The organism is Bacillus sp. BB51/4 (assembly GCF_008368845.1).
GTDB lineage: Bacteria > Bacillota > Bacilli > Bacillales > Bacillaceae_G > Bacillus_A > Bacillus_A wiedmannii.
The window spans coordinates 57,672-501,383 of the sequence record NZ_QOSC01000012.1 but is presented as its reverse complement, the minus strand read 5'-3'; the positions used below and the strand labels follow the sequence as shown (position 1 = coordinate 501,383).

433 protein-coding genes, 34 pseudogenes, 2 riboswitches and 2 other annotated features (1 of these 471 cut by a window edge) are annotated in these 443,712 nt (G+C 32.6%); of the genes and pseudogenes, 251 read left to right on the top strand and 216 right to left on the bottom strand.

Features of this window, described 5'->3' with window-relative positions:
• On the top strand, positions 1–330 hold a 330-nt coding region (locus DN392_RS17255), incomplete at its 5' end, for a DUF4183 domain-containing protein (protein ID WP_098149477.1).
• 60 nt (positions 331–390) lie between these two features.
• On the opposite strand, the gene DN392_RS17250 is transcribed toward DN392_RS17255, so the two are convergent.
• Entirely contained in the window at positions 391–681 is a 291-nt protein-coding gene (locus tag DN392_RS17250) for a DUF4183 domain-containing protein (RefSeq protein WP_001121646.1), read from the bottom strand.
• A gap of 468 nt (positions 682–1,149) precedes the next feature.
• Between DN392_RS17250 and exsJ the strand changes: the two are divergent.
• The 4 pseudogenes from exsJ to DN392_RS17230 form a co-directional block, all read left to right on the top strand.
• A pseudogene (exsJ, locus tag DN392_RS31090) lies at positions 1,150–1,563 on the top strand (exosporium protein ExsJ); the annotation flags it as partial.
• 33 nt (positions 1,564–1,596) lie between these two features.
• Positions 1,597–2,497, top strand: a pseudogene (locus tag DN392_RS31380) (exosporium glycoprotein BclB-related protein).
• A gap of 489 nt (positions 2,498–2,986) precedes the next feature.
• Positions 2,987–3,098: pseudogene (locus tag DN392_RS17235) on the top strand (phage terminase small subunit-related protein); the annotation flags it as partial.
• Positions 3,099–3,492: 394 nt separating this feature from the next.
• Positions 3,493–3,693 (top strand): annotated as a pseudogene (locus DN392_RS17230) (exosporium glycoprotein BclB-related protein); the annotation flags it as partial.
• A gap of 642 nt (positions 3,694–4,335) precedes the next feature.
• Here DN392_RS17230 and DN392_RS17225 read toward each other — a convergent pair.
• Positions 4,336–4,968, bottom strand: coding sequence for a cupin domain-containing protein (locus DN392_RS17225; protein ID WP_000203234.1), 633 nt, complete (start codon positions 4,966–4,968; stop codon positions 4,336–4,338).
• A gap of 225 nt (positions 4,969–5,193) precedes the next feature.
• Between DN392_RS17225 and DN392_RS17220 the strand changes: the two genes are divergently transcribed.
• The 3 genes from DN392_RS17220 to DN392_RS17210 all read left to right on the top strand — a co-directional run bounded on the left by DN392_RS17220 (position 5,194) and on the right by DN392_RS17210 (position 8,967).
• Positions 5,194–6,726, top strand: a complete 1,533-nt coding sequence (locus DN392_RS17220; RefSeq protein WP_001016922.1) for an SMI1/KNR4 family protein — start codon at positions 5,194–5,196, stop codon at positions 6,724–6,726.
• Positions 6,727–6,809: 83 nt separating this feature from the next.
• Positions 6,810–8,120: a phytoene desaturase family protein gene (locus DN392_RS17215; protein WP_088321599.1), complete on the top strand. Its 1,311-nt coding sequence runs from the start codon at positions 6,810–6,812 to the stop codon at positions 8,118–8,120.
• Positions 8,098–8,967, top strand: coding sequence for a sigma-70 family RNA polymerase sigma factor (locus DN392_RS17210; protein WP_048561879.1), 870 nt, complete (start codon positions 8,098–8,100; stop codon positions 8,965–8,967). The genes DN392_RS17215 and DN392_RS17210 overlap by 23 nt, the downstream gene beginning before the upstream one ends.
• Positions 8,968–9,002: 35 nt before the next feature.
• On the opposite strand, the gene DN392_RS30445 is transcribed toward DN392_RS17210, so the two are convergent.
• The gene (locus DN392_RS30445) at positions 9,003–9,161 is read right to left on the bottom strand and encodes a hypothetical protein (protein ID WP_001100983.1); all 159 of its coding nucleotides are present in this window, start codon (positions 9,159–9,161) and stop codon (positions 9,003–9,005) included.
• A gap of 302 nt (positions 9,162–9,463) precedes the next feature.
• Between DN392_RS30445 and DN392_RS17205 the strand changes: the two genes are divergently transcribed.
• The 3 genes from DN392_RS17205 to DN392_RS17195 all read left to right on the top strand — a co-directional run bounded on the left by DN392_RS17205 (position 9,464) and on the right by DN392_RS17195 (position 12,342).
• Positions 9,464–10,069, top strand: a complete 606-nt coding sequence (locus tag DN392_RS17205) for an O-methyltransferase (RefSeq protein ID WP_064056612.1) — start codon at positions 9,464–9,466, stop codon at positions 10,067–10,069.
• Positions 10,070–10,371: 302 nt separating this feature from the next.
• Positions 10,372–11,484 (top strand): toxic anion resistance protein, encoded by a 1,113-nt coding sequence (locus tag DN392_RS17200; protein WP_000137410.1) that lies wholly within the window; start codon positions 10,372–10,374, stop codon positions 11,482–11,484.
• 24 nt (positions 11,485–11,508) lie between these two features.
• Positions 11,509–12,342 carry a DUF3974 domain-containing protein gene (locus tag DN392_RS17195; RefSeq protein ID WP_000008384.1) on the top strand — a complete coding sequence of 278 codons (834 nt, stop codon included), beginning with the start codon at positions 11,509–11,511 and terminating at the stop codon, positions 12,340–12,342.
• 55 nt (positions 12,343–12,397) lie between these two features.
• Here DN392_RS17195 and DN392_RS17190 read toward each other — a convergent pair whose 3' ends face one another.
• The gene (locus DN392_RS17190) at positions 12,398–13,957 is read right to left on the bottom strand and encodes a glycoside hydrolase family 10-like protein (protein ID WP_088321598.1); all 1,560 of its coding nucleotides are present in this window, start codon (positions 13,955–13,957) and stop codon (positions 12,398–12,400) included.
• 226 nt (positions 13,958–14,183) lie between these two features.
• On the opposite strand from DN392_RS17190, the gene DN392_RS17185 reads away from it, so the two are divergent.
• The 10 genes from DN392_RS17185 (at position 14,184) to DN392_RS17140 (ending at position 23,720) form a co-directional block, all read left to right on the top strand.
• Positions 14,184–14,489 carry a PTS sugar transporter subunit IIB gene (locus tag DN392_RS17185; RefSeq protein WP_000865896.1) on the top strand — a complete coding sequence of 102 codons (306 nt, stop codon included), beginning with the start codon at positions 14,184–14,186 and terminating at the stop codon, positions 14,487–14,489.
• A gap of 11 nt (positions 14,490–14,500) precedes the next feature.
• Positions 14,501–15,784 (top strand): PTS sugar transporter subunit IIC, encoded by a 1,284-nt coding sequence (locus tag DN392_RS17180; RefSeq protein WP_001032304.1) that lies wholly within the window; start codon positions 14,501–14,503, stop codon positions 15,782–15,784.
• Positions 15,785–15,861: 77 nt separating this feature from the next.
• Positions 15,862–16,128 (top strand): hypothetical protein, encoded by a 267-nt coding sequence (locus DN392_RS17175; RefSeq protein WP_088321597.1) that lies wholly within the window; start codon positions 15,862–15,864, stop codon positions 16,126–16,128.
• Positions 16,129–16,150: 22 nt separating this feature from the next.
• Positions 16,151–17,299, top strand: coding sequence for an anhydro-N-acetylmuramic acid kinase AnmK (gene anmK, locus DN392_RS17170; protein WP_088321596.1), 1,149 nt, complete (start codon positions 16,151–16,153; stop codon positions 17,297–17,299).
• 18 nt (positions 17,300–17,317) lie between these two features.
• Positions 17,318–18,211 carry a BadF/BadG/BcrA/BcrD ATPase family protein gene (locus DN392_RS17165; RefSeq protein WP_048566409.1) on the top strand — a complete coding sequence of 298 codons (894 nt, stop codon included), beginning with the start codon at positions 17,318–17,320 and terminating at the stop codon, positions 18,209–18,211.
• Between the two features lie 139 nt (positions 18,212–18,350).
• Positions 18,351–18,899 carry a glycerol-3-phosphate 1-O-acyltransferase PlsY gene (plsY, locus tag DN392_RS17160; RefSeq protein ID WP_000610847.1) on the top strand — a complete coding sequence of 183 codons (549 nt, stop codon included), beginning with the start codon at positions 18,351–18,353 and terminating at the stop codon, positions 18,897–18,899.
• A 69-nt stretch (positions 18,900–18,968) separates the two neighbouring features.
• On the top strand, positions 18,969–20,552 hold the full coding sequence (locus tag DN392_RS17155) for an aminotransferase class V-fold PLP-dependent enzyme (RefSeq protein ID WP_088091433.1): 1,584 nt from the start codon (positions 18,969–18,971) through the stop codon (positions 20,550–20,552).
• A gap of 86 nt (positions 20,553–20,638) precedes the next feature.
• The gene (gene tdcB, locus DN392_RS17150) at positions 20,639–21,640 is read left to right on the top strand and encodes a bifunctional threonine ammonia-lyase/L-serine ammonia-lyase TdcB (protein ID WP_064056601.1); all 1,002 of its coding nucleotides are present in this window, start codon (positions 20,639–20,641) and stop codon (positions 21,638–21,640) included.
• A 204-nt stretch (positions 21,641–21,844) separates the two neighbouring features.
• Positions 21,845–22,315, top strand: coding sequence for a MarR family transcriptional regulator (locus DN392_RS17145; protein WP_048566405.1), 471 nt, complete (start codon positions 21,845–21,847; stop codon positions 22,313–22,315).
• A 175-nt stretch (positions 22,316–22,490) separates the two neighbouring features.
• Positions 22,491–23,720, top strand: coding sequence for an MFS transporter (locus DN392_RS17140; protein WP_064449135.1), 1,230 nt, complete (start codon positions 22,491–22,493; stop codon positions 23,718–23,720).
• Between the two features lie 273 nt (positions 23,721–23,993).
• Here the strand turns inward: DN392_RS17140 and DN392_RS17135 are convergent, their stop codons facing one another.
• Positions 23,994–24,323 (bottom strand): YkvA family protein, encoded by a 330-nt coding sequence (locus DN392_RS17135; RefSeq protein WP_048566403.1) that lies wholly within the window; start codon positions 24,321–24,323, stop codon positions 23,994–23,996.
• 245 nt (positions 24,324–24,568) lie between these two features.
• Between DN392_RS17135 and DN392_RS17130 the strand changes: the two genes are divergently transcribed.
• Positions 24,569–25,255, top strand: coding sequence for an MBL fold metallo-hydrolase (locus DN392_RS17130; protein WP_048566402.1), 687 nt, complete (start codon positions 24,569–24,571; stop codon positions 25,253–25,255).
• A 226-nt stretch (positions 25,256–25,481) separates the two neighbouring features.
• On the opposite strand, the gene DN392_RS17120 is transcribed toward DN392_RS17130, so the two are convergent.
• Positions 25,482–25,976 (bottom strand): hypothetical protein, encoded by a 495-nt coding sequence (locus DN392_RS17120; protein ID WP_064469541.1) that lies wholly within the window; start codon positions 25,974–25,976, stop codon positions 25,482–25,484.
• Between the two features lie 169 nt (positions 25,977–26,145).
• On the opposite strand from DN392_RS17120, the pseudogene DN392_RS17115 reads away from it, so the two are divergent.
• The 3 genes and pseudogenes from DN392_RS17115 to DN392_RS17105 all read left to right on the top strand — a co-directional run.
• A pseudogene (locus DN392_RS17115) lies at positions 26,146–26,349 on the top strand (YolD-like family protein); the annotation flags it as partial.
• Between the two features lie 66 nt (positions 26,350–26,415).
• Positions 26,416–26,784: pseudogene (locus DN392_RS17110) on the top strand (helix-turn-helix domain-containing protein); the annotation flags it as partial.
• A gap of 180 nt (positions 26,785–26,964) precedes the next feature.
• Positions 26,965–28,305: a DEAD/DEAH box helicase gene (locus DN392_RS17105; RefSeq protein WP_064449138.1), complete on the top strand. Its 1,341-nt coding sequence runs from the start codon at positions 26,965–26,967 to the stop codon at positions 28,303–28,305.
• A gap of 1,535 nt (positions 28,306–29,840) precedes the next feature.
• Here DN392_RS17105 and exsF read toward each other — a convergent pair.
• Positions 29,841–30,344 (bottom strand): exosporium protein ExsF, encoded by a 504-nt coding sequence (exsF, locus tag DN392_RS17095; protein WP_064056605.1) that lies wholly within the window; start codon positions 30,342–30,344, stop codon positions 29,841–29,843.
• A gap of 275 nt (positions 30,345–30,619) precedes the next feature.
• Here exsF and DN392_RS17090 point away from each other — a divergent pair, with 275 nt between their 5' ends.
• A complete protein-coding gene (locus tag DN392_RS17090; protein WP_064449139.1) occupies positions 30,620–31,330 on the top strand; it encodes a class I SAM-dependent methyltransferase in 711 nt (236 codons plus the stop codon).
• A gap of 119 nt (positions 31,331–31,449) precedes the next feature.
• A complete protein-coding gene (locus DN392_RS17085) occupies positions 31,450–31,857 on the top strand; it encodes a VOC family protein (protein ID WP_048561897.1) in 408 nt (135 codons plus the stop codon).
• Positions 31,858–31,906: 49 nt separating this feature from the next.
• On the opposite strand, the gene DN392_RS17080 is transcribed toward DN392_RS17085, so the two are convergent.
• Entirely contained in the window at positions 31,907–33,583 is a 1,677-nt protein-coding gene (locus DN392_RS17080; protein WP_064449140.1) for an alpha-keto acid decarboxylase family protein, read from the bottom strand.
• A 116-nt stretch (positions 33,584–33,699) separates the two neighbouring features.
• Here DN392_RS17080 and DN392_RS17075 point away from each other — a divergent pair, with 116 nt between their 5' ends.
• The 5 genes from DN392_RS17075 (at position 33,700) to spoIISB (ending at position 36,508) form a co-directional block, all read left to right on the top strand.
• Complete coding sequence (locus DN392_RS17075; protein WP_000191898.1) at positions 33,700–34,182, top strand: MarR family winged helix-turn-helix transcriptional regulator; 483 nt, start codon at positions 33,700–33,702, stop codon at positions 34,180–34,182.
• Between the two features lie 172 nt (positions 34,183–34,354).
• The gene (gene gpmA, locus DN392_RS17070) at positions 34,355–35,092 is read left to right on the top strand and encodes a 2,3-diphosphoglycerate-dependent phosphoglycerate mutase (protein WP_071742544.1); all 738 of its coding nucleotides are present in this window, start codon (positions 34,355–34,357) and stop codon (positions 35,090–35,092) included.
• A gap of 188 nt (positions 35,093–35,280) precedes the next feature.
• Entirely contained in the window at positions 35,281–36,018 is a 738-nt protein-coding gene (locus DN392_RS17065) for a type II toxin-antitoxin system SpoIISA family toxin (RefSeq protein ID WP_116480647.1), read from the top strand.
• 112 nt (positions 36,019–36,130) lie between these two features.
• The gene (locus tag DN392_RS17060) at positions 36,131–36,256 is read left to right on the top strand and encodes a hypothetical protein (RefSeq protein WP_000588712.1); all 126 of its coding nucleotides are present in this window, start codon (positions 36,131–36,133) and stop codon (positions 36,254–36,256) included.
• Between the two features lie 75 nt (positions 36,257–36,331).
• Entirely contained in the window at positions 36,332–36,508 is a 177-nt protein-coding gene (gene spoIISB, locus DN392_RS30440) for a stage II sporulation protein SB (protein WP_064459742.1), read from the top strand.
• Between the two features lie 18 nt (positions 36,509–36,526).
• Here the strand turns inward: spoIISB and DN392_RS17055 are convergent.
• Positions 36,527–36,915 (bottom strand): annotated as a pseudogene (locus tag DN392_RS17055) (YxeA family protein).
• Positions 36,916–37,130: 215 nt separating this feature from the next.
• Here DN392_RS17055 and pepD point away from each other — a divergent pair.
• Positions 37,131–38,600 carry a beta-Ala-His dipeptidase gene (gene pepD, locus DN392_RS17050; RefSeq protein WP_064459740.1) on the top strand — a complete coding sequence of 490 codons (1,470 nt, stop codon included), beginning with the start codon at positions 37,131–37,133 and terminating at the stop codon, positions 38,598–38,600.
• Between the two features lie 584 nt (positions 38,601–39,184).
• Here pepD and DN392_RS17045 read toward each other — a convergent pair.
• On the bottom strand, positions 39,185–39,655 hold the full coding sequence (locus DN392_RS17045; protein WP_033658763.1) for a DUF5065 family protein: 471 nt from the start codon (positions 39,653–39,655) through the stop codon (positions 39,185–39,187).
• Positions 39,656–40,108: 453 nt separating this feature from the next.
• Between DN392_RS17045 and DN392_RS17040 the strand changes: the two genes are divergently transcribed.
• From DN392_RS17040 to DN392_RS17010, 7 genes are all read left to right on the top strand, one after another.
• Entirely contained in the window at positions 40,109–40,768 is a 660-nt protein-coding gene (locus DN392_RS17040) for a CatB-related O-acetyltransferase (RefSeq protein ID WP_061672561.1), read from the top strand.
• A gap of 464 nt (positions 40,769–41,232) precedes the next feature.
• Positions 41,233–42,546, top strand: coding sequence for a D-alanyl-D-alanine carboxypeptidase family protein (locus tag DN392_RS17035; RefSeq protein WP_071742542.1), 1,314 nt, complete (start codon positions 41,233–41,235; stop codon positions 42,544–42,546).
• 360 nt (positions 42,547–42,906) lie between these two features.
• The gene (locus DN392_RS17030; protein WP_081113598.1) at positions 42,907–44,055 is read left to right on the top strand and encodes an acyltransferase family protein; all 1,149 of its coding nucleotides are present in this window, start codon (positions 42,907–42,909) and stop codon (positions 44,053–44,055) included.
• A gap of 175 nt (positions 44,056–44,230) precedes the next feature.
• Positions 44,231–44,851, top strand: coding sequence for an SGNH/GDSL hydrolase family protein (locus DN392_RS17025; protein WP_131233713.1), 621 nt, complete (start codon positions 44,231–44,233; stop codon positions 44,849–44,851).
• A 454-nt stretch (positions 44,852–45,305) separates the two neighbouring features.
• Entirely contained in the window at positions 45,306–47,276 is a 1,971-nt protein-coding gene (locus DN392_RS17020) for a penicillin-binding transpeptidase domain-containing protein (RefSeq protein ID WP_061672565.1), read from the top strand.
• A gap of 598 nt (positions 47,277–47,874) precedes the next feature.
• The gene (locus DN392_RS17015) at positions 47,875–48,408 is read left to right on the top strand and encodes an RNA polymerase sigma factor (protein WP_000393076.1); all 534 of its coding nucleotides are present in this window, start codon (positions 47,875–47,877) and stop codon (positions 48,406–48,408) included.
• The gene (locus DN392_RS17010; protein WP_001060749.1) at positions 48,398–49,225 is read left to right on the top strand and encodes an SH3 domain-containing protein; all 828 of its coding nucleotides are present in this window, start codon (positions 48,398–48,400) and stop codon (positions 49,223–49,225) included. Before DN392_RS17015 ends, DN392_RS17010 begins: the two co-directional genes overlap by 11 nt.
• 11 nt (positions 49,226–49,236) lie before the next feature.
• Here the strand turns inward: DN392_RS17010 and DN392_RS17005 are convergent.
• Positions 49,237–50,998: pseudogene (locus tag DN392_RS17005) on the bottom strand (peptidoglycan D,D-transpeptidase FtsI family protein).
• A gap of 393 nt (positions 50,999–51,391) precedes the next feature.
• On the opposite strand from DN392_RS17005, the gene DN392_RS17000 reads away from it, so the two are divergent.
• The 6 genes from DN392_RS17000 to DN392_RS16975 all read left to right on the top strand — a co-directional run bounded on the left by DN392_RS17000 (position 51,392) and on the right by DN392_RS16975 (position 62,325).
• Complete coding sequence (locus tag DN392_RS17000; RefSeq protein WP_074650380.1) at positions 51,392–53,524, top strand: peptidoglycan D,D-transpeptidase FtsI family protein; 2,133 nt, start codon at positions 51,392–51,394, stop codon at positions 53,522–53,524.
• A gap of 275 nt (positions 53,525–53,799) precedes the next feature.
• Complete coding sequence (bla, locus tag DN392_RS16995; RefSeq protein WP_064469609.1) at positions 53,800–54,726, top strand: class A beta-lactamase Bla1; 927 nt, start codon at positions 53,800–53,802, stop codon at positions 54,724–54,726.
• A 701-nt stretch (positions 54,727–55,427) separates the two neighbouring features.
• Complete coding sequence (hblC, locus tag DN392_RS16990) at positions 55,428–56,747, top strand: hemolysin BL lytic component L2 (protein ID WP_088321593.1); 1,320 nt, start codon at positions 55,428–55,430, stop codon at positions 56,745–56,747.
• Between the two features lie 65 nt (positions 56,748–56,812).
• A complete protein-coding gene (gene hblD / locus DN392_RS16985) occupies positions 56,813–58,039 on the top strand; it encodes a hemolysin BL lytic component L1 (RefSeq protein ID WP_048561857.1) in 1,227 nt (408 codons plus the stop codon).
• A 31-nt stretch (positions 58,040–58,070) separates the two neighbouring features.
• Positions 58,071–59,204 carry a hemolysin BL binding component B gene (hblA, locus tag DN392_RS16980; protein WP_001038657.1) on the top strand — a complete coding sequence of 378 codons (1,134 nt, stop codon included), beginning with the start codon at positions 58,071–58,073 and terminating at the stop codon, positions 59,202–59,204.
• Between the two features lie 511 nt (positions 59,205–59,715).
• The gene (locus DN392_RS16975; RefSeq protein ID WP_088321592.1) at positions 59,716–62,325 is read left to right on the top strand and encodes a putative mucin/carbohydrate-binding domain-containing protein; all 2,610 of its coding nucleotides are present in this window, start codon (positions 59,716–59,718) and stop codon (positions 62,323–62,325) included.
• A gap of 578 nt (positions 62,326–62,903) precedes the next feature.
• On the opposite strand, the gene DN392_RS30885 is transcribed toward DN392_RS16975, so the two are convergent.
• Positions 62,904–62,963 (bottom strand): hypothetical protein, encoded by a 60-nt coding sequence (locus DN392_RS30885; protein ID WP_241033910.1) that lies wholly within the window; start codon positions 62,961–62,963, stop codon positions 62,904–62,906.
• Between the two features lie 1,050 nt (positions 62,964–64,013).
• Between DN392_RS30885 and DN392_RS16965 the strand changes: the two genes are divergently transcribed.
• Complete coding sequence (locus tag DN392_RS16965) at positions 64,014–65,996, top strand: methyl-accepting chemotaxis protein (protein WP_142292478.1); 1,983 nt, start codon at positions 64,014–64,016, stop codon at positions 65,994–65,996.
• A gap of 189 nt (positions 65,997–66,185) precedes the next feature.
• Here the strand turns inward: DN392_RS16965 and DN392_RS16960 are convergent, their stop codons facing one another.
• From DN392_RS16960 to DN392_RS16945, 4 genes are all read right to left on the bottom strand, one after another.
• Positions 66,186–67,313 (bottom strand): Ger(x)C family spore germination protein, encoded by a 1,128-nt coding sequence (locus DN392_RS16960; protein ID WP_088321591.1) that lies wholly within the window; start codon positions 67,311–67,313, stop codon positions 66,186–66,188.
• Complete coding sequence (locus DN392_RS16955; protein WP_000527372.1) at positions 67,310–68,413, bottom strand: GerAB/ArcD/ProY family transporter; 1,104 nt, start codon at positions 68,411–68,413, stop codon at positions 67,310–67,312. The genes DN392_RS16960 and DN392_RS16955 overlap by 4 nt, the downstream gene beginning before the upstream one ends.
• On the bottom strand, positions 68,400–69,908 hold the full coding sequence (locus tag DN392_RS16950; RefSeq protein ID WP_000052367.1) for a spore germination protein: 1,509 nt from the start codon (positions 69,906–69,908) through the stop codon (positions 68,400–68,402). The genes DN392_RS16955 and DN392_RS16950 overlap by 14 nt, the downstream gene beginning before the upstream one ends.
• A gap of 887 nt (positions 69,909–70,795) precedes the next feature.
• On the bottom strand, positions 70,796–71,839 hold the full coding sequence (locus tag DN392_RS16945; RefSeq protein ID WP_001204203.1) for a Fic family protein: 1,044 nt from the start codon (positions 71,837–71,839) through the stop codon (positions 70,796–70,798).
• Between the two features lie 1,327 nt (positions 71,840–73,166).
• On the opposite strand from DN392_RS16945, the gene DN392_RS16940 reads away from it, so the two are divergent.
• Positions 73,167–74,543, top strand: a complete 1,377-nt coding sequence (locus DN392_RS16940) for a lytic polysaccharide monooxygenase (RefSeq protein ID WP_088321590.1) — start codon at positions 73,167–73,169, stop codon at positions 74,541–74,543.
• 137 nt (positions 74,544–74,680) lie between these two features.
• Here the strand turns inward: DN392_RS16940 and DN392_RS16935 are convergent, their stop codons facing one another.
• The 3 genes from DN392_RS16935 to DN392_RS16925 all read right to left on the bottom strand — a co-directional run bounded on the left by DN392_RS16935 (position 74,681) and on the right by DN392_RS16925 (position 78,671).
• The gene (locus DN392_RS16935) at positions 74,681–76,096 is read right to left on the bottom strand and encodes a phosphatidylinositol-specific phospholipase C (protein WP_001033587.1); all 1,416 of its coding nucleotides are present in this window, start codon (positions 76,094–76,096) and stop codon (positions 74,681–74,683) included.
• Positions 76,097–76,520: 424 nt separating this feature from the next.
• Complete coding sequence (locus DN392_RS16930) at positions 76,521–77,090, bottom strand: hypothetical protein (RefSeq protein WP_064056232.1); 570 nt, start codon at positions 77,088–77,090, stop codon at positions 76,521–76,523.
• Between the two features lie 591 nt (positions 77,091–77,681).
• Positions 77,682–78,671, bottom strand: a complete 990-nt coding sequence (locus DN392_RS16925; protein WP_000256376.1) for a LacI family DNA-binding transcriptional regulator — start codon at positions 78,669–78,671, stop codon at positions 77,682–77,684.
• Positions 78,672–78,769: 98 nt separating this feature from the next.
• On the opposite strand from DN392_RS16925, the gene DN392_RS16920 reads away from it, so the two are divergent.
• The 6 genes from DN392_RS16920 to DN392_RS16895 all read left to right on the top strand — a co-directional run bounded on the left by DN392_RS16920 (position 78,770) and on the right by DN392_RS16895 (position 86,182).
• Entirely contained in the window at positions 78,770–80,095 is a 1,326-nt protein-coding gene (locus DN392_RS16920; protein WP_000855155.1) for a DegT/DnrJ/EryC1/StrS aminotransferase family protein, read from the top strand.
• A complete protein-coding gene (locus tag DN392_RS16915; protein WP_000028126.1) occupies positions 80,082–80,942 on the top strand; it encodes an HAD-IIB family hydrolase in 861 nt (286 codons plus the stop codon). The genes DN392_RS16920 and DN392_RS16915 overlap by 14 nt, the downstream gene beginning before the upstream one ends.
• 17 nt (positions 80,943–80,959) lie before the next feature.
• Positions 80,960–82,009 (top strand): Gfo/Idh/MocA family protein, encoded by a 1,050-nt coding sequence (locus tag DN392_RS16910; RefSeq protein WP_001020532.1) that lies wholly within the window; start codon positions 80,960–80,962, stop codon positions 82,007–82,009.
• A gap of 74 nt (positions 82,010–82,083) precedes the next feature.
• Complete coding sequence (locus DN392_RS16905) at positions 82,084–83,286, top strand: MFS transporter (protein WP_001238649.1); 1,203 nt, start codon at positions 82,084–82,086, stop codon at positions 83,284–83,286.
• A gap of 302 nt (positions 83,287–83,588) precedes the next feature.
• Positions 83,589–83,801, top strand: a complete 213-nt coding sequence (locus DN392_RS16900; RefSeq protein WP_000511538.1) for a DUF2164 family protein — start codon at positions 83,589–83,591, stop codon at positions 83,799–83,801.
• A 398-nt stretch (positions 83,802–84,199) separates the two neighbouring features.
• Entirely contained in the window at positions 84,200–86,182 is a 1,983-nt protein-coding gene (locus DN392_RS16895; protein WP_088321600.1) for a serine hydrolase domain-containing protein, read from the top strand.
• Between the two features lie 426 nt (positions 86,183–86,608).
• Here the strand turns inward: DN392_RS16895 and DN392_RS31245 are convergent.
• Positions 86,609–86,740 (bottom strand): annotated as a pseudogene (locus DN392_RS31245) (Tn3 family transposase); the annotation flags it as partial.
• 100 nt (positions 86,741–86,840) lie between these two features.
• Between DN392_RS31245 and vanR-A the strand changes: the two are divergent.
• From vanR-A to DN392_RS16825, 12 genes and pseudogenes are all read left to right on the top strand, one after another.
• Positions 86,841–87,536: a vancomycin resistance response regulator transcription factor VanR-A gene (vanR-A, locus tag DN392_RS16885; RefSeq protein WP_048561049.1), complete on the top strand. Its 696-nt coding sequence runs from the start codon at positions 86,841–86,843 to the stop codon at positions 87,534–87,536.
• Entirely contained in the window at positions 87,520–88,674 is a 1,155-nt protein-coding gene (gene vanS, locus DN392_RS16880) for a vancomycin resistance histidine kinase VanS (RefSeq protein WP_061672042.1), read from the top strand. Before vanR-A ends, vanS begins: the two co-directional genes overlap by 17 nt.
• Before the next feature lie 622 nt (positions 88,675–89,296).
• Positions 89,297–89,539 (top strand): annotated as a pseudogene (locus tag DN392_RS31240) (D-Ala-D-Ala carboxypeptidase VanY); the annotation flags it as partial.
• Between the two features lie 56 nt (positions 89,540–89,595).
• On the top strand, positions 89,596–90,234 hold the full coding sequence (locus DN392_RS16870; RefSeq protein WP_048561045.1) for a VanZ family protein: 639 nt from the start codon (positions 89,596–89,598) through the stop codon (positions 90,232–90,234).
• Positions 90,235–90,528: 294 nt separating this feature from the next.
• Positions 90,529–91,512 carry a glycerophosphodiester phosphodiesterase family protein gene (locus tag DN392_RS16865; RefSeq protein WP_088058022.1) on the top strand — a complete coding sequence of 328 codons (984 nt, stop codon included), beginning with the start codon at positions 90,529–90,531 and terminating at the stop codon, positions 91,510–91,512.
• A 549-nt stretch (positions 91,513–92,061) separates the two neighbouring features.
• Entirely contained in the window at positions 92,062–93,261 is a 1,200-nt protein-coding gene (locus DN392_RS16855; protein WP_088321589.1) for an FAD/NAD(P)-binding oxidoreductase, read from the top strand.
• Positions 93,262–93,327: 66 nt separating this feature from the next.
• Positions 93,328–94,764 carry an MBL fold metallo-hydrolase gene (locus DN392_RS16850; RefSeq protein WP_000925294.1) on the top strand — a complete coding sequence of 479 codons (1,437 nt, stop codon included), beginning with the start codon at positions 93,328–93,330 and terminating at the stop codon, positions 94,762–94,764.
• A gap of 83 nt (positions 94,765–94,847) precedes the next feature.
• A pseudogene (locus DN392_RS16845) lies at positions 94,848–95,111 on the top strand (metallophosphoesterase); the annotation flags it as partial.
• A gap of 207 nt (positions 95,112–95,318) precedes the next feature.
• Positions 95,319–95,570: a hypothetical protein gene (locus DN392_RS16840; RefSeq protein WP_000548621.1), complete on the top strand. Its 252-nt coding sequence runs from the start codon at positions 95,319–95,321 to the stop codon at positions 95,568–95,570.
• A gap of 178 nt (positions 95,571–95,748) precedes the next feature.
• Positions 95,749–96,474, top strand: a complete 726-nt coding sequence (locus DN392_RS16835; protein ID WP_064056237.1) for an ABC transporter ATP-binding protein — start codon at positions 95,749–95,751, stop codon at positions 96,472–96,474.
• The gene (locus DN392_RS16830) at positions 96,471–97,490 is read left to right on the top strand and encodes an ABC transporter permease (protein ID WP_071742524.1); all 1,020 of its coding nucleotides are present in this window, start codon (positions 96,471–96,473) and stop codon (positions 97,488–97,490) included. Before DN392_RS16835 ends, DN392_RS16830 begins: the two co-directional genes overlap by 4 nt.
• A 24-nt stretch (positions 97,491–97,514) precedes the next feature.
• A complete protein-coding gene (locus DN392_RS16825; protein WP_000711163.1) occupies positions 97,515–98,168 on the top strand; it encodes a TetR/AcrR family transcriptional regulator in 654 nt (217 codons plus the stop codon).
• A 199-nt stretch (positions 98,169–98,367) separates the two neighbouring features.
• On the opposite strand, the gene DN392_RS16820 is transcribed toward DN392_RS16825, so the two are convergent.
• Together DN392_RS16820 and DN392_RS16815 are read right to left on the bottom strand one after the other, a co-directional pair.
• Complete coding sequence (locus DN392_RS16820; protein WP_000728149.1) at positions 98,368–98,691, bottom strand: WGxxGxxG family protein; 324 nt, start codon at positions 98,689–98,691, stop codon at positions 98,368–98,370.
• A 172-nt stretch (positions 98,692–98,863) separates the two neighbouring features.
• A complete protein-coding gene (locus DN392_RS16815; protein WP_000538613.1) occupies positions 98,864–99,379 on the bottom strand; it encodes a DUF3231 family protein in 516 nt (171 codons plus the stop codon).
• A 465-nt stretch (positions 99,380–99,844) separates the two neighbouring features.
• Here DN392_RS16815 and DN392_RS16810 point away from each other — a divergent pair, with 465 nt between their 5' ends.
• The 8 genes from DN392_RS16810 to DN392_RS16775 all read left to right on the top strand — a co-directional run bounded on the left by DN392_RS16810 (position 99,845) and on the right by DN392_RS16775 (position 109,030).
• A complete protein-coding gene (locus DN392_RS16810) occupies positions 99,845–100,813 on the top strand; it encodes a YbgA family protein (RefSeq protein WP_001248620.1) in 969 nt (322 codons plus the stop codon).
• A gap of 216 nt (positions 100,814–101,029) precedes the next feature.
• Positions 101,030–102,175 (top strand): acyl-CoA dehydrogenase, encoded by a 1,146-nt coding sequence (locus DN392_RS16805; protein ID WP_000397276.1) that lies wholly within the window; start codon positions 101,030–101,032, stop codon positions 102,173–102,175.
• A gap of 15 nt (positions 102,176–102,190) precedes the next feature.
• On the top strand, positions 102,191–103,528 hold the full coding sequence (locus DN392_RS16800; protein WP_048566382.1) for an acetyl-CoA carboxylase biotin carboxylase subunit: 1,338 nt from the start codon (positions 102,191–102,193) through the stop codon (positions 103,526–103,528).
• Positions 103,529–103,554: 26 nt separating this feature from the next.
• Positions 103,555–103,770, top strand: coding sequence for an acetyl-CoA carboxylase biotin carboxyl carrier protein subunit (locus tag DN392_RS16795; protein WP_001987345.1), 216 nt, complete (start codon positions 103,555–103,557; stop codon positions 103,768–103,770).
• A gap of 21 nt (positions 103,771–103,791) precedes the next feature.
• The gene (gene mvaB / locus DN392_RS16790) at positions 103,792–104,703 is read left to right on the top strand and encodes a hydroxymethylglutaryl-CoA lyase (protein ID WP_048561035.1); all 912 of its coding nucleotides are present in this window, start codon (positions 103,792–103,794) and stop codon (positions 104,701–104,703) included.
• A 4-nt stretch (positions 104,704–104,707) separates the two neighbouring features.
• Positions 104,708–105,496: an enoyl-CoA hydratase gene (locus tag DN392_RS16785; protein ID WP_061672038.1), complete on the top strand. Its 789-nt coding sequence runs from the start codon at positions 104,708–104,710 to the stop codon at positions 105,494–105,496.
• A 2-nt stretch (positions 105,497–105,498) separates the two neighbouring features.
• Complete coding sequence (locus DN392_RS16780; RefSeq protein ID WP_061672037.1) at positions 105,499–107,040, top strand: acyl-CoA carboxylase subunit beta; 1,542 nt, start codon at positions 105,499–105,501, stop codon at positions 107,038–107,040.
• A 49-nt stretch (positions 107,041–107,089) separates the two neighbouring features.
• Positions 107,090–109,030, top strand: coding sequence for an AMP-binding protein (locus DN392_RS16775; RefSeq protein WP_048566381.1), 1,941 nt, complete (start codon positions 107,090–107,092; stop codon positions 109,028–109,030).
• 445 nt (positions 109,031–109,475) lie between these two features.
• Here DN392_RS16775 and DN392_RS16770 read toward each other — a convergent pair whose 3' ends face one another.
• Positions 109,476–109,673, bottom strand: a complete 198-nt coding sequence (locus DN392_RS16770; RefSeq protein ID WP_000358738.1) for a hypothetical protein — start codon at positions 109,671–109,673, stop codon at positions 109,476–109,478.
• A gap of 316 nt (positions 109,674–109,989) precedes the next feature.
• Between DN392_RS16770 and DN392_RS30880 the strand changes: the two genes are divergently transcribed.
• Together DN392_RS30880 and DN392_RS30875 are read left to right on the top strand one after the other, a co-directional pair.
• Positions 109,990–110,205, top strand: coding sequence for a hypothetical protein (locus tag DN392_RS30880; RefSeq protein ID WP_000237380.1), 216 nt, complete (start codon positions 109,990–109,992; stop codon positions 110,203–110,205).
• Positions 110,206–110,250: 45 nt separating this feature from the next.
• Entirely contained in the window at positions 110,251–110,526 is a 276-nt protein-coding gene (locus tag DN392_RS30875; RefSeq protein ID WP_255447986.1) for a hypothetical protein, read from the top strand.
• Positions 110,527–110,543: 17 nt separating this feature from the next.
• On the opposite strand, the pseudogene DN392_RS30870 reads toward DN392_RS30875, so the two are convergent.
• Positions 110,544–110,600: pseudogene (locus tag DN392_RS30870) on the bottom strand (exosporium leader peptide-containing protein); the annotation flags it as partial.
• A 197-nt stretch (positions 110,601–110,797) separates the two neighbouring features.
• A complete protein-coding gene (locus DN392_RS16760) occupies positions 110,798–111,166 on the bottom strand; it encodes an FtsB family cell division protein (protein WP_000526893.1) in 369 nt (122 codons plus the stop codon).
• 329 nt (positions 111,167–111,495) lie between these two features.
• Between DN392_RS16760 and DN392_RS30435 the strand changes: the two genes are divergently transcribed.
• The 4 genes and pseudogenes from DN392_RS30435 to DN392_RS30860 form a co-directional block, all read left to right on the top strand.
• A complete protein-coding gene (locus DN392_RS30435) occupies positions 111,496–111,666 on the top strand; it encodes a hypothetical protein (protein ID WP_000284255.1) in 171 nt (56 codons plus the stop codon).
• Between the two features lie 166 nt (positions 111,667–111,832).
• Entirely contained in the window at positions 111,833–112,213 is a 381-nt protein-coding gene (locus DN392_RS16755; RefSeq protein ID WP_000450249.1) for a hypothetical protein, read from the top strand.
• 57 nt (positions 112,214–112,270) lie between these two features.
• A pseudogene (locus DN392_RS30865) lies at positions 112,271–112,439 on the top strand (terminase large subunit); the annotation flags it as partial.
• A gap of 1 nt (position 112,440) precedes the next feature.
• Positions 112,441–112,717: pseudogene (locus DN392_RS30860) on the top strand (N-acetylmuramoyl-L-alanine amidase); the annotation flags it as partial.
• 111 nt (positions 112,718–112,828) lie between these two features.
• Here the strand turns inward: DN392_RS30860 and DN392_RS31235 are convergent.
• The gene (locus DN392_RS31235) at positions 112,829–113,215 is read right to left on the bottom strand and encodes a hypothetical protein (protein ID WP_179955926.1); all 387 of its coding nucleotides are present in this window, start codon (positions 113,213–113,215) and stop codon (positions 112,829–112,831) included.
• A 623-nt stretch (positions 113,216–113,838) separates the two neighbouring features.
• Between DN392_RS31235 and DN392_RS16730 the strand changes: the two genes are divergently transcribed.
• The 5 genes and pseudogenes from DN392_RS16730 (at position 113,839) to DN392_RS16710 (ending at position 116,643) form a co-directional block, all read left to right on the top strand.
• Positions 113,839–114,195 (top strand): hypothetical protein, encoded by a 357-nt coding sequence (locus tag DN392_RS16730; protein WP_000535579.1) that lies wholly within the window; start codon positions 113,839–113,841, stop codon positions 114,193–114,195.
• Positions 114,196–114,314: 119 nt separating this feature from the next.
• Positions 114,315–114,836, top strand: coding sequence for a GNAT family N-acetyltransferase (locus DN392_RS16725; RefSeq protein WP_074650392.1), 522 nt, complete (start codon positions 114,315–114,317; stop codon positions 114,834–114,836).
• A gap of 51 nt (positions 114,837–114,887) precedes the next feature.
• The gene (locus DN392_RS16720) at positions 114,888–115,448 is read left to right on the top strand and encodes a nucleoside/nucleotide kinase family protein (protein WP_001039243.1); all 561 of its coding nucleotides are present in this window, start codon (positions 114,888–114,890) and stop codon (positions 115,446–115,448) included.
• A pseudogene (locus DN392_RS16715) lies at positions 115,441–116,171 on the top strand (alpha/beta fold hydrolase). The gene DN392_RS16720 and the pseudogene DN392_RS16715 overlap by 8 nt, the downstream one beginning before the upstream one ends.
• Positions 116,172–116,184: 13 nt before the next feature.
• Entirely contained in the window at positions 116,185–116,643 is a 459-nt protein-coding gene (locus DN392_RS16710) for a DinB family protein (protein ID WP_048566378.1), read from the top strand.
• A 58-nt stretch (positions 116,644–116,701) separates the two neighbouring features.
• On the opposite strand, the gene DN392_RS16705 is transcribed toward DN392_RS16710, so the two are convergent.
• From DN392_RS16705 to DN392_RS16695, 3 genes are all read right to left on the bottom strand, one after another.
• Entirely contained in the window at positions 116,702–117,718 is a 1,017-nt protein-coding gene (locus tag DN392_RS16705) for a D-alanyl-D-alanine carboxypeptidase family protein (protein WP_001160065.1), read from the bottom strand.
• Between the two features lie 181 nt (positions 117,719–117,899).
• Positions 117,900–119,057 (bottom strand): sensor histidine kinase, encoded by a 1,158-nt coding sequence (locus DN392_RS16700; protein ID WP_001243286.1) that lies wholly within the window; start codon positions 119,055–119,057, stop codon positions 117,900–117,902.
• Positions 119,047–119,742, bottom strand: a complete 696-nt coding sequence (locus DN392_RS16695) for a response regulator transcription factor (protein WP_001038798.1) — start codon at positions 119,740–119,742, stop codon at positions 119,047–119,049. Before DN392_RS16695 ends, DN392_RS16700 begins: the two co-directional genes overlap by 11 nt.
• 192 nt (positions 119,743–119,934) lie before the next feature.
• On the opposite strand from DN392_RS16695, the gene yqeK reads away from it, so the two are divergent.
• The 8 genes and pseudogenes from yqeK to DN392_RS31225 all read left to right on the top strand — a co-directional run.
• The gene (yqeK, locus tag DN392_RS16690; protein ID WP_048566376.1) at positions 119,935–120,543 is read left to right on the top strand and encodes a bis(5'-nucleosyl)-tetraphosphatase (symmetrical) YqeK; all 609 of its coding nucleotides are present in this window, start codon (positions 119,935–119,937) and stop codon (positions 120,541–120,543) included.
• 13 nt (positions 120,544–120,556) lie between these two features.
• A complete protein-coding gene (locus DN392_RS16685) occupies positions 120,557–121,231 on the top strand; it encodes a DUF3885 domain-containing protein (RefSeq protein WP_048566375.1) in 675 nt (224 codons plus the stop codon).
• The gene (gene mtnN, locus DN392_RS16680) at positions 121,231–121,968 is read left to right on the top strand and encodes a 5'-methylthioadenosine/S-adenosylhomocysteine nucleosidase (protein WP_074650815.1); all 738 of its coding nucleotides are present in this window, start codon (positions 121,231–121,233) and stop codon (positions 121,966–121,968) included. The genes DN392_RS16685 and mtnN overlap by 1 nt, the downstream gene beginning before the upstream one ends.
• Before the next feature lie 15 nt (positions 121,969–121,983).
• Positions 121,984–122,619, top strand: a complete 636-nt coding sequence (locus DN392_RS16675; RefSeq protein WP_000446314.1) for an SDR family oxidoreductase — start codon at positions 121,984–121,986, stop codon at positions 122,617–122,619.
• Between the two features lie 102 nt (positions 122,620–122,721).
• Positions 122,722–123,570, top strand: coding sequence for a GNAT family N-acetyltransferase (locus tag DN392_RS16670; protein WP_000617081.1), 849 nt, complete (start codon positions 122,722–122,724; stop codon positions 123,568–123,570).
• A gap of 108 nt (positions 123,571–123,678) precedes the next feature.
• Positions 123,679–124,053 (top strand): hypothetical protein, encoded by a 375-nt coding sequence (locus DN392_RS16665; RefSeq protein ID WP_001059013.1) that lies wholly within the window; start codon positions 123,679–123,681, stop codon positions 124,051–124,053.
• Between the two features lie 199 nt (positions 124,054–124,252).
• Positions 124,253–124,636 (top strand): annotated as a pseudogene (locus DN392_RS31230) (M4 family metallopeptidase); the annotation flags it as partial.
• A 7-nt stretch (positions 124,637–124,643) separates the two neighbouring features.
• Positions 124,644–125,063: pseudogene (locus DN392_RS31225) on the top strand (immunoglobulin-like domain-containing protein); the annotation flags it as partial.
• A gap of 298 nt (positions 125,064–125,361) precedes the next feature.
• Here DN392_RS31225 and DN392_RS16650 read toward each other — a convergent pair.
• A complete protein-coding gene (locus DN392_RS16650) occupies positions 125,362–126,588 on the bottom strand; it encodes an AraC family transcriptional regulator (RefSeq protein WP_000162861.1) in 1,227 nt (408 codons plus the stop codon).
• Positions 126,589–127,156: 568 nt separating this feature from the next.
• On the opposite strand from DN392_RS16650, the gene DN392_RS16645 reads away from it, so the two are divergent.
• The 10 genes from DN392_RS16645 to DN392_RS16600 all read left to right on the top strand — a co-directional run bounded on the left by DN392_RS16645 (position 127,157) and on the right by DN392_RS16600 (position 140,399).
• A complete protein-coding gene (locus DN392_RS16645) occupies positions 127,157–128,818 on the top strand; it encodes a SpaA isopeptide-forming pilin-related protein (protein ID WP_081257693.1) in 1,662 nt (553 codons plus the stop codon).
• A 92-nt stretch (positions 128,819–128,910) separates the two neighbouring features.
• Positions 128,911–129,714, top strand: coding sequence for a class C sortase (locus DN392_RS16640; protein ID WP_080496991.1), 804 nt, complete (start codon positions 128,911–128,913; stop codon positions 129,712–129,714).
• A gap of 153 nt (positions 129,715–129,867) precedes the next feature.
• Positions 129,868–132,108 carry an MSCRAMM family protein gene (locus tag DN392_RS16635; protein ID WP_088321607.1) on the top strand — a complete coding sequence of 747 codons (2,241 nt, stop codon included), beginning with the start codon at positions 129,868–129,870 and terminating at the stop codon, positions 132,106–132,108.
• 119 nt (positions 132,109–132,227) lie between these two features.
• Complete coding sequence (locus tag DN392_RS16630) at positions 132,228–132,788, top strand: class I SAM-dependent methyltransferase (RefSeq protein WP_000985676.1); 561 nt, start codon at positions 132,228–132,230, stop codon at positions 132,786–132,788.
• Between the two features lie 265 nt (positions 132,789–133,053).
• Positions 133,054–133,533: an SRPBCC family protein gene (locus tag DN392_RS16625; RefSeq protein ID WP_064056248.1), complete on the top strand. Its 480-nt coding sequence runs from the start codon at positions 133,054–133,056 to the stop codon at positions 133,531–133,533.
• Positions 133,534–133,612: 79 nt separating this feature from the next.
• Positions 133,613–136,783, top strand: a complete 3,171-nt coding sequence (locus tag DN392_RS16620) for an ATP-binding cassette domain-containing protein (protein ID WP_071742508.1) — start codon at positions 133,613–133,615, stop codon at positions 136,781–136,783.
• 425 nt (positions 136,784–137,208) lie between these two features.
• Positions 137,209–137,514: a PadR family transcriptional regulator gene (locus DN392_RS16615; RefSeq protein ID WP_000338007.1), complete on the top strand. Its 306-nt coding sequence runs from the start codon at positions 137,209–137,211 to the stop codon at positions 137,512–137,514.
• The gene (locus DN392_RS16610) at positions 137,511–138,023 is read left to right on the top strand and encodes a DUF1700 domain-containing protein (protein WP_131233727.1); all 513 of its coding nucleotides are present in this window, start codon (positions 137,511–137,513) and stop codon (positions 138,021–138,023) included. Before DN392_RS16615 ends, DN392_RS16610 begins: the two co-directional genes overlap by 4 nt.
• A complete protein-coding gene (locus DN392_RS16605; protein ID WP_071742507.1) occupies positions 138,023–139,474 on the top strand; it encodes a serine hydrolase domain-containing protein in 1,452 nt (483 codons plus the stop codon). The genes DN392_RS16610 and DN392_RS16605 overlap by 1 nt, the downstream gene beginning before the upstream one ends.
• Before the next feature lie 115 nt (positions 139,475–139,589).
• Positions 139,590–140,399, top strand: coding sequence for a MerR family transcriptional regulator (locus DN392_RS16600; protein ID WP_149238076.1), 810 nt, complete (start codon positions 139,590–139,592; stop codon positions 140,397–140,399).
• Between the two features lie 47 nt (positions 140,400–140,446).
• Here the strand turns inward: DN392_RS16600 and DN392_RS16595 are convergent, their stop codons facing one another.
• Together DN392_RS16595 and DN392_RS16590 are read right to left on the bottom strand one after the other, a co-directional pair.
• Positions 140,447–141,103, bottom strand: a complete 657-nt coding sequence (locus tag DN392_RS16595) for a hypothetical protein (RefSeq protein ID WP_242686725.1) — start codon at positions 141,101–141,103, stop codon at positions 140,447–140,449.
• Positions 141,104–141,120: 17 nt separating this feature from the next.
• Positions 141,121–142,347 carry an MFS transporter gene (locus DN392_RS16590; protein WP_071742500.1) on the bottom strand — a complete coding sequence of 409 codons (1,227 nt, stop codon included), beginning with the start codon at positions 142,345–142,347 and terminating at the stop codon, positions 141,121–141,123.
• Positions 142,348–142,783: 436 nt separating this feature from the next.
• On the opposite strand from DN392_RS16590, the gene DN392_RS16585 reads away from it, so the two are divergent.
• From DN392_RS16585 to DN392_RS16575, 3 genes are read left to right on the top strand one after another with little or no spacing between them, the layout of a single operon-like run.
• On the top strand, positions 142,784–143,647 hold the full coding sequence (locus DN392_RS16585; protein WP_088321608.1) for a serine/threonine protein kinase: 864 nt from the start codon (positions 142,784–142,786) through the stop codon (positions 143,645–143,647).
• A 46-nt stretch (positions 143,648–143,693) separates the two neighbouring features.
• Positions 143,694–144,446: a class I SAM-dependent methyltransferase gene (locus DN392_RS16580; RefSeq protein ID WP_071742498.1), complete on the top strand. Its 753-nt coding sequence runs from the start codon at positions 143,694–143,696 to the stop codon at positions 144,444–144,446.
• A gap of 45 nt (positions 144,447–144,491) precedes the next feature.
• Positions 144,492–144,695, top strand: coding sequence for a hypothetical protein (locus DN392_RS16575; RefSeq protein ID WP_000334476.1), 204 nt, complete (start codon positions 144,492–144,494; stop codon positions 144,693–144,695).
• Positions 144,696–144,770: 75 nt separating this feature from the next.
• Here DN392_RS16575 and DN392_RS16570 read toward each other — a convergent pair whose 3' ends face one another.
• Entirely contained in the window at positions 144,771–145,214 is a 444-nt protein-coding gene (locus DN392_RS16570) for a carboxymuconolactone decarboxylase family protein (RefSeq protein WP_064056255.1), read from the bottom strand.
• Positions 145,215–145,389: 175 nt separating this feature from the next.
• On the opposite strand from DN392_RS16570, the gene DN392_RS16565 reads away from it, so the two are divergent.
• Entirely contained in the window at positions 145,390–146,190 is an 801-nt protein-coding gene (locus DN392_RS16565) for a VOC family protein (protein ID WP_048566363.1), read from the top strand.
• A 38-nt stretch (positions 146,191–146,228) separates the two neighbouring features.
• Here DN392_RS16565 and DN392_RS16560 read toward each other — a convergent pair whose 3' ends face one another.
• Positions 146,229–146,636, bottom strand: a complete 408-nt coding sequence (locus DN392_RS16560) for a tautomerase family protein (RefSeq protein ID WP_001117406.1) — start codon at positions 146,634–146,636, stop codon at positions 146,229–146,231.
• Positions 146,637–146,746: 110 nt separating this feature from the next.
• Here DN392_RS16560 and DN392_RS16555 point away from each other — a divergent pair, with 110 nt between their 5' ends.
• Together DN392_RS16555 and DN392_RS16550 are read left to right on the top strand one after the other, a co-directional pair.
• The gene (locus DN392_RS16555) at positions 146,747–147,619 is read left to right on the top strand and encodes a LysR family transcriptional regulator (RefSeq protein ID WP_061672017.1); all 873 of its coding nucleotides are present in this window, start codon (positions 146,747–146,749) and stop codon (positions 147,617–147,619) included.
• Positions 147,620–147,767: 148 nt separating this feature from the next.
• Positions 147,768–148,517, top strand: coding sequence for an aminoglycoside phosphotransferase family protein (locus tag DN392_RS16550; RefSeq protein ID WP_061672016.1), 750 nt, complete (start codon positions 147,768–147,770; stop codon positions 148,515–148,517).
• Positions 148,518–148,605: 88 nt separating this feature from the next.
• Here DN392_RS16550 and DN392_RS16545 read toward each other — a convergent pair whose 3' ends face one another.
• Entirely contained in the window at positions 148,606–149,553 is a 948-nt protein-coding gene (locus DN392_RS16545; RefSeq protein WP_088321609.1) for a phosphotransferase enzyme family protein, read from the bottom strand.
• Positions 149,554–149,742: 189 nt separating this feature from the next.
• On the opposite strand from DN392_RS16545, the pseudogene DN392_RS16540 reads away from it, so the two are divergent.
• Positions 149,743–150,832 (top strand): annotated as a pseudogene (locus tag DN392_RS16540) (helix-turn-helix domain-containing protein).
• A 14-nt stretch (positions 150,833–150,846) separates the two neighbouring features.
• Here DN392_RS16540 and DN392_RS16535 read toward each other — a convergent pair.
• Together DN392_RS16535 and DN392_RS16530 are read right to left on the bottom strand one after the other, a co-directional pair.
• Complete coding sequence (locus tag DN392_RS16535) at positions 150,847–152,538, bottom strand: M3 family oligoendopeptidase (RefSeq protein ID WP_064449391.1); 1,692 nt, start codon at positions 152,536–152,538, stop codon at positions 150,847–150,849.
• 17 nt (positions 152,539–152,555) lie between these two features.
• Positions 152,556–153,494, bottom strand: coding sequence for a DMT family transporter (locus tag DN392_RS16530; RefSeq protein ID WP_000779454.1), 939 nt, complete (start codon positions 153,492–153,494; stop codon positions 152,556–152,558).
• A 127-nt stretch (positions 153,495–153,621) separates the two neighbouring features.
• Here DN392_RS16530 and DN392_RS16525 point away from each other — a divergent pair, with 127 nt between their 5' ends.
• From DN392_RS16525 to DN392_RS16515, 3 genes are all read left to right on the top strand, one after another.
• Positions 153,622–154,992, top strand: coding sequence for an aminotransferase-like domain-containing protein (locus DN392_RS16525; RefSeq protein WP_000280139.1), 1,371 nt, complete (start codon positions 153,622–153,624; stop codon positions 154,990–154,992).
• 20 nt (positions 154,993–155,012) lie between these two features.
• Complete coding sequence (locus DN392_RS16520; RefSeq protein WP_001253113.1) at positions 155,013–155,360, top strand: hypothetical protein; 348 nt, start codon at positions 155,013–155,015, stop codon at positions 155,358–155,360.
• 176 nt (positions 155,361–155,536) lie between these two features.
• Positions 155,537–155,740 (top strand): hypothetical protein, encoded by a 204-nt coding sequence (locus DN392_RS16515; RefSeq protein WP_000290978.1) that lies wholly within the window; start codon positions 155,537–155,539, stop codon positions 155,738–155,740.
• A gap of 27 nt (positions 155,741–155,767) precedes the next feature.
• Here the strand turns inward: DN392_RS16515 and DN392_RS30840 are convergent, their stop codons facing one another.
• Positions 155,768–156,010: a hypothetical protein gene (locus DN392_RS30840; protein WP_046955964.1), complete on the bottom strand. Its 243-nt coding sequence runs from the start codon at positions 156,008–156,010 to the stop codon at positions 155,768–155,770.
• 111 nt (positions 156,011–156,121) lie between these two features.
• Here DN392_RS30840 and DN392_RS16505 point away from each other — a divergent pair, with 111 nt between their 5' ends.
• From DN392_RS16505 to DN392_RS16495, 4 genes are all read left to right on the top strand, one after another.
• Positions 156,122–157,048, top strand: coding sequence for a zinc-binding dehydrogenase (locus DN392_RS16505; RefSeq protein ID WP_000437352.1), 927 nt, complete (start codon positions 156,122–156,124; stop codon positions 157,046–157,048).
• Between the two features lie 217 nt (positions 157,049–157,265).
• On the top strand, positions 157,266–157,418 hold the full coding sequence (locus tag DN392_RS30425) for a hypothetical protein (RefSeq protein WP_000344139.1): 153 nt from the start codon (positions 157,266–157,268) through the stop codon (positions 157,416–157,418).
• Positions 157,419–157,629: 211 nt separating this feature from the next.
• The gene (locus DN392_RS16500) at positions 157,630–158,127 is read left to right on the top strand and encodes a DUF421 domain-containing protein (protein WP_001021695.1); all 498 of its coding nucleotides are present in this window, start codon (positions 157,630–157,632) and stop codon (positions 158,125–158,127) included.
• Positions 158,128–158,362: 235 nt separating this feature from the next.
• Positions 158,363–158,992: a class I SAM-dependent methyltransferase gene (locus DN392_RS16495; RefSeq protein WP_048566358.1), complete on the top strand. Its 630-nt coding sequence runs from the start codon at positions 158,363–158,365 to the stop codon at positions 158,990–158,992.
• Between the two features lie 481 nt (positions 158,993–159,473).
• Here the strand turns inward: DN392_RS16495 and DN392_RS16490 are convergent, their stop codons facing one another.
• Positions 159,474–159,884, bottom strand: a complete 411-nt coding sequence (locus DN392_RS16490) for a hypothetical protein (protein WP_061672011.1) — start codon at positions 159,882–159,884, stop codon at positions 159,474–159,476.
• A 506-nt stretch (positions 159,885–160,390) separates the two neighbouring features.
• Here DN392_RS16490 and DN392_RS16485 point away from each other — a divergent pair.
• The 3 genes from DN392_RS16485 to DN392_RS16475 all read left to right on the top strand — a co-directional run bounded on the left by DN392_RS16485 (position 160,391) and on the right by DN392_RS16475 (position 163,507).
• Complete coding sequence (locus DN392_RS16485; protein ID WP_061672010.1) at positions 160,391–160,903, top strand: hypothetical protein; 513 nt, start codon at positions 160,391–160,393, stop codon at positions 160,901–160,903.
• Between the two features lie 440 nt (positions 160,904–161,343).
• On the top strand, positions 161,344–162,825 hold the full coding sequence (locus tag DN392_RS16480; protein WP_048566356.1) for a UDP-N-acetylmuramoyl-L-alanyl-D-glutamate--2,6-diaminopimelate ligase: 1,482 nt from the start codon (positions 161,344–161,346) through the stop codon (positions 162,823–162,825).
• Positions 162,826–162,874: 49 nt separating this feature from the next.
• A complete protein-coding gene (locus DN392_RS16475; RefSeq protein ID WP_001194783.1) occupies positions 162,875–163,507 on the top strand; it encodes a type 1 glutamine amidotransferase family protein in 633 nt (210 codons plus the stop codon).
• A gap of 146 nt (positions 163,508–163,653) precedes the next feature.
• Here the strand turns inward: DN392_RS16475 and DN392_RS16470 are convergent, their stop codons facing one another.
• Positions 163,654–164,355: a class I SAM-dependent methyltransferase gene (locus tag DN392_RS16470; RefSeq protein ID WP_001079955.1), complete on the bottom strand. Its 702-nt coding sequence runs from the start codon at positions 164,353–164,355 to the stop codon at positions 163,654–163,656.
• 230 nt (positions 164,356–164,585) lie between these two features.
• Here DN392_RS16470 and DN392_RS16465 point away from each other — a divergent pair, with 230 nt between their 5' ends.
• Both DN392_RS16465 and lysS read left to right on the top strand, forming a co-directional pair.
• Entirely contained in the window at positions 164,586–164,756 is a 171-nt protein-coding gene (locus DN392_RS16465; protein ID WP_016134570.1) for a DUF2197 domain-containing protein, read from the top strand.
• Positions 164,757–164,822: 66 nt separating this feature from the next.
• Positions 164,823–165,079, top strand: a binding site (T-box leader).
• Between the two features lie 79 nt (positions 165,080–165,158).
• A complete protein-coding gene (gene lysS, locus DN392_RS16460; protein WP_061672009.1) occupies positions 165,159–166,712 on the top strand; it encodes a lysine--tRNA ligase in 1,554 nt (517 codons plus the stop codon).
• 51 nt (positions 166,713–166,763) lie between these two features.
• Here lysS and DN392_RS16455 read toward each other — a convergent pair whose 3' ends face one another.
• The gene (locus DN392_RS16455; protein WP_001128410.1) at positions 166,764–167,192 is read right to left on the bottom strand and encodes a cell wall hydrolase; all 429 of its coding nucleotides are present in this window, start codon (positions 167,190–167,192) and stop codon (positions 166,764–166,766) included.
• A gap of 155 nt (positions 167,193–167,347) precedes the next feature.
• On the opposite strand from DN392_RS16455, the gene DN392_RS16450 reads away from it, so the two are divergent.
• The 3 genes from DN392_RS16450 (at position 167,348) to DN392_RS16440 (ending at position 170,077) form a co-directional block, all read left to right on the top strand.
• Positions 167,348–168,262: an acetamidase/formamidase family protein gene (locus DN392_RS16450; protein WP_048566354.1), complete on the top strand. Its 915-nt coding sequence runs from the start codon at positions 167,348–167,350 to the stop codon at positions 168,260–168,262.
• 127 nt (positions 168,263–168,389) lie between these two features.
• Entirely contained in the window at positions 168,390–169,097 is a 708-nt protein-coding gene (locus DN392_RS16445) for a response regulator transcription factor (protein WP_000238984.1), read from the top strand.
• Complete coding sequence (locus DN392_RS16440; protein WP_000593188.1) at positions 169,094–170,077, top strand: sensor histidine kinase; 984 nt, start codon at positions 169,094–169,096, stop codon at positions 170,075–170,077. The genes DN392_RS16445 and DN392_RS16440 overlap by 4 nt, the downstream gene beginning before the upstream one ends.
• A 368-nt stretch (positions 170,078–170,445) precedes the next feature.
• On the opposite strand, the gene DN392_RS16435 is transcribed toward DN392_RS16440, so the two are convergent.
• Positions 170,446–171,072 (bottom strand): DUF6518 family protein, encoded by a 627-nt coding sequence (locus DN392_RS16435; protein WP_088321610.1) that lies wholly within the window; start codon positions 171,070–171,072, stop codon positions 170,446–170,448.
• A gap of 368 nt (positions 171,073–171,440) precedes the next feature.
• Between DN392_RS16435 and DN392_RS16430 the strand changes: the two genes are divergently transcribed.
• On the top strand, positions 171,441–172,340 hold the full coding sequence (locus tag DN392_RS16430) for a LysR family transcriptional regulator (protein WP_048566351.1): 900 nt from the start codon (positions 171,441–171,443) through the stop codon (positions 172,338–172,340).
• A gap of 75 nt (positions 172,341–172,415) precedes the next feature.
• On the opposite strand, the gene DN392_RS16425 is transcribed toward DN392_RS16430, so the two are convergent.
• Positions 172,416–173,405, bottom strand: a complete 990-nt coding sequence (locus DN392_RS16425) for an aldo/keto reductase family protein (RefSeq protein WP_000456788.1) — start codon at positions 173,403–173,405, stop codon at positions 172,416–172,418.
• A 519-nt stretch (positions 173,406–173,924) separates the two neighbouring features.
• Between DN392_RS16425 and abc-f the strand changes: the two genes are divergently transcribed.
• The 6 genes from abc-f to DN392_RS16395 all read left to right on the top strand — a co-directional run bounded on the left by abc-f (position 173,925) and on the right by DN392_RS16395 (position 180,814).
• A complete protein-coding gene (gene abc-f, locus DN392_RS16420) occupies positions 173,925–175,553 on the top strand; it encodes a ribosomal protection-like ABC-F family protein (RefSeq protein WP_071742560.1) in 1,629 nt (542 codons plus the stop codon).
• 20 nt (positions 175,554–175,573) lie between these two features.
• Positions 175,574–176,167, top strand: coding sequence for a GNAT family N-acetyltransferase (locus tag DN392_RS16415; RefSeq protein WP_071742490.1), 594 nt, complete (start codon positions 175,574–175,576; stop codon positions 176,165–176,167).
• A 416-nt stretch (positions 176,168–176,583) separates the two neighbouring features.
• Entirely contained in the window at positions 176,584–177,126 is a 543-nt protein-coding gene (locus tag DN392_RS16410; protein ID WP_048566350.1) for a DUF3267 domain-containing protein, read from the top strand.
• A gap of 268 nt (positions 177,127–177,394) precedes the next feature.
• On the top strand, positions 177,395–178,165 hold the full coding sequence (locus tag DN392_RS16405) for an ABC transporter ATP-binding protein (protein WP_000404254.1): 771 nt from the start codon (positions 177,395–177,397) through the stop codon (positions 178,163–178,165).
• The gene (locus DN392_RS16400) at positions 178,140–180,074 is read left to right on the top strand and encodes an FtsX-like permease family protein (RefSeq protein WP_061672007.1); all 1,935 of its coding nucleotides are present in this window, start codon (positions 178,140–178,142) and stop codon (positions 180,072–180,074) included. The genes DN392_RS16405 and DN392_RS16400 overlap by 26 nt, the downstream gene beginning before the upstream one ends.
• 68 nt (positions 180,075–180,142) lie before the next feature.
• Positions 180,143–180,814, top strand: a complete 672-nt coding sequence (locus DN392_RS16395; RefSeq protein ID WP_064449393.1) for a lipoprotein BA_5634 family protein — start codon at positions 180,143–180,145, stop codon at positions 180,812–180,814.
• Positions 180,815–180,889: 75 nt separating this feature from the next.
• On the opposite strand, the gene DN392_RS16390 is transcribed toward DN392_RS16395, so the two are convergent.
• On the bottom strand, positions 180,890–181,231 hold the full coding sequence (locus DN392_RS16390) for a DUF3914 domain-containing protein (protein ID WP_001165520.1): 342 nt from the start codon (positions 181,229–181,231) through the stop codon (positions 180,890–180,892).
• A gap of 269 nt (positions 181,232–181,500) precedes the next feature.
• Between DN392_RS16390 and DN392_RS16385 the strand changes: the two genes are divergently transcribed.
• The 14 genes and pseudogenes from DN392_RS16385 to DN392_RS16320 form a co-directional block, all read left to right on the top strand.
• Entirely contained in the window at positions 181,501–182,742 is a 1,242-nt protein-coding gene (locus DN392_RS16385; protein ID WP_064449394.1) for an esterase/lipase family protein, read from the top strand.
• 87 nt (positions 182,743–182,829) lie between these two features.
• Positions 182,830–183,873 carry a homoserine dehydrogenase gene (locus DN392_RS16380; protein WP_064470437.1) on the top strand — a complete coding sequence of 348 codons (1,044 nt, stop codon included), beginning with the start codon at positions 182,830–182,832 and terminating at the stop codon, positions 183,871–183,873.
• 123 nt (positions 183,874–183,996) lie between these two features.
• On the top strand, positions 183,997–185,445 hold the full coding sequence (pdxR, locus tag DN392_RS16375) for a MocR-like pyridoxine biosynthesis transcription factor PdxR (RefSeq protein WP_064459779.1): 1,449 nt from the start codon (positions 183,997–183,999) through the stop codon (positions 185,443–185,445).
• 4 nt (positions 185,446–185,449) lie between these two features.
• Positions 185,450–186,364, top strand: a complete 915-nt coding sequence (gene ddlB, locus DN392_RS16370) for a D-alanine--D-alanine ligase (RefSeq protein ID WP_064470655.1) — start codon at positions 185,450–185,452, stop codon at positions 186,362–186,364.
• Positions 186,365–186,436: 72 nt separating this feature from the next.
• A riboswitch (TPP riboswitch) is annotated at positions 186,437–186,542 on the top strand.
• 122 nt (positions 186,543–186,664) lie between these two features.
• Positions 186,665–187,354: a thiaminase II gene (gene tenA, locus DN392_RS16365; RefSeq protein ID WP_064470436.1), complete on the top strand. Its 690-nt coding sequence runs from the start codon at positions 186,665–186,667 to the stop codon at positions 187,352–187,354.
• Between the two features lie 294 nt (positions 187,355–187,648).
• Positions 187,649–187,981: a heterocycloanthracin/sonorensin family bacteriocin gene (locus DN392_RS16360; RefSeq protein WP_096001635.1), complete on the top strand. Its 333-nt coding sequence runs from the start codon at positions 187,649–187,651 to the stop codon at positions 187,979–187,981.
• 368 nt (positions 187,982–188,349) lie between these two features.
• Positions 188,350–188,829 (top strand): homoserine dehydrogenase, encoded by a 480-nt coding sequence (locus DN392_RS16355; protein WP_170828825.1) that lies wholly within the window; start codon positions 188,350–188,352, stop codon positions 188,827–188,829.
• A 307-nt stretch (positions 188,830–189,136) separates the two neighbouring features.
• Complete coding sequence (locus DN392_RS16350) at positions 189,137–191,524, top strand: RNaseH domain-containing protein (protein ID WP_064470435.1); 2,388 nt, start codon at positions 189,137–189,139, stop codon at positions 191,522–191,524.
• 207 nt (positions 191,525–191,731) lie between these two features.
• A complete protein-coding gene (locus DN392_RS16345; RefSeq protein WP_064057207.1) occupies positions 191,732–192,505 on the top strand; it encodes a DUF3959 family protein in 774 nt (257 codons plus the stop codon).
• A 145-nt stretch (positions 192,506–192,650) separates the two neighbouring features.
• A pseudogene (locus DN392_RS16340) lies at positions 192,651–193,066 on the top strand (DUF3995 domain-containing protein).
• Positions 193,067–193,354: 288 nt separating this feature from the next.
• Complete coding sequence (locus DN392_RS16335; protein ID WP_064057205.1) at positions 193,355–193,699, top strand: hypothetical protein; 345 nt, start codon at positions 193,355–193,357, stop codon at positions 193,697–193,699.
• Between the two features lie 357 nt (positions 193,700–194,056).
• A complete protein-coding gene (locus DN392_RS16330; protein ID WP_240317787.1) occupies positions 194,057–194,344 on the top strand; it encodes an EndoU domain-containing protein in 288 nt (95 codons plus the stop codon).
• Between the two features lie 75 nt (positions 194,345–194,419).
• The gene (locus DN392_RS16325) at positions 194,420–194,887 is read left to right on the top strand and encodes a hypothetical protein (protein WP_064057204.1); all 468 of its coding nucleotides are present in this window, start codon (positions 194,420–194,422) and stop codon (positions 194,885–194,887) included.
• 171 nt (positions 194,888–195,058) lie between these two features.
• Positions 195,059–195,213, top strand: a pseudogene (locus DN392_RS16320) (IS6 family transposase); the annotation flags it as partial.
• A gap of 24 nt (positions 195,214–195,237) precedes the next feature.
• On the opposite strand, the pseudogene DN392_RS16315 reads toward DN392_RS16320, so the two are convergent.
• Positions 195,238–195,663 (bottom strand): annotated as a pseudogene (locus DN392_RS16315) (IS3 family transposase); the annotation flags it as partial.
• 626 nt (positions 195,664–196,289) lie between these two features.
• Between DN392_RS16315 and DN392_RS16310 the strand changes: the two are divergent.
• Positions 196,290–196,493 (top strand): hypothetical protein, encoded by a 204-nt coding sequence (locus DN392_RS16310; protein ID WP_016087715.1) that lies wholly within the window; start codon positions 196,290–196,292, stop codon positions 196,491–196,493.
• 264 nt (positions 196,494–196,757) lie between these two features.
• Here the strand turns inward: DN392_RS16310 and DN392_RS16305 are convergent, their stop codons facing one another.
• Positions 196,758–196,970: a hypothetical protein gene (locus DN392_RS16305; RefSeq protein ID WP_064057203.1), complete on the bottom strand. Its 213-nt coding sequence runs from the start codon at positions 196,968–196,970 to the stop codon at positions 196,758–196,760.
• Between the two features lie 296 nt (positions 196,971–197,266).
• On the opposite strand from DN392_RS16305, the gene DN392_RS16300 reads away from it, so the two are divergent.
• From DN392_RS16300 to DN392_RS16270, 6 genes are all read left to right on the top strand, one after another.
• Entirely contained in the window at positions 197,267–198,271 is a 1,005-nt protein-coding gene (locus DN392_RS16300) for a DUF1835 domain-containing protein (protein ID WP_064057202.1), read from the top strand.
• A 146-nt stretch (positions 198,272–198,417) separates the two neighbouring features.
• Entirely contained in the window at positions 198,418–198,822 is a 405-nt protein-coding gene (locus DN392_RS16295) for a hypothetical protein (protein WP_016087711.1), read from the top strand.
• Between the two features lie 158 nt (positions 198,823–198,980).
• Positions 198,981–200,216 (top strand): cytochrome P450, encoded by a 1,236-nt coding sequence (gene cypA / locus DN392_RS16290; protein ID WP_061671998.1) that lies wholly within the window; start codon positions 198,981–198,983, stop codon positions 200,214–200,216.
• A gap of 266 nt (positions 200,217–200,482) precedes the next feature.
• Positions 200,483–201,766 carry an MFS transporter gene (locus DN392_RS16280; RefSeq protein WP_048566342.1) on the top strand — a complete coding sequence of 428 codons (1,284 nt, stop codon included), beginning with the start codon at positions 200,483–200,485 and terminating at the stop codon, positions 201,764–201,766.
• On the top strand, positions 201,756–202,385 hold the full coding sequence (locus DN392_RS16275; protein WP_001069228.1) for a Vat family streptogramin A O-acetyltransferase: 630 nt from the start codon (positions 201,756–201,758) through the stop codon (positions 202,383–202,385). Before DN392_RS16280 ends, DN392_RS16275 begins: the two co-directional genes overlap by 11 nt.
• A gap of 73 nt (positions 202,386–202,458) precedes the next feature.
• Positions 202,459–202,614 carry a DUF1540 domain-containing protein gene (locus DN392_RS16270; protein ID WP_000046089.1) on the top strand — a complete coding sequence of 52 codons (156 nt, stop codon included), beginning with the start codon at positions 202,459–202,461 and terminating at the stop codon, positions 202,612–202,614.
• A 101-nt stretch (positions 202,615–202,715) separates the two neighbouring features.
• Here DN392_RS16270 and DN392_RS16265 read toward each other — a convergent pair whose 3' ends face one another.
• Positions 202,716–203,213 carry a PadR family transcriptional regulator gene (locus tag DN392_RS16265; protein WP_000289103.1) on the bottom strand — a complete coding sequence of 166 codons (498 nt, stop codon included), beginning with the start codon at positions 203,211–203,213 and terminating at the stop codon, positions 202,716–202,718.
• A 141-nt stretch (positions 203,214–203,354) separates the two neighbouring features.
• Here DN392_RS16265 and DN392_RS16260 point away from each other — a divergent pair, with 141 nt between their 5' ends.
• The 6 genes from DN392_RS16260 (at position 203,355) to DN392_RS16235 (ending at position 212,333) form a co-directional block, all read left to right on the top strand.
• The gene (locus DN392_RS16260) at positions 203,355–204,569 is read left to right on the top strand and encodes a cytochrome P450 (RefSeq protein ID WP_088321612.1); all 1,215 of its coding nucleotides are present in this window, start codon (positions 203,355–203,357) and stop codon (positions 204,567–204,569) included.
• Positions 204,570–204,681: 112 nt separating this feature from the next.
• Positions 204,682–205,260, top strand: a complete 579-nt coding sequence (locus DN392_RS16255) for a cysteine dioxygenase family protein (RefSeq protein WP_064449400.1) — start codon at positions 204,682–204,684, stop codon at positions 205,258–205,260.
• Positions 205,261–205,437: 177 nt separating this feature from the next.
• Positions 205,438–206,289, top strand: coding sequence for a Cof-type HAD-IIB family hydrolase (locus DN392_RS16250; RefSeq protein WP_088321613.1), 852 nt, complete (start codon positions 205,438–205,440; stop codon positions 206,287–206,289).
• 394 nt (positions 206,290–206,683) lie between these two features.
• The gene (locus DN392_RS16245; RefSeq protein ID WP_000994060.1) at positions 206,684–208,462 is read left to right on the top strand and encodes a PAS domain-containing sensor histidine kinase; all 1,779 of its coding nucleotides are present in this window, start codon (positions 206,684–206,686) and stop codon (positions 208,460–208,462) included.
• A 229-nt stretch (positions 208,463–208,691) separates the two neighbouring features.
• A complete protein-coding gene (locus DN392_RS16240) occupies positions 208,692–210,818 on the top strand; it encodes a peptidoglycan D,D-transpeptidase FtsI family protein (protein ID WP_061671995.1) in 2,127 nt (708 codons plus the stop codon).
• Positions 210,819–211,154: 336 nt separating this feature from the next.
• Positions 211,155–212,333, top strand: coding sequence for a macrolide family glycosyltransferase (locus tag DN392_RS16235; RefSeq protein ID WP_000932170.1), 1,179 nt, complete (start codon positions 211,155–211,157; stop codon positions 212,331–212,333).
• Between the two features lie 49 nt (positions 212,334–212,382).
• On the opposite strand, the gene DN392_RS16230 is transcribed toward DN392_RS16235, so the two are convergent.
• Complete coding sequence (locus DN392_RS16230) at positions 212,383–213,063, bottom strand: aspartate/glutamate racemase family protein (RefSeq protein WP_000864384.1); 681 nt, start codon at positions 213,061–213,063, stop codon at positions 212,383–212,385.
• 153 nt (positions 213,064–213,216) lie between these two features.
• Positions 213,217–213,332, top strand: a riboswitch (SAM riboswitch).
• Between the two features lie 138 nt (positions 213,333–213,470).
• Between DN392_RS16230 and DN392_RS16225 the strand changes: the two genes are divergently transcribed.
• The 4 genes from DN392_RS16225 to DN392_RS16210 all read left to right on the top strand — a co-directional run bounded on the left by DN392_RS16225 (position 213,471) and on the right by DN392_RS16210 (position 216,769).
• Positions 213,471–214,019, top strand: a complete 549-nt coding sequence (locus DN392_RS16225) for an ECF-type riboflavin transporter substrate-binding protein (RefSeq protein WP_001038204.1) — start codon at positions 213,471–213,473, stop codon at positions 214,017–214,019.
• A 10-nt stretch (positions 214,020–214,029) separates the two neighbouring features.
• A complete protein-coding gene (locus tag DN392_RS16220) occupies positions 214,030–215,733 on the top strand; it encodes an ABC transporter ATP-binding protein (RefSeq protein ID WP_001182492.1) in 1,704 nt (567 codons plus the stop codon).
• The gene (locus tag DN392_RS16215; RefSeq protein WP_048566337.1) at positions 215,726–216,526 is read left to right on the top strand and encodes an energy-coupling factor transporter transmembrane component T family protein; all 801 of its coding nucleotides are present in this window, start codon (positions 215,726–215,728) and stop codon (positions 216,524–216,526) included. The genes DN392_RS16220 and DN392_RS16215 overlap by 8 nt, the downstream gene beginning before the upstream one ends.
• A 135-nt stretch (positions 216,527–216,661) precedes the next feature.
• Positions 216,662–216,769: a YjcZ family sporulation protein gene (locus DN392_RS16210; protein WP_000120182.1), complete on the top strand. Its 108-nt coding sequence runs from the start codon at positions 216,662–216,664 to the stop codon at positions 216,767–216,769.
• Between the two features lie 91 nt (positions 216,770–216,860).
• Here DN392_RS16210 and DN392_RS16205 read toward each other — a convergent pair whose 3' ends face one another.
• Positions 216,861–218,129 carry a sensor histidine kinase gene (locus DN392_RS16205; protein WP_001012276.1) on the bottom strand — a complete coding sequence of 423 codons (1,269 nt, stop codon included), beginning with the start codon at positions 218,127–218,129 and terminating at the stop codon, positions 216,861–216,863.
• An 85-nt stretch (positions 218,130–218,214) separates the two neighbouring features.
• A complete protein-coding gene (locus DN392_RS16200; RefSeq protein WP_071742482.1) occupies positions 218,215–219,096 on the bottom strand; it encodes a protein kinase domain-containing protein in 882 nt (293 codons plus the stop codon).
• 127 nt (positions 219,097–219,223) lie between these two features.
• On the opposite strand from DN392_RS16200, the gene DN392_RS16195 reads away from it, so the two are divergent.
• The 10 genes from DN392_RS16195 (at position 219,224) to DN392_RS16150 (ending at position 230,233) form a co-directional block, all read left to right on the top strand.
• Positions 219,224–219,736: a GrpB family protein gene (locus DN392_RS16195; protein WP_001187285.1), complete on the top strand. Its 513-nt coding sequence runs from the start codon at positions 219,224–219,226 to the stop codon at positions 219,734–219,736.
• Between the two features lie 170 nt (positions 219,737–219,906).
• Complete coding sequence (locus DN392_RS16190; protein ID WP_000644537.1) at positions 219,907–220,896, top strand: zinc-binding dehydrogenase; 990 nt, start codon at positions 219,907–219,909, stop codon at positions 220,894–220,896.
• Between the two features lie 246 nt (positions 220,897–221,142).
• The gene (locus DN392_RS16185; RefSeq protein WP_088321650.1) at positions 221,143–221,742 is read left to right on the top strand and encodes an undecaprenyl-diphosphatase; all 600 of its coding nucleotides are present in this window, start codon (positions 221,143–221,145) and stop codon (positions 221,740–221,742) included.
• A 358-nt stretch (positions 221,743–222,100) separates the two neighbouring features.
• Positions 222,101–224,239, top strand: a complete 2,139-nt coding sequence (locus DN392_RS16180; RefSeq protein ID WP_088321649.1) for a penicillin-binding protein — start codon at positions 222,101–222,103, stop codon at positions 224,237–224,239.
• Between the two features lie 176 nt (positions 224,240–224,415).
• Positions 224,416–224,674 (top strand) — a binding site (T-box leader).
• Positions 224,675–224,739: 65 nt separating this feature from the next.
• Entirely contained in the window at positions 224,740–225,978 is a 1,239-nt protein-coding gene (locus DN392_RS16175) for an MFS transporter (RefSeq protein ID WP_088321648.1), read from the top strand.
• Between the two features lie 104 nt (positions 225,979–226,082).
• Entirely contained in the window at positions 226,083–227,105 is a 1,023-nt protein-coding gene (locus DN392_RS16170) for a serine hydrolase domain-containing protein (protein ID WP_061671988.1), read from the top strand.
• Positions 227,106–227,109: 4 nt separating this feature from the next.
• Positions 227,110–227,703 (top strand): GNAT family N-acetyltransferase, encoded by a 594-nt coding sequence (locus tag DN392_RS16165; protein ID WP_000350622.1) that lies wholly within the window; start codon positions 227,110–227,112, stop codon positions 227,701–227,703.
• Positions 227,704–227,808: 105 nt separating this feature from the next.
• The gene (locus DN392_RS16160; RefSeq protein ID WP_071742476.1) at positions 227,809–228,462 is read left to right on the top strand and encodes a VanZ family protein; all 654 of its coding nucleotides are present in this window, start codon (positions 227,809–227,811) and stop codon (positions 228,460–228,462) included.
• Between the two features lie 257 nt (positions 228,463–228,719).
• Positions 228,720–229,226 (top strand): DUF3189 family protein, encoded by a 507-nt coding sequence (locus DN392_RS16155; RefSeq protein ID WP_048566332.1) that lies wholly within the window; start codon positions 228,720–228,722, stop codon positions 229,224–229,226.
• 200 nt (positions 229,227–229,426) lie between these two features.
• On the top strand, positions 229,427–230,233 hold the full coding sequence (locus DN392_RS16150) for a DegV family protein (RefSeq protein WP_000831935.1): 807 nt from the start codon (positions 229,427–229,429) through the stop codon (positions 230,231–230,233).
• Between the two features lie 133 nt (positions 230,234–230,366).
• On the opposite strand, the gene DN392_RS16145 is transcribed toward DN392_RS16150, so the two are convergent.
• Positions 230,367–230,939, bottom strand: coding sequence for a DJ-1/PfpI family protein (locus DN392_RS16145; RefSeq protein ID WP_000684448.1), 573 nt, complete (start codon positions 230,937–230,939; stop codon positions 230,367–230,369).
• A gap of 566 nt (positions 230,940–231,505) precedes the next feature.
• Here DN392_RS16145 and DN392_RS16140 point away from each other — a divergent pair.
• From DN392_RS16140 to DN392_RS31375, 3 genes and pseudogenes are all read left to right on the top strand, one after another.
• Positions 231,506–232,729 carry a methyltransferase domain-containing protein gene (locus DN392_RS16140; RefSeq protein WP_000690070.1) on the top strand — a complete coding sequence of 408 codons (1,224 nt, stop codon included), beginning with the start codon at positions 231,506–231,508 and terminating at the stop codon, positions 232,727–232,729.
• 112 nt (positions 232,730–232,841) lie between these two features.
• Complete coding sequence (locus tag DN392_RS16135; protein WP_088321647.1) at positions 232,842–234,137, top strand: MFS transporter; 1,296 nt, start codon at positions 232,842–232,844, stop codon at positions 234,135–234,137.
• Positions 234,138–234,206: 69 nt separating this feature from the next.
• Positions 234,207–234,362, top strand: a pseudogene (locus tag DN392_RS31375) (methyltransferase family protein); the annotation flags it as partial.
• A gap of 48 nt (positions 234,363–234,410) precedes the next feature.
• Here the strand turns inward: DN392_RS31375 and DN392_RS16130 are convergent.
• Positions 234,411–235,109, bottom strand: coding sequence for a hypothetical protein (locus DN392_RS16130; protein ID WP_000035805.1), 699 nt, complete (start codon positions 235,107–235,109; stop codon positions 234,411–234,413).
• Between the two features lie 508 nt (positions 235,110–235,617).
• Here DN392_RS16130 and DN392_RS16125 point away from each other — a divergent pair.
• Together DN392_RS16125 and DN392_RS16120 are read left to right on the top strand one after the other, a co-directional pair.
• Positions 235,618–236,418, top strand: a complete 801-nt coding sequence (locus tag DN392_RS16125; protein WP_001107076.1) for a GNAT family N-acetyltransferase — start codon at positions 235,618–235,620, stop codon at positions 236,416–236,418.
• Positions 236,419–236,463: 45 nt separating this feature from the next.
• Complete coding sequence (locus DN392_RS16120) at positions 236,464–237,327, top strand: glycerophosphodiester phosphodiesterase (protein ID WP_088321646.1); 864 nt, start codon at positions 236,464–236,466, stop codon at positions 237,325–237,327.
• Positions 237,328–237,578: 251 nt separating this feature from the next.
• Here the strand turns inward: DN392_RS16120 and DN392_RS16115 are convergent, their stop codons facing one another.
• Positions 237,579–238,040 (bottom strand): DUF2306 domain-containing protein, encoded by a 462-nt coding sequence (locus tag DN392_RS16115; RefSeq protein ID WP_048566330.1) that lies wholly within the window; start codon positions 238,038–238,040, stop codon positions 237,579–237,581.
• A 174-nt stretch (positions 238,041–238,214) separates the two neighbouring features.
• Here DN392_RS16115 and DN392_RS16110 point away from each other — a divergent pair, with 174 nt between their 5' ends.
• Positions 238,215–238,745, top strand: coding sequence for a DUF4269 domain-containing protein (locus DN392_RS16110; RefSeq protein ID WP_000495200.1), 531 nt, complete (start codon positions 238,215–238,217; stop codon positions 238,743–238,745).
• 45 nt (positions 238,746–238,790) lie between these two features.
• On the opposite strand, the gene norG is transcribed toward DN392_RS16110, so the two are convergent.
• Positions 238,791–240,224, bottom strand: coding sequence for an efflux pump transcription regulator NorG (gene norG / locus DN392_RS16105; protein ID WP_088321645.1), 1,434 nt, complete (start codon positions 240,222–240,224; stop codon positions 238,791–238,793).
• A 149-nt stretch (positions 240,225–240,373) separates the two neighbouring features.
• On the opposite strand from norG, the gene DN392_RS16100 reads away from it, so the two are divergent.
• The 16 genes and pseudogenes from DN392_RS16100 (at position 240,374) to DN392_RS31220 (ending at position 252,637) form a co-directional block, all read left to right on the top strand.
• A complete protein-coding gene (locus DN392_RS16100; RefSeq protein ID WP_061672991.1) occupies positions 240,374–241,288 on the top strand; it encodes a DMT family transporter in 915 nt (304 codons plus the stop codon).
• 138 nt (positions 241,289–241,426) lie between these two features.
• Entirely contained in the window at positions 241,427–242,788 is a 1,362-nt protein-coding gene (locus DN392_RS16095; protein WP_061672990.1) for a family 8 glycosyl hydrolase, read from the top strand.
• Between the two features lie 144 nt (positions 242,789–242,932).
• Positions 242,933–243,427: pseudogene (locus DN392_RS16090) on the top strand (nucleoside hydrolase).
• Positions 243,428–243,503: 76 nt separating this feature from the next.
• Complete coding sequence (locus DN392_RS16085) at positions 243,504–243,962, top strand: GNAT family N-acetyltransferase (RefSeq protein WP_064057182.1); 459 nt, start codon at positions 243,504–243,506, stop codon at positions 243,960–243,962.
• A 30-nt stretch (positions 243,963–243,992) separates the two neighbouring features.
• A complete protein-coding gene (gene cutA, locus DN392_RS16080; RefSeq protein WP_064057181.1) occupies positions 243,993–244,331 on the top strand; it encodes a divalent cation tolerance protein CutA in 339 nt (112 codons plus the stop codon).
• Between the two features lie 25 nt (positions 244,332–244,356).
• Positions 244,357–244,803, top strand: a complete 447-nt coding sequence (locus DN392_RS16075; RefSeq protein ID WP_048566328.1) for an NUDIX domain-containing protein — start codon at positions 244,357–244,359, stop codon at positions 244,801–244,803.
• 199 nt (positions 244,804–245,002) lie between these two features.
• A complete protein-coding gene (locus tag DN392_RS16070) occupies positions 245,003–245,272 on the top strand; it encodes a heterocycloanthracin/sonorensin family bacteriocin (RefSeq protein ID WP_001071373.1) in 270 nt (89 codons plus the stop codon).
• Positions 245,273–245,373: 101 nt separating this feature from the next.
• Positions 245,374–246,390, top strand: a complete 1,017-nt coding sequence (locus DN392_RS16065; RefSeq protein ID WP_000288908.1) for a serine hydrolase domain-containing protein — start codon at positions 245,374–245,376, stop codon at positions 246,388–246,390.
• A gap of 31 nt (positions 246,391–246,421) precedes the next feature.
• A complete protein-coding gene (locus DN392_RS30420; protein ID WP_000653369.1) occupies positions 246,422–246,565 on the top strand; it encodes a hypothetical protein in 144 nt (47 codons plus the stop codon).
• 284 nt (positions 246,566–246,849) lie between these two features.
• Positions 246,850–248,058 (top strand): L-lactate MFS transporter, encoded by a 1,209-nt coding sequence (locus DN392_RS16060; protein ID WP_061672989.1) that lies wholly within the window; start codon positions 246,850–246,852, stop codon positions 248,056–248,058.
• Positions 248,059–248,347: 289 nt separating this feature from the next.
• Positions 248,348–248,974 (top strand): cadmium resistance transporter, encoded by a 627-nt coding sequence (locus DN392_RS16055; RefSeq protein ID WP_088321644.1) that lies wholly within the window; start codon positions 248,348–248,350, stop codon positions 248,972–248,974.
• A gap of 189 nt (positions 248,975–249,163) precedes the next feature.
• Positions 249,164–249,580, top strand: coding sequence for a GNAT family N-acetyltransferase (locus DN392_RS16050; RefSeq protein ID WP_061672987.1), 417 nt, complete (start codon positions 249,164–249,166; stop codon positions 249,578–249,580).
• Between the two features lie 216 nt (positions 249,581–249,796).
• Positions 249,797–250,312, top strand: coding sequence for a DinB family protein (locus tag DN392_RS16045; protein ID WP_088091541.1), 516 nt, complete (start codon positions 249,797–249,799; stop codon positions 250,310–250,312).
• Between the two features lie 266 nt (positions 250,313–250,578).
• Positions 250,579–251,022 carry an NUDIX hydrolase gene (locus tag DN392_RS16040; protein WP_046954038.1) on the top strand — a complete coding sequence of 148 codons (444 nt, stop codon included), beginning with the start codon at positions 250,579–250,581 and terminating at the stop codon, positions 251,020–251,022.
• A 30-nt stretch (positions 251,023–251,052) separates the two neighbouring features.
• Positions 251,053–252,183, top strand: a complete 1,131-nt coding sequence (gene dnaN, locus DN392_RS16035; protein WP_064449409.1) for a DNA polymerase III subunit beta — start codon at positions 251,053–251,055, stop codon at positions 252,181–252,183.
• 22 nt (positions 252,184–252,205) lie between these two features.
• Positions 252,206–252,637: an NUDIX hydrolase gene (locus DN392_RS31220; RefSeq protein ID WP_061672262.1), complete on the top strand. Its 432-nt coding sequence runs from the start codon at positions 252,206–252,208 to the stop codon at positions 252,635–252,637.
• Between the two features lie 61 nt (positions 252,638–252,698).
• Here DN392_RS31220 and DN392_RS16025 read toward each other — a convergent pair whose 3' ends face one another.
• Positions 252,699–253,661 carry an MBL fold metallo-hydrolase gene (locus DN392_RS16025; RefSeq protein ID WP_064449410.1) on the bottom strand — a complete coding sequence of 321 codons (963 nt, stop codon included), beginning with the start codon at positions 253,659–253,661 and terminating at the stop codon, positions 252,699–252,701.
• 296 nt (positions 253,662–253,957) lie between these two features.
• Between DN392_RS16025 and DN392_RS16020 the strand changes: the two genes are divergently transcribed.
• From DN392_RS16020 to DN392_RS16010, 3 genes are all read left to right on the top strand, one after another.
• Complete coding sequence (locus tag DN392_RS16020) at positions 253,958–254,935, top strand: LAGLIDADG family homing endonuclease (RefSeq protein WP_088321643.1); 978 nt, start codon at positions 253,958–253,960, stop codon at positions 254,933–254,935.
• A 135-nt stretch (positions 254,936–255,070) separates the two neighbouring features.
• On the top strand, positions 255,071–255,859 hold the full coding sequence (locus DN392_RS16015; protein ID WP_064449412.1) for a hypothetical protein: 789 nt from the start codon (positions 255,071–255,073) through the stop codon (positions 255,857–255,859).
• 136 nt (positions 255,860–255,995) lie between these two features.
• Positions 255,996–256,391 (top strand): RidA family protein, encoded by a 396-nt coding sequence (locus tag DN392_RS16010; RefSeq protein WP_061672259.1) that lies wholly within the window; start codon positions 255,996–255,998, stop codon positions 256,389–256,391.
• A 720-nt stretch (positions 256,392–257,111) separates the two neighbouring features.
• Here DN392_RS16010 and DN392_RS16005 read toward each other — a convergent pair.
• From DN392_RS16005 to DN392_RS15980, 6 genes are all read right to left on the bottom strand, one after another.
• Positions 257,112–257,927 (bottom strand): YwqG family protein, encoded by an 816-nt coding sequence (locus DN392_RS16005; RefSeq protein WP_064449413.1) that lies wholly within the window; start codon positions 257,925–257,927, stop codon positions 257,112–257,114.
• A 77-nt stretch (positions 257,928–258,004) separates the two neighbouring features.
• On the bottom strand, positions 258,005–258,412 hold the full coding sequence (locus tag DN392_RS16000; RefSeq protein WP_064449414.1) for a DnaJ family domain-containing protein: 408 nt from the start codon (positions 258,410–258,412) through the stop codon (positions 258,005–258,007).
• Between the two features lie 21 nt (positions 258,413–258,433).
• Positions 258,434–259,630, bottom strand: a complete 1,197-nt coding sequence (locus tag DN392_RS15995; protein ID WP_149238075.1) for an alpha/beta hydrolase-fold protein — start codon at positions 259,628–259,630, stop codon at positions 258,434–258,436.
• 36 nt (positions 259,631–259,666) lie between these two features.
• Positions 259,667–260,026: a hypothetical protein gene (locus DN392_RS15990; protein WP_000432662.1), complete on the bottom strand. Its 360-nt coding sequence runs from the start codon at positions 260,024–260,026 to the stop codon at positions 259,667–259,669.
• A gap of 269 nt (positions 260,027–260,295) precedes the next feature.
• Entirely contained in the window at positions 260,296–260,667 is a 372-nt protein-coding gene (locus tag DN392_RS15985) for a YxiJ-like family protein (RefSeq protein ID WP_064057175.1), read from the bottom strand.
• Between the two features lie 12 nt (positions 260,668–260,679).
• Positions 260,680–261,531, bottom strand: a complete 852-nt coding sequence (locus DN392_RS15980; protein WP_064449416.1) for a patatin-like phospholipase family protein — start codon at positions 261,529–261,531, stop codon at positions 260,680–260,682.
• Positions 261,532–261,710: 179 nt separating this feature from the next.
• On the opposite strand from DN392_RS15980, the gene DN392_RS15975 reads away from it, so the two are divergent.
• Positions 261,711–262,088 carry a PH domain-containing protein gene (locus tag DN392_RS15975; RefSeq protein WP_000522465.1) on the top strand — a complete coding sequence of 126 codons (378 nt, stop codon included), beginning with the start codon at positions 261,711–261,713 and terminating at the stop codon, positions 262,086–262,088.
• Positions 262,089–262,209: 121 nt separating this feature from the next.
• Here the strand turns inward: DN392_RS15975 and DN392_RS15970 are convergent.
• The 5 genes and pseudogenes from DN392_RS15970 to DN392_RS15950 form a co-directional block, all read right to left on the bottom strand.
• Positions 262,210–262,683, bottom strand: a pseudogene (locus DN392_RS15970) (GNAT family N-acetyltransferase); the annotation flags it as partial.
• Between the two features lies 1 nt (position 262,684).
• Positions 262,685–263,206 carry a YfiT family bacillithiol transferase gene (locus DN392_RS15965; protein WP_000999065.1) on the bottom strand — a complete coding sequence of 174 codons (522 nt, stop codon included), beginning with the start codon at positions 263,204–263,206 and terminating at the stop codon, positions 262,685–262,687.
• Between the two features lie 16 nt (positions 263,207–263,222).
• Positions 263,223–263,750, bottom strand: coding sequence for a GNAT family N-acetyltransferase (locus DN392_RS15960; protein ID WP_000708339.1), 528 nt, complete (start codon positions 263,748–263,750; stop codon positions 263,223–263,225).
• A gap of 63 nt (positions 263,751–263,813) precedes the next feature.
• Complete coding sequence (locus DN392_RS15955; RefSeq protein ID WP_064449418.1) at positions 263,814–265,136, bottom strand: FAD-dependent oxidoreductase; 1,323 nt, start codon at positions 265,134–265,136, stop codon at positions 263,814–263,816.
• A gap of 71 nt (positions 265,137–265,207) precedes the next feature.
• Entirely contained in the window at positions 265,208–265,987 is a 780-nt protein-coding gene (locus tag DN392_RS15950) for an undecaprenyl-diphosphate phosphatase (RefSeq protein ID WP_046954050.1), read from the bottom strand.
• A gap of 132 nt (positions 265,988–266,119) precedes the next feature.
• On the opposite strand from DN392_RS15950, the gene DN392_RS15945 reads away from it, so the two are divergent.
• On the top strand, positions 266,120–266,326 hold the full coding sequence (locus DN392_RS15945) for a hypothetical protein (protein ID WP_064057172.1): 207 nt from the start codon (positions 266,120–266,122) through the stop codon (positions 266,324–266,326).
• A gap of 53 nt (positions 266,327–266,379) precedes the next feature.
• Here the strand turns inward: DN392_RS15945 and DN392_RS15940 are convergent, their stop codons facing one another.
• From DN392_RS15940 to DN392_RS15925, 4 genes are all read right to left on the bottom strand, one after another.
• Positions 266,380–266,760, bottom strand: coding sequence for a nucleotide excision repair endonuclease (locus DN392_RS15940; RefSeq protein WP_001048941.1), 381 nt, complete (start codon positions 266,758–266,760; stop codon positions 266,380–266,382).
• Between the two features lie 77 nt (positions 266,761–266,837).
• The gene (locus DN392_RS15935) at positions 266,838–267,401 is read right to left on the bottom strand and encodes a GNAT family N-acetyltransferase (protein WP_064449419.1); all 564 of its coding nucleotides are present in this window, start codon (positions 267,399–267,401) and stop codon (positions 266,838–266,840) included.
• 27 nt (positions 267,402–267,428) lie between these two features.
• On the bottom strand, positions 267,429–268,001 hold the full coding sequence (locus DN392_RS15930) for a YybS family protein (protein ID WP_016087641.1): 573 nt from the start codon (positions 267,999–268,001) through the stop codon (positions 267,429–267,431).
• A gap of 140 nt (positions 268,002–268,141) precedes the next feature.
• On the bottom strand, positions 268,142–269,572 hold the full coding sequence (locus DN392_RS15925; protein ID WP_000169985.1) for a PQQ-dependent sugar dehydrogenase: 1,431 nt from the start codon (positions 269,570–269,572) through the stop codon (positions 268,142–268,144).
• Between the two features lie 177 nt (positions 269,573–269,749).
• On the opposite strand from DN392_RS15925, the gene DN392_RS15920 reads away from it, so the two are divergent.
• Complete coding sequence (locus DN392_RS15920) at positions 269,750–270,007, top strand: hypothetical protein (protein WP_000996284.1); 258 nt, start codon at positions 269,750–269,752, stop codon at positions 270,005–270,007.
• Positions 270,008–270,214: 207 nt separating this feature from the next.
• On the opposite strand, the gene DN392_RS15915 is transcribed toward DN392_RS15920, so the two are convergent.
• The 7 genes from DN392_RS15915 to DN392_RS15880 form a co-directional block, all read right to left on the bottom strand.
• The gene (locus tag DN392_RS15915) at positions 270,215–270,652 is read right to left on the bottom strand and encodes an NUDIX hydrolase (protein WP_088321641.1); all 438 of its coding nucleotides are present in this window, start codon (positions 270,650–270,652) and stop codon (positions 270,215–270,217) included.
• Positions 270,653–270,869: 217 nt separating this feature from the next.
• Complete coding sequence (locus tag DN392_RS15910; RefSeq protein WP_088321640.1) at positions 270,870–271,985, bottom strand: NAD(P)/FAD-dependent oxidoreductase; 1,116 nt, start codon at positions 271,983–271,985, stop codon at positions 270,870–270,872.
• Positions 271,986–272,110: 125 nt separating this feature from the next.
• On the bottom strand, positions 272,111–272,764 hold the full coding sequence (locus DN392_RS15905) for a YdeI/OmpD-associated family protein (RefSeq protein WP_064472966.1): 654 nt from the start codon (positions 272,762–272,764) through the stop codon (positions 272,111–272,113).
• Between the two features lie 153 nt (positions 272,765–272,917).
• On the bottom strand, positions 272,918–273,685 hold the full coding sequence (locus DN392_RS15900) for an arylamine N-acetyltransferase family protein (protein WP_088321639.1): 768 nt from the start codon (positions 273,683–273,685) through the stop codon (positions 272,918–272,920).
• A 138-nt stretch (positions 273,686–273,823) separates the two neighbouring features.
• A complete protein-coding gene (locus DN392_RS15895; protein ID WP_001058781.1) occupies positions 273,824–274,327 on the bottom strand; it encodes a MepB family protein in 504 nt (167 codons plus the stop codon).
• 93 nt (positions 274,328–274,420) lie between these two features.
• Positions 274,421–274,789, bottom strand: a complete 369-nt coding sequence (locus DN392_RS15890; protein ID WP_000403455.1) for a DUF4180 domain-containing protein — start codon at positions 274,787–274,789, stop codon at positions 274,421–274,423.
• Between the two features lie 201 nt (positions 274,790–274,990).
• On the bottom strand, positions 274,991–275,668 hold the full coding sequence (locus DN392_RS15880; RefSeq protein WP_000895700.1) for an HAD family hydrolase: 678 nt from the start codon (positions 275,666–275,668) through the stop codon (positions 274,991–274,993).
• Positions 275,669–276,129: 461 nt separating this feature from the next.
• On the opposite strand from DN392_RS15880, the gene DN392_RS15875 reads away from it, so the two are divergent.
• From DN392_RS15875 to DN392_RS15855, 5 genes are all read left to right on the top strand, one after another.
• A complete protein-coding gene (locus DN392_RS15875) occupies positions 276,130–276,795 on the top strand; it encodes a response regulator transcription factor (protein WP_088321638.1) in 666 nt (221 codons plus the stop codon).
• Positions 276,788–278,260, top strand: coding sequence for a sensor histidine kinase (locus DN392_RS15870; protein WP_001033672.1), 1,473 nt, complete (start codon positions 276,788–276,790; stop codon positions 278,258–278,260). Before DN392_RS15875 ends, DN392_RS15870 begins: the two co-directional genes overlap by 8 nt.
• 543 nt (positions 278,261–278,803) lie before the next feature.
• Complete coding sequence (locus tag DN392_RS15865; RefSeq protein WP_088321637.1) at positions 278,804–279,832, top strand: hypothetical protein; 1,029 nt, start codon at positions 278,804–278,806, stop codon at positions 279,830–279,832.
• A gap of 297 nt (positions 279,833–280,129) precedes the next feature.
• Positions 280,130–280,666, top strand: a complete 537-nt coding sequence (locus DN392_RS15860; protein ID WP_001167123.1) for a DinB family protein — start codon at positions 280,130–280,132, stop codon at positions 280,664–280,666.
• 202 nt (positions 280,667–280,868) lie between these two features.
• Entirely contained in the window at positions 280,869–281,051 is a 183-nt protein-coding gene (locus DN392_RS15855) for a hypothetical protein (RefSeq protein WP_000273231.1), read from the top strand.
• 295 nt (positions 281,052–281,346) lie between these two features.
• Here the strand turns inward: DN392_RS15855 and DN392_RS15850 are convergent, their stop codons facing one another.
• From DN392_RS15850 to DN392_RS15820, 7 genes and pseudogenes are all read right to left on the bottom strand, one after another.
• A complete protein-coding gene (locus DN392_RS15850; RefSeq protein ID WP_000447848.1) occupies positions 281,347–282,024 on the bottom strand; it encodes an ABC transporter ATP-binding protein in 678 nt (225 codons plus the stop codon).
• A gap of 11 nt (positions 282,025–282,035) precedes the next feature.
• Positions 282,036–283,466, bottom strand: coding sequence for an ABC transporter permease (locus DN392_RS15845; RefSeq protein WP_001010209.1), 1,431 nt, complete (start codon positions 283,464–283,466; stop codon positions 282,036–282,038).
• A gap of 358 nt (positions 283,467–283,824) precedes the next feature.
• Positions 283,825–284,145, bottom strand: a pseudogene (locus DN392_RS15840) (IS4 family transposase); the annotation flags it as partial.
• 121 nt (positions 284,146–284,266) lie between these two features.
• Positions 284,267–284,385, bottom strand: a pseudogene (locus tag DN392_RS15835) (IS6 family transposase); the annotation flags it as partial.
• A gap of 123 nt (positions 284,386–284,508) precedes the next feature.
• Positions 284,509–285,453 carry an acetyl-CoA carboxylase carboxyltransferase subunit alpha gene (locus DN392_RS15830; protein WP_000050729.1) on the bottom strand — a complete coding sequence of 315 codons (945 nt, stop codon included), beginning with the start codon at positions 285,451–285,453 and terminating at the stop codon, positions 284,509–284,511.
• Between the two features lie 32 nt (positions 285,454–285,485).
• Positions 285,486–285,932 carry a MarR family winged helix-turn-helix transcriptional regulator gene (locus tag DN392_RS15825; RefSeq protein WP_000817665.1) on the bottom strand — a complete coding sequence of 149 codons (447 nt, stop codon included), beginning with the start codon at positions 285,930–285,932 and terminating at the stop codon, positions 285,486–285,488.
• A 326-nt stretch (positions 285,933–286,258) separates the two neighbouring features.
• A pseudogene (locus DN392_RS15820) lies at positions 286,259–287,689 on the bottom strand (IS4 family transposase).
• A gap of 321 nt (positions 287,690–288,010) precedes the next feature.
• Between DN392_RS15820 and DN392_RS31370 the strand changes: the two are divergent.
• Positions 288,011–288,869: pseudogene (locus DN392_RS31370) on the top strand (exosporium leader peptide-containing protein).
• Positions 288,870–289,200: 331 nt separating this feature from the next.
• On the opposite strand, the pseudogene DN392_RS30825 reads toward DN392_RS31370, so the two are convergent.
• From DN392_RS30825 to DN392_RS15785, 6 genes and pseudogenes are all read right to left on the bottom strand, one after another.
• Positions 289,201–289,520: pseudogene (locus DN392_RS30825) on the bottom strand (hypothetical protein); the annotation flags it as partial.
• Positions 289,521–289,534: 14 nt separating this feature from the next.
• Positions 289,535–290,134 carry an undecaprenyl-diphosphatase gene (locus DN392_RS15805; RefSeq protein ID WP_071742456.1) on the bottom strand — a complete coding sequence of 200 codons (600 nt, stop codon included), beginning with the start codon at positions 290,132–290,134 and terminating at the stop codon, positions 289,535–289,537.
• A 422-nt stretch (positions 290,135–290,556) separates the two neighbouring features.
• Positions 290,557–293,127 carry a type I pullulanase gene (gene pulA / locus DN392_RS15800; protein ID WP_064449429.1) on the bottom strand — a complete coding sequence of 857 codons (2,571 nt, stop codon included), beginning with the start codon at positions 293,125–293,127 and terminating at the stop codon, positions 290,557–290,559.
• Positions 293,128–293,614: 487 nt separating this feature from the next.
• A complete protein-coding gene (locus DN392_RS15795) occupies positions 293,615–295,318 on the bottom strand; it encodes a M4 family metallopeptidase (RefSeq protein ID WP_000791431.1) in 1,704 nt (567 codons plus the stop codon).
• 737 nt (positions 295,319–296,055) lie between these two features.
• A complete protein-coding gene (locus DN392_RS15790; RefSeq protein ID WP_088321414.1) occupies positions 296,056–298,002 on the bottom strand; it encodes a bifunctional metallophosphatase/5'-nucleotidase in 1,947 nt (648 codons plus the stop codon).
• 586 nt (positions 298,003–298,588) lie between these two features.
• Entirely contained in the window at positions 298,589–299,104 is a 516-nt protein-coding gene (locus DN392_RS15785; RefSeq protein ID WP_001020420.1) for a DinB family protein, read from the bottom strand.
• A gap of 535 nt (positions 299,105–299,639) precedes the next feature.
• Between DN392_RS15785 and secY the strand changes: the two genes are divergently transcribed.
• Positions 299,640–300,944 (top strand): preprotein translocase subunit SecY, encoded by a 1,305-nt coding sequence (secY, locus tag DN392_RS15780; RefSeq protein WP_000490148.1) that lies wholly within the window; start codon positions 299,640–299,642, stop codon positions 300,942–300,944.
• Positions 300,945–300,961: 17 nt separating this feature from the next.
• Here the strand turns inward: secY and DN392_RS15775 are convergent, their stop codons facing one another.
• Positions 300,962–301,999: a DnaA N-terminal domain-containing protein gene (locus tag DN392_RS15775; protein WP_048566285.1), complete on the bottom strand. Its 1,038-nt coding sequence runs from the start codon at positions 301,997–301,999 to the stop codon at positions 300,962–300,964.
• Between the two features lie 134 nt (positions 302,000–302,133).
• The gene (locus tag DN392_RS15770) at positions 302,134–303,051 is read right to left on the bottom strand and encodes a DMT family transporter (protein WP_048566284.1); all 918 of its coding nucleotides are present in this window, start codon (positions 303,049–303,051) and stop codon (positions 302,134–302,136) included.
• A gap of 146 nt (positions 303,052–303,197) precedes the next feature.
• On the opposite strand from DN392_RS15770, the gene pdxR (DN392_RS15765) reads away from it, so the two are divergent.
• Positions 303,198–304,631 (top strand): MocR-like pyridoxine biosynthesis transcription factor PdxR, encoded by a 1,434-nt coding sequence (gene pdxR / locus DN392_RS15765; protein ID WP_000706788.1) that lies wholly within the window; start codon positions 303,198–303,200, stop codon positions 304,629–304,631.
• Between the two features lie 92 nt (positions 304,632–304,723).
• Here the strand turns inward: pdxR (DN392_RS15765) and DN392_RS15760 are convergent, their stop codons facing one another.
• A complete protein-coding gene (locus tag DN392_RS15760) occupies positions 304,724–305,650 on the bottom strand; it encodes an NADP-dependent oxidoreductase (RefSeq protein WP_088321415.1) in 927 nt (308 codons plus the stop codon).
• A 195-nt stretch (positions 305,651–305,845) separates the two neighbouring features.
• Here DN392_RS15760 and mle point away from each other — a divergent pair, with 195 nt between their 5' ends.
• A complete protein-coding gene (gene mle, locus DN392_RS15755; protein ID WP_088321416.1) occupies positions 305,846–306,700 on the top strand; it encodes a BCA family alpha/beta fold macrolide esterase in 855 nt (284 codons plus the stop codon).
• 118 nt (positions 306,701–306,818) lie between these two features.
• On the opposite strand, the gene DN392_RS15750 is transcribed toward mle, so the two are convergent.
• Together DN392_RS15750 and DN392_RS15745 are read right to left on the bottom strand one after the other, a co-directional pair.
• Positions 306,819–307,154 (bottom strand): hypothetical protein, encoded by a 336-nt coding sequence (locus DN392_RS15750; RefSeq protein ID WP_001257748.1) that lies wholly within the window; start codon positions 307,152–307,154, stop codon positions 306,819–306,821.
• A gap of 11 nt (positions 307,155–307,165) precedes the next feature.
• Positions 307,166–308,335: a ParM/StbA family protein gene (locus tag DN392_RS15745; RefSeq protein WP_000025617.1), complete on the bottom strand. Its 1,170-nt coding sequence runs from the start codon at positions 308,333–308,335 to the stop codon at positions 307,166–307,168.
• Between the two features lie 210 nt (positions 308,336–308,545).
• Between DN392_RS15745 and DN392_RS15740 the strand changes: the two genes are divergently transcribed.
• The gene (locus tag DN392_RS15740) at positions 308,546–308,947 is read left to right on the top strand and encodes a DUF2178 domain-containing protein (RefSeq protein WP_064057153.1); all 402 of its coding nucleotides are present in this window, start codon (positions 308,546–308,548) and stop codon (positions 308,945–308,947) included.
• Between the two features lie 139 nt (positions 308,948–309,086).
• On the opposite strand, the gene DN392_RS15735 is transcribed toward DN392_RS15740, so the two are convergent.
• The 9 genes from DN392_RS15735 to sleB all read right to left on the bottom strand — a co-directional run bounded on the left by DN392_RS15735 (position 309,087) and on the right by sleB (position 315,326).
• Positions 309,087–309,671: an SMI1/KNR4 family protein gene (locus tag DN392_RS15735; protein ID WP_048566282.1), complete on the bottom strand. Its 585-nt coding sequence runs from the start codon at positions 309,669–309,671 to the stop codon at positions 309,087–309,089.
• Positions 309,672–309,762: 91 nt separating this feature from the next.
• The gene (locus DN392_RS15730; RefSeq protein ID WP_064057152.1) at positions 309,763–310,191 is read right to left on the bottom strand and encodes a hypothetical protein; all 429 of its coding nucleotides are present in this window, start codon (positions 310,189–310,191) and stop codon (positions 309,763–309,765) included.
• Positions 310,192–310,280: 89 nt separating this feature from the next.
• Positions 310,281–310,817 (bottom strand): DUF1697 domain-containing protein, encoded by a 537-nt coding sequence (locus DN392_RS15725; RefSeq protein WP_048566281.1) that lies wholly within the window; start codon positions 310,815–310,817, stop codon positions 310,281–310,283.
• A 106-nt stretch (positions 310,818–310,923) separates the two neighbouring features.
• Positions 310,924–311,382, bottom strand: a complete 459-nt coding sequence (locus DN392_RS15720) for a GNAT family N-acetyltransferase (RefSeq protein WP_061672235.1) — start codon at positions 311,380–311,382, stop codon at positions 310,924–310,926.
• A 197-nt stretch (positions 311,383–311,579) separates the two neighbouring features.
• Positions 311,580–312,077 (bottom strand): GNAT family N-acetyltransferase, encoded by a 498-nt coding sequence (locus DN392_RS15715; RefSeq protein WP_061672234.1) that lies wholly within the window; start codon positions 312,075–312,077, stop codon positions 311,580–311,582.
• A 26-nt stretch (positions 312,078–312,103) separates the two neighbouring features.
• The gene (locus tag DN392_RS15710) at positions 312,104–312,460 is read right to left on the bottom strand and encodes a hypothetical protein (protein WP_000976460.1); all 357 of its coding nucleotides are present in this window, start codon (positions 312,458–312,460) and stop codon (positions 312,104–312,106) included.
• A gap of 107 nt (positions 312,461–312,567) precedes the next feature.
• On the bottom strand, positions 312,568–313,164 hold the full coding sequence (locus DN392_RS15705) for a YhcN/YlaJ family sporulation lipoprotein (RefSeq protein ID WP_048566278.1): 597 nt from the start codon (positions 313,162–313,164) through the stop codon (positions 312,568–312,570).
• Positions 313,165–313,190: 26 nt separating this feature from the next.
• Complete coding sequence (ypeB, locus tag DN392_RS15700) at positions 313,191–314,531, bottom strand: germination protein YpeB (protein ID WP_000943778.1); 1,341 nt, start codon at positions 314,529–314,531, stop codon at positions 313,191–313,193.
• 15 nt (positions 314,532–314,546) lie between these two features.
• Positions 314,547–315,326 (bottom strand): spore cortex-lytic enzyme, encoded by a 780-nt coding sequence (gene sleB / locus DN392_RS15695; RefSeq protein WP_001249054.1) that lies wholly within the window; start codon positions 315,324–315,326, stop codon positions 314,547–314,549.
• Between the two features lie 144 nt (positions 315,327–315,470).
• Here sleB and DN392_RS15690 point away from each other — a divergent pair, with 144 nt between their 5' ends.
• Entirely contained in the window at positions 315,471–315,803 is a 333-nt protein-coding gene (locus DN392_RS15690) for a DUF3889 domain-containing protein (protein ID WP_088321417.1), read from the top strand.
• 51 nt (positions 315,804–315,854) lie between these two features.
• Here DN392_RS15690 and DN392_RS15685 read toward each other — a convergent pair whose 3' ends face one another.
• The 5 genes from DN392_RS15685 to kynU all read right to left on the bottom strand — a co-directional run bounded on the left by DN392_RS15685 (position 315,855) and on the right by kynU (position 320,329).
• On the bottom strand, positions 315,855–316,478 hold the full coding sequence (locus DN392_RS15685; protein ID WP_001258051.1) for a Pr6Pr family membrane protein: 624 nt from the start codon (positions 316,476–316,478) through the stop codon (positions 315,855–315,857).
• 16 nt (positions 316,479–316,494) lie between these two features.
• Positions 316,495–317,412 carry a serine hydrolase domain-containing protein gene (locus tag DN392_RS15680; protein ID WP_061672232.1) on the bottom strand — a complete coding sequence of 306 codons (918 nt, stop codon included), beginning with the start codon at positions 317,410–317,412 and terminating at the stop codon, positions 316,495–316,497.
• Positions 317,413–317,529: 117 nt separating this feature from the next.
• Positions 317,530–318,369, bottom strand: a complete 840-nt coding sequence (gene kynA / locus DN392_RS15675) for a tryptophan 2,3-dioxygenase (protein WP_000661951.1) — start codon at positions 318,367–318,369, stop codon at positions 317,530–317,532.
• A gap of 41 nt (positions 318,370–318,410) precedes the next feature.
• Complete coding sequence (gene kynB, locus DN392_RS15670) at positions 318,411–319,040, bottom strand: arylformamidase (protein WP_000842468.1); 630 nt, start codon at positions 319,038–319,040, stop codon at positions 318,411–318,413.
• 2 nt (positions 319,041–319,042) lie between these two features.
• Positions 319,043–320,329 carry a kynureninase gene (kynU, locus tag DN392_RS15665; RefSeq protein ID WP_064057148.1) on the bottom strand — a complete coding sequence of 429 codons (1,287 nt, stop codon included), beginning with the start codon at positions 320,327–320,329 and terminating at the stop codon, positions 319,043–319,045.
• A gap of 159 nt (positions 320,330–320,488) precedes the next feature.
• On the opposite strand from kynU, the gene DN392_RS15660 reads away from it, so the two are divergent.
• Positions 320,489–321,100 (top strand): TetR/AcrR family transcriptional regulator, encoded by a 612-nt coding sequence (locus DN392_RS15660; protein ID WP_061672230.1) that lies wholly within the window; start codon positions 320,489–320,491, stop codon positions 321,098–321,100.
• A 35-nt stretch (positions 321,101–321,135) separates the two neighbouring features.
• Here the strand turns inward: DN392_RS15660 and DN392_RS15655 are convergent, their stop codons facing one another.
• The gene (locus DN392_RS15655) at positions 321,136–321,573 is read right to left on the bottom strand and encodes an NUDIX hydrolase (protein WP_000062933.1); all 438 of its coding nucleotides are present in this window, start codon (positions 321,571–321,573) and stop codon (positions 321,136–321,138) included.
• Positions 321,574–321,669: 96 nt separating this feature from the next.
• Here DN392_RS15655 and DN392_RS15645 point away from each other — a divergent pair, with 96 nt between their 5' ends.
• Positions 321,670–321,867: a hypothetical protein gene (locus DN392_RS15645; protein WP_061672229.1), complete on the top strand. Its 198-nt coding sequence runs from the start codon at positions 321,670–321,672 to the stop codon at positions 321,865–321,867.
• A 104-nt stretch (positions 321,868–321,971) separates the two neighbouring features.
• Here DN392_RS15645 and DN392_RS15640 read toward each other — a convergent pair whose 3' ends face one another.
• From DN392_RS15640 to DN392_RS15615, 7 genes are all read right to left on the bottom strand, one after another.
• Entirely contained in the window at positions 321,972–322,217 is a 246-nt protein-coding gene (locus tag DN392_RS15640) for a DUF3977 family protein (RefSeq protein ID WP_000873845.1), read from the bottom strand.
• A gap of 112 nt (positions 322,218–322,329) precedes the next feature.
• The gene (locus DN392_RS15635; RefSeq protein WP_088321418.1) at positions 322,330–324,180 is read right to left on the bottom strand and encodes a sigma-54-dependent Fis family transcriptional regulator; all 1,851 of its coding nucleotides are present in this window, start codon (positions 324,178–324,180) and stop codon (positions 322,330–322,332) included.
• 123 nt (positions 324,181–324,303) lie between these two features.
• The gene (locus tag DN392_RS30410; RefSeq protein WP_001220675.1) at positions 324,304–324,477 is read right to left on the bottom strand and encodes a hypothetical protein; all 174 of its coding nucleotides are present in this window, start codon (positions 324,475–324,477) and stop codon (positions 324,304–324,306) included.
• Between the two features lie 17 nt (positions 324,478–324,494).
• A complete protein-coding gene (locus DN392_RS15630; RefSeq protein WP_000499410.1) occupies positions 324,495–324,833 on the bottom strand; it encodes an NIPSNAP family protein in 339 nt (112 codons plus the stop codon).
• Positions 324,834–324,860: 27 nt separating this feature from the next.
• Entirely contained in the window at positions 324,861–325,403 is a 543-nt protein-coding gene (locus tag DN392_RS15625) for a GNAT family N-acetyltransferase (RefSeq protein ID WP_064057145.1), read from the bottom strand.
• A gap of 12 nt (positions 325,404–325,415) precedes the next feature.
• Complete coding sequence (locus tag DN392_RS15620; protein WP_064057144.1) at positions 325,416–326,186, bottom strand: DeoR/GlpR family DNA-binding transcription regulator; 771 nt, start codon at positions 326,184–326,186, stop codon at positions 325,416–325,418.
• A 293-nt stretch (positions 326,187–326,479) separates the two neighbouring features.
• Complete coding sequence (locus tag DN392_RS15615; RefSeq protein WP_064449437.1) at positions 326,480–327,136, bottom strand: DUF4085 family protein; 657 nt, start codon at positions 327,134–327,136, stop codon at positions 326,480–326,482.
• A 220-nt stretch (positions 327,137–327,356) separates the two neighbouring features.
• Between DN392_RS15615 and DN392_RS15610 the strand changes: the two genes are divergently transcribed.
• Positions 327,357–327,953, top strand: coding sequence for a hypothetical protein (locus DN392_RS15610; protein WP_000914458.1), 597 nt, complete (start codon positions 327,357–327,359; stop codon positions 327,951–327,953).
• A gap of 82 nt (positions 327,954–328,035) precedes the next feature.
• On the opposite strand, the gene lpdA is transcribed toward DN392_RS15610, so the two are convergent.
• The 5 genes from lpdA to DN392_RS15585 form a co-directional block, all read right to left on the bottom strand.
• On the bottom strand, positions 328,036–329,415 hold the full coding sequence (gene lpdA, locus DN392_RS15605) for a dihydrolipoyl dehydrogenase (protein WP_064469715.1): 1,380 nt from the start codon (positions 329,413–329,415) through the stop codon (positions 328,036–328,038).
• A 15-nt stretch (positions 329,416–329,430) separates the two neighbouring features.
• Complete coding sequence (locus DN392_RS15600) at positions 329,431–330,630, bottom strand: dihydrolipoamide acetyltransferase family protein (RefSeq protein ID WP_000257798.1); 1,200 nt, start codon at positions 330,628–330,630, stop codon at positions 329,431–329,433.
• Positions 330,631–330,657: 27 nt separating this feature from the next.
• On the bottom strand, positions 330,658–331,692 hold the full coding sequence (gene acoB, locus DN392_RS15595; protein WP_000198893.1) for an acetoin:2,6-dichlorophenolindophenol oxidoreductase subunit beta: 1,035 nt from the start codon (positions 331,690–331,692) through the stop codon (positions 330,658–330,660).
• 17 nt (positions 331,693–331,709) lie between these two features.
• Positions 331,710–332,708: an acetoin:2,6-dichlorophenolindophenol oxidoreductase subunit alpha gene (acoA, locus tag DN392_RS15590; RefSeq protein WP_064057140.1), complete on the bottom strand. Its 999-nt coding sequence runs from the start codon at positions 332,706–332,708 to the stop codon at positions 331,710–331,712.
• 169 nt (positions 332,709–332,877) lie between these two features.
• On the bottom strand, positions 332,878–333,357 hold the full coding sequence (locus DN392_RS15585) for a DinB family protein (RefSeq protein WP_000951599.1): 480 nt from the start codon (positions 333,355–333,357) through the stop codon (positions 332,878–332,880).
• A 187-nt stretch (positions 333,358–333,544) separates the two neighbouring features.
• Here DN392_RS15585 and DN392_RS15580 point away from each other — a divergent pair, with 187 nt between their 5' ends.
• Positions 333,545–334,390: an oxidoreductase gene (locus DN392_RS15580; protein ID WP_064057139.1), complete on the top strand. Its 846-nt coding sequence runs from the start codon at positions 333,545–333,547 to the stop codon at positions 334,388–334,390.
• Between the two features lie 41 nt (positions 334,391–334,431).
• Positions 334,432–334,950 (top strand): GrpB family protein, encoded by a 519-nt coding sequence (locus DN392_RS15575; protein ID WP_064057138.1) that lies wholly within the window; start codon positions 334,432–334,434, stop codon positions 334,948–334,950.
• A 26-nt stretch (positions 334,951–334,976) separates the two neighbouring features.
• Here the strand turns inward: DN392_RS15575 and DN392_RS15570 are convergent, their stop codons facing one another.
• From DN392_RS15570 to DN392_RS15535, 7 genes are all read right to left on the bottom strand, one after another.
• Positions 334,977–335,573, bottom strand: a complete 597-nt coding sequence (locus DN392_RS15570; protein WP_064449439.1) for a uridine kinase family protein — start codon at positions 335,571–335,573, stop codon at positions 334,977–334,979.
• A gap of 39 nt (positions 335,574–335,612) precedes the next feature.
• Positions 335,613–335,993: a DUF4181 domain-containing protein gene (locus DN392_RS15565; protein ID WP_000267362.1), complete on the bottom strand. Its 381-nt coding sequence runs from the start codon at positions 335,991–335,993 to the stop codon at positions 335,613–335,615.
• A gap of 129 nt (positions 335,994–336,122) precedes the next feature.
• Positions 336,123–336,506, bottom strand: coding sequence for a DUF4181 domain-containing protein (locus tag DN392_RS15555; protein ID WP_088321419.1), 384 nt, complete (start codon positions 336,504–336,506; stop codon positions 336,123–336,125).
• A 19-nt stretch (positions 336,507–336,525) separates the two neighbouring features.
• A complete protein-coding gene (locus DN392_RS15550) occupies positions 336,526–336,966 on the bottom strand; it encodes an NUDIX domain-containing protein (protein WP_088321420.1) in 441 nt (146 codons plus the stop codon).
• Between the two features lie 27 nt (positions 336,967–336,993).
• Complete coding sequence (locus DN392_RS15545; RefSeq protein ID WP_071742437.1) at positions 336,994–337,317, bottom strand: DUF4181 domain-containing protein; 324 nt, start codon at positions 337,315–337,317, stop codon at positions 336,994–336,996.
• A 68-nt stretch (positions 337,318–337,385) separates the two neighbouring features.
• A complete protein-coding gene (locus tag DN392_RS15540) occupies positions 337,386–338,210 on the bottom strand; it encodes a PP2C family serine/threonine-protein phosphatase (protein ID WP_081257752.1) in 825 nt (274 codons plus the stop codon).
• 112 nt (positions 338,211–338,322) lie between these two features.
• Entirely contained in the window at positions 338,323–338,490 is a 168-nt protein-coding gene (locus DN392_RS15535) for a glycine zipper domain-containing protein (protein WP_000508408.1), read from the bottom strand.
• A 217-nt stretch (positions 338,491–338,707) separates the two neighbouring features.
• Here DN392_RS15535 and DN392_RS15530 point away from each other — a divergent pair, with 217 nt between their 5' ends.
• Positions 338,708–338,944: a hypothetical protein gene (locus DN392_RS15530; RefSeq protein ID WP_000553344.1), complete on the top strand. Its 237-nt coding sequence runs from the start codon at positions 338,708–338,710 to the stop codon at positions 338,942–338,944.
• A 48-nt stretch (positions 338,945–338,992) separates the two neighbouring features.
• On the opposite strand, the gene DN392_RS15525 is transcribed toward DN392_RS15530, so the two are convergent.
• A complete protein-coding gene (locus DN392_RS15525; protein WP_088321421.1) occupies positions 338,993–339,829 on the bottom strand; it encodes an ABC transporter permease in 837 nt (278 codons plus the stop codon).
• A complete protein-coding gene (locus DN392_RS15520) occupies positions 339,822–341,027 on the bottom strand; it encodes a quaternary amine ABC transporter ATP-binding protein (RefSeq protein ID WP_000370613.1) in 1,206 nt (401 codons plus the stop codon). The genes DN392_RS15525 and DN392_RS15520 overlap by 8 nt, the downstream gene beginning before the upstream one ends.
• A gap of 171 nt (positions 341,028–341,198) precedes the next feature.
• Here DN392_RS15520 and DN392_RS15515 point away from each other — a divergent pair, with 171 nt between their 5' ends.
• Positions 341,199–342,056: a glycine betaine ABC transporter substrate-binding protein gene (locus tag DN392_RS15515; protein ID WP_088321422.1), complete on the top strand. Its 858-nt coding sequence runs from the start codon at positions 341,199–341,201 to the stop codon at positions 342,054–342,056.
• Positions 342,057–342,102: 46 nt separating this feature from the next.
• On the opposite strand, the gene clpP is transcribed toward DN392_RS15515, so the two are convergent.
• Together clpP and DN392_RS15505 are read right to left on the bottom strand one after the other, a co-directional pair.
• Positions 342,103–342,684 carry an ATP-dependent Clp endopeptidase proteolytic subunit ClpP gene (gene clpP / locus DN392_RS15510; protein WP_000991621.1) on the bottom strand — a complete coding sequence of 194 codons (582 nt, stop codon included), beginning with the start codon at positions 342,682–342,684 and terminating at the stop codon, positions 342,103–342,105.
• A 21-nt stretch (positions 342,685–342,705) separates the two neighbouring features.
• Positions 342,706–343,392: an RNA polymerase subunit sigma-70 gene (locus DN392_RS15505; RefSeq protein ID WP_000337525.1), complete on the bottom strand. Its 687-nt coding sequence runs from the start codon at positions 343,390–343,392 to the stop codon at positions 342,706–342,708.
• Between the two features lie 143 nt (positions 343,393–343,535).
• Here DN392_RS15505 and DN392_RS15500 point away from each other — a divergent pair, with 143 nt between their 5' ends.
• The 3 genes from DN392_RS15500 to DN392_RS15490 all read left to right on the top strand — a co-directional run bounded on the left by DN392_RS15500 (position 343,536) and on the right by DN392_RS15490 (position 345,064).
• The gene (locus DN392_RS15500; RefSeq protein WP_001125375.1) at positions 343,536–343,856 is read left to right on the top strand and encodes a 2Fe-2S iron-sulfur cluster-binding protein; all 321 of its coding nucleotides are present in this window, start codon (positions 343,536–343,538) and stop codon (positions 343,854–343,856) included.
• Position 343,857: 1 nt separating this feature from the next.
• Positions 343,858–344,523 (top strand): ribose 5-phosphate isomerase A, encoded by a 666-nt coding sequence (gene rpiA, locus DN392_RS15495; protein WP_048566259.1) that lies wholly within the window; start codon positions 343,858–343,860, stop codon positions 344,521–344,523.
• Positions 344,524–344,629: 106 nt separating this feature from the next.
• Positions 344,630–345,064: a GNAT family N-acetyltransferase gene (locus tag DN392_RS15490; protein WP_048566258.1), complete on the top strand. Its 435-nt coding sequence runs from the start codon at positions 344,630–344,632 to the stop codon at positions 345,062–345,064.
• A gap of 179 nt (positions 345,065–345,243) precedes the next feature.
• Here the strand turns inward: DN392_RS15490 and DN392_RS31365 are convergent.
• Positions 345,244–345,845 (bottom strand): annotated as a pseudogene (locus DN392_RS31365) (DUF6944 family repetitive protein).
• 703 nt (positions 345,846–346,548) lie between these two features.
• On the opposite strand from DN392_RS31365, the gene DN392_RS15470 reads away from it, so the two are divergent.
• Positions 346,549–347,013, top strand: coding sequence for a hypothetical protein (locus DN392_RS15470; protein ID WP_064057134.1), 465 nt, complete (start codon positions 346,549–346,551; stop codon positions 347,011–347,013).
• A 302-nt stretch (positions 347,014–347,315) separates the two neighbouring features.
• Here the strand turns inward: DN392_RS15470 and DN392_RS15465 are convergent, their stop codons facing one another.
• From DN392_RS15465 to DN392_RS15385, 17 genes and pseudogenes are all read right to left on the bottom strand, one after another.
• Positions 347,316–348,683 carry a lytic polysaccharide monooxygenase gene (locus tag DN392_RS15465; RefSeq protein ID WP_048566256.1) on the bottom strand — a complete coding sequence of 456 codons (1,368 nt, stop codon included), beginning with the start codon at positions 348,681–348,683 and terminating at the stop codon, positions 347,316–347,318.
• A gap of 356 nt (positions 348,684–349,039) precedes the next feature.
• Positions 349,040–350,233 carry a macrolide family glycosyltransferase gene (locus DN392_RS15460; protein ID WP_064057132.1) on the bottom strand — a complete coding sequence of 398 codons (1,194 nt, stop codon included), beginning with the start codon at positions 350,231–350,233 and terminating at the stop codon, positions 349,040–349,042.
• Positions 350,234–350,303: 70 nt separating this feature from the next.
• Entirely contained in the window at positions 350,304–350,981 is a 678-nt protein-coding gene (locus tag DN392_RS15455; RefSeq protein ID WP_001078764.1) for a formylglycine-generating enzyme family protein, read from the bottom strand.
• A gap of 32 nt (positions 350,982–351,013) precedes the next feature.
• Positions 351,014–351,532, bottom strand: a complete 519-nt coding sequence (locus tag DN392_RS15450) for a DNA topology modulation protein (protein ID WP_000720540.1) — start codon at positions 351,530–351,532, stop codon at positions 351,014–351,016.
• Between the two features lie 21 nt (positions 351,533–351,553).
• Positions 351,554–351,940, bottom strand: a complete 387-nt coding sequence (locus tag DN392_RS15445; protein ID WP_001056435.1) for a ribosomal maturation YjgA family protein — start codon at positions 351,938–351,940, stop codon at positions 351,554–351,556.
• Positions 351,941–352,005: 65 nt separating this feature from the next.
• Complete coding sequence (locus tag DN392_RS15440; protein ID WP_048566253.1) at positions 352,006–352,713, bottom strand: class I SAM-dependent methyltransferase; 708 nt, start codon at positions 352,711–352,713, stop codon at positions 352,006–352,008.
• A gap of 21 nt (positions 352,714–352,734) precedes the next feature.
• A complete protein-coding gene (locus DN392_RS15435) occupies positions 352,735–353,088 on the bottom strand; it encodes an MmcQ/YjbR family DNA-binding protein (RefSeq protein WP_033658841.1) in 354 nt (117 codons plus the stop codon).
• Between the two features lie 15 nt (positions 353,089–353,103).
• A complete protein-coding gene (locus DN392_RS15430; protein ID WP_000288955.1) occupies positions 353,104–353,508 on the bottom strand; it encodes a GNAT family N-acetyltransferase in 405 nt (134 codons plus the stop codon).
• 242 nt (positions 353,509–353,750) lie between these two features.
• On the bottom strand, positions 353,751–354,557 hold the full coding sequence (locus tag DN392_RS15425; protein ID WP_064057131.1) for a GH25 family lysozyme: 807 nt from the start codon (positions 354,555–354,557) through the stop codon (positions 353,751–353,753).
• Positions 354,558–354,842: 285 nt separating this feature from the next.
• A complete protein-coding gene (locus tag DN392_RS15420; protein ID WP_048566252.1) occupies positions 354,843–355,259 on the bottom strand; it encodes a GNAT family N-acetyltransferase in 417 nt (138 codons plus the stop codon).
• A gap of 32 nt (positions 355,260–355,291) precedes the next feature.
• On the bottom strand, positions 355,292–355,663 hold the full coding sequence (locus tag DN392_RS15415; protein WP_048566251.1) for a hypothetical protein: 372 nt from the start codon (positions 355,661–355,663) through the stop codon (positions 355,292–355,294).
• Between the two features lie 11 nt (positions 355,664–355,674).
• Positions 355,675–356,440 (bottom strand): annotated as a pseudogene (locus DN392_RS15410) (serine hydrolase).
• A 162-nt stretch (positions 356,441–356,602) separates the two neighbouring features.
• Positions 356,603–357,115 carry a GNAT family N-acetyltransferase gene (locus tag DN392_RS15405; protein WP_000617498.1) on the bottom strand — a complete coding sequence of 171 codons (513 nt, stop codon included), beginning with the start codon at positions 357,113–357,115 and terminating at the stop codon, positions 356,603–356,605.
• Positions 357,116–357,158: 43 nt separating this feature from the next.
• Positions 357,159–358,160, bottom strand: a complete 1,002-nt coding sequence (locus DN392_RS15400; protein ID WP_001048854.1) for an HAAS signaling domain-containing protein — start codon at positions 358,158–358,160, stop codon at positions 357,159–357,161.
• A complete protein-coding gene (locus tag DN392_RS15395; RefSeq protein ID WP_048560821.1) occupies positions 358,147–358,494 on the bottom strand; it encodes a PadR family transcriptional regulator in 348 nt (115 codons plus the stop codon). The genes DN392_RS15400 and DN392_RS15395 overlap by 14 nt, the downstream gene beginning before the upstream one ends.
• A 170-nt stretch (positions 358,495–358,664) precedes the next feature.
• A complete protein-coding gene (locus tag DN392_RS15390; RefSeq protein WP_048566249.1) occupies positions 358,665–358,997 on the bottom strand; it encodes a DUF952 domain-containing protein in 333 nt (110 codons plus the stop codon).
• Positions 358,998–359,079: 82 nt separating this feature from the next.
• Positions 359,080–361,155 (bottom strand): HelD family protein, encoded by a 2,076-nt coding sequence (locus DN392_RS15385; RefSeq protein ID WP_088321423.1) that lies wholly within the window; start codon positions 361,153–361,155, stop codon positions 359,080–359,082.
• Between the two features lie 359 nt (positions 361,156–361,514).
• Between DN392_RS15385 and DN392_RS15380 the strand changes: the two are divergent.
• Positions 361,515–362,380, top strand: a pseudogene (locus DN392_RS15380) (CPBP family glutamic-type intramembrane protease).
• Positions 362,381–362,386: 6 nt separating this feature from the next.
• On the opposite strand, the pseudogene DN392_RS15375 reads toward DN392_RS15380, so the two are convergent.
• The 3 genes and pseudogenes from DN392_RS15375 to recQ form a co-directional block, all read right to left on the bottom strand.
• Positions 362,387–363,049 (bottom strand): annotated as a pseudogene (locus tag DN392_RS15375) (class I SAM-dependent methyltransferase); the annotation flags it as partial.
• A 182-nt stretch (positions 363,050–363,231) separates the two neighbouring features.
• Positions 363,232–363,615 carry a gamma-glutamylcyclotransferase family protein gene (locus DN392_RS15370; RefSeq protein WP_000546569.1) on the bottom strand — a complete coding sequence of 128 codons (384 nt, stop codon included), beginning with the start codon at positions 363,613–363,615 and terminating at the stop codon, positions 363,232–363,234.
• A 25-nt stretch (positions 363,616–363,640) separates the two neighbouring features.
• Complete coding sequence (gene recQ / locus DN392_RS15365; protein WP_088321425.1) at positions 363,641–365,758, bottom strand: DNA helicase RecQ; 2,118 nt, start codon at positions 365,756–365,758, stop codon at positions 363,641–363,643.
• A gap of 285 nt (positions 365,759–366,043) precedes the next feature.
• Between recQ and DN392_RS30405 the strand changes: the two genes are divergently transcribed.
• From DN392_RS30405 to DN392_RS15350, 4 genes are all read left to right on the top strand, one after another.
• A complete protein-coding gene (locus DN392_RS30405; RefSeq protein ID WP_000813317.1) occupies positions 366,044–366,205 on the top strand; it encodes a hypothetical protein in 162 nt (53 codons plus the stop codon).
• A gap of 682 nt (positions 366,206–366,887) precedes the next feature.
• Positions 366,888–367,511: a hypothetical protein gene (locus DN392_RS15360; protein WP_000287709.1), complete on the top strand. Its 624-nt coding sequence runs from the start codon at positions 366,888–366,890 to the stop codon at positions 367,509–367,511.
• A gap of 129 nt (positions 367,512–367,640) precedes the next feature.
• Complete coding sequence (locus DN392_RS15355) at positions 367,641–367,997, top strand: hypothetical protein (protein WP_000606235.1); 357 nt, start codon at positions 367,641–367,643, stop codon at positions 367,995–367,997.
• 143 nt (positions 367,998–368,140) lie between these two features.
• On the top strand, positions 368,141–368,593 hold the full coding sequence (locus tag DN392_RS15350) for an SET domain-containing protein (protein WP_061673376.1): 453 nt from the start codon (positions 368,141–368,143) through the stop codon (positions 368,591–368,593).
• Between the two features lie 52 nt (positions 368,594–368,645).
• Here the strand turns inward: DN392_RS15350 and DN392_RS30820 are convergent, their stop codons facing one another.
• The 4 genes from DN392_RS30820 to DN392_RS15330 all read right to left on the bottom strand — a co-directional run bounded on the left by DN392_RS30820 (position 368,646) and on the right by DN392_RS15330 (position 371,001).
• Complete coding sequence (locus DN392_RS30820) at positions 368,646–368,834, bottom strand: hypothetical protein (RefSeq protein WP_071742436.1); 189 nt, start codon at positions 368,832–368,834, stop codon at positions 368,646–368,648.
• Positions 368,835–369,013: 179 nt separating this feature from the next.
• Complete coding sequence (locus DN392_RS15340) at positions 369,014–369,205, bottom strand: hypothetical protein (protein ID WP_016087535.1); 192 nt, start codon at positions 369,203–369,205, stop codon at positions 369,014–369,016.
• 114 nt (positions 369,206–369,319) lie between these two features.
• Positions 369,320–369,769 (bottom strand): DUF6884 domain-containing protein, encoded by a 450-nt coding sequence (locus DN392_RS15335; RefSeq protein WP_088321426.1) that lies wholly within the window; start codon positions 369,767–369,769, stop codon positions 369,320–369,322.
• 20 nt (positions 369,770–369,789) lie between these two features.
• On the bottom strand, positions 369,790–371,001 hold the full coding sequence (locus DN392_RS15330; RefSeq protein ID WP_061673374.1) for a hypothetical protein: 1,212 nt from the start codon (positions 370,999–371,001) through the stop codon (positions 369,790–369,792).
• A gap of 156 nt (positions 371,002–371,157) precedes the next feature.
• Between DN392_RS15330 and DN392_RS15325 the strand changes: the two genes are divergently transcribed.
• Complete coding sequence (locus tag DN392_RS15325) at positions 371,158–371,355, top strand: DUF4017 family protein (protein ID WP_000793387.1); 198 nt, start codon at positions 371,158–371,160, stop codon at positions 371,353–371,355.
• An 18-nt stretch (positions 371,356–371,373) separates the two neighbouring features.
• On the opposite strand, the gene DN392_RS15320 is transcribed toward DN392_RS15325, so the two are convergent.
• From DN392_RS15320 to DN392_RS15300, 5 genes are all read right to left on the bottom strand, one after another.
• Positions 371,374–373,020, bottom strand: coding sequence for a M3 family oligoendopeptidase (locus tag DN392_RS15320; RefSeq protein WP_088321427.1), 1,647 nt, complete (start codon positions 373,018–373,020; stop codon positions 371,374–371,376).
• A gap of 102 nt (positions 373,021–373,122) precedes the next feature.
• Complete coding sequence (gene ppaC / locus DN392_RS15315) at positions 373,123–374,052, bottom strand: manganese-dependent inorganic pyrophosphatase (RefSeq protein ID WP_000416875.1); 930 nt, start codon at positions 374,050–374,052, stop codon at positions 373,123–373,125.
• Positions 374,053–374,213: 161 nt separating this feature from the next.
• A complete protein-coding gene (locus tag DN392_RS15310; RefSeq protein WP_000850069.1) occupies positions 374,214–374,879 on the bottom strand; it encodes a lytic polysaccharide monooxygenase in 666 nt (221 codons plus the stop codon).
• Positions 374,880–375,126: 247 nt separating this feature from the next.
• Positions 375,127–375,642, bottom strand: coding sequence for a DinB family protein (locus DN392_RS15305; RefSeq protein ID WP_000915555.1), 516 nt, complete (start codon positions 375,640–375,642; stop codon positions 375,127–375,129).
• 255 nt (positions 375,643–375,897) lie between these two features.
• Positions 375,898–376,401 (bottom strand): GNAT family N-acetyltransferase, encoded by a 504-nt coding sequence (locus DN392_RS15300; RefSeq protein WP_048566246.1) that lies wholly within the window; start codon positions 376,399–376,401, stop codon positions 375,898–375,900.
• Positions 376,402–376,506: 105 nt separating this feature from the next.
• On the opposite strand from DN392_RS15300, the gene DN392_RS15295 reads away from it, so the two are divergent.
• Positions 376,507–377,148 (top strand): HD domain-containing protein, encoded by a 642-nt coding sequence (locus DN392_RS15295; protein ID WP_061673372.1) that lies wholly within the window; start codon positions 376,507–376,509, stop codon positions 377,146–377,148.
• Positions 377,149–377,213: 65 nt separating this feature from the next.
• Here DN392_RS15295 and DN392_RS15290 read toward each other — a convergent pair whose 3' ends face one another.
• From DN392_RS15290 to DN392_RS15260, 7 genes are all read right to left on the bottom strand, one after another.
• Positions 377,214–377,651 carry a carboxymuconolactone decarboxylase family protein gene (locus tag DN392_RS15290; protein ID WP_131233593.1) on the bottom strand — a complete coding sequence of 146 codons (438 nt, stop codon included), beginning with the start codon at positions 377,649–377,651 and terminating at the stop codon, positions 377,214–377,216.
• 30 nt (positions 377,652–377,681) lie between these two features.
• Positions 377,682–379,172, bottom strand: a complete 1,491-nt coding sequence (locus tag DN392_RS15285; RefSeq protein ID WP_000437007.1) for an alanine/glycine:cation symporter family protein — start codon at positions 379,170–379,172, stop codon at positions 377,682–377,684.
• A 130-nt stretch (positions 379,173–379,302) separates the two neighbouring features.
• Complete coding sequence (locus DN392_RS15280; protein WP_000956385.1) at positions 379,303–380,787, bottom strand: aldehyde dehydrogenase family protein; 1,485 nt, start codon at positions 380,785–380,787, stop codon at positions 379,303–379,305.
• An 18-nt stretch (positions 380,788–380,805) separates the two neighbouring features.
• A complete protein-coding gene (gene dapA / locus DN392_RS15275) occupies positions 380,806–381,702 on the bottom strand; it encodes a 4-hydroxy-tetrahydrodipicolinate synthase (RefSeq protein ID WP_000721279.1) in 897 nt (298 codons plus the stop codon).
• Positions 381,703–381,724: 22 nt separating this feature from the next.
• On the bottom strand, positions 381,725–382,666 hold the full coding sequence (locus tag DN392_RS15270; RefSeq protein ID WP_001025554.1) for a proline racemase family protein: 942 nt from the start codon (positions 382,664–382,666) through the stop codon (positions 381,725–381,727).
• A complete protein-coding gene (locus DN392_RS15265; RefSeq protein ID WP_048566243.1) occupies positions 382,663–383,700 on the bottom strand; it encodes a proline racemase family protein in 1,038 nt (345 codons plus the stop codon). Before DN392_RS15265 ends, DN392_RS15270 begins: the two co-directional genes overlap by 4 nt.
• Positions 383,697–384,872: an NAD(P)/FAD-dependent oxidoreductase gene (locus DN392_RS15260; RefSeq protein WP_061673370.1), complete on the bottom strand. Its 1,176-nt coding sequence runs from the start codon at positions 384,870–384,872 to the stop codon at positions 383,697–383,699. The genes DN392_RS15265 and DN392_RS15260 overlap by 4 nt, the downstream gene beginning before the upstream one ends.
• 181 nt (positions 384,873–385,053) lie before the next feature.
• Here DN392_RS15260 and DN392_RS15255 point away from each other — a divergent pair, with 181 nt between their 5' ends.
• The 4 genes from DN392_RS15255 (at position 385,054) to DN392_RS15240 (ending at position 388,620) form a co-directional block, all read left to right on the top strand.
• A complete protein-coding gene (locus DN392_RS15255) occupies positions 385,054–386,715 on the top strand; it encodes a sigma-54 interaction domain-containing protein (RefSeq protein ID WP_064449450.1) in 1,662 nt (553 codons plus the stop codon).
• A 71-nt stretch (positions 386,716–386,786) separates the two neighbouring features.
• Complete coding sequence (locus tag DN392_RS15250; protein WP_000182240.1) at positions 386,787–387,059, top strand: (2Fe-2S)-binding protein; 273 nt, start codon at positions 386,787–386,789, stop codon at positions 387,057–387,059.
• Positions 387,056–387,388 (top strand): (2Fe-2S)-binding protein, encoded by a 333-nt coding sequence (locus DN392_RS15245; protein WP_001080016.1) that lies wholly within the window; start codon positions 387,056–387,058, stop codon positions 387,386–387,388. Before DN392_RS15250 ends, DN392_RS15245 begins: the two co-directional genes overlap by 4 nt.
• Positions 387,385–388,620 carry an NAD(P)/FAD-dependent oxidoreductase gene (locus DN392_RS15240; protein WP_064449451.1) on the top strand — a complete coding sequence of 412 codons (1,236 nt, stop codon included), beginning with the start codon at positions 387,385–387,387 and terminating at the stop codon, positions 388,618–388,620. The genes DN392_RS15245 and DN392_RS15240 overlap by 4 nt, the downstream gene beginning before the upstream one ends.
• A gap of 24 nt (positions 388,621–388,644) precedes the next feature.
• Here the strand turns inward: DN392_RS15240 and DN392_RS15235 are convergent, their stop codons facing one another.
• Both DN392_RS15235 and DN392_RS15230 read right to left on the bottom strand, forming a co-directional pair.
• Positions 388,645–388,953, bottom strand: a complete 309-nt coding sequence (locus DN392_RS15235; protein WP_000447764.1) for a YxcD family protein — start codon at positions 388,951–388,953, stop codon at positions 388,645–388,647.
• Entirely contained in the window at positions 388,941–389,390 is a 450-nt protein-coding gene (locus tag DN392_RS15230; protein WP_000914471.1) for a hypothetical protein, read from the bottom strand. Before DN392_RS15230 ends, DN392_RS15235 begins: the two co-directional genes overlap by 13 nt.
• Before the next feature lie 259 nt (positions 389,391–389,649).
• On the opposite strand from DN392_RS15230, the gene DN392_RS15225 reads away from it, so the two are divergent.
• Complete coding sequence (locus DN392_RS15225) at positions 389,650–390,414, top strand: DUF1836 domain-containing protein (RefSeq protein WP_000447225.1); 765 nt, start codon at positions 389,650–389,652, stop codon at positions 390,412–390,414.
• Positions 390,415–390,606: 192 nt separating this feature from the next.
• Here the strand turns inward: DN392_RS15225 and DN392_RS15220 are convergent, their stop codons facing one another.
• Both DN392_RS15220 and DN392_RS15215 read right to left on the bottom strand, forming a co-directional pair.
• A complete protein-coding gene (locus DN392_RS15220; RefSeq protein ID WP_048566240.1) occupies positions 390,607–392,007 on the bottom strand; it encodes an HD domain-containing protein in 1,401 nt (466 codons plus the stop codon).
• Positions 392,008–392,152: 145 nt separating this feature from the next.
• The gene (locus DN392_RS15215; RefSeq protein ID WP_000275978.1) at positions 392,153–393,268 is read right to left on the bottom strand and encodes an HD domain-containing protein; all 1,116 of its coding nucleotides are present in this window, start codon (positions 393,266–393,268) and stop codon (positions 392,153–392,155) included.
• A 276-nt stretch (positions 393,269–393,544) separates the two neighbouring features.
• Between DN392_RS15215 and uptA the strand changes: the two genes are divergently transcribed.
• The gene (uptA, locus tag DN392_RS15210) at positions 393,545–394,150 is read left to right on the top strand and encodes an undecaprenyl phosphate transporter UptA (protein WP_000254813.1); all 606 of its coding nucleotides are present in this window, start codon (positions 393,545–393,547) and stop codon (positions 394,148–394,150) included.
• Positions 394,151–394,190: 40 nt separating this feature from the next.
• On the opposite strand, the gene DN392_RS15205 is transcribed toward uptA, so the two are convergent.
• Positions 394,191–394,679, bottom strand: coding sequence for a hypothetical protein (locus DN392_RS15205; protein WP_064057124.1), 489 nt, complete (start codon positions 394,677–394,679; stop codon positions 394,191–394,193).
• A 140-nt stretch (positions 394,680–394,819) separates the two neighbouring features.
• On the opposite strand from DN392_RS15205, the gene DN392_RS15200 reads away from it, so the two are divergent.
• Positions 394,820–395,044: a hypothetical protein gene (locus DN392_RS15200; protein ID WP_000558706.1), complete on the top strand. Its 225-nt coding sequence runs from the start codon at positions 394,820–394,822 to the stop codon at positions 395,042–395,044.
• A 40-nt stretch (positions 395,045–395,084) separates the two neighbouring features.
• On the opposite strand, the gene dltD is transcribed toward DN392_RS15200, so the two are convergent.
• From dltD to DN392_RS15160, 7 genes are all read right to left on the bottom strand, one after another.
• On the bottom strand, positions 395,085–396,266 hold the full coding sequence (gene dltD / locus DN392_RS15195) for a D-alanyl-lipoteichoic acid biosynthesis protein DltD (RefSeq protein ID WP_000782316.1): 1,182 nt from the start codon (positions 396,264–396,266) through the stop codon (positions 395,085–395,087).
• 267 nt (positions 396,267–396,533) lie between these two features.
• On the bottom strand, positions 396,534–397,061 hold the full coding sequence (locus tag DN392_RS15190) for a GNAT family N-acetyltransferase (protein WP_064057123.1): 528 nt from the start codon (positions 397,059–397,061) through the stop codon (positions 396,534–396,536).
• Positions 397,062–397,179: 118 nt separating this feature from the next.
• The gene (locus DN392_RS15185; protein ID WP_064057122.1) at positions 397,180–398,802 is read right to left on the bottom strand and encodes a peptide ABC transporter substrate-binding protein; all 1,623 of its coding nucleotides are present in this window, start codon (positions 398,800–398,802) and stop codon (positions 397,180–397,182) included.
• Between the two features lie 20 nt (positions 398,803–398,822).
• Complete coding sequence (locus DN392_RS15180; RefSeq protein WP_064057121.1) at positions 398,823–399,824, bottom strand: C40 family peptidase; 1,002 nt, start codon at positions 399,822–399,824, stop codon at positions 398,823–398,825.
• 39 nt (positions 399,825–399,863) lie between these two features.
• Entirely contained in the window at positions 399,864–400,925 is a 1,062-nt protein-coding gene (locus DN392_RS15175) for a dipeptide epimerase (RefSeq protein ID WP_131233602.1), read from the bottom strand.
• A 153-nt stretch (positions 400,926–401,078) separates the two neighbouring features.
• Positions 401,079–401,405 (bottom strand): DUF3870 domain-containing protein, encoded by a 327-nt coding sequence (locus DN392_RS15170; protein ID WP_000271317.1) that lies wholly within the window; start codon positions 401,403–401,405, stop codon positions 401,079–401,081.
• Positions 401,406–401,664: 259 nt separating this feature from the next.
• Complete coding sequence (locus DN392_RS15160) at positions 401,665–402,021, bottom strand: FtsB family cell division protein (protein WP_001228711.1); 357 nt, start codon at positions 402,019–402,021, stop codon at positions 401,665–401,667.
• Between the two features lie 287 nt (positions 402,022–402,308).
• Here DN392_RS15160 and DN392_RS15155 point away from each other — a divergent pair, with 287 nt between their 5' ends.
• The gene (locus tag DN392_RS15155; RefSeq protein WP_016087503.1) at positions 402,309–403,235 is read left to right on the top strand and encodes an aldo/keto reductase; all 927 of its coding nucleotides are present in this window, start codon (positions 402,309–402,311) and stop codon (positions 403,233–403,235) included.
• A gap of 20 nt (positions 403,236–403,255) precedes the next feature.
• On the opposite strand, the gene DN392_RS15150 is transcribed toward DN392_RS15155, so the two are convergent.
• Both DN392_RS15150 and DN392_RS15145 read right to left on the bottom strand, forming a co-directional pair.
• Positions 403,256–403,852: a DJ-1/PfpI family protein gene (locus DN392_RS15150; RefSeq protein ID WP_000608992.1), complete on the bottom strand. Its 597-nt coding sequence runs from the start codon at positions 403,850–403,852 to the stop codon at positions 403,256–403,258.
• Positions 403,849–403,932 (bottom strand): annotated as a pseudogene (locus tag DN392_RS15145) (ankyrin repeat domain-containing protein); the annotation flags it as partial. The gene DN392_RS15150 and the pseudogene DN392_RS15145, both read right to left, overlap by 4 nt.
• Positions 403,933–404,103: 171 nt before the next feature.
• Here DN392_RS15145 and DN392_RS15140 point away from each other — a divergent pair.
• Positions 404,104–404,535: a cytidine deaminase gene (locus DN392_RS15140; protein WP_000942285.1), complete on the top strand. Its 432-nt coding sequence runs from the start codon at positions 404,104–404,106 to the stop codon at positions 404,533–404,535.
• Between the two features lie 262 nt (positions 404,536–404,797).
• Here the strand turns inward: DN392_RS15140 and DN392_RS15135 are convergent, their stop codons facing one another.
• From DN392_RS15135 to DN392_RS15125, 3 genes are all read right to left on the bottom strand, one after another.
• Entirely contained in the window at positions 404,798–405,028 is a 231-nt protein-coding gene (locus tag DN392_RS15135; RefSeq protein ID WP_000789031.1) for a hypothetical protein, read from the bottom strand.
• Between the two features lie 372 nt (positions 405,029–405,400).
• Positions 405,401–405,664, bottom strand: coding sequence for a hypothetical protein (locus tag DN392_RS15130; protein ID WP_000432423.1), 264 nt, complete (start codon positions 405,662–405,664; stop codon positions 405,401–405,403).
• Positions 405,665–405,867: 203 nt separating this feature from the next.
• Positions 405,868–406,632 (bottom strand): class I SAM-dependent methyltransferase, encoded by a 765-nt coding sequence (locus DN392_RS15125; RefSeq protein WP_061673361.1) that lies wholly within the window; start codon positions 406,630–406,632, stop codon positions 405,868–405,870.
• A 202-nt stretch (positions 406,633–406,834) separates the two neighbouring features.
• Between DN392_RS15125 and DN392_RS15115 the strand changes: the two genes are divergently transcribed.
• Positions 406,835–407,116 (top strand): hypothetical protein, encoded by a 282-nt coding sequence (locus DN392_RS15115; protein WP_088321428.1) that lies wholly within the window; start codon positions 406,835–406,837, stop codon positions 407,114–407,116.
• 78 nt (positions 407,117–407,194) lie between these two features.
• On the opposite strand, the gene DN392_RS15110 is transcribed toward DN392_RS15115, so the two are convergent.
• The 3 genes from DN392_RS15110 to DN392_RS15100 form a co-directional block, all read right to left on the bottom strand.
• Positions 407,195–408,991: a Xaa-Pro dipeptidyl-peptidase gene (locus DN392_RS15110; protein ID WP_061673360.1), complete on the bottom strand. Its 1,797-nt coding sequence runs from the start codon at positions 408,989–408,991 to the stop codon at positions 407,195–407,197.
• A gap of 199 nt (positions 408,992–409,190) precedes the next feature.
• Entirely contained in the window at positions 409,191–410,567 is a 1,377-nt protein-coding gene (locus DN392_RS15105; protein WP_048566234.1) for a sensor histidine kinase, read from the bottom strand.
• Positions 410,560–411,207, bottom strand: coding sequence for a response regulator transcription factor (locus DN392_RS15100; RefSeq protein WP_001264414.1), 648 nt, complete (start codon positions 411,205–411,207; stop codon positions 410,560–410,562). The genes DN392_RS15105 and DN392_RS15100 overlap by 8 nt, the downstream gene beginning before the upstream one ends.
• 121 nt (positions 411,208–411,328) lie before the next feature.
• Here DN392_RS15100 and DN392_RS15095 point away from each other — a divergent pair, with 121 nt between their 5' ends.
• Positions 411,329–411,745, top strand: a complete 417-nt coding sequence (locus tag DN392_RS15095) for a hypothetical protein (RefSeq protein WP_000591785.1) — start codon at positions 411,329–411,331, stop codon at positions 411,743–411,745.
• A 45-nt stretch (positions 411,746–411,790) separates the two neighbouring features.
• Here DN392_RS15095 and DN392_RS15090 read toward each other — a convergent pair whose 3' ends face one another.
• The 8 genes from DN392_RS15090 to DN392_RS15055 all read right to left on the bottom strand — a co-directional run bounded on the left by DN392_RS15090 (position 411,791) and on the right by DN392_RS15055 (position 419,256).
• Complete coding sequence (locus tag DN392_RS15090; RefSeq protein WP_000504415.1) at positions 411,791–412,288, bottom strand: DinB family protein; 498 nt, start codon at positions 412,286–412,288, stop codon at positions 411,791–411,793.
• A 100-nt stretch (positions 412,289–412,388) separates the two neighbouring features.
• Complete coding sequence (locus DN392_RS15085; RefSeq protein ID WP_000651673.1) at positions 412,389–412,847, bottom strand: GNAT family N-acetyltransferase; 459 nt, start codon at positions 412,845–412,847, stop codon at positions 412,389–412,391.
• Between the two features lie 283 nt (positions 412,848–413,130).
• Positions 413,131–413,835 (bottom strand): alpha/beta hydrolase, encoded by a 705-nt coding sequence (locus DN392_RS15080; RefSeq protein ID WP_048566232.1) that lies wholly within the window; start codon positions 413,833–413,835, stop codon positions 413,131–413,133.
• A gap of 52 nt (positions 413,836–413,887) precedes the next feature.
• Positions 413,888–414,550: an HAD family hydrolase gene (locus DN392_RS15075; RefSeq protein WP_048566231.1), complete on the bottom strand. Its 663-nt coding sequence runs from the start codon at positions 414,548–414,550 to the stop codon at positions 413,888–413,890.
• Between the two features lie 19 nt (positions 414,551–414,569).
• On the bottom strand, positions 414,570–415,271 hold the full coding sequence (locus DN392_RS15070; protein WP_001033370.1) for a 5'-methylthioadenosine/adenosylhomocysteine nucleosidase: 702 nt from the start codon (positions 415,269–415,271) through the stop codon (positions 414,570–414,572).
• Between the two features lie 17 nt (positions 415,272–415,288).
• Positions 415,289–416,038 (bottom strand): WecB/TagA/CpsF family glycosyltransferase, encoded by a 750-nt coding sequence (locus tag DN392_RS15065; RefSeq protein ID WP_000386252.1) that lies wholly within the window; start codon positions 416,036–416,038, stop codon positions 415,289–415,291.
• Positions 416,039–416,050: 12 nt separating this feature from the next.
• Positions 416,051–417,640 carry a M3 family metallopeptidase gene (locus DN392_RS15060; RefSeq protein WP_088321429.1) on the bottom strand — a complete coding sequence of 530 codons (1,590 nt, stop codon included), beginning with the start codon at positions 417,638–417,640 and terminating at the stop codon, positions 416,051–416,053.
• A gap of 347 nt (positions 417,641–417,987) precedes the next feature.
• Entirely contained in the window at positions 417,988–419,256 is a 1,269-nt protein-coding gene (locus DN392_RS15055) for a helix-turn-helix domain-containing protein (RefSeq protein WP_048566229.1), read from the bottom strand.
• A gap of 463 nt (positions 419,257–419,719) precedes the next feature.
• On the opposite strand from DN392_RS15055, the gene DN392_RS15050 reads away from it, so the two are divergent.
• Positions 419,720–419,923, top strand: coding sequence for a hypothetical protein (locus DN392_RS15050; protein WP_048566228.1), 204 nt, complete (start codon positions 419,720–419,722; stop codon positions 419,921–419,923).
• Positions 419,924–420,000: 77 nt separating this feature from the next.
• Here DN392_RS15050 and DN392_RS15045 read toward each other — a convergent pair whose 3' ends face one another.
• Entirely contained in the window at positions 420,001–420,861 is an 861-nt protein-coding gene (locus DN392_RS15045) for a DegV family protein (protein WP_048566227.1), read from the bottom strand.
• Positions 420,862–421,086: 225 nt separating this feature from the next.
• Here DN392_RS15045 and DN392_RS15040 point away from each other — a divergent pair, with 225 nt between their 5' ends.
• Complete coding sequence (locus tag DN392_RS15040) at positions 421,087–421,527, top strand: GNAT family N-acetyltransferase (protein ID WP_048566226.1); 441 nt, start codon at positions 421,087–421,089, stop codon at positions 421,525–421,527.
• 286 nt (positions 421,528–421,813) lie between these two features.
• Here the strand turns inward: DN392_RS15040 and DN392_RS15035 are convergent, their stop codons facing one another.
• The 3 genes from DN392_RS15035 to DN392_RS15020 form a co-directional block, all read right to left on the bottom strand.
• On the bottom strand, positions 421,814–422,812 hold the full coding sequence (locus DN392_RS15035) for a BC_2427 family protein (protein WP_420885460.1): 999 nt from the start codon (positions 422,810–422,812) through the stop codon (positions 421,814–421,816).
• Between the two features lie 124 nt (positions 422,813–422,936).
• Positions 422,937–423,632: a CsxC family protein gene (locus DN392_RS15025; RefSeq protein WP_001294978.1), complete on the bottom strand. Its 696-nt coding sequence runs from the start codon at positions 423,630–423,632 to the stop codon at positions 422,937–422,939.
• A 505-nt stretch (positions 423,633–424,137) separates the two neighbouring features.
• Positions 424,138–424,908 (bottom strand): GNAT family N-acetyltransferase, encoded by a 771-nt coding sequence (locus DN392_RS15020; RefSeq protein ID WP_000638713.1) that lies wholly within the window; start codon positions 424,906–424,908, stop codon positions 424,138–424,140.
• Between the two features lie 271 nt (positions 424,909–425,179).
• Here DN392_RS15020 and ycaC point away from each other — a divergent pair, with 271 nt between their 5' ends.
• Positions 425,180–425,815: an isochorismate family cysteine hydrolase YcaC gene (gene ycaC / locus DN392_RS15015; RefSeq protein WP_001279445.1), complete on the top strand. Its 636-nt coding sequence runs from the start codon at positions 425,180–425,182 to the stop codon at positions 425,813–425,815.
• 196 nt (positions 425,816–426,011) lie between these two features.
• On the opposite strand, the gene DN392_RS15010 is transcribed toward ycaC, so the two are convergent.
• Positions 426,012–426,791 carry a BC_2878 family exosporium-associated protein gene (locus tag DN392_RS15010; RefSeq protein WP_000340391.1) on the bottom strand — a complete coding sequence of 260 codons (780 nt, stop codon included), beginning with the start codon at positions 426,789–426,791 and terminating at the stop codon, positions 426,012–426,014.
• A gap of 255 nt (positions 426,792–427,046) precedes the next feature.
• Here DN392_RS15010 and DN392_RS15005 point away from each other — a divergent pair, with 255 nt between their 5' ends.
• Positions 427,047–427,367, top strand: coding sequence for a hypothetical protein (locus tag DN392_RS15005; protein WP_001062728.1), 321 nt, complete (start codon positions 427,047–427,049; stop codon positions 427,365–427,367).
• Positions 427,368–427,421: 54 nt separating this feature from the next.
• On the opposite strand, the gene DN392_RS15000 is transcribed toward DN392_RS15005, so the two are convergent.
• The 5 genes from DN392_RS15000 to DN392_RS14980 form a co-directional block, all read right to left on the bottom strand.
• On the bottom strand, positions 427,422–428,957 hold the full coding sequence (locus DN392_RS15000; RefSeq protein ID WP_088321430.1) for an MDR family MFS transporter: 1,536 nt from the start codon (positions 428,955–428,957) through the stop codon (positions 427,422–427,424).
• 23 nt (positions 428,958–428,980) lie between these two features.
• Complete coding sequence (locus DN392_RS14995) at positions 428,981–429,688, bottom strand: cytoplasmic protein (protein ID WP_088321431.1); 708 nt, start codon at positions 429,686–429,688, stop codon at positions 428,981–428,983.
• A gap of 18 nt (positions 429,689–429,706) precedes the next feature.
• A complete protein-coding gene (locus DN392_RS14990; RefSeq protein ID WP_048566222.1) occupies positions 429,707–430,417 on the bottom strand; it encodes a bactofilin family protein in 711 nt (236 codons plus the stop codon).
• 13 nt (positions 430,418–430,430) lie between these two features.
• Positions 430,431–431,054, bottom strand: coding sequence for a YhbD family protein (locus DN392_RS14985; protein WP_000102259.1), 624 nt, complete (start codon positions 431,052–431,054; stop codon positions 430,431–430,433).
• A gap of 159 nt (positions 431,055–431,213) precedes the next feature.
• The gene (locus tag DN392_RS14980) at positions 431,214–432,950 is read right to left on the bottom strand and encodes an ABC transporter substrate-binding protein (RefSeq protein WP_088321432.1); all 1,737 of its coding nucleotides are present in this window, start codon (positions 432,948–432,950) and stop codon (positions 431,214–431,216) included.
• A gap of 101 nt (positions 432,951–433,051) precedes the next feature.
• On the opposite strand from DN392_RS14980, the gene DN392_RS14975 reads away from it, so the two are divergent.
• Entirely contained in the window at positions 433,052–434,278 is a 1,227-nt protein-coding gene (locus tag DN392_RS14975; RefSeq protein WP_088321433.1) for an MDR family MFS transporter, read from the top strand.
• Positions 434,279–434,357: 79 nt separating this feature from the next.
• On the opposite strand, the gene DN392_RS14970 is transcribed toward DN392_RS14975, so the two are convergent.
• The 8 genes from DN392_RS14970 to DN392_RS14935 all read right to left on the bottom strand — a co-directional run bounded on the left by DN392_RS14970 (position 434,358) and on the right by DN392_RS14935 (position 439,640).
• Positions 434,358–435,026, bottom strand: coding sequence for a YjgB family protein (locus DN392_RS14970; protein WP_064057106.1), 669 nt, complete (start codon positions 435,024–435,026; stop codon positions 434,358–434,360).
• A 16-nt stretch (positions 435,027–435,042) separates the two neighbouring features.
• Positions 435,043–435,900: a gluzincin family metallopeptidase gene (locus tag DN392_RS14965; protein WP_000609528.1), complete on the bottom strand. Its 858-nt coding sequence runs from the start codon at positions 435,898–435,900 to the stop codon at positions 435,043–435,045.
• A gap of 219 nt (positions 435,901–436,119) precedes the next feature.
• Positions 436,120–436,515 (bottom strand): hypothetical protein, encoded by a 396-nt coding sequence (locus DN392_RS14960; RefSeq protein WP_000847587.1) that lies wholly within the window; start codon positions 436,513–436,515, stop codon positions 436,120–436,122.
• Positions 436,516–436,592: 77 nt separating this feature from the next.
• Complete coding sequence (locus DN392_RS14955) at positions 436,593–436,835, bottom strand: GlsB/YeaQ/YmgE family stress response membrane protein (RefSeq protein ID WP_000638305.1); 243 nt, start codon at positions 436,833–436,835, stop codon at positions 436,593–436,595.
• A gap of 172 nt (positions 436,836–437,007) precedes the next feature.
• On the bottom strand, positions 437,008–437,973 hold the full coding sequence (locus tag DN392_RS14950; RefSeq protein ID WP_048566217.1) for a nucleoside hydrolase: 966 nt from the start codon (positions 437,971–437,973) through the stop codon (positions 437,008–437,010).
• Between the two features lie 80 nt (positions 437,974–438,053).
• The gene (locus DN392_RS14945) at positions 438,054–438,242 is read right to left on the bottom strand and encodes a DUF3970 family protein (RefSeq protein WP_046954344.1); all 189 of its coding nucleotides are present in this window, start codon (positions 438,240–438,242) and stop codon (positions 438,054–438,056) included.
• A gap of 69 nt (positions 438,243–438,311) precedes the next feature.
• Positions 438,312–439,097, bottom strand: coding sequence for a class I SAM-dependent methyltransferase (locus tag DN392_RS14940; protein WP_088321434.1), 786 nt, complete (start codon positions 439,095–439,097; stop codon positions 438,312–438,314).
• A gap of 174 nt (positions 439,098–439,271) precedes the next feature.
• Positions 439,272–439,640, bottom strand: coding sequence for a hypothetical protein (locus DN392_RS14935; protein ID WP_001139549.1), 369 nt, complete (start codon positions 439,638–439,640; stop codon positions 439,272–439,274).
• A 400-nt stretch (positions 439,641–440,040) separates the two neighbouring features.
• On the opposite strand from DN392_RS14935, the gene DN392_RS14930 reads away from it, so the two are divergent.
• The 5 genes from DN392_RS14930 to DN392_RS14905 form a co-directional block, all read left to right on the top strand.
• Entirely contained in the window at positions 440,041–440,193 is a 153-nt protein-coding gene (locus DN392_RS14930; RefSeq protein ID WP_071723536.1) for a YqbF domain-containing protein, read from the top strand.
• A 290-nt stretch (positions 440,194–440,483) separates the two neighbouring features.
• The gene (locus DN392_RS14925; protein WP_048566214.1) at positions 440,484–441,686 is read left to right on the top strand and encodes an MFS transporter; all 1,203 of its coding nucleotides are present in this window, start codon (positions 440,484–440,486) and stop codon (positions 441,684–441,686) included.
• Between the two features lie 153 nt (positions 441,687–441,839).
• Positions 441,840–442,139: a hypothetical protein gene (locus DN392_RS14920; RefSeq protein WP_088321435.1), complete on the top strand. Its 300-nt coding sequence runs from the start codon at positions 441,840–441,842 to the stop codon at positions 442,137–442,139.
• A gap of 169 nt (positions 442,140–442,308) precedes the next feature.
• Positions 442,309–442,671, top strand: a complete 363-nt coding sequence (locus tag DN392_RS14915; protein ID WP_048560750.1) for a hypothetical protein — start codon at positions 442,309–442,311, stop codon at positions 442,669–442,671.
• Between the two features lie 533 nt (positions 442,672–443,204).
• Positions 443,205–443,712 carry the start of an LL-diaminopimelate aminotransferase gene (locus DN392_RS14905; protein WP_142950450.1) on the top strand. It continues 692 nt past the right edge of the window, so 508 of the gene's 1,200 nt are visible here — the first part of the coding sequence; it begins with the start codon at positions 443,205–443,207; the stop codon falls past the right edge of the window.

Below are 443,712 nucleotides of genomic sequence, written 5' to 3'. Positions count from 1 at the left end.
ACGGGATCACCGGGAGTAACGGGTGCGACTGGTTTAACAGGGGCAACGGGTCCAACTGGAGTTATTGGACCAATAACAACAACTAATTTATTATTTTACACTTTTTCAGATGGAGAAAAACTTATATATACAGATTCAGATGGGATAGCTCAATATGGTACAACACACATATTACCTCCTGATGAGGTTTCCTATATTAATTTGTTTATTAATGGAATACTTCAACCGCAACCATTATATCAGGTTAGTAATGGTCAGCTAACTTTATTGGATAATCAACCACCAACGCAAGGTTCTTCAATTATTTTGCAATTCATCATTATTAATTAAAAAAGACAGATTCTTAAATAAAAAGAATCTGTCTTTTTGTTCTACATTAAAGTAGTTAAACTAAGTGACGATAAATTCGATTGTAATTGGAATTCCGCCGTCTAATGCATCTCCGCCAGGAATTGTAATAGCACCAGTAGGTCCAGTAGTAATACTGGAGTTCACACTAGGTTGAAGAATGCCGTTTACATAAAAGTTGTAATACGTAAAAGTCGGAAAAGCAGTTGCAGTAGTACCAGCATCGTTTAAACACGCTGTAGCAGCAATTGCAAAAGCTGCACCTGTTCCTGTTCCAGCTCCTAGTGTAGATGTAAATCTTCTAGATGCCATAAATGGTTGGATGATTGGCAATTAATTCGCACCTCCTAAATTATTTTTTGAACGAAGTATAGAATAACTTGTCCGATATATTGTATGAGAGTTTTCTATAATAGAAACGGCTTCTTAATTATTGAGAGAACATAATTTTAGTAAAGATATTGTTACTTATCTGAAAAGATGGTGTTGTTACTTATTGGTTATATGCAAATGTTTAGTTTTAATATTTAAATTAAAATGTGCTTTTGGACCTAAGAGATAAACGTGGAAAATTAAAATAAACTCTTAAGTTTAGGTGTTTAATCTAAGCAGTCAATTATTAAAAACATATAATTAATATGTGAGTCATGAACATAATTAAATTACGTTTTCAAGTTTGATTATAATTCATGTTTCCTATTTTAAGAGAAACATATAACTTAACTATTTTTTTCAATCGCATCTTTTATAGTACTTAGAATAGGAAAACACTCAACTATAAGAAAAGTAAGGAGGAAATAAATGAAACATAATGATTGTTTTGATCATAATAACTGCAATCCGATTGTTTTTTCAGCAGATTGTTGTAAAAATCCACAGTCAGTTCCTATTACTAGGGAACAATTAAGTCAATTAATTACTTTACTAAACTCATTAGTATCAGCTATTTCAGCATTTTTTGCAAATCCAAGTAATGCAAACAGATTAGTGTTACTCGATTTATTTAATCAATTTTTAATTTTCTTAAATTCCTTATTACCTTCTCCAGAAGTTAATTTTTTGAAACAATTAACTCAAAGTATTATAGTTTTATTACAATCTCCAGCACCTAATTTAGGACAATTGTCAACATTATTGCAACAATTTTATAGTGCACTTGCACAATTCTTCTTCGCTTTAGATCTTATCCCTGTATCCTGCGACTCAAATGTCGATCCTGCAACTTTACAAGTTCTTTTTAATTTATTAATTCAATTAATCAATGCTACTCCAGGGGCGACAGGTCCAACAGGCCCAACAGGTCCAACAGGTCCTGGAGGTGGAGTAACAGGCCCAACAGGTCCAACAGGTCCTGGAGGTGGCGCGACAGGTCCAACAGGAGAAACAGGTCCAACAGGTCCAACAGGCCTAACAGGTCCAACAGGTCCAACAGGTCCAACAGGTCCAACAGGTCCAACAGGCCTAACAGGTCCAACAGGTCCAACAGGAGCAACAGGGCCACAACAGGCCCCACAGGAGAAACAGGTCCAACAGGTCCAACAGGTCCAACAGGTCCCTAACAGGTCCAACAGGTCCAACAGGAGAAACAGGTCCAACAGGTCTAACAGGTCCAACAGGCCTAACAGGAGCAACGGGAGCTGGAGCAGTTATTCCGTTTGCATCAGGTGGACCAGTAGCATTAGCAACTGTTTTAGGTGGATTAGCAAACACAGGAGCACTTCTTGGATTTGGAAGTTCATTCTTCCCTGTAATTGTCCCACCTGGTGGTCCAATTACTATAGGTCCTGTACCTCCAGTATTTGATTTTGCATTTGTAGCCCCTCGCGCAGGTACAATTACTTCGTTAGCAGGGTTCTTTAGTGTAACTGTAGCGGTTGCTTTAGCATTAGGAAGCATACAAATTCAAATGCAATTGTACAGCGCGCCAGCAGCAAGTAATACTTTCACTCCAGTAGGTACACCGTTACTATTAACACCAGCATTTAGTGGTCTTATTGCTATCGGTAATACTTCAAGTGGTATTAGCGCACAAGCCATTGCGGTCGCTCCACAAGATAAGATATTACTTGTTGTTTCATCAACTACACCTGGTTTTGATATAGCTACTGCTATTACAGGCTTCGCAAGTGCAGGTATAACATTCGTATAATCACTTGTAAGTTTTGTAGTTGAAAATTTTGATATAAGAAAAGAGATTGTCAAAAAAGTATCCTCAGATTAACTTTTGAAGACAGTCTCTTTTCTTTAATTGTTTTTATACTTTATGTCTGGTGAAAATGATTAAATATACTATGAGAATGTAGTGTAATTGTGTTAAGTTAAATGATCACTGCTAGTAAATTACATAATAATAGACGTAAAAAAATAGAGGTTTATAGCCGATTGTGGATTACGAACTAATTTCATACACATATAAAGGTATATATCTAAAATATTTAAAGTTTTAGCCTTATATATGTAAGGATTGAGACGTGGGAGGATTATATTTGGAACAATTATTATTTTTCAAGCATATAGAGGAGAAAGAAATCCGCCCTTTCGTGATAGAAGAGTTGCGGAAATACAGAGTGTTACGTATTAGATTCCAAAATCAGCAAGAAAGAACGGAATTGGGAGCAGAATTGTTGTTTTCTGAGTTAAAGCAAGTAATGGTGAGAAGCCATTTGTTGAGTTTGCAAGGGAAATTAAACTTAAAACCATCTCAAATCAGAAAGTGGAAGTCACAAGATAAATGGGACGAACTATTTAATTAAGTAAAGTTTAGATATACAAGATAGAATAAAGATACATTAAATGATTATCAAAGGAAGTTTAGAATCTAATTCCTTTATTTTTTTATTACTTATTTAATTAGCTTTAAACAGGAAGTGTCAAATTCATTTATATAAGATGCAAAAAATATTGCTATATCTAAGGTTAAACCAAATAGGTGAATTTAACACAATCTAGTTTATAGCTAATTCATTTTTAGGAGTTTTAGATATTAAATACTGAAATAAGTCATGATAATAGCTAGAAAATGAAGTGTTTTTAATTACATGTTTAATACTTAATGCATTTAGATATATTGTATACTAAATATATAAAAAGAGGGTGATGTCTTGATAAAAAGATTAATAAAATTTATAACCAGTTTTGAACTTATCGTTTACAGTACAAGGCGCACCTCTATTATTAACACCAGCATTTGCCGCAGTAGCGATTGGTTCTACAGCATCAGGGATTATAGCTGAAGCTATTCCAGTAACAGCAAGGGATAAAATACTACTATATGTTTCGTTAACAGCAGCAAGTCCAATAGCTACAGTAGCTGGATTTGTAAGTGCAGGTATTAATATCGTCTAACTTGTTACAATGTCTGTTTGAAATTTGAACTGGCATGTGTATATAGCCCTTCCTAATTTTATTAGGAAGGGCTATATTTTATGGGAAGATAGGTGATAAATTAATTGAGAAATTACTTTTTGTTAAGTTGGTATATAAGAAAAATCAAAATGCATGATTTATACTTTATTATTTATGGAATAAGTTATATGCTTTGAAAAATTACCTATAAATAAAAAAGATGAATTCTATTAAAAACAGAATTCATCCATAAAATAAACTTGTATACAAGAAAGTAAATTATTTATCGTGAACGTTGAAATGTTATAGTTCAAATTAGTAATAAACTATTTGTTTTTATTACAGTTACATCCTTTTTTCTTTACATAGCCTTGCTCAGCTAAGTCTCTTTGCGATTGGGAATTGGAAGATTGAGAATTCGAAGACTGAGAGGATGCTGATGAACTACTATTTTTATTATTAGAGTAGTTTTTTCGATAGTTATAATTACTCATAGTACTATCACCTCCAATTAAATATATAAATATTATATGTATGTACTCTATTAATTGTTACGATAAAAAATAGGAATGGAGGATATACAATAAAAAATCTCCTACGTATTTTCCGAGGAGATAAATAATTGTCTTTTAATGATATAAATTAATATCCCCAGTAAAGAGGGAAATAATATGAATCTTGGTAATATAAATTTTGTTGTGGATTAGGAGGTTGAGTTGGTGTGTTTATCATTCCTCGATTTTGATTACAGTTTGCTGGAGGACCAATTACTGTAGTGGATTGAATAGGGGATATCGCTTGTTTCCATTGTTGTTCATCGAGACAGTAAGTATGAGCCATCATATTAGCGGGGGTTAACCTTAAAATATCAGAACCAAAAATAACTTCTGGGGTTGGGGCATCGAAAATAGCTAATAAATGAGTACCATCTGCTGTAGCAATTTCATAATGCCACCACGCTTGTGGAATGTTGGCAACTTGCCCTGGTTTTATCGGTAAGTTTAATATTTGGTTTGTAAAAGGATTAAGTAAAGTAACAACAGCAGATCCTGAAATACAGTAAACAAGTTCAGCTGCATTTTGATGAATATGTGGCTCTACAACATTTCCTGTACTTAAATAGATATCTAATAAAGAAGTATTTTCTAAAGTATTTAATTGTTTTATGCCAAGTACGTTTATATAATTTTGGGCATCTTTCTTAAAAAAATTACTTTTATTTAAATCATGGGTGAAATTAGTTGAGGGGGAAGTGTAGTCGATATTAGAAGTCATTTGTATTACCCGCCTTTCTTATATTTTCATGCAATTTGAATTTAGGATATGAGTCTAGTTATTGAAATGTGAAAGCGTTGCTGCTCTTCGTTTGTAAAGTGATAAAAATGTTCGTTTGAATGCACTATAATTACAAGAGTTTCATTGCGAAAAAAGGCGCTATTAATTACAATTAATGTAAAAGATAGCGCTTTTTTAATTTGGAGTACAAGGGGAGTGCAGAAAATGAACCATACTATTTTAAAAGAGTTGGAAGTTGAATTAAAAAATTACTTTCAACCGTTTTTGAATGCACCTGCAACAATAGAAGAAATTCAATATGCCGAAAGTGAAATGGGAATTGCGTTTCCAGATGAATTACGTAATCTTTATCTTGCACATAACGGTGAGGATAAATCAGGACCAGGGTTGTTTTTTGGTTTGCCATTTCTCTCGTTAGATGAAGTTTTGGATGAGTGGAGAGTATGGAAAAGTATTGAAGATGATGCGTTTTTTAATTTTGATGCATTTTCAATACCAACAGAATATATTAAGGAAAGATATGTGAATCACAATTGGATACCTATTAGTAAAGATTATGGCGGTAACAATTTAGGAATAGATGTTGATCCGGATGAAAAGGGGAAAGTGGGACAAGTTATTAATTTTGGACGAGATGAAGAAGTGAAATATGTAATTGCAAATAGAATTTCAGATTTGTTACTATTTATTTTACAAACGCTAAAAAATAAAAATTTCACCATTCATCAAGAGGAAGATTATTTATATTGGAGTTATGGTGCTAATGATAATATACATTTTTTAGACGCTTTATTTAATATTGAATTACCTGTTTTACAGCCCCAATTTATATTTCAATCTGAAAATAACGTTAATGATTGGTATGATAGTTTAGATGAGAATTGGAGATATATAGTGGGTGCATCTGAACGAGCAGACAGGTTTATTAGAGAGAAGAGATTATATTTAGGTGGAAAAGGGTTAGTAGATATTAGTCCATTACAGATGTGTACGGAAGTGAGAGAACTAATTTTATCCGGAAATGAAATTCGAGATTTAGCAGGATTAGAACGAATGAATTCTTTAAAGAAGTTATATTTAGTTAATAATCCGGTTCAAGATTTAACGCCAATCATACATCTAAAACACTTACAAGAAATGAATATAAAGAATACGGAGATAAATAATTTATCGGAACTTGTAGAAATGTCATCATTAAAAAAATTAAATATTACACATACTAGTATTCAAGATTTTTCGTTGCTACCGCAGTTTCAAAAATTAGAATCGCTTTCTGTACATATTTCAAATCATGAGCAGCTCTACGCGATTTCGAAAGTAGATAATTTAAAGCATTTATATATTTTAGGTTTAGAGAATGTTAGTGAATTGGATTTACTTGTTTTGCAAAATTTAAATAAGTTAATCACAATTGAATTTGAAAATAGCGACATCGCTAATTTATATTGCTTTCGACACAATGCGTCAATTCAAAATATAAAGTTGACAGATACAAAGGTAAAAGATGTATCGGCATTAGGTAAAATGAAAGGACTAAAGGAATTAGAATTAGATGGCGCAACAATTGATAACCTTGAAACGATTTGTTGTTCTCGATCATTAGAAATATTTACAGGATCGTTTGAACAATTTTTTATGTTAAAAGACTCATTTGATAGGAAAATAGATTTTTCAAAAGTAATAGGAGGGATGAGTGAAGAAGAAAGTGAAATTTGGCACCAGCATGTAATAGATTAGAAAATAAATTATGTATCACTGAATGTCACATCCCTCGTTAATCGTTCGTCTTGTATGTAGAACGGATAAGGAGGGATTTTATTATGAAACATTTTGATGTAGCAATTGTTGGTGGTGGGCTTGCTGGATTAACAGCATCTATATATTTAGCGAAAGCTGGAAGGAAAGTTATTGTATTAGAAAAGTCCAGTCACTTCGGTGGTCGAGGGAGGACTATAAATAAAAACGGCATTTGTATGAATCTTGGTGCACATGCTTTATATAGAGGTGGAGAAGCGTTTATAACTTTTAATGAGCTAGGAGTAAATCTTCCAGGTGGAATCCCATCTACAAAAGCACATGGAATATGGAAAGGGAATATTTATACCATTCCAACAGATTTTCGTTCTATTTTATCAACACCGTTACTTTCATGGTCTGCAAAAGTCCAGTTCGCTCGTCTTATGATTCATTTAGGAAACTTAGATGTAGGAAAGGTTCCAAAAATGAGTCTAACTACATGGGCAGAAAATGAAATTCAAGATCCAATGGTTCGAAATATATTTTATGCATTATGCCGAACAACAACATATACGTATGCTCCTACAATACAATTAGCATCTTCCGTACTAAAGCAAATACAGCTTTCTATGAAAGAAGGAGTACTTTATGTAGATGGCGGTTGGGAGACGATAATAACAAATTTAAGGAATATAGCAAGTACTAGTGGTGTGCAATTTCTGGCTAAAAAGCATGTTTTGAAAATAGAGCATTGTGAAGGGAAACAAAGAATACAATGTTTTGACGATGAAGTATTTGAAGCAGGTGTAGTCATTGTAACAACTCCACCGAAAGAGGCTTGTAAAATTATAAAAGGTGCAGAAGGAACAAGTTTGCAAAAATGGTGTGAACAATCTATACAAGTGACCGTGGCAGCGTTAGATATTGGTTTAAAACAATTACCGAATCCTTTGCATCATTTTGCATTGGGATTAGATCAACCTCTATTTTTCACGAATCAATCGAGAGCAGCTAAATTAAGTGAAGATGGATCAATTGTAGTGAGTCTAATTAAATACCATAACCCTGTACTAGAGCTGAATCATATTCAAGAAGATAAAGAACAGTTAGAAAATGCAATGGAATTGTTACATCCAAATTGGAAAAGAGAAGTTGTTGCACAGCAATATTTACCGAAAATAACGGTAGTATATGATTTTCCTCATATTGACCGTGTTGAAAAACCAGGCCCTAACATACCTGGAATGCCAGGTGTTTACGTTGCAGGAGATTGGGCTGGGCATGATGAAATATTAGCTGATGCTGCGGTGGCAAGTGGAAAACGTGCAGCGTTACACATATTAAAGCAATCCGAAAGTGAGGCAATTCATCATGGAAACGGAGCAATTATATGAAACGTATCAATCATTATTATTTTCGTTAGCATATAGAATCCTTGGGAGTGTTATGGATGCTGAAGATATCGTCCATGACGTATTTATATCACTTAATAATATGGAGGACGTTCAATCTATAGAAAATATGAGAGCCTATTTATGTAAAATGGTAACAAATCGCTCAATTGACAAATTACGTTCGGCAGCACATAAACGGAACGTATATGTCGGAATGTGGTTGCCAGAGCCATTTGTGGAAGAGGTTGATGATCCATCAGAGTCATTTGTAATGAAAGAATCAATTTCTACGGCATATTTATTACTTTTACAACAATTGTCTGAGGTAGAGAGAGTTGTTTTCATATTAAGAGAGGTTTTCAGTTATGAATACGAAGAAATCGCTTCAATTGTAGATAAGAGTAGTGCGAACTGCCGAAAAATCTTTCAACGTGCACGAAAAAGTATTTTGGATAAGCCGAAGCACTCAACATTAAGTACGAAGAAGATGGCTGCCTATGTGGAGAAATTTGTATCATCATTGCAGTGTGGGGATGCGCAAGGCATATTAGAAGTATTAAAAACAGATGCGATATTAAAAGCGGATGGTGGTGGTAAAGCTACAACTGCAATCCATCCAATCTATTCTGCAGATAGAATTATACGTTTATTCTTTGGAATTGGGAAGAAGTTCCCGGAAGAGTACAATGTTGATTATAAGATGGTAAATGGTGCCCCAGGTGTTATTGTTAAAGTAAATAATAAAGTGACTTATGTGCTTTCATTTACATTTGAGAATGAGAAAATCTCAAATATTTATATGATGGTTAATCCTGAAAAACTTATGCACTTAAATGTAACTGTATAAAAAAAGACGCATTTCTTTAGAAGTGCGTCTTTTTTTTATTTCTCTAACATTTCAAGAGGTACATCTTTTTCGCCTGCTACTTCAAATTTAATTTCCCCATCTTCTTCATAAATACGTGAAATAATCGGTATAGTAATCATTAATTTTTTATGCTGTTTTCGTTTTCGAGCAGCATCTAAGCTAATCACGTTCATTGTAAGCATCCTTTCTTCTAGAAATATATAAACAAAAGAAAATGCGTCCGGAAAGGGCGCTTAATTGAATTTGAAATACCGATTCATTTAATTGGGGTTTATATGATTTAACAACTGCAATTGAATTAAAAATAGTATGAATGGAATAATTGCACGTAGAAATTAACTTTACCAAAAAACGAAACAATATGCTATAAAAAAATTTAAATCTTTGTCATATAACGAGAAAAAGGATTTCGTTTCGCATATAATGAAAGTAGACGGGCAGCAAGAGCTTTTTCATCATATTGCTTGGAAAGGCGATGAAAAGAATGGATACGTTAGATTCATTATTATTTCAACTTGAACAATATGGAGAAGAGCATGATCGAAATAAAAAAACACGGGAAGAAAAGTTACGGAATATTACTCGTGAGATGGGGCAGTTTTTATCGATTTTAGTAAAAGGGTGTAGCGCAAAAAACATTTTAGAAATCGGAACTTCTAATGGCTATTCTACATTGTGGTTAGCTAATGCGGTAGAAGAAACAAATGGAAATGTAACAACTGTAGAGCTTTCTTCAGAACGAGTTGGAGAGGCACTTGTCAATTTTGAAAAGGCAAACCTTTTACAAAGGATTGATGTTCATAATCAAGAAGCAGGGGCATTTTTAGATGCGCAATTAGATCACTCATTTGATTTTATTTTCCTAGATTCAGAGCGTACGCAATACATGTGGTGGCTTGAGCATATAAAACGCATTTTACAACCAAAGGGTTTTCTTGTTGTTGATAACGCAACCTCTCATGCAAGCGAATTAGCCGAGTTTAAAAAAATGATAGAAGAAGATGAAATGTTTGAAACGGTTTTATTGGCATTTCAAAATGGAGCATTTGTAGCGCGCAAGAAGAAACAGGATAGAGCGTAATATAATTATCACATTGAAAAAGGTTGTATGTCAAAAGATTGAGTACAGTAGGATGGGAAGAATAGAGTTCATATACGTAACACGCGAAGAATCCGCCTTCAGCATGTTGTTCTCTAGGTCTTAAGTCTGAGGAAAATTATGTTGATTACAGGTATACTTATAGTAAGAAACAGGGAATGACTGCATAAACAGGCATTTCTAAAAAAATCGATTTCAAGCAGTTAGAATGTATATGAAATACGATATAATAGATGAAATATAGTGCATATAAATTCGCACATATAAATAAAGGAGCGATTTTGTTGACTGAACTCGAGAAAAAAGAACCTGTATCCATTGTGAAAGATAATAATGTAGAAGTAGTAGTAGATACAGTTATAAAAGATCAAGAATTAGAGGAACTGAATAAAGAAGCTGATCTTTATGTACAAAAATTAAATAGCGAGCAAAATACGGATTTATCAAAAGTATTGTCACAGCTAGGAGATTTAGGGGATAAAGAGCAACAAGCAGCAGGACAAACGTTATCAGCATTAAAACGTCCTGTAACAGCGATGATGAATGGAAAAAATGAAGAAATTCCAAATACATTGTTAGAATTACGAAAAGTGGTATCAGAGCTTGATCCGAATTCATTAAAAGCAAGTGGTATGAAGAAAATTATGTTTAAAGTATTCAAGAAAAATCCACTTGAAACATACGTGCATAAATATCAATCTATAGATAAGCAAATTGAGGAGATTATAAGATCCCTACTAATTGGTCGTGACAACTTACAAGAAGATACAGTTGGTCTTGAAATGCTTAAAGAACAATCGCACGATAAAATTCACGCACTTGATAAGCAAGTATACTTAGGGAGAAAACTTGCTGGCATGCTGGAAGCTGAGAAACAAAATCCAGAACGTCAAAGAGATATTCCATTAATTAACGATGCATTAGAAAAGATTCTAGTACGTACACGAAATATGCAGCAAGCGAAAAGTGTTTTATTACAATCTATCGCATCTGTAGACATTATTAAGAAAAATAATGAAAAGTTAACAGAAGCAATTCGTAATGCCATTACGATGACGCAAAACGTTGTAACAGTTTCAGCTGCTATCCAGCTAGCGTTAACAAATCAGCGTAAAACAATTGATGCAGTGAATGCGACAAATGAAGCAATTGAATCAATGGTATTAAGTAACTCACAAGCATTAAAACAAAATACAGAAGAAACAACAAAACTTCTTGAAAATCCTGCTATTAGCATGGATAAATTACGTGAATCATTCCAAAATGTATTTGCTGCGATTGAAGCTTCTGAGAAATCATCAGAACGTATTATCGAGTCAAGTAAGAAGTTTGTAATTGAATTAGACACATTTAATGATGAAATGAAACAAAAACTCATTCAGCGTCCAAGGAAATAACAGACTTTTAGAGGAGGTGAAAAAATGAGTTTCATTCAAACAGTATTAGTACTATTGGGTACATTGCTTTTAATCGCATTTACTGTCGTTGTTTTAGTTGTATATTTCGGACGTAAACTGTATTTTTCATGGACGAAACCATATAAAAGAGCACATGATTCTTTAGATAAGTTATCGAATAAATCATTACCGTTTCTACAAGAATTTACACAGCACCCACTCTTTTATCGCTGGATTCGTACGGAAGGAAAGAAAGAACAATATACATTAAACACTCTTTTCTGTGCATCGGGTCAACGTACGAGAGAGCAAGTATTCTCAATGTTACCGAAAGAAAAACAGAAAAAAGTACATGTAATGGCAAAAACAACGAAAAAACTTACAAATGAAGATATTGATGTAGCGGCGATGAAAGTAAAAGATTTTTTAAGACAAGAAACGCAGCAAACAGTAAAACCATCAGACCTTTCGTTTTATAAATTGTATTTTTATGATCGATATCCAGATGCATTAAATACAATTCAAACGTATAAACGCTCAATAAACCCTTCATTACAAAGAACGGTTGATGAAATTACAATTTCAGTATTAAATGCCTTGCCGTATTATCAGGAGCAGCGTATGTTTGAACAACAACATAAACTTGAAACGTTCTTAATGAAAGATTTAACAGCGATGCTATCGTTAGTCGTACAATTACCACCTTCACAACGACCAGAAAAAGAAGAAGAATTAAAAATCTACTTGCAAAATTTCCAAAAAGAAATGGAAGTAGTCGAGCGAGATATTCGTGACTCGATTGATCATGATTTGAATGTGAAGATGAGAGCAGCGACTGAGAAGTTTAAGAATAAATAAAAAAAGCGCCTTAAAGCTATAGTTCTTAGCTTTTAAGGCGTTTTTTTATTAGTTGTTATTTTGCTTTAACGGTTGTATGACTAGAAGCGACACTTTCATTATGCAATCGATCAACTGCAGTTACTACATACGTATACGTTTCTCCAGAAATAGCTGTTTTATCTACATAAATCTCTCCAAGTTTTGTTTTTCTTACAGTAGTAAGTAAATGTTTCGGGTTTTCTATATCCACTTCATTTTTTCCATTCACACGGTAAATGGCGTAATAAGCAGAGTCATTCTCTCTATTATCAATGATACCTACAGCAATACCTTCATCTCTTGGAATAGCACCTTTTAAAGTCGGTTGTTTTGGTGGATCATGATCAAGCCAAGGCATAGATGGGATTAATGCAGGATGTTTATATATGTCTTTTGAGAGTCTATCTTTAACTCCTAGTGGATTGTTATTCATATCTTTTAAGCTAAAATGCATACTACCTTTTATTTCAGGATATAGTCGGTTTAATGCAATTTGTCTTGGGTATTCTTCAGGATCAGACCAAGCTGGGACAGAATTATTATTAATTTTATAGGCCGCCTGACCGATGTATAGGTGAATCGGTTTATTATTTGTTTCTTTTACCCACCAATCTATTAATATGTCATATGCAGCTGGTGTGAAACCAATATTCCAATATATTTGCGGTGTAATGTAATCAATATAACCTTTTTGTATCCATTCACGTGTATCAGCATAAAGGTCATCATAGTTTCTTTGACCTGCAGTTGTGTTAGACCCAGTTGGATCGTCAGCTATATTTCGCCATACGCCGAACGGACTTATGCCAAACTTTACGTATGATTTTTCTTGTTTTATAGCAGTATTTAAACCTTTGACAAGTTCATTTACATTGTCACGTCGCCAATCTTCTATATTTGTAAATCTACCATTATTATACGTTTCGAACGTTTTTTGATCGGGGAATTCTTCACCAGCTACTTTATATGGATAAAAATAATCATCCATATGCAGCGCGTCAATATCGTAATTTTGTACGATTTCTAAAGCGCCTTCTGTAATAAATTTTTTCACTTCTGGAATACCAGGGTTGTAATATAACTTTCCTCCATAAGGTACAACCCAATCCGGATGCTGTTTTGCAGGGTGGTTATCCCATAATCGATTTATATCAGTGTGATTCATCGTTATTCGATATGGATTAATCCATGCGTGGAATTCTATATTTCTTTTATGTGCTTCTTCAATCATAAATGCGAGTGGATCATATCCAGGGTCTTTTCCTTGTGTCCCCGTAATGTATTCAGACCAAGGACCGTAATTGGAAGGGTAAAAAGCATCAGCGGTTGGTTTTATTTGTACAACAACTGCATTCATACCAGTGTTTTTTACATCGTCTAATAATCTAATAAACTCTTGTTTTTGATTTGCGATAGGTAAGCCAGTTTTTGAGGGCCAGTCAATATTAAGTACAGATGCAATCCATACAGCACGTAATTCATATTTTTTATACGTAGTATTTACTTCAGCGTAAGTAGAGTGAGGAGAAATGAAAGAGAAAGGAATAAAAAAGATGACGATACAACATATCACTAATAAACGTTTCATGATTATTTATACGCCTCCCTATTATATGGTTAGCTAATATGATATCCGAGGTGAGGTTGTTCTTACAATTGAGAAAAATAAATATTGAAACATTAATTTAATAGGGGAAATATTTTTAGTGAAATTTACTTTCATCATAACTAAATTCTTTCACAACTTCATATGCTTGTTAGTAAAGTGAAACTTCCTTTCATTCGAAGGGGATAAATTATAAGTATAGGAGGATTAATAAATGAAGGTTTTATTCGTTTGTTCTGGAGGGATGTCCAGTGCAATTGTTGTAAACGCTTTAAAAAAAGAGGCGGAGAAAAAAGGTGTAAACATGGAAGTCCATGCCATTGGAACAAGTGAGATAGAGGAAGAAGTAAAGAATGGTTGGGACGTTGTTATGGTTGCACCTCAAGTAAGACATAGATTTGAATCTGTTAAAAAATTCGCTGAAGAGGAATCTATCCCGTGCGGTATCATACCGCCACAAGCATACACGCCGCTTGGCGGACCGACTTTATTAAAAACTGTAAATGATTTAATTCGTTAGGGGGAAGCGTTATGAATAAATTTGTCACGTTTCTTGATAGAAACTTATCTGGACCGATGGCGAGGCTTTCTGAACAGAGGCATTTACAAGCAATCCGTGATGGAGTTATTTCAGCGTTACCATTTATTATTGTAGGAAGTTTCTTTTTAATCGTAGCATTTCCACCATTACCGAAAGATAGTTTCATATCTGTTTGGGCATTAAAAAATCAAACAAGTATATTAATACCATATCGTTTAACGATGTTTATTATGTCTTTATATATAGCATTTGGAATAGGATATAATTTAGCGAAAAGTTACAAGCTAGATGCTTTATCAGGAGCACAGCTTGCAGTATGTTCATTACTATTAACATTAACGCCTGAATTAATTGATAAAAAAGGGTTTATGCTTCCGATGGCAAATCTCGGAGGTCATGGATTATTCGTGACAATGATTGTTTCTATTTTATCAGTTGAGATTTTAAGATTTTGTAAGACGAAAAATGTAATGATTAAAATGCCAGAACAAGTACCGCCGTCTGTTTCACGTTCGTTTGAAGCACTTATACCTGCTGCATTCGTTATTATTTTAATGAGTTTAGTAACTGTCGTTTTTAGTATTGATTTACATCATGTAGTTGATAAATTAGCGGCTCCGTTAGTAAAAGCTGGTGATAGTTACTTCGGTGTAATCATTCCAGTATTTTTAATTACATTTTTTTGGTCATTCGGAATTCATGGTGTGTCGGTTGTTGGAACTGTTGCCCGGCCATTATGGGAAGTATATTTAGGGAAAAATGGTGAAGCAGTTGCTAGTGGCGCAAATCAGTTACCATTCATTTCACCAGAACCATTATACCAATGGTTTATATGGATTGGTGGTTCTGGTGCGACGCTAGGACTTGTATTAGCTATGATTGTATTTGGTCGATCAAAATATTCGAAGGCATTATCAAGAACTTGTATTGTGCCTGGTATTTTTAATATTAATGAACCTGTTATTTTTGGATTGCCAATTGTACTAAACCCAATATTAATTATCCCATTTATCATTACACCACTAGTAACAGCAACTATTGCATACTCAGCAACTGCGATGGGGTTTGTTACACCAACACATATAATGCCTCCATGGACATTACCAGCTCCAATTGGTGCATATTTAGCAACAGGTGGGGATTGGAGAGCGATTGTACTCGTATTTATAAACATAACAATATCATTCCTTATTTATTTACCATTCTTTAAAATGTACGACAAAAACATGCTTGAAATTGAGAAAAATGGTGATGGGGAATCTGTTAATCCGTAAGTTTTATATTTTATTTTGAGTGATAGGCATTTTGTCTATCACTTCTTTCACATGAAGTTCAGAGAGGGTGAAATGGAATGAATATAAAATTTAGTTATAAAGGTTTATTTTTATTATTATTTGGAGTGATATGTGCAAATTTACTTTTTGTACCTTTATTAAGAATGCTACATTTATCACAAATGCATAGTATATGGCTCGTTACAAGCATTGCGGCAAGTATTTTGCTTACAGTAGTTGTTTCTTTCATTGATGGATCGTTCGCATCGAAAGCCCAGTTGTTTTATAGATTTATATTATTTTCCATCGGTTGTACGTTTGTAACTTACATGATTGTTTTTTAGTAAATAGGAGGTCATGCATGTTATGTATATTGCAGGGATAATGTCTGGTACTTCGTTAGACGGAATAGATGTAGCACTCGTTCATATAGAGGGGAGTGGTGTAGAGTCTAAGGTCAAACTCATCCATTTTATTACAGTTCCATTTTGTAATGATATGAAAAATGAGATCCAGCAGGCATTATCAATAGAAAATTCAAATGTACAACTCATATGCAGTTTAAATTTCAAACTCGGTTTATGCTTCGCTAATGCTGTAAGGGAAGTTTGTAAAGAGGCCAATTTTCCTTTGGGACAATTAAATTTAATTGGTTCTCACGGACAAACGATTTATCATCAGCCAAAGCACGATGGTAATATGATTCCTTCCACATTGCAAATTGGAGAACCAGCAGTTATAGCATATGAAACAAATACGACGGTTATTTCTAATTTTCGAACGATGGATATCGCAGCAGGGGGACAAGGTGCACCACTTGTAGCATATTCAGAGATTATTTTGTATCGTCATCCAACTAAAAATAGACTACTACAAAATATTGGCGGGATCGGTAATGTTACCATAATACCAAGTCACCTAAGTGATAAGAACGTTATAGCTTTTGATACTGGTCCAGGTAATATGGTAATTGATGAAATGTGTCAAAGGCTATTTCAGTTGTCATATGATCAAAATGGTAAAATTGCAAAGCAGGGAGTAGTTGTAGATGAAATTTTGACATATTGTATGAACCATCCATTTTTGAAAATGAATCCACCGAAATCAACTGGTAGAGAACAGTTTGGAGAAGAATTTGTCAGTGAGTTATTGAAGCGGTATGAAAGGCATAGTAAAGAAAATATAGTGACGACTGTCACGATGTTTACAGCAAGATCAATTGTTCATCAGTATAAGGAGTTTATTCTGCCATATTATGAAATCGATGAAGTGATTTTAGGTGGTGGCGGCAGTTATAATCGTACACTCGTTGAAATGATACGGAATGGATTGAAAGAAGAAAAATGTGCATTATTCCTTCAAGAAGATATAGGCTATTCTTCGGAGGCGAAAGAAGCAATCGCCTTCGCCATTTTAGCAAACGAAACGTATCATCGTAATCCGAGTAATGTGCCAAGCGCAACAGGTGCAAAGCAATCTGTAGTTTTAGGGAACATAACATTCCCTCCAATTTGAAGAGAATGAGGCGAACATATGAAATATATGATTGGAGTAGACGGTGGGGGAACAAAGACAGAAGCAATTGCATTTGATCAAGACGGAAGTGAACTTGAAAGGGCTACGAGTGGTTTTGGAAATATATTAATAGATTTTGAAGAAGCACTTTTTCATATTATGGAAGCGATTGATCAATGCCAGAGAGGGTTATTAAATGGGGATTGCGTTTGTATTTGTTTAGGATTAGCGGGTGTAAGTGGAGCAAATACGAATGAATTAACATTACGTCTAAAAAAGAAGTATGGAACACAAATTGAAGTTTTTAATGACGCAATGATTGCTCATGCAGCTGCTTTAAAAGGAAAGGATGGAATTTTAACAATTGGCGGTACAGGTGCGATTTGTTTAGGAAAGAAAGGGGAAGTGTACGAGTATAGCGGTGGATGGGGACATATTTTAGGAGATGAAGGAAGCGGATATTGGATTGCGTTACAAGGTTTAAAGAGAATGGCAAATCAATTTGAACAAGGAGTTCCACTTTGCCCATTAAGCTTAAGAATTCAAGAAGAGTTTCAACTTTTAACATCGTCTCATTTAAAAAGACTAGTATATAGTTTTTCAAAAGATAAAGTTGCAGCAATTGCACCATTCATTATTGAGGAAGCGAGAAATGGGAATGATGACGCACTTAAAATTATTTTGCAAGCGGCTACGGAATTAACGAGAATTACGGTGAATATTTACAATAAGATGCAGTTTGATTTATCAACTTCAATTGCAGTAAGTGGCAGCATATTGCATTTCGTTCCTGAAATATATGGTGAATTTAAGACATGCTGTGAGAAGAGTATAGGAGAAGTTACATTTGTATCACAATCAGAAACAGCAGTGAAAGGAACATATTATTTAATGAAAAATATATATTTTTAATAAATAGCTGTATGAGAATTTTTGTATGATTTGTAAATATATGATGTTAAAATGTATAAAGGGATGTGGATAAAAAAGTACAATATACATAGTTCTTGAATATTGTATATGTATTCCCATGTAGAAAGTGAATGATTACATGATTAATAGTATGCAATTTTTGTATTTGGTGGCTTCTTATTTATTTGGAAACATATTGACCGCTTATATAGTGACGAAATGGAAACATAATGTTGATATTCGGCAGGAAGGAAGCGGTAATCCTGGCGCAAGAAATATGGGGCGCGTATATGGAAAAGGGTATTTCGTCGCTACATTTTTAGGTGATGCGATCAAAGGGGCAATCGTAGTTTCTATTGCAAAATACCTTTTTGAAGATTCTACATTTGTAATGTTAGCTTTACTGGCTGTTTTACTTGGACATATTTACCCGATTTTATTTAAAGGCAAGGGTGGAAAAGGCATTTCAACATTTATTGGAGGATTAATTGCATTTGATTATTTAATAGCGCTTACCCTCGTTGCTGTTTTCATTATATTTTATTTAATCTTTAAAGGATTTACTAAGCCAGGACTAATTACAATCGCTTGTTTACCAGTTTGCATGATTTTGTATTCTTACTCTATTGTTACGACTATTTTAAGTGCACTTATAATTGTACTTATTTTATATGTAAATCGAGAATGAAATGAACTTTTTATAAGTGGAGTTAATCTCCACTTATAATTTTTATTAAATACATAAAGGAGATACAACATGGGGTTAATTTATAAAGTTGCTGATCAAGCTTGGGAATTTGAAAGTATACATAAGTTGAATTATAAAACATTTGTAGAAGAAATTCCGCAACATGAAGAAACGAAAGAGCGTGTTCGTATAGATCGTTTCCATGAAGAAAATACATATTTAATTTGTTTAGATGACGATAAGTTAGTAGGTATGGTTACTTTGCGAGGAAAACGACCATTCTCGTTAGACAATAAAATTCCAAATCTAGATTATTATTTGCAAGAACATGGAGAAAACGTATATGAAATTCGTTTACTTTCAGTAGAACGTGAATATAGAAATGGAAGAGCGTTGTTAGGTTTAATTCGCTTTTTACATCGTTATTTGCTTCTAAATGGATATGAATTGGCACTCATTTCTGCTACAACACGTGAACTACCTTTATATGAGCAAATGGGATTCAAATCTTTCCATACGTTAGTTGGTACAGAAGAAGCAGCCTTCCAGCCAATGTATGTTACCCCTGCTATGTTTGAAGCATCGAGTGTTGGGGGAATTATGACGAAAGAATATACGTTTTTACCTGGTCCAGTAGATATTGAAGAAAATGTTCGAAAGGCATTTTCTACTAAGCCTATTTCGCATCGTTCTAAGTCATTTCAAGTGACGATGGACAATGTGAAAAAACGGTTACTTCACATGACAAAAGCAAAGCATGTACAACTTATGTTAGGAACAGGGACGTTAGCAAATGATGCCATTGCTTTACAGTTACGTTCTTTAAAAGGGAAAGGACTAGTATTAACAAATGGGGAATTTGGTAATAGATTAGTTGGACATGCAGCACGCGCGCAATTACATTTTGATACGTATAAAAAAGAAATGGGAGAACCGTTTATTTATACAGAATTAGAACAAATAATGGAAACTGGCAATTATGAATGGCTTTGGTTTGTTCACCATGAAACATCAACCGGAATGTTAAATGATTTAGACGAACTAAATGTTTTTTGTGAAAAGTATAAAGTGAAACTATGTGTAGATTGCATTAGCTCAATTGGAGCAATACCGATAGATTTGAAAGATGTATATTTTGCAAGCGGTGTAAGTGGAAAGGCAATTAAATCGTTTACTGGATTATCTTTCGTTTTTTATAATCACAATGTGAAAGTAAATGAGGCATTACCGGCCTATATGGACATTGGCATGTACGAAGAAAATGACAGTATTCCATATTCTCATTCATGGAATTTAATTTATGCACTGCAAGAAGCATTAAAGAGATTTGAAGATGCAAAAGCATTTGAAAAAATAAACGAGACGTATGCATATATTGAACAAGCTATTACTAATATGGGTTTAAATCTTGTTTCACCTAAAGAACATGCCGCGCCAATTATAGTTACCATTCAATTAAATGAAAATCAGTCTTCTAAGGAGATTGGCGATGCGTTAGCGTTACAAGGATACATTGTTCATTATGAGTCATCTTATTTACAAAAGAATAATTGGATCCAAATTGCATGTTTAAATGATTATAAAGAACGCGATACGAAGAGGATGTTAAATTGTTTGCAAATGTGTGTATTACAGAGTGGGGTACATATATAAAGACTTTTTCTTAATATAGATGGTTTCGTATAAAGGAGTTGCTACATACGAAAACTTAGGAATAGACCATTGGAAGAGGTGTTAGTGTGATAACTAAAAAACTACCGTTACATATAGACGATATTAAAAAAGCTCAAACCATTTTAGACAGAAATGCTCGTAAAACGCCTTTAGTAAAATCATTTTATTTGACTAGTAAAACAGGTGGAGAAATTCACTTGAAATTAGAAAATATGCAATTAACGGGTTCTTTTAAATTTCGAGGTGCATTTAATAAAATGTCACAGCTAACAGATCAGGAAAAAGAGAGAGGAGTAATTGCTTGTTCCGCTGGTAATCATGCACAAGGAATTGCTTTATCAGCTCATTTACTTGGTATTAAGAGTAAAATTGTGATGCCAATTTCTGCACCTCAGGCGAAAGTTGAAGCAACTAGAGGATATGGATCAGAAGTGATTTTATATGGTGAAACTTTTGATGATGCGAAGGCAAAATGTGAGGAGATTATTAAGGAAACAGGTGAAACATACTTACATCCATATGACGATATAGAAGTAATGGCTGGTCAAGGTACAATTGGTTTGGATATTCTTGATGATATGTGGGATGTTGATACTGTCATTGTACCAATTGGCGGAGGTGGAATTATTTCTGGAATTGCTGTTGCATTAAAATCTTTTAATCCATCCATTAATATAATTGGTGTCCAAGCAGATAATGTTCATGGGATGAAGGCATCTTATGACAAAGGTACGATTGTAGAACATTATGAGGCGCCTACTATTGCAGATGGTTGCGCAGTTAAAATACCAGGGGAATTAACATTTGAAATTGTAAAAGAATTAGTAGATGATATTGTAACAGTATCAGAAGGTGAATTAGAAGTAGCGATGAAAGACTTATTACAGCGTGGTAAAGCTGTTGTAGAAGGTGCAGGTGCATTAGCTACTGCTGCTCTACTTGCAGGGAAAGTGGATACATATATTAAAGGGAAAAAAGTAGTCGCGGTTATATCTGGTGGAAACGTAGACTTGCAGCGCATTTCCAGTGTTTGTGAGCAATTTTTTGTAGCCAATGAAGTGAAATAGTATTTAAAAAACATAAATTTTATGGAAGAAGAGCTAAGACAACTAATCTTAGCTCTTACTTTTTGTCTACCGTATATTGAATTATTATATGTAATCGTCTATTTTCAAAGATAACTCAAATAATTATATCAATATTGTCGAAACGAAAACATAAATTTAATATAATAGTTTTAACGTGCTAATGAGCGGTTAGGAGGGCAGGTCATGAATAAAGAAGAACAGGTAATGAACGGTTTCAGGGAATTATATAATAAGATGGTTTGGCTTAATAAGGATAAGATGGAAGAAGGTCTTAAAGGTTTTAAGTCTTCTGAAGTACATTGCATTGAATATATTGAAAATAATACAGATTCTAACGTGACACAACTTGCAGAGGCTTTTTATGTGACTCGCGGTGCAATTAGTAGAATGACTAAGAAGCTCATAAACAAAGGACTTATCGAAAGTTACCAGAAATCAGAGAATAAAAAAGAAATCTATTTTAGGCTTACTGAACAAGGGAAAGAAATATATAAAATTCACGAAAAGTTGCACAATGAGTTTCAAGAGCGGGATAAAGCTGTATTTGAGCAAGTAACTGAGGCGGAATTCGACAGTATTATTAATTTCGTGGAAAAGTATAGTAGGCATTTGGATGCAGAAATAAAGAAACAAGGTATACATATTAAGTCGTAATAAAGTTGAAGCATTCGGGGATTAACGGGTAGTTAATCCCGAAAACTAACTTATTTTTCCATTAATGTGGGATACATTTAAATAATAAAAAGGTAGCCTATTCACAGCATGGCTACCTTTTTATTATTTTATTTTTGTTGATTAATCAACAAAATGTTTTGAGGGGAGAAGTTAAATGTCTATATTTAGATCACAAAATGAAACTGAAACAAACATTGATAAACATGCTTTAATATTCGGTCTTATTTCTGTATTTCTTTGTGGTATAGGTTTCAGTATCATCATGCCAGTAGTGCCATTCTTAGTGCAGCCTTATATAAGTAGTCCGGAAGAACAGGCTCTAGTTGTTACTTTACTGACCTCTGTTTATGCGGTCTGCGTGTTTTTCACTGCTCCTGTACTCGGAGCTTTGAGCGATAAATATGGCCGTCGTCCATTACTTTTAATATGCCTTTTCGGTTCTGCAATTGGGTACTTAGTTTTTGGTATAGGAGGGGCTTTATGGGTACTATTTGCTGGACGCATAATAGAAGGAATAACAGGCGGGAGTATCAGTACAATTTTTGCATATTTTGCAGATATCATTCCCTCAGAACAGAGAACGAAGTATTTTGGGTGGGTGAGTGCAGTGGTAGGTGCAGGAACTATTATCGGACCAACTCTTGGGGGATTACTTGCAAAGTTTGGTCATTCTGTACCTTTGTATTTTGGAGCGCTTATAACTTTATTAAATGTTTTATATGGGATGAAATATATGCCTGAGAGTCTTGAGCAAAATAATAGGTTAAAAGAAATTACTTTTGTAAGGTTAAATCCGTTTACACAGCTGGCAAACATACTTTCCATGAAAAACTTAAAATGGTTACTTGTCTCAGCGTTTTTACTTTGGATACCTAACGGATCTTTACAAGCAATTTTTACACAATTTACGATGGATACTTTTAGCTGGAAACCTGCACTAATCGGACTTATGTTTTCAATTATGGGCTTTCAAGATATCATTTCACAAGCTTTTATTATGCCAAAGCTGTTGATCAAGCTTAGTGATAAACAAATAGCAATACTTGGAATGGTTTCGGAGATTATTGGCTACAGTTTTATTGCAGCATCTGCTTTGTTTTCCCTATATCCTCTTCTAATCGTTGGGATGTTACTGTTTGGTTTTGGTGACTCAATTTTCGGACCTTCATTCAATGGGATGCTTTCAAAGTCTGTCGATTCTAGTGAACAAGGAAGGATTCAAGGCGGTAGCCAATCTATTCAAGCATTGGCAAAAATGATTGGTCCAATTATTGGAGGACAAATCTATGTATCGCTTGGTCATGCTGCACCTGCTTTTATGGGGATGATGCTTATAGTAGTGGCAATAGCAGTTTTGTATAGGGGGACGCATGTAACTGTATAAACTATCTGCACTAATATGGTCTTTCTTTATATAAGGATGTCTCTACGGGAATCTTTCCTGAATGAACTGAATAACAGATAAATATAAGAACAAATAATAGGGTGTCAGAACTTAGAAACAAGTACTGGCCCCTATTTGTTTACGGCTTGAGAGCTAAGAGAAATTAAGAATGTATTCTGTAATGCTCTCATGATGAAGGTTAAATAGAACTATCAATAATTAAAGTTAGCTTTTTTGAAAGTAAAAAGCTAGGTAAATGACTAGATGGTTTAATTATGCTTGTGCTGAAGTAAATAATGACTCCATTTTTACTTTGCTCTTCTCTCGAATTTCAGCGTCCGCATGGCGCATTACAAATTTATGCGCTATAGCAATTGCTAAAACATCATCTAATAAGCCAATCCCAATAATAGCAGCTATATCTGGAATGAAGTCGATTGTTAATACGTAATAGGTTAAAGCGGCTAATATTATGAATTTCGCTTTAGTAGGTAACCCTTTTTTTCTCATTGTGTAGTATAAAATAATACTTTCATATACGCTAGATTTCCCGAGGTTTGCTGAGCTTTTTTTGAATTTTTTCCAAAGTGTCTGTTTCTCCATATAAACACTCCTTTTACAAAAACATAGATTTTTTAAAAGGATAGACAAAAAAATGAAGGAATAATCAATTTTATTATTTATCTTATTGTATATTTCCATAAAAATAAGGAATTACCTGTTCAAAATAATAGAATGTTGGTTATGTAACGACTCACAGTGTTTCGTTACATAAGTATGTACAGTAAAATGTATGTGGATGATTTATTTATTATTAAACATTTAATAACGGGTATGGGGGAAGAAAAATGAAGATAAAAGAACTACCAATTGAATTCGAATATAACGGGGGAAAACAATGTATTTATCCGAGCTTACTTATATTAAACAAGGAATTAACTTTAGTAGATACAGGTTATATAAACTTTTTACCTTTAATTGAAGATGCAATTGTAAAACATGGGTATGAGATGAAAAACTTAAAAAATATAATTATTACTCATTATGATGATGATCATATAGGATCTTTATATGATTTCAAAGTGAAATATCCTTACATTAATATTATGGCTAGTGAAATAGAATCCAACTACATAAATGGTGAAATAAAATCGGAGAGACTAGTTCAAGCTGAAGAAATGTTAGAACGTATGCCAATTGAAGAGAAAGAATTTGGTGAGTGGTTTATACAACACTTAAAAAATATAAGACATATTTCCGTCGATGAAAAAGTATATGATGGTCAAATGATTTTGAGTGATGAATGTCAAATAGTAGCGACCCCAGGACATACTTCGGGGCATATTTCATTATATTTTCCAAATTTAAATTGTGTAATTACAGGGGATGCGGCCGTTCAAGATAATTGTGAATTAGAAATAGCTAATCCGGATTTTTGTTTAGATATAGAAAAAGCAGAAGAATCTTTAAAGAGAATTAAAAACCTTAAAGCCGTAAAGTATTATTGCTATCATGGAGGAAAGCTTACTGTATAAAATAATAAAAAAACGATCTTTCCCATATCGAAAAGATCGTTTTTTTAATTCATAGATTCTGCAATTCTAATTAATTCATTAAAAATGTTTTTATAAGAAAAAAGCCAAGTCTTTAAAAGAGCTGGCTTCATGAATTCATCATGTGAATGAGCTTATCACCATCAATTAACTTAATATTTTTATTCGCAGCATATTGCTTGCGTTTTTGTTGGAATTACTCAGTAGTTTAGTCGTCACAAATATCCTCAGCTGTTAAAAACCCAAATATATCTTCATATACAGGGCTAGTATCCACATAGGAGGAAGAACACATGCTCTCGTAACTAGAAAAAGTTACTCTAATTTCTACAGAGAAATTTAATTCATCTTCAATTCGTTGAGCACATGTTTGATAGTTCTCCCTAATCTCTTGTAGACAGCTTACAATATCTTCTCCATATATTGGATGATTTATAATTATACGTAGTTGTCTGTTGTTTTCTGGTTGCTCATTTAGGAAATAAGCGCTATCCAATTTAATATCTTCGCCAGTGATAGAAGAAGATACAATTTCTTCTATCACTGTAGCCAAAGTCTCATCACGCATTTTTTCTATTTTACTAATAATCCCGAGCTTTTTAGATGCATTACGTATCAACTTATTTTCTTTTTGATTATGCTGATGAATGAGTTGTTCCAGGTCGTCCAAAAAACATAGTAACTCCATGTGGTTATCTATCATTATGTAACCCCCTCTTTTTAAATATAGTGAGATGCAAAGGGAAATATTCGCGAAAAATGAATTGGTACTAGCAATTGACAACCTATTGTGAGCATACACTGATAGGGCTAGAAGCCGCTAACAGAAGCATGTCCAAGAAAGAGTGGTTGAGTGGTAAACACAAACTTAGGAGGAAAAGGAATTTATAGAAAACATATTATTATGCTCATTGTTATCTGAATAAGAAATGCTAATTACATATTATGAGGATGGTTATTTGCTCAATGGATATATGACTGTGATTGATATAGATCCGTTAAATAGTGCTTTAATCTGTACAGATGTTTTTTACCACAGGATCGCACTTGTTTTTTTGATATTATTACTAGTAAAAAAGCCGAATCTTAGGATGTGCACCCCAATTGTTAGACACAAACAACAATTGGAGGTGTACTTTTTTATAGTTAAATTCTCACTAGAAGAAAAAGTAAAGGTAGTAAAAAAATATTCAGATGAAGGTGACGGAGTGAAAAGACTTGCGGGATCCATAAAGGTTCATCCGAGTGTACTCCAGCAGTGGATTAAACAATATAATGCGGTAGGTGAAAAACGCTATAGAAGATATCCCCTGGATTATAAAATGGATGTAATTAATTATATGGATAGACAAGGGACATATATTAGAGAAACAGGGGCTATTTTTAATATCCCATCTTATGGAACGGTTCGTAGGTGGCAGGAAGTATATGATTTAAAAGGCGTGGATTCCCTACATGAAAAGAAGAGAGGGCGTCCAACTATGAAAAATACAAATACAATAGAAAAATTAAGAAGTACATTTTGTCTCCGGCTAATATGAAAGGGTTATTAAAAGCGGAAAGAAAACAAAAAGAATTTGTCCACCTAGTACACGATGAATATAAAAAAAGAAGATAAGAATTTTTTTATTTTTCATATTTGGCGAAACAAATGGTACAATGGAAGCTAATGTGAAAAATAAGGAAAAGAAGTGGTCTATTTGAAAAACTTTTTAGAATTAGGAATTAGTGAAACTTTTAATCATACATTACGTGAAAATGGAATTACAGAAGCAACACCGATTCAGGAGAAGGCAATTCCTGTTATTATGTCAGGTAAAGATGTTATTGGGCAGGCGAAAACAGGAACGGGTAAAACGTTAGCATTCGTGTTACCGATTTTAGAAAAAATCGATCCAGAGTGTAGTGATGTTCAGGCTTTAATTGTTGCACCAACAAGGGAACTAGCACTGCAAATTACAACTGAAATTAAAAAAATGCTTGTTCACAGAGAAGATATTAATGTACTAGCGATATATGGCGGACAAGATGTAGCACAACAATTGAGAAAATTAAAAGGTAATACACATATTGTTGTAGCGACACCAGGACGATTATTAGATCATATACGACGTGAAACAATTGATTTAAGTAATCTTTCAACGATTGTACTAGATGAAGCGGATCAAATGCTTTATTTCGGTTTCTTATATGATATTGAAGATATTTTAGATGAGACACCTGGTAGTAAACAAACGATGTTATTCTCAGCAACGATGCCAAAAGATATTAAAAAATTGGCGAAACGTTATATGGATGAGCCGCAAATGATTCAAGTACAAAGTGAAGAAGTAACGGTAGATACAATTGAGCAGCGTGTCATTGAGACGACAGATCGTGCAAAGCCAGATGCACTTCGTTTTGTTATGGATCGTGATCAGCCATTTTTAGCTGTTATTTTCTGTCGTACAAAGGTTAGAGCAAGTAAGCTTTATGATAATTTAAAAGGACTAGGTTATAATTGTGCTGAACTTCATGGTGATATACCTCAAGCGAAACGTGAAAGAGTCATGAAGAGTTTCCGCGAAGCTAAAATTCAGTACTTAATTGCGACTGATGTAGCAGCTCGTGGACTTGATGTAGATGGTGTAACGCACGTATTTAACTTTGATATCCCTGAAGATGTAGAAAGTTATATTCACCGCATTGGCCGAACAGGACGTGCAGGTGGATCAGGTCTTGCAATTACGTTCGTTGCAGCGAAAGATGAAAAACATTTAGAAGAAATTGAAAAAACGCTTGGTGCACCAATACAAAGAGAAATAATTGAACAACCGAAGATAAAACGTGTAGATGAAAATGGAAAACCGTTACCAAAGCCAGCTCCGAAGAAATCAGATCAATATCGTCAAAGAGATAGCCGTGAAGGTTCAAGAAGTGAATCAAGACGTGATTCGAGAAATAGCTCAAGAAATGATAACAATCGATCATTTAATAAGCCAAGTAATAAAAAAGGTAGTACAAAACAAGGTCAGCAAAGACGTGGCCGTTAAATAGTTATAATTGTAAAAGAGTCACAAAATATTGTGGCTCTTTTTTTGTTTGTATAGAACAAGGATAATGGCAAGAAAAAACAAAAATTTCATTCACCGTATTTAAAACTTATAAAGGAAATTTTATAGTCCAAAACCAGTAGAGCAAGGGTATTACTACCATGTCGCAATTCAAGAACAAGTGCAACTTACGTATGAACAATATTTAATCGAAAAAAATTGAGAGAAAGCTATTCGTACTAGCTCCCCTGATGATGATACGGATTATGAAGAAATCAATTGGTATAACGATACGAAAACATCTTTTGCAAACAAAGAATTGGACGATGAAGTGAAAGAAGTTCGTAACACATTCAAATGGTACGGGAATGTTATGCTGCAGTAAAAAGAACGGAACTTATTATGTCTACTATTTCGGCAGAACACTTTAGTTGAAAGGAAAGGTATTGAAGCGAGCGAATATTTTTATTACACATTCCGCAATTATTGAAATGGAACAAGAGAAGTTTATGAAGGATTAAACTCGTATTAGGGTATGATCGTTGGAAACTGGAAAACTAATTTGTTAGTTTTGTTCGATGGGGAACTCGAGAAGCACCATGGCCATCCTAATTGGGAAATTGCTTATTACTACGACGATGAAGGTAATGTAGTGTGAAGTTAATAGAAGGGATAGTATACGAAATAAGAAAAAAGGACTAGCAGTCGTACCTGCCGTCCTTTAATAGGAGAAAAAGTAATCTTGTTTAGAACTACGCATAAACAGAAAATCTGCTTGTAATTAGTTTTACCCTAAATATACGTGTCTATACAAAAAAGGGATAAGTAAAAAATACTTATCCCCGGAAGGGAAATCCCAAGCACCAAAATGGCTCGTACTGGTCTGCAGGTTCAAAAGTAGTATATGTAAAACGAAAAATCTCATACAAAAAGCAGACAACGATTTTGGTTGTCTGCCAGTGTGTTCAATGAGTTAGCTAATTGTGATAATTTGCATCCCCATTACGAGAAGAGTGAAGCTGCTAGTTCAAACAGCTTGTTGGTATTATTATCGATTTGTTAAAAAATATACAGAGAAAGCAGATAAGTGAAGAACCTACCTGCTTCTGCTGTAACAAAAGAAAGAAGTATTAGCCGTGGACACGGCGGCTTGAAAATAGTATGTATTTTTATTTGAAAAATATTCAAGGGGTGAAGAAACATGGAGTGTTTAATAAAAGGTGTTTGTGAAATTAATCAGCTAATTAGTAAAACAAAAGAGAAAAACAATGAGCAAATATAACAATACAAAGGTAAATGTTCAAAAAAGCGATGAGTATAAAGTAAAACAAAATAGTTATATTAAAGCTTGATTTTCATAAAAAATAAAGCACATATATAAGTGTGCTCTTATGAACGCTTTAGATTTGTATGACTAGATAGTCACCATACAATAAAATATGCTTGTTTGATATAAATGTGAGTCAAATCTATAACATATATTTGGGTGTGTAGAAAGAACATTAAATGTTAATTAGCTAAGCATATTGTTTTTATTAACGAATTTGTGCAACTGTTAAAGCGGCAGAACGAATATCTACTGTACCAATTACTTCAACGGATACAATTTGAATTAAATCACCAGGGTTTAAGTTTATTAGAATGATACCGCTGGATACATCTACTTCACCAGTGCCAATGATATTAGAACGGACTGCGGTTCCAGATCCTGCAATAATGTTAGTTGATGAGTTTAGTGTCAAGAAAAAGCGCACTGCTTCTGGGGCTAATGGAACATTATCGAGGCTGATTGTTAATGTATAACTGATTTGATAAATACCAGCTACTTGAATTCTAATACCAGTTCCTGTACTAATTGTATTATTGATTACAGGGACAGTAATGTTTGGATTTGGTCCCGTACTAGGTAGTAGTAGTGGCGTGAATAGTGTTGCAAATTGAGGTGAAGTAGCATTAAAAGCAAAACCGAGAGCTGGTAGTGTACTGGGGGCTTGTGCTCCACAATTAAAGTTTGTGAGCTTACGACTAGATGAGCGCATATTTTCACTCCTTTCTTTCATTTAGATTGCGTGAGTAATAACCTCACGTTTTGGACAAGCACAATACACTATATGAAAATTTATAGTGTATTGTGCAGAGGTGTACTGTTATGGATAAAACTAACTGCCTGTTGTACAAAGGAAACACTACGCTTACAGAAACAGTTTGTAAACTAAAGTTGAAAAGAGTTAAAAATGTAGGGTTTTTTTCTTTGTCTAAAGGTTCTTGAAGATATATAATAATTTTCTGACTAGTAAAATTTGGAGGGGTACAAATGAAAAATGAAACGTTGCACACGCAAGAAGATATTATTAAAATGCTTGATTCATTATTAAGACCGGCAGAACCATTTTGGAATGAATTTTATGCGAATAGAGACAAAGATGTTCCGTTTTTTGAAAATGTTCCAGATGAGAATCTAGTTTCCTATATACAAAAAGAATGGATCTCCAAAGGGAAAGTGTTGGAGCTTGGATGTGGTCCAGGAAGAAATGCAATTTATTTGGCGAATGAAGGATTTGAAGTAACAGCAGTGGATTTATCTATAGAGGGCATTAATTGGGCGAAAGAGAGGGCGTTAGCAAAAGGAATAGAAATCGATTTTATTTGTGATTCGATTTTTAATTTAGAGGCTCAAAAGGAATTTGATTTTGTGTACGATTCGGGCTGTTTGCATCACATTCCACCACATAGAAGAATAAATTATGTGAATTTAATTAAAAACTCCTTGAAATCGGGTGGTCATTTTGGATTAACATGTTTTGCGGCAGGTGATTTAGATGAACGAAATGGCTCGGAAATATCAGATTGGGACGTATATAGAGGATGGAGTCTGCAAGGTGGTCTTGCATACTCTGAAGAGAAATTAAGAGAGATATTTAAAGAATTTGAAGTGATTGAAATTAGAAAGATGAAGCAAATTGACCAACCAAATACTATGTTTGGAGAATCATTTCTTTGGACAGCATTATTTAAGAAGAAATAAGAGAGTAGATAATTGACAAACGCATCGTTTTTATAGACAATACACTTATAGGAATGTACGTTCGGTATTTTTGGCCAATGTATGTTTTACATAAATACATATCAAGGGGTTGTCTCTATATGAGTACTACAAATCAAAAAATTACAACTTTTTTAATGTTCGAAGGTAATGCTGAGGAGGCGATGAATTTTTACACGTCGCTATTCGACCAATCAGAAATTGTAAGTATCTCTCGCTACGATGAAAACGGACCTGGTAAAGAGGGTTCTGTCATTCATGCAACTTTTACGTTAAATGGTCAAGAATTTATGTGCATTGATAGTTATGTAAAGCATGGTTTTACATTTACACCATCTATGTCTCTTTATGTAACTTGTGAGACAGAAGAAGAAATTGAAACGGTTTTTCATAAACTAGCGCAGGATGGATCCGTACTAATGCCTTTAGGTTCTTATCCATTTAGCAAAAAGTTTGGCTGGTTAAATGATAAATATGGTGTGTCTTGGCAGTTAACGCTTGCGGAATAAAAATTTAAAAAGAAAAAGCGTAGCCTATTTATAGTTACGCTTTTTCTTTTTAAGAATTTTGCTTGCCGAATCTTTCACCGAGTTTAGCTAACAGTTCAGGCTGATCCCCTTGGCTCATTACAACTTCAACAAAGATAAGTCGATTCATATTAAAATTTATTTTAGTTAAGACTTCTGCTAACTCTATTTCATTTTCCACTTTACATGTTAGGCTTTTTTCTTCTGATCCGAATGTGTTTGCTAGTTTCGTGTAATCCCACATTTGTATGTCATTATACGGTTGATTTTGACCGTGAATTGCACGTTCAATAGTATATCCGTTGTTATTGATTAAAAATATTATCGGTTTTAAATTTTGACGAAGTATAGTCGATAACTCTTGAACAGTTAATTGGAACGAACCATCACCAATAATTAAAATGTTGCGCCGTGATAAATTGGCGAGCTGTGTACCAAGTAGAGCGGGCAGTGTATATCCGATAGATCCCCATAACGGTTGTCCTACATATGCAGTGTTATTAGGTAGAGGGATAGCAGCACTACCAAAGAAAGGTGTTCCTTGCTCTGCAATTAAAACATCGTTTTCTTGTAAGAAATGGTATATTTGTTGCCAAAAACGTTTTTGTGTAACCATTTGAGCTTTTGGATTGAACTCTTCTGTCATAGATAGGGATTCTGAAATAAAGGACTTCATTTCAAGTGTTTCCTCTAAGCGATGTTCGATTAAATCACTTAATTGTTCTAAAACATCTTTCATTACAACTGGTCCATATGTTTTATCTATAATTTTCACAGTATAGGGATGGATTTCTATAACTTGCTCTTTCGTAAAACCTTGTGTAAAGCCGCCGGTAATAGTATCAGTTAATTTTACGCCAATACTAATAATACAGTCAGATTCATCAATTCTTTTTCGTAAGTATGGAGAACTAACATCCCCAGTATAAATTCCTATAAATTGAGGGTGTTTTTCAGGGAATATTCCTTTCCCCATACTTAACGTTGCGATAGGAAACCCAGTTTTTTCTACGAATTGATGTAAATTTTCTTTAGCGTGAAATCGAGCTACTTCAAAATCAGCTAAAATTACAGGTTTTTTGGCGTTATTTATTATTGAATTGGCATGTAGAAGCATTTTATCCAACGTTTCTTTATTACTTAAAATCGGTTTATATAAAATTGGTTCTGTAGGTTTATTAATTGGTTTATTATACACATCAATCGGCAAATTAATATGAACAGGGCGTTTTTCATTCCAACATGCACGTAATACACGGTCAATTTCCTCAGCTGCATGCTCAGGTGTTATATTTGTTTGTGCTACAGTGATTTCTCGATACATAATGGAAAAGTGATCGAACTTTCCATCTCCTAACGTATGATGGACGATTTCTCCATTTTCCATTATTTTTGTTGGTGGCGTACCCGTGATTTTTATAACTGGCACGTTTTCTGCATATGAGCCAGCAATACCGTTAATGGCGCTTAATTCTCCAACACCGAAAGTAGTAATAAGAGCAGCGATTCCTTTTATGCGAGCGTACCCATCTGCTGCATATGCAGCATTTAATTCATTACAATTTCCAATCCACTTTAAATTTTCATGTGCTACTACATCATCTAAAAAGGCAAGGTTATAATCACCAGGAACCCCAAATATATGTTCAATTCCTAATTCGTGTAGTCTATCCAATAAATATGTACTTATAGTATATTGCGATTTCAAATGAATCCTCTCCTAATTGTGCATTGAATATTTCAATAAACTATAGAAGTTCTAATGTGGTCGTTAAAATATTCAATACTAGATTGTGGTATAATTTACATACAGGGGGAAAGTAGATGACACAACATAAAGAAGAACAGATGAATGAAGCATTAGCATTATTTTATTTTGCATATAAAACATTTACTGAAAAGCCAGATGAAATTATAAAAGAGTATGGCATACAACGAGTACATCACCGAATTTTATTTTTTATCGCACGATTTCCAGGGATAAGTGTAAATGAGTTATTATCACTGCTAGAAATAAGTAAACAAGCTCTTCACGGACCACTACGACAACTTGTGGAAAAGGGCTTAATTGAGAGTAATGAAGCTACACATGATCGCCGTGTGAAACAGTTATCTTTAACAGAAATAGGTGTAGATTTAGAGAAAAAATTGAGCGATGTTCAAAGACAACAGATGAGTGCTATTTTTTCAAAATTTGGTGAATCGTGTGGAGAAAATTGGCATCAAGTTATGAATGAAATGGCAAATAGTCGATCAGGTTTTGATGCTTGGATATCAAAACGAGAAGTTGCAATCGATCAGAAATAAAATAATAAGAAATATATCTGTTTTTATAGTTTGAAAAAGAACAAATTTTATCCATACATTTGGCAACTATGGATTGGTCATAGAGTGAATGGATAAAAAGATACATTACTAGATACTTTATACGTGTACGCAATGGAACAATAAAATTCACATTTCCGAGAGGGGAATTATTATGATAAAACTTGTACTTATTCGTCACGGACAAAGTTTATGGAATCTTGAAAATCGTTTTACTGGATGGACAGATGTAGATTTATCAGAGAATGGATTAAGTGAAGCGAGAGAAGCAGGAGCAATATTAAAGAAAAACGGATATACTTTTGATGTTGCTTATACATCTGTATTAAAACGAGCAATTCGGACTTTATGGATTGTACTTCATGAGATGGATCTTGCCTGGGTGCCAGTACATAAATCTTGGAATCTAAATGAAAGACATTACGGTGCATTGCAAGGGTTGAATAAAGATGAAACTGCGAAAAAATATGGTGAGGAGCAAGTTCATATTTGGAGAAGAAGTATTGATGTAAGACCACCTGCTCTTACTGAGGATGATCCTAGATATGAAATGAATGATCCAAAATATAAAGCACTTAAAAAAGGTGAGTTTCCATTGACTGAATGTTTAGTGGATACGGAGAAAAGAGTACTTGATTATTGGCATTCAGAAATTGCACCGTCATTAAAAAATGGTGAAAAGGTAATTATTTCATCACACGGTAATACGATTCGTTCGCTAGTGAAATACTTAGATAACCTTTCAAGCGATGGTGTTGTTTCATTAAATATTCCAACGAGCATTCCACTCGTTTATGAATTAGACGATGATTTACGTCCGGTTCGTCATTATTACTTAAGTATGGACGGAGAAGTACCAGAAGGGGAAATTCCGAAACATATTTCTTTTTAACATGAAAATTTGAAACGCATGCTTGTCTACATATACAATGTAGATTCATGATAAAAGACGTGGCACCTTCTAATGTATATGCGATATTGCTAAATTTAGAAGCTTGTCCACGTCTTTTGTCATAAAGAGAGCTGCTTGTGCATGTAATGATATCGTGAGTAGTTTTTGAATGGAGGGTGATGTCATTGGTGATCTCTAACATTCGAATCGGCTTATTTATTTTAGCAATCGTTTTTCTCGTTCTTGTGTTCTTTTACTGGAGAAACGAAGAGTTGTACGAGGAGAAAAAGCAACGTATTAGAAAGACTTGGTATGGGTTGTTTATAATATCAGTCACCGTGTATTTCATGATAAAAGGAATTGATTTAACCCTCTGGAAAAATCTTTTAATGTTCACTGCAATGGTTATTTTCGTTGATATCGCATTTATTTTAACACCAAATATTTCAGAAATATGGGGAGCGAAATTTAGCGATATTGGCAAGACTGTTCAATCGATAAAACGGTCATTAATTGCTTCTAAAGCAAGAGGAGAAATATACACAACAATTATTCAAAATGTCAATCCAGCAGTATTCGGTACAATGGAATGGCATACGGAAGAGGAATATACAAAGAGCTTAAACGCATTTTTAGATTCGTACGGAGAAAAGATTGGTGCGAAAATTGTTGTATTTGAAGCGGCAAAGGAATTAAATACAAACTTTCGTGGTATCCGTTCTCAATTTAGTATTATCGTTCCGTTAGAACACATTGAGCAATTGAATGAGCAGAAAGCGGTGCAAGTAGAAAATGTCGGAATAATACCAGCAAAAATGGTGAGTGATGTTTTCATTGTTATTGATGGGAAGAAAAATAACCTGCAAGATCGAGATTTTGAAAATGTATATAATTTAACAATACATCATAGTTATTTTAGTAAATAAGGACAGGATTTTCTTCTGTCCTTTTCCCTTATACATAAAGGTAAAGCGAATTTAGACAAACTTGTATAAAATCGGACAATCATTCCTACACTAGCACGTAGAGGTGATTGTAGTGATAAAAGATTATGACAATGATTTTTTTAAAGAAGATAATGAAGATACAACAGATTTCTCGTTAATAAAAGGAGATACATTACAGCAAGTAGAAGAGTTAGAAGAAGAATTAAAAAGAAAATGATACGTGTACACGCTGTCTACATTTGCGATATAATATAAATAGAAGATTGTATCTTTTTGAAAAGGGGGAGAAGAGATGGCTGAAATAAATGTACAAAAGTCTTCATTTTTTAAACAAAAAAAAGAAGAACCAAATACAGATTTCTCTCTTGTGAAAGGTGCATTAACAGAAAATATAAATCGTTTAGAGAAACTGATGAATAATAGCGGTTCAAAATATATACGAGTGAAAAAAACAAAAGAAAATGCATAGTGCATTTTCTTTTGTTTTTTATTTAGCATTTAACTTTTCTTTTACTTTTGCAGGTAAGTCAGCTTCCTGAACCTCTTCATATGACTTCCCTTCAATTGATGATATTTCATTTTTGCTCTTATCATCTTGAGCTGCATAAAGGCGTAAAAATGCATTTTCATTTAATTTATGATCATTTGATGTTTTTTACTTCTAAATGTAATTTGTTTTTTTACTCCGTCTTCGTCATAAGCAGGCAGTGTGTAGTTTCGTAAGTTTCTACCTTCTACTTTTTCGATAGTTCCTTCACCTTCTATTTGCACGTAATATACATCTTTACCAATTCGATTTAGTGATGCTCGCTCACATCCAATAGTAATAGTAGAAAATAATAAGCATAGTGTAATAATTGATAAAAACTTTTTCATTTTCTTTATCTCCTTCAATTTGTTTCTTTACACAGTATACGGCTATTATGAAATGAGAAAAATCGATATAGATTACAACACCCTTACAACGTTGTAAGGGTGTTGTCCATAAAATGAACAGTATTTTAAAAAGTTAAAAGAAAGGTAAAATAATGAATCATGGTATAATGATAAAAGACTTACATATTATTTTGTCATTTGAGAGGAGCTTAAAAATGTATTCTACTTTAGAACAATTAACAAAGCACCCTGTATTTTATCATTTTGCAGAAATTTCAAAGATTCCTAGAGGATCGGGTAATGAAAAGGAAATTAGTGATTATTTAGTGGGCTTTGCAAAAGAGCGTAACTTAAAAGTGATTCAAGATGAAGCAATGAATGTCATTATTAAAAAAGACGCAACTACTGGCTATGAAAATATACCAACTATTATCATTCAAGGTCATATGGATATGGTATGTGAAAAAAATCAAGCAACCGTACATGATTTTGAAAAAGATCCAATTGAATTACGAATCATTGGGGACATGTTATATGCAAATCAAACGACTTTAGGTGCTGATAATGGTATTGCAGTTGCGTATGCATTAGCTCTATTAGATGCAAAAGACATTCCGCATCCAGCACTTGAAGTAGTTATTACTACTGAAGAAGAAACGACAATGGGTGGGGCTTTCGCTGTTGACCCAAATCATTTTGAAGGAAAGATCTTTATTAATATTGATTCTGAAGAAGATCATAAATTACTTGTAAGTAGCGCAGGTGGTGCAAAAGCTGTTGAAACAATTCCAGTAATTTGGGATGAAGCGCCAGCGAATATGGATGCATACCGTCTATATGTTGGTGGTCTAAAAGGCGGACATTCTGGTATGGAAATTGATAAACAACGCGGTAATGCGAACAAAGTATTAGGACGAGTATTACATGATTTATCAGCAAATATTCAATTTGATATAAGTGAAGTTCACGGCGGATTAAAAACAAATGCAATTCCGCGTGAAAGTGTAGCTACAATTGTATTAGCTAAAGAAGATGTAGAGAAAGTAGAAGAAAAACTAGAATCATGGACAAGAGTATTACAAGAAGAAATGCGTGCTGTTGATCCAGATGTTCATGTAACACTTACAAAATTGGATGAGAAAGTAGAAAAAGTATTTGCTAAAGAGACACAAAAGCAACTTATTTCATCATTATTCTTAATTCCAAACGGCATTCAAAGTATGAGCATGGATATTAAAGGTCTAGTAGAAAGTTCAACAAATTTAGGCGTTATTGAAACGTTGCAAGATGAAATTAAATTACGTAACGAAGTGAGAAGTTCTGTCAGTAGTTTAAAACAACATGTTGCAAATGAAATTAAATGTATTGCCGAATTAGTTGGTGCAACATTTGAAATAGAGTCAGAGTATCCAGAATGGCCATACAATCCGAATTCACAAATTCGTAATTTGTTTGAAAAAGTGCATCAAGAAAAATACAACAAGGATGCTGAAATCTTCGCTGTACATGCAGGTATTGAATGTAGTGCATTCGTTCAAAAGATGCCTGACTTAGATGCGATTTCATTTGGTCCAGACATTTTTAACGTTCATACACCAGATGAACATATTAGTATTTCTTCTGTTGTGAATAACTGGGGATTCTTCGTTGATGTAATGAAGGGTACGAAAGAATTAGCTAAATAATATGGATGAAATGAAAAGTAGCCTATAAAACTTTATAGGCTACTTTTTTGTATAGAGTTTTATTAGAAATTCTTTTTTACGTTAGTATTTAATTTTTACTTTTATTTCTAGAGGATATTGTACCTAAGATTGCTCCGGATACTGCTCCGATTAAAGTCATAAAAATTGCACTCCATGCTGCAAATGACATTATTACACCTCCAAATAATAAATTATTGTTTCTTAGCCTTTTGAATAGAAATGATAATTGCGACAACTATTAAGAAAATAAGAGGAGACCAAGAAAAGAAAGACATGTAATATTCTCCTTCCAATATTAATTTTAAACCTTTATATAAATAAATTATCGCATGTTTAAAGGATGAACATATAAAATATGCAATATTGCATATCGAATTGTAGGGCATAAAGAAGTGAAAACGGTTCGTGAATAAAAATGCTAATTTATAAAGAAAGTAAGGATTTTTCTAACCTTAAAAAGGGCAGACAATCAAAAAGCTCCTTATATAAGGCAGAGAAGCTTTTAAAATAGTTTTTGTCTAATAACAATGGTATCCAATATTTATTGGTGAGATAAACGTAAATTATTTTGAGATTTTAAAGCTGCCTCCATAATAATAATTTTCTCCAAGTTTCATAACGGCTACATATGTTCCTGGATTATAAACCTTAGTAATAGGTGTTACAAATCTACCATAATTATGTTTTAAACCTGAGTCATAAATGGTTTTATATCTATGCAAGTTTATTTCATTATTTTCATTTTCACTCAATTGATATATTTTTACAATACCAGTATCCTTACCACCAGTATATATAGTAACATCGAATGTATCTCCATGCTTTAAGTCACCAACTGCTAACTCTTCTATAAAATCTGCATTATGATGTAATAAAAAATAGCTTTGCCACCGCCAATTATCTAAAATTCGTGATTCTTTTTGTGTAAGTTGCGATTCAGCAGACACAGGTGTGATTGTACTAATTGTATTTGAAAATAAAAATCCTCCAACAGTCAATGCACCAATAATTGTTGATTGCCTTAAAAGTTTCATGTTCTAAACCTCCTATTTACTTAAGGATTCAGAAATCGTTTTTGTGAAAAACTAGCTGTGAAATCTAATGGATGATAATATCTTCTATAATCATATTAACATTTATTGATTTATCAGACAAATTAATAAATAATAAAACTATATCGAAGGAGTGAAGGCTAATATAAGAAAGAAGTTAGATGTATAGCTAAGAAATCTTTATTATATGTAATTGGGATTTGTTATTTGAAAACTCGATTGTTTTAATGCTGAAATTTCAATTCATACTTCAAGTTTCAGTACATAATTTTACAATTTGACTTATATAATTTATCACGATATGATTCCTTTATAATAAAAGAAAGGCTTGAAGATAATGATTCGTCGTTTGAGAAAGCTAAAAAATGTAGCAGTCGTAGTAAGCTTCTAAGTAAATAGCAAAATATATAATACTTAGAAGCGAGGAATAAAGTTATGAAGCATCCATTATTTAATCATTGGTCAGAAACAAAGTATATAAAAGATATAGTAACAAATTCACTCATTGAGGTAGGAGAGTACTCCTATTATTCAGGTTATTATGGTCATCAAAATTTTGAAGATGGCTGTGTAAGGTATTTGTGGGGGGATGCTAAGTCCCGAGCGCTGTTCAATCCAATTGAACAGATGGGATGGCATCTTGATAAACTCATTATTGGGAACTATGTTTGTATTGCGAGTGGAGTAGTCATTTTAATGGGTGGTAATCATAATCATCACTCAGAATGGATTACAGTATATCCATTCGCTGAGCAAATTGAGCATTCATATGAACCGAAGGGCGATACAGTCATTAAAAGTGATGCTTGGATTGGAATGAATGCTATTATTATGCCTGGCGTTATAATCGGTGAAGGTGCAATCGTTGCAGCGGGATCTGTCGTAAGTAAAGATGTTCCGCCGTATACAATAGTTGGTGGAAATCCTGCTAAGGAAATAAAGAAACGATTCACTGATACAGAAATGAAAATGCTAATGGAAATGCGTTGGTTTGATTGGGATAGAGAATTAGTTGAGAAGGCAATGCCGCTTTTATCTAATTCATCTATTGAATTATTATATGATTTTTATAACAAGGAAGTAAAAAATAGATAGATCTGTGAGGGAAACTACATTCTATATAGGATGTAGTTTTTTATTATAAAAAATTAATAGTCTAGACTAAGGAAAATTCATCTCTGGTATGAGTATAGTAAATAGCTGAATTCAATAATTAAAATCCTTGATAGCTAATAAAACCAGTGTGTCTCGATATTTAATCGGGATACACTGGCTTTATTTTTTGTAAATGTGGAACAAACGCATTATTTAGATTGTCTATTCATTGTAATCCTAAAAAATATGAAAGTACGGATCATTTTGAAAAATACAAAGGTATGAAAAATAGGGATGCGTGTAGGAATACAAAGTATCAGTGTGCCTAAAAGTGTGAGATGGTCTATATGAAAGCGATCCTAACGTCTTATATGTATATAGAATTTGATAAAACTATCTATTTTTATAGGAATTATGCTAGAATAACGGTTTTTTTGAGTACAAAGATATTGGAGGTAAGAGAATTGAAAGGTATGTTTTACAAAAAATTCATTGTAATAGTAACAGTGCTTACACAATTTTGTAGCATAGTTGTTACATCTGGGAGCGCATCAGCGGAAACAGTTCCTGTTTTAGACGTAGAAGCAGGATCAGCAATTTTAGTAGAAGCAAATTCCGGAAAAATTTTATATGAAAAAAATGCGGATGAATCACTAGCAATTGCTAGTATGACAAAAATGATGAGTGAATACTTAGTTCATGAAGCGGTGGATAAAGGAAAACTTAAATGGGATCAAAAAGTTAAAATCTCTGAATATGCATATAAGATTTCACAAGATCGCTCATTATCAAACGTTCCATTAGAAAATGGTGGCTCTTATACAGTAAAAGAGTTATATGAGGCAATGGCAATTTACTCTGCAAATGGTGCAACAATCGCTTTAGTTGAAGAAATTGCTGGAAAAGAAGCCGATTTCGTGAAAATGATGAATGATAAGTCAAAAGAGTTTGGAATGAAAAATTATAAATTTGTAAACTCTACTGGCTTAACAAACTATGATTTAAAAGGACATCATCCAGAAGGGACAACTCCAGACGAGAAAAATAAAATGTCCGCAAGAGATTGTGCGATTTTAGCACAACGTCTCGTTCGAGATTTTCCAAAAATGTTAGATACAGCAAAAATACCCAAAAAAACATTCCAAAAGGGTGGCAAGTATCCAATTGATATGGTGAATTTTAACATGATGTTAAAAGGTTTAATTAAGCAATACGAAGGTGTAGATGGGTTGAAAACAGGAACTACTCCAGAAGCCGGTGATTGCTTCACTGGTACAGTAGAAAGAAACGGTATGCGTCTAATCTCTGTAGTAATAAAAGCAAACTCTCATACAGCACGTTTTGATGAAACAAAGAAATTATATGATTATGGATTTGCGAATTTTGAAGTGAAGAATATCTATGGAAAAGATTCAGTAGTAAAAGGGCATGAAACTTTGCGAGTTGCAAATGCGAAAGACAAAGATGTAGTAGTTCAAACGAAGCAAGCTGTTTCACTTCCAATGCCAAAGGGCAATAAAGATGTTTATAAAAAAGAATTTAAAGTATCGAATAAAGAACAAGAAGCTCCTATTAAAAAAGGTGTAACAATAAGTAAAATGATTATCTCGCCTAAAGATAATACAGATCCTGGGTTCTTATCAGGTAAATCATTACAAATAGACCTTGTAACAAAATCTGATGTAGAACAAGCAAATTGGTTTACACGATTTATGCGTAAAATCGGATCTTTCTTTAATGGTATGTGGGATAGTGCGGTTGATATAGTAAAAAGCTAACATACATTTGTTTCCATAAATTAAAAAACGCTATTCTTTTTGTAGAAATATACAGAAAGGATGGCGTTTATTATGAATCTTTCGATTTAAAGGGTTCAGGTGCAAGGTTAGTTTCATAAAGTTACATGATGAAAAACCACCCACTATTCCATCAAATGACAATAAAAAATTAATATCCGGTACGTATTTCTGTAATTAGATTTTATAAAAATTTAATAAAATCTTTTCTTTGTATTAAATATTTTGTTTTAAATTATGTATATAAAGAAATGGAGGTCAAATTAACTTTGTACTGCTTATATTAGGAATTTAAAGAAACAATATGTACAATTCTCCCACTACATTTGTATAGTGGCTTTTATGAACAGCAAAATTTACAATTTACAAGGAGAACATTTTATGAGTAAGAGAATAAAAGAATTAGATTCCATACGAGGGTTAGCAGCACTTACCGTGGTATTTGGACATTTTTGTTTAATGCTACCATCGTTGCCTAATTCTATTAAATTTTCCCCGCTTAGGTTTTTATGGGCGGGTGGAGAAGCTGTAATCGTTTTTTATGTACTCAGTGGTTTTGTGTTATCTATGGCACTTTACCATTCAAAAACAAATTATTGGGGATATTTAATTAAGAGATTTGTAAGAATCTATATCCCTTATTATTTTTGGATAATCATTACCTTTGCTTTATTTATTTTATTTTCACCGTATGAAGTGGTAGGACTACGGGATTGGTTCTATGATAGGTGGCAAGGTTCAATAACAAAATTAGATATTATAAACCATTTTGTGCTTCTTAATAACTTTTTTACGGAAAATTATAATCCAGTTATCTGGTCATTGGCTCAAGAAATGCGTATATCTATTGTGTTTCCTTTCTTATTCCTTCTTTTTTATAAACTGAGTTGGAAGAAAACGATACTATTTGCTTTGAGCTTTTCTTTCATTAGTGTTTTTCTTAATATGTTGCATATTGGGAAAGCTGAGGGGTTTTATAATGGTTATGCTGATACACTGCATTTTACATCTATGTTTATGGTTGGGATGTTACTTTTTAAACATCAGGAAAAACTTATCTACTCATATAGGAATATGAAAAAAATTAATAAAGGATTTCTTATTGCACTAGGGGTTATTTTATATTTATATTCCATTTTAATTTATGGTATTTCCCGTAATGATACTACTTTCTTATTAAAAGATTGGGGTGTCGTAATGGGGGTTAGTATATTTATTATAATGGCCATGAGTAACCTAAAAGTAAAAGCATTTTTAAATAAGAGTGTGTTTGTATATTTAGGAGAAATTTCATACAGTATCTATTTGTGTCATTTTCCAATCATGATGGTACTATTTAAACTTTTGTATACAAAGATATCTATCTTATTCCTTCTTACTTTGTGCATTACAATGACACTCCTTTTTTCTATAGTTTCGTATCATTTAATCGAAAAGAAATGTATCAACTGGGCAAAACAAAGAACAACAAATTTTTTGAAAAAAGTATAATGACTAGAGAGATTTTATCTCTTTAGTAAATATACGAATATGACCGATTCCTAAGTATACTTAGGAATCGGTCAATTTTGGATTCTAAATGTAAATATAGTAAAGTGGAATATAATTGAAATCAAAAAACACTTAGAAATAACAATTACGTTGTGAGCTATTGTATAGTATAGATATGGTTAAAAATAAAGGGGGACTACATATGTGGAAGCGATTTGTAGCGATTGGTGATAGTTTTACAGAGGGAATAGGGGATGAAGTAGAGGGAATTGCATTAAAAAGCTGGGTAGATCATTTTGTTCAACTGTGTGAAAACGATATAGAATATGCCAATTTTGCAAAGCGTGGGTTAGTAACTAAAGAAATTCGCTCACAGCAATTGGAAAAGGCATTAACGTTTAATCCAGATTTGGTTAGTTTAATTGCAGGTGCAAATGATGTATTAAAAGGACGTTGGAATCATCAAGAATATAAGAACGAAATGGAATTTATGATAGATACATTAAGTAAAACAGATGCTGATATTATTATAGCAAACCTTCCAGATTTTACAGTTCGGCTTCCTATTTCTTCTGAAAAAAAACAAGTGTTAAAAGAACAATTATTAGAGGCAAATGAAATTATTCTTTCATTGAGTAGAGAGTATAAGCTTCATCATGTTGATTTTTGGAATCATCATTTAGTAAATGATAATACGCTTTGGTCTACGGATTTGATTCATCCAAACTCAAAAGGATATGTAAAAGTTGCTGAATTGATTTTTAGTAGTTTGCCTGTACATGACTCTTCTAAATAAGCTTTAGAATGAAGGCATCGAATCCCCTGTCGCATACAGCGCAGGGGTTTTGATGCGAAATAGAAGGATATAAAGCGCCTATAAATTATACTTTCAGTAATTCTTTTTATTGTTTATACTTAGTTATTTTCTATTGTAGGACCCTTAGTATAAGGGGTCTTTTTTGTTTCAAATATCTACAAAAAAGATAAGAGCGGAGAACTCAAACTAAAAGGTATTTTAAATAAAATTGTTAAAACAGCACTAATAATGACACCGATTGCTAAATAGGTCCGCTTTTTTATTTGTAAGAATTTTAAAATCTTCCCCTTCGAATGCAGCTTAATCATAAATTAAATTTTTTTGTAAATGTGGAACAATTTCATTACTTACACTGTCTATTTAGCGTTACAACATTTTTTATTTAATATATCAAGAAAGGAATAAATATTTTTAACTAAGGGAGAAGATTGAATTGAAAAAATTATGGATGTTGGTTTTCTTTTGTTTTGCAGTTATGTTGGTAGGATGTAATAAAAACGAACCGCCAAAACAAGCATTTGAAGAATATATAAATTTATGGAATGATAAAAAATTCGCAAATATGTATGATCATTTATCAGAACATGCCCAAAAAACGATTTCTAAAAAGGAATTCACCGAGAAATATCAAAAAATCTATGAGGGTATTGGAGTTAAGGATTTAAAAATTAAAACGAAAGGAGAGAATGCTAAAGATAAAGAACTTTTTCTTTTTGAAGTTAAGATGGATACGGATGGAGGAACAGCTTCATTTATCCATGAAGCAAAACTTGTGAAAGAAAAAGAATCTTGGAAAATAGATTGGACACCAGATTTCATTTTTCCAGGTATGAAAAAAGATTACAAAGTACGTATGCAAATAGAACAAGGAAAACGCGGAGAAATATATGATCGAAATGGGAAGGGTCTAGCAACGAATGGTAAAGCGACTGAGGTTGGAATTATTCCAGAGAAACTAGGCGAAACGGCAGCGCAAACAAAAGAAATAGTAGCACAGTTACTGGATATGTCTATAGAAGAGGTCAATCAGAAGCTTACAGCGAAATGGATAAATCCAGACTCCTTTGTACCAATTGGGATTTTAAAAGAGGGAACTAGACAGAATGATTATATTGAATTAGAAGGAGTATCATCTCGCCCAGTAAATATTCGTACGTATTCATTAGGAGAAGCAGCGGCACACTTAACTGGATATATAGGAAAGGTGAATGCAGAGGAGTTAAAATCGCTTCAAAAAAGAGGTTATCAAGCTGATGATTTAGTAGGTAAGACAGGTTTAGAGAAAGTATTAGAGAATAAATTGCGTGGCGAAAAAGGTGGACGCGTATTTATAGAAGATGAGAATGGAAAAGAGATTAAAAATGTAGCAAAAAAAGAAGCAAAAGAAGGGGAAAACGTTACGTTAACAATTGATGCTGCAATTCAAGAAAAAATCTTTAATGAGATGAAAAATGAAGCAGGATCTAGTGCAGCGGTCAATCCTAAAACAGGTGAAACTATTGCACTTGTAAGTAGCCCTGCTTATAATCCAAATACAATAGTTAGAGGAGCATCAAAAGCCCAACGAGAAGCATGGAATAACGACTCGAAACTACCAATGATGAATCGTTTTACACAAGCATTTGTACCAGGTTCCGTATTTAAAACGATTACTGGTGCAATTGGTTTGGAAACAAACACTATAAACCCTAAGGAAGAATTTAAAATTCAAGGATTAAAGTGGGCAAAAGATTCATCTTGGGGAAATTATTATGTAACACGTGTGAAGGAAGCTAGTCCAATTGATTTTGATAAGGCAATGAAGTACTCTGATAATATTTATTTTGCTCAACAAGCTTTGAAAATGGGAAAAGATCAGTATGTAAATGAATTTAAGAAATACGGATTTCATGAAAAATTACCAATCGAATACGAATTTCCTATTTCAATCATTGCAAGAGATGGGATAAAAAATGATATTCAACTAGCAGACACGGGATATGGACAAGGACAAGTATTAATGACACCGCTTCATTTAGCATTAACATATGCACCGATTGTGAATGAAGGGAATATTCCATCGCCTCATCTTTTAAAAGAAGCAAAAGTAGCGGGGAATTGGAAAGAAAATGTGGTTTCTAAAAAGAATCAAGAGATATTAAAGAGCGCATTAATAAAAGTCATTAATGACCCTGATGGCGCGGGGAGAATTGCTAAGGTTGATGGTATAACTCTTGCTGGTAAAACCGGTACAGCAGAACTGAAGGAGTCGAAAGAAGCAGACGGAAAAGAACTTGGATGGTTTGCAGCTTTTGATGCAAATGCGCCCGACATGATCGTTACCATGATGATCGAAGATGTAAAAGGAAGAGGGGGGAGTAACGTTCCAGGCGAAAAAGTAAAACATGTTTTTCAGAAAAAATAAGTAACTATAAGGTGAAATCTTTTACTACATTCATTGTTTGCTTAACACGAAGGTATAAATTGAGCAATACAAAGAACAATTAAGTTTCGAAAAAGCATTCTCCTTAATCGAGAATGCTTTTTTGTTGTGGCTGAATAAAGATAATAACTCATCTTTGTTTTCATTTTTGAAAGGTTGGTATTGCTAATAGTAAATAGAAGAGTAAAACAAATTGAAAGGGACAAGTGATGGGAATTTTAAACTTTAACAAAACAGTTATTTAGTAAAACATAAATAGAGCACACAAATAAGTATGCTCTAAGAAAAAGGGTGATACAAGTGGAGTTTTGCGTGAAATGCACAAATAATAATCAGATTTTTTTTGAGTGTATTTTTAACATTGTATGCTTTACTTGTTGTTAGGAGCCTGTCATGTAAAAGAATGTATAGATGATTATGTTATGAAAGTAATTGCACCGCTTTACATTTTTAGGAGGATTTTTTTATTAAAAAAAGATAAAGAACGGAACAAATGAAACTTGTATCTTGTCTATATATTGAAACCATAATAAAAGTGAGGGCAGTTTTATCTTTATTCAAATAAGTTCGAGGTGTGGAAATGGAAGAGACGTTTATTGAAAAGTGTATTCATGATGAGCTTGACTATGTTATAAAAGACTATTGGCAAGATGTATGGAATTATTCATTTATTATTACGAAAGATCCACACTTATCAGATGATATCACGCAAGATGTATTTATAAAGGTATTTAAAAATTGGAATTCATTTCGAAAGGAGTCATCTATTAAAACGTGGATATTAAAAATTACAAGAAATACAGCAATAAACTATTTGAAATCCTCCTATTTTAAAAGGATATCATTAGTAGGTTTTTTTAGTGATGATAAGCAATCTCCATCGGCAGAAAAAGAATTTTTTAATCAAGAGGAAATGAATGAAGTGTGGGATGTTGTATTAAAACTACCTAAAAAACACCGTGAAATAATAATTTTAGACGCGAAATATGAATTATCTTATGAAGAAATGGCCGAAACACTAGGAGTATCCATTGGAACTGTAAAATCTAGATTAAGCCGTGCGAGAAGTAAGGTTTCAAAATTAATAGGGGAGGGTAGTAGTGATGAACAATAAACAAAATCCTGACTGGTATAAACAATTAAAAAAAGGCCCAATGGAGAATCGTAAAGATGAAGAAGAGTTTATTTTTAAAATAAAGCAGTCTATATATGAAAATAATGAAGCGGATCTTGTAAAACATAAAAGACCGTTTCGTAAAAGAGCATTGCCTATAGTAGTTGTTTTGGTTTGTACAATGTTATTTGTTATCGTTCAACAACCATGGCTTGATGATAATAAATCACCGGTCCAAAGTAGTACACAAATTAAGCCTAAAACTAAAGATGAGTCTGCTCAAGATCCAACATTAAAACAATTTATGAATGAATTATATCAAAGTACAAATTCAAAAAATGAAAATGACTTGTATAGAGCGTTAAATGATGAAGTTCTATTTAAAGGGAAGAGTTATAAGAAGGATGAATTGAAGTTTGATGAAGATATTTTTCATGAGTTGCAAGTCGCTCTTACAATGGGGGGAGAATTTGCAAATGATACAAAAAAAGTATACAAAGTACCAAGTGGATTGACAGAAAGTAACCAACCAAAGCAAGCGCATTTTATATATGCAACGGTTACTGGAAATAAAACAAAAATTTTAGCTGAACCAAAACGAGAATCACAAGTTTTATATGAAGTATCTAATGAAATGGTAAAAGCTTGGATTCCAGAAAAAGTGCAAAATGATGGATATATAAAAATATCGACAATTAACGGTAATACTGGATATGTACAAAAAGAGTATGTTTTAACTGATATTAAGTATTCATTTATGTTCGAAAAGAATGATAATGGTGATTGGAAAATAATAAATATAGATTCTATATGGTAAAAGAGGAAGGTTCACTTTAATGAACCTTCCTCTTTGTTATTATCTTTTTTTTTGAAGTGTATGCCAAGACTCTAAAATTTCCGATGTAACGAGAGCAGCGATGTTTTTTTCTGAATTACTACCAGGAATAACGACAGAAATGGCGATTTGTGGATCTTCGGTAGGAGCATATGCAATGAAAAGAGAATGATTTATCATTTTTTCTTGCTCATTCGGAAAACCTGTAATACCCGTTTTACCTGCGACATGGAAGGGTAAGTTTTTAATTTCCTCTATATTTTGGCTCATCCCACCTTGCACGACACTCCAAAATTTCACCGGGTAACGATTTGAACTTTCTAAAATTGGTTTAAACTTTTTTGTTTCCTTACCATTTTGATCAATAATAGCACTTACGATTTGAGGTTTATATTTATCACCTTTACTTGCTAAAGTTGCTGCATATTGAGCAAGTTGAAGAGGAGTGTGTACTTCATTTCCTCCCCAAGAGGCATTTAATAAGGCGGAGATACCATTTTCAAACTTGTTTGTTGGATGAAATTCATATTGTCCGTCTTCTTCAAAAGGTAAATCAACCCCGGTTTTAGAACGAAGGCCAAATTGCTTTAAATACTCTGTCCATATATGTGCAACTTTTTCTATATTCCCATTATTTTGGTTGAATAAGGGTAGAGCTACTTTTGCTGTCATAAATGTGTTAGATGAATTAATGATAGCCTGCCTTGGTGTAATCTCACCTGTTGGCGTTCCAGGTGCATTCGTAATGTTATTTTGATTATCATATTGAAAAGTACCTTTATCTAAATAAGTATCTTCAGGTTGAAAAAGCTTTTCGTTTAATCCAATTAAAATAGTAAGTGGCTTTATAGTTGAGGCCATATTTACATAAGATTCACCATACTTTAATTTTTGAATTGCTTTATTTTGCGAAAGTGATTTAATGTTTTCATTTTTAGATGATACATGTGTATTTAATGTATTTGGATCAAACACTGCCGAGTTGGCCATAGTTAAAATTGCGCCAGTTTTTACATCGGTTACTACAACATAACCAGCTTTAGCATCACGTATTTTCTTAATTTGAGATCTTAATGCTTCCTCTGTTTTTTGTTGCAATTTAGAGTCTAAAGCTATCTGGACATCTTTTCCTTTTTGAACTTTTTGAATGTTCCATAAGAATTTTTTATTATTCATTTTAAAAATCAGTGTTTTTCCGGGTTTTCCTTTTAAATCATTTTCATATTGAAGCTCAATCCCACTTTCTCCAACAGGTCCATACTTAGAATTAAGGTCATTTTCTACATACCCAATTAGCTGTGAACCAACTTCGTGTTTAGGATAATATCGAATCCATTCATCTTTAATTATTACATTATTGGGTTTGTTCTTGTTTATGAATGTAAGTTCACTCTCATTTATGTCAGAGTATAACGGTAAATCATTCATAGTTTGCTTTTTACAAGATTGTTGTAATTGTGATTTTATGTCCTCTGCCGAAATGTCATGTTGAAACTCGTTTGAAAATTGATTAAAAAAAGCTAATGTGTTTGATGTATCTTGATTCGATACCTTTTCATCATTAGAAGTGCAATATAGAGACTTAACTTTCTTATTTGTAGCTAGTATTACACCATTTTGATCGGAAATTTTTCCTCTTTCAGCTGAAGAAGTTGCGATAGTAATTGAGATGAAGTTGATTTTTAATAAAATTAGTAAAATCAAACCTACAATAGAAAGAACCGCAAAAAATCTCCATCTTTTTATATGTAACATATAACCCTCCCTTATGTAGCCTATTTCATCTTATAGTTAATTATTTTTTTTGTAAATGTGGAACAATTTTATTATTTAGGTTGTCTATTAAGTATAACAGCATGAAGAAAGGAATAATTAGTATGAAAAGTTACTAGCAAGTCTATGTTTAAGCTTAATATGAGTCATTATACAGTTTAGCGTTTCTAATGCAAGCAATAAAAAAATAGAGAGAAAAACAGGAAAGGGGATTTATCAATTACGCGGCTAAACGAAGAAGGCTTGATGCTTACAAGGATGTAGAAAAAAAGATAAGACACTATTTATAACTGAATGGTGATTTCTAATATATAGGGAACGTATTTATTTACTAAGTATTAGTGAGGAGTTCCGGAAGAATTATATGGAGGATTTATGAAAAAACAAAAAGAAAAAAAGCAGCAGACATATATATCTATTCGATTAAATATAATGTTCCTTTGCATATTTCTACTATTCTCAGCCATTATTATGCAGCTAGGAAAAGTACAAATCGTTGAGGGAGAGGCTTATAAGAACCAAGTGGAGAGCAGTCAAAATGAAACAACTAGTATACCAGTTCCACGTGGACAAATACTAGATCGAGAAGGGAAAGCAGTCGTTAATAATAAATCTCTTCGCACAATTACGTATACAAGGGTGAAAGGAATTACGAGTGAAGATATTTTAAAAACAGCAAAAGACTTAGCGAAAGTACTTGAAATGCCCGAACAAGATATAAATAAGTTAACTGAAATCGATAAAAAAGATTTTTGGATGCAGTTGAATACGAAACATGCGGAGACAAAGATTACTAAAAAAGATATAGAAAAGTTTAAAGAAAAGGGAATAGAGGGAAAAGAGTTAGATAAAAAAATTGATGACTTAAGACGAAGTCGCGTTACAGAAGTAGAATTGGCAGAATTAACAGCACAAGATTTAAAAGTGTTAGCTATTAAAAGTAAAATGAGTTCAGGTTATCAACTGACACCACAAATTATTAAAAAAGATGTAACAGATGAAGAGTATGCACAGATAAGTGAAAAGCTTATGGAGTTCCCAGGAGTAGATGCAACGGTTGATTGGGAACGTAATTACGTAAATGGTAATTTATTTCGTTCCGTGTTAGGTAATATTACAAGCAGTGAAGAAGGATTACCGAAAGAAAACTTAGATTCTTATTTGGTACGTGGATATAACCGTAATGATCGTGTAGGAAAAAGTTATATTGAACAACGATATGAAGATGTATTACACGGTACAAAAGAAGAAGTGAAAAACATTACTGATAAATCAGGAAATATTGTTAGCACAGAAATAATCTCTAAAGGAAAAAGTGGTAATAGTTTAACATTAACGATTGATATGGAATTACAAAAGAAAGTGGAAGAAAGTATAGAGAAAAACTTGAGGGCTTTTAAGAGTTCAGAGCCACTGTTGGACCGAGCTTTTGTCGTCATGACGAATCCAAATAATGGCCAGATTTTATCTATGGCAGGCAAAAAGATTGTAGAAAAAGAAGGGAAAATAGAGATTGAGGATTTGGCATTAGGCAACATGACAACTTCGTATGAGCTAGGGTCAGCTGTAAAAGGTGCTACTTTATTAACTGGATATGAGACAGGGGCAATACATCCAGGAGATCAATTTTATGATGCACCTATGAAATTTAAAGGTACACAAGCTAAGAAATCGTGGAATGTATCCGGATTTGGTAATATTAATGATTTACGAGCTCTACAAGTATCTTCGAATGTATACATGTTCCAGACAGCTTTAAAAATTGCGGGAGTTAATTACGTACCAAATGGCTCATTGGATATTAAACAAGGAGCCTTTGATACGATGCGTTATTATTTCAAGCAATTTGGTTTAGGTGTCCCAACAGGTATTGATTTACCGAATGAAATAATTGGACAAACTAGAAAAGCAGATAGTCAACCTGGTTTTTTACTAGACTTTTCTATTGGTCAGTATGATACGTATACGCCGTTGCAATTGGCGCAATATATTTCAACGATTGCTAATGGCGGTTATAGAATGCAACCACAAATTGTACAAGAAATACGAGAACAATCAATAAAAGAAGAGGTTGGTAAAGTTATACGCTCCATAGAGCCTGTCGTATTAAATCGAATTGATATGAAGACAGAACATATTGATCGGATAAAAGAAGGGTTTAGATGGGTATTCCAAGAAGGTGATGGAACTGGCGTGAAACATTTCAAAAATGCTTCATATAAACCAGCAGGAAAGACAGGGACAGCTCAAACTGTATATGGTGGAGATGATCCAATTGGTAGAAATGCAAAAGGAGAACGTATGGAATGTTACAACTTAACATTAGTTGGATATGCTCCATATGATAATCCAGAAGTGGCATTTTCTATTGTAGTCCCATGGCTTCATGATGATAAAAGTGGAATTAATTCTATAATTGGAAAGGAAGTTTTAGATGTATACTTTGATTTAAAACAGCAACGTATACATGGTGAAGCTGCTAGTACAGATAGTTCTAATCAAAATTAGTAAAATGTGAGTATTTTTCTTAGGGGAAGTGACCCTGTTTATATAAAAGCCTTTATAAGTTAAAGGAAGATTTGAAATAAGAGATGGCAACTACCACAGTTGCTATCTCTTACTTTTGTTAATATTTTGGCTACTGTTAAAAAGGTTTTAAATTTATGGAACAAACTTGTTTCTTAGGTGGTCTATTATGTGTACGTATAAAAACAGGTTTTTAAATAGGATACAGTGTATTGAATTTACTACTTGTTTTCAGTATTGAAAATTTGAAAGGAATGATGATTTTGAAAAACAAAAGGATGCTAAAAATAGGAATATGCGTTGGTATATTAGGTTTAAGTGTTACAAGCCTAGAAGCTTTTACAGGAGGGTCACTGCAAGTTGAAGCGAAAGAAAAGACTGGACAAGTGAAACATAAAAATCAGGCGACGCATAAAGAATTCTCTCAACTTGAGAAAAAATTTGATGCTCGATTAGGTGTATATGCGATTGATACTGGTACACATCAAACAATTGCTTATCGACCTAACGAAAGATTTGCCTTTGCATCAACCTACAAGGCGTTAGCCGCAGGAGTATTGCTACAGCAAAACTCAACTGATAAATTAAATGAAGTTATCACTTATACGAAAGACGACTTAGTGGAATATTCACCTGTTACAGAGAAACATGTAGATACCGGAATGACACTAGGAGAAATTGCAGAGGCCGCCGTTCGTTCCAGCGATAATACTGCAGGGAACATTTTATTTAATAAAATAGGCGGACCTAAAGGATATGAAAAAGCGCTTAGACAGATGGGTGATCGGATTACTATGGCTGATCGCTTTGAAACAGAGTTAAACGAGGCTATTCCAGGAGATATTCGTGACACTAGTACAGCGAAAGCAATTGCTACTAATCTGAAAGCTTTCACGGTCGGAAATGCGCTTCCAGCTCATAAACGTAACATTCTTACAGAGTGGATGAAAGGAAATGCTACAGGAGACAAACTTATTCGTGCAGGCGTACCAACTGACTGGATAGTTGGAGATAAATCAGGTGCTGGAAGTTATGGGACACGAAATGATATTGCTATCGTTTGCCCGCCAAATAGAGCACCCATTATTATCGCAATTTTATCTAGTAAAGATGAGAAAGAAGCTACTTATGATAATCAACTCATTGCAGAGGCAACTGAAGTTATAGTTAAGGCTCTTAAATGATAATTTCTCAATTCTTTATGTAATGTAATTGAAAATATGAACCTAGAAAGCGATTCTTTTCATGTGAAAAGAATCGCTTTTTTGTATTCCTATAATGAATAGTAAGTATATAAGCGAAAATTATTATTTCATGGACGATTTATTCCCTAAAGTGCATGAGGGAAATTTTCTCCTGTGGTGTTCGTAGCAATATGATTATTATGTATACGATAATAATATTTTGGAGTAGTTAAGCTAGATACTCCTAGATGGATATGTAATTTTACATATCCATATAAAAGACACATATGTGCTAATCACTATTAAATTATATTAAAATCATTTTTAGGTAAGGGGATTCATATAGATTTAAGGGAATCAAAGAATTTTTATGTTTAATTATCATAGTATAATTATTTCACTTTATGAAATGAAATTTGTATTTAACTTTTTTAAATATAATATTTTTAAATTCGAATAATAAATATCTGAAAAATCAAATTTAATCAATGTGATTTTCAGGTTTACTTATGAAAAACATAGTGTTTAAAATGAAGGGGAAGTAAGGTCCTTATATTTTATCAAAAATAAATAAAAAACGAGATGGAATTACTTTTTTGAAAAAATTTCTATCCTCAAGTGTGTGTGATGAAATCCTAACGTTAGGTTGTACAACATTTACGATTAAAACTGTAAAAAACAATAGTGAAGAGGTGTACGGAATGAAGAATAAAATTATGACAGGATTTTTAATAACATCAATCGTTACTGGAGCGACTATTCCTATCAATACTCTCGCAACGCCAACCGTTCAGGCAGAAACGAAACAAGAAAATATAGATATTTCCTCAGCATTACGAAAAATAGGTGCACACTCCAAATTAACACAAACCTTTATAGATGGAGCCTTAGCAAGTCCGAATTTGCAACTTGAAGAAGTTCCATCTTTAAATACAACTCAATTTCTAATTAAACAAGATATGAAAGAGTGGTCCTCAGAACTATATCCAAAATTAATTCTACTAAATTCAAAAAGTAAAGGATTTGCAACCAAATTTAATAGCTATTATCCAACATTAAAAGGATTTGTAGATAATAAGGAAAATAAAGAAGGGTTTTTAGATAGACTGGAAGTTCTTCAAGATATGACTATAACAAACCAAGAAAACGTGCAACGTCAGATTAATGAGTTAACAGATCTTAAACTACAGGTAGATAAGAAACTGAAAAATCTTGATACAGATGTGGTAAAAGCACAAAGTGTACTTAGTTCAGAGGGAACAGGAAAAATAGACAAATTAAAAAATGAAATGCTAAATACAAAAAAATCAATTCAAAATGATTTAGAGCAAATAGCATTATTACCAGGAGCTTTAAATGAACAAGGGCTAAAGGTATTCCAAGAAATTTATAGTCTATCAAAAGATATCATTGAACCGGCTGCTCAAACCGCAGTAGTGGCGTATAACAAAGGAAAAGAAATAAACAATGCTATTGTAGAAGCAGAGAAGAAAGCAGAGCAAGAAGCAACAGAAAAGGGAAAATCAGTTATAGAAATTGAAGCTGCCAAAAAAGAAGCGCGTGAAGCGATAGAGAAAAGTAAAAAAGGTGAAATTGCTGCAGCTGCGGTTACCAAAACGAAAGAGTATGATCTTATGAAAGTGATTGATCCTGAAAAAATTAAAAAAACATATAGTACCTTTGCCGAAATTAATAAACTAACAGCAGAGCAAAGAGCATATTTAAATGATTTAGAGAAACAAAATCAGACATTATATGACTTAACAACTAAATTAACAGTAGCAGATTTACAAAAATCAATGATTCTTTTCATGCAAAATGATTTGCATACATTTGCTAATCAAGTAGATGGAGAAATTGAGCTAATGAAACGTTATAAAGAGGATTTGAATCTAATAAATAATAGTATTACAAAATTATCGACTGAAGTTGATACGAATAACACTCAGTCTCAAAAAGATACATTAAGACGACTAAAAAATGTAACAAATCAACTCGAAGAACAAGTTAATAAATTTTAACATTAAGAAATAAGGTTTAATGAAAAAATTATAACGCAACTGGAAATAAGGAGGAGAATTAAAAAATGAAATTTCCATTTAAGGTCATAACTTTGGCCGCTTTAGCAACGGTTATAACTGCTACGAATGGTAGTACTATTCACGCACTTGCACAAGAACAGACAGCACAAGAACAGAAAATAGAAAATTATGCGTTAGGACCTGAAGGGTTAAAGAAAGTGTTGGCTGAAACAGGCTCTCATATTCTTGTAATGGATTTGTACGCAAAAACAATGATTAAGCAACCGAATGTAAATTTATCCAACGTTGATTTAGGTTCAGGAGGGGGAGAATTAATCAAAAACATTCACCTGAATCAGGAACTGTCACGAATCAATGCAAATTACTGGCTAGATACAGCGAAGCCAAACATTCAAAAGACAGCACGTAATATTGTAAATTATGATGAACAATTTCAAAATTATTACGACACACTAGTAGATACTGTAAAAAAGAAAGATAAGGGGGGCCTCAAAGAAGGAATAGGGGATTTAATCGGTACAATTCATACAAATTCAAATGAAGTTACGGAAGTTATTAAGATGTTAGAAGCTTTCAAAACAAAGTTGTATACAAATACTGTAGATTTTAAAAATAATGTTGGAGGTCCAGATGGACAAGGGGGATTAACGGCTATATTAGCGGGAAAACAAGCACTAGTCCCACAACTTCAGGCCGAAATTGAGAATTTACGTTCTACGCAGAAAGCACATTTTGATAATGTATTAGCCTGGTCAATTGGTGGTGGATTAGGAGCAGCTATTTTAGTTATTGGAACGATTGCAGGAGCGGTAGTAATTGTTGTGACCGGTGGCACAGCGACACCAGCTGTTGTTGGTGGTCTAACAGCTCTAGGGGCAGCTGGTATCGGTTTAGGAACAGCAGCTGGTGTTACGGCATCTAATCATATGAACTCTTATAATGAAATTTCTAATAAAATCGGAGAATTAAGTATGAAAGCCGATCTTGCTAACCAAGCAGTTATTTCACTTACTAATACAAAAGACACGTTGACATATTTGTATCAAACAGTGGATCAAGCAATCATGTCTCTAACGAATATTCAGCAACAATGGAATACGATGGGAGCAAATTATAAAGATCTATATGATAATATCGACCAAATGCAAGAACATAAACTTTCTTTAATACCTGATGATTTAAAGGCTGCAAAACAAAGTTGGAATGATATTCATAAGGATGCAGAATTCATTTCAAAAGACATTGCTTTTAAACAAGAAAAAACAAATTAAAAATCAATATATATGTATAGGGGGAATTAAAATGAATAAAAACTTTCCTTATAAACTAATTGCTGTATCGACATTTTTAACTGTGACAACAACTACTGTAGTTTCTCCAGTGGCAGCCTTCGCAAGTGAAAGTAAAATGGAACAAACTAGTACCGAAGATATATCTCTTTCTGTAAACAGCGAAAAGATGAAAAAAGCTTTGCAAGATGCTGGGGTATTTGCAAAATCTATGAATGATTACTCTTATTTGTTAATTAAAAACCCAGATGTTAACTTTGAAGGAATTGACATTAAAGGATATACAAATCTACCTAGTCAAATTCTACAAGATCAAAAGAATGCAAGAGAGCATGCTACAAAATGGGATTCACACATAAAAAAACAACTTTTAGATACACTGACGGGGATTGTAGAGTATGATACTAAATTCGACAATTATTATGACACATTAGTAGAAGCGATTAATGAAGGGGATGCAGACACATTAAAAGAAGGCATTACAGATTTACAAGGTGAGATTAAACAAAATCAAGCATATACACAGAATTTAATACAAGAACTAGCTAAGTTAAGAGATAGTATTGGAGAAGATGTCCGGGCATTTGGAGGTCATAAAGATATTTTGCATTCGATTCTGAAAAACCAAGCATCTGGAATTGATGAAGATGAAAAGCGCCTAAATGAAGTTTTAGAGCAAGTTAGACATTTTAAACAAGTAGAATCAGATGGAATAATAACTGTATCAATTCCCTCAATTCCTACGTGGATTGCTGGTGGTGTAATGATAGGGGTAGCAAGAAATAATTTAGGTACGTTAGAGCCGTTGTTAGCACAATTACGTCAGACTATAGATTATAAAGTAACATTAAATCGTGTAGTTGGTGTTGCGTATAATAATATTAATGAAATGCACAATGCGATTGGATCGGCTATTAATGCACTTACCTATATGTCTGCACAATGGCATGATTTAGATTCTCAATATTCGGGAGTGCTTAGTCATATTGATAAAGCATCCCAAAAAGCGGATCAAAATAAATTCAAATTCCTAAAACCTAATTTGAATGCAGCGAAAGATAGTTGGAAAACATTGAGAGCGGATGCGTTTACATTAAAAGAAGGGATAAAAACATTAAAAATGGATCCTGTTTCTTCAAAAAAATAGCGGAATACGGTATTTGTTGCAAGGGCATTTATACAGTTATAAAATGATTTTTTGTTCTTTATAAATTGAAAAGACGGAGGTATAATCAGGCCTCTGTCTTTTGTTTTATTGAAATATTTTTATAATTCCATCCTATATGTAGAAAGTAGTTATACAAGTTTGAATTTTTAAGGTGAATAATTTTTATGAATTTTTCCGTAAAACCTAATCTATGATTAGTGAGCTTTATATTCTTATTTTCCTAATTGAATACTTTTATACAATTAGATGGAAGTTAAGAATACTAAATCAAAACATAATAGGTTGTTATTGATGAGTTTATCGTAAAGTTGTTATTTTATGTGTCATCAAATAACATTTATAAACAATTAGAAATAAAGAAAAGGAGACTATTATGAGAAAAAATAGAGTATTAGATACAACATAAATAGCGTAAATAATTTTTGGTGTAAAAAAATAATAAATAAAATAATAATCCTTACATGCACTAAGGAAAAATGAGGGAGATAATATGGGGAATAATTCAAAATATAAAACTATAAAAATACTTGCAGCTACTGCTACAGTAACTATGCTTGCGACTGGAATGATTTCTTCATCAGATGTCTTTGCAGAGGAAACAAAGCAGCAAAAAAAATTATCAACATCACTGCAAGAGGGAAAGTCAGTTAAATCAGAAAACAGAATATATACAGTCCCAGGAAAAGGGGATGTTGAGATACTGAAACAACAGGAAAGAAAAAGTATGGCATTTAGTCCATATGAACCCACTGGTTTATATGCAAAGCCAAATGAACAAATAACGATTAATGTAGAAGGAAATCAAAATATTCAAGCATACATTGGAACGTATTCGTATGATGCTTCTTGGAGAGAAGATTCTAAAATAAAATCATTTACATTAAAACCTGGTATAAACACAATCCAATCTCCAAATGGGGGGATGATTTATTTTTATAATAAACAACAAGGTGGCACTATTCGAACAACAGTCACAACGGGTGGAGCGACTACTCCTTTCTTTGAACTAGGCAAACATACGAAACAAGATTTAATAAACATGCTGGACCAATATCCAAATGCACATGCAGTGGAGTTAAAGGGAGAACGTGTATTAATTACGGCCAGCCCGGCACGTGTTAAGAAATATTTGTTAGGCTCTAATACAGATCCTGTACAACTCTTAAAAAAGATGGATGAAGCTACTCGAATTCAAGACAAAGTAGCTGGATTATCTGAAGAACAAGCAGATAAACATTATATTCATTACGTAGAAGAAAATCATTCTCCTGATTATTATATGTATGCAACTTCTTATCGAACCGCATATGTGGGAGACGCAATCCAATACGTGTTAGATATTAATAAATTTATAAAAGATGGTTGGGGTCCATGGCATGAGGCAGGGCATTTGAGACAGCAATCACCTTGGAAGTTTTATAATATGACAGAAGTACAAAATAATATTTACAGCCTTTCTGTAGAAAAAGCATTTACATCTAATCAACCTTTTAGATTGCAACAAGAGGGTGCTTATACTAAGGCATTTCAATACTTAGAACAATCTAATAAAAATTATGATGAAATTAGTGATGCTTTTGTTAAGCTTGTTATGCTTTGGCAACTACAATTAGCATATGGAGAAGACTTCTATCCTAAACTGCATCAATTGTATAGAGATATGCCTTCTGATGAACTTCCACAAACAGATGAAAATAAAAAACAATTATTTATGATCTCAGCATCAAAAGTAGCCAAACAAAATTTGATGCCTTTCTTTGAGAAGTGGGGATTACGTCCAAATAATGATACCATTCAAAAAGTGGCTGCATTAGGATATCCAATTTTAACAGCAGAGATTTGGAAGGGTACTGATTCTAATCCGATTAAACCAAATGTGCCTAATGCAAATAATATTTTAGAAGGAAGACAGTTTGCATGGTCAATGAAAGGAATTAGTGATTTCGAGTTTGCTAAAATCAATTTCAATAAGTCGGCAGAAGAAATGCAAGTGGACTTAAAAGCAGGCGTACCGCATCACTATTTTAATGAAACATATGCGAGTATTAAAGTACAAAATGCATCAGGCAAAGTAGTATACAAGAAAGACATTTATGGAAACAAACAACAAAATGCTGAATCGCAAAAAGTTCCAGTTAAAGTAGGGGATTATATTGAGTTAACACATCTAGAAGGTGTGCATAGAGCTACTTTAACAAATATAGATAATAGTAAACAAGAAAGCTTTGGAAAAAAAGCAATGTACGAAGTTACAAAAGAAGGCCTGAAAAAAATAGAAAAAATGCCAGAATCAACAATTTTAGATGGGAATCAATTTGCATGGTCACTAAAAGGAATAAGTGATTTTGAGTTTGCTAAAATCAATTTCAATAAGTCGACAGAAGAAATGCAAATGGACTTAAAAGCAGGCGTACCACATCACTATTTTAATGAAACATATGCGAGTATTAAAGTACAAAATGCATCAGGCAAAGTAGTATACAAGAAAGACATTTATGGAAACAAACAACAAAATGCTGAATCGCAAAAAGTTCCAGTTAAAGTAGGAGATTATATTGAGTTAACACATCTAGAAGGTGTGCATAGAGCTACTTTAACAAATGTAGATAACAGTAAGCAAGAAAGCTTTGGAAAAAAAGCAATGTACGAAGTTACAAAAGAAGGTCTGAAGAAAGTAGAAAAAATGCCAGAAACAACGGTTTTAGACGGGAATCAATTTGGCTGGTCTTTAAAGGGATATAGTGATAGAGAAATCGCAAAAGTAGATTATAATAGGGTAACAGAGAAAATGCAGGTGAATTTAGAAGCAGGTGTACCACATTCTTACTTTAATAATACGTATGCAAGTATTAAAGTACAGAATTCATCCGGTAGTGTTGTGTACAATAAGGAAATAGTGGGAAATAGACAACAAACTGCTGAAAGCCAAGTGGTGCCCATAAAAGTGGGAGATTACATTGAGTTTACCCATATAGAAGGGGAGGCAGTAAATGAAAAGACACGGGCTACACTTACTAACCTTGAGAATAATAAACAAGAATATATAGGAAAAAAAAGAATCTATCAAGTTACTTCAACGGGATTAAACAAAATAGATTAACATGAAGAACATTTAAATTATTAGTTAGATACTAAGTAGTCGTTCATTATGAACGGCTATTTGGCTTTTATTTATATAAAAGTGAAATATAATCCAATGTTTAATGATTTATCAGAAGTAAAAAGGTAGGTATTATATAAAAGAAAATGAATAATTTATGCAGAGCTTGTATATGGTGTTATTATTTAACTATTCTAAAATCAATTGATAAAAACGCTGGAATGTTTTTTTAGAAAACAACTGACTCCATACGTGGATTAGTATTAAGATTCAAAATGTAAAATATCTAAAGACCTAAGTACAAGCACACTTTTAGCAATTAGGGTCGGCATATACATAAATATGCGTTTGAGTGGAATTTTGGATGAAAAATCCACATGCATAGTATACCAAAATATTTAAGGTCCTTCGTATGCAATATTGTATACGAAGAGTAGGTGGATAGAATAGTTAACTTACTTCTATTAAAAGTAAACTGTGTTTATATTAAAAAAGTTAAACTCCAATTGAAGCTGGTTAAGATCTTAATTCTTCATAGCTACCTAATTAATCAATTTTAGCTACTGAGTAGGAAAGAGTTAATTAATTTGAAAATGATTTGAGTAGGTAAATTCTCCGTTATACTTAATTAGTGCAATATATGTCCCTTTAGTATATACATTTGTAATCGGTGTTCTCTAAATTTCTAACCCTTTCGGAGTAGTAATAAATTCTGATTCAATTGTTATAAAATGTTGTAAAGAGTCGGAAGGGTTAACGTTGAAATTTTTTATTTTGGCACCAAAACGTTGAATTAAGTAGTAAGTATCTCCTTTATGAGGTATTCCATATTCCAGTCGGGTTGGTATGTACTATTCTCAGCTTCCTCCAATTCATTAATGGTTTTAAATCCCTAATCGTCATTAAAAGGATCAGAATCTGTGGTTTTAACTTCTTTTATTGGTGAAATTATTTCAATGCTAGTCATACTTCCTACTAATATTAATATGTTTCATAACATTTCATTCTCCAAAATCCATATTGGTTCCTGCGAAAGTGTATTCTAATGTTAGTATTATCCTGATATATGCGGTTGTCAAAAAAAGTTTCATAATAAGTCCTTAGCATTTTATGAAACTAAAAATAATATATTTTTCAATTTTAATATTTAAAACTTATATATACATGTTACAATGAAGTTTTCCAATTTATTTTATTCTTCTATTTAGAATTTATGGTTTAGTGATTCAATACAACAAAAGTGGCTGTAGTAAATAGATAAATGAATGAATGAAGTGATGCAGTTAGAATAGTTAAAAGGCAGTTAAATATAATTATTAAAAGAATAAATTCACTTAGTTATACATAGTGCATTTATTGTGGTAAGGATTTCACATGATTTGTATAGCGCTAAATTAAAATTTTATCCAAACAAAGCCAATAATTTTTTAAAAATGAAGTATATGTTTCATCCAGTTTATTTGGAATAATTCGTAGTCTAATAATTGCTTAATCTAAAAAACATATTCGAAAGGAGGATATATAAAACTCAGCTTGTGGAATTTAAATCGCTACATATGAAAATAAAGGTAAATGAATATGAAAATGATTTCATTTCTAATGGTACCATAAGTGAATGTGGAAAAAATAAAGGAGAAAAAATGTAAATAAACTATATAAGTAGTATGAATGAAAAGGAGAAGTATCTAGTGTTTAATATAAAAGAAAGAATGGGACAAATAAAGCTTAAAACGAAGTTGTCTATGGCATTTATCGGAATATTAATTATACCTAGTCTTATCGTAGGAGTATCATCCTATAATAAGGCAAAAACAGATCTTAATGAAACAATCCTACAATCAGCAAAAGATAATGTAAGTATTTTAGATAAGATTGTAGATGATGAATTAGAAAATAAACATACAGATGTAACTCATTTTGCAAAGGTACTCACACAAGGCGATTATAATCCTGAACAATTACAAAATGTACAGAGTAAATTTGATCAATATATACAGTTACATCCAGAGATAGAAACGATTTATACGGCATCCGGTAACAATCAATTTATTCATGCACCTGTTGGAAAAATACCAGAAGGGTTTAATCCGTTAGAAAGTAGTTGGTATAAGGATGCAGTAAAAGCAAATGGAGGGATTATTGTTTCATCTCCATATAAATCAAAGGCTACAGGAAATATGGTAATTGCAATTGCAAAGCAAAATGCAGATAAAAGTGGTGTCATTGGCGTAGATTTGAATATTAATGATATCGTAAAAACATCCAAAATGATAAAAATTGGAAAGCAAGGCTTTGTATCTATAGTCAGTCAAGATAAAACTATAGTTGTTCATCCATCACTGAAGCCTGGTGAGAAATTAGAGAAAACTTTAGTGGATGAACTGTACAAGAAAGAAGATGCAGTAATTACTTATAGCCTTAATGGTGAAGATCGAAACATAAGCTTTAAGACAAACAAAAAAACAGGATGGAAAATAGCTGGTGTAATGCCTACGAAAGAAATTGAAGAAGCTACCAATCCTATTTTTTATAAAACGCTCACTATAATAGGGGCTTCATTATTGTTAGGTGGAATTTTAATTTTCTTCATACTTAGATCAATTATTACTCCACTAAGACAATTAGTAATTTCAGCTCAAAGAATTAGTCAGGGAGATTTAACTGAGAAAATAGATATTCGTTCAAAGGATGAACTTGGTCAATTAGGTGGTAGTTTTAATACAATGGCAGAGTCGTTACGTAATATTATTACTCAAATTAATACATCTGCAGGACATGTAGCTGCTTCTTCTGAGGAACTAACTGCTAGCGTAGAGCAAGCAAGTGTTGCGACAGAACAAATTACAAAAGAAATGGAGGAAATCTCGAACAGTGCAGAGGTTCAAAATAATGAAGTTGAATCTGGAGCTAAATTAATTGGTGAGGTAACACGAAATATTCAATACATAGCTGATAATGCTTCTGAAGTATCGGATTCATCCATATACACAAAACAAAAAGCCAATGAGGGTGAACAATTAGTAGAACAAACTGTAACACAAATGCAGTCTATACATCACTCTGTTTCTCAATCTGATAATGTAATAAAATTACTAGATAAGAAATCGCAACAAATTGGAAGTATATTAGAAGCGATTCAAAATATTGCGGAACAAACAAATTTATTAGCATTGAATGCAGCAATTGAAGCAGCTAGAGCAGGAGAACAGGGAAGAGGCTTTGCAATTGTTGCTGATGAAGTTAGGAAGTTAGCAGAGCAATCATCCGAGTCTTCAATGGAAATTGGAAGTTTAATTAAGGAAATACAATCAGATGTACATGAGACTGTAAAAGCCATGAATGAAGTAGGTGTAGAAGTACAGTCGGGAATTCAGGTTGCGAATGATACAAAACAAAGTTTTTATGAGATTTCAAAATCCGCAAATGATATTGTGTCAAAAGTGCATGGTATGGTGGAACTATCAAATAAAATGACAACTGATGCAATGAAAGTCGATACATCAATTGATCAAATATCTATGGCTGTGAAAGAAAATTCTTCAAGCATGCAAACGATAGCAGGTTCATCTGAGGAACAACATGCTTCCATGGAAGAGATAAATTCTTCAGCGATACACTTAGCACAGATGGCAGAAGAACTTCAAGAGTTAATTGGTGGATTTAAGATATAAGTATAGATTCATAGAAAGTTTTTCTTTGAACTAAGCTTTTTTGACAGGAATAGATTTTTTCATAACTAGAACAAATAAATGAATAATTGCATATATTGTATTTTCGTTAAAGCAAGGCATTATTCTCTCATAAAAAGGAATCACTAGAACAATATGTGATTCCTTTGAGAAATGCTATTAAATCTAAGACTAATTTCTAATGGTCCCAGTATCTTTTATTTTGACGTGTGTCTTTACATTTATTTTAGCCTCTGCTAACGCTTGCAACCAATTTCCTTTTACTTTTTTCCATTCTTTATATTGAAAAGCTCTAGCATATAGGGATAATCCGATTGGATCAATTTTATTCTGCTGTATTTCATTCAACATATTTTGTAAATTCTTATTAATTTCTTTTTCAATAGCACTTTTTATATTATTTATATTTGTTTTATTATCATAGTGCCCCTTAATTAAATTCGCATTGGTTTTTTCTATTAAAGCTACATTAGCATATATATTGAAATTAAATATAAACTTTCCGTTTTGAAAATCAACATCTACTTTCCTTGTCGCGTTCTGTACGAAGATAGAAGTGTTTGTTTTTTTGTTGGACTTTTTAGGAGGAAGCGCAAGGTGTAGTATCATTCGGCCGTTACTTTTTGGCTTACTTATAAGATTGAAAAATTTAACATCTTTTTTAGGGATATGAGTTAAATATTTCCCTTTTCGATTTAAAAATGCAATTCCTACTGTGTCGATTTCATTCTTTGTTTTTTTGATAATTGGAACAGTTTGCGTCATTCCTTCTTCATTTTGTTCTCTCATTAATTGTTGAATTGTAGAAGAGACGGATTGGTTATTTTGAATTGAGGATTCGATTACACCATTTATATAAGATGAAAGTGATGGTTTACTAGGCTTATGAATTTTAAAAATTTCTTCTGTAGGTCCATCTACAAGTATTACTTTAGTATTAATGGTAGCGTAAGGATCACGGTATGATGAATCAAGCTCCTGCAACCAATTCTCTTCTTTTGCCAATTTTTTCCCGATTAAAATGATTTCAGCTTTGGAGGCTGTCATATAGCCCGTTAATTTCGTATCTATCTTACTGAATCCAGTATATACAGTTGATGCATGTGTCCAATGTTCTATAGTACTTTTTTGCTGTTTATGATGAAAGAGTGGTATGCTTGTTCCAACTTTTATGTCTCCATTAGGGGTTTTATCCAAGCCAATTAACAGGATTAATGAAACCTTCTCAAGAGGAATTCTCTGACTACAACCAATTATATATACACAACAAATTACAATCCATATCCATTTTCGAATCAAAGTTGCTTCCTCCTAATAATCCAAGTAAAAAGAATACTGTAAGAGAAAAATAAGATTGGTAATAGAATAAAGAAAACGACATTTAAGATATCCATAAGAGAATATATAAACAAATATTGATCCACATCGGGATTTAGGAAAATAAATATGCCAACTATAAATAACATAAAAGCAAGCAGCGCCCAATTGCGGGTGTTTTTTTGAAGTGAAATGGTCACAGATTCAAAACTGAAAAATAAATACGGATATATCGTAGTGGAAAATACAATTAAATAGTAAGCGATATATATAATTTCTAATCGTTCCATGAAAGAAAAACGAACCCCTTTTAATAGATGAAATACTGGCCAGATTACGTCTTTTATCCCCTCTGGACTAAAGTATATATAAGAAAGAATAGTCACATATAGATAGAAAAACATGGTTCCAGTATTCGCTATTAGTAGTCCTTTTATGGCTTTTTGTTTTTTTTGTAAGAACGGGTATATATAATATGCAATTTCTAAGCCAGCATAAGGAGTAATGGTTTCTTTTGTTGCCTTTACAATAGGGTATAATCCATCTTTAAAAATAGGTAGTAGGTGTAAAGGGGTGTAGTTAGTCTTTAGTGAAAAAAGAAGAAATAGTGGCATCCAAGTAGTGAAGAAGAAAACAAGCATAGAATAACTAGTAAGAGCCCTTAACCCACTCAGAGCTAAAATAATAAAAGGTAATAGTAATAATATGGTGATTTGATAAGCAGGAGTGGAAGGGAATATCCACACTTTTACAATATCAGTTGCCTTTAATAAAGTATTAAAGCCAGCAAAAAATAAATAAAAGGCATATAAAAGAAAAAGAATTGTCCCTATCCATTTCCCAAAGTATGTTTTTAAGATTTGTGAGAAATTTTTGTTAGGATTTTTTTGTAACATTAATATAATAAATATGCCTATTATAGAAGTAACTATCCATCCAAGAATGATTGAAAGCCAGCCATCTGTGCCAGCAGTAGTAGCAAGTGGGCTTGGCATAATTAACATACCTGATGCAAGTTGCAGTGAATGAATGAAAATAATAAATTCGAATAAAGTTATGTTTTGAAATTTAAGATTCCCCATGCGAACCACCTTCTTTTTTCTTTTTTTGTTTCGGCTGTCCTGTACTCGAGCGGGTGGTAATCATAGAAATAGGAAATCTTACAAAAGAATCTTTTAACTCTTGGAGCCGAAATGGTGCGATTGGCAATCCGTATGGTGAACCATAGGAAGTTAGTGAAACAAAATGAGCAAATAAGAGCATTAATCCACTAACAATACCTACAATCCCATAAAAGTATGCCAATAACATCATTGGGAAACGAATAAGGCGTATAGAACTTGATAAATCATAATTAGAAACAATAAATGATGCAATGGCTGTAATAGATACGATAATAACCATAACGTTACTTACAAGACCAGCTTGAACAGCTGCCTGTCCAATTACAATCCCTCCAACAATTCCTATGGTTTGTCCAATGGGTTGTGGTAAACGAATACCAGCTTCACGTAGCATTTCTAGTGTAATTTCCATTATAAAAGCTTCCAATAAGGGAGAGAAAGGGACTTTGACTCTAGATGTTGCAATAGAAGTGTATAAATCTATAGGAATGATTTCAAAGTGAAAAGAGACTATAGCAATATAAAATGCGGGTAAAAAAATAGCAATAATAAATCCTGCAAATCGTAATAAACGAAAAAATGATGCAATGAGCCAATGAATATTATAGTCATCTGGAGTTTGAAAAAATCCAATTAAATTCATTGGAACAACCATTGCACCAGGGGATCTATCCATTAACACTGCTACTTTTCCATCAAGTATATGATTTGCAATGGCGTCTGGGCGTTCGCTTAAATAAGCCTGTGGAAAAGGAGTCCAATTTTGATCTTTTGTATAATTAGATAGTTCCCCAATACTCAATACCGCATCTGTTTTAATTTTACAGATTCTAGTTTCTATTTCTTGGACTACATCTGCGTTTGCTACATCCCCTAAGTAAATTAAATAGACTAAAGAAGTAGCGCGTTCGCCAATTGTCATTTTTTTAATTTTCAATTCAGTAGAAGGAATATATCGACGAATTAAGCCTATGTTTTTTGTGGCATTCTCAATAAACCCATCATGTGAGCCTTTAATAGTAACTTCTGAAATGGGTTCTTGAATCGCTCTTTCTGCCCAGCCTTTTGTATTTATTAGAAGGGACCTCTTTTCTCCTTCCATAAACAGTACACATTGTCCCTCAAGTAATCCTTCTTTAATTTCATTCCACGTATATACTATTTTGGTATGAGTAGCAATAATATTAGAATTAAATATTTGACTGTCTTCATTCACTTCTTGTAATAATGGTGTAACAACATTTCCTTTTAATGCAACACCATCTGTAAGGCCTTCAAAATAATATAGTAAAATATTCGTGTTTGTTTTTAATTGCAAAGAATGTTCAATCAAATCTGCACTAATATCAAAGATATTATCTAGTGTATTTTTAAGTTGTTTTAAGTTACTTGTTTGGATCTTTTCAATGTTTTTATCTGTCTTAGTTTCTAAGGTCTCTTCAATTAAGGACAAAATTGACACCTCTTTAATTTATAACGATTAGTTGTAGTTATTATTTTTATATGATTGAATTTTATTCACTAATTTAAACGAATTGGAGATAAGGATTAATAAATTTGATGTGCTATATTATTAATTCAATAATTGAGAGCAAAAAGTAGATGTAATTTGTGTGGCAATCTAAGTATCAAGATAAAATTGAAATTTGAATAATTATAATAAAAAAGAACCCTTGATAGGTTCTTTTTTTAGTTGGTAAATATGTTGTCAACAATAGATGGCGATAAAGGTATTAATTTAGATGTCTTTATGTTACTCAGCTGAATTTTGTAGGAAGAATTATTTTTTCATACCTCAATGCTCAATAAAAAAGGACATTTCATTTATTTGGGTGTTCTAGTGTATTTGAATTTTGCGTGCTAATAAATTTTGTTTAGGGACAAAATGAGTTTTCTTAATTATCAGAAAAATAAGCGCAACAAAATTCTTATTGGTTATTTTGGTAAGTATCAAATATTTCTTTGGCCTTATTTTCTTGATAGTACCGTACGTTTATATGTTTCTAAGGGAAAGAAATATTTTCATTTTTATTACCATCTATTGTTTGATTAAGATGTTAACATGAAATTGAAGCGTTTACAACTAGAAAATAAAGAAAAAATATTAAAATACGACTTTTTTCGACAATTATTTTATGTTTATATCTAATTTTTTTATAGGAAAAGGCGGAGGAAAGCGGACCTTTTCCTATAAAATATCTTGTTGGAATTAGAAATAACTAAAAAAGTAATAATAGCTAAAAATTAAAGTGAAATTCAATGAATATGAGTTCAAAGTCATGAAATTCAATGATAAAGTTATAATTGAATTTTTGAACCTCAGGTATCTTGAAAGTATGGTCAAATTTTAATCCACGTTGCGTTTCGTCCTTTTGTAACTAGCTTAATATGGCCAAATAATTGCAAGGAATTTAAAGCCTTACTGATTGTACTCTCTGCAATGTCTGGATAAGTGTTACGAATACTTTCCTTAGTAAAGGGTTGTTTTTGTTTAAGTATAAAATCCTGGATTCTCTCAACTTTAGTATGTTTACATATAGAATCTAGAACTGTGTTATGAAGATCTTTGTAAGCCTCTAATATAATTGTTAAAAACGTTTTTAACCAAAAGCTATTATTATGTTCCTCGCAGTACCAATTCACCGAAGATTTATAAATCGAATTGTAATAATCAGATTCATGTTTCTTAATATATTTATCCAAACATACATATTTTACAAATGTATGTCCACTCTTAATTAACAGCAATTGCATTAACATAAATGCCAGCCTGTTATTACCTTGATTGAAAGGGACTATGCAATAAAAATTTAATATAAAACGAGCTATTAATAAAAGTGAATGTAGCCCCTTACTAGTATTTAATGAGTTGTATTGATCACATAATTGCTCCATAAACTGTGGAATAAGTTCATGCGGAAGAATGCGGTAACTATTCAAGTGCATTCCATGTTCTGGAATTCCTGGAATAATAAAAGGTTTTTCACGCCATTTGGCACTGTCCGAGGTAATGTAATGTATTAGTTGAAAATGCAATTCCTGTATAGTTGCTGGATTAATTAATAAAGTACAGGAGTTTTTATGTACAAAAGAAAGTGTTTGATAATAACAAAAAATAGCATCTTCTGAAATATTTTGAGGTACTATATCATCTAAAATAAGCTCTTTTAATCTTTTATTAGGAACTTTTACATCTTCATAAATAGTTGTGAAATTTTTTATGTAATGTAGTGGTATAGTTTTTTCTAAATTATTAAATATGTCAGGGTTTTGTTCCTGATAAGCAGCTAATTTTCCTTTGAACTCGCTAATGTCACTTATTAAATTTATTAACCTCCTTTTTAATTCAATATTTTTATACTTATCATCAAAAAAGTCTCTCATTTTTGTTCCCCCTGTAACCCCTTAACACGTTGTTGCATGTATCTTTCCATTCTAAAGGTATTCCACGACATCATTGTAAAATAACGACATTTTTGTTCTGATTTTGATCGTGTTTCAGAATCTATATTTTTATTTGGTATTTAAAATATAGAAATTATAAAGAAGAATCGTTAGGATTCAATTTTAATAGGCATAATCCTAACATCAAATGTACAAATGTACAATAAAAAAATAAAAAATATAAAACTATCGACTCTTTTGAAAGATAATAAATTAATTGTAGGTATAAATGTGTTTTAGTTTAAGAGTAAATATTGAATTGGTAATAAAATTTTCATAGTTGAAAAAATAGATAAGTAATTAATTTGTGACAGTTATGTGCCTAATCAATTCATTTGCAATGATGAGAATTCCACAATTAAATCCTAACGAGCCTAAATTTCTATATTTAGCCTAAAGATTAGGGGGCTATATTGATGAAATGTATCATTAAATATAGAAATATGTAACGTTTAACACTTGTATTGTAAAATATATTGACATAAGTTAAATTAAATACTAGGTACAGGAGCAGTTAATAACAATTCAGTAAAGTACCCTTTAAACGTTTCACCCTAAAAACGTTTATATTTATAATAATTGCAATCACACTGAAGTTTTTTGTTTGTTCCTGTACCTTATTAGGTAAAAATCATATAATAAATTAATAGGATGTTAAGGGGGAATTGGATTGTCAATTCTCTTTTTTACCTTACATTATCAATCTCTAGATGATTTGTTTAAAGTAAGGATTCACAGGGTAGAAGATGACTATTCACAAGTACTATAAAGTTAAGTTGGATATCTAGAGGTATTTTATAGGAATATGTATCTAAGATTAAAGGGTTTGTGTGCATTCACCATTTGAATATAAACAGATTATTTATTGTGTTTTTTCGGGTTTAGAAAATATGTGTGAATTTAGCCTTGGAAATGACTTGTATGTATGTTGTATAGTAGAAGTGTGAAGTCTGGAGGAGACTGATTTAATCAGCTTCTTCCAGACTTTTTTACTTTAAAATTGTATTTTTTCAGCATGAGGGTAAATATAATTCTTTAAATTAATATTTGAATTTTTTGTGAAATAATATAAGGATTTTATTCCTCTATTAATACATAATGTTACAAAATAGAGTTATTGTATTTATTTTATTTTTATATGAGATTAAAAATAATAATAAATGTAACAATGTATGAGTGATATTAGTATATTTACTAGTAATTTGTTCGTTTATCTTTATATTGCTATTATATTAGCGATAACAATAATATATTGGGGGGGACAAGAATGAATTTGAAATTTACATCTAAATTTGAAAGATTAAGAAAAAGTAAAAAAGGAATTGGTGCTTGTGTTTTAGCTGCAGGGATGACGGCTATTACAATGATTCCTCAAAGTGCGTATGCACATGGATTTGTTGAAAAGCCAAGCAGTCGTGCTGCTTTATGTAGTCAGAATTATGGAGCATTGAATTTAAATTGTGGAAATATAATGTACGAGCCTCAAAGCCTAGAAGCACCTAAAGGATTCCCAGATGGTGGACCGATTGATGGGAAAATCGCTTCGGCAGGAGGACTATTTGGAGGAATTCTTGACCAACAAACATCAAATCGCTGGTTTAAAAATACGATTATGGATGGAGCAAATACATTTACATGGAAATATACAGCGGCACATTCTACAAGTAAATGGCATTATTACATTACAAAAAAGGGATGGGATCCTAATAAACCATTAACACGTGCTGAATTAGAACCAATTGGAACTGTGAACCATGACGGTTCGGCCGCATCAAATAATTTAACACATACAATTAATGTACCAACTGATCGAAATGGTTATCATGTTATTTTAGCTGTATGGGATGTAGCAGATACGTCAAATGCGTTTTATAATGTAATTGATGTAAATCTAGTAAATAATGAAACTCCCGATACAGTAGCTCCAAGTCAACCAACTGGATTAAATGCGTCTAAAGTTTCTGCCAATAGTGTTGCACTAACATGGAAGGCCTCTACTGATAATATAGGTGTAAAAGAATATCAAGTGTTACGCAATGGAGAAGTAATTGATACGGTACCAGGTACAACTTTTACTGATAAAAAACTAAAAGCAAATGCGGAATATACCTATACTATAAAGGCATTAGACTCTGCTGGAAACATATCAAAAGAAAGTGAAAAACTAAAGGTTAAGACAACAAATGAAACTCCAGATACAGAAGCTCCGACTCAACCGAAAGGATTACATAGTATGAGTAAAACAGCGACAACTGTTGATTTGATGTGGAGTCCGTCTGAAGATAATGTAGGTGTTGACCATTATATTGTATATAGAGAAAGCGCTGGGGTTATGAATAAAATTGGGGCAGCTGATAATACATCCTTTATGGATAAAGATTTGAAGACTAATACATCGTATAAGTATGTAGTGACGGCGGTTGATTTAGCTGGAAATGAATCTAGTAGAAGTGATGTTTTGAATGTAACGACAAAGTCAGAGGATTCCACATATGAAAAATGGGATGCAAGAAAGGCATATACTAAAGGTGATAGAGTAGTACATGAAGGAAAAGTGTATGAAGCGGTTCAAAATCATCAAGGAAATGGCGACTCAAATTGGATTTTTGCCCTATCGCTTTGGAAGCCAGTTTTGAATAAATGATAAGCGGGGAAGGGTAGTTATCACTAATTCTATGTGCAATACCGAAACAGGGGTGAAGTTTTTAATCTCCATCTCAACATATACGAAATGAAATTATTAAAGAATCCCAATGGAATTCCATTGGGATTCTTTATTTTCTAATTTGTAATAGCGTATATTTTCACTGTAAATTTGTTAGTGGCACCAATTGGACTTGCAATATAATATTTAGTATTCGTGTAAGCTTCAGTCCTAGATCCATGTGAAATATTTTTCCAACGAGTAGAATCTGTACCTAGGGAAACATCAATCATTACATTGAAAGAAATAGTAGAAGGATGATCTTTTTCTGAAGGCTCAATAACCCATTTTAATTCCTTAGTACCTACAGGTAAACTATCAATTTTAAAGTTTTGACTGGATCGGTTTTTTTGTCCGGATAAAGGGCTAGATTCGGATGAAATCTGCGAAATTAATATTTCTTTTTCATTCAAATGTATACCATTTAATTTAATGATATTGTCAATTAAACCTGGCCCAGGAAAGTCAGCTGCGATGATACCAGAATGTTTAATTCCACCTTGTTGCAAGAGTTCGGTCCCAAGTGTATTCATACCACCATAATATACTTGTCCATTTCTATCGCGGGGGAAATCACTCCACGCATTAGTGAGATTCGTTTGAATCAACTTAGGACTACTATCAGTATTTCTGTTCTCTTTTCCACTTGCAACAAACCAAGGATATACATTATTTAAAAATGCGGCTGCACCACCTGTGCCACTAAAATGGTTAAGATAGATTTTATCATTGTTAAAATTATTATTTGTATTTTGAAGGTGGGTTTTCACCGCATTCCATTTTTCATACATTCCGTCTGGTCCGTTTTCAATTTCAAATGTATCTTGTATATTTAAGCTATCGTAATTAATGCCATATTGCTGAGAGGCTGTAAAGTTTTGTAAGATTACAATTTGCCCTCGGATATCGCCTAGAGTAGGATTATTTCTTTTTGAAGTTGGTACAGAACTTGAATCCCAAAAATAGGAGGAATTAAGGTCTTTGTATTTTTTAAGTATTTCTTCAAATGATAGTGAGCCGCTTTCAGGAGTAGTTTCTTCTTTTAAGCGCATTAAAATTGTTTCTGTAGGATGATCTTTTAAAAATTGAATTGCCTCTTTTAATACATCTTCAAACATTGCTTTTTGATTTACAATCCCATGGTACATTGCAAAAGAATCTTTTACACGTTTAACACGCATATCTACATATCGAATTCCAGAATTTAATTGTTGGGGTAGACTCATAGTTTGATTTCTTGTCAAATTTTCATCAAGAAAACTTGCTCCATGTAAAGCCATTGTACCGTGAGTCCCTGGAATAGATATTTTACTTAGTTTTGTTGAATCTTCTACTTTCGACATCCACGATGGATTTTGATATCCTATATTGGATTCATAGGAATAACCTGGATGACTATCAGCTAAAATAGGAGATGGTGTACTTAAACTTGCTAGTGTAAAACATGTGAGTATGCTAATTTTAAAGAAATTTCTCATTTTTATTTTGTTCATTTTATCTCTCCTGACTTTTAAATAATAGATACAATAAAATAAAATGATTTTTTATTATATTTATTGTTTTCATTCTTAAAGTAATGAATTTTTGTGATTGAAAAAATTAAAAATAGAGGTAGTAATTTACTTGAGACTTTAATAGTTTGTTGTAATAAATTGTATCTAATAGCCAAACGGATTCTTAAAGAATAGAAGCATAGATAGGTGAAAAACAAATTTTCCGCGGTACTGTATACAAACAAAACAGAAGTCTTAAAAAAGACTTCTATTTTGTGACATATAATGAATGATAAGGTGGTTAACAAATCAAGATAATGTGACTGAGTGGTAAAAATCTATTTATAGCTGTTTCAGAATCTCTTATAACAAGGCTACCTACGAAAAATGGGCCTCTGCAAGGCTAATAAAAAATTTAAAAATTCTACTCATTAAAACTTAAACTAACTACAGTTGCGATAGATTGGGCTGCATGTTCCCAGCTTCCATCTATAACTTTTCCAATCTGTTGACCAAGTGCATTTAAATCATTTGGATTAACTGGAATCCCATTATACGCAGCAAGAATTGATAAAAGCGGAGCAGCAAATGGTGTCCAACCACCTCTATCAATATTAAATACAGGCTTATCTACTACTTTTCCATCTTGCACAGTAAACTCATAATAAAATTGATCATCTGGACGGAAACTTAAATGATGTGAAATTTGTCCCTTAACATATTTTTTTCCTGCACCTAGATTTACTACTTCTATTTCTTTTACGTTAAATTCATGCTCAAACACTTTTATTTTTTTGACTTCTGGACCATTTAAGGCAGCATTAACAGCTGTTTCTAAATTATTTTGTGCTAATGGTTGAATACTCACTTGTTCCTCTTTTTGTTGGATAGGAGCCTCTTTTTCTGCAGCCAACACCGATGTAGTCGGTAGTGCACCTGTAGCTAATGTAGCTGCAAGTGCTGTCGTCATCATGATTTTTCTTTTCATTTTCATAGTTTTCCTTCCTCCCTTAAAGTTATGATATATAATCTTTTAAAGACTGACACGATGCAATATTTTATTTCATAATGCACGCAAAAAACTAGTTTAAGAATTATGTGAAATTATGTCAGGAAATTAAAATTAATTATATATTCATTCACAATGATATCTATCTACACATATTTTTTCAATTTTCCGACAAATGTAATGATAATGACTACTTAAGAGTCAATTTAGTACCTTGTTTATCTATAGAAATCCTATAAATAAACTAATTTCATAGTGAATGTAATATATTTGATATCAAATGTCTTACATAATAATATAAAATTTCACATTTTTTTATTATTCTATATATCTAAAAAGGGTATCGGAATATGAGTGATATGTAATGCTTGTAATAGGTGTGAATTATGTGATACCACCTATTGTAACAGCTAATATGTAAGTTGTTATCTTTCTTAAAAACATTATCTATCTAGCTTCGTGAAAAGCATTTTGATGGATTATTTTAATTTGATATAAAAAGAGGACGCATTATTATTTACGTCCTCTTTTTATTTTTATTTATTAGATAAGTTTAAGAAGAAACTTTTGTTTTAATTATGTCGATTCACGGATAATTAAGTTTGTAGGATATTCAATAATTTTACGTTTAATAGATTCATCTGTATTTATATATAGTAGTATCTCGTTAACGGTACGTTTACTCAGTTTAACAATTGGAATATCAATAGTACTAATTGTTGGGGTTGTAACTGTACAAATTAATTGATTATCATAACCACAAACAGCTAAGTCAGTTGGAATAGAATACCCTTTAATAGTAGCTCCTTTAATAACTCCAGCAGCAACTTGATCATTTCCTGTAAATAATGCAGTAGGTTTATCTTTTAATTTATCTAGCTTCTCAAAAATTCTAAACCCATCATTAATAGTAATTGCATCTCCAAATAGCCATTTTTTATTGAATGGTAATTGTTTTTCTTTTAAGGCATGCAGATAACCTTGTTGGCGTTTTAATTGTGCTTGACTATTAAGAGAATCAAAACAAAAGCCAATTTTTTTATGACCTTTACTTATTAAATGTTTAACAGCTTTGTATCCAGCTTCAAATTCATCGTAACAAATTATTGGAATAGGTGCATTTTCCTCATACTCATTACAAAGTATTATGGGCCCATATGCTAAATAATGCTCTATATTTTCCCAACTATTTTCTAGGGATGCGAGAATTACACCATCTACAGCCTTATTCTTTAGTAAGGAAAGTAATTCAAGTTCAATTTTTTTCTCATAAAAAGTCTGATAAATTAGCAATTTGTAATTATGCTTTAATAATTCTTTAGAAATTTCTCTAGCTAATTTTCCGAAAAAGGGATGATCTATATTTGGAATTGATAGTGCAATGGTTTGTGTCTTATTTATTCTAAGATTCCTAGCAATAGAACTAGGAGTATAGTTGAATTCTTGCATTACTTTTATTATTTTCTCACGTTTTTCTGAATTTACATAAGGATGATTATTTAGAACTCTTGAAACCGTAGCATTTGATACATTACATAATTTAGCTATTTCATTAATTGTTACCATAGAGAAACCCTCCGTAAAAAAAATGTTGACATGTAATCGATAACATAAAATATAGTCTACTCATGATTTTCAAAATAATTTCTTAGAGGTGATTTAACGTGAAAACTCTTACTACAATTTCTGGACATAGTAAAGACAATTTAGCTTTATTAAAGTGCCTACAGGGGGAAACAAAAGAAAAAGAATTTGAAATTAGTAATATATTACCGAATCACAGGATGAAAGAGAAATTATTTAGGGAAAATAAATTGAAAATAGATATTGATATAGACAAAGATATTTTCAATTATAGCAGAAAAAATATACAGAAAATAGAATTTATGCCAGTTAATCGGTTGATTTCTCAAGATGAGGTTGAAAAAATTATAGGAGTTTTAAAAGATGTTTTACCGACAGGCCAATTTACAAGTGGACCATTTTCAAAAAAACTAGAAGAAGTAATCGGAAGTTATTTAAATAAAAAGTTTGTAATTGCAACAAGTAGTGGTACAGATGCTCTTATGGTGTCATTGTTATCTATTGGTATCCAGCCGGGGGATGAAGTAATTATGCCAGCTAATAGTTTTGCTGCTACTGAAAATGCTGTGTTAGCGGTCGGAGCAAAACCTATATTTGTAGATATAGATCAGAAGAGTTATTGTATTGATCCGTCTAAAATCGAAGAAGCTATAACCCAAAAAACTAAATGCATTTTGCCTGTACATTTGTATGGTAAACAATGTGAAATGAAAAAAATTCGTGAAATCGCGGATATATATCAATTAAGAGTTATTGAAGATGCATGTCAAGCTATTGGTTCTTCAAATCTTGGAGAATATGGAGATATTATTGTTCTTAGTTTTAACCCATATAAGAATTTTGGTGTATGTGGTAAGGCTGGTGCAATAGTTACCGATAATGAAACTCTTGCAATACGTTGCAATCAATATAGTTATCATGGATTTGAAATTGATAAAAAAAATAAAAAGGTATTAGACTTTGGATTCAATTCTAAAATTGATAATTTGCAAGCAGCTATTGGTTTGGAAAGGATTAAGTATTTATCATACAACAATTTAAAAAGAGCGTATTTAGCTCAACGATATATTCGTGAGTTAAAGGATTTAGAGGATAGAGAATTAATAAAACTACCTATGATGACAGAAGATAATGTCTGGCACCTTTTTCCGATTAGAATTGAAAATGGAAGAAGAGACGAGTTGAAAAATAAATTGTACCAATTGTATAACATTGAAACAGATATTTATTATCCAGTATTATCTCATAAACAAAATACCAAGTGGGTAAAGGAAAATGATTTGCAGAATAATATGGTAAATACAGAGCAAGTTCATAAAGAAATATTACATCTACCTTTACATCCAAATATGATGTTAGAAGAGCAAAATTTCGTTTTGGAGGGATTATTCAATGTCAATAAGTAATGAAGTTTTAAAGTCTTTAAATTTTGAAAGACTACCACAGGTTAAAAACCCGAAATATGTAGTGTTCTGTGATTTTGATGAAACTTATTATCCTCATAACATGGATGATTCTAAAAGAAGCAATATGAAATTGTTAGAAAAGTATTTGTATGAACACGGAAGTAAAGGGAATATAGTAATTGGTTGGGTAACGGGAAGTAGTTTAGAATCAATTGTTGAAAAAATGAAAAAGGGTGGTATTCAGTATTTTCCTCATTTTGTGGCGAGTGGATTAGGTACAGAAATAACGTACTTTGAGAGTAATGGGACTACTATAGATGATCAAATTTGGGAAGACAGAATTATAGAGGGTGGATTTGATTCTTCGAAGATTGAAAGAATTATCAAATTGCTAGAAATAAAATATGAAATTTTTTTAAGACCTCAGACACAATTAGGAAGTTCTAAGTACAAATTTAATTTTTATTATGAAGAGCAAAATGAATTTATTGATGCAAAGAATTTAGAAAAGATAGAAGAAATCGGAGAAGTATTCCAAGTTGGAGTTAATATTAACAAATGTAATCCATTAGCTGGTGATCCAGAAAATTGCTATGATGTAGATTTTATTCCACTTGGAACAGGTAAAGATGAGATAGTGAAATTTATTTTAGACAAGTACGAACTAGATAAAACAAATGCAATAGCTTTTGGAGATAGTGGGAATGATTTAAGAATGCTACAAGCTGTAAGACATGGTTATTTAGTAGAAAATGCAACAGAAGAGGCTAAAAAAATACACTCAATGTTAGCTCAAGGTGAATACTCGATTGGAATTTTAAATACTCTAAAGCACATTATTAATTAAAAGGGGATGTTCATATAATGAATATTGGAATTATAGGTGCAGGAAGTATTGCAAGAGCTCATTCTAGAGCATTATCAACTGTTGATAATTGTAAATTAGTTGGAGTGTATGATGTTAATTATGAGAATGCCGATAAATTGATAGGGGATTTTGGTGGGAAGGTTTTTAATAGCTATGAAGAGTTACTAGAAGTAGTTGATGGGGTAATAATATCTTCCCCGAATTTTTGTCATAAATCTCAAGCAGTTCAAGCGTTATTAAAAAATAAGCATGTGTTATGTGAAAAGCCAATGGCTATTTCTTGTGAAGAAGCAAAATACATGATGGCAATAGCAAAAAATACTAATTTAGTAGCTTCAATGGGGTTTAACTATCGCTATCTATCTTATGTTAAGGCTTTAAAACAATTAATTCAAAATGAAGAATTAGGGGAAATAGTAGTGGTAAGGTTGCATTTTAAAAAGAATAGCGCTTTTAGGAGAACTTCGTTTACTTGGCGAGATGATTTTCAAAGTAATAGAACTAGTGGGGCCTTGGGAGATTTGGGAATTCATCTAATAGATTTACTATGGTTTTTATTTGAGAGTGATTTTAGAGAGGATACCGTTCGTACTAAAATTAAAACAAATGTTAAGGAAAAAGAAAGCAAACCAGTTTTTGTTGATGACTATGCTGAGGTTTATGGCCAATTGAAAAATAAGGTTTTTGTTAATATTACAACATCTAAAAGTTCATTTCTTGACGATTGTGGTTTTAGTATAGAGGTAATAGGTACGAAGAAAGAATATAAGTATTCTTCTAAAGAGCCAAATAAATATATACTCTTTGATGGATTGGAAAAACATGAAATCCCGTTACCATTACCTTTACTAGTCGATCCAGAAAACGAGATTTTTGAATGGTCTGATTCTTTTAGAAGTGAAATTATAGAATGGGCTAATGCTGCGGAAGGTGGACCAAATAAGTCTGTAGCAACATTTGAAGATGGATTTCGTTCACAAGTAATATTGGATATGTTTTTTGATAAAAGCAGTAGTAATAAAGAACGATCTGTAGCAACTATTTAGTTTTATGGTAAAAACAGGGGTTTAAAACTTTTACTTAAATCCCTGTTTTTATTTTGGATTGGAGTTGAGAAAAGATGCGGTTAATGTTTTATTATGGTTGCTTGTTTTATTTTATTGTAGGAATAATACATGTTTGTATAGGTAGTTTAATTCCTTCATTAATACAATATTATGGAAAAACTCCTGATCAATTAGGTGTTTTAATATTTTTTCAATTTACGGGTTTTTTATTTGGTGTTCTAAGTTCACCCATACTAGTAAGAAAGTATCATTATTTTAAAACAATAACATTAGGTGTTTTAGTAATGTCCATCGTCCTAGGAGGTTTTATATATATTAAAGAATGGGCATATTTAGCCGTTATTTGTTTTGTATTAGGCTATGGAGCAGGTTTGTTAGAAACTACGGTGGGTTCCTTTATTATTTCAGCAGAAAGGAATAGTGCTGCTAAATTTAGTATTCTCGAAGTATGGTTTGGGGTTGGGGCGCTAGGGTTTCCGTTACTAGTTAATTATATTACAAAATTTTATGAATGGTATTTTATTCCTTATGGGATATTACTATTCTTTATTTTTACACTATTTGTTTGGTACATGCTTGGACGTACAAAATTTCTAAATTTTTCTCCTCAAAATAATGAAAAGGGAGGAGCATCCCTTTCCTCATTCACTCTGAAATTTAAAAGTGAAAAGATTACAGTTATATTATTTATTTCACTTTTTGCATTCTTATATGCAGGCATAGAAACTAATCTTGCAAATTTTTTATCTACAATAATGCTTCTTACCAATAATGAATTAATCAGTTCAGTAAGTATATCTTGTTTTTGGCTAGCAATAGTTATAGGAAGAATACTTGTAAGTAAGCTAGCCCATAAATTTAATTATTGGACATACATTACATCTAGTTGCTTTACATTAGTAATTCTTTTATCTTTATTTCCCTTTGTTCGAGGTGCAGGTATGTACTTGTTTATCATCTTTATTATTGGTTTAGTTATAGCGGGTGTTTTTCCAATAACATTAATCTTAGCTTCCTATATTATGGAAAATAATATTGATCAAGTGACTAGTCTATTTATTGCATCGGCCAGTTTAGGGGGGGCATTAGTATCTTTCCTAATTAGCTGGAGTCTATCATTAAATACTATCACTGTTACTTTTGGGATATTTTCTCTTTTTGCATTGAGTCTAGGCTGTATTATTTTAAAAATGAGGAAAATTTCAACTTATAGTAATGAAAGTGCCAAAAAGGTAGAAAGTATGAAAAATTTATAGAAAAATTTTTTATAATATGAAAAAGGTAATTTTATGTGAAGTCTCTAAAAAAATTGATAAAGTTAAAAGTTCCGTATTTGGGCTTTGTTTTGTATATTGTAATGTGTAATATATACATCAGAGGTACTTCGAAAATAAAAATGATAAGCAACAGTGACTAGTTCTCAGGTGATTGAATATTATGACATGAATAGGCTACCTTGTTGTATATCTAATAAGGTAGTAAACAGCAAAGTTTCATAAATATTAAAAAATTATTTTGATTAGCATGTAAGATTAATCTAAGAGGGGTTTGTTATCGAATGGGGATAAAGATTAGTAAAAAGGATAAGATTGATATCTCTAAAAAATTAAAGTCTTTTTTAGCTGAACAGTATTCACTGAAATTGGGTGAATACATAAGCTATGAGTTACTTGAATTCATAATAAAGGAATTAAATCCACATTTTAATCAAGTTACTAGGGATAGGTTAGAAATGTTGTTAAAGAATATAGAAAAAGATATATACAGTTAATAGAATTTAAATAAAAATTGAAATAATAAGATATCATTTTAGATATCTTAATAGCCAGTAAGAATAGAATAAGTAATGCGTTACAAAACACTCATCCAAATGTATTGATTATAAAGGATGGGTGTTTTCTTCATATAGGATGTTATGAAAAACCTGTCGATGAAAGTCTACATTAAAGACTGTCACACATTTTTGTATGCTATATCATTTACTATAAATAAAACCTAATGATATATATGAACTAATTCCAAAGGAGAGTAGTTAATAAATGACAGAATTGAAATAAAATTAGAAAAAATACCTATATAATGGTAGAATATGGTTGGTTAACCTATGGCTGAATAATCAATAAATCTATTATTAAAGGGGGAATTAATTTGGGGAATAGGAAAAAAAGAATGAAAAATTATTTTCAAAGGTTAGTAGCTGTAAGTGTTTGTTTTTTGTTAGTTTTTCTGGGAAGCAATTATTCAAAAGCCAAAACCGTTGCACCTATAACATTAAATCCTAAAGATGTAGAAGCATTCACCAATAAAGTAATTCTAGAAAAAATGAAAAAAGAAAACGCAGCTGGTGTAGCTCTTGTCGTTGTAAAGGATAATCAAATTCTATTTCAAAAGGGGTTCGGATTTTCCGATAAAGAAAAGAATACTCCCATCGATCCTAAAAAAACAGTTTTTCGATTAGCGTCAATATCAAAAGTTTTTACTGCTAGTGCTGTCATGCAATTAGTTGAACAAGGGAAAATTGATTTAAATAAAGATATATTAAATTATATGGGGGGACTAAAGTACCAAAATAACATGGGTGAACCAGTTACAATGGAGCATTTACTTACCCATACAACAGGGTTTGATTACGTAGACCCTAGACCAGAGGACATCCATTATCAAGATAATGATTACACAATGCTTAAAGATTATGTAGAGGATAATATGCCCACAGTAGTGAGAAAGCCAGGAGATACATATACATATGATAATTTTGCTTCTATGCTTCAAGGGTATATTGTTCAAAATCTGACAAACACACCTTTTTACAAATATATGGCCAAAAATATTTTTTACCCTTTAGAAATGCATAATAGCAGTTTTGTTATGACTAATTTTATTAAAGAAAAGTTAGCAACAGGATATGATGCTAAAGGTAATGCCATCCCATTTTATCAAACAAGACCAACAGATATGCCACAAGGGAGTATGTTTTCTACAGGGAGTGATGTAGCCAATTTCATGATTGCTCAATTGAATGATGGTAAATTTAAAAATAACCAAATACTACAAAAAGAAACTGTAGAAGATATGCAAAAAACAAAATTTGCTTTACATCCCAAATACCCTAATATGACATACGGATTTGAGTTCTTTTCACCGCAAAGTCATAATGGGCAATATGTGTTTGGTAAAGGTGGAAATATACCAGGTTTTTCATCTTTAATGTGGTTAATTCCAGAGCATAAAATTGGAGTTTTTGTTGTTACAAATAAAGATAGTTCAGCACTACCTGTTGAAGTATTTGATGATTTTATGAATCAATATTTCCCAGAGAAAACAAAACCTGAATATTTAAACCCTAATGAAGAAGAATTAAAGAAATTTGAAGGGGTTTACCGAGATTTGAGATTAAAAAACCTAATGTCACATGTAAACATAAGTGAAGGAAAATTATATGTAAGTGATAAAGCATATGGTAAACAGGAGCTAAAACAAATAGACCCTTTACTATTTGAGGATGAAAAAGGGAATTATATGGCGTTTAAACTTCACAAAGATGGTACCGTGAAAGAAATGATACATTGGAACTCTGGTAGTTCAGCGGTGAAGCTAAGTGAGCCTGAGAGATTTAAAGACGTAGATGAAAATCATCCATATGCTAAGTTTATAAATCCTTTACATCAATACGAGGTATTACAAGCAAATAAGGAGGGGAATTTCACTCCAGAATCTTCTCTTACACGAGCAGAATTTGCATATTGGTTATCTCAAATTGCTTACTTTACGCCACCTTCAAAAAAAGAACCAGTGTTTTCTGATGTGAAAAATCATCCATATGCACCACATATTCAAAAGTTATATGAAATTGGTATTTTATATGAAAAAGAAGGGGAACAATTCCATCCAGACCGTGCAATTACTAGACAAGAAGCAGCATGGATTACCTGGCAGTATTTAAAAATGTTAGGAGCGCCATCTGCAGATGCAACATTAAAGGGAGAAACTGATGAATGGGCAATAGAATCCGTGAAAAACATTGTAGGTCATCGTTTAGTAGGGCCTGAGGTTATATATAATGAAGATGGATCAGCAGATTATCTATCAAAACAAAGTATGAAACGGCAAGAGGCAGCTGCATTATTATTTTACGTTTTATTATCTAGTTAATTTGTTTTGAGATAAATTTCACAAAGAGAGAAGATCTAAAGAGCTTGAAATAATACACAGAAAAAGAATAATCTTTGACCAATGATTATTCGTAACAAATAGAGGTGGCGGAGTTATAAGCATACTCCAAATCTTAAGTGTAGCTGTAATTAGAAGGATTTCATAAGTGTTTTGTAATGTAAGGAGCTCCTTTCAGGGGAGCTTTTTTTATATTATTATTAATAATTTCATGTACCGTTATTAATAATAATAATAATATAAAAACCTATAACAAGGGAATTCAGTCCAAGCCAGGTCACAGTAATACATTCGTTACCGCCTTTCTTTTTTTGAAGGAGATTTTAGTATTTTGAAATAGCGCAAACATTGCTATCAAGTTAAGATTATGCAAAGTCAATTTAAGACGAAATTGTTCTTTTTTCTAAAGGGAGAGTATATTGCTTTGACTATTGTAAATAATTTTGAGTCCGATAGATCTCTTATTCTTGGCGTAAAATTAAACCCCAATAAATGGGTAAATCCGAAAATCTATTTTGTGTAACCGACTGTGTCTGTATACAGCAATATGACTTTACTTGGTGTAATAGGTATGATAGGCTCGTTATTCAGAAAAGATTCCGATTGAGAAAAGCACATCCATAAAGGAGGATTGGTAATCATGAGTGATAAAGTACTTATTGTGGAAGATGAACGTGAAATTGCCGATTTGGTTGAGCTATACTTGAAAAACGAGAATTATACAGTTTTCAAATACTATACTGCTAAAGAAGCGTTGGAATGTATAGACAAGAATGCGATTGACCTTGCAATATTGGACATTATGCTTCCCGACGTAAGTGGTCTCACTATCTGTCAAAAAATAAGAGAAAAGCATACCTATCCAATTATCATGTTGACAGCGAAAGATACAGAAGTAGATAAAATTACTGGGCTAACAATTGGCGCGGATGATTATATTACAAAGCCTTTTCGTCCACTAGAGTTAATTGCGCGAGTCAAAGCGCAGTTACGCCGGTATAAAAAATACAATGGAGTAACGGCACAGAACGAGAATGTTATCGTCCACTCTGGTCTTGTTATTAATATAAGCACGCATGAGTGTTCTCTGAACGAGAAACCGTTATCTCTCACTCCCACCGAGTTTTCAATCCTGCGTATCCTCTGTGAAAACAAGGGAAATGTGGTTAGCTCTGAGCAGCTGTTTCATGAGATATGGGGTGACGAATATTTCAGCAAGAGTAATAACACTATCACCGTGCATATCCGACATCTGCGAGAAAAGATGAACGACACGGCTGATAATCCGAAGTATATAAAAACGGTATGGGGGATCGGCTATAAAATTGAAAAATAAAAATAAAAAAATCGATTATTCAAAATTAAAACGGAAACTCTACCAATATATCCTTACGATTGTCATGGCAGCAGTTGTATTTGTGCTGTTTTTACGTCTATTTATCCAAGGGACACTTGGGGAGTGGATCGTACGTTTTTTGGAAAACAGTTATCATTTAGAGCGTTGGGACGCAATGATAATATATCAGTATACTATACGGAACAATATAGAAATTTTTATTTATGTGGCGGTTGCCATTAGTATTCTTATTCTATGCCGAGTTATGCTTTTAAAATTTGTAAAATACTTTGAAGAGATAAATACCGGTATTGATATACTTATTCAGAACGAAGATAAACAAATTGAGCTTTCTGCGGAAATGGAGTTCATGGAACAGAAGCTCAACACGTTAAAGCGAACCCTTGAAAAGCGAGAGCATGATGCAAAGCTGGCCGAACAAAGAAAAAATGAAGTTGTTATGTACTTGGCACACGATATTAAAACGCCTCTTACATCAGTTATCGGTTATCTAATCCTGCTTGACGAGGCACCAGACATGCCAAGAGAGCAAAAGGCAAAATATGTGCGTATCACGTTAGAAAAAGCGTATCGCCTGGAACAGCTAATTGACGAGTTTTTTGAAATTACGCGATATAACCTTCAAACGATTACGCTCACGCACCAACATATAGATCTATATTATATGTTGGTGCAAATGACTGATGAATTTTATCCCCAGCTTGCCGCGAAGGGAAAACAGGTGGTACTCCATGCTTCTGAAGATTTGACCGTATTTGGTGACCCTGATAAGCTAGCGAGGGTCTTTAACAATATTTTGAAAAACGCCACTGCATACAGCAAGGACGACAGCGTTATTGACATTAAGGCGGGCCTATCCGAGGATGTGGTATCTATCGTTTTCGAGAACGCTGGATACATCCCAAAAGATAAACTCGCTAACATATTTGAAAAGTTTTACAGATTGGATGATGCCCGTTCTTCTGATACGGGCGGCGCGGGACTTGGATTGGCGATTGCAAAAGAAATCATTGTTCAGCATGGTGGACAGATTTACGCGGAAAGTAATGATAACTCTACGACATTCACGGTAGAGCTTCCAGCCTTTCAAGACTTGGTTGATAAAGAGTGTTCATAGAAAATAATCATTGTTTCTTAAGGAATTCTTAAGGTTATCTCTACTTTTTCTTAGGAAATTAACAATTTAATATTAAAAAATGGCTCGTTCTTATGCGGTAGACTTAAACCATAAGAACGAGCTTTTTTTATTTCGTCAAAGAAAGATATGATAACTTATGCGTGGATTAAAATAGCTCAAATGTTTAGAAAAAGAGTGACACAAATATTTCTTTTCCTTTTAACGAATTGTGTCAAATGAGCAATCTGCTGTTTTGGATGTACCTGAACACCACTGAACAGAGTATCCACATAGATATAGCTTCGCTTTGCAGAAAGTAATCGTTAAGAGTTACATATCCGAAATCTTCAGCGCTGAATCAGCGTGACATCATCATCAAGTCATTTACTTAAGGAGGAAGCTGAAAATGAAGAAGTAGTGTTTTTTATTGTTATTTTTCTTAGGTTTTGCTTTCATAAATAAAGCACTGTTTTTTCAGAATAAAGTAGAGGTACAAAAATATGATCAAAATCACAAAGATAACATAGATAATACAGGGACTACCTCAATTATTCAAAAGAAAGAGATTGTAAAAGAACAGTTCTATCAAGGGAATTTGCTCTTAATTAACAGTAAATAGCCTATTCGCTATGTCGGTTTGCCTCACAGTACGATTATGCAAAAAATGAATATAGCCTTGGAAGAATACCTGTATTATTTAAAAGAAGAAGAGAGTATTTCAGCAAGCATTGATGGAAAAAAATATACGATTTCATATTATCCCTTTTTTCAAAACAAGACAATTGACGTTGAAATACCAGTAAATGAATTTCGTGAAATATCTGGAAATAATATAGATGGGGTGATTGTGACCACCCGTGCTTGAATTATATTCTAAAATGACAAAGTTATAGATTACAATGTAAAGTTAGGAGATTTTAAATGCATTCAGGAGTTTTGATTAATTATTTATATACTTATTTTTTTACTATTATTTTTTGTATAGTGTTTCAAATTGGATTTTATTTTAAAACGAAAAAAAATATATCTATTCAACATTTTGTATGGGTGTATGTTTTTCTATTCTACCTTTCACTAGTGTATAAGGTAACGCAGATAGGGACTATATGGGACATAGGTAGATACGAAACATTAATTCGTGCAAATCAAATTAACTTGATTCCATTTGCTTCTGAAGGTATGACTACTTATGTCTTAAACATTTTACTGTTTATGCCATTAGGTTTTTTATTGCCGACTATTTGGCCGCAGTTTAGAACAATGAAAAGTGCTGCCTATGCTGGATTCGGTTTTTCATTGGCTATTGAGTTAGGTCAATTGCTAGATAATAGAATTACAGATATTGATGATTTATCTATGAATACCCTGGGAGCAATTATTGGGTATTTATTATATAGAGTATTATTCAAAATGATATATAAAAGAGATGAAAAAAAGATTGATAATAATATTTCTCTAGTAATAAAATACGAGGCTATTTTTTATTTAGTTTGCTCATTTATAGGTATGATGTTGATTTATTATCCAGTTTTATTTAGACGGCCTCTAATCCTTCAATAAGGTGATTAAGATACTGTCAGATAATATACATATAGCAAATTGATTCTTAAATAATAGGATATTACATATACCCATTTATATTAAATTCTCATAGAAATTTTTCAAAACTATTCTTACTGAAAGTTGAGTGGTTATTGAATTGATTTCTATTCCTCCCGTTTTATATCAAAGTACTAGCCTTTAATTAACAATTATATCCATTGTAAAAAAAAAAGATAGGCTTTAATATTTACCAGTATTTAAATGCCGAAAATTATTTAAGGCATTTCAACCAAAATTTAAGAGGAGCATACAATGAACAAACTAAAAAGGATATTGAAACGTAAAACGACTTGGATAATTCTTATCCTATTCGTATTTGTTTATGTAAATAACAGTTCTTTTTTTGCTAAGAGGGACGATGGAATTCCTCTTCTTCTTGCTCACCGAGGACTTTCGCAAACATTTAGCATGGAAGAGATTGAGAGTGATACATGTACAGCAGAACGTATAAATAAACCTGAACATTCTTATTTAGAAAATACAATTCCATCTATGGAAGCGGCATTTAAAGCTGGAGCTGATCTAGTAGAGTTTGATGTTCAACCAACTAAAGATAATAATTTTGTTATTTTTCATGACTGGACTCTTGATTGCCGTACTAATGGTAAAGGTGTTACAAGAGATTTTACAACAAAAGAATTACAAGCACTTGATATTGGTTACGGTTATACAGCTGATGGGGGTAAAACATTCCCGTTTCGTGGCAAAGGGATTAATCTTATGCCAACACTTGATGAAGTACTTACCCATTTTCCAGACCGTTCTTTTCTTATTCATATTAAAAGTGATGATGAAAATGAAGGAATTCAATTGGCTACTCACCTCAAGAAATTACCAGCGAAGCGCCTTGATCAACTAACTGTATATGGTGGCGATAAACCAATTGCTGCGATAAAAGAGCGCATCCCTAGTTTACGAACAATGTCAAAAGCGACCATGAAAAAAGATCTTATTACTTATATGGCATTAGGGTGGACTGGCTACATACCTTCAAGCCTGAAGCATGGAGAATTACATATACCAGACAAAGTGGCTCCTTGGCTTTGGGGATGGCCAAATCGTTTTCTTAATCGAATGGATAAAGCAAATACTCGAGTTATCATTGTAGGAGGAAATGGGTTTGGGTTTTCAAGTGGATTTGACTCATCTGAAGATATAAAACGCCTTCCTGAAGATTATACAGGTGGAATTTGGACAAATCGCATTGATAAAATAGCACCTGTATTTAAGAAATAAGGGATAATATAACAGTCGAAGTTTTTTCATCTGTTTAACCATTTATATTTTAAAAGAAGACTTATTAATAATTTTAAAGGTTTATATACCGAAAAACACCCCTGATTTCCTATGAATAATGGAAATCAGGGGTGTTTTTTGGATGAATGGAACTTATTTTATAAGATGGTTATCATTCAATAGCTGACATTACGACAAAGTTTTCTGTTAATTCTGGAACGATTAGAGCTTGGAAAATAAGCTATGAAGTGAATGGTGAAGACGGCCTAGAACAAGCACTTTCTTGGAAAAAGGAGATAAAGATAGATCTGAGCGTAGAGAGAAATTGTAATTAAAGTAAGATAGGACAAAGACTAGCATTGAGAAATAGAAAAGATGGAAGTAGCATAGGGGATTTACGCATAAAGTAAAATTGATGGTAATGTTAACGGAATTTTCATTTAAGTCAGATAAAAGGGTGGTGTTTTTAACTTATAATAATGTTAATACAATGAAAATACGGCTGCGAACTAGTTATTTTAAAAATCAAATTTAGATGGGAAGAGGATAATGAAGACCAGAGATCGTTATAAAATTATTGTAATTGGTGCTGGGACTGCAGGAATATCTTCTACTGCACATTTGTTACGAAATGTACCCCTATTGAAAGAAAGTATAGCAATTATTGATCCATCAAAAAAACATTATTTTCAACCACTATGGAGTTTAGTGGGGGGAGGAATTGTTTCAAAGGAAAGTACGATGCGTGATCAAGAATTGCTTATTCCAAAAGGTGCAACGTGGATTCCTAAAAGTGTCGTTAAGTTGTTTCCGGAAGAAAATAAGCTACTTTTAGATGATGGACTGCTGATTGAGTATGAAATACTTATTGTAGCAGCCGGTATACAAATAAATTGGGACGGCATTAAAGGCTTAAAGGAGTCTATTGGGACTAATGGGGTTTGTAGCAATTACTCTTATAAATATGTTGATTCTACTTGGAGAGAAATTGAAAAATTTAAAGGAGGAAATGCAGTTTTTACCCACCCAAACACTCCAATTAAATGCGGTGGTGCTCCACAAAAGATTATGTATTTAGCAGAAGAGTATTTTTCTAATAGCGGTGTAAGAAACAAAAGTGAAGTAATGTTTTATACGGCGAACGCTAATATATTTCAGGTTCCACGTTATGCTAATACATTAGAACAAGTACTAGAAAGAAAGCAAATTATAACGAATTATAATAAAAACTTAGTAGAAATTATTGCCGAAAAAAGAGAAGCAATTTTTGAAGATACGCAAACACTGAAAAGAGAAACTGTACCATACAGTATGATCCATGTTGTTCCACCAATGGGGCCACCTAATTTTATTAAAGAGAGTGAGATAAGTGATTCTCAGGGGTGGGTAGATATAAGCCCTTATACTTTGCAGCATGTACAGTATAAGAATATTTTCGGACTTGGAGATTGTACCAATTTACCCACCTCTAAAACTGGAGCGGCAATTCGAAAACAAATACCTGTCTTAAAACAAAATATTAAGGACGTACTTAACGGAAGAGACTTGCATGCTAAATATGATGGATATACATCCTGTCCGATTGTTACAGGTTATAAAAGTCTTATACTCGCTGAATTTAACTATGAACATGAGCCTCAAGAAACATTTCCGTTTAATCAAGCGAAAGAACGATATAGTATGTTTTTACTTAAAAGATATATGTTGCCCTATATGTATTGGAATTTTATGTTGAAAGGGATGCTATAGGAGAAGATAGAAAGCAGTTATACAAATGGAAAAGTAATTTGAAATAACTATTTGGAGGGAATAGCTATGCTTTTAAAATATTTTTATGATGAAAAATTAGCACATGCTTCCTATTTGGTCGGTTGTCAGAAGGAAGGCGTAGCAATTGTAATTGATCCAGGTCGTTATATAGAACAATATATAGAATTTGCTAAGAAAGAGGGAATGGAATTAATTGCTGTGGCTGAAACTCACATTCATGCAGATTTTCTTTCTGGGTCTAGAGAACTTTCTAATCTTTATCATGCAAAGTTATATGTATCTGATGAAGGAAATTGTGATTGGAAATATCAATATCTTAACGAAGGTCGATACAAATTGGTTAAAGAGGGCACAGAGTTTAAAATAGGTCATATAAAATTTAATGTAATTCACACTCCAGGGCATACGCCTGAAAGTATTTCTTTTTTAGTAACTGATACAAGTCAAAATAATTATACAAATGATAAGCCGATGGGAATATTCACAGGTGATTTTATATTTGTAGGAGATATAGGAAGACCTGATTTATTAGAAACTGCTGTAGGTATGAAAAATACTGCAAAAATAGGAGCGAAACAATTATTTAATTCTATACAAAAAATAAAAATACTCCCTGATTATTTGCAAATATGGCCATCACATGGTGCAGGAAGCGCATGTGGAAAAGCATTAGGAGCAATTCCAACTTCTACATTAGGTTATGAAAAGATGTTCAATTGGGCATTTCAGTGTAATGAAGAAAGTGATTTTGTATCGACTTTATTGACGGGACAGCCAGAGCCTCCAAAGTATTTTTCATTAATGAAGAATTTAAATAAGTCTGGTCCTCCAAATCGTAAGAAGAGAGATGTTATTGCTATTAAAACAGTAGAAAAACTTCAAGAAGTTATGACGAGCGTTCAGCAAATAGTTGATATAAGGGATGTAGAGAGTTTTGCTTCTGGTCACATTGAGAAATCAATTAACATACCTTATAACAATTCCTTTACAACTTGGTGTGGATGGTTACTAGATTATAAAACAGAAACTTTAATCATTCTAGATGAGGAAAAGGTTAGAGTGGAGGAAGTTATTAGAGACTTTGAATCTATTGGGCTAGATAATATTATTGCTTTTGTACCTGTAAAGGTAATACAAAGATTGAATAGATTAGAAAGTTACAAAGAAGACACATCAATCGAATTATATCCGCATATAAAAGGTGGAAGTGTTAAGTTAATCGACGTGCGTAGTAAAAAAGAGTGGGAGGAAGGACATCTTCATGATGCAATACATATCCCTTTAGGAAATCTATTTAAGCAGCTAGATTGTATACCAAAAGATTGCCCAATAGTTTTACAATGTCGAACCGGATTGCGTTCCGCTATAGCAGCTAGTATTTTACAAAGAGCAGGTATAAAGGAAGTAGTGAATTTAAAGGGAGGATTTCTTGCATGGCAAAAAGAAGAGCTTCCTTATAAAACATGTAATCGCAATGTGTAGGGAAATAAATTTTATTAATTTATCCGATAAGGAAAATTGCGGATTACATAGGAGTATATCTATATATAGGAGCAATAGATGATTTATTCTATAGACCTGAATTTATTCAGAATTATGCTGATGAGCAAATAGATTTAGTGTTATCAGGGCATGCTCATGGAGGGCAAGTTAGATTGCCATTTATCGGAGGTTTAGTTGCTCCAAATCAAGGGGTTCTCCCTACATATACAGCCGGTTTATATGAAAAACAAAATACGTCTATGGTAGTAAGTAGAGGACTAGGTAATAGTATCATTCCGCAAAGAATTTTCAATAGACCAGAACTTGTAGTCGTACAGTTAAATTGAACTGTACGATCTTTTGTATAGAAAAATAAGCCATATGTAATTTATACAAGTTAACATTACAATTTTGTTAAAAATTTTCTACGTTACATAAAGTAACAAAATTTGACCCGTAAAGTTTGTTATAGTGTAAATAATCAAAAAACTTAAAAATTAGTCGAGTGAAAAGTGTGATAAGGAATCTGTATAAAAACATAAAGGGGTGTACACATGCATAAAGAATATGAAATTGAAGAGTATACGGCGATTGAGGAACAAATACATTATTATTGTAAATGCTTATTAGTAAGTCATCCTGATCAAATTATAAAGTATTTAGAAAAAAGGTTAGAAAAATATGCAGAAACATTACAATATGCCCATTTATATCCCGACACAGTTATATTACCGTTACAGCAATTAGTTATCGAATATTCTTTAGATGTTGCTAGAATTAGGAAATATATGAATTTAAAAACGTAAAATAAAATATATAATTTAAATGAAACAGAGTCGACTTTAAGAAATGATATTCTAATGTCGACTCTGTTTCATTGTTTAAGATTGAAAATACATACTAATCAATGAAGTTTGACATATAATTACGCAAGAGTAAAATAAAAGTGAGTACTCACTCATTTTAGAAAAGGGGGAAGAATACGTGCAGCAACCTGCCATTATTTTACGGACTGTATCAAAAAGTTTTGGAAAAAAAGAAGTGTTACACAATCTTTCATTGCAAGTTGAAAAAGCAGAGATATTTGGTTTAGTTGGGCCTTCAGGTTCAGGGAAAACGACTCTTATTAAATTGATTGCAGGTATTAATGAGGCAACGAAAGGTGAAGTGCTTGTATACAACACGAACATGCCTAATTTAAATGAAATGAAAAGAATTGGTTATATGGCTCAGGCTGATGCATTATATGAAGAACTATCAGCATATGAAAATGCAGATTTTATTGCAACGATGTATGGATTAAAGGGAAAACATAAAAAAGAAAGAATCGAAGAGGTTTTTGACCTTGTACAATTATCACAACATATAAGACAGCAAGTGCAGCATTTTTCAGGTGGGATGAAGAAGCGTTTATCATTAGCGATAGCACTCCTTCATGAACCTGAAATATTAATTTTAGATGAGCCAACAGTGGGGATAGATCCACTTCTTAGAAAAACAATCTGGGAAAAATTTTATGATTTGAAAAAGAAAGGCACAACTATTATTGTAACGACGCACATTATGGATGAAGCTGAATTTTGTGAACGCCTAGGATTAATTAGAGAAGGGAAGCTAGTTGCGACTGGAACACCTGAAGAATTGAAAAAACGGGTATCATCAGGACGGATTGAAGATGTCTTTTTGTTGGAAGAGGTGGCTCTATCATGAGAGTTACTGGTGTAATCATTCGTATTATTCGCCAATTTTTTCGAGATAAACGTTCGTTAGCGATGATGTTTGGGGCACCAATGTTATTACTTTGGTTATTGTCTCTAGTGTTTACACAAAAAGACTATGTACCGCATATCGCTGTAGTTGATGTGCCTGCTCCTATTGTAAAAACAATGAAAACTCAAGAAGCCTCAATTTATGAATACGGCAAAGAGAAAGCAATTTCAGAGTTAGAACTGCAAAAGGTAGATGCAGTAATTTATTTAGAGAATAGGAAAATGAATCTTTTATTAGAAGGAAGTGATTCATCAAAAAATCGTGCTGTACTTCAAGTTTTACAAAAGAGTACAGAAAAGAATGAAGTATCAGTTATGAAGCCTGAGGTAAATTACTTACATGGCTCTAAAGACTTTACAATGTTTGATGGGCTTGGTCCCGTATTGATTGGTTTCTTTACATTTTTCTTTGTATTTATATTGTCTGGAGTTTCCTTTGTTAGAGAACGTTTAAGTGGTACATTAGAGAGGTTATTGTCCACTCCAGTGAGAAGATGGGAAATAGTTGTAGGATATATTATTGGTTTTGGAATCTTTGCGTTTATACAATCAATTATAATCGTGAATTTTTCAGTTTATATTTTAGATTTGTATGTAGATGGTTCCATATGGCTAACGCTACTTATTACATGCCTGCTTTCTTTAACGGCATTAACTTTAGGGACGTTTTTATCAGCATACGCAAATAATGAATTTCAAATGATCCAGTTCATACCGCTTGTCATTGTGCCCCAAATTTTCTTTTCTGGGTTGTTTCCAATTGAATCTATGAATAAGTGGCTACAAATGTTAGGGAAATTATTTCCGCTCACATATGGAGCTGACGCAATGAGACAAGTGATGATTCGAAATCAAGGATTTACAGAGATTGCGTTAGATCTAACTGTATTACTACTTTTTTCTCTATTATTTGCAATAGGGAATGTATTTGCATTAAAGAAACATCGGAAAATATAATGATGATACAAAGGGGCATTATAGATGAAGAAGGATTGGTTGGATGAATTAATTGCCGCAACTAATACGGATAAACGAAATGAACGTCAAATGCGTATTTTAGAGGCAGCTGTTGATATGTTTGGAGAAAAAGGATATGCATCAACTTCTACAAGTGAAATTGCAAAGCGTGCTGGTGTAGCGGAAGGAACAATCTTCCGCTACTATAAAACGAAAAAAGATTTATTGTTAGCAGTCGTCATGCCGACATTAACAAAGTTTGCTGCACCATTTTTTGTACAAGCCTTCGCAAAGGAAATTTTCAAATCGCAGTATGAATCGTATGAAGGGCTGCTAAGAGTTGTTATTCATAATAGATTTGAATTTGCAAAAAAGCATTTTCCAATGATAAAAATATTAATTCAAGAAGTGCCATTTCAGCCAGAATTGAAAAACGAAATACAACATTTAGTAGAAACAGAGTTACTTTCACATTTTAAAAAGTTGATTGTAAAGTTTCAAGAAGAAGGGGAAATTATTGAGATGCCTCCATCTTCTGTATTACGTCTTACTTTATCAGCTGTATTAGGTTTACTATTAACAAGGTTTTTATTATTGCCTGAAGAAAAATGGGATGATGAAGTGGAGATTGAAAATACGATTCAATTTATATTGTATGGATTAACGCCACGAATCTAACTATAACAACATTTTAGGGGTTTGATTTTTTGTATTTAAATAAATGTAATTTAATAGGTTTAATCATAAGTAAAAATATGTTGATGTGTGAATTTCATATACTATTTTTAAGCAAATAATAAATCGCCTTTAAAAAGGCGATTTATATTCATTATACAATTTTGATAAATAAGTACTTGTTTACTAAAAATATTTTGAATTAGCGTGTTTCTTTGTCTCTTCTTCTAAGACCTAATAATCCTGCTAGACCTAATAAACCGAGCCAAGCCCAATTATTATTTCTATCACGATTATTATTTAAATCATTTGTCGTATTTACATTTCGAGTTCTCACATCATTATTAACTCTGTTCAAGTTATTATCATTAACTCTGTTCAAGTTATTGTCATTAACTCGAGTTGACATATCAGTGTTATTAACTCTATTCATATGATTTCCATCGTATTCAGCTTGGGCAGATGTGCCTAAAAACATAATAGATAGTGCTAAAACACTTAAAATAGATGATAATTTTTTCTTCATAAATTCCCCCTCCTTTCTTATGTATTAATTTTTCCATTGCTTTTGTACATTATTCGTATCACAGTATCTAAATCATAAAGTTAAAATTATTAGAACTATCTTTAATCTCCATTATTAAAAGTACAGGTAAATACAACGAAGCGGTTAACAAAAGTTAACCGCTTATGCCATGTTATGCTTGATCAGATTGAAGAACATGTAAAGGGGGAGGAATAATCCAGCCTTTTTTCTTATTTAACCGTAGTAAAGTAGCACCTGCTTGTGCTTTTTTCATATGGAATTGTCCAAACATCATTCCTACGTCTTCTCGAAGTGATTGTCCCATCGCTTGGCTACATGCTACTAGTCCAGCAGCAAGATCCATAGAAACTTTAGCTGCAATTTCTGCGTCATTAATACGAGCACCAGGAGGGATTGTTTCAATAGATGCAACTGGACGTTCTGGAGGTGCTGGTGGTAATGCCACACCGTTTGATTTTAACAAGTTTTTTAGTTCTTCAACTTCTGATTGGATATCATTTTCTATAAGATTTTCTAAAAACTTTTTTAAGTCCTCGTCTCCAGTATGATTGACAAGAACTTGGTAACCAGCAATTGCACCTTGTGCCCCTGCAAGATAACTCCAAATTGCAAAGACTTCTCCGTAATGCATTGGTTCATTTTGGGGATTACCACTTAATACTCCCATTTTAATATGCCTCCTTAAACTGAATGGATTTTTTGAAATATTTCTTACCAAAGAAAAAATACTTCTGAAAATGTTCCGTAATAAAGAAAGTAGGTTTCTAAAATTCATTTGGAACACCCTAACTACAAGTAATACTTTCTCAGTCTATAATGTACAAATTTAAAGAATATATTCTAAATAACTTGGGATTAAAATTCATATTAAGGCTTATTTTAATTTAAATGTAAAGAGGAAAGGAAAGAATCTGTAACTATGCTAGTAAAGATGGATTGTGTTTAGACAAAAAAGTGTTAACAAGTTTGTACAAGAACTTGTTAATACATATACGAAATAGATTTGAATTGCAGTTGATATAGCATTAAATTTATAGTTATTATAAAAATAATCAATATAAACAGACTTTGCTTAAGATACTAATATCAGTACAATTTAGATTGTATGGATTGATACCATGGAGGTAATGAAATGCGGCAATTTGCAAAACCAACAATTGTTGTAAGTAAATGTTTAGAATTTGATGCCTGTCGTTATAATGCAGAGATGATACCAGATGTAACAATACGAAATTTGCAGCCATTTGTTACATTTATACCTGTTTGTCCAGAAGTCGAGATCGGATTGGGGACTCCTCGTGAAACGATACGAATTGTAGAAGAAAATGGTGTGAATAGGCTTGTACAGCCGTCGACACGAGAAGATGTAACTGAAAAAATGAAGCAATTTTCAAATGACTTTTTACAAACGATATCCGATGTGGATGGTTTTATTTTAAAGAATCGTTCGCCAAGTTGTGGTACGCGCGATGTGAAAATTTATTCTGGTTTTGAAAAAGCTCCAGTAAAAGGAAAGGGATCTGGCTTATTTGGCGGAGCAGTAATAAAAAAATTTTCGCATCTTCCAATTGAAGAAGAGGGTAGATTGTCGAATTTTATTATTAGAGAACATTTCTTTACAAGACTGTTTACAATCGCGCATTACAAAATGATTAAACATACTAAAAACATAAAAGAACTCGTATCATTTCAATCAGACTATAAGTATTTATTTATGGCATATAATCAAGTGAAACAAAAAGAATTAGGGCGTATTATTGCAAATCAAAAAAATGAAACGATTGAAGTTGTATTTGAAAACTATGAGAAGACTTTATATGAATTATTTATGCGCACCCCCCGCTATACATCGAATGTAAATGTATGTGAGCATATTTTTGGATATTTTAAAACAAAGTTGAAAAAACAAGAAAAAGATCATTTTTTAGATTTGATACAAAAGTATATAGAAAAGAAAGTCCCGCTTAGTAGCTTACTTACAATTTTAAAATCATGGGCCATTCGATTTGACGATAAGTATTTATTAAGACAAACATATTTTGAACCATACCCTGAAGCTTTAGTAGAAATTTCTGATTCGGGAAAAGGTAGAGATTATTAAACAATAAATTACATAATTCGACACAAAACTTCCTATGTTGTTGTAGAACAATGTAGGAATTTTTTTGTGCATTAGTACAGAATCTGTTTTAAAATTGAGTTATGACAGAATTATAGCAATTGTCTAACTAATATTCGTGTCTTTTAATTCGTAATGTTTGTAGTAGAAACTCGCACGCTGTCGAAACTCAATATTCGATAAGGGGTGTGTAGCGGAATGGAATTTACTCTAACTCGCGAAAAACAAATGATTAAAGAAATGGTACGTGACTTTGCTGAAAAGGAAATCGCACCGAAAGCTGTGTATTATGACAAAACTGCGGAATTTCCATATGAAACATTTCAAAAAATGGGCGAACTAGGATTATTAGGTATCCCATTCCCTGAAGAGTATGGAGGTTCAGGTGGCGATACTGTATCGTACGCGTTAGCAGTTGAAGAAATTGGTCGTGCTTGTGGTGGGACAGGATTAAGTTACGCTGCAACAATTTCATTAGGTGCTTCTCCAATTTATTATTTCGGTACAGAAGAACAAAAACAGAAATATTTAGTTCCAATGGCGTCAGGTAAAACATTAGGTGCTTTCGGATTAACTGAGCCGAACGCTGGATCTGATGCAGGTGGTACACAAACGAAAGCTGTATTAGATGGAGACGAGTATGTTATTAGTGGTGAAAAGTGTTGGATTACAAATGCAGAGTATGCAAATACAATCATTGTAACCGCTATCAACGGTGTTGAAGATAATGGTAGAAAGCGTATTTCGGCATTTATCGTACCGACTACAAGTGAAGGATTAACGATTTCAAGTCCTTACGATAAGATGGGTGTTCGTGCTTCTAATACATGTGAAATCGTACTTGATGGTGTACGTGTACCGAAAGAAAATATTCTTGGTGATGTAAATAAAGGATTTAAACAATTCTTATATACACTTGATGGAGGACGTATTTCAATCGCAGCATTAGCAGTAGGTATTGCACAATCTGCATTTGAACGTGCGCTGCAATATGCGAAAGAACGTCAACAATTTGGAAAGTCAATCTCTAATTTCCAAGCGATTCAATTTAAATTAGCTGATATGGCGACTGAAGTAGAACTTGCACGTAATTTAGTACATAAAGCAGCTTGGTTAAAAGATAATGATAAACCTTTCGGTAAAGAAGCGGCTATGGCAAAGTTATTTGCATCTGAGGCTGCTAGTCGTATTGCAAATCAAGCGGTACAAATTCACGGTGGATACGGCTATATGCGTGAATATGAAGTGGAACGACATATTCGTGATGCAAAACTATTAGAAATTGGTGAAGGAACTTCTGAAATTCAACGTCTCGTAATTGCAAGACATTTAGGATGTAGATAAAAAGGAGGAATCACTATGTTTCAAAAAATATTAATTGCTAATCGCGGGGAAATCGCAGTTCGTATTATAAAAACTTGTCAAAAACTTGGCATTCGCACTGTTGCTATTTATTCTGAGGCTGATGAAAATGCCCTTCATGTAAAAATGGCAAATGAAGCTTACTTAGTAGGTGGGTCGCGTGTCCAAGAAAGCTATTTAAACCTTGAAAAAATTATTGAAATAGCTAAGAAGACAAATGCTGAAGCAATCCATCCGGGATATGGATTATTATCAGAGAATCCGTCTTTTCCGGTTCGCTGTAGAGAAGAAGGGATTGTATTTATAGGTCCATCAGAAGAAATCATTACGAAAATGGGAAGTAAAATCGAATCTCGTATTGCAATGCAAGCTGCAGATGTCCCAGTAGTTCCAGGTATTACTACAAATATTGAAACTGCTGAAGAAGCAATTGAAATTGCAAAACAAATTGGTTATCCATTAATGCTGAAGGCATCCGCAGGCGGCGGAGGCATTGGAATGCAGTTGATGGAAACTGAGCAAACGCTCACCAAAGCATTTGAAAGTAACAAAACAAGAGCACAAAACTTCTTCGGTAACGGAGAAATGTATTTAGAGCGCTATATTGCAGATGCACATCATATTGAAATTCAGCTTTTAGCAGATACACATGGTAACACAGTGTATTTATGGGAGCGTGAATGTTCCGTGCAGCGCCGAAATCAGAAAGTAATTGAAGAAGCACCTTCACCATTTTTAGATGAAGGTACGCGAAAAGCGATGGGAGAAGTTGCTGTACAAGCTGCCAAAGCTCTAGGCTATACAAACGCAGGTACAGTTGAGTTTCTTGTAGATGATCAGAAGAACTTTTATTTCTTAGAGATGAATACGAGATTACAAGTAGAGCATCCAGTTACAGAAGAAATTACTGGTTTAGATCTTGTAGAACAACAACTTCTAATTGCATACGGTGAGAAACTATCATTTACACAAGATGATGTAAAACGTAGTGGTCATGCCATTGAGGCACGTATTTATGCAGAGGATCCGAAAACTTTCTTCCCATCACCTGGGAAAATTACAGATTTAGCGCTTCCATCAAATGTACGTATTGATCATTTTTTAGAGAATCAAGTCACGATTACACCTTTCTATGATCCAATGATTGCGAAAGTCATTGCTCATGGTGAAACTCGTGAAGAAGCAATTTCAAAATTACATGATGCTTTAGAAGAAATAAAAGTAGAAGGTATTAAAACGAACACGCCAATGCTACTTCAAGTATTGGAAGACGATGTGTTCAAAAGTGGTATTTATACAACGGGTTTTGTAACGAAACAACTTGTTAAAAAATAAGATTTAACAATATTAAGGGGGAAAAAATGATGACGAAGGTATATGCATCGATGGCAGGAAATGTATGGAAGATTGTTGTAGGAGTAGGAGATACAGTAGAGGAAGAGCAGGATGTCGTCATTTTGGAATCTATGAAAATGGAAATTCCAATCATTTCAGAAGAAGCTGGCACAGTTATGAAAATTAATGTGCAAGAAGGCGATTTTGTAAATGAAGGAGATGTATTACTAGAAATTGAATAGGGAGATATAGGGGGAAGCGAATTGAAACTACCTAATTTTGCTGTCATTAAAGAAGTCGGGCCACGTGATGGCTTACAGAATGAAAAAAAGATTGTTGGCACAAAAGATAAAGTAAAATGGATTCAACTACTTACAGAGGCGGGATTATCGTACGTTGAAGTTTCCTCATTCGTTCACCCTAAATGGGTCCCTGCATTAGCAGATGCAAATGATGTATTTTCTGAGCTGAAAAGGGATCCCAATGTTACTTATGCAGCGCTTGTTCCAAATCAAAATGGTTTGGAACGAGCTTTTTTGCAAAATGTAGATGAGGTGAATGTTTTTTTATCAGCAAGTGAATCTCATAATAAAAGTAATATTAATAAATCAATTAAAGAAGCATTAGTTGTAATTGAAGATATAACAAAACAGGCAATGTTCGAAGGGAAAAAGGTAAGAGGCTATGTTTCTACTGTATTTGGATGTCCTTATGAAGGGGATATAAGTGCCACAGCAGTTGACGAATTATGTAATCAACTATTTTCATACGGCATTTATGAAGTATCTCTTGGTGACACGATTGGTGTAGCGAATCCACTACAAGTAGAGCGAGTATTAGAGCATTTATTAAAGAAATATGATGCTTCGCAGTTTGCAATGCACTTCCATAATACGTATGGAATGGCTCTGGCGAATGTAGTTAAGTCATTAGAATATGGTATTACAACATTTGATAGTTCTTGTGGTGGTCTTGGTGGATGTCCATATGCACCAGGAGCATCAGGCAATGTTGCAACCGATGACTTAGTTCATATGCTCCATAAGTTAGGGGTCCAAACGAATATTGATGAAGAGAAGTTATTGAAAGCGAGTCACTTCATTCAAAGTAAATTAAATATCCAATTACCGAGTCATGTGTATAGAGCGCTTCAACATAAAACGATAAGTAGGTGAGAAGATGCTACAATTACAAAACATTTCAGTTGATTATGTAACACCTCACGTTGTAAAGATTTCATTAAATCGTGAAAGACAAGCAAACTCATTATCTTTAGCGTTATTAGAAGAGTTACAAAATATATTAACTCAAATAAGTGAAGAGTCCAATACTCGCGTAGTTATTTTAACAGGTGCTGGTGAAAAAGCTTTTTGTGCTGGTGCTGATTTAAAAGAACGTGCTGGCATGAATGAAGAACAAGTTCGCCATGCTGTTAGTATGATTCGTACTACTATGGAGATGGTTGAACAATTACCACAGCCAGTTATTGCTGCTATAAATGGAATCGCCCTTGGTGGCGGTACGGAATTAAGTTTAGCTTGTGATTTTAGAATTGCGGCTGAATCTGCAAGTCTCGGTCTTACTGAAACTACACTTGCAATTATACCAGGAGCAGGTGGTACGCAGCGTTTACCAAGATTAATTGGTGTTGGTAGAGCGAAAGAATTAATTTATACAGGCAGACGTATTTCAGCGCAAGAAGCAAAAGAATATGGTTTAGTAGAATTTGTTGTACCAGCTCATTTACTTGAAGAGAAAGCGATTGAAATAGCAGAGAAAATTGCTAGTAATGGCCCTATTGCTGTTCGATTAGCAAAAGAAGCAATTTCAAACGGTATTCAAGTTGATTTACATACCGGATTACAAATGGAAAAACAAGCGTATGAAGGTGTAATCCATTCGAAAGATAGATTAGAAGGATTACAAGCATTCAAGGAAAAACGCACACCAATGTATAAGGGGGAGTAAATATGTTAGACCAAAAACAACAATCGAATACATTTGAAGAACGAGTTGAAACGATTAAACAAGGCGGCGCACCAAAGTATCATGAACAAAACAAAGCAAAAGGAAAACTATTCGTTCGAGATCGCTTAGCTCTTTTATTTGATAAGGGTGAATATGTAGAAGATGCATTATTTGCAAATTGTGAACAAACAGGATTACCTGCTGATGGTGTTATAACGGCAACGGGTAAAATACATGGTCGTACTGCATGCGTAATGGCAAATGATTCAACGGTAAAGGCTGGATCATGGGGCGCACGTACAGTTGAAAAGATTTTACGTATTCAAGAAACGGCAGAAAAATTACGTGTTCCGTTATTTTATTTAGTTGACTCTGCTGGAGCGCGTATTACAGATCAAGTAGAAATGTTCCCAGGGCGCCGCGGTGCAGGAAAAATCTTCTATAATCAAGTAAAATTATCAGGTAAAGTTCCTCAAGTGTGCTTATTATTTGGACCTTCGGCAGCTGGTGGCGCATATATTCCAGCTTTCTGTGACATTGTTATGATGGTAGAAGGAAATGCATCTATGTACTTAGGTTCTCCTCGTATGGCGGAGATGGTTATCGGCGAGAAGGTAACGTTAGAGGAGATGGGCGGAGCTCGTATGCATTGCTCTGTATCAGGATGCGGAGATGTTTTATGTAAAACAGAAGAAGATGCGATTACACAAGCAAGACAATACATTTCATATTTTCCAAACAATTACTTAGAGAAGACTCCATTGGTTACACCTCAAGAACCGAAACAATTCGAAAAAACGTTAGAACAAATCATTCCAGAAAATCAAAATGCTCCTTTCAATATGAAAGATCTCATTAATAGAGTTATTGATGAAGGTTCTTTCTATGAAGTGAAAAAATTATTTGCTCAAGAACTAATTACAGGCTTGGCACGTATTGATGGTAAGCCAGTTGGTATTATTGCAAATCAACCGCGTATGAAAGGCGGCGTATTATTCCACGATTCAGCGGATAAGGCTGCGAAGTTTATTAATTTATGTGATGCATATCATATTCCGTTGTTATTCCTTGCAGATGTACCTGGATTTATGATTGGTACAAAAGTAGAACGTGCTGGTATTATTCGTCATGGTGCAAAGATGATTTCTGCAATGAGTGAAGCAACTGTACCGAAAATTTCTATCGTTGTTCGTAAAGCATACGGTGCTGGTTTATATGCAATGGCAGGTCCAGCCTTTGAACCAGATTGCTGCTTAGCATTACCGACAGCTTCTATTGCGGTAATGGGTCCAGAAGCAGCAGTCAATGCTGTATATGCAAATAAGATTGCAGCTTTACCAGAAGAAGAGCGTGATAGCTTCATTGCTGAAAAACGCGAAGAGTATAAGAAAGATATTGATATTTACCATTTAGCATCAGAGATGGTCATTGATGGTATTGTTCATCCAAACAATTTACGAGAAGAGTTAAAAGGACGATTCGAAATGTATATGAGTAAATATCAAGTATTTACGGATCGTAAACATCCTGTTTATCCAGTTTAAAAGCCCTATTTAGGGCTTTCTTGCTCAAAAAGTCAAGGAGGGGAAAACATTGAAACAAGCAGTTTGGTTTCCAACAGAAGAATATAAAGAAAAAACGCGTTTATATGGTTGGATGAAATCATTGGGCTATGAAGATTATGAAACGTTTTATAATAAATCTATTGAAGAAACAGATTGGTTTTGGGGAGAAGCTGAGAAAGCGGTTGGCTATCAATGGATGAAGCCTTATACAGAAGTGCTAGATTTAGAAAATGGTACGCCGTTTGCACAGTGGTATAATGGCGGAACATGTAACGTTGTAGAATCAGTTTTATCACGCTGGCTTGCAGATGATGAAACAAGAACGCAACCAGCACTACAGTACGAGGGAGAAAATGGAACTTCAAAATCATTTACATATGAAGAGCTTGACAACTGGGTAAGTCGCGTTGCAAACGGTTTGAAACATGCGGGTATTGAAAAAGGTGACCGTGTAACAATTTATATGCCGATGATTCCAGAAACAGTTGTTTCAATGCTAGCTGTTATGAAAATCGGAGCAATTATTTCACCAATATTCTCAGGATTTGCATCTGATGCAGTCATGACTCGTGTACAAGCGGCAGGGTCAAAAATGATCATTACTGCAGATGGTTTTTCACGCCGCGGTAAAATTGTTTCATTAAAAGATGAAGTAGATAAAGCTTGTGAGCATTGTCCAACTGTTGAAAAAGTTGTTATCGTTCGTCATGCAGGAAATGATTTTACACCGCATCATTACGATTTCTCATGGAGTACGCTAGAAAAAGAAAAACCATTTACACATGCTGAAGAAATGCATAGTGATGATCCGTTAATGCTCATTTACACATCAGGTACAACTGGGAAACCGAAAGGAACAGTACATACACATGCTGGTTTCCCTTTGAAAGCTGCATTTGATGCAGGATTTGGAATGAATATCAAACAAGGTGACCGCGTGTTATGGGTAACTGATATGGGATGGATGATGGGACCATTTCTACTATTCGGCTCTCTCATAAATGGAGCAACGATGGTTATGTACGAAGGTGTTCCTGACTTTCCAGAGGCAGATCGTTTATGGGAGACGGTTGATAAATATGAAATTACACATCTCGGTATATCACCAACATTAATTCGTGCGTTAATGGCAAAAGGTGATGAGTATGTTAATAAACATTCACTAAAGAGTTTAGAAGTATTCGCATCAACAGGTGAACCTTGGAATCCAGACCCTTGGATGTGGCTATTTGAAACAGTTGGAAAAAGTAATGTACCAATTTGTAACTATTCAGGCGGTACTGAAATTTCTGGTGGAATTTTCGGAAACGTCCTTATTAAACCAATTGCACCGATTAGCTTTAACGCTTCTTTACCAGGAATGGCAGCGGTTGTGCTCGATGATCAAGGTAATCCAATTCGTGATGAAGTTGGAGAATTATGTTTAGAGAAACCTTGGGTTGGTATGACGAAAAGCTTCTGGGAAGACGATGAACGCTATGTGAACACATATTGGTCACGTTTTGAAAATAAATGGGTTCATGGTGACTGGGTGATTTATGATGGTGAGCAATATATTATTACAGGACGCTCAGATGATACGTTAAACATTGCTGGAAAACGTATTGGACCTGCAGAATATGAATCTATTCTTGTGAAGCATAATGATGTCATAGAAGCTGCCGCGATTGGTGTACCTGATGATGTAAAAGGTGAAGTTTGTCATTGTTTTGTAGTATTAAGGGACAATGTAACATTCACAGGAGAGTTAAAGAAAGAATTAATGAGTTTAGTAAACTCTCATATCGGAAAAGCATTGTGTCCAAAAGATATTCACGTTGTAGAAGATTTACCAAAAACACGTAATTCTAAAGTAATGCGACGCGTCATTAAAGCTGCTTACTTAGGAAAAGAATTAGGTGATTTATCATCACTTGTAAATCCTGAAGTAGTTCCGTTTATTCAGGGGTTACAGTCTAGCAAACTATAAAATTACGAATGAGCTCTATGTAAATAGAGCTCATTTTTAATGTTTACAAAAAGATAAGAGAGAAAAAGTAAATTTGAAGTTAAAAAATCTACTATTAGTGTTAAGTATGTCTGTGTTTGTTTTTAGTTTTTATCAAAATAGGATACTGTTGCATATCTATCCAATGGAGTAATTGAATTTTGTTAAGAATGAAAATTTAGTGAAGAAAAAAGTAATGAATAAAAGGAGAAATCCCTGGGGGACAGGGATTCAATAAAGGAAATATCATTGTCGTTCAATGTCGAAATTTGGCGTATTAGACAAATTAATATTATCACGAATTTTCAGGAGATTGTGATAGTGGATGTGTCAAAAATGTGTACGGTTTTCATATAAAAGTGTTAATTAAATAGGAAAAGGGAAAAGAATTAAGTTCACTCGTTCTTAAGATTTTTCCCTTTCAAATTTACTGCTTGTTCGTTGTTCTATATACATCTGAAATTGGTAAATCGTCGCCATGTAAAGCTTGAGTACTGTCCTTTTTGTTTGAATCATGTGCCTCCTGAGATGTTTCTTGCATTTGCTCTTGAGCTTTACTAGGAGTATTCAGCGCATCCGATGACACATAATCAAGTTGTTGACTTAATAGATTTTTTTTATCCATGTTATGTAGCTCCTTTTTGAATTTAGATATAAAAACGAAGTGTTTTTAAATAGTTACGTGGGTATTATGTTTCTTTGAATGGAATTATATACATAAACTATATTGAGAATTTAACTAATTATAAAAATCACTTGTGATGACAAGTTTAAGAAATATAAAGATCATTAGTTCTTAATAAAAGCTTTATTTTAGTAGGGTGTTTCGAAATTTCATTTGAAAGGAATATCCCAATGATAAGATGAGCACTGTAAATCAGTGCTCATCTTATCAGAAATTGCTTAGTACTTAAAGATAAAACCATTACGGACAATTCACAATGGTAATAGTGACGCTAGCCATTGTTCCAGGAGAATCAAGAAGTGAAGCAGTAACGGTTACTGTTCCAGGCCCATTAGCGGCTAGAAATACAGCGGTAAAGTTACCTGAAGCATTTGTAATGACAGCAAGAGGAACCATGAAAGCAAGAGAAGGATTACTAAATGAAAAACTGACCACTACTCCTGGAGTAGGACTACCGTTTACTAATACTTGACCCGAAAAAAATAAAGTATTATTTCCTTGAGTGGATACACATGTCGTGGTTTCGTTAGAAGTCAAAGTAATAGATGCAGGCCCAGCAGGAAGATTAAATCCAGTTGGTCCAGTTGGTCCAGTTGGTCCAGTTGGTCCAGTTGGTCCAGTTGGTCCAGTTGGTCCAGTTGGTCCAGTTGGTCCAGTTGGTCCAGTTGAACCAGTTGAACCAGTTAGTCCAGTTGATCCAGTTGGTCCAGTTGAACCAGTTGGTCCAGTTGAACCAGTTGGTCCGGTTGAACCCGTAGCTCCTGTAGAACCGGTGGGACCAGTAGGGAATTGAAAGGGTTGAACAGGTGGAAGTGTAGGTCCAATAGACCCCGGATTAAGTGCAGCAAAAGATAAAAACTCGTCCATTATTTATCACCTCTAAAAATCGTATTACTAATAGTAAATGTAATGATAAAGCAAAGTGAAATGGACAAGCGGTTGTATTTTAATAAATTAAACAAAATTTTTATTTGATAGAAAGAGAGATTAGTATGATTCCTTTAGAAATTAAATATAAAAAGGCGAGTATTTTCAAATCGCCTTTTGGGTAATGCAGTGTAATTTTATTCAGTTATTTTAAAAATAGTTTCATTCGGTTTGGAAAATCCATACAGTTTCCTTGCGAATTTTAAAATTTCTTCTTCACTATCTGTTAAAGCTTTAACATCATTCTTAAGGGAATGACCATCCTTCTTTAAAGAAGATAATTTTTGTTGCTCCGTATTAAGCGTGATTTGTTTTTCTTTAATCATTTCTTGTTGGTTATTAAGAGAATATTGAAGGACAAAAATGATAGGTAATATTAAAGCCAAAATAGTTATAATACGGCGTCTTGTTTTTTTATTATTACCTTGTTGTGTGTTAGGGTTCACTTGCTGTGAGGGTATATTAGGATTTGATTGTTGTGATGATACATTTGGGATGTTTCCCATTAAAATGCCTCCATTACTGATTGTAGAATTTAAACCATTTAAAAGTATTATAAATGTTCAATAGGGATTTTAGAAGATATTTTAATATAGGTGAGTTTTGTAAAGTTTAAACAAAATTTTTATTTAAATAAAAGAAACCCCGATTGTCTATGGGGCTCTTGAAGATAATGGTTAAGTAATGAAGTACTCCACTAATTAAAGATATCATGAATTTTTTGGTGAAAATACTGGTGAATTCATCCGAATTAATGAGAGCCTCATTTGAAACAAAAATGCTATTTTAATAGGGAGGGGAATAATGATGATTCCATGGGACAAGCGAGTATACATTGTATCAAGGTGATTATTTTATTAAAGAGGGGACAATTTTAGAGGTTAGTGAAAAGGCGAATAAATCATTATATTGGCTTCGGTGCATGTTAGCTCCAAGCTATGAAAAAGTGTGTGGTAATAGTACAAAGCGACTTTGGTTGATTCGGATAGATGATGACGAAGAATGATGTGAAAATTTCATTTCGTAGAGAAATAAGGTGATTAAGGGTGGGCATAGAATATGCCCTATTTGTATTAAAAAAGAGCAGAATTTCGCCTATATATAAAGATGTTGGAATTGTTCTAAAGGGGGGAATATCTGAAATATAAATAATTGAGGGGAGTGAATTAATAATGGAAACTAGTACTTTTTTAGGATTGTTTTGGGGATGGGTAACGGTTATCGTATCGGGAATACTTTTCGTACGTCCATCGGTACTACGTGAATTGAAAAAATTAGTGGTTGAAGACAGAGGATTTGGTATTATGTATGGTTTTCTATCGATTTTCCTAGGGTTAGGTAGTGTAATCCTACATAATGTATGGGTATTCAACTGGCAGGGGTTCCTAACTTTTATTGCATGGCTTGCATTATTAAAGGGAATCTACATAATTGCATATCCTGAACCTTCCAAGAAAACAGACTTTGAAGTAAGGGTACTATCTACACGTATAGTGCTCGCTATCATTGGCGCCTTGGCTTTATGGATGCTTATAGTAATCTATATAAAATAATCTTTTTCTAATAAGGAAGTTAATAAAATATGAGGAAATTCCATAATAATACTAATTTTAGAATGTTCCATTGCGAAATGGTCAGAAATTCTTGCTTACAAATCGTGCATTCCCTAATTTATATGCTCAAAAATTTATAGGAGCATTAGAATTTGCGAGTGTTCGGGATTTTGGTGTATGTGGTCTTTTAGTTAGACAAAATGGTGCGTACATTTTTAAAACTCATAGACGGCTGGTTGAATCTTGGCGAAGAGCAATAGATTAAATACGATTCTTTGATGTGAAGTTCGATAAAAAAGTACAGTAGATTCATCTATTGGAGGAAAACGTGGTGTTTCTAAAAGGAATAATTTACGTTTCTATGATTCACCAACTTGGCAGGATAAAGACGTTGCTGGTTCTGTTAATGTATGATTAGAGTTTATTATTGATGCAAAAGCAAGTGTTAAAGGAACATTACAATACAAGATGCACAATAGCAAAGGAAAAACATACTGCTGGTAAATAAGCTTATATGTATGTGAAGTAATTAAAGAGTCGATTTATAAGAGTCAGCTTATTTTTCAATACTCCACTCAACTAGTAATTATAGATGCCAGTTTAAATCTCTACGTGTTAATATATAAAAAGCTGACTATATTTAGTCAGCTTTTTATATATTCTTTCCTTTAAGTTGACATTTAAAATATTACCAATGTTTTCTTTTACAATGACAACAAATAAAGAAACATTTACAGCGACACTTATTTCGTTTAGATCTCCAATCATCATTACAATGGTGTTCTTTAGATTTCCACCAATCATCATCACAATGGTGTTTTTCTTTAGATTTCCACCAATCATCATCACAATGGTGTTTTTCTTTAGATTTCCACCAGTCATCACAACAATGCTTTTTCTTAGATCTCCACCAATCATTTTTCCAGGACATTCTTTTATACCTCCCTTCAATAGGATTACTATTATTCTATGTTTTAGTAAAAAAATGGCTTGTTTATTCACCTATTATTTTCCCTTTAAATGATAGAGTGCTTTCTACTAGATATAGAATCCATACAAACTATGCTAAATTTTACAAAATAGTGGAGAGAACTACTGGTTATGAGATTGATTAATAAACACTTGGTGAAGAAAACGTTCTGATTATAAATAATATCTTATTTTGGAGTATGTTTTTCTGAATGTATACTTCAAAACAGCAAAGGAAAAATATACTATATTACTGCAAACAAAGTCTATGTATATGTGAAGTAATAGGAATAGCTGGAGATTCTTTAAAAAGTCAGCTTATTAATAAAAAATTTTTTTGAGAAAGGGTCTGTCTAAATTTTAAATTCAGCAGAATTAAATCCAAGTCCAATCATTAAACAGGCCTTTAATTGTTAGAGGTCCGTTTTGTTATTAATAAAGAAAAGAATGTTATTGTCGTTGAAAGCACGTTTATACTAATAATGCTACATATTTGGAGTATTTGAATTGAGTATTCATACAGTAGTATATTCGTTTTTAATATATATAAAAAGGTTTAGTACAAGTGTTTGTTTTTTTGTTTCTATGCTTTTGTCTCGTACACTTTTAAGCTATTGGACATACTTTACTAATAGAAAGGATTAGGGGGTGAGGATTTGGGTTCTCGATTTAATAATTGTAGAAAAAAATGTACGTGTAAACATGATGATTGTTGGGATGTTTTTGAAGAGTGTAAAAAAGAACAGCATGAGAAATGTGACAGCTCTTGTGTACAAGGAATTAGAGACGAACTTAAAAAATTAATTAATAAAACAGTGCGAATTAACACTGAAGGACGTACTTATATAGGTACTGTTTCTTCTGTAACTTGCGATGTTGTTAAGCTGGCTGCTATTCCTGGTTCAGTTGCAGCAATTATATCTCTTTGTAAAATTGAAGCGATTTTACCACCTGCTACAACTGTTGCTGATGAGTTTGATTTTAACGGTGTTGACGTAGCAAATAAAGAGTAATTATGCTTTATTGATTGCAAAGCCATTCTTATGAATGGCTTTTTATTTTGTTTAAAAGGGAATATATTTTTCATATAGAAATAAATTTGAAGGTGTATAAAAGGTTGTGTGAAAGGAGAATGAGAGTGATCAAGCTGAAACAATTTACAAGAACTGATTTCAAACAATTAATAAATTGGATTGATTGCGAAGAATTTTTAATACAGTGGTCAGGAAATGTATTTACATACCCTTTACATGAACAACAATTAGAAAAATATATTGAAAGCAAAAATACGCTTGCATTTAAAGTAATAGATGAAGAGACTAGAAAAGTAATTGGTCATATTTCACTTGGGCAAATTGACAATATAAATAAATCTGCAAGAATTGGAAAAGTGTTAGTTGGTGATACGAAAATGCGAGGGCGTTCTATAGGGAAACATATGATGAAAGCAGTATTACAAATTGCATTTGAAGAATTAAAACTACATAGAGTAACTCTAGGTGTTTATGATTTTAATACGTCGGCCATCTCATGTTATGAAAAAGTAGGATTTGTAAAAGAAGGTTTATTAAGAGAATCCAAAAAAGTAGGAGAAACATATTGGAATTTATGGGAAATGAGTATGTTAGAATATGAATGGAGTGATAAAAAATAATAGTTTTTTATAATTATGTTATGTCAATTAAAAGGGGTATGGTGGGAAGTTATGAATAAAAATACTAAAGTAATTTCAGTTGCAGCTGTTTCAGGAGGAGGTAAAACTACTGTTACAGAAAGTTTAACTCACAAGTTAATGAATTCAAAAGCACTATATTTTGATAGTTATAACTTTGATAATTGTCCTGCTGATATTTGTAAATGGATTGATGATGGAGCAAATTATGATGAATGGGTACTCACACCATTAATTAAGGATATTCAGCATCTGTTACAAAATAGTTATCTAGATTATATTATTGTAGATTATCCTTTTGCATACCTAAATAGTGAAATGCGACAATTCATTGATGTAACCATATTTATCGACACACCTTTAGATATTGCGATGGCTAGAAGAATTTTGCGAGATTTTAAGGAAGATACAATGAGTGAAATACAAAATGATTTAAAGCACTATATAACATATGCTAGAAAAGCTTATTTAGAGGCACTTCATACCGTAAAGCCAAATTCAGATATTGTTTTGGATGGATCTTTATCTGTCGATGAAATAATTAATCAAATTTTAGAGTCACTTAATCGGAGAGAAGTAATCGTCAATGGTTAAATGTATAGAGGAATATGTACAAGTTGATGATTTTAAAATGTATTCAAAAGTATTCCAAGGAAAGCAGTTGCAACCTGTTATTATAATGGAAGCAGGTTATGGCGATTATTCAAAGACATGGGATCATATTGCTGAAGAGTTGACGGAATATGGGACGGTACTTTCATATGATCGAGCGGGATTAGGGAAAAGTGGGAAGAGTTCCAAGAGACGTATTTTAGTTCTGAAATGGTAAAAGATTTAAGAAGTTGCTTAGAGCAATTACAATTGAAACCACCTTATATTTTTGTAGGACATTCTTTTGGTGGTATAAATGCACGTTTATTTGCGACTTTTTATCCCGAAGATATGTTGGGAATCGTTTTGGCGGATTCGAAACCAGAAAATTATAAAGAAGATTTTCTGCCAATCATGTCTAATGAATTTCAAGAAGCTTACTATAAACAGTTTGTATATGAAAGTTCATATGAAGAGTTTACATTTAGTTTAAGTGAAGTAGATAGATGTTGTAAATCAATGAATGATATTCCACTTGTCGTGTTAGCTGCGGGTAAAAAAGCTTTTTATTCGCCAGATGAACAAATGAAATGGTTGCAATTGCAAGAAGAATTATTACGATTATCAAGCAATAATAAATTTGTAATTGCAACACAAAGCGGTCACTATATTCAAAAAGATGAGCCGTATTATGTAATAGATGCGGTTAAGTGGATTATTGGGTAGGGGAGAGATAAATATGTACACTTTATTTCAATACAATTGGCAAGTAAGAGATGATTGGTTTAAGTGGTGTGAACAACTTTCAGAGGAAGAATTGCTCCGCAAGCGTGTAGGTGGTGTAGGAAGTATTTTAGAAACATTATTCCATATTGTCGATGTTGAATACAGCTGGATTAGTGCGCTTCAAGGAAAAGAAGATAATGAACCGCAGTTTAAAGATTATCAATCAATCCAAAAAGTGAAAGCGTTATCTGATTTATATAAACGAGAATTAGAAGATTTTTTACAGTTGTGGTCATCTAGCCTAGAATGTAAGATATTAAAAGCTTCGTGGACAGATAAAACATATACATACGGTGAAGTGTTAAGGCATGTAATTGTACATGAAATTCATCACATTGGTCAGCTATCTATATGGGCGAGAGAGCTAAATCTTCAGCCTGTTTCAGCTAATTTAATTGGAAGAGGACTATAGATTTAGAAACCGGCTTGCACTGTAAATACAAGCCGGTTTTTATATATAAGAAGATTTCCTAGTTGAAATCCTCGGATTTTTTCTGACGTATATGTAAAAACATTAAAAAGGTAATAATGAAGAAAATCAACAATGTTTGTATGATTAAATTTTTAAACTGAAGCAAAACTGTCCAAGATGTAACAGCATCTTTAAAAGCTTGGAGTGCAGAGTACGAGGAAGGATCAAAACCGTACTGTAGTAACTTTTTTGTTTCAATAAAAGTACTGTTTTCTTCATTGGAGTCTAATATTACGGAAATAAGTCTAGTATCTCCTCGTTTTGCTGTACTGACAAAACTATAATTACCATTAGTTGAAAAACTAGTTTGTAAGCCGTCAACACCTTGGAGTTTAATGTTTTTATTAAGAGAATAAATCATTTTATTTGTGTTGAAAACTTTTGAATCTTTGAAGGTAAATTGGTAAGAGGTTAGTTTCGTAACATTCAATACATCTGGAAAGTCTTTTACTAATTGTGTCGCTAGTTTAGCTACGTCTATAGCTGTTGTAGTTGATTGTTTATTTGTATCGTTATTCATTCCAGTAGCATTTAGAAACGGGGATGGTTGTGATAACTTTAGTTGTTTTGCTTTCTCATTCATTAAAAGTGTAAAGTTATCTTCGTTTCCAGCAATGTGTTCTGCAAGGGCAAGTGCGGAACGATTATTCCCTGTCAAAAACAATGCATGAAGTAAATCACGAACTGTCGTTTTATCTTTCGAAGTTACTTGTATAGGACTCGTTTCTGCTCGGAAAACTTCGTTACTTATTTTTACTAATTCATCTAACTGTATTTTTCCTTCATTCAGTTGTTCCATGGTGATATACTCTGTCATTAATTTAGATAAAGTAGCTGATTGTATAGGAGTTTCTTCATTTTTTTTATAAACAACTTCACCTGAATTAGCATCTATTAAAATAGCTGATTTAGCTTGAATAATTGGACCATTTACATAGAGGTAAAAATATAAAACGATAAGTGCTGTAATAACAAAAGATAAGAATAAAATTGTGAACTTTTTCAAGAATTGCATAAGCGATCCTCCTACTATGACATCAATAATACTATTGTAAAAAGGAATGCTTAATTAGGAAGAAAGAAAAGGTAAAGAATTTCTAAAGAATTATAAAGGATTATTAAATTTTGGATTTTAATGGAAAATAAAAGGTCCAATTTCTTATATGGTAAGAAATTGGACCTAAAATTAAATTGTATTAACATTTATATGGTTGTAGTTTTACAGTGAAAGTTGTTTTTTTATCATCACTATATACTTCAATTGTTCCTTTATGCAATTCCACAATACTTTTTGCAATTGCCAATCCGAGTCCAGATCCACCAGTGTTCGTAGAGCGAGATTTTTCAACGCGATAAAAACGTTCAAAAATATGAGGTAAATCCGTACTAGGAATAGGTTGGCCGTAATTTGTTATATCTATATTAATCATATTATTGCTTTCATAGGCAGCAAGGTCGATATATCCACCATCGTTTCCATAAGCGATAGCATTTATAATAAGATTTTCAAACACTCGTACTAATTTGTCTCCATCAGCTAATACCATGAGTTTTTGAGATGGGAAAGAAGGTCGACATTCTATATTAGCTTCTTGAACTTGTATGCGGAATTGAACAGTTAATTGCCCCAGTAGCTCTACAATATCAATGGGAACAGAATATAAACTTAACTCTTTATTTTGAACACGTGTATATTCAAACAAATCATTCATTAATGCGTTAAGACGGGTTACTTTATCGTAAATGACTTGTATATAATGGCGTAATTCCACTTCATCTCTATAATTATCATGGTGGATTAAATTTACGTATCCAACTATAGAGGTAAGAGGAGTACGTAAATCATGCGATACATTTGTAATAAGTTCACTTTTTGCTTGTTCCGCCTGTCTTTCTTCATCAATCGAAACTTTCAATTGTTCAACAATGTGATTAACCCCGCTTGCTAACTCTTCCAGATAATTATGGTTTACGATAGAGACTTTATGATTGAAGTTTCCATTTGCAATATAACGAATCTCTTCTATCATTTTTTTAATACAAGTTTCATAATAAATCTTTCTTTCATGACGATAAAAAATGTATAGGTAGGATGAGAAAATAGAAAATAAAAACAAATAAGATACAATCATCATCCATAGAGATTCCTTTATTCCTTTATATTTTTCATATCCAAAAATTCGAATGAATTCTTTTCCAAGCTCGCTTAACGTAAGTGAACTTTCAATTACACTTGTAACGAGGCGATATATAATTAATTCAGTAATAGGAGTAAGTGTGATAGCTAACATGAACCAAAAAATTAACTTCCATTTTGGGATATCTTTTAATATATCAAATGCTTCATTTCTCAATTTTATAGCCTACTCCCCAAACAGTATGAATAAACTTCTCTCCATTCATTCCTGTTTCAAGTTTATCTCGTAAATTACTAATGTGAACCATTACAGTTTTATTTGAACCATAACCATCTTCATTCCAAACGCGTTCAAAAATTTCTTCGGAACTAAATACTCTTCCGGTATTACTCGCAAGTAAATATAAAATATCAAATTCAATAGATGTAAGTTTAATATATTCTCCATTTACTTTAACAGTATGATTATGTTTGTGTATTTCAGCAGAACGAATACGAATAATACCATCTTCATTTTTGGAGGAAGTGGCATTTTGGAAAGATGATCTTCGTAACAAAGCTTTCACTCTAGCTACTAATTCTAATGGATTGAATGGCTTAATCATATAATCATCTGCACCTGTCATAAGACCTAATATTTTATCCATATCTTCTGCTTTTGCACTCAGCATAAGAATAGGTACAGTATTATTCTCACGAACTTCCTGGCAAACTTCTAATCCATTTCGCTTTGGCATCATAATATCCAAAATCATAAGATCAACTTCATATGTAGAAATCATTTGCAATGCCTCATCTCCATCATATGCTTTATAAATGTTATAGCCTTCATTTCGCAAATAAACAGCAAGTAACTCAACAATATCTTTATCATCATCAATAATTAATATGTTTTTATTCATTATGTAGTTCCTTTCCTAACAAATCATTAACATTACTATAATATCAAACATTTATGTATTTTGTAGCAATGATTCGCCATAAAATTTCATGTAACGTATAAAAAAGGGATTAAAACATTCATAACGAATACAAATAAAAAGGATATTTAAATACAGCGTTATATTGAATATTAGGAAGAAAGGTGACTTGAGATGTTATATATGGATATATATTCATTTACTCCAACTGGAAAAATTGAAAATGATATAAAATCGTTTCTATTAAAATACAATAAAGAACTTACTTATAAACATTCAATTCGGGTGGCAAAAGAAGCCCGTAAAATTGCGAGTACGTATCATGTAAATGAAGAAAAGTCAGCGATTGCAGGATATTTACATGATATTAGTGCAATCTTTCCAAATGAAGATCGGGTTGCAGTTGCTGAACAATTTGGAATAGAGATATTACAAGAAGAACGAGAATTTCCAATGATTATTCATCAAAAGTTATCGAGAGTAATTGCAAAAGAAATATTTAAAGTGGATGATGAAGAAATCTTAAATGTTATTTGCTGCCATACTACACTACGTAAACATGCAACGAAAATGGATTTAGTGTTATTTGTTGCTGATAAAATAGAATGGGATCAAAATGGAGCACCACCATATTTAGTAGAAGTAAAAAAAGAATTAGAAAAATCTTTAGAACATGCTGCTTTTGCATATATTTCATATTTGTGGGATAGAAAAGACACGTTGAAAGTTATACATCCATGGCTAGAAGAAGCATATTGGCAGTTAAAAGAAATTGTAGAGTAGAAAGGAATTAAGAATGCAATTAAAAGAATATATGAATGAAACATTCCCTGGGGTTACATTAGTACCACATATATACTTTCAGTGGAAAAATCATCTGCATTTTAACTTTGGGAAAGGGAAATATCAAAATGTAGAAGGAACCGACGATGTAAATATGGAATACTTCTCTCAAATTTATACATATAATAAATACTTATTTGAAGATATATTTTCAAAAGAAGATGAAGTGTTTTTAGTAACAAATGTTTATCGATTTAAAAAGGAAAATATGAAAAATTCACAGAAAATAAATGTATATAATAAATTTATTAAAAAGAGGGATTTAAAGTTCCAAATAAAACAAAAAACAGTACCTTTTCTATTTGAAGATGAAGAAGCTGATTTATATTGTACATATCAATTTTCATTAAAATGTTTTGCTAGCGATATAAAGTATAAACCACTTATTCAAGCTGCGAATCATGAAGATTTTCCAGGTCTTAATCCTCGTTTTGGACGTAAGGAAGAGATTTCTTATCCAGATGTATTTCTCATAAATGTAACGAAAGATATTATCATGTTTATTTACGATGATAGAGGATGTGAAGTAATTGCGAAGAATAAAGAAACAATACGAAATTTATATGAGAAATATAAAGAGTGGATTCCAGATTATGAACGAGAAAGTATAGATAAAGTATTTACATGATAACAATAGGGGAAGTGAAGCGTGTAATGAAACGTATTGCAATCGTATCCGCATGGGAACCAGAACTTACGTATTTGCATCAATATTATCCAAGTGAACGTATTGAAAAACGAGCAGCTTGGGAATTTCATTTTCACTATATTAATAATATGGAAGTTATCTCCGTAATAACTGGAGTTGGGAAAGTAAGTTGTGCTAGTTGTGTGCAATTATTAATTAGTGAGTTTCAGCCAGATGAGTTGTTTATGACAGGAATATGCGGAAGTCTATCAAATAAGGTGAAAAATGGACATATTGTAGTAGCCCTTAATGCAATACAACACGACGTTACTGCTGCTGGTTCAGGGGAAGATATTTTTAATTTATATAATGGTAGGACAGCACCTATTGAAACAACAAAGTCACTTGTAAGAAGAATAAAAAAGATACGATCTTATGATCCGATTCATTATGGTACATTTTTATCTGGAGATCAACGTATTCGTAATTCGGAAATGAGATATTTACTCCATACTGTATATGGAGCATTAGCGGTTGATCAAGAAGTGGCAGCTTTTGCTTATGTGTGTCAAATCAATAACAAACCTTTTCTCAGTTTAAAAGCTGCATCAGATCAAGCAAATGATAAAACGAAAGAGGAACAAAAAATCTTTAAAATGTTAGCGTGTGAACGAGCGTGCGAGCATTTAATTGCTTTTTTACGTGTACATGAGATTAATGTAGTAAAGAATAGATAGTAAGAGGGGTTAATATTGGAAAGTACAAATAAAATAGCTATTCTAGGTGCAAACGGAAAAGCCGGGAAATTCCTTGTAAACGAAGCGTTAGAAAAGGGATATCAAGTAAAAATATTAACAAGAAATTCTAATAATATCAAAATAACAAATGGAAATTTAGAGATTATTAATGGAGATGCACGTGATTTTGCTTCAATACGGGAATTACTTAAAGGTTGTCGAGCTGTAATTAATGCGGTAGGTCAACCGAAAAATGAATCTTATATTTTTAGCGCAGTAACGAATCATATTCTAGAAGCAATGAAGGAGTTTGAAATAAAAAGATATATTGTAATTTCCGGAGGTTCTTTAAATGTTACAGGAGATCAAAAGGGAATTGTAAATAAAATAGGGGCTACCTTATTTAAAGTTTTTTTATCAAAAATGATGCAAGATAAATATAAAGAATTACAAATTATCCAAAGTAGTGAAGTAGATTGGACAATTGTTAGATTACCATTTGTTATGAAAGGGGAGGGCATTGGAAATATAAAAGAGAGTTTAGTAGATATGCCAGGAATCAAAATACAAAATGGGGATATTGCACCGTTTGTTATAAAACAAATTAACAGTGAGAGATATGTAGGAAAGTGTCCGTTCATTTCAAATTAAGTGGCAGAGTTAATAATTAAAGAATAATGGGTAGAGTGGAACTAGTACATTTCATGTATTTGGACGTTAAGTTTAACACGAGTAAGTGGAGGATAATTTTATATGATTCAATACAAAAGATGCAGTGAAGTAAGTATAGATTTAGTATATGAAGCATTTAAAGATGGATTTTCAGATTACATTATTAAAATGGAAGTTTCAAAAGAAGATTTTATAAAAAGATTTTTTGGACCAGAAGGGAATTCACTAAAACATTCCTTTCTTGCTTTAGACGATGCCAAATCTGTTGGTGTAATACTTGGCGGGATAAAGGATTATGAAAACATAAAAACAATGCGCTGTGGAACATTAGCAGTGCATCCTAATTACCGTGGTATTGGTGTGAGTCCACAGTTATTTGAACTGCATAAAGAAGAGGCGCTTCAAAATGAGTGTAAGCAACTTTTTCTTGAAGTCATTGTAGGCAATGACCGAGCGATTCATTTTTATACGAAATTAGGCTATGAAAAAGTGTACGATCTATCTTATTATAATTTAAAAGATATGACTAAAATAATTAATAAAGATTGTAAGGGAATTGAAGTAAAACAATTAGATTTTCCATCTTTTAAACTTGAAGTTCAGAAATGGTTACACTTCCATATAAATTGGCAAAATGATATGGATTATATCGAAAAAACAAATAATAAATTTTACGGCGCATATGTCGATAATGATTTAAAGAGTGCTATATGTGTGAATGAACAAGGTAAAATTAGTTTTCTTTTCGTAGACAAAGACTATAGAAATCGTGGTATTGGATCAAAATTATTACAAGTAGCAAAAGAAAGCTTACATGTATCAAGTTTATCAATTGGATTTCCAAATAACAATTTACTAGAAGGATTTTTAAAGAAAACTGGATTTGAAAAGAATTCTTTAGCACAATTTGAAATGTATGTTTTGCTATAAAAAGCGGAAGGGATTATTCTTTCGCTTTTTATTTTTGTACTATATTGATATTTTACTTTGTATAATATTCTTTTTTTATGTAGAATAGATAGGATGGGAGGGGATGAAATGAATAATGGATTAAAGTTTAAGATTTTTGAATTGCATTGTTTCGTTCAAAAAACTTATTCTGATATTAAAATAGCATGTGATATTGCTATTTATCAAGAAAACACTTCTAAATATTTAATTTCATTAGGATTTTTAAATAAATCATATATGACATATATAGAATCAAAAAGATTTTATCGTGAAAATGAAGAACTTGTAAGTGTAGAATTTGATAATTTCTTTGATACATATGATAAATTAGAAGAGGAATTAAAAAAAGTTATTTCAACTGAAGACAAGAATCCATCATTGCTACATAGCAGATTTGATCAATTTCAGCAAAAAGTTGAAAATATAAATGACCTAATAAAAGTATTGCAAAACGCTCGTTAAAGAATACTTTTTCTTTTTCATATAGAAAGTATGCATTAAAAACATATTAGGGATATGACATATTGAAGAGGTGACTTTTGTTGATGACAGAAGTCATCTTTTTATAATACAGTTTTGCGTAATGTGATGTACTTTTTATTTTTGATAGGAATACATTTAAGCAGTTTCATATTTTAAGAAATTATACGAGGAAAATAACATGAATAATAAAAAAGAAATAGCTATAGTTGCTTTAACAACAGGATTGGCCTTAACAACTGTGACACCATATGGAGTAGGTTATGCAGAGGAAAAGAGTCAAATGCAAGTTGAAATTCAAGGGGATTCGTTCCGTTCAGGTGAACTTACACAACCATGACAAAAGATGCCTGAGAACGTAGTGAAAGATGCGCTTAAGGAAAAGACGGAGCATGCTTTGTCACCAAAACAAGTTAGTGGAGACGAAGGGGTAGACTACGAAGTTATTCAAAAACGTGGTTCTTATGATGGGAATACACTTGTGCGTATGCAACAAATATATGAAGGTAAAGAAGTATACGGACACCAATTGACTGCTCATGTAGATAAAAAGGGTATTATTAGATTTAAAGCCTACATTAACAGTGCCTGTTGGAGCGACAATTCACGTAGGAGATTCATTCGATCCATTGGAAAAAGTATTAGCTATCGATAAAGAAGACGGTGATCTTACTTCTAAAGTAAAACTTAATGGTGAAATGAATACCTCTAAAGCAGGTACTTACGTATTAACGTACACAGTAACAGATTCTGTAGGTAATGAGGTACATGCAATACAAAAAGTATTAGTGAAGGATAAAGACACTAGCAAAGCTAAAGGTATTACTAATAACGGTAATATCCCGAACAGCATTAATTCTGATAAAAAAGAATCTACATATAAAGAGCTTCCCAACACGGGTGCCAGTACAACTAACAGTGCAACAATGGGCATATGGATGGTTATTGCAGGTACAGTACTCACTTTGGCTCGCAAATTTAGAAAGATATAAAAATAATAGTAGGGATTATTTCTCACACAATAATTATTAGATGAATTTTTTACTTAATAAGATTTTAGTATTTAAGTAGTGTATTTTGCTTCTATAAAAATTTGTGCTTGGACGCTATTTTGCCTACAGACCTACATTACATATAAAGCACGTTACTATTCTCATTCAAATAAAAGAATAGTAACGTGTTTTTTTGCTTTAAAAATAGCCTAAATTCAAAAGGTCATGGGTGTGGAAGTAATTCTAATCTGCCATTGATAAGTTACTAGAAACACTTTGTTTTAATGAAAGTTTAACTCTATATGACAACATGAGATTTTCGATATTTACCAGGTGTTTCGTTAGTGAATTTTTTAAAAATTTTAGTAAAATAGCTTTGATCACTAAAGTTGAGTGAAGCACATATGTCTGATAAGGGATAGGTTGTGAAAGTTAATAATTTTTTTGCTTCTTCAATTCGTTCACGTTGAATGTACTCAATTAATGAAATACCGACTTCTTTTTTGAATAATATAGATAAATAATCCGAATTTACGTTTGCAAATTTAGCAAGTTGTTTAACAGATATTTGATTGTAAATATTTTCAAAAATATAGTTTTTGCAAATAGCGATAGTCTTTGAGTGTTTCTGTACTTTTTGTGCTTTTACACGGTCTGCAAAAGTATAGAAAACATTCCTTAATAAATCCCAAACAGATTCTGCGTCTTTTAAATCCTCTGTCTTTTGGATGTATAGATCATAAATCTTGTAAGCAATCCCGGAAGGAAGTCCTCCTTTTATCGCATATCTAGTAGCAAGTGTGATGGATGAAATACAAATGTTTTTATGACGTCTTAATTGATGGAATGAAGATAAGGATGAAAGAGTCTCTTGTTGGAATTCATAATAATATTTGAGTACGCTTTCTTTATCCCCGTTTTCTATAGCTCCAAGTAGTTGGTTCTCTATATACAAATTATGACAGATGGATTTGTTTTTTTGCATTGAAATATATACATCCTCGTTTAAGATACTGCTATGACTTACATGAAATGAGTCACTGTTATTTGAAAAGGTACTTACATCTGAATTTTTTTTATAGAGAATGTTATAGAACAATATTGCTATATTTACAAAGAAATTTTGATCTTTGACTGACAATGAAAAATAATGGTCTCTTGTTCTTTTATAATTCGAAATAAAATTAAGGTTACTATCCGTTTTACTTGTAGAAAAATTTACATGTGTCAAGGGCCCAATAATAACAGTACCGTTCACCATATAATGGCTCTTTATGTGAATTAAAATGAAGTGCCCTAAATATTGGTGAGTTCTGAAGATAGGCGAATTATATGAATCATTTTTTTGAAAAAGCACATGTAACTGTTCTATTTTTGATTTATAAAACGAATGTGAATCATCTTTTGATGTAAATTCTAAAAGAATATTTTTGTTACAATCTAAAAAACAAACTGGAATTTCAAAATATCGGAAAAACATATTACAAACGTACTCTATCTCAACTAGACTGAGCTTTTTAGTCATATTATTCCTCCTTACAGTTGTGCGTATTAGTTGAATGTTTATATATTCCTTTCTTTCATATGTAGAAACGGAAAAACTTTATCTATAAAAATTATAAACTTCTAAGAATAATACCATAATTTAACATGAACAGCACATATTATTTGAATATACAGGTAATAGTTTTAGGGTGTAACGTAAAATATGAATTGTCACACTTATTCGTTGTTCATTGCTTATATGTATCAAAAATGATTAAGATTGGATTTTAAATAGGGATAGGAGGGGAGAGATTAATGAATTGAAGTGAAGTAATTAATGAAAATTAGCGATAGAAGTAAATGTGTAACGATTTTTGAAGTAGAGATATAAGTGTAATTCAGGAGAAAACTACATATATCATACGGAGAAACAACGTAATAATAGAAAATAAGTAGAGTGAATAAGTGTTTGTAAACAATGGATTGTTGGACGACTATGTTTTAGGTTACTCGTTTAAATCTGGTACTTGGCACACTATTGCTTTTAAGAGGGTAATAGTAATAAAGGGATTTTTAAAATGATAGAAGTTGTAAAGGGGATAAGAGAAATGAAAAAAATATTTAGTGTGCTTTTAGTATTTTTCTTAACATTTTCTACATGGTCTAGTGTATTAGTAAAGGCAGCTTCACCATCCAAAGGTACTTTAACGATTCATAAATATGAACAAGAAAAAGATGGCGCACCGGGGCTAGAAGGTGATGGCTCTGCAAATCAAGAGGTACCAACAAATGCGAAACCGTTAAAAGGTGTAACGTTTGAAGTGAAAAGGGTTGCGTCGTTTGAAAAAATTTCAAACGATGGGAAAATCGTGAAAGAAGATGTGAAGCCTGTAATAGGAGCAACTCCAACTCAAGTAGTAACAGATGATAACGGACAAGCTGTATTAAAAGAACTGCGGCTAGGACGTTATGAAGTGAAAGAAGTGGCAGGACCTCCGCATGTTAACCTAAATCCAAATACGTATACAGTGGATATTCCTTTAACGAATAAAGAGGGTAAGGTGCTAAACTATGATGTTCATATGTATCCGAAAAATGAGATTAAACGTGGTGCAGTTGATTTAGTAAAGACTGGTGCAAATGAAAAAGCATTAGCAGGTGCAGTATTCTCTTTATTTAAAAAAGATGGTACAGAAGTGAAAAAAGAGTTAGCAACAGATGGTAATGGGCATATTCGCGTGCAAGGATTAGGGTATGGGGAATACTATTTCCAAGAGACAAAAGCGCCGAAAGGGTATGTACTAGATCCGACTAAACACGAGTTTTTTATAAAGACCTCCGGAACTATCAACGAAGATGGAACAATTACTTCTGGTACAGTAGTTAAAGTAGAAGTGCAAAACTATGAAGAACCAAATATTGATAAAAAGATTAACGGGGATTTGGAAGCGTTACCAATTAATCCGTTAACTAATTACAATTATGATATCAAAACATTAATTCCAGAAGACATTAAAGAATACAAAAAATATGTAGTAACAGATACTTTAGACAATCGTTTAATGATTCAAGGAAAACCAGTTGTGAAAATTGATGGAGCGGAAGTAAATGCAAGCATTATAGAGGTAGCTGTAGAAGGCCAAAAAGTAACAGCCACAGTAAAAGATTTCACAAAGTTAGATGGTAAAAAAGAATTTCATTTACAAATTAAATCACAAGTAAAAGAAGGCGTACTATCTGGTTCGGAAATTTTAAATACAGCAAAAATTGATTTTATAAATAAAAATGATGTATTTGGAGAAAAGGAATCTAAACCTGTAGTTGTTGTTCCGACAACTGGAATTATCGAGTTAACAAAAGTTGATGGTGCTGATAATAAGAAATTAAAAGGTGCAGAGTTTGTACTTAAAGATAAAAATGGGAAAATAGTTGTTGTGGCAGGTAAAGAAGTCACTGGTGTATCAGGTGAAAATGGTGTTATTAAATGGACTAACATTCCGTATGGAGACTATCAAATTTTCGAAACGAAAGCACCAACATATACAAAAGAAGATGGTAAAACAGCTTCTTATCAATTATTAAAAGACCCCATTGATGTAAAAATTAGCGAAAATAATCAAACGGTTAGATTAACGATAGAAAATAATAAAAGTGGATGGATGCTTCCAGTTACGGGTGGTATAGGAACGACTCTTTTTACTGTAATAGGTCTTGTGTTAATGGTTACAGCGGCATTTGTTTTCTTTAGAAAAAAGGTTGCTAATAATTAAGGTTTTAGGAACATGTAACCATGTGATGTGAAAAGGGGAGAAGTAAAATGCTTCCCTCTTTTCGATATTTTAGTATATACAGAGGTGGAAATATGAAACGAAATCTTGTTTTAGGAGGTATTTTTTTATTTGGTTTAGGTATTTTTTTATATCCTACTATTAGTAATTGGTTGGCGACTCGTGCACATTATTCTGAGGTTAGCTCTTACGATAAGAAGATCAAAGCACTACACAAGCAAGAAATCGAGCGAAGAGAAAAAGAAGCAGCCGAATATAATAAACAAGTTCAAACTTCCATGAAAACATTTGCAGATCCATTTTCTGAAGAAAAAAGTAATCATCAAGCGTATGCCGATGCGTTAAATTTAGGTGATGTAATGGGTTATATTGAAATATCGAAAATTAATATAAAACTACCAATCTATCAAGGGACCTCTGAGGAAGTATTGAGTCGTGGGGTAGGTCATTTAGATTATTCTTCGCTCCCGGTAGGTGGAGAAAATACGCACACTATTTTAACAGGGCATCGTGGTTTACCATCAGCAAAATTATTTACAGATTTAGATAAGTTGAGTGAAGGAGACCGTTTTTATATTCACTCTTTAGACAAAGTTCTTGCTTATAAAGTAGATCAAATTAAAGTAGTTTTACCACACGAAACGGACGATTTAAAAATTGTGGAAAATAAAGATTATATAACATTAATTACATGTACGCCTTATGGAGTAAACACAAATAGATTACTGGTTCGAGGTGAGCGTGTGGAGTTTAACGAGAAAGAAAAACAAAAAATGCGTAAAGAGATATTTATGTTTAATAAGTGGACCGTAGTAGTCTTAATCCTATTATTATGTGTGTTACTAGTCGCAATTTATAAGAAAAAATTAACTCGATAGAATGAATTTATTTATCCTGTATTAATGGGCAGTGGGACCGAAAATCCAGAGATAAGCAAAGAAGGTATATAGAGGATGAAGTAAATCCTCACTGAAAGAAGTTTCACTTTATTCGACTGTAGAAAAAATACGGTAAAGGTGGGAACAAAGGAATTGAGGTTACAATTAAAGTTGGTAAGTATTCATTTTATGGTTTTGTTAATGTTATGTGTAAGTTTTGTCGTCTATGCACCAAAAGAAGCATATGGATCCAGGACTAACTTAGAAGGTCTAGGGGATATATCGCGTTATAATGCTGTTGTCTTTGGTAACCATATAGCAGTAGGTGGCGACATTGAAGGAGCAATCGCAGTTCAAGGTGATATGGATGCATCAGGTTATACGATTGTAGGTGCAGCAGCAGGAACATCTAATATAGTAGGTGAAAAATGGAGTGATGAGGGATATCCATCCTTGTTATTGTCTGGAAAATTTAAAAAATCAAGAGAGGAATCTTTTATTATTCAAAACGGAATAGTCGTAATGACAAAAGAGAGTGATCCAGATCGTATCATACAATCTTATTATGATCGTATCGTTTATAAAGAAAAACTAGAAATTGATGCGAAATTTAATGAATTTCGCAACATAGCCAACCAAGTCAGTAAAAATGCAGGTCAATATAAAACGGATACCCCAATTTCAAATATGAGTTATGGTATTGGAAAAGATATAAACAATCCTAATATTTATGTTTCATCAGAATTGGTAGGGAAAATCAATTTAGATATAAGAGATGTATTTTTACCCAATGCTAAGGATAAAGATTTTATTGTTATGTATTCGGATGCAATAGAGGTTACATTTAAAAATGGGTCCATTCTATATGACACGAACAATATTGGAAGGGCTACGGATATCATTCCTACATCACAACCCTATTCTCCTAAATCACCGTTCACTGAGTTATACGGGAAGGTGATTTGGGTTTTTCCTAATGCAAAAAAGATCACAACAGAGGGATATGGTGTCGTTGGGAGTGTGTTTGCTCCAAATGCTGTATTAGAAACAAAAGGCGGTTCGATTAATGGACAAGCATTTGTCGGTGCAGTACAACAAACTGGTGGATTTGAATTTCACAATTTCAAATTTAACTGGCAACTATGGAACAAACCTAGTACAGGAAAAGTAAAGATAAAAAAAGTAGATAGTAATAATGATAATAAAAAGTTGCTTGGAGCAAAGTTTCATATTGAAGATTCAAATAAAAAAGTAGTTAGTGAGTTTGTAACAGATGAAAAAGGAGAAGCGATATCAAAAGAATTACCAATAGGTAACTATACTCTAGTGGAAACAGAAGCGCCTAAAGGTTATGAATTATTAAAAGATAAAATAGCTATAAAAGTAGAAAAAGATACAGTAGTAGAAATTAAAATAGGAAATAAGAAATTACCAGATCCAATGGGGAAAATGAAGCTAGTGAAAGTAGATACTGGAGATAAAAATATAAAGTTAGTAGGAGCAAAGTTTAAAATTGAAGATTCAAAAGGAAAAGTAGTTGGAGATCTAGTAACAAATGAAGAAGGAGAAGCAATATCAAAAGAATTGCCACTAGGTAACTATACTCTAGTGGAAGTAGAAGCGCCTAAAGGTTATGAATTATTAAAAGATAAAATAGCTGTAAAAATAGAAAAAGATACAGTAGTAGAAATTAAAATAGGAAATAAGAAATTACCAGATCCAATGGGGAAAATGAAGTTAATAAAAGTAGATACGAGCGATAAAAATAAAAAGCTAGCAGGGGCAAAGTTTCATATTGAAGATTCAAATAAAAAAGTAGTTGGTGAGTTAATAACAGATGGACAAGGAGAAGCGATATCAAAAGAATTGCCAATAGGTAACTATACTCTAGTGGAGGTAGAAGCACCTCAAGGTTATGAATTATTAAAAGATAAAATAGTTGTAAAAATAGAAAAAGATACAGTAGTAGAAATTAAAATAGAGAATAGGAAATTACCAAATACGACTGGGCAATTTGAAATTGAGAAAGTTGATGATAAGGATATTAATTTAAAACTAAAAGGCGCTGTATTTCAAGTATTAGATAAAGAAGGTAAAGAAGTTACTAGATTAACAACGGATGAAAAAGGAAAGGTGATTTCCAACCAGTTAGTAATTGGAAAGTATACGGTTAAAGAAATAAAAGCGCCAAACGGATATATGTTACTTAGAGATCCAATAGAAATAGAAATTACAGAAGCGGTAAGGACACAAAAACTAACAGTGAAAAATGTGAAGAATAATTGGGTAATTCCTAATACTGGTGGCAGCGGAACAACAAGTTTTTACGTGACTGGTTTTGTGCTAATGTTTGGTGTGCTATATTTCTGTAAGAAAAATCGTTACATTAGATAGTTTTTAGGGGATGAGTTCGGCATTGTACTAGATTCATGCTACTAAATTTGTTGAAGAAGGAAGGATAATAGTAAATATAGAATATATTAATAAATCGAAATTTTTACGAGGTGAAAGTGATGGCAATAAAACAAGACGAAATTAAAGTAGTAGTCGGAGCCGGGGTGTTTAATAATAATCCAGGTTGGATACAAACGCAAGAAGATGAACTTAATTTACTAGATAAAGTTACATGGGAAGAAAGATTTGAATACAATTCTATTTCAGCTATTTTAGCTGAGCATGTATGGGAACACCTTACTTTTGAAGAAGGTGTAAGGGCAGCAGAAATTTGTTATGAATTTTTAAAGCCAGCAGGGCACATTCGGTGCGGTGTTCCTGATGCATTTTTCCGAGACGAAGCATACCAAAATATAGTTCAAATAGGCGGACCTGGCCCGAAAGATCATCCAGCAGCAAGTCATAAAATTGTTCATAATTATAAAACATTAACGAAAATGTTTGAAGCTGCTGGATTTGAGGTAGTTTTACTTGAATATTGTGATGAAAATGGTCAGTTTTATTACAACGAATGGGATGCAAATGACGGTGTTATTTTCCGTTCGAAAAGGTATGATTCTAGAAATAAAGGCGATAAACTTGGTTTTCCATCGCTAATTGTTGATGCGATTAAACGGTAAATCATTCAACAAAAACAGGAGTAATTCTATAAGTTCAAGAGTCGCAAATGCGGCTCTTTTTATTTGTGCGTAAATCTATAGTTAATGAGGAAACATACATGATACTAAATTTTCAACATGCTATAACTCGATTTGAAAATTTTTCAAATCTTTCTTATAACCATTAACTTTAAATTAATACTTCGTTGACATAAAGATTTATTTTATATGTATATTCGTGTAAAATAGAGTGAGAACATACATTCTGTATAAGGGGGCAATCAAGATGATAGCTGAAATTGGGAAACTAACTGCTGGATATATTGTAAAATTTGAACGACAATTTCCATATACAATAGAGGAAATTTGGTCTGTTTTAACAGAAAACAGTAAGCTTAAAAAATGGATGTCTAATTTACAGATTGAAAGCCTTAAAATAGGTGGAATAATCAAGTTTGACATGATGGACGGTTCATTTATAAATATTGATATTTTAGAGTGTCAAGTAAACGCAGTGCTTGAATTTACTTGGGATAAAGATCGTGTCCGATTTGAAATACATAAAGAGGAAAATGGTACTCTTTTACTTCTTAAAGAATACATTCATGAGTTAACAGATCATACACCGAAAGATATAGCTGGTTGGCATATTTGTTTAGATCTTTTTTCTTCCGTTCTAGAAGGAGAAGAAAAAGAATTTTCTAAAGATGAATGGCAACAGTGGTTTGAAATATATAAGGATAAGGTTCTTGAAGTGAGAGGATAATTACGTAAGATAATATATTTATTATGTAATTATTATATTGTAAAAATAGTTTTCGTGAAAAATAAGAATAGAGGTTAATATGAAAGTAAATCAATTAATTGCTAATAACATAAATAAATTAGATACAGCTATTCCATTTAATAAGTCGTTTGGAATCGCTGGTTTATCAGGATCGGGTAAAACAACTTTTTGCCAAACGATTGGCGAAGAATCAAAAAAACGATTAGTTTCTTTATTGCCAAAGGCTGAATATCAATATTTATTTCCTAATATCATGGAAACAAATTTTAGTGCTATTAAGATGGAGGATATGCCTTTAGTACTTTTTCTAGGAAAATCATCGATTTCTTCCAACCCACGTTCAACAATAGGTACTCATACTGGAGTGTTTACTGAAATTCGCGAAAAACTAGCTGAAGTATTTCATCTTTCCCCTGAGGTTTTTTCGTTTAATAATCAGTTAGGTTGGTGTATTGGTTGTAAAGGCCGAGGCACTACTAAAAATATTGAGTGTAAAAAATGTAAGGGAAAACGTTATAGCGAAGAAATCGAACAACATACGATAGATTTATTTGCTAAACCACATACAATTTCAAATATTAATGATTTAAGTGTTGAGTCTATTCTTTCGTTAGCGGACGAGTTAAATATTAGTGAAGCGAAGCAACATATACTGCAAAATATAATTAATATGAACATTGGCTATTTAACATTAAATCGAATTATGGGTACGTTGTCAGGTGGAGAGTTAACAAGACTATATTTGGCTGAATTTATGGCAGTAAGCGAAAATGCTGTAATTATTATTGATGAGATTTCAGTTGGACTTGATCATGAAACATTATTACAAATATTAGAAGAGATTAAGCAGTTAGGGTGTAAAAATCAAATTTGGCTCATTGATCATTCAGATACAGTACTGGATACAACAGATGAGCAATTGTTCTTTGGACCTGGTAGCGGAAAATATGGTGGACAAATTGTGAAAGAATCGCCAAGACCAAAACCAATACTATCGGATCTAAATAAAGAAGTACCAACAGAATATTATATATTCCAAGAATTATATTGCCGTAATATCCAAATGGCGGAGTTTCAAATTCCTAAAAATAGGCTTGTGACGGTTACAGGAGAATCTGGATGCGGGAAATCTACACTTGTCAATGAATGTTTAGCTACAGATTTCTTGAAACGATATCCCAAAGATAAATTAGTTATGGTAGGACAAGATCGAAATCAATCCATTACAAGTCGATCAACTGTAGCCACTTTCCTAGATATTAAAAAGAAACTCACAAAGTATAGCGAAGAAATTGATGATATTTTTGAGCGTTCGATTGAAGATATTATAGATGAACTTCCAAATGAAGATATTGCGTTTAAACGCTTGAGTCTACTAATTAAACTAGGACTTGGTTATTTAACGTTAGAACGAAAAACACAAACATTATCAACAGGTGAGTTCCAATGTGTTCATTTAGTTTCGGAGTTATTTGCAAACACAAGAAATCCACATACATTATTTATTTTTGATGAGCCTTCAAAAGGTTTATCACAAAATATTTTAAACCAATTTATAGATAGTGTTAGAGGGATATTACAAGATGAATCAGTCTCTATCATCATGATTGAACATAATAGTTATATGTTAGAAAGCTCTGATTATATTGTAGATTTCGGGGAAAGACAGCTTGAATCTATAAAGCATCTTGATGTAGTAAGTCATGAAGATTATTATCGTCAAAAAAGCAGTGTGAATAATGCTGAGCAAATACATATTTCTTCAGCGCTTAAGCATAAAGAAGGCGTTCACTATTTAGAAGAAAATCATATTAACTATTTTAAAAATGCCGAAAACATTTATAAGGGTGGTATTTTAAAAAGTTTATCATCAATGGCCCGTTTAATTTATGGTGAATATGAATCTGATACAATTGCACCTGTTGTTGCTATTGATCTTGAAAGACATTTATATAGTCAATATAGTTTCTTATATGAGATTGGTGGACTAATTAATCATATTGTAGCTGCTCATCCAACTAATAAAGATACGAGAAGTTTTGATTTCTATTCACAGGACAATCATTGTCCATCTTGTTCTGGACGTCTTCAAATTGAAGTTTTCGATAAAGAGATTACAATTCAAGATAAAAATGTTCCATTTTGGGATGGTTTATTTAATCCGGAAATCATGAAAGTATTAAAATTTTATCAATATGAAAAAATAGAATTTCTATTTGAAGAAATTGAAAATGAGCTTGGTCACGATTTATCAAAGAGCTATAATGATATGTCAAAAGAAGAAAAGCATACGTTTTGGTACGGATATTTTGAAAAATCATTTTACGATAAAAAAGGAAAGACACGCAGAACATGGGTAGGATTTAATACGATTATTGGTGGGTATATTGTTATTTCTAAAGCAGCTATTAAAGAAGAAATTAAGTCTTCTAAAGAAATGATGACATGTCCAATTTGTGAGGGAACGGTTTTAAATCATCATAAACCGCTTAAATTTGGTAACGTCGATATTCGTGAAATTATCAATCAACCAGTTGATAATGTGTTGAAGGTAGTCGGTGATTTACCTGTACTTAATAAATTAAAGTCTATAGTTGGTGGCGAAATGAGATTGACAGAAGATGTTTCTTTATTGCCAAGAAAAGCACAAGTTGCACTGAAAATGTTTGAATTAGAACAGGCAAGCTTTTCAAACTATGAAATGGTGTTACAAAATGTCTTACCATTCTGGGACGAAATAAAAGGAAATATTGAATCCATTAGTGTTAATAATCAAGTAACTGTTTGTGATTTCCCTAATGTATATGAAACGAGAGAAAACATTATAGATAAGTATTTCACAAATGGTAAATATAAAAAACTTACGTATGTATACGAAGCGTTTGGATACAAAAAGTTAGTTACCCAAATTAATAAAATTAAAAAAAGTAATCCATGTCCATTTTGTAAAGGAAAGAAAGTTATAACGGAAGATAATCTACATGATGGTGTATTTAAACTAACAATTCCATGTGTAACTTGTAATGCAACTGGTATTAATGACGAAGGGTTAAAAGAAGTTGTTGAAGGCGTGGATGCACAAACATGGTTAACTGGAAAAGTTAGTGATGTTGTGGGTGAGAGCTTATTAACAGAAACTGTTTCGCAAATATCAATTTTTAATCGCATTCGCGAATTGGATAAACGAGAAATGATGGCGGTTTATGAATGTCTTGAGAGTAATCAGTAAAGTTTTATTAGTTTATGTGTTATTGACATAACTTATATAAAACGTATATTCTTTATAATGTTTGTAATAATGCAGTATGAGTATTACAAGGTAATGAAAGAAGATCCAATTTCTTAATGTGAAAATTAAGGAATTGGATTTTTTAGTATTTTTATGCCCCGTATACTACATTTCCAACTAAAATAAGATATAGGAGAGAAAGAAAAATAAAAGGGACAAACAGTTGATATATTATGTAATTATTATATTATAAAGTGATTGTTATGGGTAGAAACAGTTCGCAAGTAATATCTTTTTTGCTTATAATATCTTCGTTCTGTTGTCTGATTTTTTGGGTTTAACAGAAATATATACTTGAATGAAGTATATATTTCTGTTAAATTTATCCTATGGACAGAACAAGTTTAATTAAAGGTCATTTAGAAATGTGTGTATTATCTATTTTGTCGAAAAAGAAAAGTTATGGTTATGAGATTATGAAAGAACTTGAAGTAAACAATTTAAAATTGAAAGGAGTAGGAAGTATTTACCCCATATTAACTAAGTTGAAAAATCAAGAGTGGGTTAATACTTATCAAGTAGTAACAGACAGTGGTAAAGTTAGGATTTATTATGAAATTAATGAAAACGGAAAAATACGTCTTGAGAAGAAAATTAATGAGTGGTTAGAATTGCAATCAGATATTCAAACATTATTAAAAAGCGGTTTGAAAGGAGACCTTCTGAAATGAGGAATAGATTAATAGGTAAAGAAAAGCAATTTTTAACAGACGTACTTAAGGAATTACAGCAATACGATATAAGTTTAGAAGAAAGGGAAAATATTAAGCGACAAATATTAGAACATATTCAAGAATGTCGCGAACATGGTGAAGATAGTATAGATGATTTAGGTACACCTCAATTATTTGTTCAAGATTATTTAGAAATAAATGAGATTGATTTACAAGTTAAAATGAAACAACTTAAAAATGAAAAGGGGAAATTAAACACATCTATCTTACGCGGCATATTCATCGCAATTATTACTTACTTCATCTCGCAAACTACATTTACAATATTTTTAACTCAATCATTTAATCCAACTAATAGTAAAAATACATTTCAGTATAATCTTTTATATCGTATTTCAGAAAATCAATGGTGGAATTCATTATTAATAACGATTAGTTTTATGCTCTCTGTAGTAGTATTTATTAGTTTAGTAAGTTATAAAAAACGAAAGCTGTCTAAAGCATAATGAAGAATACGATCTATAAAATGTCTCTAATTTATATTCTTTGTAATGTATTAATGTTATATATTACAGATTCAAAAGTTTATGCTCAGCAAAATATTAAAATTGCATTAGATAAGTATATTGAAAAATTTATAAAGGAGCAGAACATTCCAGGAGCTTCTGTTGCAATTGTACATAATAAAGATGTATTTTTCACAAAAACGATGGGGATTACTGGAGAATCTGAAAAAAAGGTAACTAGTAAAACCCCATTTGCAATCGGCTCAATAAGTAAATCTTTAACAGCTTTAGCTATAGTAAAATTAATAGAAGATAAAAAAATAAAATTAGAGGATCCAGTTCAACGGTATCTTCCTTGGTTTCAACTTAAAGATTCTCAAATATCCTCAACTATAACAATCCAACATCTACTAACTCATACAAGCGGAATCAGTACATATGAGGGCTTAGCATTATCAGATAAACAATCCAAAAATTCTACAGCATTACAAGAAAATGTAATGAAACTTTCAAATGTAAAATTAACTGCTCCACCAGGTGAAAAATATCAATATAGTAATGCAAATTATATTATATTAGGTGCACTTATTGACGAAGTCACAAATGAGACATATTCATCATATATGGAAAAGTGTATTTTTCAGCCATTAAATATGAATGGCGCGGCAGCAAGTAAAGAAACTGCATATGAAAAAGGTTATTTAACAGGTTATCAGTCGTGGTTTGGCATACCAAGAAAAAGTATAGTGTCCTATGATAATGCAGGGGCACCGTATGGCTATATTACTGCAAATTTAGAAGATATGATTCAATATATTATGTTTTTGAATCGCCAAGAGCACACTCAATTTTTAAAGAAAGAAAACATAGACCTTTATCTATCATCACTTTATAAAATTAATTCAGAAAAAAGTTATGGTTTTGGATTAAGAACAACAAATATAAATAAAGGTGACAAGATGATTTGGCATTCAGGATCAACTCCCGATGCTCGTGCAGAAATATTTATTTTAAATAAAAGTGGCTGGAGTGGTGTGATTTTAACGAATAAAAATCATGTATTAGAAGAGCTAGCATTATCAGTGTTGAAGAATGGGATTATTAGTATTTTGAATGGAAAAGAACCCATTGATTCCCCTAAAAACATACCATTTACACAAAGTGTTATGTCGATAGTTATATTCGTGCTTTTCATTACATCAATTATGTTAATTAAAAAATATAAGCATAAGAAAACTGTTAAAAAACTAAATTGGTTATTCGTAGGAAATCTATTTCTACTAGTATCTATTATTTTCATCCCAATTCTTACTTATAGTACAAGCTCACCATGGCGTACGATTAAAATATTTGCGGCAGATGTGGCCTTCCTTACAAGTATTATAGTAATTTTATTAGCTATGAACGGATTAATATCAATCTTTATAGCCTTAAGAAGGAAAAGGGTATAAAGGTAAATAATTAAAGAAATATAATTTAAGCGTTATAAACAGTTGACTCTCACACGATGTCATTGTTTAAGATGAAGTTGAGCTTCGAAGTAGATGTAATTTATAGGAGGAAAATATGTTTAAAATAGGGGATTTTTCAAAACTATCTTCCATTAGTATTCGTATGTTGAGGCACTACGATAAAGTGGAATTATTACAACCAGTAAAAGTCGATGAACAAAGTGGTTATCGATACTATGCAGCAGCCCAATTAAAGAAAGTAAATCAAATTCAAACGTTAAAAGATATGGGGTTTAATATTGCTACTATTAAAGAAATAATAGAGAGCGAAAATATGGAAGTAATAAAATCAAAATTTGAAAATCGTAGTGCACAAATAAATAATGAGATGGATGACCTCCAAAAACAATTACGTCTTCTCGAAGCCTCAATGAAAATGATGGGAGAGGATGTTATTGGGATGAACTATCATGTTTCAATAAAAGAAATTCCAGAAAGAAATGTAGCTAGTGTTAGAAAGATTATTCCATCGTATAATTGCGAAGGGGATGTATGGAGTATATTAATGCAAGAAATTCATATGAAAAATATTAGTATTGCTCATCCGAGTTATAGTATTGCGGTTTTCCATGATCGTGAATACAAAGAAAATGATGTAGATGTAGAAATACAGCTAAGTATTCTAGGTAAGTATAAAAATACAAAAGACGTTACATTTAAAAATGTTGAATCAACTAATGTAGCTTCTATAACGGTTAATGGAAGTTATGCACAGATGACAGCTGTAAATGAGGCTGCAGCAAAATGGATTGAAACGGAAGGTTACGAAATAGCAGGCCCGATGTTTAATATTTATCATGTGAGCCCAGCTATGGAAGCGGATCCTAGTAAGTGGGTTACAGAAGTTTGTTATCCAGTTAAATGATGATAAAGAAAAAAGGCATTAATTATATGCCTTTTTTCTTTATCAACTTATCCGTAAATATTAAGAGAAATTACTTCTTGATTCGATTCGTCAACTACTAGCACAATTTCATTTGCAAATGTACAAAATGAGCGGAGTGTAATGGAATCCTTTAATGACGCTTTTAAAAACCAACCTGTTGGTACTAAAGAAATGCAACCCTCTTTTTGAAAGAATGAATGTTTGAGGAAATATGCTATTTCTTGAGTTTCTTTTAAGAACATCGGATCAATGCAATCGAATAATACAGAATAATATTTTAATGTTCTTCTACCGACAATTCTATTAAAAGAACAACTTCGGTATAAATCAGGCACTACGGGATATATACCGTTAGTTAGAAGTGCTTTTAAAGTTTGTTTTGATTCTTCCTTTAAACCTATCATGAAAATTTCATGTAATTCATTATTAATAAAAACTTGTTTCACATCTTTATAATGAGGGATTAATTCATTTTTAACTATATTTAAAGTAATGTCATTTGTAATGGGAAAGGACGTATAAACGTCCTCTTCAAGTATGACATCCATGCCACTGAAAAATTGGCAAATTGGACTGAGAGAAGTATTTGAAGATACAGGAGGTGCCTTTTCTATATAAAAATCTTCATTTATAGTAGGTGCTGGATATTTTTTCTCTTCCATTTCAATTAACCAATTATACATAATTATCTTTCCTTCCATCATAGCTTTCGTATCGGACTATATAGTGCAATAAAAACTTCAAGTAGCTTCGTGAAAGCAGCTAAAGCAAATACAAGTACTGGATTATAGGCTGAAATAATACCTCCTACTAATGCCCCGAGTGGCATCGCTAATCGTGTAAGTACACGTGAAAATCCTAAAACCCTTCCTTGCATATTTGATGGAACTGTTTCCTGGCGAACTGTGGCTACAATTGTATTCCATGCAATATTGCAAGTCATTGCAATACCGAAAGCAATGCCAGGAGCAAACCAATATGTACTCCAAAGTGCGAAAGTTAAGCCAATTGCTCCAGCCAATAGGAGTAAAGGAATTAGAAGGCCGCGCTGCAATCTCTTTTCTAAAGGAACTGCAATCAAGCTTCCTAAAATCCCACCTATACCAATTAATGAATAATTAAACCCACTTTGTTCCGAGGTAAGTTGCAATGTGGATAATAAATAATACATGAATACACCTAAAACCGCACTTGCTCCAAAGTTTCCAATCATAGCTTGAAAAGATAAAGCTAAATTTAAGCGATCATTTTTGAGCCATTTAAATCCATTAACCAAATCAGCTAGTACATTTTGAAGTGCATTTTTATCTTCGCATTTTTTGTTTACGGTTTTCATAGATGGTAATAATATCACAGCAACTAATGTTGCAATAAATGAAAGAACATTGATCCAAAGCACTTGAAAGCCTCCAATAAAAGATATGAAAATCCCAGCTATCATTGGACCAAACAAACTAGCCAATTGATTGATCATTTGATAGAAAGAATTAGCCTTTGTTAATGATGCTCCTGCGATGTGTGGAATGACTGTAACAGTTGTTACATCAAAAAACATAGACATAACTGCTAAGATAAAAGTAATTACGTATAAATGCCAGATTTCTAATAGATGTAATGTATATAGAATGGGAACAAGACTTACTAAAATAATATTGGTAATATCGGCTATCCAAAGTAACTTTTTTCGATCGTATCGATCAATTATTACACCAACTAAAGGGCCAAATAAAACAATTGGCAATACATTAATAGCAAATAAAGAACTCATAATTACAGCTGAACTGGTTAATTGATAGGCAATCCAAGGAAGCGCAAAAGTATACAGTGAATCCCCGATTCGTGAAATGAGCAAACCAAAAATGAAAATCTTGAATTCTTTAGAGAAAGTTGTTTTTACGGTATTTCTTCGTTCTTGTATAAGTTTCACACTGCTTATCCCACCTTTATTATAGAGGAATTTGAAAATTATCCGTCCAATACTTGTTATATATAGAATTCTGTAATTTTTTGGTGAATCCTACTTTTTAGAGGCATTTTAAGGAGAAAATGAAAAAACAGTCTGTCCTGTATTAAATAGTATATGTAGTTGGGGAGAGAGGTAGATTATACACATAAATAAACCATAAAATTATTATGTAAACTATTTGTGCGTATGAAATATATTTTCCTTATAATTTGGATTTTATAATATATAATAGAAAGTAAGAATATTTTGGTAGTTATTGAATGAAATTAAGGGCCTTTATTTGAAAGGAGTGATGTTTTATGAACAAACATAAGAAAACAAAGTATAAGGTAAAAATAATTTGAGTATGCGTATCATGCCTCTATAAACTACGTTCGCTCAAAGCTAGGAGCAGCGTATGATAAATATTAGAATAGGAAAAAATCAATACCCAATAACATTAGCTGAGGAACATAATTTTGATTGGTTAAAGGGTGTAGAAGTATTTACTGTTTTTGATCAGCAAGATTCAGGAAATATTAGCTTTGGTATTATTGAAAATGGATATCGTTACTTTTTGAAGTATGCCGGTGCACGTAATTTAGAGTACAAAGGTAATTTAGAGGATGCAATCCAACGATTAATGAAAGCAAAAGAAGTATATGAACAAATTCAACATCCTTTACTAGTTCCATATATTAATTGTATTCAAATGCAAAATGGGTTTTGTTTAAAGTTTCATTGGATAGATGGGGAATGCATGCACAATCATTGGGACTTTACTCCGTTTGAAAAGCACCATTCACCAAATTCACCTTTTGTTAAGTTAAGACAATTAGCCGTGACGGAGAGACTTAACATATTGACTCAGATTTTTGAGTTTGCAACCTATGTGGAGTCACTAGGCTATGTCATGATTGATTTTTATGACGGTAGTATTTTATATAATTTCGAGCAATCAAAACTGACGATTTGTGATATTGATTTCTTTCAAAAAACACCTGTATTCAATGAAATTGGGAAAGATTTTTGGGGGACAGCTCGCTTCAAAGCACCGGAGGAATATGAACTGCATGCACAAATTACAAGCGAAACGAATGTGTACGTATTAGCTGGAATTACTTTTGCCTTTATTGGCGGAAAAAGTGATAAAAGCTATGAAAAATGGGAGAGCACACAAGAATTATATAATATATGTACAAAAGCGTTGCATAAAGAAAAAAGTAAAAGATATCGCACTGTTCAAGCGTTTTATGAAGCTTGGATTACAAATATAGAATAAATAATTCATTTTAATTTATATGTATCAACAAAGGGGAACACATAAAATGAACGAATTAGAGTACAAAAACTTTTATGATAAAGTAGGAAGATTAAATGGATGGGATTTTAGTAAAATAAAATGTGAAACTGTAGGAGATTCATGGGACTTTTATAGAGAGATAAAAGAAAGATGCAAACCATCACATATTTTACTTGATGTTGGTACAGGCGGAGGAGAAAATATACTTAACATAGCATCTTCGGCTAAATTGTTAATTGGAGTAGATAATTCTACCGGAATGATTGAAACAGCACATTCTAACTTGAAAAAATCAGGTTTACAAAATGTTGAGTTTCTTCAAATGGATTCTGAAGCTTTAGCGTTTCCACATGTACATTTTGATATAGCTTCAAGTTGTCATGCACCATTTGCAGCATCCGAATTAGCAAAAGTAATGAAAAAAGGTGCTCTGTTTTTAACACAACAAGTTAGCGAACATGATAAATTGAACCTGAAAGAGGCATTTGGAAGAGGACAATGCTTAGGCGAAAGAGATGGAACTTTAAAAGAAAAGTATATGGGTGAACTTATAAATGCAGGATTTGAACTCGTGCAAGTAAGTGAATATAATGTTACTGATTATTACAGTTCGCCTGAAGATCTTATTTTCTTGTTAAAACATACACCTATTATTCCCAGATTTGGAGAAGAGGAAGAGGATTTTACTATTTTACAAAATTTCATTAACACAAATAGTTCTGAAAAAGGGATTGGTACAAATTCAAAAAGGTTTATGATTATTGCTGTAAAATTATAATATGTTATAAAGTAAAAGCTGCTTTTCTTTAAGAAAAGCAGCTTTTTGTGCGGGAAAGAAGTTTATACAAAATGGTCTCCATTTAATATAATATTAATTCGTGCTTCAGTAACAGAAAATTGGGATGGATATAGAGGTAAGGCAGCGAGTATTTTTATACAGAGAACAAGTACGACAGTAAAATTAATCCCAGATTCTAAGCATTTTTATTGGGATTATCCAGAAGTAATAGTAGTAGAAATAAGGTAACACTGGCAAAGTCAACCTTTTTGAATTATATGTAATAAAGAAATAATGTATAGAGTAAGTAAGTTGCTTAGAGTGCTATTTTTTAGCCGGTGTATTTCCCATCGCGATAGAAATTTTATTCCAACTATTAATTTGATTAATAATCAAGATAAGGTCAATATATTGTTTTTCATCATAATGTTCGCATACTCGTTTATATAGGGAATCAGGAACTCTTTTAGTAGGAATTAGTGTAATATGCTCGGCTAGTTCAATAGCGAGTTTTTCTTCTGCTGTATAAAAAGTACATTCATCCCAAGTACTTAAGCAATAAATTCTTTGTTCAGTCTCTCCCATTTTTCGTGCATCAGATGTATGTAAATCTAAGCAGTAAGCACAGCCATTGATCTGAGAAACTCTAATTTTAATAAGTTCTCTAATCGTGCGATTAATCGTAGATTGCTTTGTGTACTTTTCCATGTCCATCATAATTTTCATAGCGTCAGGTGCAGCTTCATAGTAGGAAATTCTTTGAGTCACAATACAACACTCCTTTTAGTTTAAGATATGTGGCATTAGCCGAAAATGTTAACTTAACTGTTCTAATACAAAAGTATTAGTTTGTTAATTAAAGTTTCAATCTCCAGGTGGATTTTTCCTGTTAGTTTTTGAAATACAATACTAATAAATATAATGAATTTGGAGGTTAATTATAATGATTACACATATATCAGATATAAAACTACAAACGGTTTCCATAGAAGGGGTAAAACAAGTTTATAAGGACATATTATCTTTTCCAATAAAAAAAGAAACAGCATCATTTATTCAATTTGAAGTCACACCGTATACAACAATTAGTTTTCAAGAAGTATACGAACCAATTGCACCTGCGCATTTCGCTTTTGAGATTCCATATTCAAAATTTCATGAAACAGCAAGATGGCTTGAAAAGTCTGGGTTACTTATAGTGAAATGGAAAGATGGAAATACAATTGGTGAAGAGAATGGCCTATTCAATTTATATTTTAAAGACGGTGATGGAAATCTTCTCGAAATTATCGCACATAGTTATGTTAAAGAAGATGTATTAGTACCGCAGTCTCCTTTAAACATTTTATATGTAAGGGAAATCGGTCTTCCTGTTAAAAGTGTACCTGTATTTACAGAATGGTTGAAATCAAATCTAAATTTGAAAACGATGGAAGATGGGGATATTTTCAACTTTGTAGTTGGTGGAACTGCATATATTGTTGCGACTTGGTGGCAGCGACCTTGGATTCCAATTGCGATGAAAGCATTACCACCGAAAGTACACGTTACTTTCGGAACACCAGATCTTGTATTTTTACAGCAAATCCAAAATAATTTTAAGAAAAATAGTGTTCCATATGAATGTAAACATAATGAAGTATTTTTTATTGAGCAGGGATATGCATTTACTCTCTTGTATACACAAGAGTTTCATTCTGATATTCCTAATCAATTAAACTTACCACTTTCTATATCATTATAGAGAGCGGTAAGTTTAATTTTGTTATTAGAAATGAAAAATTAGTTATTATGTTGATTTAACATTTGAGCTATTCCTTGACCGAATGACCAATTCTCTATAGGTGTCTCATGTAGTGTAATGAAAACATCAGCAGTAGAGATTTGTAATATATTAGCTGTAATAGTGGCTATAGCTTTATATAAATCCTTTTTTTGATTAATTGTTCTTCCTGGTCCACACGTAATAGAAACATAAATCATATTGTTGGATCGTTTTATTGAACCTTCTAAAAGGTAAGATGAATTATAAAAAAGTTGATGAGAAGGATAAGGTAAAAACATTTGAAAATAATCATTTTCGGGAATATTGAAATGTTCAATTAACGAATGGTGAATTTGTTTACTTACATTTTTTAATAACTTATTATCGGATAATTTTTCAGGATGATAAACAGTGACAAATGGCATAATATAGCACTCCTTTTCTTTTGATTTCATTTTACTTCCAATACTTCCATTTGTATAATTGAAAATATATTAACTTATTATCAATAAGACCGATGAAGATGGTGTTTGAAATGGAAATGAAAGAATTACTTACATTTAAAAAAATTATTGAAGAAGGAACGTTTTCACAAGCTGCTAAACAATTAAACTATGCACAATCAACAGTTACAGCACATATAAAAAAGCTGGAAAGTGAAATTGGTTTTCTTTTGTTTGAAAGAGGATGGGATGCAAGATTAACAGAAGAAGGAAAACTTTTTGCAGAAGAAGTAGAAAATTTATTAACTCATTGGGAATATTCCATTTCTCAAGCTCAACGAATTAGTAATGAAGAGAAAGGGAGTTTGAGAATAGGCCTATTAGAATCTGTTTCTAAAAGGTTAATACCGATAATATTAAAGTTTTTAAATGCTGAAAAACCATATATACATTGTGATTTTGTAGTAGGAAATACAGCACTTTTATCAGAAATGATAGACCATAATAAGATTGATTTTGCCGTGTGTGGAAATAATGAAAATATATCAAATGTAAAATTTATTGTTATATGTGATGAACAAATTGAATTTATAGTGAATAATCCCGAGCATCCTTTGTTACAAAAAGAATTTGTTGAAGTATTTGATATTGTAGATTATCCCGTTATTGTAGGTGAAAGTAATTGTTATTCCTATCAATCTGTAAGTTCTCTCCTAGCGGAAAATAATTTATCTTTTAAAAGAATTTACAATTGTAGTGCATTAAATCTCATTCCAGAAATGCTTTTTGGGAATACGATTGGAATTATCCCGAAAGGTACAATTTTGAATGAAGAAGTACTATCTTTTAAGGTTAAGGGGTTTAATTCTAAAATTCCGATTGGTATATTAATTTCTTCTAAAAATAAAAATTATTTAAGTCATACGAAGCAAAAAATTATGAATGTCATTAAAGAAGTCTTATAAATATGCGGAAATATAAATGCTATTTTCAATACGTATTTTTTCCTTATCATTTTAAAGGTCTTTGTAATGATAAGGTTTAGATGAGTAGAAGGATATACAGTAGTTAAAGTGAATTAAACTAAAGGTATTAGGGATAGGAGGGGAAAACTTGGATTTAGGTGAGCCGATAGCTAAAGGAAATACTGCTAACATATATCTTTATGAAAATAAAGTAATTAAATTATTCAAGGAATATCTTACTGATACAGAGTCTATGAATGAAGCAAAAAAACAAAAATATGCTTATTCATGTGGACTACCAGTTCCAAATGTATTTGAAGTGACAAAGGTACAAGCTAGACAGGCAATTATTATGGAATATGTAAAAGGAGAAAGTATTGGGGATCTCCTGCTAAACAATCTAAATGAAGCAGAGCATTACATAAATATTTGTGTCAATGAGCAAAAAAAGATTCATGCTATACGTGTGAACATAGATGAAATAGAATCAATGAGAGGAAGGTTAGAGCCACAAATTAAATCTGTTTATAAATTGGATGAACAACAAAAGGAAAATATATTGAATAAGTTAGCTTCAATTAAATTTGAACCTAGATTATGTCATGGGGATTTCCATCCGTTTAATCTAATTTTGAGTAATAAGAACGTGAATATTATAGATTGGGTAGATGCTAGTTCAGGTGACATTCGCGCAGATGTGTTTCGTACCTATTTATTGTATGCACAGGCTTCTATAGAATTAGCAGAAATGTATTTACAAATATATTGCAGTAATACTGATCTAACAAGAGATGAGATCTTTCAATGGGCTCCTATTATTATTGCAGCTAGATTTTCTGAGAAAGTATCTCCGCAAAATGAAGTGTATTTAAATATATTATTGAAGCAGTATTTATAAGTAATAAAACAAAGGTTGTTTAGTAGATAATTAATAAATAAATGCTATTGTTTAACTAAAGTTTCCTTGTAGTTAAACAATAGCATTTTTAAACATTGATATAGGTATATTTATTTTCGATCTTCATCCTATAAAGGTTCATTATTCGTACTTGTTCCTCAGTTAATTCTTCTTTATCCCAATACATATGCATTAAGCTATATTCAAAAATCTCCTTTAATTTTATAAACAATGGAAACTTGTCTATCATCTCTTTTGGGAGTTCATTTTCTTCTTGATATCCTTCAAATAGTGCATTTGTAATAGAATGCTCATAGTCAACGATATTCCCATTTCCAGCAAATGAATATTCTATCGCACTATAAATAGGAACTGCTAAATCAAATATGTAAAAATGTTTTTCACAGTCTTGAAAATCAATCATTGTTAAGTTTGAATTGTTTTCAACTAAAATGTTTTCTAACCATAAATCACCGTGAATTAAGCCGTAATTTGAAGTGGATTTTTGTAGCTTTTTTATAGAAGTTAAAACGTCAGATGCAATTTCTCTTATAGTAGTTTCTTCTTTAGGGATATACTTAAGAAAATTATACTCTTCATTTTCATACCAATCGTTTATATGTTTAACCGGTTTAGTCTGTTCAAAACTTTTAGAAATACAATGTAATTTTCCAATTTGTTTACCAAGCTTTCTAAATATATTAGAATTCCATTCGTACCTTGGTAAATGTATGCCAGGCGTAGCTTTATATAATACAGCAAAAATCTCTTTGTCTAATGTTAACTTTTCTACTAAATTCCCATTAAGAGAATGTATGATTGGAGGAACTGCTAAACCATTTTCATATAAAAAGTTCGTATATGTAACTTCTTCTAACTGTTCTTCATATGTTTTGTAGTTTGTAATTCTAATGAAGTATGTACCTAGTTCTGTAAGACATTGATACATTTCATTCGTTATTGGTTTAATGTTAATAAAATTTAACGAATATTGTCCATTTATTAATTGAAGTATTTCTTTTTCTAGCTCGTTCATTGTAACATCCTTTCCAAACTTTAATTTTTTACTTGAGAACTAAAAGACTCTTAATTTACAACATTCGTGTTTTATTTTTGATATCCTTTAAAATGAAGCGATGTAATGAATGGCCCATGTTATAAAACACAAGAAGTATCAAAAGAAAGTAATGAACATCTTTTATAATGCTTAATAAGGGGGGAGTAAATGAATGAACATATACAGAAGATGATTGATTGGATTGAGAGCAATTTAAAAGAAGAATTTTCATTAAATGAATTATCGTGTTATATGGGTTATTCTCCGTATTACTGTTCTTTTAGATTTCACCAAGTAACAGGCATTAGTATTAGACGTTATATTCTTTTGAGAAGATTGTATTTATCTACGGGGGAGTTGACGAATGATAGAAAGATAATAGATATTGCATTGGATTATGATTATTCTTCGCAAGAGGCTTATAGTAGAGCTTTCAAAAATGTTTTTTGGAATGAATCCAAGAGAATTCCAACTTAACAAAATGCCTGTTCAGTCATTTATTAAACTAAAAATAGAGGGGGAGTTTAAAATGAACGTTTCTAGAAAATTAGAGGTTGAGCAGTTACGAAATGCAAAAAGAGAGCTGTTTGATAAAGATGTACTAAACATATTAAATGGTCAAATGATGTATGAAGAATTTAAAAATGAAAAGCTAATGGGTGATTCTGAATATGCACCATTTAATGAGGCAATGTGTGTGAACCTGGCTACTACACAAGTTTTTAATGAAGAGTTTATTAAAACAAGAGCAGAAGGTCATAACAGTTCAATAGAATGTTATACAAAAAAGGTTATAGACCCTTTAGAAAACCTTTTTACGAAAAATTATAAATGCATTGTTTTATGGTTTGGTGAAGATATGTTTTGTCAAATGAATCTACTCACCGTACTTTCATATCTGGAACAGTCTTGTTATGAAGGGAAAGTATACTTAAATAGTTTCAGAGAAGATGAATTTAAAGTAAGTCAACTTGAACTGGAATTAGGAAATTATTCTTCTGTATATAATGATGTGTTAGTAAATCACAAAAAAACGTCTCAAAAGTTACCACCTGTATTGTATCGAGCTATAGATTTATATTTAAATATGTTAAAAGAAGATAATATCGTAGTGAAATTCATCTCTAAAAATCAAGGTTTATCAAATCAAGAATTATTAACAAAATTGTTTCAACTTTTTCCAACAATCGGATACGGTGATTCTCAGTACATAGAACTAATAAATAAAATAAAGAAGGAAGCTGAACCTAAAATATAGGAACAGCTTCCTTCTTACAATTGTTCAAGTAACGCTAATTCGCCCTCTACAAATAACATGAGTTCTTTAATTGTTTCGCCAGAAAAATCAAAACGAATACCGGCTGCTTCATATACTTCAGTTAAAGATCTAGAGCTACCTAATGATAAAGCTTTTTTATAATTTTCTATTGCTTGTTTAGGATTCTCTTTATATTGTTTATACATTTGCAGCGCACCAAGTTGTGCGATAGCATATTCGATGTAATAGAATGGTATTTCGAATATGTGTAATACAGGTAACCAGCCAGTTGCGATCCAATTTTCATACCCTTCAATATTTACGACGTTCGATTGGTAAGTGTTATGTAATTCTAAATACTTTGCATTTCTTTCTTTAGCAGTATGATTAGGATTCTCATACATCCAATGTTGGAATTGATCAACGATAAGCATTTGTGGTAAGTACTTAACAATATCTATAAAGAAATCTAATTTTGCTTTTATAAATTCTTCTGTATTCTCATAAAATGTATCCCAATACTCCATCGAAAATAATTCCATTGTCATGCTAGCGAGTTCTGCTGATTCAGAAGGGATTTCCAAATATTTTTGAAGTTCTAACTGCTTCATACATTCATTATGAATACTATGACCCATTTCATGGAGGAAAGTAGTAACATCATAATGTGTATGATTGAGATTCATGAAAACGAAAGATAATCGAGAAGCAGGTAAATATTCGCAAAATCCTCCTGGACCTTTTCCTTTACGACTTTCTAAATCTAAGCAATTATTTTTATGCATCCGGTCCAGTAATGTTGAAAATTCAGGATCTAGCTTGTGTAAAATATGAGAACTTTTTTCGATTAATTCACTCGCGTCTTCGATAGGTTTTAAGGCTTTTTGATTTGGAGCGGTTGCTTTTAGATCCCATGGACGAAGACTATCTACTTGAAGTTCAGATGTTTTCTCATTAAATATTTTATCGATAAGTGGTACTACGTATTTACGAATAGATTCAGCAAGCTCATAGCAATCATCAGGCGTATAATCAAAACGTTCATGTTTTTTAAACATATAATCGCGATAATTATCTAATTGAATATTTTTTGCTTTTTGATGACGGATTACGATTAATTCATTTAATATATGTTGTAATGTATCTTCAACAGATAAAAATGTTTCAGAAATGAGCGTTTTTGCTTTTTTTCGTATATGACGATCCGGATCTTGTAAGTAAGACTGTAGTTCGGTAATTGTCTTTTCTTCACCGTTCCATAGCGCAGTTAAACCACCTGTAATTTCAAAGTACTCGGTTACTAATTTGTCTTCGCTTATTTCTAAATCAATGTTCTTTTCACAAAATAATGTTTGCGCATTCTTTATTTTTTTATCTAGTAAGCTATACGTTTTTGGATCAAGTTCCATTCGAAAAGGTGACTCTAAATATTTATTATCAAATGCATTTTGATAACGTTTCAAAAGAGGTCTCACAAATTGTTGATCATATTCAAAAGTAGCTTTTATTTCTTTATTATCTGTACTACATTGAAAGGCGATATAGTGCGATCTTAATTGTTCTTCAATTTCCCAAATGAATGTAGATTCTTTTTTTAACCAGTTTTCAAGCTCTAGTTTTGAAGAAATCACTTCATTTAATAAAGTAGAAAGAGTATTTTCCAATTCTAGAACGTTACTAATATCAATCGTATTTACACGTTGCAATATATATCCCTCACTTTTTATTTTCTTAAGGAAGTATTCTTCTTCTTTACTACAATCCCTTTTTTTCCTAAGAAGTTTGTGCCCACTACTCCAAGAACAATCAAAATTGTTCCGATGATGTGATAGTATGCGATTTGTTCATGTAAGAATACAACACCCGCGATAATTGTAATAAGTGTAGATAAGTTGCTGAAAACACTTATTTTAGCTGCTTCAATATAAGATAAGGAATAGTTTAATAGCAATGCCGTCAGCAAGGACGATAGTAACCCTAAATATAAAATAGAGATAAGAAATGTTCCATTCGTAAAAGGTTTAAAGTATACCGTTATTGTACCTTTACTTATATGGCTGGCGATTGCGATTAAATTAAAGCTAATAAAGCCGATTACTGTCATAGTGTAAGTTAAATCCATTAGTTTGAATTCCTTCGTCATTTTTCGAGCTAACACATTATAGAAAGCAGATGATAATGCCGATAGCAAAATAAGAATAACACCTATGAAACTAGTTTCATGAGTCCCTATACCATTCATGATAAATATATAAATGACACCGATGACAGAAATGAGTACAGATATTTTTTGCCATGTATTTGTATACTCTTTTAAAAAATAGGAAGCTAACATCATCGTAAATATAGGAATCGCCGCTTGTATAATTCCCGCCTCAGAGGAACTTGTATACACTAAGCCAAAAGCTTGAAAAGCAAAAAAAAGTGCTGGATAAAAAAACGCAATTGGTAAAAGAGAAAGTATGTTTTTTAATGATATATTTAACTTTACGAATCCAAAAATAATCGGAATATTTGCTGCTATGAAAGCAACTGTAAAACGATGAGCCAGAGTATCAAGAGGGCTTGTAATGGTTAGTGTTAGTTTCACGAATAAAAAGGAAAATCCAATAATAAATGAATAGAGTAAAGCTGATAAATATGCCTTTGTTGTAAGTTTCATAATTTCACCTCATAGTAACTGATTTTTTACTGGCCAGTATACGTACATATTAATCTTTCTGATCTAGTGCTACAATGTGAATAAATACAAACTGTACCGGTACAAAATAAGCGTAAGAGGTGTCATAATGTATAAGTATTTACATGTTTTAAATGATTTAGAAAATATGATTCAATATGGAGAGATAAAAGAAGGAAAGAAATTACCGTCTATACGGTCACTCGTTATGCAATATAAATGTAATAAGGCAACAGTTATACGTGCACTTCACGAATTAGAAAAGCGTCATATTATTTATTCCGTGCCTCAGAGTGGATACTACGTTGTTAAAAAATCAGGGAGTACCATTGAAAGTAACGAGATAATTGACTTTGCCTCTTCAGCACCAGATCCAGATGTTTTTCCATATTTAGATTTTCAACATTGTATTAATAAAGCCATTGATACATATAAAAATGACTTGTTCGTATATGGAACGCCGAAAGGTTTACCGTCTTTAATTCCGGTCATTCAAAAACAACTAGCAAATTATCAAGTCTTCACTAAAGAAGAAAATATTTTTATAACGTCAGGTGTACAACAAGCGCTAGCTATACTAACTTCTATACCATTTCCAAATGAGAATGAAACGATATTAATTGAACAGCCAACATATCATCTATATATTGAGTATCTAGAAATAAATAAAATTCCTGTAATCGGTATTAAACGTACAAATGAAGGTATTGACTTAAATGAATTGGAACGTATTTTTCGAACAGGTAAAATAAAATTCTTTTATACAATACCAAGATATCATCATCCGCTTGGAACTTCTTATTCAAAAGACGAGAAAGAAAAGATCGTGTTATTGGCTAAGAAATATAATGTATTTATAGTGGAAGATGATTATTTAGCAGATTTAGAAACAGATTCAAAAACAGATCCGTTATATAACTTGGATAATTGTAATCATGTAATATATTTGAAAAGTTACTCTAAGATTATTTTTCCAGGTTTACGGGTTGGAGTTGCGGTCATTCCGCCATCCATCGCAAATGATTTCCATACATATAAAAAGATATTAGATATTGATAGTCCGATGATTTCTCAGGCGGCTTTAGAAATTTATATAAAGAGTGGTATGTTTGAACGTCATAAAAATAAAATTAAATCTTCCTACTATAATAGATCAATAAAATTAGCGGAAACATTAAAAAAAGTGCAAAATGAAAATCCATCATTATTTGCATATAATAGACAAAACACATTGGGAATACACACTTGTTTAGAAATACAAAAAAACATAGCTATAGAAACTTTCATAAAAACATTAAGAGAAAATCAAATAAGTATCGATTCAGTTGATAGAAATTATTTAAATGATTTTCATAAAGAAAAGTTGCTAAAGTTAAACGTATCGAATGTAAAAGAAGATAAAATTGAAGAAGGTATTCGTAAAGTAATTGAGGAAATCAAACAATCAGGACAGTTGAATTTTCAGTTTAGAAAAGAATAATTTGAATTAGGAGGTTTGTTGTGAGACGCAAAATAATTCTCTTGTTTGTGTGTATCGCTATAATAATTGGAACTATCGTTGTGACTAAATATTATAAAAAAGATGATCAATGCATTGCGGTTGGTAAGTATTCAAGAGGTATTATCGTAGATCAAAATAACGAACCTATATCTAATGTGAAAATTTATGAAGATTCTATTGAAAGTAAGGAACGCAGCATTTCAAATGCACAAGGTGAATTTGAAATACCACATGGTGTTTGTGGTGAGGTTGTATTACAATTTGTTACTCCAGATGGTGAAATCTATACGAGGAAATATGATAGCAAGCATATACCGGAAGTGATAGAACTGAGTTATAAAAGGTAAGAGAAATTACATGAAATCATTTCAAGGAATAAGTTTAAAATTAATATTTTTTAGAGCACTCAATAGCTGAGTGCTCTTTTTATTTAGGACATAAGTAATTTAAATGGAAATAAACTACCAATAAATGATAACCTTAAAGTGTAGCATTTATTTTGAATAGGAGGGTGATGGAGTCTATGGCAGTACGTTTAGTCGATGATTTACAACAATTATCGTTGTTACTAATGTTTTTATGTACATTTATATTTTACAGATATTTAAAAAAGGTAAGACAAGAGAGAAAATTGACTGGTTTTGAATGGACAATGTATTTTGTCACTCAATTTGCGACAGTAATTTGGACAATTACTTATTTTATTAAATTCTTAGCTGAATCGTAATTTCTATTCAATTAATCTAGTTTACTGTTATCTATTAGGGATATAAATATAGCCTGTATCTAAATCAATGACGACATCGCTCATGAAGTTATCTTGTAGTAACTTTGGAATTTTTTCATAATGATAACGTACACAAAATAAGTTTAGAAGGTCCTCATTAGATATCTGTTTGTTTTTGACATTTAAATACATTAGTGTTAACTCGTCAAGAGAACAAGTAAGGCCAATAACATACTCATTTATTCTATATCCATCAAATTCAATTATCATATTATCACTGTTGGGTGCTAGCCAACGTTATAGCTTAAATTTTAGTTGAATCTATTATACATTGTTTGAAATTTTGTGAGAATATATTTTTATAAAATGTGAGGGTTATAAATGGAACAAAATAAATTAGTTTTAAAGGGACCAAAACGGCTTAAGTGGGAAACGCGCGAAATTAAGTCTATACAGGATGATGAAATTATCGTTAAAACAATTGCAGGTGCAATAAGTATTGGAGCAGAGTTACCACAGTATAAAGAATCGGATGTTACAGATACAAATCCTATCTATCCAAGAAAAACTGGTTATGAAAGTTATGGGGAAGTTATTCAAGTTGGTAATAAAGTAACAAATTTAAACGTAGGTGATAGAGTAGTTTCTTTTTATGGACATGAAACGATAGGAATAGTTAAGGGGGATAAAGTAATTCGAGTGCCTAGTTATATAACACCTAAAGTTGCTTTATTATCTATTCTTTCGTGTGATGCTGCTAAAGGAGTATTAAAACTAAATCTGCGACAGGATGAAAAAGTACTTATAACTGGAATGGGAGTTATTGGTTTACTCGCTTGTTATTTTTTAAAATACTATGTAGGTGTTAAGCATGTAGATGTTGTTGAACCTAATAAAAATAGAAGAGATTTTGCAAAGAAATTTGGTGCGAAAAACATATATGAATCAGAAGAACAAATAATAGAAACATATAATTACGGTTTCGAATGTTCTGCTACAAATAGTGGGTTTCACACATTACAAAAGGCTATTAATAGTAATGGAGAAATATGTATTCTTTCTGATGGTAATATAGAAGACCTAACATTAACCGCTGACTTTTATCGAAAAGAATTGCAAATCATTGGTTCAAGTGACGGATATGATTATCAAAAACATGCAGATTGGTTTTTTAATCAAATAGAACAGACGCCATGGATAGAAGAGATTTTTCAACATGAAATTCACTATAATGCTCTTGAAAAATGTTTTGAGGAATTAAGTGAGCGGATAATTACTCCTTTAAAAGTATTTGTCTCATATGAATAAAATGACCACGTACTTGTCACGTAGCTCACATATATTTCGTCACTAATATGATAACAAAATGAGGAGTAGCATGTACGGGGATTTTTATTGGGTACAACGGGTTGCGTAAACAGAGAAGGGTTGTTGCTCTTTCATTATGTACAAATTGTATATTATCTTTCTCAATGTACATATTAAGTAAAGTGTTTAATATCATGTACATAAAAGGCGGGGTAATATGGATGAAAATAAGAAAAATGAAGAATTGAGTAAATTTAAGAAACAATGGTTTAATGAAGATAATCAACCAGTAGCTTTACCGCCTGATATAGGCAGCATGTTAGACTCCAAATCAGTTGATGATAAAAGTGGAGAGAGTAATAATGAATAAGTTTAATCTATGCATCCATGTGGGTGCTTTTTATTTTTTTGACAATGGAAGATGGATCATCAAACCCTTATTGAAAAAAGATTGATCAAAATAGATTATTTTTCAGTATATGTAAGTTTGATTTTTACAAAAAAGTTTAATTAAAATGCATTTAGAATGCTATATGAAATGGGAATGCTAGTAACATTCACCATTAAAGGATTGGGCAATTATGAATATAATTTGGGAAAGTATTATTTTAATTCTTACTGGAATGATTGCATTAAAAATGACAGGTAGTAATTCTGTTAGCCAAATGACGAGAGCTGAAATAATTATAGTAGTTTCAATTGGACGTATTATTGTAGAGCCTGTATTAAGTAGGAAAGTAGTCCCATCTATATTTGCAGCTGTAATATTTGCAAGCATACTTCTTATCATTCATTTTTTTGAATTGAAATCAAAGAAGGTGGAGCGATTTCTAAATGGCAGTAGCATTGTAATTGTTGAAAACGGAGAAATTGTAAAAGAGAATTTGCTGAAGGCAAAAATGTCGGAACAACAACTATATATGCAATTAAGAGAAAAAGGAATTCATGATTTAATGAGTTTACAGCAAGTTACGGCCGAACCGAATGGGCGTATTGGTTATCAATTAATAGAGAAAGCTCAACCGATAACTTTAGAAATGTTAGAAAAAATATTAGGTCAGCAAAAAATAAAAAAATAATTTCTCTTTAGATAAGCTAATACTACACGGAAGTATTGGCTTTTTTATATTTTCTCTAAACGTACTGGTTAATATTTAGAATAGATATTCAGCCAATCTTTAAATTAGATATAGGCTTATTAATATGCTATATTCAATGGACCTATAGTGACTGTGGGGAAAAAAGCAGCGTTAAAATTAATAGGTCTTTCATGTGATGTTATACATGAGATAAGAATAAGGAGATAAAAATAAAATGGAATTTTGGGAATCAAGCTTTATTGAGAAACAAACGATGTGGGGTTTTGAACCTACAGAATCTGCAATTTTGACAAAAGATTTTTTTCTAGAAAAGAACGTTAAAGACATACTAGTTCCGGGTATTGGATATGGTAGAAACGCAAAGGTATTTATCGAAAATGGTATAAATGTAACTGGTATTGAAATTTCAAAAACTGCAATTGATTTAGCAAGAGAAAACGGACTAGAAGATGTTAGTATGTATCACGGTTCGGTAAACGAAATGCCTTTTGATAATAAACTGTATGATGGGATATTTAGTCATGCACTTCTTCATTTGCTGAATGAGCAGGAAAGAGAGAATTTTATTAAAGATTGTTATAATCAGTTAAAACCAGGTGGATATATGGTTTTCACAACAGTTTCTAAAAAAGCTCCTATGTATGGAAAAGGAAACCAGTTGGATAAAGACTATTATGAGATAATGGAAGGCGTAAAAATGTTCTTCTATGATTCTGAATCTATAAAACAAGATTTTAATAAGTATGGATTAGTACAAGTTTCGGAAATTGACGAACCAAATAAGAATGTAGAAAATAAACCTTCAATTAATTTCTTAATGATAAAATGTAGAAAAGACCTGTGAAAAATTAGTATATATTGATTGTGTATTCTGCATAAATAATAAAGGCAAACATACTAGGAATTATAAATGAACTAGAAGTCTTAATAGAGATAAATCTAGAGAAGCAAGATTAGATAGCGCTTAAAATATGGGGAAATACAGTGATAAAATTAGAAATAAAATGTGTTTGATATTTTTTGTGGAGTTTTAATGTCAGAAAAAGAAGAAAAGGAGAAAAAATGCTTTCCTAGAAGGTGGGGGAAAAGAAAAGTTTCAGAGCATTTATCTCAACTAAACAAAAAAAGGATTTGGGTTACAATCTATGTTATAGATTTGTATATCGTAACTATTCCTTGTACAGTAAAAAAATATAAATCTTAATACATATATGTTTATAGAAGCGACTGTTTCTTTTAAAAGATACGATCGCTTCTATAAAATTGTCAATTTTATGAAATTAAGTGATGCCTAAGAAGTCGTATCGTTATCTCAAAGTATCGCCTTAAATACTTTTAATGAGTTTTATCCCCTCAACAAAGAAAAGTACTAAGTGTATAGTGTTCATTACAAACCATAACATGAGCTTTGAGTTCTTCACAGTTTTCAACTGACTTGATTTTGTATTAGACAATTCTATCTTTAAAGACATTAATATAATAGTATTAGACATAAAGCCTAACAATATAAATCCGAATAAAGGTAAGTTTGTAATAGCGCCTATTACCATAATTGCTATGTATACTATAGTTAGCTTTTTAATATACTGTTTATCTTCTTTTAATTTATCTATATTTTTGGTTTTGAACCAGTTTCTTACTATTCTTACAAAAATAATAGTTTGAAATACTAGTACAATTATACTTACAAAGAGAAGGAACAAAGTTCTTAAATTATTTTCCATTAAATCGTTCATTTCGTATGTACCCCTTTTATTTATGTTTATAGTATGAAAATGTAATTTTCAAAGAACCTGCATGTGATTAGTAACGGTACTCGTTCTCTATTTTCATGTTACTCTATCCTTGTTAATTATGGAAAAGGACAAATCTAAGCATTTAACTGTTAGTATGGTATACCCTTTATATATTTTAGGTTAATTTTGATTGTTTGCATATAATTTTATATTGGAATAAGTAATACGTCAAAATGTTTTGTGAAAATTACGGCTATTAATTGCTTGTACAAAAGAAAAAGATTAGTAGGTAGTCATATCGTAACGGGCGAGGTATACCTTATCTGTTGTCTGTTTAAAATGAAGTTTAGCCATGTTGAAAATATGATTTTCATTTATTATTTCTAGAAACAATAATGTGGTTAATTTTGGTGAAATTTAAAATGGAGGAAAAACGTTAGACCACTAGAGTGAATATATTCAAAGCCATATCATGTGTAGTGTTTAATATAATTAGGGGGAACTACATGACAAGAAAACAGATAATCATTACCTTATTTTCAATTACAGCGTTCATACTAATTTTAGTATCACTTGGTGTTTTTGAGGAAGAACTAAAAGAAACAGATTATAGTGAAGTTGTACAATTCATGGAAGATATGAAAAACAAAGAAGAAGTTGAGATTGATGTAGTTACTTACTATTCAGATAAGGCCTCTTTAGAGAATAGTGTACTCAAACAACCAAATGGTTGGATTATTTATCGTTTAAAAGCTCGTTATGATAAAGTAACAAATCAAAGTTGGATAGATGTGACGCCTGATCTTAGCCGTTTTAAGAATGTGGAGAAAATTTCTGAGGATCTCATTACCTCACACCAACAATGCGGCTATATTAATCATAATACAGACGAGAATAAAGGAAAAGTAGGATACATGTTAACAGAATGCTTCCATAAGTGGGAATACGATGTGAAGCCATCAGGGTTTGAAGGATATAGGATTAATTACACAATCTTACCGATTTTAGGTTTAAAATAAATTTAGTATTTGTTTTATCAATTTGTTAATCAATTAGCTGATAATGTAGCTGAACAAGTAATGTATGATATTAAACTTATATTTTAATAATAGTTTTGGCTTATCTTTTTTAGGCTATTTGCAATGAGTTGAATAACCTTTATTCTAAAACAGTAATTAATAAAATTATTTAGTGTTAATATAAATTCTTATATATGGATTATGCATAAATAAAAAGGACAAGCATATAATAGAAATACCTATTAACTTTAAGTAACCTTAACTTTCTTTAATAGGATATCTCAAAATCCCCAAAAAGAGCACTTGCGGAAACAAGTGCTCTTTTATTTTTTTGTTTATTGAAGATGATTAAATTTCGTCCGACTAATATGGAATTTTAAACCACTATTTTATATAAAGTGGTAAAATAAGTAGGGGGAATTTGTAAGGGGGCGAGGGATTTGAAACTAAAAGAGCTGGCGGATTTGTTATTGATTAAAGATACCAATGGAGATATGAATGTAGAAATTACGGGATTAGAAATGGATTCTAGAAAAATAACTAGTGGGAATTTATTTATATGTGTATCAGGTATCGATGGTTTTCTTGAAGATCGACATCAATTTGTTGAAGATGCAGTGGAAAATGGTGCTGTGGCGTTAATTGTAGAAAGAGATATAAATATTGAAATACCTAAAATAATTGTTAAAGATGCTAGGTATGCTATGGCAGTTATTGCATCACATTTCTATGGTTACCCATCTAATAAAATGAAGCTAATTGGAATTACAGGAACAAATGGTAAAACAACTACTTCCTATTTACTTGAAAAGATTTTGACTGATTATGGATTTCAAACAGGGCTTATGGGGAATAACGGAGTGAAAGTTGGTTCGAAATGGTATCCTACTGATATTAATACGCAAGAACCACCGATACTTCAGCGGAATTTGCAAACGATGAAAAATCATAATACAGATTATTGTGTTATGGAAGTTACCTCACAAGGTTTACACATGGAAAGAGTTAAAGGGTGTAACTTTAAAACCGCTATTTTTACAAATTTAACGCAAGATCATTTGGATTACCATGGAACATTTGAGGAATATAAGCATGTAAAAGGCCTTCTATTTTCAAGATTAGGAAATGATTTTTCTATTACAGATAAAAATTTTGCTATATTGAATGCAGACGATCCATCGGTAGAATACTTTAAAAAAATTACTTCAGCTGAGGTTATTACATATGGGATACATAATGGAGCAGATGTTCAAGCGAAGAACATAACTTTAAGCCCAAAAGGTATTCGTTTTTTAGTTTCGTCCTTTAATGGAGAAATAGAAATCAATCTAAATCTAGTAGGCCACTTTAATGTATATAATGCATTAGCAGCAATAACAGCTGCATTGGTTGAAGGTATTCCGCTTACAAATATTAGTGACAGCTTATCTGATTTAAAGAGCATTGAAGGTAGAATGGAAATCATAGACGAAAATCAAGATTTCCTTGTAATCGTGGACTATGCTCATACGCCTGATGCGTTAGAAAATGTCCTTACTACAATTAGCGAGTTTTCAAAAGGTAAAATCATTACTGTTTTCGGCTGCGGTGGGGATAGAGATGCAAAAAAACGACCTATAATGGGTGAAATTGCTGGAAGTTATAGCGATTTTGTTTATATTACTTCTGATAATCCACGTTCGGAAGACCCGCAGGCAATAATGAAAGATATTGAAAAAGGATTTTCACAGAATAATAATTTGAATTATAAAGTTGAAGTAGATCGTGAACTTGCTATAAAACATGCAATAAACATGGCATCTTCTAATGATATTGTTTTGATTGCAGGGAAAGGGCATGAAACGTATCAAATTTTAAAGGATTTGACTATTCATTTTGATGATAAAGAAAAAGCTCGACAAGCAATTATAAATAATAAATAGATTATCTTTTAGAAAAGATTAGATTAAGTTGTGAATGGAGTGTTATTGAATGCAAACTAGAAAAGCTTATTTATATGTATTTCATACGATGTCCGATTGGGAATACGGACATTTAATTGCTGAACTTAATACAGGTAGATATTTTAAAAAGGGTTTAGCACCTTTTAAAGTAGTTACAGTTGGAATAAATAAAGAAAGGGTTATTTCAATGGGAGGCTTGAACGTAAAGCCAGATATTTCCCTAGATGAATGTGTACTTGAGAGTAATGATTTATTGATTTTACCTGGAGGAAATACTTGGACTGAAAACATACATAAACCCATATTGCAAAAAGTTGAAGAAGCTTTAAAGATTGGTACTATTGTGGCTGCAATTTGTGGTGCAACAATAGGCCTTGCAAATTACGGATACTTAAATTCTAGAAAGCATACAAGTAATAGTTTAGATTATATGAAAATGGTTTGTCCTACATATAAAGGGGAAAATTTATATGAAATGGGATCTGTAGCGTCTGGTGAAAATCTTATTACTGCATCTGGAGTAGCTCCTTTGGAATTTGCAGTGGAGGTACTGAAAAAATTAGATGTATTTGCGCCAGATACACTCCATTCATGGTATGAATTAAATAAGACACATGAACCTGAACATTTCTTCCAGTTAATGAATTCATTAAATAGCTAAGCAATTTAGTATGATCAATAATAAAAACCATGTTTCTAATGATACTGAAGCATGGTTTTTGTGTTTTGATTAATAAATATATAAAGTAACAAATTTTGTACAATAAAAATGAATTTGAGAGAAAGAGTCACATCTTAATTATACGATTATTTCTGAACGACAAACGTAATAGCATTTGTTTTTAATTGAATGTGTCTTTCGTTTCGGACTATATTATAAGCTATTTCTTTTATTTCAACTTTTATTTCTTGCCATTCCTTATAAATGCTTTTTAATAGATATATCATATGTTCAGTTGGAAGGTTAATTTCAATTAAAGCATCTAATTCTTCTTTCGTATGTAAGTCAATTTCTTGTATGTTCGAGTTAATAATTAAACAATTGATACCACCAGTCTTTGTACCTTTTTTCATAGAATGGAGCACGTTTTTTAAATCTTCTTCTGATTGAACATGCTCTAAACTTGATATTGCAACGATATAATCAAAAATATCAGGTTGGATGTAGTAGTTTTCAATTGCTGCTTGTTCTGTTTTTATAACTTCAAAAACATCATGTTCTTTACTATAAATTTGTAATTTTGTTAAAGCGGAATCCAGTAAGTCCACACAAGTAACAGTGCCGTTATTATTTTTTATTATTTGTGCAATTGGAATGCTATTTCTTCCAACGCCAGAGCCTAGATCAAGTACTTGTAAGTTATTTTGTCCTTCAAAGTACTCCATTAAGTCCATAACTGTTTTAACCGGTTTGTAAAGCCAAGAGCCAGTTTCAAATAGTTTGTATTGTTCATAGCAAAGGTCATGATATTTCTTTTCTTCTTGTCTTATGTAATTAATACGATTCATTGTATTTCAACTCCAATACTTTCATTCTAACGAGGTCCTTTAGCAAAACTTGCTAAAGCATCTAAAACTAATTCTATATTACTGATCAAGATTTTCACCTCGCTTTATAAGATATTTATATAATTCGATAAGAATATAGGTAAACCTTTTAGCCAGAGATATTAAGATTTTTACTGTGGAAAACTGATTTTCTTAAGTGATTAAAAAAATGTATAAACATGGAGAGGAAAATGCATATGATGTTTTATGAAATTGTTTGCTTTTCTTGTAAAAATATATTTCGTGTTTACGAAGGTAGTGAAAAATATAAACGATTTAAAGAGAAAACGAAGGGAACATATTGTTGTGATGAATGTAGCCATAAAATTCAATTAGAAGCGATAAAGCATTTATTTAGATAGCTTTTATTTCCGGAAAAGTTTGACAATAAAAGCGTTGTAAATTATCATATAAAAAAACTAATATATAAAATGGCATGGAAGAGAAGAGTAGTTAAAAAAGGATACGTACAGAGAGCTCTGGTAGCTGAGAAAGAGCGGTATACATTTTAACGAAAAAAGACTTGGAGCTGCGCAAGGAACTAATTTGTTTAGGGATGGTGCGACGGGTTCTCCCGTTATAGAGATAGGGTATAAGCATATTTTGTCGTACCTGAAGAGGTTAATATGGCGACATATTGACAAACTGAGGTGGTACCGCGAAGCTAACAACTCTCGTCCTCAAGATGAATAATCTTGGGGGTGGGAGTTTTTTTATTGCATAAAACTGAAAGTCTGAAAACAAAAAAATGAGGTGAGTAATATATGCATTGGGCGTATGAAGTAGCACATGAATTAATAAGAAAACATCCAAACAAAGAAACTTTTGTTTGCGCATCTGGAATCAGTCCATCTGGCTCTGTTCATATCGGGAACTTTCGCGAAATAATAACGACTTATTTCGTTGTAAGAGCCCTTCGAGATTTAGGGAAAAAGACTCGTTTTATATTTTCATGGGATGATTATGACAGGTTTAGAAAAGTCCCTAAAAATATTGATCCATCTTTTGCAAAATATATTGGTATGCCATACTGTGATATTCCAGATCCATATGGTTGTCATAATTCGTATGCAGAGCATTTTGAAAAAGAGTTTGAGAAATCGCTTCAAGTATTTGGGGTTGAGGTGGAATTCATATATCAACATGCTGAGTATAGAAGCGGAAGGTATAACAAAAATATATTAGAGGCTTTGTATAAAAGAAAAGAAATATATGATATTTTAATGAGTTTTAAAACTGGAGAGTGTAGTGCAAAAGAGCGAGAGAGTTTTTATCCGGTTACATTATATTGTGAGAAATGCGAGAAAGATGAAACAACGATTACACATTTTGATAAAGTATTAAAAACAGTACGGTATGAATGTATATGTGGAAATCAAAATGAATTATCGGTATTAAATACAAATAAAATGAAACTGAATTGGAAAATCGATTGGCCGATGAGATGGATGATAGAGGATGTTATTTTTGAACCGGGCGGAAGAGATCATTCCTCGGAAACGGGTAGTTATAATGTATCAAAGGAAATTGCAATGAAAATATTCAATCGTGAAGCTCCTCATTATGTTGCTTATGATTTCATTGGAATTAAAGGCAATCATGAAAAAATGTCTAGTTCTTCAGGAAATAGTATTACACCAAGTGAGTTGTTAAAATTGTATTTACCAGAAGTGATACTGTTTATGTTTGCAAAATATAGACCAAACGCAGCTTTTCATATCGGTCTTGATGAAGATGTGATTCGCAATTATACAGAATATGAGCGATTGAAAAGTAGTTATGAAAATAAAACGCTCAAAAATGAAGATTTACTTGATGCAATTAAACTTTCTAGAGTTGATAGCGGGTTTAAAGAATATCCGAAATTTAATCAAGTAGCAGGAACGTTACCGCTATTAAATTTTGATGCATCTATTTTACAAGATACATTAGAAAATATAGATAGAGGTTATACATTAGATGCTATGATAGCGATATGTAACCGCGCAGAGTATTGGATAAAAAACTTTCAATCTGAAAAATTAATTGCGGTAAATCAAGAGAGAAATACAGAGTTTTACAACACATTAGATGAAAGACAGAAAGAATGGTTAGTAGAAGTTTGCAACATACTTCGTTCTAACAAAGATTATTCTAACTTAATGGAACAATTGTATTCGATTTGCCATCATGAAAATAAAAAAATAATGAAAGAAAATCAAAAACAATTATTTATTATAATTTATAGGCTCATTATAAATCAGTCTAGTGGCCCTCGTATACCGTTATTAATACATGTAGTAGGCATCGAAAAATTTATCACATTATTAGATTTCTAAAAAATAAAGGGAACGCAAGTACTCAGCTAGGTACTTGCGTTTCAAATATTGCTACCGTGAATACATTTTCGGACATTCATCACCACGTGGTTCATAAAAACAATGGCTTTTAAACTGTCCTACAAACGGCTGATTATACCATTCAGGTGGGCAAGCTCCAACTGGACGGAAATACCAAAGGGCCCATCGTGCAGGCCAGCGCCATTCTCCTTGTAAAACTTTTCTTGCAATTTCTTTTTCTGATTCACGAGCACGCTGATAAAAATATCCGTATTGTACGGCTTCGAATCCACCGGGGCTTTGATATACTGCATCACGTACAGATCGAAGTTGTTTAAAATCTAAGCAATCACAAAATACACGGTTTACTACTACGCAGCCAACAAGTTGTTCACCTTGTCGACCTTCGCCTTCAGCTTCAGCACGAATTAAACGAGCTAGTAAATCAACATCGCTTTCGTTATATGGAATAAGGGGCATAGTGATACCACCTTTCTTTACCTGTTATAGTAAAGAGTGTATGTATGAAAATAAGCTAAGTGCTTTTCTATATGTAAATTCATTAATTATTAAAAGGAGCTTTTATGAAAAAAGCTAATTTGTGATTGTAGACCAATATAAAGAGGAGAGATAATATGTATCGAATCCATAAAGAACATATCATTTACGCAATGTCACCAGAAAATAAACCATGTATGGAAGTAGAAATTGGGAGTCGTCTTATATTTGAAACATATGATTGCTTTGAAAATCAAATTGATTCTGAAGATGTTGCGTTTCAAGAATTAGATTGGAACCGAATTAATCCAGCGACTGGACCTGTATATATTAAAGGTGCAGAACCTGGTGATATTTTAGTCGTAACGATTGAAAAAATTAAAATTGCTGAGCAAGGTGTTTTAACTACAGGGGCGAATCTTGGTGTAATGGGTGAAGAGCTAAACGAAAACACAGTGAAAATGGTCCCAATCCATAATGAACATGTTTTGTTTTCAAATGAATTACAAATCCCGATTAATCCAATGATCGGTGTTATTGGTACTGCGCCGAAAGAAGAGAGTATTTCATGTGGCACACCGCATGATCACGGCGGGAATATGGACTGTAAAGAAATAAAAGAAGGGACAACATTACTATTACCTGTAAATGTTCCTGGTGCTCTATTAGCATTAGGTGATTTACACGCAGCGATGGGTGATGGTGAAATTGGTGTTAGTGGAGTAGAGGTTGCTGGTGAGGTAACTGTAACAATTCAAAATATAAAAGGAAAGAAATGGCCACTCCCAATGGCGATCCAAAAAGAAAAACTTATGACGATTGCTTCAGAGAAATTGTTAGATGATGCAGCGAATCGCGCTGTACGTAATATGGTGACATTTTTACATGAAGAATTAGAAATGTCTAAAGCTGATGCAACACTTTTATTATCAGCTGCAGGCGATTTAAATGTTTGCCAAGTTGTAGATCCACTGAAAACAGCACGAATGGAACTAGGTATGGACTATGTGGAGAAGCTAGGTTTTAATTTGAGTAAATTTCATATTAAATAAGAATAATAGAAGAAGGATGCTGTTGTATAAAAGTATCCTTTTTTTGATTTACGGATGATATAAAAACAGGTAGTATTTATTTTATATAATTGAATATAAGATTGTGGATCGAAAAAGGAGTAAACACATGGTTAAAATTATGATTGTAGAAGACGATATGAAAATTGCAGAACTATTATCAACACATGTCGCGAAATACGGGTATGAAGGAATTATTGTATCGGATTTTCAAAATGTATTAAACATTTTTTTAGAAGAACAACCAGAGTTAGTTTTATTAGATATTAATTTACCAAGTTTTGATGGGTACTATTGGTGTCGTCAAATTCGCGGAGTTTCTACATGTCCGATATTATTTATTTCGGCTCGTGAAGGCACGATGGATCAAGTTATGGCGCTTGAAAACGGTGGCGATGATTTCATTTCAAAGCCATTCCATTACGAAGTTGTAATGGCTAAAATTCGTAGTCATTTAAGGCGTGCTTACGGAGATTATGCACCGAAAGTAGAAGAACGGATGGTTGAGCAACAAGGTCTTTGTTTATATCCCGAAAGGCTTGTATTAAAGCTTAAGAATCAAGAGATTGATATAACAAGAAATGAAGCTATTTTATTAGAGATGTTAATGAAAAATTATCCGCGTGTTGTGGGTAGAGAAGTGCTATTAAATAAATTATGGGATAGCGAATCTTATGTTGATGATAATACTTTAAGCGTAAATACAACACGTGTGCGTAAAAAATTAAAAACATTACAGATTGAAGATGCAATTGAAACGATTCGTAGTGTCGGTTATAGATTACATATAACTTGGGATAATGGTATGGAGAAATGATAAAATTATTTATTCGTGATCATATACCACTTATTTGTTTTACAGTAATCCAGTTACTAGCCATATTTCTTGTATATTGGTTTGATGGGCATAATCATATTGCAACGGCATTATATGCAATGTTTTTAGGTGTCTTTTTTATGGTAGGTTATTTAGTGTTTCGTTACTTTACTCATCGTACCTTCTATGAAAGATTAGCAAATCCGTTGCATTCTTTGGATGATTCTGTTCAAAAATCAGATTTTGCAGTTTTATCTACTATGCTTCAAGAGCTACTTGAGGTGCAATATCGACATTATCAAAACCAGCTGCAAATACAAGAGAGAAAAAATAATGATCATTTAACTTTTATGAATCAGTGGATACATCAAATGAAAACACCTTTATCTGTAATAGAATTAATTACACAAGATGAAGTCGACCCACGTTTTGAAAGTATAAATGAGGAAACAGATAGATTGAAAAAAGGGTTAGAGATGGCTTTGTATGTCGCACGTTTAGAAGCATTTACACAAGATTTTTATGTCGAAAAAGTACAGCTACATAAAATAGTGAATGATTCTGTACATGAACATAAACGCTTTTTTATCCGGAATTTTGTATATCCAGAGCTTAAAATTGATAAGGACATTATTGTAGAAAGTGATGCAAAATGGCTACAATTTTTAATTGGACAAATACTATCGAATGCGATTAAATATTCATCTGGTAGTCGAGAGAAGATTAAAGTGAAAGCTTGTAAGGAAGATAATAACGTTATACTTGAAATCACCGATTATGGCGTAGGGATACCGAAGCAAGATTTACCTAGAGTATTTAAACCTTTCTTTACAGGGGAAAATGGCAGAGATTTTAAAGAATCAACTGGAATGGGGCTATATCTTGTATATGAAATTACGAAACAATTAGGACATAGTGTAGAAATCCATTCAGAAGTTGGTAAAGCTACCGTTGTACGAATTATATTTTTTAATGTGTAAATAAGTGATCAGGGCTAAAGAACTTTGGAGATAAGTTTTTTAGCCTTATTTTATCCCGCTTTAATGGGCAGTAAGACCCCCCCGCTGATTAAAGTTTCACTTTATAGCGATTATATGAAATGGTAAAAGGTAATCTTAGTATGTATAATGACACGCTAATAAATACGCTTGTTAAATTAGAAGTATTTAATAAAAAGCTGATAAATAGTTTTTGTAAGAAAAAAGCCACCCCTTTGAAAGAGATAGCTTCATGAATTCATCCTATGAATAAGTGTATCAACATTAATAAGTATAATGTTCGATTCGTGATATGTTTTGTGGATTATAATAGAATTAGTCTTTTGTTTTTTCATGATACAGTATTGTAATTAAGTAAACAAACTTAATAATGTATATCCAATTAATCCTAAAATAATGATAGGAACCATCATTAAGAAAGAAGAAATTCGATTAGCATTAGAGCGTTCTAATACAAGAATCAAGATAATTCCGACTATCACTTCGGTATATCCAACAGGTAACATGTGACTATAGTCTTCAAAATTTAAAAGAATGTGAAGTCCATCCGTTACAAAAACTCCACTAATAAGCGCACTTCCGAATTTATGAAGTGGATTTGTAGTATCTTTCCATAGAAAACCTGCAATTCCAAAGATAGTTCCTCCTATAAATGCACATACAATCCATACAGATATAAAATAAATAGAGTGAGCTACATTTGTAATAACAATTGCATAACCATAGTAGCCTAATACCATACCGAGTAGTGCAAGGATACCAGAAAGTATAGCTGTACGCTTAGAATAACTAAAGCTAGCCACAAAAAAGGATGGAACTAACCAAACACTTCCTAGATTAGCTAATGAATTCCAATGTCCTGGAAGTATACCTTGCCCTAATTTAGTTAGTATACCAACAATTATCCCTACTATAATCGGGATGAGAAAAATCCTTAAAAACATATTTAACTTTGTGATTTTTAATGTCTTGTCCATAAAATCAATCCTTAGATTAATATTTTCTACAAACATATAATAGCTTATTGCAGGGGAGTAATCAATAAAAATTTATTGAAAAACAATAAGTTATTGTTGGGTAACGAATAACATTTTATTTTTATAATTGGGTGAATAAAATATCAAGTACTTGTTACTCAACCAAATAGTAAATCAAATAATATATGCAAGTAATGAAATTGCCCAAAACATGTAATTCAACTTAGTATAAATCTCTCGTATTTTCATGAAATGATTTATGATAAATAAGAAACGAAAAGGGATTGATATAGTTTCCTCCTGTTTTTATTAATAATTTATTAGAAGGAGGGATTTTTTTGCTAGTTGTGAATGTTAGGGGGATTGTAATGGATATTCGTAAAATGAAATATTTCATAGCAGTGGCGGAAGAATTAAACTTTAGTCGTGCGGCAGAACGTCTTATGATGGCACAACCGCCTTTAAGTCAAGAAATTCGAAAGTTGGAAGAAGAATTAGGTGTTCAACTTCTTCACAGGACAAAAAGGATGGTTGAACTTACCGATGCGGGGAAAATCTTTTTAGAAGGTGCGCGACAAACGTTACTTCAAGTAGATAGAACCATTAAAGAAACACAGCTCGCGGATGAAGGGAAGATCGGGCGTTTAATCATCGGTTTTGTCGATTCTACAGAAACAGTTATAGACATATTAAAAACCTTTCGAGAACGGTTTCCTAAAATTCAGCTTATATTACGCGAGATGACAACAGACCAGCAAATAAAAGCACTCTATGAAAAACAAATTCACATTGGATTTATTCGTTCTAAGCAGAATAATGAAATATTGTCTTCCGAAGTTTGTTCTAAAGAACGTTTAAAATTGGTTTTACATGAAAATCACGCATTAGTTTCGTTACCTAATATTTCCATTAAAGAACTAGTAGATGAACCATTTGTTTTATTTCCTCGTCATTTCGGTACTAACTTTTATGATTTAATTATTAGTTACTTTTGGGAGCATGGAGTAAGTTTAAATATTGTTCAAGAAGCAATTCAAATGCAAACGATTGTGAATTTAGTTGCAGCAGGTATGGGGATTTCTGTCGTTCCATCATCTGTGGAAAGTTATAAAAAATCGGGAGTTATATATAAAGAAATTCAAGAGAACACACCAATAATAAATTTATATGCCGGATGGAGGCAAGATGAAAAGTCTGTAGTGTTAGAAAACTTCTTAACGGTAGTTAGAGAGGTTTATTTGACTTCACAATGTGAACTTAAAAGATAAAAGCCCATCTTCATAGGATGGGCAGTGGGGGATTTGGAAAGGGAAGCTTCATTATAGGTAAAGCTCACTCATGTTTCAACCTGTTTTGCTAGGATCATACTCAGCAAAACCTGTTAGTACACTATCAATCTGACCCATAATTTCAGGTGACAATGTAACACTAGAAGCAATCACATTTTCTCTTATTTGCTCTGGATCTGAAGCGCCAATAATTGCAGAGGAAACAGCTGGATTTTGTAATACCCAAGCAACTGCGAGTTGAGATAAGGTAAGGTTAATTTCTTGTGCGATAGGTTTAATTTCCTGGATAGCGGTAAGCACATCATCACTCATCCAACGTTGCACGAGTTTGTTGAAAAAGGGTTTTCCTGCATCTGAATTAGCACGTGATTGGGCGGGGAGTGGTTTACCTGGTTGATATTTTCCAGTGAGAATACCTTGTGCGAGGGGAGACCAAACAATTTGGCCAAGTCCTTCACGTTGACATGTTGGAATCACATCAGTTTCTATAACTCGCCACAACATCGAATATTGAGGTTGGCTAGCAATAAGAGGGATTTTCAATTCTCGTGCAAGTGCTGCACCGCGTGTGATTTGCTCCGATGTCCATTCACTTACGCCTAAATAAAGGACTTTCCCTTGTCTTACAAGATCTGAGAAAGCTAACATTGTTTCTTCCAGAGGTGTTGTTGTATCGAATCGATGTGCATAATAGACATCAATGTAGTCTGTATGTAGCCGTTGTAGCGATGCATTACAATTTTCTATAATATGTTTTCGTGATAAACCTCGATCATTTTTTCCAGGTCCGGTCGGATGACATACTTTTGTACAAAGTTCTATACTTTCTCGGCGTATACCTTTCAAAGAGCGGCCAAGCACTTCCTCAGCAATAGTGTCTGAATAAACATCTGCAGTATCGAACGTTGTAATTCCAACATCTAATGCGGCTTTCACACATTCATTTGCAATATCTTCATTTACTTTTCCACCATGATTTATCCAGTTACCATATGCAATCTTACTTACTGTTAATCCACTGTTTCCGAGTTTGCTATATTCCATTGTAGAATCCCTCCTTAAAAATGATAACTTTATTATAAAAACTGAAATGTAGTATGTATAATATAAAATTAATCATACAGTTATATAAAAATTATATAAGAGGGGGTGTTTAAAAGTTTATTACTAGGGAAATCTAAAGGAAAAGTAGTATAGCAAATGTAAAGTATGCTTGTTCAATTTAAAGCTAAGAAATGATAAATAGACCTAGAAGAAACCAATCATAATAATAGCACATATAATTGCATTTACTCATACAGTACTATCATGGTACAATATGGTTACTAACGACGGAAAGGAATGATGGGTGGACGATGATTAACTAATCTTATTTTTAAATGTTGAAATTCAATAAATTTCAATTTATAAAAAATAGGATTAGTCTGCCCAATTTCCATACAACGGTATTGCTATTTATGTTACGCAATAGCTTATTTGGGTATAAATATTTTAACGACTAATCCTGCCAAATTTATTTGGGAGGATTTTTTTATTCTCCCCTTAATGAAAGGGATCGGTATTATGAAAGAACTATTAAAATTAAATGATGTTTATGTTGAAATAAAGGAAAACACTTTGTTAGAGAAAATGAATGTGACAGTAAGACAAGGGGATGTTATCGGGTTAATTGGTAAAAACGGGGCTGGTAAATCAACGTTACTTCAATTAATAAATGGGAAAATTGAACCATCAAAAGGTACTGTTGAATGGATGCAAATGAATGTGACAAGAGCATATGTTGAACAAGAAAAAGAATCATTTGTTAGTAAGGATATAATTGCAAAAGAAGCGGAACTCCTTGCAAAATGGGGCGTGCCAACGAACGATTTTCTAACTTTAAGTGGTGGTGAAAAGCTAAAAGTTCGATTAGCAAAAGGATTTGCCGGAAATCCTAATGTCCTAATATTAGACGAACCGACAAATCATCTAGATGAGATGAGTACGGAATTTCTAATTAAACAAATAAAAAACATGAAAGGTACAGTTCTCGTCGTATCGCATGATCGATACTTTTTAGATGTTATCGCAACAAGAATATGGTCAATTGAGGATAAGAAATTAATTGATCATAGTGGTAATTATACGAGTTATATGAAAGCACGTGAGCAGAAAAGAATGACGCAGCAGCGTGAATATGAAAAACAACAAAAGAAGATAGAACAAGTAGAAACTCATATAAAAGAATTAAGTTCATGGTCACAAAAGGCACATGCGCAGTCTACAAAACAAGAAGGAGTGAAAGAATTTTATCGTGTAAAGGCGAAGCGAATGGACGCGCAAGTTAAATCGAAACGAAAGCGTCTTGAAAAAGAGCTGGAGAAAACGAAAGTAGAACGTGTGAAAGAGGATTATTCAGTTGAATTTACTATTCAAGCGAGTAAAAAAGTAGGAAAACGTTTCTTAGAAGTAAAACAATTGCGGAAAGAATTTAATAGCCGAACATTATTTGAAAACGTTAATTTTACAATTCAGCACGGTGAGAAGATTGCGATTATTGGACCAAACGGTAGCGGGAAAACAACATTACTGAAGATGATTATGGGAACAGAAACTGTTGAAGGAGAAGTATGGATTTCACCTTCAGCAAACATCGGTTATTTAACACAAGAAGTATTTGATTTACCACTTGATAAAACACCAGAAGATTTATTTTATAAAGAGACATTTGAAGAACGAGGAAAAGTCCAAAATTTAATGAAACATTTAGGATTTGAATCTTCCCAATGGAAAGAGCCGATTGAATATATGAGTATGGGGGAACGAGTGAAATGTAAGCTCATGGCTTATATTTTAGATGAAAAAGATGTACTTATTTTAGATGAACCGACGAATCACCTTGATCTACCTTCGCGTGAACAGCTTGAAAATACATTAGCTGAGTATAATGGAACACTCATTATCGTTTCTCACGATCGATATTTTCTGGAGAAAACAACTAACACAAAACTCGTGTTTTTAAACAATACGATACAAAAACAGCTAGAAGAACCTACGAAAACAAGGGATGAAATTGAAGAGCTACGTTTAACGTTAGAAACAGAAAGACAAGAAGTATTAGGGAAATTAAGCTTTTTAACTTCTAAAGACAAAGAATATAAAGAACTAGATGAACGGTTTATGGAACTTACGAAGCAGATTAAGGCGCTTTAACGTAAGGAAGGGGGATTAAGATGGGAGAAGAGAGTTTGACTAAGTTATTTAGAATAGATTGTGGTGATATATACCTACAAGAGTTTACGGTCAAAGATGCAGAGAGTATTTATAAAATAGCAAATCAACCGGAAATAGAAAAGTTTTTACCAGACTGGAAATCAACGAAAGAACAAAGGGTTAATTGGGTTGTAAATTATGAAATACCTGAAAATAAAGCGTTTCTTAATGCAGTGAGAACTACGACTAACATAGATAATCACATATTAAGACTAGGAATATTTAAGAAAACCACAAATGAATTTATTGGATGGTGCTGCACAGGCATGAAAGTTGAACTCCCTGCACCAAACAGAGAAATTATGTATGCTGTTTCAAGTGAATATCATAATAATGGTTATGCAACGCAAGCGACAAAAGGCTTGATCGGTTATTTATTTGAAAATACAAATGTGGATGTCCTTAACGCAATTGCTTTAATTAAAAATGTGCCATCAAATAAAGTTATTGAAAAATGCGGGTTTACTTATTTGGGTCAACAGATGATAGAAAACCAAATTTATAATCATTATGTATTGAGTAAATCCGGATGGATAAAAAATAGTGCTCTTTAAAGGGAGCGATAATGCAAAAAAAGCTTAGAGCTAAAACTCTAAGCTTTTTTGCATTCTAAAGTACTAGTTAACCATACTAAAGTGTAGATTCTGGATGTATTTTTCACCAAAAACAAATGCAGCAAGTTGTACATGGGAGAACTATTTCATAACATTATATCTAAAAGGTATTTGGGGGATTTTGTCGAATGTATATGTCTATGAAAACATTAATTTCTTACTCAAATCATCCTAAACATGAACCACTTTAGGCTTAAATAGAAGAATGTACGGCAAACGTGAAGGCAAGCGAAGGTTTGCATTTAATATTAGCGGTTGAGTGTTAGTGGATTCCGAATTTTCGGAATATGGAATAGTTTAAATGAGGGAGGGGAGAGCATATTATCATTTGGTTTCGTCACTTACCACAAATAAGTATGGATTTGTCAGAATGGACTCCTTTTATACAAAATGATTGGCACCGAAAACATTATATGAAGTTTGTATATGTACTTCAAATCAGTATTTTTCTAATACCGTATTATTTTGGAGCAAGTTTTACTCATATTAATATTTTTTATCTCATCATCATAGGTATTTTTGTTTTCATTGTTCACGAATGTCTACATATTATTGTTATAAATAAAAAAGGTGATATTAGCTTGACGTGTAGTGGAATATTTTTTTGGCTAAATACAAATGCAATCTTATCCAAAACGAGATTTTGGATCTTTATGAGCTTGCCTATTATTGTACTATCGGTCGTTCCTGCTATTGTATCATTGTATGTATCAGGAAATATTAAATCAATTTTATTATTTGTATGTTGGATAAACACAATCATTTCTGCTTCAGATATATATAATTCATTATTAATTGCGATTAAACCGAAGAACTCAATTTTTTGTAGAGGTTATTATAAAGTGGAAGACAATAAAAAAGGGTATCTCAAAAACATTTCAACTAAAGGCATTAGATAAAAATATAACTTTGGGAAGGAAAAGACCGATAAAGCAATCGGTCTTTTCTTGTTTTTATAATAAAGATTTGATATACAATTGTATTTTCTACCACTATACAATTATTATAAGATAGTTATGCGTTAATTTTAGTTTGAAAATAGTTTTATTATCAGTTTTTTTAGAAAGCTTACAAGCGTGTAAGATAAATGAAAGATGAATCAATATGAGCATTAAGACAATTCATTTACACTCTATTGTGAGAAGTGCAAATGAAGGGAGAATAGAAATGGAAATTTTACATGCGAAAAATATTAGTAAAGTATATAAAGGGAAAATACCTTTTAAAGCATTAGTAGATATTGATTTATCAATTCAAGAAGGTGAATTTATAGGGATCATGGGGCCATCTGGTAGCGGGAAAACTACATTATTAAATATGGTATCTACTATCGATTCTCCGTCCTCAGGAGAAATAGTAATAAACGGTACAAATCCTTTCCAGTTATCATCAGAAGATTTAGCGTTATTCCGTAGGAAACAATTAGGATTTGTTTTTCAATCATTTAATTTACTTAGCACGCTTACAGTGAAGGAAAATATCGTATTGCCGATGACATTAGATGGCGTTTCTGTGCAAGAAATGAACAAACGCGTACAAGAAATCGCAGAGAAATTAAATATTACAGATATATTGAATAAAAGAACGTTTGAAATATCTGGGGGCCAAGCTCAGCGAACAGCAATCGCACGTGCAATCGTCCATAAGCCGCAATTATTACTTGCAGATGAACCAACAGGGAATTTAGATTCTAAATCTTCAAATGATGTAATGGAGATGTTAGATACTCTAAATAAGGAAGAAAAAGCTACGATGATGTTAGTGACTCATGATCCGTATGCAGCGAGTTTTTGCAGCCGAGTAATTTTTATTAAAGATGGTCAACTATATAACGAAATTTATCGTGGTGAAAGCAGGCAAGCATTTTATCAAAAGATTATGGATGTCCTTTCTTTGTTAGGAGGGAAAAGGCATGACTTTTCGTCAATTCGCATTTAATAATATTTTTCGTAATAAGCGTACATATGCTGCCCATTTTTTAAGTAGTGCATTTTCTATAATGATTTTCTTTACGTATGCTCTTTTATTATTCCATCCTGATTTACAGGGGGAGTTGAAATCGACAAGTAAAACAATAAGTACATTTGGTACATTAGGATTTGAAGTTTCTCAAGGTTTGATTTTTGTCTTTTCATTCTTCTTCATTCTATATTCAGTGAGTTCGTTTTTAAAAACGCGTAAGAAAGAATTTGGCATTTTAATGATGCAAGGTATGTCAATGAGACAGCTTAAGAAGTTATTGTTAATTGAAAATATGTTAATTGGACTTGGTTCGATTTGTATTGGGATTCTTATCGGCCTCGTATTTTCTAAACTAGTTTTATTAATAAGTGCCAGTGTATTAATGATTAGTAACGGCTTACCTTTTTATATGCCAGTGAAGGCGGTATTATTAACTGGCATCACGTTTCTATTCTTATTTTTACTTGTTTCGCTAGTTACTTTTAAAATGATAAAAGTAACAGAACTTGTGGAACTTATTCAAGCAGGGGAAAAGCCAAAGCCTGAACCGAAATCGTCAATGTTATTATCAATTTTTTCTTTATTTAGTATAGGATATGGCTATATTTTAGTATTTCGCTTTATCCCAAGTTATAGTTTTATTACGCTCGGAATGGGTGTGCTCCTAGTAATTATAGGAACGTACTTTTTATATACACAGTGTAGCGTTTATATATTGCATCTTGTGAAAAGGAGTGAATCTTTCTTTTTAAAGAGAACCAATATATTAACATTTTCAGAATTAATATACCGTATGAAAGATAATGCAACAATGTTTTTTATAGTATCTATTATTTCAGCAGTTGCTTTTACAGCAATTGGCACGACAGCAGCTCTTGGAAACAAAGATTTGGTAAGGATGACAAACCCGTATACATTTCTGTATACAGCTCCTGATAAAAATAAAATAACGGATAAACATCTCTCGATTATAAAAAAACATCTTGCTGATTCTAATATTCCATATCGAATGGCTTCCACTTCAGATATTTATACAGAAAGTAATGTAAATGTAATGAAGTTAAGTGAATATAACGAACTTGCGAGAGCACTCGGGTACCAACAAGAAACGATTGAAAAAGAAGATGAAATGTTATTAATCCCTGGAGTCGTATCACAAAAACAAGAGTTTAAAAATGGTGATTATAAAAAGAATATTGAAGTCATTCAAGGCGATTGGACAAAGACATTTCATGTGAAAAAAACTGTAGATAATTTAGTTTTGCCACACGATACGGAAGGGATTAATATTGCGATTCAAGATCATGTGTATGATGAAATTCTGCTTAATAGTAATCTAGATTTTGAAAATATTATTCAATATCGAACTTATGGATTTGTTGTAGATGATTGGATAAAAACAAAAGAGATTTCAAACCAATTAAGTGATATATTCGATCAAGATCCTAGAGACATACATTTTGAATTTAGAGCACTAACTATAGAGTTGTTAAGTGCAAAACAAACGAATGGGTTATTACTTATGGCAAGTGTTTTAGTTGGAATCGTCTTCTTTACTTTCGCTGCTAGTTTTATTTATTTCCGGTTATATACTGATTTGGACCGCGATCAGCAGCAATATAAGATGATTTCGAAAATGGGATTAAGTAAACGAGAGTTGAAAAAAGTTGTAACAAGACAATTAGTATTAATGTTCTTCTTACCGATTATTGTTGCAGTGATTCATACTGTGGTCGCTTATATGGCATTACAACAATTAGTCGATTTTTCTATTATGAATAGCTCTATCATAATTTTAATTTCATTTATATGTATACAAGTTTTATATTTCTTTATAACTCGTTGGCGTTACTTACAAAAGCTTTATAAAACTATGGAACAGTAAAGAATATCAGCAAGTAAGATTGCAGAAAAGCATGTAAAAAAACAATTTGAGTTATGAAAGGAACTGTGATGAAAAAAACACTCTCTATTTTCATATTAAGTATATTAATTTTAATAAGTTTAAGTGCATGCTCTAAAAATGAAAACAGATTTCCAGCTAACGGTGTATTAATCATTGGAGATGAGAACAATACTTCAACAGTTATGAATCGTTATAAAGAAAATACGAAAGAACTTGAAGTTTTTTCGGTGAAAACAGGTAGATTTGACCAAAAAAGGGTTTTGATATTAAATGAATCTACTGCAAAAGCGATGATTAAAGCAAAAATTTTTCGTAAAAGAGATCATTCATCTCATTCTAAACCTTTAGATACGTTACCGAATTTTCCAAAAGAAAGTTCACTATTATTTATAAATGAAGAAGAAAAGAATATAAAAAGTATTAAAATAGAAGGAAAAGTGATACCAGTTACATATGATAGTGATGCTTGGCTTGGTAATAATCGAAATTATGGAACAATATGGTATGTAATTGTGGCGAGCAATAGTGTATATAAAGAAATACAGGCAAATGAAACAAAAATGCAACTTCTTCATCTGAAAAAATCTTTAGGTGACGAAAAACCTAAAATGTCGACAGATAATATATTGACTAATGAATATGTAAAAGTAAGAAAGTTAATTAAAGATTTTGAGGAAGAAGTATCAGTTCAATTTGTCACGATTGGAGAAAAATCATAAAAAAGAGTTCAAGGTTGATAGGGATTTTATCAGCCTTGAACTCTTTTTAATTTTAGACCATTTAGATAACATAGTTTACATTACTTCATTTAATCGGGTCTCGCTCGGTTCTTCAATCGCATTTGAATTTTGAACTGAATTATTTTGAGATTCTTTTTCCTTACGAGACCTTTGTAGCATTTCAAGGATGATCCATAAAGGAACACCTTTATCTTTTAACATCTTCCATAAATCTAATTCGTTAAATTTATGCTCTGGCTGTTTCATTTCTTTTTCGAATGAACGAATATCGAACTTGATAGGATCATTTGCGTTCTTACTTTCAAGTTTAGTAGAAGAGATAGTATTATGCTCAAGAGTAGATGGAGTTATTTTAGTAGGTTGAGATAATGTATGAATATTTGATCCGATTTGCATGTTTTTTCCTCCTTTTCAAGCAATGAGATTAGTTTTCTTATGGTTTTTAAATCTTTTTAACACGAGGAAACTATATCTGATTATAAATTCAAATAAATAGATTTACAAGTTGTATTGTGAAAAGTAAATGCTTGCTTGAATTAATATTTATCAACATTTTTGTATGTTTTCTCTATATACAATGTATATAAAATACTTTACATTATGTTTAAGTTATTAAAGCATGCTGTAAAGTGAAAAATGTAAACGTTTTATTAGGGGGAGGAAATATGGGGAAGTTATTTTTAAAAATATGTTTTTTTGCATTGATGACTGTATGTTCATTCGCCACGAAAGTAATATACGCTGAAGAGAGTCAACAAAATAATTATCCGATCATATTAGTGAATGGATTTGCTGGATGGGGTAGAGAGGAAATGTTAGGGGTTAAATATTGGGGTGGTGTTCATGATATACAAGAAGATTTAAAAAGAAATGGTTATACTGTACATACTGCTGCTGTTGGACCTGTTTCTAGTAACTGGGATCGTGCATGTGAATTATATGCGCAAATTAATGGAGGTACAGTAGACTACGGTGCCGCACATGCTGAGAAACATGGACATAATCGTTTTGGAAGAACTTATAGTGGTTTCACGCCGAGTTGGAGTGAAACAAATAAAGTACATTTAGTTGGACATAGCATGGGTGGACAAACGATTAGAACATTAGTACAGCTATTAAAAGAAGGCAGTTTTGAAGAAAAAAATTATGTGAAAAATCATCCGAACACCAATATATCACCACTATTTGAGGGCGAGAAATCATATGTTCATAGTGTTACAACATTAGCAACCCCTCACAACGGTACAACACTTGCGGATGGTAGTCTTCTACTACCGTTTGTTAAAGATTTACTCATTACAGCTGCAAGTTTTGGAGGAAACGATAATTTATCACTATATGATTTTAAATTGGATCAATGGGGGTTAAAAAAGAATACTGGAGAGTCCTTTTTCCAATACAGTAATCGTATTCTAAATAGTTCACTTTGGAAAAATACAAAAGATATAAGTCAATGGGATTTAAGTACAGATGGTGCAAAGGATTTAAATAATTGGGTAAAGACGCAATCAGATGTTTATTATTTATCTTATAGTGGACATGCATCACAAGCGGCACCTATAACAGGTTTACATTTGCCTCATATAACGATGAATAAAGTGTTAATGGGGAATGCATTTTTCTTAGGTTCCTATGCAAGATATGAAGAAAATCGTCCATTAATTGATACTACTTGGTGGCAAAATGACGGTGTAGTAAATACAAATTCTATGATTGCACCGTCTTCTAATACTACTGTAAATAGTAATGAGTCTTTACAGATTGGAAAATGGAATCATATAGAAACGAAAGCAAATTGGGACCATCTCGACATGGTAGGATTAAGTGTTTCAGATACGTTAGGTTTTTCTAGCATTCAAGAGTTTTATAGAACAATTGCTGAAAAGCTAGCACATTTACCAAAATAGGTAATAATAAAGCGCTCTCGATGGAATTCGAGGGCGCTTTATATTATATTGAAAGAGGGATATGGTAGAAAAATATGGGGGTATATTATGAGAATTCAAGTTGTATTATCAGGATATGGAACAGTTGGCAGAGAGTTTGTAAAATTATTAAACGAAAAATATTCATATATATATGAAACATATGGGATTCAATTAGTTGTAAGTGGCGTATTAGGTAGAAATATTGCAATACATAATGAGGACGGATTATCTATTCAGCACTTATTAATGTATGGTGGCGGTAGCGCTGCAATTGAAGAATATATTGAACATCATCCAGGGGAACGAGCAACAACTAGCATAAGTGGAACTGTATTAGTAGAATCAACCGTTACAAATCTTAAAGATGGAAATCCAGGAAAACAATATATAAAACAAGCGATTGAGAAACAAATGGATATAGTAGCAATTTCAAAAGGTGCACTCGTTACAAACTGGAGGGAACTAAATGAAGCAGCAAAAATCGCAAATGTACGAATTCGATATAGTGGTGCAACTGCTGCGGCATTACCGACACTTGATATTGGTCAATTTAGTTTAGCTGGTTGCCGTATTGAAAAAATAGAAGGAATTTTAAACGGGACTACAAATTATATCCTTTCGAAAATGAATGAGGAAGATATTACGTTTGAAGAAGCACTGAAAGAAGCGCAAAGTAAAGGAATTGCTGAAACGAACCCAATATTAGATGTAAGTGGTTCTGATAGTGCATGTAAATTGTTACTTTTGACAAACAGTTTAATGGGAACAGAAAATACGCTTACAGATATACATATAAAAGGAATCGAACATGTTACAAAACAACAAATTAGAAATGCTAAGGAACAAAATAAATATATTAAATTAATAGCTTCAGCATATAAGGATAAGGACGGTAAAGTGTCTCTTCATGTGGAACCGTACAAAATAGATAAAAATCATCCGCTAGCAAAAGTAAATGGGACAGAAAAAGGAATTACGTTCTTTACAGATACGATGGGGCAAGTTACTACAATTGGTGGTGCTTCTAATCCACGCGGAGCCGCAGCAGCAGCTTTTAAAGATATTATTAACTTATATCGTAAAGATTTGTACCGTATTAACGAGGGGTAATATCCCTCATTGATTACTAGCCTTCACTTTATAAGACCGTACCGCCCTTAATAAAAAATACATATGTAGTGGACCTTTTGAGAATGAAGTAAATATGCAAAAATAATTGCAGGGGGTAAGGATTTGTTTAAAGATTTTAAAGTTGTCAAAGACCGTCCCGTTTATATTCAACTGAAAGATTATTTAAAAAAGATGATTATGAAAGGGCATTTGCTCGGAGACCAAAAAATACCTTCAACAAGGGAACTAAGTGAATTATTAAGTGTGAGCAGAAATACTGTACTCGCTGCTTATGCAGATTTAGAGCAAGAAGGACTCATTTATGCAGTTAAAGGTAAAGGGAATTTTGTAGCGAAGGTTGATATATCGAACACTTCGTCTGTTGAAATAGATTGGAAAAATAAACTTAATACAGTTACCTTGTTAGCGGATGAATTAGATTTAATGAAACATGGTGTCCGCTGGGAAAAAGGAATGATTGTTTTTAACAGCATCGCTCCGGACGAAAAGCTATTTGATGTGGAAAATTTCAAAAGAGCTTTTCTTACTCGTATGTCCATTGAAGGTGATGTCGTATTAAACTACGGATACGCAAAAGGCTATAGACCGTTAATGAAATATCTACTTCATTATATGGAAATGAAAGGTGTAGATATTTCGAACAAAGATATTTTAATTACAAATGGATTTACAGAAGGATTAGATATCGTACTATCCTCGTTATCGAAGAAATCAGGTCGAGTTATTTGTGAGAATCCAACTCACCATGCTGCGTTGAAGCTGTTCCGCTTACATGGACTTGAAGTTCATGGTATTGATATGAATGAGGATGGTATTGATACGAATCAAGTTGAAAAAAGCTTGCGTGAAAAAGAGTTTGATTTTGCGTATTTAATTCCTTCCTATCATAATCCAACCGGTATAGTTACGAGTTCGGAGAAAAGAACGGAACTGATGAGATTATTTTCAAAATATAAGATTCCTATTATAGAAGATGGATTTAATGAAGAGCTACGTTATTCAGGATCACATTTAGCACCATTATTAACTTTTGCTGGCGCTGGTAATAATGTAATTTATATTAGTAGCTTTTCAAAGGTACTTTTTCCTGGTTTACGTGTAGGCTGGATTATCGCAGATAAAGAACTGATTCATCATTTAGAAAGTGTAAAAAGAGCAAGAACGATTCACACATCTACGTTAGATCAAGCTGTTCTATTTCAATATTTACATGAAGGATATTTTGAAAAATATTTAAAAAAGGCAAGATCAGTTTATAAGAAAAAATATGAGTTAGCTGTTGGGGCGTGTAACGAGTACATTCCGTTTCAAAGAATGACCGGTGATGGTGGACTTCATTTATTTATAGAGTTAGAAGAAAAAATTCATGCCCGCACACTTTTACAAAAGTGTTATGAGCAAGGGGTTACATTTTCTCCTGGAGATGTTTTTTATTCTGATGGAGGAGGAGCGACTACTTTTCGATTAGGGTTTTCACGTCTGAAAGAAGAAGAAATAGTTCGTGGAATCAAAATAATCGGTGATACAATAAAAAATGAAATTTGGAGTTGAGGAAATGAGAATTGGCGTTATTATGGGTGGAGTATCCTCTGAAAAACAAGTATCAATTATGACTGGAAATGAAATGATTGCAAATTTAGATAAAAATAAATATGAAATCGTACCAATTACGTTAAATGAAAAAATGGATTTAATCGAAAAAGCGAAAGACATTGATTTTGCGCTCCTCGCATTACACGGAAAATACGGGGAAGATGGGACGGTTCAAGGCACGCTTGAAAGTTTAGGTATTCCTTATAGCGGGAGCAATATGTTATCTAGCGGTATATGTATGGACAAAAATATTTCGAAAAAGATTTTACGCTATGAAGGTATAGAAACACCCGATTGGATTGAACTTACAAAAATGGCGGATCTAAATCTTGATGAGTTAGATAAGTTAGGATTTCCGTTAGTTGTAAAACCAAACTCTGGTGGATCAAGTGTTGGAGTAAAGATTGTCTATAATAAAGACGAATTAATTTCAATGCTGGAAACTGTGTTTGAATGGGATTCTGAAGTAGTAATAGAGAAGTATATAAAAGGTGACGAGATTACATGTTCCATTTTTGATGGAAAACAGTTACCCATCATTTCAATTCGACACGCGGCGGAGTTCTTTGATTACAATGCGAAATATGATGATGCTGGTACTATTGAAGAAGTTATTGAACTTCCAGTTGAATTGAAAGAACGTGTAAACAAAGCGTCATTGGCTTGCTATAAAGCATTAAAATGTAGTGTTTATGCAAGGGTTGATATGATGGTGAAAGACGGTATTCCATATGTAATGGAGGTTAATACATTACCAGGGATGACACAAGCAAGTTTACTACCAAAAAGTGCAGATGCTGCGGGAATTCATTATAGTAAACTATTAGATATGATTATTGAAACTTCATTAAGAGTAAGGGAAGAAGAAGGGTTTTAAGTAGCAGTATCATGAATACTTTTGACAGTAACATGAAGTGTGTTATGATGAATACAATACGAAAATTAAATATTTATCCACTAGGGGGGCCTATTATAGGCTGAGATCAAATGAGAATTTGAGACTCTTAGTACCTGATCTGGTTAATACTAGCGTAGGGAAGTGGGAAGACATTACTATTTTATGAATAAATACTGTCACTTTCACTTTCTTTACGTTTGTAAAGAAAGTTTTTTTATTTTACAGATTTAATAACTGTGGGTAAATACTTAAATTTTATACTTTATTGGAGGGATTTAAATGAAATTTTCACAATCATTACGTCAAGAAGTAGATTCAATTTGGGAAGCTAGTTTTCATCACCCTTTTGTAAAACAACTTGGTGAAGGAACTTTAGATTTAGCTAGTTTTCGCTATTACGTGCTTCAAGATTCCTATTATTTGAGTCACTTTGCTAGAGTACAAACTTTAGGAGCTGCAAAAGCACTGGAATTAGAAACAACAGCTCGTATGGCACACCATGCTCAAAATACATACGAGGCGGAATTATCTTTACATGAGAATTTTGCGAAGAAACTAGGGATAACACAAGAAGAAAAAGATAATTTTATCCCTGCTCCAACTGCATACGCTTATACTTCACATATGTATCGTGCTGGGTATGAAGGACATTTAGGCGATATCATTGCAGCAATTTTACCTTGCTATTGGTTGTATTATGAAATTGGTGAGCGTTTAAAAGAGTGTCAGCCAGAAGAGCCAATTTATAACGAATGGATTTCTGCTTATGGATCTGATTGGTTCCGTACGCTAGTTGAAGAGCAAATTACAAGATTAGATACTATCGCTGAAAACGTAACAGAGTCTGACCGTAAGCGAATGAAACAGCATTTCATTATTAGCAGTCAATATGAATATTCATTTTGGGAAATGGCTTATACTTTAGAAAAGTGGCCAGTGAATACAGAAGTAGAAGATGTAATGGGATAATGGGTAGGGGTATTGCTATACACAGGTATGGATAATACCTGTGTATATGATTTCACAAAAGAAGTATCGCAAAAAGACGCATTAATCTAAGTGCGTCTTTTTTCAATTTATAAAAATGAGCCCATGGGAAAAATAACCTAAAAATAGGTGTATGAACAAGGTGCATCATCTAGTGATAGGTCATATTTTGTAAGGGTACGTATTGAACTTAGTTTATAGCGCTATTTCTACTTAGATTTAACGAACAGAAATATAGGAAAGCATTGAAAAGATTGAAGTTTATAAACGGAGGTCATGAAAATGAATAAGTTTCAACAAGAACTACAAGCGTTAAGCCTTAATGATTACCAATCTGGAAATATTGTGTATTGGGACCAACAAAACCAATATCCATATTATTATATTGAAGATGCTGCTCGTCGCTGTGGCGGTTGTGGTCGTTGTGGAGGTTGTGGAGGTCGCTGTGGTGGATTTCGTTGTGGCGGATTCCGCTGTATTGGTTGCTTCGGTTGTTTTGGTTGTGGCGGTTGTGGTGGCTGTGGTAGTTGTGGTAGTTGTTCTAATTGTTTTAGTGGTTTTAATGGTACTACTGATACAACTGGTACTATTGTAACATATGAATATTGATAAGAGAAAAAAGGAATCCAATAGTGAAGTATTATATAATTTTTATTAAAGAATTTAATAAAAACACATGTAGCATTCAAGTGAAAGAATGATATTTAGATTTTTAGTTGTAAATCAAGATAAGATATATAAAGCAATGACTAGACTTGAAACCTAATCATTGCTTTTTTATATTTTTACCATCAAATAAGGAATCTGTTGCTTCTAGTTAGTGGGTAGCGAAAGAAATTATTACAACTATGTAAGGTTAATGTAATGTTAATCGATAGTAAATGAAGATACTTGAGTGTATTTTAAATAAGATTTAAAATAACTGTTTATTTTTAAAATATTGGGGTAAGTAAAATTCTATTAGGAAGTGTATTAAAATGATTGAACTTAAATCTATTATCCATTCGTACAAACTAAAGAGAAAAATAGCAAGGGATTTATACGGAAACAGAGATGAATTGACACTGTTATTAAATGAATTTAATAAAATGAAACACACAGTAACATGTGAAAAAAAGAAAAATAATATATTATCTCGTTTACAATTAATTTATCAACATATGAAATTAGATAAACCGTATCCTCTTCCAATTACTTTTAATAGTAAATTATTGGATCGATTAGAAAAAGAATCTCTTCATTCTATTGAGGAAGGTATAGCATGTCTACAAGTAATGTTAGATATGAATTATGAGAAAATAAAACAATATGGATCAAGTACAAGTAGGTCATTTGTTCCATTATCGCAGTCATCCATTTGTCTTGCTGATTGTATTTGTTTAACAGGATTTGTATTAGTTTTACTAGGAGCAATTTCATTTGGAGGATTAATGTTATCTATATGTTCAATTACATAATGGTTGATATTTGTAAGGAGAGCACCGACTTAAGGTGTTCTTTTTTAGTTTTATTGTAAAATTATTGTAAATTTTAAATACATTACATCATTTATATTATATAATTCGAATGTATTAAAATAAAAATATTAGAGGTGTCGTATATGATAATTACTTTTAATTTTTAAATAAATCGTTTTAATAATATATTATTCGGAGGAATGTTTTTACTTTTCTTTTAAATACTTGGTATAAATCGATTAGATTAAGAGTTAATTTTTCTAGCTTTTTGTGATCAAGACAAATGAAGAAAGGAAGTAATCATCTTATGGAAAAATTAAAGTTGTTAACATTTGAAAATATAGTAGAACCTCTTTTAAACGAAAGCGTATCATTTATATATTTCCCTATTGAATGGCTCGACATTGTAGAGATACATTATAAAACATTTTTATTAACGAGTAAGTTGAAACGATTGAATGAAAGATTATATGATATGTTTTCTGATATATTATTTATTCAGCATAATCCGTATGTATTAAATGAAAATACACCATGGATTGTATGTAAAGAACCTATTAGAAAAGAACAACTCGATTATATTTTCCAAAGTTGGTATGAGGTGATTCATGATTGGAAACCTAATAAATTAATAGAATCGCCAAAATATGAATGGCATTACGATTTAATTTCTAATGTAACAGTACTACATGATAATGAAATATATTCTAAGTGGGTGCCTGCTTTAATTTCACATATTTTTTGTGAACAACCTGTACGATTAGAGAATATCAACGAAGAAGATATATATTTTTCTCCTCTTAGATCACAAAATATTTGTGAGGCAATGTCAGAGCCTATTAAAGATGAAAAAACTCAAGATTATTTCGCCTATGTATATCGGTTCGAATGTATCACGCGCGGTGGCGAGAATATTCCATTATTAAATGTTTCAATAGGAATTCGGAGGTTTTATCAAGAATATAATCATCCAGATATTCCTTTGCTATTAAGACGAAAACGGGGCATGATATTGGTTTCTACTCCAGAATTTTCATCGAATAATACAAAATTACGATTTGTAAAACTAAAAGTACAACAAGCTACAAACGGCATAAAATGGATTAAAATATTTAGAAGTTTAAAAGATGATTTTCATATAGGTGGAGAAGTTGAATTAGAGCATATTCTTCAATATCCGAAAGATTATATGCTAGGAGCAAATATTAGGGTGTTGCTTCCATACAATGAGAGAATATATAAAGTTCAAGGTACAAAAATAAAACCTGGTATTAAAGTAAAGGAAAGTGAGTATCTTTTTAAATGGTTTCAGCAAAAATTCTCTTATTTCACATTACTACCAGAATGTAAAAAGATAGCAACAAATAATGAAAATGAATTATTCCCTTTAATTGCACCAAAAGGATTAGAGACTATAACGTTAGAGATATGGTCTGAAAAAATATCGATGGAAGTAGAACAAGCGTTAATTGAAAGTGAAATTGTGTTAGCTCAAATTGGTGAGTCTTCATATGTATTAAATGCAGATTCTCCAGTATTGTTAAAAATAGTAAAATATAATATTGAAAAAGTATTGCAAAACCCATATAAAATGCAATATTGCCAGAAATATAAAACAAATTTAGTAGAGGATGTTATGAAAGCGGTCTATGCTACTGCAGGTGAGCGTAATGATGCGACATTGGCGTTAATCGCAATGAAAAATTGTGATGGGCGCGAAAAAATTGATCCAAAGCAAATCGTTAGAGAAGGGTTCGCACGAACAAACCGTATTTCGGCATTTATTAATTTATTTATAGGTCAAAGTGTATCTCGTAAAACAATTATTAATTGTATTTTTAGTTTATTAGAACAAAAAGGATTTTTGAAACGTAGTTGGAATAAGATAAATTTACCTTGTACATATGTTAATTTATCAATTGAACGAATCTCGAAATTTGATTTCTTACCTATTATTTCACAAATAAAAGGTAAAGAAATTTCATATAAATTATATGGGAATACAGAATGGCAAACGATTGATCGTTTATTATTAAATATAAATAAACATAATAGTTTTTTACCACAGCCTTCAAAAAGAAATGACATGGGAATTCAATTTAAACAATTTGTCTCTGAAACACTAACGGGAATTTTACAACACGCAAAAGAGCAAAATGAACAAGTGTATTTCATTATAGATGCGCATTTAAGAAAATATTGGATAAAAGAGTTGCAAAATAAAAAAATTGATATAGATATTTTACCAGAGATTGTCCCTGATGTGCTAAAGGTACCAAACTTAAACATTATAAGAATAAATACATCTTTTGATGTACCAAAATACGGTGCGATAGAATGTGATGATGTACTGGATGGCACAAGTTTATACACAGATCAAAAAGGAATGTATTATAGCACTGGTGAATATTCGATTAATGGTAATGAAACATTGCAACGATACATACTCGAAATTTTACCGCTAGGTGTAAAAGCGGTTGAAAGGAACTATATTGCCAAAATGGTACATTATATGTGCTGTAATTCAAGTATGCTTTTGGAAAAGAATATACACATGCCATATTCTATGCATATGGCGAAAATAATAAAGAGCTATATGACGGATATAGATGCAAGAGAGTTTAAAGAGTTTGATGATGAATTGGATGTAGATATTATAAAAATAGAAAAGAAAGATTCAATTATTCTACTTTAAATAATAATAGACAAATCCTGCTCATTATATCGATCAGGATTTGTCATTTTTTCATGTAAATAAGTATATCTTTTGTCATGTATCTTCTCTTTTACGTATTTACTTTATTTACATACAGGATTAAGATGTTTTTTAGAAATAAAAACTTCATCATTTGGAAAAGCAATATGAATTGATTCGAAAGAAATTTGAAAGGAATGAGGAATTGTGAAGAAATTAGATGTGTTATTGATGCTATTAAGCGGCCTCTTTCCAGTTGCAGGAATTATGAAGCAAATCCCACTAGAACAATCTTTATATATTGGAGGCCTTTTATTTTTTACTAGTTTCGGTAGTTATTTTGCGAAAAAAATATATTCACGTATATGTAGCTGGATAGCATACGCGCCATTCATAACACTACTGTTAGTCATTTGGCATCAGGATATTTCAACAAGCTCCATAATAGCGAATGCGAAAATTGCCGCTTGTATCGCTTTAATTCCATGTTTATTCCGTTTTCGTACATATGGACTTACTTTCGGTTTATTGTCATTATGGACCGCTTTACTTTGGGATATTAAAGAAGTACAGTCATTAGTCATACTTGAACGTATGTCGAGTTTAATGACAAGTCATTACTTATATCTTCTACTGTTAGTTGGAGGACTTATATTAGGTGGATTACTTGCGATGTTATTACATCGTAAAGAGCAGGATGATAATAAAGAAAATATAAATCTATTTCAACAAAAAAAGAAGCGCAAAAAATTATCATTTAAGATTCCACTTCCTAGATTACCGAAATTAAAGATCAAATTATTTAAGTTTGGTGGAAAAGTATCAAAACGAAATACGCCAGAAAAAATACGTGAGCATAATTACGAAGAACCAGCTCAAGCTGCAACATATGAAATGACAGAGCAAATAGATCCATATAAAGAAGGTACTGCTCAAGGACAAACGAGGATGGAACGTCGTAGAAATAGGTATAATGCATAATAAATTTCAGTAAACCCTTTAATGATTTATCATTGAATTGATAAATCATTAAAGGGTTTTTTATGTAATTACATATAGATTGCTAATGAGGAATTCATAGCATACTCTAAAGTTGAGGACTTAAATAAAATAATAGGAGGGTAAAATGCTGATTATTACATATATTTCTGTCTGTATATTATTCTTAGTTAGTTTTTTACATGTTTACTGGGCTTTCGGAGGTAAGTGGGCGACAAATAGTGTCATTCCAACAAAATCAGGAGAAAAGGCGTTTACACCAGGTGTAGGAATGACATTGTTCATTGCGTTGTTATTAAGTATGGCAGCAATGATTTTATTACAACAAGCAAATGTTGTTTATTTTGCAGTTCCTAATGTATTTGTTCAATGGGGTTCCTGGATTTGTATGATTGTTTTTTTATAAGAGTAATTGGTGAATTTCATTATTTTGGTATCTTTAAGCGAAAAAAAGATACGCATTTTGCTAGAATGGACACTGTTTTATATATACCGCTTTGTGCATTTCTATCTTTATCATTCTTATTGGCAATTATAATGTAAGTATATAAAGAAATGGATATCAAATAAAAGGTTTCTGTGCAATCAAAAACCGTTTGTTTTGTGTGATTACATTTTATTACAAAAATATAACCAACAATATTTTAATACTTAATTACGAAGTAAAGAGAACGGTTAATAAAATAAATTGAAGTTATTTTTATTAATAATTGCGCTTTCTATAGAGATGTATATCAGTCGATGGGAAGATGTGGTATATGGCAGTTTAAAAACAAATTCAGCAATGGATGTCTTGACAGGAATATATCATAGTATGGGAGGGAAATAATTATGAAAGAAGAAAAAATACAAGGTAATATAAAGTGGATTGCGTACAATAATTTAAGATTTAGAATAGAGAAGGTTAATGATGAATCATCCGTAATTTGGGTTTCTGATAATTTTGTGAATTTATATTTTACCTTAGTAATGAATGACTTTTTAAGTAAATGTGAGGATGAGTTGAATATAAATATCGAAATTGATTTTACTTGGAATAATCATAGAGGTTTGATTATAAAGAATCATGATATAAATCTAATTTTAGGAGAAATAATTAATTTTATTAGCGAATGGGAGTTAGAAGGAAATCCAAATGCTGATAATTTTTCTACGGAAGAGTGGTATTTAGCATAAGCTTACAGGGTATGCTAGCTTTCCATCATTCTTAGGAATTTAAAAAATATGGAGGGTAATTTAAATTTAATGTATGTTTAGGGTATATTGAATGCGAATTGAACCTAAAGAGTTAGACAAATATTTTAAGCAACTAGTGAGGAATGAATTCTGTATTGTAAAGAATTCATTCCTTTTAAGTCTATTTTAATTTACTTGTAATTATAGTTGTTAATATTTGAAGAGGCAATCACCCTAAGTCATAAAGAGACGAAAGCCTATAATCAAAGTAAGATTTCAAAGCTTGAGGAAGAAATTGGTTGAGTTAAAGGGGCTAAGGATGGTACTCAGGGTACGGAAAAATATAAAACTGATACAATGAAACACATTTATCATGAGGAAATTAATAAACGTGGGAAAGCAGTTGGGTATCATCATGAGAATGTGATGGGTGGAAAGATTATTCCAGGGACTGAGAGTGTACCTGATAAAAATGGGGTTTATAGGGCCAAAATTGAAATTGATGGGGTATTAAAAGGTCCAAAATCCACATTCTTTCCAAGGGAGTGGACACCTCAACAAGTAATAGATGCAGTGAATGAGGCTTTTCATAACAAAGTAAATAAAAAAACAATAGATTTCTTGGAAAAACAAGTGATGGAATGACAATAGAGATGATTTTGAGGAATGATAAGGTAATCTCAGCTTATCCAGTATATTGAGTTGGAGGAAGTGTTCTTAATGATTAAGTATAATTATGAATTTAAATATATAGAAGAATTTAATGTGGTTGTTATGGATTTTGATGAAGAAAAATCGTTGAAATTTGCCAATATGATAAATGATCCTTTAGGCTCTGATATACCTTGGAGGTTAAGAGATTTTAAAAATGATATTAACAATTTTATTGATTTGTTGAGGGGAAACATATCCGAATATAGACATGGAGGAAATGCTTCTAGCATAATATCCTTTAGAGATTTTACCATAATTGAGGATCCATTTTATGATGAAGAAGATGAATTTGAGCCGATATGTAAATTAGAAACAGTTGAATTTGTTAAAATCATATTAGTGTGGGCTTATGAAACACATAAGTATAAGAGCGAAAGAGGAGAAATTGCTCAAGAAGATGCAAAAATGGCTATGAATTGGATTGAACAAAAGATGGAAGAAATTAATAGTATAGAGGATAGTAATCAAATATAAGAAACACAGATTAGTAATAAGTGAAGCATTTAAAATTAATTATAAAAGTGAAAATTATGGGTAGATAAAAGAAGCATCTGTGACTTATGGAATGAAATAGAGGGTTCTGGTGTGAAAATCTATAAAATTTGGACATACTGATACTATTACTCTAAAAAGGATGGAATTGGTATGGAAAAGCAATGTTTATTCAAGTGGAAACAATATCAACTAGATATTATTCTATTAACCGTGAGATGGTAACTACGGTATAACCCTCATTTCCATGGTTGGTGGAAATGAGGGGGGGACGAGGCTTATCCATTTCGTATACAACGATTACGTGTTGAGTTCATCAATATGGTCCTTCATCATATTAAAAAAGAGCCACATATGAAGTGACCCCGGTATTGCACCGGGCTCATTTTTAATTTTGCCTTTATCTGTTTCTTATTATAATAATCTATATATTTTTCTAATTCTATTTTAAAATACTCTACACTTTCAAACTCTTTTAAGTAGAGGAATTCTGACTTCATGATCCCGAAGAAATTCTCCATGACTGCGTTGTCATAACAGTTTCCTTTTCGGGACATACTCTGCACAATACCTCTTGATTCAAGTGTCCGGACATATTGTTTCAATTGATTTCTATAGATAATAATCTCACCATTATACAAGTCTAATACAGGTGATAAATAAAGTTTCTCTCCAAATAATTTAAACTCTGTGATGTCTGTTATCCATTTTTGATTTGGTGCATCTGCATGAAAACTGCGCGCTAAAATATTCGGTGCAGTTTAACTTAATGTGTTCTTTTTTAGTTACTTAGGAGACCTTTTGAGATAAGAAGAACGATACGTTGGTCATGACTATTGTGTTGTGTAACCCAAAAAGGAAAGTACCAAAAAATGCTTATTTTGTATGAGTATAAATATCGGCTATTTAGGAGTCCTAATAGAATGTTTAGAATTAGACGAAAATGACGTGTGAAATGTAAATAAAAAAGGACAAGTAGTCGAATTTACTGTCCTTTAAAGGAGAAAAGTCTTTTGATTAAGAACTACGAATAAACAGAAAAACTGCTTGTACTTAGTTTTACCTTAAATATACATATCTATACAAAAAAGGGATAAGTAAAAAATACTTATCCCAGGAAGGGAAATCCAAAACACCAAAATGGTTTGCATTGGTATGCAGGTTCAAAAGTAGTATATGTAAAATGAAAAATCTCATACAAAAAAGACAAGACAGAGTGTTGTTTTCTAGAGAATCTTTAAAAAAAGAATAAGAGGTGTATATTGGCTGTTTTTCTCAAAATCATTTTAAACGTATTGAGGAAAGTGATAAACCATACCTTAATAAAAAAGGATGTAAGCGCATTCTTATCGAATTATAGATAATTAAGAGAGGCGGTGACACTATGAAGTATGTAAAAGTCAGTATGAATGGTGGAAGTGAGCACAAATTCTCAATGACTTTAGAACGATTTGAAGAACTTATTACTACAGAGAAAGGGTTATTAGAGAATAAATTAGTTTGTATTGAAAATGTAATGATTAATCCCACTAATATATCTTCTGTAGTTGAAAAAATTGGTGTACCGGCTAAGTTTATGGAAGCTTAAAAGTGTGTACATAAAAAACATCCATGGGGATGTTTTTTTATTTATAATTGTACAATGAAAATTTGAGTAGGATTTTTAGTGATACTTCATATGTGCACAATAAAATAAGTACAAGCATATATTAAATAGTAGGACAAGATCTTCGTGTCCGAATCAATACTCAGAAAAAACCTCTAATCACAATAGGGCATCCAATAGCAGGGTGCTCTTATTTTTTATGAAAAATGTAGCTCTACAACGGTTTCGTTTCAATTATAGTTTTCTTTAACCTTTGATTTTAAATTTATCTTTTACGTTAATAAATATTAAGAATAAAATGACAGCAATAATTAAATTAGACAAATAGAAATTTTGGTGAAACAGTAGTTCAAAGGTAACATCAAGTGTATATAATAAAGCCGCAGCAGGTAATATACAAATAAATATAAACCTCCAATTTTTTAAATGATGTTTATAATTAGTAAGTACTTTCTCCATTAATATTGCTCCTGTATTTTTTATTTTCTATATAATTATACATTTAAATAAGAAGATTTACAAAGTATTTAAAATTTATTTAGCAACTATTGTGATTTCGTGTGATTGATAACGGGGAAGCAAAAAATATTTTAGGTCTATAGCTTGAGGAAGAGATAGAGAAAGATTTTATTAAAAACTTAGATAGCTGCATTAATCTGTGTAAGAAATGATTTGACTAAAAAAACTTTTAAAGAGTGATACTAAAATGATACACTATAATCTACGTTATTTTTGAAATGAATAGAGGGATTTGTGTGATAGATAAAATCAAAAATGTGGTAGAGGATATGTACGAAGATGAAGCAAAACATTTACTTCAAAGTATTCTGATTCAATTAAATTTATTAGAAGAAGGTTATAGTGAAGATTCAATTAAAAATTTGATAGATATTCCTAGGCAACTAACGAGTAATACATCTTATAAAAGAAATGTAAAAGAAAGTACGCACATACATATAGCTTTTGATGATTCAACTGCTGGGTGTTTAAAATATATGCTAAGTCAAGAAGAACGATTGGAAGAGAGAGTTGTCGCTTTTTCTGAATTCTTTTCAATCGGACCGATAAATAAGTTACATACGAATGAGGGGCAACTAGCAAGACAGAAATGGTTAGTAAACAACTTAACTGCATATGATAGTTATTTTGAAGAGGAGTATTTACCAAGGTTTATAGAAACTTTGGAAGAACTACACACTATTCCTATTGAAACACCTATTACAATTTGGAAAGCTAATAACGCACATGAACATGTAGGCCTATGTTTTGTAATGGCGCAATTAAAAGATAAGAAAAATATTCGCATTATTAATACATCTGAAGCAAGTAAAGAAATATTAAAACAAGAATATGATATTCGTGGAACAGGGGAATTATCACCTGAAAGTTTAGCTCTATTCCAAAAAAGTTTTGCAGAATTTCCGTATGTAACGGAAGAAAAGCGGATGAAGCTTGAACATGAGTGGGATAGATTATCGAATAGCATAGAATGTTTAAGAGTATGGAAAGAAAATGAAGTGCATTCTGTACAAGAAGATTATTTTGATCAATTTATTATTGAATGTGCGAAAAGTGTAGGTGCTGATCGAGAATTCTTAAAAGCTCCTAGAGTGATTGGTGAAGCACTTGGTCTTGTAGAGCAGTTAGTCGGCGATATGTTTTTAGAATATCGCTTAAAGGAATTAATTAAACAAGACGTATTTGAATTTGAAGGTTCACTAAAAGAAATGCGTTTTTATAGTGTAAAGTTAAGGAAATAATAAATACATTTTATTTTTAAAAACCTCGTATTTTAAATAATACGAGGTTTTTAAATTGAATTTGGGCTATAACATAAGCTTCCTATAGAGCGCATATTACATATGAATGTTAAAGGTACTGAATGAAAAGTAGGTGATTTGTTAATATGTATAACCAACAAAATTATCCATATGATCAAGGAATGTATTATAATCCACAAAACTACGGGTATGAATCTACAAATGAAGTGAGAGATATGGAACAAGAAGATTATAGACCAGATGATGCGGAAGATGCTCCAACGTCACCACCACCGTCGCAAGCGCCGTCGTTACCGTCTACATTTGCTTCTCCAGCACAAGCAGGGAATATGAAATCATGGATGTGTAACTGTCTAGGAAGATGGGGATATTTACGTTTACATCGTCCTGGTCCTTTCGGAAGGGACTTATGGTTCTTCCCGACTGAAGTGAGGAGAAATGGGGTTTCAGGTTACACTTGGCAAGGTGGTCGCCGTCGTAAAGTAAGTTATCGCTATCAGCAAATTAGTAATTTTATGTGCTTTGCGTAAATAAGAGTGAGAGAGTAGAAGGATTTTACTCTCTCACTTTTTATTTTTCAATATACGAAGTGAGATTTTGAATGAAAATTTACAATTTTCGCGTTTTTATTAGAGTATAATGCATATGTTGGTTGGTTTTCAAAAACAAATGAGAGTGAGGGAATACGATGTCAATGAAAAACAAAGTTGGGCTAAGAATAGAGGATGGAATTAATTTAGCTTCAGCTCAGTTTAAAGAAGATGCATATGAAATTTATAAAGAATCTCGAAAAATGCAACCGATCTTATTTGTAAATAAAACTGAATTAGGTGCAGAGTGGCTTATTACAAGATATGAAGATGCTTTGCCACTATTAAAAGATAATCGCTTAAAAAAAGATCCGGCCAATGTATTTTCTCAAGATACATTGAATGTCTTTCTTACTGTTGATAATAGTGATTATTTAACGACGCACATGCTAAATTCAGATCCACCTAACCACAATCGTTTACGATCACTCGTACAAAAAGCTTTTACACCGAAGATAATCACGCAATTGGAAGGAAGAATACAGGATATTGCAGATGATTTGTTAAATGAAGTCGAGCGAAAAAGTTCATTAAATCTTGTTGATGATTACTCGTTTCCTTTACCGATTATTGTAATAAGTGAAATGCTCGGCATTCCAAAAGAAGATCAAGCGAAATTTAGAATTTGGTCTCATGCTGTCATTGCTTACCCAGAAACACCAGAAGAAATAAGAGAAACTGAAAAGCAACTATCTGAGTTTATTACATATCTTCAATATTTAGTTGATAATAAACGAAAAGAGCCAAAAGAAGACTTGGTGAGTGCATTAATACTTGCGGAAAATGAAGGGCATAAACTTAGCGCCCGAGAACTATATTCAATGATTATGTTACTAATTGTGGCGGGACATGAGACAACGGTAAATTTAATAACAAATACGGTATTAGCACTTCTCGAAAATCCGGATCAATTACAGTTATTAAAAGAAGATCCAAAATTAATTGATGCAGCTATTGAAGAAGGATTACGATATTATTCTCCAGTTGAAGTTACAACTTCAAGATGGGCAGATGAACCTTTTCAAATTCACGACCGAACAATTGAAAGAGGAGATATGGTTGTCATTGCATTAGCTTCTGCAAACCGTGATGAAACGGTATTTGAAAATCCGGAAGTATTCGATATTACTCGGGAGAATAATCGTCATATTGCCTTTGGCCATGGTAGCCATTTCTGCTTAGGTGCTCCACTTGCTAAGTTAGAAGCAAAGATTGCCATTACTACTTTATTTAATCGAATGCCTGAACTACAAATAAAAGGGAACCGTGAAGACATTAAATGGCAAGGTAATTATTTAATGCGTTCTTTAGAGGAATTACCATTAACATTCTAGAATATTTATTGTAGACATGCATACATAGAAAATGATTTACATAGAGTATGTATGTGTTATTTAAATTCGAAACGGAAGGGTGAAAACATCCCAATGATCAACTAATTCTATTTGTAAGAGATCTTCGTTAAAAAACGAAATATTCTTCTGAATAGGATTAGTCTGTGCATTTATAGAAAAGGGATGTATTTCGCTCTGCGAATATATAGTCTTTTTATATGATTTGTGCTGCCTCCTGTTCAGAACATGAAATAGGGGGCTTTTTTATGTCGACAAATGTAGTAACGAAACAAAACAATGGGGTATCACAAGTATTAAAAAATCGGTTTGTGCAAGGAATTCTTGCATCAGCACTATTTTTACAAATTGGAATATGGGTTCGGAACTTTGCGGTATTACTATATGTAATGGAAATGACGAAAGGTGATGCTTTTGCTATTTCAATGATTTCGGTTGCTGAGTTTGCTCCAATTTTCATCTTTTCCTTTATAGGTGGAACCTTTGCTGATAGGTGGAAGCCAAAGAAGACAATGATATGGTGTGAAACGTTAAGTTCCATTTCAGTATTCGCTGTATTAATTACACTTATGTTTGGAACATGGAAAATCGTGTTTTTTGTCACGCTTATTTCTGCAATCCTTTCGCAGTTTTCTCAACCATCAGGTATGAAATTGTTTAAACAGCATTTATCAACGGAACAAATCCAATTAGCGATGTCTATATATCAAACAATATTTGCGATTTTTATGGTGTTAGGACCGATTCTTGGAACATTTATCTTTCATAGTTTTGGAATTTATATTTCAATCATCATAACAGGTATCGCTTTTTTACTGGCAGCAGCTGTGTTGTTATTTCTTCCGAAAGATCTTGAGAATAAAAATGAGAAAAAAGAAATCACGTTGTTACAGGAAATGCTAGACGGTATTAAATACGTAAAAAAGAAAAAAGCATTAACTTTGCTAGGGCTTTGTTTTATGGCAGCAGGACTAGGTATCGGTTTAATTCAGCCATTAGGTATATTTATTGTGACTGAGCAGTTAGGGTTATCAAAAGAGAGTTTGCAATGGTTACTAACAGTAAATGGCGCGGGTATGATTGTGGGCGGTGCTTTAGCGATGGTATTTGCGAAAAATGTTGCTCCGCAAAAGATGTTAATTGTAGGGATGCTCGGTCAGGCGATCGGCATTGGTATTATTGGTTATTCGACGAGCTTATGGGTGACACTTACAGCACAACTTTTTAGTGGGTTAGCTCTTCCGTGTATCCAAATAGGTATTAATACGCTCATTATTCAAAACAGCGATACTGATTTTATCGGTCGTGTAAATGGCATTTTAAGTCCACTATTCACCGGTTCAATGGTAGTAACAATGAGTATTGCTGGTTCATTAAAAGAGGTGTTCTCATTAAGTACGATGTATGAGGGCACAGCTTTACTATTTATAATTGGATTATTATTTATTTTACCTATATACAATTTAAAGCCAGTAATAGCGTTAGAAAGTGAAATAAATGGTAAAGGAAGTGCTGTACAACATGAATCCTAATCCAAATGTAAAATACCCAATTGAAGGAAATCAAAACGTTCATTTTATAAAAAATACAATAACGAAAGCTAATATACTCGTTGGTGACTATTCTTATTATGATGCGAAAGATGGAGAAACATTTGAAGATCGAGTATTACATCATTATGAATTTCTTGGAGATCATCTTACTATTGGAAAGTTTTGTTGTATTGCAAATGGAGTTACCTTTATTATGAACGGAGCGAATCATCGGATGGATGGATTTTCGGCATATCCATTTAATATATTTGGGAATGGGTGGGAGAAGTATACACCTAATTTGTCTGATTTACCTTACAAAGGGGATACAGTTATAGGAAATGATGTATGGGTTGGTATGGATACAACGATTATGCCTGGAATAAAAATAGGGGATGGTGCAATCATTGCAGCTAAATCTGTTGTGACTAGAGACGTCGCACCATATACAATTGTTGGCGGAAACCCTGCAAATAAAATAAAGGAACGATTTACAAATACAATAGTAGAAGAGTTATTGCAAATTCAATGGTGGCATTTTGACATTGAAAAAATAACAGAAAATATAGATGCTATTGTACAAGGAAATATTGAACCATTAAGAAAGCTAAAAAGGTAATAAAAAATGCATGACAAAGAGTATCATACCTCCGAATTTTGTTAATGATAATAGAACAAGGAGGTGTGATACTATGGCACAAGACGTTTTATGTGAAGTAAACAACTGTAAATTTTGGGCTAACGGCAATAAATGTAGTGCAGATGCAATTTATGTAGTAAGTCATAAAGGGAAACATGCATCAACTACGGAAGAAACAGATTGCAAAACTTTCGATCCAGAAGTATAAATTTTTGAAGGGTAGCCAAATCGTGGTTGCCCTTTTATTAATTATAGTATTGATAATAAATCTCATTTTCATTCATTGTTTTTAACTTTTCTTGTTAATTTTTATATTTTCTTCATAAGTGATGTAATCCAGAGCAATTCATGTTCAATACGTGATTTACTAAATTCAATGACTTCTGTAATAAAAGATGAGCTAACACGTAAAGATTGAATAGCAGTAAGCTGTTTATGTAGTACGTCTTGGCGTATTGTTAAAATTTCTTTTCTACCTTCGTAATCAAGTTTTTCAAATAGAGCGATACGTACAAGGAACTCAGCGTTATTTGTCGCAATTTTTTCAGGAAACTCTCTTAACATTTCTGAAAAAATTTCTTCACCTGTTTCAGTTATGTCGTACATATTTCGGTTTGGCTTTCCGACTTGTGTATGTACTTTTTTCGTTATAGCCCCCATATTCTCAAAACGTCGAAGAGAAGGATAAAGCATATTATGATTTAATTCAAAATTCTCTCCTAACTGATTTTGGATATTTTTCTTTATTTCATAACCGTGCTTTGGCCCTGACGTTAATTCTGCGAGTAATAAAATATCAACATACATAAAAAATCCCCCTTATATATTTCTCAAGTTCTCCAATAAAAAATCTCCTTTATTATATGTTAAAATAACATATGTTAGATTATACAACTTTGAACTACCGACCTATCACTTTTATTGTAAAAGAAAAGGGAGGAAAGAACTATGGCTTCGCCGGAAAATGTGATTTTAGTTCATGAAATTTCAAAGCTGAAAACAAAAGAAGAATTGTGGAATCCGTATGAGTGGTATCAATTTATGAGGGATAATCGCCCAGTACATTACGATGAAGAGCAAGATGTATGGAATGTTTTTTTATACGATGATGTAAATCGAGTTTTATCGGATTATCGCTTATTTTCAAGTAGAAGGGAGCGAAGACAATTCGCAATCCCTCCTTTAGAAACTAGGATAAATATAAACTCTACTGATCCACCAGAACATCGCAATGTACGTTCTATCGTTTCTAAAGCATTTACTCCAAGAAGTTTAGAACAATGGAAACCCCGAATACAGGCAATCGCAAATGAACTTATAGAACATATCGAAAAATATAGTGAGGTTAATATTGTTGAAGAGTTTGCTGCACCTTTACCTGTTACCGTCATATCTGATTTATTAGGAGTGCCAACAACGGACCGTAAAAAAATTAAAGCATGGTCTGATATTTTATTTATGCCGTATAGTAAAGAAAAGTTTAATGATCTGGATGCGGAAAAGGGTATAGCACTAAATGAATTTAAAGCATATCTTCTACCGATTGTTCAGGGAAAGAGATACCATTTAACCGATGATATTATTTCGGATTTAATACGAGCTGAATATGAAGGCGAAAGATTAACAGATGAAGAAATTGTTACTTTTTCTTTAGGTTTATTAGCGGCAGGCAATGAAACAACTACTAATTTAATTATTAATAGCTTTTATTGCTTTTTAGTGGATTCACCTGGAACATATAAAGAATTAAGAGAAGAACCTAAATTAATTTCAAAGGCAATTGAGGAAGTATCGCGCTATCGCTTTCCCGTTACATTAGCTAGGAGGATTACAGAGGATACAAATATATTTGGGCCTTTTATGAAAAAGGATCAAATGATTGTTGCGTGGGTAAGTGCAGCAAATTTAGATGAGAAAAAATTTTCGCAAGCCTCTAAATTTAATATACACCGAATAGGAAATGAAAAGCATTTAACATTTGGTAAAGGTGCTCACTTTTGCTTAGGGGCACCACTTGCACGTTTAGAAGCTGAAATTGCTTTAACTACTTTTATAAATGTCTTTGAAAAAATAGAGTTATCTCCATCGTTCAATTTAGAAAAATGTATATTGGAAAATGAACAAACATTAAAATACTTACCTATTCTTTTGAAAACTAGGTAAAACGTTCAGCAAGGTGCATTGTAATGTACCTTGTTTTTTATTTCTCAATTGTAAAATTCTGGTGTGTTTTATAGTATGGAAGTGTGTGAAAGAAGAGTAGAGGAGGATACTTATGTTAACGTGTAATGGAAGTAAAATGTTTCAAACATTTATTAAAGCTGTAACGGATTTAATGGATAGTAATTTATTAGAAGATCAAATTGTTTGTGCGATTGAAAAATTATTAGAAGAACTTTTAGAAAAGAAAACATGGCTTCCGTTAGAAAAACAGAAGGCTAATTCGGCTCAATACGCACGACACTTGTTATATGAAGATCCTTTAAAGAGATTTGAAGTATTAGCTCTTGTATGGAAAGATGGACAATCTACACCTTTACATGATCATGATGGTACATGGGGAGTAGAAGGCGTTTTTACAGGGAGGATAATGGTGCAAAACTTTATACAAACTAAGCAGCTTGAAAATTCACTTGTTTATTTAACACATACAGGAAATCTTTATTTGGGAGAAGGAAAAACAGATAAAGTCATTCCACCAGCTGATTGTCATATTCTTGAAATAGGTAAAAATGAAAGCGTTGTCACTATTCATATTTACGGAAAACGTTTAGAAAAGTTTAAAATATATGTCCCAACTGAAGAAAAGAATGTGTACATGTGTGAGACGAAATATATTAGTTATAGTTCATAGTTTAAAATCAAAAGCTTTTCTTTAAAAAGAAAAGCTTTTGATTTTATTTTTAATTATTTCTTGACCTGAAACGCTTTTCATAAATTATAAATAAGGAGTACTTCACGAAATCAGTATGAAAACGATACCTATTGTTTATAATGAGCTCGTGTATTTATAGAAAGTGGTGAAGGAATAATGAAATTAATCGCAATTGATTTAGATGGAACTCTTCTTTCGGGGAATAAAATGATTAGTAAAGAGAATGCAGAAGCAATTCGAAAATGTCAGGAAGCGGGTCATGTTGTAGCAATTTGTACAGGACGTTCTATCGTCGACATTGAAAGATTGTTGTTAGAAGTTAATTTAGAGTGTCCAATTATTGCGGAAAATGGTGCGCTTATATATAAAGATAATAAAATGATGAAGAGATATCCAATTCAAAATATGCAGGCACTTGAGATTGTGGACTATCTTGAAGAGAATGGCTTATATTATCAGCTTTATACTAATAAAGGTGTATATGTACCAGATTATGGAGTAGAGAGTGTACGTAATGAGATCGAATATGTGAAGAATTCAAAAGAAGATTTTGATTTGAAAGAGTTAGAAACGATTGCAGCATTATATCTTGAACATACAGCATTTCATAGTGCAGAAAGTTGTAAACCAATTGTAGAAACAGAAATACATGTGCATAAGCTTTTACCATTTTCTTATGACATAGAAAAGTTAAAAAAGTTAAAAGCAGCGTTTCTGCATAATACTGATTTAGCAATTACATCTTCATATTGGCATAATTTAGAGATTAATCATCGAGATGCCCAAAAAGGAAATGGATTATATACTTTAGCAGAACATCTGAATATTCCGGTTGAAAATACTGTAGCGATAGGTGATGGGCTAAACGATGTATCCATGATGGAAAAAGCAAACATATCAATTGCAATGGGGAACGCAGTCGAAGAAATAAAAGCAATGTGTAAATACGCAACTTTATCAAATGAAGAACACGGTGTTGCACATGCTTTATATAAATATGTAATGTAATATAAAAAGAAAAAAAGAATCCAAATGGATTCTTTTTTTCTTTTTATTAGGGGTAAGGTTTATTCTATGAGATTCATAGAAGCCTTATTACTTTTTATTATATAGTATTTATTATACTACTAAAATCGATGTGTATGACTCTGATATTAAAATCCGGTTTCTGCATGGGTACCCGTTTTAGGTTGGTCGTACATTCAGAATTAATATGTGATGAACAAAATACGTACTGATTAAGGATTCATTTTATACGCAAATTCTTCTCTATTTTAATTGAAAAATAAAATTTATTCGAATAATTATTCTGCAGCTATATACCTAAAGGCACATTCTACGTATAATGGAGAAGTATAAATTTTGAATTTGTATTAATTTTACATATTGAGGTGAAAAAGGAATGAATGCGCGGCTAATGGAACTTATTGATGTGAGTACAATAGAAACCATGGCAGAACAGTTTTATAAATTAACCAACATATCACATCAACTTCTTGATGCTGAAAAAGAATGTATATTTTCTTTTGGAATAAATGAGATGAAAATATGTAAACTTCCCAAAATTGAAATCCCCATTTTTTTATACAATCAACATTTAGGATCTTTTGTAGTATGGTCAAACAAAAGTGACATTTTCAATTGTCAAAAATACTTTGAAATGCTTTCAAATCTAATTATAGATGGAGCAACGAAGGTATTTCAAAGTGAAAATACAACGTTGCTTTCTCGAAAAGAGGAGGAACTGCACACGATTTTACAAAACATGCCTGTTATGGTTGATGCGCTTGATTATAATGGAGATTTTGTTTTGTGGAATCGGGAGTGTGAAATTGTAACAGGTTATACAGCTGAAGAAATAATAGAGAATCCAAATGCCCTACAATTATTGTACCCAGATCATAATTATCGTCACCAAATACAAACGAAATTTTTAACTTGTGGAAAAAATTTCAGAGATTGGGAAATGCACTTAACATGTAAAAATGGTGAAATAAAAACAATCATGTGGTCCAATATATCAGAACAGTTTCCTGTAACAGGATATAGCTACTGGGCTGTCGGAGTAGATATTACACATTTAAAAGCGATAGAAGACCAGTTAAAACAACAAACGTCTGAATTGGAATTAATTTTTAAGGCTTTACCAGATTTATGTTTCTTAACAGAAGATGATGGCACAATTATAGATTATAAAGCAGGATCCCCTTCGAAATTTTACGTACCGGCACAAGCTTTTATGGGAAAAAAGTTTTTCGAAGTATTACCATCTCCAGTAGCACAGCAATTTCAGGAAGCAATTCATCAAGTGAAGGAAAAAGGGACGAATGTAATTGTTGAATATCCACTTACAATTAATGGGAGTGTCGATTTCTTTGAAGCTAGATGCTTACCATTATTACATGATAAAATTATGATCATTGTACGCGATATTACAGAACGGAAAAAGACAGAGGAATTGCTAAATAAATCAGATACACTTGCAGCAATTGGTCAATTAGCAGCTGGTGTGGCTCATGAAGTGAGGAACCCATTAACTGTCATTAAAGGGTTTATACAGTTATTTCAAATTAATAAAGAAGATCAAGAAAAATATTTTGATTTAATGCTTTCTGAAATTGAAAGAATAGAAGCGATTCTTCAAGAGTTTTTATCAATTGCTAAAACAGATGAGATAAATACAGAACAAAAAAATATTTATCAAATTTATAATAATGTCGTATCGTTAATGAATACAAAAGCAATTATGACGAATATTCAAGTGGAACTATATGCAGACAACAAAGACATAAGCATTGAATGCTCAGAAAATCAATTGAAACAAGTGTTTATTAATATTTTGCAAAATTCAATCGAAGCTATGCCAGATGGCGGGAAAATTACAATTCATATTAAAGAGATAAACGATGAAGGTGTCATTATTCATGTAATTGATGAAGGAATAGGGATACCTGAAGATAGAATTAAGAGATTAGGTGAGCCTTTTTATAGTACGAAAGAAAAAGGTACCGGTATCGGATTAATGTTAAGTTATAAAATCATTGAAAGTCATCAAGGGAATATAAGTATTATGAGTGAAGTTGGAGTCGGGACAACAGTAACGATTTACTTGCCGAAAGCTCAGAGTGAAAAATCTCTATCAAATTATGATGATAGATTCGAATCAATACGCAATTATTAACTCTTAAATTACTAAATCCCCAATAACCAAAAGTTAAGCTTTCGGTTATTGGGGATTTTTATATTTAATTTAGTAAACTTTACCTTTTCTTAACCTTTGTTTTAATTTCTATTAAGTTTTTATCAGTATATTAATATTTGTGCAAAGTACTGTATAGAAAATGTGCATTACTTTTAATATATAGATTCAATTATTATTAGGAATTCTGTAAGAAGGAGATTATGACAAGGTGAAAAAGCATGAGAAAAAAAGTGGTAGAGCAATACCGACGCGGTTAAATATTTTATTTCTTTGTGTATTTTTATTATTTTCTGCAATGATTATACAGTTAGGTAAAGTGCAAATTTTCGATGGAGAGACTTATAAAAATGAAGTAGAAAAGAGAGAAAATGCAACTGTGAGCCTATCTGTCCCACGTGGAAAAATATTTGATCGAGAAGGGAATCCAGTTGTTGATAATACATCTTTACGCACGATCACGTACACAAAGATGAAAGGTGTAAAATCAGAAGATATATTAAAAACCGCGAGACAACTTGTAGACATAATTGAAATGCCGCAAGAAGATATAGATAAGTTAAATGAGACAGATAAGAAAGATTTTTGGATGCAATTAAATCCGAAACTGGCTGAAAATCTAGTATCGAAAAAAGAAATAGATACATTTAGAGAAAAGGATATTAGCGGCAAGAAGCTAGATAAAAAAATAGAAGAGTTAAAAAGAAAACGGGTTACAGATAAAAATCTTCAGGAATTAACAGAGAAAGATATAAAAGTGTTAGCTATTAAAAGTAAGATGACTTCTGGTTATCAAATGGCTCCTCAGATTATTAAAAAAGATGTTAGTGAAAAGGAATTTACTATAATTAGTGAAGGTTTAGCGAATCTCCCAGGTGTAGACGTATCGGTGGATTGGGAGAGAGTGTATGTAAATGATGGATTATTCCGATCTGTTCTTGGAAATGTTTCTAATTCCGATGAAGGATTACCAAGTGAACGATTAGATTACTACTTGGTACGTGATTATAGCCGAAATGATAGGGTTGGAAAAAGTTATATCGAGCAGCAATATGAAGATGTACTTCATGGTACAAAAAAAGAAGTAAGAAGCGTTGCAGATAAACAAGGTAATACAATTAGAACGGAAACCGTTTCTGAGGGAAAGAGCGGTAAGAATTTAACTTTAACAATAGATATGGAATTACAGAAGAAAGTAGAAGAAAGTATTGAAAAAATATTAAAGGCATATAAAGCGTCAGAATCCATGTTGGACCGTGCTTTCGTTGTAATGATGAATCCGAAAAACGGACAAGTATTATCCATGGCCGGGAAAAGACTTGTAGAAAAAGACGGAAAAACAGAAGTTGAAGACTATGCATTAGGCACAATGACTAGTTCTTATGAGCTTGGATCAACAGTTAAAGGTGCGACAGTTTTAACTGGATTTGAAACGAAAGCTATAACACCAGGTACTTATTTTTATGATGCACCTATGAAGTTTAAAGGAACTAAGGAAAAAAAGTCTTGGAAAGAGTTTGGAAATATCGATGATTTAAGAGCGTTACAAGTCTCTTCAAACGTTTATATGTTTAATACAGCATTAAAAATTGCAGGTGTAGATTATGTAAAAAATAGTTCATTAAATATTAAACAGGAGTACTTTGATAAAATGAGGTATTATTTCAGGCAATTTGGATTAGGTGTTCCAACGGGTATTGATTTACCGAATGAAACAGCTGGACAAATTGGTAAAAAAGATAATCAACCTGGTTTCTTACTAGACTACTCAATTGGCCAGTATGACACCTATACGCCACTTCAGCTTGTACAGTATATTTCAACAATCGCAAACGGTGGATATCGAATGAAGCCACAAATTGTTCAAGAGGTAAGAGAGCAAACGTCGCAAAAAGATGAGATTGGTAAAGTGGTGCATGCAGTAGAACCAATCGTTTTAAATAAGATAGATATGAAAGAGGAATATATAAATCAAGTAAAAGAAGGATTTAGAAAGGTATTCCAAGAAGGTGATGGAACAGGAGTAAGGGCGTTCCAAAAAGCATCTTATAAGCCAGCAGGTAAAACAGGGACAGCACAGACAGTATACGGTGGAGAAAGTGATATTGGAAGAAATGAAAAAGGTGAGCGAAGAGAATGTTATAATTTAACGTTAGCAGGATATGCGCCGTATGATAATCCTGAAGTAGCATTCTCTGTAGTTGTGCCGTGGGTTATTAATGATAAATCTGGTATTAACTCTGATATTGGAAAAGAAGTTTTAGATGCTTATTTTGAATTGAAAAATAAGAGATTGACTGGAGAAACTATAAAAATAGATAGCTCTCAAGAAGGTTAAAACATATGAAATAGTACAGAAACTAGAGTCGACTTATTTAGAAATAGGTTCAAAATGGGTGATAGAGAGGTAAAATCATTCTATCAATTATTCACATTTTATAAAATAAATCATATATTGATAGCATAGGACAAGCTGAAAAGCTTATTCTAACCTCACAGAACACTCCTTATCACGGTTTGGCATCTACTTATGTAGATGCCTTTTTTAATTTAATCACTAACAATTATTTATCAACCTAAAGTCGCAAGCATATTAGGACTATTAGGTGAAGATTGACGGTAATAATTACAGTATGATTAATAAGAGTATTGAAATGTAAGGAGTGAGAGATAAGTGCTAAATATTTTAGTGGTTAATTTTCCAGCAGAGGGACATGTAAATCCTACATTAAGTTTAGTCAAAGCCTATACTGAACGAGGTGATCACGTACATTATATTACGACAGAACAATTTAAAGGCAGAATTGAAGATTTGGGAGCTACTGTATATACACATCCAGATTTATTAAAGGAGATTTCTATTGATTCTGAAACTCCAGATGGGCTGAATTCTTTCTTTCGTGTACATGTTCAAACTTCTTTATATATATTAGAAATTACGAAACAATTATGTGAAAACATACATTTTGATTTCGTAATTTATGATATATTTGGCGCTGGAGAGTTAGTAAAGGAGTATTTACATATTCCAGGCATAGTTTCTTCTCCTATATTTTTAATTCCTCAAAATTTTTTGGAAACATTACCTTTTCATCCAAATGCAGAAATACCATTCCAACCTGATAAAATTTCTGAACAGTTACTATATCAAATGGAACATGAATTTGGAGTAACGCCTAAAAATAATCTTCAATTTATGCATAACAAGGGAGATATTACTCTTGTGTACACAAGTCGCTATTTTCAACCTAATAGCGATTTATTTGGAAGAAATAACATTTTTATTGGTCCTAGTATTTCAAATCGTAAAACAAATGTAGAGTTTCCACTTGAATTGCTTAAAGGTAAAGAAGTTATATATATTTCAATGGGGACACTGCTTGAAGAGCTTGAACCATTCTTTAATACGTGCATTGATACTTTCTCGGATTTTGATGGAATAGTTGTAATGGCAATTGGTGATAGAAATGATCGTTCTAAAATTAAGAAAGCTCCAGACAATTTTATAATTGCTTCATACGTACCCCAATCAGAAATATTAAGTGAAGCAGATGTTTTTATTACACATGGCGGCATGAACAGCGTACACGATGCTATTTATTTTAATGTCCCATTTGTCATCATTCCACATGATAAAGACCAACCAATGATAGCGCAAAGATTAACTGAACTTGAAGCAGCACATCGGTTATTGAAAGAGAATGTTAATGTGCAAACGTTAAAAGAAGCGGTAACAGATGTTCTTTCAAATAAAAAGTATAAGCATGGTATACGAAAACTGAATGATAGTTTTTTAGAATGTGGTGGTTCAAAAGAAGCAATTGCAGTGATTACATCTCTTTTAAATAAATAGTTTAGACAATATAAAAGCATAGAGGATTAACCTTTATGCTTTTATATTATTATCCTGCAAACTGCACAGCAGTATTTGCATGTAAAAAAGCGGTATCAAAAACAGGTACAGTAAGGTCGTTTTGGGAAATGAGCAATGGTATTTCAGTGCAGCCTAGCAATATACCTTCTGCGCCGTTTTGAATTAATGAGTTTGTGATTTGTAAAAGTTTTTCTTTTGATGTTTCTGAAATAATTCCTTTACTTAACTCATTTAAAATAACATGATGAATAAAATTTCTATCCTCTTCAGTCGGGATGATTGTCTCAATATTAAAATTTGCTAGACGTGATTTATAGAAGTCTTGTTCCATCGTTTGTTTCGTACCCAATAGTCCGATACGCTTTATATTCTGTTCTACCATTTCTTTAGCACTTACATCACCAATGTGAAGAAGTGGAATAGATATTGCATTTTCTACTTCTTCAGCAAATAAATGGATCGTATTGGAACACATTAATAAACAATCAGCTCCGGATTTTTCAACCTTTTTTGCAACTGTGACTAATTCGTTTTTCACTTCTTCATATTGATGATTTTGTAATAAAGTAGTTACTTCACCAAAGTCCATGCTATATAAAACAAGCTTCGCATTTTGATCATATTGAGAGAGTGTAAGTGTATTAATATGTTTATAGTATAACGATGTAGATTCCCAACTTAGTCCACCAATTAAACCGATTACTTTCATCGTACATTCCTCCCGTAACTATCTTGAATTCATTATTTCACAATTCCGATAAGGATACAATGATTTAAACGCACCGTTAAACGAAAAATAAAAATAATTAGAAAAGTATTGAAATTTATACTTATTAGTGCCATAATACGAATTACAAATTAATACTTATCCAGAGAGGTGGAGGGAACGGCCCTATGAAACCTCAGCAACCCCTATATAAATTTATAGGAAGGTGCTAATTCCGCAGAGGACACGATGTGTTTTTTGGAAGATAAGAGGATTCTTGAACGTGAAGAAAATGACCTCTTATGTAAGGGGTCATTTTTTGTTGTATAGAAAGGGAGTGTCGATGCATAATTCATTTTCAAAATAAATATAGAGTAATAAAAGTTGACTAATACGGGAGGGGAATTGTAATGAACAAATTATCAACAAAGTTAGTAGTAGCAATCGGAATTGGAGCAGCATTATACGGGATATTAGGACTTTGGGGATTTTCTATTGCACCCAATACATTTATTAAACCTGCATTAGCTATTTTAACCGTTTTTGGAGCGTTATTTGGTCCAGTGGCAGGACTTTTAATAGGACTTATCGGTCATACCGTAACAGATACAATCGCTGGATGGGGTATTTGGTGGGGGTGGGTTATTAGTTCAGGCATTATTGGCTTTGCAATGGGACTCATTCAAAAAAGAGTTAGCTTTAGTGTGAAAAACGGGGCGTATAATAAGCGGGATATTTCTTATTTAGCTATTACTGGGTTAATTGGTATTGTCATTGCTATTATATTTGCTGGGGCATTCGATGTTATTGTGATGGGAGAACCATTTGACAAAATTATTATACAAGTATTAGGAGCAACAATTGCTGATGTTATTGTATTTTTAGTTCTTGGATTGCCAATTACAATAGGTCTAGCTAAATCTAATAAGAAACATACACATTTAAAAATTGAAAAGTAGGGATGTTAACATGCAACCAATCATTTCTTTTGAACAATTCAGCTTTCAATATGAACATGCTGCGCAGCCTACTGTAAAAGACATTACATTTCATATATACCCTGGAGAAAAAGTACTAATTGCTGGACGAAGTGGTTCAGGGAAGTCAACGTTAGCTCATTGTATAAATGGGCTAATCCCCTTTTCTTATGAAGGGATTAGTACTGGTAATATTTTAATTGCCGGAAAAGACCCGAGGAAAGAGAGTGTTTTTGAACTGAGTAAACAGGTAGGAACAATTTTGCAAGATCAAGATGCTCAATTTATTGGTCTTACAGTAGAAGAGGACGTAGCTTTTTATTTAGAAAATGAATGTGTAAATCAAGATGATATGAAAAAGATTGTTTCGGACTCATTAAAAAAGGTAAAGATGCATACTTTTCATAAACAAAGTCCACATGAATTATCAGGAGGGCAAAAACAAACTGTTTCTTTAGCAGGTTTGTTAACAACAAATGCTGATATATTATTGTTCGATGAACCGTTAGCAAATTTAGATTCAGCAAGTAGTTTACATACGATAGAACTTATTAAAGGCATACATAAACAATATAATAAAACAATTGTAATTATTGAACATCGAATAGAAGAAATGTTAAACCTGGATTTAGATAAAATCATTTTAATGAATGAAGGGGAAATTGTTGCGATAGGGACACCAGAAGAGATTTTAGCGTCAAATATATTACCATCTATCGGCTTAAGAGAGCCTATGTACGTAGAAGTATTAAAGAAATTGCAGTTTGATGGTAATAATGACGTAATATACTACCCACTTGAAAATCTTCAAAGGGAAAGTGTTCGTAGCGTAATAAATGAGTGGATGGAGAAGCAAGTTTCTTTTAAAGGTACTCCTACAAAAAAAGAATTATTGAAAGTAGAGAATTTGTCATTCTCCTATCCTAATAAACAAAAAGTATTGGACAATGTAAATTTCTCCATATATGAAGGTGAAATTGTAGCACTTTTGGGCCATAATGGAGCCGGTAAATCAACATTAGCTCATAGTCTTATAGGCATAAACAAAACAAAAAATGATAGGATTGTATTTGATGAAGTAAATATCAATTCTTGGTCTATTCGTAAACGTGGTGAGGTTATATGTTATGTGATGCAAAATCCAAATCATATGATTACACAACCTACTGTTATAGAAGAGGTTTCATTTTCATTAAAATTAAAAAAGTTTTCAAAGGAAGAAATTAAGCTTAGAGCGGAAGAAACATTAAAACTTTGTGGTTTGTATCCATTTCGAAATTGGCCAATTCAGGCATTAAGTTATGGACAAAAGAAGAGAGTAACGATTGCATCTGTACTAATAGCAAATCCGAAACTTATCATATTAGATGAACCGACAGCGGGACAAGATTATTATCATTATAAACAGTTTATGTCGTTTATTAGAAAACTAGCTGTACAGGGAATATCTTTTATTTTTATCACACATGATATGAATCTCGCTTTAGAATATGCAGACAGAGCGATTGTTCTAGATGAAGGGGAAATTATTGCGAATAATTCCGCGTCCGTTGTATTAGGGGATACAGAAACGTTACAAAGGGCGAACCTAAGAGAAAGTTCTTTATTGAAACTAGTTAAATTTAGTGAGATTTCATATCCTGAAAGGTTTATGGAACATTATTTTGAGGATATTAGGAGGGAGGAAGGTGTATAGTACATATTTTCATCGCATGGATGAAGCAGTGAAATTGTTGTTATTTATTTTTTGTATGACACTTACTTTTTTGTTTTTTGATTTTCGTATATTGCTATTTGTATTTATGATTGGATGTATCGGACTACTTATTGCTAAAATCCCATTTCGTAAAATTTGCCTTGTTTTTACTGTTATATTTACATTTAGTTTATTAAATTCTGTCATGATTTTATTTATTACACCAACTCATGGATCTGAATTAACCGAATCATATACTTCGTTTTTACATATCGGATATGCAACAATTACATATGAAACATTATTTTATGCAGCTACACTTTCATTAAAATATTTTACGTTATTACCATTTACACTTATTTTTATATATACGACTGATCCAAGCAAATTTGTGAGTAGCTTAAGTAAATTTCGAATTCATTATAAGATTACATATGCAATAAATATTGCATTACGTTATATACCTGATATTCAGTCCGAATATAAAGTTATTAAACATGCGCAAGAGGCGAGAGGAGTAGCTTTTGAAAAAGGAGAAGCAAGTTTATGGATTCGTATAAAAAACCGTGTCTTAATTTTCTGGCCTTTAATTATTCATTCACTAGATAGAATCGATACAGTTTCAAATGCAATGGATTTAAGAGGATTTGGAAAGAAGGATAAACGTACATGGTTTTATACAAATAAAGCGAAAAAAGGGGATTTCATTGCTTTATTTGTAGGTGTTTTTATTTTAATTATTGCAGTATATTTAAAGTTACATGTATTTCAAAACTTTTGGTATCCATTTTAAAGCACTCTCAAATGAGTGCTTTTACTTATTTTTATGTAGACATGCTCAAAAAAGGGATATTCACATAATGTATAATACGAACCAGTTAAAATGATCAACTACCTATTAGTTTTCAAACCAAAAGGAGGAGAAAATATGAGTTACGGTGGTTCTTGTGGTTTTGGTGGAGGTTTCGCTTTACTAGTTGTGTTATTTATTTTATTAATTATCGTTGGATGCAGCTGCTGGGGCGGAGGGTACTAATTTCTAATTAGTCTCCACAAATGTAAACTAAAAAAACATAGAAGATACTTATGTATCGAAACAAATAAAAAGGAGCAATTATGCTCCTTTTTTATTTGTTTTCAGATGAGTTCGTATTACATTTCGGCAATGTAATTGTCAAAGTTGTACCTTTATTAACGAGGCTTCGGATTTTTAAACTACCTTGCATCGTTTCAAGAATCTTAACAGCAACCATTGTACCTAATCCTGTACCTTTTGTTTTTGTGCTAAAATAGGGTTCGCCAAATCGATTTATTTGCTCTTGTGACATACCAATTCCGCTATCCTCAATTCGTATTATAACTTTATTATTACTAATAGATGAGGAGATATGTAAAGTACCACCATTAGGCATTGCTTCAATACTATTTTTTATTAGGTTTAAAAAACATTGTTGAAAGTGCTGTTTATTACCAACAATTGATGCCCTAGAGAAATCTTTCGTAATATGTATTGTATTCATATTACATAAAGGTAAGATCATATTAATAACTCGAGTTAACTCTTGTTCTACTGAAATATGATCTGATTTTTCTGAAGCAGGTTTGGCAAACGTTAAATAATCATCAATAATTCCTTGTGCACGATGTAACTCTTCAAGTATATGTTCAATATACTCGTCTCTTGATTCTGGAGTTAAATTAGGTGTTTTTAAAAGTTGAGTAAATCCTTTTACGACAGTTAAGGGATTTCTTACTTCGTGCGATATACTAGCAGCAAGTTGGCTAACAATCTCCATTTTTTCCATTTTAATCATCTTCGATCGCATACATACTGCATCTTTTAAAACTTCATTAAAATAAATGACAAACAACATCAAAATGGTTGGTAATATTATGAAATAAATAATGTACAAATTATTCACTTCAAAATCTGATAAAGTTAATACAATTACAGTTGTAAATATTGCTAGAAAAAATGTTAAAAACATTCCATAAGCTACTTTAATTTTTCTATTATACTTATTAAATTTTGCGGATGCGAATGCTGTAACGATAAACATTGTGCCATAAACTAGTATTGTTAACATACTAAATCCATAAAATGAAAATCTTGTAATTAATAAAATAGCAAACAAAATGATACCAACAGGGAAGCCACCATAAAGTGTGCCTATTATAACTGGTATTTGTCTTAAATCATGAATACAATTTTCATCCATATAGATTGGATAGCGCATACATAAAATAAGAGGGATACTCGTACAAAGGATAATAAGTAATTTTTTATATTTCTTTAAATAGCGTCCGCTATCATATATAAAATAAAAAATAAATATACTACTTAAAATGTAAAGAAGATTATTTAATACGTTTTGATTAATATAAACAAAGTTCATAATATTTTCCTCGTTATTTTGAATTTCCATTTTATATGTATTATACATGATTATAGTAGAAACTTTATGTTTTTAATAATATAGGTTATATCTTTTCAGCATTTGCCGCGTTTATCCACTCTTCATAAAATACTTTAACTGATTCATATCGTTCAGCTCGGCTTTCATTTACAGCACGATACGCTATTTCATATAAATTCCTACTTGCTTCCCATTTTGTAAAGGAACGATCTTTTCCACCTCCTAAAATTTCGAAAGCCATCGCCCCCATATTAAATACATTTGTTCTTGCATCAATCATAGCGTTTAGCTTAAATTCTTCAGGAGACATAAAACGCGAGGAACCCCATAATCTTCCCATTTTATTCACGTATGGTTTTTTAGAATACAAATCAATATCACAAATCTTCGTCTCATTTGTATGGAAATTATATAAAATACTACCGTCATAAAAATCTATTGCTACATAGTTTTCCTTTTCGACATATGTATGGAAAGAAAACATAGAATTTAAGGATTGAATTCGCTCCAAAACAGATAAATGCTTATATTTATAATAAGGAGAGTTTGGATTTTTATATTTCTCAGGAGGCGGGAAACTCCAATGTGAATGAAGACATTCGCCATCAAACCAATCAAAAATTAAGACATATCCAGATTGAACGGGAAAATGTTCAATTAATTGTATAAGTGACTCATGCTTTAATTCTTCATATAAGGAAACTGAATTTTTTAATCTATCAATTGCATCGCTGGTCTTTCCATTATATGCAATTGTATGTGCCCCTGCATATTTAATAAATTTCTTATGACCATCTTTTTCTACACCAAAAGATAGATTTCCTGAATCTTGCTGGTCAAAAACCGCAAATACGGTTCCTAATTTCATAAGCCAATCAAAATTATGATGTTCTTTTAATTGGAATGTTACTTGATTTAATTGAATTTCAACTGGAATATCTTTCATAATATACCTCACATTTATTATAATTAAGTTGTATATTTCAGTATTCGACATATTTTGTAAAAATCCTATGTTAATCACATGAAATTTTATAAATATAATAATAAACACTTATAAGAGGGTGAACAATATGCAACAACAAATCGTTATTAAACCATATCAAAAAGATTGGTATGAAGAGTATGGAATAGAAAAAGAGAAATTTATTTCATTATTTGGAGGAGAATGTATCGCTATTGAACACATAGGGAGCACATCTGTACAAGGATTAGGAGCGAAACCTCTAATTGATATGATGATTGGCGTAACGGATTTACAAATTACTGAAAAGTGGATTGAAGATTTATTAAATATTGGATATGAGTATGTTCCAAAAGAAACACCTAATCGACGTTTTTTTAGAAAGGGAAAATGGAGAGCTGGTACCCATCATTTGCATGTTTATATTTATAATAGTGACGAATGGAAAAACAATCTTTTATTTCGAGACTTTCTAATAAAACATGAATGGGCACGTAAAGAATATAGAGAATTAAAAGAGAAACTTGCAACTACATATCCTTTTGATCGTGTTTCATATACAAAGGAAAAGGCACCGTTTATTCAAAGAATTTTAGAATTGGCCAAAACTCAAAAAAACTAAAATTACAGATTCTTATCTAAAAAATTTTTAAAATTTTTCCTACGTTATTTATAGGGAGGGATTTTTTCTTTTGTCATAACGATATACATTATTTCTAATTATTGGAGACGGATTATTTTATTTATTTCGATATTTCTAGTACATTGAAAATATTAAGGGGGAATTAAACAATGAAAGCTATTGTACATCAATATAAAAAAGGGGTAGAAGGATTAGAATATAAATTTTTACCTGAAACAAATCTTAATGCCGGTGAAGTAAAAGTAAAGTTAAAAGCTGCAGGATTAAATCATAGGGATTTATTTATTATATACAATAGAAAAGAAATGGAGCTGCCGTTAGTAATAGGGTCAGATGGTTCAGGAATTGTTACAGAAATCGGAGAAGGTGTTTCAAATAATTTATTAAATAGCGAGGTTATTATCAATCCTAGCATTGGATGGGAAAATATTGCCGAAGTACCAGATTTACCAGAGGTGTTAGGTGGACCGAAAGATGGGACGTTTGCTGAATTTGTTATTGTGCCAGCTGAAAATGTAGTGGCAAAACCGTCATATCTTACTTGGGATGAGGCTGGAGTTTTATCTTTATCGGCATTAACAGCATATAGAGCGCTTTTTACAAAGGGTAAATTGAAGTGTGGAGAACATGTTTTAATTCCGGGAATAGGCGGCGGTGTAGCGACATTTGTGATGTTATTTGCGAAAGCAATTGGCGCAAAAGTAAGTGTTACATCAAGGGTAGAGAACAAAAGACAGTTTGCCGAAACATATGGCGCAGACTTTTCTTTTAATAGTTCTGGAAATTGGGAAGAGAGTTTACGCGGAGAGAAAGTAGATTTAATAATCGATAGTATAGGTCCAGCAACATTCTTACAATATTTTGATGTATTAAAACCAAATGGGAGAATTGTTAATTTTGGTGCAAGCTCAGGAGATAAAATTGAATTGCCATTACGTGCATTATTTTATAACCAAATCGATATTATGGGGACATCTATGGGTAGCCGTGAGGAATTTAATGAAATGGTTAAGTTTATTGAGAAACATAAGATTAAACCAATTATTGATAAAGTATATTCGTTAGAAGAAGCCATTGGGGCGTTAAGTCGTATGGAACAAGGAGAACAATTTGGTAATATCGCACTTCGTATGTATTAAAAATACGATTTCGCAACTACTATATTTAAGTAACAATGTTATGTATTCTACATATGAAAAGTATGTAATTCGTATTGTTTTAAAGGTTTTTCAGCTTTATACATAATTAGTCGTAATAATTAGTCTCAATATTGTCAAATGAGTAATAATAAAATGAGAATTAGATGAGAAAAGTTTAAGCCCATTTTCATATTGATGTTGTATACTGTGTAAATCAAGAATGCTTTTATTTAAGGAGAGAGTATTATGAATTACACAGTATTTCAATGGTTTAATAGTTTTGCTGGATCGTCCAAACTATTAGATACGCTAATGGTTGCTATTACAAATAGCGCTGCATATGTAGCCATTCTATTTATGTTTATCTTATGGTTTAATAATGGAAAGAAAGAGAATGCAATAATAAAACAATATACAGTTTTATATACGACACTTTCAGTTATTATTACATTACTAGTAAATGTTCTTATACACAAGGTTTATTATCATCCGCGTCCATTTGTATCACATGATGTACATCAATTAGTACCACATGCAGCAGACTCATCATTTGTTAGTGATCACTCTGTACTTGTATTTTCCATCGCATTTGTATTTTTACTTAGAGGAGAAAAACTTAAATATGTCGCTCTTATTTGGGCAGTATTAGTTGGTGTATCACGTATGTACGTAGGAGTTCATTATCCTCTAGATATACTTGGTGCAGCTTTCTTAACATTTATTACGAGCGGTTTAGTAGTGCAAAGTACACGTATGTTTGAACCGATAGCGAAATTTGTATTTAAAATGTACGTATTGGTGGCGAAACGAATTCCTTTTTTAGCGAAATATAATCATATAGCTTAATTTTTATAAATAACTATTTATAGGTTTGTTAAAAAGTTCTCCTTTGGAAATCCAGAAGGGAACTTTTTTATTATGCACAAGATAAGGGTATGCGTATGAAAAGAGTGGCGAAAGAACAACGGAATTAGCATCATAAGTTCCTATTAAATTTGTATAAGTTAACCATCTTATGACGGAATATTCTTAAATTTCACGCACCGTACTGTAAATAGAAAAATAAAAGCAGAAACAACAGCTACTTTCAGAACGATTTAAAGGAATTAAAAGGAAAAGTTCGAAACATATAGTATTGAAAACAAAAATTACATAATTGTAGCACACCTCTGCAGTAGTTAATTGTGAAAGAAAGGGGATAAATATGCATAAACTTCAAACGAATAAAGGCGCGCGGTATTTTATGGTTGCTTTTATTGTTTTGTTTCTTATTATGCTTTTGCGTTTTTTCTATATTCAAGCAGTAGGGGTCGTCCATAATGTAGATGTAAAGGACCTTGCAACTGAACAACATAATAAAAAGGGTGTTTTGGAAGCAAATCGTGGCACAATATATGATCAAGCTGGAAAAGTATTAGTCCAAGATTCCACAACTTACCGTGTTGTTGTGAATTTAAAAGGAACAAATAAAGTGAAAAATAAAGATGAAACCGCAAGGCAATTAGCTGATGCGCTTGAAATTGATAAAGAGGACGTATTAAAAAATTTTCATGATGGACGTACGCAAGTTGAAATCGGAAAAGTTGGTCGGAATTTATCTAGAGAATTGAAAGAACAAATCAGGAAAATGAAAATTCCGGGTGTTTCTTTTATGCCAGAGAAAGCAAGAGTGTATCCAAATGAAGATTTTGCATCTTATATTCTTGGTTTTGCTAGACCTGACGATAAAGGAAATACAGAAGGGAAATTTGGACTTGAAAAAAGTTTGGATAAATATTTGCGCTCGACAAATGGGAAAATAGAATATGTAGGCGCGCGAAGAGGTATCCCGCTTACAAATGATATAGGAAAAATAGAACCCGCTAAAAATGGAAATAACGTATACCTTACGCTTGATAAACAAATTAATGGTTTTTTAGAAGAAGCAATGAACAAGGCACAAGAGCACTATGATCCTTCTATGTTAGTAGGAATCGTAGCGGATCCAAAGACAGGGAAAGTTTTAGCAATGTCTAGTAAACCAAGTTTTAATCCTAATAAAGGCGATATTGAATATTTTTTAAATGACCCAATCGCAAATGCATTTGAACCAGGTTCAACAATGAAAATATTTACGTTAGCTGCTACAATTAATGAAGGGGTATATAACGGGAAAGAATATTTCCAATCCGGAAAATATTCAGTTGGTTCATCTGATATTAAAGATCATAACGGTGGGTTTGGATGGGGATCTATTACATTTGATGAAGGGTTTGAAAGGTCATCAAACGTAGCTTTTTCTATTTTAGAAGATCAGTTATTGAAACCGGATAAATTTAAGCAATACATGAAAAAATTTGGATTCAACCAAAAAACCGGAATAGATTTACCTGGTGAAAGTAAAAATACTTTATTATTAAATACACAAATTCAACAAGTGACATCTTCTTTCGGACAAGGTTCTACAGTAACTCCCATTCAATTAATCCAAGCAGCTACTGCTATAGCAAATGACGGGAAAATGATGCAACCATATATCGTTGACAAAGTTGTAAATCCAACAAACAAACAAGTTATTATGGAAAATCAACCGAAAGAAATTGGGAATCCAATAAAAAAAGAGACAGCGGACAAGGTAAGGAACTTAATGGAGCGTGTTATTACGTCCTCAAAAGGTACTGGTACAATGTATAAAGTGGATGGTTATCCAATAGGAGGTAAGACAGGAACAGCTCAAATTCCGAATCCTGAAAATGGACGATATATGGAAGGAAAAGAGAATTATATTTTTTCATTTTTAGGAATGGCTCCAATTGATGATCCAGAGTTAATTGTATACTTAGCTATTAAGCAACCAAAGTTAAAAGGAGACGAATATGGAGCTCAGCCGCTTGCTGAAATATTTAAACCAGTTATGAAAAATGGCCTTGAATATTTAAAGGTGAAACCATATACAGAAATACAAATGGCAGATGCAACGAAACGATCCCAATTAAAAGTACAAAACTATGTCAATCAATCAATGGATACGGTAGAGAATAGTGTAAAAAAGGAGAAACTACAACCGATAATTTTAGGAGAAGGAAAAATAATGAAACAATATCCGCAGTCTGGCGAAGTAATGAGTGAAGGCGATCGTATATTTCTACTAGGGAATAACGCAAAAATGCCAAATTTACAAGGTTGGTCCATGCGTGATGTTATGTATTTCTCTAAACTATTAAAATTAGATTTAAAAACTACAGGTACGGGCTATGTAACGAGTCAAAGCATTGAAAAGGGACATGATATACAAGAAGGCGATATATTAGAACTAGAATTAGAACCACCGTTACAACCGTTAGCAGAGGCGAATACAAATTAATTTGGGCAATGTGAAGGGTCTATATACAATAGGCTCTTTTTTTATAGATTTAAGTAATTTCACGCACCGTAATTTTTTGAAAAAATAATAAATAAGATAATCACCAGTGACATGTCGGTAAATATCTGATTATTTTATATTTACAGTTAAATAAACTTGTGATAATATGGGGAAAATCAAATGCAGTGAAGAGAAGAGTAAATAAAATGAATTTTTCACAGAGAGCTCCATTTAGCTGAAAAGGAGTAAAAATTCTTTATTGAACCAAGCCTCTGAGCAGCACATCGGAACCTTTTATTAGGGGATAGTGTGACGGGAGCTCCCGTTATAGAGCTATGGTATAAGCATGAATTAGAATGCAGTACCTGATAAGGTTAATATGGCGACATATTAACAAACTAGGGTGGCACCGCGATGATAAATCTCGTCCCTAAGACTAAAAGTCTTGGGGGTGGGATTTTTTTATTGTTTCACAACAATTTGGAAAGCGGGGGCCTAAAATGAAAAACTTACTTAAAGATTGGAAATATCCATTTTTACTACTGTCTGGAGTTGGTATTGCGAATTTAGGGGCATGGATTTACTTAATAGCACTAAATGTACTTGTCTATAATATGGGGGGATCAGCTTTAGCTGTTGCTACTTTATATGTAATTAAACCATTAGCCGCTTTATTTACAAACGCTTGGTCAGGAAGTATGATTGATCGTTTAAATAAACGGAAGTTAATGATTCACCTCGATATATATCGTGCGGTATTTATCGCTATTTTACCGTTACTTCCATCACTTTGGGTTGTTTATGTATTCGTATTCTTTATTAGTATGGCAAATGCGATTTATGAGCCTGCTGCTATGACATATATGACGAAATTAGTTCCAGTAGAGCAAAGACAACGTTTCAACTCATTACGTAGTTTAATAGGATCTGGTGCATCTTTAATTGGTCCAGCGATAGCGGGAGTATTGTTAATAGCAAGTACACCGGAGTTTGCTATATATATAAATGCTATAGCATTTCTCTTATCAGGAGTAATTACATTGCTGTTACCTAATCTTGATAAAAAATCCGATATTACTACGTCAAATGATAAGTTATCTTTAGCTGTACTAAAAAAAGATTGGAACATCGTTTTAAATTTCAGTAAAAAATCTTTATATATCGTTTTTGTGTATTTCTTATTTCAAGGGATGATGGTTTTAGTTGCCGCAACTGATTCACTTGAATTGTCATTTGCGAGAAAAGTTTTATTGTTAACAGATAGTGAATATGGCTTTTTAGTTAGTATCGCTGGAGCCGGGTTTATTTTAGGAGCTATAACAAATACAATTTTATCCAAAAAAATAGCGCCTTCATTTTTAATTAGAATAGGATCATTATTCATAGCAATCGGTTATTTAATTTATGCTTTTTCAAATGAATTTTTAATAGCTGCTATCGGATTCTTTATTTTATCTTTCTCTATGGCGTATGCAAATACAGGATTTTATACCTTTTATCAAAATAATATACCTGTCCATATGATGGGACGGATTGGGAGTATATATGGGCTTGTGATTGCGGGCATCACCATTTTAATTACGATTTTGTTCGGAGTCGCAACTCAATTTATTTCTATACAACTTGTGGTTATTTTAGGCTCACTGGTAATGCTGCTTATAACTATCATATTATGTGTGTTTATTTTATTGCCATCACAGTCTAAAGTGCATTCCTCTGAGTCAATCAATTCAAAATAGTAATCTTGGTTTTGATTTACGGTATTCAATAGGAGGGTTTACCCTCCTATATATGGAAATATAAGAAAGGTGAACAATATTGATAAACGAGGGTGGTTTTTGTAATGAAAACAAAAGATCAAATAGACAGCATTGTAAAAGAAATGCATCAGTATATAGATTTCTCTGGGGTAATTTTAGTAAAAGAAGAAAAAGGCTTAGTCTATGAAGAGGCGTTTGGTTACGCAAATCGCAATGAATGTATAAATAATACGCTACAAACAAGGTTCGGAATTGCCTCCGGTTGTAAAATATTCACTGCTATCGGTATCTGTCAACTTGTTGAAAAAGGTGTAATTACTCTTCAAACAAAGTTAAAAGAGTGTTTACGTATAAACTTTCCAAACTTTAATGAAGATATTACAATACATCATCTTTTGACGCATAGTTCGGGTATTCCGGATTATTTTGATGAAAGTATTATGGATAACTTTGAGGATCTTTGGAAAGAAACTCCTATGTATCTATTAAAAAATTTAAAAGACTTCTTACCATTATTCCAAAACAGAAATATGATGTTTGCACCTGGAAGTAAGTTTCATTACAACAATGCAGGTTTTATCATACTTGGATTAATAATCGAAGAACAGACAGGACTTAAATTTACGGAGTATATAGAAAAAAACATATTCAATCCAATTGGTATGAATGATTCTGGCTATTTTTCTTTAGATAGATTACCAAGACACACAGCTCTAGGATATATAAAAGACGAAATTAACCAAAATTGGAGAACAAACGCCTACTCTATACCAATAAAAGGTGGTTCTGATGGTGGTGCTTTTATTACTGCGCCAGACATGCTGAAATTCTGGGAAGCGTTATTTAACTATGAAATCATAAGCCGAGAATATACAAACATACTTTTAACTCCGCACATTCAAGTAAATAAAAATCAGTCTTACGGCTATGGAATATGGATTGAAACAAGAGAAAACAAGATATTCAAATATCATGTAATGGGATATGATCCAGGAGTCAGTTTTCGCTCAGCCGTATATCCAGGTGTAGGAATTACATTAGTTATTCCATCAAATAAAGGAGCAGGACCCGAAAAATTAATGACAGAAATAGAAGGAGCTTTTTAATTATATGGATATAGAAATTAGAGCGTATAGAAAAGAGGATGAAGCTGGTTGGGTACGTTGTCGTGTGTTGTCTTTTTTAGATACAGCATATTACGATAATGTATTTAGAGAGAAAGAAAAATATGAAAATCCTGCTATTGAATTAGTAGCAGTATATGAAAATCAAATTGTGGGTTTAATAGATATCGAATATGAATTAGAAGAACGTGCAGTTTGTTCAAGAGGAACTGGTCTTGGCGGCATGATTTGGCATATTGCAGTTCATCCGGATTTTCGTAGAATGAAGATTGCTAATCAACTATTAAATGCGGCAGAAAAGTTAGCGAAAGAACTTAACCTAAATCGATTGGAAGCGTGGACTAGGGACAATTTATGGGTTCACGAATGGTATGAAAAGAACGGATTTGTAAACGTAGATTCATATTTACATGTATATTCCGATCATACAGACGAGATAAAAGGTGTAATGAAAAGTAACGTTGATCAGTTATATCCAGTTCAAACATTTGCTCATTATACAGGTGAAAATAAAGAAGAGATAAGAAAACAATTTAAACGAGTTCACGATTGTTTTTGTTTTGAAAAGTATTTTAACTAGAAAACATTTATTTTATAAATAAATGTTTTCTAGAATGAAATATAATTCTATACAAGTGAATTTAAGAACATTATATTTATATCTGCAGATTTATAAAATATTACTATGATAGGATGTGTTAACAGTTTGTATATGATCAATGGTAGTGTGTTTATCATAGTAGGAGTTATCTGTTATTTGATTGTACGAAGTATTTTTATTGGAATGAAAAGTAAAAAAGGTGTGAATTGGTGGAAAGAACTAATTAGTTTTCTATTCGTAATATATATTGGTATGGTTGTTGCAATAACTTTATTCCCTATTCCAATCGGTTTTCCAACTAGTTTTGGGCATATAAGACTTTCAATCAATAGTATCCCCTTTGCTTCAATTATTAAAGATATTGATAAAATAGGAATTGCTTATGATGGTGATGTTCTATTTATGATTGGCCTCATCGTAAGAAATGTAGGTGGAAATATTTTATTATTAATGCCTTTAGGATTTTTAGCACCAATTATATGGGATAAATTCAAAAAAATTAAAAACACTATTTTATTAGGTTTAGCTATATCAATTAGTATTGAGTTATTACAACTAACAGAGTCTTTATTTAGTGGATGGGGACGTATTACTGATATTGATGATGTGATTTTTAACGTTATAGGTTCTATTGTAGGATATTTTATTTATAAAATCACTTTAATGCTAGCTAGTAAATTTAATATTCAAGTATTAAATAAGACTAATTCTAAAGGTGTAGAATCTATTGATAATTGACAGTTCATACGGGTTAATAGATATGTTTGTTTTGAATAAAGATGCTAACAGATGTACGAGTCAAAAGTACGTCTGTTTATTTTTATTAATAATGCTTACGACTATTACATTATGTACCGTAATAAATAGACGATAGTATAATTGAAAAATATATAATGAATTAACAAAAAAATTGTAAATACATTCATCCTTTGTTTATCAATGCTGTGAACGGTAATACTAAATAACATTGAACTTTTACAACAAGGGATGATAATATGATATTCATTTATACAGATTTTGGTGGAACACATTCAACTTCACTCGCTGCTGCTTATCATTTAAATAAATTACCAACTGATCGTAAGTTAACAAAAAAAGAAATTTTGAATGTAGATTACTTTAATAAATTAAAAACAGAAGATATGGGCAAAATCATTTTTCATGGAATAGATGAAAATGGTAATCCGGTTTATACAATTGGATGTGGCGCATCAAAAGTCGTTGTACCTGCGATGAAACATTTAGGAGAGATTTTGCAAAAACATTATCAAAGTCATGAAAAGATTATTTTTTCTAATACATCACCAACAGTACCTTTACCAATGACTTTCGGTGGTCTGTTTTCTAGAAGATTTCACATCGACTTCATCGGCGTACCGTTACTCGTATGGGGAGCGAAACTTTGCTGTGATAACGTACAAAGACTTGTTAGTTATACGAAGGAAGCTGGCCGATTGACGAATGATTATGTTGTAATTTTAGATAATGAAACCTTTAAATAATGTATAAAAAGAAGAAAATCGGGCAAATACTTCGGTTTTCTTCTTTTTTTCGTGAAAATGACAAAAAATATTCACATTTAATATCCATCTACTATAGCCAAAACAATAAAGTCCTGTTACTATTACAGGGATATTCTCTTTTCGTAACATAAATATATAGAAAAGTCAGAAAAGAGGAATTGAATTAAGGGAGGAACAACATGAAGCGTGTTGCTTGGATTACTGATAGTACAACTGCGAGTTTTACAACAGAAGGAGATAACTTTGTTATCCCAATTGAAGTTATTATTGATGGTGTGTCGTACAAAGATTGTGAAGATGGTGTGCGTGAGCGCGTCTATAATGCGTTAAACGAAGGTAAAACTGTCACTACATCACAACCTAACATAGGGGAAATGGTAGAGTTATTTTCGAAATGCAAAGAAGAATATGAAGAGGGATTTGCAGTTGCTATTAGCGGAAAAGTAAGTGGAACTTATCAAAACATGAAGTTAGCTGCAGACATGGCAGGTTTCCCATTAACGGTATTGGATAGTAAAACAACAAGTTATCCAATGGATGAACTAATTAGAAAAGCGAAATCGTTATACAATGATGGTATGACGTTACAAGATATACACAAAACATTAGTAGATGAAAAAAGAAGACCTTTCCACGTATTCCCGAAAAGTTTAAAAGGCCTTTACGCAAGTGGACGTGTAAAGGGAGTTCAATTTTTACTTGGAAGTTTATTAAGTGTCAACTTAATATTAGAAGTAAAAGGTGGAGAGCTTTTACTTGAAAAGAAAGTTCGCAAAATCCAAAAATGTCGAGAATACATTAAAAATGAACTCGAAAAAGAATTACCAAAAGTACTTCATATGTTCCATGCTAACGATAAAGATGGAGCTGAAGAATGGATTTCAGATATTAGACAAGCATTCCCTGAAATGGATTTCAAATTATACCCATTACCAATTTCATTTGCAGTACATGCAGGTGAAGGTACAATAGCAATTAGTTATTAATAAAAAACCCGTGAATGATTCGCGGGTTTTTTATTAAATTAAATTGAAAATGGAGGGATATTATGTCGCCATCAAGCAAAAAGGCTCATTTTATCGTTTTGAGGAGCAACCAATCTCTCAACTTGATTTGAAATTAAAAATATAAACCTTTGCCTACTGGCTGAACAGTTTCTAGAACAGTATCGACCATTTCTTCATTGATTAGGGTTCTTATAATCCAGGCTGAGAGATCTTGAGCAGCAAAACAGCCTGCAGCAGTCGAGATATTTCCTTCGTTTACGAAACTTTGTTCAATAACGTCTACATCAAATTCTTTAAGCTGTTCTACTACGGACGGATATGTAGTGGCTTTCTTACCTGTTAGTAATTTTTTAGCTCCTAGTAGTAATGAACCAGAACACATAGATCCTATTAATTGTCTTTGAGGATCTACATGAATGCTATTAAGATACTCTTGATTTTTATATAAATTTTGTACACCCTTACCACTTGCAAATATTACAGCGTCAGCAGACGGAATATCAGATATGCTTCCTGTCATGGGAATACGTAAGCCAGACATGGATATATGAGTTTTTCCCGTTCCTAATAGTTGAACGTTCCAATCAGAAATACCGCCAACTAAACGTACACGATTTAATAAATCCCATGGTAGAAAAACATCTATATCAGTAAAGTTATCAAAACAGACTATTGCAATTTTCATTTTCTAATCCACCCCTTACTGTTGTTACCAGTGCCAATTAACTTTTCTAATAAAACAATTACTTTAACATTTGATTCTAATTCCATAAGTATGGCCCGTTATTTACAAGATGAACTTCTCCTGTTTTATGTTCTATATTAAGTTATAAATCCCTGTATATTCCATGCATTTGAAAGAGGTGTTAGCAATTTTTTAACTCACCCAAACATATAAATCAATTAAATCTTCTGCTTAGTTTCTACCGATTCGTTCTACAAAACCAACATTTTTAGCAATAACTTCGTAAGGTATTTGGAAATGAGAATCTTTAACTTTCTCGAGCAAGTTGGTGTAATTCATCACATACAGAAATAGAAATAAAAGTGTCATCAGAATAGTAGTCCTGCTCCACTGGTTAAATAAAGGAGAGGTGATGATATCCGTTTACATGTATTATACACTTACAAAATATGTGGCATTGAAATATCCTATACATACCTTAAATTCTGTTGTATAGAGAGATAAAAGGATTTTTAAAGATAAAAATAGAAATCTATATAAAAATATATGCAAATGGTAGGGATGTTATGAAAATTGGAAAGTTTGGAGAAGTAAATAACATAAGTATTGATACAATTAGACATTATATGGATCTCGGCCTCATTATTCCTGAAAAAAAGGGCGGTCACAATTTTTTTGACGAGTATTGTCAAACAGATTTAGAGCTTATATTACATTACAAAGAGCTAGGTTTTAGCTTGAATGAAATTAAAGAACTATTTTTTTATAAAAATTTAGCGAAATCTATGAATTACGAAAATGATACTTTTTACCAATCTTTATTTAAATTGAAATATGACAAGATAGAACAGGAAATAGAGCTTTTGGGGAAGAGGCGGGATAAATTAAAGGAAGTGTTACAAGATTTATTATTAACAAATGAAACTTCAAATTCAATTATTGGGATAGATTTAAGCGTACTTCATTTACTTACATGTTCTAATTGTAGCAAAAAACTAATTCTTCAAGATGGAATTATTACTAACAATCAAATTACTGAGGGGAAGCTAATTTGTAATTGTGGTGAAGAATATATTATTACTTCAGGAATTATAACTGCGGGTAAATCATTTAAAGTAAATGAGCAAACGTCACTTGAAGATACTATTTCGGATTATATTCATGAAACTGATAATGCCTATTTGGAAAATATGCATAGGGAAGGGGAATGGGCGAAAAAGAAACTAATACATTTAAATTTAAATAACAAATTAATACTGGATTTAGGATCGGGACTTGGATTCTTTTTGAGAAACATTTATGAAGAACTGCCCGAAGATTGCCTATACATTGCAGTGGATCGAGATTTAAATAAACTTTTATTTTTAAAAGATGTATTAGCGAGAAGAAATCCGAAAAGAAACATTCTCTTTATCTGTGCTGATTTTTTGAATATCCCTATTCAGAATCAGTCAGTTGATATTGTAATTGATCATTCTGGTACGAGCAATTATAGTTTTGAGCATGAGGATTTTTTACTTCACGAACTAAATCCACTTTTTAAAACGGATTGTTATTTAGTAAGTTTATTTATTTTATTTAAAAATTTCAGCTCAAATAGCCAAATTACAAATAACTTTCGAGAAAATTTTACACTTTCAAAAGTAACGAAAGAAATCCAAAATCTACACTTTCAATCCATCGATGAAAGCACTTCAAATTATTTGAAACGAGGAGGAAAGTACGAGGATTTCTTTGTTCAAGGAGAAGAAATTTATACATATTCATTTTTCGGAAAAAGATGGGGTTAACCCCATCTTTTATTTATTTTCCCTTAATACTTTTCAAATAGTACATATTGCTATCGGGTTGACCCAAGAACTTACAATGTACGTAATACAAAGTTAGGCAGGGGGAAAAGTGATGGGAAGTTTACGATTACATATAGAAAATAAAAAAAGAAACCAAGAACTAAGAAATATTTGTTTATACTCAATTGCAAAAACAGTATCAATATTCGGTAGCTCTATGTATAGTTTCGCACTAGGATTATATGTTTTACACATAACTGGATCTGCGTTAAATTTCGCAATTACGCTCATATTAGGAACGATTCCAATGATTGTTATGAATCCATTTGCGGGTGTAATTGCTGATAAAGTTGATAAAAAGAAACTCGTCGTTTGTATGGATCTACTAAGTGGATGCTTATTAATAGCTGTTTATATATTAAGCAGCTATTATGGATTAAACTTATTCATCATTTATACTACAACCTTTCTTATGACAGTGTTTACAACCTTTTTTGGAATAGGATTAGAAGCTGCAAAACCAAATATCGTCTCTAAAGAGAGGCTTATGAGTATTAATTCTATAAGTAAAATTATCGATTCTGTATCTTTAATTCTCGGCCCTATGTTAGGTGGCATCGTTTTTTCAGTATTTAATATTAAGACTTTTATAATTATAAACGGTATTTCTTTTATTCTTTCAGGGATAGCATTACTATTTATTCATTTTAAACTGTTCGAGTACAACATAAATGAGGGAAATTCAAAAAGAGGAGTTAATTTTATTAAAGATATAAAAGAGGGGGTTTCTTACTTACTTGAAAAGGAAAGCTTAAAGAATACGTTTAATATATTAATTTCCCTTAATTTTTTCTTAGGTTTTGCTGTAACTGTTCCATTACCATACATTATTAATACAGTTCTCAATCTGAGTTCTAAACAATTTGGTATCATTCAAGGGACTTTTCCAGTAGGGATGATAATTGGTGCAATTGTAGTAAAAAAGATAACTGATCGTTTTTCTTACTCTTATCTTTTGAAAAAACTAAGTTCTATGTTGTCAGTTTTTATGATTATTTTAGGAATTCCAGTTTTATTCAAAAGTTTTGAAGTGAATGATTTAGTATTCGTTATTACGTATTGTGTTGTTATGATCTTTTTAGGGTTTATTATAGCGCTAATTGATATTCCTTTAATTTATTTCATGCAAAATGAGATTCCCGATGAATACAGGGGAAGGGTTCTCAGCATTGGATTAAGTATAGGTAAAATGATGCTCCCTATAGCAATGGCACTATCCGGTCTATTATTAAATTATATCCCAGCGTACACCATTCCAATTGTAGGGGGATTCTTATATTTAATAGTAATTAAAGTTTCATCAAATCGTTTCATGTTAGAGGTTCATTCGAAAGATTATAGTGCTTAGTAGATTCTTAGATTATTTATAGAATGGATACTGCTACCTCTTTCAAGCTAAGAAAAGCAAATACTATAAAACGAAATTTATAGTTTGTTAATTCCTATAGGCCTATTCTTTGTATTTGTTTTTGACTATATTCCGCAATCGGATAATTACTTACAGAATAAGTACGGTGAACAATTTACGGTGTATAAACAGAAAACAAAAAAACTAATACCGTTTATTTGGTAAATCCGTTTCATAAATTATAAAAAGCACAGGATTATTATCCTGCGCTTTTTATCGTAATTCAGCTGTCTTTCTAATAACAATCTTATCAATATCATCTTCTTCATCACCAATAAATAAACCGCGTTCTTTTAAATACGCCTCAAAATATAAATCTGCCTCTGCACGTTCATCATATGGTTTTACAGATAGAATGAAACCTAATTTATTTTGTTCCTCTAAATGAGAAGTGGAGATGTAGGCCGGTACATTGTGGCGTAAAAAGAGTTCTTTAACCGGAATAATCATATCTTTCATTAATTTCGTTAACATACCCATTTCAAACTCGAAATTAAAGCGATCTATGCTACATAAATCAGCAAATACTACACCAATAAAACCTGTATTAAATACTTCTTGATATTCTACTTCTTCGTTACCGTAAAAATTCTTTTCGATTAAATAATTTATAAAGTAAGAAACACCGTCACTTTGTTCAAATGGTTTCGTTGAAAGAACAAAGCCGATTTTCTTTTGTTTATGTAAATACACACATGACATGTATGCTGAAATGTTATGTTCTTTAAATAGAGAACTTGTTGCTCCAGAGAGGCCATCAAGTACGTGATGAACAATTTGAAGTTTTTTACGAGCGAAATAATAGGATTTCTTTTGTAACTCCAATGTATCAATAAAGACAGAGCCGATAAAGCCTGTATTTGAAATAATAGGTGTTTGCTTTTTTCTTCCTCTGCGCTTTGCTTGAGCCATTGTAAAAATCATCCCTTCATGTACAATTAAAATAAAAAGAACGTTTGTTCGTATATTTATATTTTACTATTAAAACGCTCTAAAGTAAAGGGTTTTTGATGAAAAAATAACAAAAAAGACACCTGTAAAAGGTGCCTTAAACGCTGTAGGGAAGAGGGTTCATCCCAACTATTTATATTATGATACAGAAACGATCTCTTCTGTATCTTCTACATCTAAATGACAGTCCATAGTACGAACATCTTGATCTTCATGACTTCCGAAATAAATAGTAATTTTCATATGTATCGCTCCTTTATTCTAGGAATACCTAAAATAATTACTAGTAATGTTACTGTTTATTATATACCACTTTTTTCATTCCGACAACGTTATATCATTTTTAATTCTTTTAGGGGAAAAAAGAGTAATGTATAGAGATATTTTTATAGAAATAGATACATTTCTTATGTGTTATATTTAATACTGAAGAATTCGAAAACGAATTTTTATGAAAGGAGCAAAATGAATGAATTATAAACAGTTACTAATAGATAACTTCACATATAAAACCTCATATATTGCGCGGCAGTTACATGGAATGAATGTAAAAGAAACGAAGGACTACATTGCTGTCGAATGTGGTTTACCGGCAGATACATTTAATATCATTACTATACTAAACAATAATTTAACGGAAGGTATTGAGAAACTATATAAAGTGGTAAACAACTATAATCAAAAGAAACTTCCAATGAGTGTTTGGTTTTGGGATGATAGGCATGAGCAGACTATAAAAAGCGAATTAATAAAACTTGGCTTAAAAGAAGCAGAACAAAATATCGCGATGGTAGCAAACTTAAAAACAATACATCCAACAATAAATATGCCAAAAGATTTTAAGATACAAAAAGCCTTTTCACCAGGACAAATTAAAAAGTTTGGGGAAACATTAGCTAGTCTATTTGGTACATCAGAGGAAGGTATACATGTTCAAGCGTTCTACAATCAAACTGCTTCTTTCGATTTATGGAATAGTGAACAAATGAAACTGTACTTAGGATTTTATAAAGAAGAAGTCGTATCGGTTGGTTCATTAGTATGTACAAAAGATAGTATTGGTATTTATGATATAGCAACTAAAGAAGAATTGAGAGGGAAAGGGTTCGGCTCTGCTATGTTTAATTACTTGCTGCAAGAAGCAAAGGAATTGAAAGTTGCTCAATGCGTATTACAAGCTTCACCTGATGGCATTAATATTTATAAAAAGACTGGTTTTCAATCTGTAGGACAAATGACTGTTTTTGAAAATCGACATTTAATGGAATAAATCATCCAAGTCAAATTGCTTTCATGTAGGAGTTAAAACATCATTATGAAGAAGATATATATCGTTACAATCATTTGCACCTTTATAGTAATAGGTACTTTTGTTTTTCATAAAGCAAATGAACTTAAGTACACGAAAGCTATTAGTCAATTAAATCATATAAAAAACATTGCACATAGAGGCGCTTCTGCGTATGCGCCGGAACATACAATAGCAGCGTATAAATTAGGGAAACAATTGAGAGGAGATTATATAGAAATTGATCTCCAAATGACAAAAGACGGACATTTAGTAGCTATGCATGATGAAACAGTAAACCGCACTACAAACGGTACGGGGCTAGTTAAGGAACATACATTAGAAGAAATAAAGCAACTTAATGCAGGTTCTTTTTTTAATGAAAAGCATCCAAGTTTAGCAAAGAAAGAATTTGAAAATGCGAACGTTCCAACACTAGAAGAAATTATTAAAACGTTCGGGCATAATGCAAACTATTATATTGAAACAAAATCACCAGATGAATATCCTAGTATGGAAGAAAAGTTATTAGAAATTATAAAGCACTACGGAATAAATGATAAAGTTATTATTCAATCATTTAGTGAAGCAAGTCTGCAAAAGATTCATAGTTTAGATGTTAATATACCTCTAGTACAATTACTACCTTACAAAAAGGCAGCTCAATTAACTGAATTAGAGATGAAAAAGTATAAAACATACTGTATCGGTCTTGGGATGAACTATAAATATATTGATTCAACTTATGTAAAGAGAATAAAGAAACACGGATTAGAAGTTCATCCATTTACTGTAGATAATGAAACAGATATGAAAAAGTTAATTTTATGGGGAGTTGACGGGATGTTTACGAATTACCCAGATCGTTTACATTCATTATTACAACCTTAAACTATAATGGTGTAATTATCACTGAATCAATAATACAAGTACCCACAAGTATACAAAGATAGTTCGTCATCTACATAGAGCCGATATTGAAATGAAATCCGAAAAAGAATCCAATATTTTTATTGGATTCTTTTTATTTAGCTCTAAGTGACGAACTTAAAGCAATATGAATTTGAATTTGTTAATAAAATATTACATTGAGTATGATTTTTTGTAATTACCATCAGAAAGTAACGAAATTGTAATGAATTTTAACTACGATTTTTATATTTTTTTGATACACTGGCTACGAGAGGAATACCGATTAATGTAGGTAAAAACCAAAACCATATAGGCGGTAATAAATTAATTATGGGAATATGAATACCGACGTTTACTAAAAGTGCGGTAACGGCACCTATATAAGAGCCTAACATACCTCTAATATGGTGGTGAAGCCAATTTTTCCAACGTTTTTTTCGTGCGAGGTATCCATATATCGCAAATAAATAAGAGAAAATTGCTACATAAAATAAATATGCGATTTTATCCCAGTTTATAATGGATAATATAATTGCAGTAACGGTGATAACAACATAGGATGCATGATATATTTCACCCCATTCCGTATGTTTTCCTTTCTTCTTTTGAGCAACCATCGCTACAATACCGGTGATTAAACATATCGTTCCAAATAATATGTGGATGGTTAAAAGAATGTGAAAAATGCTCATAATAATTCCTCCTTTTTTATTTTTATAGTATTGCAGTATAGGAGGAAAGTTGAAACATATTGTTTGTTCGTCTTAATATATTGAAGTATTGGTACTCCTAGTACAAGTTTCAACGGATAAATTTTTCTTGAATTTAATGATACACGTATTACGTGAAATGAAGGAGAGACTTCCATGTTTACATCAATTACATATTTACAATCTGGGAATGAGAAGCAACAAAAAGTGTATGATGTTTTGAATAAACTTAACATTATGGAGGATTTAACTTTGTATAGTCCGGTTCTTTGCGGGACAATTCCTATTAGAATTGATACTCTTCAATCTGACTTAGATATAGTAATGGAAGTACATAACTTTGATGTTTTTGAACAGGAAATGAGATCTTTATACGGTTCTTATAAAGGATTCAAAATAAAAAAGAAAAAAATTAAAACTACAGAATCGATAAAGGTAAATTTTGAGTTTGAAGGTTTTGAATTTGAATTATTTGCTCAGCCTAAGCCAGTACGTAACCAAAATGCATATAGACATATGATAGTAGAGCACATGTTATTAATGCAGCATCCCCATATAAGGGAAGAAATTCTTCACTTAAAAGAGAACGGTTTAAAAACAGAACCTGCTTTTGCTCAAGTATTAAATATTGACGGAGATCCTTATGACGAACTTATTTTATTGGGACAGGAAATGAGATTGTGGTAAATACGATACACAAAAACTCCTCTTTTATTTATAGAGGAGTTTTTGTTATGTCATTAACTTACGGATTAATTCACTCAACAATTTCACCCCATAATTAATTTGCTCCGTAGAAGCATATCCATATGATAAACGAATGTACCGATCTGATTCTTCTTCATATATACGTCCTGGGTTTAAAAGAATTCCTTTTGATAGCGCCTCTGAAAATAATTTCTTCATCGGAATGCTAGGTACAATCTTTAGCCATATAAATAATCCACCACTAGGAATATCCCACGATGCAATATCTGCGCAGTACTTATTTAAAGCTCGTATCATGATTTGTCTTCGTTCTTTTAGTTTGATTCTTACGTTTGCAACATGTTCTTCATAAAAACCTTTATTTATCCATTCAGCAGCAACTCTTTGAGATAAAGAGCTCGATCCATAGTCTGTTTGCATTTTTATATCTGACAATCTATCAATAACTGGTTCGGGTCCAATGATCCATCCAATTCTAAGTCCTGGGCTAAGTGTTTTAGAAAGACTACCAACATATAATACATGTCCGTGTTTATCTATCGACTTTAAAGGAGCTGGAGGTGGTTCATCAATCCATAACTCTCGGTAAATATCATCTTCAATTATAGGTAACTGTTCCTTTTCACATATTTTTATTATTTCTTTTCTTCGCTCTTTAGACATTAATATCCCTGTTGGGTTTTGAAAACTAGGGATAGAATATAAAATGTTTTTCTTTTGACTATATTTAATACGTTTTAATAATTCGTTAGGTAAAATACCGTGATGATCCATACATATACCAGAGAGATTTATATTTGCTGATTGAAATACATGAAGTGAATATAAATAAGAAGGTTGTTCAAGTAAAACGGTTGATTCTCTATGCAAAAGACCAATTGATATTAATTGGAGTGCTTGTAATGCACCAGAGACGATTAATATAGAACTGGCTGATGTATGTATTCCGAATGATTTTACGTATTTACTAATTGCTTCACGTAACGGCAAAAAACCTTTTTGTTCTTCGTATCCAAAATAATCTATTTTGTCACTTACGCTTTTCATAATGGACTGCATAGTTTCTAGCGGGAAAAGTTGAGGCGCAATTTCACCTTTACTAAGATGGATAAGTTTTTTATTTGCTTCTGCTTCATTGATTTCTCTTACCATTAACTTGCTAGGTTTGTGAATACCAGCTTTTACATATTCACTCCAATCAGGCGGGGGATTCGTCGCTAATAATGACCATGTATTATTTGTTACAATTGTTCCTGCTCCAATTTTCCCTTGAATCAATCCATCTGCCATAAGTTCATCTAGCGCAGTTATTACAGTACTTCGATTTACATGAAATAATTTGGCTAACTGCCGTTGACTAGGAATCTTACTTCCAATAGGCCATTCTCCATTTTTAATTTTTTCTTTCATATAGTCTACTATCTGCCGATACTTAGGCAGTTTTTTATTAGTTGTCATAAAAAAACTCCCTCGTTCACTTTATAAATGCCAAGTGGTTGGTTTTTACGATAAATAACTGGTTGAAGACATTGTAACAACTATTAAATATGATGAAAAGAAATAATTGGTAATTATAAAGTGGTTGGTTTGAAGGGGGAGAAAAAAACATGAATTATAAAAAATGGGACTTTCGGATTATTTGTGCTCATGCTTTTACGATTTTAATATGGGGGACTGCCTTTCCAGCAATTCGTATGGGGCTCGAATCTTATACACCTGAGCACCTTACTTTACTACGTTTATTAATCGCTTCATTTATTCTTCTGTTGTTTTCCTTTATATACAAGTTACGACTGCCAGATTTAAAGGATATCCCAGCAATTTTTATATTTGGTGCTTTAGGATTTACTTTTTATCACATTGCATTAAACTACGGCGAAAAAACAGTAAATGCTGGATCTGCAAGTTTAATTGTTTCAGTCACACCTATAGTAACGGCTATTTTTGCATCTGTTTTTTTGAATGAAAAAATGAAATTAAATGGTTGGATCGGTGGTGTAATTAGTTTTATAGGAATTGCTTTCATATCATTTAGTCAAGGAGATGCTATTCAATTGAATAGTGGAGGATTATTTATTTTATTAGCAGCGATTTCAGAAAGCTTATTTTTCGTTTTCCAAACTTCTTACTTGAAAAAGTATGGCTTCTTGCCATTTACCATATATACAATCTTGTCTAGTACTATATGTATGCTTATTTTTTTACCAGGAGTTTATCAAGAAATACTGGCATCTCCAATTGAAGTGAATTTGAGCGTTATATATTTAGGTTTATTTCCAACAGTACTCCCATATATCGCATTGGCATATATCATATCTCATTCTGGTGCTGCTGAGGCAACAAGTTCTCTATATTTAACTCCAGTAACTGCATGTTTTATTGCTTGGATATGGTTAGGTGAAGTGCCGACTTTGGTTTCGATAATTGGCGGGGGAATTACTATAATTGGAATTGTGATTGTTCATATACCAGTATTAAGAAAAGAAAAACACAGGAATCTAGCAAATAATCAATCAGTATAATGTAATTCAAAAATAATTTTATGATACTTTTTTATATAGTTTCTTTCTTATGTTGATAAATATAATATTTTGTATTTCAGTTAAATATTGTATGTTACATTTTATGTAGTAAGCATTTTAAAAGGAGATGACAACATAATGAATGGAAAAAGAAAAGTTTTTACATGTATTTCTATTATAGGAATCGGGCTAGCTAGTTTTTCTAATTCTAGTTTTGCAGCAAATGTAACGGACAATTCAGTACAAAATTCTATCCCCGTGATTAATCAACAAGTAGCGACCGCAAAAGAAATGAAACCATTTCCCCAGCAAGTTAATTATGCAGGTGTTATAAAACCTAATCATGTTACACAGGAAAGCTTAAATGCTTCTGTGATAAATTACTATGATAATTGGAAAAAGAAATATTTAAAAAATGATTTATCTTCTTTACCTGGTGGTTATTATGTAAAAGGAGAAATTACCGGTGATGCTGATGGGTTTAAGCCACTTGGAACTTCAGAAGGTCAAGGATATGGGATGGTAATTACTGTATTAATGGCTGGTTATGATTCGAATGCCCAAAAAATCTATGATGGTTTATTTAAAACAGCAAGGGCTTTTAAAAGCTCTCAAAATCCTAATTTAATGGGGTGGGTTGTAGCAGATAGTAAAAAAGCACAGGGACATTTTGATTCTGCCACTGATGGAGATTTAGATATTGCGTATTCCCTTCTTCTTGCTCATAAGCAGTGGGGATCAAATGGATCTGTTAATTATTTGAAAGAAGCACAAGACATGATTACAAAAGGTATTAAAGCTAGTAATGTTACAAATAATAACCGACTAAATTTAGGAGATTGGGATACTAAAAGTTCACTTAATACAAGGCCATCAGATTGGATGATGTCACACCTTAGAGCATTTTATGAATTTACAGGTGATAAAACTTGGCTTACTGTTATTAATAACTTGTACGATGTTTATACACAATTTAGCAATAAATACTCTCCAAATACGGGGCTCATTTCAGATTTTGTTGTGAAAAATCCACCACAACCAGCACCTAAAGATTTCTTAAATGAGTCACAGTATACAAATGCATATTATTACAACGCTAGTCGGGTACCATTAAGGATTGTAATGGACTATGCGATGTATGGAGAGAAAAGAAGTAAAGTTATCTCTGACAAAGTCTCTTCATGGATTCAAAATAAGACGAATGGAAATCCTTCTAAAATAGTGGATGGTTATCAATTAAATGGATCAAATATAGGTAGTTATCCAACTGCTGTATTTGTGTCACCGTTTATTGCTGCAAGTACAACGAAAAGCGATAATCAAAAGTGGGTAAATAGTGGATGGGATTGGATGAAGAATAAGAAAGAAAGCTACTTTAGTGATAGTTATAATTTATTAACTATGCTATTTATTACGGGAAATTGGTGGAAGCCTGTACCTGATGATAAAAAAACACAAAATCTAATAAATGATGAAATGTATGAAGAATACGATAAATAATCGAATTTGAGAATAGTTACCTAGGAAAAGGAATTAGCATACGCTAGTTCCTTTTTTATATCTTGTAAAACACTATCCATTTTAAATTTTGCATAGATATACTTGCTTTTTTCATATAAATAGCTATTGATAAATCTATTTTTTATGAGGGGAGAGTATTTTTTGGAAAAAGTATTAAGAATATATTTCATGGGTGGTGTCTTTTTAGATGTAAGAAACGTTATCCCATTAGCAGAGGCAAATGTGTATGGAGATCCTATTGAAAGTAAAATTGTTTTTCAGCAAGCAAAGAATTTATAAATATTTCCTTTAAATGTAACTAACTATATCCAAGCTAATTCAAAGAATCCATTCCATACGATAATGAAACCAATGTATGATTACTATTTTTCTGCATACCAAAAACTTAATCCATCTATCGAAGGGCCTTTGCTTCATGATGTGGTTGCTATAAGTGGATTAGTAAATCCAAGTTTTTTTGAATTTGTGCATCGTACAGTGAATGTAGATACATACGGAGATACGAAAGGACAAACATTTGCTGATTTTCGACATAGTTCTATATCAGAAGGAGCCAGTATAGCTTTAGAAATAGATGAAGAAAAATTTATTCAAGATTTTATTAAAACTATGTTATAAGTCGCTGTCGAAACAGGGAATTATTTTACTACGTTGAATATATACATACATTCTCTTTATAAAGGAGCTTATAATATTGAATGTCCAGTTAAAGGTTGTTACGAGAGATAATTGGGAAGATGCTTTAAAGTTACAAGTTAAAGAAAATCAGACGAAATTTGTGCCAGCTGTAGCAGTTTCACTAGCTAAAGTGTATATAAAACCAGATGGTGACAATGTAGAGTACATACCATTTGCGATATACGACGGCAATCTAATGGTTGGTTTTATTATGCATGCTGTTGTAAAAGAAACAAATGATATGTATTGGATAAATGGATTTATTATTGATCAAAAGCAGCAAGGTAATGGTTTTGGAAAAGCGGCATTACAAGAAAGTATTTCCTTAATAAAAAATACATGTAAGGCGTGTAAAGAAATTAGATTAACAGTACATAAAGATAATATCTCTGCAAAGAAACTATATGAACGTTACGGTTTTCAACCATTGGGACATGATTATGATGGCGAGCAAGTATATCGTTTATTCGTTTAACCATTATGAAGTAAAGGTGTGAAATGAAAGATGCAATTTTCAGAAGTGAAAATCGAAGTGTTTATTCCCGAAGAATACATTGAAATATTACGGAATGAAATAAATAGAATTGGAGCTTGTAAAACGGGGAAATATGATCATTGTCTTTCCTATAGTTCCGTGAAAGGATACTGGAGACCATTAGACGATGCATCACCTTTTAATGGGGAAATAGGTCAAATATGCGAAGGGCAAGAATGTAAAATTGAAATAAAGTGTAAAAGGGACCTTGTAAAGGATGCACTTAAAGTTATTAACGAAATTCACCCGTATGAAACACCTATGATTTATATTATCCCTTTATTAAATGACTATTTTAATCAAATATAAAGTGAATGACTGGGAGGATTAACAATTGAAAAATAAATTCCATCATATTGTACGAGCTGTTATGTTAAAGGATAATAAATTGTTAGTGGCTGAATATATTGGCCATCATTATTTTTTGCCGGGTGGTCATGTTGAAATTGGCGAATCAGCTGAGAATGCATTAATTAGAGAACTACGAGAAGAACTCGGAGTAAACTGTAGTATAAAACAATTTTTAGGAGTCATAGAAAACCAATGGGAAGACCGAGAAGTTCTTCATTATGAAATCAATCACATTTTTGAAGTAGATTCGCAAGAGTTACATATTAATTTAAGACCAAAATCTAAAGAATCTCATTTAGCGTTTCACTGGATAGATTATAATCAAGAAGCTTTACATACGTATAAAATCATGCCAGCGCCTTCAGTTAAAGAGTTACTGGAAAGAAAATTAAGCGATGAACTACTAAACTGTTGGATTAGTAATTTTTAAACACCTCTATTAATAATAAATACGTCCACCGAAATAAGATTAAGAAAATAGGCTAAAAAACAAGGTACATCACCTAGTGTAAGTTCATATTTTGTTGATGTACGCATTTAGTCGATAGCCTTATTTCTACTTTGTTTGCAAAAATATATTACTTTTCATATTTGGACGGAATTTATATTTATAAATGGAGGGTTTCGTAATGAATCAGTTTCAACAAGAACTACAATCATTAAACCTTAATGATTATCAATCTGGTAATGTTGTGTATTGGGATCAACTGCAACAAAATCAATATCCATACTATTACATTCAAGATGACGCGCGTCGTTGCGGCGGATGCGGAGGTTGTGGTGGACGTTGTGGCGGATGTGGCGGTAGATGCGGTGGTTGTGCAGGTCGTTGCGGCGGATGTGTAGGCTGTGCTGGATGTTTCGGTTGCTTTAATTGCTGGAACTGGTGGATCATTTAAGTATAAAACATCAAAGCTATTTTGCTTGAAAGAAAGGTGTGAATACTATTTTGCACTTTTCTTTCAAGCTGTAATTTTTATGCGTATTAAGGGGGATTTATTTGTATACATACGATAAGTTAATTTCTTGGGTAGAAAATATAAAAGAAAATAATCATAGTTCTGCAACAGCACTTTGTATTATAAAAGATAACAAAATCGTACTAGAGCATTATAGTGGCCATCATTCAAATATATCTACAAGTAAAAAAATAACAGCATCTTCACAATTCAACGTTGCTTCTGCGAGAAAAAGTTATTTAGGATTAATGGTAGCATATGCGCTTTACGAGGGGAAAATAAACTCTATTGATGACGAGGCGATAAAGTACTTTAATGATTTCGACCCTGTATTACTTGGTAAAACAACGATAAGACATTTAGTAACCCATTCGCACGGTTTAGGAGAAACGAATGACGGGACAATTTTTCGTGAATTTGAACCTGGACAAGCATGGGCGTATAGAGATATTAATGTCAGAATGATAACACGTCTTATTTATCAGCTATATAACAAAAGTTTTCCTGAATTGTTAAAGAAGCGTGTATTTGATCTAGCTAACTTCAAAGAAACAGGTTGGAGAATTCAAGAACATGAAAAATTAGTTAAAGTTGTTGATAATCCAAATGAAGACGCGATTAGTGAAATTGGTACGGTAGATGATGGTACTGAAAAAAATCTATTTGTCTCAGCTAGAGAATTTGCACAGTGGGGCAATCTTCATTTAAATCAAGGTGTGATAAACGGAAAACAAATTGTTCCAAAAGAAGTTATAAAAATTGCTACGAGTTTGCAAAGTCCAACATTTACAAACAATGAACTACCACAAAACGGGTTGTTTTGGTTTGTTCAAAATGAACCTGCGCTTTCAAGTGAACTTGGTGAACGAGTGCCGAAAGGGTCGTATCAAATATTAGGAATTACAGGACCGACTCTTTTAGTAATACCTGAATGTAATGTAGTTGTTGCGAAAATGTATAATAAAAGATATAACTACGGCGGTGATAATTATTTATATTATTTACGTGAATTTAGCAATTTAGTCGCTGATACATTTCGTAACGGTAATAGGGCATAATTACTCCTATAATGAAAAGGAGTGAGAGAAAGTGAAAGATAAAATGAATAAAAACAAAAAGCAAAATATAAAAGATGTAAATACAGAACAAAATGCTATTTATAGTGATCCTAAAGATGCTGCTAATATGCAAACGGTACCGCAGCCGAAAGATTTTGATGAAATTGAATATTAATTTTTCATTCATCGGACTATATGATGAATGAAAAATACATCTTAAGTCCCATCACATAACAAAAATCTTTTGGTATCCTATATACATAAGCATTTGAAAATGTCTTATCTTAACAAAGCTTTCTTTAAGTAAATCTAATATAACCTGCGAAAAGACACTTCATTATGAAGTGTTTTTTTGTGTATATGAACTTAATTTCCATTTTTCACACAGTATCTTGCATTTTATGATGGTTATACTAACTGTGAAAATTCATGTCAAGATAAAAAAAGGGGACAGTTAGTATGAAACAAACTTCTATAAATCCGTTACTAATTGTTCTAGGTACAATTATTGTTCAAATTGGCCTTGGAACAATTTATACATGGAGTTTATTTAATCAACCCCTTGTTAGTAAGTTTGGATGGAACCTCAATTCCGTAGCGATAACTTTCTCCATAACAAGTTTTTCATTATCATTCTCAACCTTATTTGCAGGAAAGTTGCAGCAAAAATTAGGACTTCGTAAACTCATCGCTACTGCAGGGATTGTTCTGGGACTCGGTTTAATACTTAGTTCACAAGTTTCTTCCTTACCGTTACTATATTTATTAGCTGGTGTCGTTGTTGGTTATGCAGATGGAACTGCTTATATTACATCACTATCTAATTTAATTAAATGGTTTCCAAATCGAAAAGGACTTATTTCTGGCATATCTGTTTCGGCATATGGAATGGGCAGCTTAATCTTTAGATATATAAACGGAAGTCTTATCGATAGTCTTGGTGTATCACAAGCATTTCTATATTGGGGTATCATCGTTTTACTTTTAGTATTAACCGGATCGTTCTTCTTACGTGAAGCAATAGTGAGTAATGCTGTAACTGAGACATTACACAATGATTATACGCCTCGTGAAATGATGCGAACGAAACAAGTATATCTTTTATTTTTTATGCTATTCACATCGTGTATGGGCGGTCTATATTTAATCGGTATGGTAAAAGATATTGGGGTACAGCTCGTTGGACTTAGTGCAGCAACTGCCGCTAACGCCGTTGCAATGATTGCAATTTTTAATACGGTAGGTAGAATTGTTCTTGGAACGTTATCAGATAAAATTGGCCGAATGAAAATTGTCTCTGCAACATTTATTATTATTGGATTGTCAGTCTTTACTTTAAGTTTTATCCCGCTAAATTATGGCATTTATTTCGCTTGTGTAGCAAGTGTTGCCTTCTGCTTTGGTGGTAACATTACAATATTCCCGGCCATTGTCGGAGATTTCTTCGGCTTGAAAAATCATAGTACAAATTACGGAATTGTTTACCAAGGTTTCGGATTTGGTGCGCTTGCAGGAGCATTCATCGGAGCACTACTTGGTGGATTTCAACCAACCTTTATTATAATTGGTGTGCTATCTGTTATCTCTTTCGTTATTTCAATATTAATTCGTCCACCAAAAGCAGAAAAGAAAAAAGAAACAAAACATTTATATCGGAAAGTAGCTTAATTCTGGAAAAGAGTCCTAATAAAGGGCTCTTTTTATATTACAAAATATTTGATTTCCCCTTTTTAATAAATGTGTAGGAAGAAAAGAGTTACTTAATTCAAAATGAAATGATTTGAAAAGTAATAAAGTGATTTATTTCTCAACGAACTAAGTAGCAGATTAGTAAAATATTCATATTGTTTTATAAAGGTACTGAAATCATGTTATAAAACTACATTAACCACCTTTGTTATTAGATAGGCAATTCATTTGTATACCATTATTTTATTATAAAGGTAGTTGGCTTTTATTGGTTACAACTATAATTTCTTCTTTTATTGCATTCACTTCAACAAATATTGATGATATTTTTATACTTCTTGTTTTATTTTCACAAGTAAGGACAGAAGTAATTAAGAAAGAAGGTAGAAATGTCCGAGAAAAAACTAAGGTGAAAGAACTTTATATTGTTATTGGACAATATTTAGGATTTAGTTTAATTATTTTTCTGAGCATCATTGGTTCTTTAAGCTCCTTTTTCATTCCTATATCTTGGATTGGGTTATTAGGATTCGTGCCAATTTATATGGGAGTGAAAGGACTATTGTCACTTCATTGTTATAAAGGTAATGAAGTCATTGATAACGCTTCTAGTTCATTATTTAAAGTAGCTTCGATTACATTAGCTAATGGAGCTGATAATATTTCAATTTATATACCGATGTTCGCTAGTCAAAATCTTAAAACAAATATTGCTACATTAATTATCTTTTTTTGGATGATAGCAATATGGTGTTTTATTAGCTACAAATTGTTAAGGACTCCTATTTTAGCTAAAGTAATTGAGAGAAATTGTCATATTATCGTTCCAATCGTTCTAATTGGTTTAGGAGTGTTCATTCTTTTTCGCAGTGATACAATTGAATTATTCTACTAACATGTTGGAACTAACGGATGTATTAATTAAAAAGAATCAAACGTCGTATAAAGCCTTACTACAGATAAAATGTAGTAAGGCTTTTCTTTATTTTATTGAAATAAAATAGTGCTCTACGACTATTAAGTTAGACAGGATATTATGATTATTAAATTGAATAGATACTTTAAAAGGAGCGTGATAATTAAAATGAAAATAGTAAAACAATGGGTCCAAGAAGATAGTAATTACATAAGAGAAAAAGTAATTGAATATAACCAAAAACATATTTCAGATGAAGACAAAAAGCCATCAGAAAAAATTAGTTTTATAGTAAAAAATGATAAGGAAGAAATAGTAGGTGGAATAACCGCAATTTCATTTTGGCACCATGTTCATGTTGATTTCTTATGGGTTTCTGAAGAACAAAGACACGAAGGCTATGGAAGCAAGTTAATAAAACGTATTGAAGAATTCGCAATTGAAAAAGGCTGTAGGTTAATCAATTTAGATACTTTTAGCTTTCAGGCGCCTGATTTCTATAAAAAGCATGGATATAAAGTGATTGGAGTAAGTGAAGATCATCCGAAAGGACATAATCATTACTATTTAGAAAAACGTTTATAAAGTGTATATAGAAGTAACGTTAGTATTTTGAATACAAATTTATCCTTTTGGATTATGCATTTAAAGGAGAATCTTGAGTGAATTCATATTTAGAGGCACTTCTAAAGCAAAAAAAAGATCGAAGTGGAATATTAGTTACGGGAAACTAATTATTTATAGCGAATATATCTAAAATAGGCATCTAAATATATGCATTCAGATGAAGGGGGAAATGTTATGAATTCATTTGTAAATGATAGGTTTGATGAAACGAGAAAACATCTATTCGAGGAAATTATGATATTGGATGATGCTCAATTCAATAGTAAGCCAGACAAGAATAAATGGAGTATAGCACAAGTATGTCATCACTTAGTTTTATTGGATAAAGTGGTCATAAAGGTTATTTCATCTGGCTTAAAAAAGATTGATAGTACCCTAAAAGAGCGTCGAGAAATCCGCTCTATATTACAAGATAGATCGCTAAAATTTATAGCTCCAGGAATGATTGAACCAAGTTTAGAACCATTTGAAGTGCAGCAAATGGTCGATTTGTTAAACGAATCGAGAAAAGAATTAATGCGTTTCCTAAGTACAATAGAAGATGAATCTATATTAACGAAAAAATCAGTGATGCATCCAGCTCTTGGAGAATTACTTCTTGATCAGTGGATAGAACTGATCTATTTGCATGAACAGCGTCATATAGAACAAATCAAAGAGATAAAACTACTTTGTGAAATTGGGAAGTAAAAAATCTTTGGCTATTAACAAAAAATACGGGTCTCATATGTATACTTTTAAAATTGATCTAAAGAAACGTTAATTTGGAATCCGTTTGTTATATAAGTTTAACCTCGTCTCAAAATAGGAGCGGGGTTTTTACTAATTTAGGAGTTATTCTGGCATTTTCATTTAGTATTAATTTAATCAATTTTTATTCTAATTATTAAAACAAGTTAATGATAGAATGATAAATAGACAGAAAATTCCTTTTAGTAAAAACAGAGGAGGTACGTATGAAAAAAGTAAATGTTACATATGCACTTTTATACGATAAAACAAATGAAAAGATCTTAATGGTAAAAAACAAAGGGATGAATGGTTCTTATTACACGCTACCAGGTGGTGCAGTTAAATTAGGAGAAACGTTAGAGGAGGCAGTAATTCGGGAAGTGAAAGAAGAAACCGGGCTACATATAACTGTAAACGGTATTTGTTACATTAGCGAAGCTTTTTTCGAAGAGAGAGGTCACCATGCAATTTTCTTTAATTTTTTAGGTGAAATAATTGGCGGAGAGACAAATATATCAAGGCCAAAAGAAATCGAAGAGATTACTTGGATGGAATTACATAGAGCAGCACCGCATTTACGTATACCAGAACATTTACTAAATATAGTACAAAGTAAAGAAACTGTACCTTACTTTTTTAACGGAACAATCGCTCATCAATCTTCATAAAATTATCATTTCATGTAAGGCGGGGAAAAAATGGAGTTTATCGTTAATCATAAACATTTCACTCAAGCACTTTCAGAAGTAAGTAAAGCTATATCTACCAAAGCTATAATCCCTATATTATCTGGTATAAAAATAACTGCAGATCAATCTGGAATTACTTTAATCGCAAGTAATTCAAATATTTTCATTGAAAAATTCATCCCTAGTTCCAACGAAGACGATCAAATTACAACTATAGTAAAAGTAGGAACTATTGTAGTACCGGCAAAATATTTTATTGAAATTATAAAGAAAATGCCAAGCGATGTATCATTAAAAAGTACGAATGAGCAAATAATTACGATACAGTCAGAAGAAATCACATTAAACTTAAATGGGCTTCCAGCATATGAGTTTCCGAATGTACCACTTATAGACGATCATGCAAAAATACAAGTAGAAACGGAACAATTGATTGAAGTGTTTAAACAAACAGCCTTTGCAGTAGCTAAAAATGAATCTAGACCTGTTCTTACCGGTGTTCATATAGAGTTAGATCATAATAAATTAATTTGTGTAGCAACTGATTCACATAGACTTGCTATACGCGAAACGATAATTTCTTCATTTGCGAAAGCAAGTTGTATTGTACCAAGTGCAACTATTAGTGAACTGCTAAAATTAATGAGTATTAATTCAGAATTCGTATACATCTATCTTTCAGAAAGTCACATTATTTTTACATTCGGCACAACTACGTTATATTCAAGACTAATTGAAGGGAAATATCCTAATATATCTAGTTTAATTCCAAATGAATTTCAGACAGTCATTAACGTAGATAGAAAAAGGATTTTACAAGGTGTAGATCGATCCAGCTTATTAGCAAGTGAATGGGCAAATAACAATGTCAACTTAGAAATAATAAACGAATCAACAATTAAAATTTCTTCTAATGCTTCTCAGATTGGAAAAATATCCGAGACACAACAGATAGATATGATTCAAGGTGAAAAACAATTAAACATATCTTTTGATGGACGATTTATGATGGATGCTTTAAAAGCAATAAAAGAAGAAACGGTTACTTTAAGCTTTAGCGGTTCGATGAGACCTATATTAATTGAAGCAGGGACACAATCTGCATCAGTACATCTTATATCACCAGTAAGAGCTTATTAAAACCATAGGAAGGAATTACATTATGTACAAGCACACTTTATGTTTTATAAAGAGAAATGAAGAGATACTTATGTTAAATAGAGAATATGACCCTGTAAAAGGATTGTGGAATGGGGTAGGAGGAAAGATCGAAAAGGGAGAAACACCTTTAGAGAATGCAATTCAACCCAATGTTCGAATTTTTGGTTGGCCAGCTGAACGACCTTATGATGGACAAGTAGCTTATTATTGTGATGGAGCAACAAAAAGTGCAGGATGGTTTAGTAATGACGCTACAATGAATTGCGGAATGAATGGTGGGGCAAGTGGGGGACCTTGGTTAAGACAAATAATTGATGAGGATCTTGGTTATGTTTTTGCTGTAACGTCTCGTCGTTCTACCTCTGGTACTCCAGCATTATTTGCAACACCTAATGATAAAAATGTACAATCAATGTTTGAGCAAATGAAATAAACTTAAATAAATAAAAAAGAGCGAATCATTTATAGAAAGGTTCGCTCTTTTTTATTTATAATTAAATTTCTCTCCACCAAGCTGATGATGGATAGTCTGTAGATTTTAACATAATCGATTCACCAATTTGTGGCGTTGCGATTTTAACTCCTAAGCGCTTAGCTTCTTTCGTAACTCGTTCAATTGGATCACTCCATTCATGTAATGCCAATGTAAAAGCACCCCAATGAATTGGAAGAAGTAGATCTCCTTTCACGTCAATATGAGCTTGAACCGTTTCTTCAGGTAACATATGAATAGCAGACCATCTTGTATCGTATTGCCCGCATTCCATTAAAGTAAGATCGAACGGACCGTATTTACTTCCAATTTCCTTAAAGTGAGGAGCATACCCGCTATCACCACTAAAGAAAACTTTAGTCTCTTGACCAAGAATAAGCCATGAACACCATAACGAACAATCTCTATCTGTCATACTCCGTCCAGAGAAATGCCTTGCAGGAGCACATACTAACTTAATATTATCAAACGTAATTTCGTCCCACCAATTATGCTCACTAATTTTACTAGGTGAAACGCCCCATTTAATTAAATATTGCGCAACTCCAGATGGAACATAAAAGTGCTTTGCACGATCTTTTAACTGCATAATACTTTTGTAATTCAAATGGTCATAGTGATTATGAGAAATGATAATCGCATCAATTTCTTGAAGTTCTTCACGTTCTAAAGAAAAGGTACCACTATAACGTTTACTATTAAACAGAGGAAACGGGGAAGAGGCATCTCCAAACATCGGGTCTAATAACAATTTTTTACCTTCTATTTTTAAAAGAGAAGCAGAATGGCCAAACCATGTCACACTCTCTAAAGATTCATTATCTTTATTTGATAAAACGATCGGTAAATTCTTTATAGGACGCAGCTTTGTCTTCATTTTTAAGTAATCAGTCATTAAACCTATAATATCTTTCGGTTTAAAACTTACATCAGTATCGATTTGATTTATATATTTCTTTTTCATTCGTTCTCCTTTTTACGTTTAACAATATACGTATGTTGTTATTGTAGCTATCTGTAGTTTAAACGAAATCATTTTACCTTTCACCTTAAATGCAGTACATTTCATAAATTTGTCAAATTCATTATTCTTATATATAAAATAAAAACCATGCAGCAGCAGATAAAATGAATACGAAGTAAATGTAAATTGTTTTCATTTTGTAAAGTTCTTTTTATAAGCAGCAAAGAACGTACGTTTCGTTATATGTTATAGAAGAAAATATGTCTCTAATTATTAAAAGGAAGGAGAGGACGTAAGTGCAAATAGAGAGAAAAAAGAAAACAAAATGTAAACTATCAAAATCTGAAATTATTCATCTATATGTAGAAGGGAAGAGTACCTCAGAAATCGCTATGCTTGCTAATGTGTCTGCGAGGTATATTCGTATGGTTCTATCAGACAGCAACGTTCCAAGGCGCGCTATAGGGAGTTGGAAGAGAAAGTATGACATAACAGAAAATTATTTTAAAACGTGGTCAAATAATATGGCTTATATTTTAGGGTTTATAGCAGCGGATGGTGTCATACAAAAAGAAAATCAATGTGTTAGTGTATCACAAAAAGAAAGTTATATTTTAGAAGATATAAAAAAAGAACTAAAAACAAATCAACCGCTATACCAAAACAAAAAAACAGGTGTATATATGCTAAATATTAATAGCAAAACAATAAAAGACGATCTTATGAACATACATGGAATCAGGCCGTGTAAATCATTTAACATCGAATTTCCTTTTGTACCAGAAGAATATTTGCATCACTTTGTTCGTGGTTATTTTGATGGGGATGGTTACGTCAAGTATGAAACTTATACAGTAAGCTTTGTAGGAGGATCATATAGCTTTATGAATTCTTTAAATCAGGTACTACAAAATCATAATTTACCAGCCGATTTACTAAATCAAAATAAACATTATCGCGTCATTTTAACCGGAAGAAAACCAATACAACTATTTTCAAAGTGGATTTATAAAGACAAAGATATTTATCTGCATAGAAAATATGAAGAATTTCAGAAAGAAAGTCTAAGTCTAGATCAATTAAAAGATCGAAAGCTAAAAAGAACTCAAGCTGCTGTTAAGCAGAGAAAACAATATTTCCTTAAGGAATATATGAAAAATAAATGTATCGCTAAAACTTGTTCCATTTTAGAAATAAAGGAACTAACTTTTAAAAGTTGGTTAAAAAATGATAATCAATTTAAAAAAGACTATGAAAGAATTCATTCATTATAAAAATGTAAGAAACCTTAGTATATCTATGCTAAGGTTTTTAATTTGGGATTATTAGAGGACACTCATTTTCGTTTATAGAACTTAATAAATACATAGATTTTACAATGAATTTATTAGTAAGGGAGGGAATATGAAATGCTCACTAATAATAGTCCGGAGAATATATTACATACAGCTTATGAAGCAAAAATGATTTCGTCTGGAGATAATTCGCCATCTATAAAAATAAAGGGAACGAAGCTTCAATATTTACTTGTAATGCTTCATCTTGGTTTTGAGTCAAATATTATGAAAATGGTGCTAGGTTGGACGAATGAGGAATTTGAAGAGCACATTAATTCATTAGAAGTAGAGGGGCTATTGAAACATACAGGAGGGAGGTACTATCCAACATGTATGGTTATAACAGCTTGTGAAGGAAAAAAACTTTATAACCTTTGTGAACCTCTAATTAAACAAACACTTTCTCGATATTCAACATTAAATTTAATAACAGCAAATAACGAAATATTTGAAGAATATTTTCAAAACACGAATACTGATATTAATTATAAGAAAAAGCAATTAGTAAAAGGTTTCGTAGCAGCAGATAGACAAATAGACTTACATTTAAATGTAGTTTATGAAAAATTAGGTTTATATCAAAATTCACAACCTATCATCCCGATGTTTAAAAAAGCAGACGTATCTACGCTTAACGAAATTGCAAACACAATCAGTGAAGATTTAGTCTTATTATTTAATGAAAACGATAAACCTTTAAAAGAATACTTTGTGAGCAGCAGATACTCAAAAGAAATTAATTATGAAGAGTTTTTTATCTGGTGGTATCACTTTTTCTATACAAAAGTAACTGAAGAATTAATAAAACAAGGTGTAATTATAACAAGCACACAAAAAAATCAAACGTACATAATCTATTAATAACTTTAAATTAAAGTGCTAATATACTTTTACAAATGTAGCAGCTGAATGGAGAAATAATTATTAGTAAATAAGGGATAATCTGAAATTAAAATCTAATATAAAGAAAATAAGATATTCAAAGAGGAGAAGAGCCATGCAAAGGAAATTTATCAATCCAGAAACGATGCCACCAACTTTTGGATACTCACATGTAGTCGAAGTTAGTAACGCTAAACGAACAATTTACATATCTGGACAAGTAGCAATCAATACCGATGGTCAAATAGTTGGTGTTGGTGATATAGCTATACAAACGCGACAAGTATTCGAAAACATTAAAAGTGCATTAGATACTTTGGAATTACAATTTAATGATGTAGTAAAATTAACATTTTTCTTAACAGATATTTCTCAAATGGCCACTGTTAGAGATATACGAGATCAATACATTGATACTAAGAATCCACCAGCAAGTTCAGCTGTAGAAGTTAGAAAGTTAATTAACGATAACTTGTTAATTGAAATCGAAGCAATTGCTGTAGCAAATTAGTTATAAAAAATTATTCGTCATCATATCAATACAATTCGTTTAAAATGAACACATTAAACGAATTGTATTTTTTATTATTTAAAATCTAATTTATATCCGAAAATATTATTATTAATAGCTAATAAAGCGAATAACTACACAACCAGTTACATATTATTAATTCGGTGGAAAAGGGGACTATAACAACCTTAACTAACAATTAATAAGTTTATTACTTTTTTACAGTTAACATAATATATATTATAGGCAGTTATAGAAACAAAGCGATATCAGGTATCAAAAACCAAGTAAACTATACTTAATGAGACGAAACGGAGATTTTTAGTGAGATTTGCATAAAATTTTATCTAGACGTATTTCTACAGTTTTTATCGTTTGTTTTGCTATACAATCCATCACAGCAAATTCAAATCAATAATCCAATAAGAATTATCGAATCAAAATCATTTTTGATCGGCAAGAAATTTTTATACAGAAAAATTATTTCTATACAAAATATAAATTAGTAATTTTATTTTATGTTTTACTTAATGAATTTATTGCTATTTACACACGTTTTACAACTTTACATTATTTGTTGTTATTTTGTTATTTACGCTTGACTTTCATTACACTCATTGTTTTTTATTCTAGTTAACATAACGTTTATTTTTAACATAAAAAAATCTCCCTCACCTTTAGGAAGATTTTTTAGCTTGCTAGTATTTTAGTTATATGTTTTTAATAACAATCCCAATTGTAAATAACATTGGAAAAATCTAGATTTAATAAATCGTCTTTCTTTATAAAGAAATTAGCAACACCAGAATCTCCCCACATAATATTTAATGAATCATCTGTATCAATTTGCAACAATAACATGTCATGTTGCTGGTATTTTTCTTCCCATTCCCTTGGATCTGTCTGTGTGAAAAATGGATAACCACCAATTTTATGCCCTTGATCTTTACATAAATCATCATACAGTTCGCCTAATTCTGTATTATTTTCTTCATCAACAATTGCTTCCCAATCAATGTTATCGCTAAAAATCTTTTCAAATCGATAATCTCTTGATGTTACGGGTTGATAACCTAATTCAAACTTTAGTTTCGCTGCTTCGGGTATGATAAAGTCCTCTAATTCTAAAGTGTTTAAATAACTAAAATCAGTAATAACCTTATTTAAATCTTCTATAATTGTAGAATGATAAATAATTCGAAAGTCTTTTTGGTTTGTTCGATGATCTAAATCTGCTCCATAAAGCTCATCATCAGCACTTACGAAAAACTGTAATATTCCCTTTTGAGGCATATATTCAACATGCGGCATTTCTTCAAAGTTTAACTGCGCAAGTAACATCATAGGTTGTCCATTTGAATCTTTAGGATGCTCTTGATCTATAGGTAAATACGGATAACCACCAAACTTACTCTCAAAAAGCGTCGTCTCTGCTAATGTTCCAGACACTTTAACATACGGTTTCGCACTTTCTTCTAAAATACTACGATATTTTTCTAGTTCTTTCGGAATTTGAAGTTGATACGTATTCTTCATCACATTTGCCTCCCTTTAAAAATGAATGGATAATACTTACTTAATTATATAGCAAGAGATAGCTTAATTGAAAATTGTTAAAAATCCGTTTTCACCCTCGTTTTTTGCGCACTTGGTGGACAAAGTAAATTATGTTCTAATACCTTTTTATTAATAGTTCGAATTAGATCCGCCGCTTCTGCAGTATTTGTATTATCTTTTAGTTTTTCTTTTAATTCATCAATTTTCTTTGAAAGCTCAATCCACCTAGGTAAAACATGATTATTCTTTAACGTTCTATACAATTGTTTTTCAGGATTGTACGAAAGGTCTTTATCAAGATTAAGAGGTTTCCCTTTACCGAGTAAATTATCAAAAGACCCTTTCTTTTCTGCTTCTTTAACGATAGAACTAATATGATCCTCATACGTATAGGACCAAACTTTCTCATCTTTTACTAAAATCTCTTGCTTTTTCAGTTTTTTATCTATTTCTTCTTGATTCATAGATTCTCGCTCCTTTTTATTTTATAGTGTCGTTTTTTTAAGTTTTAATGCTTTCAATCCATCAAACAACTTTTCACGCCGCCACACACCGTCATGCCCGCCTCGAAACTCTTCATAAGTGATTTGGTATCCCTTTTCTTTTAAAGCTTTATACAGGCGCCTATTAGCTGTTAAAAGAGGTTTGTTTTCAAGTTCTCCTGCTGCTATGTAAAAATGAGTTTGACTCGTATTGGAATCTATAGATGAAATTTGATTTTCAATCCAAGGAATTTGATTTTCATAACCATCCTTTTTCCAATGCACGGATCCAGACATTGATAACACGTTTTCGAAAACATGTGGATTTTGAAGCGCTGCATAAAAAGCTGCTAAGCCACCAAGACTGAATCCAGCAATTGTTGTATGGTTCGCTTTTTGATGCACACGATACTTTGTCTGAATCCATGGAAGTAATTCCTCCGTTAAAAATAAATTCATTTTATCGTTATAAGTTAGCTCTTCTAATCGATCAACTGGTTCTATAGCAACAGCAATACAAGATGGGATTTCTTTTTCGTAAATTAAATAATTAAGTGTTTTTGCGATTGAAAGGTCATTAATGAATGAATTTCCATCAAATACAATGAGAAGTTTTTGAAGATGTGAAGTGTGAGAATAATCATGAGGCGTATAAATATGAATGTTACGTGTGTTATTTAAAACCGAACTATGAAAAGAATATGTTTCAATTCTCCCAGATGGATAATGATTTGAAGGAAAACGACTGCTATACTGTACTTCCATTCCTATATTTAACACAGATGCTTTATTAGCACCTTCTCCAAATGTATTTTCATTATATGGGTCTAGTCGATACTGTTCACTACGCTTTATCCAATCATTTTCGAAAAAATCATTTTCTGTAAAATAATAAGTTGAAATAAAACTCTGATTCGTCCTAAATGTAACATACCAAATATCTGTCTGTGACAATCGTTTTAATTGATTTACAGACAGATCCCAACCAGGAAAACTTCCGAATACATAAACATTTTCAGTTTTTTGGTCTCCTAACCATAAATACGTTATAAACTTATACTGATTATCTACAGGACATTGTTCTATTAGTTGCGTATGATTTGACTTTATTTCATGCAAAAAAGTATAAAAAGCTTTCTCGTTTCCATTTTTTAATTGATTATTCAGTTCCTCTAACTTAGGACTAATTATTGAAGTCACCCCCACTTCCTCCTTCGTTGTGGTTCTTTCTTTTTATTAGGTAAGTTTATCAATTGCCTGAATAGAAAGTTCCAACGCTTTGATCCGTCTTGTTAAAAGTGTTCTTTGCGGACTACCAACTTTAGACTTATCATAGGCTCTCTCAATTGATGGAAGCAAACCAGCAAGTACATGACGAGCTTCTGCTAACTCTTCTTGACTATACTGGTGGCTTTCTTGATTCCACACGTTTTCTAGCACTGCTAACCCTACACAAACAGCATTAAGTCGTTTTTTCACTAATATAGTATTTGCACCTTTTTCAGTCATCTGTGATAGTGCATTTTCAAGTTTACGAATTGTCGATTGTAAAGATTTTATTGATTCCAATTTATCTATATTTGATACGTTTTCCATGTTAATGTTGTCCCTTCTAACTTATTTTGTTTAATGTTTGATAAAATAAGTACTTGATTTCACTCGAAATATTTTAACACAGTTAACTAACTATATTCGAGTTGGACAATGAATTAAAGGAAAACGGCCACTAAACATCTCTCCCTCCCTTACATCATTCTATATGTACTTCTTTCTTCGTATTAGAATCCCTATTTAAACAAGGTATTAAAATTGTATTTTTTATGAACAAAAAAAGTACAAGTAGCATAATTTGTACGTTTTTATTTTTATTCAGTAAGATAATATAGTAATAGTTTTCGGGCCTTCTCATAATTCATGAAATCTCTATATAAAATGGGATACTTCACAATTTCTGTTTCTATAAAACGATATTGTGGAAACCATTCATAAAATGATTTCCTTAGCCACTTTATTTGATCAAACACAATCTCCTTTTCGTTGTTATTAAGTACGTAACTTAAAGTACCTGCTGTATGCATCCAATAACAATTTAAATCAGCGCTTATACAATCATCTTCTGTAAACATATTATTAAAATCTTTTCGTACTTTTCGAATGTCACAATTCGGAAATGGTTTGTACAGTGGACTATGCATTTTCTGCAATTCCTTAAAAATAATTCGTTTTCCTAACTTCAACTTTCCACCCCTTTATTTCTCTATCCAACTTAATAATTTTTCATAATGATATTGAGCATCTGTATAACCAAGATTATATAAATTAACGAGTTTTTCTTTATTTCTTTCTATTCCGCTTATAGGAAGCTGTACGCTAGGCTGAATGACATAAAAGTTGTCTTTTTGTTCTATATGATTCATATAAGATATCGTCTCATTATAGAAACGATAATGTTCTACTAAAGACTCTGCGATATTCGGATATTTCCTATATAAAATTTTAGCCAGACCAGAAAATTTATTTCGCTGTTTCTCATATCCTTCTGGCTTTGTCATAATCACGACGTTCTTTTGATAACCATCAGTTTGTGCTTTTAGAACCGGTATAGGATCTATAATCCCTCCATCTAACAATTTTCGATTATCATATTCTACAGCAGGCGCTATAAATGGGACAGAACTTGATGCGCGAATGATTTTTAAAATATCATTTCCATGTTCTGTTTTATTGTAATAAACTGCTTTTCCTGAATCACAATCAGTCGTTCCTATGACAAATTGTTCACTTGAGTTTAAGAAAGTTTGAAAATCAAATGGAACAATTTTATTAGGGACTTCATCAAATAAAAAGTCCATCCCGAATAATTCACGTTTTCGAATCAAATTTCGATAAGATATATATCGGTGATCTGACACTAGCTCTGTATTTACTTTTTTATTCCTTCCTTTTTGACGTGATAAATAAGTTGCGCCCATACATGCACCAGCGGATACGCCAACTACATACGGAAAGAATAAGTTCTTTTCCATAAAATATTCGAGTACTCCTGCAGTATATAGACCTTTCATTCCTCCGCCCTCTAATACTAAACCGATATTTTTCATACTATATCCCTCTGCTTCTTTTTTCTTACTTACATATTAGCATAAGATATTAAGATGAGATTATATAAATGAATTGCAACAATAGCCAGAAACTACTAATGTAATATCATAACTTCATAGCGAGTAGCATGGTACAATATAAGTAACAAAATCCACAAATAATGGAGGAGGAATTTCCTATGGGTTTATTTAGCGGTATTTTAGGAAATGCATCAAATGCGAGTACAGAAAGTGTAGAACGTGATTTAGAGAAGATTATGTTAGACGATGAGAAAGTTGAACACGCTTATAAATTAATTCGTGATTTAATCGTATTTACAAATCGTCGTCTTATTTTAGTAGATAAACAAGGGATATCAGGTAAAAAAACAGAGTATCATTCTATTCCTTATAAAAGTATTACACAATTTAGCATTGAAACAGCTGGGCATTTTGATTTAGATGCTGAGCTTAAAATTTGGGTATCTAGTTTGAGTACGCCAATTACGAAGGAATTTAAAGGTGACGATAGTGTTTTAAGCATTCAAAAAGCGTTAGTAACATATACGACGAAATAACGCCTTTCCGTATGTTTATTCATCATCAAAATTACTAACCCGAGTATTTTGGAAGAATATGCATTGTTTTTGTATATTTAATCTAAGATAACATAAAAAGGTAAAGCGTATTTCAAATGCTTTACCTTTCTTTTTTGTAATAAATAAGTGTAGTTGTATCATTTAATTTCTTTATTACTTCTGTTCTTTTATACCCCATCTTTTCGTATAGAAAACAATTTCTTTCTTCTTCTAAAATCGTAGCAAGTTCAAAGCTCCGTGCTTTTGGAAACATCTTTTCAATTAAAATAAGTACCTTTTGAGCGATTCCTTTCCCTTGATAGTTTGGATGAATAAACATTGGACTGATCCAAAATTTATAAGGTCTTTCTTTTTGGGATATACAAATCGCTCCAACAAGTTTCGAATCAATTATCATCTTATAAAAGTTGTTACTCGGATTATTTATCCTTAAAATAGTTTTTTCAATAGATTCATTTGCTGGATTTGTTTCATAGTCTTTATATTTATTTAATAAAGGGCGAAATGAGTCTATTTGCATTTGAAATAAAACTGCTGCATCAATTTCTGTTGCCTTCTCTAATGTAATATCCATGTTACCAATTTAGTCGCTTTCTTAATGAATTTATATGAGCTGTATGATGACGTCCGTGCCATGCATATAGTCCAATTGCAGCAGCAAGTTTTGTTTCACCAGTTTCAGGGTGATTAAATGTCTTTTCTAGATCTTCAATTTCTAGAGAATATAAAAGGTTAACCCATCTTTTATGTAATGAATCTAACATTACTAGTGAAACATCTACTGGTAATTTAGAATCAGGTAGTTCTGCCCACTTCTCTTCTTTATATGGTTTAATAGTAGGATTCTTTTCTGTTAGTGCTAATTTAAAGCGTATGTAGCTATTCATATGGCTATCAACAACGTGATGAACTACTTGACGAACCGTCCATCCACCAACTCGATACGGTGTGTCTAACTGCTTCTGATCTAAATCTTTAATTGCTTTTGCTAGTTCATTAGGTAAATCTTCAATTTCTTGAATCCATGTATCAATCATTTCTTCAGTTATAGGACGTTTGTATGTAAATTGCCCAATTGGATAACGTAAATCATTCATGTATAAGTCCCCCTTATTATAAGCGCGAAGTATTTCTCCATATATAATGCACAAACTTCACATGTTCCCCGTTTAATTCTACAGAATTTATATCTGCTTCGTCTTGATAAGAAGAAAACCCGCTTTTTTCTAATACACTTTGTGATGCGAGATTATTAGTAGTTGTTTTAGCATGAATCTCATTAATTTTATTATTTTGCGCTACGTCCAAAACTAATTTTACAGCTGCTGTTGCAACTCCTTTTTTAGTAAACTTTTCTCCGACTCGATAGCCTAACGAACTGCTTCGAAATTCCGTATCTATATCTACTAAATTTATTCGTCCTACAATTTCTTTTTCTTCATTACGAATTAAATAAAAATAAGAATCTCCATCCGCCTGTTCTAATAATAAATCGTCTAGTAGTTTTTGAAAATATTCAAAATCGTAATATTGTGAGCCACGATTTGGCACCATTGTTTCAAAAAAAGACTTATTCGTAAGTTCAAACGTAAATAAATCCTTCGCATCGTGTTTCTTTAATTGTTCTATGTATATTTTCATCTCGATTACTCCCTCTATATCTACTAACTGTTATATATTCTTTTTTAATCGATTCATCTCCTGCTATTTCTTTCGCTTCAGTAAAACAGCAAGTAGCACTTTCGGATGAAATAGGTGAAATGGACTACGAATTAAATTCATCACTCTTACTAATCGAATATAAACGTCAGAGTCACTTGCAGATAGTTGATAGAGTTGTTTCGTATACCAAAGCTGAATTTTTTGCTTTATCGTTAATTCTCTTTTTAGCTGCGGATGACGTGATATTTCCGTTATAGTCATTTCCCAAGGAGTTTGTATAATATTAGAGGTCTTTTTATAAAATTGCTGTGTAAATGCTTTATCAAACTTTTGTCTCCTTTGTAAAAGTAACTGCAATTGGTGAGCTTCCATAGCAGCAACTGAAACACCTTGCCCGAAAACAGGGTCAAAACGACAATGTGCATCCCCAACTACTAACAACCCTTCTGGTAAATGATTAACTAAATCAAATCGCCGACGTACTTGATAAGGAATTTTGTACGTTTTGATATTTGAAATTGCCTCAGCTTTATTTAGAAAATCTGTCACATTAGAAATTGATAGGTTTTCAGCAAAATCATAAAACTCATCATCTGTTTGCGGTGCTTTCTCATTTGCATATCCGCTGAAAGTAACAAAATAGCGATTATCCTCAATCGTTTGAATAAGAACACCATACGGATTGTCAGGGAAGCTTGGAGACATTAGCATATTACAGCAGTCTAATTTCTCATTTTCATTGAGTTTAAACATTCTAGTTGTGTAAAACAAATCAATGCGCACTTTCTCTTCTTGCACTTCAATATTGTATTCACGTAACCACGCTATACTTTTTGAACCAAATCCGCTTGCATCAACAACAATATCTGCTTGAATTTCTTCTTGTGTGCCCGCCTCTAAACATTTAGCTTTTACTCCACATACTTTGTTAAACTTTCCATCTACTAATAACCCATCAACTAATGTTCCAAATTTAGTGGTAACATTTGAAATATCATCAATTCGTTTTTGAATATGCCATTCAAGCAAAAACCTACTTTGTTGAATCATATGTACTTTTCCTATGAATTGCTGTTTCCATAAACCAAATTGATGCCATTTTATATCACGAGTAAAGTTATTTACGATACTACCTGCTTCGATTAATTCATTAGTGATATTAGGAAACAATTCCTCAATCGCTTTTTCTCCACCTTTTAATAACACATGAGGATGATTACTTTGTGGGACTCTTTTTCTCGAAGACTTTCCATCCCATCTTTCACCAGATTCTATAATGATTACTTCTTTAAAGGTAGTGGATAATGCTTTTGCTGCGAGTTTTCCTGCTATACTCCCGCCAATAACGATAGCCTTATTAAACATATTTTCCCCCTTAATGAAAAAAGACCCTGCCTTATATGAATGAAACAGGATCTAAACGAATAGTTACTACATTAAAACACATGAGTAAATTGCAACGTTAAAATTAAAATGCCTAATCCCCATACGTAATACGCAAATACTTTTAAGGAGTGACGTTTTAAATATTGAATCATCCATGAAACGGCTATATAACCGAAAAACGCTGCTGATAACGTTCCGACAATTAAAGATGTACTAGAAATAGATTCTGCTTTCTCTTGAAAAACATCTGCTAATTGCAAAATAATAGCTCCGACAATGGCTGGAGTTGATAATAAAAAAGAAAAGTAAGCAGCAGTTTCGCGGTCTAATTTCCTCCATAATGCAGCGACGATTGTCATACCAGAACGAGAAATTGCCGGAAAAATAGCAGCCGCTTGAAATGAACCGATGATAAATGCGTCTTTATATGTAATGTCGTCCATTTTCTTACGACCATTCTTTTGTTTATCTGCCATGTAGAGAAAGAATCCTGTCACTAAAAACTCCCAACCAATCGTAATACCTGTTTTTGAAATATCCTCAAAAAAGTCTTTAAATAACAATCCGATTACAACTGCGGGTATCGTCCCGACGATAAGTAGTAACATTAGTTTTGAAAATGGATTTTTAATTAAATATATAAATTCTTTTTTGTAATAAATAAACACTGCAAGCAAAGTTCCAATGTGCAGCATCGTATCTAAAAACAATCCTGCTTCATCTAATTGAAACAAATGCCTTCCTAAATAAAGATGACCCGTACTACTTATCGGTAAAAACTCTGTTAAACCTTGTATGATCCCTAATATAAAAGCTTCTAACCAATTCATGATGGTCCCCTTTCTCGTTTGCTTGTACCAATATATGAAGGTTAAATTTTCGATATGAAAAAAACTATATTTCTCTATGAATTTACTTTTATTTTATGGATATATATGTAAAAAGAGGTAAGGAGGGTTACTATGTGGCAACATACGAAATTCGGCAATGTACTACTGTGGGCAGGACCTATCCTCGTGTTTATAGGGTTATGTATGACAAATGTTATTTCTGATATTCCTTTCTTTGAGGGAAAACATAAAACTGTTGGAATTGTACTTATATGTATAGGTGTATACTGTTTTATTGTTGCTAATCATTTAAAAAAAGGAGAAAAATATGAGGACTAAATTTAAATAAAAAAACAATCCCAGTATATGCGCTAGGATTGTTTTTTTATTACTTATTTATAGAATACTTTATCAACGTTATATTTTGCTTTATATTCATTAATAATGTAAGTTTCGTAAATTTCTCTTTCTGTTGGATCTTCTACGATACATGCATCAATGCGGTACACTTCATCGCGGTGATTTTTAATTGGTGAAACATTGTCTTCAAAATGTTTCTTAATACGTTGTCTAATTTTACGAGCTTTACCTACGAAAAGAAGTTCGTCATTAATATTGTAAAACATAAAAATGCCGCCTTTATCTCTAGGGAACAAGTGGAAATCGATAAATCCATTAATTGGAGTAATTATTGGCTCGTCTCCTTTAATAACTTGTTTACGTTCAGTAATTGAAACATCAGCTTCAGGAATATTAATTTTAATCAAGTTCATTCACGTCCTCTTTTATTATAAAGATAAATAATAGCATACATACGTAAGAAAAGCTACGTTCAGAGGCATATTTCATTTTATAATTCAAATATTATAGGAGTATCATGTAAACTCTTCTTCCAAATCATATGATCACTTGATTCTCCCCAATAATCCTTCAGTACATAACTAGGCTCTCCAAACTTCTTCGTCCATATACTTTGCGCTTTTTTGTAGCCACTATCTAAACAGTATTCTGTTATTCCCCTGCTAAGTAGCGTAAGAAACATTGTGTTTAGTAGTAAACTCCCTATACCCTTTCTTTGATACTCCGGAAGTATAAATACAGTTCCTATTTCATACAAATCCTTAAGTACACCGCCTGTACAACTATTAATCAACGTACTTGCTGAACCAATTTCAATTGTTCCAATGATTTTATCGTTATTTGTATCAATTGCTAATAAAAAGTAACGTTTTTCTCCATTACTATCAAAATCTGTTTTCAAATATTGCTTTTTCATGTCAATTTCATTTTCTATGTCATCCGATAATTGTGATAATCCTTCGTCTTTATATGCATTCGTTATAACTATATGGAAAAACAAGTGAAGTTCCTCTAAATCATCCGAATTAGGTCTTCTAATTTCAATGTTATACATGATTTAAATCTCCATTCTATGCAGTTGTTAGAACCATACTTTATATACTCTATTCAACAATATTCTACAAAGCCCTGCATAGATCCAGCAGTATAGAAAGCTCAGTATAAATATTGATAAAATAATTTTTATATCCATAGTTGTATGAATAGTAGGACCAAGTACTGGAAAACGGAAAATATCTAGAACAATCATAATTCCTATAAGTAGACAAATCGCAGAAAAGGAAATTACCCAAATTCTCCTCTTGAATTGTATAAAGGAAAGTCCTAAGGCTATACCTAATAAGCCTGTAGTAAAGGGAAATACAATTAGTTCACTTGGCTCAATAATAAATAATAGGAGAATAGTAAGAATATAAGAAAGTACTCCCTCACGAATAGAGTAGCAAATAGCCAAAAAAATTGGTAATGTCGCAAAAGGACTAATGAATAATCCTATACCAGGAATTAAGTTTCCCGCCGCTTGAAACATAGTGGCCAAAGCACTCATTAAAGCTGTAATGACTAACTTATTTGCTAGGGACAATTTTCTTTTATGAACAAAGTTCGCATCATTCTCTATCATAAGTTGACACCAATAACGTACAAACCGATTCATCAAAATCCCCCTAAAGATACCTAATTCATCACTTTTCTATTTTATTCATACACTTATTGTTTATTTGTATCCTCCTCTAGAAATCAATCACTATACATTAGACAATTGTAAAAAGAATGAATCAGAGAATTTATATCATATTAAGGAACAATTTCAAAAATAGTACCTTTGTTAAAGTCAGTTACTTTCATAGAACCATAAACTCCTAAATATAACCTGGTTTGATCCGAATTTGTTCCTAAACTCATATAATAAGCTGCTTGCGTACCGAAATCATAATTGGTTTCAATAACATGAAAGTCAGTATGTTTACCGTCTGTACCTGCCCTAACATATGCTAAAACACCTTTAACTGGCGGCCGTGAATCTTCTTTCTTAGCAAGGTCGGTAAACACAACGCTACCATTTAAATTTGGGATTGCAGTTCCCATATATGGCTGAACTCCTGTTACTGAAGTTCCTCCAAACTTATCTGGTCTGGGGTCTTTATGAAAATAACTAATTAGTGGCTGAATTCGCTTCACTGATGTTTCTATTGTTTCATTATAATAAGCCATTGTTCTCTTATCCAAATTAGGATTCTCAGAACAGTGCCTTATAAAAGAAGTAGGTAATTCTCCTTCCCATCCTCTCCAACCAAAATTAATAAATCCATCTTGATTGGGAGTTAATCTCATTACATGCATTTGAACAAGTTCAGTAACCGGTATCGGTTTATATTGGACAAATGAAAAAATAGACTCTACAATATCTTGCCCGACATTACCGGCGTATTTGATATATTGATTATAAAATCTTTGGAATGAAATGCCGGTTATATTACGAACACCTTTCACAATTACTGTAAGTGTTTCTTGTATAGATAGAGGAAGTTCATTAAAGCGCGTAACTACTGGAGGATTATTTATAAATATATTTTTGCTTACATCGATTTCAATGATTTTACCTGCTATTTCTAAATCATCTTGGCTTAAATTAAATGGATCATAACCCGAGCCACCATCACCATTTGTAAAAACAAGTTTCCCCGTCTCTGGAGAAAAGTTTAATGTATTTACTCCATTATGATTAAAAAATGGGCGTTTTATATGAAGTAATGTTCTCCGTTTTTGAGGTTGAGCGTTTGATTGTAAAATCCATTCTTCAATTGTATCAATATGATCATATTGAGTATCTCTATTTAGCCACTTTAAGTTTAAAGTTTTCGGGTCACAAGGATTCGGTTTAAATTGTTCAGAAAGCGCACCTGGACCTTGGGTTCCAGCTACTGAATAATGAAGATAAAATAAACCGTTTTGATAAAATTGTGGATGAAACGCAAGTCCTAGCAATCCCCGCTCATCATAGCCACTACTAGAAACACCTTCTTCAGATGTGCCTAATGTAATTATCAGATGACGAATATTTAAAAATGTTTTTATGACGCCGTCTCCTATGTAGAAAATCTCCCCTAATTGGGTTGCGATAAATAGCCTTTCAGTCGATTCGCCTGGAAGAATAACTGTTTTTATTACAGTGGGTAAATTTATGTTATGAACAATGGGTCGTAAACTAACCTTAACTTTTGTCAATTAACTTTACACCCCTTTGTATTCTTTTTTATATAGAAGAATATGATTAGAGTAGTTCAATTAGTATCAAAACTATAGACAAGTCAGTTTTCTACTTAGCATCAATTAACTTATATCCCTTATTATTACATTTATAGTATAATAATAAGTATAAAACATAAATTAGGGGGACAATCTATGGCAATCTTACTACAAATCATCGTACCGCTTATATGTGCAATATACTTATTTACCCTCTATCGTAATACGAATATAGGAAAAGCTGCATTTCTTTTGGCAGTCATTATAGGAATTTTCGGTTTAGAGAATATTTTTCAATATGCTAGTTTAACAGATCATACTGTTTATCCATATTGGGGGAGTTTGAAGGCTGTTGTTATCGTTTTATCAGTCGTATTTCTATTTAAAACAGGTGGTTTAACAGGAAAATATTGATTTGTAATGCTGTATATATATTCTTGTTAAATTTCTTTTATTGTATAAAAGAAAAAATGTTTATGTGAAAACAAGAAGGGATGTGTTACATATGTCTATAAATATTGCTACGAAAAATAAAAGCCTTGCTACACTCCATATGTAGCAAGGCTTTTTTAAATTGTTTAATTCTTGTTCCACTAATATCGTTATTAGCTAACACTTTAATTATTTTAATAGTCTTTTGTTTAATTCCCATAATGCTGTTTTGTTGCTATCCCATTTCAAAAGCGTTACTGCTTCCTCAAAGCATAACCACTTATAATTGAAGTGTTCTTTAGATAATGAGATGTTTTTTGTAGGGACTTTAACTCCGAAAGAAAATTCTTTTATTACATAAATATCTTCTCCCCAAAGGAATCCTCCAACTACATCCTCTACTGGTAGTGAAGACACAGAATCTAATTTTATATATGGGCATTCTCTTGTAATACCAGCTTCTTCAAACGCTTCCCGTTTTGCTGATTCAATAGGAATCTCACCGTCTTCTCCACCACCAGCTATTCCTTGCCAATAACCATAATCACTTCGGTTGAAAATGGCATATTGAATAGAATCGTCAGTTTTTATATAAGGGAATATTAATACTTGATATGGTGCTCTCATTGCTTAACCTCCTCTCAAAAATAAGCTTTAAATAAATATAAATAAAGAGCAAACATCACAATTCTACATTAATAATGCAGGTTTATGGTGTCAGCCCTCTATTTTTAAAGAATTTTATTTTTCATATACAGACTTACTCTTAACGGAGGGAAAAACCGCTTATTTCCTGTCGAATTCGCTTAGCGTGTTTTTTTCTAAATGTTAGCAGTACCCCATATTATTCAATTGCGCCAGCAACATCATAATCATTTAAATCTAATTCAATTGATTGTCCCAGCGCTAATTTAGCAAGTTCTGACCCTAAATATGGACCTGCAGTTAAACCTGAAGCACCTAATCCGTTCGCAACGAGAATGCCTTCAAAGTTAGGAAGCGGGCCAATAACAGGTAAGAATCCTGGCGTAAATGGTCTGAATCCAACTCTCGTTTCAAGCATGGTAGTATTTTCTAATCCAGGTGCAACTGTTAATGCTTTTTGGAAAACTTCATTTAAACCACCAGCCGTTACACGGTGATCAAAACCAGTATCATTCTCATGTGTTGCACCAATTACGACATGGCCATTGTCAAACGTTAAAATGTATTGATCATTTGGCGGCATAACAACTGGCATATTTTCTGTTGCTGTATTTTCCATTTGCAGATGAACAATTTGTCCTTTTTGGAACGTAACTAAGAAATTAATTCCTAATGGGTTCAAGATTTCGTTCGCCCATGCACCTGCAGTTACAATAACCTTTTCTGCTAAAATTGTTTCATCGTTTACTTTAACTCCATTAATATGATTACCTTCACAGACTAATACTGCATCGCCTTTTATAAAAGTTGCACCATGTTTTTTCGCAGCGCTTATTAATGCGTTGCGTAATAATCTTCCGTTTACTCGTGCAGCACCACTAATATGAACAGAACTATATTCTTCTGATAATGCCGGGAATAATTTTTTCGTTTCTTCAGCTGATAAACGCGTAATTTCACCAATCTCTGGTGCATCTTCACGGCGTTTATAAGCTCGCTCTTCCATTTGATCTAGTTTTTTCTCATCAGTATGTAAACTAATTGCACCTACACGGTTGTAACCTGTATCCGTTTCACCGTCTTCTTCTAATTGCTGAATTAACGAAGAATAGTAACGTGCACCGCCTTTAACAATTTTATACCATGCTTTATTACGACGTTGCGAAAGCCATGGACAGACAATACCTGCTGCTGCATCCGTTGCTTGACCTACTTGTTGACGATCCACGATAGTAACGTTCGCGCCAGCCTTAGCAAGATGATAGGCAGTAGACGCTCCTAAAATGCCAGCTCCAACTACAATATACGATTTCATTTCAAACACCTTTTTTCTTTTGCTAATTATTTAAATATAAGAACATACTTTAGTATACTGAAAGGAATCCTTTTTTCAATATGCCAAACGCAATTAATTGTTGCATCATTGTGAATTGCCTAGTCTTACTTTTTCTTTTTACGAAATAATTCAATTGTTTTATAGCCTTGTGAAAGAATTTCAATCATTTTTTCAAGACGTTTTTCACGTGTTTTTTCTTGTTTTACAGAAAACAGATTACGTGCCCAATCTTTTTGGTATCCAGGTGTTAAACTTTGATAAAACTTAAGTTCATTTGGATGATTAGCTAATAAAACTTCAACATCTTGAATTCGATCTGCATAATCAGCTACACATTGGCTCATTGCAGGCGTTTTCGTAGCTTTTTTCTTCTCACGCTTTAAACCTACAACAGTAAAAACATCATCCATACTTACCATTCGCGCAAATTTAATATCGCTTTTTCCCACATATCCATCTTCTCCAACGTTTAATGCTGGAAACATCTCATCACGGTGAATAAACGTACTGTAGCGAGAATTGCCTTTTTTCGGATATGCGAAGAATATATAACCTTTTTCAATTAGTAACTCTTCATTACTAATAATATAATTCGTTTGTTTCACCATTTCATCAAGTGTTTCTACAAAAATAAAAATGGCATCGTGTTCTTTTGAAAATACAGTTTCTTTCCCTGTAAAAACTTCGTAATCACTTGGTTCATTAATAACAACCATATTCGTATACTTGTTAAGCTTCAATTTATCGATAACTGACATAAAAATCTTCCTTTACATTCAAAATTCATTGTACATACTTTTTCATACCGTTCTAGTGTATTATATCTATTAAGAAAATTAAACTTTAATAGTTATTTTAAATCACAATTAATATAATAGCCGGTTCTGAATAAGAACCGGCTAGTTGTTTTATCATAACTTAATTGCAAATAAAGTATATAAAAGCTCTCTATATTGATCTTCTGTAATTTCACGTTTCGTTTTTTCCCCATGAATCATTTCAGTTAAACTTGTATTCGTTAAAGAGACATGGCCAGAGTCTGTTAATTTGACCGCAATGGGTCCTTTATTGAAAATAGATTTCTCATCTTCTATTACTCTTTTTTGAACATCATTCACTACTGCCTCATCAATGATACGATTATAAAAAGCATGGCAAACTTTCCACTCACAGTTAATATCTTTTCTTTCTAGAACGTAATTCCCTTTACTCGTATCTTTTCGTCTCACTCGATACGTACCATTTTTAGAAGAAACAGACTTGCCAGTAAAAGGTACAGGGACTAGAGGTACTAATGAAGCAATACCTACATCAATTAAGTATCGTTCGTTAGCATAATTTAAAATAATCGTTATATGTCCATCCTCAAGTGCCCATGCGTTTATATCATTTTTATATACGGTACCTAATGCGAGTTGTATATCATAACCACAATCTTTTAAAAAGTAGTAAAAAAGAGTATTTAATTCATAACAAAGTCCGCCGCGGGATCTAGTTGAAATTTTATCCTGTAAATTTTCCATAGTAATTGCATTCGTATTACGTGCTATAACATCCAAATTCTCAAATGGTATAGTGTGTGCAAATGCAAAGAGAATTGTATTTAATTCTTCAAACTTCACTTCAGTACGCTTTGCAAGATTCAATCTTGTAAAAAGCTTATGTTGTAGACTTGTCATAGTCAGCACCCCTTAAAATGTATAAGTTAAAATAGTATATGCTGATTGTAAATTTGATGGGGTACGGAAACAATGTACATTTCGTTTAACTGTACCGGTACAAAAAGTCTAACTCACAAGATTACTTAAGATAAGAAGTTACGAATACAAATGTAATAGTTTGTCTATAGGTAAATTATTATGATCGCTTAAATCAACAAAATATTGAAGTTGCCACATTTGGCTCTTTTTAGCTTGATTGCTAACAGGGTTATCCCATATAGGATAAATCCTCATAGCCATCTTGCCTTTTTGATTTTGTGTTCTCAAGATTTTTTCCTTAAGAAGAATCTCTTTAGGGAAAATAAATTGTCCTAGTTTATTATCATCTATACAAGTGATAACTAATAAGTCAGGAGCAGCGTCATAAGAAAACGCTTGATTTTGCATATTGTCATCTTTCTCCCAAAAAGAAACAAATTGACCAATTTTATTAGGAGTAATTTTTGATTTTCTAAAACGAATGCTTTTGTTATTTAAGTGAAATAAACATCCTGCATATTCTGCGTTTTGCTTTTCTTCTTTTAAATTCGTAATTATTAAATTGTTAGGTTTGTAAACTATATTGTTTAAATTTCGGATCGTATCATTAAAATTGTTCAAGAGAACTCCCCCTTTATTCATTTCTTAGTTTACCACAAACGTCAGTTCTTATATGTTGTAAATAATAAACGACATGAAAAAGAGGTATTGTTATTATTCTAATGTACTTAGTTTTTCAATTGCTTGTTGTTCAGTTGCTAAGTAAAAAATGTCTTTTCCTTTATTACATTCATAAATAAAATCCTTTAAGCTTTTACTCGTATACATAGAGAAATCTCCAATGATAGCAATCTTTACTCTGTAATTTATAAACTTTTGAAGGATATCACCAGCAAGGCGTGTTTTTAGATCAAAGAAATCTTCACTTATTAAAGATTTATGGATAATAATATGTTTCGCATCTACCTCATATTGAACTGTTGCTATAGTATCTAATGCAGACTGAACATCCGATATTAATACCTTATCGTTTCTAATGACCGCAATATTGATTCCATCGATTACTACTTTCTTTATTTCCATAGTCCCACCCCTTTATAATTTACACAGTATGAGTAAAATTATTTTAAAAAACTTCGTATTAACCATAGATTAAATTAGCCGCAACTATTAAAATCGCCACTATTTTTTATTGTAAATATCTATTTTTTATTACTAATACGGTCAATGAAATTAATGATAGTTTCTCTTTTTATATTTTTGAATATATATATGAAATTGCTTTTACTTGTTATAAAAATATTGTGGATTAACATAACTTAACAAACTATCCAAAGTGTTAATCTCGGCATATGGTTGTATTTGGGTAGTATTCTTGATTTTCTGAGGGTTAAACCACACACCATTTATATTTGCATTTTGAGGACCAGCAATATCCTTTTCTAAGTCATCTCCAATAAATAATACATCTTCTGGTTGCACATTAAGCTTATTTAATGCTAGTTCGAATATACGTTTATCAGGTTTACTCAATCCTACTTCTTCAGAAATAATAATCGTATCAAAGTAATTGTTTAAATTCGTGTTAATTATTTTAGCTTTTTGTCTATGCGTTGAGCCGTTTGTTATAATTCCAATTTTAAAGTGACTCTTTATATGATTTAAGAAATGAATAGTATTTTGGTCTATTGAAAAACATGTAGGGAAATTTTCATTCCAAAAATCTTGGATATAATTGTGTGGTAATCTATATATTGGCGCGAATTCATCAAATAATGATTCTAAAACTATCGTTTTATTACTAATGCCGTATTCCCTTTTATCGTATTCTTTGAATTTCTGTAACATATTGTTTTTGACTGTATCACTAACATCCTCATAACACTTTTCTAAAACTAATAAAAACAAGTTATCTACTGCCTTATCCCTATCAAGTAACGTATCATCTAAATCAAACAGCATAGCTTTATAACTCCTCAAATAATTTCACAACCTTTCTCACATGATTTAAATAATCCCTTGTTCGCACCTTAGGCCTTTACTAAATTAGCAAAAAAACTACAAAGTTTGTGGCGTACGCTCTAGAATTTCGCTGGCTTCTTTTATATTTAAATTCATCTCCCTTTCCCCTTCTAGTAAAGTATCAAAAGTATATTTTCAAACAGTTAAAAAACTACATACAATTTACATTATTATACATTAGTTTTTTGTAAATATTAATCGTTCAGCTTTTTATATGATAAGTTTTTTCAAGCACACAAATATTTCTCCATAAAAAAGGAATATGGGTAATAATACTTTTTTATGGAGAATACAGGATCTTGAAAATGGAGTTAATACGTTAAACGTCCTATGAAGTTTCCTACTGTATCTCCACATAAACTACAGATAGTACGGCTATAATGACTACCAGAGGTGATATTATGAAAAACTATCATATCCTCGTGGTTGAGGACGATCAAGAAATTCAGGAATTAATTAAACAATTTTTAATGACACAACAGTATACAGTGGTAGTTGCTTCAGATGGACTAGAGGGTATGACACAATTTAATAAGCAACCCTTTGATTTACTTCTTCTAGATGTAATGATGCCCAATCTTAATGGATTTGAAGTTGCTAAAATGATTCGAAGTCAGTCAAACATACCAATTATTATGCTAACTGCGTTAGAAGAAGAGGAAGATCAAATGAAAGGGTTCGATCTTGGGATTGATGATTATATAACAAAACCCTTTTCGTTTCATGTTTTAATTAGACGAGTCGAAGCTGTACTTAGAAGAAGTTATGATAAAAATGTAAATAATCATTTGGTATTTAAAGAAGTGCGCATTGATGTTGATGCATATCGAGTATATGTAGATGATGTTGAAATTTTGTTAACGACCAAAGAGTTCGAAATTCTACAACTACTATTTCAAAATGAGAGAAAAGTACTTACAAGAGAAAATATCGTAGAAAAAGTTTGGGGATACGATTATTTTGGAGAAACACGAATAATTGATACACATATTAAAAACCTACGTAAAAAACTAGCTATTCCCTACATTAAAACAATAAAGGGTATTGGTTATAAAGTGGATGAATAAAATTTTAAAAATCATGAAGATGAAGCAAATTACTTATAAACTCTTTATGACTACATCTCTCATCTTGTTATCCTTTGCAGTATTGATTTATTTAACTTTATATTTCTTTCTCCCTACGTTTTATGAGCAATACAAAACAGATCAACTTCAAACAGGGATAAAAGAAATAATTGATAAGTCAAAAGATCTTACGTTTCAAGATGCGATACCACTTTTTGATGAATACGCAAAAAAAAATAACGCGATGCTTTCGCTTCAAAATAAAGAAGGAATAATTATTTACTCGCCTTCATTTTCTTTTATTCAACGTGGTACACAAACAACAGTAGTTACTAAAGCAGCACGATTTGAGAATGCAGGTACCATTAGCAATTCATATAATGTTACGGAACCAATTCAATTCCAAGATGGTAGTTTAACGCTTGTAGTGTTCGCAACATTTCAACCGATTGATGAAGCTTCGCAAGTATTAGTGCGCTTTCTCCCCTATATTAGTATCATTGTGATCGTAATTGGTATAGGGAGTGCTTATTTCTATTCCAGGTTTATTACAAAGCCACTTATTTATATTAATGAGGGTGCACAAAAGATGGCAAATTTAGATTTCTCCGAAAAAATTGAGGTTCGTTCTACAGATGAGTTAGGAGAATTATCTAATAGTTTGAATGACATGTCTATTAACTTACAACAAGCTATGTTTGATTTAAAAAAAGCAAATGAACAATTAAAAAATGATATTGAAAAAGAAAGAGAAATAGAAACAAAACGCAGAGAGTTTTTTGCGATTGTAGCACATGAATTAAAGTCCCCTCTTACTGTAATGAAAGGATACTTAGAAGGGATGATATACAATATTGGCCCTTATCAAAATCGTGATCAATATTTAAAGAAAAATCATCAAATTATTGAAAGTATGGAACAACTAGTTCGTGAAATTTTAAGTATGTCAAAGTTAGAACAACACACTTTTAAACTAAAAATAGAAGAAGTTAATCTTTCAAAGTTAATTGGTACAATCACAAAAGATCTTGAATTTTTCGCTTCTCAAAAAAGCATCCAAATAATAAAAGAAATTGACTCTGACCTTTCTGTTTATACAGATCGTGTTCTTTTTGAAAAAGCATGTAAAAATATTATCCATAATGCAGTTATGTATTCACCACATAATGAAAAAGTCTATATAAAGTTAAGTAAGGATTCTAAACAAGGTCAAATTAAAATGCAAATTATAAATACAGGTATCAATATTAAAGATGAAGATATACAACAAATTTTCAAACCATTTTATCGAATTGAAAAATCTAGGAATCGAAATACCGGAGGAAGTGGTTTAGGTCTATATATTGTTAAACAAATTCTTGAAACACTAGATATAAAGTATTCTATACAAAATAGGGAACATAGTGTGCAATTTTGCATGAACATTCCTTTATCTGAACAAAAAACAAACAAACTCCCCTTTTAGTAGGACGAGTTTGTTTGTTTGTTTTTGTAGTAAGTATAAACTTATTAGGGTTCAATTGTCCCAAGGGTTAGTGTGTACCTATCTCCCCACGATTCTTGTAGTAGTTCAATCACTCTCGCGTGGGTAAGAATGCCTAAAAACCTTTCATCTTCCCCTACAATCGCAATATCAAGCATTTAATCGTAAAGAAAATTTGGTAGAACGAAGCATTTTCTTTGATAAATTCCGCCGTATCGATTTAAAGGAAGGGATATTTTATTAATACAATCAATTTTTATTGTACAATTGTTCTTACGATATGAAAATACAGTGTAAAGATGAACCTGATAAATCATATACTTGTAGAATTTAAAAAGAGATTAAAACAAATCAATTTTCTGTATTTCAAAACAGTAATGTTCGGGCTGATATGGGCGAAAAACATCAAGGCTCTAATCATTTAAAGTTTAAACTGTATAAAAGTTAGCGTAAATGACGAAGGAAAAGAGAGCTTTGCATTGTGCTGCACATTCAAGAATTAATTCTTACGTAGGGAGTGCTTATATGAAAAGCATAAAAAATGTAATATTACTAGTAGTATATTTCATATTTTTAAGTGGTTGTAATCAAGAAAATGAATCTGAGGTACAAGAATATATAAAAGAAAAACACGGTATCGATATTGTGGTAACAGATTGGAGCTCGATAAATGAAAATAATGGTGGTAATACCTACCATACTGTGCAAGAAAAAAACAACAAAAATTTCAAATTTCGAGTAAAGGTACAAGGCCTCCTCTATTCATATATAGTAGGTGATGAATACAAATATGGAAAAAAAACATATGAGGCATATCAGAAATTCCAACCAACTCTAGAAGAAATGAAAAAGTTAGGGTACGTGGAAAATGAAAATGAAAATGAAAATGAAAATGTTCTGCAATATATGTTGGATAATCAAAATCCAGAAGAAGGAAGCCCAACAGATGAGTTGCTATTAACTTTGCAAATGAGTAACGAGATTGACTTTAGCCAATTGGATTCCGTAGAATTAGATCGTTTATATGCCCTATTTCAACTGATTCAGAAGAATAATAAAAAGATAACAGAACTAGAAATTAAAGATCATACTGGTAAATCTTTAGGTGGACCTTTTAAAAATGTACAAAGAGTAACAACAAAAGAAGAACTGTTACAAACAATGAAATCCACAATGAAAGACCCAATAAACGAATACTGGAAAAATTGGATTAGAACGCAGACCAAAGTAGAAGAAAAATTACATGAAATGCAAAACGATCGATTTTCAATTGAAGGTATTACGTATTCAAGTTCGGATGATGAAAAATATCGAAAATATATAGTGACTTTAGTTATTAATACGACCAATACTATATTTGAAAATACTCCCCCTTTAATTGAGGATTTAATCAAAGTAACCACAATCCTTAAAGAAGAACTAAATACGAAAAACTTTGACATCAATTTAAAAAATAAGTCTGGAACAAGAAATACAAATTGGTTATCATCAAAAGAAATTAAAGAAGCAAATAACATTGAAGATCTTGTAAGTGAGAAGTACCCTGCGAATTAAATGTAAATTCCTATTCATGTTTGTTATTTAATGTGAAATCAAGCTCTTTCGATTTATTATGAAAACTTACAAAATACTTAAAAACCCCCAACAAATCTTTAGCTGTATAGAGAAAATGAGAAATAGGGTCCTATTCATATGGGGCTCTATTTGTATATCAAACTAATTTAGGTGTTTACACATACGCATTGCAAATTCATTGTTGTTTCTATTTAATGTGAAATCAAACTTTCAGATTAATTTGGAACTCTTTTATGATAAGCTATATGTAAAAATTAAATATAAAGGATGATTCGTATGCAAATAAGACCAAAGATAAGTGAATATAACTCCTATTATGCAACGTATATTAACTTGGTATCAGACGGAAATATCATACATATTTTAGAACAACAAATGAAGAAAACGAATCTTTTATTAAAGGGAATTTCTGATAGTGAGGGACTTTTTCGGTATGGTCCTACTAAATGGAGTATAAAAGAAGTACTCGGTCATATAGCGGATACAGAACGAATTATGGCGTATCGATTGCTATCTATTGCTCGAGGCGAGACAGCAGAACTTCCAGGCTATAACGATGATATGTATGTTCTTAGAGCTGCTTTTGATAAGCAATCTATGCAAGTTCTTCTTGAGAATTTAATAGTTGTTCGCCAATCTACCCTGTATTTACTTAGAATCTTAGATAAAGAAGCTTGGTTACAAAGAGGAAATGCGAACAATTCTGAAGTTACAGTACGTGCATTAGCATACATCATTGCTGGCCATGAGCTTCATCATGTTCAAATTCTAAAAGAACGTTATCTTGGTTCTGATGCACATCCAGCAAGTTAATACTTGAAGAAAAAGAGTCCTATTTAAGTAGGGCTCTTTTTCAGTATTTATAAAGGAGTAGTGCTTAGAGCCATGACTAATTAAACGTCTTTATTTATAAAATTCACCACATAAGATGTAAGCTATCCCCTTCTATTCTGTGCATAATTTTCTTCAGGCTCGTATACTATAAACACTATAGTTCAGGAAAGGTGATGACGCTATGTATGAACAACAAAATAATAGGGATAGAGATCAAAAAATGATGTTTTCTATGCAAGGAGTTCCCTCAAATAAAGTTAACATGAATCAATTACCTAAATGGATTAGAATTTTCGGCTATTGTGCGTTTGGTTGGATGATAGTATGTAGTTTATTTATGATAGTAGGTTTAATTCTTCAATAACTATGTAGATAAATAATTAAACGGGATAGTATTTAGATCATATATCTAGGTAATGTCCCGTTTTTTATGTGTAATTACCCCATGATATAAGTAACCAATTATAATAAAAAGAACCTGTAGAATATCCTACAAGTTCTTTTTCAAATATTGTTACAACGGGAACAACAAACTATCTTAACATTCAATACAGGGAGACCATTTTGTTTATGGCTTGGTTTTATTATAAATCAAATATAAGCTTTTGAAAGTGATGAATTTCGAAAATTATGTGAATTGAAAAACTACGATGTTTATATTAGATTTCGTTTACGACCAACTTCTTATTACTTAAATACACTGCACGATCTGATTTTCTAGCAACTTCCTGTGAATGCGTCACAACAATAATACATTTATTTTCTTTATGTGCAAGTTCTTGAAACAGTTCTATTATATCCATGGCCGTTTCTTCGTCGAGGTTTCCTGTTGGCTCATCCGCAATAAGTAAATCAACATTACAAGATAACGCTCGAGCAATTGCTACACGTTGTTGTTGCCCACCACTTAGTTGCAAGACGTTTCGTTTCGCTTCTATTTCTGTGAGTCCCACTTTCTCTAATAATTCTAATGCCCTTACCGTCTTATTTTTCACTTTGACACCTGTAATTTCCATTGCTGTTAGGACATTTTGAAGAGCAGTCATATAGGTAATCAAATTATAAGATTGGAAAATTACAGATACATTTTGATTACGGTATCGATCCAAACCAATTTTTCGAATATCTTTCCCATTATACAGTACATAACCATTTTTGGGGACATCCAGTCCACAACCTAAGCTTAGAGTTGTAGTTTTTCCAGATCCGGATGGTCCTAAAATTGTATAAAAATGACCTTTTTGAAAAGAAAAGTTGACATTATCTAGTATCGCTACATTTTTCCCATTACTTTCATAATAATAATCCAAGTTTTTAAATTGTAAAATCGTTTCCATATTAAGCCTCCTTATTCATCTTTTAAAAGAATTTGTTTTGGATTTAAACGTAGAATAGATAATGCCGGAAGAAGCGTTGCTATTATAGCAATAGCTAGTCCAATCCCCCCCATTTTTCCTACATCTTCTCCTGTTACACTTACATCAATTTTATCAATTGGATCTTCTTTTTGGTTTTGTAAAGTACCACCAGGTCCAGACATCATTACAGTACCATTTCGCGTAGTGTCTGTTTCTTCGCTCGCTGAAGCAATTTCACTCGAAAGTAAATGATCCCCGATATATTGAGAAACTTTAGCTCCAGTTGTTACGGATAATCCAAATGCTAAAATAGCGACACATACTACTTCTATTACGAACTGCGCCATCAGTTTCCACTTTTTCTCTCCAATAGATAACAGAATCCCCATTTCCTTACGACGTCCTTTAATTGATAGCATAATGATTAATCCTAAAATAATCGCACCAGCAATCGATACAATATAAATAATCATTTGAGAAGTCGAAGAGATATTCTCGATAGGACCAATCATTTGTTTGTACAATGAATCATGTGCATCTAATTTATAATAATTAAAATCAATATTAGATTTTTTTGCTTCTTTTTTAAATGCATCAATGTATTGTGGATCATTCAAGAAATACACGACTTGAACACTACTTATACCTTGATCTACTTCTAATTTTTTCATAGTTGAATGCGGCATATATAGTTTATTAGCTGGATCCATTATAGGAGGAGCCTGTTGCCCCATTGCTTGCTCATTCGTTTCGTAAATACCGATAATTTCAACCTCAAGGGTTTCCTTTTTATCCCCTGATTGCACTGTAACTTTGTCTCCTACTTTCAAATTGTTTAATTCCGCTAATCGTTTTTCCATTAAAGCTACATTCTGATCTTTCATCTGTTCTGTAATTGGTTTTCCATCAATGATTTTACTTTTTCCGTTTTTAAAGCTTTCTTGTAAAGCTGTCTTGCGGACTCCCTCAATCATAAAAGAAGCATTCATATCTATTTCTGTACCAGAGCCTGAGCCGCCTCGTACAGCCGCCATTCCCACTTTACCTTTTCCTTCATCTTCTCCTTCTGAAGCTCCTACTAGTTTAAGCCCATCAGAAATTCCGAAAGTATTGCCTATGTAATTATAGTCTTTTACATATTTTGACTTCGCTAATTGATATGCTTCTTTTGTGTTAAGCTTCGGTGGATTAGGCATCTCTCCAGTTTCACGAGCTTGTTGACCTAATTTATCGAAATCAAGACCTAAAGTAACATCTGCACCTAGTTTTTTTCTTGCAGCATCCGCTGCTTTTTTTGATGCATTTTGGATTGTGAACCCTGAAAGAACCAAATTTGTAACAATCAGAAAAACTGCTATCAAAATTAATGATGTTCCTATCCTTTTTTTCATACTGAGAATTGCTCGTTTCATAAAATTCATTTTCTCTTACCTCCTTGATAACTTGTATTCTATATAGGTTATCTAGAGTCTATATGGAGCTAATCGGTAGTTTATCTAGAGATATAAGGAGTTTATGTGTAGTTATGTATTTATCTGTTGAAGAAAAACTAGAACACAAATTTAAAAACGTAAGCGTTTTTGAAGATTGGTAAGAAGTTAGTCCGTTTAAGGAGCTTATAAAAAAAGAGAAATTAAGCTTAAATTAATGTATGTAACATAAAAAATATATTTAATGTGTAATTTTTATACGTTAAATATAGAGAGCCTATTTAAATATCTATATGGGGATTGTTAATGATTCTCATAGAAATCACGTCATTTTCAAAGGTGTACCTCCACAAACTTTATTTTTTAATAATGTGGAGAAAATATGTTTCAAAAAGAACACTGCCTTTTTATTAAAGCGCTTATTTAGTCCTTCAGGACTCATAAGAGTTCCTGTTGATGCATGTAGCTGACTACACAATCGGACTAATGAATCACTCGCTACTCGTTGACTAATCCAGACACATATAGTAGCTAAATCATACCCTAAAAATTTACGTTTTCGTTTTACAAAACCTAGCTCTCTAGCGAGATTTTCCAAAAATGAAGGAGTAAGATGTTCATATAATTCTTCAGCGAATAATTATAATTCGTCAGAAATTGATAGATACATACAAAAACGCCATCCTTTCCTATGATTCTACAGAAAGAATAGCGTATTTTTTGGTTCTGGTGCACAGGTAGTGGAAAAGAAAATATAACATATATATTTCTAGCATAATGGTAGGATAATCCTGGTTCCTCATCATTTCTACTAAATCACGAAAAATTAAGTTGTACCGTACCAACGTACAGTTAACAAAATAATACCTTGCTGATAATGCTTCCATTTGAACAAATTTTCCGTTTCCATACCGATCACACATCTTTTGTAGAGTAATAGTATCAGCATATCCCAGTTTAAGAGGTTACTTACAAAATATTTAGAATTTTTTTGCGAGAATCCTCCGAAATGTAATACGGACTTTAAATACTTTCATTTATAATTCTCTATTTGTCTATACTTTTCATATCGCTGTTGTATAAGCTCTTCCGAGGATAATAGTATCAATTTTTTTAGAGATGATTCGATTACAGATTCAATCATTTTTGCCTGTGATTTTATATCATTTTGTGCTCCACCTTTAATTTCAGGAATGATTTCATCAATAATTCCTAAATGTTTTAAATCTTTTGCTGAAATTTTCATATGTTCAGCAGCTTCTGGAGCATACTTAGCGTCCTTCCATAGGATAGATGCTGCTCCTTCTGGCGAAATTACCGAGTACCATGAATACTCTAACATATGGATATGGTTACCGACACTAATGCCAAGAGCTCCACCACTTGATGCCTCTCCAATTACAATACAAACAATTGGCACTTTAAGTGTAGCCATTTCAAATAGATTTCGAGCTATCGCTTCAGAAATTCCACGTTCTTCAGACCCTTTCCCTGGATAGGCGCCTATTGTATCAATAAATGTAATAATAGGGCGATTAAATTTATCAGCTTGTTTCATAAGTCTTAGCGCTTTTCTATAACCTTCTGGATGTGCCATTCCAAAATTTCTTTCTATACTTTCCTTTGTATTTCTACCTCTTTGATGACCAATAACCGTAACGGGCATCCCTTTAAATTTTGCAATACCACCTATCATTGCTTTATCATCACCATATAATCGATCACCATGAAGTTCGAAAAAGTTTGTAAACAATAAAGGTATATAGTCCAATGTCGTGGGCCGGTTACGTAGCCTTGCAATTTGAACTCGTTGAAAAGATGTAATATTAGAATAAATTTTATCTTGCATTTGATTTAAACGTTTTTCTAATACATGAATTTCTGACGATAAATCTACATTATTTTCTTTCATAATTTTCTTTAATTCATCAAATTTCTCTTTTAATTCAATAATAGGACGTTCAAAATCCAAACTCATTTTATCCTCCAAATGTTATGATTTACCTCACTCTAATCAAAAGGCTTAGAAATAGAATCAATAAATAATTCAAAACCATCCACAACTATTTTTTGTTCTGATTCTGATAAATTATTGAGAATACTTTGATAAAATGTAATGGATTGCTCTCTTAAGCAATTAACAGTTATGTGACCATTTTCTGTGAGGTGCAGAAAAAGTTCTCTTCTATTTTTTTCATTTACTTCACGATAAATAAGCCCCTTTTTTACTAACTTATCTACCAATCTACTTACAGTTGAAGTCTCTAATCTAAGTTTATTGGATAGTTGCCAAACAGTTAATTTTTCCACCTCTAGTTCTTCTAACGCCATCATTTGAGAAGTTGGTAAAGGTTTTTCAAATGGTCCATTGGGCAAATTTTGAGATTCAAAAACCCCAGTTATTATAATCATTTTCTTAATATCTGTTCTTAGTTTTAAGGCATCTTCTCTTTTCAAAAAGGTCACCCTCCTACAACTATTGTATCATACATCAATTGTATTATACATGAATATGATTTTTTCACAAGCTTAACGTAAGCCAATATTACAACATGGACGAGATATTTCTTCTTGTTAAAATGGTATAAGTGGATTGTTTTCTACAAATGGCAGAACATCAATTATGTATCAGGGTCCTTTATGGGGTACCGCTCATCGAAATCAAGCTAAGCTTATGTAAAGTCAATTTCAAGCGAGATTGTTTCTTTTTTTCTAAAAGGCAAGTGTAGATGATTGAAAGATTTGCATACGAAATAAACCCTAACGGGTTTCACTTTTTTAAATTAAGCGGCTTGATTTTCAGACATTGTACAATTGTAAACGACACCTAATATATCAAAGACCGTTTTTTTCTCATATCGATGAGATTTCCGCCCGTTTTGCTGTAGGAGATTGAACAGGCGAAGTAACACCTTTGATAGCTCTTGGGTGTTTTTTTGTATAGTTTGGAATAAAAGAAGAAAATAGTCTTTAATCATATATATGGCTTTATACTCACTAAGCTCTCATTTTTTCTTCATGAGGAGCAATTGCCGCATTTGAAACATGATAGAGGAACAGAGTAGAATGGCAATCAATTGACCATATAAATGGCACTCTAATCGTTCTGGTTTTATCTTCTTACAATGATGAATTTGAAAGAATGACTTCCACGTTTTAAATAAAATTTCGATTTGCCAACGCAAAGAATACCAGTCATGTACCTGTCCCATCGGGACAATATCTGTAGGGGTGTTTGTCATATATACATTGATACCACTGAGTCGTTTACTACGAGGAGAATACTTCATTCCTTTCTTTTTTTCTCTTACAGCTTGATCTTGTAATCGTTTTTGTTGCTGTTGTTTTGTTAATCGATGAACAATTACACGAGCTGGCACTTTATCAATCATTCCTACATAAGCATCAGCTATTTCACATGTTTGTCCTGGTTGAAGGGAGTTCATTAACGTCTCCATATCTATCTGTATATACTCTGTACCTTTCTTAATTCTTCCATCTTGAAAATAATCAGGGCTAGGATTTTTTTGATACATACGTGTATTCGACTTGATACGAGAGATATAGTAGGCCTCTTTATCTTGTATATATTGAAGGTCTTTTAAATGAAAATAACCTAAATCTCGGATACATAAATCATTCGCTGTCACAGTTGGGGCACACAGAGAGCCGTAAGTGCGATCATGTTGTTTACCTGGACCTGTATGAATATGTAGGAACTGTCCACTTAACAAATCATACTCAAGTTGAATTTTTATCCCAGCTGTATGGCTGCATCCTCCTGCACCTGGATAAACCGATGAAAATACATCCGGGAGTTGAAATGCAGTTGAATCTAAAATACGAATACGCTTGAAAACAGAAGTGTATGGAGAAGAAATCGGCATAGATGCGGCCAATTTTTTGCTTAGTAGTTCGGCTAGTAGGTGTTGTAAAATTTGGACGGCCGCCTTATTAAACCGTTGATTCAGTCCCTCAGGACTGATGAGTACTTCTGTTGATGCTTCTAAACAGCTAGATAACTGAGTTAAAGAAGTCATAGCTATATTTTGGCTCAACCATACACATAAAGCGACTAAATCTTTTGCTTGGTACTTACTGGTTCGTTGTACAAAGCCAACATCTTTTGCAAGATCCCGTAAGGTATTTGGAGATAAAAAACTTTGAATCTCTTGAGCAAATAGTTGTAATTCGTCATACACAGAAACAGACATAAAAAACGCCATCCTTTCCTATGATTCTACAGAAAGAATAGCGTATTTTTTCTACTTAGGGCTATTAAAATCGCTTAATTTGATAGGCATGTTGTGAAATGCCCACAAGAACAGGCTTCATTAAAATTCTATATACCTCTTTCGAATGGGTGCACTCTTTGCGTCAGAACCAAATTTACTATTAATACACAAATACTATCATTTGATCATCACAAAACACACAATAGTAAAGATATAGCATATTATATGGTGATAAATAAATTTTATGAAGGCTAATTGTATATATTCTTATAATAAAGTATATCTGTAGGAGGTAGTTACATGTTTGATAAAAACAAAATACTTCAAGCTAATGCATTTAATTCAAATTTAATTGGTCCTACACTTCCACCAATTCCACCATTTACTCTACCAACAGGAGCAACAGGAGCAACAGGTTCAACAGGTCCAACAGGTTCAACAGGTCCAACAGGTTCAACAGGTCCAACAGGTCCAACAGGTCCAACAGGTCCAACAGGTCCAACAGGACCAACAGGTCCAACAGGTTCAACAGGACAGAACCAACAGGTCCAACAGGTCCAACAGGTCCAACAGGTCCAACAGGTCCAACAGGTTCAACAGGTCCAACAGGTCCAACAGGTCTCCAACAGGTCCAACAGGAGTAACAGGTTCAACAGGTCCAACAGGAGCAACTGAAGGTTGCTTTTGTGACTGCTGTGTTTTACCTATGCAGAATGTTTTACAACAACTTATTGGGGAAACAGTGCTTCTTGGCACTATTGCAGATGCACCAAACGCTCCACCACTTTTCTTTTTATTTACTATTACTTCTGTAAATGATTTTTTAGTTACAGTTACAGATGGTTTCACATCCTTTGTAGTCAATATTTCTGATGTAACAGGGGTAGGTTTTTTACCGCCGGGGCCATCTATAACATTACTTCCACCTGTAGACTTAGGATGTGAATGTGATTGTCGCGAACGACCAATTAGGGAATTACTAGATACGCTTATTGGTTCTACAGTGAATCTTTTAGCAAGTACTGGTTCTACTGCAGTAGATTTTAACGTGGAACAAACAGGTCTTGGTATAGTTCTAGGTACTTTACCTATAAATCCAACTACAATCGTTAGGTTTGCTATTTCAACCTGCAAAATTACAGCTGTAAACATTCTCTAAAATTTAGAGATGCATAATAAAAAATAGTATCAAATGCCCATCAACCCAACATTTTGAAGTACCTCCAAACAAAAAATGTACATTTTCACCTGAGGATGCCAATTTTTTCGTTTTGGGGTATTTGCTTTTCTTAGGTTGATAGCGATGGGGTAGTACCAACAAAACGCGAATTTCGTACACTAAGATTTTTCAATATAAAGATTGTTGATGACTTGTAAGTGTCAGTAATTAAATAAAAAGAGCATGTATTAAAAAGATGATAATAACATGCTCTAAACTTATCTATTAATTTTAATTTCTTAAGGATGTCTACAAGTAATATTGAAACATCTCATGTGTTAAAAAGTGCTCCCTGCAGTGCTTTTATGTATCGATCTGCTGACTTCTGAACAGCAAGGTTAGCATGCTCTGACACGACTCGATGAAAAACATTATAATCTCTCTTACTTTACTAGCAAGAAGTGGAATCAGGTTTGGATAACTGTACATGAAAACTAACCTAATGACAGTCGGCAACCAATTAAATGATATCACTCTTGTTTACAAAATACTTTTAATATGATTTCCACCTTTCCAGTGTAAAACTGTTCCTCCTTTAAACTGACCTCCAAGACGATTTAAAGTAATGTCATTTGTTAATACAAAAGACTCACATACTTGTATACTCAAAATCGCTTTGATTTGTTCTTAGATGGTAAAACATGTTTCTCTACTCTTTCATATTGAGTAAGTAATTGCCTAATAAAAGATAATTTTGGTACTAACCAATACGAAAATACCGCTGAAATACATCCTATTAAAGCCCCTACTGCAACATCAAAAGGATAATGAACCCCTACCCAAATACGAGAAATCGCTACACAAAATGCAAGTATAAGCCATAACCATCCAGTTTTTTTACGAACAAGCCAAAACGAAAAACAAATCGAAAAGAAGAGAATTGTATGGTCACTAGGAAATGAATTATCTACAGTATGGTCGATAAGTTTATTAACATCAGGCAATGCTGCAAACGGTTGATAATTCAGATGAAATTTCCCTGCTATTTTTCCGATCACCTCAGCAATCACAAAAGCAATCATCGCTTGAATAACCATCACCCTACTTTTTCTAGCCCCAGTAAACCAATAAGCTAAAATAATTAAAGCTAAAATATATACCATATATTCTGCCAAAAATACCATGGTTGAGTTTAGGAATGAATATTGTTTACCTAAATCATTAATTGCTCGAAAAATATCAATATTGAATTGAGAAAAAGACATTTCAAATCCCTCCTTTTTAGTAAAGTGTTTTACTGATTGCCATATACTTTTATTACATGAATAGTTTTGGTTATTGTACTCATCTAAAAATATCAACTTTTTATGACATCGCTTTCTTCTTTTTTACTTTAATAAAAAAAGAAAAAGGAAAACATCGAACTTTCTTACAAATATTCGTGCATTCTTACAGTTTTGTCATTTTCTCGTCATTTTGTAAATAGGTTCATCGTCTTGCCTTTCGCTATTTCAAAAACTCTTATATCTACAATGATGGAAACCTTTATTACACATAAAAAAGAGAAGAACCTTGGTGAGTTCTTCTCTTTTTGTTTATTAAATTGTAATATAATTACAGTATGTGAAATTATACTATTTTAACTTTAAAAGCTAAGTGAAAACAACCTTCACTCTGCTTGTGGCATTTATTTGATCGGTTTCTCTGTTTTTAAAACAAATGAACTTAATGCAGGAACTTTAATTTTATTGTCATGTACAACGTAAAGTGTTTTACTACCTGCCTGTTTACCGTCTACTAGTACTTTCCAAGGACCTTTCGATGGAAGCGTTATGTCAACAGCTTCTCTATTCGCATTGTGAGCCACCATAAAGTTTTCGTTTTTATTCCCATTGCCCTTTCCGTCTATTGAATAAGTCACAACATTTTTGGGAGCATCAATAAAAGATACCTGTTTTTTAATTTGTTCTGCAGATGTCATTCGAAAAGCTGAGTACTTTTTGCGTAATTCTATTAAGCCCTTCATATAATCTACTTCATTATTAAATGCTGCACGGCGCAACCAGTCTATCTGGTTAATTGAATCAGGAGATTTGTAACTATTATGATCACCATATTTCGTGCGCATAAACTCTTGTCCTGCATGTAAAAATGGAATGCCTTGTGATGTTAATAAAATTGAAGAAGACAATTTGTGCATTTGTTTTCGTACTTCTTCACTGTCACCTGGATTAGACAACTCAAGTTTATCCCATAAAGTATGATTATCATGTGCTTCCACATAAGTTAGTACCTGCTCCGGATCTTGATAAGTAGACGAATTTGTATCGTAGTCAATTCCTGCCGTAATACCTTTTTTAATACGGTCTTCCATGTTTTCCCTTCCATTTACAAACCCATTTTCTTTCTCCTCAAATACACTACCTTTCAATCCATCACGTATATTATCATTAAAATGGGCAATCCCTTTCATTTTTTCTGCATTCTTTTGATTTGCTTTCAACTCTGCTGCAAGAGGTGTATTTAAATCCCAACCTTCTCCATGCAGTATAATAGAGGGGTCAATTTGATTAACAGCTTTACGTATTTCATTCATCGTTTCATAATCATGAATACCCATTAAATCAAAACGGAATCCGTCTAAATTGTATTCTTTTGCCCAGTATGCTACAGAATCGATCATAAATTTCCTCATCATTTTTCGTTCTGAAGCAGTATCATTTCCTACTCCGGTGCCATTTGCAAATGTTCCGTCTTCATTGTAACGATAATAATAACCTGGAACTAACTTATGAAAATTAGATTCAGCAGCATTATACATATGGTTATAGACTACATCCATAACAACACGAAGATTATTATCATGCAGTGTTTGAATCATTTGCTTTAATTCAGTTATTCGAACAGTTGGCTCATATGGATTTGTAGAATAGGATCCCTCTGGAACGTTGAAATTTTTCGGGTCATATCCCCAGTTATATTGTGGTTCGTTTAATTCCTCTTCATTTACTGAAGCATAATCAAATATCGGTAAAAGCTGAACGTGTGTAACACCAAGATCTTTCATATGATCAATTCCTGTTTTCACACCTCCAGGCCCTCTTGTTCCTTTTTCTGTTACACCTAAATATTTCCCTTTATGTTTAATGCCACTTTCGGGCTGGATAGAAAGATCACGTACATGCAATTCATAAATAATAGCATCTTCCGGATTTTTAAATTTCGGCTTTTTGTTAGCGTTCCATTTTTTCGGATTTGTTTCTTCTAAATCAACAACCGCACCTTTATCTCCATTTACAGAAGCAGCACGTGCATACGGATCAACTGCTTCAGTCCACTTATCACCAATTTTCACCTTATACGTATAAAAGAGACCTTTTTGGTTCCCTTTAAGTTCTGCTTTCCAAGTGCCCTTTTCACCTTGTTGCATGTTTATTTCAGTACCTATTTTATCGTTCCATTTTTTATATGTAACTAACTTCACTTCACTCGCAGTAGGAGCCCATACACGGAACTTTGTATGTTGTGGTGTATATATATTACCTAAATCGTTACTGCCATAATAAAATGAATGATCAAACTCCTCACTACGAATGACTTTACCGATTTCAGTATTCGTATAAGCTAAGTTTTCAATTTTAACTTTGTATGTCTGTTTTAAATCAATTTTCTGCTCTGTAATTATTTTAACTTTATTAGTAATATTTCCACTGTTTATATCATAAGGACTAATATTCTTAATTTTAATGCCCTCAATTTCAATTTTCCGTTCCTTAATATGAAACGGGATATTAGTGGTTACAGTAATTTCATTGAAACTATCAATAGTTGCTTTTTGAATTGATAGATCCGAAGAAGGCTTAGAGTTATATACTTTTTCATCACCAGAAAGAATCCATACTTCAGCACGACCGTCCTTTATATTTTCAATCCAACGATCGCCACCATCTTTTTCCCACTCATTTGTACGAATGATAAATCCTACGCGATTATAGTTACCATCTATATTAATCTTAGCGTACTTTCCAAATTCATCTTCACCAGTAAATTCATATGATTTACCATTTGCATTTTCACCCCATATCCAAAGGTTCCAGTCTTTTGTATTTCCAGATTGCTCTTTGTAATGAATGATAACTTCAGTTGTTTTCGAATTTGAAACTGCCTTTACACTTTGAAAAGAGAAAACAGATGATAACATAACGATTATAGTAAGTAATAAAACTGATTTGCTAATTAATCTTTTTATCATTTGCACCACATACACCCTTTCTTTAAATAGTACGCACGATTTATTATGCTCGTACTAAATTCCACTGCTTAAATCAATCTAAAAATCTAGTTTACCTCACCCCCATATTGGCTATTTTCACATATGTATTTCAATGATCTTTTTAATACGAAAACGTTTGCATTAATGTTTAAAAAAATAGATTTGTTTATGTCTTCATATATTTATAAATACTAAAAGATCAGGGAAATCATTTTAAAGCAACCGTTTGTTATCGCTTTCATTCTATAGTACTTTCTATAAAGAGGTCAATATATTATTAATTTTCTGTTTTTATACACTTTAAACCTTATATATTTGTAGCAACTTATTGAAGAGAGACAGCCTATTTATTGCTTAGTAAGTTTATTTTCACTAATGCATAGTTACGTAAAAAAAACAGCTAATATCCTTAAAAGGGCATCAACTGCTTTTCATAATGTATTAATATATGAATGATAACTATATTTCTAACTTACTTAATTTTTGCTGCATCAAATGCCTTTTGTACTGCTTGAACTTCAGCTGCATTCGCACCATATTTATTAGTTGCCACTCGAATACATGCTGATCTCAATTCTTTGAAATTAGAAGTCATGTTTAACTCATCTGTATTTGCATAATAGAAGATATCAAACATTTTATCTTCACCAATCCCTTTGACAGTTACACCGTTATGAGTTCCGCCTTTTGCAATGAGATACGCAACTTTATTAATAATACTTGAATTAAAATGAACGCCACCTTGATCCCATCCATTAAAATCGTTAAATTCACTGTAATCATCTGGATATGGTACTCCAAGTGAAGATGGAACAGAAGCCGGGTTTTCCATATCACGGAAAACAGAACCAGTTTGTTCTCCCATCGTCCAGTTAAAGCTACCATTATTTACGTATTTCTCAATAGATGTCCCCATAATATCAGATAGCGCTTCATTAATTGCACCTGATTCACCGTAATATTCAAGATTAGATTCGCTAGAAGTAACAGCATGTGTAAATTCATGTCCAGCTACGTCATATGCTTTGACGATAGGATCTCCATATACAAGCATACTTCCATTATTAGCACTTAATGCATTCTGCCAATTTTTCGGATCATTCGTATCTCCAGAATCCCAAGCATGTACAACTGAAACTACCTTTTGTCCCTTATTATCAAAGCTATTACGCTTGTATTTATCTTTATAAAAATCAAATACTTTTGTTGCTAAGTAATGAGCACTTACTGCTTTTGGATCGTTAAATGTTGTCGAAGTACTAGTTGCTAATGTACCAGGATAATAGCTTTCTTCTTTAGTAATATCTCTATAATTCACATCATATGTTTCAATTCCTTGCCCTCTTGTATAATCAGCAAGAGCATATTTGCCATTACTTTGTTTAGAGATACCAAATGTACGTGATATACCTAAATCATCTTTTCCTGTTCCAGTTAATGATGTAAGATTGCTTTTTTTACTTTTCTTTAATGCTCCAACTAGTTTTTCACTTGCTTTTAAGTTAGATTCTTGTACCATATTTTTTAACATATCACCATTTTGTGCATTTACTAAATATGTTCCGGAAACATAGTTTGGTGTTGCAGCTTCAAATGTAACCTGGTATGCATTACTTGCTTGTCCATTATTTTCATCAACAAAAATAACTTCCTTAACTTCTGGCTCAGAAATAAAATTGATATCGTTCCCGTACTTCGTATAAATATATTGTTTCGCCTCATCTTTTGATAGATTGATAGGTTTTTTCAATTCTTCTTGTTTTAAATTTTGCGCGCTATCACCTGAAACACTTTTAATAACACCGTTATTATCTACGTGTGCAGTTAATTGATGACCATATACTTCTTTTCCTTCGTATGTTTGCTGTATACGTACAAGTGTAGTCCCATCATATGAACCACGTTTTTGAAGAACTTTATAATCTACTCCTGTTTCTCCATTGACTTGCTTTGGAGAAAGAGCTTGTTCTGTTTTCTCCTTAAGAGCATCTTTTACTACATTCTCTGGTGCCTTTTGTGACGGTTGTGTAAGTTCACCCGAACGGAACGATTCCTCTTGAATTTGAATTTGTAGTTGGTCTGTTTCCTCTGCATGACCTACCCCGTATGGTGCTACAGCTGTTAAAGCTAAGCCTGTTGTTAATGCTACCTTAGTTAATGTCTTTTTGTTTTTCATTTTGTTCACCTCGTATAATTTTTGAAATAGAAAGCTTGTACAAAGTATACTTCCTGTTTCTGTCGAAAAAAAGAGAAAATACACAATTTATGTAACATTATGCAAAATTACATATATGTGGTCGATGGTATAAAGAAAGAACGACACATATATGTATATTAATTTCAATAAAAAAGAGCCCTTTTAGGTGCTCCTCCAATTGGTTAGTTGTTAATTATCTATATTCATTCTAATCAAAGTACCCTTACATCTAAATAACAACATAAAAACCCACTCTTTACTATTTTAAGAGTAGGTTTAATGCTATTAAAATAACAATTATTATAGAACATCTTATAATCTATATTACTTATTTAAACTTATATTTCGGAAATGAAGTTGATTTAGAATAAAGATGGACCAAATGAATACTAATGACCTTGATAAACAAGAAAAAGAAATTTCATGTTTTGTTTTAAGATGTATATAGTAGACAAATACTTTAATGAGGCAGCGCATCTACAATTTAGTTTTTTAATATAATGTTGTAAGGTATGTTCTTTTAAGGATATTATAAATATGCATAGTAAGAAATAAAACCATAATTATTTAAATAAAAAATCCCCCGGATTTGTTTAATGATCCAGGGGTTTTTTTATTGTTGAGTCTTTATATTTCCATACCGATCACAAACTTTTTTAGGATAATGGTATGTCCAAGTTTAATAGTTTTTTGCACGAGAGCCATCTATTTTATATTTATTTAATTATCCTACTAAGTTTTTTGTAAAATTCACCTTTTCTTTTTACATGATTAAACTGATTTGGATTAATATTAGCTTTGTGTGAGAGTGCTACAATCTCTTCTTTTGTAATTGAATCTTTAGTATTTATAGATGCTATATTTGTATATTTTCCATCTTCAGTTTTTGGAATTTCTAAAATCCCTTTATTTACAAGATCCACTACAGCCCTATGCTCTGAAGAATGTGTATTCACGCCAGTAATTTTCCAATTATGCATAACTTTTGGTGTGTATACACCATTCTTTACCTCTTTTAAATATGTAATAGCAAGGTTACGAATGGTTCCACCAGTTTCTCCGAATGCATTCTCTTGTTTAGATGACCAAATTTGTTCAAATTTCCGTCCCTCTAAAGCTCCACCTTTTGCCTGAAGAGCCTCCATTCTATACGCATTCATTCCCAGCTTCATAACATCGTTCGTTTTGATTGGTTTATTTGTACGAATAGAACGTAAATTTGTAATTCTACTTCCATATGGTTTTGTTAAGTCAATTTCGTATTTTACGCCTCCAAAGAAATCATTCGTACTGTATTTAGAAGCACGACGGGTTTTATCAAAGCTAACTGTTACATCTCCGGCACGAGATGAGTTAAAATACCCTGCCGCCCATTCCATATATTCTTTTAAGTCTTTCCCAGTTACCTTATATACCGTAATTTCACCCAAAGCATATTGATAATTATATGCAATATCTTTTTTCTTAATAGGACCTACATCCAAACGGGCATAGTCATTATCAATTTGATGGGCTACTACATCTGCTTTGCTGTAGTAGAGCATAACTTCATGAAAGAAATCTGATAAAGGTGTCTCTTGAATCTGCACACTTGGAATACCCTTTATTTCATTTTCAGGAACAAGGTTTCTACCCTTTAATTGAGCGACTACAACATTTGCATCTCCCCTCGCATACTCGTGAAAAGGTGTCAGTGTGTCTTCAAGTGTAGGATCAGATACTACTGTTGTTCCATCAGTATTTTTTACAGGTATAGCTGTAGCAGTTTTATCTTTTAAAACCAGCTTTCCATCTTGCTTTGTAAAAGTAAGGTCAATACGCGAGATATGTGTTCCATATTTATCTGGTTCTGTAATAATAACGCCATTTACAACTTCTTTTTTAACAAGTTTATGCATATGAGCTGCAAAAATAGCACTTAGTTCCGGACAAGCATTCGCAATATCTTGAACACCAGTACCAGGGATTCCATTCTCATTTTCTAGTCCCATATGCATAACCCCTACCATTACATCTACTTTACCCTCTAATTCTTTAATTGCCTTTTTTGTCTCTTCTACTGGATTTTTCACTACCAATCCATCCAAATGATCTGTCCCTTTTTCGAAATCACTAATCATTGGTGTATTCATACCAATAATTCCGACTTTAATTCCACCTTTTTCAACAATTGTATATGCAGGAAGAAAACGCTCTCCATTTTCCTTATAAATATTTCCTGCTAACGTCTTGCCTTTATATTGCTCACTAACTTTTTTCAATGTATCTAATCCAAAGTTAAATTCATGATTTCCAAATGCCCAAGCATCATATCCCATTGTATTCATCGCTACCATCATTGGCGATTGTGGCTGATCATTGAATAACTCTACCGAGTTTCCTTGAATTGTATCCCCAGCATCTACTAATATAGTATTGGGATTTTCCTGACGCACCTTCTTTATAACCGTATAAAGCTGCGTTAAACTTCCACTCGTATTTGCTCCATCAAGTGCATAATCCCAAGGCATAAATCTACCATGAATATCTGCCGTACCTAACAATGTAATATTAACATCAGATTCCTCAGCCTTAGAAATAGCTGGTTTGGCTGTTACTGCTGTTACAAGAAGCATAAGAATAATAAAATAGCATACATAGTTCTTCCATTTCATTTTTTGCATAATAACAATATTTCTCCCCTTTTTGTACTGCTATAAAGTTGCTTGAACTTTAAAAATGTAACTTATTATTCGGAAAAATTCAACTGCAAAAGATAATTTTGGAGGTGGTTCTGTTGTGAAAATATAGAGAATAAAATGCATATACCCCCTAGCAGAATAGTATTTACTTCTTCCTCCAACGTGTGAAGAGCGCTAAACCAATGGTAGATGTATATGTACTTTCAAAATTATGGACATATAACTCATTTCCGAAAATCATTATAACTTAAAGATATAGTGTGTAATGCTGATTACATTTTCGGATTTCATTGCTAATTTATTTCCTTCTAAATGAAAATGCTGAGATCACTTCCAAAAATAATAACCCCGCCTTCATTTAAGACGAGGTTACACTTATACAGTAATTCGGATTCAGTTTTTTTCGAATGTTCGTTTCCTTTTCAAGAGTAAGATCTGCTAGTTTCTTATTTTCTTCTGCTCATTGGTTGCTTTCAACTAAATTCATCATAATTTTAATCAGGATTTGTATTTTATCACTCGAACCCTTGATGCTATCCTAAATCGCTCAATAAATAGATAATAATTTTTACTTTTCAACTTCACAAAGCAACTGTATCTCTTTGATTTGTTCTATATGACGCTGTTCATGCAAATAGATTAACTCTATCCACTGATCAAGAAGTAATTCTCCAAGAGCTGGATGGATCACTGATTTTTTTGCTAATTTAGATTCATCTTCTATTGTACTCAGAAAACGCATCAATTCTTTTCTAGAGTCGTTTAACAAATCAACCATTTGCAGCACTTCAAATGGTTCTATACTTGGTTCAATCATTTCTGGTGCTATAAATTTTATCGATCTATCTAATACAATAGTGTGAATTTCTTTACGCTCATTTTGGAAACTATCCATCTTTTTTAATCCTGACGAAATAACCGTTATAACTCTCTCATCTAATAAAACTAAGTGATGACAAACTTGTGCTATACTCCATTTATCCTTATCTGGTTTTTTATTAAATTGAGCATCACTTAACAAAGTAATTTCCTCAAATAATTGATTTCTCGTTTCATAAAACTTGTCATTTACAAATATATTCATGTGAATTCTCCTTTCATTAGAACCTATATACTTAGATTCCTGCGTTAGAAATATTCTCTATAGAAAAAAGATTTTCCTTCACTACTATTTCAATCAAATCTTTTCTTGCTTTAATAGTTTCGCTAATTCACGACTAAATATATGAGTTTTCTCAACATCCTTGAAGATTTCCTTGAGGTTATCATGTGCTACAGCTACACCCTAATACTTTCCACCGAATCCTTTCAATACAACTACATAAAACGTTCCTAATTATCAATCTAGCATTAAATAAATGTAAAAAATGCCCCTATTCATTCATTTTTCATGCGTATGTATGTACATTTGTTAATTTATTCGATATATTATGTGTATTGAATGATTACGAAAAGCTTATAGGTCGCTAAAAAACACCTTATATTTTTATATCCATGAAAACTACAAAATGTATAAAATTCCATTTGTCAAATGAATTTAATGCGGAAGGAGGTTTGTGGTTACTTCATCGGGATATAATCATCAGTTTTGAACTGATAAAAATATAGGAGGCGACAAAATGTTTCGTACGATTTCAAATTTCATGAGAGTAGCTGAGATAAGAAGGAAAATCCTTTTTACATTGGCGATGTTAATCGTTTTTCGAATTGGCACGTTTATTCCAGTTCCTCATACTAACGCAGAGGTATTAAAGGTACAAGATCAAGCCAACGTTTTAGGTATGCTAAACGTATTTGGTGGAGGAGCATTGCAACACTTCTCGATCTTCGCTGTAGGTATTACACCATATATTACAGCTTCCATCATAGTACAATTACTACAAATGGACGTTATACCTAAATTTTCGGAATGGGCAAAGCAAGGTGAAATGGGCCGTAAGAAGTCAGCTCAATTTACTCGATACTTTACAATCATTCTCGCATTCATACAATCCATTGGGATGTCTTATGGTTTTAATAATATAGCAGGTGGGCAATTAATAACAGATCAAAGCTGGACTACATACTTATTTATTGCGACAGTTTTAACTGCAGGTACTGCATTTTTACTTTGGTTAGGCGAACAAATTACCGCTAACGGAGTAGGTAATGGTATTTCGATGATTATCTTCGCAGGACTTGTTGCAGCGATTCCAAATGTTGCGAACCAAATTTATTTACAACAATTTCAAAATGCAGGCGATCAATTATTCATGCACATCATAAAGATGGTTTTAATTGGTCTCGTAATTTTAGCGATAGTTGTTGGCGTTATTTACATTCAACAAGCCGTGCGTAAAATACCAATTCAATATGCAAAAGCTGTTTCAGGAAACAATCAATATCAAGGAGCAAAAAACACTCATTTACCTCTTAAAGTAAATAGTGCTGGTGTAATTCCAGTAATCTTTGCTTCCGCATTTTTAATGACGCCGCGTACAATTGCGCAGCTCTTCCCTGATTCAAGCGTATCAAAATGGTTAGTTGCAAATCTTGATTTTGCACATCCAATTGGAATGACACTTTATGTCGGTCTTATCGTTGCTTTCACATACTTCTATGCATTCATTCAAGTAAATCCTGAACAAATGGCTGAGAATTTGAAAAAGCAAAATGGATATGTACCTGGTATTCGTCCTGGTAAATCAACAGAACAATATGTAACTAAAATTTTATACCGTTTAACATTTATCGGTGCAATTTTCTTAGGCGCAATTTCAATTTTACCGCTCGTATTCACGAAAATTGCTACATTACCACCTTCTGCACAAATCGGTGGTACAAGCTTACTTATCATCGTCGGTGTAGCACTTGAAACAATGAAGACTTTAGAAAGTCAGCTTGTGAAACGTCATTATAAAGGATTTATAAATAAAGCGAATTAAGTAAAAAACACAGTTGGTTATTTTTCCAACTGTGTTTTTAATTCTACTACCTCTAATTTTCCCACTAATGTATCTATTACATTTTCCAACTTCACTATTTTTTCTTCTAAAGCTTGAATGCGTTTATCGCTATCTTCTACTTTATTATATTTTAAATCATCATTGGACGATTTGAACTGCTCCCATAATTCGAAAATAGTATTTTCAGTAGATGATTTTGATTTTTCACCATTATCGGTTGCAATAGTATTTGATTTTAATTCAAATTGAAGCTCATATGTATTTCCAGTTAACTCTTTTGCTATATGCGAAATTAAATCTTTATAAGACTTTTCAACCCACTCTTGTTGAAATTCGTTTTTAAAATAAATAGTCAATGAATTTTCATGTATACTGGCTGTCGTTTCTTTGATCCATGTTTCATATGAAGGTCTTGAAATTGTTACTTGTATTTTATCTTTTATTTGATTCCAAATTATTTTTGATTCCTCTTGTCCGGAAGTGAGTTGCTTATTTTGCATATGATGAGTTTGTGATATTGAAGCGGCGTTTGATCCTATTTCAAACCAAATTTGATATTCTTCATTAGTAATTTTCTGTACGGTATTTGAAATTATATTTTTATACTCACCTTCAAGCAAATCACGATGAAAAGCATCTTTACAAAAGATTATTAACTTATTCTCATCTATAATAGCATTTGTATTTCTAATCCATGTCATAAATGTTTTCTCAGCTACTTTTGGCCTTAATGCTTTCTTTACTTCATCCCAGCTATTAAGCCTTTCTTTTTGAACATCTTTCAATTTATTTGGTTCGCCATTACATAAATCAAACTGAATTTCAAACGTCGTATTAAACATTTCTCTTAATGTATGAAATACTAATTCTTTGTAATGAGATTCTAACCAGTCACGTGCAAATTCATTCGGACAATAAATCGTTAATATATCATCCTCTAATAAAACAGTAGTATTAGAAAACCAAGTTTCATATGATGGTTTTGAAATTTGCGGTCGAATTTTTTCCTTTACTTCAGTCCAATTCATTTTCATAATAACTCCCCTCTTTTTACAGTTCTCTTTCATATAGCTTAATAATATTACGCCTTTCCAATAAATAAAGTCAATCCGTATCGTTAATAAAATTCAAGCAGCCCTATATATAACAGGGCTGCTTCTTTATACAACTACATTTCCTTCTCAAATAATTTCCCTTGTTTGAAATAGCTCCGGAGTGTGGAGCGATTAACTAAAAATACACCAACCAAAATAAAACAAGCACCTATTCCCATTGTAGGGTTTAAAGGTTCTCCTAATATGATATATCCTACAATAATAGCAATTAACGGTGATACATATAACCACGTTGACGGGAATACAGGATTTGTTTTTGATAAGAGCCAATAATATAATCCGTGCCCACCAATTGATCCGATAAAGATAAGATATAAAATAGGCCACTGTACACTCCATGAAGCTAATACAGATACATTCGGTTGTTCTACTATGACGGATGCGATTAGTAATAAAACCCCTCCGTAAAACATTTGAATACCATTAATGAGAAATGGTGATACACTTTGTAAATCCGAAAGTATTTCTTTTGAGCGAATAGAGCCTATTCCGTAAAATAACTCTCCTATTATTAAAACAAAACAAGCGATACTCCATATGAAGCTGATTTCTTGGTGCATTCCCGGTAAAGAAACAAAAACAACACCTATTAGTGCAATAATTAATGCTACGAGTTGCTCTTTTTGTAATTTCGCCTTATTTCTCTTTGCTTGTAATAATAAAATCATCATCGGCCCCGTAGCAGAAAGTACAGCAGCTAACCCTGAAGAAATATATTGTTCCGCCCAGTACAATGTAGCAAATGTCATAAACGTTAAGCAAAAACCAGCATATATAATACGTTTTGAAAATACATGTGGCATAATTTCCTTTCGCTTTAACTTAAATATAATCATCAGAATGACGCCTGCTAAAAAGAAACGAATGCCTGCTGAAAATAACGGGGGCGCTCCTGCCTCAATCCCAATTTTTATCGTTAAAAATGTTGTTCCGAAAATAATACATACTAAAATATAATTGAAAATAACCATTTTTCTTCCTCCTTTTTACTCTTACCATGAGTATAGAAGGTATGGTGTATAACAGTGTATCTATGTATATAACAGTTACTTAAAATTGTAGTTGATTCTCTTTATATTTTTCGCTTTAATGAAATAAAAACGAAAAAGGTGAAACCATGAAGATTGTCCTTCGTAAAGAATCCAACATACCGTATTATCAGCAAATATATATGCAAATTGTTGAAAGAGTACAAAGTGGCATGCTATCACACGGTGACGCACTTCCATCTTTACGCTCTATGGCCGAAGATTTGCAGATTAGCCTATTAACTGTTCGTAAAGCATATAAGCAGTTAGAAAAGAAAGAATATATTCGCATTGAGCAAGGGAAAGGTGCTTATATACATAAACATGGAAAGAAAGGTTTCAAACCAATTCCGTATAACTGGCAACAAATGAAAACGATTAATGTTATGCGATCTCAATATGCAATGAATCAGCACCGAAAATATTACGATTTTTCACAAGCGATTTTGTATCCTCGTTTATTGCCAAATCCATTCTTAGCTGATGAAATGCATAAAATACTGAATAAAGACCAGATGATCCTAGCAACGTATGGGCCAGTTCAAGGCGATTATGAACTACGTGTTGAAATAGCAAATTATTTACATGAACACCAACAATTAGTGACAGACCCATCTCAATTATTAATTACAAGCGGAGCACAACAAGGAATTGATTTAATTGCTCAAACATTATTAAAACCTGGTGATATTGTATTAGTGGAAAGTCCTTGTTACAGTGCTGCGCTTGATATTTTCATCAATAAAGGTGCTAAAATTATACCAGTTTCTCTTGATAATCATGGAGTTCGCTCCGACTTAATCGATGATATTTGTCAAAGTAAAAATCCCGTATTATTGTATACGAATCCAACTTTCCAGAACCCGACAGGTACAGTAATGAGCAATGAACGGCGAATGGAACTTATAGAACTAGCAGAGCTATATGAGTTTTTTATAATTGAAGATGATTCTTTCGGAGAAATATATTTTGAGGGTGCTACTATTTCCTCTCCTATCAAAAATTTTGATAGGAATGGTCATGTAATATATATAAAAGGATTTAGTAAAACGTTAGCACCAGGATTGCGTATCGCATCTCTTATTGCCGATGGGCCTATTTTTGAATGGTTATATGCTGTAAAAGGTTCAATGGATATCGGTAGTCCTTTATTAACGCAAAAAGCACTCCTTCCTTTTTTACGTGCAGAACGTATGAAAAATCATTTAGAAAAATTACGTACGGCTTTACAAATTAGACGTGATATAACGATTGATATGTTATCACCACTTAAAGAATTACGATTTGAAATACCAAATGGTGGCTTTAATTTATGGATTACACTTCCTGATTCGATAGATCCCTTTACCTTATTACAAAAAGCAAATGAAGTAGATGTCTCTTTTTTACCAGGAACAGCTTGTCTATTAAATAATGATACAAATAATAACCAATTAAGGCTTAGCTATTCTATGTTAAATGAAAAAGATATGTTGATTGGTTTAGAGAAATTACATGATACAGTACGAAACTATAAGCTATAGAAGCATATGCACAATATCTTCAAGCTAAAAAGTAAATACCACAAATATTTTTGGTTTGTGGTATTTACTTCTTGAAGGATACTTAATCATTTTTATTCCACTTTCATTACAATCTTACCTCTAACGTGTTGACCTTCACTCAAAATATGAGCTTCTCTAACCCCTGCTTCATTAAACGGCACAACTTTACTTATGATTGGTTTTATTTTTCCATGTACAATTAAATTTGATAATTCTTCTAGTTGCTTTCCATTTGGTTTTAGCCATAAAAAACCTGATTTTATCCCTTTTACTTTTTGAATTGGCTCATGAACAATCGAAACGAAAACACCACCAGGTTTTATAATTTGAAAACTTTTTTCTTGTACTTCGCCACCTATTGTATCTAACACAATATCAAAATCAAATAGTAGTTCTTCAAATTTATCTTTTTTATAATCAATAACAAGATCCGCTCCTAAAGACTTTAAAAACTCTTCATTCTTACTACTTGCAGTTGTGGCAACAAAAGCTCCAAATGATTTTGCGATTTGGATTGCTAAACTTCCAACTCCGCCAGCTCCAGCATGAATGAGTACTCGGTCATGTTTTTTTATTTTTGCGTAATCTACAAGACTTTGCCACGATGTAAGTCCTGCAAGAGGAATAGAAGCTGCCTCTTCGAAACTTAGATTAGTAGGCATATAAGATACTAAATCCGATTTTACTGTAATGAATTCAGCATAAGAGCCCTTCCCTATATTTTCAGGTTTCGTAAATACTTTATCTCCTACTTTGAAGCACTCTACCTCTTCCCCAACTTCTTCAATAACCCCAGCTACATCCAACCCTAAAATAATTGGAAATGAAAATCGTAACTGTTGTTGTAAGTCTCCTTTTCTTATTTTCCAATCAACAGGATTAATAGATGTTGCGAGAATGCGTATTAATACCTCGTTATCTTTAACAACCGGTTTTAAAACTTGTCTTTCTGTTAATTCTTCAACACTACCATATTGATCTATAACAATTGCTTTCATTTCCATTCCTCCTTGCTATTTATTTTAATAACATACAAATATTTCTCAAAATTTTTTGCCTTGAATTATCATAAACTTATTTTTGGGGGTAATTACGTAAGAAGCGTTATGAATTCCATAAAAAAACGTACACTCACCTTAGAATCACTCAAAACTGTATTTTCAATTACATTCAAAAGAAATGGGGAGAACTCTATGACTGAAAAGATATTTAAAATAAACGGGATTGATATATGTACAGAAAACTTTGGGAACCCTAAAGACCCAGCTATTTTATTAATTATGGGTGCTACGTGTTCAATGGTTTATTGGGATGAAGAGTTTTGTGAACAGTTAGCTAACACGGGGAAATTTGTTATTCGTTTTGATAACCGTGATGTGGGATGCTCTGTTACATATGAGCCTGGAACTTCCAATTATACAGTTACAGATATGGCTGAAGATGCAATTGGGGTACTCGATGCTTATCATATTGATAAAGCACATCTATTCGGTATGTCATTAGGTGGAATGATCGCTCAAATTGCTGCTGTAAAACATCCCGACAGAATTTTAACGTTAACATTACTGGCTACAAGTGTGATAGGCTCTGACGATAACACGCGCGATTTACCTCCGATGGACGAAAGAATTTTAACACATCACGCAAATGGCACGCATTTAGATTGGACAAATAAAAATGTTGTAGCAAAATATTTAGTTTCCGGATCTCGCCTATTATGTGGATCCAAACGAACATTTGATGAAAAAAGAGTCTATAATCAAGTAAAACAAGAAATAGAACGCGCAAACAATCTATTAAGTATGTTTAATCACGCTTTACTTCAAGGTGATGATGCTTATGAAGGTGTGCTTCACTCCATACAAGCACCTACATTAGTTATTCACGGAACAGACGATACTGCACTCCCTTTTGAACATGGTCTCGCACTTATTGATGAAATTCCTAACTCAGTCCTACTAACCCTTGAAGGCGCAGGACATGAAAATCATCCTGATGACTGGGAAGACATCATTCATGAAGTTATTGAACATACATCTAAAATATAGATAAATAACGAATAGAAGGGACACACCATAATTTGTGCCCCTTCTATTCGTTACATGTAAAAAAGCCCATCACTGTATCCGTATGTATAGTGATGGGCAATACTTATTTTTTCTATGTTTAAAAAAACGGACAATCTAATTGATCAACAGATTCCCATGATTTTTTTTTTATATTTTCGGTGGATTTATTAGCTTCTAGTGGCACGTTTTTAAAGGGATTTACTTCGACCTTTAATAAAGATGATGGCTCCACGTATAATGAGAAAACATGGCTACTTGGTATAGCTTTTGACACATCAATATCTCCTACTTGTTTAAAGAGTTGCTGCGCTGCAAAGAAAAAGAAATTGGTTGGGTTTGATTGTTTATTCAGCCATGCAATCATTTCAGGTGATACTGATTTATGAATATTGATTTTTACTCGATCACCACGTTTATATCGCCTAGATCGCATACTTCCACCAACTAACTTATCGTTAAGTTTGTAAATCCTAACTCTTTTTGCTTATGCTCTCTATATTTTGGCGAACAAGTGTAGACTAATAATCCACGTGCATTTGTAAATAATGGATTATCTACAAAGATTACATTTGTTAGTCGTCCTTTTTGTTTTAAAATCATTTTTAAACTGTTTTTAATAATTACTGCGCCCCCGCCATAAATAAATACGTATGGATCGTCCTTCATGTCATCAATTTTGTTTATAATATCTGTTGCGACACGCGCTGCTAAACCTAATAATGCTGGTTGTGATTCTTCAACTAGTAACGCATTTCTTGGGTGCTTTTCATTTAAATAAATTTGGTTAAACTCTGTAATACTATCAATCGTCTTTGTTGGATACTTCCGATTCCATCTTGTAATAATTTGTAGTAACGTTTCTTTCACACCGTATGATAAGCCCTTACTTAGTTGTGGTCTAAAGTTCACACCTAGTGAAACTACTTCTTCTGTCGTCCCTGCACCAATATCAAAAGACAATAAAGTTTTATCAACAAAATCAATTTCTGAAACTTGATTTTGTTCACATTCTATTTTATGTTTCACAACATTTCCTTCTTCATCATATACAATGCCCCACGTACCAGAAGCGCCCTCAGGTAGGCATTTACAATATTCGATTGAAATATTAATTGTCACATCACGTCCGTTTGGATAATGGAACACAACCTTATGATTCCCCATATAACGTTTCGCATTTTCCGCAGCTATTTCTTGTGTAATAAGTTGCATAGGAAGAGCAACAGATAAATCATAACGAATATTAATATGACTTGAAGTTGGACTTTGACGCATAGCACTTACTGCTAAACCAGATAGAATTGTAATAACCATTAACTCATCAGTTGACTTATTTGATTTCTTCTCAACCTCAGTGCCTTTTAATTGATCTTGAATGACTTTTTCCCCAACGATATACCGCACGTTATTTAACATTAGTGATGGAGAACTAATGGTCACGTCAATGTGATTTTCTAATTCGGATAATGAAACATCACTCTCATCTAACAATCCTGTAGGCTCTCCTATATATAAAGAATATATACTCGGAATAAAAATAGGGTCTTGCCCTTTCACCATTAACTTCAAACCGTTATTTCCTGCATCAGCACCAGCTTTTAATAGAATAGACATAACTACCCCCTAAATTAATCTGACATCCCTTCCAAATATATGCGAGCCCATTCTTTTACATTCAAATGTAATGTAATTTTTTATTAATCATAAAAACAAAATATCATGTTCTTGCACCATTTATGTAAAAAGTATTTGACATAAAACTTTTCCGATTTTATACTATGGATGTAAAGAGTTTTTTACAACTATGGAGGTGTTATTTCTAATATGAATCGCAAAAATTTCATTTTACTAACAATCGTTTTATCGTTACTTGGAGTACTTATACATGGAGTCTATAAATACATCTCTGAAGGTGCGATTTTAGGTGGAACAATCTTCGCAAGTGCAATAATAATTAGCTACCTCATCAATCATATTACGTGGGGAGATCCAAACGGAGTATCAGAAGAAAGCAAAGATGAAATGGGACAGCAAATACAATATAAAAGTTTTAAAATTGCTTATTTTGTACTTATATGCCTTATGTTTTTTATTTTAATATTATCAGAAGGATTTGCATTCCTATTACTCGATGAAATAAAGAATCTTCCTCTTTTTATCGCCCTTTGTTCTTCGTTCTTTATTTATCCTATCGTCGAACTTATAGTCGCAAAACAATATAAATAAAAAGATGAGATTTTGTAAAGTGATAATAATGTTATTTAATTCTGATTAAAAAATATAAGAGCCTTACTACCAATCATATTGTAGTAAGGCTCTTTAAAGTTGTTTAATTTCTAACCTTTTAAATGAGTTTGTAGACAAATTATTGAGATTCTTCTTCTAGAAAATTAAAATCACCATCAATAAGATTCTGTAAATACTTATCAAAGCTGTTTGCAATCACTTCATATTCATCAGGGTCGTGCAAAAAACGGATTATTTGACCACATACACCTTCATCAGAAGGGTTAAAATCAATATAGAGTCTTGATGTTCCACCATTGTTCATACAGTCTGAAAAATGAATATAAGTGCCAGGGAGAAGTCCTTGTGGATTTATCTTAGAATCAACAGCATCCTCGTCATCTTGGTATTCTAAAAGATAGGATACGTCTTCTTCTTCTTTTGAACTTTCGAGCATCTGCTGTGTAGAAAGCAAATAATATGGATACTCTTCAACATCTGAGCCTAAAATACATACCGCAACTTTGTTTTCTCCATATTTCCGCCAATATGTACCATCGATATTTTCAAGTAAAGAGATTAATGATTCTGGACAATTCGGATATTTCAACCTTAATATATCAATATCCTCTTTTGTAGCACCGCACGATTTATTTAGTGCTTCGAGATCATCTGTTGATAATGCTGCTCTCAAGCCGTTTAAAAATTTGTTTACCAAATCCATTATTTTATCCTCCCAATAATCAAATATAAATTTTTTAGTCTATATACCTAACATAAATAAGATTTGGCCTTTAACCGTTTTCACATCTAATTTAATTAGTACCATTACGCTCTAGCTCTTCTCGATTAAAGTATTGTTCTAGTAACTCTTTACCTGTTTTTATTGTAGTATAGTACTCTCCACCATACAGTTTCCCTTCGGATGGATTGTGAAAATCTTCGTATTTCTTGAAGTCTTCATTTTCTTCAAATGATTTCTTTGCAAGGTCCATATCTTCTGCTTCTATTTTAGCAAATAATCTACCTATATCGAATACCCCTTCTTCATCAATACTCTCTTCTAAAAGGTAGTGTTCCTCTTCCTCTATAGGTGTTAATTTACTTTTTGTTACAGAATATAAATGTTTCGTTTCTTCTACTTGTACCATGATAAAAATCCAACCAACTCTTACAACCGTACATGGTGCCAACCCTTCAAATGTAAATGCAACTACCTTTTGGTCTTTCATAAATTTCCCCATCTTACCTACCCCTTAATTCGTTTATTTTATACTATAACCATAGTCTCTTAAACATTTATCTGCTCTAAGTGAATCTCATCTTTTTATATTTACATTCCCTCAACTATCGCTTTTAATTTATTCACAGTCCGCCAATTTCTTACTGTAGCTGGTGTATGTAACTTCTGAAACTGGTTCATTAATTTAGAATTTCGAATGCTATTTTTGAAAAATAAATACACAACTTTTTCATAAATATAGCAATCTTCAGTCTCATTTTTTTGCATAAGCAGCTGATCTTTTTCTTTTTCAGAAAGTTCGTTTGCTAAGAAAGTAACATGTATACTTTCACCTTCTAGCAATGAATCGGCTTCATAGGGGCATCTTTTTATCATATTTATAAATTCCTCATGTGTTCTTAACATGACTGGAACATCAAAACCAAAAACGTTTTTAATTTCCGATTGTATTCGTTTATTTAAAAAATCAACATCATTTTCAGATTCGAACACGATATTACCGCTTTGAATATATGTTTTTACTTGTTTTAACTCTATTGATTCAAACATTTGTTTTAAATCCGCCATTTTGATTACCTTATGCCCGCCTACATTGATTCCTCTTAGTAATGCGATATAAATTGTCATATCATTTCTCCTTATTCAAAGTGTTTCACAATTGATGTAATAATATAAACTATAAGAGCCTTGCTACATTTTATTGAAGTAAGATTCTTATAGTTGTTTAATTTCATTATAGTGCAATTGACTTTTTAAACAAAGGTATGTATCCTCCACTAGGCCCATAAGCAACTCCGATTTTTTCCCATTCATATTTTTCATAATAGCCTTTAAGATCGGAAGTAAGATAAAGAAATTTGTACCCTTTTTTTGCTGCTTCTAGCAGTCCATGATTCAACAGTTTTGCTCCTATAGAGTTGCCCCTAAATTTTTCATCTACAAACAAACATGCTAGCCACGGGCTCAAATCCTGACGACTATTTAAATCATTGCGGATTAATGCATACGTTCCGATAATCTTATCATCTACTTTTGCAATGTAAAAACTCGGTATGTCATTTGGATCAGTTAAAGCATTAGTCATACAATCTTCATAAAAAGCACGCCCACCTTCCTCACCCCATTCTTTCCAAAAAACATCTACTGCCTTATTAAATAAGTCATCCTTCTTTAGTAATTGAATTATTTCCATAAAGCTATGACCCCCAAAAGTATTATTTAATGATTGTACAACTAACTAAAATTAATGCTTTTCAAGTATCTTTATTTTTTTATGTAACTAGCTATAATTTCTTTACTCTTAAATATAGCCTTTTAATATTTATTCTCTTGTCTTTCAAAATAAAAAAACTTACTACTTTGTTATGCAAGAGTAAGTTTTTCTTCTCGTTATTTCATGATAGATAAATGCATTATAATTTGTTGACCAATTGGTCCCATTCTTCTAAAGCCTTTATCTTGGAAGCCGACTTTTTCATATAAATTTTGTGCAGGAATATTTTTTTCATTCACAGCAAGTACAACTTCATTTTTCATCGGAAAATAACGTTTTACAAACCCTTGTAATAAAGCCAATGACTTTTTAGCATATCCTTTTCTTTGTCTATTTTGATTTATGGAAAATGAAGTTAAAAGTAGAGCGTTTTCATTATCTGTGAACTCCTGTACTCTATCTCCCGTTTGCAAGGCGAAAAGACCAACAGGTACCCCATTGTAATCTAAAATAACAATCACATTTTTTGTTCGATCACTTTTTGCTTTCTCCAATAATTCACCTGGATCTGATGTGAATTGAACTTGTTCACTTGGTAAAGTAAATGTTTGTATAACTTCTTTATATTTCTCCTTATACGGAACTAATTGAATTTCCCCTGTATGTATGTTCATGCTAAACTCTCCCATTTTTCAACTTATTAACTTAAACCTTGCTGCGCTTTTGAATGCACTTTTCCATCTAAAAAGGTAATTTCAACTAATGAAGTTGGATTGCTTCCCTTCCAAGAAAAAATTTGTTTAATTTGTGTAGAATCTTCTACACCTTCTTCTATAAGTAAATTACCATCAAAACCAATTACATCTTTCACTTCTGTATAAGTCATTCCTTCATTTATGTTCGAGAAATGATTTATATTGATAGAATCTTTCTGCTGCCTTTCCATCACAGTAGAAGAAGTCGCTGTTTGTTTTTTCATTTCCTTCTTCTGTTCACACGCTGTCATACTGAAACCTAAGCATAAGCTACATACTATTAATGCGCTTTTTTTCATCATAACAGTTGTCCCTCCCATCATAATTAAACCATATATTCCCTTAAAAATAAACTGAATATTAAATATTATATTGAAAAATCCCCGTACATTTTAGTACGGGGTTAGTTTTATTTATTCAAATGATTATTTGATTGGTCATTCTGTTCTTTTCTTAGTTCTTGTTCTTCATCTTTTGGTAATTGTTTATCATTATCTTTAATTGGATTCGTTTCTCGATTTTCAATCATGTCATTTGGAACTTGTGGCATTACTCGGCCAACAATTGCTGCTAACTCATCAAGTATACCTTCACCTGTTTTTCCTTTTTTAATTTGCTTTCCAATTTGTTTCAGTCGTTCATACGTATCAACATCCGCTACAACGACTGCATTAGCACCATCCGGATCGTTTTTTAAACTTTCTGCTACAGAGTATTTAATGGACTCCACGCGAGTTCGATCGAGTTTCGCTTTTACATCAATACCTACAATAGCATATTTCCCCACAACTACCGCTGTTGCATCATTCACACCTGGCACACTTGCGGCTAAAGATGCTAAATGATCCGCTGCTTTTTCATTTGGCTTATTTGGTTTGTTTGTATAATTAACATTTTTCGTCGAAACATTTTTTTGCTCTGGTTTTTCGTTTGGATTGTCCTTTTTTCCAATACTGCATCCTGTTATAAAAAAGCAAATCATCAACATATATATTAAGATTTTCATTATTCTCACCACTTTACTATTAAAGTTTAATCATAAATTTTTTCAACAGCTTGCATTTTCTTCACTTTTTCCTCTGCTCCGCTATTTGCATTAATGAAAATTTGGTACGTATCTTTCCCTAAAGTACCTACAAATTCATAGCAAAGTACTTCATTATGCAAATCATTTACTACGACAGCTTTACGTTCTTCCATAACTTTAACATCTGGATTGATTTTCTTTCTTGCTTCTGCCGCAGTTAGCTTTGCTGAGGGAACTGTTCGTTTTTGGTGTGATGCTAAATATTCTTTTGCGGAAAAACCAACGATAGAACCATCATCTAAAGCAATTTTCATTTGAATTGCTTCTGGATAAATTCGTACGCCATTCTCATTTACTACATACGTAAATACACCAACGTTATCATATTGTGAGCTATCAAAAAGCTCCATATTATTAAACTTGTGGTCCTTTAAAAATGTCAAACCTTTACTTCCTGCATCGTTTAAACTAATTTTCTGTTCTTTAATTTCTCGGTTATTCATAACCCAAATTGGATATCCGCCTTTTCCGGTAATATCCATATAAAACTCATTATTTGTTGCTTCGTCTTTAATTTTCACACTATAAAAAGATTCTTTCGCACCTTTTCCGCTTTTCTCAACATCTACTTTTTCATTTCCTTTTAAGTTCAAAAACGATTTTGCAATTTTCGCTGCTTCATCTTTAGAAATTGCTTTTCCTTCTGCTTCAAATCCGCCTTTTTTATTTTTTTGCGCACTAGTAAAGGTCGGTCCGAAGTTTGTAGACGAATACGATGTTACGTTTTTCTCTACTGTTTTTAATCCATCAATAATTGTATTGTCTGCAGGATCACGATTTGATGCGAGTGCCATCTCAACATCCATCCAGCGTAAATTATTTTTCAAAACAAGATGTTGTACTTTTCTTAGTTCATCTTGTATATTGCCTGCATTTGAATATAAAGTTTCCAACGTTTTGTATTCTTGATCATTTAACGGCTCTTTTTCTAAATCACGAATGGCTGCACGGTAACTAAAATCACCGATATTTGCTAAAAATTCTTCCGTTTTATTAAAAGGCATTAATGTTAAAGGCAGTTGTCCTACATCCGAACGAGCTACAGATGTTATTCTCCATACGTCTGCTAATGCAGGTGATAAAGATGCACGTGAATTCATCGCAAGCGTTGTTCCAATTTTGTCGTGCAATAAATCAACCTCATACGCTAAATCATGAAACGCACGTTGATAGCTATTTTCTGCTCGAATTAATACTGCATTCTTCTCTTGGTGCTCTTTATAGCCCCAGTATCCAGTTCCAACTACACCGATTGTTAATAATACGATTACAATACCTCGTAACACAATTCCACCTCCGCTCTATTTACAGAAAATATGTTTCCCGATCTTTTTAATTTGTGGACGAGTCCAAATCCATTTACTTGTTGCGGTATCTGGATTGAAATAGTACAATGCATTTCCTGTTGGATCCCATCCATTAACTGCATCTAATACAGCTTTTTTCGCTGTTTCATTTGGCGTTAAATATATTTGTCCGTCTGCTACCGCTGTAAATGCTCTTGGCTCAAAGATTACACCCGAAACGGTATTTGGGAATGATGCACTTGTAACTCGATTTAAAATAACCGCAGCTACTGCAACTTGCCCTAAGTACGGTTCACCACGAGATTCTCCATATACCGCGTTTGCCATAAGCTGAATGTCATTTTGAGAATAACCATTTGGAACATTTGTCCCTTTATTTTGAGATGGTTTATTTTCTTGTGCAGTACCACCACTATTTCCTTTATTCGTTGTCGTTCCTTTATTAGCTGTTGACTTGTCATACTTCGTTGCTTTTACTAGCATTTGCTTCGTTTTAGCTCCAGCTAAACCATCAACAGGTAGTCCAAATTTCTCTTGAAAATTTCGAAGTGCCCAGTATGTACCCCATCCGAAAACACCATCCACTTTTCCCGTATAAAATCCGTTATATTTCAAACGAGATTGCAGTTCAATGACATCTTCGCCAGATGCTCCTCTTTGAATGACTTGATTAGAAAAAGCTTCAACATTTTTTAGTTGTATACTACTGACCATCAAAGATAGTCCTATGAACGCAAGTAAAACTGCTATTTTAAAAATAGCTTTTTGACGCATGATTTTCCCTCCTTAATTATGTAAATGATTTCTTGGTTATGTTTTGTAAAAGCCTCGCTTTTATGTAAAGAAGACAAAAAAATCCAAACTCATATCGTTGAAAAAATATGTAAACAATATAAAAAAAGATAAAAGGAGTTCATCATGAAAAAATTGTTAAAGCGTATCGCACTCGTCATTTTGTTCATAACTACATGTTCAAATATATATACTGTCCCATCAATTGTTCATGCGCAGCCTTCGTATGCCAAATGGGGGAAACTTGCTGTAGAAAAGACGAAAGAACAATACCCAAAAGCGGAGATTATTGATTACCTTCATATAGGTAGAAAACCGAAAACCGTTCAAATAACGGTTGAAAAATTTAAATTGTGGCTACGTGAAGATGGAAAAGAATATGGTGTTTTTGTTGATGTTGAGTTTGAAACGAAGACGGATAAATTTATAAAAATGTCGTTTCATAAGACAAGTAGATAAAATGAAAGAAACCCCACTATTAAAATGTTAACAGTGGGGTTTCTTTCATTTCTAAAATTCTTTCCTAAAATCTCGATTCCCTAAAAACCTTACCAATATACAAATAGCACCAATTACAATCGCTATCCCTATACTGTATAAAAGTACTCTACCATATCCGCCTATTCTCGGATCTAAAAACGGATAAGGATACCAATTTACAATCGTGCCACGTATTAAGCTGTACACAACGTAAAAGAACGGGAATAAGAGCCAACTTGCAGCTTGTTTCCAAGTGATTTTCTTATTAGGTGGATTTATAATCCAATCTAAAAGCATGGCAATTGGCATGATATAATGTAGCACCGTATTTACCCATGGTATTGCGGTTTGAAGTGATTCTTCTAATCCTCTTAATAGCAAAAAATAAATGAGTCCTGTCGTAAGTATATATACAGTTGCGGCACCACGAAGTATACTAAACTGCTCTGACCGACCAAATGTAGCTGTTCCGATGCTACTTAAAAGGAGAATACATGCAACTAAGATGTTACTTTCGATCGTAAAGAAACTAAAAAAGTTAACTGGATTGAACGGTTTCACTTGTGCCCTTATTATAAATTGCGTAATAATGGCGCTACATGCTAGAAGACTTAAACATAGTCTAAATAAAGATAATGTTTTTACACTTCTCATACATTCTCTCCTCTTCTTATATCAACTTATCATTCTCTTGTACATGTTCAATAAATAATTTCAATGGAACGAGTCCACGTTTTGGCATATGACTACTTATTACAGCAACAAGCTCTAATTGAGGTATGATAACGATGTATTGTCCGCCGTACCCCATAGCAAAGTACATACAATACGGTATGTGAAATCTTTCGTTATTCAATACCCACCAGTGATATCCATATGCCCCGACATGTTCATACGTTTCAAATAGAGGTGTACTTGATTCTTCTAACCATTTCGAGGATACAATTTCATTCCCCTGCCAATATCCATTCTGCAAACATAATATTCCGAGCTTTAATAAATCTTTAGATTTCATTTTCATACCGAAGCCGCCGACATGTATGCCTTGAGGATCTTGCTGCCACTCATATTCAGTAATTTGTAAAGGATCAAATAAATATTTTTTCGCAAACTGTTCTGTCGGTATTCCAGTAGCTTCTTGAATAATATAACTAAGCAAATGTGAAGACCCTGAGTTATAATTCATTTTTGTAGCGGATTCTTCAATTATTGGTTGTTCTAATATGTACTGCACCCAGTTTTCCGATTCTACAAAATCATTTGGGAACACTACTCCATTTCCGAACTCTTTCCAATCCTCACCTGTAGTCATCGTTAATAAATGATAAAGAGTCAAACCCTGCTTTTCATTAGATACATTTTCAATCCATTCTGTAATCGGTGTATGTATATCATTTATATATCCTTTATCGATTGCAATACCTACTAATATGGACACAATACTTTTTGTAATCGAATTTATTTTATATAAATTACTTGCACATTCTATCGTTTTATAATATTCATTTGTTAGCTCACCTTTTTGATAAACGAGAAATGTATTTACTTTTTTCTTTTCAAATTTATTTTCTAGTTGCTTGAAATCCAACACTTTACCTCCAATTAAATCATTACCTTATTTATTATATCTTGTAGCTTTAATTAAAACATAAATGTGTTCAAATAAAAAACAAACCTGCCAGTAATAAACTGACAGGTTTGTTTTTTATAATTTTGTACGAACATTCCAAAGCTCTGGGAAGAAACATTGATCAAGTACCCTTTTCAAATAAGATACACCAGAAGATCCACCTGTTCCCATTTTATGTCCGATAATGCGTTCTACCGTTTTCATATGACGGAAACGCCATTGTTGTAGCCAATCTTCGATATCAATTAATTTTTCAGCAAGCTGATATAAATCCCAATATTTCTTCACATCTGCATACACTTCTATCCATGCCGCTTCTACCGTTGCATCTTCTTCATAAGGCTGCGTAATATCACGGTTTAACACATCTTTATGAATAGGGAATCCTTCTTTTACAAGAGCTTGAATTGCGACATCATACAAACTTGGTGTATGTAGCGCTGTATGAAGGCGAGCGTGTAATTCTGGATCTTTTTCATAAATTTTTAATGCGTGAGGCGTTTTATAGCCAAGCGCATACTCAATCATACGATATTGATACGATTGAAAACCAGAAGCTTGACCGAGTGAATCACGAAACTCAATGTACTCTGATGGCGTTAATGTCGCAAGAATATCCCAAGATTGAATAATTTGCGACTGAATTTTTGATACACGTGCTAACATTTTAAAAGCTGGTTGTAATTTATCATTTTTAATAGATTCGATTGCTGCGTTTAACTCATGTAAAATAAGCTTCATCCAAAGTTCACTTGCTTGGTGAATCACGATAAACAACATTTCATCATGATGATCTGATAATCTCTTTTGAGAAGATAGTAAACTATCTAATTGTAAATACTCCCCGTACGTCATATTCTCTTTAAAGTCCGTATGAATTCCTTTTTCCATAATTACCTTTTCATTTTCTTTCATATTAGCCAAACGCCCCTTTGCCCCTTTTTATATAATTCTACTTATATTGGTCTAATAACTGCTCGAACTGGACTTCCATCTGCATCTGTTAAGGCAAGTGGTAATGCGATTAATTCATAATCGCCGTCTGCTACATGATCTAGTACGACATTTTCTAAAATGTGTATGCCATGTTTAAACAATTGATGGTGCGCTGCTAATTCTTTATCATCTAATGGATCAACTGATGGTACATCAACCCCAATTAAACGAATTCCCTTTTCAGAAAGAAATGGTGCGATATCAGCACGTAAATGCGGGATTACAACTGGGAATTCATTCGCTTTACCATGTGAAGATGTGCGTAACAACAAGCGTTCTACGCCTTCTAAATGAAAGTTTTCTAATTCCTTTTTCCCAATGCTTTCAAGATTAGAAACATCAATGATCCGTGCTGGACCGACATAAACTTGAACATCTAAATCTATTACTTTCTTTCCATCATTATCAAAATGAAACGGTGCGTCAATATGAGTACCTGTATGAATACTCATCGTTAACTTTCCGACATTTACTGAACCACTTTCTTCTTTTGACCATGAAACTTCATACGAGAACGGCGTATCTCCTGGCCAAGTGGCAATATCATTATTTAGCGGTTGTGAAATATCAATCCACTCTGATGATTTCATGTTTATGCCACAACCTCTCGCTTATTTTCAAACTGCTTATATTCTTCATCTTTCATGATTTTCTTTAAAATTTGAACAGAATGCCATACTTCTTCGTATGTATTATATAAAGCAACTGGCGCAAGTCTAACGCCATTAGGTGCACGGAAATCAGGGATAACTCCATTTGCTTTTAGCGCTTTACATATGCGTGCTGCTTCTGCATGCTCTAAATAAATATGCCCGCCTCGTTTTTCATCCTCTAATGGATTTCCAATTGTAAATCCAAAGTCTTTTAATTCATGATTAATTAAATTAAGCATGTATCTTGTAATATGTAGCGATTTTTCACGTAAACGTTCTATTCCAGCATCTTTAAAAATTTCAAGAGAACCGATTAAAGGTGCAGTACTTAATACGTGCGGTGTACCAATTTGATAAGCACCTGCATGATCAGCAGCTGTTAATGTATGTTCCATATCAAACTGCTTATCTTTTCTAGAACTAAACCACCCTGATAATCCAGGAAGTCTATTAAAATGCTTTTTATTTACATAAAGGCCCGCAACACCACCAGGTCCTGCATTTAAGTATTTATAATTACACCAAATTGCGAAATCAACATCCCATTCTTTGAAATAATGCGGAATAGAACCGATTGAATGACATAAATCGAATCCAATATGAATACCACGCTTATGTGCTTCCGCTGTTAAACGTTTCATATCAAGGATTTGGCCACTTCTATATAGTACAGAAGGTAATAAAATTAACGCGATATCATCTGTCATTGCGTGAATAATATCATCTTCAGAAAGTGTTCTACCATCTCGGCTTTTCACTCGTACTAAATGCTCATCTGTATCTAATCCTTTTAAACGAATTTGACTTTGAAGTGCATATATATCTGACGGGAATGTTAATTCATCAGCAAGGATTTTTGTGCGTATTCCTTTCGGCTCATAAAACGTCGCAATAACTTGGTGTATATTCGTAGTAGTGGAACCGGTTACAATTGTTTCTTCCGGTAAAGCTCCAATAAGAGGCGCTGTCAATTCACCTAATTTCTCTGAAAGGAAAAACCACGGATGCTCACCTTCAGTCCAGCCGTCAATTCCATACTCTTTCCATGAATGTAGCAACGTAAGTAACGATTTCTCTGCTCTTTTTGAAAGTAGTCCTAATGAGTTTCCATCTAAATATATTGTTCCTTCTTTTTTATAGAATTCAGTTTGAAAATCTTTCATTTCATCATGTTTATCACATTCAAGCGCATATTCATAAGTTGGTTGAAATGGTTCTTTATACATGGTGTCACCTTCTTTTAATTTTCTTTTTATTCTAACTAATTGAAATATATCACCTTAGTTGATATAACGTCAATGATATTATGTCAGTTGACTTTATATATAAATTCCTTTTACAATACAATTATATTTTCAGATATTTCAGTATAAAGAGGTGATTCTTTGAAAAACAATACTCTTTCAGCAAGAAAACACCGCTCCTTAGAAACAAAGAAGAAACTATTACACGCTGGTTACACTATTTTTATACATAACGGATTTCAAAAAACGACAATTACACAAATTATTAAACATGCAGAAACTGGTTATGGAACGGCATATGTATACTTTAAAAACAAAGATGATCTCCTCATAGTTTTAATGGAAAATGTTATGAATCAATTTTATGATATTGCTGAGCGCTCCTTTTCGCCTCAAACAAAAGAAGAAGCACGTAGCATGATTCAAAATCAAGTTAGAGCATTTCTACAATTAGCAGAGAAAGAACGAGCTATATTGCAAGTTGTACAAGAAGCAATCGGATTATCAAAAGAGATACGTCAAAAATGGGACGAGATACGGGAACGCTTTATAAAAAATATTACGCAAGATATTACGTACTCTCAAGAAAGTGGATTAGCACAGCCTGAATTAAATAAAGAAATTGTAGCACGTGCTTGGTTCGCGATGAATGAAATGTTTCTTTGGGCGATTGTGAAAAATGATAAAGAGATCGACTTAGAAGAGATTGTACATACGTTAACTGAGATGTATACGACAGGATTATATAAATAGCACACCTTCAAGAAGTAAGGTGTGCTATTTTACATCTATAAAAATATTTTATCTGGGTACGGTAACGCTAAAGGTGGCTTTTCGGATAAAGAGAAATATTGTAGTTTTAAAGATTCACCATCTATCGATTTTAGCTCGCCACTAGTAACTTCACACTCAAACACAACAACAATATATTCCACTTGATCGCCATTTGGATATGTATGACGGTACTCTTCTCCTCCAAATACCCCTTTTTGTTTTTTCACTTGCACTTTCAATCCTGTTTCTTCCCAAACTTCCCGAACTACTGCTTCTTCTGGAGTTTCCCCAAGTTCAATTGCTCCAGCTGGCAAACTCCAGTATTCTCCACCAGGATATTGAAATAAGATTTTCTCTTGCTCATTTTTAATAACAGCAGCTACACTCGGTATTAGAATTAGTTCATGGCCTAATTGCTCACGGATTTTTTTATAATATAGCGACATCGACATATAAATCTCTCCCACTCTATTAATGAATAACTGTATTTTCTGATATTAATTGTATAATATTTTTAATGCTAACTTCTATATAGAGAGGAAAAAAATATGTCATCAGAAAAACTAGTAAACGAATTTCTATCATTTAATGATAATGTCTTAAAACGATATTTCCAAGGTAAGAAAAGCGAACATAGTCTTACCTCTTCTGAACTTGCTTATTGGATAACAGAAAGATTTTGTATTGATAGAAAGATGTGCCAAACAGCAACTACTATTTTTAATGAGAAAACTTCAAAAAAATAAGCTGTTACTCAACATGTTAAGTAAAAGCTCATTTTAAATATTTCATTAACGATACAATAATACAAAATAGCGATGTAAGTAAAAGTAACAGCCCCTATTTAATTCTATTGTTTTAACCTACTTACAATTCCAACAATAAACTTATACTCATCTCTACTTTTTCTTACTTTCTTAACCCCTTCTTTCGTATCAAAAATAAAACACGTTTTCCGAAACCAAATTCGTACATATAAAGACTCAAAATAAATAGGTTTTATAATTCCTCGTTCCTCAAATTCAGTTCCATCTTTATTTTCAGTTTCCGTTCGAACAAACCACCTATTTCCGATGCCAATTTCAATATACTTCACAAAAGTCCACCTGCCGGAAATTAATTTCTAACTATTCTATTATTTCCCCGGTAAGCGCACATTCCGACAGAACATGAGCCCACAAAGAAAAAGTAGATTACAAAAATCTACTTTATAGCTTATATTTTTGCATTCGTTTATAAAATGTACTTCGAGGTACATCTAAAAGTTTGGCAGCTAATGAAACATTTCCGTTTGTCTTTTCTAGCGCTTCAATCATGCTATCACGCTGTATTTTTTCACGGAAATTTAATGTATGCTCCGTTTTATTTTCTGTTTGCAATGCAAGTTGATGTTGATTTTCCATCATAGTTTGTAATAAAAAAGAGATTTGTTTTTCGCATATTTCGCGACCTTGCGACAAAATGTAAATGCGTTCTAATACATTTAATAATTCTCGAATATTTCCGGGCCATGTATGCTGAGAAAATTGATTACCAATGCTTTTTGGAAATACAACATTCCAATTCTTTCGTTCACAAAAATCTTGTATGAAGTACGGAATATCCTCTTTTCTTTCTATTAACGATGGAACATATAGCGGATAAACATGTAACCGATAATATAAATCTTGACGGAATTTCCCTTCTTCTACTAATCGCAGTAAATCTTTATGTGTCGCTGTAATAATACGAATATTTACTGGTACTTCTTTTGAACTGCCAATCGGGGTTACTGTTCGTTCTTGTAAAACACGCAATAATGCTACTTGCATCTCTGGCGGCACTTCACCAATTTCATCTAAAAATATTGTTCCACCGTCTGCTTGTTCGAATTTCCCTTTATATCCTTGGCGCCGCGCACCTGTAAACGCACCTTCAGCATAACCGAATAATTCACTTTCCATTAATTCTTTCGGCAATGAACCACAATTAACAGCTATAAAAGGGCCATTTTTTCTTGGACTATTTTTATGAATCGCTCTCGCTACATATTCTTTCCCTACACCTGTTTCACCACAAACATATACACTAGCGTCAGTTGGAGATACAAGCTTAATTTCTTCTAAAGTATGTTGAAATGCATTGCTTGTCCCAATAACTCCTGGGAAAGTAATTCCGTTTATAAATGGGGAAGTTGAAAATACATTTCCTTGTTTATTTTCCTTTACATAAATACATTTCCCGATCATTCTATCATTACTATATACTGGTACTTCTAATTTAGGCTTCAATCCATGTTGCATTAAATCTTCAAGTTTCATTCGTGACCAATTAGAAACTCGTTCTCGAACCTTCTTGCTTGCAGAAACGATAACATCACGATGATTACAAATGACAACTTGTTCATCACTGTCAATTACATCTAAAAAACGATGGATTAAATGTAATTCATTTTGATGCACTCGAATACTACATTCACGTTCAATCGCATGTGCAATCGAGGTTACCATCCCGAGCATATACGGATGTGAAAATTCAATTGGACAAGAGAAATCTAGAACTCCAATTAATTTCCCGTCATCATTATGAATGGGAGCGGCCGCACAGCTCCAGCTATGAGATGCGACAGAATAATGCTCTGTACCACTTATCATAATAGCCTCTTCAATCTGTAACGCGGTTCCTATCGCATTTGTACCAACAGTTGCTTCCGTCCATTTCACACCTTCAATGAAGTTAATATGTTTCGCTCGTTTTAACGTTTGTTGATTTCCACTTAGCGATAGAACGTAACCGTCTGGATCAATTAATAATGCCATCATTTGCAGTTCATCAATGGTTTTCCTCATATTTTGTAATTGAGGTATTGCTATATCAAGGAAGATTTCACTCTTTTTCTTTTGATCCTGAAAAATATTAGAAGACAAAATTTTCTGACCTTTATTCATATGAGGATTCACATTTGCTTGTTTACATCGATGCCATGACTCTGAAATTCTTTCGTTTATACGGTTCGAATCAAGGACTCCTTCATCAACAAACTTTTTCCATGTATGTAAGTAAAACGGTGAAGCTAACATTGTATCATCTCCCTATTCATTGTTTTGGAGATCTGTAAAAACATACTTTTATTATAAAACTGAATAAAAGCGTTTTCAATAAAACTAGAAAGACGACACAAATATGTTAATAATTTGAATATCCTAATTCGCTTCTTTATTCTTTTTTAGTAAAACTATATTTTGTATAATGGACGCAAAGAAAATACATAACCAAAACCACTTTTGTGGAGTGCCGTTTATAAAGAAAACTATCACCGCTATTGCAAATAAAATGGTAGATGCTAAACTAAAATATAATTTTGGTTTAATTCTCATTATCCATCACTCCTCTATCACTTTACAGTACATATTAACTCTTCATTTTTTAACTCTACTATGTACTTCTGTAAAACATATTCTCTTCCGCCATGTTTTTCATACCAATCATGTATTCTTTTAACATGCATCTTATCACTTCTAATTTTTGATTCAATTTCTTTATACTGTTCATAACTATCATATTCCCATATGGCAAACACTTCAGTCGTGTCATTCTTATTATCTTTCATCCAGCGCCCTATTAGCCTAGAGCCATGCTTTAACTGATTAGGTAAGTTCGTGTTATTGAAATGATCATTAAATATTTTAATAAATTCATTTTTTACTATATAGTACTTTCTTATATAAAACATACATTTCCCCCTCTTTTATGAACAGACTCAAATACACCTTCCCATTACAACCGTATTATAATACTTCCTATCCGAAAGCCTTTTATCATTTTTCAAAATACCTTCTATTTCAAATCCTAATTTTTTATAAAGCTGAATGGCTTTTTCGTTTGTCTCTAATACTTGTAATGATATCTTTTTAATCTCATTTTCATCAGCCCAATGAATAGATTGTTGCAATAAACTCTTACCCATTCCATATCCCCAAAACTCTTTTAAAATACAAACGCCAAATTCTACTTTATGAGATAATCTCTTCAGATTTGAACCTTCGCATCTTGAAAATCCAACGATTCGATTGTGCACTTCTGCAACTAAAAAGAGATTTTTCGTCTCTTCACTATCTGTTTTTATTATATTTTGAAAACCTATCTTATCTATAAATCCCTCTCCAGCTTCTCTATCCATATTTTCAGTTTCGCCATCGATCTGAACTCTAATTTCCGATAACTGCTCAGCATCCGTTTCAGATGCAGAACGAATTGTATAAGTTAATCCATTTATATGAAACTCTTGTCCTTTTATAATCATTACAAACTCCTTTTAAATGCAGTCTATTGATGCTATCAAAATTTCTTTGCCTTGTTTCTCAAATTGTTGAATCGTTTCTTTACTAGTCTCTTCATCTGTTATAATAAGGTCAATTTCTCTCAGTGACTCTCCTTTTATAAAGCAATTTGTTCCGAGTTTATTATGAGGAGCTAAACAAATGTTTCTTCTAGCAATTTTACTTACTGTTTTTCCAAAATAAGCAACTTCCGGAGTTGCAGTACTTATACCGTTCAATGAAATGCCACCACCTGTAGAGAAATAAAGATCAATAGATAATCTACTTATCATTTCAGAGGCAAGTGTATCTGTCATATTTCCTGATGGTTTCACCTTTCCACCAATTAAGTACGTATCAATGTTCTTATATTCCCGTAACATACTAGCAATTTCTAAAGCATTCGTAATCACTGTAAACGATGTTTCAGGTAAATATTTTAACATAGTATAATGAATAGAGGCCCCGCCAATAAAAACGGAATCTCCTTCTTGTATGTAGGATGCAGCAACTTTCGCAATCGCTTCTTCACCTAGTGAACTATCACGATAACGTTTCGATGGTTCAGCAGTTAAATTCCTTACTCTAGTAAGTTCGATTGCACCTCCATGTGTTCTTTTTAACAAGCCATCCTTCTCCATAATAGATAAATCTCTTCTTATAGAATCAATAGACATATCGAAACTTTCCGCAAGATCTTTAGCAATTACCCTTCCATCTTTCTTCAGTAACTCTAAAATTTTTTCTCTACGCTCTTCAGTAAACATGTTCCCACCACCATTATTGAAGATTCAGAAATTTAATCTTTATTTTAATTATATGCACGCCTCTTCCATTTTACAATATTTTCAATTCTTATTTATTCCGTTTTATACAGTATTCTCCCTCTTTCTATCCTTTTTAACTTGAAAACTTCACCAAAATAATTAAATAATATGTATTTATATATAGATAGCAAAGCTGCCCTTTAACAGATATATATTGGAAACTTGATAATTTAGCATCTAAATAAAAAACAGTCATATAGGACTGTTTTTTGTTTGTAAAGTTATAAAGTTTACTAGTTACCTATCTCAAGCAATACGTCTTTTGCACAAATCGTCACTTCTTCAAATGGGCAATCAAATAAAACACCCAATTCGAAACCCTCATTAATAAGATCTATTTCATGACATAACCACCAAGCACCTTCAAAATGTTCCGGAATAGAACATTTCGTTACGCCTGTAAAAGTTACTTCCAGTTTATCAAATTCACTGAAAGTACCACTGCAATCTAAAGTTATTATTAGCTTATCTTCTGACCTTCTTTCTACTGATTTGACTACACTGTCATGTAGTGAGTATTCATGTAGTTGAACGACATTCTGCGCAAGCTTTTCTTTTATAGTATTATAATTATCTAAATACGCTTGTTCTAAATCACTCATTCTTTTCTCATAATCTACTTTCCACTCAAGCATAAGTTTCTTTAATTTTTCCGATGGGTATTCTAAATTAATTGTATTTTCATGAATGTATGGATGTAATGACTTAGGTAGAAACTTTAATAGATCTTCTTTCTTTTCTTCCACCTCTTCTCTTAAACTTTGTTTATAATCCATTCCAATCTTTTCGCTCTCTCGTAATAACTCTTCCCATTCTTCTACTGTTTCTGGGAAAATTAAAAATCCAGATACTTGCATTTCTTTATACCAATCTTTATTGAAATACTTCAATCGCTTCCCTCCTAAAACATTTTAACATCCAACAAAAGCAATACATCTATTTATTATATCATTACAATAACTATTTTTTCTAAAGAAAAAATGCAAAACTATAAATATTCCGCCTTTTATTTCTAAAACTTCAGAATATTTACAATAGTTGATAATTAGAATACATTTTACTAGTACAAAGTTTCACCTGTACAAAATCTAAACAAAAAGGGATGGTTATATGTTGAAGAAATTAGTAGCAGGTACATTAGTAGCGGGATTTGCATTAACTGGAGGACTAGGAGTAGCAAGTGCTGAAGAAAAAAGTAACACAATTAAGTCTTTTGATTATTTAAAAGTGGATGAACAGAATGTTAATTCACTTACAAAATTAAGTGATCAAGATAAGAAAGACATCCAAATTACAATGGTATTACCAGAGCAAAATGAAAATGGAGATTGGCTAGCTTATGGTTTTACTAGCCGCGAAACATTAGATTCTTATATTGAAAAGGATAAAAAAGTACTTAAAAATAAAATTAATCCTTTAGGTAGCGGTGCTGGTAGTACTGATTTTTATGAACATAAAGATAAAGGTGGCCAATATATTTACTGGAGCAGCGGTTTTAAAAACTTACCTTCTAGCTGGAATGACAGAATTTCTTCTGTAAGTACAGCATCGCCTTCAGCAAGTTATTCAACGACACTTTGGGAGCATACTTCAACACAAGGCTATGGAAAAGGTGTTGTATTCAAACATGCTGATTGGTACGGTAAGACTGCCAATTTAGCTGCTGATTGGAACGATATTACTTCAGCGATTGACGTAAAAAAATAATAAGATATTCAATTTTTCCTGTAAAAATTCAAACCACTATTCTCTTATTCATTTAGAGAATAGTGGTTTATTAATTTTCTATTTAAGCATGTACGGCATGCCCTACAGCTTGTAATAATGCTTCATGAATCGCTTCAGATAAAGTTGGATGCGCTGCAATATAATCTCTCATAATATCAGCGGTAACTTCTGTATGAATCATTACAGTTCCTTGTCCGATTAGTTCAGTTGCACGAGGACCGATAATAGAAATCCCAACAATTTCTTGATATTTAGGTTCCACGATAACTTTTACTTTACCCGTTTGTTCTCCAATAATAAGCGCTTTTCCGTTCGCTGTAAAAGGAAATTCTCCGATAAGAATATCACCGTATTGTTCTCTTGCATCTTTTTCATTTAAACCAACACTTGCGATTTCTGGGGATGTGTATATACATCGAGGTACTGCATAATAGTTAACTTTCACATCTTCTCCACTCGCATGTAACGCTGCTGTCGTTCCTTCATGGAAAGCAACGTGAGCAAGTTGTATTCCACCAATCACATCACCTGCTGCGTAAATATGTGATACATTTGTTTGCATATGTTCATTCACAGAAATTCCTTTATTTGAAAATTGAACACCTGCTTTTTCTAAATCTAATTTTTGTACACGTGGTTTTCGGCCGACAGAAACGAGAACATATTCCGGATTGGCTTCTTGGATACTTCCTTCATATTCAAATGAAGCTTGCTTCTTATAATTATTTAATCCTTTTAAAGCAGCTCCTGTAAATATTTCTACGCCATCATTTTCTAGTTTATCTCTTAAAATATGTGCGATATCTTCATCTTCACCAGGTAATAATTGCGGTGCCATTTCAACAATCATAACTTTTGTTCCAAGACGACTATAAATACTTGCAAACTCGCAACCTATTACACCACCGCCAACGATTAATAATGATTTCGGTATATTTTCTAGGGACATTGCATGGCTACTATTTAAAATCCACTTCCCATCAAATGGAGCAAATGGTAATTCAGTCGGTTCTGAACCTGTTGCTATAATGAACAGGTCTCCATCTACTACATCTACTTTATCACCGTGTGTAACTCGTACACGGTGATCCGTTTCAAATTTCGCTTTACCTTGTATAACTTTTATTTTATTTTTCTTCATTAAATATTGAATTCCTTGGACAAGCTGCGTTACGATCTGTGATTTCCTCGCCTGTATTTGTTTCCAATCAATTGATATACTTCCTTTGTTAAGCGTAACTCCGTAATTATTCGCTTTTCTCACAACGTCATGCACTTCCGCACTTTCTAACAATGATTTTGTAGGCATGCAACCAACATTTAAACAAGTCCCGCCAAGATCAGCTTCATCAATAAGAGTGACATCTTTCCCATTTTGAGCCGCAGTAATTGCTGCTACATAACCAGCAGGTCCGCCTCCAATAACGACTAATTTACTCATTTTCTCACCTTCTCTTTATAAAAGAATTGTTACAGGTTCTTCTAAATAACGTTTAATTGTACGTAAAAATGCAGCTGCTGGTGCACCGTCTAGTACACGATGATCGAATGTTAAACTTAAAGGTAACATACTTCCTTTTCTTAATTTTTTCCCTTTATATACAGGAACATGTTCAATTGCACCTACACCTAAAATACCTGCTTCAGGTGTATTTAATACTGGTGTGAAATATTCAATCCCAAAGCTACCTAAATTACTAATTGTAAAGGTTGTCCCTTGCATATCATCACTACTTAAACTGCCTGCTCGTGCCTTATGTGCCACATTCTTAATCTCTTTAGATAACTCGACTAAAGATAGATTATTAGCAAAGCGAATAGCCGGAACGACTAGTCCTTTTTCTAACGCGACTGCCATGCCTAAATGAACATGTGCAAATTGATGAATTGCGTCATCTATATATGCGCTGTTCATTTCTTTATGCTCCCCAAGTGCTAATACAACAGCACGAGAAACAAAATCCGTAATGCTTAGTTTGTTATCATAGCGTTTTTGTACAACTTCCGCTATTTCTTTATGTAAAGCTACTAAATCTGTCACATCTACTTTCATCGTTAATGTTAATTGCGCACTATTTTGTAAGCTAGCATGCATACGGTTCGCAATTGCTTTTCGCATACCAGTAACAGGAATGACTTTACTTTCTTCTTGTTCAAGTACTTCTGAAATTGCAACTCTTTCCTCAAGTGTCTTTAAAACATCTACCTTTGTAATTCTTCCTCCAGGTCCTGTACCAATTAATGATCTAATATCAAGATTTTCAGTTTTTGCAATCTTTTTCGCAACTGGAGATATTTTGATTCTTTGCTTCGCTACTTCTTTCGCATATGGTTCTGTATGTTGTATATTTTTAGGTTCTGCATTAGGTGTTTTTTCTTCTACAACATTTGTATTTTCATAGACTTCTACTTTTTCGTTCGGCTTACCGATATAGCAAATTACAGTACCCGGCGGCACTCCCTCATCTTCACTTACAGCTATATCAAGAACAGTTCCATCCGCTGGTGCTTCTATTTCAGTTTCGATTTTTTCCGAGTTAATACTAGCAATTAGTTCACCTTTTTCTACATTATCACCTGCTTTAATATTCCAGCTTGTAATAATACCTTCTTTCATCGCCATACCTAACTTTGGCATTACAACTTCAACAGCCATGTTTCTCTCTCCCTTCTCATCGTTTCATTACACATGTAATAAAGATTGGTCTCCGATCATTTCTGATACGGTTTCAATTACTTTTTCCGGCGTTGGTAAATATAACTTTTCAAGTGGTGGAGAGAACGGAACTGGTGTATGTGGTGCTGTAATTCGTTTAATAGGTGCATCTAACAGATCGAATCCTTTATCCGCTACAATTGCTGCAATATCCGTTGCGATACTACATCTTGGATTTGCTTCGTCAATAACAATTAGGCGATTCGTTTTTTCAACAGATGCTAAAATCGTATCTTCATCCAGTGGTGATAAAGAACGTGGATCAATGACTTCTACTTCAAGTCCCTTTTTCGATAATTGCTCAGCAGCTGCAAGTGCTGTATGAACTTGTTTTCCAATTGCGACGATTGTTACATCAGAACCTTCACGTTTAATATCTGCTTTCCCTAAAGGAATTGTATAGTACCCTTCTGGTACTTCGCCTTTCATATTGTAAAGTGTTTTATCTTCAAAGAAGATTACTGGATCATCATCTTCAATTGCCGCTAATAATAAGCCTTTTGCGTCATACGGAGTAGAAGGTACGACAACTTTTATACCTGGAATGCTCGTAAATAACGCATATAAACTTTGTGAATGCTGTGCCGCTGCGCTAAAACCAGCACCATGCATCGTACGTACTGTAACTGGCACTTTCGCTTTACCACCGAACATGTAGCGGAACTTTGCGCCTTGGTTTAATACTTGATCAAGGCAACTACCTATAAAGTCATTAAACATTAATTCAGCAATCGGACGTAATCCTGTTGCAGCAGCTGCCATTGCCGCTCCCATATAACCCGCTTCTGAAATAGGTGTATCTAAAATACGATTTCGACCAAATTCTTGTACAAGGCCTTTCGTAACACCGAGCACACCGCCCCATGCTTCATCGTCTTGCAAGTGATCAACTTGTGCACCGCCTGCAACATCTTCTCCGATTAAAATTACATTTTCATCACGACGCATTGATATTTTCATCGCTTCATTAATTGCAGTTGACATACTTACTGTTCTAGTCATTATTTTTCACCCTCCTCTTATTTGTAAGAAACGTATACATCTTTTAATAATTCTTCATCCTCTGGATATGGACTATTTTCACTAAATTCAATTGATCTTTGAACTGCTTCATCTACTGCCTTTTCTATATCGACAAGTTCAGATTCAGTTAATAGCGCTTCATGAATTAAATGCTTACGGAAATTCACAATCGCATCTTTTTCATTTAAATGTTCTTCTTTTTCTTCTGAAGTTTTATACGTTTGTGCTTCACCTTCGAAATGACCGTAATTGCGATATGTCATACATTCAATTATTGTTGGACCACCACCATTACGCGCACGTTCTACTGCTTCTTCCGCGGCTTTATATACTGCAAGTAAATCTTTTCCATCCACTTGAACACCTGGAATATTGTAAGCTTTTGCTCGATCTGCAATGGAATCACAACTTGACGCATATTCAAATGTCGTTGCTTCACCGTAACCGTTATTTTCGGCGATAAAAATAACTGGTAACTTCCAAATCGCTGCTAAGTTAACCCCTTCGTGAAATGTCCCTTCATTATTTGCTCCGTCACCGAAGAAGCAAACACTCACATCTTTCGTTCCTTTATATTTAGCAGTTAATGCTGAGCCGCAAGCAAGTGGAAAACCTCCGCCTACAATCCCATTTGCACCAAGCATTCCTTTATTTAAGTCGGCAATATGCATGGAACCGCCTTTACCTTTACATAACCCTGTCACTTTCCCGAAAAGTTCGGCCATCATCCCGTTTAAATCACAGCCTTTTGCGATACAATGTCCATGTCCTCTATGCGTACTTGTAATACTGTCACAATCCGTTAAGTGGGCACATACACCAACTGCTACTGCTTCTTCACCTGCGTATAAATGAACGAAACCTGGCAGAACGCCTTGCGCGAATAATTCATGCACCTTATCTTCAAACTTACGAATTTCTAACATTTTTTCATACATCCAACGAGCTTGTTCTTTCGTAATTTCATTCCCTTTACTTTCAGTTGTTTTTAACATGTTCAGCCCTCCTATTTTCTTGTTCATCTTTTATATTGCAAGTACTGTGCCAAATTCTAATCCCTGATTTCATAGGTTTTCTCTTTTCTTTCATAATAAAAAAGTGGACAAAATGAGACATATGTCTCGTTTTGTCCACTTTTGTTCACCTAATTTGAGAATTATTATCTTATTCATTCTCAAAACTCTTCTGTAACTTCCGGATGTAAATAATTTGACCAATATGATAAGCGTTATGAGTTGTTACATTCGCTAATATTTCCCACCATTTTGCAGAAACAGGAAATCCAACTACATCACTTTCAACCTTCTCTTCATTTATAAGCTTTTGCCATTGTAACAGTTTCTCTAGTAGTTTTTCTCTCAACTCATCGAAGGTTTGATTATTTGAAAGCATAAAACTTTTGTTATTATCACCAATAGCCGGCACGGCATTCACATTCGATTCTTTGTACCTAGTTTGCCACGTTGAATTCCAATACAGTAAATGTTGTACAATTTCAGCTATACTATTACTCTCTTCATTCGGTTTCCAGAAAGCTTCTCTCTCAGGTAGATCTTTCACTGCATCTGAAAATGGAATATACCAACTAGGGTCGTTTGCATTTGCTAATAATTGATCTGCTAAAACATCTTTCACATGGGCCATTTTTTTCCCTCATTTCATTAACATATTCATACTCACTTCTCTATATACGCTGAGTCTTTATAATTCCCTTTTTTAAAAATCCCATAGAATATAGAATTAACAGGTATTGCTCTCAAAACGAATGTAAGAATAATAGATTTTCTTTTCATAACTCGTTATGATAAAAGAAAAAGAAAGCTGGCGGAAAATGGATAAAAAAATCGCAGTTATAACCGGGGCTTCAAGTGGTTTCGGTCTTTTAACAACACTTGAGCTTGCGAAAAAAGACTATTTAGTCATAGCTACAATGCGAAACCTTGAAAAACAAGTGAACTTAATATCTCAAGCTACTCAACTCAACTTGCAGAAAAACATAACTGTTCAAGAATTAGATGTAACCGATCAAAACTCAATACATAACTTTCAATTATACTTAAAAGAAATAAACAGAGTAGACCTTCTCATTAATAATGCAGGATATGCAAATGGGGGCTTTGTAGAAGAAATTCCAGTAGAGGAATACCGTAAACAATTTGAAACGAACCTTTTTGGAGCTGTATCAATTACTCAACTTGTTTTACCTTATATGAGAGAACAAAAAAGTGGAAAAATCATAAATATAAGCAGCATTAGTGGTCAAGTTGGATTCCCTGGTCTATCCCCTTACGTTTCTTCAAAATATGCGTTAGAAGGCTGGAGTGAATCACTTCGTTTAGAAGTAAAACCGTTCGGAATAGATGTTGCTTTAATTGAACCAGGTTCTTATAACACAAATATTTGGGAAGTGGGTAAACAACTAGCTACAAACCAATCTGATACACCTTCTCCTTACAAAGAATATATGGATAAAATACAAAAACATATTAATAGCGGCAGTGATACATTTGGTAATCCGATAGATGTTGCTAATAAAATTGTAGAGATTGCTGAATCTAAGCGTACGAAATTACGATATCCGATTGGAAAAGGTGTAAAATTTATGATCTTTGCGAAGAAGATTCTTCCTTGGAGATTGTGGGAATACCTTGTTTTGAGAAGCTTTAAGAAAATGTAGTTTACTTTTTTGATAAACATTTTGAAAGAGGTGCTAATCAAATGTTAGGTTTACCGTTTGGAAAAGTGTTTTTAGTTCCATGGACTGAAGAATGGCAAATTGAGTTTATGAAAGAAAAACAACTCATTGAAGAACAAATTGGCAAACATATTTTAGCGATACACCATATTGGTAGTACCTCTATTCCACATTTAAGTGCAAAGCCAATTATTGATATTGCAATCGAATTAGAAAATTATACGGATGGTTTAACATGTATTAAAAAATTAGAACTACTAAACTATAAATACAGAAAAGATGTACTGCCTGAACGATATTATTTTAATAAAGGAGAACCACGAACTCATCAAATTCATATGTATGAACAAGGCAATACATATTTAATAGAACAATTACAATTCAGAGATTACTTAATAAACAACAAAACTTCTCGTATACAGTATGAACAGTTAAAGGTTCAACTTTCACAAGCTAATCCTAATGATAAACATCGATATGCAGAGGATAAAACAAATTTCGTTACATCCATTTTAGCTAAAATAAATGATAAATTTAAATAAGAAACCATTTACTACTCAATGGTTTCTTATTTATTAGTTAACTCTTGATTTGTACCATCAATTATAAAATCTGCAAATTCATGTGGTTTATGACTTTCTACATACATATCTTCAGCAACCATCCAATTGTTTTCCCACATATCACGTGCTGTTTCGCCATCTCTAGCAATCCCTCTTTTTATACGTGTTTCACGAGGACAATTCACCCATATTTTCAAATCATACATCTCCGCCAGTTCCTGACGTGTTGCATATACACCTTCTATAATAACAATTCCGATTGCAGGGACAGTATGAGTTTCTGCTAAAGAATCCGTTTCCCAATCGTAACGTTTATAACATCCTTCAATGCCATTGCTAATCGGATCTAAAACTTCTTGTAAAAGGCGTTTCCAATCAAAATCTGCACCAATCGATTTATTCGTAGGATGTTCATTTATAATTTGTGAGGATGGTAAATAAAAATCATCCATATGAACAATTGTTACAGTTGAAAACTTACTTTTTATTTTATTAGCTAACGTACTTTTTCCTGCGCCGCCACAACCATCAATACCTATTATTAGTAGTGATTGCTCTACAGACTTCACTCGAATTTGTTCTAATATTTTATTTAACCCCAAACTATTTCATCCCCTCGTTTTATATCTATAGACTTACTTTTACGCTGAAATCGGATCGAAGTAAAGTAGCAATGAAATCATAACTACAAATGCAAGTAAACCGATTGTTGAAAGGATGTATTCTTTCGATTCTCTATCAAATTTCCACTCCATCCATGCACGTAACGTCCATAACGTTGCAAAAAAAATGAAAAAGGCATACCCTATGTTTGCATTTTCATCTCTATTAACATAAATCATACTACTTACAAAATAAATAATAAACAATACAATTTCCAATTTTACATGCAAGCTATTTACATACTTATATCCAAAGAAACCCCTCTTCTCCATATTCAACTTTCTTCTTAAAAATTGCTCTAAAAAATATCCGCCTATAGCAATTCCTATAATTATTATCCAAACAGAAGAATTCCACATGTTCAATCCCCTCCTATTACTACGTTGCATTATTTAAAATAAAGTGGATTACATGACAGTCATCCTTTGGTGAATAACTTACCTTCCCTTCAAGTTATCTCATTATTTATACCACCAACAATCATTTTTTTATGCGGCAGATGGAGAGAAGTAAAAAAGCATTGAAGTCATAACAGCAAATGTAAATACTCCGATCATCGAGAATATATATTCTTTCGATTCTCTATCAAATTTCCATTCCATCAATGCTCTTAATATCAACATTCCCCCTAAATAAGTAAAAATGACATAAGCAATATTAACGCTTTCGAATTTAACGATAAAAATAAAACTAGTTATTAAATAAATAAACATTAGTCCTATTTCTAATTTTTTGTGTAAACTATTTACATGTTTTTTATATCCCCAAAAACCACTCTTTGGCATATTCAATTTTTTTCTTAAATACTTATCCAAAAAATAAACAATTATACAAAAAATAATACTTATAATCCAAAAAGTAGAAGTTCCCATTACTCCACCTCCTATTACTTTATTTATTTTTAGAAATAAAGTGGACTATTTTATGGTTATCCTTTTCTAAATAACTTACAATCGCTTCAGGATATGTTGGCTTCGTTTTTAATTCTTCTATGCTTTTCCATATTAATATAATATCCGCATGTTCTTTATGTCTTATTTCATTGGTAATTATCTCTTCAACAGTTCCCCAATGTAGCAATGTACAGTGATGTCCTTTTTCATTCTTCCACTCAAAAATATGCTCACTTACAATTGCTAACTTTTGAACATCAACTTTCAAATCATATTCTTCCATCAACTCCCGCATTATTGCTTCTTTTGTTGTTTCACCAAATTCAATAGAACCGCCTGGGAAATGGTAAAATGATTCATTCTCATCACATTGAACAAGCACTTTAGAATGATCTTCATTTAAAATCATTACTTCAGCACGTAATTTAGGATTTTTCATTTGTCTCCCCATTCATTCCACATATGATTAAATCCAATAGTTATAAAAGAAAAGATTAATCATAATTCCTGTTATTATTAATAATGGAACTGTTCCTAAAGAAATGACATATTCCCTCGATTCTTTATCATATTTCCACTCCATATATGATTGAAAGCAGTATAAAATTATTAAAAATAAAATGGGTAAATTACTAATATAAATAGGATTTAAAGTGGCACATATCATCGTTACAATTATATAAGAAATGATAAGAGCCCTAGTGCCCCATTTATGAGCGTTGTTTACATATTTACTATTCCAGTCAGTTTGTTTCGGTATATTTAATTTTTTTCTCACTACTTTTTCCAAAATAACTAATAATATGATCCATAATACTAATAAAATCCCTTTAACTAAAAGCAGTGATGTCTCCTCCTTTACCTTTTATCCGGTTGATCACTCGGATATGTAGCATTCTCTTTGTTTTCAACGTCCCAACTAATAATTGTCGCACTATCTCGTCCGAATTGATGATGAACGTGCTCTAATACATGATGAACACTTTCTTCAAGTTCTATATTATTTCTATTCATATCATTATACAGATTCAATGGTGTTTCATAATGACGTTCCCCGCATTCTAATACCCCATCTGTGACCATGACAATTCGATTCTTTCCAGCACGTAATTCACGAATTCCTGTTGAATAGCAAGGAACGGTTAAATCAAAAGTGTTTACATTTCCAATCCATTCGTAAAAATGACGTTGATTTAATGCATATTGTCCTAACTTATGTAACTCTTCATGAAATACATAAATGAGGCAATCGCCAATAGACAACCACCATATATAATTTTCTTTTCTTACACATATTAAGCAAGCTGTTTCACCTTTAATACTTTGGCACTTTTCCTTAAATGAAGAGGATTGAAAGATTGTAAGTAGATGATTTTCAACAGATCGAAATACTGTATCAATCGATTCATTCATCATTACTTTTATATTTTCATATTCCTTTTGGATTGTATTTACTACTAAATCAACACTTTCCGCACTATTATGTCCATCTAAAATAGCTGCAAATTCCCAATCACCATTTGACCAAACTAACGCACCATCTTCATTCTTTTTTGCTCCGGCGCTTATATTTCCACCATATGTACCGAGCACAATGTCACCATATTGTTTTATTAAAACTTCGTCTAAACACATCTTCTTATTTCCAACCCATGAACATTGTCTATTATTTGTTGTATACATTTCCATCACCAACCTTTCCATATATAATATCATAAAAAAAGGAAAAACAGGATTTATATTCCGAAAATTCATTCTTTTGATGATGCGATTTTTTAAATAAATTTACAACTCATTATTTCTTCAAAAACGCAATCCCAATTACGATTCCAATTACAATTCCGATTACTAAATTATTAGTAAAAAACCCTTGAAACACACCGATTACAACCCCTATACCGACACCTATCGCCATTGCATCATTTCTATTTTTATTTTTAGTCAAAATTGCATCGCCTCCCATCGTTTCTCCCTAAATAACATACACTTACTTGAATGTATTAATATATTCACTATCTCACTTGAATATTTCCCCAAAATATACTTTAACTTCATATATAATATTTTTCATTTTCTGTACATAATCCTTTTATCATAATAAAATTTCAAGTGACCATTAATTATACATAGGCATTTACTATAAGAAAGCTTCGTAATTTATTGAAGGAGGAAAGATTTAAATGCATCCTCACTGGAATCCAAATATAAATCAACAATATGTGTATTCCCCCCATCCCGTAAGAAATAAACTGCATCATGATTCACAATATATGATGCAGCGTATCGCAAGTCTTGAAAGTCAATTAGCGAAACTAATCTCATTAATCGAAGAAAATAATCAATTAATTAAATCAATGGAACAACAACAAAACCAAGTTTGTGCGCCAGCTGGCGGTTCTGTTATCGTTCGTATGTAATTTTTTGAACAAAAAAACACACTTTGTATAATAAAGTGTGTTTTCCTTTTATCTTCTTTTTTGATGAAATCCTTGTGTAATGCGGTCTAATATAATCGCAATGACAACAATAGCTAGTCCGGCTTCAAATCCCATTCCGATATTAACTTGTGTTACAGAGCGGTATACATCAACTCCAAGACCTGGTGCTCCTACAAGAGATGCTGTTACTACCATCGATAAAGAAAGCATAATGCTTTGGTTCACACCAGCCATGATCGTTCCAGTTGCAAGTGGCAATTGTACTTTAAATAATTTTTGTGATGCGGTAGAGCCAAACGCATTCGCTGCTTCAATTAAATCTTCTGGAACTTGTCTAATTCCTAAGTCAGTAAAACGAATTGTCGGTGGCATTGCAAAGATTACTGATGCGATAATCCCAGGTACAACACCTACTCCAAAAAATGTAATCGCAGGAATGAGATATACGAATGCCGGCATTGTTTGCATAAAATCTAATGTCGGTTTTAAAAATTTTGAGAAGCGTTCATTTTGAGATGCTAAAATTCCGATTGGGATTCCTCCAATAATTGAAATAATAACAGACGTAAGTACAAGTGCTAATGTTTGCATCGTCTGTGCCCAGTAGTTAATATTTAAAATAAATAATAAACCGATCAGTGTAAAAATAATTAAAGATACTTTTCTCGTTGTGTACCAAATGAGGAAACAAAGGATAATAATCATCAATATGGCTGGTATTATTGTTAAAAAATTAGTGAGTAAATCAACGAATCCACCGATAATATAAGAGAATCCTCGGAATAAGCCTTCAAGGTGCTCATATAAGCTTGCAACAAATGAGTCGACCCATTCCCCTAATGGAATACGGGGTATACTATTCATCGTCTTTCACCTCTTCCTCAATGTTACCTGCAAGAGCTTGAATGACACTTTCGCGTTTAATAATTCCTCTTAGCCTTTTCTTCTCATCAATTACGGGTAACGGATATTTCATCTCCGCCATTTTTGCATATGTTTCTTCCAGTAAAGTATCTAAATACACGTGCGGAATATCGTTAAGTAATAAATCAGCAATTGGCCATTGTTTTTGAACGGCTTTACTCGCATCATCCGCGGTTAATATACCTAAAAATTCATATTTTTTATTTACAACATATACAGTTGAAACACCTGCATTCCTCATAATTTGAAGTGCTACACGCGGTCCACGATCAATTAATAAAGTCTCTGGTCGTTTTAATATAGATTCCGCCATAATTACTTTTCCTAAATTTACGTCCGCAACAAACTTCTCAACAAATTCATTGGCAGGGCTCATCATAATTTCTTCCGGCGTTCCAATTTGAACAATCTCTCCATCTTTCATTAACGCAATCCGATCACCAATTCGAAGCGCTTCATCTAAATCATGCGTAATAAATATAATTGTTTTCTCCATTTTATCTTGTAGCTCTAACAATTCATCTTGCATTTCTTTGCGAATCAGTGGATCTAAAGCACTAAATGATTCATCCATTAACAATACATCTGGATTATTTGTTAATGCCCTTGCGATTCCAACACGCTGCTGCATACCGCCACTAAGTTGACTAGGATAATTATCTTTATGATGATCAAGTCCTACTAACTGTAGCGATTCTAATGCTTTATTCTCCCGTTCCTCTACTGGAACTCCTTGTATCTCTAACCCGTATGCAACATTTTGTATCACTGTACGGTGCGGAAATAAAGCAAACTTTTGAAAGACCATGCTCATCTTTGTTCTTCTCACTCTTCGTAACTCTTCTTTTCCCATCGTTGCGATATCTTCACCATCTATGTATATATGCCCCGCTGTTGGTTTAATTAATTGGTTTAACATCCGAACTAACGTAGATTTCCCGCTACCAGACAAACCCATAATAACAAAAATCTCTCCAGTATATACTTCAAAGGTTGCCTTTTTTACACCAACGTTCATTCCTGTCTCTTTCAAAATTTCCGATTTGCTTTTTCCTTCTTTTAATAAAGACAGCGCTCTTTGCGGGTGTTTCCCAAATACTTTTGTTACGTTTTCAACACGCACCTTTGTATTATCCATGTCACTACTCCTTTTCTACCCATCTATTCATATAGTGTTGCGATTTTACAAAGAAATATTACATAAAAATGACATTCATAAGATTTCTTTAAAATTCGCGTTTCCGTTCATAATAAGAATGCTTACTTATACATTTATTTAAAAAGGCAAACGTTTCTTAGGAGGGTTTCGATGAAAAAGAAAATATGGCTTATATGCCTTGCATTATTTATTACTATGATTTTCTCTTCATGTAATGCAACAAATGCAAATTCGAAAGGAAAAATTAAACTTGGTGTAACAAGTTGGAAAGAAAACATTGCAACGGCAAACATGTGGAAAGTTTTATTAGAACAAAAAGGTTACAAAGTTGAGCTCATGTACTTAGAAAAAGCTGCAATTTGGACTGGCGTTGCTCGTGGTGATGTTGATGCTAATTTAGAAGTATGGCTACCCGTTACGGATAAACCGCTAAATGCTCGTTATAAAGATGATATTGTCTTAAAATCAAAATGGTATGAAGGTACTGGCCTTGGCCTTGTCGTCCCTTCTTATGTGAAAAACATTAACAGTATTGAGGATTTAAATGCTCATAAAGATGAACTAGATAACAAAATTGTCGGTATCGAACCCGGTAGTAGTCTTATGAATTTAACAAATAAAGCGATGAAGGAATATGATATAAAATTAAAACTTGTCCAATCCTCAGAAGCTGCGATGATGAGTGAACTAAAGAAAGCATATACGAAAAAGAAACCAATCGCTGTTACGCTTTGGAATCCACATTGGGGCTTTTCAGAATTTGGCTTAAAATATTTAAAAGACCCTAAGAAAGTATATGGTGAAAAAGATGACATTTATTACTCTGTTCGTAAAGGTTTCGAAAAAGATCATCCGGATATTATAAAATACTTTGATAAATGGAAAATGAATGATGAGCAGCTTGGCACATTAATGGTCATGTTAAATAAAACGAAAGATCCCGAAGAAGCGGCGCGAAAATGGATTAAGAAGAATCAAGCGCTAGTTGATGAATGGGTAAAAGATTAATAAAAACAGGCTAGAGGGTTCGCATATCCTCTAGCCTGTTTTTATCTTATTTTTTCGTAACAACATCATCTACAATCCCATATTCTTTCGCTTCTTCAGCAGTCATAAAATAATCTCTTTCTGTATCATGTGCTACTCTTTCAATCGATTGCCCCGTTTTTTCTGCAATCATTTTATTAATATCACGCTTTAACTTTAGTATTCTTTTCGCTGTTATTTCAATTTCTGTTGCCTGGCCTTGCGCACCACCAAGTGGCTGATGAATCATAATTTCACTGTTAGGGAGCGCAAACCGTTTTCCTTTTGCACCTGATAATAATAACAATGCACCAAATGATGCTGCAAATCCCATGCATAGCGTTTGTACATCTGGTTTAATGAGATTCATCGTATCTAATATGGCAAAACCCGCTGTTGTTGAACCACCTGGGCTATTGATGTATAAATAAATATCTTTCTCTGCATCTTCCGCTTCTAAAAATAATAATTGAGCTACAACACTACTCGCTACTTGATCATTTATTTCTGAACCGATAATAATAATGCGATCTTTTAATAACCTTGAATATATATCATAGGAACGTTCTCCTAATTTCGTTTGTTCTACTACATATGGAATTGCATTCATTTTAAATCCCTCCAATAATTGTTATGCCGCATAAAGCATACAACTGTAGGAAGAAGGTTTTTTCGCATTAAATTGTAAGACTGGCTGTTTAGATGGTAACTTAGTAAAATCTATTATAGGAAGAAGTTTTGTTAATAATTCCGGCTTTTCCTCCCGAATAGAAGTTACTACAACTTCTATGTCATCTGTGAATTCGACTATCTCAATCCCTTCTTCACTTACAGTTTTCAGTCTATTTCTACTCCGAAATAAAGAAGCTTTCACTGCACCTTCTGATACGGAACATACTTTAGCAATATCAGCGATACTATATTGAAAAACATCCTTTAATAAAAAAATTGTGGATTGTTGTACATTTAATGACGATAATACTTTCCCTACCATTTCATGCAAATCTGCAATGTTCTCTTGTGGGTCTTCAAAAGTAATTTGTTCCTTTATTTTTTCATAAACTGATTTTGATTTTATCTGGTCTAACCAACGATTTCTAGCTATTTTATATACAAGCGTCATACAAATATCTTTATTACTATATTTTTGAAGAACTTTACAAACTGTTTCTTGGGCAAGATCTTCGCCGTCCCATTTGTTTTTCGTTAAAAATGTACAGTACCTTTTCAATTCTCCATATTGCTCAATTAAAAAGTTTATATTTGAATGATTCATATCGATATGATTCTTTAAAATCTGAGTTACTTTTGTGCACAAAATAACCACTCCTTTTCAGCGCTTACTTAATTAACGATTAAACAAATAAAAAAGTTACGGGGCATATAAAAAAATTATGTTTATGTTCAATAATTTGCGGTCATAAATATGTTATGTACAATTTTACGTGAGGAGGAACAAATTTGCCAAAATTAACAATTGAAGGTGCGGGAACTTTTGATGTAAAAGAAGGCACAAAGTTAGTATTAGCGATCGAAGATAACGGTGTACACATTCTCCATCGCTGCGGTGGGAAAGCACGCTGCACAACTTGTAGAGTAGAAATTATAGCAGGTGAGTTTTGTGAAGCCAGTTCTAATGAAAAAAATGCGATTACAGAAAAAGGAATTGAAGATCACTTACGTTTATCATGCCAAATGCACGTACATAAAGATATAGTCGTTCGTCCTATACTTACAGTAGAAAATTCAGGTCTTGATGCAGGCCCACGTCCAGCAGAATGATATGCTAAATTTCAAACAGCTCGCTGGTGAATATGCTGCTAACCTTGTAAAAGATGGGATGAAAGTTGGACTTGGTACAGGTTCTACTGTATATTGGACGATACAAAAATTAGGTGAGCGTGTAAAAGAAGGCTTATCATTTCAAGCTGTACCAACGTCAAAAGAAACGGAAGTATTAGCTAAACAACTAAATATCTCTCTAATTTCGTTAAACGACGTACAAAGTCTTGATCTTACAATTGATGGAGCGGATGAAATTGATGCTAATTTACAGCTTATAAAAGGTGGTGGTGGCGCATTACTTCGCGAGAAAATTGTTGCCACTTCCTCCAAAGAACTAATTATTATTGCTGATGAATCGAAACTTGTAACACATTTAGGTACTTTCCCATTACCTGTTGAAATTATACCGTTTTCATGGAAACAAACCGAAAGGAAAATTCAATCTTTAGGTTGTCAAACAACGTTACGTTTAAAAAATAATGAAACGTTTATTACCGATAACAATAACATGATTATTGATTGTATATTCCCTCATAACATAACTAATCCTGCCAATTTACACACTCAATTAAAAATGATTACAGGTGTAGTTGAAACAGGGTTGTTTGTTAATATGACTAGTAAGGCGATTATTGGAACAAAAAATGGGATAAAGGAATTATAATGAAAGCTGACTCTTACAGTCAGCTTTTTATATTTTCTCTTTATTGCGTATCATTATGATATACTATGAAAACAAAAGCACATCACACTAGAAAGGGCTGAACAATTTGCACTCCAAAGTCATAACAGAACTTACAGATTTAGAAACTGTCTTTCATATTCGAAAAGAAGTATTTGTAAAAGAACAAAATGTCCCTCTTGAAGATGAATTCGATACATTCGATGAAATCGGTGAGGAATGTAAACATATTTTAGTTTATTATAACGAGCTTCCTGTAGGTACAGGTCGTATACGATTTATTGACGGCGCAGGAAAATTAGAACGTATTTGTATTTTAAAAGACTATCGTAAATACGGATTAGGTAAAGTCATCATTCAAATGTTAGAAGAAATTGCTCGTAATGAACAAGCTACAAAAGTGAAATTACACGGGCAAACACAAGCTGAAGGATTTTATAGGAAATTAGGCTACGAAACTTCTTCTGATATATTTATGGAAGATGGTATTCCACATATACTTATGATGAAAGTGTTATCATAATAGAAAGGTGGCTATATTGTTTATTCATATAGTTACCTTTCTGTATCTTATTCACTTGAAAGCAAAGAACCTAGCATACATAGTCTAAAAAGAACCTTAATGAATTGGCGTTCTCTAGTTTTCTATTCGCACTATATTCTGTTTGCTTTCACTTTAAAAAGATTATTTTATTAAACTCACTATGAATTGTTATCTACTATCTCTTGTCTTTCTTCTCTTATTTGACCGATTAATGAAACTACAGAACCAACTGCTTGAATCCAGCTCCCCGTAATTACTATAATCTGTCCATCCTCCTCATTGCCTTCCGAAATTCCCTCCACTTTATCCCGACTAGCTTTCAATTCATCAATTCCACCTATTGCCTGTAATGAATTTCCAGTCGCTTGTAACACATTCCCGGCAATGTTATACGATTCATCTATATCGGAACTATCCTCTAATTCTCCACCTATTGCTGTAATACCACCTAATGCTTGTATCCAATTCCCTGCAATCACTACTTTTTTTGTGTATTATCTTCAAATTCTATAATGAGTCCTGTTAAAACCGTTACATTACCAATTGATTGGATTTCATTACCGATTTTTTCAAGAGATATTTCCCCTTGTCCATCAGCTTCCAGACCGTTCCCTGTTGCCTGTAATACATTCCCCCATATGTTTAAATCTCTTCTTAATTCGTCATTCAATTTTTTAAAAGGTGTACTACCAACTGCAGCAATAATTGTCCCTACTGCAACAAACCAAGCACCAACTATCTCCTTAATCGGATCATCCATTTTCAATCTATCCCGTCATTAATTTACTACTTACAGGATATGAATTTATGCATCTCCATGTTAATAGCCTACTTCTCTCCATTTGAATAAAACTCGATATTTCGTTAATACTATAAATACATCAAGTGTGACATCCCTGTTTGGAGCAGTTAGCTTTTGCTAATCGCTCTTTTATTTCGTTCTTGCTTCTCGAAGAATTCTTTAAATACGCTTCCCAATACGTACACATTCTGTATTCCCCCTCGAATACAATACATAACTCAATATAATATCTATGTATCTAGATTACTCCTCCTGTATCGGCTAGTTAAACTTGACTAACTGCTCCTTTATTTATAATAAAATTAAATTTCTATAATTTTTTTAAAAATTCATCTCGATATTCATAATTCCAAACATCTAAAATCAAAAAATATAATTGTATCATCACAGGAAAATTTTCCGAATAACTTTTTTGTTAAAAAGTTTTCACCTTAAAATTAGACAAGCATATGTTATTGAATGGAGATTCTCCATTCATAAGATTCTTACCTTTCTTATCTAGAGCACACTTTAATGTGTGCTTATTTTTAGTTAGAAACTACAACATCCTCAAATATATTTCTTTTTTTACAAAAGCGGATATTATTCTTTTGTACAAGCACTCTTTCCTTTTAATTAATAATATATATTGATATCCCAAAGAAAGGAGAGCAAAATATTTATGGCTAATTATTTTTATAAAGATGGTAAAAAATATTATAAAAATCAATCGCATTCGAACGATCAAAAAAATAACTGTTTTATTGAAACTCATACGATAACTGGTTCTGCAGAAAATGCAAATGGAAATATACCTTTATCTGTTTTCCTTGAAACCACCGCGCCACAAACTGTATTTGAGGATTTCACAAACAATCATAATAAAACATTAATTCAGTTATTCGTTGTCGGGATGAGTGCACCCGTTCAAGTAACTATTCTAACAAGAAAATCTAGCCGCCCAATTACTGCAACATTACAACCTGTTCAAACAAAAATATTTCAAGTTGAAGATTTTCAAAGTCTTACTTTTACCAAACAGGAAGGTCCTACTAGTATAGTTAGTTTATTTGTGCAAAAAACATTTTGTATTTGCTGTAACGATAATAAGGATTCGTGTGATGAATATTATCAAGATTGTAATTAATAGATGAACGCAGCAAAAGAAACCGTTTTATACAGGGTTCTTTTTATTTCGCCCATACATTTTCAAAAACATTTTAGAATCATACACTATGATTTTTCTTTAAATCTCTCCCTCCCCGTTATTTTATGAAAATAACACTTTAGTTTAATTACGGGACTTATCATCATTTAATGAAGGAAAGTAAAATTTAGAAAAAAAGACGACGTATTCAACGTCGTCTTTTTTATAAACAGAAAAGTGAATTCTCAAGATTTCTTTTTGCATCAAAGCCCATTATCTCTTAGTTCATACCTAGGTAAAGCTTACACTGTTTTCCATAATGATAAGGCATAAATCCAGTTTGGATCCCCATTTCCTTGATAGCTCTGGACTGCTTCATATACTTTTCCTTCGTGTAGAACTCTATCTCCCTTTTCATATGCTTTCTTTGCATCCCAACCTTCATATGAAGCGCTTTCAGTTTTTGTAGTAATTGTGAATATATCACTCTGTACAGATTCATTTCCAGCTACATCAACAGCTTTCACTACATATTTATAAGTCGTATTAGAGAGTAAATTTTTATCCATATAAGCAGTCGTATTAGATGTTGCAATCTTTTTCATTAATCCTTCTGTTTCTCTATAAATATCGTAATGGTCTACACCAATATTATCGTCAGATGGACTCCACATTAAATCTACGCTTGACGCTGTCGTTCCCATACTATGTAATCCTTTTGGTTGTGTTGGTGCTTCTGTATCAGGAGCCTCAACTGTTGTTTTTACTGTAAGCATTGCACTTTCTTTCGAGACATTTCCAGCTGCGTCAATAGCTTTTACAGTATAAGAGTATTTTGTACTTGGTTGTAATTTTTTATCAATAAAATGAGTTCCTGGTACTGTATCAATCATCTCTCCGTTACGGAAGATTTGATACCCTTTTACCCCTACATTATCCGTAGAAGCGTTCCACGTTAGTTCTATACTATTCGCTGTTACGTTTTGTGTCTGAATTCCATTTGGAGTACTTGGAGCTTCTATATCTGGTTTCACATCATTGATAAGATTAATATCAATTACATTATAGAATGCATTTGCTGTATCAGCTACATCCCATACTGCTAAAATCACATGATATCCACTTCGATCAGTAGGTACATTGATTTTGTGAGTTAAATGATTTGAGGCTGCAGAACCATCATGTAGTACAGTTCCAATTGGTTCAAAATCTGCTCTTGTGAGCGCTTTATTTGGATTCCATCCTTTTTTTGTAATATAGTAATGCCATTTGCTCGTTAAGTGAGGCGCTGTATATTTCCAAGTAAAAGTATTTTCCCCGCCTGTGATTATATTTTTAAACCAACGATCAGCTATTTGTTGATCTAAAACACCACCAAATTTACCACCTGCAGAAGCGATTTGGCCATCAACTGGGCCAGCTTGCGGGAACCCTTTTGGAGCTTCCAAACTTTGTGGTTCATACATAACACTTCCGCAGTTTACATTTAGTGCACCATAAGTTGGACTACATAAAGCAGATCGACTACCAGGCTTTTCAACAAAACCGTGTGCGTATGCGTTTTGAGGAATAAGTGTCGTGCCAATAATTCCGGCTGTTAATGCAACAGCTCCTAGACTTTTTTTGTTCATTTTCATGTTTTGTAGTTGTTTTAAAAATCGATTATTCATGTTCCTGTCCCCTTCTTGTTATACTTTGTAGTGTAATGTGGGCTTCGATGTAAAAGAATAACAAGAGACAATCTTGTATCGATGTATGTGTTATTTATTCATACACCATAGTGAGAATATATTTCGTTTCTTGTGAAATATTTCACTTAATGAATATATCATGACATAGAAATCACTAAAATATGTGCAGAAGTTGCGCAGAAACTGTGAAAGCATTACTAACACGTAAAACTATCGCCTAAATTTATAATGCAGATATTTAACCTTTCAAAACAATCGATTCTTCGCTTCATATAACAGAAGAGTGCCTATATCCTTTCATATAGACACTCTTCTCATGTATAATTTTCTAATTATTACTGGCCTGCAAATGTAGTAATTTCATCAACAGCTTGCTTATATCCACCTGCTTTTCGGAAAGACTCCTTCAAATTCAAAGCTGCTTCTTTAAATGAAGGATTATTTAATACGATTTCTACACTTTCACGTAGTTGTTCCTCAGTTAATTCCTTCATAGACAACTTAATCCCAGCTCCGAGATTCTCCACTTGCTTTGCGATTACTGGTTGATCTGCACTTTGCGGAATTACAATGAGTGGAATCCCGTTATATAATCCTTCATGTGTACTGTTCATTCCGCCATGTGTAATAAATAGCTTTGCATATGCGAGTAGTTTCGTTTGTGGTACATAGTTTTTCACAATGAAGTTTTTAGGAATATTACCTAAATCACTTATTTTCGTTTTATTACCAATAGACATCACAATTGTATGATCACTATTCTCGAACGCCTTCATACAAAGTTTATAAAAATCAAGCGCTTCATTGAAAACAGTACCTAATGAAATGTAAATCGGGCTTTTTTCTTCAAGTGTAGTAATATCAAACTCTTTATTTTTTATTTGTGTAGAGATGGATGGACCTACAAATTTAAATGTTTCATCAAACATATCTCCAAAAGGTTGGAATTCCTTTATTGTATACACAATAGTAAGTGGCGCTGGATTACAGAAAACTTCATACTGTGAGTTTATTTCAACACCATATTTTTCTGCAATTCCCTTCGTTAAGCTTTCAAAATCATTATGTATCTTATCCTGAACTTCCACGGGGATATCTTTAGACAAGTGGTCTAACATTTGTTCAAATGATTTTTCATCCTGTGCAAACGATGTACAGGAATTTATTGCTGGAAGCTTTAGAATTTGAGCAATTATATGTCCACAACCAAACATTGAATCATGAATGATGTAATCAAAATGTTCCCCTTCAATTTGTTCAAGAACATTTGGTATAATAACATCTGCCGTATGTAAAAGACCATTTATTCTCTCTGATAAATAATTTCGACCACCAGAAAGAAAAGCTTTTAAAAACTTTTGCTCGTCAATTGTTCGTACAGTAGCACCTGTCTTTTCAATACGATCTCTAAAAGATTCAATTGAAAAATAAACTACCTCTTCCCCGCGTGAAACTAATTCTTCTACAACTTGCAATGTTGGATTTATATGTCCTTCTGATCCAGTATTAACGAATAAAACACGTGCCACTTTAAACACTCCTTAATTTAAATCTTTTTCTAAGTTGTCATTAGAATTATAGGTATTTTGTCTTATTCTTCTAAATGGACCTAGCAAGCCTAAACCCAAGGTCATCTATATGAAATGTAGGATGACTACGGCGACGACAAGTCGCACCGCAACCTCTAGCTGCTTCAGCCCAGCTACCACCTCGGAAAATTCGGTACGATCCATATACCTTTTCATCATACAAATCAAAGCACCATTCCCAAACGTTTCCTAACATATCATACAAACCCCATGCATTCGGCTTTTTTTTACCGATTTCATGAATACGTCCATCTGAATTTTCATTATACCAAGCAATCTCTTTCAGTTCTCCATATATGTATCCCGTAGTTCCTGCCTTACACGCATATTGCCACTCTGCTTCAAAAGGTAATCGGTAGCCATTTGAATCTAAATTACAACTAACAATTAGACCATCTTCACTAATAGAATAATATTCTTTTAATCCCGCTTTTTTGGAAAGTAAATTACAAAATATAATGGCATCATTCCATGAAATATTTACAACTGGTTTATTTTTATCTTTGAATAAATTTGGTTTATTATTCGCAATCGCATCATATAATTCCATCGTTACAACGTACTTTGCTAGAAGAAATGGTTTAACTTGGACTTGCCATTCTTTTTTAATTCGATCATCTCTTAATACTACTTTTCCTTCTGGAATTTTCACCATATTAGAATCAACCGGGCCAATGAATCTATTCAATCCTATCCCCCCATTTTACTTCTTTTTATAATCTAACTATTTATGGTATCGTACTTCTCTAAAAATAGTCTTACTTCATTTGAGGATTTTAAAATAATAACTTCTTTATCTTTACTCAATTGATTTAGCCTCTTTAAAATTGAAGGTCGTTTCGTTTTAGGATATTGCCATATCCATTTGAAAAATTGCAAATCAAACCTTTCTTCACATCCAGCACCCATATCCGGTCTTGTTTTATTCCGATATTGTACAACCCTTTTAAAAGCACGATAAACACATATTGTTCTATGAATATCAAGAAAGATAATTGTATCAGCTGCGTTAATTCTTATGTCCATTGTCCCGCCATAATTCCCATCAATAATCCAATTTTCCCCTTTAACTAATTCATTTTGAACCGTTCTTTGCTCCTCTTTCGGTACACCTTCCCAATTCGGTTTCCAAAATAACGCATCAAGATGATGTACTTTAATATTTAATTTATTCCCTAACTGTTTTGCTAATGTAGATTTTCCTGAACCACCAGAACCTATTAATATTATTTTTTTCATAAATACCCCTTCTTACATCTTTTATTTCTTCCGTAACATAAACTCACAAAACATTCCAATCCCAACACCAATTGTATAAGCAACTAAATCACTCCACAAAAATCCGTAACCTAATACGAGTCCACCTAAGGTTGTTGCACGAATGCTATCTATCCATTCGGCATGGTACAATTGGCTCAATTCAATCCCGTAACAAAACAGCAAACTTATAAAAGCCAATTTCTTCGTTTCCATTTTAGGAAATAAAAATCCGAATCCAGTAAAAATCATACATGCCCATAAAGCATCTCCTAAGTAGTCATTTAATAGATGAGGTAACGTAAATGCAAATTTTCTGGAACATAGACCTAAAATAATTACAACTATAGTAAACAATGCATATAATAATCTATTTCTTTTCATATTCATCTCAATATCCCCTAATATGTAATTTAAAACTGTAAATAGCTAGTAAAATATAATTATTTTACTAGCTATTTTTTAATGGCTTTCATAATAAGAAAATGTGGGTTTGTATTTAGATAATGATATGATTTTTCGTTTACTTCTCTCATTTTTTCAACCGGCCTCGGTTCCTCCATTTTATCTAACACAAAATAATTTGTTGTTTCATTAATTATATCTTGGAGTGATCTTCTAAAAAAGCTAACTTCTATTGTAATATTTGGTTTAGTCCACGTATCTACTAATAATTGTTTTTCAAAATAATTTTTACAAGGAAACTTTGTAAAATCCATAAAAGGATGATGAATGGAGTATATAAATTCGCCACCTGGCTTCAATACTCGATGAAACTCCTGAAATACTTTATTCCAATTTTCTAAGTAATGAAGCGTTAACGAACTTACAATAACATCAAAAGTATTATCTTCAAATGGTAATACTTCTTGCAAATCATGACAAAGAAACGTTGCTTTATTACCCGTACTTTCCTTTGCAGCTTTTACCATTTCAGAACTTACGTCAATTGCAGTAACATTTGCTCCCCCTTCTACAAATTGAGTAGTATACCACCCAGCTGCACATCCAGCATCTAATATACTCTTCCCTTCTAAATTCTTTGGAATCATCTCCATCATCGCTGGTCTTTCATAATAACTGTTATATGGATTTGCCAAGTCTAGATTTTCTTTATATGTACTCGCTAATTTATCATATGTATCTTTGATCGTGTCTTTCATTACTTCCACCCCTTATACATATTAATCTAATAACTCTTGCTGCTTTTTCTTTGAAAATGATTGTAGAACTAAATCATATGACCAATCAATCATCTTATTAGTTTGCTCTTGCTCTACATCTTTATGTATATACACTGTATTCCAATGCTTTTTATTCATATGATACCCCGGAATGATTGCTTCTGGATACTCTTCTCTTAATCTTAATGCAAGTTCTGGATCACATTTTAAAGTAATCGCAGCTTTTTCTCCTTCTTCATGGTTTATTATCGCAAATATTTTATTATTAAGCCTCATACATGTTGCATTCCAACCATCAGGAGAATCTTCAGTCGCTTTTCTTTTTGATAAACAATATGTTCTTGTTGCATTCATTTTCATTGGCACCTCTTATTCTTTCACTATTTGATTTCGATGCATTACAATTTGTTTCGTCGCTTGAAATTGGTGTTCACCATAAAACTTTATTAATTTCTCTCCACAAAATAGACTAACAATATGAACATGAGAAATCTCTTGAAGTAACATTGTAAGCATCTTCTCCCCAATCCCTTTATTTCTTACAATCTCATGCACAACAACATCTTCTATGTACGCTCGAAAAACACCATCAGAAACAACTCTAGCAAATCCGATTAATTCATTTTCTTCCCATACCCCAATTGCTATACTATGCTTTAACATTTTTTGAATATCGATTTCTTTTCTTTCTGGCCACCAACCGACAGAGTCATAAAGTTTTTTTATTTTTCCTACGCAGATTGGTTGTTCATGTTGTAATTTATACGTGTACATTTTCTTTCTCCCATCAAATTACTCATTATATTTATTTTGTCTTACTTTACTTCCTTCAATATAAGCTATAGAATCCAACCTGTTATTAAACCCTTTATAAAATTAATTTATAATATAGATATTACAATTGCAATATAAACAGTCCCTCTCTCATCCTTTCCTATTTCTTCTATATTAAAAATAGCACATAATATATTAAGTTGACTAATGATAAAAACCGCCCAATAGGACGGCTTTTATCTTCATTTAACTTCATACCACCAACCTTTTCGATCAAGCCAACCCTTCATACCGTTTAATTGCGCATCGCTAGTTGGATCCGAAATAAAATACGTTAAGCCATCCGATTGTAAAATGAAGGTAGCGGTCATTTTAACTGATGTTAATGCTTTCATAACTTCAGGAGCCTCATATGGTGAAAAAGCACCTGATTGAATGATGTTTTGTTTAGAAACTTGTGCTTGTACATTCTCTTGTTTTGGTACTGATTCAGTAAACCAGGAAAGTGGTTTATTTCCTATTAATTGATTTAAATCACATTTGCCGATACCTGGTACATTACCTGTCTCGGTGTATTGCCAAATATCACAAGGATATGCTGGTTTATTACCGCCATACCTAGGAATCCATAAAAAATCACTTTTTACGTTCGCCATACCGAAAGGCTCATATACATGATGCCCAACATATAAGCCAACTTTCTTAGCACCTAATCGGCGTAACTCGTCGATAAAAGCTTGTGTACCAGCTCTCATATCATCTATTGTTTTCACTTCTACGTCAGCAGCCCAAACTGTAGCACTCTTATCACCGCGATTCCAAAAATCTTGCGCTTCCTTCTTCGCATCAGCAATTGAAATAAAGCGACAGAATGCATAGTTACCAAATGGAATATTTCTAGTTTTCATTGCTTGGACATAGTTTTTATATAAAGGATCTACATAATTTGATCCATCTTGTACCCTAGCGATTACGAAATCTAGTTGTGGAGCTGCTACATCCCAGTTAATGTTACCGTTCCATTTCGAAATATCTACAATATAACCGATTGCTTAACACCTCCTTTATTAGTATTATATTCAGAGCTCGTCTTATTGCTCTTCCACTCCTAAAAATTCAATAGTATTTGCTAGTATATATAGTAAATACGACAAGTGTCTTCAACAAAGACAGTAACTCATTTCCATTAAAAAAGAAAATCATAGCTATACGAATCGTACTATTTGTCCCCATAATTACATCAGGTTGAGTAGTTGCTTTAAAATTAAAATAGCATCACCTTGTTTGGTGATGCTTTTAAAATCAATTTTTCTTCTAGAGCACGAATCCAATCACTATAACCGCTTCTCTAAAAAGTGTTGACTATATCCTTTAGGATGATCTTCAACAACACCATATTCTCGGTATCCGTGCTTTTTATAAAAATCTGGCGCTTGAAAACTAAATGAATCTAATAATATTAATCTACACCCTTTTTTCTTCGCGATGTCTTCGATTTTATGTAACAGTTGACTGCCATAACCATCATGACGAACTGTTTCATCAACCCATAAAAAATCTATATGAAGATGATAAAAATACATCGTTCCTGTTACCCCACCAAATATTTTTCCATCCTCATCTTTTACTACGAAACTTACTTGCTCCATCGGCTGTTTTGCTTCATCTCTTAAAATCGACATGTTATATTGAATTACTTTATTTTTTATGTATTCTCCTTCAGTTCGAGTACCACTTTCTATATGTTTCATATATTTCTTCCTTTCAACTTAGTAAGCTACCTTTAATTTTTACTTTTCCTTTTTATAATACTAATAAATACGAATCCACCATAAGTAACAAAACATGAAAAACCAATTATCCCTGGTACAGAGACATAGCCTATTGTTATATAACTTATAACAGCAAAACTAACGATAGACAATAAAATAGATGGCCAAAATATAAGTGCTGTTTTTCTTCGTCTCTGTTTCGATGTACTTGCTTTCTCTTCAGAAACACGTGTGCCAAAAAGCAATACAATACAAATGAGGATTGCTGCAAAGTAAATCGTATCCAATGACAGATTATGATCATAAATCGCGATTCCAACTTCAATAGCGATAATTGTTAAAATTAATATGATAATTGTTGAAGTTTTTAAGTTTCTATTCAATTACTTGCCCCCTAGAATGCTTTCACTATATATATGTCGTATATGTACTTCAAAGCTGATGCAATAGTTTCATCGGCTTCTTTATTTTCAAATTGATTAGACAAATCTTTTCCTCCAATAACATAAAGAAGCGGAAATTCATTAAACACTCCTAGTATACCAATATTTATTATAGCTTTTGGCAATCCACCTGTCATATGTGCTAAATGATTATGCGGTATCCCCTCATATTCTCCTTGCTGCCTTACCATTCCATTTATTATTGGTTCCCATAATTCCGGCTCAGTTTTATACCCTCGAAAAATTTGCACTAAAAGTGAATGTATTTCATTTAACTCTCCAACATTTTGTTCATCTCTAGGGTTTTCTTGAACATGTATGTTAGGGAAGTACGTTGAAACATACTTTCTAACAGTATCCCATCCTCCGCAGTGCAATACAATCGCCTTTGCAATATAACTGGTCATGACACGCTATCATCACTTCAACAGCTTTACTGAGTGATATTGTATCTCTTCCTTGCAAATGTGGATATAATTGTGCACTATCTTCTTTTGGATTAAATTTAATTTGGTGAAGCATATCATTCCAACTAATTTGTTTGTTTTTTACCATGTTTGCTACTGCAAATCCAATTGCCACTTTTGCTGCTGATGCTAAAGGAACATATAGTTCATTATTATAGGAGGCAATTATATCTTCAGATTTTGTAGAAGACACAATCACTCCAACTTGACCAGATTGTATTTCTTTCATTCTTTCAATGACAGTTTGCATATTCGCACCTCTTTTTATATTGTTTTATTACATTCTTAAATTTCGATATAGAATGTATAAAACCTTTTTTGTTACTTGATATGTATGCATACAATAAAAAAGATAGCATGAAACTTTCCCATGCTATCTTTCTAAATTAAATATTAAGCAAAACTCAATAATCTATTCTTCCGTAGGTTTTTTAGGACCTTTAAGCTCCAATTGATAAAAAGCTAAATCTAACCACCTGTTAAACTTATAACCAGCCTTCTTAATTGTCCCCGCATGAACAAATCCATAGTTTTCATGTAAGGCAATGCTTTTCTCATTTTCTGCATCAATTCCAGCAATTAAGGTCATATATTCCCTTTCTTTTGCAACTGTGATCAATGCTTTCATTAAAGAAGCTCCTATCCTATTTTTTCTATATTCCTTATGAACATACACAGAATGCTCAATTGAATATTTATAGGCAGGCCAAGCTCTAAACGGCCCGAATGTCGCAAACCCTACTACTTTATTATCTAATTCGTATACTAAAATTGGATAACCTTCAGCCTTTTTTGTTTCATACCAGTCTATTCTATTTTCAAGGGTTACAGGTTTATACGTATATACGGCTGTTGTATACAGTATGGCATCATTATAAATATCTAACATGTATGTTACATCTTGTTTCCTTGCTTCCCTTATCATCGTTTTCTTCCTTTCCTAAAGTTTATCTTCTTTCTTTTCACTACTACATACGAATACGAGCTTTTCGAAAACCATCAAATATATTTAATGCAGCAGATATAATGTAAATGATAATACCTCCACCTATTAACCACGTTTTAAATTCCTCTGGAGAAGTAGTAAACACATTTGCCACAAACGTAATAAATCCTTCGTTAAATAAATGCGGATTTACTACAATTACAATGAATACTATTGTTCCAGCTATTTGAAGAAAAGCATTCCCAATTGCCAACTTTTTCGTCCATTGTCCCTGTACTAACTTATAAAGAGATATACCTATTTCAAAAACAATCATAATTACAACGATTGGCCAATACTGAAGTAACACATCTTGATTAAAAGTTGGCGCGACAAACTTCAGTCCGTTTTCTGTACCATGATATACACCTACAAGATGATTCGCATAAAAATAAAGTGTTGCCCATATTGCCGTCCACATTAACCCGCCAAATACTTCGAACTTTGAGATCGACTTTTTCTTTGGAACATACGAAGTATTTTTCAAATCATCAGGCGTCCATTTTTTTAAACTTGTCGTCAACGGTTGGGTACCTTTGTCTTTATCTGTTCTTTCTAAAATTGCAAATACAAGTGTCAACCAGAAAAACACATGGAGGACTACTTCGATAATTTCCCCAATTCCTTTACCTATCAAATTTAAAATAACGTTTAATACCGCTTGCTCACCATTATATCCTACAAAATTTTCTGCAACCATTGCAATGAGTGCGATAACAGTTGCAATTGGTATAATCATTTTTAATAACGTCGTATATACATCAAAATAACGTGGTCCAATTAAATGCATCGGTCTATCCAAATATCCATTAGCCAATGAAACGGGACTTCCTAATTTTTCAAGAACTCTTTTTTCGTCGTTTTCACTATAATCATCAGGTAACATATCCTCGATTGTTGACCGTAATTCAAGAATAATATCTTCACGATTTTTTTCAGGTAATCTCTTCGCTACTTCTTCTACATAAATATCAATCAAATTCATTTTTGTCCTCCTCTTTTAATAAGTTATAAAGCTCTTTCGAATCCTTTATCCATTCTTTCTTCAGCTGCAAAAATATCTCTAATCCGTATTCACTTAAAACGTAATACTTACGAGGTCTACTCTCCGTTTTATCCCAACTACTCGTTACTAGCTCCTGCTTTTCTAATCGGCGAAGTAGTGGATATAAAGTACTTTGATCGATTATAATCCCTGATTGTTCCAATAATTGGACAAGTGAATACCCATACTGCGGTGTTCTTAACTGGCTTAAAACCGCTAATGTTAATGTACCTCTTCTTAGTTCAGTAATTAACGAATTTAATAAAGCATCCATTCACTCACCTCATTTCCATTACTATATGTCATACAGTATGTGTTTTATACTATGTATCGTACAGTATTAGTGTGATAAAAACAATACGTATTTACAAAAAATAGATAACAAGAAAAGCACAAACTATATAATTTGTGCTTTTCTTGTTAATTTAAACGGCTATTACAATCTTAATTTTGTACCTCGTGTAATATAAACTCTCCTTTTTCTTTAGTAAATGGGGTAACACCTACAATTGCCTCAATATTAATTACTCCATATACATGCGGATATTCTTGACCGTTAGAAGCAAGTTCGTATTTTATTTCTGCTTTTATTAAGGATGGATCGATTGTCAGTAATAAAACATCTTCTTCATGATTAAAATATTTTTCAGCAACTTTTAAAGCTTGCTGTAAAAATGAACAATGAATAAATCCCTCTTCTTTAAGTGAAGCTTCATTAACTTCTCCATCTACCTTTGCGATTTCCCAATTTCTTTTTGTTATTACCTTTGTAATCATAGTTAGTTTCTCTCCAAGTCTTTATATAGAAAAACAAGAGGTTCTTCTTTTTGTTACTAGAAAACCCTCTTGTTTTTCATATTTATTTTAATCCTTTTATTAAAGACGATGCTTCTCCGCTATGGAAAATCCATAAATCATGGAGCGATCTTGTACATCCGACATACAATAACTTCGCATCGTGTTTTGTATTTTTATAATGTTCTTCGTCAACATCGATTAGTAGAACGGCATCAAATTCTAGCCCTTTCGCCAAGTATACAGGCACTACTGAAATACCACCTTCATATTTACTTTGATCTGCTTCAATGACGTTTACAGCCAGTCCGGCATTTGTTAATTTCTCATATATATCGCGGCATTCATCATCTGTTCTTCCTATTACCGCAATTGTTTTCACATCTTCGTTTTGTAGATGTTTTAACGTCTTCATAATCTCATTAAATTGATCTTCTGCATGGATTACTTTAACCTCTTCACCACTACGAAAAACTGGTGTTGCGAGTCCAACTGGAATCTCTGCATTTTTAATTATTTCGTTCGCAAATTCCATAATTTCTTTTGTAGAACGATAACTTCTCGTTAATTCATAATAACCTGTTTCTTGAAATACTTCCTTAAAAGCACTCCAATCTTCAATCCCTTGATAATCATAAATTGCTTGAGATAAATCACCTAATATAGTGAAAGAATTACCTAGTGTAATTTCTTTTAATACATACACTTGGAATGGTGAGAAATCTTGTGCTTCATCAATAACAACGTGATGGAATTTCTGTCCGATTTCAATACCTGTTATGCGGTGATGTATGTAAATTAAAGCTGGTAAATCTTCTACATACACTTCTTTTTTACGACAATTCTTTTCAGTTTCTTTTACAAGTTCTTCAGGCAATATTTCGAGTATTTCTTTACTTTTCAATATTGAACTATATAGTGAAAGTGCACTCATTTTCGGCCAAAACTTCATATAGGTGTTCAATCTCTTTGTCGCTTCTTTTTTTAATAATTTCTTCTCGTTTGTTTCTCCATACTTTTTCAGTTCAATTTCAATCCAGCGCTTCATTCGGCCGATTAATCTTTCTCTTCTTTTCTTTAATGGATAGTGTTTATATTCAACTTGCATCCATTTTTTTATGTCTTCTACTGGAATAATAGCTTTGTCCCATGCCTCAAAATCACTTGTTGGTATTAATTCTTTTTCAAATTGAACCATTCTCTCTTCAATAAAGGACTTAAATTCCAGCGTGCCTTTCAATTTACCGAGCATAACCTTTTCTTCATCACGATTAATAGAAAATGCTTCTTTCAATTTTTCTTCTGTCTGCTTCAGTTTCACCGAATCATCTAACATGCGTAATGCCCAATCCGGAAATGTTGTTTGACTAATATTCCCGACACCTAATTCAGGAAGTACACTCGAAATATAGTCCAAAAACAGACTATTCGGAGCGAATACAATCATTCTCTCAGCTTCCAGCTGCTCACGATATTCATAAATTAAAAAAGCAAGGCGATGTAAAGCGATTGTTGTTTTTCCGCTCCCTGCAACCCCTTGAATTAATAATGGTAAGTTTCTTTCCGCACGAATAATATCGTTTTGCTCCGATTGTATCGTTGAAACAATATCCTTTAGTTTATTATCTTTATTCTCACCTAATCGATATAGAAGAAAATCATCGGCATGCGATACATCTTCATTTCCTTTTACATATGTATCAACAACACGTTCTAATTCTCTTTTTCGAATAGAGATATTTCGCTTTAAATAAACATCACCTTCTACTAATCCATCCGGTGATTGATAAAACGCTAATTCTTCACCGCCGGTAAATGAATAAAACATACTTGCGACAGGTGCCCGCCAATCAATTACAATTGGTTTCATCGTATCTTTATGTGAAACACCTACTTTACCGATATAAATCGGCATAACGTCTTCCTTTCCATCCTCCTGAAAATCTAATCTTCCAAAGTACGGCTCTTGTACACCGATACGTAAGTTTTGCCTATTAGATTCTCTCATACTTTCAAGAATTTGTTCTTTAAAATCATCTCCATAATAAACTGGAATTTTTTCAAGCTGTTCTAATTGATCATCCATCGTACGTAATGTATCTTTCATTTTTTGTAACTCTTCTTCAAAAATGTTGTTCATTTGATGATTCCCTCCTGTCCGTTCTAATTTTTCAGTCGAAATATAATTGTATTAAAAATCCATTTATAAAGTCAATAGTTTCAATTTAAATTTTCCGAAAAAACTCACTTTTCATCTTTCTAATTTTGAAATCTTATCGTTATTTTTACATTATAAGAATATAAAACATCTAAATTACAACACTTTACATATAATAAAATAATGCATATAAATACTATTACTTTCTATTAATAATAACGATTTATACACTAACTTACTAAACTCTCATCTACCTTTCTATCGATTTCCCCCTTTCACTTGTAAAATAATGAGAAGTGTCAATAGGTAAATACCAAAAATAAAAAAGGAGTTTATTCGAAATGACTACAACCAATAGAAAGCATGTAAAGTTACACTTAATTATTTTTGTGTTAATTGTGCTAGCAAGTGGTTGGATCGGTGTATTTCTTGATTCTCTTCTAACAGATCAGCCTGAAGGAAATTCTTTAGGCATGGGCTTATGGCTTATACTTCCTTTCTTCGTCAGCATATTACTTAGAGTTCTTAGCCGAGATTGGCATGATTTTGGTATTAAACCAAATTTAAAAGGAAGCTTTAAATGGTATTTCGTAGCAATACTTATTTATCCATTCGTTACACTTATAACTATAAGCTTAGCTCTATCTTTCGGAGTCGTTAACATATCTAACTTTGAGATATCCTCATTATGTTCACTCATACTCATGTCTACTATAGGTAATTTTATTAAAAATATTTTCGAAGAGTTCTCTTGGCGCGGTTATTTAACCCCAAAGCTTATTGAATTAAAGTTAAACGATTGGCTAATTTATTTAGTTTCTGGTTTTATTTGGGCTCTTTGGCATGCTGCTTATTATATAGTCTTTTTACCAAATGAATATTTCGAATCCATTTCAAGATTAAATATGCTTTTATCAGGCTGTATACTTATGGTTTGTTGGTCTATTATGTATGTCGAAATATATAGACTTACAAAATCTGTGTGGCCATGTGTGTTCATGCATGCACTTGAAGACGCCGTACCTACTGTTTTAATAACTATAACCGGTATTATTACGCTTACAAATAGTAGTGATTTTTGGTTAAATCCTATTAATGGTGTCGTTGCTACTTCTTTATTTCTTGGCATCGGGATTGTACTAAGATCTATAAGGATAAAAAAGAACGACAATTAAATACGAAAGACAGTCAATTATTCACACTATAAAAGTAAAAAAGAGTAAGCTCCTCCTGGGAAAATTCCAACTATACTGAAATGAGCCTCTGCACATAAATTACTAATCTCATCTATCGTATAGCAACGTAAAGATTGTGTCACGATATCATTTGAAGAATCTGTTTCCCACCAGTGGTCCAGCATCCTAGCATTTTCACTATCATATTCATATTTTCGCATTGCAGAATAAATCGGCATTTCTTGTCCATTTGCTTTTTCCCAATATAATGGTTGATAAATATCAATAAGTGCACACCCATCATCTTTCAACCAATTATGGATTCGCTTTAATAAAACCAATTGTTCTTCATCTGTTCCCACACCAAATCCGTCTAAATAACTAACAACATCAAACTTTTCTTCAAAGTTAATTTTATAAAAGTCAGCACAATGAATCACAATGTCGTTAGTAGAATGTTCTTTAGCAAACATAACTAACTCTGGTACAAGCTCAACCGTAGTCATTTTTATATCCAAATTAGACATCGCTCTTGCAAACCCGCCATTTCCAGCACCTAGTTCTAACATCGTCTGAAATGGATATCCCACTTGCTCTTTAATTTCTTCAGCAACTTCCTGTAACCAATTTTCATTATTTATATCATGGCTTAGTAATTCAAATTGTTTTTTATAAAATTCTTTTACATTTAATTCGTTCATTATTATTCTCCTCCTGTACGTTATTTTTCTACTACAGGTGAGAAACTAAATTTCTGACACCCATGAAAAACCCTCCTTTTTATTCCCCTATATTTACAATTTATCAAAATAATAAGAAATTTAAAAGTCTAAATATAAAAAATAGATAATGGATTATTCCACTATCTATTTTTTAGTTACTCTTATTTTTCTTTTTGATACTCCACCCAATCTCCAGAATCAATCACTTTCAATATCATCTTTTTATCTTGAGCGATATATACATATGCCTCTATTTCCCTATCAGCAGCATATACTGTTTGCTTGATTCGATCATATAAATCATTCTCCGCATTACCTGTATATTCTTCTAGTTCATCTAACTTACGCAATATCTCATCATTTACTTCATAAACTTCACCATAGACCTTTTCTTCATTTGAATAAATCATCGCCGGATAGCCTTCGTTTGTATCAAATAATTTGCCATACGTCCACGCTCCGTCTGCGATGCATATTGCACCTTGCATAAAATGAGCATTCGTTTGCTCTTTTCTTAACGTGCCATACACAAAAACGTGATGCATAAATCCCTATCCCCTTTACATGTCACTACTTTCTAATTTGTAAATAAGCACGAATCATAAAGTAACTCACTTCATTCGGAAGTTGTTCCTTTATAGATTTCAAACCACCATCAGCATTTTGCACAGCAGTTTCAATCAGTTGTTCATATTCTGCAGGAACAAAACTGTTCCAGTCTACTTCCATTCCATCTTCAAAACAACGAATTAAATGATTTTCAATCGTTTGTCTTGATAATCCACGTTCTTTCGCAATTTCATCTAGATCAATGCCTTGTTTATACATTTCATACGTTTCCAAATGAGAATTTGCTGAAGCTTTCCCTGACTTCTTCCGCTCTGACACCACTTCTGTTTTAATAGTTTCAGCATAGTTTGGGTTTTCCTCAATAAAGTGCTGAACTGCTTGTAAGAAGTGAGAACCATACTTCACAAGTTTATGTTCACCAATCCCTTTCACTGTTAAAAGTTCAGAGTCACTTTGCGGCATTTTTGCACACATATCTTTCAAAGTTTGATCAGAGAAAATAACGAATGGAGGTACACCTTCTCCTTGCGCAATTTCTTTACGTACTTCGCGAAGCACTTCAAATAAAGGATGATCTTGAACAATTTGTCTTGTCTCTACTCGTTCTTTACGTAAAACAGTCTCTTTACCTAATAATACTTCTTTCCCTTTTTCTGTTACTTTTAATGTTGGATACGTACCATGTTCAACTGCAATTAACTCATCTGAAATTAGAAACTCAATAAATTCACTAACTTCTTTTACGCTACGATTTGATAGTAACCCGTATGTTGGTAAAGTATGAAAATTGAATTCAATAACTTTCTTATTTTTCGAACCAGTTAAAACTTGTGCAATCATTTGTTTTCCAAATCGTTGGTTCGTTCTAATCATGCAAGATAGAACCATTTGTGATTCTCTCGTCACATCGATACTTTCGCGGTCGTCCGTACAATTTTCGCAGCGGCCACAATCTTCTTTCGGTTCTTCTCCAAAGTATTGCAAAATAAATGATTGTAAACATTGTTCTGTATGACAGTAATCAGTCATATTTTGCAGTTTTTCAAGTTCATTTGAAAATCGAGATTCACCTGTCGATTGATCAATTAAAAAGCGCTGTACTTGCACATCTTGAGAAGAATATAGCAATATACATGCACTATCTAATCCGTCACGGCCAGCACGTCCTGCTTCTTGGTAATAACTTTCCATATTTTTTGGCAGTTGATAATGGATAACGTAACGAATATTCGATTTATCAATCCCCATACCGAATGCAGATGTCGCTACCATTACACTCACTTCATCACGTAAAAAGAGTTCTTGCTGCTCATTTCGATCTGTATCACTCATACCAGCATGGTATTTTGATACAGATACTCCCGCTTTCATTAAATCCTCATACAATTGATCAACTACTTTTCTAGTAGCTGCATATATAATCCCAGATTCTTTTTGATTTTGACGAATATAATCCGCTAAATATGCATTACGATCTTGTCCTTTAATAACAGAAAATGATAAGTTTTCGCGCTCAAACGTTGTCATAATCGTATTTTCTTGATTAATTCCAAGCGTGTTGCAAATATCTTCACGAACTTGTGGTGTCGCCGTCGCAGTTAATGCTAGTACGAGCGGCTTTTCTGGAAGATAATCTAATATGCGATGTATATGTAAATAACTCGGACGGAAATCATGTCCCCACTGCGAAATACAGTGTGCCTCATCAATTGCAATCATCGGAATTTTCATATCCATAAGTTGATTAACAAACTCCATTGAATCAAGACGCTCCGGCGCCACATAAAGTAACTTATAATGTCCTTGTTTTGCCAATTGAATTCGTTGATTCGCTTCTGTAATAGAAATAGAACTATTAATATAAGTAGCTGAAATACCGTTTTGCACTAATGTATCTACTTGGTCCTTCATAAGTGATATTAAAGGTGATATAACTAACGTCGTTCCTTCGAATACTAATGCGGGAATTTGATAACAAATTGACTTACCACCACCCGTAGGCATAATACAGACTGTATCTTTCCCATCTAATACATTTTTAATTGTTTCATCTTGTCCTCTTCGGAATGACGAATAACCGAAATAAGACGCTAAAAGTTCTTGTGCTTTTGTAAACAAAAAAGAGTCACCTGCTTTTCTTTATCTTTCATCTATCCCTATTATATCATCACTTATGTGACTTGAAAGTAATCAATACATGACTAACAGCTTGCTTTTTCATTATTTTATGCTTCTCTACGTTTTAAAGGTTGTTTAGCAACGGTGTTTTAATGGCTATTTATGTTTATAAATTTTAAAACATAAATAAAGCACATTTAAAATGAATTACAAAATAAATATACATTTTATTACTCTTCCTTGAATACTACTAATCTTATACATATGAATTCAGGAGGTTACTATATGAAGCAGCAGAATATTAGTTCCATCAAGCAGAAAACAGTACCGAACCAACTCCAATTCTCGAATCATGATGCGTGGAAATATGAATCGTATTATAAATACCAGCCATTATTTTCTTATAAAAAGCTTTTTCATTTTCTTTCTCAACTTTTTAAACGTTAATACGTGTGTGTGATATATTATCCATAATAATTTTCTCAATATATACCTGATAGACTTACTATAATACAACTGTTATCATATGAAATATTCTGTTGGATAAACCCCTTAAGTTGACCTGCCTATTTCAGCAGGTCTTTTTTGATTATTATTTAATTCAGTACAATTATATATGTTTACATGTCTTTTCTCCATTTTATAACCATACGCCACTCACAACAAATGATGATAATAACAAGAAGTAAAATATAAGTTCTTAAGATTTAATGAAGTAATTCTTTTTTTCTCAATACACAAAACGAATTTCACTTGTTACTATAAAAGTACTCCAGATGAGTTTTTGCTCATCAACATTATCTAGTTAAAGGGATCTGCTGCGGGAAGCGGATCCCTTTGACTTTATTAAAGATCTATTTTCATTTGGACACATTTACCAGGTTTTTTTAATAGAATTTTATGATAACATTACTTAGTCGAGTCCGACATCTCGGCAATACCCTTTTGAGGCTCTGCAACTTCCCTTGCAGAGCCTTGTTTATTATCGTATTCATTTTATTTATATATACCACAATAAAATTCTTCATCTTTTTCCATATCAATTTCTGAAATTAATCTAGGACACGTAACTAAAAATAAATTCCCATCATACTTTGAGTTATACATGTTCAAAGGAGTGTTACCGTTTATGTATTCTTATTGGCAATCGTATTACTCCCCCTATCATAACCCTTATGTACACTTTGATACATCTGTACGTAATTACCGAATTAGTAAAAACGAGAACTTTTTAAAAGGTTATATGCGTTCTTTATGGGAACAACATGTCGCTTGGACGAGATTAGCTATTATAAGTATTGTCTTTAATTTACCAGACGTTAACGTTACAGTTGGGCGTCTTCTTCAAAATGCAACACATATGGGACTATCTCTTGAACCATTCTATGGTGAGGATGCTGTAAAAAAATATAGTGCACTAATTAAAGACCACTTAGTCATTGCAGCGGATCTAGTTAAAGCCGCAAAAGCTGGTGATCAAAATACAGCTGCCGCTATAGAGAAAAAATGGTACGCTAATGGTGATGAAATTGTGGCGTTTCTTACTAGCATCAACCCATATATAGAAAAAGAAGAATTTCGAAAAATGTTTTATGAACATTTAGCATTAACAAAAGCTGAAGCACTTGCCTTCCTAAATAAAGATTTTGAAGCAAGCGTAAAACTATACGATAAAATTGAAAAAGAAGCATTAGAAATGGCAGACATGATAACAAACGCAATCGTAAAGCAATTTCCGCAAGTGTTTCAATAATAATAAGCCGATTTGAAAACACAAATCGGCTTATTAAACTTTGTATCAATGAAATTTCACCTCTCCCCTTTACATTTAACGTATATCGATATATTTTATTAATATCCGTTTTTTATAGGAGGAAATCTTTTGATTAACGCCATTGGTCTCGTATTTATACTCACAAATAAACACGAGAAAAAAAAGAAAGTTTATCTGAATGAAAAATTCGCATTAATAGACATTATTGATTCTAAGGAAGTAATTGATGATGACGGTAACTTACTAGTTGAACTAACATGTAAATACAGTATATATTTAGATGAAAAATATTACTGTAAATCTCTCGATGATTATACTGGGCAAGTATTTCCGTTCTTGAGCGCTAAAATAGGAAAAGGTCTTCTCAGAAATTTAAATTACTATTTCTCATACGTTGATGCTTATGATAAGAAACCACCTGTTAAAGAAATTAGACCACTTATGAAACAAGTAACGAACAGATAGCGAAAAATACTTAAAAAAGAAAGCATCTAACTTCGGATGCTTTCTTTTTTGAATCTAGAATAGAACTCGTTAAGTTCTATCCTTCTTCTAAAAGTATGCATCTAGACATACTTTTAATTAAAAACAATGGAGGATTTAACTGAATGAAATACTCAGAAACGATTGTTAGTAAACGGCTTCGAACACTTAAAATATTTAGTATGTTTATTATGCTAGTTTTAATTGGATGGCTTGGATATACAAAATTACTTTATGAGAATGGATTTCTTCAAGAAAAGAAAAATTCTGTTGAAGTAATGAATACTAGCATTACAGGTGAAATTGAACAAAGTTTCCATGTAAACTTACAAGGTTACCGTAAAATAGACGTTGATACTATTATAGATGCAAGTAAAACCGATCCGAGCGAACTATCATTAATAGAGCTAATTAATACATCTTGTTCGCGAGATTGCATAAGTGAACCATTGACATATGTGGACGAAAACAATGGATATATCTTTTATAAGGAATCTACCGGAACTAATGTAGCTATAAAAATTAAAAAACGAGATACATGGGAAATTGAAAGAAAATTAATTCAAGATGGAATGTAAAAGCTTCATATACAAAAAGAGTACTTACTTTTAAGTACTCTTTCAAAAAAATTTACCACTTGCGGCACTTATCGTCATCATCATCACGCTTACGATTGCAACGGCAATCATCACAATCACAATGACGTTTACGTTTACAACCACAATCATCACAATCTCTACGTCTACATCTTCCAAACATTAGATCATCCCAAAATCTATTACAATCCTGGAATTGTCTACAACGACAATTGTTTCCCATGAATATGACTCTCCCTTCAATAGCATTCATCATATTCTATGTTTGAAAGTATAAAACGGCTTGTTTACTAGTCTATATTCTACGTTTTATAAAAGTTATTTTAGCATCCTTAATAATTCTTCCTTACATATTCAACGGAAATACAACATAGAAAAAAGCCCAATATTTGGGCTTTACATTCATGTATATTTTCTTTCTTCTCTCTCACAATAGTATGTAACTGCTAAGTTCACTAAAAATGCAACAAAAGCAAGGGTGCTCGTTGTTAAGAATATGTATTCTAATATTGATAAGTTATTAAAATCAATTAATAATAACACAAGACCTATACAAACAAAGCTAGATACATTACTTTTGAAAACTTTTTTCACTCTTAATCACCTCCATCTTCATACCTTAATTATACATTGGTTACCTATATACATTGTAAAACATTTGTTATATCAACCAAGCTTATGTAAACCGAAAAGCTGACTATAATTTCCCTATAGCTCCCTCCCTTCCCCCACAGCCTCCTTCAACCTCTGCAACATATACCCAATCCCTTTACACCCAGCTAACGGATACGTAATGATTTCTTCTGGATATAATTGTGTCACTACTTTCTTATGTTTCTTTCCTGCAAGTAAAACGATTTCATCAAACTGAAGCAAGTCCTTTTCAATCATCTGTTGTTTTAATTGTTCCATACTAATAATCTCATCACTCTTTGAATCAAACGCAAGATCATAGTTTTCTAATACAATATCATTTGGTCTTAAAAATCCATGCTTCGCAGATAAGATAACCCAATTCTCGAAAAACATAGTTGCATACGCCTGACATGCTTTTCCGAATGGGCTAATATATACATCTTTTGCCTCCATCGGCCCGTAATCTGAATACTTATCCCAAATTTTCTTCTTTCCGCATGCAATTATGCATAACCTTTTCATCTTTATTTCTTACCTCACTTCTAACTTTTTAAATATAAAAATATAGAACTCTCTACTTCTTCATACGCAGCTTCTATATCTCCAATTCCCACTACGTTCCAACCATTATTTGTTTCTATCGGTTTTTCATTCATTATGATATGAACTTGTGTCATATTTTTAAAATCTTCTTCAAAAGATGCTAAAACAGGTTGATTTATCATATATGTTTTATTATGTATACTTACACTTAAAAAAGTTTTATGTAATGCTTTATTTCCGTTTAACTTTACATTCATTGGATTAAACGAATTTAATTTTATATTCCCTACAATATACAGATGATACCCTTCTTCTTTATAAAATTGCATGAAATCCTTGTCTCTTTCGTTTTGAACAAAATGAAGAATTTGCTTTGTTTCTTTACTTATTGCAATTTCATTATTTAAACTCAAATCCACATTTATATTTTGTTTTAAAAAGGCATATAACGATGTATCACTATTAAAGAAGCTCGTTTTCCATTCAGGAAGGATTTCATCTAATAATAAACATAAAAGCATTCCTGGGCTATAGCAGCTCTTTCTAATGTTACAATTAGCTTCATATGCATCTAAAATAAGTCCGCTATATTTTCGTAATGTTTCGCTTTCATCCTTTTTGCATACTGAATTGTATGCATTCATTTCAACATACCAAGCAGGCCCCTCTATGCTTTCAACCATACATTCATATGTTATAAACTCTTCTTTCATAAAACTAGCTCTACGCTCTCTTAGTTCAATAAATCGCTTAATATAATTAATTCTCTCAGCTTGTGACTTACAATGAACAGCATCATATAAACAAATTTGTTCTTTATTTCGCAATTCTATATTTTCTTCTGTTATAGGATATTGAAATCCTATAGATTCATTTGGAAATCTCCTTTCTTTATTCAAATATTGATAACAATGAAAAAGTTCATGCACCACAACCGCAAGTAAAGTTTCATAATCTTTATATCTATTCATATTCACAATAGCAGTCGGATAATCTTTGAATAGTATAAATGTATCAGCTTTAAATTGTTCATCCCACTTTAATACGGTATACTCATAGTTATCATCATCTTTCAAAAATAGAGGATGATGAAATACATACACATGTTCATCATTATATAATGCGAATGCAGCCCCCATAAAACCAGGCCATAGTTCATACAATAGATCCATATTTATATCTTGCTTTATTTTATTTAATATATTGTCCATTATATCCCCACCTATATCATTCTACATACATCACTTCTACTCCACTTAAAAATAACCCTTTTATTTAAATAACTGTAAAAAACATATCCCTTATCTCAACCTATACTGTATTATATAAATATATGTGTATTGATGTTATTAAAAGGAGGTGAACATATGAAGAATCTTCTCCCTGCACTAGTACTCTATATTATTGTTTGCATAATCGCTATGATTGCTCCAGCATCTGAAGGCTATAATCACGTTGGCTGGAAGTTGTTTGTTGGGCAAGCGTATGCCATACCTATTTTCATCATTGCGGCTATTATTACATTTTATATAAACAAGAAGAAATCTACGAATAAACAGTTATAAGGATAGCTAATGCTATCCTTATTTTAATTCGCTAATCAGATCCAAAATAACCCTTGTTGTACTTTCTATCCTTCCTTCCGAAAAATCAAACGTAACACCTGTTTTTTCATATATTTCTTGTATAGGTAGGTTCCAATCTGAACTAGCTCCCTCTTTAAAGAAAGCAATCGCTTTTTCTGGATCTTCCCGATAAATTTGAAACAATTGCATTGCTCCTATTTGTGCAATTGCATATTCAATTTTATAAAAAGGAAACTGAATAAAATGAAATGAGTCTAACCAACTTGAACTAATTTCATCTTCTAATCCAGCAATATCGACTGATGAATATTGATACCTTTCACATAGTTCCATATATTTCTTATCACGTTCTTTTGGAGTATGGTTTGGATTTGAATACAGCCAGTGCTGAAATACATCTCCTGCAATTGACGACATTAACAGTGAGAAAGCACGATATAATTGTACGCGCTGTACTTCTTTATATTCATCCTCTTGCTTATAAAAGATATCCAGCTTATCCATTACTAGCAACTCAAGACTGAGAGAATAAAGCTCAGCCACTTCTTCGCGAAGATATTTTTCTTGCATACTACTATCATTGTTAAATTGTTTATAAAAATGAAAGGCATGCCCTACTTCATGTATGAGTGCATTAATTGCATAAAATGATGGACTAAAATTAGAATACACAAAAACCTCTTTACTATGAGGCAAGGTAAAACAAGCGGCTCCTGGCGCTTTATTTTCACGTTCTTCTACGTCAATGAATCCAGCTTTCCTGATATGAATAAATTTCTCATAAAAATATAAATCAGTCTTCCGAAACATTTCTTCCACCCCATCCAATAAATCAACGGTATTTTGAAATGGGGCTTTTGGTAAATTACAAGGCGTTAAATCCCAAGGACGATACGTTTTTACACCGAGATTCTTTTTAGAAAGACTTCCTAACTGTTTCCAAATTGGTACAACATACTTTTCTATAGATTCATGAAGTTTATAACACTCTTCGATACTATAGTCTCTATTTTTTTGTTTAAAAGCATATTCACTATAATTATTAAATCCTGCATGTAAAGCTATCTCATTCCGCAATTGTACGAGTTCATTCATAATACAATCTATTTCTATTTTCACTGCACTTCTTGCTTCACATAAAGCGTACCAAGCTTTTTTGCGAATAGCCCTATTGGGGTTATCTAGCTTTGCTTTTACGTATGCATACGTCTTTTGCTCACCTTCCCAATTAATAGATATGTTAGACATTATTTCTCTATATTTCGTAATAAGTTCTTGCTCTTTAATGGAAAGAGCAATGTTCTTTTCATGAAACATTTTACTTTTTACTACTCTTGCTTTTTTCGTAAATCCATATTTCTGCTCATCTAATAAATTTGAAAATGGACACTCTCTAAATTTCTGGTCAAATTTTGCATTGTATCTTTTTAAAAGTGGCTGAATTGTACTTTGATTATACATATGTAAATCACGTATATTTCTGTCATTTGTATCTCTATACATGGCGATTAAACTACTTGTTATCTCCTCTTCTACTTCAGCGTTTACACGCAATTCCTCCAAAAGCCAACGCTCTAATTCTGAAACAGAAGTAATATTTCGCACTAAAAGTGACTGTAATTTACTTTCTAAATCATTAAGCATACACAATCCTCCCATTTTAAATTTTCTGTTTTTTAGAGATAAAAAAGGACAAGTAGTCAGATTGGCTACTTGTCCTTTTTTGTTAAACCATACTCAATACTATTAAGCTTGGAATGCTTCTGTTAATACTGGTACGATTTGTTTTTTACGAGATACAACACCTTTTAAAGTAGCAGTGTTGTTTTCTAGAGATACGTTGTATGCTTTCTCAACAACGTTTGCTGCTTTACCGATCGCAAGACCGACAGAATCGTTAGTTAAGATATCAGTTACAACGAATAAGAATAGGTCTAAACCTTTTTCTTCTACTACTGCAGAGATAACTTTTTCAAGTTCCGCTTGGTGTACAAGAACGTCGTTTGTATCAACAGCGTTTACTTGTGCGATTTCAACTTTCGCATTACCCATTTGGAATTCTTTAGCGTCAAGAGAGATTAATTGCTCCATTGTTTTTCCGCTTAAGTCAGCACCAGCTTTTAACATTTCTAAGCCGTAGCTATCAGCATCTACACCAGCGATTTCCGCTAATTCACGAGCTGCTGCTACGTCTTGCTCTGTGCAAGTTGGAGATTTGAATAGTAAAGAATCTGAAATGATTGCAGATAACATTAAACCTGCAACTTCTTTACGAATTGTAACGCCATTTTCTTTGTACATTTTGTTTAAGATTGTAGCTGTACATCCAACTGGCTCACAACGGTAGTAAATAGGATCGCTTGTTTCAAAGTTAGCAATACGGTGATGGTCAATAACTTCTAACACACGAACAGATTCGATATCGTTAGCACTTTGTTGACGCTCGTTATGATCAACTAAAATAACGTTGTTCACTTCGCTTGCTACTGTCTCAACAAAACGCGGTCCTTCTACTTTAAAATAGTCTAACGCAAATTGAGTTTCACCGCTGATTTCGCCTAAACGTACAGGCTCAGCATTCATTCCTAATTCTTTTTTCAATTCTGCATAAGCAATTGCAGAACAAATTGCATCTGTATCTGGGTTTTTATGCCCGAAAACTAGTACTTTTTCCATGTTTTCCACCTCTTCATGAAAAGGATATCTTAAAGAAGCAAATATGACAATATTTAAAGCCCATTTTTTTATAAATAATTGCACTTTCTGCTATATTTTTCATCGTTTTTCGTAAAAAAGATCATCTAAAATGAATTAGATGATCGAAACGTATATTTTATTTAAAATAAGGTAGGAGCCTGCACTACATGATTTAGCGCGAAATTTGATGCTAAACCGTTATTTACAAGGTTAACATCTATAACTTGATAAAATGCATTCCCAGTATCTGCAATTTCCCAAACAGCTAAAATAAGGTGATATCCATTTCTATCTGTAGGTACATTTGCTTCATGTGTCACGGAAGTTCCTGGTCTAGCTCCTCCGTCATTTTTCACATAAAACGGTACTAAATCTAAATCAGATCGTGATAATGGTTTATTTGGATTCCAATCTTTTTTCGTAATATAGTATTTCCATTCTTTCGTACTATGAGGTGCCGTTAGTTTCCACTTGAATGTATTCGTCCCTCCGTTTAACGTAACTTTCTTCCACCTATCAACTGTTTGAACGTCTAAAGCAGGAAAATGACCAGCTCCGGCAATTTGTCCATCAGAAGGTCCTAATTGCGGGAATCCACCTATTCCTTCTACACTTTGTGGCTCATATTGAATCGGTCCGCAATTCACATTTACCCCTTGCTTACATAAATAAGAACGGCTCGCTGGTGATTCAACATATCCATGAGCTGAAGCTTTTTCTGAAAAACCGAAAGTTAACAATCCCGTAAGTAATATGCTACCACTTAACATAACTTTCTTCACTTTCTGTAAACCTTTCGTTTTCATCCCGACATCCCCTTTCGCATAATAAAGCGAAAACAACTATAGTTGCCTAGTCATCTCCTCTACATTCATTATAAGATGAGAGACTATACAAACATAACCCTCTAAAAACTTTCTCAAATTCAATTAGTACATTAAATAAATTTTATTAATACATTCAAATAACACCGCTAGAGAAATATAGACGGTGTTAAATATACTCAATTAAACTATTCGTTTATAAATAAATTACGAAATTGGCAAAGTTAGTCTAGTTATCAAATAGCCCTCTCCCTCTCAGATTTGCGGAAACTGGCTCCTTTCCGATTTCACGTGCCCATATAGATAACTGGCCGATATGGTGGATTTCGTGGACAATGACATGACGTATTAACTCTCCGTGTGTACATTCAATGACTCGGCGCCTAATTGGTGCGTCTCTTGAGCTAATCGGCTCTTCATTGAAGTCAGCTTTTGAAAGTTTCCGAGAATCCATTTCATTTGTCCAAGAGGTCACAAATGGCTTCACTTTCCCGTGGTATTGAGCTGAAAGATTTTTCACTTTTTGTAAGCTGGCATACTCTTCAAACAATGGCTCCTCAGGCACTGATTCACCACACAACCCTAAGATCCACATATATTCCACATCTACAATATGAAATAGGGTATGTAGTATACTGCCGAATCCACCGACCCGTTTCTTTACCAGTTCTTCGGCCGATATGTCTTCGCACCATGTAAACCAATCATCACGAACTTGCCAGTTATATTGAAACAGTTTCAACATCACAGCAACCTCCATCTTTTAGATTGACATTTAATATTCACCAAAGGACTTCAAAATTCCTATTTAAGTAATACCTCTTATACAACTGTTAAAACCTTATACAAATTGGCCCTCAAATTGAACATTCAATATGAAGTTAATGAATGAAAAGAAAACCCCTATTATACAGGGGGGGATCAATCTTTTTACAAATCAATACTCAGACCTAATAACAGATTTTTCGTTTAAAAATATCCCTCTTTTTAAATAAAAATACTAAATCATTTTATAATAAATAACCGTTGCATCTAAATTACCATTTGGAGATATTGCGTATTCTGGTATTTTTCCAACTTCTTTATAGTCTAATGATTTATACAATCTATTAGAAGGGTCTCCTTCTCTCGTATCTAGCACTATAAGAGACCTATTTTCTTGCTTTGCTCTTTCCTCTGCTTTTTGCATAAGCAAACGTCCAATGCCATTACGTCTGAAGTTTGGATGAGTCATTAACTTACAAATTTCAGCTCTATGAATCCCATTAGGCTTTGTAACTAAATGTAATTGAATACTCCCTGCCACTTCATTATTTATTTTAGCAACATACAAGATCACTTCTGGTGCTAATACAGTTTCCCAATACTTCGCTGATTCTTTTTGTTCCAGTGGAGGTAAAAAACCAATTGACGCCCCATCATCTACAACCATTTTCAAAAGTTTAGAAAGCTCTTCCACATCATCTTCTATTTGCTTAATCTCTTCAATTACTACATTTTGCATTTACTAATCCCCCTTTTGTTTCATTGTACCAATTTTTAAAGAAGGAATAACGGATAACTAAGATGAAATTATTTAAGGTACATTTTTTTGAGAAAGGATACTTATATGAAGTATATATTAGATAGGACATACGCAAGAGAACTTCTCAAGTGGGCATATGAACAAAACCCAGGTCCGTGGTTCGAACATTCATGTAATGTTGCCCTTGCAACTGAAAAGATAGTTGTAGAACTTATTAATAATGGGTACGACCTAGATGCTGACATAGCATATAATGCTGCCCTCCTGCATGATATAGGAAGATATAAAGGGTTTACTAAATCTGTTATTCATTCCTATGATGGTTATATGTATTTGAATAATTTAGGGTATACAGGAAACGCGATTATTTGCGTGACACATTCATTCCCGTGTAAAAATGAGCATTTAGATATAGCAGCGGAGTGGAGTCTCGTTCCTGACCATATGAGAATCCAGTTAGTTGAAATATTGAATGAACATTGTAACTACGATTTATACAATAAAATAATTACTCTTTGTGATGCTCTTGCTGACGCGGATGGTTTTACTACGCTGGAAAGAAGATTGATTTCCGTTGGTTTACGTCATGGTACAACGTCTCATACATCATTACATTGGAAAGGGTTTTATGCAATTAAGAAAGAATTAGAAGCTTTAATCGGTAAAAGCATATACACAGTTCTTCCTGATGTAGAGAATTCGATTTATGAAGATATAGAATATTAAAGTGAATAAAAATTTAATCTCACATAAAAAACGTTTTAAACTTTATGTTTAAAACGTTTTTTTATTCAATGCTTTTGATTTTTCAGTTCTGTTAAACATTCCTGTACTAAAGTTACCGCTTGACTCATTGCAGCTCCACCAGCAAATGCTGCTGATACACCACACGCTTCCAGAATTTCTTTATCTGAACACCCTTGATCAAGACAACCTTTTGTATGATAAACGGTACAATATTCATCTTGCGTTGCTAGACTAATTCCTAATGCGATAAGTTGTTTTTCCCTTTTTGTTAAAGCGCCCTCTTGAAAACAAGCTTGCGTGAATGCATTATATGTTTCTGCAATTTCAGGAATTTGGTTTGTAAAACTACCGATACCTTCTTTATAATGATGTAGAACGTCATTTACTGAACTATGTTTTTCGTGTTCCATCTTATTATTACCCCCATTCAAATTATGTGTACCTATTGTAGTATGTGATGAAAAGAAGGTAATATACCTCATTAAATAGAATGAATATTCAGTTTATTATAACTACAATTTCAGACTATCATCCACTACTGATTGTTCTTTATAGTTTTTCCTTTCAATCTCTTTACTCCTCTCTTCCCAAAATGTTAAACCTTCAATTCCCACATTTTTAGGATCAAACACTGGATCTTTCCCTTCTTTTTTCTGTGATTCATAATCTTTTAACACTTTTAATGCAATTTTACTTAATAGTAGAATCGCGATTAGATTTAACCATGCCATACTACCAATTCCTAAATCTCCAAGATTCCATAAAAGTGACGCCGATTCTACGCTACCGATGTATACCATAATTAAAAATCCAATTTTTAAAACTGGTTTTAACCAGCTATGTTTAAGCTCACGATCTAAATAAGTAAGTGTCGTTTCAGCGATATAGTAGTAAGCAAGTAAAGTTGTAAACGCGAAGAAGAAGATTGCGAATGAAATAAATATTGGACCAAACCCTGTCATAACAGTTTCAACTGCTTGTTGTGTATAGATTGGACCTGCATCAACATTCCCTATATTCTTTACAATGGCGCTTTTTCCTTCAGGTATAACATTATACATACCTGTTATTAAAATCATAAGAGCTGTCGCTGTACATACAACAATTGTATCGATATATACAGAAAACGCTTGAACTAGCCCTTGTTTTGCAGGATGGGATACTTCAGCAGCAGCGGAGCTATACGTCGCTTCTCCAACACCAGCAACATTTGAAAATACAGCACGCTTTACTCCCCATGCAATTGCTGCACCGACGATTCCGCCAAACATTTCATTTACACCAAAAGCACTAGAGAAAATTAAAGCGAACATACTTGGAATTTCTGTTACATTCGCAATTAATACGATACATGTAACAATTACATAACCTATTGCCATAAATGGAACAAGCATTTGCGAAACGCCCGCAATTCTCTTTACGCCACCAAAAATGATTGATGCTAATAATATAACTAATAATATTCCAGTTATATATTTGCTAATGCCATTAGAGTTTTCAAATCCAACTGCGATACTACTAGACTGAATACCTGGTAATAAAACGCCATATGAAAGTGTTACAACAACCGCTACAATGACTGCAAACCATTTCATTTTCAGGCCTTTTTCAATGAAATATGGTGTACCACCTCGGTATTCATTCCCAACTTTACTTTTATACACTTGAGATAATGTTGATTCAACAAATGCACTCGCTGCTCCTAAAAGAGCCATTACCCACATCCAAAACACAGCTCCTGGTCCGCCAAAAGCGATTGCTGTCGCGACTCCTGCGATATTACCTATTCCAACCCTACCTGATAAGGCTAAACAAAATGCTTGAAAGGATGAAATTCCCGTCTCCGAGCTCTTCCCTTCAAATAATAATTTAATCATCTCTTTAAAATAACGAATTTGTAGAAAACGAGTTGCAATTGTAAAATACACACCTGCTCCTAATGCAAAAACAACTAAGCCAATACTCCATACTTGCCCTACTAACCACTCTACTAATTGCTCCATCCAAATCCCCCTTAATATTCTTTTGAAAACTATTTTATATATAAGAAAACGGACAACTATTATTAAACCTTATAGTTGTCCGTATCTCTCATTATTTCATCCCTCTATTTATTAACAGTTAGATTCTCTATTACTTTATATTGACCCAAACACTTTTCACTTCTGTGTAATTATCAAGCGCATATGAACCTAACTCACGACCAATACCAGATTGTTTAAACCCACCAAATGGTGCAGCTGCATTTTCTAAATTATAATCATTAATCCATACTGTTCCTGCCTTTAATTTATTGGCAACTTGATGTCCTGTTTTAATATTTTGTGTCCATACGCCCGCAGCGAGTCCGTATGAAGAGCGATTTGCTCTTTCGATGACCTCTTCTGTTGAATCAAATGGAAGTACAACGACAACTGGTCCAAAAATTTCTTCTTTCACAATTGTCATATCATCAGTAACATTTGTGAATACAGTTGGCTGTACAAAATATCCTTTTTCAAATGCCCGTTCACCACCAGCAGCAACAGTAGCGCCTTCAGCTTTTCCTTGTTCAATGTAATGTAGCACACGCTCTTGTTGTTTTTTAGATACGAGCGGTCCCATTTCTGTTTCCTTCTCCATACCTGCTCCAAGTTTCACGTTATTCGCCATTTCCACTAGTTCATTTACGACTGTTTCGTAATGTTTTCGGTGAACGAACACGCGAGAACCGGCACTACAATTTTGGCCGTGATTATACATAATGCCTTGGAATGCACCGTTAATCGCTTCTTCTAAATCAGCATCTTCTAAAATAATATTTGGTGATTTACCACCAAGTTCTAACGTTACATGTTTAATTGTTTCTGCAGATTGACGCATAATATATTTCCCTGTAACTGTTGAACCTGTGAAGGCTACTTTATCAATATCATGATGGTTTACGATTGCAGCTCCTGCTTCAGGGCCAAAACCTGGAACAAAGTTTACAACACCGTTTGGAAAACCTGCTTCTTTAAAGAGCTTCGCTGTATATAATAACGATAAAGGCGTTTGCTCTGCTGGTTTTAATACGATTGTACAACCTGTTGCTAGTGCAGCTCCCATTTTCCAAGAAGACATAACGAGTGGAAAATTCCAAGGAATAATTTGACCTACAACGCCAACAGGTTCATGGCGTGTGTAATTTAAGTAATCTTTTGAAATCGGAATCGTTTGCCCAATAATTTTCGTAGCCCATCCCGCATAATAACGATAATTTTCTACAGTCGCTGCAATATCATCATCCAGTGCTACTTGATATGGTTTTCCATTATCTAAAGCTTCTAACTGCGCTAATTCTTCTCCATGCTCTTCAATTAAGTCTGCTAATTTATAAATAAGGTGCGCTCTTTCAGCGGTAGTCATTTCTACCCAAGGTCCTGATTCAAATGCAGATCTTGCAGCTTTTACCGCTACATCAATATCCTCTTCTCGCGCTTCGCATACGACAGCTAAAACATCTTCTGTTGCTGGATTGTATGTCTCAAATGTCTTCCCGCTAATGGAAGGTACAAATTCACCATTAATAAACATTTTAATTTCTTCATTTAAAAACGCTTTCACTTTTGGTCTCAGCTCAATGTTTTTCGTTAACATATATGCTCTCCTCCTTATTTAAACAGCTGCATGAGCTGCAATTTTTGAAATAATCGTTTGAAGTTTTTGATCTTCTTCTTCAGTTAATCCGAGTCTCGGATAACGAGAAGGTCCCCCAGCTTGCCCGTATAATTCCATTGAGCGTTTAACGATTTGTACATATTTTCCTGATCCTTCAAGAAACTCGCAAAGAGGTAAAATAGCATCGTTTATTTCCCAAGCTTTTTCTAATTCACCATTCTGGAAATGCTCATACATTTTCGTAACAAGTCCCGGTACGATATTTCCTGCTACTGAAACCCATCCCGTTGCACCTACTAAATAAGACTCCATAACTAAATCTTCAGATCCACAGAAGACTTGAAAAGCACCTTCGCTTTGTCGTACTAAATCTCTTGCTTTACGAATATCTCCGCTAGATTCTTTAATATGTGTAACATTTTCACATTCTTTTCCAATACGTAGCATGAGCTCTGTACTCATATCAACACCAGATGTAAACGGATTATTGTATAACATAATTGGTATATTTACAGCGTTTGAGATTTCTTTAAAATGAAAATAAATTTCCTCTTCTTTCGGCTTACAATAGTACGAGTTAATAATTAATGCGCAATCCGCTCCGTGTGCTTCTGCATGTTTCGTATATTCAATCGTTTCTTTCGTCGTTTCTGCTGCAGTTCCTACAATAACTGGAATACGGCCATCAACTTCTTTTAATACTGTTTCTACCATTTTAAATCGTTCTTCTTTTGATAAACTAACAAACTCCCCTGTACTTCCATTAATAATAATGCCAGCTACCTTTTGATCGATAAAATAGTTAACGTTTTGTTTTACACCGTTCCAATTAATTTCTTGAAACTCATCCATCGGTGTAATCAATACTGGAAATGCCCCTTTAATTTTTTTCATATTTATCTCTCCCTTTACTATTTTATTTTAATAAAAATCCTGTCGGAAACGGATCTGTAGGGTCTAATAGAAACGTCTGCATTCCTGTAATAAACCCTCTACTTTCAAAGCGAAAAATGTATCCTTGTTCTTCTTTCTTCACTTGTTCCACTGTTATAAAGCTATTAAATATACTTTCATTTTTAAAAGGTTTATCCGCTATATAATCATTTTTAAATAATGTATGAACATAAGATACAATAGTAGAAACAAAACCAGGCGAACGTACGATAAAGTTATCTTCATGAAATGTAATCGACTTTATTTGGTTCTTTTCTGTTTGCATAGATTCTACTAAAATAAGTCTTTTTATTAATGACTGTTTTTGTATAGCTTGAAGTGTAACTTCACTCCATTTTTTTAATTTAGAGATATTTTCAATACTGATTTCTGGTGAATATGCATCCTTTTCTACAACTGCATATACTTTATCTGCCTGAATGAGAGAGTAACTTATATTACCAACTTGTAAATTTTTCTCAATCATATAACATAGTTTACTTTCAAACGAAACAGATACAACTTCATCATTCTCTACATACGCATGGATTGAAAATATACCAGATAGCGTTTCGATTTTGTATTGGTTCGTCTCTCTCTTTTTTAAATACCCGCTTTCTAGTAACATCGTTATGACTGCGACAATCCCCCCATAATGAAGCGGAATGGATCCTTCATGATTAAAAAATAATACAGCTGCATCGACTTCCATATGAATAGAAGGAACGACAATACATCCATTTAATCCGATAAAACCACGTGGTTCATTTAATAAAAGCTTCATTTCTTCTGCTAATTCACCTGAAAATTGTTCGTTTAATTGCTCTAAACTGTAGTAGTATTTGCATGGTACATCTTTCATTACACGAAATGCTTCACCATTTACATGTACGTCTACTGCTGTATACATTTTTTGAATGTTCATTTTACATCCTCCGTTTCATGTTCCATCGGCGGAATTAGCAAAAAGCCTTCTTTAAGTGGGTCCTTTTCATTATAAAAAAATCTATGCATCCCCATAAGCCAAGCTGAACCTGTAATTTTCGTTACGACAGCTTCAATATTTTCTACAGATGTTGTATTTATGACGCACCCTTTAAATAAAGAGCCAACGATACTCTCATGAATAAACTCTTCATCCACTTCAATTTTTTGATTTGCGTATAATACAGCTAACTTCGCTGATGTTCCTGTACCACATGGAGAACGATCAATTCCTCCTGGCGGAACGACAACTGTATTTTTCACATGAGCACTTTCATGAGTAGGATCTGTATAAAATTCAATATGGGTTAACCCTCTAATAAACGAATACTGCGGATGAATGATTTCAAATTCCTCATTAATGATATTTCTAATATGAATTGCCTTATCGATAATTGTAGATGCATTTTCCGGTACTAACTCTAAACCTACTGACTTCGCATCGATAATGGCATAAAAATTCCCTCCATACGCAATATCTGCTTCTACAGTTCCAATCCCTTCGACTTGTACAGTAATATGTTTCAGTAAAAAAGCTGGTATGTTACAGAAAGAGACTTCTTTCGCTTTTCCATCTTGAACAAAGATATCCACTTCAACTAAGCCGGCTGGCGTGTCTAACTTTAACGAAGTAATCGGTTCAACTACCGGAATTAAACCTGATTCAATTAAAGCTGTACATACACCAATTGTATCGTGACCACACATCGGTAAATACCCACCTGTTTCTATGTAAATAACACCAATATTTGCTTCAGGATGACATGGATCTGTTAATAGTGCTCCTGACATTACATCATGACCACGTGGTTCATTCATTAACAATTTGCGAATCCAGTCATACTCCTTTTTCATATGTAACATCTTCTCTGCCATCGTCTCTCCAATTAACTTAGGAAGTCCACTAATCAATGTTCTCGTTGGATTCCCGCCCGTATGTGTATCAATCGTCGTAAAGACTCTTTGTGACCTCATCCGTTTAACACCCTTTCTGTAAAACGACTCAAACGAAGTGGTTCAATAGGAATAATTGTTTCTTTTTCATTTAATAATTCTTCAATCACTTTCCCAGTAACAGCTGCAAGGCTAATGCCATCTCCTTCATGCCCTGCCGCTATAAAGTAATTCGGGATATGTTCCACACGTGAAATGATCGGTAAATGGTCTTCTGTCCACGGGCGTAATCCAGCATATGAACGAATCACCATCATATCCGCCATTTTCGGATAAAAGCGAATTGCTCTATTCGCAATACATTTAATAACCTCGTTATTTATCCTCGTATGCATCCCTACAAACTCTCTACTACTACCAATTAAAAAATTTTGACTTTCTGTCGGCTCAAATACAAGAGCTACCCCATATTTTTCAGTTAAAGCATCCACTTTTCGTTTTCCGCCAAATTTAGAAATTAAATAACCAAATTCCATTACTTTACGACAGCCAACGTGTTGTTGCCTTGAAGCTACAATAATATGCCCTTTTCTCGGTTCAATTGGGACATTTATATCCAACATTTGTCCGATTTTTGGAGCCCATACACCGGCTGCGTTCACCACTTGCTTCGCAGTAAACGTCTCATTTGTCGTTTCTACAATAAAGGATCCGTCTATATCTCTTTTCATTTCTTTTACTTCCGTATGATTAAAAGCTTTCGTACCAAATTTCTTCGATTCTGCAAGAAGTGAGAAAGCAAGAAGATATGGATTTACAGTTGAATCCGTTGCGCATTCTAACCCGCCTAATAAATCATCTGCAAAAAATGGCGATTCTTCTCTTATATCGTGTCTATCAAGCATTCGAAACGGCAATCCAGCTTCCTTTTGACGATTCACCCATTGCTGCGCTGCTTCCATTTCTTCGTCCGACTCACATACGAGAATACTTCCTGGTGCTCTATATTCAAATGAATGCTCTAACTCTTCACTTAATTCTGTTACTAATTTTTGACTTACTAACGACATTTGACTATCAAACCCTGGGTCTTTATCAATAGCCAAAATATTCCCGTCACACCGTGAAGACGTCCCACTGACAAATTCTCCTTTTTCAATGATTGTTACGTCTCTACCGTATTTTGATGTGTAATAAGCGATAGAACAGCCAATAATACCACCGCCTATTATTAAAACGTCACAGTGCCTCACTTAGCACCCCTCCTTTCTTTTTACTCCCTCACTTTCTTTTATGCAATTGACGTGCCAACTCTACATATATACACTTTTTATAAAAAATATTTTAATTTGTAAAAATATTTTAAATTTATCGTAAATAGGTGTATTATTTTTTTATCACTGTCAAAATTTTTATACATAACAGGAGGACAATATGGCATTCTCATTTCCCACAATAAAAGAATTTCTAAAAACTTTATCCATTGATCATACATACAGCATGCAACCTATTGAGCAAGTTGGAGAAAAATTTTATTACCGCCCTTCTACTACTGAAGAATATAACTGCGCTGTTATATATGAAGATGACTCATTCACCACTTTAATTGACATGTTTTCCAATGAAATAGTTGTCATCATAATGAATGAAAATAAAGTGCCTATATGCTGTATAACAGCTCAGCAAATCATTCCGTTTCTTGTTAAGACTTACAATGAACTACAATCTTTTTATAACACCGTAATACAAACAACGGATTCTTCTGTTACAGTTATCGATGATAAAGAATGTGTTCGCACTTGGACAGATGGCGCCGAAAAGATTTTTTCGGTCAACCATACTGAAATTATTGGACAACCTATCACTCGTTTTTTTGACTATAAAGATTTGGAAATCTTGCAATCATTACATGACGGAAAAAGCATAATCGCTCAGTTCCATCAGCCTCGTCCAGATTTGTTCGTATTAATTAATTCAAATCCAGTGTATTGTAACGATGAAATTATCGGAGCTGTCGTTTCAGAAACTGATGTAACAAATCAAGTCGCTTTAAACGAAAAACTATTCAATATGTCACATGAAATGCACCGTTTAGAACAAGAGGTCGCAAAGTACAAAGATGAATCAGATCCTTTCCTTGCGATGAATGGAAAGAGCCCTGTTATTCAAAGAACAATACAATTAGCTAGAAAGGTTTGTTCGGTGAAATCAACTGTTTTAATACTCGGCGAAAGTGGTGTTGGAAAAGAAGTATTTGCAAAAGCAATTCATGAAGCAAGTGAAGCTACTAAGGCACCTTTCATTTCAATTAACTGCGGTGCAATTCCCGAGGCGTTATTTGAAAGCGAATTATTCGGGTATGAGCGTGGGGCTTTTTCTGGTGCAAATAGTAAAGGAAAAAAAGGTAAAATAGAGCTCGCGCAAGGCGGTACATTATTCCTTGATGAAATAGGAGAAATGCCGCTTGATATGCAGGTAAAACTTTTGCGTGTACTACAAGAACGAAAGTATTACCGTGTTGGTGGAGAAAAAGAGATTCATATTGATTTCCGCATTATCGCTGCTACAAATCGTGATTTACAAGAAGAAATGAGAAAAGGCACGTTCCGAGAAGATTTATACTATCGTTTAAATGTAGTTAGTTTGCATATTCCACCGCTTCGCGAAAGACGAGAAGATATTATCGAATTAACATACTCTTTCTTAAATGATTTTTCAATCAACTATAACAGACCAATTCGTGACTTACCTTCAAGCATTATGCATGAACTACTTCATTACAATTGGCCAGGTAATATTCGCGAGCTCCGTAACGTTGTTGAGAGACTTGTCGTATTTGCGACTGACGGTATTATAAAACAAGAATATTTACCATTTCATACAAATGAAACGTTAGACAACCATACGGCACATTCCCTATTACTCAGCAATAATAATACAATCCTCTCTTTGCAAGAAGAGATGGATGAACATGAGAAAAAAGTCATCGAGAGGGCTTTACGCATTTTAAATGGGAATAAATTAGAATGCGCGAAACAGCTTGGTGTTACGAGGGCCACTTTATATAACCGCCTAAAAAAACTCGGGTTACAATAAACATTCCTTCTCTACTATGGCATAGTTTTTGCATAATAATTTGTGCAAACCGAACTAGAGGAGGAATACATATGACGAATAAAGATCACTTAATTGTTTGTCGATGTGAAGAAGTTACATACGGACAACTTCAATCGACAATTGCTGAATATAAATGCTCGGCAAGAGAATTAAAACTAAGAACACGTGCTGGCATGGGATTTTGTGGTGGCCGCACATGTAGAATGATGATAGATCGAATGATTGAAAGTGCAAATCCCGACGTAAACACTAATGAAATGCCATTAAAATATCAACCACCAGTTCGCGCAGTTACCTTTGGAGCGGTAGGTGAAAATCAATGAATAGAATTACACATCACCCTATTTTAGGAAGTTTAAATAGTAGTAAGCGCATCACTTTCCAATTTAACGGGCAACAATATGAAGCCTATGAACATGAAACCATTGCGGCGGCTTTACTTGCAAACGGAATACGAACATTAAGAGTACATGAAGATAGTGGAACGCCGCGAGGTATTTACTGTAATATCGGGCATTGTTCTGAATGCCGCGTGACAGTAAACAATCAAACGAACGTACGAGCATGCTTAACTGTTCTAGAAAAAGATATGGTAGTTGATAGTGGTAAACAGCATCCAAATATCGTGAGAGAGATGGTGAAAAAGCGATGAACGATGTCATTATTATCGGAGCTGGACCAGCAGGTTTATCAGCCTCCATCTCTTGTGCTCGTTTTGGACTAAATGTACTTGTTATTGATGAATTTATGAAGCCTGGCGGAAGGTTGCTCGGACAATTACATCAAGAACCTACTGGAGAATGGTGGAACGGAATAGAAGAATCAAAACGACTTCACGAAGAAGCAAAATCACTTTCAGTTAATATTCGATGTGGCATTTCTGTCTATAATTTAGATAAAGATGAAAGTTCTTGGTTCGTACATACGAATATCGGTACGTTAGAAGCACCGTTCGTTTTACTTGCTACTGGCGCTGCTGAGTACTCCATTCCCCTTCCTGGTTGGACACTTCCTGGGGTGATGTCAATCGGAGCAGCTCAAGTTATGACAAATGTTCATCGCGTTCAAGTTGGGAGAAAAGGAGTAATTATTGGTGCTAACATTTTGTCATTCGCTATCTTAAATGAATTACAATTAGCGGGCATTAAAGTGGAACATATCGTACTTCCTGAAAAAAGTGAATTAAGTCAAAAGGCTAGTGAACCAGAAGAAGTTTTAAACTCTCTCTTACATGCTGCACACCTTGCTCCATCACCTTTATTACGTATAGGTAGTCGATTGATGAAATATAATTGGGTGAAACAAGCTGGATTAAACTTCTATCCAAATAACGGTATGAAAATAAATGGCACACCACTTCACCTTCGAAAAGCAGCTCTTGAAATTATCGGTACAGATCAAGTTGAAGGTGTACGGGTTGCTACTATTGATACGAAAGGAAACATCATAACTGGATCGGAACAAATATATGAGGCAGACTTCGTTTGTATTGCCGGTGGCTTATACCCTCTTGCTGAGCTTGCTGCTGTAGCTGGCTGTCCTTTCCGTTACATTCCGGAATTAGGCGGCCATGTTCCTCTCCATTCCGAAACAATGGAAACCCCTCTTCCCGGTTTATTTGTAGCCGGCAATATAACTGGCATTGAAAGCGGAAAAATCGCGATGGCACAAGGAACTGTTGCTGGATATTCAATCGTAAAACAAGCAAATACAAAATCCCAGTCGGTTGAACAACACTTGCAACAGGCGATCCAACATGTACATACCGTACGTCAACAAGCTGCCATTCAATTTAACCCGAGGATTGATGTCGGTAGGCGTAAAATGAATGAAATTTGGCGTGATTATTCCCTTACATATGCACATACTAAAAAGAGCTGTTGAGATTACTCTCAACAGCTCTTTTTCCTACTCATCTGAGTTATTAAATTTCGCTAATGCGTAAATGCCTTCTTCATCATCTAATTCAAGTTGTAGTCTTGCTGCGAATGAATTGACATTATATTCTCTGTCAAGTAACAAGCGTAGTGCTTCAATTAAGTTTGCTTGAATTAATATTTGTTGACGGCCATTTACCTCTACTTCTGCAGAGAAACCATATTCATCATCATACATTAGCTCAACTAAAACTTCTTCTGGACCAACTTGTCTTTTTTCAGCGATATATACACAAAGCGCATTGATAAGTTCTTGTTCAGAAATTTTTATTGTTTCCATGCTACTTCATCTTCCTTTTTCTTACGTTGATCTTTGAAGTATTTAAATGCACGAACTGCTAACATTACGATACCAGCCATTACTAACATATTTACCATAAACGCTAATACAGAACCAAGAGCTCCCATATTTGCAAATAGGCTACCCATTAGTAAACCACCAAGACCACCTAGTAATAAACCTTTCATAAAGCTTCCTTTATTACTCTTTGGTGCTGTGTTTGTTGCCTTTGTTTTTGAATCTGTTGTTGTTTTTTGTGAGTTTACGTTATTATCTTTTTTGTTCAAATCAACTTTTGACTTTTGACCAGAACTTGGTGTGTATGATTTTTTACCAGATTTGTAACCCTTCGCTGCTGCGTGATCTACAAACATGAAGCTACTAGCTCCAAAGATAACCATGAATGCTGTCATGACTGCTACAAGTTTTTTCAACATATTATATCCATTCTCCTTTTATATAGATATATGTGAAATCTACCTTTCTAGTAAATTCAGAATGATAGATTTGTTTTTAAAAACATTTTAAAGGTTCTTATGAACTCATTATATGAACTTTTGTCGAAATATGCAAGCATTATTTACTTACGACAGTTTGGTGACAAAGGAAAAATTAAGCAAAACAGAATTGACTTTAAATGAAACAAAACATATTATAGGTTCATAAGAACTTTTTATTATTTTTGGAGGTGAAAAGATGGAAACATTTCATCTCACACGAAACGAAATGGCTACCCTTCTTCTATCTTTAAGAGGATGGAATACGAAAAAGCCTCTCGGTATTTTACAAGAAGCGTGGGCAAAGTCACATAAAAAAGATATTGAAAGCGGACAAAGCGTAACTGCTTTTATTACTACCGCACTTTCACCTATTTTTGAAAAACTGATTAAAATTGATGATACAGACGTCGGTTTTTCATTAAATGAAATAGTTGCGCTTGGAAATCAGATTGAAAATACAAGTTTCTCAGTAACGGCCATGCAAAACTGGGTGAAACGAGATATTAAAGAAATGATTGGCTCTCCTCAAAAAGGAAAAAAATATTCAATTGAACAAGCAGCCTTACTATTCATTGTTGAAGATTTAAAAACAGCACTTGATTTTGAATCCATTCGTAAGCTATTACGCCTTATCGTAAATGACCCAGCCGATCGAAGTGATGACTTAATCAATCCTGTTCATTTATATGGAGCATACTCTTCTCTATTTGAAGAACTCAATCAAGGGAATTGCTTACAACTAAATGCAACAGATACAATCCATACAATTGAAAATATCGTGAAAGAAAGAGCTGATAAAATTGCAAGCAAGTTCGATCAGGTTAACAACGAACAACGCGAAGCAATTCGTAATGCGATTATTATTGCCACATTATCTGTGCATACCGCTTATGTACAAATGTTAGCAAAACGTTACGTAACAGCAACTTTATTTTTACAAAATTTAGAAGTGAAACCGTAAAAAATAGGAGCAGAAATGCTTCTATTTTTTTATAACGAAAACAAGCATCAATCTGTTACATACTTAGAACAGGTTGATGCTTGTTTCTCTAGGTATTAATTATAAAAAACCATAATCGCCTATTATTAATTCAAAAATGATCATTTCATTCTATTATATTTCGAACAAGTTTTCTCGATAAATTTAATTCCCTCATCTTTGTAACTCTTTATAAATTTCGATTTGAGCTTTTGAGCTATTAGCAAAACTTAACCAACCCTGTCTCACATTACTAATATTTTCAGTTACCAAAAGTTCAACTATATCTAGATGTGAAACATTCGTTATTATCGATTTATTTATACCATTAACTTTAGCACCTGACATATACTTAGCGATCTCAGGGTTTAATGCAAAAGCAAAATCAATTACAGTAGCACCTTGCGGTAAGTTCACGGAATCTAACTTAGGAGTAAATACAACAATGTTATCTTGGAATAGTTCATATGATACTAAATCATAAAATTCAATCGCATCTTGAGTTACTAGATCATTTGTCTTAATAAAATGATTCATCAATTTATGAATTATATTTTGCATCTCCTTATCAGTTATACTTTTTGTAAGAATATGAAATACCCCTTTATCTCGTATCTCCTGATTTATTTTTGTTTCAATACATATCATTATTTCATGGTTATTGATTACCACTTTGGTCTTTAAGTATTTGTTTAATACATCACTTTCAATTGCTATGTTATCTTCAAATTGATGAGGAATTGGTTTGTACAGTTGATGTATAATTCCTAATATTTTATAACAGTCTAAATTACTTGAGACCGTGATGATTATTTTTGACACCACCGTAATGTCTTGAATATCTTGGAGACGAGAATAAGCTGTATAAATAGGACTTACTTCATAGTTAACTTCAAATATTAAAGGTGGATTTAGAAAATTATTTATATCTTGCATTATATTTTGAGACAAACCCTCTAATAACTTAACATAATTTTGTAAAAGTATTTTCATGCCCTTATATTTAGAATGATTAAGATAATAAAAACCTAAATCTTCTAACTCGTGTTGAATATGAAATAGCCCCAGCCTTTTACAAATCGGAGCGAAAATTTTGAGTGTTTCATTTGCATAAGGAACTTGTTTTTTTACAGCTTTTACCTGTAAAGTCCTCATGTTATGTAGACGATCTATTACTTTTATAATAGCTACTCTTATATCTCCTTGTGTAGCTAACAATAATTTCTTTAAATTTATTGCTTCATACTCTTCTTTATTAGGGATTTGTTTTTTATCAATTTTAGTTAATCCTTCTACAATATCAGCCACTTTTTTACCGAATATATCACGTATATACTCAATTGTATAATCTGTATCCTCCGCCACATCATGTAGTAATGCTGCAACTAAAGTTATAATATCAGCCTTACACTCTAGCAAAATTTCTGTAACTGCAAATGGATGAGTAATATACGGCTCACCCGAAACACGAAATTGTCCTTCATGAGCTTTCTCGGAAACTAATATAGCTATATGTAATTGTTCTAATTCTGCTCTATGTAGATATGAGGCCTTTTCTAATAATGCTTCTTTCATATTTTCACCCTCATCACGCTAATTTTCTATAAAAATTCCATTAACATTATAATTCGTTATTTGAAAGTGAAGTACCTGTCTACGTGAAAAGAGAATATTTATATTGTTTATTCCCCACAAAGTATTTTGAAGCTTCTAAATCAACTCAAATGGAATATGCATATTCTTTTTTAGGTAACCTTACTATCTCTCGAATAAAAGGGGATTTTTCTAAAATATCATCTAACTGCCCCTCACTAAAAACGTAAATACCACCTACATATGAACTGTATGCCTTTTTCTCAGTTATTACCGCTAATTTGGTATTTTCCTTTTTAAAATCACCCTCCAGTCCTTTTTCAAATGATAAACTTTTAGCACCTGAAAAATAAAGCTGAATTAACGCCACTAATTGTTTGTCCTCTGATTTTGCAAAGCACTGAATTTCATGTAAAATCATTTCATCTTGTAATGGGAGAAAGTCCTCTACTAATAAATCCTCTTCTTTATGAAAGAAATTTTGTAATTCAGTAGTATAGAACTTAAGATTTTTCTCAGTTATCTTTTGAAAAATGGATTGCAACAATAAATCTTTTCCTATTACAAACGGATGACCAAAGCCATTATTATAAAGTCCCTCTTTCATTTTCATTAGTTGTTCGATCAAAGGGATTCCCGATTCTTCAATTACAAGTTTACCGTTAATAAAACGCATACTAGCAATCAGTTCTTCAATTCGTAAGCCCTCTAATTCAAGCGTAGAATAATATAAATCTCTATTCCAAAAATCTAATTGATCCATTCCTAATGAATTAAATAATAGTTCATCTATAATTGGAAAAACTCCATCTTCTGTTAAAGCTTTCGTTACATCATCTAATAATCCAGGGGTCTGATTTAAAATCGTGCGTATTTCTTCGTCCTCTTGAATGATTCGTACCGTCCAATCACCATGATCTTCACCCGATATTTGCTGAAAACAATGTGAATATGGACCATGTCCAACATCGTGTAGAAGGGCTACAGTAGATACTAGCTTTCGTTCATATTCCGACAAATGTATGTCACCAATCTCAGTAAGATGTTCTATCACTTTATTTACTAGTACATATACACCTATCGAATGTTCTTCCCTCGTATGTATTGCGTTCTCATGTAAAAAATAAGTATGTCCTTGTTGTTTAATATAGGCCAATCTTTGAAATATTTTTGTATCTATCAATTGAAGGATATATCTATCCTGAATAAATATTGGTCCATAAATCGGATCTGTAATATACATACGTTCCCCTCCTATTTTTGTAAATTAAAGACCTTCACTATTATACTTAATTTTCAGTCTATTATCATTGAAATATGAGAAATTTTTAATAATCTTTTCATTATTTCTTCATGAAAACTGGGCTTATATGCTTTACTATAATACTTATGAGAGACATAAAAGAATTGAAATAGCAATCCCCTATATAAATAAGGTATAATATACACATAGTGAACCTTTTATGTTATTAAATAAAGGCGCATCTATTCAAAAATTCATAAATTAGAAGGTGCATCAATGGTTAGTAGTTTTATTCATTCAGTATTAACATTTTTTGAAGGATTAGGTTATTGGGGCATTATGCTTGGACTTATGATTGAGATTATTCCAAGTGAGATTGTCCTTGCTTATGCGGGATACTTAGTATTTAATGGTAGTATCTCATTTTTAGGCGCAGTTGTATTTGGTACAATTGGCGGTGTTATTGCTCAAATCTTTATTTATTGGATTGGACGATACGGTGGACGCCCTATTTTAGAACGTTACGGAAAATATATTTTTATTCACAAAAAACAAATAGACGCTGCTGAGGATTGGTTTAATCGTTACGGAACTGGCGTAATTTTTACAGCACGCTTTATTCCAGTAGTACGTCATGCGATTTCAATTCCTGCTGGTATTACAAAAATGTCATTCCTACGTTTCACTACGTTAACAGCAATCGCAATCATCCCTTGGTCTATCATTTTCATTTACTTAGGCGAAAAACTAGGTGAAAATTGGGAGAACATTAATGATATTGCTGGACCGTATGTGAAATCATTCGCAATTGGTGGCGTCTTACTTATTCTTTTATACTTCGTTATAAAAAAATGGACAAAAAAGCGTAAAAATCTTGCGTAAAAATATAAATAAAAAAACCGCTATTCATTCATTACGGATGTTAGCGGTTTTTATTATAGATTTGATTATGTATTAGAAATTGCATTATTTCTTCTTTATGATTTAAATCATGCTGAATGAGTGATGAAAAGTAATTATTTAATCTCACTTTTTTAGTGCCCAATTGGTAGTCATTATAAAAATATTGGGTGGGAATTCGCTCAATTTCATCCACTAATTGTTTACGAGTAACACTAAATTGATTTAATAGTTCTTCTTTTGAAATACCAGATCTCGCATATTTAATTGCTCCCTTATTCATTTCCTCAACATCTATTGGAACATTTGGTACACATTGTCCACATTTAAAGTATGGAATTCTATGCTTTATTAATAACACATCCCAAACGATAAAATGTGAAATCACATCCGCAATTGCCCACGAATCTTTTTTAAAAGATTGAAACCATATATTATCAGCTAATCCCTTCAACGTTTGACACCATTCTATTAAATTTAACTTTTCTTCCAAAATATTTTCTTTCTCCATTATTCCTTCCTTTCTCCCACTTATAATTCATTCATATTTATGTCTTCTAGAAATTGTATAAAAAGCCTCCATAATTACATGGATAAGCAACAATTCACTCATTCATTTCGTATATTATTTCAAAAAGGAGTGGTTCCCCTATGCATTGGCAACAAAAAATACAATACTTAATCGGACGCCCTATCGGTATTTCCTTCATCAATGGGCAAGGAACCTCTGGTGTATTATGTTCAGCACATGATGGTCAATTATATGTGTATGAATACCTTTATCAAGCACAGTTCGCAATGAAACATTATGATTTTAGACAAATTCAAGATATACATGCCTTTCCGAATTGTCCAAATCAAAATCCTCTATACTAAAAAAAAGGAACAGCTTATAGCCGTTCCTTTTTCTCCACACTTATTTCTCAGTATAAAAGTTTTGCACTGCTTCATCAAAGTAAATCCAGCCTTTCCAACCTAAATGAATTGTATCTTTTAAGAAATACTTATCATATTCATGGCCAGAAAAATCAACTACTGGGTATCCTGCTTTCTCAACTTGTTCCCGAACTTTTTTATAATACACTTCACGGCGTTCTTTAGGGAAACCAGCGTAATCATACCACGGTCCATTTACAGGTACAGAAATAAAGAGTGGCTTAACATTTTTCTCTTTAAAAATATCTAAAACAATTTGTAAGTCATCATATTCTGGTGATTCTTCATACGATTCATTTGCTCTAAAGTTTTTTAGACCTTTTAGTTTTTTCTTCAGATTATTCTTATAATAATACGGATTTTCAATTCCGAATGCGTTTGTAGTAGATTCCGCTTTCCCTTCTTCCTCCGCATGTTTACGTGCATCTACCCAAGAAATTGAACGTAATCCCATATTTGTTTTTTCTTTCATCGGCTCAATCTTAAATATAGAGTTAAATAAATCTCTATGATCTAAGATATTTCGATGCATATAAGCAAGTGGTTTGACTAAACCTGCTTTTATGTTATGTTTTGTATCGTTATATACAATACCCTGTAATGAATTTTTTAATATATCATCTTCTTGAACAACTTTATAATCTAATAGTCGTTTCGCAATTTTCTTCTTCATTTCAACATTTATTTCATCATTAAAAATAAAATGATATGCTTGTTGTTTGGAGAAATTATTAGTAAAATCCCCTTGTGATACACCAGTTTTGGTAAACCACTGTGGTGATAGAACAAAGACTACCTTTTTACCTTCTAATTCATCCATTGTAGATGTCATATTTAATATATGAGCTAAACTTTGTGTACCGCCAATCCCGATTAAATATGGCGTAAAACCTGCGGGATTCACTTTGAAGTAATTAGATGGATGATATGCATCCATTCGTAAAAATTCAGATGAACCGTACATCGGTAAATACTGCGAATTCTCTAACATTTTTTGCTGTAAGAAAACACTTTGTAATTTTTCTTTTTGTAAGGAAGTTGCCGCATCTTCTACCTTCTTATCACTAATAAGTGATACTAAACTTTTCGATGGGATTAGTATGATAATGAAAAAAAGCACACACGCTAAAATTATGGGACCAAACGCATGCTTCATCTTCATCTGTTATTCCTCTTTCTCTCGCTATTAAATTGTAACCCTTGTTTTTGACACGTCATCTTTTTCTCCTTTTTCTCTATACATGTTCCATTCTATTTATCTATTATATACATGTATGTATTTCCTTCCTTGTCCTATTAAGTCCTATATAAATAGCACAAGAAAATGTTTCCATAGAAACACGTTAATTATACAAGATTCTACATAAATTTCACACTAGAATTTTAGTAATAATTTTATTTTTAATCAGTTAAAATACATAGAAAATGTCTATAATTCATCCAATGATGTATGGAGTTCAAAGTATGATAATAAGCGCCCACTATGATCAACATCATGAGTATATGTAAAACCTAATTTTCGTAAAAGTTTTTTCGAATTTTCATTTACTACTTTTACTCTAGCAATTATTCTTTTTACATTCATCATCTCTTTTGCATATTGAATAGAAGCCTCCGCTGCTTCTGACGCATATCCATTTCCCCAATACTCCGGATCAAGTAAATACATAATTTCTATTTCGCCTGTTTCATCTACTTTTCTTAAACCACAATGTCCTAAAAGCTTCCCTGTTTCACTATTGAATAACAACCATACACCAAAATTATGCTGTTCCCAATGTAATATAAGTTTCCTGATATAATCATTTGCTTCTTCTTTTGACATTCCTCTTGATTTAGCAAGCCATTTGCCAACAACTTCTTCCTTTAATATGCTATAAAATTGATCAACATCTTCTATAATGGGCTTTCTCATGAATAACCTTTTGGTATGTATTACTTTCTTTTCTACAAACATAAACCTTTATTCCCCTCCAAAATTTTATACAGACTAGTACATTATACCATGTACTATTTACCCGACTTTAACTAAAAAAACAGACTATCACACATGTGAAGTCTGTTTCTCCATAATTTTATTTTTGTACATCTGCCCATTTTAAACTTGTAGCTGGACCGAATTGATGTACATATAAATCTTTCACATATGGCTTTTGTAAGTATGATAACCCGCGCTGGAATACCGGTGCAATTACTGCATCATCCAGTAACATTTTCTCAGCATCTTGCATTGCTTTCCAACGAGCTTTTTCATCATTACCTAATTCTGTTTTAATCTTCTTAATTAACGCATCATATTCTGGGTTTGCATATTCTGTATTGTTCACACTGCTTCCAGAAAGGAATACTTCTAAGTAAGTCATTGGATCTGGATAATCCGGTAACCAGCGTGATAATGACATTTCATATTCTTTCTTCTTCTCTAACGCCAGTTTTTGCGTATGTGGTTGTAATTTTACATTTACTTTTAAGCCTGGTAAGTTTTTCTCTAGCTCTTCTTTAATGTATTCTCCTACTTTTTTGAAGTTTTCTAAGTCATAGTTTAATAACTCAAGCGTTATTTCATTTGTACCTGTCTCTTGCTTCGCCTTTTCCCAATATTCTTTCGCCTGTTTTACATCAGTTTTATTAAACTCACCTGCTGTACTTCTAAAATCTTTTTTGTCTGGACCTTTTAAAAATCCTTTTGGTACGTAATAGTTAGCAGCAACCGAACCATCATTTAAAAATGAAGTCGCAAGTCCTTTCTTATCAAACACTGTACTTAGCGCAAGTCTTGCATTTTTATTTTTAAGAATCGGTACATTTTCATTGAATCGGAAGAAGTACATAACCGGATCTGTATATTGTTTTAGCTCTTTATTATTTTTATATTTATCTACGAATTCAGTTGAAATGACAGCCCTATCAACTTTATCTGTTTCATATAAATTTACCGCAGTTGAAATTTCTTTAACAATTTGATAGTTTACTTCATCTAACTTCACTTCTTTTTTATCCCAATACTTATCGTTTTTCTTCATTGTAAAGCTCGCTTCATGCTTCCAATCAGATAATGTAAATGGCCCGTTATACACTGCTTTATTTGCTTCTAATCCGTATTTATCACCTTGTTCTTTCGCATATTTTTCGTTAATTGGATAGAATGATGGTAAAATAAGTAGTTTCGTAAAATACGGTACAGGATGTTCTAACTCTACAACGAACGTTTTATCATCCGTCGCTTTCACTCCTAATTCCTCTAACCCTAGTTGTTTCTTATTTATTTTCTCCGCATTTTTCACATCGTATGCAATGTATGCATATTGAGAAGCAGTATCCGGATTAATAAGCTGCTTCCAAGCGTATACGTAATCTTGTGCTGTTACTGGATCTCCGTTAGACCATTTCGCGTCACGTAAGTGAAATGTATATGTTTTTCCATCTTTACTCACTTCATATTTTTGTGCTCCAGCCTCAATCACTTCATCATTTTTCGATAAGCGGAATAATCCTTCCATTACGTTATTTAAAACGTTAAATGATACTGCATCTGTTACTTTCCCTGAATTTAACGACGGAATTTCACCCGTTTCTAGTAACTGTAATACTTTCTTCTCATCTTTCGGCTTTGTCGTTGTTTTTTCTTTTGCGCAGCCAACTAAAATTGAAGAAACTAATAGGGTACTAACTAATGAGTAACGAACAACTTTTTTCATTTAAAAACCCCCTCTATTTTTTAAGGTAAGTAACGACGAGCACCAGCGTATTCTTCTATATATCCTGGTGTGTTTAGCGATATAATCTCTACCGATCTTTCAGCCCTCGGTGAGTGAAGCATATTCCCATCACCAATATACATCCCTACATGATGAACACTACCTTTTCCTTGGTCATGTGCAAAGAAGATTAAATCTCCTTTTTGTAAATGTTCTTTATCAACCGCAACTCCATTCCTCGATTGCGGACCAGAATCCCGCGGAATTGTAATACCGTGTGATTTATAAATCGTATGTGTAAATCCAGAGCAATCAAATCCAAAACCACTTGTACCAGCCCATATATATGGTAATCCTAAAAACATTTTCCCTGTGTTTATTAAATCATCAGCCGTCGGAGTTGGAATATCATTTTGGGAGCGATAAACAGTTCCGTCATTTTTTCGTAGCCAAGCTTTCTGCCCGTTTGGTAACAATACGCGGTATGAAATTGTATCTTCACTAAGTAAAGGAAGTCGCGTATTATAGCTCACTTCAAGCGATTTATGTTTTTCAGAAGGATTTATATATAAAATAGCTGTCGGTTTCGTTACTAAAACGAAAGGTTCGTTTGTTTTATCTGCAAATTCCTGATTATATGTTAATTGTTTTTCAGGCATCCATCCTGGATACCCTTCTTCATTTCGTGGTGTTGGTTGACCATGGACTAACACTTTCACCCAGTCCCCTTTTTTATCAACAACCGTTACTTCTTGACCTAATAGCGCTTGCGTTTCTAATTTATTTGCATTTGTTAACCAAAGTTTCTCATCAAGCGTCATTGATTTCGTCCACTTCCATAAATCAACTGGATTTGTAGCGCTTGGTACATCAATTGGTCGTAATGAATCAGGCGCGGTCCAAAGTGTTGCGGCAGATACATCGATAAATGCCTTACTATCTTTCTTCTCTTCAGCATTTGCTGATGTAAACGATGAAAATATAAATAAAGTTGTTAAAAATGCAGTTCCTACTTTTTTCATACATATCCCCCTTAAAAGATAGTTTACTAATCTCTTCTCCTAAGATTTACTATTCACTGTCGATTGAAGGTTTACCTTTGATCCAGAATACGTCATTCCTTCCGGTTCTTCCATTAACCAAAGCGGTGCATCCAGATCGAAGTAATGAATATTAGGATGTGCAGCAGCTAAATGGGCTACAGCGCTAACAGAAAGTGAAGATTCCATCATACTTCCGACCATACATTTTACACCAGCTGTTTCGGCAATATCGGCAATACGCCACGCTTCACGTATGCCACCACATTTCATTAATTTAATATTGAGCAAGTCTGCATATCCTCCTTGAACAATTTTCAATGCATCACTCGCTGAAAATATGCTTTCATCTGCCATAATGGGCGTTTGTACATGATCTTTGACATACTTTAATCCATCCCAATCTTTCGCATGAACAGGTTGTTCAATAAATTCGATGTTTAAATTTCGATTTTCCATCTCTTTAATGATCGTAACCGCTTCTTTTGGATTCCACCCTTGATTTGCATCTAATCGTAACGTCGTATTTTTTGGTACACTATTTCGAATTGCTTCAATACGTTCTAAATCTAAATGAGCAGATTTTCCCACTTTAATTTTTAAAGTTTGAAATCCTTTTTCTACATGTTGCTTTGCCTCTTTCGCCATAATAAAAGGTTCATCTACACTCACCGTAATATCTGTATGAATTTCTTTCTTCCCGCCTAATAATGCGTAAAGTGGAACGTTTTGGTGTTGACAATACACATCATATAAAGCAATATCTACCGCCGCTTTCGCACTTGGATTTCCAATACAACTCATTTGAATGTGCTGCAGTAACTGCTGAAATTGAATAATATCTTGACCAATTAAACAGGAACGCATCGGTCCTAAAATTGCTTCTTCAATTCCGTTAGCGAAATCCCCCGTAATAACTGGTGTTGCGGTTGCAGCACCCTTCCCAACAATTCCTGCATCTGTATAAATATATACATCTATACTTTCTATTTCAGTTACGGTACGAAGCGCCGTTTTAAACGGTGTATGAAGATTTACACGTCTACGATTTACTTTTACATCGGTAATTTTCATATTGTTCATCCTTTCGTTGTCTGACAAAGTGTAACCTTAATCCACAAAATAGATTAGTTTTTTACGGGCAATTAATCTCCTCTTTCGCTTGCTTTTCATATAGGAGGTTAATGTAAAATAAAAAAATCCAGCCATAAGAAGATTCTTATGGCTGGATTTTGTCTAGGAATGGGTAGACAAAGCAGCGATTTGATTATATTTTTTCTGTGCATCTTTTAATGCTACAAGTAGTGCTTTTTGAGACGAACCGAAGTATCTATTTTTTATTTCTGTTACCAATAGTGGATCATTAATATTTTTATGTAGAAACAAATATTTAACGAATTGTGATGTTAATGCAATTGTCGCTGAGCAATCTGCATCTACAATTTCCCCTGTCTCCTTAACAAGTACAAATGCTACAAAATAACTTTTGAACTTTTCGGTAATAGGATTATTTTGAGGTGCTTTCGCATCCCCTACGATATAAATTGTATTTGAAGCGTACACAGCTATCTTCCTTTCTAATACGGGATAACGGTTTTCTTAATAGTCGTATGAGTGATAAACTCAACGTTGATTAAAAAATGTATCCGCTTACCTTGTATTATAATACAATTGACAGAATTTTAACAATACTTATTCCGGTGTATATTCCATAATTATAAAAACAGCTTAAACTCTTCATGTTTACAATATGTGATTGTTACTTGTACCATGCCATTCAGACATAAAAAAACAGCTAGCAATCGCTAACTGTTCTATTACACTACTTCGGCAACACAAATATAGTTTCATTTGACTTAGAAAATTGATATTCTTTTCTCGCAAACTTCAAAATTTCTTCCTCATCGTCTGTTAAATTTTCTATGTTAGTCTTTAAAAAATCCTGATCTTTCTTTAAAGAGACCAATTGTTTTTTTTGATTCGTTATAGTATCTTTTTTTTCTACGATTATTTCTTGTTGTTTCGTTAAAATAAATTGAAGGTACAAAGTAGCCGCCGCAATAAATATAAACATGAATATAAATCGTCTTAGTTTTTTCTTATTAATTGCTCGCTTCTCATTAGGCTGTGATAGTTGCTCTTCTATATTAGGAACATTTATTCGCTTGAGTTTCCTCATTATGAAATCCCCCTAACACATATATTTTCACTACCCTCGGCATAATCCCTTACTAACTATAATTCTATTCTTATAAAATAAGCTCCTTCACAAAAATATCTTACAAATTAACCAATTAAAGATAGCATTCGACGACATTTCCATATTTACATTGCATTTTTTTATGTATGCTGCCATAAAATAGTAGTTTCTGTTATTCTTTTTCTACTATTGTAGAAGAGTTTTTTTACACACAAAATACCTTACCTACATATCGATGTTATAACATGCTTACAAGGGGGAAAAATATGCATTACCGTACATTAGGTAAAACTGGAATAACTGTCTCTGAAATAGGTTTTGGGGCATGGGCAATCGGTGGTGATGAATGGGGACCTGTTAACGATAAACAATCTATAACCGCTATAAAAAAAGCAATTGAGTGTGGTGTGAATTTTATTGATACTGCAGATGTGTATGGTTTAGGACATAGTGAAAAGTTAGTGTCTACCGCAATTAAAGGACATCGTAATGATATTATCCTATCAACGAAAGGCGGTTTAATCGGACATCACTACGATCCGAATGGAGATCCTGTATATGATACTCCCGAAAAAATTATCGCCGTATTTGAAACAAGTTTACAACGTCTTCAAACAGATTACATTGATCTTTATTTTTGTCATATTTGGTGGCATAATCGTAGAGAAACAGAAGCATTTTTACGTGCATTTGAAGTATTAAAACGTGATGGAAAAGTAAGAGCAGTCGGTGTTTCGACACATGATTTACAATACATTCGTCATTTCAATAAAAACAATGAAATTGACATCGTACAAATTGATTACAATATATTGAATCAAAAACCAGAAAATGATATTTTGCCATTCTTACAAGAAAAAAATCTAGGAGCTGTTATTCGTGGGCCGTTAAAAATGGGTATTTTAACTGGAAAATTCACAAATAAAACAACTTTTCCAAATGGAGATTTACGCAAAGATTGGCCAAATGAAAATTGGTTTCAAGAAGACTTACAAAAGGTAGAGAAACTTCGGTTGCTCTCAAATAAAAATCAGACCTTAGGGCAACTTGCACTTCGCTATATACTCACTCATCCAGCAGTGAGTGTTGTAATCCCAGGTGCAAAAACAGAAAAACAAGCACAAGAAAATGCAAATGCGTCTGTTCGCCCTATTTTGAGTGATGAGGAGATTAGCTATATTCAATCAATATAAAAAAGCCCGGCCTGGGCTTTTTAATTTTGTAAATCAATATCATATTCCATACTTTTAGCTGTTTCCTCAGCAATCTCCACACCTAACAAATTTTTCACAATATGAAATGACATGTTAATACCAGCTGAAATACCTGCAGATGTAATAATGTGTCCTTCATCTACAAATTTCACATTCTCCATTACTTCTACATTCGGATAATCTTTTTTGAAAGTTTGAATACTAGCCCAATGCGTTGTTGCTTTTAAGCCTTCTAGTAAACCGGCTTTCGCAAGTAATAGCGCACCCGTACAAACTGAAGTCATTAGCTTTACTTCTTTCATTTGCTGACGAACCCAATTTATTATAATATCATTTTGCACTTCATTTTCCCGAACACCTTTACCACCTGGAATGATTAAAATATCAACTGGTGGTAAATCTTCAATACTATAATCTGGCTTTACCTTTAATCCGTTTCTTGCTGTAATCATTTCTCCATTTTGGCTAACTGTATACACAGTAAATGGTTTTTCTTCATCCGCTTCGGTTACAGAAAAAACTTCAAATGGCCCAGCAAAGTCTAACACTTCTACCTCGTTAAATAAAAATATGCCCACACTCCATTTATTTATCATACGTTCACTTCCTGTTTTAAATGATGTAAAAGGTGATCATGTCCTTTTTCTAATGCAATATAATATGCTGTTCTCCCATCTTTCAAAATATTTAAGTTTCCCCTTCTTCTATATGTTCTATTGATTATGATATTTTCCTGTTAAAACTATAGTTTACATAATAATATTATCTCTCCAATAATTATCTGTTATTTTAAATATTAAATTTTTTTTGAAATAACACTAATCATGTTTAATATGGAGGAGAGATTATGTTACAAGTAATGCCTTTAAATAGTGAAGACTATGATTTAATTAAAGCTGCTGAAAAAGTAATCGAAAAAAACTATAAATACGGTCGTCATCATATCGGTTCAGCTATAAGAACTAAAGCAGGTAATATTTATGCAGCAGTGCATGTTGAAGCGAATGTTGGAAGAATAACAGTATGCGGTGAAGCTATGGCGATCGGAAAATCTATTTCAGAAGGTGATCATGAATTTGATACCATTGTCGCAGTTGCTCACCCACACCCTCATGAAGATATAGAAAAATGTTGGGTTGTTGCTCCATGTGGTATGTGTCGAGAATTAATAAGTGATTACGGAATAAATACGAACGTTATACTTTCATATAATGGTGAACTGGTAAAATGTAACGTAATGGAATTATTACCTGAAAAGTATACAAGCGAAGTAGAATAATCATTCATACTTTCAACATATCAAATAATATTATTTCAATAAAAAAACAATCCATTTTTAAAACGGATTGTTTTTTTATTTCTTTTTTATGCAGTTTATTTTATTTTTCTATTTTCAATAATTATAAAATCATCATTAACAAAAATGAAATCCAAATATTTAAGTACGCATCGCGGTTCGTTTTTTCATTTGAAAACAAAAATAAAATTTCTCCTTACATTTGAAAAACATTAATATGAACTCTCTAAAATCAGCAACCTTATCATACCAATCTATAACAATTCTGTCTTCTTCCCTTACCTGTTTCCTTTAATACATATGATTTTAAAACTAGCGCTGTTAATGAATCCGTTAAAGTTTTATATGATAAATTAGATAATGCCAATAGATCGTTCGTATATAACATTCTATGCTTCTCTAATAATAATAGTACTAATCGTTCAGATGGTTTTAATGCCTCATCACTTTCTAGTATAAAGTCTATATTTTTCATTTCTCTTATTATTACTCCTTATATAAAAAAATACTTAAGCAACTGATTTAATATAAAAATAATACACAACAAAATTTGAAGTATATTAATATAACATCGTTTTAAAACACTATTATACTATAACATAGAAAAAGCATTTCCCGAAATAGGAAATGCTTTTTTATATTGCTTATAGGATTCTCCAAACCCTACATTATATTTCAAATACTGATCCGTACAATTCCCTTCAAACTTCTCTGATCATCCAAAAGTATTTGTAATAAATTAAGTTCTACTAAAATGATTTAAACAAATAAAAGCGGTTAGTCATTCATGCTCTAAACAGGACTGACTAACCGTTATCCAGTTTCTTCTCAATTAACATGTTCTACCTTAAATATTTCTTGCAATATGCGGCTTACTGTAATGACTTGTTCCACCGCCGCCTACTACTACTTTACCACCTTTTTCGAAAATTAATAACTTACTTGAACCGTCTGCAAGAAGTACTATTACTTCAGCATTATTACTTGTTGCTACATAAATTACATAACCGCTTTTTGATATACATGTTTCCCAATTCGCATCAAATTCTGATCTTACTACACGATTTGAATACACTTGATTTTCAATTCTATCTTGTTCTACGTTTTCCAAATTGATTCCTCCCACTTCACTAAAATAGCATTTATAGGAAAATAACAGCCCTATATAAAATAGTAGCTGACTTTAACATAAATAGTATATGTAGTTAGTAGCAGAATGCTTGGACAATGAAACGTAATAACATGTAAGCAATATACAATTAAAATAAGGCAATCGATATTATATCAATTACCTTATTTTCATAGATAGTTCTTTTATTTTTCGTTTCGCACAGCTTCAAAAGTAAACATTTGATTTGCATTTGACGGTTCTTTTTCATAAACATAGTCAGCAGAGCAAGTAATGTTAGAGAAACCTATACTTTCTAACAGAAGTCTGAACTCGTCTATCCCATACCAGCGCATCGCAAAGCGCTGTAGTTCTGTTTGTACTAACTGTCCTTTACTCCATTTTTCATATTTTAAATATGATAGAGTAACTTGGTTCAGCCAATCTATTTCAATTGATTTATTTTCTAATGTAATTCCGTCTCCACTTGGTAAAGAAAAAGTCGATGTATGAATCTCTCCAGTCTTCCAGTCATGCGGAAGCATAATATCTACAATTAATCGTCCCCCAGGATTAAGATGTTCATAAAAACATTTCAATGCGTTTATAGAATCATCTCGATTTTCAATTAAACAAAAAGATCCAGTCGGAATGATAATTGCCTCATATTTATGCGGCAGTGAAAATTTTTGTAAGCTTCCTTCATATAAATTAAGATGTAAACCTCTCTCTGTACAGCGTATACGGCAAGAATCTAACATTTCAGGTGAATAATCTATCCCATCCACTGTAAAACCAGCCTCAAGAAGTGGGATGATGACCCGACCTGATCCTACTGCTGCTTCTAGAATTCTTCCTCTACCATTTTTTAAACGTTCTTGATAATACTCAATATCACCATTTAAAGAATAACCGACAGGTTTTGTGTAATCATAAAGTTCCGTGCAAAGTGTACTATAAAAACTAAACATTTATTTTCTCCTCCGTTTTTAAGTACGGAAGATTTCAACTCAATTAATCTTCCTGTACCTTTACTTTTAATAAAAATTCGAAAGAGCTGACTGTCATAATATATCACTCGCTTTCCATAGAATATAATCATATTGTATAATATTTCCTTCTAGATGAAAATATAAAAATGAAAATTCGGAATTTTACCAGAAGGAGGATATGATGAATTCATTCATTATATTTCTTTTACTTCTTATTGCTTTTAATGCTGTAATTTTCTTTATTGCAAAGAAATATAGGCAAATATGGAGAATTACCAGTGGCATTTTCATTCTTTCTTCCCCCATCGTTTTCTTCACCATTTTGCATGTAATTGGTGAAAAAGTTGGAGATGGATTCGCTGGAGGTGCTGCTGGGTTAACGTTTAGTGGACTTTTAATCTTAAATGCGATTGTTTTATTTATCATAAGTATTTTTGTTTCTGCTAATAAAAATTCATATTAAACTCATGGTATTGGTAATGCATTTATATTTCAAAGTTTAAAGAGCTTACTATATAGTAAGCTCTTCATTAAAAATCATTTATTTCACAATCGGTAATGTCACTTCACTTAATTTTACTGTAAGCTTCGTGCCTGCTTTCGGTCTAATCGTATAATCATAGTCACTAGCGATTAAAATGACCCCTATTTGATGCCCCACTTTAAATACATAATCATCAGGCTGCATATCCCATGTGAATGTATAATCTTTGCCCGGTTGAATCGCTGTTGAATTTTCTATACTCTTTAAGTTTTGTGGATCCATCCAGCCTCTCGTTACAATTTCCGGCTTTGCTCCACCATAATCAACAAGTAAAGCAGTTAAATTTGATACAGATCGATCAATATTTCCTGTAATTGAAATCTTTGGTGTACCGCTTATACGCGTATCTTTTTGAAGTACAGGCATTGTATACACTAATCGATTGGCTACTTCTAATTCTGGGTTTGCTATTAATTGATTTGATTTCATTTTTGCATCATCCACGAATGAGAAAACTTTATTTGCAGAGCCCATACTTAATGGCAAATTAACTGCTTTGTTACTTAAATACATACGAACTTTTGACGGCACAGCTGCTGGATCCGGCCAATTTTTTATTTTATCCCAAGTTTTATTTTCACGTTGTACATCCACCATCGGTTCATTCATAATCCCATTTTCAATTCCATACAACCAGTAATCGAACCATTTATTTTGTGTTCTTTGCCAATCATTTGTTGATGTTCCACCGTGTCCACCTTGATGTAACCACATTTTACGAGGGACATCATTTTCTCCAAGTGCTTCCCACCACTGCGCAAACTGCTTCGTCTTTACATTCCAATCATTTAAACCATGAACAACAAATACACTCGCTTTTACGTTTTTAGCATCTTTTACATAATTACGTTTATCCCAAAAATCATTATAATTACCAGTTTTCCGGTCCTGTCCAGCTGTTAGCTCTTTTATTACTTGTCCGCAAACTTCAGGATTTTCTCTTGTTAGAACTGCTTCTGCCATGTTATCTGTATCTTCTCCTTGGTATCCACCAGGCGCAATGACTGCACCGTTTGCACGATAATAATCATACCAACTACTAATCGCTGCGATTGGAATAATTGTTTTTAACCCTTCAACACCAGTCGTCGCAACAGCATTCGGTAACGTACCATTATAAGATACTCCTGTCATCCCTACATTTCCTGTTGACCAATCAGCCTTAACTTCCTCACCATTTTCTGTATATGCTTTCGCACGTCCATTCACCCAATCAATGACAGATTTCGTCCCTAATATTTCTTGCTCATCCCCAGTAGTTGGACATCCGTCTGATTTTCCAGTTCCTATACTTTCACCTAAAATGACTGCATAGCCTCTTGGCACATAATAATTTCCGTATGAACCAAGATTAACAGCTCCATACGGTTTCCCTTCATACGCATACAATTCTTCATCTACATTATATACAGGAACATCTTTTAAGCCAGATCGATATGGACTCATTTCATAAATAACGGGAACTTTCACATTCGAATTAGTTTTTGGACGCATAACCTTTACTGATACACGATCCTTTTTTCCATCTCGATCACTATCAACTTCTGTTTCCACAAATAAATTTTCAATAATTGCTTCATCAAGCGAATAAATGGGTTTTGTCATTCCATTTTCTAATTCTATCTTCGTATTTGATTGTACCCCTTCTGAAACTTTCACATTTAACTTCACGTCATTCTCATTTATGTAGTTTGTTTCTTTATTGTCTGCATACGCAGTCATACTAGAAACTCCTGATGTGACTGATAAAGATAAGATTGTTGATAATGTAATTGCTATTTTCTTTTTCCCCATACCCTTCCCTCCCCATATATTTCTCCTTTTACTATACACTAAAATTACAGAAAATTCAGTTTATATTTTACGCAACAACTTGAAAAATTTGTACAACACTCTTCAAACGAGCTTTCGAGGTTATATATTCTGATTTACTACTCTCATATAATCAAAAAAACATCGCCTAATAATAGACGATGCTTTTTATAGTTTCGAATTAGTCATTCTTCATATTAATATAAAATCGTATATCTCCCTCTATTGTAGAGACTCCATAATCAAAACCATGTCTTTCTAAAATACTTTTCACTATCGCTAGACCTAGTCCTGTACCAGAATGGTCTTTACTACGAGAAGATTCTAAGACGTAAAAAGGTTCCCAAATTTTATCGATATCTTTCATTTGTTCAGCATTCATACCATTTTGAATTTGAAAATATATATTTTCATTTCTATCTTCTAAAGTAATTTTTATATTTTGATTTGCTGTATATTTTATCGCATTAGATATTAAATTTTGAAACACCATTTTCATTTTATTTATATCAGCATTAACCACTACATCGCTAACATTATAGTTCACTTGCAAATTGATTTCTTTCGATTCCAGTTCAATCTTATGCTTATCTAATATACTTTGGACTAGTGATTTAATATCGAATTCTTCTTTTTGTAAAACATCTCTTTCTAGTTTAGAAAATCGTAATAACTCTTCAATTAGGTTTGAAATGTGATCAGTTTGTTTAATGATTGTATCTATGTATGTACCATCATCTAAACCATCTTTTATTCCCATAGAATATGCTTTCACTAATGCGATTGGAGTCTTTAATTCATGCGTCACATCACCCATAAATCGTTTTAAATGTTCATTTCGATCTGTTAAATCTTCATGCGCTTCATTTAGTTTTTCACTCATGATATTAATACTATTAGCTAAGTCCCCTATTTCATCATTTGTTTTCACTTTCGCTCGTTCAAATTTCAAATTTGAAATATCTTCTGCAACATTACTTAATTCTTTCAATGGTCTGGTGATTGTCGTTGAAAGTATCCATACAAGTACGATAATGAGAAAAATCGTAATGCCAAAAATGTAAAAATAAAATGAATTTAACGTTTTTATTATTTCATTAGAATGTGCGATCGAAACTCCTACTAAAATTAACATATCGTCTTTCGCAATGTATTTCACAAAAAAACTAGATTTAATCTTTTCTTGATCATATATTTTATTCGCTTGCCCGAAGTTCTTTACTTTCATTACTTCTTCTTTTGTAATCCAAAGTTTATTAAGGGCAACCCTTTTCCTTGTAAGTTGCATACGTAACTCATCATTAATTCGATCTTCCGAATTGTTAATTGATGTATACGCAATCGTAACATTTCCTTTATTTTCAATGCTAGTAATTGCTTCATCCAGTTGTTTGCTCGGTATGGACTGTATTTGTGCTGTAATACCTTCTAAACTTTCTCGCGTTTTGTAAATATTATATTTCGGTAAAAGATAGTTAATTAATAATAAAGAGATTGTAAAAATAAGAATAACAGTTAAAGAAATGCTGAGAAATAGCTTTTTTCCAAGTTTATTCACTCTGCTCCTCCAAACTATATCCTAAACCACGATGCGTCTTTATAATATTTTCTCCTACTTTTTTACGTAATCTTCTTACATGTGTATCAACAGTTCGCTCTTCTCCGAAATAGTCAAATCCCCATACGATATCTAACAATTTTTTTCGAGTTAAAATCATGCCTTTATGATTTAAAAAACACTTTATCAATTCTAACTCTGTTTTTGTAATATCTAACTCTTTGTCATTTTTATAAACTTTATTTTTAGTGAAATCTATTTTCAAATCTTGAATTTGAATGACATCATCATGCTGTATAAGTTTTTTCGCTCTAGTTATTAATACGCCTGGATGAAATGGTTTTTTTACATATTCATCTGCGCCACTTTGAAGTGCTGCTAATTCATCTTCACTTTCACTTTTCGCTGTAAGCATTAACACTTTTACGCTTGAATTCTTTTTTATTTCCTGACAGACAGTAATACCACTATGTTTCGGCATCATCCAATCTAAAACAGCTAAATCAACTTTTTCATCATAAAATATTTGAAGTGCTTCTTCTCCATCTTTTGCTAATAAAACTTCGAAGCCTTCTTTCTCGAAATAAGCCTTTAAAATCCTTAACATATCTTGTTCATCATCTGCTATTAATACTCTCATACATTATCCTCCATTGCTATTAAACAAAAACCAATTGTATTATACAACTTCTTTGTTACATCAATGTGACAGAAAAATATTTGAACGTTTTAAGGGTATAGTAAAAACGAGGTGTTGTATTATGATTAAAAAAATCGGGGTCATTACTCTTCTTTGTTTCTTATTATCAACAAATGTGTTCGCAAATACAAATCAACAAATTGAAGTGTTTGATTGTCAAAAAGAAATGGTCGTTCAAAAACAATCTTTAGATCCAGCTATTCAAAAAGAAGCTGTTCAATACGCTAAATCCATTACTGGCCCATTCAAAAACTTAAACGTCGTTCCAAAAGATGGTCACATGATAAAAATCCCATTATCTAAACCAATTTCTATTACAAATCAATGGTTACATACAACAATTGATGAAGTACTTATTCTCCTCCCGCTTAATCAAAAACCTTATATTATGCTTTACGATGATGAAAATAATCCGCATTTTTATTATGTGAAAGGTGATCCGAAGGGGTTATTGAAAGAAATGAATGTTAAATTATAATGTAAGAAAGATCCCACAAATATCATTTGCGGGATCTTTTATTTATCAGTTAGCAACTACATTTTCATTTAAAAAATGAATAACCTGTCTTTTATGATGGTTATCATGATCTATAAATTCTTTAATAATATATATAAGAGAATACGGCGTTCCAGTATGAGGACAATGTGATACCCCATTGGCTGTTAAAGGTTTCTTTAGATTTTCATCAGGCAGTAATTTAAGTTCTTTTACGAGTAACTCTCTTTTAGCTTTTGCTTCTTCAAGAAGTTTCACCTTAGATATACCTGATTTAGCATAATTAGATGCTAATTTATTATATGTATCAAAATCAGGGAACTCCATTCCCTGTCCATTTCTCACTGACGATAATGTCTCACGTAAAAGATAGTCATCCCAGTTCATAATATGTGATATGATCTCGCTAACAGTCCATTTCCCCTCTGATATTGGAGCCACCCACAATTCCTCTTTCATACCTTTCAATGTATTTAACCAAATTGAATATTCATTGAAATCATTAATAATTTTATTTTCTCCCATCATCCAATTCCCCATTCTAATATTAGATTCATATAAATTATAACATCAATCTACACAAAAATAGAACAAAAGTTCTATTAGAGGGATAAATAATAATTCATTACATCCTTTTATATAAGTTCAAATAATGGCTCGCTCCCACATATTTTGTCCCTTTCACAAATCCACTCGAAGTATAAAATTTGTCACCCTGTTCTGTATCTGTATGTAAGACAACAATATTAAAATATTTTTTCGCATCGTTTAAAATTCGTACTAACAGTAACCTCCCTAATCCTTTCCTTCGGTATTCTTTTGCAATATAAAATCTCCTTACCCTACCAATCTTATTGTTTTCTGTATATGGATCCTCATTCAGCCCTCCTATTCCAATTAACTTTTCCCCTTGAAAGATACCATGTAAACATTCTCCAGTTTTATTAAAGGTGTTTATTTTATTTTCATATTCACTTATTAGTCTTATTAGGAAATTAAATCCTTCTTCTTTACTTTCTTCAATGAGATAGTCGTATTCGTATATCATTAAATCTTCAATTTGTTGAATATGTATGTCTTTCAAGTAAATTCCCCCCTTAATATGAAAATACATAAAAATGCTCAAGAATCTTTTGTTCTGAGCATTTTTATGATTGTTACTTTATTCAATTCATGAATGGCTATTCTTCACTTCAGATATAAATCGATAATATAATTGTCTAATTTCTATACATTTAAAGCTATTTGTACACAAAAATCATGAATAAAGCCGTTTAAGTAAATACATTTATAATATCTCTCAAATATTATATTAGTTTATATATTTGCCATCCTTCTCTAACAGACTCAAGATACATTATAATTTGCTAATTGATATGTTTGTGTAACCACTGTTCAAATATCTTTAACTGTTCTGCAGTATGAAAGTAATGTTCCCCCGTCTCCATGACTTCTAATTCACAACAATGTTTTTTTGTAAAATCGTTAATAGTTTCAAATTCGCACAGTTCATCTTTTGCTCCGTACATAATATATGTATCTATATTCCATTTATTAATAGGATGTTCTTTTACATAGCATAAATAATCCCAATATAACTTTTGACCAATAGGTGTCTCTATAGTCATTTCTTTTTGCAAAAGCTCTGGTGTTACATTAAACCATTTCATCATATTTTCGATAATTCGTTCCATATTAACTACTGGTGATAAAAATAATGCCTTTTCTATCACATCATTTTGATAAGCTAAAAGGCTAAAATAAGCTCCTATACTACATGCAAACACGCTTACTTCTTTCCAATGTTCTTTTGCGTAATTCATAATTATAGATAATTCACTAACACAAAACTGTACTTTGCAAGGAGTATTATCATTTTTTCTGTCTCCATGCTCAGGTAAATCAAAGCTTAATACTTGATAACCTTTTTGATTAGCTTCTTCAGCTAATATTTGAATAACTGCATCTTCCTTATTTGACATATTTCCATGTACTGCAATAAAAACTTTTTCACTTTTATCTCCCCACAAAACCGCGGGAATATTACTAATGTTAAAATTATCTTTCAGCATATTTCCTCCGTGTAATAAGATATATAGGAATTGGCAAAAAACTGCACACACTTTATAATCTCTGCACAGTAGGCAATATTCCCTTCAACTCAAGTAAATCATCTATTACTATATCCGCCTGAGCAAGTTCATCTTCTTGTGCAAAATCAAAATTGCATCCAATCGCAAGTAAGCCATTATCTTTGGCTGCGTTTATATCAGATAACCGGTCCCCAACTACAGCTGCTTCTTTTATATCATATTTGTTTAAAATACTTTTTACTAAGTCACTTTTATTAAGTGAGTTTATTTGTTCAATACTAAATGTTTCAGTAACCCATTGGTCTAAATCATAATAAGATACGATTGCTCGTAAATATTCAGTTAAACCATTACTAGCAATATATATTGAACAATTATTTTCTTTTATGTATGTAAAAACTTCTTTTACGTTCGGATATAAAGCACCTTTTCCGCTCTTAATGTTTTCAATTAATTTTTCTAAAAAATATGCATCAGTTTGTTCTCTTACTTCAAGAGAATGATTCGGTAATAAAGCTTCCCAAACTTTCGGTAAAGGCACACCCATGATTTCACGGTATTTATCAATAGGTGTTACCGTATCCCATAATTGCAATGAACGTAAATGATCAAAAGTATCATCTAACGATAATTCTAAAATTTTATCTGTTTGAAATAACGTTCCGTCCATATCAAAAATTAATGCTTGTAACATTTTACTCTCTCCTTTTGAATTACAATACAGTTTTACTTGATATATTTTTCAGCATCTCAACGATAATTTCCGAACAATAATTCGCTGCCGTTTTCGCGAAGTCATCATAAGAGACTTGTGCTTCATCGTCTGCGCTGTCTGAAATACATCTTATAACGAGAAACGGTATATCATTTATATAGGCAACATGTCCAATTGCTGCACCTTCCATTTCTGTACAATGCGGTGCATATTCGTCTATTAACTTCGCTTTTAGGTTTGAATCTTCAATAAAACATTCACCGCTTACAATTCTTCCTTCATGAACCGCAATATGTAAACAACTACAATTGCATGCTTTACGTGCTAACTCTACTAATTCCTTACTTGCGACAAATTCTTCTTGGAACGGGAATAAGTTTTTCATTTGAGTTTTACTTACATCGTGATGGGTAACATTCGTTGAAATAACTACATCGCCAACTTTTACATCCGGATGTAACCCGCCAGCAACACCTGTATTGATGATAGCATTTACATCAAATTTATGAATTAATGTTTGCGTACATGCGGCTGCATTTACTTTCCCTACACCAGAACGTGTAATAATTACTTCTGTTCCCATGAATTCTCCAACGTAAAAAGGTATTCCAGCAATTGTTTGTTCTTCTATTATAACTAGTTTTTCTAAAAGTAAGTCTATTTCAATTTGCATTGCTCCGATAATGCCGATTTTGTTCATGTATGTAGTCCCCTTCATTAATTACTCCCTTTAATTCTTTCAGACATAACCGAAAATAAAAATTTCGGAAGTACAAGTTGTCTCTTTAACCGTTTCGGCTGTGAGAGTAACCTATACAGCCATTCGGTTCCAGTATCCCTCATAATTTTCGGTGCTCTTTTTACAGTACCAGATATTATATCAATCATGCCTCCAATACCAATAGATAGCGGAACGTTTAACGTTTGTATGTTTTCATAGATGAATTCTTCTTGTTTTGGTGAACCTAGTCCTACTAGCAATAAATGCGGCTTGAATTGCTTGATTTTTATTTTTACTTCTTCTATTTCTTCAACATTTACAAATCCATGCTGTCCTTTAAACTGTGCTCCTGGGAACTGCTCATTTAATTTTAATAATGCCTTTTTATTACTTTCTGGTGCGGCTCCAAAAAGAAAGACACGGTATCCATTGTCATTACAATATTTTATTAAATCATGAGTGATATCTGCCCCAGTAACACGTTCTTTCAAAGTTCCCTTCAATATTTTCGAGCCAATTATGACGCCAATCCCATCCGCTGTTATTAGATCCGCAGATAGTAACATCTTTTTAAACTGCTTTGATTTTTCTGTGGTTTCCTTTGCAGACATAACAATTTCAGGATTTGCAGTTACTACAAACCTTGGTTTCTCTTGTTGTTCATGTAGCCAACCTTTTAATAAACTTATAGCTTTTGCGTATTCTAAAGTTGAAAAAGGTATTCCTTTTATAAGCTGGTAATCCACTATACTCTCCCCTTACGTAAGCTGCAAATATTCATCGATATCTTTAGAAATTTGTTTAAAAGCTTTATCACAAAATTCATAGCTTGTTATATCTATTTCAAAATGTTTTTTCATAAGCTCTTCCACTGGAGCTTTTCCTGTTTCTCGTAAAAACTCTTTATATTTCGAATGAAAAGTACTTTTAGTTTCTTGAGCCATCTCTAATAAACTAAAACTAGCTAAATAGCCAAATGTGTATGGATAATTATAAAAAGGAATATCTGCTATATAAAACTGAACATATTTCATCCAAACAAACGGCTGATATTCTGATAATGCATTCCCATATGCTTTTTCTTGCGCTGCTATAGATAACTTCTCAATTTCATCAGCACTTACAGAACTTTCTTTACACTTTTCATAAAAATTCTTCTCAAATTCAAACGATGCTCGAATCGCCATTACATAATTAAAACTGTTTCTTATTTTCCAACTAAGCAATGACTTTTTCATATCTATACTATCTGTTGTTTGAATTAGATAATTTATGAGCACGGTTTCAAAGAAAATAGACGCTGATTCTGCTGTACTCATTGGCAGGTAATCATCTAAAAATGAAGTAGATTGTTCCAAACTCATAACATAAAAATGCCAAGCATGTCCTAATTCATGAGCAAGTACTCTTACACTATCAATTGTTCCATCATAACGCATTGAAATACGGGATTCTTTTTCACTGAAAAAAGGAGCACAAAACCCACCTGGTGGTTTATTATCTCTCGGTTCAGCATCTACCCATCCATTTGCTATTGCATTCTGTGCGAACTGTGCCAATTCTTCATCTATATTTTTTAGTGCATCATATATGTTTTTTACTGCTACTGAAAAAGGAATAATAGCCTCATTATTTTCTTTTACTGTCATAAGTTCATGCCATGTAATGGAAGCTTTCCTTTTCTTATACACGTTTAAAGCACTTACTAATGTATCAAGGTTTTCTTCTGTCGCATTCCACATTTGTAATAATACAGTTTCAGTAATGCCATTCGCATGTAGAGATTGCGTTAAAATCTCTCTATCTTCTAATTCATTACTCTTTGTATTACGCAATTTCCCTATTTGATTCAATACAGTAGCAAAGATTTCTTTTTCCTTATGTAAAGCACTTATTAATAACTCGAATACTTCTAATCTTTCCTTTTCATTATCACTATTCATTGCAATATTATTTGCTTGTCCAAAGGATAATTGTTTTTCATTGTGCTCTATTTCTATCCTATTCCTTAATTGTATGTACATACTTTCCCACGCATTAAGTTCATCTTTTATTAATCCATTGTTACTATTATTGGAAGTTTCCACTTCATTTTGTTGTATTAAATGCTGCACTTCACTTTTTAGTTCTTTTACTTTCACTGTCAATAAAGCAATTTCAGATGCAACACTTTCTTCAGCTGATCGGCAATACAAATAGTATTCTGCTTTTTCAATAGCTTGTATAAGTTTTGAAAGAGTTTCTATACCCTTTGTTACGATATATTGTTCTTTCAACTCCAATATTGGAAATATAATATCTTCATACGAATACAATCGATCTAAATTCCACCTAGCAATTTCGTGCATTTTTATAGCCGCCCCCTATTTTTACAAATAGTTACAGATATTTCTCCCTACACAATTATATATGAAACGATAAAAATTTAATATCTTTAAATATTTAGATTTCTACGAGCGAAGTCTTATTGATATTCTTTACTTCCGTTAATGAAACGCCCATAGCATAAACACATGAATGATACAGCCACTGGAATAAATATCACTCCCCCAATAAAAGGATAAACCGCTACCATATCGACCGACAATTATACAATAGCAATAAAAGGAGGTTATCCAAAAAGTATAAAACATTTTACTTTTGGATAACCTCTTTAATTTTAAAATTCATGAAAGCTTTCGACTAAACTTTGCTTTTAATCCATTTTATTTTCAGCTGATAGTTTAAAATACTTAGCAGATAATTTATATGATCGATTCTCATAATAATAATCCCCCAATTTATAAGCTAATGCGGCAACTAAGCTATATTGCTGTTTTTCTATACCCATCTCAATTGCTGTTTTCATATTCTTCTCATATCCATTATAATCTGCCCATATTCTAGATTTTTCCGCTTTAAATCCATATAGTTGAACATGGGCATACGGTACATCACAAATCGATAAAATTTCAAATGCCTCATCTATAAGTTTAGTTACTGTTTGCCAATCTTTTAATTCTATATAAATTTCTATTAAATTCCGAATTGTATATACCTTACCTTCTTTGTTTGGTAAATACTCACAAAGGATCAAGTTTTCCTCGTAACACTTTATTGCATTTTTATAATCTTTTAATGCTTGATAAATTTTCCCGTAATTATATTTCAAAAAACATAAATTTAATGGCTCATTTTCCACCTTTGATTCATTTTCTACTTGTTTTAAAGTTTCATATGCTTGTTCATACTGTTTATCTTTGTTATATTGCATCGCAAGAAGTATTAACGCATAAATTTTATATTGTTCTATATTAAACTTTTTATACAATTTATATGCTTTTTTTGCATATATGCGACTAATACTTTGATCTTTATTAAGATTCTGACTTACTATACTTAGATTGTAATACGTATCTGCGTGCAACTCTGTCTCTTCTGGTTCCAGCATATTTTCTATCTTTTTGTAAACTTCATATGCTGTAAAATACTCCCCTTTATTAGAAAAATAAAGACCTCGAGCTCTTAAATAATATATATAATCTTCAGTATTTTGCATTTCGACCTGACTTGGTATCATTTGCGAAGCTTGATCTACAAGTGACTTCACATATAACAAGTTTTTTTGTCGGGCATGATAGTATATAAGTACACCATATACCTTTAATAATAAAGGGATTGAATCCACTTCACGAACGTATAATTCTAACAAAGATAATTCAGCTTCAGTTATAATTTTATCTTTTTTATATTTATTACATATTTCAAGAATAGTAAGCTTTATCTCCTCGTAATTGCCATCTATGAGAAAATCGCAATCAACACCCAGCTTCTTAGAAACTTGTTTTAAAAAAGAAGATGATGGTTTGATTTTCCCACTCTCAATTCTACTTAAATAGGTTACTGAGCATATTTCTGATACGAGCTCCCCCTGTGTCAATCCTTTCTGCATACGAACTTGCCGAATACGTTCCCCTATTTCCATCTTTTTCTCTCCCTAATTAACCATTTCATGCTTTTTACTAATTAAGTCATTATGTATCTACATATTTTTCATACTAAATAAAATATACAATTTCACAAATGTAAAAAAATGTATCATTCATTTTAATTTTACATTCATATTATGATTATTTCTAGATAGCTTGTTAAATTTAATGGTTTAAATTTAAGGTTTTTGCCCACTTTTTTCATACAATTTTACTACTTGTTATTAACAAGGACAGCGCCATATACTTGAATTACGATAAACTTAATGAAAAGGATTTAACTACATGTAAACTATCATTCTTAAAATAGATCGAATGGTTAATTACATTTACCTAGTACATGGAAGACATCTATTGTAAATGAAAATAAATTAAGTGAGCTCAATAGATGAATTATCAATATCACATCCTAGAAATTAGTTTGTCGAATTATTTAGTAAATATGAAAGGATGAAAAATATGATTGTAAAAACAAAAAATGATTCAACACGAAAAATGGCAAGATATGTTGGAGGCGCTGCTACTCTTTTATTGCTAGCATCCTTCCTTTATCAGTGGAACAATGGTTTAGTAGTTGATGATACTGAAACATTTGGTTTCATACTAGCTTTCACTGGTTTCCTATCTACCTTCATACCTACTAAAAAGAAAGTTACTAACTAATATAAAATTACATATTTTTCATCCGCATAAAACAATTATATTAGAATTAAAAAAGGATTGATCAAAAGATCAATCCTTTACTCTACTTCATTTAAGAAAAATAATGTTATAACACCAGGTCCTGTATGCGCTCCGATTGCTGCTCCAATTGTATTTACAATAAATACTTCACAGCCAAATCTTTCCGTAATTAATGCTTTTAATGCTTCGGCAGTTTCTAAGTCATCGCCATGAGTCATAGCGATTGTTTGACCTTTAAGGTCTTTTCCGCGCTCTTCCATAATATCTACAATTCGGCCAAGGACTTTCTTTTTCCCACGTACCTTTTCAAGTGGTACAAGCTTTCCTTCTTCTACGTTTAAGATCGGCTTAATGTTTAGTAACCCACCGATAAAACCTGCTACTTTACTTAAACGTCCACCTCTAACAAGGTACTGCAAGTCAGCTACAGTGAAGATATGTTCCATATGATTCATTAGAAAATCAACACGTTTTAAAATATCTTCTTTTGATGCGCCGTCTTTCGCCATTTTAGCAGCTTCTAAAACGACAAGCCCTTGACCAAGCGAAGCACATTTTGTATCGATAATTTCTAAATCTAAATCAGCATAAGTTTCTTTCACTTCTTCTTTAATAACAACTGACGATTGATATGTACCAGACAGTTCAGATGAAAAAGCTAAATATATACAAGGATTACCTTCTTTTGCATAAGAAACAAATTTTTCTTGGAAAGTTTCAAGTGAAGGCAATGACGTTCTATAAACTGCGCCTTCTCTCATTTTTTCCAATAATGTAACTGACTCTAATGTAACTCCATCTAAATACTCTGTTTCTGCTTCATCATATACACGGAGTGGAATTAAATCAATATCATATGCTTGCAGCAATTCTACCGGTAAATCCGCCGCACTATCCGTAATGATTTTAACACCCATTTTTAAACCTCTATTCTGTTATAAATATAAAATAATAAAATATAAAATAGTACTTTTAAATTATATACGTAAAACTTAAATGAAGAAAGGAAAACACTTTATATTGTATGCACTATTCTTCAAAACTTGAACAGTAATTGAAAATCATGCGATTCCAACTACTTTTTTCCTGATATTATATTCAATATAATGAAAATAACGCAAGTTTTCCAAAGGAGGATGCATATGAGTATTCAACTAGCTACATCTAATGACCTAGAATGGATTAATAATCAATATGAATCGATAGGATTTGTACAAAGTGATTTAGAGAGAGATAAAGTTGCAATCATTACATACAACAATGAGTATGCAGGTGTTGGACGATTAGTCCAACTAGATGAAAATACTTTAGAAATGGGTGGGATTTTTATTCTCCCTAAATTTAGAGGTCTACAATTAGCTAAGAAACTTGTTTCATTCTTAGTACAGACTGCGAAAGCATTAGAAATACAAAACGTATTTTGTATTCCTTTTGAAGAACTAGAAAGTTTTTATAAAACATATGGCTTTATTGATGTTGATATGACGAAAGAAGTTGTCCATCCAATTATTCTAAAAAAATATAATTGGTGTTTAGAAAATTATGATAAACATGTATTACTATTCAAGTTGAGAGTCTTGTAAAAAAGAAGTGAATACACTTTATTTTACACATCAGTTTATAGCAAGCAATTATCAATTTTTTTATTAAATTCTTAAATCAAACCACATATAATCCAAATTTTATGTCTGTTTTTAATAAGTGTTAGTAAGTTTGTTTTCAAACATGTTAGCACTTATTTTTTCATAGACCTAAATAGATTCATATAATAAAGTAACTATCCCCGTTAGCAAAAATTAGTCTTCATAAATATTACACTGAATTTATTGAGGGAAAACCATTTGTAGCATTTAGGGAATATATTCATTTTTATTTCATTCGTACTTGTACTTCCTGTTCTTGTATTACTTGAACGACTAATTCCAGTACAATATTTTGCATTAATTGATACATATTATTATGAAATGTACTTTGTTCTGATATGTATTCAATACATTGATAAATATAGCCTTCTACAAATAAGCTCCCTTTTTCAACTGTAAATGTATTTTGTCCATTTTTTATTACTTTTGGCACTAAGAATTCAGTTTTTGTCAAAACAATCTCCTGTTCCACCTCTTTTATTCCTATGACTTTTTCTTTAAATACAACTTTTTCTCGTAAAATAATTTCACCTTTATATTTTCCTATTTCTATTGGTAGCTTGGCTGTTATAACATTATTTACTTCTCCTTCATTTTTACCCTCTAATATTATGCTATGTATAGGGGTCCATGAAGATGTCTCTACCTTATTCTCTTCAATATTCCCTATGACTTTTTTATTATATAATTCCATAAGCACTCTCTTTTCATGAAGATTAAAAGAAACTATTTCACAATAAGCCTCCGAATGATACTGTTGTACTGTAGTTAATAACTTAGAATCTAATTCACGCCTACCTACATCTTTTTCATTTTGAAAAACAAACGCTTCTTGATTTTTTATGTTTATTTTTGGAAATACTTTAAAACTAGACACTTCAGAAATAATAGAAAATGGTGTTTTCACTACCATTGAACGCACTGATGGTTCTATTTGTGATTCAGATGTTGCATTTTCTTTCTTTACTTCAGATACTTCCTCTTCTTTCTTTACTTCAGATACTTCCTCTTCTTTCTTTACTTCAGATACTTCCTCTTCTTTCTTTACTTCAGATACTTCCTCTTCTTTCTTTACTTCAGATACTTCCTCTTCTTTCTTTACTTCAGATACTTCTTCTTCTTTCTTTACTATTCTTTCTCGTGAATTATCTTGTTTATTCAGATTTTTATACTTGTGAATTTCATCCCATAGCACCTTACCAATCCATGGCTTATTCATCACCATCCCCCCCATCTAATAAAATTCAGGAAAATATGTTATTTTACACGTATTCATTTTCATCATTATATATGTTTTATAATAATAAAAAAGACATTGTCTTTTTATCAAAGACAATGCTTTTTTAGTTTTATACTTGTACTTGTTGTACTTGTAAAACTTTTAAAGTAAGATCCAGTACAATTTTTTCACGAAGAGTATCAAATGGTTCGTTTAGGTCTGTTGGACAAGGTGAAAAGTCTAATTCAAAAAATTGAGCGCTGACTAATTCGCAATACGGTTGTTCATTATAAAAAACTGTATTTTCGAAGAAGTATTTGTCTAAACGTGGTAGATCACCATTTTTAGGATTAATAAAATGAGAAGTAGTATCTGAGGAAGCAGCCACTATAGCCTGTGATAGAAAATCACCAGCTGTTAAATCAGCAAAACCAGAAAATGGAACATTAGCAATGCGGTCATATAGCACTCCATTACACTCGTCATTTGCATATTCAATGTTTTTACGAATATATCCTTGTACAAATAACTTTGCTCTTGTAACTCGGCGGTAAGGTGTACCTGGTACTGGAGTAAATGCTACAGGAACTAACTTACATTGTGTTAAAAATGCATTTTTTAAGATACGTTTAATTTCAACCGCTGGAGGATCTAATGGAATATCAGATTCTACAACAATTTGAATCGTTCTTTCTGCTAATACAACCGGTATTTTTACAATTGGTGCTCCTGGAGTAGTAATTGGCGTTGCAGCTGCATCACTTAATGGTGTTTGGGTTTGTCCTACTGCCTGACATGGTACATTAATTGGACATTGTTCACTCATATTTTATAATCTCCTTTATAATAAAATTTAGAGTTTTTTAACTCTCTTTACTGTATATGTACTGTTTCTATTAATGCGTGGGTTTGTATCATAGTCACTTTTATCAATTTCTCTTGATAGTTAAAAATACATAAATTAATATATGGAGCCTATACGAATATCTACCTAGATAAGATAGAATTAATAAGAATGCTAAAATTTATTTTTAAAGATTCTTTTATTTTATCGACAAAGGGAATATTTAATATTAATCATTTACTCACTTAATATATCCACAAAACAGAACATCACGACTATTGTCCCCTTTTATAAAAAAATAAAAACCGACTAAAAAAGCCGGTTTTTGTACTCACTAGATTATAAAATCTCCTTATTATTGAACTGATTATTTTATTCTCAAACGTTTCCATAGGGGTTCTTAACAACGCCTATCAAAACATTCTAGTCATTTGTCTTTCCCTTTTTAACTTCTTTATTCTGTACAAATCGTACAATCTCTGCTCATTCATCTATTATCCACAAAATAAGCATCATACGCCTTATCAAAAACATATCCTAGCTTTTCTGCTAGTTTAGCAGACGTAGTATTCGCTGCATCCCAGTTTGGATATATCCCTTTTTCTAAACAGTCCAGGATTATCGCCGCACTAACTATAGTTGCCAACCCTTTTCTTCTATGATTGTGATCAGTCGCAACTTCAATTTCAATGCCATTATCATAAATGCTATATGATGATGCACCGCATACAACTTCTTCTTTATACAAAATACTATACCCTATACCCCGGTTTATATAATCTTCTACTGATTGAAATTGACTTGTAAAATCTTCAGATACCTTATGTAAAGTAGGCTTATTTATGATATGTTCATCTATTTTCCTTAACTCATACCCTATTGGAAGCGCCGATATAAAAGATTGTAATTTTGAACGATTAAAAACTTCCGCATTACGTTTGAATTTATAGCGTAAAAACTTATCTATTTTTCTTCCATAAAATGTTTCTAAACGCATTTTCCACTCTACACTATTTACGATTACTAACATTCTATCAGGAATGTTGCGTAGTAATTCTTCTGTTTCTTTCATCTTTGAATCCCCAGCGTAAAATGTGAAAATCCCAACCGTAACTTGCGCTACTGTTGGATTTTCAAGATCATTTACCCAAGCGGTACCCATATGACCTTGTAAATAAGAAAGTAAAACAACGTTATTGAAATCTTTGAACATATTAACTAATTTTTCTCTTGTATGTATATTCGCTTCATATATCATTTACATTCCCGCTTTCTTTGGAATCAGTTTAACTCTACTTTTCATATATAAACAAAAGTATATTAAACTATATATAATCGTAAAATATTCGTAAATATAAAATTATTATAACATCTAATCAAAAAAGTAAAATTCACTTTTGCAGTTTCAAAATACACATCTTTATATCTAAATAAATCCAATTTATTGAAAAACTTTTTCAAGTATACCAAACCCATCTAAATAACTGTAAGATTAATTTGTAAATAAACTTTTTAAGGGGGATTATAAAATGTCTGATTTCTATTCTCGTCTTTCAAAAAGTGATGCCGCTGTTCTTCTTGTGGATCATCAAACTGGTCTAATTTCTAGCCTAGTGCGCGACTATGGCACTGATGAGTTCAAAAACAATGTTTTAGCTCTTGCAAATACCGCTAAGTTTTTTGATCTACCGGTTATTTTAACAACTAGCTTCGAAGATGGCCCTAATGGTCCACTCATGCAAGAATTAATTGAACTTTTTCCAAATGCGCCTAAAATAGCGCGTCCTGGACAAATAAACGCATGGGACAATGATGAATTTGTAAAAGCTATCGAAGCAACAGGTAAAAAACAGCTAATTATCGCAGGCGTCGTTACTGATGTTTGTGTTGCATTCCCAGCGCTATCCGCTGTAAACGCAGGATATGAAGTGTTTGTTGCAACTGATGCATCGGGCACTTTTAATAAGCAAGTTGCTGATGCCGCTCTTATGCGTATGGCCCATGGGGGCGTTCAACTAATGAACTGGTTTAGCGTTGCAGCTGAATTACAGCGTGACTGGCGAAATGATGTTGAAGGCTTTGGATCATTACTTGCTAAGCATCTTCCAAGTTATCAAAATATTATCGGAAGCTACATGGGAGCTCAAAAAGAATTTAGTAAGTAACACAATCATGAATTAATCTTACTAAAAGTTACTAACAACTATTTACATAGTTAAAAAAGGGCTACTTCAATAGCCCTTTTCTTAGTTGCTTTACTAACATTCATATTAACAAAGCAATTTTTTCGTTAATACAATTCAATTCTTATATATAAAAACCCTCACTATCTTGTAAGAGGATTAATCAATTATAAATACGTTATATCTCCTTCTTAGAAGTAAAGGATTCTGTAGCTCCATTTTTATATATTTTAGTCAGCTTAATAATTGACTTGTACGTATTATTATCATTCTTTATCATCTTTTTCATTTCTTCTATTTCAGCATTACCAGTTCCACTCTCTATTCTCAAACAGTTCGAAATGTTGAGATACCCACTCGATGCGAAAAGAATAATAAACGTAAGATCCGGGAAATTAATGAACAGTATTCCAAACTTTAAAGGATTCGCCGCCGTATCAGATAAAACTAATCGGAAATTTAATCGTTCAGGCACTTGAACAAAATCTTTAGAAACAATCGCTTCACCTATTATAGTAATTTGCTTTACGACATTCCCAAGTTCATCTATAAATTCAGTACAACTAGGTGCATCAATTGTTTTTGCTTGCAGTGATAAATTCAATTCTGGATTGTGAAAGTCAAAAAAGAGTGTACTTCCCTCGGTTAAACATTTCGGACAAACATTTCCAAGTAGACTAAAATCCTCTTCAATAAATTTAACTTTCGTTTTACAACTACAAACTTTCCCTATTCGAATTGCATCAATCTTTGAACAATCTACAAAAATAACCTCATTGTCTTCTTGTACAAATGATACGATACCTTTCGTCTTATTAAATGAAAGAAAATAAGATACAACAATTTCATTTCCTGCTATTACGATACTCTCAACTTTAGTATAAGGTTCAAGACTTTGTAAAAATTCACATATACTATTTTGGCAACATTCACAATCACGTTTCGACTCACAATCCACTTACACTCCATCCCTTCTCTATATGTTTTTATCTAATACATATAATATGAGCGGAATATGAGAAAAGCTTGGACAATATAACTTTAACGTAAGAATATAGTTACTTACTCATCAAATTAATAATGAATTTACGCTAATAATTAGTAATAACACATAAATTTCCTTATAAATACATATAACAATTTCATCTTTCATGAAAAAAACGTTATAATAAGGTGTAGCCTCTACGATTACGTTATAAAGGAGATTAAAACAATGGCTAAAATTAAAGTATACCAAGCAAAAGAAGAAAATATGGATGCAGTAAAGAACATCATTGATGTCGAGGAACAAAACCCAACTGCTGAAAACTTACAAAATCTATATGCATGTGTATTAGAAACAGAAGATATGGCATTGCCTGAATCATACATTGAAGAAGATATCTTAATTGATTCTATGGAAGTTATGGTTAACGCTTCTCAAAACAAACTAAGAGACTTAGGTGCATACGATGTTATCGAAGTTCAAAACAAAGGTAAGAAAACACAAATCTTATTATTAGCAGACGAAGAATACGAAATCATCGAAGGCTAATCTAAATCTGTACATACGAAAAAGCTCCCTTCCAATTGGAAAGGAGCTTTTTCATTACGCTTTGGATGTTTCGTTCTTATTATTCTTTTGTTGTTTCTTAATTACCATGCGCTCATTGCCCATAAAGAAAATAAATATGAATGCTAAACCAGCTGGTACTAATGCCCACATAAATGTTTGAACAATTGAGCTAGAAAGAGCGTCAACAATTTTATCTAATATTTGCGGCGGAATTTGAGATCTTGCCGATTCTGATAGAATAGCTCTTGAATCTCCTAAAGCATTTGTATTCATTCCCCCACTCATCCCTTTAAAAGCTTCTTCTAATTGACCTTGGAAACCTGTTCTTTGAATCATTCCGAAGATTGTAATACCTAGTGTCATTCCTAATGAACGAATGAAATTACTCGTTGAAGTTGCAGATCCACGCTGTTCCATACCGAAGTTGTGAATAGCTGCCATACTTAGTACAGAGAATGAGAAACCTACTCCAAATCCAATGATAATCATATAAAACGTTAATAATATTCGACTTGTTTCTGGCGTTAATGTGCTTAATAAAAATAGTCCAATTAGCATAATAACAGCAGAAATAATCATAATGTTTCGGTAGCTAAGCTTCGTCGTTAAAAATCCACCTAACTGCGCTGTTACGACTGATCCTAACATCATCGGTAAAAGTAATAATCCTGAGTTTGTTGCGCTACCACCGTATACACCTTGAATGAATAACGGTATGTATACAGTTGCTGACATGAACGCAGCACCGTAACATAATGCAATAATGGTACTCATTCCGAATAAACGTTGTTTAAACATTTCAAATGAAATGATTGGTTCTTCTACTTTACGTTCAATAAAAATAAATGCAATAATTAAAATAGCGAATCCGCCAAATAAACTTAATATAAAGTTAGAATCCCAATCATACTTTTGTCCACCTAGTTCTAAAGCAAACATTAGCGAAACTACTGCACCAACTAAAGTAATTGCGCCAAACCAATCAATTTTTTGCTTTCTATGAACTCGTGATTCTTTATAAAAGAATGTAATAAAAATAAGTGCTAAAACGCCAAGCGGTAAGTTAATGTAAAATACCCAGTGCCAGCTTATGTAATCTGTAATATACGCACCAAGCAGCGGACCAAAAATACTTGATAAACCAAATACTGCTCCGAATAATCCACCCATTTTCCCGCGCTTTTCAGGAGGGAAAATATCAAAAACGATAGTAAACGCGATCGGCACTAATGCCCCGCCGCCAATACCTTGAATGGCACGATAAATACCTAACTGTGTAATATTTTCAGCAGTACCACAAAGTGCCGAACCAATCATAAAGACGATTAAACCGAAAATAAAGAATCTCTTTCTACCATACATATCTGATAGTTTTCCGAAAATCGGCATACCCGCCATTTCTGCGACCATATAGGCAGAAACGACCCATACAAAGTTTTCAAGGCCTCCTAAGTCACCAACAATCGTTCCCATCGCTGTTACGACAATGGTATTGTCCATTGATGCCATTAAAATACCTAGCAATAAGCCTGCCACAACAAAGCCGAGCTTATTATTCTTCTCAACCATAACCTTGCTCTCCCTCGTACTACTTATATTTGTTTATGTTCTTTTACGACTGCATTACCTTTTGGGTTAAAACTAGTATGATATTCTACAACACTAATTTCACATCCTGGACCAATGGTAACGTTGTTTCCTCTTACAACTTCAGCAATCGTATGCTCTAAATAAATTTCATCTCCTTCAATGATAGACGTTTGGAGGCTTCCAGCATGACTTGTAAATGGAATAAATCTCGCTTTTTTACGAACGGTAATCTTTTTACCGCCGATTTCTCTCACTTTGCTACCTTCATAGCGAAGTGAAATTTCAATATTTTCAGCATTAAGTAATCCATCACTTTCAAGGCCACCAGTTAGTGATAGTTCTTCAACTTCAATATCTCCTTTTACATTTAAAGCGCCTTTCACATCTACGAAATCACCAGTTAACTTCCCTTTAACTTCTATCATACCTCTTACTTTCGTTTTTTCAATATGAGCATCACTATTCATTTGTGTATTACCATATACTTTTACATATTCCGCATCTACATTTCCTTGTACTTCACTATCTCCATACACGACATAATTTTTCACTTTCATATTACCTTGTACATCACTCGTGCCGTACGTTTTAAATTCATTACAACTCATATCATTAGAAATCGTTCCTTCGCCGCGTATCTTCACTTTGTTATAATCCCCGCCTGCTGAACTACCAGAACCATTGACAGTAAGACTATGTTGATGTTCCATATTACTTTCTCCCTCCCATTAAACCTGCTTCATTTCTTTTACATTTGCGCTTTTATCAACAGTAAGAACACCCGTATATTCAATCAATTCAATCTCACAGTTCGCTCCTACTGTCACATTGTTTCCTCTTACCGTTCTTATGTGAGCATAATCAATATCAATATTGTCGCCTTCTAATAGTTCAGCCTCTAATTGCATACCAAATACTGATTTAAACAGTCTACTAAAAGTACTTAGTCTATGTTTTACTTTAATCGTTTGACCACCAATTTCTTTTGCTCGACATGTACCGTGAATATTAATATTTATTTCATCGGCGCTTAATAATCCACCAATTGTAAATTGTCCTTCTGAAGAAAAAGTATCCACTTCACAATTCCCATCAATCGTTGCTTGACCGTTGATTTTAAATTCGTCTCCAGTTACATTTCCACCTACTGTACCTTTTCCTGCAATTTTTAAACTGTTCGCCTTCACATCTTGCGTAATTGTTGCTTTCCCATCAATTCGCATCGTTTCCGCAATAACTGTACCATCAACTTTACCTGATCCACTAATTCTTGCATTGCTACTTTTCAAATTTCCAGTAACAGCACCATATCCGTTACATTCAAATTGGTCACATTCAATATTTCCATTAACAGTCCCTTTTCCATTTAATTGCACTTTATGAAACTCACCGCCATTCGATGAACCGTAACCATTTATAATCAAATTATCTGTACGCATACTTTCTCCTCCACTACAACAGTTTCGTTTTTAATGCTTCGGTATATTTCATAATCGCTTCGCGTAAAACAATTTTGGTACCTTTTTCAAAAATTAAATCGTCCACGTTTGAAACTAAGAAACATGTAGAAATCCCTAACTTTCGGACGATGATTAAGTCACAAGTTTTATGCTTAATCGCTTCATAATTTTCACGTAAAACTTGCAAGACCATTTTTCCTTCTTCTAAACTAATCTCTCCCGATTGTAGTAACTCTTCTAACATATACACATAAAGAATATCTACAAATTGAAACTCTGTTGTTTTATTCGTTTGTTCTATGAAGAATTGTAAAACTGGCTCTGATGCAATCCCTTTACGTAAGACGTCTTCCTTAGTTAAAAGAATTTCGCTCACACTCGGTGAAAACATATTTGCTAGTTCATCAAGTGATAAATCTTCTTTCATCGTTTGGATTTTATCAATACGCTCTAATATCTTTTCTTTCGGAAAAAATGTCTCTTGACCCGTGAATGTTGACTTTCGTACAAACCAATCTTCCGGTATTAAATTTTTTCTTTTCCACCTATATAACTGTCCGTATGAAATACCAGTTAGTTCTAATAAATCTTTTTTTGAAATTAAATCTGTACTCAACTGTATAACACTCCTTCCTGATAACAATGTAACATAACACTGTTACGTTGTAAATGGACTTTTATCGTAAGTAGCGTAACAATGTGTAAAACAAACCTGTTTCACACACGAAAAAAAGGCTCTTACACATTATGTAAAATGCGTAAAAACCCTTATTTATCAACATGTAAACCATATTTCATAAAAATCAATCCATCCTTGTGAATTAATCATTATATTTTGTACTTTTTCGTGAGAAGTTACTTGTTGTTTGTTACGATATAAAGGAATAATATGAATGTGACGCAACAAAATGTCCTCAATATCGCGTAACAATGTAACTCTATTCTCTAAATCTTCTTCTTTAAAATAAGGGGAGAACTTTTTATGAAAGTCCATGCTGCTTTGCCCATGAATAAAACTATTTTTTGTAAGAAACATATATAGCAGACTATCTTCTATTCGTTCGCTAATTGTTGCACTATCATGCATCATATCAGCCTTTTGTATCGTACTGATTTCCAATAACTCTTCAACTTCAAGAAAATTAGTTTCTACACGAATCCCGTACTTCGCACACTCTTTCTGTATCCATTGTGCATCTTCTACATGATCTTGTCCTGTAAATGTGTAGAGTTGTAGCACTTCATGATGATACATACTCCTTTTCACTAAGCATTCTATCTCTTCCTTAATCTCTACTTTTCTTTCATTTGCTAATATTAGTTTTTTTGCCACTTCTCCACGTTCTCCGCCGAGTTCTTGAACAATTCTATCGCCATCAATGATTTTATGTAGTGCCTTTCGAAACAGCTCATCTTGCATTGGTCCTTCTTTTACAAGATTGCACGTTACATATGTCACGTTCGATTCAAGCCGAGACAACTCTTTATTAGGCTTTTCTTTATCTTTATATTGCGCCTTTACTAACACGTCATACGTATTTACATTTTTCTCTACATTCATTAGTTCAATTCGGTCAAGAAAAGGTCTTTCACGATAATATAAATCATGCACTTCTAATACAAATAATTGTGCATTTTTCTCGCGTAATATAAAAGGTCCTGTACCAATAAAGTTTCCTGCTTCATCTTCATTTACGATAGAACACTGTTCTGCACTTAGCATATGTAAAAACATCCTATTTTCCGTATGTAATTGAATTTCAACAACAAATTCATCCACTGCACGGACATTTTCAACATGTTGCAACATCCATGCGTGTGGGTTGTTTTCCGCTTTCATAAATCGATTCAATGAATGTATAACATCATGTGCGGTAAGTCGTTTTCTATTATGAAGATGAACGCCTTTTCTTAAATAAAATGTCCAAACCTTTTCAGCGTCATTATATTGCCAGTGAAAAGCAAGTCTTGGCTCTATACAATTTGTTTCCTCATTCACATATACGAGTGTATCAAAAATATGTTTAACCATATGACATTCTGAGCGCATCGTAGCGTAGACCGGATCTAAAGCGATGTCTAGATTCATTTGTACTTGCAACCGAAGTACATCTTTTCTTCCTTCAGGTGTCCTTTCTATTTTATGACCAAATATTGAATCTACCCAAGCTTCATACTCTTTCTTTACTGATGGAAATTGTGAGCTGTATCGTTCCACAAATGAGATTCCACTTTTCACATCCCCTTTTTTCGTTAGTTCTTTTCCTCTGTCTAAAATTAATTTCATCGGTTGCTTTTGAAATATTAATTTAGAGCGATTCCCTCTCCCGCGCCCTGGAAACCAAGTGATCCAATGTAACTCTTCTAATTTTTTTATAATTAATTTACTATTACGCTCCGTACAAAATAATATTTCTGCTATCATTTGTACTGTTACTTCTAATTGCTCTCCTTCTCGTCTACCTTTACCATACGCACACCACATTTCAATATATTGATCTAAAATAAACATCATAATCCCCCTAAAAGGTGAAAAATAAGTCCTTTTGTTTCTACCCTTTTTCCATTTCTCCTTTCATCTTATCATTTCAATATAGAAAGGAGGAATTAATATTGAACAATCTCTTACTACGTTATAATAAACCAATTATTATAAGACTGTGCGGCGAATTATTAACCCGAACAACCGAATCCATGTTAGCTCTTATTATGATTATTTACGTTAATAAAATGTTAAACGGTAATATAATAATAACTATGCTCATTTTCGGACTACAACCACTATCAGACATTGTATTTACACTTATTGCTGGGGGAATTACTGATAAATATGGGCGAAAGAAAATTATGTTACTCGGCTTATTGCTACAAGGCGTTGCAATCGGTAGCTTCATTTTTGCTCAATCTGTTTTTATATTTGCTTTGCTTTACGTCATAAATGGGATTGGTCGTTCCTTATATATCCCCGCTCAACGTGCACAAATTGCTGATTTAACAAAACAAAAACAACAAGCAGAAATTTTTGCTCTTTTGCATACGATGGCTGCAATTGGCTCCGTAATCGGTCCAATAATTGGTGCTATCTTTTATCATACTCATCCTGAATATTTATTTATAATGCAAAGCATTACACTTATGGTATATGCAGTAGTTGTATGGACGCAGCTTCCAGAAACTGCTCCAGCACTTACAACGCCAAAACAAAAACTTGAAGTATCATCTCCAAAAAAATTTGTACACAAACATTACGCCGTACTGGGACTTATGGTTTCTACACTTCCTATTAGCTTTTTTTATGCACAAACCGAGACAAATTATCGCATTTTCGCTAAAGATATATTTCCAGATTTCGTATTCATGCTCGCTTTTATTTCAACATGCAAGGCTATTATGGAAATCATTCTGCAAATTCCCCTCGTGAAATGGTCTGAACGATTTTCTATGGCGAAAATTATTCTTATTTCTTACACTTGCTATACAATAGCTGCAATTGGCTACGGGATTTCAGCAACAATCGCGTCACTATTTTTCACATTACTCTTTTTAGTCATCGGTGGAAGTATTGCTTTAAACCATTTACTTCGATTCGTTTCAGAAATCGCTCCTTCAGATAAACGCGGATTGTATTTTTCAATTTACGGCTTACATTGGGATATATCTCGAACGTGCGGTCCTGTTATTGGTGCGGTTTTATTAAGCAAACTAAACGGCAGTATGCTATTTTATATTTGTGCTTGTTTCTTAATAATTGGGGGCATTATTCAGGCTCTTTTTGTTCAAAATTTAGAGCGTAATAAAATAAAAAAAGACATTTCAGAGCATACTCCTCATGTTTTATAGGCTGCTTTGCTCATCCTTTTAACAGTAAAAAGAAGGCTATCACAAAAGTCTTGATGACCTTTGGTGATAGCCTTCTTTATTACCCTGCCATTTTATTTATACTATCCTCTGGCGAAAATACCGAAATATGATTTACCTTACCAGTCGATTCTGGAATAATGAATTTCAACTCAAACTGATTGTTTACTTTATATACGTATATTTTATCTTCCCCATTTACTTTAACTGAAGCTGGTTTTCCTAATGCTTTCTCTATTTCTTGTAATGTAATTGATTTTAGCTCTGCATGATAGGAGCGTACATCAAAAACTTGTGATCCTTTATTAAAACCGAAGGAAACATTTTTATTTATAAAGGTAGCGTACATTCCGTTACCTGCTTGTTCCGTTTTATCTGCTTTCCCCCAAGCCTTTTCTATTTCTTCAATATCACCTGTATGTGCTGCGAACGGAACGTTAGGTACTTTTCCTTCTTTCGCTAGTTCAAACAAATCTTTAATGTGGTTAATTGATTTTTGATTTATTACTGTATCTTTCGTGCTTGAATCTGTCTTTGGTTTTGCTGATCCTTCATTATTTGATTTTGCTTCAGGCTCTTTCTTTTCTTCAGAAGAATTATTTTGTTCGTTTTTACTATTTTCAGAGGTTGGGTTTGTTTCCTTTTTTTCGTCTGTCCCTTTACATGCTACTAATGCAAATATGCATGTAAAAGCGAGAAATAACATAGCTATCTTTACATACACTTTCATACATTTCAGCCCCCTATTATAATCTTATTCCTTTTGATAACCAATCCATGACACCACTTTTCAAATTGTGTTTGTTCCAAAAAATAAATACTTCACTCTCTCCCAATGCTTGTACAACATATTCTACAAAAGCTGTTCCTAAAAAATAACCGAGTCGGTTGTATCCAAAATACTGTCCTCCCGATAACCGGAACCACTCTTTCTCTTTTTCGAGCGTCCATCCTTCTATATAATCTTCCAAAAAACGATTCTTTATTTGTTTTTCATTTTCTATATAGCATTGTAACCAACGTTCACCATCATTGTTATATGAGTAGTACACTGATTCATTTACGCCTTTTATAATTTGCTTTGATAAATATGTTGCAACACCTTCACGATACAAAGTAACTGCCGCGTCAGTCCACTCAGCTTTTGTCCAATCCATTCCATCATTGTGTAACATAACATTATGATATATATGTCCTATTTCGTGAGCGACAATAACACGAAGGTGATTTACATCTGGAGATAATTTTTCTGCCGCAAAAAATATGTCCCCAATAATTTCCCTTTCTACAAATGCATTAGAGCCAAACCCTCCAACAAATAGATGGAAATTCATATTTACATCAAAGTTATATTTATAATGATATTCATTCGTTATCTCTTGAATAATAGTCGGTAATGTTTCTGCAATGATACGAATTTCTTCTATTTTTGCGGGATATCGTTTAATGGCATTAGAAACTCGTTCTCTCGTATGTGGACAATGATACTTAAAGTATTCTTCAAATATCTCTGGATGCGAAGTAAAGTATTGGTTGAGGACTGCTAATTCTACATCGTTACTTTCCCATAATTTTAAAAAACTTGGAATTGTATTATTTATCATTTTTTCCATCTCCTTATATATCCCTTCTCGCCATTTACACTGCAATCCTTCCTGAAACGTAGAAAAAGCAACAAAGAAAGATGAGTCTTCTTTGTTGCTTTTTCTGTTTAATCAAACCATTTATCACCATCAGAAATCCATTTACCATTATGCAAATCATAACATTCATCATAATAATAAAAAAAGCTGCCCAAAAAGGACAGCTTTACATATGTATTTTTACACTTCGATTGACTTACCATCTTCAACAATATGATAAAGTAAGTGAGCTAAATGATGAATTGGGCCATACTCTTCCTCTTCTTCATCTGTTTCACCTTGGAACTCAAGATCATTTAAGTATAGTGCTAAAAATTGATAGTATAGTTTTAAATCAAATCCGTAGCACGCAGTTGGCTCTTCATGATCGCCTTCGTATTGTAACATTAAGTATTGATCATTACCTTCTGCATCTTCTGCGTCAAAGAATACGAAGAATCCAACGTTTGTATCTAAATCAAATAGATGACGAGTGCCTTTTTCTGTTGCTTTGTTGAAGTCCTCTTCACTTAATTTATGTACTGTTGTCGCTTTAGCATTATCTTCTTGATGGAAATTTACTGTAAATGTTTTCAATGCTGACACCTCCTGATTGTATAATGCTAGCATAACATATAAAAAGGACTGCTTACAAATGTAAACAGTCCGTACATTCATTTTCGCATTGCTCGTAATAAGAAGCTTACGATGAAAATTAAAACGATCGCACCGATTAAAGCTGGAATAATTGCATATCCGCCAATGACTGGACCAAAACTACCAAGTAATTTCGAACCAATCCAAGAACCGATAATACCAGCAATAATATTACCAATTACACCACCAGGTACGTCCTTTCCAGTAATTAAGCTCGCAAGCCATCCTAATATACCACCGACGATTAAAGACCAAATCATATGATAACCTCCTTTATATTTTACCAATCAAAATATAATTAGAAACAATTGCTTACCATTAGTTATGTTACATTTTTCAGTAGTTATTCATACAAATCAACTATTAGATTATTTCAAAATAATGAACGACCAGTTTTTCGACTCGAGGTTGATGTTATTCGTAATACACATATTAAGGACAGTCAGGCTTTAATATTGTCCGTATAAACTCTTTTTTAAATGCAGGATAGTTAAAACCAACTGCAATTTTTTGAATTGGTCTATTATCAAACGTTGTTGGCTCGGCTATTTTTCTAAAATCTGCCACACTTTGTCCTCTAGTTACGTCATTTGTCGTACTGATCCAAACTGCTGACTTTTTATATTCAAAAATATCATCATTAATAAAGGAAATGAACGGAAGTAAATCATGAATCGGACTTCCAGCAATACCCGGGTATTCTTTTTTATAAAAGTTCTCATAATAAAAATCGATCATTGGTTTAATAAGTTTCGCCTGTCCTGTTCCTTCTTTATTAATAATATCCACCATTTCAGGAGTAATGAGGGCTTCTTGCGTTACATTTAACGGAAAAATAGTCGCATTCTTTGCGTACTTCATCACAATATTTGCGGCGATTGGATCTCCATAAAAATTAGCTTCTGATACAGGAGTAACGTTACCAGGAAATAAAAACGCACCGCCCATAATATAATATGAACATACCTTATCCATTACATTTGGATATAATAAAAATAACGTTGCCAATGTTGTTAAACGCCCTGTCGCTACGATAATAATATCTTCTGGACAAGGTTCAATTAATTTAATTAGTTCACAAAAATTTTCCCGTTTACAAATCCTCATATCAGGTGGAATAATTGGCCCTAAACCATGATCTCCATGTATTTCAGGAAAGAACAAAGGTTCTTCAGCTGTCATCGGTCTTGCTGCACCCTCAATGATTTTTACTTCTGTAGCATAGTATCTTTCTAAAAAATACACATTTTCCGTTACAATCTCTCGCGATACATTCCCATATTCAGCAACAATACCTATAATATCCAATTGACATGTTTTATTTGCATAAATTAACGCCACCGCATCGTCAATACCAAAGTCTCCAAAAAAGATGATTTTCTTATTAACTATCCTCACCCCTCTTCAACATAATCTACTATTATTATTATTATGTAAAAAAGACAAGGCTGTGAAACGGTGCAAACTAAAAAAGTCGCCTATTTATTGGCGACTTCAATCTTTTTATAAGATAAATATGCTAGTACATTTTTACTTGAATCGTATTTCGGATTATTTCCTTTTCTCGGTTCTCTCATATGTGTTTTTTCAAATCCAGGAATATCTGGCATTTTCTCCATAAATTCAAACATTTCTTCTTCAGTTCCTTCAATACGTACGCGAATCATTATTACTTTTCCTCAATTCTCATTTTCTCTGTACTAAGTATAACGTACTTTGAAAAGACTGCAAGAAATTTATCTTTTTAATGTCGCGCTTTTTTTGCATACAAACAATGCCATTTCAGTATAAAACGATATAATTTTATTATTTTCATATTGAATGTTAAAGAACTCTTGCATTTCAACTGATGTTTTCATCATACATTCTGTTAACTTCACGCGTTTCTGCAAAGGTACATTCATCATATCGCACCACCAGTCAAATTCAAATTTCTTGTCAAAAGTAAGACATGACTGCATTTGTAAACCATTTTTTTCTAATAAGGTAATCCATTCTGTTTTTTTCATCGCTCGTTCATGACTCGGATCTCGCTTTTTTTCTATAAAATTATAAAATGTATCAAATTCATTATTTTCCGGTGAAACATTATCTATTAAAATAAACAATCCATTATGTTCTAACGTACGATTTACTTCACATATAAACTGAGCTGGATTCGTAAAATGATGTGCTGCAATTCGGCATGTAATCGTATCAAAAGAACTATCGGCAAACGATAAACTTTCAGCGTTTCCAGCGACAAAAGATACATTTTCATATCCATTACTTATAATAAAGTTTTTCGCATTCTCTAGCATTTTTTCTGTTAAGTCTAAGGCAACTACTTCTTTAAACAATGGAGCTAATACATTCGCAACATGTCCACCGCCAGTAGCAATATCAAGAAGACGATTATTATGACGAGACTCAACTTGTTGAACCACATATTGTAAGTCTGGTCCATTAGCATGAATTTTACTTTTCACATATTTTTCCGCATTATTACCAAACTGTTGTTTTACAAGCTCTTCTTTACTCATTTTATCATCTTCTTTCTATTGTTATTTACATATAGGATTCATATAATAATTAAAGTTCTCTTTATGTATTTTCAAATCCTCTTTTCAGCTTACTTCTTATCATGCTGTCCTATCATCAATATACTAAACAAAAAAGGCTACGGGAACTTGTCCCCTAACCCGACTAAATATTTATTACATTTTTACTTTTTCATATACATCTATATAATATAAATCCTCTTTCAACTTCATAATAACGTCTACTTCGTTATAAGTAGCCTCACGAGCATGTAAACCAAATTGATCCATGCCGATCCATATCCATCCAGGTGTATGCTGTAGAACATCTAGGTTAAAATAATCTAATTTAATAAGCTCCGATTTTATAAATTTATCTTTATTAGCGATTTGTTTATCCATTAAGCCGTATTCTTTTCCATTTTCAAGTAGCGATATAATTTTCCCTAAAATTGGATGTTCACGTATAATAAAATGATATTCCCTTTCGTCTACATTCGCCATAATTAAACGGGAATTAGATAAATCTAATCCCAAACTCGGCATATTTATTTTAATCACCTCCTATATTGGTTTCATCTCCATCCTAACAAACAAATATTTAAATAATATTAATATATTGTATATATATTAAGGCTCATTATTTCTAGAAACTAAATTTCCAACAGCATCTGCCGTTACTTCAACTACAAATTCACAAATACCTGCTACAACTTCCCCAATTACTTCATCCATCTTTTCCCCCCCTTATTTTATGTAACATATTTCTAGTATAGGAGATATTGGTTATTTTTAACTATCGGAAAACGTGACAACAACATTACAGTTTTGTAAGCTTTTTCAACTTATTTAGCTTCTATCCTTTGAAACTCCAAGTATGATTCACAAGCATATAGGCCATCATAATATTAGGTAAGTTCCAATTATGCTAGAGGAGGCGTGTAAAATATACTACGTAAAATTAATTAAAGGTCAATCATTCTATGCTTTTGATCATCGTTTCTTAATGTCTGAAGAAGAAAAGGTTTCCGAGAAAGTTTATAATTACTTACGTCGTAATGAATTTTTCGAAGTACGTAAAGAAGAATATTCAGCCTGATGTATTAAAAGCATCAAGAAAAATATCATTTAATAGTGATATTTTCTTGATGCTTTTATTTTATTTATCCTTACTTTCAATGAATATGTAATCATTGGTTTTATACATTTTGACTTACTTATTTCATCTATTAACACATCAAATTTTTGACAAATCAAAAAGATTGAAATCCACTCATGAAACACGTAATATAGACTCTGACTCTAAAAAAGTTCGTTATAAATTCTATATAAAATAAGGAGGTTTTATATACGAGTTTTTCATTTTAAAAGACGGAGAGGTTTTACATTATGTGGCGTAATAAAAATGTTTGGATTGTGTTAATTGGGGAGTTTATTGCTGGTCTAGGGCTATGGCTTGGTATTCTTGGCAACCTTGAATTTATGCAAAAATATGTCCCTTCTGATTTCATGAAATCAGTTATATTATTTATCGGACTATTAGCTGGTGTACTAGTTGGTCCTATGGCTGGTCGTATTATCGATCAGTATGAAAAGAAAAAAGTTCTTCTTTATGCTGGGTTCGGTCGCGTTATTAGTGTTATTTTTATGTTTTTCGCTATCCAATTTGAAAGCATTGCCTTCATGATTGCATTTATGGTTGCCCTTCAAATTTCTGCAGCATTTTACTTCCCTGCATTACAATCTGTAATTCCACTCATCGTACGTGAGCATGAGTTATTACAGATGAACGGTGTACATATGAATGTAGGTACAATCGCTCGTATTGCAGGTACTTCACTAGGTGGAATTCTTTTAGTTGTAATGAGTTTACAGTATATGTATGCCTTCTCAATGGCAGCATACGCTTTATTATTCCTCTCAACTTTCTTCTTACAATTCGAAGATAAGAAATCAACAACACCAAGTAAACAAGCTGCGAAAGATAATAGCTTTATGGAAGTATTTCGTATTTTAAAAGGAATTCCTATTGCTTTTACAGCACTTATATTAAGTATTATCCCTCTATTATTTATAGCCGGATTTAATTTAATGGTAATCAACATTAGTGAAATGCAACATGATCCAACGATTAAAGGCTTTATATATACCATTGAAGGTGTCGCATTTATGTTAGGGGCCTTCGTTATTAAACGTTTATCTGACCATTTCAAACCTGAAAAATTATTATATTTCTTCGCTGTTTGTACCGCTTTTGCACACCTTTCCTTGTTCTTTAGCGATATAAAATGGATGTCTCTTACATCATTTGGTTTATTTGGTTTTAGTGTTGGTTGCTTCTTCCCTATTATGTCGACAATTTTCCAAACGAAAGTGGAAAAAAGCTATCATGGTCGTCTCTTCTCATTCCGTAATATGTTTGAGAGAGTTATGTTCCAAATTGTCTTACTCGGCACAGGCTTCTTCTTAGATACGATTGGATTGCAATATATGGTTCTCATTTTCGGTGTGATTTCATTATTAATTGTTTTCATTTCATTATCTAAACAGAAACAATATGAAAAACAACCTTCGCAATCTGCGAATTTATAACATAAATAAAGACGCATGGATCATATTAGATTAATCCATGCGTCTTTGTTATATAAAGCCTTATTTATTACGCTTATTATAATTATTTAAAGGAGTACCCTCTTTCGCTTTCGAATACAGTATACTAACATGATATATACAGGAGGTGCGAAATTGTCTGATGGTATGCAGTTATTTAGTATCTTTATTTTTGTATTAGCTCTGTTTAGCATCATAAACTTTTTAGCAATTTCCTTATCTGGACATAACCTTAAAAGAAGAATTATCGCAGGTTTCATTTTTTTACTACTAACTCCTATTGTTTTTTTGGCTACCGTAGTATTCGCTTCTATATTCGATAAAGCTGGATTTGGCGCAGGTGGGATAGCCTTCATTGTTGCAATTATATATATTTTAAATGGAATAATGATCCTACTTTCCTCATTATTTTTCCTCAAAAGAGACATAACATAGACTATAGTACTCTGCATGAATCTGACTTTATACTAGATTCATGCTTTTTCAATTCCCCAAAATTTTTATGTGAAATTAAATAATTCTTTATAAAAATTTAAACTTTATTTATTACAATATTCGTATCGTATTCGCAAGTTTATTGAAAATGAAAAGAAAGGAGTACAAAATGAAAAAGATTCTATTAATTATTCCAATATTCATTGTTCTACTTAGCGGATGTAGCAATAATGATATATACGGTTCTTGGGAAGTCGTTGACAGCAAAAATAGTCTTTGCCCTGCATCTTATAAATTTGAAACAGTTGTAAAAGAAGAAAAGAAAGAAAAAATTGTTCAAAACTTAGTAGAGATGCAAACAACGAAGAATAAAGAAGATTTATACAAAGGTTCATTTGTAAAGAATTCTAATGTATATCACATTGATTATGGTAACTCATTTACATCGGATCAAACTTTAAAAGTTGTCGATGGCAAATTAAATGTATACTTTTATGCAGTGGAAAAGTTATGTACATATAAAAAGAAATGATTACACTTCATATAAGACGCAGAAAATATTTTCTGCGTTATTTTTAATTTACAAAACCTCCCCAAAAACATTTTCCTCTTTTAAATCTTTAAATTTAAATGTAGTATTATATAATAACAATATTTTAATGCGAGGTGCTTTTTTTGAGAAGTTTAAGTTCATTAATTGTATCAACAATCTGTTCCATTATCCTAATCCTATGGAGTGCACTTTCATTTTATGAAAGATTCACGACAGGAAATTCATACTATTGGCTTAGTGGTATATTAGGCCTCGTTTTCGTGTTCTTTTTCATCCAAAATATGCGGGATATACTTAATAAAAACTATAAAACATCCTAAACCGTATAGAAAGATATAATAAACAATTCAGTTAACCAGTCCTTATTTACAACGCCCTTTCAAAAAAGACTAATCCTCCCTCTAAATTTGTCAATCGTTTTAATTTTCATAAAAAAATGATAAAATGTAAATATGTGTTTTCAGAATAATTAAAAACGCAGAAAGAAAACACTGTTTTTAGGAGGGGTTTTGATGACTTACACGTTAGCAACTAGAATGAAAGCATTCCAATCTTCTATATTTAGTGAATTAGGGGCTTATAAAAAAGAAAAAATTGCAGCAGGTCACAAAATGATTGATTTAAGTATTGGGAATCCTGATATGCCGCCTGCTGACTTCGTAAGAGAAGAAATGGTACATACAGCAAGTGAAAAAGAAAGCTACGGATACACATTAAGTGGTATTCAAGAATTTCACGAAGCTGTAACTGAATATTATAACAACACTCATAACGTTAAATTAAATGCCGATAAAGAAGTTTTATTATTAATGGGTTCACAAGACGGACTTGTTCATTTACCTATGGTTTATGCAAATCCGGGAGATATTATATTAGTTCCGGATCCAGGATATACAGCTTATGAAACTGGAATTCAAATGGCTGGTGCAACATCTTACTACATGCCATTAAAGAAAGAAAATGAATTCTTACCTAACTTAGAGTTAATTCCTGCAGAAATTGCCGAAAAAGCGAAAATGA

What these genes read in the sequence shown, in the direction of transcription:
- DN392_RS17130 (WP_048566402.1), top strand. Translation starts at nt 24,569, where the DNA reads ATGAAGATAAAAGAACTACCAATTGAATTCGAATATAACGGGGGAAAA.
- dnaN (WP_064449409.1), top strand. Translation starts at nt 251,053, where the DNA reads ATGGAGTTTATCGTTAATCATAAACATTTCACTCAAGCACTTTCAGAA.
- DN392_RS16435 (WP_088321610.1), bottom strand. Translation starts at nt 171,072, where the DNA reads ATGGACAAGACATTAAAAATCACAAAGTTAAATATGTTTTTAAGGATT.
- DN392_RS15075 (WP_048566231.1), bottom strand. Translation starts at nt 414,550, where the DNA reads ATGTTACAAGCATTAATTTTTGATATGGACGGAACGTTATTTCAAACA.
- DN392_RS15060 (WP_088321429.1), bottom strand. Translation starts at nt 417,640, where the DNA reads ATGCACGAAATTGCTAGGTGGAATTTAGATCGATTGTATTCGTATGAA.
- DN392_RS14940 (WP_088321434.1), bottom strand. Translation starts at nt 439,097, where the DNA reads ATGAGTAAAGAAGAGCTTGTAAAACAACAGTTTGGTAATAATGCGGAA.
- DN392_RS16825 (WP_000711163.1), top strand. Translation starts at nt 97,515, where the DNA reads ATGAAGAAGGATTGGTTGGATGAATTAATTGCCGCAACTAATACGGAT.
- DN392_RS16560 (WP_001117406.1), bottom strand. Translation starts at nt 146,636, where the DNA reads ATGCCATTTGTCACTGTTTATCATCCTGAAAAATTATCCGATAATAAG.
- DN392_RS15370 (WP_000546569.1), bottom strand. Translation starts at nt 363,615, where the DNA reads ATGCATCACGTTTTTGTGTATGGCACGTTAAGAAAAGAGCAAACGAAT.
- DN392_RS16245 (WP_000994060.1), top strand. Translation starts at nt 206,684, where the DNA reads ATGAATGCGCGGCTAATGGAACTTATTGATGTGAGTACAATAGAAACC.
- DN392_RS16390 (WP_001165520.1), bottom strand. Translation starts at nt 181,231, where the DNA reads ATGCAAATCGGATCAAATATTCATACATTATCTCAACCTACTAAAATA.
- DN392_RS16210 (WP_000120182.1), top strand. Translation starts at nt 216,662, where the DNA reads ATGAGTTACGGTGGTTCTTGTGGTTTTGGTGGAGGTTTCGCTTTACTA.
- DN392_RS15805 (WP_071742456.1), bottom strand. Translation starts at nt 290,134, where the DNA reads ATGTCTTTTTCTCAATTCAATATTGATATTTTTCGAGCAATTAATGAT.
- DN392_RS15450 (WP_000720540.1), bottom strand. Translation starts at nt 351,532, where the DNA reads ATGAAAAAAATAATATTAATAGGTTCTGGTGGTTCAGGAAAATCTACA.
- DN392_RS16915 (WP_000028126.1), top strand. Translation starts at nt 80,082, where the DNA reads ATGTCAATAAGTAATGAAGTTTTAAAGTCTTTAAATTTTGAAAGACTA.
- DN392_RS15400 (WP_001048854.1), bottom strand. Translation starts at nt 358,160, where the DNA reads ATGAATTTGATTGATATTTATGTAGAAGAAGTAGCGAAGAGATTACCT.
- kynU (WP_064057148.1), bottom strand. Translation starts at nt 320,329, where the DNA reads ATGTATAAAGAACCATTTCAACCAACTTATGAATATGCGCTTGAATGT.
- DN392_RS15525 (WP_088321421.1), bottom strand. Translation starts at nt 339,829, where the DNA reads ATGAATAGTATACCCCGTATTCCATTAGGGGAATGGGTCGACTCATTT.
- DN392_RS16450 (WP_048566354.1), top strand. Translation starts at nt 167,348, where the DNA reads ATGTATCGAATCCATAAAGAACATATCATTTACGCAATGTCACCAGAA.
- DN392_RS17040 (WP_061672561.1), top strand. Translation starts at nt 40,109, where the DNA reads ATGAAGCATCCATTATTTAATCATTGGTCAGAAACAAAGTATATAAAA.
- DN392_RS15090 (WP_000504415.1), bottom strand. Translation starts at nt 412,288, where the DNA reads ATGGGAGAAAATAAAATTATTAATGATTTCAATGAATATTCAATTTGG.
- DN392_RS15905 (WP_064472966.1), bottom strand. Translation starts at nt 272,764, where the DNA reads ATGTCAGTTATCGATAAATTGAAGCTTAACAAGTATACGAATATGGTT.
- DN392_RS16905 (WP_001238649.1), top strand. Translation starts at nt 82,084, where the DNA reads ATGCGGTTAATGTTTTATTATGGTTGCTTGTTTTATTTTATTGTAGGA.
- DN392_RS15620 (WP_064057144.1), bottom strand. Translation starts at nt 326,186, where the DNA reads ATGTTTACTGAAGAGCGTAGAGAAAAAATTTTAGAGTTACTGAAGAAA.
- DN392_RS15875 (WP_088321638.1), top strand. Translation starts at nt 276,130, where the DNA reads ATGAAAAACTATCATATCCTCGTGGTTGAGGACGATCAAGAAATTCAG.
- DN392_RS15045 (WP_048566227.1), bottom strand. Translation starts at nt 420,861, where the DNA reads ATGGGTGTTAAAATCATTACGGATAGTGCGGCGGATTTACCGGTAGAA.
- DN392_RS16180 (WP_088321649.1), top strand. Translation starts at nt 222,101, where the DNA reads ATGCATAAACTTCAAACGAATAAAGGCGCGCGGTATTTTATGGTTGCT.
- DN392_RS15535 (WP_000508408.1), bottom strand. Translation starts at nt 338,490, where the DNA reads ATGGGAGGCGATGCAATTTTGACTAAAAATAAAAATAGAAATGATGCA.
- DN392_RS16495 (WP_048566358.1), top strand. Translation starts at nt 158,363, where the DNA reads ATGGAATTTTGGGAATCAAGCTTTATTGAGAAACAAACGATGTGGGGT.
- DN392_RS16305 (WP_064057203.1), bottom strand. Translation starts at nt 196,970, where the DNA reads ATGGAGAAAGTACTTACTAATTATAAACATCATTTAAAAAATTGGAGG.
- DN392_RS17015 (WP_000393076.1), top strand. Translation starts at nt 47,875, where the DNA reads ATGGAAGAGACGTTTATTGAAAAGTGTATTCATGATGAGCTTGACTAT.
- DN392_RS17025 (WP_131233713.1), top strand. Translation starts at nt 44,231, where the DNA reads ATGGTTAAAAATAAAGGGGGACTACATATGTGGAAGCGATTTGTAGCG.
- DN392_RS16485 (WP_061672010.1), top strand. Translation starts at nt 160,391, where the DNA reads ATGACAAGAAAACAGATAATCATTACCTTATTTTCAATTACAGCGTTC.
- DN392_RS15515 (WP_088321422.1), top strand. Translation starts at nt 341,199, where the DNA reads ATGAAAAAGAAAATATGGCTTATATGCCTTGCATTATTTATTACTATG.
- DN392_RS15115 (WP_088321428.1), top strand. Translation starts at nt 406,835, where the DNA reads ATGAATTCATTCATTATATTTCTTTTACTTCTTATTGCTTTTAATGCT.
- DN392_RS15240 (WP_064449451.1), top strand. Translation starts at nt 387,385, where the DNA reads ATGAACGATGTCATTATTATCGGAGCTGGACCAGCAGGTTTATCAGCC.
- DN392_RS15335 (WP_088321426.1), bottom strand. Translation starts at nt 369,769, where the DNA reads ATGAAAAGGTTATGCATAATTGCATGCGGAAAGAAGAAAATTTGGGAT.
- DN392_RS15200 (WP_000558706.1), top strand. Translation starts at nt 394,820, where the DNA reads ATGCATTGGCAACAAAAAATACAATACTTAATCGGACGCCCTATCGGT.
- DN392_RS15730 (WP_064057152.1), bottom strand. Translation starts at nt 310,191, where the DNA reads ATGGGGAAATTTATGAAAGACCAAAAGGTAGTTGCATTTACATTTGAA.
- DN392_RS17220 (WP_001016922.1), top strand. Translation starts at nt 5,194, where the DNA reads ATGAACCATACTATTTTAAAAGAGTTGGAAGTTGAATTAAAAAATTAC.
- DN392_RS15445 (WP_001056435.1), bottom strand. Translation starts at nt 351,940, where the DNA reads ATGAATATGAAAAGAAATAGATTATTATATGCATTGTTTACTATAGTT.
- DN392_RS16445 (WP_000238984.1), top strand. Translation starts at nt 168,390, where the DNA reads ATGGTTAAAATTATGATTGTAGAAGACGATATGAAAATTGCAGAACTA.
- gpmA (WP_071742544.1), top strand. Translation starts at nt 34,355, where the DNA reads ATGATAAAACTTGTACTTATTCGTCACGGACAAAGTTTATGGAATCTT.
- DN392_RS15245 (WP_001080016.1), top strand. Translation starts at nt 387,056, where the DNA reads ATGAATAGAATTACACATCACCCTATTTTAGGAAGTTTAAATAGTAGT.
- DN392_RS15990 (WP_000432662.1), bottom strand. Translation starts at nt 260,026, where the DNA reads ATGGAAAACGTATCAAATATAGATAAATTGGAATCAATAAAATCTTTA.
- DN392_RS15070 (WP_001033370.1), bottom strand. Translation starts at nt 415,271, where the DNA reads ATGAACAAAATCGGCATTATCGGAGCAATGCAAATTGAAATAGACTTA.
- DN392_RS16685 (WP_048566375.1), top strand. Translation starts at nt 120,557, where the DNA reads ATGCAATTAAAAGAATATATGAATGAAACATTCCCTGGGGTTACATTA.
- DN392_RS15005 (WP_001062728.1), top strand. Translation starts at nt 427,047, where the DNA reads ATGGCTAAAATTAAAGTATACCAAGCAAAAGAAGAAAATATGGATGCA.
- DN392_RS15285 (WP_000437007.1), bottom strand. Translation starts at nt 379,172, where the DNA reads ATGGAGCAATTAGTAGAGTGGTTAGTAGGGCAAGTATGGAGTATTGGC.
- ddlB (WP_064470655.1), top strand. Translation starts at nt 185,450, where the DNA reads ATGAGAATTGGCGTTATTATGGGTGGAGTATCCTCTGAAAAACAAGTA.
- DN392_RS16725 (WP_074650392.1), top strand. Translation starts at nt 114,315, where the DNA reads ATGAGAGTGATCAAGCTGAAACAATTTACAAGAACTGATTTCAAACAA.
- hblA (WP_001038657.1), top strand. Translation starts at nt 58,071, where the DNA reads ATGAATAAAAACTTTCCTTATAAACTAATTGCTGTATCGACATTTTTA.
- exsF (WP_064056605.1), bottom strand. Translation starts at nt 30,344, where the DNA reads ATGCGCTCATCTAGTCGTAAGCTCACAAACTTTAATTGTGGAGCACAA.
- DN392_RS15890 (WP_000403455.1), bottom strand. Translation starts at nt 274,789, where the DNA reads ATGGAAATAAAGAAAGTAGTAATCGATGGAATCAATATTGCGGTCATT.
- DN392_RS15150 (WP_000608992.1), bottom strand. Translation starts at nt 403,852, where the DNA reads ATGATAAATAAATGGAGTGTGGGCATATTTTTATTTAACGAGGTAGAA.
- pepD (WP_064459740.1), top strand. Translation starts at nt 37,131, where the DNA reads ATGTATTCTACTTTAGAACAATTAACAAAGCACCCTGTATTTTATCAT.
- DN392_RS16610 (WP_131233727.1), top strand. Translation starts at nt 137,511, where the DNA reads ATGAGGAATAGATTAATAGGTAAAGAAAAGCAATTTTTAACAGACGTA.
- DN392_RS15910 (WP_088321640.1), bottom strand. Translation starts at nt 271,985, where the DNA reads ATGAAATCGTATATTGTAGTTGGAGCTGGCATTTTAGGAGCGTCTACT.
- DN392_RS16850 (WP_000925294.1), top strand. Translation starts at nt 93,328, where the DNA reads ATGCTTTTAAAATATTTTTATGATGAAAAATTAGCACATGCTTCCTAT.
- DN392_RS16140 (WP_000690070.1), top strand. Translation starts at nt 231,506, where the DNA reads ATGAAAATTGGAAAGTTTGGAGAAGTAAATAACATAAGTATTGATACA.
- DN392_RS16395 (WP_064449393.1), top strand. Translation starts at nt 180,143, where the DNA reads ATGAAAAAAACACTCTCTATTTTCATATTAAGTATATTAATTTTAATA.
- DN392_RS16695 (WP_001038798.1), bottom strand. Translation starts at nt 119,742, where the DNA reads ATGAATAAAAACATATTAATTATTGATGATGATAAAGATATTGTTGAG.
- DN392_RS15830 (WP_000050729.1), bottom strand. Translation starts at nt 285,453, where the DNA reads ATGAGTTTGGATTTTGAACGTCCTATTATTGAATTAAAAGAGAAATTT.
- DN392_RS15470 (WP_064057134.1), top strand. Translation starts at nt 346,549, where the DNA reads ATGGCTAATTATTTTTATAAAGATGGTAAAAAATATTATAAAAATCAA.
- ppaC (WP_000416875.1), bottom strand. Translation starts at nt 374,052, where the DNA reads ATGGAAAAAGTACTAGTTTTCGGGCATAAAAACCCAGATACAGATGCA.
- secY (WP_000490148.1), top strand. Translation starts at nt 299,640, where the DNA reads ATGTTTCGTACGATTTCAAATTTCATGAGAGTAGCTGAGATAAGAAGG.
- DN392_RS16755 (WP_000450249.1), top strand. Translation starts at nt 111,833, where the DNA reads ATGGAAACTAGTACTTTTTTAGGATTGTTTTGGGGATGGGTAACGGTT.
- DN392_RS15265 (WP_048566243.1), bottom strand. Translation starts at nt 383,700, where the DNA reads ATGAGGTCACAAAGAGTCTTTACGACGATTGATACACATACGGGCGGG.
- DN392_RS15420 (WP_048566252.1), bottom strand. Translation starts at nt 355,259, where the DNA reads ATGAAACATATAGAAAGTGGTACTCGAACTGAAGGAGAATACATAAAA.
- DN392_RS16810 (WP_001248620.1), top strand. Translation starts at nt 99,845, where the DNA reads ATGCGGCAATTTGCAAAACCAACAATTGTTGTAAGTAAATGTTTAGAA.
- DN392_RS15440 (WP_048566253.1), bottom strand. Translation starts at nt 352,713, where the DNA reads ATGAAAGACACGATCAAAGATACATATGATAAATTAGCGAGTACATAT.
- DN392_RS16475 (WP_001194783.1), top strand. Translation starts at nt 162,875, where the DNA reads ATGCAAACTAGAAAAGCTTATTTATATGTATTTCATACGATGTCCGAT.
- kynA (WP_000661951.1), bottom strand. Translation starts at nt 318,369, where the DNA reads ATGAAAGAAAATGAAAAGGTAATTATGGAAAAAGGAATTCATACGGAC.
- DN392_RS17225 (WP_000203234.1), bottom strand. Translation starts at nt 4,968, where the DNA reads ATGACTTCTAATATCGACTACACTTCCCCCTCAACTAATTTCACCCAT.
- hblD (WP_048561857.1), top strand. Translation starts at nt 56,813, where the DNA reads ATGAAATTTCCATTTAAGGTCATAACTTTGGCCGCTTTAGCAACGGTT.
- DN392_RS15775 (WP_048566285.1), bottom strand. Translation starts at nt 301,999, where the DNA reads ATGAAAATGAATTGGACTGAAGTAAAGGAAAAAATTCGACCGCAAATT.
- DN392_RS16530 (WP_000779454.1), bottom strand. Translation starts at nt 153,494, where the DNA reads ATGAAACTTACAACAAAGGCATATTTATCAGCTTTACTCTATTCATTT.
- DN392_RS16165 (WP_000350622.1), top strand. Translation starts at nt 227,110, where the DNA reads ATGGATATAGAAATTAGAGCGTATAGAAAAGAGGATGAAGCTGGTTGG.
- DN392_RS15540 (WP_081257752.1), bottom strand. Translation starts at nt 338,210, where the DNA reads ATGTATACAACAAATAATAGACAATGTTCATGGGTTGGAAATAAGAAG.
- DN392_RS15140 (WP_000942285.1), top strand. Translation starts at nt 404,104, where the DNA reads ATGTTACAAGTAATGCCTTTAAATAGTGAAGACTATGATTTAATTAAA.
- DN392_RS15705 (WP_048566278.1), bottom strand. Translation starts at nt 313,164, where the DNA reads ATGAAAATCTTAATATATATGTTGATGATTTGCTTTTTTATAACAGGA.
- DN392_RS14945 (WP_046954344.1), bottom strand. Translation starts at nt 438,242, where the DNA reads ATGATTCGCGTACGTATTGAAGGAACTGAAGAAGAAATGTTTGAATTT.
- mle (WP_088321416.1), top strand. Translation starts at nt 305,846, where the DNA reads ATGACTGAAAAGATATTTAAAATAAACGGGATTGATATATGTACAGAA.
- DN392_RS16840 (WP_000548621.1), top strand. Translation starts at nt 95,319, where the DNA reads ATGCATAAAGAATATGAAATTGAAGAGTATACGGCGATTGAGGAACAA.
- DN392_RS31220 (WP_061672262.1), top strand. Translation starts at nt 252,206, where the DNA reads ATGTACAAGCACACTTTATGTTTTATAAAGAGAAATGAAGAGATACTT.
- DN392_RS15295 (WP_061673372.1), top strand. Translation starts at nt 376,507, where the DNA reads ATGAAGTATATATTAGATAGGACATACGCAAGAGAACTTCTCAAGTGG.
- DN392_RS16045 (WP_088091541.1), top strand. Translation starts at nt 249,797, where the DNA reads ATGAATTCATTTGTAAATGATAGGTTTGATGAAACGAGAAAACATCTA.
- DN392_RS16335 (WP_064057205.1), top strand. Translation starts at nt 193,355, where the DNA reads ATGAAAGAAGAAAAAATACAAGGTAATATAAAGTGGATTGCGTACAAT.
- DN392_RS16595 (WP_242686725.1), bottom strand. Translation starts at nt 141,103, where the DNA reads ATGTATAATTGGTTAATTGAAATGGAAGAGAAAAAATATCCAGCACCT.
- hblC (WP_088321593.1), top strand. Translation starts at nt 55,428, where the DNA reads ATGAAGAATAAAATTATGACAGGATTTTTAATAACATCAATCGTTACT.
- DN392_RS16780 (WP_061672037.1), top strand. Translation starts at nt 105,499, where the DNA reads ATGTTAGACCAAAAACAACAATCGAATACATTTGAAGAACGAGTTGAA.
- DN392_RS15720 (WP_061672235.1), bottom strand. Translation starts at nt 311,382, where the DNA reads ATGGAAATAATTCAATTACTAAAGAAGGATGACTTATTTAATAAGGCA.
- DN392_RS16415 (WP_071742490.1), top strand. Translation starts at nt 175,574, where the DNA reads ATGGGAGAAGAGAGTTTGACTAAGTTATTTAGAATAGATTGTGGTGAT.
- DN392_RS15745 (WP_000025617.1), bottom strand. Translation starts at nt 308,335, where the DNA reads ATGTCTATTCTATTAAAAGCTGGTGCTGATGCAGGAAATAACGGTTTG.
- DN392_RS15690 (WP_088321417.1), top strand. Translation starts at nt 315,471, where the DNA reads ATGAAAAAATTGTTAAAGCGTATCGCACTCGTCATTTTGTTCATAACT.
- clpP (WP_000991621.1), bottom strand. Translation starts at nt 342,684, where the DNA reads ATGAATGCAATTCCATATGTAGTAGAACAAACGAAATTAGGAGAACGT.
- DN392_RS16385 (WP_064449394.1), top strand. Translation starts at nt 181,501, where the DNA reads ATGGGGAAGTTATTTTTAAAAATATGTTTTTTTGCATTGATGACTGTA.
- DN392_RS15000 (WP_088321430.1), bottom strand. Translation starts at nt 428,957, where the DNA reads ATGGTTGAGAAGAATAATAAGCTCGGCTTTGTTGTGGCAGGCTTATTG.
- DN392_RS14995 (WP_088321431.1), bottom strand. Translation starts at nt 429,688, where the DNA reads ATGGAACATCAACATAGTCTTACTGTCAATGGTTCTGGTAGTTCAGCA.
- ycaC (WP_001279445.1), top strand. Translation starts at nt 425,180, where the DNA reads ATGTCTGATTTCTATTCTCGTCTTTCAAAAAGTGATGCCGCTGTTCTT.
- DN392_RS16280 (WP_048566342.1), top strand. Translation starts at nt 200,483, where the DNA reads ATGTCGACAAATGTAGTAACGAAACAAAACAATGGGGTATCACAAGTA.
- DN392_RS15405 (WP_000617498.1), bottom strand. Translation starts at nt 357,115, where the DNA reads ATGATAAGGGAAGCAAGGAAACAAGATGTAACATACATGTTAGATATT.
- DN392_RS16770 (WP_000358738.1), bottom strand. Translation starts at nt 109,673, where the DNA reads ATGGATAAAAAAAATCTATTAAGTCAACAACTTGATTATGTGTCATCG.
- DN392_RS16060 (WP_061672989.1), top strand. Translation starts at nt 246,850, where the DNA reads ATGAAACAAACTTCTATAAATCCGTTACTAATTGTTCTAGGTACAATT.
- DN392_RS16130 (WP_000035805.1), bottom strand. Translation starts at nt 235,109, where the DNA reads ATGGCTCAAGCAAAGCGCAGAGGAAGAAAAAAGCAAACACCTATTATT.
- DN392_RS16225 (WP_001038204.1), top strand. Translation starts at nt 213,471, where the DNA reads ATGAACAAATTATCAACAAAGTTAGTAGTAGCAATCGGAATTGGAGCA.
- DN392_RS14980 (WP_088321432.1), bottom strand. Translation starts at nt 432,950, where the DNA reads ATGTTTATTTTAGATCAATATATTGAAATGTGGTGTGCGTATGGTAAA.
- DN392_RS17090 (WP_064449139.1), top strand. Translation starts at nt 30,620, where the DNA reads ATGAAAAATGAAACGTTGCACACGCAAGAAGATATTATTAAAATGCTT.
- DN392_RS16000 (WP_064449414.1), bottom strand. Translation starts at nt 258,412, where the DNA reads ATGAATCAAGAAGAAATAGATAAAAAACTGAAAAAGCAAGAGATTTTA.
- DN392_RS15580 (WP_064057139.1), top strand. Translation starts at nt 333,545, where the DNA reads ATGGATAAAAAAATCGCAGTTATAACCGGGGCTTCAAGTGGTTTCGGT.
- DN392_RS15080 (WP_048566232.1), bottom strand. Translation starts at nt 413,835, where the DNA reads ATGCTGAAAGATAATTTTAACATTAGTAATATTCCCGCGGTTTTGTGG.
- yqeK (WP_048566376.1), top strand. Translation starts at nt 119,935, where the DNA reads ATGTTATATATGGATATATATTCATTTACTCCAACTGGAAAAATTGAA.
- DN392_RS16500 (WP_001021695.1), top strand. Translation starts at nt 157,630, where the DNA reads ATGAATATAATTTGGGAAAGTATTATTTTAATTCTTACTGGAATGATT.
- DN392_RS17000 (WP_074650380.1), top strand. Translation starts at nt 51,392, where the DNA reads ATGAAAAAACAAAAAGAAAAAAAGCAGCAGACATATATATCTATTCGA.
- DN392_RS15945 (WP_064057172.1), top strand. Translation starts at nt 266,120, where the DNA reads ATGTGGCAACATACGAAATTCGGCAATGTACTACTGTGGGCAGGACCT.
- DN392_RS15845 (WP_001010209.1), bottom strand. Translation starts at nt 283,466, where the DNA reads ATGAATTTTATGAAACGAGCAATTCTCAGTATGAAAAAAAGGATAGGA.
- DN392_RS16015 (WP_064449412.1), top strand. Translation starts at nt 255,071, where the DNA reads ATGCTCACTAATAATAGTCCGGAGAATATATTACATACAGCTTATGAA.
- DN392_RS16380 (WP_064470437.1), top strand. Translation starts at nt 182,830, where the DNA reads ATGAGAATTCAAGTTGTATTATCAGGATATGGAACAGTTGGCAGAGAG.
- DN392_RS15750 (WP_001257748.1), bottom strand. Translation starts at nt 307,154, where the DNA reads ATGCGATCTAGGCGATATAAACGTGGTGATCGAGTAAAAATCAATATT.
- DN392_RS16190 (WP_000644537.1), top strand. Translation starts at nt 219,907, where the DNA reads ATGAAAGCTATTGTACATCAATATAAAAAAGGGGTAGAAGGATTAGAA.
- DN392_RS30820 (WP_071742436.1), bottom strand. Translation starts at nt 368,834, where the DNA reads ATGGGAAACAATTGTCGTTGTAGACAATTCCAGGATTGTAATAGATTT.
- DN392_RS17145 (WP_048566405.1), top strand. Translation starts at nt 21,845, where the DNA reads ATGAATAAAGAAGAACAGGTAATGAACGGTTTCAGGGAATTATATAAT.
- DN392_RS16615 (WP_000338007.1), top strand. Translation starts at nt 137,209, where the DNA reads ATGTGTGTATTATCTATTTTGTCGAAAAAGAAAAGTTATGGTTATGAG.
- DN392_RS30425 (WP_000344139.1), top strand. Translation starts at nt 157,266, where the DNA reads ATGGATGAAAATAAGAAAAATGAAGAATTGAGTAAATTTAAGAAACAA.
- DN392_RS16410 (WP_048566350.1), top strand. Translation starts at nt 176,584, where the DNA reads ATGGATTTGTCAGAATGGACTCCTTTTATACAAAATGATTGGCACCGA.
- DN392_RS15330 (WP_061673374.1), bottom strand. Translation starts at nt 371,001, where the DNA reads ATGGACAATATATTAAATAAAATAAAGCAAGATATAAATATGGATCTA.
- DN392_RS16050 (WP_061672987.1), top strand. Translation starts at nt 249,164, where the DNA reads ATGAAAATAGTAAAACAATGGGTCCAAGAAGATAGTAATTACATAAGA.
- DN392_RS14935 (WP_001139549.1), bottom strand. Translation starts at nt 439,640, where the DNA reads ATGCCGAGTTTGGGATTAGATTTATCTAATTCCCGTTTAATTATGGCG.
- DN392_RS15550 (WP_088321420.1), bottom strand. Translation starts at nt 336,966, where the DNA reads ATGAAAAATCCTAAATTACGTGCTGAAGTAATGATTTTAAATGAAGAT.
- DN392_RS16865 (WP_088058022.1), top strand. Translation starts at nt 90,529, where the DNA reads ATGAACAAACTAAAAAGGATATTGAAACGTAAAACGACTTGGATAATT.
- DN392_RS16795 (WP_001987345.1), top strand. Translation starts at nt 103,555, where the DNA reads ATGATGACGAAGGTATATGCATCGATGGCAGGAAATGTATGGAAGATT.
- uptA (WP_000254813.1), top strand. Translation starts at nt 393,545, where the DNA reads ATGGTTAGTAGTTTTATTCATTCAGTATTAACATTTTTTGAAGGATTA.
- lpdA (WP_064469715.1), bottom strand. Translation starts at nt 329,415, where the DNA reads ATGAGTAAATTAGTCGTTATTGGAGGCGGACCTGCTGGTTATGTAGCA.
- DN392_RS16185 (WP_088321650.1), top strand. Translation starts at nt 221,143, where the DNA reads ATGAATTACACAGTATTTCAATGGTTTAATAGTTTTGCTGGATCGTCC.
- DN392_RS16440 (WP_000593188.1), top strand. Translation starts at nt 169,094, where the DNA reads ATGATAAAATTATTTATTCGTGATCATATACCACTTATTTGTTTTACA.
- DN392_RS16095 (WP_061672990.1), top strand. Translation starts at nt 241,427, where the DNA reads ATGAATGGAAAAAGAAAAGTTTTTACATGTATTTCTATTATAGGAATC.
- DN392_RS16935 (WP_001033587.1), bottom strand. Translation starts at nt 76,096, where the DNA reads ATGAACAAAATAAAAATGAGAAATTTCTTTAAAATTAGCATACTCACA.
- DN392_RS15280 (WP_000956385.1), bottom strand. Translation starts at nt 380,787, where the DNA reads ATGTTAACGAAAAACATTGAGCTGAGACCAAAAGTGAAAGCGTTTTTA.
- DN392_RS15175 (WP_131233602.1), bottom strand. Translation starts at nt 400,925, where the DNA reads ATGAACAATATGAAAATTACCGATGTAAAAGTAAATCGTAGACGTGTA.
- DN392_RS15685 (WP_001258051.1), bottom strand. Translation starts at nt 316,478, where the DNA reads ATGAGAAGTGTAAAAACATTATCTTTATTTAGACTATGTTTAAGTCTT.
- DN392_RS16910 (WP_001020532.1), top strand. Translation starts at nt 80,960, where the DNA reads ATGAATATTGGAATTATAGGTGCAGGAAGTATTGCAAGAGCTCATTCT.
- DN392_RS17120 (WP_064469541.1), bottom strand. Translation starts at nt 25,976, where the DNA reads ATGATAGATAACCACATGGAGTTACTATGTTTTTTGGACGACCTGGAA.
- DN392_RS15160 (WP_001228711.1), bottom strand. Translation starts at nt 402,021, where the DNA reads ATGAGGAAACTCAAGCGAATAAATGTTCCTAATATAGAAGAGCAACTA.
- DN392_RS16945 (WP_001204203.1), bottom strand. Translation starts at nt 71,839, where the DNA reads ATGAGAGACTTTTTTGATGATAAGTATAAAAATATTGAATTAAAAAGG.
- rpiA (WP_048566259.1), top strand. Translation starts at nt 343,858, where the DNA reads ATGCTAAATTTCAAACAGCTCGCTGGTGAATATGCTGCTAACCTTGTA.
- DN392_RS15965 (WP_000999065.1), bottom strand. Translation starts at nt 263,206, where the DNA reads ATGAATGATTTACGTTATCCAATTGGGCAATTTACATACAAACGTCCT.
- DN392_RS17210 (WP_048561879.1), top strand. Translation starts at nt 8,098, where the DNA reads ATGGAAACGGAGCAATTATATGAAACGTATCAATCATTATTATTTTCG.
- DN392_RS15855 (WP_000273231.1), top strand. Translation starts at nt 280,869, where the DNA reads ATGTATGAACAACAAAATAATAGGGATAGAGATCAAAAAATGATGTTT.
- DN392_RS15880 (WP_000895700.1), bottom strand. Translation starts at nt 275,668, where the DNA reads ATGCTGTTTGATTTAGATGATACGTTACTTGATAGGGATAAGGCAGTA.
- DN392_RS15055 (WP_048566229.1), bottom strand. Translation starts at nt 419,256, where the DNA reads ATGGAAATAGGGGAACGTATTCGGCAAGTTCGTATGCAGAAAGGATTG.
- DN392_RS16820 (WP_000728149.1), bottom strand. Translation starts at nt 98,691, where the DNA reads ATGAAGAAAAAATTATCATCTATTTTAAGTGTTTTAGCACTATCTATT.
- DN392_RS15185 (WP_064057122.1), bottom strand. Translation starts at nt 398,802, where the DNA reads ATGAAAAAAGTTGTTCGTTACTCATTAGTTAGTACCCTATTAGTTTCT.
- DN392_RS15190 (WP_064057123.1), bottom strand. Translation starts at nt 397,061, where the DNA reads ATGTTTGTAGAAAAGAAAGTAATACATACCAAAAGGTTATTCATGAGA.
- DN392_RS16565 (WP_048566363.1), top strand. Translation starts at nt 145,390, where the DNA reads ATGATTACACATATATCAGATATAAAACTACAAACGGTTTCCATAGAA.
- DN392_RS15710 (WP_000976460.1), bottom strand. Translation starts at nt 312,460, where the DNA reads ATGATGAAAAAAAGCGCATTAATAGTATGTAGCTTATGCTTAGGTTTC.
- DN392_RS16120 (WP_088321646.1), top strand. Translation starts at nt 236,464, where the DNA reads ATGAAGAAGATATATATCGTTACAATCATTTGCACCTTTATAGTAATA.
- spoIISB (WP_064459742.1), top strand. Translation starts at nt 36,332, where the DNA reads ATGGCTGAAATAAATGTACAAAAGTCTTCATTTTTTAAACAAAAAAAA.
- DN392_RS15020 (WP_000638713.1), bottom strand. Translation starts at nt 424,908, where the DNA reads ATGATATATGAAGCGAATATACATACAAGAGAAAAATTAGTTAATATG.
- DN392_RS16145 (WP_000684448.1), bottom strand. Translation starts at nt 230,939, where the DNA reads ATGAAAATTGCAATAGTCTGTTTTGATAACTTTACTGATATAGATGTT.
- DN392_RS16815 (WP_000538613.1), bottom strand. Translation starts at nt 99,379, where the DNA reads ATGGGAGTATTAAGTGGTAATCCCCAAAATGAACCAATGCATTACGGA.
- DN392_RS16470 (WP_001079955.1), bottom strand. Translation starts at nt 164,355, where the DNA reads ATGAATCGTATTAATTACATAAGACAAGAAGAAAAGAAATATCATGAC.
- DN392_RS15725 (WP_048566281.1), bottom strand. Translation starts at nt 310,817, where the DNA reads ATGACAATTTATATCGCATTACTAAGAGGAATCAATGTAGGCGGGCAT.
- DN392_RS15430 (WP_000288955.1), bottom strand. Translation starts at nt 353,508, where the DNA reads ATGTACACGTATAAATTACAACATGAACAACCAATCTGCGTAGGAAAA.
- DN392_RS16855 (WP_088321589.1), top strand. Translation starts at nt 92,062, where the DNA reads ATGAAGACCAGAGATCGTTATAAAATTATTGTAATTGGTGCTGGGACT.
- DN392_RS15300 (WP_048566246.1), bottom strand. Translation starts at nt 376,401, where the DNA reads ATGCAAAATGTAGTAATTGAAGAGATTAAGCAAATAGAAGATGATGTG.
- DN392_RS15715 (WP_061672234.1), bottom strand. Translation starts at nt 312,077, where the DNA reads ATGAACATACATACAGGGGAAATTCAATTAGTTCCGTATAAGGAGAAA.
- DN392_RS15270 (WP_001025554.1), bottom strand. Translation starts at nt 382,666, where the DNA reads ATGAACATTCAAAAAATGTATACAGCAGTAGACGTACATGTAAATGGT.
- DN392_RS16010 (WP_061672259.1), top strand. Translation starts at nt 255,996, where the DNA reads ATGCAAAGGAAATTTATCAATCCAGAAACGATGCCACCAACTTTTGGA.
- DN392_RS15125 (WP_061673361.1), bottom strand. Translation starts at nt 406,632, where the DNA reads ATGTTTAGTTTTTATAGTACACTTTGCACGGAACTTTATGATTACACA.
- DN392_RS15920 (WP_000996284.1), top strand. Translation starts at nt 269,750, where the DNA reads ATGGCAATCTTACTACAAATCATCGTACCGCTTATATGTGCAATATAC.
- DN392_RS16150 (WP_000831935.1), top strand. Translation starts at nt 229,427, where the DNA reads ATGAAGCGTGTTGCTTGGATTACTGATAGTACAACTGCGAGTTTTACA.
- norG (WP_088321645.1), bottom strand. Translation starts at nt 240,224, where the DNA reads ATGACAACTAATAAAAAACTGCCTAAGTATCGGCAGATAGTAGACTAT.
- DN392_RS16350 (WP_064470435.1), top strand. Translation starts at nt 189,137, where the DNA reads ATGGAAAAATTAAAGTTGTTAACATTTGAAAATATAGTAGAACCTCTT.
- DN392_RS16325 (WP_064057204.1), top strand. Translation starts at nt 194,420, where the DNA reads ATGATTAAGTATAATTATGAATTTAAATATATAGAAGAATTTAATGTG.
- DN392_RS15025 (WP_001294978.1), bottom strand. Translation starts at nt 423,632, where the DNA reads ATGAGTGAACAATGTCCAATTAATGTACCATGTCAGGCAGTAGGACAA.
- DN392_RS15215 (WP_000275978.1), bottom strand. Translation starts at nt 393,268, where the DNA reads ATGTATATTACAGATCCGATTTATGGACCAATATTTATTCAGGATAGA.
- DN392_RS14915 (WP_048560750.1), top strand. Translation starts at nt 442,309, where the DNA reads ATGAAAAAGATTCTATTAATTATTCCAATATTCATTGTTCTACTTAGC.
- DN392_RS15390 (WP_048566249.1), bottom strand. Translation starts at nt 358,997, where the DNA reads ATGATTACAAAGGTAATAACAAAAAGAAATTGGGAAATCGCAAAGGTA.
- DN392_RS17045 (WP_033658763.1), bottom strand. Translation starts at nt 39,655, where the DNA reads ATGAAACTTTTAAGGCAATCAACAATTATTGGTGCATTGACTGTTGGA.
- DN392_RS16705 (WP_001160065.1), bottom strand. Translation starts at nt 117,718, where the DNA reads ATGCAATTCTTGAAAAAGTTCACAATTTTATTCTTATCTTTTGTTATT.
- DN392_RS14955 (WP_000638305.1), bottom strand. Translation starts at nt 436,835, where the DNA reads ATGATTTGGTCTTTAATCGTCGGTGGTATATTAGGATGGCTTGCGAGC.
- DN392_RS15530 (WP_000553344.1), top strand. Translation starts at nt 338,708, where the DNA reads ATGCATCCTCACTGGAATCCAAATATAAATCAACAATATGTGTATTCC.
- DN392_RS15860 (WP_001167123.1), top strand. Translation starts at nt 280,130, where the DNA reads ATGCAAATAAGACCAAAGATAAGTGAATATAACTCCTATTATGCAACG.
- DN392_RS16555 (WP_061672017.1), top strand. Translation starts at nt 146,747, where the DNA reads ATGGAAATGAAAGAATTACTTACATTTAAAAAAATTATTGAAGAAGGA.
- DN392_RS16955 (WP_000527372.1), bottom strand. Translation starts at nt 68,413, where the DNA reads ATGGGGAATCTTAAATTTCAAAACATAACTTTATTCGAATTTATTATT.
- DN392_RS16100 (WP_061672991.1), top strand. Translation starts at nt 240,374, where the DNA reads ATGAATTATAAAAAATGGGACTTTCGGATTATTTGTGCTCATGCTTTT.
- DN392_RS16195 (WP_001187285.1), top strand. Translation starts at nt 219,224, where the DNA reads ATGCAACAACAAATCGTTATTAAACCATATCAAAAAGATTGGTATGAA.
- DN392_RS16580 (WP_071742498.1), top strand. Translation starts at nt 143,694, where the DNA reads ATGAACGAATTAGAGTACAAAAACTTTTATGATAAAGTAGGAAGATTA.
- DN392_RS16025 (WP_064449410.1), bottom strand. Translation starts at nt 253,661, where the DNA reads ATGAAAAAGAAATATATAAATCAAATCGATACTGATGTAAGTTTTAAA.
- cypA (WP_061671998.1), top strand. Translation starts at nt 198,981, where the DNA reads ATGTCAATGAAAAACAAAGTTGGGCTAAGAATAGAGGATGGAATTAAT.
- DN392_RS15790 (WP_088321414.1), bottom strand. Translation starts at nt 298,002, where the DNA reads ATGCAAAAAATGAAATGGAAGAACTATGTATGCTATTTTATTATTCTT.
- DN392_RS15575 (WP_064057138.1), top strand. Translation starts at nt 334,432, where the DNA reads ATGTTAGGTTTACCGTTTGGAAAAGTGTTTTTAGTTCCATGGACTGAA.
- DN392_RS15290 (WP_131233593.1), bottom strand. Translation starts at nt 377,651, where the DNA reads ATGAGGTATATTACCTTCTTTTCATCACATACTACAATAGGTACACAT.
- DN392_RS15555 (WP_088321419.1), bottom strand. Translation starts at nt 336,506, where the DNA reads ATGGGAACTTCTACTTTTTGGATTATAAGTATTATTTTTTGTATAATT.
- DN392_RS16870 (WP_048561045.1), top strand. Translation starts at nt 89,596, where the DNA reads ATGCATTCAGGAGTTTTGATTAATTATTTATATACTTATTTTTTTACT.
- DN392_RS16710 (WP_048566378.1), top strand. Translation starts at nt 116,185, where the DNA reads ATGTACACTTTATTTCAATACAATTGGCAAGTAAGAGATGATTGGTTT.
- DN392_RS16155 (WP_048566332.1), top strand. Translation starts at nt 228,720, where the DNA reads ATGATATTCATTTATACAGATTTTGGTGGAACACATTCAACTTCACTC.
- DN392_RS15915 (WP_088321641.1), bottom strand. Translation starts at nt 270,652, where the DNA reads ATGAGAGCACCATATCAAGTATTAATATTCCCTTATATAAAAACTGAC.
- DN392_RS16135 (WP_088321647.1), top strand. Translation starts at nt 232,842, where the DNA reads ATGGGAAGTTTACGATTACATATAGAAAATAAAAAAAGAAACCAAGAA.
- dltD (WP_000782316.1), bottom strand. Translation starts at nt 396,266, where the DNA reads ATGAAGATGAAGCATGCGTTTGGTCCCATAATTTTAGCGTGTGTGCTT.
- DN392_RS30445 (WP_001100983.1), bottom strand. Translation starts at nt 9,161, where the DNA reads ATGAACGTGATTAGCTTAGATGCTGCTCGAAAACGAAAACAGCATAAA.
- DN392_RS16830 (WP_071742524.1), top strand. Translation starts at nt 96,471, where the DNA reads ATGAGAGTTACTGGTGTAATCATTCGTATTATTCGCCAATTTTTTCGA.
- DN392_RS17135 (WP_048566403.1), bottom strand. Translation starts at nt 24,323, where the DNA reads ATGGAGAAACAGACACTTTGGAAAAAATTCAAAAAAAGCTCAGCAAAC.
- DN392_RS16115 (WP_048566330.1), bottom strand. Translation starts at nt 238,040, where the DNA reads ATGAGCATTTTTCACATTCTTTTAACCATCCACATATTATTTGGAACG.
- acoB (WP_000198893.1), bottom strand. Translation starts at nt 331,692, where the DNA reads ATGACTAGAACAGTAAGTATGTCAACTGCAATTAATGAAGCGATGAAA.
- DN392_RS15850 (WP_000447848.1), bottom strand. Translation starts at nt 282,024, where the DNA reads ATGGAAACGATTTTACAATTTAAAAACTTGGATTATTATTATGAAAGT.
- DN392_RS15955 (WP_064449418.1), bottom strand. Translation starts at nt 265,136, where the DNA reads ATGTTTAATAAGGCTATCGTTATTGGCGGGAGTATAGCAGGAAAACTC.
- DN392_RS15225 (WP_000447225.1), top strand. Translation starts at nt 389,650, where the DNA reads ATGGAAACATTTCATCTCACACGAAACGAAATGGCTACCCTTCTTCTA.
- DN392_RS16640 (WP_080496991.1), top strand. Translation starts at nt 128,911, where the DNA reads ATGAAACGAAATCTTGTTTTAGGAGGTATTTTTTTATTTGGTTTAGGT.
- DN392_RS17215 (WP_088321599.1), top strand. Translation starts at nt 6,810, where the DNA reads ATGAAACATTTTGATGTAGCAATTGTTGGTGGTGGGCTTGCTGGATTA.
- DN392_RS16255 (WP_064449400.1), top strand. Translation starts at nt 204,682, where the DNA reads ATGTTAACGTGTAATGGAAGTAAAATGTTTCAAACATTTATTAAAGCT.
- DN392_RS14925 (WP_048566214.1), top strand. Translation starts at nt 440,484, where the DNA reads ATGTGGCGTAATAAAAATGTTTGGATTGTGTTAATTGGGGAGTTTATT.
- DN392_RS15230 (WP_000914471.1), bottom strand. Translation starts at nt 389,390, where the DNA reads ATGTTGAAAAAACTTGTAGCAGTCATGACAGCATTCATGGTTATCTTT.
- DN392_RS15255 (WP_064449450.1), top strand. Translation starts at nt 385,054, where the DNA reads ATGGCATTCTCATTTCCCACAATAAAAGAATTTCTAAAAACTTTATCC.
- cutA (WP_064057181.1), top strand. Translation starts at nt 243,993, where the DNA reads ATGCAATTTTCAGAAGTGAAAATCGAAGTGTTTATTCCCGAAGAATAC.
- DN392_RS16040 (WP_046954038.1), top strand. Translation starts at nt 250,579, where the DNA reads ATGAAAAAAGTAAATGTTACATATGCACTTTTATACGATAAAACAAAT.
- DN392_RS15360 (WP_000287709.1), top strand. Translation starts at nt 366,888, where the DNA reads ATGTATTCTTATTGGCAATCGTATTACTCCCCCTATCATAACCCTTAT.
- DN392_RS16670 (WP_000617081.1), top strand. Translation starts at nt 122,722, where the DNA reads ATGATTCAATACAAAAGATGCAGTGAAGTAAGTATAGATTTAGTATAT.
- DN392_RS17180 (WP_001032304.1), top strand. Translation starts at nt 14,501, where the DNA reads ATGAATAAATTTGTCACGTTTCTTGATAGAAACTTATCTGGACCGATG.
- acoA (WP_064057140.1), bottom strand. Translation starts at nt 332,708, where the DNA reads ATGTTAAAAACAACTGAAAGTAAAGGGAATGAAATTACGAAAGAACAA.
- DN392_RS16360 (WP_096001635.1), top strand. Translation starts at nt 187,649, where the DNA reads ATGAAAATGAATAAGTTTCAACAAGAACTACAAGCGTTAAGCCTTAAT.
- DN392_RS16515 (WP_000290978.1), top strand. Translation starts at nt 155,537, where the DNA reads ATGGCAGTACGTTTAGTCGATGATTTACAACAATTATCGTTGTTACTA.
- DN392_RS15940 (WP_001048941.1), bottom strand. Translation starts at nt 266,760, where the DNA reads ATGAACTTGATTAAAATTAATATTCCTGAAGCTGATGTTTCAATTACT.
- DN392_RS15930 (WP_016087641.1), bottom strand. Translation starts at nt 268,001, where the DNA reads ATGAATCGGTTTGTACGTTATTGGTGTCAACTTATGATAGAGAATGAT.
- sleB (WP_001249054.1), bottom strand. Translation starts at nt 315,326, where the DNA reads ATGCGTCAAAAAGCTATTTTTAAAATAGCAGTTTTACTTGCGTTCATA.
- DN392_RS16975 (WP_088321592.1), top strand. Translation starts at nt 59,716, where the DNA reads ATGGGGAATAATTCAAAATATAAAACTATAAAAATACTTGCAGCTACT.
- DN392_RS16490 (WP_061672011.1), bottom strand. Translation starts at nt 159,884, where the DNA reads ATGAACGATTTAATGGAAAATAATTTAAGAACTTTGTTCCTTCTCTTT.
- DN392_RS15100 (WP_001264414.1), bottom strand. Translation starts at nt 411,207, where the DNA reads ATGAGAGTATTAATAGCAGATGATGAACAAGATATGTTAAGGATTTTA.
- dapA (WP_000721279.1), bottom strand. Translation starts at nt 381,702, where the DNA reads ATGAAAAAAATTAAAGGGGCATTTCCAGTATTGATTACACCGATGGAT.
- bla (WP_064469609.1), top strand. Translation starts at nt 53,800, where the DNA reads ATGATTTTGAAAAACAAAAGGATGCTAAAAATAGGAATATGCGTTGGT.
- abc-f (WP_071742560.1), top strand. Translation starts at nt 173,925, where the DNA reads ATGAAAGAACTATTAAAATTAAATGATGTTTATGTTGAAATAAAGGAA.
- DN392_RS16525 (WP_000280139.1), top strand. Translation starts at nt 153,622, where the DNA reads ATGTATAAGTATTTACATGTTTTAAATGATTTAGAAAATATGATTCAA.
- DN392_RS16275 (WP_001069228.1), top strand. Translation starts at nt 201,756, where the DNA reads ATGAATCCTAATCCAAATGTAAAATACCCAATTGAAGGAAATCAAAAC.
- DN392_RS15600 (WP_000257798.1), bottom strand. Translation starts at nt 330,630, where the DNA reads ATGGCTGTTGAAGTTGTAATGCCAAAGTTAGGTATGGCGATGAAAGAA.
- DN392_RS16895 (WP_088321600.1), top strand. Translation starts at nt 84,200, where the DNA reads ATGAAAAATTATTTTCAAAGGTTAGTAGCTGTAAGTGTTTGTTTTTTG.
- DN392_RS16270 (WP_000046089.1), top strand. Translation starts at nt 202,459, where the DNA reads ATGGCACAAGACGTTTTATGTGAAGTAAACAACTGTAAATTTTGGGCT.
- DN392_RS16620 (WP_071742508.1), top strand. Translation starts at nt 133,613, where the DNA reads ATGAAAGTAAATCAATTAATTGCTAATAACATAAATAAATTAGATACA.
- DN392_RS17075 (WP_000191898.1), top strand. Translation starts at nt 33,700, where the DNA reads ATGACACAACATAAAGAAGAACAGATGAATGAAGCATTAGCATTATTT.
- DN392_RS16430 (WP_048566351.1), top strand. Translation starts at nt 171,441, where the DNA reads ATGGATATTCGTAAAATGAAATATTTCATAGCAGTGGCGGAAGAATTA.
- tenA (WP_064470436.1), top strand. Translation starts at nt 186,665, where the DNA reads ATGAAATTTTCACAATCATTACGTCAAGAAGTAGATTCAATTTGGGAA.
- DN392_RS15435 (WP_033658841.1), bottom strand. Translation starts at nt 353,088, where the DNA reads ATGAATGCAACAAGAACATATTGTTTATCAAAAAGAAAAGCGACTGAA.
- DN392_RS15645 (WP_061672229.1), top strand. Translation starts at nt 321,670, where the DNA reads ATGTCATCAGAAAAACTAGTAAACGAATTTCTATCATTTAATGATAAT.
- DN392_RS17155 (WP_088091433.1), top strand. Translation starts at nt 18,969, where the DNA reads ATGGGGTTAATTTATAAAGTTGCTGATCAAGCTTGGGAATTTGAAAGT.
- DN392_RS15655 (WP_000062933.1), bottom strand. Translation starts at nt 321,573, where the DNA reads ATGTCGATGTCGCTATATTATAAAAAAATCCGTGAGCAATTAGGCCAT.
- DN392_RS15950 (WP_046954050.1), bottom strand. Translation starts at nt 265,987, where the DNA reads ATGAATTGGTTAGAAGCTTTTATATTAGGGATCATACAAGGTTTAACA.
- lysS (WP_061672009.1), top strand. Translation starts at nt 165,159, where the DNA reads ATGCATTGGGCGTATGAAGTAGCACATGAATTAATAAGAAAACATCCA.
- DN392_RS14965 (WP_000609528.1), bottom strand. Translation starts at nt 435,900, where the DNA reads ATGATAAATAATACAATTCCAAGTTTTTTAAAATTATGGGAAAGTAAC.
- DN392_RS15740 (WP_064057153.1), top strand. Translation starts at nt 308,546, where the DNA reads ATGAATCGCAAAAATTTCATTTTACTAACAATCGTTTTATCGTTACTT.
- DN392_RS30405 (WP_000813317.1), top strand. Translation starts at nt 366,044, where the DNA reads ATGAAGCAGCAGAATATTAGTTCCATCAAGCAGAAAACAGTACCGAAC.
- DN392_RS16465 (WP_016134570.1), top strand. Translation starts at nt 164,586, where the DNA reads ATGCATATGATGTTTTATGAAATTGTTTGCTTTTCTTGTAAAAATATA.
- DN392_RS17165 (WP_048566409.1), top strand. Translation starts at nt 17,318, where the DNA reads ATGAAATATATGATTGGAGTAGACGGTGGGGGAACAAAGACAGAAGCA.
- DN392_RS30840 (WP_046955964.1), bottom strand. Translation starts at nt 156,010, where the DNA reads ATGATAATTGAATTTGATGGATATAGAATAAATGAGTATGTTATTGGC.
- DN392_RS30410 (WP_001220675.1), bottom strand. Translation starts at nt 324,477, where the DNA reads ATGAGAATTAAACCAAAATTATATTTTAGTTTAGCATCTACCATTTTA.
- DN392_RS14970 (WP_064057106.1), bottom strand. Translation starts at nt 435,026, where the DNA reads ATGAAAGTGTATGTAAAGATAGCTATGTTATTTCTCGCTTTTACATGC.
- DN392_RS15135 (WP_000789031.1), bottom strand. Translation starts at nt 405,028, where the DNA reads ATGAAAAATATAGACTTTATACTAGAAAGTGATGAGGCATTAAAACCA.
- kynB (WP_000842468.1), bottom strand. Translation starts at nt 319,040, where the DNA reads ATGAAATCATCAGAGTGGATTGATATTTCACAACCGCTAAATAATGAT.
- DN392_RS15095 (WP_000591785.1), top strand. Translation starts at nt 411,329, where the DNA reads ATGATTAAAAAAATCGGGGTCATTACTCTTCTTTGTTTCTTATTATCA.
- DN392_RS16400 (WP_061672007.1), top strand. Translation starts at nt 178,140, where the DNA reads ATGACTTTTCGTCAATTCGCATTTAATAATATTTTTCGTAATAAGCGT.
- DN392_RS15465 (WP_048566256.1), bottom strand. Translation starts at nt 348,683, where the DNA reads ATGAATAATCGATTTTTAAAACAACTACAAAACATGAAAATGAACAAA.
- DN392_RS16760 (WP_000526893.1), bottom strand. Translation starts at nt 111,166, where the DNA reads ATGGGAAACATCCCAAATGTATCATCACAACAATCAAATCCTAATATA.
- DN392_RS15870 (WP_001033672.1), top strand. Translation starts at nt 276,788, where the DNA reads ATGAATAAAATTTTAAAAATCATGAAGATGAAGCAAATTACTTATAAA.
- DN392_RS16605 (WP_071742507.1), top strand. Translation starts at nt 138,023, where the DNA reads ATGAAGAATACGATCTATAAAATGTCTCTAATTTATATTCTTTGTAAT.
- DN392_RS15900 (WP_088321639.1), bottom strand. Translation starts at nt 273,685, where the DNA reads ATGACAAGTCTACAACATAAGCTTTTTACAAGATTGAATCTTGCAAAG.
- DN392_RS16665 (WP_001059013.1), top strand. Translation starts at nt 123,679, where the DNA reads ATGAATAATGGATTAAAGTTTAAGATTTTTGAATTGCATTGTTTCGTT.
- DN392_RS15770 (WP_048566284.1), bottom strand. Translation starts at nt 303,051, where the DNA reads ATGGTTATTTTCAATTATATTTTAGTATGTATTATTTTCGGAACAACA.
- DN392_RS16720 (WP_001039243.1), top strand. Translation starts at nt 114,888, where the DNA reads ATGAATAAAAATACTAAAGTAATTTCAGTTGCAGCTGTTTCAGGAGGA.
- DN392_RS15520 (WP_000370613.1), bottom strand. Translation starts at nt 341,027, where the DNA reads ATGGATAATACAAAGGTGCGTGTTGAAAACGTAACAAAAGTATTTGGG.
- DN392_RS16940 (WP_088321590.1), top strand. Translation starts at nt 73,167, where the DNA reads ATGAATTTGAAATTTACATCTAAATTTGAAAGATTAAGAAAAAGTAAA.
- DN392_RS16930 (WP_064056232.1), bottom strand. Translation starts at nt 77,090, where the DNA reads ATGAAAATGAAAAGAAAAATCATGATGACGACAGCACTTGCAGCTACA.
- DN392_RS15205 (WP_064057124.1), bottom strand. Translation starts at nt 394,679, where the DNA reads ATGGAGAAAGAAAATATTTTGGAAGAAAAGTTAAATTTAATAGAATGG.
- DN392_RS17140 (WP_064449135.1), top strand. Translation starts at nt 22,491, where the DNA reads ATGTCTATATTTAGATCACAAAATGAAACTGAAACAAACATTGATAAA.
- DN392_RS15975 (WP_000522465.1), top strand. Translation starts at nt 261,711, where the DNA reads ATGGGTTTATTTAGCGGTATTTTAGGAAATGCATCAAATGCGAGTACA.
- anmK (WP_088321596.1), top strand. Translation starts at nt 16,151, where the DNA reads ATGTATATTGCAGGGATAATGTCTGGTACTTCGTTAGACGGAATAGAT.
- DN392_RS17010 (WP_001060749.1), top strand. Translation starts at nt 48,398, where the DNA reads ATGAACAATAAACAAAATCCTGACTGGTATAAACAATTAAAAAAAGGC.
- DN392_RS16800 (WP_048566382.1), top strand. Translation starts at nt 102,191, where the DNA reads ATGTTTCAAAAAATATTAATTGCTAATCGCGGGGAAATCGCAGTTCGT.
- DN392_RS15785 (WP_001020420.1), bottom strand. Translation starts at nt 299,104, where the DNA reads ATGAATATATTTGTAAATGACAAGTTTTATGAAACGAGAAATCAATTA.
- DN392_RS15865 (WP_088321637.1), top strand. Translation starts at nt 278,804, where the DNA reads ATGAAAAGCATAAAAAATGTAATATTACTAGTAGTATATTTCATATTT.
- DN392_RS16650 (WP_000162861.1), bottom strand. Translation starts at nt 126,588, where the DNA reads ATGACTAAAAAGCTCAGTCTAGTTGAGATAGAGTACGTTTGTAATATG.
- DN392_RS16160 (WP_071742476.1), top strand. Translation starts at nt 227,809, where the DNA reads ATGATAGGATGTGTTAACAGTTTGTATATGATCAATGGTAGTGTGTTT.
- DN392_RS15610 (WP_000914458.1), top strand. Translation starts at nt 327,357, where the DNA reads ATGTTGAAGAAATTAGTAGCAGGTACATTAGTAGCGGGATTTGCATTA.
- DN392_RS16630 (WP_000985676.1), top strand. Translation starts at nt 132,228, where the DNA reads ATGGCAATAAAACAAGACGAAATTAAAGTAGTAGTCGGAGCCGGGGTG.
- DN392_RS15110 (WP_061673360.1), bottom strand. Translation starts at nt 408,991, where the DNA reads ATGGGGAAAAAGAAAATAGCAATTACATTATCAACAATCTTATCTTTA.
- DN392_RS15635 (WP_088321418.1), bottom strand. Translation starts at nt 324,180, where the DNA reads ATGTTAGCTTCACCGTTTTACTTACATACATGGAAAAAGTTTGTTGAT.
- DN392_RS15040 (WP_048566226.1), top strand. Translation starts at nt 421,087, where the DNA reads ATGAGTATTCAACTAGCTACATCTAATGACCTAGAATGGATTAATAAT.
- DN392_RS16295 (WP_016087711.1), top strand. Translation starts at nt 198,418, where the DNA reads ATGTATAACCAACAAAATTATCCATATGATCAAGGAATGTATTATAAT.
- DN392_RS16600 (WP_149238076.1), top strand. Translation starts at nt 139,590, where the DNA reads ATGTTTAAAATAGGGGATTTTTCAAAACTATCTTCCATTAGTATTCGT.
- DN392_RS16585 (WP_088321608.1), top strand. Translation starts at nt 142,784, where the DNA reads ATGATAAATATTAGAATAGGAAAAAATCAATACCCAATAACATTAGCT.
- DN392_RS17175 (WP_088321597.1), top strand. Translation starts at nt 15,862, where the DNA reads ATGAATATAAAATTTAGTTATAAAGGTTTATTTTTATTATTATTTGGA.
- DN392_RS15980 (WP_064449416.1), bottom strand. Translation starts at nt 261,531, where the DNA reads ATGAAAAATATCGGTTTAGTATTAGAGGGCGGAGGAATGAAAGGTCTA.
- DN392_RS16220 (WP_001182492.1), top strand. Translation starts at nt 214,030, where the DNA reads ATGCAACCAATCATTTCTTTTGAACAATTCAGCTTTCAATATGAACAT.
- DN392_RS16355 (WP_170828825.1), top strand. Translation starts at nt 188,350, where the DNA reads ATGATTGAACTTAAATCTATTATCCATTCGTACAAACTAAAGAGAAAA.
- DN392_RS15220 (WP_048566240.1), bottom strand. Translation starts at nt 392,007, where the DNA reads ATGAAAGAAGCATTATTAGAAAAGGCCTCATATCTACATAGAGCAGAA.
- DN392_RS16125 (WP_001107076.1), top strand. Translation starts at nt 235,618, where the DNA reads ATGAATTATAAACAGTTACTAATAGATAACTTCACATATAAAACCTCA.
- DN392_RS16805 (WP_000397276.1), top strand. Translation starts at nt 101,030, where the DNA reads ATGGAATTTACTCTAACTCGCGAAAAACAAATGATTAAAGAAATGGTA.
- DN392_RS15235 (WP_000447764.1), bottom strand. Translation starts at nt 388,953, where the DNA reads ATGGAAACAATAAAAATTTCTGAACAAGAACTTATCAATGCGCTTTGT.
- DN392_RS16070 (WP_001071373.1), top strand. Translation starts at nt 245,003, where the DNA reads ATGAATCAGTTTCAACAAGAACTACAATCATTAAACCTTAATGATTAT.
- DN392_RS16005 (WP_064449413.1), bottom strand. Translation starts at nt 257,927, where the DNA reads ATGAAGAATACGTATCAACTTCAAATTCCGAAAGAACTAGAAAAATAT.
- DN392_RS15050 (WP_048566228.1), top strand. Translation starts at nt 419,720, where the DNA reads ATGATTGTAAAAACAAAAAATGATTCAACACGAAAAATGGCAAGATAT.
- DN392_RS15320 (WP_088321427.1), bottom strand. Translation starts at nt 373,020, where the DNA reads ATGCTTAATGATTTAGAAAGTAAATTACAGTCACTTTTAGTGCGAAAT.
- DN392_RS15960 (WP_000708339.1), bottom strand. Translation starts at nt 263,750, where the DNA reads ATGAAAATATACATAGAACAATTAAAGAAACACGATGCGAAGGATTTA.
- DN392_RS16170 (WP_061671988.1), top strand. Translation starts at nt 226,083, where the DNA reads ATGAAAACAAAAGATCAAATAGACAGCATTGTAAAAGAAATGCATCAG.
- DN392_RS16175 (WP_088321648.1), top strand. Translation starts at nt 224,740, where the DNA reads ATGAAAAACTTACTTAAAGATTGGAAATATCCATTTTTACTACTGTCT.
- DN392_RS16205 (WP_001012276.1), bottom strand. Translation starts at nt 218,129, where the DNA reads ATGAACTTTGTTTATATTAATCAAAACGTATTAAATAATCTTCTTTAC.
- DN392_RS16230 (WP_000864384.1), bottom strand. Translation starts at nt 213,063, where the DNA reads ATGAAAGTAATCGGTTTAATTGGTGGACTAAGTTGGGAATCTACATCG.
- DN392_RS16625 (WP_064056248.1), top strand. Translation starts at nt 133,054, where the DNA reads ATGATAGCTGAAATTGGGAAACTAACTGCTGGATATATTGTAAAATTT.
- DN392_RS16405 (WP_000404254.1), top strand. Translation starts at nt 177,395, where the DNA reads ATGGAAATTTTACATGCGAAAAATATTAGTAAAGTATATAAAGGGAAA.
- DN392_RS15625 (WP_064057145.1), bottom strand. Translation starts at nt 325,403, where the DNA reads ATGATTATAAAAGGACAAGAGTTTCATATAAATGGATTAACTTATACA.
- DN392_RS16900 (WP_000511538.1), top strand. Translation starts at nt 83,589, where the DNA reads ATGGGGATAAAGATTAGTAAAAAGGATAAGATTGATATCTCTAAAAAA.
- DN392_RS16785 (WP_061672038.1), top strand. Translation starts at nt 104,708, where the DNA reads ATGCTACAATTACAAAACATTTCAGTTGATTATGTAACACCTCACGTT.
- DN392_RS16330 (WP_240317787.1), top strand. Translation starts at nt 194,057, where the DNA reads ATGAAACACATTTATCATGAGGAAATTAATAAACGTGGGAAAGCAGTT.
- DN392_RS15795 (WP_000791431.1), bottom strand. Translation starts at nt 295,318, where the DNA reads ATGAAAAACAAAAAGACATTAACTAAGGTAGCATTAACAACAGGCTTA.
- DN392_RS16545 (WP_088321609.1), bottom strand. Translation starts at nt 149,553, where the DNA reads ATGAACGAGCTAGAAAAAGAAATACTTCAATTAATAAATGGACAATAT.
- DN392_RS15585 (WP_000951599.1), bottom strand. Translation starts at nt 333,357, where the DNA reads ATGGCCCATGTGAAAGATGTTTTAGCAGATCAATTATTAGCAAATGCA.
- pdxR (WP_000706788.1), top strand. Translation starts at nt 303,198, where the DNA reads ATGAAGATTGTCCTTCGTAAAGAATCCAACATACCGTATTATCAGCAA.
- DN392_RS16505 (WP_000437352.1), top strand. Translation starts at nt 156,122, where the DNA reads ATGGAACAAAATAAATTAGTTTTAAAGGGACCAAAACGGCTTAAGTGG.
- DN392_RS17195 (WP_000008384.1), top strand. Translation starts at nt 11,509, where the DNA reads ATGAGTTTCATTCAAACAGTATTAGTACTATTGGGTACATTGCTTTTA.
- DN392_RS15630 (WP_000499410.1), bottom strand. Translation starts at nt 324,833, where the DNA reads ATGTTTTATATAAGAAAGTACTATATAGTAAAAAATGAATTTATTAAA.
- vanR-A (WP_048561049.1), top strand. Translation starts at nt 86,841, where the DNA reads ATGAGTGATAAAGTACTTATTGTGGAAGATGAACGTGAAATTGCCGAT.
- DN392_RS15180 (WP_064057121.1), bottom strand. Translation starts at nt 399,824, where the DNA reads ATGAAAAAAGTAGGAACTGCATTTTTAACAACTTTATTTATATTTTCA.
- DN392_RS15310 (WP_000850069.1), bottom strand. Translation starts at nt 374,879, where the DNA reads ATGAAAACGAAAGGTTTACAGAAAGTGAAGAAAGTTATGTTAAGTGGT.
- DN392_RS15035 (WP_420885460.1), bottom strand. Translation starts at nt 422,812, where the DNA reads ATGGTGATGAATAAGCCATGGATTGGTAAGGTGCTATGGGATGAAATT.
- DN392_RS15250 (WP_000182240.1), top strand. Translation starts at nt 386,787, where the DNA reads ATGACGAATAAAGATCACTTAATTGTTTGTCGATGTGAAGAAGTTACA.
- DN392_RS15565 (WP_000267362.1), bottom strand. Translation starts at nt 335,993, where the DNA reads ATGTGGAATTCTTCTGTTTGGATAATAATTATAGGAATTGCTATAGGC.
- DN392_RS17185 (WP_000865896.1), top strand. Translation starts at nt 14,184, where the DNA reads ATGAAGGTTTTATTCGTTTGTTCTGGAGGGATGTCCAGTGCAATTGTT.
- DN392_RS15395 (WP_048560821.1), bottom strand. Translation starts at nt 358,494, where the DNA reads ATGGATGCTTTATTAAATTCGTTAATTACTGAACTAAGAAGAGGTACA.
- DN392_RS15735 (WP_048566282.1), bottom strand. Translation starts at nt 309,671, where the DNA reads ATGGATTTGGTAAACAAATTTTTAAACGGCTTGAGAGCAGCATTATCA.
- DN392_RS16310 (WP_016087715.1), top strand. Translation starts at nt 196,290, where the DNA reads ATGAAGTATGTAAAAGTCAGTATGAATGGTGGAAGTGAGCACAAATTC.
- DN392_RS16250 (WP_088321613.1), top strand. Translation starts at nt 205,438, where the DNA reads ATGAAATTAATCGCAATTGATTTAGATGGAACTCTTCTTTCGGGGAAT.
- DN392_RS16260 (WP_088321612.1), top strand. Translation starts at nt 203,355, where the DNA reads ATGGCTTCGCCGGAAAATGTGATTTTAGTTCATGAAATTTCAAAGCTG.
- DN392_RS17030 (WP_081113598.1), top strand. Translation starts at nt 42,907, where the DNA reads ATGAACAGCAAAATTTACAATTTACAAGGAGAACATTTTATGAGTAAG.
- DN392_RS16200 (WP_071742482.1), bottom strand. Translation starts at nt 219,096, where the DNA reads ATGAAAGATATTCCAGTTGAAATTCAATTAAATCAAGTAACATTCCAA.
- DN392_RS16925 (WP_000256376.1), bottom strand. Translation starts at nt 78,671, where the DNA reads ATGGTAACAATTAATGAAATAGCTAAATTATGTAATGTATCAAATGCT.
- DN392_RS16455 (WP_001128410.1), bottom strand. Translation starts at nt 167,192, where the DNA reads ATGCCCCTTATTCCATATAACGAAAGCGATGTTGATTTACTAGCTCGT.
- DN392_RS16425 (WP_000456788.1), bottom strand. Translation starts at nt 173,405, where the DNA reads ATGGAATATAGCAAACTCGGAAACAGTGGATTAACAGTAAGTAAGATT.
- plsY (WP_000610847.1), top strand. Translation starts at nt 18,351, where the DNA reads ATGATTAATAGTATGCAATTTTTGTATTTGGTGGCTTCTTATTTATTT.
- DN392_RS15325 (WP_000793387.1), top strand. Translation starts at nt 371,158, where the DNA reads ATGAAGAATCTTCTCCCTGCACTAGTACTCTATATTATTGTTTGCATA.
- DN392_RS16110 (WP_000495200.1), top strand. Translation starts at nt 238,215, where the DNA reads ATGTTTACATCAATTACATATTTACAATCTGGGAATGAGAAGCAACAA.
- DN392_RS16645 (WP_081257693.1), top strand. Translation starts at nt 127,157, where the DNA reads ATGAAAAAAATATTTAGTGTGCTTTTAGTATTTTTCTTAACATTTTCT.
- DN392_RS30880 (WP_000237380.1), top strand. Translation starts at nt 109,990, where the DNA reads ATGGTAATAGTGACGCTAGCCATTGTTCCAGGAGAATCAAGAAGTGAA.
- DN392_RS17205 (WP_064056612.1), top strand. Translation starts at nt 9,464, where the DNA reads ATGAAAAGAATGGATACGTTAGATTCATTATTATTTCAACTTGAACAA.
- DN392_RS15385 (WP_088321423.1), bottom strand. Translation starts at nt 361,155, where the DNA reads ATGAACAACATTTTTGAAGAAGAGTTACAAAAAATGAAAGATACATTA.
- DN392_RS16265 (WP_000289103.1), bottom strand. Translation starts at nt 203,213, where the DNA reads ATGTATGTTGATATTTTATTACTCGCAGAATTAACGTCAGGGCCAAAG.
- DN392_RS17085 (WP_048561897.1), top strand. Translation starts at nt 31,450, where the DNA reads ATGAGTACTACAAATCAAAAAATTACAACTTTTTTAATGTTCGAAGGT.
- DN392_RS15350 (WP_061673376.1), top strand. Translation starts at nt 368,141, where the DNA reads ATGAAATACTCAGAAACGATTGTTAGTAAACGGCTTCGAACACTTAAA.
- DN392_RS15305 (WP_000915555.1), bottom strand. Translation starts at nt 375,642, where the DNA reads ATGTTGAAACTGTTTCAATATAACTGGCAAGTTCGTGATGATTGGTTT.
- DN392_RS14990 (WP_048566222.1), bottom strand. Translation starts at nt 430,417, where the DNA reads ATGCGTACAGATAATTTGATTATAAATGGTTACGGTTCATCGAATGGC.
- DN392_RS15155 (WP_016087503.1), top strand. Translation starts at nt 402,309, where the DNA reads ATGCATTACCGTACATTAGGTAAAACTGGAATAACTGTCTCTGAAATA.
- DN392_RS15935 (WP_064449419.1), bottom strand. Translation starts at nt 267,401, where the DNA reads ATGTATAACATTGAAATTAGAAGACCTAATTCGGATGATTTAGAGGAA.
- DN392_RS15760 (WP_088321415.1), bottom strand. Translation starts at nt 305,650, where the DNA reads ATGAAAGCAATTGTTATAGATCAATATGGTAGTGTTGAAGAATTAACA.